The organism is Variovorax paradoxus, from assembly GCF_024734665.1.
Taxonomy (GTDB): Bacteria; Pseudomonadota; Gammaproteobacteria; order Burkholderiales; family Burkholderiaceae_C; genus Variovorax.
Genome location: NZ_CP102931.1, coordinates 985,194 through 1,434,196 on the forward strand (window position 1 = coordinate 985,194; position 449,003 = coordinate 1,434,196).

Below are 449,003 nucleotides of genomic sequence, written 5' to 3' on the forward strand. Positions count from 1 at the left end.
CGCTCCCATGTCGATTCGCTCGCCTGCGCCAACGCGGTCGCCCACGGAGCGGCACCCGCCGCCAACATTGAACCAGCAACAAAATCGCGACGCTTCATGATGAATACTCCGTTTTCAGGGCTCGGGGGAGGGGGAAAAAAGGCATCGGCTTCGACTTGAAGCGATGACAGTCTTCGGTGGATGTGATCGTAGGTACGACAGGAGACCGAAGGTAGAGACCAGATCGTCGAAAGAACACTCGATCTCGTCGTTTCGACGACGGCGGATGCCGATATGCGATCCCTGGGGATGAGCAAGTCACAAGGGTGTCGAGCAAGAAGCTTGCCATTGCAACGATGGATTACTGGCTGGCTGGCAGTCAGGAAGCGCCGCCCCCGGGGCCCTTACATTCACACGAACCACTGAAAGCTCCCCATGCCCCGCCCCGTTCTCGAAGAAGCCCGCATCCACCCCGCCATCCGCGCAAGGCTGGCCGACAGCCGCCAGACCTTCGTGCGTGAGGTCATGGCGGCAGTCGCGAGTCACGACGTGGTCGTGGTCGGCATGGGCATCAATCCGTTCCCGAAGAAAGCGCGCCAGGCCCTCGACCGGATCGGGCAGCCGTACAAGTACCTCGGGTACGGCAGCTACCTGAGCCAATGGCGCGACCGCAACGCGCTCAAGATGTGGACCGGGTGGCCGACCTTTCCGATGGTGTTCGTCAAAGGCATGCTGGTCGGCGGCGCCACGGACTTGCAGAAGCTCATCGACAGCGGCGAGCTCAAGACGCTTCTCGCCAGCCAATAGCCACCGGCTAGCCCGGCACTTCCCACGCAAAGCCGACGCCGTACACCGACCGTATCCAGTCGTGCTCGGGCGTGACCGAGCCGAGCTTGCGGCGCAGGTTCTTCACGTGGCTGTCGATGGCGCGTTCGGTCACGTCCACCGTGTCGTCATAAGCCAGCTCGAGCAGGCGGGAGCGCGAGAAGATGCGCCCCGGGTGCCGCGACAGCACCTGCAGCAGCCCGAACTCGCGCCGCGTGAGGTTCAGCGGCGTGCCTTCGAGTGACGCGCGCCAGTGCACGTCGTCGAGCACCAGCCCCGGCGCGTCGCTCTGCGAGGCCGAGCCCTGGGCCAGTCCGGGTGCGGTGCGCCGCAGCACGGCGCGCACGCGCGCCACCAGCTCGCGCGGCGAGAAGGGCTTGCACACGTAGTCGTCGGCGCCCAGCTCCAGGCCCAGCAACCGGTCGACCTCCTCGATGCGCGCGGTCAGCATGATGATCGGGTGCGCCGTGTGCTCGCGCGCGCGGCGCAGCACCTCGATGCCATCGAGCCGCGGCAGCATGATGTCGAGCAGTGTGAGGTCGGGCGGTGCGGCGACGATGCTTTCCAGCGCGCTTTGCCCGTCGGTGAAGTGCTCGGTTTCGTAGCCCGCGTGGCGCAGGTAGTCCTGCACCACCGAGGCGATGTCGGTTTCGTCTTCGACGATGACGATGCGTGTCATGAGGATGTCGCCAGTGGAAGGGTGATGGTCACGCGCAGCCCGCCCAGGGGCGAGGCTGACGCATCGATGGTGCCGCCGTGCGTCTCGATGGTCGCGCGGCAGATCGAAAGGCCGAGCCCGGAGCCACCGTGTTCGCGGCTGCGCGAGGCCTCGCCGCGGAACAGGCGGTCGAACAGGCGCGGCAGTTCGGCCTCGGGCACGCCCGGCGCGCTGTCGTCGAACAGCAGGGTGAGGCAGTTGCCGGTCCATGCGCCCTCGACCGTGACGTCGATGCGCAGCTGGCCGCCCTGGTCGGTGTAGGCCAGTGTGTTCTCCAGCAGGTTCATGAAGACCTGGTGCAGCCGGTGCGCGTCGCCGTCGATGGTCGGCTGCGCGGCGGCGCCGATGAGGTCGATCGCGCGCCGGTCCACCGTGATGCCACGCGCGGCGAAGCGGTCGCGCGTGTGGTCGAGGGCTTCTTTCAGCAGCGACAGCGGAAACACCGTGGCAGTGAGCAGGTCGCTCTGCGGCTCGCGCATGCTGCTGCGCAGGTCGTCGACCAGCTGGCCGAGCCGTATCACCTGCCGGTGCAGCCGCAGCGCGGTGCGTTCGTCAAAGGTGCGCACGCCGTCCTGCAGTGCCTCGATTTCCGCGCGCATGGCGGCCAGCGGCGTGCGCAGCTCGTGCGCCGCATCGGCCAGCCAGGCGCGGCGCGAGGCTTCGACCGTGTCCAGGCGCTGCGCCATGTCGTTGAAAGTGCGGCCGAGCAGCGCCAGCTCGTCCGAGCCCTGCACCGCGACGCGGGTGGAGAGCCGGCCGCGCGCCAGGTCTTGCGCGGCCTGCGTGAGTTCGTCGATGGGCTTGAACCAGCGGCGCGCCAGCAGCCACGACAGCACCAGCGCGAAGCCGAGGCCGCACAGGCCCGTGAGCACGATCACGCCCGACTGCCGCGCCACGAAGGCGCGGTCGGCCTCGCTTTCGAGGCCCTGCAGCGGCGTGAGCGCCAGATAGCCGACGACCGTGCGGTCGCGCCGGATCGGCGTGCGCGCGGCGTTCGCCAGGTCGACGTCGGCGCCCACCACGCGCGCGCCGTGCGCGTCGAGCACGGCCAGCCGCTGGAAGATGGAGTCGGGCGATTCCCGTGGATCGCGAAAGAACCACGGCGGCGGCATGGTCGGCAGCCGGCGCGGCATCAGGTCGAGCTGTGGTGACGACAGCGTCGTCTCCGATGGCGGCGGGGGGGGCGGGCTGCCGTCGGTGCCGTTGTCGTGCTGTGGAGGGGCGGAAGGATTGCCGCCGCGCATGGCGCGGTAGTCGTACCAGGGTGGCAGCCGCCGCTCGTCGCCGGCGTTGCTGCCGTTGCTGGTGCTGTCGAGCAGGGCAGCCATCCGGCCCATCTGCAGGCGGCGCCAGGCGTCGTCGTTGTCGTGCAGGCTCTTCCAGTCGCCGTTGGCGACGTAGTGCTTCAGCAGCAGGTCGGTGAGCCAGTCCATGCGCCGGATCTCGATCTCGGCCACGTAGGAGCCCAGGCCGCGTTGCAGCGCGATGATCGACAGGCCCGCGAAGCTGATAAGCAGCACGATCAACAGGGCGGCCAGCGCCAGGAAAATCTTCCTGGAAAGTGTCAGGTGAGGCATGGACTGGGGGGAGGCATGGCCGCATTCTGCGGCATGCATGGCGGGCAGGCGAAGGGGTACTTCATGGGCAAGCGGCCGATCATTGCGGCCGAATGTGGAGGAAATTGGGAGGAATTTTCTCCACCATTTCTCCTGAATCGGCCCGCACGATGCAGCCCATGACCCCCCACATGGACCTGCCGCTGCAGCTGGCGATCACGGTGTTTTTCTGGCTGATCGCCCAGGCGTGGACGCTGTTCGTCTTCTGGGCGGAGGGATGCGCCACGCGGCCCTCCGCGCCCGGCGCCGGACCGATCGACAAGGAAAAGACACCATGACATCCCCCGATTCGCTGCTCCCCGGGCGCCGCGGCCTGCTGGCCGCCCTCGGCGCCGCTGGCCTGTCGGCATCGGCAAGCCCGGCACTGGCCGCGCCGCGCCGCCTGCCGCTGACCGCGCAGGCCACCGAAGGGCCGTACTACCTCGACCTCGCACTGGAGCGCCGCGACATCACCGAAGGGCTCGACGGCGTGCCGCTGGACGTGCGCTTCACCGTGTGCGATGCGGCCGGCCGGCCGCTGCCCAAGCTGCGCGTGGACCTGTGGCACTGCGACGCGCTGGGGCGCTACTCGGGCTTCGGCGAGCAGGGCGACGACCGCGCCCAGTCGTTCGAAGGCAAGACCTTCCTGCGCGGCAGCCAGCACACCGACGGCGAAGGCGCCGTGTCCTTCGGCACCGTGTACCCGGGCTGGTATGCGGGGCGCACCACGCACATTCATTTCAAGGTGATCAAGGGCGCGCACGCCGTGCTCACCTCGCAGTTCTTCCTGCCCGATGCGCTGAGCGAGTTTCTCTACACGCAGATGCCGCTCTACCAACGCGCGCGCCTGCGCGACACGCTCAACAGCGTGGACGGCATCGCGCTGAAGGCCGGCGCAACGGTGCTCGGTGCGGTGCGCGAGGAGCGGCAGCGCTACGTTGCCACGCTCGCGCTGGTGGTGGACCCGGCGGCGACCCCGGTGGTCGACCGGCCGCCGCGGCCCGGTGCTGGCTTTGGGGGAGCTGGTGGCCCGCCGCCCGGTGGCATGCCGCCCCCTGGTGGCGGTGGCATGCGTCCGATGCGGCCCCGTGCGCTGGAAGGCACTGCGCGCGCCCGCGCGTTGGTGCCGCCGCGCGCCGAAGGCTGAGCCTCGCAAGCCGCGCTTGCAGCGGGCGTGCGGGCTCAGGCCGGCCGCTCCGCGAAGCTGAAGCCCACGCCGTAGACCGAGCGGATCCAGTCGTGCGAGGGCACGGCGGCCGCGAGCTTCTTGCGCAGGTTCTTGATGTGCCCGTCGACCGCGCGCTCGTTGACGTCGAAGGCCTCCGGAAACGCGGCTTCGAGCAGCTTGGAGCGCGTGAACACCCGGCCGGGGTCGCGCGACAGCGCCCGCAACAGCAGCAGCTCGCGGCGCGTCAGCCTCAGCGCGCGACCCTCCAGGCAGGCGTTGCCGCGCGGATCGTCGAAGCGCACCGCTGTCGAGGGCCGGGCGGCCGTATCGCGCCACTGCGCATGCCGGCGCAGCACCGTGTGGATGCGCGCCACCACCTCGCGCGGCGAAAAGGGCTTGCAGACATAGTCGTCGGCGCCCAGGTCGAGCGCCAGCAGCCGGTCGGCCTCCTGCGCGCGCGCCGTCAGCATGATGATCGGGTGGTTGCCGTGCGAGCGCACCGTCTCCAGCACCTGGATGCCGTCGATGCGCGGCAGCACGATGTCGAGCAGGGTGAGCGCCGGCGGCATGCTCAGGATGCGCTCCAGCGCCGCCGAGCCGTCTTCGACCTGCTCGACCTCGTGGCCTGCGCCTTGCAGGTGGCCGAGCAGCAGCGGGGCGCTGCTGTCGCGCCCGTCTTCCACCAGCAGGATGCGAGCCATGGCCAGGGCACTCCGCTCAGAAGGAGGTTCCGATCTGGAACTGGAAGCGCTGCGTGCGGTCGGCCGCGATGTTGTTGGCCGTGTCTTCCTTCTGGTAGATCAGCGGTACCGCATAGGCCAGCCGCAGCGGGCCCAGCGGCGAGATCCAGCTGATGCCGATGCCGGCAGATGCGCGAATGCGGTTCTGCGCCTTCCATTGCGCGTCCGTCAGGCTGGCGGTGCGGTCGGCGAACACGTTGCCCGCGTCGAAGAAGGTGTACATGCGCAGCGTCTTGTCGTTGCCTGCACCCGGGAATGGCGTGCTGAACTCCATGTTGAAGATCGCCTTGCGCGTGCCGCCGAGCGCACCGGCCGTGACCGAGTCGAGCGGGCCGAGCGAGTTCTGCTCGAAGCCGCGGATCGAGCCCAGGCCGCCGGCGTAGAAGTTCTTGAAGATCGGGTAGGTGCTGTCGCCCAGCGCCCGCGCATAGCCGAGTTGGCCGTTGATGGCCAGCGTGTACTGCTTGGACAGCGGAAAGTACTGCTGGTACTGGTAGTTGGTCTTCAGGTAGCGCAGTTCGCTGCCCACGCCGATTTCGAGGTTGGCGCTCTGCAGCCGGCCGCGCGTGGGCACCAGCGCGCTGTCGCGGTCGTCGCGCGACCAGCCCAGCGTGGCCGGGATGCCCACCACGCTCGACTTGGCGCAGGTCACGCTCGGCGCGGTGCCCGTGCACTTGAAGTAGTCCAGGTAGGCCTGCGGTGTCGCGGTGTACACGTACGAGCCGTCGACCAGCGTGTAGGTGCCGTTGGTGCCGGGGGTGAACGACCAGCGCTCCAGGCCGATGCCGAGAAACACCGTGTCCTGCTCGCCCACCGGAAAGCCGAAGCGGATGGAGCCGCCTTCGCTCGCAAGCTTGTAGTTGCCGTCGGCCTCGTAGTACGGCCGCGTGGTGGTATGGAACACGTTGATCGTGCGCGAGATGCCGTCCTTGGTGAAGTACGGGTCGGTCGCCGTGACCGAGATGGTGCGGTTGTACGAGCTCGTGTTCACGTTCAGCCCCAGGTAGTTGCCGCTGCCGAAAACGTTCTCCTGCGTGATGCCGAAGCTCAGCGAGACCTTGTCGGTGGACGAGTAGCCCGCGCCCAGCTGCAGCGAGCCGGTCGGCTTCTCGGCCACGTTCACCACCAGGTCGACCTGGTCGGGCGAGCCGGGCACGTCGACGGTGTCGACATTCACCTCGGTGAAGAAGCCCAGGCGGTCGACCCGGTCACGCGAGGCGCGGATCTTGTTGCCGTCGTACCAGGCGCCTTCGTACTGGCGGAACTCGCGGCGGATCACCTCGTCGCGCGTGCGCGCATTGCCGCCGATGTTGATGCGCCGCACGTACGCACGGCGCGAGGACTCGGCCTTCAGCACCAGCGTGACGCGGTTGTTCTCGCGGTCGATCTCGGGCTCGGCCTTCACGCGTGCGAAGGCGTAGCCGAAGGTGCCGAAGTAGTCGCTAAAGGCCTTTGTGGTGGCGGCCACGTCTTCGCCGTTGTAGGGCGCGCCGGGGCGGATGGTCACCAGCGTCTTGAACTCGTCCTCGTGGCCCACATAGTCGCCCGCGAGCTTCACGCCGGCCACCACGAACTTCTGGCCTTCGATGATGTTGATGGTGAGGGTCAGCGTCTGCCGGTCAGGCGAGATGGCGACCTGCGTCGACTCGATGCGGAACTCCAGGTAGCCGCGCGTGATGTAGTAGGAGCGCAGCGTCTCCAGGTCGCCGTTGAACTTGGTGCGCGAGTACTGGTTGGACTTGGTGTACCAGTCGAGCCAGCCGCCGGTGTCCTGGTCGAACAGGTCGAGCAGCGTGCTTTCGCTGAAGGCCTTGTTGCCGACCACGTGCACTTCCTTGATGCGCGCGGACTCGCCTTCGGTCACGGTGAAGGTCAGGTTCACGCGGTTGTTCTCCAGCGGCGTGACGGTGGTGATGACCTGTGCGTTGTAAAGACTGCGGCTGATGTACTGCCGCTTGAGCTCCTGCTCGGCGCGGTCGGCCAGGGCCTTGTCGTAGGCCTGCCCTTCTGCGATGCCCACCTCGCGCAGGGCCTTCTGCAGCGCGGCCTTGTCGAACTCCTTGGTGCCCACGAAGTCGACGTCGGCGATGGAGGGGCGCTCTTCCACCACCACCACCAGCACGTTGCCGTTCACGTCGATGCGCACGTCCTTGAAGAGGCCGAGCTTGAACAGCTCGCGGATGGCGGCGCTGCCGCGTTCGTCGCTGTAGGTGTCGCCGGCGCGCAGGCCCATGGTGGCGAAGACGGTGCCGGGTTCGACGCGCTGGAGGCCCTCCAGCTTGATGTCCCTGACGGTGAAGGGTTCGACGGCCCAGGCGGGAAGAGCGACGAGAGGGGCGACGAGAGAGGCAAGCAGCGCGCCGGCCGCTGCGAGGGACTTGGGAAAGTGCATCGACGGATGGTCTTTGCCAATGTCGGAGAAATTTGGGACTTTTCTCCGGCTGCCCCGGGCCGCTCGGGGTCTTTACATTACTGCAACCCCATGGCGTTTGAGGCCGGCCATGCCGGCGCCGCCTGTTCGCCCGCGACGACCCCGGCTCTTTCTCGGCAGTTCTGCAGATGCTCTTCGAGCGACAGGGACCCTTGTATCTGCAGCAGGCGCTCCACCGTGCGGTCGACGGCCTCTTCGTCGAGCAGACGGTAGGTGCGCGCGGTGCGCCCGTTGTTGCGCACCAGGCGCGCGATGTAGGGCAGGTCCTGCTGGGTGATGACGGCCGCCGGCATCACGCCTTCGAGCTCGATGCCTTCGCACGGCAGCAGCACGAAGTACTGCAGCCGCAGATCCTCGGGCAGCAGGCTGCGTAGCTGGGTGGTCTTGCGTCCGCCCTGCCATGCGGGGTCTTTCACCTCGCGCGCGCTCTTGCCGCCGTTCAGGCGCAGGAACCAGCGCGGCGGGGACTGGTCCGACTTCTTGCGATAGACAAAGGCATTGCGCCAGGCCTTGATTTCGAACAGGTAGAGGCCGGTTTCGCACACCACCACGGCATCGATGCGCGCGGTGCGCACCGCATGCCCCTCGGGCATCGGAATGATGAGGTTGCGAAGAATGCGCAGGTAGGAAAAGGCGGGGCTGAATGCGCTGGTCAGCTGCTGCACACCCAGCGAGGTGGCGACGGTGCTTGGCATGGCAATGGTCATGGATGACTCCTTCGGTCGCCGAGCATTGCGCTGCTTTTGGGAGACTTCTTGTGTGAGGTGTTTCCTCCGGTTGTGCGGGGCTTCTCCCGGCGCAGTGCACGCAAACAACAGTTCACGCAAAGCAGAGGCATTCACAAGATTCCTCCGAATTTGAACGAGACGATGCGTGCCTGCTGCTCGATGGAGAGCCGCTGCAACTGGAGAACCCTGAATGAAGAAAACCCTCACGGCATTCGCTGCCCTGGCCGTCTGCGGCCTGGCTTCTGCCCAATCGTCCGTCACGTTGTTCGGCGTCGTGGACGCTGGCCTGACCTACCAGTCGAGCACTTCGCGCGACACGACCACCGGCGCGTCGGTCAAGCAAAGCAAGACGAGCCTGGGCAACTCGGCCTACAACTCCAGCCGCATCGGCTTCCGCGGCACCGAAGACCTCGGCGGCGGGCTGGCAGCGAGCTTCTGGCTCGAAGCGCCCATCACCAACGACGACGGCGCCACCGGCGTGTCCACCTTCAGCCGCCGCTCCACCGTGAGCCTGTCGGGTGGCTTCGGCGAACTGCGCCTGGGCCGCGACTACACCGCCACCTTCTGGAACGACACCGTGTTCGATCCGTTCGGCACCAACGGCTCGGGCACCAACGTCATCAGCACCGTCAGCGGCAACACCACCATCAACAACGCCAACTACGTGCGTGCCAGCAACTCGATCGGCTACTTCCTGCCGCCGAACCTGGGTGGTTTCTACGGCCAGGTGCAGTACAGCCTGCACGAGAACGCCAGCACCGACGCCACCAGCACCACGGCCGCCTCCAGCAGCACGGCAGGCCGCTACGTCGGTGGCCGCTTCGGCTACGCCAACGGTCCGCTGGACGTGGCGCTGGCCGTGGGCCAGAGCACCGTCGTGGACACCACCGCGCTGGAGCGCAGGGTGCAGACCATCAACCTGGGTGCTTCGTACGACTTCGGTCCTGTGAAGCTGTTCGGCGAGCTGTCGAACGTGAAGAACAAGTTCGACTACGCGGCAGCGGCTGACACGCACGACACCTACAACGGCTACCTGATCGGTGCGACCGTGCCGGTGGGCGCAGGCCTGATCCGCGTGGCGTACTCGCAAGTGCGCTACAACGAAGGCACGGCCGGCATCACGGGCGAAGACCCGATGGCACGCAAGTTCGCAGTTGGCTACGTGCACAACCTGTCCAAGCGCACGGCGCTGTATGCGACGGTGGCGCGCGTGAACAACCGCAACGACGTGAACTACACGGGCAGCCTGGTGTCGGCCAGCACCACGGGCTACGGCAGCACGGGCACGGCCTACACGGGCCTGCCGCGCTCTTCCACCGGCTACGACTTCGGTATCCGCCACGCGTTCTGATGCAGAACGCGCGCCGCGCGGGAGAAGAAGAGCACGCGCTCTTTTTCTTCCGCGCGGCTTTTTCGTTTTCTACCCAGCAGTGAGCTTCTTCCAATGAACCGAATTGCACTCCTCGCGGGCGTGCTGGCTGCCACCGGCCTGACCGGCTGCATCATGCTGCCCCCGCCGCCCATGCCGTATCGCCCGCCACCACCGGGCTTTCGCGGCGAAGGGCCACCGCCGATGTTCTACGGCGCCCCCAGGCCGCCACCTCCCGGATGGGCCGCGTGCGACGCCTACGGCGGCGTGCAGGGCGGCTGCGCACGCGGCATGCCGGGCGAGCCCGACATTCAACAAGCCCCGGGAGCGCGCTGATGAGCGGGGGACAACTGCATTCCGGCAGCCTCGGCGCCATCATCGCCGGCGTAATTCTTCTCGGCCTTGGCGGCGTGGTCTGCTTGATGGCCTCGCTGTTCATCGCCAACATGCGGAACGGCGCAAAGGCGCGCGAGCTCGCGGCACAGGCCCGCAGCGAGGCGCGGCAAAGAATGAGCGCGAGCCGCGTGCAGGACCTGCGACCGCTGCTCGACGCCGCCCCGGACTGCCAGGGCATCCGTCTCGACATCCAGCTGCCGGCTGAGGCCGTGCCCGTGCTGGCGATCGAGGCCGAGCTGCGCGAGCTGCTCGCCAAGGTGACGGACTACGCGGCCAGCGTGATGCGCGCGGGGGCCACGCTGCAGGTTCGCGCGCATGCGGAAGGCACGCAGGCCGTGATTCACTGGCACGACCTCGATGCCGTCGACGTGCGCCCGCCGCTTGCGCGGTTTTTCGACACCGCGCAGGCCGCGATTGCAGGGGCCAGTGCCAAGGCCTGCGAACGCATTGCCGGCCATCATGGTGGACGCATCTATTCAGCCCCGGATGCCGGCGGCGTGTTGGGACTGACACTGCGCCTGCCGCTGCTGGCCGACGAGCGCGCTCACTGATCGATTGATTGACTGACTGATCGACGCAAGGCCGGCATGGACGGGCCTCGTGGAACTCCGCGTCATACTCGCGGTCCCACGGTGCCGCCGCTTTCCCCGATGCCAGACGTGCGATCTCTTGTTTTCCTGACGACTTTTCTCCGTGCGCTCGCTGCGAGCGCGACCCTTCTCGCCGCCGGTGCGCTGCATGCGCAGGCCCTGCCGCCGGGCGTCCGGCTGGGCATGACGGCCGAGGAGCTGCAGGCCGTGCTGCCTGCTGCCGAGCGCGTGCAGCGGCCGCAGCGCCTCGGCGGCGGCCTCGTCGGCAATTGGCGTGCAGCGCCGGTCGAGATGGCCGGGCTGCTGTTCGAGCCGACCTTCTTCTTCGCCGCCTCGGAGCTGCGACGCGTCGAATACGTCGCGGCGGCGCAGGCCACGCCCGACAACGGCGCCGCAGCCTTCGCGGCACTGGTGCAATGGGGCCGCGGGGCGTTCGGCAACGAACTCGCATCGCGCGACCCGGGCAGCGCGTACGCCGCCTGGGTGAGCAATGACACCGACGTCTACGTGCAGCAGGTCAGCGACCCGCGCCGTGCGAGCGTGCGGCTGGTCTACAAGGCGCGGCAGCTGCGCGACGGCAGCGAGCTCTGAACGGGGTGCCTCAGGCGGCGCCGCGCTGATCGAGCTTTTGCAGCGCCACCGCCAGTTCCTCTACATCGACCGGTTTCAGCAGGTGATGGTCGAAGCCGGCCTGCGCAACGCGCAGTCGGTCGTCGGGCTGGCCCCAGCCCGTGAGCGCGATCAGCCCGATGCCATGCAGCCGCGGATGCGTCCGCAGGCGGCGCGCCAGTTCGCAGCCGTCCATGCCGGGCATGCCGATGTCCAGGATGGCGACCGAAGGCTGGAAGTGCTCGGCCTTCGCCAGCGCATCCAGGCCGCTGAAAGCCACGGTCGCCTGCGCGCCGAGCAGGCCCAGCAGTGCCCCGAGTGACTCGGCCGCGTCGCGGTTGTCGTCCACCACCAGAATGCGGTGCTGCACCGCCATCGTCGCCTCCGAGGCTCCGGCCTTCGCGCCGGCCCGCAACCCGTGGTCGAGCAGCGGCAGGGACACGGTGAACTCGCTGCCCTGGTTCGCGCCGTCGCTCCTGGCACTGACCGTGCCGCCGTGCAGCTCCACCATGCTCTTGACCAGCGTGAGGCCGATGCCCAGGCCGCCCTGCGCGGCGCGCGCGGTGCCGCTCACTTGCACGAACATGTCGAAGATCGCGCCCAGCATGGTGGATGGAATGCCCGCGCCGCTGTCTTTCACGCGCACCACTGCATGGCCGTGGCCGTCGTGCTCGACGAACACGTCGATGCGTCCGCCCTCGGGCGTGTACTTGGCGGCGTTGTTCAGCAGGTTCGCGAACACCTGCGTGAGGCGCACGCCGTCGCCCTTCAAGGCCAGCGAGGCATCGGCGACGTGCACCCCGAGCGTGTGGCGGCCGGCGTCCATCAGCGGGCGGCTGAGCTCCACCGCGCCGCGGATCACCTGGTCGAGCGCGAGCTCGTCCAGCTGCAGCTCGATCTTGCCGCGCGTGATGCGCGAGACCTCCATCAGGTCGCTCACCAGCCGCACCATGTGGTCGAGCTGGCGGCCCATGAGGTCGTAGTAGGGCCGGGCGGCTTCCGACGTGAGCGGCTTGCGCTTGAGGATGGCCAGCGCGGTGCTCAGCGGTGCCATCGGGTTGCGCAGCTCGTGCGCCAGGGTGGCCAGGAATTCGGTCTTGCGCCGGTCGGCCTCGTTGAGGTCTTCCAGGATGCGGCGCAGCTCGTACTGCCGCCGTCGTGCGCGCAGTGCGCTGCGCAGTGCGCTCACCAGCGAGGCCACGCGGATCGGGCGCTCCAGCACGGTGACGTTGGCCATGCCTTCCATGGCGGTGGTGATGGCGCGCGAATCGGCGCCTTGCCGCGCGAGTATCAGCACCGGGAGGTCGGACCAGGGGGACTGGGCCGCCACGGCCGCGGCGAGTTCGGTGGCGCCGCTGCCCGCGAGCATTTCTTCGGACACCAGCAGAGCGCCGGCGCCGCGTTCGGTTTCGCGCAGCAGTTCGGGGAGGTCGGCGCACACCTGTGTCTCGATGCCGGCGCGCAGAAGCACGGCGGCGGCCATCACGGCGTCCTTCGCGGTGGCCGTTCTCATGAGCACGCGCAGCTGCGGGTCTCGCAGCTGCGGCAGCTGGATCGTGGGGCCGTCGGTCACTGCGTTGGCGTGGCAATGCCGTCGATCGGCACGGGCACGCCAGTCAGGATGCCTCTGAAATGGCGCAGCGGCTCTCCTACGTTCAGGCCCCGCTGGTCCATCGAGAACGCACGGATGGAGCGCTCGTGCGCGCCGCCGCGCTTCTTGAGCACCGAGATGGCCTGGCGCACTTCGCCTTCGGCCTCGTAGTAGCGCAGCAGCACCACGGCGTCGGCAAGGTAGCTGGCGTCCACAGGTGTCTGCATCTGCATGCCGATGAGCCCGTGCTGCGCGCCGACCAGCAGCGTGGCCACGCCGGCCTGCCCGAGGTAGGTGAGCAGCTCGTGCAGCTGCACGATCAGAAAGCGCTCGTCTGGCATCGCGTTGAGGTAGCCGTTCAGGCTGTCGATGACGACCACCTTCGCGCCGTGCTGCGTCACGGCCTGGCGGATCTCGTGCACCAGCTCGCCGGGGGAGAGTTCCGCCGGGTCGACCTGCTTGATGCGGATGCGGCCCGATTGCAGGTGGGGATCCAGCGACATGCCCAGGCCGGCGCTGCGCGTGCGCAGGGTGTTGACGCTTTCGTCGAAGATGAAGAGCGCGGCCGTCTCGCCGCGCTCGGCCGCCGCAATGGCGAATCGCACCGCCACCGACGACTTGCCCGTGCCCGGCGCGCCGACGAACAGGGTGCTGGTGCCCTTCTCGAGGCCGCCGCCCAGCAGCGCGTCGAGCGCCTCGATGCCGCTGGGCAGCTTGGTCAGCGCGGTGTCGTTGACGTGCTCGGCCGCCACCAGGCGCGGAAACACCTGCAGGCCGCCGCGGTGAATCTTGTAGTCGTGGTAGCCGCCCCGGAACGACTGGCCCCGGTATTTCACGACCAGCAGCCGGCGGCGCGCGGAGCCGTAGTCGGAGTGCGACTGCTCCAGCCTCACCACCGCGTGCGCGATGCTCTGCACCTGCAGGTCGTGTTCGGTGGCGGTCATGTCGTCCAGCAGCAGCACCGTGCACTGGCGCCCCGCGAAGAACTGCTTGAGCGCCAGGATCTGCCGGCGGTAGCGCAGCGAGGTGCCCGAGAGCAGCCGCAACTCGGAGAGCGAATCGAACACGATGCGCGAGGGCTTGATGGCCTCCACGTCGCTCAGGATGCGCAGCGTGGTTTCGCTCAGCTCCACCTCGGAGGGGTGGAACATGGTGTATTGCTCCTCGGGCTGCAGGCTGTCCTGCGTGGGCAGCATCTCGCGCACGTGGATGCTGGAGATGTCCCAGCCGTGCGAGACGGCCACGCCGCGCAGCTCGTGCTCGGTTTCGGACAGCGTCACGTACAGCACCGACTCGCCGCGCGCCGCGCCTTCGAGCAGGAACTGCATCGCGATGGTCGTTTTGCCGGCGCCCGGCGTGCCTTCGAGCAGGTAGAGCCGGTTGGGCTCGAGGCCGCCGCCGAGCACGTCGTTCAGGCCCGGTACGCCCACGCTCAGCAGTCGCTGGTGATCAGGCTCCATGGTGGCTTCTCCATTCCATGAGTGAATGAGGTCAATGCCAAATTCAAACATCGAAGCCGTGGGGCCGCGTGCAGGACGGCGCCGCATGGCGCGCCACGGGGAGCGACTATGGGAAATGTCCTGCACGGGGCAGCGGAATCGTCCGGCTGGCCGGGTAGGGCGGATGGAGAAACTGCCCTACCGGCTCCCGCCGCCCTTCCTTCTTAATTTGGCTCTTCAGGAGAAGACGATGCGCGAAGACACCCAGATCCGCATTCCCCAGGACGATGAACGGATCGACGTCACGGACCTCAAGGAGGTCGACTACTGGACCCAGTGGTTCGGCGTGAGCGAAGAACGCCTGCGCATCGCAGTGGCCTCGGCGGGCACCGCCAAGGACGACCTGCGGGTCTACCTCGGCCTGCCTTGATTCTTTCCGGAGGCCTCAGCCCGCGGCGAGCATGCCGCGCTCTTCGATGAATGCCACCACCTCGGCCACGCCTGTGAGCGTCTTGAGGTTCGTCATCACGTAGGGGCGCTGGCGGCGCATGCGCTGCGTGTCCTGCTCCATCACGTCGAGATTGGCGCCCACGTAGGGCGCGAGGTCGGTCTTGTTGATCACGAAGAGGTCGCTCTTGGTGATGCCGGGGCCGCCCTTGCGCGGAATCTTTTCGCCGGCCGCCACGTCGATCACGTAGATCGTGAGGTCCGACAGTTCGGGGCTGAAGGTGGCCGCGAGGTTGTCGCCGCCAGACTCGACGAACACGATGTCGGCGTTCGGAAAGTCTTCGAGCATGCGGTCGATGGCTTCGAGGTTGATCGAGGCGTCTTCGCGGATGGCGGTGTGCGGGCAGCCGCCCGTCTCCACGCCCATGATACGTTCGGCCGGCAGCGCGCCGGCCACGGTCAGCAGGCGCTGGTCTTCCTTGGTGTAGATGTCGTTGGTGATGGCGATCAGGTCGTACTTGTCGCGCATCGCCTTGCAGAGCATTTCGAGCAGCGTGGTCTTGCCCGAGCCGACCGGGCCGCCGATGCCAACGCGCAGCGGGGGCAATTTCTTGGTGCGATGGGGGATGTGGTGCAGGGCGGAGGTCATGGAGGAAGTGTCCGGTTCAGCTTCGGAAGAGGCGGGAATATTGTGTTTCATGGCGGGCCGACAACACCGCCAGCAGGGGCGCGAAGGCCTGGCGTTCGTCGTCGCCGAGGGCCATGGCGCGTGTCACGGCCTCAGGGATTTCCTGCGCCAGCCGCCCGAGGATGCGCTGGCCCGCGCTCTGGCCCAGCGGCACGGCCTTGACGGCTGCGGCGACCATGTTCTCGGCCCAGCCAAAGGCAAAGGCCAGGCAGCCGTCGTGCACCGTGGCACCGGTGCGGCTCACTGCAAAGGCGAAGGCGATGGGGTAGCTCGCAGGCAGGTCGGCGAAGACTTCGGCGGTGTCAGCGTGATGCAGCTTGAGCCACTCGACGAAGGAGCGGCCCATCTGTTCGGTCTGCAGGAAGAATTCGGCCGATTCGCGGGTGGTCATCACCCATTCGTTGAGTTGGCGAATGCGTTGAGTGTCGTTGGCACGCCAGGCCATGACGGCTTGCGCGAAGGCTGCGAGGTCGCCGCGAGCGAAGCTCAGGTGCAATTGGTCGGCGAGCCATTCGGCTGCGCGCGGTTCGGAATCGATGCCGGCCCATTCGACTGCGGCCTCGACGCCTTCGGAATACGAGAAGCCGCCTACGGGCAGGGCTGGGGAGGCCAGCCAAATTAGCTGGAGGAGGCTTTGAGCGGCTGGGTCTGGCATGTCAGCTTTTCAGCGCGCGCTGTATTTGCGTGTCCGGGGTGCGTGCGAATGACACCGGGTGCTTCCCTCCGCGAATGTCCCCGCCTTCGGCTCCTCCTTTATTTCGCTGCGGGGAGCACCCGGTGCCATTCGCACATGGGCGCAGTCGGAACGACGAACAACGCATCGACGCAATTTCATCTCAGTGCGAGTGACCATGATGACTGTGGTCGTGACCGTGCGAGTGGTCATGGTCGTCGAGCAACTCCGGCGCGAGCACGAGCGGCTTCGGGCCATTGCTGTGGGAATGTCCGTGGTCATGACCGTGACCACCGCCGTGCGAATGCTCGTGCGATCCGTATGCACCGCCCTCGGGCTCGAAAGCCTCATCGACCGCCACGACGATCAGGTGCATCGAACGCAGCATGTCGGCCAGCACATGGTCGGGCTCGATCTTGAGGTGGTCGGGCTTCAACTCGATCGGCACGTGCCGGTTGCCCAGGTGATAGGCCGCGCGCGTCAGGTCGAAGGGCGTGCCATGGGCCGTGCAGTGCGTGATGCGCAGTACTGGCTGCGGCGCAGCGATCACGCGCACCAGCGAACCGTCTTCAGCCACGAGAACGTCACCGCCCCGCACGGCGGTGCCGCGCGGCAGGAACACGCCGATCTGGCGGCCCTGCGAGTCGGTGGCGTCGAAACGGCTCTTCTGGCGGATGTCCCAGTCGAGCTCGATGGTGGCAGCGCGCTTGAGCAGCACGGGCGCAAGGCCGCGGCCCTGGGGCATGAGTTTGTTGGCGGTGAGCATGGTGCGAAGGGAGCGCCCCGGGGCGCTCGTTGGCTGAATGAATACCTTCGAGGATACGCAGCCTGTCAAGCAGGCGCATACCCCGGCTTCAAAACAGGAAATACCGCTGCGCCATTGGCAGCAGCTTTGCCGGCTCGCAGGTCAGCAGATGCCCGTCGGCGCGCACCGCGTAGGTCTGCGCATCGATCTCCATCTTCGGCGCGTAGCTGTTGTGGATCAGGTCCTTCTTGCGCACATTGCGGATGTTCTTAACCGCACTCAGGTGCTTGCTCAGGCCGTAGCGCTCCTTGATGCCCGATGCCAGCCCGGCCTGCGAGACGAAGGTCAGCGAGCTCTTTGCCAGCGAGCCGCCGTACGCGCCGAACATCGGGCGGAAGTGTACCGGCTGCGGCGTCGGGATCGACGCATTCGGGTCACCCATCGCCGCCATTGCGATGGTGCCGCCCTTCAGTATGGTGAACGGCTTCACGCCGAAGAAGGCCGGCTTCCAGATCACGATGTCGGCCCACTTGCCGACCTCCAGCGAACCCACCTCGTGCGCGATGCCGTGCGCAATGGCGGGGTTGATCGTGTATTTGGCGACGAAGCGCTTGGCGCGGAAGTTGTCGTTGCGCTCGTTATCTTCGGGCAGCTTGCCGCGCTGCAGCTTCATCTTGTGCGCGGTCTGCCAGGTGCGGATGATGACCTCGCCGACGCGGCCCATGGCCTGGCTGTCGGAGCTGAACATGCTGATGGCGCCCAGGTCGTGCAGCACGTCTTCGGCGGCAATGGTCTCTTTGCGGATGCGCGACTCGGCGAAGGCCAGGTCTTCTGCGATGCCGGCGTCCAGGTGGTGGCACACCATGAGCATGTCGACGTGTTCGTCGAGCGTGTTCACTGTGTAGGGCATCGTTGGGTTGGTGGAAGAGGGCAGAAAGTTGGCTTCGCCCACCACGCGCAGGATGTCGGGCGCGTGCCCGCCGCCCGCGCCTTCGGTATGAAAGGCGCAGATGGCGCGTCCGCCCACGGCTGCAATCGTGTTCTCGACGAAGCCCGATTCGTTGAGCGTGTCGCTGTGAATGGCCACCTGCGTGTCGGTGGCGTCGGCCACGTCCAGGCAGTTGCTGATGGCCGCGGGCGTGGTGCCCCAGTCTTCGTGCAGCTTCAGGCCGATGACGCCGGCTTCGATCTGCTCGTGCAGCGCGTGCGGCAGGCTGGCGTTGCCCTTGCCGAGGAAGCCCAGGTTCATCGGAAACGCGTCGGCCGCCTGCAGCATGCGCTCGATGTGCCAGGGGCCGGGTGTAGCCGTGGTCGCGAAGGTGCCGGTGGCGGGGCCGGTGCCGCCGCCGAGCATGGTGGTTACGCCGGAAGACAGCGCCTCTTCGATCTGCTGCGGGCAGATGAAGTGGATGTGGCTGTCGATGCCGCCTGCGGTGACGATGTTGCCCTCGCAGCTGATGATCTCGGTGCCCGGGCCGATGACGATGTCCACGCCTGGCTGCACGTCGGGATTGCCGGCCTTGCCGATGGCGGCGATGCGGCCGTCCTTCAGGCCGATGTCGGCCTTGACGATGCCCCAGTGGTCGAGGATGAGCGCGTTGGTCAATACCGTGTCGACGGCGCCTTGCGCCCTGGTGCGCTGCGACTGCGCCATGCCGTCGCGAATCGTCTTGCCGCCGCCGAACTTCACCTCTTCGCCGTAGCCGCCCGCGCGCAACGTGTAGTCGGCTTCAACCTCGATCAGCAGTTCGGTGTCCGCAAGACGGACGCGGTCGCCCACGGTGGGGCCGAAGATTTCGGCGTAGGCACGCCTTGAAATGGTCGCCATCAGAGCTTTCCTTGAACCAGGCCACGAAAGCCGTAGACGATGCGATCGCCGGAAAAATCGACCAGCTCGACCGTGCGCTGCTGGCCCGGCTCGAAGCGCACCGCTGCGCCCGAGGCGATGTTCAGCCGCATGCCGCGCGCGGCCTCGCGGTCGAAGCCGAGCGCGCCGTTGGTCTCGGCAAAGTGATAGTGCGAGCCGACCTGGATCGGCCGGTCGGCGGTGTTCTGCACCACCAGCGTGAGGGTGCGGCGGCCGGGGTTGAGCGCGTGCTCGCCGTCGTCGGTGAGGAGTTCGCCAGGGATCATGGCCAGCCTCAGATGGCTTGGGCCAGCAGCGTCGCGCCCAGGCCGAGCACTGCGGCGCCGGCCACGCGCGGCACCCATGCGTTGGCGTGGCGCAGGGCCCAGCCCATTGCGATGCCGGCGGCGTGCAGCAGCAACGTGGCGCAGACCATGCCGGCCAGCGTGAGGGCCGCGCCTTGTTCGCTGGCCAGCTCGTAGCCGTGGGCCACGCCATGGAACACCGCGAACACGCCGACCACCGCCATGGCCACCACCGCCGGCAGATGCACGCGCGTGACGACCAGCAGGCCCAGCACCAGCAGCGAGGCCGCGATCATCGGCTCGACCGCCGGCAGCTGCACGCCGGCCAGGCCCATCAATGCGCCCACCAGCAGCATGCCGGCGAAGGCGAGAGGCGCCCAGAGCAGGTCGGGCCAGGCGCGGCGCGCGGCCAATGCGCTCCAGAAGCCGACCGCAACCATCGCGGCCAGGTGGTCGGCGCCGGTCAGCGGATGCAGGAAGCCGGTGGTGAAGCCGTGGTGCAGGCCGCCGTCGACGCCGGTGTGGGCGCTGGCTGCAAGAGGCAGCAGGAAGGCGAGCAGGGCGAGGGTTCTGGAGGCGTTGTGGCGCATGGAAAGTCCTTTTGTTCTTTGAATTTCAGACGATGGGCTGGTGCACGGTGACCAGCTTGGTGCCATCAGGGAAGGTGGCTTCGATCTGGATGTCCGGAATCATCTCGGCGATGCCGTCCATCACGTCGGCGCGGGTGAGCACGGCGCGCCCGTCGCTCATGAGCTCGGCGACGCTCTTGCCGTCGCGGGCGCCTTCCATCACGGCGGCGGAAATCAGGGCGATGGCTTCGGGGTAGTTGAGCTTCAGGCCGCGGGCCTTGCGGCGTTCGGCGAGCAGCGCCGCAGTGAAGATCAGCAGCTTGTCTTTTTCGCGCGGAGTCAGTTCCATGGGGTCGGCATCGGGTGGCGGAGAGTGGCGGCCATTATGGGCAAGCCGGCTTCTTTGCAACAGTCGTGCCCTGTTCGCCAAAAGCCGTACGGGTGGCATGAAAGATGCACCGAAACGGTGTGAACCCCGACGCCGTACCCACCACCCCTGACGACGCGCCGCAGCGCATCGTCAAGGTTCGGCGCGACTACAACAGCTGGGTGGCCAGCGAGACGCTGGAAGACTACGCACTGCGCTACACGCCGCAGCGCTTTCGCAAGTGGTCCGAATGGCGGGTGGCCAACACGGCCTTCGGGGCGGCGTCGTTCCTGATCCTGGAGGCGGTGGGCGCCACGCTGCTGGTGCAGTACGGCTTTGCCAATGCCTTCTGGGCGATCCTGGCGACGGGGCTCATCATCTTCCTGGCGGGCGTGCCGATCAGCGTGTACGCGGCGCGCTACGGCGTCGACATGGACCTGCTCACGCGCGGCGCGGGCTTCGGCTATATCGGCTCCACGCTCACCTCGCTGATCTACGCGAGCTTCACTTTCATCTTCTTCGCGCTCGAGGCGGCTGTGATGGCCTATGCGCTGGAACTGGCGCTGGGCATCCCGCCGGTCTGGGGCTACCTGGTGTGTGCGCTGGTGGTGATTCCGCTGGTCACGCACGGGGTGTCGGCCATCAGCCGGCTGCAACTGTGGACACAGCCGCTGTGGCTGCTGATGCTGGTGGTGCCTTTTGCCTATGTGCTGGTGCGCGATCCTGGTGCGTTTGCGGGCATCGTGCACTACAACGGGGTTCGTTCCGGCACCAAGGGTTTCGATCTGCACCTGTTTGGCGCTGCCCTGACGGTCGGCATTGCGCTGATCACGCAGATGGGCGAGCAGGCCGACTACCTGCGCTTCATGCCCGCGCGAACCGCAACCACGGCGCGCCGCTGGTGGGCCGGGGTGCTGGCCGGGGGCCCGGGCTGGGTGGTGCTGGGGGTGCTCAAGATGCTGGGCGGGGCGCTGCTGGCCTATCTGGCGATCACGCACATGGTGCCGGCCGACCGCGCGGTCGATCCGAACCAGATGTACCTCGCGGCCTACGAGTACGTGTTTCCGAACTACGGCTGGGCGGTGGCGGCCACGGCGCTGTTCGTGGTGATCTCGCAGCTCAAGATCAACGTCACCAATGCCTATGCGGGCTCGCTGGCCTGGAGCAACTTCTTCTCGCGCGTGGCGCACAGCCATCCGGGGCGTGTGGTGTGGGTGGTGTTCAACGCGCTCATCGCCTTCATGCTGATGGAGATGAACGTGTTCGAGGCGCTGGGCGACGTGCTCGGCCTGTTCGCCAACATCGCCATCGCATGGATGATGGCGGTGGTGGCAGACCTCGTCATCAACAAGCCGCTGGGGCTGTCGCCACCGGGCATCGAGTTCAAGCGCGCGCACCTGTGGGACATCAACCCGGTGGGCGTGGGCGCGATGGCGCTGGCGTCGGTGCTGTCGATCACGGCGCACCTGGGCGTGTTCGGGCCGCTGGCGCAGGCGTTCTCGGCGTTGATAGCGCTGGGCACGGCGTTGGTGGCCTCGCCGCTGCTGGCCTGGGCGACGGGGGGCAAGTACTACCTGGCGCGCGGTTCCGACGAGGCCCACGGCGCCGTGGCCTTCGCACCTGCCGAGGGCCCGCGCGCGGTGCGCTGGGCGAAGGTCGAAACGGGGAGCTACCAGCGCCTGAAAGTGCAGCACTGCGTGATCTGCGAGCGCGAGTACGAGGGGCCGGACATGGCGCACTGCCCGGCGTACCAGGGCGCGATCTGCTCGCTGTGCTGCACGCTCGACGCACGCTGCGGCGATTTGTGCAAGCCGCATGCGAGCCTGTCGTCGCAATGGTCGACGGTGCTGCGCTGGCTGCTGCCGCGGCGCAGCTGGCGCTACCTGGACACCGGGCTGGGGCACTTCCTGCTGCTGATGCTCGTCATCGTGCCGCTGCTGGCCGTGGTGTTCGGCGTGCTCTACCAGCAGGAGCTGCGCGCCTTCGGCGAGGGTGCACTGGAGTTGGCGTCGGAGGCCGACGTGGCCGCGGCGCTGGCCGGCGTGCAGAAGCTGTCGCTGCGCTCGGGCTTCCTCAAGGCGTACATGGCGCTGCTGGTCATCGCGGGCATCGTCGCGTGGTGGCTGGTGCTGGCGCACCAGAGTCGCAAGGTGGCGCAGGAAGAATCGAATCGCCAGACCCATCTGCTGGTGCGCGAAATAGAGCTGCACCGCGAGACCGATCGCGCCCTGCAGGCCGCCAAGCAGGCAGCCGACGAAGCCCGCGAAATCGCGGAGCAGGCCAAGCTCGCAGCCGAGCTGGCCAAGCAGGCCGCCGACCAGGCCAACCAGGCGAAGAGCCGCTACATCAGCGCCATCAGCCACGAGCTGCGCACGCCGCTCAACAGCATCCTGGGCTACGCGCAGCTGATGGGCGAAGACCACTCGGTGCCGCCGCACCGCCAGCAGGCGGTGGCGGTCATCAAGCGCGGCGGGGAGCATCTGCTGTCGCTCATCGAAGGCACGCTCGCCATCGCGCACATCGAGGCCGGCAAGCTCACGCTGCATGCACGACCGATGCGCTTTGCCGACACGCTGCGCGAGCTGGCCGACATGTTCGAGCTGCAGGCGGCGGAGAAGGGGCTGCAGTTCCGCTTCGAGGCGGCGGGGCCCTTGCCCGAGGTGGTGCGCGCGGATGAAAAGCGCGTGCTGCAGATTCTCATCAATCTGCTGGGCAACGCGATCAAGTTCACGGCAGTTGGGCAGGTCACGCTGCGGCTGGCCTATGCGCGCGAGTTCGCGTCCATCGAGATCGAGGACACGGGCCCCGGCATGCCGGCCGAGGACATCGAGCGCATCTTCGAACCCTTTGCGCGCGGCAATGCCGCAGGCATGTCGGCCGCACCGGGCGCGGGGCTCGGGCTCACCATCGCCAAGATGCTCACCGACCTGATGGGCGGCGAGATGAAGGTGCAAAGCACGCCGGGCGAAGGCTCGCTCTTCTGCGTGCGCCTGTTCCTGCCGCGCGTGCACGACACGGTGGCCGGCACCGGCCGTCCGATGCCGGTGCAGCGCGCGCGGCGCGGCTACGAAGGCCCGCGCCGCCGCCTGCTGGTGGTCGACAACGAGGAGGCCGACCGCGACCTGCTGGGCCATGTGCTCGCGCCGCTGGGCTTCGAGCTGCGCAGCGCGGCCAGCGGGCACGATGCGCTCGACCTCATCGCGGCTGGCTACCGGCCCGATGCGATGTTCGTCGACCTCGCGATGCCCGGCATCGACGGCTGGGAAACCATTCGCCGCGCGCGCAAGCTGGGGCTGACCGAGGCGTCGGTGGCCATCGTCTCGGCCAACGCTTTCGACAAGGGGCTGGACAACGACGTGGGCATTGCGCCGGAAGATTTCTTCGTCAAGCCCGTGCGCCACACCGAGCTGCTCGATTGGCTCGAACGCCGGCTCGGGCTGCAATGGACCGACACCGCCGCCAGGCCCGCCGCGGCTGTGGCACCGCGTGCGATGCAGGCGCCTTCGCTGGCCCGCCTGCGCGCGCTCGACGAGGCCGTGAGCCTGGGCTACTTTCGCGGCATCATGAACCAGCTCGACGACATCGACGCCGCGCAGCCCGAATGCGCATCTTGGACCGAAGCGCAGCGCGTGCTGGCCCGCCAGTTCCAGTTCGAGGCCATGAGCCGCGCGCTGGCCGAAGCCGTCGAAAGCGCCGCATGACTTCGACGACGCCACCTCCCGCCATGGAAACCTCACCACTCGCCAAGACCCTGCGCGAACAGCAGGGTGCCAACAGCGATCTCGTGCTGATCGTCGACGACGTGCCCGACAACCTCGCGGTGCTGCACGACGCGCTCGACGAATCGGGCTACACCGTGCTCATTGCCACCAACGGCGAGCAGGCGTTGCAGCGCGCCGCGCAGGCGCGGCCCGACATCGTGCTGCTCGACGCGATGATGCCGGGCATCGACGGCTTTGAGGTCGCGCGCCGCCTCAAGGCCGATGCGGCTACGGCGCACATTCCCATCGTGTTCATGACGGGGCTCACCGAGACCGAACACCTTGTGGCAGCACTCGAAGCCGGCGGGGTCGACTACGTCACCAAGCCCATCAAGCCGAAGGAAGTGCTGGCGCGCATGAACGTGCACCTGCAGGGCGCGCGCCGCGCGCGGCAGGACGCGCGGCAGGCCGGCCAGGCGCGCAATGCGCTCGATGCCTTCGGCTACGCCAGCATCACCGTGCGCCTGCCCGAAGGCCGGCTGATCTGGCAGACCGCGCTCGCGCGCGACCTGCTGCAGCGCTACTGCGACACGCGCGCGCCAGAGACGCCGCCCGCCGTGCTCGAATGGCTGCGCAGCCACACGCCCGATGCGCGTCAGCGCGGCATCGAGCCGCCGGCGCTGTCGATCGTGCAGGGCGCGAGCAGCCTCACGCTGCGGCTGCACCAGCAGACCAGCAGCGACGACGACGGCGACGAGTGGATGATCATCATGCGCGAGGTGTCCGACACCGCCGTCATCGAAGCCATGAGCCTGAGCCTGAAGCTCACGGCGCGCGAGGCCGAAGTGCTCTACTGGGTGGTCAAGGGCAAGACCAACAAGGACATCGGCGAAATCCTGGGCAGCAGCCCGGCCACCGCCAAGAAGCACCTGGAGCGGGTGTACGTGAAGCTCGGCGTGGAGACGCGCACGGCCGCGGCCGGCGTGGCCATCAAGCGCATTCGCGAGCTGCAGCCCCAGTTCGAGATCTGAAGAAGAACACCGGCTGCCGGCGCCGCGTCATGGCGTGTACTTTCGGCGTCCCTAGAATGGTTCGAGGGCCCCCGGGACGCGCACGATGAAGAACAACAGGCACGACAGAACAACAACCCGACCGCCATGCAGCGGCTGGATGCTTGCTGCTTCCTGCCTGTTCGCGAACCTTGCAGCGAGCCCGGGCGCGCATGCCGCGGGGCATTTCGACGTGGACGATGCCAGCACGCTCGACCCGGGCCAATGCCAGTACGAGACCTGGTGGGGCCGCACGGGTGTGGAGCCTGTCACGGGCTTTCACTTCGGGCCTGCCTGCCGTGTCGGGCCGGTCGAGCTGGGACTGAACTTCGACCGCACCTCGGTGAGTGGCATTCATTCGGTCACCGGCGGACCGCAGCTCAAGTGGAATTTCTACGGGCAGGCGGCTGACGCGCCGTTCAGCGCCGCCGTGTCGATGGGCGCGGTGTTCGACCTGAAGCGCGGTGGCCGCGCGGGCGGGCAGTTCGTGGTGCCCCTGACGTGGCGGCCGCTCGAGAGCCTGCAGATCCACGCAAACGTGGGCGCCGACTGGGCCAACGGAACCGGTGCGCGCACGCCGCGCGGCGGCATCGGCGTCGAATGGGCGCTGAACGACACCGTGTCGCTCATCGCGGAACGCAACCGGGCGGCGGGCCTCTGGACCTCGCGCATCGGAGGGCGCTTCAGCATCACGCCGCTGATCAGCGTGGATGTGAGCACATCGCGCACCGGGCCGCAGGGCGTGCGCGGCTTCGTGATCGGGCTGAACCACGAGTTCACCTGGAAGTGAACCGCTGGTGATCAGCGCAGGTAGCGCTGTATCCGCTTCTCGTCCTCGGCCAGCTGCTGGCGCATGAGCGAAATGAAATCCCGCGCTGTGGCCGAGAGCACCTTGCCTGCCGGCAGCGCCAGCAGGCAGGTGAAGTACACGTCAATCGAAAACTTGCGCACCACCAGCCCGCGCTCCGCGTAGTCGAGCGCGGTGATCGGGTTGACCAGCCCCACGCCCAGGCCGCGCAGCGCCATCTCGCACACGCTGGCCGCATAAGGCGTCTGCACCAGCACCCGCAGCGCGACGCCGTGCGGGGCCAATGCCGCTTCGAGCCGCTGGTGCGAAGGGTCTTCGGGGTTGAGCGAGAGAAAGGGCGCCTCGGCCAGCTGCTCCGGCTTGATGGTCTTGAAGCGGGCCAGCGCGTGGCCTGCCGGCATCACCACCACGCCGGGAAAGCGCGAGAAGGTGGAGTGGTCGATGCCTTCGAGCGAGAGCTCGTCGGCCATCAGCCCGAAGTCGGAGATGCCCATGGCCACGCGGTCGCGCACGTCCTTGGAGCTCAGCACCTGCAGCGACACCTGCGGCCAGGGGCTCGCGCCGCGGTGCGCCTTCAGCCGTGCCAATGCGCGCGGCATGAAGCCCAGGCCGTAGGCCGGAAAGCTGCTCAGCTCCAGCTGGCTGACGCCGAAGTCGCGCAGGCTGCGCACGCGGTGCTCGATGGCGTCCATGCCGATGAACACCCGCTCTACCTCGACCCACAGTGCGCGTGCCTCGGGCGTGGGCACCAGCCGCCCGCCGGTACGCTGGAACAGCAGCATCCCCGCTTGGGTCTCAAGGCGCTTGAGCGACTGGCTGATGGCGGGCTGCGTCACATGCAGCAATGCAGCGGCCTTGCGGGTGGAGCTGCCGCGCATGAGAGCCCGAAAAGTTTCGATCTCGCCGAATCGCATCGATAAGTTTTGTTATCGGTTGAGTATCTGAGGCTGCATAATTTTATTTCCGATTGCATAAGATTTGGTCACAACTTCTGACGCATCACCCGTGACGACATTGCCCGTTCTGGACTTCAAGTTCGCCGCTCCTCCCCCGGATCCCCTGGCTCATCCTCCGGGTAATCCCTTGGGGCTGGTGCGTGACCAGGCACCCAAGCCCATGCGCAACCCGAACCTGCGCGGGCTGCAATGCCTGCGATGCGATGCGCTCTACCCGGTCACGCTGTCGCACGACGGCTGTCCCGCATGCAAGCGCGCGGGCTTCCACGTGGCGCTGCGCGCCAGCTACCTGCCCGACAGCACCGAGGCGATACCCATGCCCTACACCTCCGGCTTCGCGCTGGGGGAGGGGCAGACGCCGCTGCAGGACATGCCGGAGCTGGCGCAGCAGTTCGGCGTGGCGCGCCTGGCCCTCAAGGACGAATCGCGTAACCCCACCGGCTCGCACAAGGACCGCATGACGGCGGTGGGCGTGGCGCAGGCGCTCGACTTCGACGCCCACACGCTGGTGCTGGCCTCGTCGGGCAACGCGGCCGTGTCGGCTGCGCACTATGCATGGGCCGCGGGCCTGGGCTGCGAAGTGGCGACCTACGAGGGCATGCCGGCCACCTACACGCGGCAGCTCGACGCACTTGGTGCGCGGCGCTATGTCTTCGCCGACAACGCGGGCCGCTGGGCCTTCGTGCGCGAGCGTTCGCAGCACCCTGGCTACTTCGCACTGACCAACTACCGCCTGCCCGCGCTGGGCAGTGCTCCGCTGGCCATCGAGGGCTACAAGCCGATTGCGCTCGAATGCGTGGCCGATGGCGGCCTGCCGGATCACATCGTGATTCCCACCGCGCGCGGCGACCTGGCTTGGGGCATCTATGCGGGCTTTCGCGACCTGATGGCCGCGGGGCGCATTGCGCGCCTGCCCAGGCTCTGGCTGGTGGAGCCATTCCCGCGCCTGGCGCGCGTGCTCGCGGGCGGCGCCATCAATGGCAGCTACCCGGGCCACACCGCGCAGTTTTCCACTGCGGGGGCCACCGTCACCTACCTGCAGTGGCAGGCCGCGACCGCCACAGGCGGTGGCGCAGTGGTCGTGGGCGACGACGAAGCGCGCGCCGCGCGGCGGCTGCTCAGCTCGGTCGGCGTCAGTGCTGAGCTGTGCGCGGCGGGCGGCCTGGCCGCATTGCGCCAGCTGCGCGAGAGCAACGCCATCGCTGCCGATGCGCACGTGGTGCTGATGCTGACCGCCAACGCGACCGGCGACCCGAGCTGGCCCGACCGCCCGATCTAACTTCCTTCAGGAACTCACCATGCCGACGATGCAACGCCGGGCCTTTCTGGCCGCCGGCTCTACAGCCCTGCTCGCTTCGTTTCGACCGGCGTGGGCGGCCTACCCCGACAAGCCCGTGAAGCTCATCGTGCCGTGGGCCGCCGGCGGCAGCACCGACGCCATTGCACGGGCGATGGCGCAGCGCATGAGCCAGACCCTCGGCAGCCCGGTGATCGTGGACAACCGGCCCGGTGCCGCCGGCATGATCGGCACCGACGCGGCGGCCAAGGCCGCGCCCGACGGCTACACCATTGCCATCGTCGAGCTGCCGCATGCGATTGCGCCGGCCGTGACAGCGAAGCTGCCCTACGACCTGCTGCGCGACTTCACGCCCGTGACCATGATCGGCACCTCGCCGCTGGTGTTCTTCGCGGGCATGGACGACGACAGCAAGGACTTCAAGACCTTCCTGAAGACCGCGGCTGCAAAGAGTGCGCCGCCGGCCATCGCGCACAGCGGCGCGGGCACGGTGAGCCATCTTGCGGCCGAACTGCTGGCGAGCCGCACGAAGATCAGGTTCAACATGGTCCCGTACCGCGGCTCGGCGCCCGCGCTCACCGACGTGGCGGCGGGCACGGTGGCGGGGCACTTCGCGACGCTGGCCAGTGGCTCCAGCCTGCTGGGCGCCAACCGCATCCGCCCGCTGCTGGTGACGAGCACGCAGCGCGTGACGAACATTCCCGGCCTGCAGAACGTGCCTGCGCTGGCGGAGAACGGGCTCAAGGGCCTGGAGATCGACCAGTGGTGGGCCATGGTGGCGCCGGCCACCACGCCGCTCGACGTGATCGAGAAGCTGCGCCGCGAGGCCATCGCCGCGCTCGACCATCCGTCGGTGAAAGAGCGCCTGTCGGTGTTGGGCGTGCAGATGAAAGGCTCGACGCCGGCGGAGCTGCGCGCCTTCCTGCGCTCGGAGGCCGAGCGCTGGCAGAAGGCCGCGCACGAGATCGGCCTGCAGCCGCAATAAGCGGGCTGAACAGGCTGGGCCTTACTTCGCGTCGCTGTAGACCGTGGCGCGCGACACGCCCATGTGCGCCGCGGCAATCTCGGCGCCGCGGCGAACCTCCAGCAGGCCCGCCTTCTTCAGCTCCTGCACGAGCTGCTTGCGGTCGGCCGGCTTCAGCGAGCGCGAAGTGGTCGCGCGCGTGGCCGCGAAATCGTCGATGCGCGCGTGGATGCGGTCCGAGTGGTTGCCGCCGGCCTCGATGTGCTCGTGCACTTCCTTGTCGTCGATCTTCGTGAATTGCGAGATCGCGGCCTGGAAGCTCTGGAACAGCGTGAGGTCGACGTTGAGGCACAGCGCCGCCACGTACTCGCCGCTGTCGTCCTTGATGCCGATGGACGTGCTCTTGACCTTGCGGCCGTCGGGAAAGGTGTTGGCGTAGTTCGCGATCACCGCCGGAAACTCCGGGTCTTGGATGCGCGCGAGACCCAGCTCCGTGACTGACTGGCCGACCTCCCGGCCGCTGAGGCTGTTCTCGATGGCGTAGATCGCGTTCTTCGGGTTGCTCAGGTCGTGCACCACGACTTCACAGAAGGGCGCAAAGGTCTGGCCCAGGCCTTCGGCCATGTTGCGCAGCATCTCCAGGACCTGCTTGTTCGACTTTTTCTTCATGCCGAGGAATGTATCCAGCTCTGGACGAACAATCCAATTTATACAAAAAGTATAGTGTTGGATGTATTATCCAGTTTTGATCAGGAGCCGCGAATGACCGCGAGAGAACGCGCACGCTATGTCGACCCCCGTACCGGCAGGCACTACGACCTGTCCGAACGCCGATGGCGCTCGGACGACGGCCATCCGATGATGGTCACGCCGCTGCCCGGCATCTCGCGCGACGACATCGATTCGCGCACCCGCTCGCTGTGGCGCTACCGCGCGGCGCTGCCCGTGGCAATCGACAAGCCCGCGAGCATGGGCGAAGGCTGCACGCCGCTGGTGCAGAAGCGCTGGGGCAGCCTCGAGCCGTACTTCAAGCTCGAGTGGTTTAACCCGACTTGCAGCTTCAAGGACCGCGGCGCGGCGGTGATGATGTCCTTCCTGCGCCAGATCGGCGTCGATGCAGTGCTGGAAGACAGCTCGGGCAATGGCGGCGCGGCCATTGCCGCTGCGGGCGCGGCAGCTGGAATGCGTGTGAAGGTGCTCGCGCCGAGCTACACGCCCGCGCCGAAGGTGGCGCAGATCCGGGCCTTCGGCGCCGAAGTTCAACTGGTGCCGGGGCCGCGCGAAGAGTCGGAATACGAGGCGGTGCGGCAGTCGGAATCGATCTTCTATGCGAGCCACAACTGGCATCCGTTCTTCCTGCAGGGTACGAAGACGCTGGCGTACGAACTGTGGGAAGACCTGGGCTTTGTCGCGCCCGACAACGTCGTGATTCCGACCGGGGCGGGCAGCAACGTGCTCGGCTGCTGGATCGGCTTCAAGGAGCTGCTGGCGGCGGGGCAGATCACGAAGCTGCCGCGCATTTTTGTCGCCCAGCCACTGAACTGCTCGCCGATCGATGCGAGCTTCACCGCCGGAGTCGACACGCTGGTGGACCGTGTCGTGCAGCCGACCATTGCCGAAGGCACTGCGATCAAGCGGCCCGTGCGGCTTCAGGAAATCCTGCAGGCGCTGCGCGAGACGAACGGCAAGACCGTTGCGCTGACCGAGGAGCAGATTGCGGCGGCGGTGCGCCGGCTGGCGGAGAGCGGGCTCTATGCGGAGCCGACCTCCGCCTCGGCCGCGGCAGCCATCGACGTGTTGGCGCAGCGCGGCGACATCAAGGCAGGCGAGACGACGGTGGCTTTGTTGACCGGCACAGGCTTGAAGTCGACGCAGTTCATGACCGAGCTGTTTGGCGGCGCTGCCGCCGCCTAGCCGATCAGTGGCTTACTTCCACTTCCAGCCGACGCCGGCGTTGAAGCCCCATTCCTTGCCCGTGGTCGAAACGCCCGCGCCCCAGGAAATCCTGCCGTCGTCGGTCAGGGCCTTGAAGGTCAGGGCAAGAGCGCTGTAGCCCTTGTAGCTGCCGAGACCAACGCCAACGGTCTTCTCGCCGGGGGACAGCGTCGGCAGGTAAGTGCCTGACATGGCGAAGGCCATGGCCGTGCCCGAGTAGGCGATGCGGGCCACGTCGCCGACCTGGCTCTGCACCTGATTCAGTTGGTTCAGATTGACCGCATCGGTTGGCAGCACACCCGGCGCCACGTTGCCGATGCGCGTGCCGCCCGGTGCCTGCCCGTTGCCCAGCGTGACCTGGTTGTAGTTGACCGAGCCGTCCGGGTTGGTCGCGTACTGCACGCTGCTGGCCTTCACGGTGGCTGCGGATGCCTTGAGTTGTGCGATGTTGGTCGCATCGCTGTCGGCCGTGCCGGCTGCCACGCCCGTGATCTGGCGGTACTGGCCGTTGGCCGCATCGCCCACCGACACCGCTGCCTGTGTGCTGGTGGTCGCCTTGACAGCCGTCCGGTGTTCCGTCGGCGTATTGCCCGGTATGTATCCGGCCACGCCCGCTGCGGTGGAGGCCACCGAGCCCGCGCCCAGTGCGACGCCGCCGCTTTGCTGCGTGATGGCGCCGAAGCCGATGGCCGTGCCCTTGGAGATGTTCGGCGCCTGGCTCAGTGGCGTGCCGCCGGCGTCTGCGCCGTCACCCAGGGCCACGCCACCACCACCCGCGCGGGCATTGGCGCCGATCGCCTGCGAGCCCGTGGCCAGCGCCCCAGTACCGATGGCGATTGCGTTCAGACCCGTGGCCTGTGCACCGCTGCCGGCCGCGAAGGAGTTGGTGCCGCTGGCCACAGACAGCGGGCCGATCGCTACCGCTTTCTGGCCGCTGGCCACCGAATCGCCAGCCGTCGAATTGGTGTGGAAGTACTTGGTGCCCTTGTCGTTGATCGTGTTGACCGTCGTGCTCAGGCCGCCGAGATTGCTGTTGGTTGTGTTCAGGCTCGTCGAGAGATTGCCGACGCCGGTCGAGAGGCTGCTGATGCTGCTGGTTGCGGTATTCAGGCTCGTCAGGACGGACGTGGACAAGCTGTCGACGCGGCTGTTGACGCTGCCCAGTCCCGTGGAAGTCGAGGTCGACAGGCTCGCAACGGAGTTGTTCGTTGCGATCAAGCTGGTGGACAGGCTGGCCACGTTGCTGTTCGTCGTGTCCAGGCTGGTGGACAACGAAGCGGTCGCCGTCGATAGCTGACTGACATTGACGGCGTCCGTCGGAGCACCGCCCGCTGCAACATTGGTGAGCCTGCGTTCGCTGCCGGCAGCCCCCATCGACACTTCACCAGCCGGCGTTGCACCGGAGATTGCAGCACCGGGGAAGGGTGTGTAGCCGGCTGTGCCTTGCAATGCAGCAAGCGAATCCGCCGTCTTGCTGGCTGCCCCGATGGCCACGCTGCTGTCGTACTTGGCGTCAGCCCCGTTGCCAAGAGCCGCGCTGCTTTGGCCGGCTGCGGTCGCAGCTGCGCCGATCGCAACCGAGTTCAGGCTTTGAGCTTGAGCGCCAAATCCCAGTGCGGTGCTTCCGACGCCGGACGCATTTGCCGAGAGGCCAAACGCGCTGGCCCACTGACCGGCTGTACCGGAGAAGCCGAAAACAGCGGCCCCGTTTCCAGTCCCTTGGGAATAAGTCCCGAACACCGACACCGCATCCAGACCGTTGCCGCTCGTGTTGCAACCGAGGATGTTGGACCACGGTCCGGTTCCATCGACCGGTTGAGCGTTTGTTCCGCTAACGGTCACCTGTCCGATGGTTGCCGTGGTTGTGGAGTTGCAGTCGGTCGGCGCATAGGTGGATGCGCTGGCATCCGATGTCGCCATCTGCAGGCCGGCAGCCAGAATTGCGCTGACTACTGCCGACAGCCTGAAGCTGCCACGATACAAATTATTCATAACAATTGATAAAGAAAAGGAAATCTAAAAATCTGCGGCCAAAAGGCGGATCTGTGCGCGCAAAAAATTGCGATTTGATTTGCGGCATGAATTCCGGAGAGCCCGCGGCAGAGGGGCGTCTCCTGCTGCGCATGAGCGCATGTGATGTCGGCTGAATGCCGCGCCTCATGCTTCCCGTACTCCGCTATGACCTTTTAGGCCGCGGAATGTATCGACTGACGATCGAATTGGACAATGACGTTTGCTGTCAATTAATGACCGCCGTCAATGGATTCAATGGCTCGCTGAGGGGCGAGCTTTTATCTCGAATTGGGGAGAAATTCGCGCTTTCCAAACGGCATTCGCGTAAGGCCGTTGTGCGCGCTCTTGTTCGTTGTCGATTAATGACAAGAATTGGCAAAGAATGTCATTCGGCGGCGCTGAAAACGTTTTCTTCTTTGAATCGAAAAGTTCACGCTTTCAGCGCAGGAGCCCCGATGCCGTGATGCTTCGGGAACTGCGATGGCTCCGAACAAACCACCTCGGCACGCTCGAGGAATTCGTGCCGGTTTCTTGCTACCAGGGCCAGGCGATGCGTGTGCTCATGCCCGTCTCAGCCGCACGCGCATGCAGCAGGCGCGCAACGGTCAGGTCCTGCAGCGCGAGGCCCGTCATGTCGAAGACGGTGATGTCGTCGGCGGCTCGTTCGACAGCCGCCTTGCCGCTCAACAGGTCGCCCAGTTCGACGCATGGCGTGTCGGGTGCCCATTGCGTTTCGCCGATTTGCTGCGCCTGCGTGCGGTCGTCGACGAACAGGCGCACGCGCGGCAGCAGGCCTTCGGGAAGTTCGCGCTTGCCGCGGGTGTCGGCGCCGACGCAGTTCAGGTGCGTGCCGGGTTGCACGGCTTCGAGGTCGAAGAGGGCGCCGCCGCCCGGCGTGGCGGTGATCACGATGTCGCTTCGGGCAACAGCGGCGTTGCGGTCGCTGGCCGGCGCGATGTCGCAGCGACCGGTGAAATGGGCTTCGAATGCCGCATTGCGCTGGCCGTTCGTACTTATATAAAGAACCTCGCGCAGCGATGGCACGAGGCGCAGCGCGAAGTCGAGCTGGATGCGCGCCTGCACGCCGGTGCCGAAGAGGCACAGCCGCGTGCTGTCGGGCCGTGCAAGCTGCTGAAGGCCGAGCCCGCCCGCCGCGCCCGTGCGCACTGTCGTCACCGTGTTGCCGTCGATGACGCACAGCGGCCGGCCGGTCGCGGGGTCGATCAGCAGGATCGTCGCCTGGTGGGGCTCGCCGCCGCGCTGCCGGTTGGCCGGCCAGAAGCCCGCGGCCTTGAAGCCGAGCAGGCCCTGGGCCTGCACGTCACCGGACTTGATGCCGAACACCCCGCCCGTGCGCAGCGGCTCTCGCACGACCGGGAAGACGCGGCCCTCGCGCTCGCTGTGCAGCACGAAGGCTTCTCGCACAGCCTGGAGCACGTCGTCGGGAGAGAGGAGGGCGTCGACCTGGTGCTTGTCGAGCAGCAGGAGTTGGGCGTCCGAAGGCGCGGGGGATGATGTCATCTGGAAATATTATCTACTTTCAGACGAAAAATCAAAGGTAACGCAGGCTGGCGGCTCAGCGGCCGGTATGCACCTTGATCCGGATCGTCGCCACGTCCCATCCCCGGTTCTTGAGCCGCGTCACCAGCATCGGCGACAGCTGCCGCAGCTTGGCGGCCGCGGCGCTGCCCTTGACCAGCAGGCACCACACGTCGCCCTCGGCCGGCCCGGCCTGCACGGCGCCGCGCATGGCCGGCGGAATCAGCCCTTCCACGGCCTTGAGCCGCTCCGCGGTGTCGCGTGCGCGCGCCATCAGGCTGCCCAGGGTGGGCGCGCCTTCTGCAGCTTGCTGCAGCGAAATGGCGGGGGGAAGTCGGCGATACATCGGTAATCCAGGGGTTAGAAACAAGACAGCTAAAATGCCCGGTTTGCCGGCGTTCGCGCCGGAAAAAAGGCTGCTTGCTTTCATTGAAAGCGCGCCCAACTGCTTTCACCATATCTTAGGGAATCCGGTCGAAGTGCCTGCCGTATCAGGTGCCCGCCCATCTCCACCCATGGCAACCAACTTCCTGACCCAGATTTTCGGCAGTCGCAACGACCGGCTCCTCAAGCAGTATCGCAAGACGGTGGAACGCATCAATGCGCTCGAACCCGAATTCGAGAAGCTCAGCGACGATGCGCTGCGTGCCAAGACGCAGGAGTTCAAGGACCGCGTCACCAAGGGTGAATCGCTCGACGACCTGCTGCCGGAAGCCTTCGCCACGGTGCGCGAAGGCTCCAAGCGCGTCATGAAGATGCGCCACTTCGACGTTCAATTGCTCGGCGGCATGGCGCTGCACAACGGCAAGATCTCCGAAATGCGCACCGGCGAAGGCAAGACGCTGACCGCCACGCTGCCGGTGTACCTGAACGCGCTGTCCGGCCAGGGCGTGCACGTGGTCACAGTGAACGACTACCTGGCCAATCGCGACGCGACCTGGATGGGGCGCCTCTACAACTTCCTCGGTCTCTCGGTGGGCATCAACCTGCCGCAGATGCCGCGCGAGGAAAAGCAGGCCGCTTACCGCAGCGACATCACGTACGGCACGAACAACGAGTACGGCTTCGACTACCTGCGCGACAACATGGTCTACGAGCCCGGCGACCGGGTGCAGCGCGGCCTGAACTACGCCATCGTCGACGAAGTGGACTCGATCCTGATCGACGAGGCCCGCACCCCGCTGATCATCAGCGGCCAGGCCGAAGACCACACCGACCTCTACCTGGCCATCAACAAGGTGGTGCCGCTGCTCAAGAAGCAGGAAGGCGAAGCCGACCCGCGCACGGGCGAGGGCGTCACGGTGCCCGGCGACTTCACGGTCGACGAAAAGACCCACCAGGTGTTCCTGACCGAAGACGGCCACGAGAACGCCGAGCGCATCCTGGGCGAATTCAAGCTGCTGCCCGAGGGCGCCTCGCTCTACGACCCGGCCAACATCACGCTGATGCATCACCTGAATGCAGCGCTGCGTGCACGTCACCTCTACCACCGTGACCAGCACTATGTGGTGCAGCAGGGCGAAGTGGTGATCGTCGACGAATTCACCGGCCGCCTGATGACGGGCCGCCGCTGGAGCGATGGCCTGCACCAGGCCGTGGAAGCCAAGGAAGGCGTGGAGATCCAGGCCGAGAACCAGACGCTGGCTTCCATCACCTTCCAGAACTACTTCCGCCTGTACGGCAAGTTGGCCGGCATGACCGGCACGGCCGACACCGAGGCCTACGAATTCCAGGAAATCTACGGTCTCGAGACCACGATCATTCCGCCCAACCGCATCAGCAAGCGCGAAGACCAGCTCGACCGCGTCTACAAGACGACGCGCGAGAAGTACGAAGCGGCCATTCAAGATATCCGCGAGTGCTACGAGCGCGGCCAGCCGGTGCTGGTGGGCACCTCGTCCATCGAGAACTCCGAAATCATCGACGCGCTGCTCACCAAGGCGGACCTGCCGCACCAGGTGCTCAACGCCAAGCAGCACGCTCGCGAGGCCGACATCGTGGCGCAGGCCGGCCGCACGAAGATGATCACCATCGCGACCAACATGGCTGGCCGCGGTACCGACATCGTGCTGGGCGGCAACATCGAGAAGATGATCGAGGCCATCGAGAACGACGAAGGCCGCGACGAAGCCACGAAGAAGGCCGACATCGAACACGTCCGCGCTGAATGGAACAAGGACCACGAGTTCGTGAAGTCGCTCGGCGGCCTGCGCATCATCGCGACCGAACGCCACGAGTCGCGCCGCATCGACAACCAGCTGCGCGGCCGTTCGGGCCGCCAGGGCGACCCGGGCTCTTCGCGCTTCTACCTGAGCCTGGACGATCCGCTGATGCGCATCTTCGCGGGCGACCGCGTGAAGGCGATCATGGACCGCCTGAAGATGCCCGACGGCGAAGCCATCGAAGCCGGCATCGTCACGCGCAGCATCGAGAGCGCGCAGCGCAAGGTCGAGGCGCGCAACTTCGACATTCGCAAGCAGCTGCTCGAATACGACGACGTGTCGAACGACCAGCGCAAGGTGATCTACCAGCAGCGCAACGACATCCTCGATGCGGGCGACCTCACGGCGCAGATCGCGGCGCTGCGCGAAGGCTGCTTCACCGACCTCGTGCGCCAGTACATCCCGAGCGAATCGGTCGAAGAGCAATGGGACCTGGACGGCCTCGAGAAGAGCCTCTTCAACGAGTGGGGCATCGACATGCCGCTCAAGAAGGAAGTCGAGGCCTCGGAAGCCATCGCCGACGAAGACATCGTCGAGAAGGTGCTGAAGAACGCCAATGAGACCTTCGACGCCAAGGTCGCACTGATCGGCCAGGAGAACTTCACCCAGTTCGAGCGCATGGTGCTGCTGCAGAGCATCGACACCCATTGGCGCGAACACCTGGCCTCGCTCGACTACCTGCGCCAGGGCATTCACCTGCGCGGCTATGCGCAGAAGCAGCCCAAGCAGGAATACAAGCGCGAAGCCTTCGAGCTCTTCGGCCAGTTGCTCGACTCGGTCAAGAACGAAGTCACGCGCCAGCTGATGACGGTGCGCGTGCAGTCGGGCGAGCAGCTCGAGGAAGCCGCCGAAGCGCTCGAAAGCCGCGGCGAGAACGTCGCCAACATCACCTACAGCGCGCCGACCGAAACCGGCGAAGTCGAGGTGCGTGTCGACGAGGAAAGCCAGCGCCGCCTGGCGGCCGCCGGTCTGGGCACGCTGAGCGCCGAAGCCCTGGCCTTCGCCCGCGTCGGCCGCAACGATCCGTGCCCTTGCGGCAGTGGCAAGAAGTACAAGCAGTGCCACGGCAAGCTGAACTGACGTCCGCAACACATTCACCGAGAGAAACCCCATGCCCGTGAACCTGTCTGCCCCTGATCCTGCCGCCTTGTTCGCGGTGCCCGGCGTTCGCATCGGCGTGGCCGAAGCGGGCGTGCGCAAGGCCAATCGCAAGGACCTGACCGTCGTGCTGATCGACGAAGGCTCGGCAGTCGGCGGGGTGTTCACCCAGAACCGTTTCTGCGCCGCGCCGGTGCAGGTCTGCCGCGACCACCTGGCCGCGAACTACGGCATCCGGGCGATGGTGATCAACACCGGCAATGCCAACGCCGGCACGGGCGAAGACGGGCTGATGCGCACGCGCTCCACCTGCATCGCGCTCGCGCGCAAGCTGGAGATCGCGCCCGAGCAGATCCTGCCGTTCTCCACCGGCGTGATCATGGAGCCGCTGCCCGTGGACCGCATCGAAGCGGGCCTGCCGGCCGCGCTGGCCGATGCCGACGCGAACCACTGGGCGCGCGCGGCCGAAGGCATCATGACCACCGACACGATTCCCAAGGCCTTCAGCCAGCAGGTTCAGATCGGCGGCGCCACTGTCACCATCACCGGCATCAGCAAGGGCGCCGGCATGATCCGCCCGAACATGGCGACCATGCTGGGCTTCATGGCCACCGACGCGAAGATCGATCCGTCGCTGATCCAGCCGCTGGCCAAGCTGCTGGCCGATGCCTCGTTCAATCGCGTGACCATCGACGGCGACACCTCGACCAACGACTCGTTCGTGGTCATTGCCACGCAGAAGGCGTCGCACGCGACCATCACGTCGCTCGATTCGGCCGACGGCAAGGCGCTTGTGGCCGCGATGCAGAACGTGGCCCGCCAACTGGCGCAGGCCATCGTGCGCGACGGCGAAGGCGCGACCAAGTTCATCACCATCCAGGTCGAAGGCGGCCGCGATGCCGCCGAGTGCAAGCAGGTGGCGTATGCCGTGGCGCATTCGCCGCTGGTCAAGACGGCCTTCTACGCCAGCGACCCGAATCTGGGCCGCATCCTGGCGGCCGTCGGCTATGCGGGCATCGCTGACCTCGACCAGACCGGCATCGACCTGTTCCTCGACGATGTGCACGTGGCCGTCAAGGGCGGACGCAACCCGTCGTACCGCGAAGAAGACGGCCAGCGCGTGATGAAGCAGAGCGAGATCACGGTGCGCATTGGCCTCGGCCGCGGCACGGCCAGCGAGACGGTGTGGACCTGCGACTTCAGCCACGAATATGTGACCATCAACGCCGACTACCGGTCATGAACGAGCAGTTCCAGAAGCTGATCGAGCGCGCCGAGCAGCTCATTTCCCGCATCGAATCTATCCTTCCGCAGCCGCTGGCCGCGCCCGCCGACTGGAACGCATCCATCGCCTGGCGCTACCGCCGCCGCAACTCGGGCCACGGTGTGCTTGAGCCAGTGAAGCACGTGGCCGCGATGGCGCTCGATTCGCTGAAGGAAATCGACGTCCAGAAGGAAAAGATCGCGCGCAACACGCAGCAGTTCGTCGAAGGCAAGCCGGCCAACAACGTGCTGCTGACGGGCGCGCGTGGCACGGGCAAGTCGTCGTTGATCCGTGCTTGCCTGCAGGCTTATGCGCCGCAGGGCCTGCGCCTGATCGAAGTGGACAAGGCCGAACTCGTCGACCTGCCCGACATCGTCGAAGTTGTGTCGCAGCGTCCCGAGAAATTCATCGTGTTCAGCGACGACCTGAGCTTCGACGAAGGCGAGCCGGGCTACAAGGCGCTGAAGTCGATCCTCGACGGGTCGATTGCGGCCTCGACGCCCAACGTGCTGATCTACGCGACCAGCAACCGGCGCCACCTGCTGCCCGAGTACATGAAGGAAAACCTCACGTACACCCACACCGACGATGGCGAAGTCCATCCCGGCGAGGTGATCGAGGAAAAGATCTCGCTGTCGGAGCGCTTCGGCCTCTGGGTGAGCTTCTATCCCTTCAGCCAGAACGAGTACCTGACGATCGTGGGGCAGTGGCTCTCGTCGTTCGGCGTGGACGACGCAGCCATCGCGGCGGCGCGGCCCGAGGCGCTCGTGTGGGCGCTGGAGCGCGGTTCGCGCAGCGGCCGCGTGGCCTACCAGTTCGCGCGCGACTACGCGGGCCGGAGCGCCGCGTGAGCGAGCCTCGCAAGCACACGGAAGTCGCGGTCGGCGTGCTGATTCGCCTGTCCGACGACGCGCTGCTGCTCTCGAGCCGGCCCGAAGGCAAGGCCTATGCGGGCTTCTGGGAGTTTCCCGGCGGCAAGATCGAGGCGGGCGAGACGGTCGAAGAGGCACTGCGGCGCGAGCTGCAGGAGGAACTCGGCATCACCATCGACGGCGCCGAAGTCTGGAAGATCACGGAGCATGACTACCCGCATGCGCTGGTGCGCCTGCACTGGTGCAAGGTGACGGCCTGGAGCGGCGAGTTCGAGATGCGCGAAGGCCAGCAGATGGCCTGGCAACAGCTGCCGCTGGACGTGACGCCGGTACTCCCGGGCGCGTTTCCGGTGCTGCAATGGCTGTCGGAAGAGCGCGGCCTGCCGTTCGTGCCGCCTCCGGTCGTCGCGCCTGTTGCGCCGGCCAACTGACTGATTGATGCATCCCAAGTACCGTCCGGACATCGATGGGCTGCGCGCGATCGCGGTCGGGTCCGTGCTGGTGTATCACGCCTTCCCTACGGCGCTGATGGGCGGCTTCGTCGGGGTCGACATCTTCTTCGTGATCTCGGGCTTCCTGATCACGACCATCATTCTCCAGAGCCTCGCGGCGGGTGACTTCAGCTACCGCGACTTCTACGCACGGCGCATCCGGCGGATCTTTCCGGCGCTGATCGTGGTGCTGCTGGCGACGCTGTGCGCCGGCTGGTATCTGTTGCTGTCCGACGAGTTCGCCGAGCTCGGCAAGCAGACCGTGGGCGGCGCGGCGTTCGTCGCCAACCTGGTGTTCTGGGGCGAGTCGGGGTACTTCGACACCGCAGCCGAAACCAAGCCACTGCTGCACTTGTGGTCGCTGGGCATCGAGGAGCAGTTCTACATTTTCTGGCCGCTGCTGCTGGGGCTCGCATGGCGCAAGCGCTGGCCGATCGTGCGCGTGGTGCTGGTGGTCGCGGTGGTCTCGTTCCTGGTGAACGTGACGACGGTGCATCCGTTGCCGGCGGCGTCGTTCTACTCGCCGGCCTCCCGTTTCTGGGAGTTGATGGTGGGCGGCATCCTGGCCTGCATGCGGCTGAAGCCGCCGGCGCCGAGCGCGTGGCGCAGCCATTTGCAGTCGGTGCTGGGCGTCGGGTTGATCGTGCTCGGGCTGGTGATGATCCGCAGCAACAAGGCGTTCCCTGGCTGGTGGGCGCTGCTGCCCACGCTGGGCGCGGTGAGCTGCATCGCCGCGGGGCCGAACGGCGTGCTGAACAAGTACCTGCTGTCGAACCGGGTGATGGTGTGGCTCGGGCTCATCAGCTATCCGCTGTACCTGTGGCACTGGCCGCTGCTTGCGTTCGTGCGCATCGTGGAGGCCGACCCGCTGCATCCGTCGCCGGTCTACCGCGCAGGCGCGATGGTGGCCAGCGTGCTGCTCGCGTGGGCCACGTACCGCTTTGTCGAGCGCTATGCGAGAAACCGCCCCGGCGCGGGCACGCTCAAGGCACTGGGCGCGGGGATGGTGCTGCTGGCCGCCGCAGGCACGGCGATCTTCTTCGGCGTGCCCGAGCCGCGCAACAACAGCGCCCAACTGCAGATCGTCGCCAACGCCGGACTGGATGCCGACTACTACCAGGGCTTCAAGCTCGACATGATCGGCGACCAGCTGGTCTACAAGGTTGGCGGTGGGCCCAAGCGGGTGCTGTTCCTGGGCGACAGCCACGTGCAGCAGTACGCGCCGCGCGTGATGGAACTGGCCCGCACGCTGTCGATGGAAGACAAGTCGGCCTGGTTCGTGACCCAGGGCGCGTGTCCGGCGGTGCCGGGGGTCTTTGCGGACAAGAACATCGGATGCGCCGAGCGGCGCACTGCATTGCTGGCCTATGCACTGAGCCCCGAGGTCGATTCGGTGGTCATCGGCGGTTGCTGGAACTGCTACTTCGTCGGCCACGGCGCCCTGGAGTACTACTACCGCGGCGCGGACAACGTGGTCCACCCGTTCCAGGGCGGCGACGGCATCGAACGCTCGCTGGCCTCGCTGGAGGTCACGCTGCGCGAGCTGGCACGCCACAAGAAGGTCTTCCTGCTGCTCGACAACCCCGGTGGCCCGGAGTTCACGCCGAAGCGCCTGATCGAGGGCAGCCGCCTGACGCACATGGAGGCTTCGGTCTCGACGCCGACGACGCCGCTGCCGGCCGACCAGAAGCAGCTCAATGACCGGTTGCGCGCGATCGCGCAGGCGAGCGGAGCCGAGGCCATCGATGCGATGGCGGTGCTGTGCAAGGACGACCAGTGCATCCGTACGATGCCCGACGGTTCGCCCGCCTACAAGGACGCCGACCACCTGCGCCCGCGCTACACCCGGGAAGAGGCGAGCTACTTCGACCGCACGGTGCGCGCCGTGCAACAGCCGTCGCGCTGAGCGAGGCTGAGCGAACGATGCATCCCAAGTACCGCCCGGACATCGACGGCCTGCGCGCCATCGCGGTGGGCTCGGTGTTGGCGTACCACGCCTTTCCGAGCCTGCTGCCGGGCGGCTTCATCGGGGTCGACATCTTCTTCGTGATCTCGGGCTTCCTGATCACGACCATTCTTCTGCAGAGCCTGGCGGCGGGCGATTTCAGCTATCGCGACTTCTATGCGCGGCGCATCCGGCGCATCTTTCCGGCGCTGGTGCTCGTGCTGCTGGCGACGCTGGCCTTCGGCTGGTACGTGCTGCTGCCGGGGGAGTTCTCGCAGCTCGGCAAGCAGACCACGGGCGGGGCCGCCTTCTTTGCCAACCTCGTCTTTCTGGGCGAGGCCGGGTACTTCGACGCCACGGCCGAGACCAAGCCACTGCTGCACCTGTGGTCGCTGGGGATCGAGGAGCAGTTCTACATCTTCTGGCCGCTGATGCTTGGGCTGGCCTGGCGCAAGCGCTGGCCCATCTTGCGTGTGACGCTGGCTGTGGCCGCGATCTCGTTCCTGGTCAATGTGCTGACGGTGCAGCCGCACCGCGCGGCGGCGTTCTATTCGCCGCTGTCGCGCGCCTGGGAGCTGATGGCGGGCGGATTGCTGGCGGCGATGCGGCTGCAGCAAGTTGCCAGCGGTTCGGCCCAGCCGCGTGCGTGGACAAAGCATTTGCAGTCCGTCGTGGGCGTGGGCCTGCTCGTGCTCGGCCTCTTCATGACGCGCAGCACGAAGGCGTTTCCGGGCTGGTGGGCGCTGCTGCCGGTGCTGGGTGCGGTGAGTTGCATCGCGGCCGGGCCGAACGGCGTGCTCAACCGGTATCTGCTGTCGAACCGCGTCATGGTGTGGATCGGCCTGATCAGCTATCCGCTGTACCTTTGGCACTGGCCGCTGCTTTCGTATGCGCGCATCGTGGTGGGCGGGGAGCCTTCGCTGCAGGTGCGCATCGTGCTGGTGGTGGCGTCGGTCGCGCTGGCCTGGGCCACGTATCGCTTCCTGGAGCGCTTCGTCAAGCTTCATCTCTCGCAGACGATGTTGCGCGGGCTGGCGGGCAGCGGCGCTGCGCTGGCGTTGGCCGGCGTGCTGGTTTTCCTGGGCACGCCGCTTCCGCGCAACGACAGCCAGGCCCTGCAGGCCGTGGCTGACGCGACGCGCGAAGACAACTACTACGACGGCTTCGAAGAGGCCGCGCTGGGCGGGCAGTTTGTCTACCGCACCGGCAGCGGCAAGCACAACGTGCTGCTGATCGGCGACAGCCACGTCGAGCAATACGCGCCGCGCGCGCTCGAACTGGTGCGCACGCAGCCCGGCAAGGCCCGTACGGTGTACTTCGCGACCAAGGGCTCGTGCCCGCCTGTGCCGGGCCTGTTCAGCGGCGCCGACACGGCGTGCGAAGAGCGGCGTGCGGCGGTGCTCGATCTGGCGCTCAAGCCGGAGATCGATTCGGTGGTGCTCGGGGCGTGCTGGAGCTGCTACTTCACGGGGGCCGGGCCCACGGTGAACTACTTCGTCGACGACAAGAAGGTCGCGCACCCGTTTCTCGGTGGAGACGGTGTTGACCTGTCGCTGAAGTCGCTGGGCGAGACGCTGAAGCGCCTATCGGCACACAAGACGGTCTACCTGGTGCTCGGCAATCCGGTCGGCATGGATTTCGATCCGCTCAAGCAGATCCAGGGCAGCCGTCTGGGCGGCATGACGGCGGTCACCGGGCAGCTCAAGGCGCCGATGCCGCGGGACCAGTCGCAGTTCAATGCGCGGCTGAAGCAGGTGGCCGAGGCCAATGGCGCAAAGGTCATCGAGCCGTTTGCCAGCCTGTGCGCCGATGGCCAGTGCATCCGCAGCATGCCGGACGACGGTTCGCCGGCCTACAAGGACATCGGGCACTTGCGGCCCCGGTATGCGCGCAGCTTCGCAACCTACATCGACCCCGCGCTGCTCGACGAGGACGCGGGCGGCAAGTAGAGTAGCCAGCCTCGCGGCTGCTTTCTTACTGGATCTTGGGGTCGCCGAAAGGCTCGTCGTCAGGCGGCGCTTCGGCCGGCATGCGGAATTCTTCGCTGGCCCAGGCACCCAGGTCGACACCCTTGCAGCGCGCGCTGCAGAAGGGCCTGTAGGCGTTGCTCGGCGCGTAGATGCTGTCTCCGCTGCATGTGGGGCAGCGGACGATCCGTTCGCCCTTGCTGTTCAACCGTGTCGTCATGCGCAGAGGGTCAGCTCGAAAGGCGCGTCGTCCGAGCTTTGGTGGAGGCGGTCGTCCGCGTCGTGGCGCATCAGGCGCACCGAGACCATGAGGCGGTTGCCGCTGATTTCGGGGATCAGGCCGAGCTTGGGGTCGATGCGCAGGCGCAGCAGCTGGAAGCTGCGGCCCTGCGGCAGGTTCTGCTGGAACTGGCCGTTGGTGGCGATCACCTTGTAGGGCACGTCGGCGTCGCGCAGCAGCTTGAGCAGCAGGTAGATCGATGAGGCCAGCGGCGACAGGGTGTTCGACCAGCGTTCGAGATCGGCGCGGCGGCTGGCGGCGGGGCGATGCTGCCAGGCGTAGTAGGCGGGCAGGTCGAACTCGCAGGTGCCGCCCGGAATGCCGGCGCGGCTGCGGATGCTCATGAGCCACTCGTTTTCCGTCAGCGCCTGGCCGGCCTTGCCGGCCACGCTGTTGAGGGTGGCGAAGTTGCCTTCGAGCTGGCCGACGACCTGGTCGAGCACGGCCTCGGCAATGGCCGGATTGCCCCGGTAGCTGTTGAAGACGTTCTTGTGCTTGTCCAGGTCGCGCAGCACGTCGGCCTTGAGGTCTGCGCGCGCGGCGACGTCCATGATCTCGAAGATCGTGACAAGGGCGTAGTGGTGGGACAGAGGCGATTCGGCGGGCACCAGTTCGCCGAGGCGACGAAACAGGTGCTCCAGCCGCAGGTACGTGCGGATGCGCTCGTTGAAGGGGTACTCGTAGAGGATCACGCGTATCGTTTTTTCACGTCGGGTTCGAGCTCATTGTGATTTGGCAACCGGGGTGGGCATCACCTGTCGCACAGCCTCCAGCATACGCTGCCCGAAAAGAATGTAACCCCGGGTCGAGACGTGGGTCTCGTTGGCGGGGAAAAGATCCTTCATCTTGAAGCGGTTCTCTTCTGCCAGTGCGAACAGGTCTGGCCCGATATTTTGCGGGTTGAATTCGGCCCGGAACGCATCGGCATGGTTTTGTTGCAAATACACGGTGCTCTTGTTGGGGACCACCATCCACACCACCTTGTAAGGCGCAGCGGTGCTTTCGAAGCGCTTCATGAACTGCGCGGACTCGGCCGTCAGCGCCGCGTTGACGCGGTCTTCGGCGGTCATGAGCAGCTTGTCGCAGGCGCGGTGGCTGAACTGCTTGCAGCCGTCGGGCACCACGCGCGCGTCGATCAGCGGGCCCCAGCGATCGGGCGTGTTGGTCCAGCTGTCGGACGCCATGATGGCCTTGGTGTTTTGGTATGTGAACCAGCCACTGAGCAACTGGGCATCCCAGTTGAGCTGGAAGCCGGGGGCGGGCTTGGCAGGGTTCTCGAAGGGCGGCGGCGTGGGCTTGAAGGCGTGCTTCATCGTCTTGCAGCTCTCGGACTTCTCGATGCGGTCCTGCAGCAGGCGCTCGATGCTCTCGACGATGACCACCTTGCCCTTGAAGCCGGACTTATCGAGCCAACCCGAGAAGTCGTCGCACAGGGTGCCGCCGAGGTTGTCCCAGTGCGTTGTGGTGACCTTGTAGCCGGCGCCCACGAGCGCCGATTGCCAGGCGTAGCGCACGGAGAAGCTGTCGCCGATCACCAGGATGTCGGATTCCTGGATCGGCCATGTCTTGATGTCCGCGTCGGGAATAGGTGGTGGCGGCACGTGCCAGCCGAACTCGCGTTCCGAGATGCGCCCGATGCGGGTCAGGTCGCCGTAGGGAATGGGGGTGAAGAGGCTGGCGACCAGCAGCGCGCAGCACACCAGATAGCCCGCGACAAAGATGCGTAGCCAGGTCCTGGCCGATTTCGTGTCTTCCATGTCAGAACTGGAAATAGAGGAACGGGCTGTAGTTGCCGAACTTCGACACGCACAGGCCAAAAAGATAGATGCAGCCCAGGCCCGTGACCCAGGTGGCCAGTCGCTGGAGGCGGGGGCGGCCGGCCAGCCCCGCGACGTTCGGGATCCAGCGATCGAGCGTGATGGTGGGCGGCAGCGCCAGACAGATCACCAAGCCGACGAGGATGGTCTGGAAGAACTCGGGCTTGCGGAACGGCACGCGGAACTCGCTGAAGGCCGACACGGGCGCGCCGTGCAGGCCCAGCATGCCTTTGTAGATTTCGACGGCGGCCGTCATGCTGTCTGCCCGGAACACCACCCAGGCGATCATCACGCACAGGAAGGTGATGAACCAGCCGGCCGCGCGGCCGTACCACGTGGTCTTAGTGTTGCCGCGGCGCACCTTGGCGTTCCAGAAGTGGTTGACCATCAGGTAGGCGCCATGCAGCGCGCCCCAGATGACGAAGGTCCAGGCGGCGCCGTGCCACAGGCCGCCCAGCAGCATCGTCAGGAAAAGGTTGATGTAGCGCCGGGCCGGCCCCTTGCGGTTGCCGCCGAGTGGCACGTAGAGGTAGTCGCGAAGGAAAGTCGACAGCGAGATGTGCCAGCGGCGCCAGAACTCGATCATGTTGGTCGACTTGTAAGGCGACCTGAAATTGAGCGGCAGCTGCACGCCCACGCACAGCGACAGGCCGACCGCCATGTCCGAGTAGCCCGAGAAGTCGAAGTAGATCTGCAGCGTGTAGGCCAGCACCCCGAACCAGGCCGTGTACAGCGAGGGCAGCACGCCTTCGTGCACGCCCTTGAACATCATGTCGGCGTATTGCCCTAGCGGGTCGGCGATCAGCATCTTCTTGGCCAGGCCGAATACGAAGATGCCCAGTCCGAGCGCCATGTTGTTGGCGTTGAACCGGTAGGTGGCCGGGTTGTTGAATTGCGGCATCATCTGCGCGTGATGCAGCACCGGGCCCGCGATCAGGTGCGGGAAGTAGGTGACGAACAGCGCGTAGTGCACGAAGCTGCGCTCCCGCACCTTGCCCTGCCAGCAGTCGACCAGGAAGGCGATCTGCGTGAAGGTGTAGAACGAGATGCCGATCGGCAGCACGATGTGCACCAGATCGATCTGCGCGAAGCCCGCGGCGGCCAGGCCGGCATCGATGTTTTCCAGGAAGAAGTTGGCGTACTTGAAGACGGCCAGCACCCCGAGGTTGACCACCAGCGCGATGATCAGCAGGGCCTTGCGGTGCTTGTCTTCCCGGCCGGGCGAGGGCGTAAGCCGAAGTCCGAACCAGTAGTTGATGCAGATCGACCCCAGCAGCAAGGGCAGTGCCTTGACGCTCCACCATCCGTAGAAGAAGAGCGAAGCCAGTGCCAGGAAACCCGCCGCCGACCGGGGGCTGCGCGCACCGATCAGGAAGAAGCCGATCAGGACCAGCGGGAAGAAAACGAAGATGAAAGGGTACGAATTGAAAAGCATCGTGAGGGGCGCTGAGGCGTGCGCCGTTTGACGTGATCGTCGTGTAGCCGTCGCGGCGTCAACCCCAAATTATCGCGTGCCCGGCCGAACCCACCGTTCCCAGAGACCCCGTACCTGCTGAGCGAGTTCCTCCAGCGTCAAAGACTCGTTGAAAACGACCGCGTCGGCGGCGGCCCGGCGCGCCCGGCGCGTGGCCTGCTGGGCGATCACTGCCTTGACCGCTTCCGGCGTCCAGCCCGAGCGTGCGACGACGCGCTTGAGCTGCGTTTCCTCGGTGGCATCGACCACCAGCACCCGGTCGACAGTGGCGCGCCAGCGGCCGGATTCGACGAGCAGGGGAACATCGAACACGACGACCGCATCCTCGCCCGCTGCTGCGGCCTGGCGCTGGGTTTCGGCGCCGATCAAGGGGTGGAGGATGGATTCGAGGCGAGCCTTGGCACCCGTATCCGCGAACACGATCTGTCGCATGGCTGCCCTGTCCAGGCCGCCATCCGGGGCGATGACCCCGGGGCCGAAGGCTGCCTCAAGGGCCGGCACGGCGATGCCGCCAGGGAGCGCGATGGCGCGCGCGATGGCATCGGTGTCCACCAGTACCGCCCCTTGGGCCATCAGCAGCCCGGCGACGGTGCTCTTGCCGCTGCCGATGCCGCCCGTCAGGCCGATGCGCCGCACCATGCGGTGTATCAATGGATCAGTGCGCCAAGGGGGAAGGCGAACGGAATCCATTGCCTCACGACTTCCGGGCCCGCCACCAGGCAGACGAGGCCCGCCCCGGCCAGGAAGGGACCGAAAGCGATGGGAATGTCCTTGTGCGCCAGTTTGCCGGCGACGCGCAGCGTCACGCCGATCACCGCGCCCACCAGCGAAGAGACGAGGATGATCGCGATGAGATAGTCGGCGCCGAGCCAGGCGCCCAGCGCGGCGAGCAGTTTGAAGTCTCCATAGCCCATGCCTTCCTTGCCCGTAACCAGGCGAAAGCCATGGTACACAAGCCAGAGGCTCAGGTAGCCGAACACCGCGCCCCAGACCGCCGAGCTCAGCGGCACGCCGGTCCAGCCCATGGCCGCGCCGATCAGGCCGAGCCAAAGCAGGGGGTAGTTGAGCGAGTCGGGCAGGAACTGGGTGTCGAAATCGATCAGGAACTGGCAGATCAGCAGGGCGCCGAACGCGGCCCAGAGCACCCCGGCCGGTGTGATGCCGAAGCGCCAGGCACAGAGCGCGAACAGGGCGCCCGTGACCAGCTCGACCAAGGGGTAGCGCAGGTTGATCGAGGTCTTGCACGACGAACAGCGCCCGCGCAGAGCGGCGTAGCTCAGCACGGGGATGTTCTCGTACCAGCGGATCTTGTGCCCGCACGTTCCGCAGCGCGATGCGGGGCGGGTCAGGTCGAAAGGAGGTTGTGCCTCGATGACGGCGGCCGCCTTGTCGGCTGCCGCTTCCAGCTCAGCGGGAGGCGCGACCTTCGGACCGAAGGCCAGCGACCACAGCGAGGGCGCATCCTTCGACGGCATGAGATTGGCGACGGCGTCGGCGAGCCAGTCGCGGTACATCATCACCGGCGTGCGGTAGATGACGACATTCATGAAGCTGCCGATCAATAGCCCCAGCACACCGGCGAAAACGGTGTCGAACTCCCGCGAAACGAGCATCAAACGACCTGGCCGAGCTTGAAGATGGGCAGGTACATCGACACCACGATGCCGCCGATGATGGTGCCGAGGAACACGATGATGATGGGTTCCATCAGGCTGGCGAGGCCTGCGACCATGTCGTCCACTTCTGATTCGTAGAAGTCGGCGGCCTTGCCCAGCATGTGGTCGATGGAGCCGGATTCTTCGCCAATGGCGGTCATCTGGATCACCATGGAAGGGAACAGGTTGGCGTTGGTCATGGCCGTGGTGAGGCTGGTGCCTGTGGAGACCTCCTGCTGGATCTTCGTCGTGGCGTCGCCGTAGACGGTGTTGCCCGAGGCGCCACCCACCGAATCGAGGGCTTCGACCAGTGGCACGCCGGCGGCGAACATGGTTGCAAGGGTGCGGGTCCAGCGGGCTACGCAGGATTTTTCGATCAGGACGCCGAAAATTGGTACCTTCAGCAGTGCCCGGTCCATGACTCTTTGAAAGCGCTCGTTGCGCTTCCAGGCCTGCATGAAGAAGTAGAGCCCGCCGCCGATGCCGCCGAAGATCAGCCACCAGTAGGACACAAAGAATTCGCTGATGCTGATCACGATCAGCGTCGGCGCGGGCAGGTCAGCGCCGAACGACGTGAACACTTCCTTGAACGCCGGAATGACGAAGATCATGATGATGGCGATGACCACGAAGGCCACCACGATCACCGAGATCGGGTACATCAATGCCGACTTGATCTTGGACTTGATCGCCTCGGTCTTTTCCATGTAGGTGGCCAGCCGGTCCAGCAGTTCTTCGAGAATACCGGCCGCTTCGCCGGCCTCCACCAGGTTGCAGTACAGGTTGTCGAAGTACTTCGGGAACTTGCGGAAGGCAGCCGACAGCGAGGTGCCGGTTTCCACGTCGCTGCGGATGTCGTTGAGCAGCTTGGCCACGCTTGCGTTCGCGTTGCCGCGCCCGACGATGTCGAAGGACTGCATCAAGGGCACGCCGGCCTTCATCATGGTCGCCAACTGGCGCGTGAAGATGGCGATGTCCTTGGGCTTGATCGCCTTGCCGGAGCGCATGCGGCGCTTCTTGATCTTGGACGCGAGCACGCCCTGGCGACGCAGTGCGGCCTGCACCTGGTTTTCGCCGGCGGCACGAAGCTCACCGCGCACCATCTTGCCGTTGCGATCTTTGCCTTCCCATTCGAAGACAAACTCCTTGAGCCCATCACGTGAGCGGGTGGATGCCACTGTTGCCATTCGATCTCCGGTTTTCAGTGTGTTCGTTATTCGTTGGTGCAGGCCACGACTTCTTCCAGAGAAGTGAGACCTTGCATCACTTTGCGCAGACCCGACTGCCGCAGCGAGCGTACGCCCTCCGCCTCGGACTGCTGTGCGATGTCGAGCGCGCTGCCGTCCCGCAGGATGATTTCCTGGATGGCCTCGGTGATCGGCATCACCTGGTAGATGCCCACGCGGCCCTTGTAGCCGCCGCTGCAAGCGGAGCAGCCGACGGGGCGGTAGGGCTTCCATGTGCCGTCCAGATCTTCCTCCCTGAACCCTGCGTCGAGTAGCGCTTCGCGCGGGACGTCGGCCGGCACGCGGCAGACGGTACACAGCCGCCGCGCGAGGCGCTGTGCCGTGATCAGGATCACGCTGGATGCGATGTTGAACGGCGCGATACCCATGTTGCGCATCCGCGTGAGCGTGGTCGGCGCGTCGTTGGTGTGCAGCGTGGAGAGCACCAGGTGGCCCGTTTGCGCGGCCTTGATCGAGATATCGGCGGTTTCGAGGTCGCGGATTTCGCCGACCATGATGATGTCGGGATCCTGGCGCAGGAAGGCGCGCAGCGCGGTCGCGAAGGTCAGGCCGGCCCGTTCGTTGACGTTGACCTGGTTGACGCCGGGCAGGTTGATTTCCGACGGATCTTCCGCCGTGGCGATGTTGACGCCCGGCTGGTTCAGCAGGTTCAGGCAGGTGTAGAGCGACACTGTCTTGCCGGAGCCAGTCGGGCCGGTGACGAGCACCATCCCGTACGGGCGGCCGATGGCATGCAGGAGCCGCGCTTTTTCATCCGCGTCGTAGCCCAGGGCATCGATACCCAGGCGCGCGCTGCTCGGGTCGAGAATACGAACGACGATCTTCTCGCCAAACAGCGTGGGCAGTGTGCTCACGCGAAAGTCGATCACGCGGTCGGGCCCGATCTTGAGCTTCATTCGGCCGTCCTGCGGCACGCGTTTCTCGGAGATGTCGAGCCGGGAAATGACCTTGATGCGCGAGGCCAGCTTGTCCTTGATGACGGTGGGCGGGCTGGCGATCTCGCGCAGTTCGCCGTCGACCCGGAAACGCACGCGGTAGTGATGCTCGTAGGGCTCGAAGTGAATGTCCGAGGCCCGCATGCCAACGGCGTCGAGCAGCATCTTGTGAAGGAAGCGCACGACCGGTGCGTCTTCGACTTCTGCGATTGCCTGCTCGTTGCTGTCGCCCGAGGTGTCGGCCGAGACATCGTCGAACTCGAACTCGCTGCCGACGATGTTGTTGATGCTCTCCGCCGCCGTCACTGCGGCGGCTTCGATCATTCGCGACAGCTTGTCGTATTCCGCGATGACCCAGTCGACACCCATCTGGGAGGCGAACTTGATCTTCTCTGCCGCCTGTTGGTCCGAGGGATCGGCTGTTGCAACAATCAGACGGTTGTTGCGTTTGCTCAGGACAACGATGCGGTACGCGTGGCACAGCTTCGCGTCGAGCAGATCCTTCGGCAGGCGCTGGGGATCGATGGCGTCGAGATCGAGCAGCGGCGCGCCGAAGGCGGTGGAAAGGGTGTGGGCGAGATCGGCGGCCGAGACGGCGCCGGAGCCGGTCAGCTCCGCGATGAAGCTGGTGCGGCCACTCAGGGACTTCTGGTAGATGTCTTCGGCGGCCCTGGCAGGAAGCTTGCCGGCCGACACCAGGGCGCGCGCGAGCCCGGGGAGGGCAATCTGCGAGGGTTCTTTAACTGGAAGTTCGGCAGCGGCCATTCAACGAATGAAAAAGATGTGAAAAAGTGCTTCACGATCATCGCTGAACAGCCCAGTGCTGTAAATCGCTACACAGCAACAGGCATGGCCATTTATTTATGCCAGCCAAAGGCTGGTCGGGGTGAGAGGATTCGAACCTCCGGCCTCTACGTCCCGAACGTAGCGCTCTACCAGGCTAAGCTACACCCCGATGGTTGCAAGAAAAAAGAAATCGTCCTAGATGCCAACTCAGGAGAGGTGTTCAGGCACGTCGCTCAAGCAACTGAGCCGCCAATTGTAGCAAACCTGAAGCGTGCGAATTGGATGGGAAGCCGCTCAGCGCATGAATTGCGCGCTGTGCTTCGGCGGCAGCCGCCGCGCGGGAGGCGTCCAGGGCTCCAGTTTCGCGAACGATCTCGACGACCTTGCCCAGCTGGGCGGTGTCGCCCGCCTCGATGGCGGCGCGCACCAGGTCGCTCTGAGCCGAGGTGCCTCGCTGCATTGCGAAGATGAGCGGGAGCGTGGTCTTGCCTTCGCGCAGGTCGTCGCCGACGTTCTTTCCTGTCTCGTTGGCGTCGCCCGCGTAGTCCAGCACGTCGTCGATCACCTGGAAGGCGGTGCCGAGTGCCTGTCCGTAGGTGGCGCAGGCCTCTTCCACATCAGGTGTGGCGCCTGCCAGCACGGCCGCGAGGCGGGTGCTGGCCTCGAAGAGCTTTGCGGTCTTCGAGCGGATCACGCGCAGATATGCCGCCTCGTCCAGCGATGCGTCGTGCATGTTCATCAGCTGGAGTACCTCGCCTTCGGCGATCACGTTGGTGGCTTCGGCCAGGATCTGCATGACGCGCATGTTGCTGGCATCCAACATCATCTGGAATGCGCGCGAGTAGAGAAAGTCGCCGACCAGCACGCTGGCCGGGTTGCCGAACGATTCGTTGGCGGTCGCTCGCCCGCGCCGCAGGGTCGATTCGTCGACCACGTCGTCATGCAGCAGGGTGGCCGTATGAATGAATTCCACAACGGCGGCCAGATTGAAGCGCTGTTCGCCGGTGTAACCCAGCGCGCCCGACATCAGCAGCAGGAGCGCCGGCCGCAGGCGTTTGCCGCCAGCGGAAATGATGTACCTGGAAACCTGGCTGACCAGCGGCACGCCCGTGTCGAGGCGGCGGGCGATCACACGGTCGACTTCGACCATGTCGCCGGCAATCAGGTCCAGCACGGTGGCGGTGGGGGAGGTGTCGGCGGCGGGAACTGGCAAAGCGGAGGCGCGGAGCGCTGCTGAGGATGATGGCGACCCAAGCTGGGGAAGGGCCGGAAGGCGCAAATTATAGGGAGCCGCGGCGGTTTGCCGGGATTGCGCTGGGCTGAAAGTGGTTAGCAGGCACAAACCGCGCTATAATCTTGGGCTCTGCGGAATTCGCTGCGGAGACTCATTTCTAAGAGGTTTACATGTACGCGGTCATAAAAACCGGTGGCAAGCAGTATCGCGTTGCTTCCGGCGAGAAAATTAAAGTAGAACAGATTGCTGCGGACGTAGGCCAGGAAATCGTGATCGACCAGGTTCTGGCTGTCGGAAACGGCGCTGAAATCAAGGTTGGCACGCCCCTGGTGTCCGGCGCAACGGTGACAGTCACGGTACTGTCGCACGGCAAGCACGACAAGGTCCACATCTTCAAGATGCGCCGTCGCAAGCACTATCAGAAACGTCAAGGTCATCGCCAGCAGTTCACCGAACTGCAAATCGGCGCGATCGCCGGCTAAGGAGCAGATTCCATGGCACAGAAAAAAGGCGGCGGCTCAACGCGAAACGGGCGCGACTCCAAGCCCAAGATGCTCGGCGTGAAGGCTTTCGGCGGCGAACTGATCAGCGCAGGCTCGATCATCGTGCGCCAGCGCGGCACCCAGTTCCACCCCGGCGTGAACGTCGGCGTGGGCAAGGACCACACGCTGTTTGCCCTGGTCGACGGCCACGTGTCGTTCGGTACCAAGGGTGCACTCAACAAGCACACGGTCAACGTGACCCCCGCGGCGTAAGCCTCGAGTCACTTCGACCTGCCCGAGGCCCCGCATTGCCGGGGCTTCTTCATTTGTAAACTGGACATCCCATGAAGTTCGTCGACGAAGCCTTCATCGACATCGCCGCCGGCGATGGCGGCAACGGCTGCGTGTCGTTCCGTCATGAGAAGTACAAGGAATTCGGCGGCCCCAACGGCGGCGACGGCGGCCGCGGCGGCCACGTGTTCGCAGTGGCCGATTCGAACCTCAACACGCTGGTCGATTTCCGCTACTCGCGCCGCCACGAAGCCAAGCGCGGCGAGCACGGCATGGGCTCCGACATGTTCGGTGCCGCGGGCGACGACATCACGCTCAAGATGCCGGTCGGCACGATCATCTCCGATGTCGAAACCGGCGAGGTGCTGTTCGAGCTATTGAAAGAGGGCGAAGTCATCACCATCGCCAAGGGCGGCGACGGTGGCTTCGGCAACATGCGCTTCAAGAGCGCCATCAACCGCGCGCCGCGTCAGAAGACGCCCGGCTGGCCTGGAGAAAAGCGCAGCGTCAAGCTGGAGTTGAAGGTGCTGGCAGACGTCGGCCTGCTTGGCATGCCGAATGCCGGCAAGTCGACGCTGATCAGCGCCATTTCCAATGCCCGCCCACGCATTGCCGACTACCCCTTCACCACGCTGCACCCGAACCTCGGTGTTGTGCGCGTCGGCCCGGAGCAGAGCTTCGTGGTGGCCGACCTTCCCGGCCTGATCGAAGGCGCATCCGAAGGTGCGGGCCTCGGCCATCTCTTCCTGCGCCACCTGCAACGCACGCGCCTGCTGCTGCATGTGATCGACATGGCGCCGTTCGACGACAACATCGACCCTGTCGCCCAGGCCAAGGCCATCGTCGGCGAGCTCAAGAAGTATGACGCCGCGCTCTACGAAAAGCCGCGTTGGCTCGTGCTCAACAAGCTCGACATGGTGCCGACCGAAGAACGTGCGGCCCGCGTCAAGGACGTCGTGAAGCGCCTGCGCTTCAAGGGGCCCGTGTTCGAAATCTCGGCGCTCACGCGCGAAGGCTGCGAACACCTGGTGCAGGCTGTTTATCAGCAGGTCAAGGCACAGCAGGTGGCCGAGCACGCGCCGGTCGTCGTCGATCCGCGCTTCACGCCGTTGCCTTCCGAGGGCGCCTGAGCGGCGTTGCCGCATCGCCCCGCGGCCCTGCCAACAGATAGATAGATAGACAGCAATCCACGCAGCATCCAAGACCGTTACAACCCGAAAATGACCTCGAACTCCGGATCCACTGCCTTGCGGGATGCCCGCCGTATCGTCGTCAAGGTGGGTTCCAGCCTCGTGACCAACGAGGGGCGCGGTCTCGACGAGGCTGCCATCGGCGAGTGGTGCCGGCAACTGGCTGCACTGGTGCGCGAAGGGCGCGAGGTCGTGATGGTGTCGAGCGGGGCCATTGCCGAAGGCATGAAGCGCCTCGGCTGGCGCACCCGGCCGCACGAAATCAACGAGCTTCAGGCCGCTGCGGCCGTCGGACAGATGGGCCTGGCCCAGATGTACGAAACCAAGCTGCGCGAAAACGAAATCGGCAGCGCGCAGGTGCTGCTGACCCACGCCGACCTGGCCGATCGCGAGCGCTACCTCAATGCCCGTTCGACCCTGGTCACGCTGCTCAAGCTGGGTGTGGTGCCGGTCATCAACGAGAACGACACGGTCGTCAACGACGAGATCAAGTTCGGCGACAACGACACGCTGGGTGCACTCGTGGCCAACCTGGTCGAGGCCGATGCGCTGGTCATCCTCACAGATCAGAAGGGCCTGTACACGGCCGACCCGCGCAAGGACCCGGAAGCCAAGTTCGTGCACGAAGCCGCTGCGGGCGATCCGGCGCTCGAAGCGATGGCGGGTGGCGCAGGCTCCAGCATCGGCCGTGGCGGGATGATCACCAAAATCCTCGCGGCCAAGCGCGCCGCCGGCTCTGGCGCTTCCACGGTCATAGCCTGGGGCCGAGAGGCCGATGCCCTGCTGCGCCTGGCGCGGGGCGAGTCCATCGGCACGCTGCTGGTGGCGCAGACCGCCAAGCACCAGGCCCGCAAGCGCTGGATGGCTGACCACCTGCAACTGCGCGGCGCCGTCGTCGTCGATGCGGGTGCGGCAGCCAAGGTACGGGCCGAGGGCAAGAGCCTGCTGCCGATCGGCATGACCAGCGTTTCAGGCGAGTTTTCGCGCGGCGACGTGATCGCGGTGCGCGACGTCGATGGCGTCGAGCTGGCCCGGGGCCTTGCCAACTATTCGAGCGTGGAGGCGCGCCTGCTGTGCCGCAAGCCCTCGAGCGAGTTCGAGCGCCTGTTGGGCTATGTTGCGGAGCCCGAGATGGTCCATCGCGACAACATGGTGCTGATGCCCAGCTGATGATCCAAACAACAACGGGGCGCAAGGCCCCGTTGTTGTCTGGATTGACTACTGCACTTCCCGCACCGGGTTGCGTATGTTCTGCACCATTTCCCCGATCGAGGCGCGCGGCGCATTGCCGCGGCACAGGGCCTGGGTCGACAGCGCCCGGGTGTAGCTGGAGTTCAGGTCGTTCAGGCGTTTCCACTCCGGCTTTGCGACGTCTTGCCAGGCGCCGTTGTTGTAGCGCGCATAGCTCTTCATTTCCGCAGTGGAGCAGCGCACGCCCTCGTAGAAGGCGTTGACGGCGCTGCCAGTGCGGTTGCGCGCCACCACCACGTAGCGCACGATCCCGTCGCCAGTGATCGTGATCGTGTTCGGGTCGACGCCGAACTTCAGGCTCATGTAGGGCGGCATCTCGATCGGCAGCAGACGGCTTTCGCTGAAGGCCGGCGGCGGCGGCGTTGCCGTTTCTTCCCATTCCCTGTCCGTTTCGGATCGCTTCGGCGGCGGCGGGCTGCCGGCCTGCGCCCAGTCGGGGTTGTCGGTGTCGTGCTGGCCCGAGGCGCAGCCCGCGAGGACGCCGAAGCAGATCAGAAGAAGGGCGCGTTCAGCGTTGCGTCGGAAGGAACGGCGCTTTGTTGTTGTGGACAGGAGGTTCATCGCTCGCAGAAGGAATGTCGGGATGCGGATCGAAACTGCCGCCGGGCGGCAGGTCCAGTCCGGGAGGCGCCCCGGCGTCTGGCGAATGGCGCTCGAATTCTCGGGCGCGCACGTTGCTGCGCAGGAAGCGGTTGCGGAAATCCTGCCTTGGCAGGTAGCGAGCAAGCTCGGTGAGCGCCATCTCGTAGACGCCGCGCTTGAACTCGACGACCACGTCGAGCGGCACCCAGTAGTCGTGCCAGCGCCAAGCATCGAACTCGGGATGGTCGGTGGCACGCAGGTTGAGATCCCAGTCGTGGCCGACGAGTTGCAGCAAATACCAGATTTGTTTCTGGCCCTTGTAGTGGCCCCGTGCGTCACGGCGGATGAACCGATCCGGCACCTCGTAGCGCAACCAGTCGCGGGTACGGGCCACGATGCGCACGTGCTCCGGATGGAGCCCCACTTCCTCGTGCAGTTCCCGGAACATGGCTTGCTCGGGACTTTCGCCGCGGTCGATGCCGCCTTGCGGAAACTGCCAGGAATGCGTGCGTATGCGTTTGCCCCAGAAAACCTGGTTTCTCTGGTTGAGCAGGATGATGCCGACGTTGGGCCTGAAGCCGTCCCGGTCGAGCATAATCAAACCCCAATTTTTGAACTGAGTCGATTATGCATGCCGGGTTGCCCTCGGCAAGCTGCCGATGCCAGGCTCTCAGGGTCTCTCCGGGGGAGCAGTCCCCCACTTCCCATTTTCGAATCCAGCGAATCCATCACACCGATCCCGATGAAAGCTTCCCGATTTTTTGTCTCCACCCTCAAGGAAGCGCCCGCTGACGCAGAGGTCGCGAGCCACCGGCTCATGATGCGGGCCGGCATGATCAAGAAGCTCGGCACGGGCATCTACACCTACATGCCCATGGGGCTGCGCGTGATCCGCAAGGTCGAGGCCATCGTGCGCGAAGAGATGAACCGCGCCGGCGCCGTCGAGATGACGATGCCCGTGGTGCAGCCGGCCGAGTTCTGGCAGGAGACCGGCCGCTTCGAGAAGATGGGCCCCGAGCTGCTGCGCATCAAGGACCGGCACGACCGCGACTACGTGATCCAGCCGACCAGCGAAGAGGTCGTGACCGACATCGCGCGCCAGGAAATCCGTAGCTACAAGCAGCTGCCGAAGAATTTCTACCAGATCCAGACCAAGTTCCGCGACGAGCGCCGTCCGCGCTTCGGCCTGATGCGTGGGCGCGAATTCATCATGAAGGACGCCTACAGCTTCGACCGCGACCTCGACGCGGCCAAGGCCAGCTACCAGACCATGGCGCAGGCCTACCGCAACATCTTCGACCGATTCGGCCTGCGCTACCGCGCCGTGGCGGCCGACAGCGGCGCCATCGGCGGCGACCTGAGCGAAGAATTCCAGGTGATCGCCGCGACCGGCGAAGACGCCATCGTCTACTGCCCCGACAGCGAATACGCCGCCAACATGGAAAAGGCCGAGGCGCTGGCCCCGGCCGGCCCGCGCCCCGCGGCCGCCAAGCCGCTCCAGAAAACGCCGACCCCCGGCAAGAGCACCTGCGCCGACGTGGCCGAACTGCTCGGCGTGCCGCTCTCGACCACCATCAAGTCGCTGGTGCTTGCCACCGATATCGTCGACGAGGCCGGCAATCCGAAGGGCTCGCAGGTCTGGCTGCTGCTGCTGCGCGGCGACCACGACATGAACGAGATCAAGGTCAGCAAGCTGCCCGGCCTGAACCAGGGCTTCCGCTTCGCAACCCTCGCTGAGATCGAGGACCACTTCGGCTGCAAGCCCGGCTACCTGGGCCCGCTGAACCTCAAGAAGCCCGTCAAGCTCGTGGCCGACCGCGAAGCTGCCGTCATGGCCGACTGGATCACCGGCGCCAACGAGGTCGACTTCCACATGACTGGCGTCAACTGGGGCCGCGACCTGCCCGAGCCCGACCTGATCGCCGACATCCGCAACGTGGTCGCGGGCGACGCCTCGCCCGACGGCAAGGGCGTGCTGGCCATCGAGCGCGGCATCGAAGTCGGCCACGTGTTCGTGCTGGGCACCAAGTACAGCAAGGACATGAACGCCACCTACCTCGACGAAGGCGGCAAGCCGCAATTCCTCGAAATGGGTTGCTACGGCATCGGCATCACCCGCCTGCCGGCCGCCGCCATCGAACAGAACCACGACGAGCGCGGCATCATCTGGCCCGACGCGCTGGCCCCGTTCACGGTGGTGGTCTGCCCGATCGGCATGGACCGCAGCCCCGAGGTCAAGGTGGCGGCCGAAGCGCTCTACGAAGAGCTGCTTGCCAAGGGCGTCGACGTGCTGCTCGACGACCGCGGCGAACGCCCCGGCGCGATGTTCGCCGACTGGGAGCTGATCGGCGTGCCGCACCGCGTGGTCATCTCGGATCGCGGTCTCAAGGAAGGTCAGCTCGAATACCAGGGCCGGCGCGACACCGCGGCCACCAAGGTGCCTGCAGCCGGCATCGCCGACTTCATCACCGGCAAGCTCGCGAAATGAGCCTCGAGGGCGGCCTCTCGCGACGCCAGTGCCTGGGCGGCGCCGTGACGGCGGGGGCCCTCGCAATGCTGTCGCTGCCGCAGACCGCCCTGGCCGGTGCGCAGATCGAAGAGCCGCTGATCGACTCGGTGCGCACCGCACTGAGCTCCGCCATCCACAACAAGGCGCCGCCGGTGCCCCAGTTTGCGAACACCGAAGCCCGCCTGGCCTACCTGCGCTGGCTCGGCGAGATGAGCGAACGCCTCAAGAAGAAGATCGCCGACGCGCCCTCGCGCATCGAGTTCCTGCAGACCGCCTGGTACGAAGCCAAGCGCTCGGGGCTCGAGGTGAGCCTGGTGCTCGGGCTGGTGCAGGTCGAGAGCAATTTCCGCAAGTTCGCGGTGTCGAGTGCCGGCGCGCGCGGCTACATGCAGGTCATGCCGTTCTGGACGCGCGTGATCGGCGACAGCGATTCGGCCAAGCTCTTCCACATGCAGACCAACCTGCGCTTCGGCTGCGTGATCTTGCGCCACTACCTCGACCGCGAGAACGGCGACCTGTACATGACGCTGGGCCGCTACAACGGCAGCCGGGGCAAGTCGCCGTACCCGAACGCGGTGTTCGCCAACCAGCGGCTCTGGGTGTTCAACGACAAGGAGCGCGAGAAGGAAAAGGACAAGGACAAGGACCGGTCGGCGGCCTGAGCCCGCCAGCCAGTCCGCTCCAGTCCGGTCAGCTCGCCGGCGCCTTGGCGGTGCCCGAGCCCTTCGTGACCATCACCTGGTCGATGCGGTAGCTGTCCACGTCCATCACCTCGAAGGTGTAGCCGCCCCAGGTCACGTTGTCGGTGCGCTTGGGCACGCGGCGCAGCATCACCATCAGGAAGCCCGCGAGCGTCTCGTACTCCTCGGCATGCGGCAGTTCGTCGATGTGCAGCGCGCGCTGCACGTCCTGAATGGGCGTGATGCCGTCGATGAGCCACGAGTTTTCGTCGCGCTGCACGATCTGCTCTTCGTCGGGCATCGACACCAGGTCGCCCATCACCGTGCTCATCACGTCGTTGAGCGTGATCACCCCCACCACCAGGCTGTATTCGTTGACGATGATCGCGAAGTCTTCATGCGCCTGCTGGAATTGCTCGAGCACTTCAGTGAGCGAGAGCCGGTCGGGAATGACCAGCGCCTTGTGCAGCGGCAGGCCCTGGTCGAAGGCCAGTGGCTGGCCGCTGAGCACGCGCTGGAACATGTCCTTGGCGTCCACATAGCCCAGCACGTGGTCGATGTCGCCGTCGCACACCGGGTACGCCGAGAAGGGCTCGGCCACGATGCGCGCGCGCAGCACCGACTCGGGGTCGTCGTGCAGGAACCAGGCGATGCTGTCGCGTGCGGTCATCACGCTGCTCACCAGGCGTGTTTCCAGCTCGAACACGTTGGCGATCACCTGCTGCTCGCGCACTGCGAGCACGCCGGCCCGGGCGCCGGCCTCGGTCATCGCGAGGATGTCGGCCGAGGTGATCTTGTCGTCGCGCACCATCGGCATGCCGAGCAGCTTGAACAGCAGGTCGGTGCAGCGCGTGAAGAACCACACCAGCGGCTTGAAGGTGGTGATCAGCAACTGCATGGGCCCGACCATGCGTACCGCCAGTTGCTCGGGGTTGCTCATGCCCAGCCGTTTGGGAAACAGGTCGGCGAACACCAGGAACACCGCGATGATGATGATGAACGAGCACAGGAAGGCCGCGCTGGCCGAAGCCTCGACGCTCAGCCACTTCTCGAAGAAGACCGCGAAATACGGGCTGAGCGAGCCCTCGCCCACGACGCCGCCAAGAATCGCCACTGCGTTGAGCCCAATCTGCACCACAGTGAAGTAGTGGCCGGGCTGCTCCTGCACGCGCAGCACTTTCTCTGCCCGAGGGTCGCCTTCGTCGGCCATCTGGCGCAAACGCAGGCGGCGCGAGGCAGCCAAGGTGATTTCGGCAAGGGAGAAGAAGGCGCTCAGCGCAATCAGTAGCGCGATGATGAGCAGGCTTTGGGTCAGGGTCATGGTGGCACGTCGAAGACGGCCACCATGGTGCCATGACTCGGCACCGGAAAAACGCTCAGACCCCGCCGTGGGGGTGAGTCGGGTCGACCCAGAGCACCGATTCAGGTTTTTCCACGGGCTCGATGTCGAGGTTCACCGCCACTGCCTCGCCGTCGCTGCGGCACAGCACGCATTCGAGCGTTTCGGTCGCGCTGGCGTTGATCTCCTGGTGCGGCACGAAGGGCGGCACATAGATGAAGTCGCCCGGCCCGGCCTCGGCCGTGAACTCCAGCTTCTCGCCCCAGCGCATGCGGGCCCGGCCGCGCACGACGTAGATCACCGATTCGAGGTGCCCGTGGTGATGGGCGCCGGTCTTGGCATCGGCGTGGATGGTCACGGTGCCGGCCCAGAGCTTCTGTGCGCCCACGCGGGCGAAGTTGATGGCGGCCGCCCGGTTCATGCCGGGCGTCTGCGCGGTGTTGACGTCGAGTTGGTTGGCCCCGATCACCCGCACGCCGTCGTGCTTCCAGGCCGGGGCGCCTTCGCCGGCATCGCCGTCATGCGAATGGCCGTGATCCGCGTCGTGATCGTGGCTCATGACCGGCTTCGCGGATTCAGGCGGCAGCGCCGTTCACCACTTGCTGCAGTTCGCCCGATTCGTACATCTCCATCATGATGTCCGAGCCGCCGATGAACTCGCCCTTCACGTAGAGCTGAGGGATCGTGGGCCAGTTGCTGTATTCCTTGATGCCCTGGCGGATGCCGTCGTCTTCGAGCACGTTGACGGTCTTGAGCGTCTTGGTGTCGACGCCGACCGCCTTCAGGATCTGGATCGCGCGGCCCGAGAAGCCGCACATCGGAAAGCTTGCATTGCCCTTCATGAAGAGCACGAGGTCGTTGGTCTTGACGAGGTCGTCGATGCGTTGCTGGGCGTCGGACATGGGGACTCCTGAAAAAATAGGCTGGGGGGATTATTTCACCGTGCGCCAGATTCCGCCGGAACAGCGCTGGATGCCGGCGAGGTCGTCGCGGCTTTGCACTTCGGCGAAACCGCGCGCGGCGAGCAGTTGGCGCACTGCGGCGGCCTGGTCATGGCCGTGTTCGAGCAGAAGCCAGCCGCCCTCCGCGAGGTGGGCGGGGGCGTTCTGCACGATCTGGCGGATGTCGTCGAGGCCGTCGGCACCCGCAACCAGCGCGGAAGAAGGCTCGTGGCGCAGCGCGGGCAGATGCGGGTCGCCGGCGGCGATGTACGGCGGATTGCTGGCGATGACCGTGTAGCCGTTGCCGGCGCCGTCGAGCCAGTTCGCCTGGGCAAAGCGCACGGGCAGGCCGAGGCGCCGGGCGTTGGCCTGGGCGACCGCGAGCGCGTCGGCGCTGGCGTCGACCGCATCGATTTGCGCATCGGGGCAGGCGTGCTGCAGGGCCAGCGCGATTGCGCCGCTGCCCGTGCCGAGGTCGAGCGCGCGCGGAGCGGCATGGCCTTCGAGGCACTGCAGCGCCCATTCGACCAGCGTTTCCGTGTCGGGCCGCGGCACGAGCACGCGGGCATCGACCTGCAGGTTGAGGCCATGGAATTCCTTCTCGCCCAGCAGATAGGCGACCGGCTCGCCGGTGCGGCGCCGCGACAGCTGTGCCGCCAGCGCGGACCACGCCGCGTCGGGCATCGCATCGGTGTCGTGCGCCAGCAGCCAGGCCCGGTCGTGCGGGGCGCGGCCCAGCGCGTGCAGCAGCAGCAACTGGGCATCGAGCCGATCGATGCCCAGGGCGACAGCCGCGGTCAGCGCCTGCGCCACGGTCGACGGCAACGGGTTCTCGGTGGTGGTCATCACGCCGGCAGGCTCGATTCCAGCTCGGCCAGCTGCTCGGCTTCGCGTGCGGCGCGCAATGCGTCGAGCACGTCGCCGAGGTCGCCTTCCATGATGGCGAGCAGCTTGTAGAGCGTGAGGTTGATGCGGTGGTCGGTCAGCCGCCCTTGCGGAAAGTTGTAAGTGCGGATGCGGTCCGAGCGGTCGCCGCTGCCGATCAGCCCCTTGCGCATTGCCGCGTCCTTGGCGGCGCGTTCGCTGCGCTCCTTTTCCTGGATGCGCGCCGACAGCACCTGCAGCGCCTTGGCCTTGTTGCGATGCTGGCTGCGGTCGTCCTGGCACTCGGCCACGATGCCGGTCGGGATGTGCGTGATGCGCACGGCCGAGTCGGTCTTGTTGATGTGCTGGCCGCCGGCGCCGCTCGCGCGGTAGGTGTCGATGCGCAGGTCGGCGGGGTTGATCTGCACGGCCACGGTCTCGTCGGGCTCGGCCAGCACGGCAACCGTGCAGGCGCTGGTGTGGATGCGGCCCTGTGTCTCGGTGGCGGGCACCCGCTGCACGCGATGGCCGCCCGATTCGAAGCGCAGGTGGCCGAACACGTCGTCGCCCACGATGCGGATCACCACTTCCTTGTAGCCGCCGAGCTCGCTCTCGCTTTCGCTTACCACCTCGCAGCGCCAGCCGGCACGCTCGCAATAGCGTGTGTACATGCGCAGCAGATCGCCCGCGAACAGAGCGGATTCGTCGCCGCCCGTGCCCGCGCGGATTTCGAGGAAGGCATTGCGCGCGTCATCGGGGTCCTTGGGCAGCAGCAGGCGCTGCAGTTCTTCTTCGAGCTGCACCAGCTCGGCTTCGGCGCCTGCGATTTCTTCCTTCGCCATCTCGGCCATGTCGGGGTCGTCGAGCATCTCCCTGGCGCCTGCGATGTCGGCCTCGCGCTGGCGGTAGCGCTCGTAGCGGCCGGCGATCTGCGTGACCTCGGCATGCTCGCGAGAGATGGTGCGGTACTGCGCCATGTCGCTCATGATGTCTTCGCGCGAGAGCAGGAAGTCGAGCTCGCCCAGGCGCTGGGCGTAGCGTTCGAGTTGATGGCGCAGAAAGGATTTCACGGGGGAAAGAGGCTCGAAAAAAGGGGAGGGTGCTGCCGTGCGAGGGCAGGGCGCATTAAGAAGATCGCGGCCGGTCGGGCCAGGCGATGACGAGCGTCGCTAACGCTCTTTGCGCAGAAACAGGCGCGAGATCGTCTGCGCCGTCTGCTCGCGCGAGGCGGCATCGCCCGCGTGCAGCTCGGCCATGGCGCCGTGCATCATCTTCTGCGTGAGCCCGCGCGACATGGCTTCGAGCACCGCATCGACCGATTCGCCCTTGGCCAGCAGCTTGCGCGCACGGGCCATTTCGGCGGCGCGCCACTCGTCGGCCTGTACGTTGAGCTGCTGGATCAGCGGCACGGTGCCGCGTTGGCCGAGCCAGTGCATGAAGCTCTGCACGCCGGCATCGATGATCACTTCGGCCTGCGCCACCGCTGCCTGGCGGTTGGCCTGGCCCTGTTGCACGACCTGGGCGAGGTCGTCGACGGTGTAGAGATAAATATCCTCGAGTGCCTTCACTTCAGGCTCGATGTCGCGCGGCACGGCCAGGTCGACCATGAACATCGGGCGGTGCTTGCGCGCCTTGAGCGCCCGCTCGACGGCGCCCAGGCCGATGATCGGCAGCGTGCTCGCGGTGCAGCTCACCACGATGTCGAACTCGGCGAGCCGCGAGGGAAGGTCGGCCAGCCGCATTGCCTCGCCGCCGAAGCGCGAGGCCAGCTTCTCGCCGCGTTCGAGCGTGCGGTTGGCAATGGCGATCGACTTGGGCTCCTTGGCCGCGAAGTGCGTGGCCGCAAGGTCGATCATTTCGCCAGCGCCGACGAACAGCACGCGCGTTTGATGCAAATCTTCGAAGAGTTGCCCGGCCAGCCGGACCGCCGCGGCGGCCATGCTGATGGAGTGCGCGCCGATCTCGGTGGCGGTGCGGACCTCCTTGGCGACGGCAAAGGAGCGCTGGAACAGCTGGTTCAGCGTGCTGCCGAGCGCGCCGGCCGTCTCGGCTGCGCGCACGGCGTCTTTCATCTGGCCGAGGATCTGCGCTTCTCCCAGCACCATCGAATCGAGCCCGCTGGCCACGCGGAAGGCATGGCGCGCGGCTTCGTCGTCATGCAGGGTGTAGGCATGCGAGCGCAGCAGGGCGGGGGCCACGCCGCCGCTGGCCGCCAGCCAGCCGAAGGTGTGGTCGAGCGCGGCGTGTTCCGAGGCGCAATAGATCTCGGTGCGGTTGCAGGTGGAGATGATCGCGGCCTCGACCTGGGGGTGGCGGCCGGAGGCAAAGGAGCTGCGCAGACTCTGCAGCGTGGGGGCTATCTGGTCGAGCGCGAACGCGAAACGACCGCGCAGATCGAGCGGCGCGGTCGTGTGGTTCAAGCCGAGAGCCCAGACTGACATGGCCGTGATTATAAAATCAGCAGCCGCACGAGGCTTGCGGAAGGACAAATGGCTTTCCCTATGACAGCCATAACCTTCCGCGCATGTTCCGGCACGTGCGTAACCCCTCCCGATGGACCTGCTGGCCCTCCTGAACCACCTGCTTAATTTTGTAGCACCCGCGGCTTTCCTGGCCCTGGTGCTGGCCTTTGTCGGGCGGTTCCTGGGCGGCAACCGCGCCGGCGTTCCGCGCTGGTGGGTGCAGTGGGCGCTGACCTTTGCGGCCGGCGTGGGGGTGTTGGTGGTGGGCCTTGCCGTGTTCGGGCGCGACGGAGCGATGGTGACCTACGCCGCGCTCGTGGTGGTCTGCGGCACTGTCCAGTGGCTGGCGATGCGCGGCTGGCGCCGCTGACAACCAGTCAGCCCAGCCGGCGGATCATGTAGACCGACTCGCCGGGGTAGGTGGCGAGACGGGCCTGCTGCCCGGTGCCGGCGGGCTGCGCGGCCGCATAACCCTGGCGCAGCCAGAAACCCACCGAGGATTGCACCGACACCAGCGTCGAATGCCGCCAGCCGGCCTGTGCCGCGTGGGCCCAGGCATGGCGTACCAGCAAGGGCCCCAGCCCCAAGCCCGAGGCGTCCGGGTCCACCGCCAGGTCGTGCAGGTACAGCGAATCGGGCTGTTCTGCTACTTCGAACTCCCCGTGCAGCGGCGTGAGCTTGCCGGCCACTGACGGATACCCCGCCAGATAGGCCCGCACACCGCCTTTATGCTCGGCCACCCAGCCCGTATGCGGCGCGGCCGCGAGCCGCCGGGCGATCAGCGCGCCGTCCTCCACGAACCCCGCGCCATAGCAGGCGAACTGGATCGCGAGCACGGCGTCGAGGTCACCGGCGCGCATGCCGCGCACGAATGGGGCATCCGACACCATCAGGCCAGCAGCAGCTTGTCGTCGTCCAGCTTCTCGCCGCGTGTCTGCTCGAACATGCGCAGCAGGTCGGGCACATCGAGTCCCGAGCGCTGCGACCCGGCCACGTCGAGGATCACCTGGCCCTCGTGCAGCATCACCGTGCGCGAACCGTAGTCCAGCGCCTGGCGCATGCTGTGCGTCACCATCATCGCGGTGAGCTGGCTGCCTTCGACGATCCTGGCGGTCAGCTCCAGCACGAAGGCGGCAGTCTTCGGGTCGAGCGCGGCCGTGTGCTCGTCCAGCAGCAGGATGCGTGAGGGCTTGAGCGAGGCCATCAGCAGGCTCACCGCCTGCCGCTGCCCGCCCGAGAGCAGGCCGATGCGGTCGGCCAGCCGGTTCTCCAGCCCCAGCTTCAGGATCGACAGCTTCTCGCGGAACAGTTCGCGCAGGTTGCGGTTCAGCGCAAAGCCGAAGGCCCGGCGCTCGCCGCGCTTCCAGGCGAGCGCCATGTTCTCCTCGATGGTCAGCGCCTCGCAGGTGCCGGCCATCGGGTCCTGGAACACGCGGGCCACCATGCCCGAGCGCTGCCAGGCGTTCAGGCGGGTCACGTCCTTGCCGTCGATCTCGATGCTGCCCTTGTCGACGATCAGGTCGCCGCTCACCGCATTCAGAAAGGTCGACTTGCCCGCGCCGTTCGAGCCGATCACGGTGACGAACTGGCCAGTCGGAATCTCCAGGTTGAGCCCGCGCAGCACGCGGTTCTCGATCGGCGTGCCCGGGTTGAAGGTCATTTCGAGTTGTTGGGCGCGCAGCATCAGTTCTTCCCCTTGAAAAGCCCGCCCAGCTTGCGCTTGTAGGCCGGCACCAGCAGTGCGAACGCCACCAGCATGGCCGTCACCAGGTTCAGGTCTTGCGCCTGCAGGCCCATGAAGTCGGTGTTCAGCGCCATCGCGATGAAAAAGCGATACAGCAGCGCACCCAGCACGCAGGCCAGCGTGGTGATGACCATGCTTCGCGCGGGCAACAGCGTCTCGCCGATGATCACCGCGGCCAGGCCGATCACGATCGTGCCCACGCCCATCGAGATGTCGGCCGTGCCCTGGCTCTGCGCGAACAGCGCGCCGGCCAGCGCCACCAGCGCGTTCGACAGCGCCAGGCCCGCCATGGTGTGGAAGTCGGTGGAAATGCCCTGGGCCCGCGCCATGCGCGCATTGCCGCCGGTGGCGCGCATCGCGAGCCCCGCTTCCGAGGCGAAGAACATGTCGACCAGGACCTTCGCGACGATCACGATCAGCAGCAGCAACAGCGGCTTGGCCCACTGTTCGGGCATGCCGCCGAAGTCGACCATGCTGAACACGGTCGGCTCGGTGATGAGCGCCACGTTGGGCTTGCCCATCACGCGCAGGTTGATGGAGTACAGCGCGATCATCACCAGGATGCTCGCGAGCAACTGCATGATCTTCAGCTTCACGTTGAGCCAGGCCGTGACCCAGCCCGAGGCGGCGCCGGCCACGCAGGCCACCGCGGTGGCGGCCACCGGGTTCCAGCCCGCGACGATCAGCGTCGCGGCCACGGCGGCGCCCAGCGGAAAGCTGCCGTCCACCGTGAGGTCGGGAAAGTTGATGATGCGAAACGACATGAAGACGCCCAGCGCGACCAGTCCGAATATCAGACCGATCTCGATGGCGCCCAGCGAAGCGATGAGCGACATGAGAGAAAAAGGCTCGCCTGCTTACTTCGTGCTCACGACCTTGGCGGTCTTCAGCAGCGATTCGGACAGCGTCACGCCCTGCAGTTTGGCCGCGCCGGGGTTCACCACCAGCTCGAAGTTGGTGCTGGTCTGCGAGGCGATGGTGCCGGGCTTTTCACCCTTGAGGATGCGCACCACGATCTTGCCGGTCTGGCGGCCGATGTCGCTGTAGTTCAGGCCCAGTGCCGCAACGGCGCCGCGCTCCACGGTGGCCGTGTCGGCCGCCACCACCGGCAGCTTGGCCTGCTGCGCCACCTTCACGATGCCTTCGAAGGCCGAGACCACGTTGTTGTCGGTGGGCGTGTAGATCACGTCGGCCTTGCCGACCAGGCTCTGGGCGGCGGTCGGCACGTCCACCGTGCGGGCGGCGGCGGCTTCGACCACGGTCATGCCGGCGTCGGCGGCGGCCTTCTTCAGGGAGGCGACGATGGCCACCGAGTTGGCTTCACCGGGGCTGTAGATCACGCCGATGCGCTTGGCGTTCGGCACCACCTGCTTGATCAGGCCGACGTGCTTTTCGAGCGGCGACAGGTCCGACACGCCCGTCACGTTGGTGCCCGAGGGCTCCCAGTTCTTCACCAGCTTGGCGGCCACCGGGTCGGTGATTGCCGAATACACCACCGGAATCGTCTTGGTGGCGGCCACCACGGCCTGCGCCGATGGCGTGGCAATGGCGACGATCGCGTCAGGCGCATCGCCCACGTACTTGCGGGCGATCTGGGCGGCGGTGCCTACGTTGCCCTGCGCGCTCTGGTAGCTGAACTTGAGGTTCTTGCCTTCTTCGTAGCCGGCCGCCTTCAGCTCGGCCTTCACGCCGTCGCGCACGGCGTCCAGCGCCGGGTGCTCGACGATGGCGGTCACGGCCACCGACTTGGTGTCGGCCGCGAACGAAGGCGCGGCGGCCAGCATGCCGAGGGCCAGGGCCACTGCGCTGAAGGGTGTGCGAAGCAAAGCGTTTTTCACGGGAAGGGTCTCCGGGTGGGGGATGTGGATGCGTCTGAAGCCGCCGGCGGGCGCCGGTGGCGGGGATTTCAGCGGCCCTGGATCGCGGCATGCGTCCCGGGCGCTTCGGAGTCTAGATCGTACTTTGCACAATTAAGGTGCATGAACGGCTCGGGCTTACCCCGCTTTGCGCCATAAAATTGCATGAATTTGGTGCATTGGGAGAAGAAATTGCATGACATCGCACTGGACCGGATCGACCGGAAGATTCTTGAGCACCTGCAGGTGCATGGCCGTGCATCCAATCTCGAACTGGCCGAGGTGGCCAATCTCTCGCCGGCGCAATGCCTGCGGCGCCACCGGCGGCTGGAAGAACTGGGGCTCATCAACGGCTACGCGGCGCGCCTGAACGCGCGCCACATCGGGCTGGGCGTGATCGCCTTCATCCATGTGACCATGGCGCGCGGCCATGTCGACGAACTGCCCAAGTTCCAGGACCTGATCGCCGACCTGAAGCAGATCCTGGAGTGCTACTCGGTGACGGGCGACTTCGACTACGTGCTCAAGGTCGTCGCGCAAGACCTGGAGGCGCTCTCGCAGTTCCTGATGCACACGCTGATGCACATGCCCGGCGTGTCGGCGGTGCGTTCGAGCGTGTGCCTCAACGAGATCAAGTTCACCACGGCGCTGCCGCTGGAGTAGGGCTCAGCTCGGCATACCGGGAATGGGCGAATTCGACGTCGCAGGCGCCGGTGCGGCCGCGGCGGGCTCGGTGGGCGCCATCATGAAAGTGGTCGGCGTGGCCATTGGCAGCGAGGCCTTCTTCAGTTCGTCGAGGATCACGAACAGCAGGTCGCTGCGCACGCCGCCCGCGAGCCGGGGGCTCGCTACATAGGCGATCGCCTGGAAGATCAGCAGCCCGTTCTCGATGCCCTCGAGCGTGAGCGACGGCGCCGGGGTTTCCAGCACGCCTTCGTGCGCCTTGCAGGCCGCGAGGATCAGATCGCGCACGCGCTGCGCGTCGGTGGTCAGCGGCATCGGCAGGCGGATCAGCACGCGGCCCTCGGCGTTGGCCAGCGTCATGTTGCGCACGGTCTTGGTGATGAACTCCGAGTTCGGCACGATCAGCGTCGAGCGGTCGCCCAGCTGGATTTCGGTGGCGCGCACGTTGATGCGCCGCACGTCGCCCTCCGCCGTGCCCAGCACCACCCAGTCGCCCACCTTCACCGGCTGCTCGGCCAGCAGGATCAGCCCCGAGATGAAGTTCTGCACGATCGCCTGCAGGCCGAAGCCGATACCCACCGACAGCGCGCTCGCCACCCACGCGATGCGCTCGATGCCGATGCCCAGTGCGGAAAGCGCGAACGCCACCACCATGATGCCGCCCACGTAGCCCAGCAGCGTGGTGATGGAGCTCTGCATGCCCGGCTCGAACTTCGTGTTCGGCAGGTAGGCTCTTTCGAGCCAGCGCTTGAAGATCCGCAGCACGACGAAGCCCACCACCGCCACCGCGATCGCGCTCAGGATCGCGCCCGGCACCAGCTGGAACTCGCCCACCTTCACGCCGGTGCCGAACTTGCCGCTGCGCTGGAACACCTCGCCCGGCCCCGTGCCCAGCGGCGCGGCCAGCGCTATCAACATGTAGAAGAACAGCGCCACCCGGCTCAGCGCCGACAGCACCGTGGCGACCTGGTCCAGCGTCTGCGGCGCGAGGTTGAAGCTCTTTTGCAGTCGCTGGCCGAAGGCGGCACGCGACGACACCGTGGCCATGAACACGTCGTCCGCGAACTTGAACAGCACGTAGAAAGCGGCAGCCACGATGCCGCTCCAGGTGAGCTGCGAGGCCAGGAAGCTCGCCAGCGCTACGTAGCCGACGGCCACCAGCACCCAGATCGCGATCATCAGCGCGCCGATCAGCGCTACCAGCAGGCCGACCCACATCGGCCGCTCGGGCAGGCCGGCCTCGGCCGCATCGGCGCGCAGCGGCTTCACGACATAGAGCACCGTGGCGACCAGCGCCGTCAGCACCAGCGCCGTGAGCACGTGCGTGGCCACCACGGCGGCGAAGCTCGCGTCGATCAGCGCGTTGACCTCCGCCGGAGTCCATGCCAGCGCGGCCACCAGCGCCACCAGCCAGGGCAGGGCGGCGAGCCGGGTGGCCATGGCGTCGGGAATCGGCGGCAAGCGCCATGAGGGCCGGCGCGTGGCCAGCAGCCCGCGGCCCAGCCCGATCACGAAGGCCATGAACACCAGCGCCTGCGCCGTCGAATTGAGCACCTTGCGCGCCTGCGGCTCCCAGGTGGCGAATTGTTTCAGCACCTCGACGAAGCCGTGCGCGGCCACGGCCACGAGCAGCACATGGCTCGCGACGATGCCGATCACCAGCACCGAGCGCCGCAGCCGCCCCGCCGGCAGGACGCGCGCGGCCAGCCGGGTGAGCAGGACTTCGGCCGCCCAGTTGCCGAACACCGCCAGCAGCAGCGCTGCGACCAGGGCCGCGATCACCTGCAGGCGCGTTTCGGGTTGCGTCGCGGCCACCAGGCCGTCGTTCACCGAGGACACCATCGCCTTCAGCCGTGCCTTGTCGTCGGGCCAGGCCTCGCGCAGGTCGTTCCAGAACTCGGCGGTCAGCGGTGAGGCCGCGCGCTCGGTGAGCTGCGCCTCGAACAGCGCCCGGCGCTGCGTGACCAGCTCGGTGCCGCGCTGCCGTACGTCGACCGACAGCAGGCGCGCAAGGCGGATGTCGGCGTCCAGCGCGTTGCGCTCCTTGGTCAGGCGCGCGCGCTGGCGGGTGATGTCGGGGTCTTCGGTGGCGCCCGCGGCGGGCGGGTTGCCGAGCTCGCCGAGCCGGGCGTTCAGGTCGGCAAGCTCACCGGTGCGCGCGGTGACGAACTTGTCGGCCTGGGTGCCGATGTCGTTGATCTGCGCGAGCAGCTTGCGCGCGTCCTCGTCGGTCTCGGCGGCGGTGCTGAGCTTGGTGAACTGCTCGCGCAGTTCGGCCACTGTGGGGGCAGGGGCTGCTGCGGCCGCGGCAGCACTGTTGGCGTTGCCGCCGAGGTCTGGCTGCGCCGAGGCGCCGCCGCACATGCACAGGGCTGCGAGGCAGAAGCTCGCGAAGCGTAGGGTCCAACTCATGGCCGCATCATAGAAGCCGCCATTTCGTAAGGGCCGGTAAGAAGTAAGTGCGTAGGTGCAGCCTCAGCCGGCGGGGCTGAACAGGTCCACCCTGTCGGTGATGATGCCGTCGGTGCCCAGGTCGATCAGCCGCTGCGCGGCCCACTCGTCGTTCACCGTGTAGCTCAGCGCGCGCAGGCCTGCGCCGTGCACTTGCGCCACCACTGCCGCGTTCCACAGCGCGTGGTTGCAGACGATGGCCACGCAGCCCAGCTGCTGCGCGGCTTCGAGCCAGCCGTTCCACAGCGTGTCGAGCAGCAGGCCGCGCGGCAACTCGGGCTGTACTGCCTGCGCGCCTTTCAGCGATTCGACCTGGAAGGACGTGAGCAGCGGCGGCACGGCCGCGCCCTGCCACAGGCGGGCGGCTTCGCGCGCCACCTCTTCGCCGGTTTCGCGCTCGACGCCGGGCGTCGGCTTGATCTCGATGTTGAGCAGGTGCCCGTTGGCCAGGCAGAAGCGCGCGATGTTTTCCAGCGTGGGCAGCGGCTCGCCCGCGTAGCTGCGCGAATGCCAGCCGCCCGCGTCGAGCTGCGCCAATGCGCTCCAGGGCTGCGCGCCGCCGATGCCGTGGCCGCTGGTGGTGCGGCCGAGCGTGGCGTCGTGCATGAGGAAGACCACGCCGTCGGCGCTGAGCTTGGCGTCGCACTCGAACATGCGGTAGCCATGGGCAGCGCCGAGCTTGAAGGCCGCAAGCGTGTTTTCGGGTGCCAGCTTGCCGGCGCCGCGATGCGCGACCCAGCGGGGATACGGCCAGGGTGTCGACAAGGCCATCGTTCAGTCTGCGCGCTTGCCCGAACCGGCGTCGAACCAGTGCAGCTTGTCTTCGCGCGCCGCGATTTTTACCGTGTCGCCCGCGACCGGCGGATGGTCGCCTTCATCGGTGCGCATGATGATCTGCTCGTCGCCGATGCGGCCGTACACCAGGCGCTCGGCGCCCAGCAGTTCGACCTGCTCGACCTGCACCGTCCAGCCGCTTTCGTCGAGCTTCATGTGCTCGGGGCGAATGCCCAGGATCTGGCCCGGACGCACACCCGGCGCGTGCCGCAGCAGGTTCATCGGCGGCGAGCCGATGAAGCTGGCCACGAAGGTGGTGGCGGGGCGGTTGTACACCTCTTCGGGCGTGGCGAACTGGTCCATCACGCCGCCGTTCATCACGATGATGCGTTGCGCCAGCGTCATCGCCTCGACCTGATCGTGCGTGACGAACAGCGAGGTGATGCCGAGCTCGCGGTGCAGCTTCTGGATTTCGAGGCGCGTCTGCGCGCGCAGCTTGGCGTCGAGGTTCGACAGCGGCTCGTCGAACAGGAACACCTGCGGCTGGCGCACGATGGCGCGGCCCATGGCCACGCGCTGGCGCTGGCCGCCGGAGAGCTCGCGCGGCTTGCGTTCCAGCAGGTGGCCGAGTTCGAGGATCTTCGCGGCCTTGTCGACGCGCACCTTGATCTCGTCGACCGGCACCTTGGCGATCTTCAGGCCATAGGCCATGTTCGCGAACACGCTCATGTGCGGGTACAGCGCGTAGTTCTGGAACACCATGGCGATGTCGCGCTCGGAGGGTTCGAGCTCGTTCACCACCCTGCTGCCGATGGCGATCTCTCCGGCCGAGACTTCCTCCAGGCCGGCCACCATGCGCAGCAGCGTGGACTTGCCGCAGCCCGAGGGCCCGACGATGACGATGAATTCGCGGTCGGCGATTTCGGCGCTCACGCCGTGGATGACCTGGTTGGCTTTCGGCCCGTGGCCGTAGCGCTTGATGACGTTGCGAAGGGAAAGTGCAGCCATGTTCTTCTCGATTGCGGCCTCTATCGCGAGGCACTGTTATTTCCAGAACCACCGCGGAACCGGCTTTGCCGGGCCGCTGGTGGTGCCCCCGGTAGGGGGTTGGCGAAGCGACACGAAGTGCGCGCAGCCTGGGGGCGAGCCTATTTCTCTGTATCAACAAGGCCCTTGACGAACCACTTTTGCATCAGCACCACCACCAGTGCGGGCGGCAGCATGGCGAGGATGGCGGTGGCCATCACGACATTCCATTCGTTCTGGCCGTCGCCGCCGGCAATCAGCCGCTTGATGCCCACGACGATGGGGTACATGTCCTCATTGGTGACCGCCAGCAGCGGCCAGAGGTACTGGTTCCAGCCGTAGATGAACTGGATCACGAACAGCGCGGCAATCGAGGTCTTCGACAGCGGCAGCAGCACGTCGAAGAAGAAGCGCATCGGACCGGCGCCATCCATGCGCGAGGCCTCGGTGAGCTCCTCGGGCACGGTCAGGAAGAACTGGCGGAACAGGAAAGTGGCCGTGGCCGACGCGATCAGCGGCACCGTGAGGCCGGCGTACGAATTCAGCAGGCTCAGGTCCGACAGCACCTTGTAGGTGGGCAGGATGCGCACTTCCACGGGCAGCATCAGCGTCACGAAGATGGCCCAGAAGCAGATCTTCTTGAACGGAAAGCGGAAGTAGACGATGGCGAAGGCCGACAGCAGCGAGATCGAGATCTTGCCGATGGCAATGACCATGGCCGTCACCAGGCTCACCCACATCATGTGCGCGACCGGCGCGTTCGATCCGGCGCTGGTGGCGCGGCCGAAGAGCGCGGCCTTGTAGCTGTCCAGCATGTGGCTGCCTGGAAGCAGCGGCATGGGCCTCTGCACGATTTCTTGCGCGGTGTGGGTGGACGCCACGAACGCAAGGTAGATGGGGAAGGCGACGATGATGACCCCGAGGATCATCACCACGTGGGCCAGGATGCCCTGGGTGCTTCGTTTTTCAACCATGTCAGTACTGCACCTTCTTTTCGACGTAGCGGAACTGCACGATGGTGAGCGCGATGACGATCACCATCAGCACCACCGACTGCGCGGCGGAGCCGCCAAGGTCCAGTGCCTTGAAGCCGTCGTGATAGACCTTGTAGACGAGGATTTCGGTGTCCTTGCCGGGGCCGCCCTCGGTGGCGGCGTGGACGATGGCGAAGGTGTCGAAGAAGGCGTAGACCACGTTCATCACCAGCAGGAAGAACGTGGTGGGCGACAGCAGCGGGAACTGCACGGTCCAGAACCGGCGCCATGGGCGAGCGCCGTCGATGGCGGCGGCCTCGATCAGCGATTTCGGAATGGACTGCAGGCCGGCCAGGAAGAACAGGAAGTTGTAGGAGATCTGCTTCCACACCGCCGCCATCACGATCAGCGTCATTGCGTGCCGCGAATTGAGCAGGTGGTTCCAGTCGATGCCGATCTTGCCGAGCGCGTAGGCCACCACGCCCAGCGACGGCGAGAACATGAAGACCCACAGCACCGCTGCCACGGCGGGGGCCACCGCGTACGGCAGGATCAGCATGGTCTTGTAGAACATGCCGCCGCGCACGATGCGGTCGGCGAACACGGCGAGCGCCAGCGACAGGCTGATGCCGATGCCGGCCACCAGCACCGAGAAAACGGCGGTGGTCTTGAACGACTCGGCGTAGGCCGGGTCGTGGAACAGCTCCTTGAAGTTCTGCAGCCCGACGAACTCGACCGATGTGCCGAACGCATCCTGCTGCTGCAGCGATTGCAGGATGGCCTGCCCCGCCGGCCAGAAGAAAAACACGAGGATCACCGCCATCTGGGGTGCCAGCAGCAGCCAGGGCAGCCAGCCCGAGCGAAAGAAGACGCGTTTTTCCATGAACCCTCTACATAAAAAATCCCGCCGCGCCCACTCTTGTAGAAGAGTGAGCGGGGGCGGGCGATATTAGCCGGACACGAGGGGTCCGGTCGTCAATCGTCAGCTCTTGTTTGCCTTCTGGAAGCGTTCCAGCTGCTCGTTGCCCCGCGTCACGATGGCGTCGAGGGCTTCCTTGGCCGTCTTCTTGCCGTTCCAGACCTGTTCGAGCTCTTCGTCTTCGATGGCGCGGATCTGCACGTAGTTGCCCAGGCGGATGCCGCGGCTCTTGTCGGTGACCTTGCGGATCATCTGCGTCACGGCCACGTCGGTGCCGGGGTTCTGCTTGTAGAAGCCCGACTCTTCGGTGAGCTTGTACGAAGCGGTGGTCACGGGCAGGTAGCCCGTGCGCTTGTGGCTGGCGGACTGCACTTCAGGCGTCGAGATGAAGCTGAAGAACTTGGCCACGCCCTTGTATTCGGCCGGCTTTTTGCCCGACATGACCCACAGGCTGGCGCCGCCGATCACGGTGTTCTGCGGCGCGCCCGGCACGTCCGGGTAGTAGGGCAGGGGCGCCAGGCCGTAGGCGAACTTGGCGTTCTTTGCCACGTTGCCGTAGAAGCCCGAAGAGGTGTTGATCATGGCGCACTCGCCCGACACGAACGAGGCCTCGGGCACGTTGCCGCGGCCCTTGTAGATGAACAGGCCCTGCTTGGCCATGCTGGCCAGGTTCTCGATGTGGCGCTGGTGCAGCGGCGAGTTCACCTTCAGGCGCGCGTCCAGGCCCTGCAGGCCGTTGGCCTTGCTGGCGAACTCCACGTTGTGCCAGGCCGAGAAGCTCTCCACCTGCGTCCAGTTCTGCCAGGCCGTGGTGAACGGGCACTTGTGGCCGCTGGCCTTGAGCTTGGCGGCCGCCGCAACCACTTCAGGCCAGGTCGACGGTGCCTTGTCGGTGGGCAGGCCGGCAGCCTTGAAGGCATCCTTGTTGAAATAGAAGATGGTGGTCGAGCTGTTGAACGGGAAGCTCAGCATCTGGCCATTGGGGGCGGTGTAGTAGCCGGCCACGGCGGGAATGTAGGCGGCTGGGTCGAACTTCTCGCCCGCGTCCTTCATGACCTGGCCGACCGGCACGATGGCGCCCTTGCTGGCCATCATGGTGGCGGTGCCCACTTCGAACACCTGCAGGATGTGCGGCGCATTGCCGGCGCGGAAGGCCGCGATGGAGGCCGTCATCGATTCGTCGTACGTGCCCTTGAAGGTCGGGACGATCTTGTATTCCTTCTGGCTCTCGTTGAACTGCTTGGCCAGATCGTTGACCCACTCGTTGTTGACGGCGGTCATGGAATGCCACCACTGGATCTCGGTCTGGGCCTGTGCCACGTTGAACAGCGTGGCAGCCAACGCCGATGCCAGCGCAAGCGTCTTGAATCGCATGAAGACTCCTGAAGGGAAAAATGGAAAGCGCGGATGCTAGGGCATGTGCATGACACGGCCGCGTCACATTGGCGCATGGAGCGCGGGTTTCTTCCAATCGGGGAAACCCCTTTGGCCCTGTTTGCGTCAGGCCCGGCGCGGGCTGCGGCCCTGCATGCTGCGCCGCACCATGCTAGCATCGCCCTCCCTTTTTTGGCCTAGCCTGTCGCCACGGCCGGGGCTTCCAAGAGACCGCCATGAGCAGCAAAACCTCCCTCGACAAAAGCAGGATCAAGTTCCTCTTGCTCGAAGGCATTCACCCCTCGGCCGTGGAGGTGCTGCGCGCCGCCGGCTACACCAATATCGAGTCGCTGCCCGGCGCGCTGCCCGACGCCGAACTCAAGGCGAAGATCGCCGACGTGCACTTCCTGGGAATCCGCTCGCGCACCCAACTGACGGCCGAGGTGTTCGCCGCCGCCCACAAGCTGGTGGCCGCAGGGTGCTTCTGCATCGGCACGAACCAGGTCGACCTGGAAGCTGCCCGCGAGCACGGTGTGGCGGTGTTCAATGCCCCGTATTCCAACACCCGCTCGGTGGCCGAACTGGTGCTGGCCGAAGCCATCCTGCTGCTGCGCGGTGTGCCCGAGAAGAGTGCGGTGGCGCATCGCGGCGGCTGGCTCAAGTCGGCCGACAACGCGTTTGAAATCCGCGGCAAGACGCTGGGCATCGTGGGCTACGGCTCCATCGGCGCGCAACTGTCGGTGCTGGCCGAGGCGCTGGGCATGCACGTGGCCTTCTTCGACGTGGTCACCAAGCTGCCGCTGGGCAATGCGCGCCAGGTGCGCGAGCTGCACCAGCTGCTGGCCCAGAGCGACATCGTGACGCTGCACGTGCCCGAGACGCAGGCCACGCAATGGATGATCGGTGCGGCCGAGATCGCAGCCATGAAGCCCGGTGCCATCCTGATCAACGCCTCGCGCGGCACGGTGGTCGAGATCGACTCGCTGGCCGAGGCCCTGAAGGCAAAGAAGCTGCTGGGCGCCGCCATCGACGTGTTCCCGGTGGAGCCGCGCAGCAACAAGGACGAGTTCCAGTCGCCGCTGCGGGGCCTCGACAACGTGATCCTGACGCCGCACATCGGCGGCTCGACCATGGAGGCGCAGGCCAACATCGGGCTGGAAGTGGCTGAAAAGCTGGTCAAGTACAGCGACAACGGCACTTCGACGTCTTCCGTCAACTTTCCCGAGGTGGCGCTGCCTGCGCACCCGGGCAAGCACCGGCTGCTGCACATCCACCGGAACGTGCCTGGGGTGCTGTCCGAGATCAACAAGATCTTTTCGGACAACCAGATCAACATCTCCTCGCAGTTCCTGCAGACGAACGAGAAGATCGGCTACGTGGTGATGGATATCGACGCGGCTTCCTCGGACCTGGCGCTGGAGAAGCTGGCGAAGGTGGGCGGGACTATTCGCAGCCGCGTGCTGTTCTGAGACTCCCTGGGGGCGGGGAGCCCTTCGGGAGCCATGCCTAGCACAAGGCCGTAGCAACCGCCACGAGGCAAGTCCCCAGGCGCTGCCCTAAAATCCCCAGCCCGGCTATGGGCGCGCAGCGCCCGGCCGAGGCGCCCCACCCGATGAATGCTCCGACTGCGTTGAACACGCTGTTGGCACAGGCCGCAGAGCCTGTCCGACTGCGCGAGATCCCGTACAACTACACCAGCTTCTCCGATCGCGAGATCGTGATTCGCCTGCTGGGCGAACGCGGCTGGGAACTGCTCCAGACCCTGCGCGCCGAGCGCCGCACCGGCCGATCGGCCCGCATGCTCTACGAAGTGCTCGGCGACATCTGGGTGGTCCAGCGCAACCCGTACCTCGTCGACGACCTGCTCGACAACCCGCGCCGCCGCGGCCAGCTGGTCGATGCCCTCAGGCACCGCCTGACCGAGGTGCAAAAGCGCCGCACACCCGACAGCGACCTGCCGCGCGACCAGCTCGTGGGCGAACTCACCGGCCTCGTGGGCGACGCGGTAGCCGCCTTCGACACCAAGTTCCGCGACGTTGCCGCCCTGCGCCGCAAGGCCACGCGCGTGCTGGGCCGGCTCACGGCCAAGGACAACATCAAGTTCGACGGCCTTTCGCGCGTGTCGCACGTCACCGACGCCACCGACTGGCGCGTGGAGTACCCCTTCGTCGTGCTATGCCCCGACACCGAGGCCGAGATGGCGCTGCTGGTGAAGGGCTGCATCGAGCTGGGCCTGACCATCATCCCGCGCGGAGGCGGCACCGGCTACACCGGCGGCGCGATCCCGCTGACCTGGAACAGCGTCGTCATCAACACCGAGAAGCTCGAGGCGATGACCGAGGTCGAGCACATCTCGCTGCCCGGCCTGGCCGATCCGGTGCCCACCATCTGGACTGAAGCCGGCGTGGTTACGCAGCGCGTGGCCGATACGGCCGAGCGCGCGGGCTTCGTCTTCGCGGTCGACCCGACCTCCGCCGAGGCTTCGTGCGTCGGCGGCAACGTCGCCATGAACGCAGGCGGCAAGAAGGCCGTGCTGTGGGGCACGGCGCTTGACAACCTCGCCTCGTGGCGCATGGTCACGCCGCAAGCCGAGTGGCTCGAAGTCACGCGCATCGGCCACAACCTCGGCAAGATCCACGACGCCGAAAACGCCGTGTTCGAGTTGCAGTACTACGCAGCCGACGGCAAGACCAAGCTGCGCACCGAACGTCTCGACATTCCGGGCCGCACCTTCCGCAAGGAAGGCCTGGGCAAGGACGTGACCGACAAGTTCCTCTCGGGCCTGCCGGGCATCCAGAAGGAAGGCTGCGACGGCCTCATCACCAGTTGCCGCTGGGTCGTGCACCGCATGCCGGCGCACACGCGCACCGTGTGCCTCGAATTCTTCGGCAACGCCAAGGATGCGGTGCCCAGCATCGTCGAGATCAAGGATTTCATGTTCGCCGAGCAGAAGCGCTCTGGCGTGCTGCTGGCCGGCCTCGAACACCTGGACGACCGCTATCTCAAGGCAGTGGGCTATGCCACCAAGTCGAAGAAGCACGGCGGCCTGCCGAAGATGGTGCTGTTCGGCGACATCGCCGGCGACGACGCCGATGCGGTGGCCCGCGTTACCTCCGAAGTGGTGCGCATCGCCAACTCGCGCAGCGGCGAAGGCTTCATCGCCATCAGCCCCGAGGCGCGCAAGAAATTCTGGCTCGACCGCAAGCGCACGGCCGCCATCAGCAAGCACACCAACGCCTTCAAGATCAACGAGGACGTGGTGATCCCGCTGCCGCGCATGGCCGAGTACAGCGACGGCATCGAGCGCATCAACATCGAGCTGTCGCTGCAGAACAAGCTCGCACTGTCCGACGAACTCGAAGCCTTTCTCATGCGCGGCAACCTGCCACTGGGCAAGACCGACGACGCGCACGAAATCCCGGCGGCCGAGCTGCTCGAAGACCGCGTGGCACAGGCCGTGGCGCTGGTGCAGGAAGTGCGCACGCTCTGGGCCGGCTGGCTGCAGAACGTCGATGCGCTGTTCCCGCAACTGCAAGACCACAGCCTGCGTGCGAGCTGGAAGACGCAGCTGCGCCAGCCGCTGCAGGAGATTTTCTCGGGCGCCGAGTTCGCGCCGATCCTGGCCGAGTGCACCGCCATCCACAAGCGCGTGCTCAAGGGCCGCGTGTGGGTCGCGCTGCACATGCACGCGGGCGACGGCAACGTGCACACCAACATCCCCGTCAACAGCGACAACTACGACATGCTGCAGACCGCGCATGCCGCGGTGGTGCGCATCATGGCGCTGGCGCGCAGCCTCGACGGCGTGATCTCGGGCGAGCACGGCATCGGCATCACCAAGCTCGAATTCCTCAGCGACGAAGAGCTGCGCCCTTTCACCGAATACAAGGCCAGGGTCGACCCCGAAGGCCGCTTCAACAAGGGCAAGCTGCTGCGTGCACCTGCCGGCGAGGCGCAGACGTTGCACGCCGACCTGACCAACGCCTATACGCCGAGCTTCGGCCTCATGGGGCACGAGTCGCTGATCATGCAGCAGAGCGACATCGGCGCCATTGCCGACAGCGTGAAGGACTGCCTGCGCTGCGGCAAGTGCAAGCCGGTATGCGCCACGCACGTGCCGCGCGCCAACCTGCTCTACAGCCCGCGCAACAAGATCCTCGCGACTTCGCTGCTGGTGGAGGCCTTCCTCTACGAAGAGCAGACGCGGCGCGGCATCAGCATCAAGCACTGGGAAGAGTTCGAGGACGTGGCTGACCACTGCACCGTGTGCCACAAGTGCCTCACGCCGTGCCCGGTGAAGATCGACTTCGGTGACGTGTCGATGAACATGCGCAACCTGCTGCGCAAGATGGGCCAGAAGAGCTTCCGCCCGGGCAACGCGGCCGCGATGTTCTTCCTCAACGCGACCAATCCGCAGACCATCAAGGCGGTGCGTGCGGGCATGGTGGGCATCGGCTTCAAGGCGCAGCGCATGGCCAACGACCTGCTGCGCGGCCTCGCGAAGAAGCAGACGGCGGCGCCTCCTGCCACGCTGGGCCCCGCGCCGATCAAGGAGCAGGTGATCCACTTCATCAACAAGAAGATGCCGGGCAACCTGCCGAAGAAGACGGCGCGTGCGCTGCTCGACATCGAGGATGCGGACTACGTGCCGATCATCCGCAACCCGAAGGCGACCACCTCCGAAACCGAGGCGGTCTTCTACTTTCCGGGGTGTGGTTCAGAGCGGCTGTTCTCGCAGGTCGGCCTCGCCACGCAGGCGATGCTCTGGCATGCGGGTGTGCAGACGGTGCTGCCGCCGGGCTACCTGTGCTGCGGCTATCCGCAACGCGGCAGCGGCCAGTTCGACAAGGCCGAGAAGATGATCACGGACAACCGCGTGCTCTTCCACCGCGTGGCCAACACGCTCAACTATCTCGACATCAAGACGGTGGTGGTGAGCTGCGGCACCTGCTACGACCAGCTGCAGGGCTATCAGTTCGACAAGATCTTCCCGGGCTGCCGGATCATCGACATCCACGAGTACCTGCTCGAAAAGGGCATCACGCTCGCCGATGCAGGCGGTGGCGGCTACCTGTACCACGACCCCTGCCATTCGCCGATGAAGCTGCAGGACCCGATGAAGACCGTGAAGGCACTGGTCGGTGACAACGTGCTCAAGAACGACCGCTGCTGCGGCGAATCGGGCACGCTGGGCGTGTCGCGGCCGGACATCTCGACGCAGATCCGCTTCCGCAAGGAAGAAGAGCTGAAGAAGGGCGAAGCCGCGCTGCGCGACTCCGGCAAGGTCGGCGCACAGGACAACGTGAAGATCCTCACCAGCTGCCCAAGCTGCCTGCAAGGCCTCTCGCGCTACGGCAACGACCTGAACAACGGCCTGCTCGAAGCCGACTACATCGTGGTCGAGATGGCCAACAAGATCCTCGGCGCCGACTGGATGCCGACCTATGTGGCCGCAGCCAATCAGGGCGGGATCGAGCGGGTGCTGGTGTGACGAAGGTACAGGGCTGTGTGCTGTGCGAGGGGCCGGGTGGCCGCCTCGTGTTCGAGGGCGCGAGGCTGCGCGTCATCCATGCGGATGAGGCGGGCTTTCCGGCCTTTTATCGCGTGGTGTGGCGTGACCATGCGGCGGAGTTTTCCGACCTCGATGCCGCGGACCGCACGCTGTGCATGGAAGCAGTGGCGGTCGTCGAGCAATGCCTGCGCGAGCACCTGAAGCCGGCCAAGATCAACCTCGCCGCGCTCGGCAACATGGTTGCGCATCTGCACTGGCACGTGATCGCGCGTTTCGCCGACGACAGTCATTTCCCGGGCTCGGTGTGGGCACCGGTGCAGCGCGAGCGCAATGCGGCGCAAGAGGCGGAGATCGCCGCGCGCCTGCCCGCCATCGAGGCTGCGATGATCGAGCGCTTGGGCAACAGGAGTTTCTGATGGCAGGCTTGAAACCGGGCGCACCGACGCCGCAATCGATCACCGTGCACGGCCAGTCGCGCGTGCTCGAAGTGGGCTTCTCCGATGGAGCGACCTTTCGAATCCCTTTCGAGCTGATGCGCATCTACTCGCCTTCGGCCGAAGTGCAGGGCCACGGCCCGGGCCAGGAAATCCTGCAGACGGGCAAGCGCGACGTCGAGCTCGTCGACCTCGAAGCGGTCGGCAACTACGCCGTGCAGCCGACTTTCAGCGACGGACACAACACGGGCATCTACTCATGGGACCTGCTCTACGAACTGGGCGAGAAGCAGGCCGAGCTGTGGGCTACTTACGAGCGCCGTCTGCTGGAGGCGGGCGTCGATCGCGACACGCCGATGATCGACAAGAGCGGTCACGCCTGCGGCAGCCATTGAGCTCGCGAAATCGCCTGAAAATCCGCGCCGCGCTATTGAAAAGATAGCCCTACGCCCAGGAAGGGCGGGACGAAAAAAGCAACAAATGCCCGCCGTGCGCGCGGGGTCGTCGGCTTGATGTGAAGGCTTCCGGCCTAACATCGGTTGCATGAGTACCACACACTTCGGCTTCGAAACAGTCGACGAAAGCGAGAAGGCCCGCCGCGTTCGCGGTGTCTTCGATTCGGTTGCCTCGCGCTACGACGTCATGAACGACCTGATGTCGGCCGGCCTGCACCGCGCCTGGAAGGCGTACACCGTGATGGTTGCGAACGTGGGCGAAGGCTCGCGCGTGCTCGACATCGCGGGCGGCACCGGCGATCTCGCGCTGGCCTTCGCCAAGAAGGTCGGCGCCAGCGGGCAAGTGGTTCACACCGACATCAACGAGGCCATGCTGCGCACCGGCCGCGACCGGCTGCTCGATGCCGGTGTGGTGCTGCCCACCATGGTCTGCGACGCCGAGAAGCTGCCCTTTCCCGACAACCACTTCGATGTGGTCACGGTGGCCTTCGGCCTGCGCAACATGACGCACAAGGACATCGCGCTCAAGGAAATGAACCGCGTGATCAAGCCGCGCGGCAAGCTGCTGGTGCTCGAGTTCTCGAAGGTCGCGAAGCCGCTCGCAAAGGCCTACGACTGGTACTCCTTCAACGTGCTGCCCCGCCTGGGCAAGCTCGTGGCCGGCGACGACGCGAGCTATCGCTACCTCGCCGAATCGATCCGGATGCACCCCTCGCAAGAGGAACTCAAGACCCTCATGAAAGAGGGCGGTTTCGGACATGTGGACTATCACAACATGACGGGTGGCATCGCTGCCCTGCATGTTGGAATCAAGTGTTGAAAGTGTTGATCAAGCGAATCTTTCGCTCAAGAGGAGACGACATGAAAAGTTTGGGTTCTTTGTTTTTGGCAGCTGCATTGGTACTGGTCAGTGTCCAGGCCGAGGCTGCCCGCATGGGTGGCGGCAAGTCGGTCGGACGCCAGTCGTCCAACGTGACGCAGCGCGAGTCGGCATCGCCCAGCGCGCCTTCGCAGCAGAGTGCGACCAACGCGGCAGCGGCGAAGCCGGCAACGCCCGCACCCGCGGCTGCTGCACCGAAGCGTCCGTGGGGCGCGATGCTCGGCGGTCTGGCCGCAGGCCTTGGCCTCGCTTGGCTCGCAAGCTCGCTCGGTCTTGGTGCCGGCTTCGGCAACATCCTGCTGATCGGCCTGCTCGTGCTGGCCGGCGTGGTGGTGTGGCGCATGATCAAGTCGCGCTCGCAACCTGCCGGCAATCGCCAGGGCGGCTTCGCGTTCCAGGGCGCTGGCGGCAGCCCCGCAAATGCCAGCGCACCGGTGCAGTACAGCCCGGCCAACGTGGGCAACGACGCCTCGGCTCGTCCGTGGGAGCGCAATGCCGCGGCCTTCGACGCCACGCCTTCGAACGACGCACCGCATGGCAGCAGCCTCTCGGCAGCGGGCGCTGCGGCCGGTGGCAGCATGATCGGCTCGGCACTCGCCGGTTCGCAGTCCTGGGGCATTCCCGCGGGCTTCGACATCGATGGCTTCCTCGGCGCAGCCAAGCGCAACTTCGTGACGCTGCAGGACGCATGGGACCGCGCTGACGTGTCGATGCTGCGTTCGATGATGACCGACGGCATGGTCGACGAGATCCGCGCGCAATTGGCCGACCGGGCCAGCCACACCGGCGGTGCCTCGAACAAGACCGAAGTCGTGATGCTCGACGCCAAGCTGCTTGGCATCGAAGAACTGCCCGACGCCTACATGGCCAGCGTGGAGTTCTCCGGCATGATCCGTGAAGACGCCTCGGCCGGCCCGGGCCCGTTCCGCGAAGTTTGGAACATGACCAAGCCGACCAGCGGCAACAGCGGCTGGCTGGTGGCTGGCGTGCAAGCACTGCAGTAAATAAAGGCTCGCCCCCAGGCTTCGCGCACTTCGTGTCGCTTCTCCTACCCCCCTACCGGGGGCAACACCAGCAGCCCGGCAGAGCCGGTTCTGCGGTGTTTCTGGAAAAGGGCATGCGGTCCATGAGTCGCGGGGCGCTACAGTGACGGGATAATGGGGACATGGCCACACCATCGTCCCCATTTTCTTTTCTCGGCGACCTCTTCAACCGCATCGGCGAGCGCTTGCAGCCGCCGGACTGGGCCGTTCACGAGATCCAGCATCGCGCGGTCCTGTTCCTGAACCATGTGCTGCAGCAGGAGCCCGAGGCCCAGCAGCGGCTGCTGCGCCAGCAGGGGCGGGTGGTGCGCTTCCAGTGGCGCTTCGTGACCATGGAACTGGTGGCCACGCCGGCCGGCCTGCTCGATCTGGCCCCCGCTGGTTCGGTGCCCGAGCTCACGCTCACCGTCACCGACGATTCCCCCTTCGACATTGCCCGTGCCACGCTGCGCGGCGATAAGCCCGCCGTTCAGATCATCGGCGACGTGCAACTGGCGGCCGAGGTCAACTGGCTGGTCGACCACGTGCGCTGGGACGTCGAGGACGACCTCGCCCGCGTGATCGGCGACGTGCCTGCGCACACTCTGGGCAACGGCGTGCGGCGTGTCGTGGGCGCGCTGCGCCAGTTTGTCGGCGACCGCACGGCCAAGGCTGGCGGCTCGACGGCCGGCTCGGCGAGCACGGCCGAATGAGGCGCTTCTACCGCGGACTGTTCATCGTCTGGGTCGCGCTGCGCTACGGCCTCGACGAGCTCGTGCTCACGAGCTTCAGGAAGCCCTGGCTGCTCGTCGTGGCGCGTGTCGTTTCCATCGGGCGCAACCTCGATGCACCGCGCGGCCAGCGGCTGCGCGAGGCGCTCGAACGCCTCGGCCCCATCTTCGTGAAGTTCGGCCAGGTGCTGTCGACCCGGCGCGACCTGCTGCCGCCCGACATCGCCGACGAGCTGGCCTTTTTGCAGGACCGCGTGCCGCCGTTCCCGTCGGCGGTGGCCATTGCCACCATCGAACGCGCATTCCGCCGCCCGGTGGGCGACGTGTTCGTGCAGTTCGACGAAACGCCCATCGCCAGCGCGTCGATCGCGCAGGTGCACTTCGCGACCATTCGCACCAACCAGGGCGATGTACGCGAAGTGGCAGTCAAGGTGCTGCGCCCCAACATGCGCGGCGTGATCGAGAAAGACCTGGCGCTGATGGCCATGATGGCCGGCTGGCTTGAGAACCTCTCGGCCGACGGCAAGCGCCTGAAGCCGCGCGAGGTGGTCGGCGAGTTCGACAAGTACCTGCACGACGAGCTCGACCTGGTGCGCGAGGCCGCCAACGCCGCCCAGCTGCGCCGCAACATGGCCGAGCTCGACCTGGTGCTGATCCCCGAGATGTTCTGGGACTTCTGCCACCCCGAGGTCATCGTGATGGAGCGCATGAAGGGCGTGCCCATCGCGCAGATGGACCGCCTGCGCGCGGCCGGCGTCGACATTCCCAAGCTCGCGCGCGACGGCGTCACGATCTTCTTCACGCAGGTGTTCCGCGACGGCTTCTTCCATGCCGACATGCACCCCGGCAACATCCAGGTGAGCCTGGAGCCCGAGACCTTCGGGCGCTACATCTCGCTGGACTTCGGGATCATCGGCACGCTGACCGAGTCGGACAAGGAATACCTCGCGCAGAACTTCGTGGCCTTTTTCCGGCGCGACTACAAGCGCGTGGCCGAACTGCATCTCGAAAGCGGCTGGGTGCCGGTGGGCACCCGCATCGACGAGCTGGAGGGCGCCATCCGCACCGTGTGCGAGCCGTACTTCGACCGGCCGCTGAAAGAGATTTCGCTGGGCATGGTGCTGATGCGCCTGTTCCAGACCTCGCGCCGCTTTCACGTCGAGATCCAGCCGCAGCTGGTGCTGCTGCAGAAGACGCTGCTCAACATCGAGGGCCTGGGCCGCAACATCGACCCCGAACTCGACCTCTGGGCCACGGCCAAGCCCTTTCTCGAGAAGTGGATGGTCGACCAGATCGGCCCCAAGAAGCTGCTGCAGCAGCTCAAGGCCGAGGCACCGCGATACGCCAAGCTGCTGCCCCAGCTTCCTCGATTGCTGCACGATTTCCTGGAAAATCGCCCCTCCGACAACCGCCGCGAGCTGCTCGAACTGCTGGCTCAGCAGAAGCGCACCAACCGGTTGCTGCAAATCATCGTCAGTAGTGGCATAGGTTTTGTATTGGGGTTGCTCGTAATGCAAGTGCTGATGCGCGTGCGCTTTTTCTAGAGGAGTCTCCGCCGTGTTGTTGACGCTGGTCATCGTCTATCTGCTGGTCACCATCGCAATCGGCCTCTATGCCGCCAAGCGGGTGAAGAACACCACCGACTTCGCCATTGCCGGGCGGCACCTGCCGCTCTTCATGATCGTCACGACCACCTTTGCCACGTGGTTCGGCTCCGAAACGGTGCTCGGCATACCGGCCAAGTTCATCGAGGGCGGGCTCAACGGCGTGGTCGAAGACCCGTTTGGCGCGGGCACCTGCCTGATCCTGGTGGGCCTGTTCTTCGCGGGCAAGCTCTACCGCATGACGCTGCTGACCATCAGCGACTACTACCGCGAGCGCTACGGCCGCACGGTGGAAGTGGCCTGCTCGCTCATCATCATGCTGAGCTACCTGGGCTGGGTGTCGGCGCAGGTCACGGCGCTGGGGCTGGTGTTCAACCTGCTGTCGGGCGACGCCATCAGCATCCCGGTGGGCATGGTGATCGGGGTGGTTTCGATCCTGGCCTACACGCTGTTCGGCGGCATGTGGTCGGTGGCGGTGACCGACTTCATGCAGATGATCATCCTGGTGGCCGGCCTGGCCGTCATCGCGGTGTTCGCGGGCAACATGGCCGGCGGCGCCGACAAGGTGGTGGCCTTTGCCGTGAGCAAGGATCTCTTCAAGTTCTGGCCCGAGCCGAGCTGGCACGACATGGTGTTCTTCTTTGCGGCCGCCATCACGATGATGCTGGGCTCTATTCCGCAGCAGGACGTGTTCCAGCGCGTGATGTCGGCCAACAGCGTGAAGGCGGCCCAGCGCGGCCCGGTGATCGGCGGCGTGGCGTACATCCTGTTCGCCTTTGTGCCGATGTTCCTGGTGGCCAGCGCGTTGCTGATCATGCCGGAGCAAACCGCCACGCTGCTGAAGGAAGATCCGCAGAAGGTGCTGCCCACGCTGGTGCTGCAGAAGATGCCGTTCGTGATGCAGGTGCTGTTCTTTGGTGCGCTGCTGTCTGCCATCAAGTCGACCGCCTCGGCCACCTTGCTGGCGCCCAGCGTCACTTTCACCGAGAACATCTGGCGCCAGTTCCGTCCGGCCGGCACCGACCGCCAGAACCTCATGACGATGCGCATCACGGTGCTGCTGTTCAGCGCGGCCGTGCTGGCCTACGCGATCCGCATGCAGGGCACGCCGATCTACGAACTGGTGTCGGGTGCCTACCAGGTGCCGCTGGTGGGGGCCTTCGTGCCGCTGGTGTGCGGCCTGTACTGGCGCCGCGCCAGCACCCAGGGAGCAGTCGCTTCGATCGTCCTGGGCATCGGCGTGTGGCTGCTGTTTCTGTGGATGCCCTGGGGCAGCGCGTTCCCGGCCCAGTTGGCGGGCGTGCTCTGCTCGTTCGTGGGCATGGTGGCCGGCTCGCTGCTGCCGCAATGGTTGGCGAACACTCACACGCCGCACCGCCCGCTGGCCACCGAGCCAGCCTGAAGCCCGGGCTCGGCGGTCGGGCTGGGCGCCCTTTGGCAGGGGCGCCCCTATAATCGAGGGCTTTGCGAGCGGCAGCTGCGCCGCTTTTTGACCTCATTTCCCATGCCCATCTACGCCTACAAGTGCAGCGCCTGCGGCTTTGCCAAAGACGCCCTGCAAAAGATGTCCGACGCGCCCCTGACGGTGTGTCCGGCGTGCGGTGCGAGCGCATTCGAAAAGCAGGTCACGGCAGCCGGCTTCCAGCTCAAGGGCTCGGGCTGGTACGTGACTGATTTCCGTGAGGGCGGCGGCAAGAAGGCCGAGCCTGCCACGGCGCCCGTGTCGAGTGACGGTGCCAAGTCCACCGAATCTTCCTCTTCCGCCGCCGCGCCGAGCCCCGCTCCGGCGCCCGCGGCACCGGCCCCAGCGCCGGCTGCTGCTGCCAAGAGCGGCGACTGATCGAACACCATGCTCGCCCTGCGCAAATGGTTGCTGTCCGGCCTGCTGGTCATCGTGCCGCTGGTCATCACGCTCGGCGTGCTGAACTGGATCATCGGCACGCTCGACCAGACGCTGTGGCTGCTGCCCGAGCAATGGCAGGTCTGGCTCAGCGACCACAAGGTGCGCGGCCTGGGCGTGCTGCTCACGCTGGCGATCCTGCTGGTGGTGGGCGCCACCGCCAGCAACTTCGTCGGCAAGCGCCTGCTGGGCTGGGGCGACGCCGTGGTACGGCGCATTCCGGTGGTGCGCTCGATCTACTCCAGCGTCAAGCAGGTGTCGGACACGCTGTTCTCCGAGAACGGCAATGCCTTTCGCACCGCGGTGCTGATCCAATGGCCGCGCGAAGGCGTGTGGACCATCGCCTTCGTCACCGGTGCGCCCGGCAACGAAGTCGCTGAACACCTCGGCGAAGAGGAATTCCTCAGCGTCTACGTGCCGACCACGCCCAACCCCACGGGCGGCTACTTCGTGATGCTCAAGCGCAGCGACTGCATCGAACTGAAGATGAGCGTGGACGAAGCGCTCAAGTACATCGTCTCGATGGGGGTGGTCGTTCCAGGCGGCCCCACCACGGTGGCGGTGAAATCTTCCAACTCATAAAAAACGAACGCGCCCACAAGGCGCCGGAATGGATTCCTATGGCCATGCGTACTCACTATTGCGGTCTCGTGACCGAAGCCCTGCTGGGCCAAACCGTCACCCTGTGCGGCTGGGTCAACCGTCGTCGCGACCACGGCGGCGTGATCTTCATCGACGTGCGTGACCGCGAAGGTTATGTGCAGGTGGTGTGCGACCCCGATCGCGCCTCCACCTTCGCCGTGGCCGAGAACCTGCGCAACGAGTTCTGCGTGCAGATCACGGGCCTGGTGCGCGCGCGCCCCGAAGGCACGACCAACGACCAGCTCAAGAGCGGCAAGATCGAAGTGCTGTGCCACGAACTGAAGGTGCTGAACCCGTCGGTCACGCCCCCGTTCCTGCTGGACGACGACAACCTGTCGGAAACCACCCGCCTCACGCACCGCGTGCTCGACCTGCGCCGCCCGGCCATGCAGCGCAACATGATGCTGCGCTACAAGGTGACGATGGAAACGCGCAAGTTCCTCGATGCCAACGGCTTCATCGACATCGAGACGCCAATGCTCGGCAAGTCCACGCCCGAAGGCGCGCGCGACTACCTCGTGCCCAGCCGCGTGCACGACGGCAGCTTCTTCGCGCTGCCGCAGTCGCCCCAGCTCTTCAAGCAGCTGCTGATGGTGGCCGGCTACGACCGCTACTACCAGATCGTGAAGTGCTTCCGCGATGAAGACCTGCGCGCCGACCGCCAGCCCGAATTCACGCAGATCGACATCGAGACCTCGTTCCTCGCCGAAGAGGAAATCCGCGAGATGTTCGAAGGCATGATCCGCAACGTGTTCCGCAACGCCGCTGGCATCGACCTGCCGGTGTTCCCGACCATGACGTATGCCGACGCAATGTTCAAGTACGGCTCGGACAAGCCCGACCTGCGCGTGAAGCTCGAATTCACCGAGCTGACGGAACTGATGAAGCGCGTCGAGTTCAAGGTGTTCTCGAATGCCGCCACCATGACCGGCGGCCGCGTGGTGGCGCTGCGTGTGCCCGGCGGCGGCGCCGAAGGCGGCCTGTCGCGCGGCGAAATCGACGCGTACCAGGAGTTCGTCAAGATCTATGGCGCCAAGGGCCTGGCCTATATCAAGGTCAACGACGCGCAAGCCGGCCGCGAAGGCCTGCAGAGCCCGATCGTGAAGAACCTCGACGACAGCACGCTGGCCGAGATCATCGCCCGCACGGGTGCGCGCAACGGCGACATCCTGTTCTTCGGCGCCGACAAGGAAAAGGTCGTCAACGACGCCATCGGCGCGCTGCGCGTCAAGATCGGCCACAGCGCCTTCGGCAAGAAGGCGGGCCTCTTCGACGACCGTTGGGCACCGCTGTGGGTGGTGGACTTCCCGATGTTCGAGTTCGACGAGGAAGGCCAGCGCTGGAGCGCCGTGCACCATCCGTTCACCGCTCCGAAGGACGGCCATGAAGACCTCATGGACACCGCCCCCGAGAAGTGCATTGCCAAGGCCTACGACATGGTGCTCAACGGCATCGAAATGGGCGGCGGCTCGGTGCGTATCCACCGCGAGGAAGTGCAGAGCAAGGTGTTCCGCGCGCTGAAGATCAGCGCCGAAGACGCACAGCTGAAGTTCGGCTTCCTGCTGGACGCGCTGCAGTACGGCGCGCCGCCGCACGGTGGCATTGCCATCGGCCTGGACCGCCTCGTCATGCTCATGACCGGTGCCGAGTCGATCCGCGACGTGATCGCCTTCCCCAAGACCCAGCGCGCGCAAGACCTGCTGACGCAGGCGCCGAGCCCGGTCGACGAGAAGCAGCTTCGCGAGCTGCACATCAAGCTGCGCAACACGCCCCAAGCCGCCTGATGCTCTGAGGCTCACATGACGACCAGCCCTCGACCCTGGAAGATCCCGGAGTCGGTGCTGGTCGTGATCCACACGCCGGCGCTCGATGTACTGCTGATCCGGCGTGCGGATGCCGAGACCGACTTCTGGCAGTCGGTCACCGGCAGCAAGGACGCAGCCGACGAGCCGCTCGCGCTCACCGCGGCGCGCGAGGTGGCCGAGGAAACCGGCATCCAGTGCGGCGAAGGCACGGCGCTGGCCTCGCGACTGGTCGACTGGCAGCTGCGCAACGTCTACGAGATCTATCCGCGCTGGCGTGCCCGCTACGCGCCGGGCATCACCCACAACACCGAGCACCTGTTCGGCCTGTGCGTGCCTGAGCGCATTACGCCCACACTCGACCCGCGCGAGCACACCGACTGGCGCTGGCTGCCGTATCACGAAGCGGCGGATGCCTGCTTTTCCCCGTCGAATGCCGAAGCCATTCTGTTGCTGCCAGAATTTGCGCGATGAACCAGCCGGCAGCAGCAACGCAGAACCTCCGGGTCGCGACCTACAACATCCACAAGGGTGTTCAAGGCATCGGACCCGCACGGCGGCTCGAAATCCACAACCTCGGCCACGCCATCGAGCAGCTCGACGCCGACATCGTCTGCCTGCAGGAAGTGCGCAAGATGAACCGGCAGGCGGCTGCCCGTTTCGCGCGCTGGCCCGAGTTGCCGCAGGCCGATTTCCTCGCGCCCGAGGGCTACACCGCCGTCTACGAAACCAATGCCGTCACGCGCCACGGCGAGCACGGCAATGCGCTGCTCACGCGCTGGCCGGTGCTGCGGATCAACCATCAGGACATTTCCGACCACCGCTTCGAACAGCGCGGGCTGCTGCACGTGGTGATCGACGTGGAGGGCCGTCGGGTGCACACCATCGTGGTGCATCTGGGGCTCATCAAGGGCAGCCGGGTTCGGCAGATTGCCCGCCTGCGCGAGTTCATCGACCGCGAGGTGCCGCCCGACGAGGCCGTCGTGGTGGCGGGCGACTTCAACGACTGGGGCGCGCGCATGCGCTATGCCATGAACGCCATGGGCCTGCGCGACACCAGCGACCTGCGCGGTCCGCGTACGCTCACTTACCCCTCGCGCCTGCCGGTGGCTCAGCTCGACTTCGTCTACGGACGCAGGCTGGAGCCGCTGGCCTGCACGGTGCCGCGCGGTCCCATCTGGGCTCGCATGTCCGACCACCTGCCGCTGGTGGCCGATTTCACGCTCCTTAATTGATAGCATTGCTCCAAGAAGGGACGGGCGTTGCGGGCCCGAATGTCTGGAGCCATTCACTGGTACGATCCCCGCCATGCTGAGGAAAACCGACGTCGACCCGCGCCCCGATCGAAACGACGATGACGAGGGTACGCCCGTCTCCGTAAAGATCCGTGAGCGCCTCACCGCGGCGCGCAAGCGCTTCAACGCCAACGACAACATCGCCGAGTTCATCGAGCCCGGCGAGCTGGAAGCTTTGCTCGACGAGGTCGAGGTCAAGATGAAGGGCGTGCTCCAGAGCCTGGTCATCGACGTCGAGAACGACCACAACACCGACAACACCGCACGGCGCGTCGCCAAGATGTACCTGAACGAGGTGTTCCGGGGCCGCTACGTGGCGCCGCCCTCGCTCACCGAGTTTCCCAACGCCGAGCACCTGAACGAGCTGATGATCGTCGGCCCGATCACCGTGCGCAGCGCCTGCTCGCACCACTTCTGCCCGATCATCGGCAAGCTCTGGATCGGGGTGATGCCCAACGAGCACACCAACGTGATCGGCCTGTCGAAGTACGCACGCCTGGCCGAGTGGGTCATGGGTCGTCCCCAGATCCAGGAAGAAGCCGTGGTGCAACTGGCCGACCTGATCCAGGAAAAGACGCAGCCCGACGGCCTCGCGCTGGTCATGGAAGCCGAGCATTTCTGCATGGCCTGGCGCGGCGTGAAGGAAATGGACAGCAAGATGATCAACTCCGTGATGCGCGGCGTGTTCCTCAAAGACCCGAGCCTGCGCCGCGAATTCCTTTCTCTCCTTCCCCGAAAGAGCTGAGCCATGCTGGTCCGACTTCTCTACGCCAGCCGCGCCGTCGACACCAGCCCCGAGGCCATCGAGGCGATCCTCGCGCAATCGCGCACGCACAACACGACCTGCGGCATCACCGGCATCCTCTGCTACGGCGCCGGCACCTTCCTGCAAGCCATCGAGGGTGGCCGCATGGCCATCAGCGAGCTCTACGGCCACATCCAGCGCGATGCGCGCCACAAGGATGTGGTGCTGCTGCACTACGAAGAGATTTCCGAGCGCCGTTTCGGCGGCTGGACGATGGGGCAGGTCAACCTGTCGAAGCTCAACGCATCGACGCTGCTGAAGTACTCCGAAAAGCCCGAGCTCAACCCGTACGCGGTGTCGGGCAAGGTTTCGCTGGCGCTGCTCGAAGAGCTGATGGCCACTGCCGCCATCGTCGGTCGCCACTAGTCCGGCAGGGGTGCCACTCTCCGCATTCGCGCTGATCCTGCTCGCCGGGATCGTTCACGCAGGCTGGAACATCGCCGCCAAGAAGGCGAATGGCGATGCACGTTTCAGCTTCCAGACCAGCGTATTCAACATGCTCATCTGGGCGCCCGTAGGCATCACGCTGGGCTGGAACGTGGTGCCAGGCTGGGGCCTGACCGAGTGGGGCTTCGTCGTGCTCAGCGGCGTGCTGCACATCTTCTATTTCATCGTGCTGCTGCGCGGCTATCGCAAGTCTGACCTCACGGTGGTCTACCCGCTCGCGCGCGGCTCGGGGCCGCTGCTGTCGTCGCTGGTGGCGGTGCTCTTCCTGGGCGAGAAGATCAGCCTGGTTGGCGTGGCAGGCATTGCAGGCGTGGTGGGCGGCGTGTTTCTCGTTGCGGGTGGGCCCAAGCTGTGGCGCAAGGCGCATGACCCGGCGCAGCGCGAGCGCGTGCACAAGGGCATCCGCTACGGTGTGCTGACCGGTGGCTTCATCGCGGCGTACACCGTGACCGACAGCTACGCAGTCAAGTTTCTCGCGATGTCGCCGATCCTGCTCGACTACTTCGGCAATCTCGTGCGCATGGTGCTGCTGGCGCCCGTTGCGCTGAAGGACCGCGCGACCACTGCGCGCATGTGGCGTGAGCAGTGGAAGTACGCGCTGCTGGTGGCGGCGGTCAGCCCGGTGTCGTATGTGCTCGTGCTGTACGCGGTGCAGCAGGCGCCGATCTCGCACGTCGCGCCGGCGCGCGAGGTGTCGATGCTGTTCGCTGCACTGATCGGCGGCCACCTGCTGCGCGAAGGCGACCGGCTGCTGCGGCTGCTGGGCGCGCTGTTCATCGCCGCCGGGGTGGTGGCGCTCGCGATGGGCTGATGCGATGGTGCTGTTCGGCTGCGACTTCTCCAGCGCGCCGACGGCACGCAAGCCGATCGTGATTGCGGTTGGTGAACTGGCCGGTGCCGACCGCGTCAGGCTGACCAGCCTGCATCGCTTCGCGACGCTCGACGCATGGGGCGAATGGCTATGCGCCACGCCGTCCTGGACCGGCGGTTTCGACTTTCCTTTCAGCCTGCCGCGCGAACTCGTCGAGCATCTGCGATGGCCGTTGCAGTGGGAGCCGCTGATGGCTCACTACGCCAGCCTGAGCCGTGCCGAAATCCGCGAGACCTTCGCTGCGTTCTGCGCGGCGCGCCCGGTCGGCGGCAAGTTCGCGCACCGTGCGACCGACGGGCCCGCGGGCTCCAGCCCTTCGATGAAATGGGTCAACCCGCCGGTGGCCTACATGCTCCATGCGGGCGTGCCGCGCCTGCTGGCCGCCGGTGCGCGCATTCCCGGCCTGCACGCAGGCAGCGGTGCCGACCGCATTGCGCTGGAGGCCTATCCAGGCCTGCTGGCGCGCGAGCTGATCGGGCGCCGCAGCTACAAGAGCGACGACCTGCAGAAGCAGACGTCCGAGCGGCACGCCGCACGCGATGACCTGCTGGCCGCGCTCGAGGCAGGGACAACCCGCCTCGGCCTGCGGCTTTCCATCACCAGGCCGCAGCGCGCCGAACTGCTGGCCGATGCCCGCGGAGATGACATCGACGCGGTGCTGTGCCTCCTGCAGGCAGCCTGGGGCCTGCAGCGCGCCGGCAGCCCCGGTTTGGGCCACGGCCTGCCGGAAGGGCTCGACCCGCTTGAAGGATGGATCGTCAGCGCCTGAGCCTTGTTGTCCTACACCGCTTCGGGCTTCCGTCGGCATTCGCCGTCACCGGCCGGGGCCTAGATTGAAATCAGTGGGTCATTTCGGCCCACGGATTTCACTACCCGAACAGGAAGGAAGCGACATGAACAAGGACCAAGTGGCAGGCCGCGTCGAGGAAGCCAAGGGCAAGCTGAAGGAAGCCGCCGGCAAGGTCGTCGGTAACGAAAAGCTCGAGGGCGAGGGCATTGCCGACCAGGCTGCCGGCAAGGTGCAGAAGACCTACGGCGACGTCAAGGAAAAGGCCAAGGACGCGATCAAGTCGGGCGCCGACAAGTTGTGACCGAACAGGGCGGCGGGCACACCCCGCAGCCCTTTTCCATCTCCGTGAGTGACTGGAGGATTCCCATGAACAAATCGAATCAACACATCGCCATGCCGCATTCGCGCGCGTGGCTTGCCGTGCTCGTGGCCGGCGCGGCGCTGACGCTGGCCGCCTGCGACAAGTCCGACAACCGCACTGCGGGCGAGAAGCTCGACAGCGCAGTGGCAAAGACCGAGCAGGCCGCCGATACAGCGGCCGCCAAAACCGGCCAGGCCGTCAAGGACGCCACGGCCAAGGTTGAGTCGTCCGGCACCACTGCCGAGGTGAAGGAAGGCATGGCCAATGCCAAGGAAGCCGCCAAGGATGCCGGCGCGGCGATGAGCGCGACGGTGAACGACGCCGCCATCACGGCTTCCGTGTCCGCGGGCCTGGCCAAGGATCCGGACCTGAGCGCGATCAAGATCAACGTCGACACCAAGGCCGGCGCGGTGAGCCTGAAGGGCCCGGCACCCACGGCGGCAGCCAAGGCGCGCGCCGAAGAGATCGCCAAGGGCGTGCAGGGCGTGACGTCGGTGGACAACCAGCTCGAAGTGAAGGGCTGATCGATCGCCCTGGCGAGCTTTACTCGTCCACCCATGAAAAAGCCCGGTCGAACCGGGCTTTTTCATGGGCGGGGCACGCAGCCCCCGATTGGTTCAGTTCAGTGACCGAGCCAGTCCTTCAGCTCGTCGGCATGCTCTTCCTCGTCCGAGAGGATGTCTTCGAGCATGCGGCGCGTGGTCGGATCCTTGTCGCCGATCAGCGCGATCATCTGGCGGTACGACTCCACCGCGATGCGCTCCGCGATCAGGTTGGCGCGCACCATCGATTGCAGGTCGGTCGACTCGTCGTAAGCCGCATGGCTGCGCTCCAGCAGGTGCGAGGGCGCAAAGTCGGGCTCGCCGCCGAGCTGCACGATGCGCTCGGCAATGCGGTCGGCATGGCCCGACTCTTCGTTGGCATGCACCAGGAACTCGTCGGCGATGGCGGGCGATTCGACGCCGTTGGCGGTGAAGTAGTGGCGCTTGTAGCGGAGCACGCAGACCAGCTCGGTGGCCAGCGCATCGTTCAGCAACTGGACGACGTCGTCGCGCCAGGGGCCGTAGCTGGGGGTGACGGCGCCGTCGTCGAGGCTCTTGCGCGCGGCATCGAGGCCGCCTTGGTCGAGCACCAGGTGCTTGTGTCCGTTGGTCTTGGAGGAAACATCGGCTTTCATGGAGGGTCCTTTCGTGGGGGGCTTGGGGTCTTCTGCATCAACGTGTTGACCAGGTCAGCCACGTCGGATGTCTTCAGTACCGCCGCCAGCACGGCCGTGGCCGACAACAGTCGCCATGGCCTGACGAGCACCAGCACCGCGCCGGTGGCAGCGGCCGCCGCCATCAGCTTGGCCGGCTCCTTGCGCGCGTAGTGCTCGAGCAGCGGACGCGCCAGCTGGCCGACCGCATGCGCGGGATGCCGGCGCCACCAGCGCTCCACCACGCTGCGGCCCACACCGAGCCACACGTTGTTTCTTCCTCCTCCTTCTCTTCTTTCTCTTTCTCCTCGCGGGTTGCGCGGGTGCTGGTCATGCGGCGGCGCAGCCGAGGTTTCGTGCTGCGCATATTCCAGATCGTCGTTGTCGGGTGCGTCCGCGCCGTCGTTCAGCTGCCGCACAAGCGCGCGGCGCGAGAGGGCTAGGCGCTGCTGCGGAGTAAGGAGATGACGTTCAGCGCTGGCCATGGCGGGCTCCGGTGTCGCGCAAGGCCTGCAGGTCGGCGTCGAGCTGAGAGCGCAGGTCGTCGAAACCGTAGCCTGGCACGGGCCGCGTCGCATACCACGCGCAAATGGCCGCGATCACCACCGCCACGGCCGGCACGGCCACCAGCACCCAGTGAAAGCTGCCGTGCATCACGCCGAGCAGCACGGCCACGCCTATGAGCCCGAGGGCCAGCGTGGCGCTGGCCACTGCCAGCAAGGCCGCGACGAGCCGGGCGACGAGGCCGCGCCCCGCCTGCGCGGATTCCTGGCGGACGAGGGCGGCGTAGTTGGCGAGATGTTCAGCAACGAGATCCGGATGCCCGAGCACCGTGGAAAAAATCGGATGAAGCATGGTGCCGGGAACCGGTGCAGCGACGGAAATTCAGCGGCGAATCAATAGTCGTCCCGGCTGCGGCGGCTGGCCAGCACGATGAGTGCCGTGATGGCTGCGCCGGCGGCTGCGGCCAGCAGCACGGAGCGCACCGGCTGGTCGGAGATGTAGCGGCCGGTGACGTCGGCGGCCTGTTCGATGCGGCGCTGTGCACGCGCGCTGGTGGTGGACGCGGCGTCCAGGCCGCGCTGAACGGCTTGCTGCACGCGGGCTGCCAGCTGCTCGACGCCCGGTTCGGCATCGCGTTGCAGGTCGCGGACCTTTTCGCCCGCCGCATTCACCGCGTTCTGTGCGTAGGCGCGGGTGGTTTCGACCGCTTCACGCGCGGTCTGGCGCACGTCGTCGGCGAGTTGCGAGGGAGTCTTGGTCGTCGTGTTCATGTGAGGTCCTTTCCGGAAAAATGAAATGCGCAAGCCTGTTGATCGTAACGACGCTACTTGCGTCGTAGCAAGCCGGCAAGGAAGCTCGCAATAGCGAGGATCGCGAAGATCACGAAAAGGATCTTGGCAATGCCCACCGCGCTGGCGGCGATGCCGCCGAACCCGAACAGGGCCGCGATCAGGGCTATGACCAGAAACACCACGGCGTAATGCAGCATGTGGAACTCCTTCGAGGCTTGCCTCGTCGTTATGAAAAACCATCGCATCCGCAGCCTCGCGCAGAGGCTTCGGATGGCATGGGTGCAACCTTAAGTGGGGGCATGCCCTCGACCTGTCAGCGGCCAGGGGCGGGGTGCGTAGGAGATGGCCGAGTCGCTCTGCGCCGGTATGTGCAGAAGTGCCGCTCCTGCAGGCGGCTCAGGCCGGCTTGACGACGGGGAGCATGGCGCTCAGGCGGGTGCCCGTGCCCGGCGTCGACGAGACCGTGAGCTTGCCGCGCGCCGCCTCCACCCGGTGCCGCATGCCCGCGAGGCCGTGCGTCGACGGGCGCATGCGCTGCGTGTCGAAGCCCTTGCCGTTGTCCGCCACTTCCACGATGACGTGGTTGTCGTAGTTCTTCAGCACGATGGTGGCTTCGCTGGCCTCGGCGTACTTGCTGATGTTGGTGAGGCTTTCCTGGACCATGCGATAGATGGTGAGCTGGCGCGACTCGTCCATGGTCACCGGCTCCAGCACCATCTCGACCTGCAGGCCGGAGCGTTCCCCGAACTCGCGCCCCAGGATTTCCAGCGAGGCGACCAGCCCCAGGTTGGAGAGCGAAGACGGCCGCAGGTCTTCGATGATGCGGCGCTTGAGCGCGATGCCGCTGTTGAGCAGGTCGGTCAGGTGCTGCAGCCGCTGGATCGCGTCAGGCGAGTCCGCCAGCCGCGACTTCAGCCGCGCCACGTCCAGCTTGGCGGCGGTGAGCAGAGAGCCCAGCTCGTCGTGCAGCTCGCGCGCAAGATAGCCGCGCTCGGTCTCGCGCACGTCCTGCAGGTGGGTGGCCAGCTCGGCCAGCGAGGCGGTGCGCTCGCGCACCTCGTCTTCCAGCGCATTGCGCTCGCGCTGCAAGGCCTCCTGCTGGCGCTCGCCGATGGAGTGCAGCGCGTGCGTCTGGCGCAGGTACAGGAAGAAGGCGAACAGCGCGGCCAGCGCCACGATGGCGGTGCCGATGCGCGCCAGCTGCAGCGAGCGCAGCACCTGCTCCTGGCTCTGGTGCAGGGTGACGTTGCTGATCTTCACCAGCTCGCCCGCCGTCGCGCGGATGGAGTCCATCTCCTCGCGGCCCACGTCGGTCGTGATGACGAACTTCCAGGCGTCTTCCTTGCCGTCCTGGCGCAGCCGCACGCTCATGTCCATCTCGGCCACCTTGCGCAGCACGTGCTTCGACAGCTCGGCCAGCTGGGTGAGTTCAGCCGGGCGGCCGGCGTACAGCCGGCGCAGGGTCGCGAGCTGGCCGTCGACCTGCTTGACCGCGTCGTCATAGGGTTTTCGGTAGTTGGCCTCGCCGGTCAGCAGGTAGCCTCTCTGGCCGGTTTCGGCATCCAGCATGTTCTGCAGGATCTGGTTGAGCGCGCCCCGCATCTGCTGCGCCTCGTCGATGTCGGCGAGGGCGCGGCTCGACTGCCGGTAGCCGGCCTCGTTGATGCCGACGAGGGCCAGCGCAGCCAGCGCCGCGAGCAGCAGGCTCACGGCCATTCTTGGAGGGGCTAACCAGTGCATGAAACTTTCGAGGCTGCGTACTACGCAAGTTCGTGAATAATTGACAACAATCAGGGACCCGGTATGTTGCGACCCGCATGTCCGCAACACAACGAAGAAAGTAACAGATGATCAAAATCGGAATTGTGGACGACCACGCCATCGTGCGATCGGGCCTCCGGCAGTTCTTCTCCGAGCACGTGGACCTGCGCGTGGCGGGTGAAGCAGCCAGCGGCCGCGAGGCCATCGAGCTGGTGCGCACCACGGAGCTGGACGTTCTGGTCATGGACCTTTCGATGCCCGGTCAAAGCGGTATCGACGCGCTCGCCATGATCCGCGCCAAGGCGCCGGACGTGGGCATCCTCATATTGAGCGGATACCCCGAAGAGCACTACGCGATGAACCTGATCCGCCAGGGCGCGAGCGGCTACCTCAACAAGGAGTGCGATCCCATCGAGATCGTCAACGCCATCCGCACCATCTCGCTGGGCCGCCGCTACATCACGCCCGCCGTGGCTGAACTGCTGGCCCGCCAGCTCGACCGCAAGGACGACGCCGCGCCGCACGAGCAGCTCTCGGAGCGTGAGTTCCAGGTGTTCCTGAAGCTCGCCAAGGGCGAGACTGCCGGCGACATCGCCAAGACGTTGTCGCTGTCGGTGAAGACCGTGAGCACCTACCGCACGCGCCTGATGGAGAAGATGAACCTCTCCTCCAACAGCGACCTCACCTACTACGCGCTGAAGAACAAGCTGATCGATTGAGATCGGCCAGGGAGCGGAAAGAGTGGGGAGGGGGCCCAACGCGGCTTCTTCCTCAACCCGCCCCGGGAGCCCCGGGCGAGGGGTGCAAGGCCTTGGCCTGCAAGATGCAGAAGTCGACCAGCGCGTCGATTTCGTTCGACTTGTCGAACACCGCGTCGACCCCGAATTCGGCGCAGCGCCGCCGGATGTCGGGCGTCGCATAGTTGCTGAGCACCACCACCTTCTGCACCGGCTTGCGCGACTGGCAGGCCTGGAGCACGCCCAGGCCGCTGCCCTGCTTGAGAAAGAGATCGACGATGACGAGATCCCACTCGCCATCGTGGCCGAGCAGCCATGCGCGTGCGCCGCTTTCGGTTTCGGCGAAGCCGACGACCGTGGTGGAGGTGAGTTCTTCCAGCGTGCCAATGAGGTTTTCACGGATCGTGAGGTTGTCTTCGACGACGTAGGTCTGCAATCTGGAATCCATGCCGAACCGCGCTTCCTCTGAGGTTGGCAGGCGCATCCGCAGCGCCCCTCTGGTGCAAATGCCTGCCAGTGTGGACTTTGAGGCGTTGCGGTGGCAGATCATGCAAGCTTCGGCGCGTGGCTCTTGTAGGCGAGGTCCGACGCGTGCCCTCGCAAGGTCGCGAAAGTCTGCAAAGTGCATTCGTAGGCAATGCCTCACGGTTTCTGCGGCCCACCGCCGACCCGGGCGGCGCGATCATCCGAGTTACAACGACCCATGGCAACGAACGCAATGAACATCCTGCGCAACCGACCGCTCTGGCAGAAGCTGGTGGCTTGCGTAGTGCTGCTGTTCGCGGCGCTGGTCATCGGGCTTGCCTTCTTTCCCTGGGACATGCTGCGCGAGCCGGTCAACCGCTATGTCAGCGAGAAGACCGGGCGCAAGTTCGAGATCACGCGGCGGCTCGACGTGGGCCTTGGCTGGCGGCAGGCCACGGTCAAGTTCGACGGCATCGAGTTCGCCAACCCCTCGTGGGCGCGCGATCCCTACCTGGTCAAGGCGGATCGCGCCGAGTTCGACATCCGCATCTGGCCGCTGATCGCCAGCAAGATCGTCATTCCGCGGCTCGCGCTCTTCTCGCCCACGCTGGGCCTGCAGATGGAGGCGGACGGGCGCCGCACCTGGGCGCTCGGCAAGGACACCTCCGATGGCGGCACCGTGCCCAGCATTGGCCTGATGCAGGTCGACACCGGCGCGGTCGACTTCCTGGCCAAGCACCTGGGAGTCGACCTGCACGCCGACCTGAGCTACGACAGCAGCCGCGGCGAGATGCCGCTCAATTACCGCATCAAGGGCCGCTACAAGGGGCAGCCGCTGACCGCCAGCGGACGCACCGGCAACGTGCTGCAGATCAACGCCGCGGGTGCGCCGCCGTTTCCGATGGAGATCAACGCGGCCGCCGGCCAGACACAGCTGAAGGCCGCCGGCACCGTGGCCGAGCTGTCGGGGCTCGACGGCATCGACGCAAAGTTCGAGATCAAGGGCCAGACGCTGGGCGCCCTGTTCCCGTTGCTGGGCATCGCGCTGCCGCAGACCTCGCCCTATGCCCTGAGCGGCAACCTGGGCAAGCGCGGCAAGCTGTGGGCAGCCACTGGCCTCAAGGGCAGGCTGGGCCTGTCCGACATCGCCGGCGACATGCGCTTCGACCAGGCCGGCCAGCTTCCGCATCTGGCGGGCGACCTGCGCTCGCGCGTGATGGACATGGACGACCTCGGCCCGCTGATCGGCCTGCCGCCCACGGCGCGCACCGCCAGCACCGTGGAAGGCGTAGCCCCGCCGCCCACCATCACCCAGGTCAAGCGTCCGGGCGGCAAGGTGCTGCCCACGGCGCCGCTCGACTTCGAGCGCCTGCGCGCGATGAATGCCGACGTGAAATACACGGCAGACCGCATCCAGAATGTGCGCGACATCCCGCTCGATCGCGGCAGCGTGCAGGTCAAGCTGGCCGATGGCGTGCTCACGCTCGACCCGCTCGATCTGGGCGTGGCCGGAGGCAAGCTGGGCGGTGCGATCCGCATCGACGCATCGAAGAACCCGGCGGACATCCGCGCCTCGCTCGACGTGCGGGCGATGCAGCTCGCCCGCCTGTTCCCCAAGCTCGAAACCACGGGCAACAGCGTGGGGCGACTGGACGGGCGCATCAACCTCTCGGGTTCCGGCAACAGCGTGGCCAACTGGCTGGGGGGCGCGTCGGGCGACGTGGCGGTCATTTCGGGGCGTGGCCAGTTCGGCAACCTGTTGCCGGTGTTCGCGACGCTGGTGGGCGGCGACATCATCAAGTTCCTGCTGCGCGGCGATCGCAACGTCGAGCTGCGCTGCGCGGCCCTGGCCTTCGACGTGAACAAGGGGCTGATGACCGGGCGCACGCTGGTGGTGGACACGACCAACGCCGTGTTCATCGCCACAGGCCAGGTCAACCTCGCGACCGAGGGGCTCGACTTCGTGGTCCGTCCGGAGCCCAAGAGCAAGAGCATCCTGTCGATCCGTACGCCATTGGTGGTGAGCGGCACCCTCGGCGATCCGAAGGGTGGCGTGGAGGTCGTTCCCCTGGCGGGGCGCGGGCTGGCTGCGCTGGCGCTGGGCGCCATCAATCCGCTGCTGGCGCTGGCCGCGACCATCGAGCCCGGTCCGGGCGTGGATTCCGATTGCAAGGGCGTGCTGGCGCAGGCCAACAAGCCCACGGCCGGGGCGGCGGCCAACGGCGCTGCCCGCGCAAAAGGGGCAAAGCAGCCTTAGAGGGGAAGGGCGGGGCGCTGCGCGCAGACGCTGCAGTGCGGGTCGCGCGCCACGCGCAGCGTGTCGAAAGAGGTGCTGCGCCCGTCGAACATCAACAGCTTGCCCGCCAGCGACGGGCCGATGCCGGCAAGCAGCTTCAACGCCTCGCTGGCCTGCAGCGTGCCGATGGTTCCGACCACGGGGCCGAACACTCCGAGCACTGCACAGCGCGTTTCCTCGAAATCCGCATCGGGCGGGAACAGGCAGGCATAGCAGGGCGAGGCGGCGTCGCGCGTGTCGTAAACGCTCAGCTGGCCATCGAAACGGATCGCCGCGCCCGCCACCAGCGGCTTGCCGTGGGCCACGCAGGCGCGGTTGACGGCCTGCCGGGTGGCGAAGTTGTCGCAGCAGTCGACCACCACGTCGGCCTGTGCGACCAGGCGCGACAGCAGCGCCTCGTCGGCGCGCAGGGCGTGGGTTTCGATGGCGATGTCGGGGTTGATGTCGCGCATGGCCTGCGCGGCGGATTCGACCTTGGCGAGGCCCACACGCGCGTGGGTGTGGGCGACCTGGCGCTGGAGATTGGTGAGATCGACCTCGTCGTCGTCGACCAGCACGATGTGGCCGACCCCCGCTGCCGCAAGGTACAAGGCCACCGGCGAACCCAGTCCGCCGGCGCCTATGACGAGAACCCGTCCGGCACTGACGCGCTCCTGCCCGTCGATGCCGAATTCCTCCAGGAGGATGTGGCGCGAATAGCGCAGCAGCTGGCTATCTTCCATGCGCCACCGGCTCTCAGTTCTCTTTCTTCTCTTCCTTGTTGTCGACGATGACCTGCGTCTTGCTGACCAGCACCGGCTGGCCCTTCAGGCGATTGAGCGCCTGCACCAGCGGGAAGTCCTTGTCGGTGCCGAACTCGGGCACCTTGCGGTCCTGCGGCGGCTTCTTGGCTTCTTCCTCGAGGCGCTTGCGGGCTTCGTCGCGGGCCTTTTCGCGTTCCGGATCCTTGACTTCGGGGCCCTGACCGCTGGCCAAGTGCTTTTCGAGGTCGGCCTCGCGCATGCGCAGGGCGGCAAACGGGCTGCCTTCGGCACTTTCGTCGATCAGCACGTTGGGCACGATGCCCTTGGCCTGGATTGAGGTGCCGCTCGGCGTGTAGTAGCGCGCCGTGGTGATCTTCAGGCCGGTGTCCGGGCCGAGCGGGCGCACTGTCTGCACCGAGCCCTTGCCGAAGGTCTGGCTGCCCATGATGGTCGCGCGCTTGTGGTCTTGCAGCGCGCCGGCCACGATTTCGCTGGCCGAGGCCGAGCCTTCGTTCACCAGCACCACCAGCGGCACGCTCTTGAGCGCGGCCGGCAGGCTGCGTAGCGGGTCGCTGCCCGAACGGCGCTGATAGAACTCCGGCGCCGCCTTGTAGACCGACTTGCTTTCGGCCAGCTGGCCGTCGGTGGTGACCACCGTGACGTTCTCGGGCAGGAAGGCCGACGACACTGCCACAGCCGCGTCGAGCAGACCGCCCGGGTCGTTGCGCAGGTCGAGCACCAGGCCCTTGAGGTTCGGGTCTTCCTTGTACAGGTCGTCGATCTTCTTGACGAAGTCGTCGACGGTGCGTTCCTGGAACTGCGACAGGCGGATCCAGCCGTAGCCGGGCTCCATCATCTTGCCGCGGACCGACTGCGTGCGGATCTCTTCGCGCGTGATCGTCACCGGGAAGGTGCGGCTTTCGTCCTTGCGGAAGATGGTCAGCAGCACCTTGGTGTTGGCTTCGCCGCGCATGCGCTTGACCGCCTCGTTCAGCGACAGGCCGCGCACGGCGGTGTCGTCGATCTTGGTGATCAGGTCATTGGGCTTCAGGCCGGCGCGGAAAGCCGGGGAGCCTTCGATGGGCGAGACAACCTTGATCAGGCCGTCTTCCTGCGAAATCTCGATGCCCACGCCGACGAAACGGCCGGTGGTGCCTTCCCTGAATTCCTTGAAGGATTTCTTGTCGAAGTACTGGGAATGCGGGTCGAGCCCGGCAACCATGCCCGAAATGGCGTCGGAGATGAGCTTTTTCTCGTCGACCGGCTCGACGTAGTCGCTCTTGACCATGCCGAAGACGGCAGCGAGCTGCTGCAATTCCTCGAGCGGCAGTGGCGCAAGCGAACCGCGTGCGACTGTCTGCAACGAGACGGTGGTCAGGACGCCTGCTACGGCGCCGGCGGCGACCCAGCCGGTGATCTTCAGTTTCTGGCCCATCATGAGTGGTTGTCCTTGTCGGCGGCTGTCGAATCAATATACACAGCTTGGAAGCAATTTGTTTGCCGGGGTTCCACGGATGGAGCGCCGGGCAGGGGCATTCAGGGCGGTCTTTACCGTCTTTTCAGCCCTTACCTTGCGATGCCACCGCTGCGGCTGCCTTTTCGGCGGCTGCGGCATCGCCTAGATAGTAGTGGCGCAGGGGCTTGAGGTCGTCGTCGAGCTCGTAGACCAGCGGAATGCCGTTCGGGATGTTCAGGCCGACGATGGCGTCGTCGGAGATGCCGTCGAGGTACTTCACCAGCGCCCGGATCGAATTGCCGTGGGCCGCCACGACCAGGCGGCGCCCGGTGCGGATGGCAGGCGCCATCGACTCGTTCCAGAAGGGCAGCACGCGCGCCACCGTGTCTTTCAGGCACTCGGTCAGCGGAATCTGTTCAGGCGCCAGCTTGGCGTATCGCACGTCGCTGCGCTCGCTGCGCGGGTCATCGGCTTCCAGGGGCGGGGGCGGGGTGCCATAGCTGCGGCGCCAGACCAGCACCTGCTCGTCGCCGTACTTCTTGGCGGTTTCGGCCTTGTTCAGGCCTTGCAGGCCGCCGTAATGGCGCTCGTTCAGGCGCCAGGAATGGACCACGGGCAGCCAGGTGCGGTCGAGTTCGTCGAGCGTGTGCCACAGGGTGCGGGTGGCGCGCTTGAGCACGCTCGTGTAGGCAACGTCGAAGTCGTAGCCTTCGGCCTTGAGCAGCCGGCCGGCCTGCTTGGCCTGCTCCACGCCGGTCTCGGTCAGGTCGACGTCGGTCCATCCGGTGAAGCGGTTTTCTAGATTCCAGGTGGATTCGCCGTGACGGATCAATACCAGTTTGTGCATGTGGGAGGCCTTTGGCTGCGCTTGCGAAACCTCGCATTCTAAAATCCCCGGTTTGCCATTCAAGGAACCCCCGTGAAATTGATCGAATTCGTCACCGCGAACTGGATGCTGATCCTGATCGCGCTCAGCTCGGGAGCCATGCTGGCCTGGCCGCTGGTGCGGGGGGCGGGCGGCGGAACGCTCACGGCGCAGGGTGCCGTGCAGCTCATCAACCGCGAGCGCGCGGTGCTTGTCGACGTGCGCGAGGCGGAAGAATTCGCCACCGGCCACATGATCGGCGCCAAGAACATTCCCCTGAACCAGCTCGAGGAAAAGCTCGCCGGCGCGGTCAAGAACAAGACCGTGCCGCTGCTGCTGGTGTGCGCCACTGGCGCCCGCGCTCAGCGCGCCGTGGCCATGGCCAAGAAGCTGGGCTACGAGCAGGCCCAAGCCGTGGCCGGCGGGCTGAAAGCCTGGAAAGACGCTAACCTGCCCGTTGAAAAGGCCTGAAATCTCCCCGAGATAGAGCGTATGCAAGCAGTCAAGATGTACACCACCGCCGTTTGCCCCTACTGCACGCGTGCGAAGCAAATCCTGAAGTCCAAGGGCGTCGAGCAGATCGAAGAGATCCGCATCGACACCGACCCCCAGGCCCGCAACACCATGATGGAAGTCACCCAGCGCCGCACGGTGCCGCAGATCTTCATCGGCGACACCCACGTGGGTGGCTGCGACGACCTGATGGCCCTCGACAGCCGCGGCGGCCTCGTTCCGCTCCTGCAGGGCGCCTGAAACACAAAGCAACCGGCGTCACGGAAGTGGCGCGGTCGCCGGGCGATAATCGTCCGCTCATCCATCTGCAGCCCGCTGCGGGAACCTCTCCCCGGCGGGCATTGTTTTGATCCTCGAAAGTTCAGCCATGGCCGACCAGCAAGCCCAAGATCCCGTTTTCCAGATCCAGCGCGTCTACCTCAAGGACCTGTCGCTCGAACAACCCAATTCGCCCGCGATCCTGCTGGAGCAGGAGCAGCCCACCGTCGACATCCAGCTCGGCGTGGACGCCCAGCCCGTGACCGACGGCATCTTCGAGATCACCGTGTCGGCCACCGTGCAGACCAAGATCGGCGACAAGACCGTGTTCCTGGTCGAAGCCAAGCAGGCCGGCATCTTCGAAATCCGCCACCTGCCGGAAGAGCAGATGGGCGCCATCCTGGGCATCGCCTGCCCGCAGATCGTCTACCCGTACCTGCGCGGCAACGTGGCCGACGTGATCCAGCGCGGCGGCTTCCCGCCCGTGCACCTGGCCGAAATCAACTTCCAGGCGATGTACGAGCAGCAGCAGGCGCAGGCCGCCGGCCAGGCTGCGCCGACCCTGGCGCAGTAAACAGCGCCCAACGCCCTCGATGTCGCCAACGCCGATGAAGATCTGCGTTCATGGCGCCGGTGCCTGGGGCACGGCAGTCGCTGTCAACGCGGCGGCTCGCCACGAGGTCACGCTCTGGGCGCGCGATTCCGCCCAGGCCGACGCCATGTCGGCCGCGCGCGAAAACACCCGCTACCTGCCCGGGCTGGCACTGCCGGCCTCGCTTGCCGTGCGCGCGGGCGACATCGGCCAGGCGCAGGCCGGTGCCGACCTCGTCATCGTGGCCACCCCCATGGCCGCCCTGCGCGAACAGCTCATCGCACTGCGCGGTACGAACGCGGCGGTAGCGTGGCTGTGCAAGGGCGTCGAGCCCGCGCTCGACACTTCTCCCGCATCCTTCGGCCTGCTCGCCCACGAAATCTGGGCGCAGGTTGCTCCTGATTTGAGAGCGGGCGTGCTCAGCGGCCCCAGCTTCGCGCAAGAGGTCGCCGAAGGGCGCCCGACCGCGCTGGTGGCCGCCAGCCCGCATGCCGCCGTGCGCGACACGCTGGTCGATGCCTTCCACGGCCCCGCGCTGCGCGTCTACGCCAACGAGGACATCGTGGGCGTGGAAGTGGGCGGCGCCGTCAAGAACGTGCTGGCCATCGCCACCGGCCTGTGCGACGGCCTCGCGCTCGGGCTCAACGCCCGCGCGGCGCTCATCACCCGCGGCCTCGCCGAAATGACGCGCTTCGGCCTCGCGCTGGGCGCCCGCGCCGAAACCTTCATGGGCCTTTCGGGCCTGGGTGACTTGGTGCTGACCTCCACCGGCGACCTGTCGCGCAACCGCAAGGTCGGGCTGCTGCTGGCGCAGGGCCGCACGTTGGCGCAGGCTGTCGATTCGCTGGGCCATGTCGCCGAAGGCGTGTACTGCGCCCGCACCGTGGTGCAGCGCGCGCGCGGCCTCGGCATCGAGATGCCGATCGCCGAAGGCGTGGTCGCCTTGCTCGACGGCCGCGTGAGCCCGCAAGATGCGGTGGCCGCCCTGACCGGCCGTGACCCGGTGCCGGAATCCGTGCCGCCCGGCGCCGCGGCTTCCCCTCGCCATTCCTCTTGATAAAAAAACGCAGAGACAAAGAGCCATGAGCCTTCGCTTTGATTTTTCAGCGTCGGCCGTGGCCGCGCTGGCCCTGTCCGATGCCACCCGCGCATTGCAGGAAGACGTCGCCGACGGCGACCTCACCGCGTCGCTGGTCGACCCGGCCCGCACCGCCCGCGCCCGCGTACTGGCGCGCGAATCCGCCGTCGTGTGCGGCGCACCCTGGGTCGAGGCCACTTTGCGGCAGCTCGATTCGCAAGTGCGCATCCACTGGCTTTGTGCCGAAGGCGAACGCTGCGCGGCCGACCAGCCCGTGCTCGAAATCGAAGGCGCCGCCCGCGCGCTGCTGACGGCCGAGCGCACCTCGCTCAACTTCCTGCAGTTGCTGAGCGCGGTCGCCACCAAGACCGCCCTCTACGCCGACGCCGTGCGCGGCACGCGCGCCCGCATCGTCGACACCCGCAAGACCATTCCGGGCCTGCGGCTGGCGCAGAAGTACGCGGTGCGCACCGGCGGTGGCCTGAACCACCGCATCGGCCTCTACGACGCCGTGCTCATCAAGGAAAACCACATCGCCGCAGCCGGTGGCGTGGCTGCGGCCCTGCGCGCAGTGGCGCCGGTGGCCTCGCAAGCCGCTTTCGTCGAGGTCGAGGTCGAAACCTTGGCCCAGCTGCGCGAAGCGCTGGAAGCCGGCGCGCGCATGGTGCTGCTCGACAACATGGACCTGCCCACGCTGCGCGAGGCCGTTCGCATCAACGACGAAGCCGGCGAAGACCGCAAGGCTGTGCTGGAGATATCCGGTGGCGTCACACTGGACGGTCTGCGCGCACTGGCCGAAACCGGTGTAGACCGTATTTCGGTCGGCGCGTTGACCAAGGATGTCAAAGCCATCGACTACTCGATGCGTTTCCTGGAAAGCTGATCCGCCCATGTCGTCTCCGGTCATCGACGTCGACTACGAGCAGCCTGCCGCAAAGGCCGGCGCAGTCTGCGACACGCGCCACGCCTGGGCCCGAGTGCCGGTCGAGCCTTCGCCCGACGAGCGCATCGCGCTGAAGGAGCGCATTCGCCGCCTGCTGCGCGAGCGCAACGCGGTGATGGTGTCGCACTTCTACGTGCACCCTGACCTGCAGGACCTTGCCGAGGAAACCGGCGGCATCGTGAGCGATTCGCTCGAAATGGCGCGCTTCGGCCGCGACCACGCCGCGCAGACGCTGGTGGTGTCGGGCGTTCGCTTCATGGGCGAGACCTCGAAGATCCTCTCGCCCGAAAAGCGCGTGCTGATGCCCGACCTCGACGCGAACTGCTCACTCGACCTGGGCTGCCCGGTCGAACAGTTCAGCGCCTTCTGCGACCAGCACCCCGACCGCACCGTGGTCGTCTACGCCAACACCAGCGCGGCCGTGAAGGCACGCGCCGACTGGCTGGTCACCTCCAGCTGCGCGCTCGACGTGGTGAACGCGCTGCACGCGGCGGGGCAAAAGATTCTCTGGGGCCCCGACCGCCACCTGGGCGACTACATCCAGCGCCAGACCGGCGCGGACATGGTCAGCTGGAACGGCGCCTGCATCGTGCACGACGAGTTCAAGGCGCTGGAGCTCGAACTGCTCATGAAGGAGCATCCGAAGGCGAAGGTGCTGGTACACCCGGAGTCGCCGTCTGACGTGATTGCGCTGGCGGACGCGGTGGGCTCCACCTCGGCCATCCTGAACGCGGCGCAGCGCATGGACGCCAGCGAATTCATCGTTGCCACCGACAGCGGCATGCTGCACAAGCTGCGCACGCTGAACCCCGGCAAGACCTTCATCGAGGCGCCCACGGCGGGCAACGGCGGTACCTGCAAGAGCTGCGCGCATTGCCCATGGATGGCGATGAACGGGCTGGTCGAGCTGGCGAATGCGCTGGAAACGGGCGCGGGCGAGATTCACGTCGACCCGGTGCTGGGGTTGAGGGCGCGGGTGCCGATCGACCGGATGCTGGCGTTTACCGCCGGGCTGAAGAACGGGCAGGCGCCGGGTAGCCTGGTCGCTGGCATCGGCGCCGCCTGAAGCGTTGTTCCCTCTCCCGCTTGCGGGAGAGGGCTAGGGTGAGGGCGAGGGCCTCACAACATCGCGCGGCCTTTGATGCCGCTAACCCTCACCCCAACCCTCTCCCCAAGGGGAGAGGGAGCAAGACCTAGAAGTCCACAGTGCAGGAGTCGCCCAGCGCCTCGCGCCACACGCGCACGCGCGCCAGCGATGGCCGCAGGTCGGGCAGCGCATCAGCGATGAACACGCACAGGTTCTCCAGCGTCGGCGGATGCAGCCCCGGCACATCGTCCAGCAAGTGATGGTCCAACTGCTCACGCACCTCTTCCAGCCGCCGGCGCAGCAACCCCAGATCGATCACCATCCCCGTCACTGGATCGCGCTCGCCCGCAAGCCACACCTCCGCGTGGTACGTGTGGCCGTGGATACGGCGGCTGCCTTCGACTTCGATCTCGCGCTTCAGCGTGTGAGCGGCGTCGAAGAAAAAGCGTTGGCTGATGGTGAATCGCATCGTCAAAAAAGAAACTCTGGAGGAAAAGGGCCGCCGTCTCAGCGGATGCCAGTGATCTTGTGGGTTTGCACGCTCAGGCGCCAAACCGGCTGCTTCATGCATTCGGCAATGCAAAGCTCGGTGTTCGCGACCCGGTCGGGCCCGTCCATCGGCTGCAGGAAGCGGTGCGTGAACTCGCCGGTGCGCGCCATCGTGTCGAGGTTGAACTCGGTCTGTGGCCATACCAGCTTCAGCTCCTGGCCGCGCTGCTGCACCCACGGCGCGCCGGCCTTGGGGCTGATGCACAGCCAGTCGATGCCTTCGGGCGCCTCGACTGTGCCGTTGCTCTCGACCGCGATGCGGAATTGCCGCGCGTGCAGCGCGTCGACCAGCGCCGCGTCCACCTGCAGCAGCGGCTCGCCGCCGGTCAGCACCACGAGCCGGTGGTCGGCATCGGTGGCGGGCCATTGCGCGGCGATGGTGTCGGCGAGCAGGTCGGCGGTCTTGAACTTGCCACCCAGCGTGCCGTCAGTGCCTACGAAATCGGTGTCGCAGAAACGGCAGACGGCGGAGGCTCGATCTTCCTCGCGGCCCGTCCAGAGGTTGCAGCCTGCAAAGCGACAGAACACGGCCGGCATGCCCGCCTGGCCGCCTTCGCCTTGCAGGGTGTAGAAGATTTCCTTGACGCTGTAAGTCATGGCGCAGGGGAGTCGATCTCGAGGTTGTCGATCAGCCGCGTGCTGCCCAGGCGCGCCGCGGCCAGCGCCACGAGTGGTTCACCCGCGGCCGGTGCCTGCAGGTCGGCACGGCGCCGCAGCACGAGATAGTCCGGCTGCCAGCCGCGCTCGGTCAGCGTCTGCATGGCCCGCGCTTCGATCGCGGCCAGGTCGCGATCGCCCGAGCGCACCGCCTCGGCCATCGCCTTCAGCGCCTTCGACAGCTGCACCGCCACGGCGCGTTCGCTCTCGCTCAGGTAGCCGTTGCGCGACGACAGCGCGAGGCCGTCGTCGGCGCGGAAAGTCTCGCTACCCACGATCTCGATGGGCAGCGCGAATTGCCGCACCATGTGGCGGATCATCATCAGCTGCTGGTAGTCCTTCTTGCCGAACACCGCCACGCGCGGCTGCACGCACTGAAAGAGCTTCATCACCACCGTGCACACGCCGATGAAGAAGCCGGGGCGGAAGTGCCCTTCGAGGATGTCGGCCAGCGCCGGGTCAGGGTGCACCTTGCACGTCTGCGGCTCGGGGTAGAGCGCTTTCTCATCCGGCGCGAACAGCACGTCGCAGCCGGCTGCGCGCAGCTTCTCGCAGTCACTGTCCCAGGTGCGCGGGTAGGTGTCGAAGTCTTCGTGCGGCAGGAACTGCAGGCGGTTGACGAAGATGCTCGCCACCGTCACGTCGCCCAGCGGCTTGGCCTGCTTCACCAGGGCCAGGTGGCCGTCGTGCAGGTTGCCCATGGTGGGGACGAAGGCGGGGCGCTTGAAGGCGGCCAGGTGGTCGCGAAGTTCGGCGATGGTGTGTGCGATGTACATGAGAGGTTTCCTTCCTTACCAGGCGTGAAGTCGGTCGTCGGGGAAGCTGCCGTCCTTGACGGCCTGCACGTAGGCCTTGAGGGCGGGCAGCACGCCCGGCGCGTCGGCCATGAAGTTGCGCACAAACTTCGGCATCTTCCCGAGGTTGATGCCAAGCATGTCGTGCAACACCAGCACCTGCCCAGCGGTGGCTTTGCCGGCGCCGATGCCGATGGTGGCGCAGTGCTTCAGCTCGGCCGTGAGTTCGGCGGCCAGCGCGGCCGGCACCATCTCGAGCACCAGCATGGCGGCGCCCGCGTCCTGCAGCGCGTGGGCCTGCTGCTTCAGCAGCGCACCGGCGGCGTCGCCCTTGCCCTGCACGCGGTAGCCGCCCAGTGCATGCACCGTCTGCGGCGTCAAGCCGAGGTGGGCGCACACCGGGATGCCGCGCTCGACCAGGAAGCGCACGGTCTCGGTGGTCCAGCCGCCGCCCTCGAGCTTGACCATGTGCGCGCCGGCCTGCATCAGCACCGTGGCGCTGCGCAGCGCCTGTTCGCGCGATTCCTGGTAGCTGCCGAAGGGCAGGTCGGCAATCAGCCAGGTCGTGCCTTGCACGCGGCGCAGGCCGCGCGAGACGCTGTCGGTGTGATAGCGCATGGTGTCCAGGCTCACGCCCACCGTGCTGTTCAGGCCCTGGCAGACCATGCCGAGCGAATCGCCGACCAGCAGGCAGTCGATGCCCGCGGCGTCGGCCATGGCCGCGAAGGTGGCGTCGTAGGCCGTGAGCATGGCGATCTTCTCGCCGCGCGCGTGCATGTCGGCCAGGCGCGGCAGGCTCACGGGCTTGCGCGAGGCAGGCGGGGAGGCCGGCGGCAGCGTGCCGTAGGGCGAAGCGGGCGGCGTGTCGGTGATTGGGGGCGTGGTGTTCGACATGGTTGGGTTTCTCCCTGCGGGCGTCGGTGGCCGGGCATCCTTGAGTGAAGAAAACGAAGCGGGTGGGGCTATCGGTCGTCCGGCGGCACCAGCACCGTGGGTGCGGTGGGCTCGGCGAGCGAAGGATAGTCGCGGCTGAAATGCAGGCCGCGGCTCTCGTGGCGGGCCTGCGCGGAACGAACGATCAGCTCGGCCACCTGCACCAGGTTGCGCAGTTCGAGCAGGTCGCGCGTGACGTGGAAGTTCGCATAGAACTCCTGGATCTCGGCCTGCAGCAGCGCGATGCGGTGGCTCGCGCGCTCCAGGCGCTTGTTGGTGCGCACGATGCCGACGTAGTCCCACATGAAGCGGCGCAGCTCGTCCCAGTTGTGCGAGATGACCACGGCTTCGTCGGCGTCGGTGACGCGGCTGTCGTCCCAGGCGGGCAGCTCGGCGCGCTCGCGTGCCGGCGCGGCGGCGATAGCGCCGGCAGCCGCGCGCGCGAACACCATGCACTCGACCAGCGAGTTGCTGGCGAGCCGGTTGGCGCCGTGCAGGCCGGTGCAGGCGGTCTCGCCGATGGCGTAGAGGCCCGGGATGTCGGTGCGCCCGCTCAGGTCGCTGAGCACGCCGCCGCAGGTGTAGTGCGCGGCCGGCACCACCGGAATGGGCTCGCGCGTGATGTCGATGCCCAGCTCCAGGCAGCGCGCCAGGATGTTGGGGAAGTGTTCCTTCAGGAACGCTGCCGGCTGGTGCGAAATGTCGAGGTGCACGCAGTCGAGGCCGTGCTTCTTCATCTCGAAGTCGATCGCACGGGCCACCACGTCGCGCGGCGCGAGTTCTGCACGCTCGTCGTGCTTCGGCATGAAGCGGGTGCCTCCCGCCGATTCGGGCAGCTTCAGCAGCCCGCCTTCGCCGCGCACCGCCTCGCTGATCAGGAAAGACTTGGCGTGCGGGTGATACAGGCAGGTCGGGTGGAACTGGATGAACTCCATGTTCGACACCCGGCAGCCCGCGCGCCACGCGGCGGCAATGCCGTCGCCGGTGGCGGTGTCGGGGTTGGTGGTGTACAGGTACACCTTGCCCGCGCCGCCAGTGGCCAGGATGGTGTGCGGCGCGCGGAAGGCCAGCACCTCGTCGGTCTTGTCGTCGAGCGCGTAGAGGCCCAGGCAGGCCGGGTCATCGAGCCCGATCTTGGGCCCGGTGATCAGGTCGACCAGAGTGTGGTGCTCGAACAGCGTGATGTTCAGCGTGCGCCGCACCCGCTCGATCAGCACCTGCTGCACGGCCGCGCCGGTGGCGTCGGTCACGTGCACGATGCGGCGCTGGCTGTGGCCGCCTTCGCGCGTCAGGTGCAGTCCGCCATCTTCTTCCGAGAAGGGCACGCCCAGCTCGCGCAGCCAGCTGATGGCCTCGGGCGCATGCTCGACCACGAAGCGCGTAGCCTCGGGGTCGCACAGGCCGGCGCCGGCCACCAGCGTGTCTTCCACGTGTGCGTCGAAGCTGTCGCCCGCCGCCAGCACGGCCGCAATGCCGCCTTGCGCCCATGCGCTGGAGCCGTCGTTCAGCGCGCGCTTGGTCAGCACGGCCACGCGGTGCGTGGGCGCCAGGTGCAGCGCGGCCGAGAGGCCGGCCAGGCCGCTGCCGACGATGAGAACGTCGAAGTCGCGCACGACGGAAGTCACTGGGTATGGGGACCGGTTGGATCAGGCTGGCGAATAAGCCAATCTGACGTAGATAGGGGCGAAGGCTTCCGCCTGCGTGATTTCGATCAGCGTTTCCTTCGCGAGCTCCAGCATCGCGATGAAGGTGACGATCAGCACGGGCGTACCGCGCGACACGTCGAACAGCTTCTCGAATTCGACGAAGCGCTGTCCCTGCAGGTGGCGCAGCACGATGCTCATGTGCTCGCGCACGTTGAGCTCTTCACGGGAGATCTTGTGGTGCTGCACGAGCTTGGCGCGCTTCATGATGTCGGCCCACGCGTCGCGCAGCTCGACCACGTCCACGTCGGGAAAGCGCGGCTTCAGCGACTGCTCGATGTAGACCTGCGCCTTCCAGAAGTCGCGGCCGTACGTGGGCGTGGCGCTGAGGGCGGCGGCCTGCAGCTTGGTCTGCTCGTATTCGAGCAGCCGGCGCACGAGCTCGGCGCGCGGGTCTTCAGCCTCTTCGCCGTCGGCCACCTTCTTGGGCGGCAGCAGCATGCGCGACTTGATCTCGATCAGCATCGCGGCCATCAGCAGGTACTCGGCCGCGAGTTCGAGGTTGGTCTGGCGAATCTCGTCGACGTAGCTCAGGTACTGCCGCGTGAGCCCCGCCATCGGGATGTCGAGGATGTTGAAGTTCTGCTTGCGGATCAGGTAGAGCAGCAAGTCCAGCGGGCCTTCGAAGGCCTCCAGGAACACCTGCAGCGCCTCGGGCGGGATGTACAGGTCCTTCGGCATCGCGAACAGCGGCTCGCCATAGAGCCTCGCGAGCGCGACCTGGTCGACCACGTCGGGCATGTCGACCACCAGCGTGCCGTTGTCCTCGTCGCTCTTCATCGGGCTGTTGCTATCGTTTCAATAGCGACCAGCGCAATGCGGACGGGCGCGTGCTGCCAAATCGGCATTGGGGAATTACTTGGCCTGGGTCTGGTAGACGTACGGCTGCATCGGAATGCGGGCTTCGCTGTACTCCTCGAGCAGGCTGCGGTCGAGGTGCTTGTCCCAGAGGAGGGCGCGGCCGGCGCGCTGCTCGGCTTCCAGCGTTGGCTTCTTTTCCTTCATCTCCTCGATGAAGTTCGTGATCTCGGAGGTGTAGTGGGGGCGGCGGAAGATGGACATAGACTGGACCTTTATGACGCGAATTTTACCGGGGACGGCATGAAGCAACGGCGAGGATGGCAGATCGGCATGGCAACAGGGTTTCTAGCGGCGGTGATGGCTCTCGTGGGATGCGACTCGAAGAACATCTCCGAGCTTGAAGAAGGCGTGTCCACAGAGGCCGACGTACGCGCCCGTTTCGGCCAGCCCGAGAACGTCTGGGACGCCCCGGGCGGCGGTCGCGTGTTCGAGTACAACCGCCAGCCGGCGGGCCAGAAGAACTACATGATCACCATCGGTGCCGACGGCAAGATGAGCGCGCTGCGCCAGGTGCTCACGCCCGAGAACTTCGCCAAAGTGCAGCCCGGCATGATGATGGAAGACCTGCGCAAGATGCTGGGCAAGCCCGCCAAGGTCACGCCCTATGCGCTCAAGCGCGAGACCGAATGGGAATGGCGCTGGGTGCAACCGCCGAACTCGGCCATGGTCTTCGCCGCCACGCTGAACGACGACCAGCGCGTGGTGCGCAGCGGCTCCTCGCCTGACCGGGGCACCGAAGCGCCGTAGCTTCCCTGGCGGCTACGCGCCGTGCGACGCGCCGGGCTGGCCCGTCGTCAATTCCTCGGCAAAGCCCGAACGCACCAGCACCTCGAGCGGTTGCGGCTGCAGCGACTCGATGCGCAACAACCCGTCGCGCGCCAGCACCGCCCTGTGCAACTGCCGCAGTGCATCGACACCGGTGGCGTCGAGGTAGATGAGGTGCGTGGCGTCCAGCACCACCGTCATGCCGCGCGGCGCGCGCTCGGCGGCGTTCACCGCCTCGTCGAGCTTGGCCGCCGCGCCGAAGAACAGCGCGCCGTAGAGGCTGTAGGTAAGCACCGGCGGCTGCAGCGTCACCAGTTCGACGCTGAACAGTCCGTTCATGCGCCGGATGAAGAGGGCGCAGGCCAACACGATGCCCACCTGCACCGCCACCGTCAGGTCGAACACCACCGTGAGGAAGAAGGTGCCCAGCATCAGCAGCCGGTAGTGCCGGCTGAAATGCCGCAGCTGCGTGGGCGTGAACTCGCGCCACTCGCCCATGTTCAGGCCCACGAACACCAGAATGCCCGCCAGCACCGCGAGCGGCACGTGGCGCGCCAGCGGCGCAGCCAGCAGCACCACCGCCAGCAGCGTGATCGCATGCACGATGCCCGCGATCGGCGAGGTGCCGCCCGAACGAATGTTGGTGACCGTGCGCGCGATGGTGCCGGTGGCCGGCATGCCGCCGAAGAAGGGTGTGACGATGTTCGCGATGCCTTGTGCCATCAGCTCCTGGTTGGGGTCGTGGCGCGGCTGGCCGCTGAGCTGGTCGGACACGCGCGCGCACAGCAGCGACTCGATGGCGCCGAGCAGCGCGATGGTCAGCGTCGGCGTCACGAGCTGCTTCACCGTCTCCCACGAGAAATCGGGCAGCGCAAAAGCCGGCACGCCTTCAGGAATGCCGCCGAAGCGCGTGCCGATGGTTTCCACCGGCAGCTCGAAGCCCCATGACACCAGCGTGAGCGTGACCAGCGCCACGATGGGCCCCGGCATGCGCGCGCCCACCTGCACGGCACGCGTGCGCGCCACGCGGCCAGCAACGCGCAGCACCGCGGTGCCCACCTTCGAGTCGCTGCGCAGCAGCAGCGGCCACAGCAGCAGCCCTGCCACGCAGGCGATGCCGAGCCCGAAGGCGTAGGGATTGAAAGTGCCGATCTGCAGCGCCATCGCGTGCAGCTGCGAGAACACGTCGGCCGGCATCTTCGCCACAGTCAGCCCGAGCAGGTCTTTGAGCTGCGACAGCAGGATCAGCACCGCGATGCCGTTGGTGAAGCCCACCACGATCGACAGCGGCACGAAGCGCACCAGCCGCCCCAGCCCGAACAGCCCCGCCATGAACAGCAGCACGCCCGCGCAGGCGGTGGCAATCAGCAGGTTGGCCACCCCGTAGCGCTCGACGATGCCGTAGACGATCACGATGAACGCTCCCGCCGGCCCGCCGATCTGCACCGCCGAGCCACCCAGCAGCGAGATCAGGAAGCCCGCGATGATCGCCGTCCAGATGCCCGCCTCGGGCTTGAGCCCCGAGGCGATGGCAAAGGCCATGGCCAGCGGCAGCGCGACGATGCCGACCGTGGCGCCCGCGCCCAGGTCCTTGAAGAAGCGCTCGCGGTCGTACCCCGCGAGCGCGTCCATCAGGCGTGGGCGGAAGCGGGTGAGATTCAGCGGAGAGTGCATGGGTCGTTCATTGTGGACTGCCCCCCGGCCGTGCAGCGGGCTGCGGACGGGTGAGTCATGCCGATGCGAACTTTCGCTCAACTTATCCGGAACAAAGGATCCCGATACATTTTTGACATTCATTGACATTTCGTCACCGAAATTACCGAGGCCCGTCCGATGCACATCCTGCTTGTCGCAAGCGCGTTCAACAGCCTGACGCAACGGGTTCTCGCTGAACTCCAGGACCGCGGCCACACCGTCGGGGTGGAGCTGGCCCTCGGCAATGACGAGGCCCTGCGCGAAGCCGTGCGGCTGCATTCGCCCCAACTCATCGTGGCGCCGATGCTGACCAGCGCCATTCCCCAGGACATCTGGAGCGCCCACACCTGCCTGATCGTGCATCCCGGCCCGCCGGGCGACCGGGGGCCCTCGTCGCTCGACTGGACGCTGCAGGGCGGCGTCGAAAGCTGGGGCGTCACCGTGCTCGAGGCCGTGGCCGAGATGGATGCGGGCGATGTCTGGGCCTGGTCGCCGCTGAAGGTGCCGCCGCTGGCCGGCAAGAGCGACCTCTACCGCGGCGAGGTGGCCGACGCCGCGCTCGACGCGGTGCTGCTCGCGGTGGAACGCTTCGCATCGGGCAAGCACAAGCCCCGCAAGCAGAAGGCCGCCGCCCTGGCCGCCGGCTGGCGGCCTTTCATGAAGCAGGCGCAGCGCCGCATCGACTGGGCGGCCGACACGACCGAGTTTGTGTTGCGCCAGTTGCGTGCGGCCGATTCGCAGCCCGGCGTGCTAGACGAACTGCTGGGCGTGCAGTGGTACCTGCACGGCGGCCATCCCGAAGACGAACTGCGCGGCAACAAGCCCGGCGAACTGATCGCCACCCGCGCCGGTGCCATCTGCCGAGCCACTGTCGACGGCGCGGTGTGGATCGCGCAACTGCGGCCCTGGCGCGAGCCCGGCTCACGGCTGCCCAGCTACAAGCTGCCGGCCGTGCAGGCGCTCGGCGAGCTGCTGCCCTTCGAAGTGCCGGAGGTGCCGGCGCCGCTGCAGTTGCCGGCCGGACGCCGCACCTGGTCCGACATCCGCTACAGCGAGCATGGCGCGGTCGGCGTGCTGAACTTCTCATTTCCAGGCGGTGCGATGAGCACCGCGCAGTGCCGCCGGCTGCTGGAGGCCTACCGCTTCGCCTGCACCCGTCCGACCTCGGTGCTGGTGCTCGGCGGCCTGCGCGACTTTTTCTCGAACGGCATCCACCTGAACGTGATCGAGGGGGCCGACGACCCTGCCGAGGAGTCGTGGGCCAACATCCACGCGATGAACGACCTTGTCGAGGCGGTGCTCACCACCACCGACCGCCTCACCGTGTCGGCACTCGGCGGCAACGCCGCGGCCGGCGGCGTGATGCTCGCGCTGGCGGCCGACGAAGTGTGGTGCCGCGACGGCGCCGTGCTCAATCCGCACTACAAGCTGATGGGCCTCTACGGTTCCGAGTACTGGACCTACATCCTGCCGCGCCGCGTGGGCGAGAGCGAGGCGCTGCGGCTCACGCAGTCGACGCTGCCGGTGAGCGCGAAGCGCGCGGTCGAACTTGGCATGGCAGAGAGTGTGTTGCAGGCCGCGCCGGAGGAACTGGGCGATGAAGTGCTCCGGCTCGCCGCGCAACTGGCTGCCTCGCAGGACCTGGCCGAGCGCATCGCGCGGAAGAAGGCGATGCGCGAGCAGGACGAGTCGGCGAAGCCGCTGCAGCGCTACCGCGACGAAGAGCTGACCCACATGCGCCGCAATTTCTTCGACGCCCGCGAGCCGCACGCGGGGCTGAGGTCCGCGTTCGTGCGCAAGGAGAAGGCGTCGCACACGCCGCCGCATGTGGCCCGGCTGGGCCTGGCGGACTGAGTTCCTACTTGCCTGCTTGCTTACTGGCTGTCGGGAATCACCGCATCGGCCGCCGCGCCCACGGCCTTGCCGGTGATGCGCGCGGTGCCGATGGCCGCGTCGGCCGCCAGCCCGACAGCGCCGGCGCCCACGCTCACGGCAGTGCTCGCCACCGACACCACAGCGCATCCGCTCAGCAGGGCCGAGAGCGACAGCAGCAGAAGGGCGCGATACAGCGTGGTCATGAGGTGGTCCTTGCTTTTCGTGTCCTGTCGTGCCGGTCAGCGAACCCGCATGCCCGGCGTTGCGCCCGGCCAGGGTTCGAGCACGTGGATGCCTGGGTTGGTCTTTTCGTCGCCATGGCTCGCAGCCAGCACCATGCCTTCGCTGACGCCGAATTTCATCTTGCGCGGCGCAAGGTTCGCGACCAGCACCGTGAGCTTGCCCACGAGCTGTTCGGGCTGGTAGGCCGAGGCGATGCCGCTGAACACGTTGCGGGTTTTTCCTTCACCGGCGTCGAGCGTCAGGCGCAGCAGCTTGGTCGAGCCTTCGACCTTCTCGCAGGCCACGATCTTCGCGATGCGCAGGTCGATCTTCGCGAAGTCGTCGATGGTGATGGTGGGCGCGATGGCTTCACCGCCCGGCAGCGATTCTTCTGCCACGGCGGCGGCCGGTGCGGGCTCGGGCGCGTCGAACAGCTTGTCGACCAGCTTGGCGTCGGCACGCTGCATCAGGTGCTTGTACTCGCCGATGGCGTGGCCTGCGGGCAGCGACTGCGCGGCGTCCGTCCAGACCAGCGGCGAGATCTTCAGGAAGGCCTCGACGTTCACGGCCAGCGCCGGCAGCACCGGCTTCAGGTACAGCGTGAGCAGGCGGAAGGCCTCGATGCACACGGTGCACACGTCGTGCAGCCGCGCCTCGGCGCCTTCCTTCTTGGCCAGCTCCCAGGGCTTGTTCTGGTCGACGTACTCGTTCACCTTGTCGGCCAGTGCCATCACCTCGCGCAGCGCGCGGGCGTAGTCGCGGCCGTCGTACAGCGTGTGCAGCTGCGAGGCCGCATCGCGCAGCGCGAACAGCAGCGCGTCGCCGTCGGCCGACACCTCGCCCAGCTTGCCGTCGAAGCGCTTGCCGATGAAGCCCGCGGCGCGGCTCGCGATGTTGATGTACTTGCCCACGAGGTCGCTGTTGACGCGCGCGACGAAGTCTTCGGGGTTGAAGTCGATGTCCTCGTTGCGGCCGTTGAGCTTGGCGGCGATGTAGTAGCGCAGCCATTCGGGGTCGAGCCCGATCGACAGGTACTTGAGCGGGTCGATGCCGGTGCCGCGGCTCTTGCTCATCTTCTCGCCGCTCACCGTGAGGTGGCCGTGCACATATACCGCGTCGGGCGCCTTGCGGCCGCTGAAGTGCAGCATCGCGGGCCAGAACAGCGTGTGGAAGGTGATGATGTCCTTGCCGATGAAGTGCACCTGCTCCAGGTCGGGGTCGGCCATGTATTCGGTGTACGAGATGCCGTCGCCGCCGAGTTCGATGCAGCGCTTGTCGAGCAGGTTCTTCAGCGAGGCCAGGTAGCCCACGGGCGCGTCGAGCCACACGTAGAAGTACTTGCCCGGCGCATCGGGAATCTCGATGCCGAAGTAGGGCGCGTCGCGGCTGATGTCCCAGTCGCCGAGGCCGCCCTTGCCTTCGTCGTCCTTGTAGAGCCATTCGCGGATCTTGTTCTGCACCTCGGGCTGCACATGGCCCGCGGCGGCGGTCCATTCCTTCAGGTAGGCCTCGCAGCGCGGGTCCGAGAGCTTGAAGAAGAAGTGCTCCGAGCTGCGCAGCTCGGGCTTGGCACCCGACAGGGCCGAGTAGGGGTTGATCAGCTCGGTGGGCGCATACACGGCGCCGCACACCTCGCAGTTGTCGCCGTACTGGTCCTTCGAATGGCAGTTGGGGCACTCGCCCTTGATGAAGCGGTCGGCCAGGAACATGCCCTTGGCGGGGTCGTAGAACTGTTCGACGCTCTTGGTGGCAATCAGGCCGTTGGCGCGCAGGTCGCGGTAGATGTCCTGCGCCAGCTGGTGGTTCTCGGGCGCGTCGGTCGAGTGCCAGTTGTCGAAGGAGATGTAGTAGCCGTCGAGATACGGCTTGCGGCCCGCGGCGATCTCGGCCACGAAGGCCTGCGGCGTCACGCCGGCCTTGTCGGCCGCGATGGTGATGGCCGCGCCGTGCGCGTCGTCGGCGCAGACGAAGTTGACGTCGGCGCCATTCATTCGCTGGTTCCGCACCCAGATGTCGGCCTGGATGTACTCCATCATGTGGCCGATATGGAACTTGCCGTTGGCATACGGCAGGGCGGTGGTGACGAAGAGCTTGCGCGGGGCGGACATCGGGAAGGGCGCTTTCGGGAGTGGCTGACTGGACTGACTGACGGGAACCGGGCATTTTAGGTGGCGGCGTCCCGGGAGGTGTTCGATGGCAGCATCGACCCCATGACGCATGCCATCGAACTCGCCGCCTACATCGCCGGATTCACCAAATCACCCCTGGCGCCATGGGCTGCCTCGCTGCCCTGGGAACTGCCGCCGCGCGCCCCTGAAATCGTGCGCCGGTTGCTGGCCGGGCTGCCCGCCGGCGACTATGCCGTCGAGGGCGAAGTCGCCGTTCACCGCAGCGCCCGGGTCGAGCCGGGCGCGGTGCTCAAGGGCCCGCTGATTCTCGGGGCGGACTGTTTCGTGGCCGCCGGCGCCTACCTGCGGGGCGGCAACTGGGTCGACGCCCGCTGCACCATCGGGCCGGGCACCGAGCTGAAATCGTCCTTCGTCTTCGCGGGCACGGCGCTCGCGCACTTCAACTTCGTCGGCGACTCGGTGCTGGGCGCGGGCGTCAACATGGAAGCCGGCAGCATCATCTGCAACCACCGTAACGAGCGTGCCGACAAGCAGATCCTCGTGCGAAGCGGCAAGGGCGGCTCGCTGCAGGGCACGGGCTGCGACAAGTTCGGTGCGCTCGTCGGCGATGGGGCGCGCATCGGCGCCAATGCGGTGATCGCGCCCGGTGCCCTGCTTGTGCCGGGCCGCGTCGTGGACCGCATGACGCTGGTGGACGAGGAATTGCCCGGCCGATAAAGTCGAGGCGACAAACAGGGAGGAAGAAGACTATGTCTGACGATCGCTTTGCCCCACCGACAGCGGAAGTGCTGATGCCTGTCGTCGCGCCGCAAGTGCCAGATGCCATACGCAAGAAGATCCGTCTTGCCTGGGGCGCCGGCCTGGTTTCGGCGGCGGTGACGCTCATCTTCGTTCTGATCGCGGTTTCGGGGACGAGCCTGCTCGGCTTCGGTCTCGCGCAACTGCTGGACGTCGCGGTGATCCTGGGGCTGTCCTTCGGGATCTACAGGAAGAGCCGTGTTTGCGCGGTACTGATGCTGCTCTACTTCATCTATTCCAAGTTCCTGATGATGCGCATCGGCGGTATCAGCGGTGGCAACGTGTTCACTTCGCTGCTCTTCCTCTATTTCTACGTACAGGGCGTCATCGGCACCTTCGCGTACCACAAACACCTCAAGCAGAAGGTGCCTTGAGCGTGGGGTCACTCGGTGCTGTCTCGGGCGCGACGTATGCTCCAGCCCCCGATACAGAAAGCGAGACGCAGCCGATGACCACCCCCTCCATTCCCGTAACCCTGATCCCTGGCGACGGCATCGGCCCCGAAATCGTCGACGCCACGCTGGCTGCGCTCGATGCGCTGAAGGCTCCTTTCACCTGGGACACGCAGATCGCTGGCCTGGGCGGCGTCAAGGCATCGGGCGATCCGCTGCCGCAAGCCACGCTCGACAGCATCCGCCGCACCCGCCTGGCCCTGAAGGGCCCGCTCGAAACTCCTTCGGGCGGCGGCTACCGCTCGTCGAACGTGCGGCTGCGCGAGGAATTCCAGCTGTACGCCAACCTGCGCCCCGCGCGCACCATCATTCCCGGCGGCCGCTTCGACAAGATCGACCTTGTGGTCGTGCGCGAGAACCTCGAGGGCCTCTACATCGGCCACGAGCACTACGTGCCCATCGACGGCGACCCGCACGCCGTGGCCATGGCCACCGGCATCAACACCCGCCAGGGCAGCCGCCGCCTGCTCGAATACGCCTTCGAGACGGCAGTGGCCACGGGCCGCAAGAAGGTCACGATCGTGCACAAGGCCAACATCATGAAGGCGCTCACGGGCATCTTCCTGGAAACCGGCCTGGACCTCTACGAGAAGAAGTACAAGGGCAAGTTCGAGCTCGACACGGTCATCATCGACGCCTGCGCGATGAAGCTGGTGCTCAACCCCTGGCAGTTCGACATGCTGGTCACCACCAACCTGTTCGGCGACATCCTGTCCGACCTCGTGGCGGGCCTGGTCGGCGGCCTTGGCATGGCGCCCGGCGCCAACATCGGCGCCGACGCCGCGATCTTCGAGGCGGTGCACGGCTCCGCGCCCGACATCGCCGGCAAGGGCATCGCCAACCCCACCGCGCTGCTGCTGGCCGCCGCGCTGATGCTCGACCACGTCAAGCTGCCCGAACTGGCCACGCGCCTGCGCACGGCCATCGACGAGACGCTGAACATCGACAAGGTGCGCACGGGCGACCTCGGCGGCACGGCGGGCACGGCGGCGTTCACGAAGGCGCTGGTCGGCCGCATCAACGGCGGTTGACCGGAGCGGGGCTCGCGGGCGCTGCATGAGAAGGCTTCTGCTGCTCCTGGGGGCTCTGCTGTTCGCAGGCTTCGCGGTGGCCGACCCGCGCTTCACCGTGGTGAAGGTCGACCTGCGTACCGAGCGGCTCGAGCTGTTCCTGCGTGACGACGCGGGTGTCCCGTTCAAACGTTTCGACCGCCTCGATGCTTGGCTGAAGGAGCGTCATCGCCAACTGGGCTTCGCGGTGAACGCCGGCATGTATCACGAGGACTTTTCCCCGGTCGGTCTGCTGGTGCGCAATGGCCGCGAAGAGGCGCCGCTCAACCTGGCCGACGGTGCCGGCAATTTCTTCCTCAAGCCCAACGGCGTGTTCCTCGTGTCGGACACGGGGCCCCGGGTGGTCGAGTCGTCGGAATACCCGGCGCTGTCGAAGGGCGTGCGCCTCGCGACGCAGTCGGGCCCGCTGCTGCTGCGCCGCGGCGTTGTGCACCCCGCTTTCATTCCCCATTCCGATTCGCGCAAGATCCGCAACGGCGTTGGCGTGATCGGTCACACGGCGATCTTCGTCATCAGCGAGACGCCGGTGAATTTCTACGAGTTCGCGCTCTACTTCCGCGATGTGCTCCACTGCCGTGACGCGCTGTATCTCGACGGCACGGTTTCGGCACTGCATTCGACGGCGCTGCACAGAAGCGACTTCGTGCGGGAGCTGGGGCCTATCCTTGGCGTCGCGTCGCCCTGAGTGCGGCGCCTGCCTGCCTTCTGCGTTTCATCATCGATCCCCGAGCCATGTCCACCACACCGCTGCCTGTTCTGTCCCTTCTCGAAACCCGTGTCCTCGGCGTGCTGGCCGAAAAGCAGCGCACTGTGCCCGACAGCTATCCGCTCACGCTCAATTCGCTGGTGTCGGGCTGCAACCAGAAGACCAGCCGCAACCCCGTGCTCGAACTCGCCGAGTCGCAGGTGCAGGCCGGCATCGACAGCCTGAAGGGCTACAGCCTCGTCGCCGAAACCAGCGGCGGGCGCGCCTTTCGCTACGAGCACAACATCGATCGCGTGCTGCGCATCCCGTCGCAGTCGGTCATCCTGCTCACCGTGCTGATGCTGCGCGGGCCGCAGACGGCGGGCGAACTGCGCATCGCCTGCGACCGCATGCACAACTTCGCCGACATCTCGTCGGTCGAAGGCTTTTTGAATGAACTCGCTGAACGGCCGGCGGGTGCGCTGGTGGTGAAGCTGGCGCGCCTGCCCGGCGCGCGAGAGAGCCGCTGGGCGCATCTGCTGAGCGGTGCGCCGGCGGAAGAGGTGGCTGGGCCGTCCGATGTGCCTTATGCCGCGCACGACGTGTCGCTGGGCGAGGTCGCGGCGCTGAAGGCCAATGTGGTGCGGCTAGAAGCCGAAGTGGCGTCGTTGAAGGCGTTGCTGGGACGGGTGTGTTCGGAGCTGGGAATTTCCGAAGAGGGTTGATCGCACCACTTCACGCGGGCTTCACGCGGCCCGCACATTCGGTGTCTAACTTCGGCCCCCATTGCACACATCAATGGAGCACCGGCCATGGACAACGGACCCATCGGACACACCGCAGCGTGGCGCGACCACATGCCCTTCGACGACATCACCCGGCGCGCACTCGCGTGTCTTGCCCTCCTGGCGGGCATTGCGAGCCTCTACGCGTTTTTCTGGTGGGCCGCGTCAGCCACCGGCTTCTTCTTTTTCGAGGGCTATCGCCATACCTGGGAGGGCCTGGGCACGGCACTCGCGTTCCGGGACATGGACACGGCGTATTACCTGCTGAGCTGGGTCTTTTCTGTGTTCGGCGGGCTGTTCGGCTGGGCCGCGCTGATTGGGTTTGCCGCAACGCACCGGCGCGGTTGGGATGCGGTCTCGCGCTGGATCAAGATCGGCTGTGCGGTCGGCGCGGCGGCTGGGCTGGCGTTCGAGCCCGGCCGGCTGCTGGCGCTGGGCCCCATCGTCTGCGTGATGGCGCTGCTGTTGCGGTCGATGCTGATGCCGGCAAGGGCCGCGATCAGCCCGAGGCAACAGGCACATCAAGGCTGAGCTTCACGGCGTCCATCGTGACCAGCGTGCGAAATCGCTTCACGTTGTTGCTCTGGAAGAAAAGCTGCCGCGTCAGTGCCGTGTATTGCGCCATGTCGCGCACCACGAAGACGAGGATGAAGTCCCACTCGCCCGTCACGTAGTAGCACTGCTGCACCTGCGGGCAGTCCCTGAAGCTTTGCTTCATTGCATCGAGCAACTCGATCTGCTCGCTCTCAGTTTCCACCTCCGCCACGATGGTCAGCGGGTGGCCCAGCGCGGCGGGTGACAGCACCGCGCCGTAGTGCTGGATCACGCCCTCGTCGCGCATGCGCTTGAGCCGCCGGTTGACGGCCGCGGTCGACAGGTGCACGCGCTCGCCCAGTTCGCTCTGCGGCATGCGGCTGTCCGCCTGGATCAGCTCCAGCAGGCGAAGGTCGAGGGTGTCGAGTGGCGTCATGAAGTGGGAAGTGACGCAAAAACGTTGCGTCGAAGGCGTCAATTTTGCGCGCCCATACCGCCGCATTGTCAATAGCATCTCGCCATGAACCTCGCCGATGCACCCCTGCGCGAAACGCTCACCGGCTGGCGGCGGCAACTGCACGCCATTCCCGAAACCGGCTTCGAGGAAGCGAAAACCTCGGCCTTCGTCACCCGGGTGCTGAAGGCGTTGGGCCTCGATGTGCACACCGGCATCGGCGGCACTGGCCTCGTGGCCAACCTGAAGGTGGGCAGCGGCAAGGGTGTGATCGGCCTGCGCGCCGAGATGGACGCGCTCAACATCACCGAGCTGCCCGCCGACCGCGCCTACGCATCCGGCACACCCGGCAAGATGCACGCCTGCGGCCACGACGGCCATATGTCGATCATCCTCGGCGCGGCGCAACTGCTGCGCGAGCGGCAGGATTTCGACGGCACCGTGCGCTTCATCTTCCAGCCGGCAGAGGAACACGGCCGCGGCGCGAAGGCGATGATGGACGACGGCCTGTTCGAGCGCTTTCCGGTCGACGAGATCTACGGCCTGCACAACATGCCCGGCATGCGCGCCGGCACCATTGCCACGCGCGTGGGCGGCCTCATGGCGAGCGAAGACAACTTCGTGATCCATGTGAAGGGCCGCGGCACGCATGCAGCGCGGCCGCACATGGGCATCGACCCGATCGTCATCGGCGCGCAGATCGTGCTGGCTCTGCAGAGCATTGTTTCGCGCACGCTCGACCCGGGCGCACAGGCGGTGGTCTCGTGCACCGAGTTCATCACCGATGGCATCCGCAACGCGATTCCGTCAAACGTGGTGATCAAGGGCGACACGCGCAGCTACGACCCGGCGGTGCAGCAGATGCTGGCCAAGCGCATGCGCGAGATCAGCGAGGGCATCTGCCGCATGCATGGTGCCGAATGCGAATTCAGCTACACGCACGAGTTCGCGCCCACCGTGAACTGGGCCGAATGCGTGCCAACGGCGGTTGCCGCCGCCACGGCCATCGTGGGCGCCGGGAACGTCGATGCCAACGTGGCGCCGATGATGATTTCGGAAGACTTCGGTGCGTTCCTGAAGGCCGTGCCCGGCGCCTTCGTGTTCCTGGGCAACGGCGCCGAAGGCGAGCCGGGCGGCACGCCGCTGCACAACGGCAACTACGACTTCAACGACGAGGTGCTCGCGACGGGCGCCCGCTATTTCGCGGAGATCGTCCGCCTGCGCCTTCCCCGGCACAACGAAACAAGAGACTGACCGGCATGCTGTTCACCAACCCCCAGGCGCGGCGTAGCGCTTATGACGAATCGTTGAGCGAGGTGATGAACATCGCGCGCGGCCAGGAGAGCCGGCAGTGGCTGTCGCATTGGAACCGGCTCGCGCCGCACCCCACGACGGCATGGCCGCTGCCTCGACTGGCGGCGCAGCTGGGCATCGGCCAGGTGGTCGTCAAGGACGAATCGAAACGCTCGGCGCTCGGCAGCTTCAAGGTGCTGGGCGCGCCCATTGCGCTGCTGCGGCTCGTGCTGCGCCGATGGCCCGGCCGTGGGTGGACGCCTGCCGATCTACTGGCGGGCAGGCATGCGGCATCGCTGCGCGACTTCGTGGTCGTCAGCGCCACCGACGGCAACCACGGCCGCGCGCTCGCTGCGGCGGCTCAGAGCATCGGCTGCCGCTGCGTGATCGTGCTGCATGCCCAAGTCAGCGAGGAGCGCGAAACGCCGATTGCCGCGCTGGGCGCGGAGATCGTGCGCATCGCCGGCAACTACGACGAGTCGGTCGAGGAGGCCGCGCGCCTTGCCCGCGTCAACGGATGGGAGGTGGTCTCGGACACCTCCTACGACGGCTACGAAGAGGTGCCGCGCGATGTGATGCAGGGCTACGGCATCCTGGCCGACGAGTTGCTGGAAGACGTTGCCGCCGACGCGCCATGCCCGTTCACCCACGTCATCGTGCAGGGCGGCGTGGGCGGGCTGGCCGCGGGCGTCGTCAGCCATTTCTGGGAGCGCTACGGCGCGGCGCGGCCGATCTTCATCGTGGTGGAGCCCGAGCAGGCCGACTGCCTGCTGCAAAGCGCGCGCAGCGGCCGGCCGGACCGAGCAACGGGTTCGGTCGACTCGGTGATGGCGGGACTGGCCTGCGGCGAAACCTCGCCGCTCGCATGGCGCTTTCTTCAACCGGCCGTCGACCTGTTCATGACCGTGACCGACGTGCAGGCCGAACACGCGATGCGCACGCTCGCGAGCGGCGAGGCGGGCGACGTGCCCGTGCTGAGCGGTGAATCCGGCGCGGCCGGCCTGGCGGCGCTGCAGGTGCTGGCGGCCGACCCGGAAGGCCGCAGCGCTGCCGGCTTGGGCGCCGATGCGCGCGTGCTGCTGATCAGCACTGAAGGCGCGACCGCACCCGGTGTGTATCGCGCATTGACGGGTCGTTCGGGCGAGGAGGTCGTGGCGGCGCAACGGCAGTGGCTGGCGCGCGAGGGCATGTTCGAGCAGGCCGCCATATAAGCGAAGCGGCCAGACCCCTCAGCCCACGTCCCAGCCGAAGAAGCGCAGCACCTCGTCGCGTTGCTTCATCGCATCGGCGCGCCCCAGCGCCATCAGCTCGCGCGTGTAGCCCGACTCGAACAGCAGGTAGCTCGCGAGCGCGCCGCCCTTCACATCGGCCGCCACCTTCGAGCCGCCCAGCAGGTGCCGCACTGCGCCGGGCAGGGCGTCGACGTGGCGCCCCGCGATCACGTCGAGGCGCTCCGACGGCGAGATCACCAGCAGATCGAGCGGACGCAGCGCGCTCGCCGCGCGCGCCTCTTCGGGAATCAGCCCGAGCGTGTGGTTGATGCGCCGCAGCCGCTCGATGTCCACCGCCAGCGCATCGAGAAAAATGCTCGACAGCGCATGGCCCGCGATCTGCGCCATCGTCGGATAGCCGCTGTGGGTGTTGGGCGCGTCGGTGTCGCGCGGCTCGTGCATGCGGCCCGCGCCGATCACCACGATGCGCTGCGCGCCGAGATGGATGGCTGCTGCAATCGGCGCCGACTGGCGCATCGAGCCGTCGCCGAAGTACTCGGTGTGGCCCTGCATCGGCAAGGCCGTGGCCGGAAACACGAAGGGAATGGCCGACGACGCCAGCAGGTGCGTGTGCGTGATGCGGTCGCGCACCGACAGGCGCTGCGAGCGCACCCACGGCTCCATCGGCACGGCCGCCTCGAAGAAGGTGACGTGTTCGCCCGAGCTGTAGCTCGATGCGGTCACGGCCAGCGCCTGCAGGTGGCCTTCCTTCATGAGCTGCGGTAGGCGGTCGAGCGGCACCATGCTCCGCAGCAGCTCGGCCAGCGGCGTGTTGTCGAGCAGCGACTTCGGCTTGATGCGCATCCAGTTGGCCGCGAAGCGCCCCAGCCCGAGCAGCATGCGCCAGCGCGCGCCGCTGCCAATGACCGAGAGCGAATCGGCGCGGTACACCTGCTCGGCGCGGAACTGGCCCCAGACCTCGGCGATGTGCGCCACCACGTGGTCGAAGTTGTCGCAGCCGCAGGCCAGCGCGGCCGCGTTGATGGCGCCGGCCGAAGTGCCGGTGATGACCTGAAAGGGATTGCCCGTGCCGGCGGAGGGGCCGACGGAGCGCCGGATCTCGGCAATGGCCTCCAGCACGCCCACTTGGTAGGCGGCCCGGGCGCCGCCCCCGGTGAGCAGGAGGCCGGTGGCGACGGGGCTTGTCTCTGGCATTTTTGGTTATTGGGAGGCTGTTCGATGCTGGCTCGGAGAGCGCACTAGACTACCCGCCATTCAGGAGTTAGATCAATGGCACTCACCCCAGATGGGCTCATGGACGCGCTCAAGGCCGTCGCGGACCCTAACACCGGCAAGCAATTCGTGGCGACCCGGTCGCTCAAGAACCTCCAGATCTCGGAGGGCGACGTCTCGTTCGACCTCGAACTCGGCTATCCGGCGAAGAGCCAGCACGCGGCCATCCGCAAGGCGCTGGTGGCGGCCGCCAAGGCGGTGCCGGGCGTGGAGAACGTGTCGGTCAATATCGACACCAAGGTCATCAGTCATGCGGTGCAGCGCGGCGTGCAGTTGATGCCCAACGTCAAGAACATCATCGCGGTGGCCTCGGGCAAGGGCGGCGTGGGCAAGAGCACCACGGCGGCCAACCTGGCGCTGGCGCTGGCGTCCGAGGGCGCCACGGTCGGCCTGCTCGACGCCGACATCTACGGCCCGAGCCAGCCCATGATGATGGGCATCGAAGGCCGCCCCGACAGCGCCGACGGCAAGACCATGGAGCCCATGGAGCGCCACGGCGTGCAGGTGATGTCCATCGGCTTCCTGGTCGACCAGGACCAGGCCATGATCTGGCGCGGCCCCATGGCCACGCAAGCGCTGGAGCAGTTGCTGCGCCAGACCAACTGGAAAGACCTCGACTACCTCATCGTCGACATGCCCCCGGGTACCGGCGACATCCAGCTCACGCTGAGCCAGCGCGTGCCGATGACGGGCGCTGTGATCGTCACTACGCCGCAGGACATCGCGCTGCTCGACGCCAAGAAGGGCATCAAGATGTTCGAGAAGGTCGGCGTGCCGATCCTCGGCATCGTCGAGAACATGGCGGTGCACATCTGCTCGAACTGCGGCCATGCGGAACACATCTTCGGCGCGGACGGCGGCAAGAAGATGGCGGCTGAATATCAGATGGAATACCTCGGCGCGCTGCCGCTGGACATCAAGATCCGTCTGCAGGCCGACAGTGGGGCGCCTACTGTGGTGTCTGATCCCGAAGGGGACGTGGCAGGCATCTACAAGGCGGTTGCACGTCGAGTGGCCGTCGGCATTGCTGAAAAGGCCAAGGACTTTTCGGCGAAGTTTCCGACGATCTCGATCAGCAAGAACACCTGAGGAACGGCGTCTCGATGAACCTGCTCGCCTCGATGCGCTATCTGGTAGCGCTGAACGAGCACAAGCACTTCGGCCGCGCGGCGCAGGCCTGCCACATCACGCAGCCTGCGCTGTCGAATGCACTGCGTGCGCTGGAGACCGAGTTCGGCGTGGTCATCGTCAAGCGTGCCCGCGTGTATGTCGGCCTCACGCACGAAGGCGAACGAGTGCTCGCCACGGCGCAACGCATGCTGCGCGACAACGAAGTGCTGCTGCAAGAGCTGCGCAGCGACGTGGACAACCCGCATGGACGCCTGCGCATGGCCGCAGTGCCCACGGCGATACCGATGCTCTCGCGCTTTGCGGCCATGCTGCAGCAGCGGCACCCGGGTATCGTGCCGGCCGTGCTGTCGATGAGTTCGCAAGACCTGGAGACCGGGCTCGAAAGCCTCTCGATCGACCTCGCGCTCGGCTACACCGAGCGCATGCATCTGCCGGGCATCAAGCTCACGGCCTGGCCGCAGAGCATCGAGCACTACTTCCTGCTGCGCCGCGCGAAAACGGCTTCGGCTGATGAGCTGCGTATCGGCGAGCCCATCTCGTGGGCCGAGGCGGGCAAGCTGCCGCTGTGCCTGCTCACGTCCGACATGCACAACCGCGCCATCGTCGACCAGGCGCTGCGCGAAGCCGGCGTGCCTGTGATGCCGGCCATCGAGACCAATTCGGTGCTCACGCTGGCGCTGGCGGTGAGCGCGGGCACGGTCAACAGCGTGCTGCCCGGCGGCATGGTCGCGGCCGTGCGCAGCCACCGCGAGTTGGAAGCGCTGCCGCTGATGGCGCCGGACGTGCGCACGCCCATCGGCTTCATGACACAGGACGGCGTGCGCGCCTCGCGTGCGCTCGAGGCGGCGCTGGCCTTTCTGCAGACGCCCGAGTGGCAGGAGCAATTGCAGCAGCACAGCGGCGCGCTCGGCGAATGACAGGAACCAAAGGCCTAATCATTTAGTTATTGAATCAGGCCATGCCCTGATCGAATTTGACGGAGATTTAACCGTTAGCTCACACTCCGCGACCCGGATTAGCAATAACTTACACATCCGGCGAACAAGGAGAAATATGGCAGGTTCATCTGCAGGCGTTCTCGATGGAGAACGCGTCGTTGGGGGAGGGGCGCAGACGCAACCCGGCTTCCTGGAAAAAGAACGCATCATCGCGGGCCCCGGCTTCAATCGCTGGCTGGTTCCGCCGGCTGCATTGGCCATTCATCTGTGCATTGGCATGGCGTACGGCTTCTCGGTGTTCTGGCTGCCGCTGTCGAAGGCGCTCGGCACTGCCGGCACCGGCGCACAGGCCTGCGCCAAGGACATGAGCTTCTTCGCCGAGCTCTTCGCCACCAACTGCGACTGGCGCGTGGCCACGCTCGGCTGGATGTACACCCTGTTCTTCGTCTTCCTCGGCTGCTCGGCGGCCCTGTGGGGCGGCTGGCTCGAACGCGCGGGCCCGCGCAAGGCCGGTGTGGTGTCGGCGATTTGCTGGTGCGGCGGCATGCTGCTGTCGGCGGTGGGCATCCACCTGCACCAGTTCTGGCTGATGATCCTCGGCTCGGGCGTGATCGGCGGCATCGGCCTGGGGCTGGGCTACATCTCGCCGGTGAGCACGCTGATCAAGTGGTTCCCTGACCGCCGCGGCATGGCAACCGGCATGGCCATCATGGGCTTCGGCGGCGGCGCGATGATCGGCTCGCCGCTGGCGGTCGACCTGATGAAGCGCTTCTCCACGGCCACCGACGTGGGTGTGATGCAGACCTTTGTGGTGATGGCGCTGGGCTACTTTGTCTTCATGATGGCCGGTGCGCTGGGCTACCGCGTGCCGCCCTCGGGCTGGAAGCCCGAAGGCTGGACGCCGCCCCCGGCGCAGACCACCAACACCATGATCACGCAGCGCCACGTGCACGTGAAAAAGGTCTGGGGCATTCCGCAGTTCTGGCTCGTGTGGCTGGTGCTGTGCATGAACGTGAGCGCGGGCATCGGCGTGATCGGCATGGCCTCGCCCATGCTGCAGGAAGTGTTCGGCGGCGCGCTGATCGACCTGCCGGCCAAGTACGGCCAGCTCGACAAGACCCAGCTCGCGGCCATCGCGGTGGTGGCAGGCGGCTTCACGGCGCTGCTGTCGCTGTTCAACATCGGCGGGCGCTTCGTGTGGGCCAGCCTGTCGGACAAGCTGGGCCGCAAGCTCACCTACACGGTGTTCTTCGTGCTCGGCGGCATCCTGTACGCGAGCATTCCCTCGTCGGCCGGCGCGGGCAGCAAGCTGCTGTTTGTGGGCGCGTGCTGCGTGATCGTGTCGATGTACGGCGGCGGCTTCGCCACGGTGCCGGCCTACCTGGCCGACCTGTTCGGCACGCAGTTCGTGGGCGCCATCCATGGCCGCCTGCTCACGGCGTGGGCCACGGCCGGCATCCTCGGCCCGGTGGTCGTGAACTACATGCGCGAGTACCAGCTGGGCCTGGGCCTGCCGCGCGAGCAGGTCTACAACCAGACCATGTACATCCTCGTGGGCATGCTGGTGATCGGCTTCATCGCCAACCTGCTGGTGCGCCCGGTGGCCGACAAGCACTTCATGACCGACGACGAACTGGCCGTCGAGAAGAAGCTGGCGCACGAGAAGGCCTCGGCGGCCGAAGTGGGCAGCGGCTCGGGCCGTGCCGACACGGTGAGCCCGGCGGTGGTGGCGCTGGCCTGGGTGGCGGTGGGTATTCCGCTGGCCTGGGGTGTGTACAAGACCCTGATCAGCGCGGCCAAGTTCTTCGGCTGATCCTCTGAGCGATCAGCGGCCCGAGGGCTGTGCGGCGAACACTTCGATCGCCGCCAGCCGGGCCACCGAACGGCCCGGCTTCACATCGCCGGCCATCACCAGCCGCGCCATGCCGTTGCGACCCAGCGGCGCGCCGTTCAGGCTGTAGGCAACCAGCGCCATGCGGTTGCCGGATTCGGGTGCGATCTCCGCGAGCGAGACCACCGCACGGTAGCCGTCGCTGCCGACCACCACCGCATACATCGAGAGCACCGGGTTGCGCACCGTGGTGTCCGGCTTGAGGCCGACCGACGCATCGTTCAGCAGGGTCCACAGGCTCACGCCGGTGTAGGTGTTGCTGCCGGCCGTCAGCGTGACGGCGGGCAGTGCCTGCAGGGCTGCGAGGTCGAAGGTGGCGCGCTTGCCGACGATGCCCGAGACGGTGAAGGAGGGCGAGATGCCTTCGTTGGTGGCGGCCGTAACGTGCGGCGTCACGGCGCCTGTCTGTGGGCTGCCGCCGGCACAACCTGCGAGCACGGTCAACAGGGACAACAGGAACAGGGTGCGGTCTTTCACTGGAACTCCTCGTTTCCCCGGGCGGGTAGCGTCGTATTCATTCTTGCATAGCGCTGACAGCCCACCGCGGCGGACAATGGCGGCCCGCATTGGTTTACGCTTGGCGCCAACATGAAATCCAAAGTCCAGTTCCGTCTGCGCGTCTACCGGGACGACACCATCGCCATCGGTCCCGGCAAGATCGCCGTGCTCGAAGCCGTGGCCGAGACCGGCTCGATCTCGGCGGCTGCCCGGCTGCTGGGCATGTCGTATCGCAGGGCCTGGATGCTGATCGACGAGATGAACCAGTCGCTGGCCTCGCCGGCCGTGAACACCGCCGCCGGCGGCTCGCGCGGGGGCGGCACCGCACTGACGCCGGTGGGCGAGGAAATCGTCAAGCACTACCGCGCCATCGAGAACGCGGCGCGCCTTGCCACGGCGGCCGACATCCGCGCGCTGACGCGCCTGCTGGCGCCATGAGCTCCGAGGCCGAGGCCGATGTCGTCTGCCGCCCGGTCGGCCTGGTGCGCAGCCGCTTCACTGAGGCCACCGGCATGCCGATCCAGACGGCCGGCGCGCCCGAAGAAACGGGGCGCATCGAAGTGTTCGCCGAGTTCGCGCCGGGCCTGCGCGACATCGAGGGCTTCGACTACCTGATCCTCGTCACCCATCTGCATCAGTGCGCGCACGAGCGGCTGGAGGTGGTGCCCTTTCTGGACAACGCATCGCACGGCGTCTTCGCCACGCGCGCGCCCGCGCGGCCGAACCGGCTGGGCCTGTCGATCGTGCGGCTCACCTCGGTGGAGGGCACGACGCTGCACTTCAGCGGCAACGACATGATGGACGGCACGCCCGTGCTCGACATCAAGCCCTACGTGCCGAAGTTCGACGTGCGCGAGACCGACCGCATCGGCTGGTTCGGCGCCAGGCTCGATCAGCTGCCGCGCACCCGCTCCGACGGCAGGACGGGCTGATCGGGCGGAGCGTTTTCCGGCGGGTCCTGCCAGCCTTGCCAGCACGCCTGCCTGCCGCACCAGCGTTTCGTCGAAGCAGCGTTCGCCGCTCAGCAGGTTGCCGAGCGCCGCGCCGGCAAAACTTCGAGGATGTGCTCCGCACCCGTCATGTGCCGCTACATGCGTGCCACTGCTCCCGGTGGTCGACCCACACCGCCTGGCGGCGCAGCACCTCGCCGATGTCGCCGGCATCGGCCGTTGCCACGAAGAAGGACTGGCTCGCCCCGTCGGGGCCGGTGATGGACAGCACGAAGCCCTCTGCATCCATGGCGCGCTCGATGCGCCATTCCTGCACCTGCATCACGTGGTGGCGAAGCTCCGGCCGGCCGGAGATCGAGCGAACAACGGTGTCGTGGATGGAAGGGCGCATGGGTGGGATATCTCCTACGCTGTATTCCTCAGTATATGAAGACTCATGGCTTTGCGCACCCCCGTGAGAACCTTAGGGCTCATCGTGTAACAATCTCGCCGTATTTTCATGAACACGACGAACTCGCTCATCGCTTCGACCGACTGGTTCCCGCTGGTGCTGTCGCTCAAGGTTGCCGCCGTGGCGACCCTGCTGGCGCTGATCGTCGGCGTGGCGCTGGGCTGGGTGTTTGCGCGCAAGAAGTTCTTTGGCCGCACCGTGCTCGAGGCCGTCTTCATGCTGCCGCTGGTGCTGCCGCCCACGGTGATCGGCTACGCGATCCTCGTGGCGGCCGGGCGCCGCAGCCCGCTGGGCGCGTGGCTGCGCGAGCATCTCGACTACACCATCATCTTCAGCTGGCACGGCGCCGTGGTGGCCTCTGCCGTGGTCGCGCTGCCGCTGGTGCTCAAGTCGGCCAGCGCGGCGTTCTCGGGCGTCGACCGCTCGCTCGAAGCTGCGGCCAGCACGCTGCGGCAGTCGCCGTTCTCGGTGTTCCTGCGTGTCACGCTGCCGCTGGCCTGGCCTGGCATCCTGGCCGGCACGCTGCTCGCGTTCGCGCGTGCCATGGGCGAATTCGGCGCGTCGCTGATGGTGGCTGGCTCCATCCCCAAGCAGACGCAGACGTTGTCGATGGCCATTTATGACGCGGTGCAGGCAGGGCACGACGACCTCGCTCTGCTGCTGGTCATCGTGACTTCGTTGCTGTCGATCACCGTGCTGGTGCTGTCGAACCGCTTCTTTTCTCTTCGCTGATTTCGTTTCAACAATCTGGAGTTGTCCATGCGTCCGTTTCGCCTTCTGTCGTTGATTCTTGCACTCGCCTTGCCGCTGGTTGCGGGCGCCCAGCAAATCACCGTGTCCGCCGCTGCCAGCCTGACCGACGCATTCAAGGAAATCGGCCCCAAGTTCGAGGCTGCCAAGACGGGTGCCACGGTGCGCTTCAATTTCGCGGCCTCAGGCGTACTGCTGCAGCAGATCGGCCAGGGCGCACCGGTGGATGTGTTCGCCAGCGCCGACCAGGAGACGATGAACCGCGGCGTCGAGCAGAAGGCGATCGACGCCGCCACGCGAAAAGACTTCGTCACCAACAGCCTGGTGCTCATCGAACCGGCCAAGGAGGGTGTGGGCCTCAAGACGCTGCAGGATCTGGGCGGCGCCAATGTGAAGAAGATCGCCGTCGGCAAGGTCGCCACCGTGCCGGTCGGCCGCTACACCAAGCAGGTGCTGGACAACGCCAACCTCTGGACCACGCTCGAACCCAAGTTCGTACAGGCCGACAGCGTGCGCCAGGTGCTCGACTACGTGAGCCGCGGCGAGGTCGAGGCCGGCTTCGTCTACCGCACCGACGCGGCCGTGGCCGGCGACAAGGTGAAGATCGCCTTCACGCCCACCGGCCACACGCCCGTGACCTACCCCATCGCCGTGGTCGCCGAGAGCAAGCAGAAGGCCCTGGCCGGCGACTTCATCGCCTTCCTCTCGACGCCCGCCGCGCAGGAAGTGCTCACGCGCTACGGATTCGGCAAGCCATGATCGATGTCGATCTGAAGCTCACGGTGGCCGACGGCCGCCGGCGCTTCGATCTGGCGGTGCGTTTCGCGACGGACGTGCCCTTTGCCGCGCTCTACGGCCCGTCGGGCGCGGGCAAGTCGCTGACCTTGCAGGCCATTGCCGGCCTGCTGCATCCTTCGTCGGGCCACGTGCGGCTCGACGGCCGCACGCTGTACGACTCGGCCCAGGGCATCGACGTGCCCGCGCCGGCGCGGCGCATCGGCTACTTGTTCCAGGACTACGCGCTGTTCCCGCACCTGAGCGTGCGCGAGAACGTGGCCTTCGGGCTGACCGCATGGCACCGCCGCAAGCCGGCTGCGAAAGACGCCGAACGCGTGCACGCCCTGCTCGAAAGCTTCGGCCTTGCGGCGCTGGCCGACAGCCGACCGCAGAGCCTGTCGGGCGGCCAGCAGCAGCGCGTGGCGCTCGCGCGTGCGCTGGCCTGCGAGCCGCAAGTGCTGCTGCTCGACGAGCCTTTTGCTGCGCTCAACCCGATGCTGCGCGCGGAGCTGCGCAACGAACTTGCGCAGGTGCGCAGGCAGTGGGGCATTCCGGTGCTGATGATCACGCACGACATCGAGGACGTGCTCGCGCTGGCCGACGTGGCCTTCGTCTACAAGGATGGGCAGGTGGTGCGCGAGATCGACCTGCACAATGCCGAAAGCCGCGACTTTGCGCTGCGCGATATCGCTGGCGTGCAGGCTGTGGAAGAGACGCCGTTGCGCAGCAAGTTGCGCGGGCTGCTGATGCAAGACGTACGCGGCTGACGTTTGTGTATCGCATAAGCGATACAATTTTGGCGATGAAAACCGCCACCATCCCTTCCGTGCGTGTCGAGCCCGAGTTCCGCGACGAAGTCGAGCAAGTGCTCGGCAAGGGTGAATCCTTGTCCCAGTTCGTCGAGGCAGCCGTCCGCGCCTGTGTTCTGCAGCGAAAGAGCCAGGCCGAGTTCGTCGCCCGTGGCATGAAGTCGTTGGCGAGCGCGCGCCGCAGCGGCGAGTATGTCGAGGCTGGCGAAGTGATGCATCGTCTCAAGGCAAAACTCGAAACGGCAAAGAAGCAGCAGAGCGCGGCGCGTCGGTGAGCTACTCGGTCCGGTTCACGCGCCAGGCGGCTGACGACTTGGAGCGGCTGTACGACTTTGTCCTCGAGCGAGAGCTCGCGAGGGGCGGCGATCTGGAGTTGGCCTCGCGGGCCCTCGAGGCTATCGAGCACGGCATTGCCACACTCGGTTTTTCGCCCTTCACTTGCCGCAAGGCGGGCGACAGCCCCTTCATCCGCGAACTTGTGATTCCCTTCGGTGCCAGCGGCTACGTCGCATTGTTCGAAATAGAAGCGAACGACTCGATCGTCGTGGCCGCTGTCAGGCATCAGCGGGAAGACGATTACCACTGAGCGAGCAAGGCCGCGGAGGCCGCTACGGCGATGCCCTTCATTTCCTTTTTGAATCGCCGCATGTCCCGATTCAATTTGACGCTCCGCAGGCCCACGGCGAACACTCGCCGGCATGAGCAGTGAGCAGAAGATCGAGTTTTACAAGGGCCCTGCGGGCGGTTGGGGCGCACTGCGCAGCGTGACGACTGCGCTGCTGCGGCAGGACATTCCCATCAAGGGCGCGAAGACCCTGCTGTCGGCCAACCAGCCCGACGGCTTCGACTGCCCCGGCTGCGCCTGGCCCGACCGCAACCATGCCTCGACCTTCGAGTTCTGCGAGAACGGCGTCAAGGCCGTGGCCGCCGAAGCCACCGCGCGCCGCGCCGGCCCCGAGCTGTTCGCCAAGCACACCGTGGCCGAACTCGCTGCGCAAAGCGACTTCTGGCTCGAAGACCAGGGCCGCCTCACGCACCCCATGGCCTACGACGCGGCCAGCGACAAGTACGTGCCCATCGAATGGGACGACGCCTTCGCGCGCATCGCCCGGCATCTGAACGCGCTGCCCGACCCGAACCAGGCCATCTTCTACACCTCGGGCCGCGCGAGCAACGAGGCGGCCTTTCTGTACCAGCTGTTCGTGCGCGAGTACGGCACCAACAATTTTCCCGATTGCTCGAACATGTGCCACGAGCCCAGCGGCAGCGGCATGCGCCCGCAGTTCGGCGTGGGCAAGGGCACAGTCACGCTCGACGACTTCGAGAAGGCCGACGCGATCTTCATCTTCGGCCAGAACCCCGGCACCAACCATCCGCGCATGCTCGGCGAGCTGCGCTCGGCTTCCAAGCGCGGCGCGCGCATCGTGAGCTTCAACCCGCTGCGCGAGCGCGGCCTGGAGCGCTTTGCCGATCCGCAGGACAAGCTCGAGATGGCGACCATGGGCTCCACGCCCATCAGCACGCACTACTTCCAGCTGCGCGTGGGCGGCGACTTCTCCGTCATCAAGGGGATGATGAAGCACGTCATCGAGCGCGAAGACGAAGCGGTCGCGCGCGGCGAGCCCTCGGTGCTCGACCATGAATTCATTGCCACGCACACCACCGGCTTCGACGCGCTGGCAGCTGACCTGCGCGCCGAGTCGTGGGACATCCTGGTGCAGGAGTCGGGCCTGAGCGAAGCGCAGATCCGCGCCGCAGCCGACGTGTACCTGGGCGCCAAGCGCGTCATCGCCTGCTGGGGCATGGGCATCACGCAGCACCAGCATTCGGTCGCCACCATCCAGATGATCGGCAACTGGCTCATGCTGTGCGGCCACATGGGCCGCGAAGGCGCGGGCGCCTGCCCGGTGCGCGGCCACAGCAACGTGCAGGGCGACCGCACCATGGGCATCTGGGAAAAGCCGCCTGCAGCCCTGCTCGACCGGCTGCAGAAGGTGTTCGACTTCGAGCCGCCGCGGCAGAACGGCGTCGACACGGTCGAGGCCATCCGGTTGATGCTCGACGGCAAGGGCAAGGTGTTCTTCGCGCTCGGCGGCAACTTTGCGGCCGCGACGCCCGACACCTACCAGACCTGGAAGGCGCTGCAGCAGTGCGACCTGACGGTGCACGTGACCACCAAGCTCAACCGCAGCCACGTGGTCCACGGGCGCGAGGCGCTGATATTGCCTTGCCTGGGCCGCACCGAGATCGACATGCAGGCCGCCGGCCCGCAGGGCGTGACGGTGGAAGACTCGATGAGCATGGTGCACATCTCGATGGGCATCAACCCGCCTGCGTCGCAGCACCTGCTGTCGGAGCCGGCCATCGTGGCGCGGCTCGCGGCCGCCACCATCGGCGCGCGAAGCAAGACGCCGTGGCTGTGGCTCATCGAAGACTACGCGCGCATCCGCGACAAGATCGAAGCCGTTTTCGACGACTTCAAGGACTTCAACACGCGCGTGGCGCACCCCGGCGGCTTTCGCCTGCGCAACACCGCGAGCGAGCGCGTGTGGAACACCGCGTCGAAGAAGGCCGTGTTCTTCACGCACGCCGTGCCGCTGGACACCCATTCGCATCGCGCCCGCGCGCGCTTCGCGAAGAAGGGCGACACCATCGTCTTCACGCTGCTGACCACGCGTTCGCATGACCAGTACAACACCACCATCTACGGCATGGACGACCGCTACCGCGGTGTGTTCGGCCAGCGCCGCGTGGTGTTCATCAACAAGGAAGACATCCACAAGCTCGGCATGAAAGACGGTGACTGGGTCGACATCCAGACCGTGTGGAACGACGGCCAGGAGCGCCGCGCCGACCGCTTCAAGCTGGTGGCCTACGACATTCCGCGCGGCAACATCGCGGCCTACTACCCCGAGACCAATCCGCTGGTGCCGCTGTCGGCTGTGGCGGAGAACGCGGGCACGCCGACTTCCAAGTCCATTCCCGTGGTGCTGGTGCCGCACGAGCTGCCGATCCAGAAGCTGGCGGAGGACCAGGCGGACGGGATGGTGGCTGCATGAGCCACCGGGCCGCTGCAGAGGCGGAGGCGATCAGATGAGCGCCTTGCTTCAGGACAACCTTTCCGTGGCCATCCTGCGCATGCTCGCGCAGGCGCCAGACGATGCTGGTGTTTCGCTGCCGCGCTTGGGCAAACGGCTCGGGCAGGGCGCAAGCGTGCTGATGCGGCGGCTCACCTTGATGGGCGATGCGGCCATCGGTGGCGTGCGCGGCCCCGGCTGGGTCCGCGTGGAGCAGCAGGACGGCCGCTGGGTCGCACACCTCCAGGAGCCCGGACGGGCGCAGGTGCAAACGCTGCCCCCTGAAGACGAAATGGGTGACTGAGCCGACAATGGCAGGCCCACCCGGAGCCACCATGTCGCAGCCAGACCTCGCCGATTCCGAAGACACCCTGCCGCCGCTCTCACGGCATGCCGTGCATGTCTTCGGCGAACGAGGCGTTGGGCCCGAAGGCGTGGTGCGTGACGACACCCTGGCGGCCGAGGTGCCGGTCGCGCTGGTGTTCAACGGCGTCTCGCACGCCGTGATGATGGCCACGCCACAAGACCTCGAAGCCTTTGCGCTCGGCTTCGCGCTGAGTGAAGGCATCCTCGACACCGCCGCCGATTGCCGAGGCATCGAAGTGCAGACGGTCGATGCCTCCGATGCCGGATTGCCCGAAGGCATGCCCGGCATCGAGGTGCAGCTTGAAATTTCCACCCGCAGCTTCGAACGCCTGAAAGACCGCCGCCGCAGCCTTGCCGGCCGTACAGGCTGCGGCGTATGTGGCGTCGAGAGCTTCGCGGGGCTCGATCTCTCGCCGCAGCGCGTGCCGCAACGCGACTGGATCGAACGCGTCGACCTGGCGGCAGTGCTGCGCGCCTTCGCCGCCATGTCGCCGCGCCAGATCCTCAACGCCGAAGCCGGTGCGATCCATGCCGCAGCGTGGGCCACGGTCGACGGCGAACTCACCGACCTGATGGAAGACGTCGGCCGCCACAACGCACTCGACAAGCTGCTCGGCAAGCTCGCGCTGGCGGGGCGCCTTGAGGAGCCGGGTTTCGTGCTGATGTCCAGCCGCGGCAGCCATGAGCTCGTACGCAAGTGCGCGCGCCTCGGCATTGCGGCGATGGCGACCATCTCTGCGCCGACCTCGATGGGTGTGCGCATGGCCGAGCTTTGCGGCTTGCGTTTCTGGGGGCTGTGCCGCGCGCCGCGTGGTGTGCTTTATGCCGATGGGCGACGCAACGGCAATTGAGGCTTCGCGAGTCGCGATAGGGTGAATGTGATTGGCGGCCGTGAGCGTTCGACCGCACGAAATTGACAACAAGTTGCCGATTCTTGTTAATTTCAATGCCGAAAACCAATGCAACGATGTTGCATATCTAACGGAAATTCCAAGAATTCTCTAAGTCACGTTTGGCCACATATGTGCAGCCAAACGCCGCATGAAAATCCGCGCCCGCAACGTATTCCTCGTTGCATTAGTTCGGATTTTCATGCTCCCTTTTCCACGCTCTTGCGCGCCGCAATTGCTGCGCGCCATGCCTGTTGTCTGCCTGCTGCTGGGCGCGTCGTCAGGCGCCTTCGCGCAAGCCAACCCTTCGGCTCCCGATCCCTTCGTCGAGCAACTGCGTCAGCAGGAGCGTGAGCGTGCCTTGCGTGAGCAGCAAGAGAAGTCGGTCGACAGCCGCCTGCAGGAGGCGGCGAAGATCGAACCAGGCCGTGTGCCCGAGGCAGAGTCTCCATGCTTTCGTATTGATCGTCTTGTGCTTTCGGGAGAGCGCTCGGCAGATTTTCAGTGGGCGTTGGAAGCTGCCGCCGGCCTCGAGGCGAACGACAGTCCCCTCGGCCGCTGCCTGGGCACGCAGGGCGTCAACGTCGTCATGGCTCGCCTCCAGCAAGCCGTCATCGCCAGCGGTTTTGTCACCACTCGCGTGCTGGCTGCGCCGCAGGATCTGGCTACCGGCACCCTGACATTCACCCTAGTTCCGGGGCGTATCGCGGCCATCCGCGCCACAGACGATTCGAGCACCCGTTTGGGCAGCAATCGCTTGCTGCTTCTGAGCGCCATCCCCGCCCGCCCCGGCGATCTGCTCAACCTGCGCGATATCGAGCAAGGCCTGGAGAACCTCAAGCGTGCGCCCACCGCCGAAGCCGACGTCAAGATCGAGCCCTCGACTGCGCCCGACGCCCGTCCCGGCGACAGCGACCTCGTTGTCAAGTACACGCAAGCCCGCATGCTGCGCGGCACCCTGAGCCTGGACGACAGCGGCACCGAAGCTACCGGCAAGTACCAGGCCGGTGCCACAGCTTCGGTCGACAACCTCGTCGGCCTCAACGACCTTTTCTACATCAACGCCAACCACAGCATCGACGGGCACGTGCTGGGCAACCCGCGCCGCGGCACCGAGGGCCAGACCGTCCACTACTCGCTGTCTTGGGGCTACTGGCTGCTGGGCTTCACTGCATCGAACAGTCAGTACCAGCAGACCGTGGCCGGCTTGAATCAAGACTACATCTACGCCGGCAAGACCAACAACGCCGAGGTCAAGCTTTCGCGCCTGATCCACCGCGACCAGCGCCGCAAGACCACTCTCGCGATCCGCGCCTTGCGCCGCGAGTCACGCAGCTTCATCGACGACACCCAGATCGAGAACCAGCATCGCGTTGTCGGCGGCTGGGAGGCCAGCCTGAGCCACAAGGAGTTCGTCGGCGAGGCCACGCTGGATGGCACTTTCGCGTTCCGTCAGGGCACAGGTGCCTTCGGTGCCAAGCGAGCACCCGAGGAGGCCTTCGACGAAGGTACCAGCCGCTTCCGGCTCATGACGGCCGATGTGAGCCTCAACGCGCCTTTCAAGATCGGCGAGCAGAAGTTGCGCTACGCAGGCCAGTGGCGTGCGCAGTGGAACCAGACCCAGCTCACGTCGCAGGACCGCTTCGGCATCGGCGGGCGCTACACAGTGCGCGGCTTCGACGGCGAGACCAGCCTGCTCGGTGAGCGGGGCTGGGTGCTGCGCAACGACATCGGTTGGGCTGTGGGGCAGAGCGGGGCCGAGCTCTATGTCGGCATCGACTACGGCCACGTGGGCGGCAAGTCCGTCGAGTGGCTGTTGGGCAATCACCTGGCGGGCGGCGTGATCGGCGTGCGTGGGGCATGGAAGGGGCTGAACTACGACGTCTTCATCGGCGCTCCGATCAGCAAGCCCGAGGGATATCGCACGGCCAAGGTAACGACGGGGTTCAACCTCAACTTCAGTTTTTGAGGAGGACGCACCACCAGAGAAATACCGACAGCACACCCCGCAAATCCAATCAACAGATCACACAAGATTCATGAAAAACAAGATTCTCCTTTCGCTCTCATTGCTGTCACTTGGCCTGCTTCACGCATGCGGTGGAGGCAGCGGCAGTGGTGGCGCCGCGCCGATGGCCGTTGCTCCGCTCGGCGCTGCATCGGGGGCGGCGGGGCCAACTGACACAACTCCCGCAAACGCGGACTCCGGTTCCGTATCGGCATCATTCGCTCGCGGCGAGCGCGCGCGCTATCTGCTGCTCGGTGTCGGCGCCCAGTCGTTCGGCGTCCTGTCGCAAAGCGAGCAGGCAGCCAGCGGTGCAATGACCCGCCTGAACGACAACACGCTGACGGGATCGAGCGCGACGAAAGAAATCAACGGCGATGCGAACTTCGCAATCGGCCGCTGGGCCGTCGGCATGGTCACGCGCAACTCGGGCGCGGAGACCCTGACGGGAGCGGACAACCGCGCGTACCACTACGTCGCCCTGAACGAGCTGAAGGCTCTGCCTGCAAGCGGAAACACCACCTGCGACGCCGGCGTCTTCACCAGCCCCACGTATGTGGGCGGCGGCAGTGGGACCGCAGTCAACAGCGGTGCCGCAACCGGGTCTTCCACCCTGGCATTCGGCAGCGAGGGTGCAGTCGTCGCAGGAGCTGTGAAGGTGACGGTCGGCGATGCCGTCGGAACGGTGAATTTCGACACCAAGGTCAAGTCGCCCTCCAGCACGGCGGTTACGGGCAGTTTCCTCAGCGCTGGCCCGGGCGCCGGCATCACGTTGGGTGATCACGGCAGCAATGCCTATGCGATTGCGGTGGGCTATGCGGCAACGCTCCCTTCCGGCGCGCGGTACATGGGCGTCGCGAAATTCCGCTGCGCTTGAGGTCGTGATTTCGGGGCCGGGGTGACCGTATTGCGACGGTTATCGCCGGCCTTGATTCGAGTTTGGGTTTCCGAGCCACCAGGGAGAAAAAATGAACAAGCATCTTTACCGGATCATCTTCAACGCCGCGCGCGGCATGCGCATGGTGGTTCAGGAAACGGCGGCCAGCATCGGGAAGGGCGCTACCAAGGGCACGCCCGGGACCACAGGAAGGACCACGGCTGCAGTGGCGCTCTTCGGCGTGCTGGTTGCGGGAGCCGTTCGCGCGCAAATAGTCGGCGCGCCCAACGTTCCGGGCAATCTTCAACCGACCGTGCTGGTAGCGCCCAACGGCGTGCCGCTCGTCAACATCCAGACGCCTTCGGCAGCAGGTGTGAGCCGCAACGTCTACAACCAGTTCGACGTGATGCGCAATGGAGCCATCCTGAACAACAGCCGCGTGAATGTGCAGACACAACTCGGCGGAATCGTTCAGGGCAACCCATGGCTAGCCAGGGGCCCTGCGCGCGTCATCCTCAATGAAATCAATGGTGGCAACCCGACGCAGTTGCGTGGCTATGTGGAGGTGGGTGGACCGCGGGCAGAGGTGATCATTGCCAATCCGGCGGGCATCTCCGTCAATGGCGGCGGATTCATCAACGCATCGCGGGCAACGCTGACCACCGGCGTGCCGCAGTTCAATGCGTCGGGTGGGCTCGACAGTTTCCTCGTACGCAACGGCACCGTCGGTATCGAAGGTGCGGGGCTCGATGCAAGCAGGACGGACTACGCGGCGATCCTTGCGCGGGCCGTGCAGGTCAACGCGGGCATCTGGGCGAGCGAGCTCAAGGTGGTCACGGGTGCCAATAACGTCAGCGCCGACCATGGCAGCGTCACACCCGTTGCAGGCACTGGGCCCTCACCTGCTTTCGCGCTCGATGTCGCTGCGCTGGGCGGCATGTACGCCCAGAAAATCACTCTCATCGGCACCGAGGCGGGGCTTGGCGTGCGCAATGCGGGCAACGTCGGTGCGGGTGCAGGCGGTCTTGTCGTGACGGCGCAAGGGCGACTGGAGAACACAGGGACGTTCGAGGGGCCGAGGGTCGAGCTCGACAGCAGCGCGGGCATCGACAACCGCGGCGGCACCATCCGGCAGACCAGCATGGCCGGCCTCACGATCGATTCACCGGTGTTGAGCAACACGAACGGCGGTGTGATCGGCGAGGAGCCTTTGACACCAACAACCGGCGCGGGCGGTACGGCAAGCACCGGTGGCACGGCGGCCGCCTCGAATCCATCCAATCCGAGCGCAGGTGCAGCCAGCGTTGGCGCATCGCAGGTCCCGTCTTATGTCCCGCCATCCCCCGGCATCATCACCGCCGCCGACACGATCCAGAACGACGGCGGGCGCATCTACGCGGGTGGCCCCATCACGCTCAAGACCCCGCAGATCAACAACGCGGGCGGTACGCTCAACGTGGCCACCATGGCCGTGTCCGGTTCCAGCTTCAGCAACGCCGGCGGCACGCTCAACGTCAGCCAGAGCTTCGGTGCGAACGTCGGCCGTCTCGACAACACGGGCGGCAAGCTGAATGCGGGTAGCCTGCACATCGCCACGGGTGGCGATCTGATCAACGTGGATGGCACGTTCACCAGCGGCAGCGATGCGAGCCTTGTGGTCGGCGGGACGGCTGACAACACGCGCGGAACTGTTTCGGCCACGGGTCGTTTGACGGCCAACGTAACGAAGGCCGTGAACAACAGCTCCGGCACGCTGGTCGCCAACCAAGGCCTGACACTCAGCGCTGGCGCGCTGGACAACAGCAAGGGCAGCATCCAGTCGGTGAATGCGGGCGCGCAGCTCGATGTCGCCAATCAGCTGACGAATACAGGCGGTGCGATCGGCGCGGGGACCGACCTTTCTGTGAGAGCGGGAGCGCTCGGCACCAGTGGAACGATTCGCGCCGGTAACGACGCCACGCTCGCGGTTGACGGCGCGCTCGTCAACGACGGCCGCATTACCGCGGGCCGCAACACCGCAATTAGCGCCGGCAGCTTCGCGTCGGGCAGTGCCAGCGTGCTCGGTGCTGGCGTGCTGAACGACAGCAAGATGGGTGCCGCCGGCGACCTGAGCGTCACGGCATCAGGCAGGTTGACTGCCAATGGAACGAACCTTGCCGCCGGCAATGCAGCGTTGCAAGGCGCCAGCATCGACCTGTCGAAGAGCCAGACCAGCGCAGCGAACATAGCCATCACGGCGACGCAGGGCGACGTCAGCACCAGCGACAAGGCAAAGGTACTGACGCCGGGCACCCTGAGCATCGTCGCCAACGCCCGGGCAGGCCAGACCCTGGTCAACGACGCCGGTGCGCTCAATGCCGGCCGGCTCCACCTGCAGGCCTCGAACATCGCCAACACCCATGGCGGCGAGATCTTGCAGACGGGGGCCGATGCGACCACCGTGGCCGTCTCCGGCACCTTGAACAACGATGGCGGGCGCATCGCCGGCAACAGCCACGACTTGAGTCTGAGCGCGGCCACGCTCAGCAGCGTGGGCGGCAAGATCGAGCATGCGGGTGCAGGTACCTTGCGCATGACGGGCGGCAGCTACAACGGAGCGGGCGGCCAGATCACCGGCAATGGCGCACTGGTTGTCGACCTGAGCGATGGCTTCGCACAAGACAACGGCCGAACCGTCGCAAAGCAGATCACCATCGATGCCGGTTCGTTGAGCAATCGGGGCGGCAAGGTCTTCGGAACTTCGCTGTCGGTCGACACCCGCGGAGGCGAACTGGACAACAGTGCCAAGGGCACCATGGCCGCGACGGAAGCGGTCGTGCTCAGGTCGGGAGCACTGAACAACGATGCAGGCTTGATCCAGTCGGGCGGTTCGCTGCACATCGACACGAACAGCCAGGTCCTGACCAACACCAATGCGGCCGGCTACCGGACCCAACCCGCAGACCTGGCCGGAGGCATCGTGAGCGGCGGCACGCTCGACCTGAAAACAGGCGACGTCAAGAATGTGGCGGGCTCCATCGGATCGAAGGGGGCTTTGACGGCTGATACCCAGGCCTTCACGAACACCGATGGCGTACTCATGGGCGGCCAGCCCGCCGCTCTTGGTGCAGACGGCAAGATGCGCAGTGGCACAGGCGGCGTGTTCCTGAACGCAAAGTCTTTCAGCGGCGATGGTCAGATCATTTCCGCCAACGACCTGGGCATCGCACTTGTGCAGGACGTCACGAACAACGCAAGCATCGGCGTCAATGGCAACCTGAGCTATGTCACCGCCGGCAAGTTCACGAACAACACGAAGCTGCTGGCGGGGCGAACGCTCACGGTGGGCGGAAGCAGTGTCGACAACACTGCCGGTGCCGAGATGTCGGGCGGCGACACCATCGTCAACGCCGCGACAAGGTTGACCAATCGAGGCTTGATCGACAGCCAGGGATCGACGCAAATCGACTCAGGCGCGCTGAACAACGTCGGCACGGGCCGCATCTACGGCAACGCCGTGTCTGTCGCGGCCGGCACGCTCGACAACTACGCCGAGACTGTCGGCGGCGTGACCAGGGCCGGGGCCATCGCGGCGCGCGAGACGCTGAACATCGGTGCCGGCACCGTCAGCAACCGCGAGCACGCGCTGATCTTCAGCGGCGGCCTGGGCGCCAAGGCCATGAACATCGGCGGCAAGCTCAACGGGAACCGCGAAGCAACGACGAGCGGCGGTGTCTTGAGCAACCTGAGCGCGCGCATCGAGTCGTTGGGCGGCATGACCATCTCGATGGGGCAGATCGACAACCTCGACACGCACATCAAGCTCGGGCCGCAGACGACGACCAGGCAGTTCTCCAGAACCATCGGCGTGGAAGGCATCGGCCATTTCAAGCCGGAAGATGTTGCCTACACACCGGGCAAGCCCAACCTCGCGATACGCAACCCCGACGGCAGCTGGAGGCCCGCCAACGGCCATGTCTGGGGCCTCTGGGACAAAACCGTCGTCATGACGACCGACACGGCCATCGATGCCGATCCCGCAGCCATCGTCGCTGGCAGGGACATGGCCCTCAACGGTGGTGGGCTGAACCGTGACAGCAAGATCACAGCCGGCGGCGTGCTGACGGCGCCCGGCATCAGGAACGAGGCATTGCAAGGCGAGGTCACGACGCAGACGGCTTCCATCGTGCATTGGCGCGCCACCAAACGGGAACCCGACATCATCGAACCCGTGTCGAGAGTGAGCAAGGACGTCGGTGCCTACGAGAAAACCGGCAACCTCAACGCCACCCGGGGTTACGACGCAGGCAAGCCCGCCAGCGGAGCGAACGGCGGCAACGGCAATGTCACCATCGTCGAAGTGCCGGCCAACGTCGGTGCGGTCGTGAAAACCGATGGCCGCAGCAACCCCGGCGTCGGTGCCAGCCAAGCCATCCCGATGGTCGTGCGCACCAGCGCCCCTCGCGTTGACATCCCACGGGCCAGCCTGTTCAACCTGAATGGCGGCCCACAAGGCTATCTTGTCGAGACCGACCCGCGCTTTGCCAACTACCGCAACTGGCTCAGCAGCGACTACCTGCTCAGCGGCCTTGGCCTCGACCCCAACAACACCCTCAAGCGCTTGGGCGACGGCTTCTACGAGCAAAAGCTCATTCGCGAGCAGGTCGCACAGCTCACGGGCTATCGCTACCTGGGTGGCTACTACAGCGACGAAGAGCAGTACACGGCACTCATGAACAACGGGGCAACCTTTGCCGGGCAGTACGGCTTGCGCCCCGGCATTGGCCTGTCGGAGGCCCAGATGGCCCAGCTCACCAGCGACATCGTCTGGCTGGTGGAACAGACCGTGACGCTGCCCGACGGAAGCACCCGGAACGTGCTGGCGCCGCAGCTGTACGCGCGTGTACGGCCCGGCGACATCGACGGTTCGGGCGCGCTGCTGAGCGCCGATGCCACCGTCATCAAGGGCGACGGCAACCTCATGAATACAGGCACCATCGCCGGGCGCACGCTGGTCAGGATCGACAAGGACAACGTAAACAACCTCGGCGGACGCATCGCGGGTGGCGACCTGGCCATTCACGCCAGGACCGACCTCAACAACATCGGAGGAAGCATCACGGCTGGCGACGTCGCTGCCTTGACGGCCGGCCGCGACATCAACATTCGCAGCACAACCCAGACCGATGGGTCCAACAAAAACGCGGACCGTATCGCTGGCCTCTATGTGACGAACCCGGGCGGCACACTGGTTGCCAGTGCAGGCCGCGATGTGAATCTGATCGGCGGGATCATCTCCAATCAAGGCACTGGCGGCTACACCTCGATCACGGCGAAGAACGACATCAACCTGGGAACAGTGACCGAGACGCGGGTGATGTTGGGTTCCAGTGTGAGCACGTCGATGGCGATGGCCAATTCACAGGAGCTCGGGAGCACCATTTCCACGAACGGCACTACGGTGCTGAAGGCTGGGCGTGACGTCAACGCGCGGCAGGCCATTGTGGATGCCGGCAAGAGCCTGCTGGCCGTGCACGCGGATCGCGACATCAATATCGAGGCGGGCGAGACCAGAGCTACTGGCAGTTACTCCGCGCAATGGACGGACAAGAAAACCTTCAGTCGCACAAACAACAACCTCTTTCGCAGCTTCGACGCGATGACGAGTGTGGGCAGCAAGTTCTCTGGCGGACTTGTCTCTCTTGGCGCGAAGAACGACATCAACGTCATCGGGTCCAGCCTCAGCGGCAAGGACGGCGTTGCCGTGATAGCGCAAGGCAATCTAACGATTGTCGAGGGACGAAATACCTCAAACGCCGGCTATCAACTGAGTCAACAGAAGAGAGGGATCAGCCCACTCGGTGCCGCCATGGGGTTTGTGATGCCCTCCGGAAGAGCGACAGCCACAGGCAGCGAGATCAGCTCCGACACCGCCGCGCCCAGCACCATCTCCAGCAGCAACGGAGGCATCCTGCTGCAGGGAAACAGCAGCGTCTTCCTCCAGGGCGTGCAGGTAGATGCAGCCAAGGATGTCGCGATCAAAGGCGGCAACGTGGTCATCCAGGCGGCCATGAACAGACAGTCGGTAATCGGGACAACCGGTAGCCAGAACGCTTGGTACGACTTCGGCAGCGCCGCGATTCTCAAGGACGTCGGCAAGGGGATCAAAGCGCGAGAGACAACGGCGACCGAGGTCGATGTCACGACCTTGACCCGAACCAACATCAGCGGCGCGAACGTCAGTATCGCTGCCGACGATACGCTGGCCTTGAGGGGGACGGCCATCAACACTCCGGGAAAGCTGAGCTTGGCCGCGGATATGTTGTTGATGGGGACGCAGACAACCGAAGAGGCGATGCGTACCACCAGTCAGGGACGCGACTTGGTGTACCAAGTTTCCCGGGACAAGGGGACCACCGATCAGACGACCAACTACAACCTGATCAAAGCAGGAAAGTTGTCTGTCACGGCGAGCCGCGTACAGGTCGGCCTCGGTGCTCGGGACAGTATCGAGCAGCTCTCCAAACAGCCGGGCATGGGCTGGGTGGATCAGTTGACCAACGATCCGAAGCTCAGCGACAAGGTCGATTGGCAGAGAGTCGATGAAGTCCACAAGAACTGGAACTACGACAAGCAAGGCCTGACACCCGAGGGTGCTGCGGTGGTGACCCTCGTCGTGGCGTACTTCACGGCGGGAGCGGCCTCGGGGGTGGGTGGCTCCGTTGCATCAGGCGTGGGCGCAACCGGAACCACGGCCGTCGTGGTCAGCGGCGCGGTCACGGCGGGGTTGACCGCGCTGGCCAGTCAGGCAGGGGTGGCGGTGATCAACAACCAAGGCGACATTGGCAAGGCTCTGCATGACCTGGGAAGCAGTGCCAATGTAAAGAGCCTGTTGACGGCCATCATCACAGGGGGCGTACTCGGCGGGCTCGATCTCAATCCGACGGGCTTGCCGACGGCGGGTGCCGGTAGCCAGGAGTTCTTCACTCAGCTTGGACAGAACTTGAAGGCTGGCGCGGCCCGTGCGGTGATTGGCACCGCGATCAATGGGGGCAGCCTGGAGGACAGTCTCAAGGACGGCCTCAAGAACGCCATCCTTGACACGGTGGCCGCGCAGGGTGCCGTCGCGATAGGGAAGCAATTCCCGGTCGGCGACTTCAGCAACTACGTGGCGCATGCCATTGCGGGCTGTGCAGTCGAAGCGGCCCGCGCCAGCAACGGCTGCGGCAGTGGGGCACTCGGGGCGGTGGTGGGCGAAGCCAGCGCTATCGCGCACAACGATGGCCGTAATGTGCTGACTGAGGGGTTGCGGTCCGACACGGCGGCCTTTGCCAGCATGTTTGGTGGTCTCGCTGCGGCCATCGCGGGCGGTAATGCGAGCCAGATCAACATCGGCAGCCAGGCGGCCGGCAATGCAGCGGCGAACAATTTCACACAAGCCGTCGCTCGTGGCGCCGCCGCTTGCGCAACAGTCGCGCTCTGTCGCAACTCTGTGCTCCTGGCCGGAGCGGCTGTGGCCATCGATGCCAAGGTGCAATCGACGCACGCCGAACACCCCGAATGGAACGACCGTACGGTCAACGCCTCGGCAGTTGCCGAGGTAATGAGTCGGGGGATGGTTGAAGGTGTCAAAAGCACCTACGACTGGTTTATTGGTACGCAAAGGCCAGCCACCTCCAATACGGGCAACACCAGCCCGCTGCCGGACTATGGACCGTCCCACACAGGTAACACGACAACGCCGCCACGTATAGACGCAACCACGGGTGGTGGCCGGATTGCTCAAGCGAACCAAAATGCGGACATCGCGAGTGGAGGGTATGGAGAGGGGGGAATCCCGAACTATGGCGGCTCGCTGACAACACCGAACAACGGTCCGGCAGGGCCGAACATCGTGATGAGTCAGTCAAATTCGGGACAACCCGTCTTTGGCAATCAACTCCCGGAGAGGCTTCGAGCCGAGATAGCTGCCGCAAATACTGCTGGTGTAAAGCCAATATCGCCGAGTGACCCTTCTTTTGAATCCGTTGTAAATCAAGGAAAGATAAAATTTGTAGTCACTGTAGATGGAAATATTTTCCTGGCACCGCACACGATAAATGGATTTGAAATATCGCATGCCGTTTTGTCCGATGGAAAGCCAGTTGTTTCCGCAGGAGAAGCCGATATTTCTGGATTCAAAGGATCTTATTTTGGAACAATTATGAATCCTCATTCGGGGCATTTCTTGAATGGGGCGACGAAAAAACAAACTGAGACTTCCGATCAAATGGCTCGTGCCGCTTTTGAGAGAATTGGTATTAAATTCCCTCCAAATAGAGACTGAAGGAGAAATATGAATAACTACGAAGTATTAAATTGGAAAGGACTCGGCCAGGAGATTTCTGAGGATTTAATTAGAGTTGATTTTCCTCCGCCTGAGTATCGAGTAAGTTCGAAAAAATATCGAAGCAGTGAGGTGCTACCTCCCGGTGCAGTTCGCGCAGGACTACTCTTCGTGTTACGCGGAAAATGTAAATGCGGATTTGGAGTTGATGACGGAGTTTCGATTATTCTTGATGCAGGTCAATATGTGAGTTTTCCGGAAGGACGTTATCAAATCGAGCCATTGGATGGTCAAGATGCTGAGGTTGCGTTCGTTTGGAATGTTTTGAAAATATTTAATGAAATTTTTCCGGGTCAATCCGGAAAAATACCGTGAAATTAAATATTTCTCTTCGCGACTAGTGAATTTTGATGTCAACGGTGCAGTTCATAGGCGTCGGTCTGTCGATCAGCTTTGGTGGCAGCCAGATTGGCCAATAGGGTGTGCGAGGGTGGCGTTAATGTTTGTTTGATATGGGGGTAAAAAATTGGAGGCGGATACTTGTGTGTGCAAATCTGTTGTCTCAAATTTCTCAAATAAGATCGTCAATTGAGCGCGTTAGGTCAATGTGTTGGATTCCGCCGATCTCTGACCCTAGGGTCAATTTTCGATGGCACTCAACAATTTAGGGGTGAGGCGGTAAAAAAGCGTGGCTGGGTGGTTGGATTTTTACCAGAATCGAGAGATGGCGAGGATGCGATGAGGTCAGTCTTCGAGATTTTCTCGAAGATTGAAGGAAAAGAGATTCCGGCAATTCCGGCCGAGCCGGTCGAATCAGAGTTTTCAGGACTGTGCGAGGTTGTTGACCGCTTTTCTTCCCCTCTTGATTTCAAAAATCGAAGCATCCTATTCGATGTATGTAAGGATTAGGGCTAGTTTGATTCAAATGATTCACGGATCGTTCTACATATTTCCCAAGAGTAATGAGTTTGCTTTGTTGGTGAATAATGGAAAGTACGCAATGATTGCTGGACCTCGTTTTTTGTAGAAGCGATTCTGAAAGATAGCGTGGAGGCTTCCCGGAATTCGGTTCGAGTTGATGATCAAATTGATCAACTATGGCTTTATTTTTTTGCGGCGAGCGATGATTGCGTACGGAATGAAGTAAAGCGGTAATGGCTTTAGGTTTGCCATCGGCAGCCGCAGCTTCCAGAAATTAATGAAAAAATGAAAACTGAACGTCCTGCTCCACCGCCTCTCGTTGAGCCGCTGCGATCCTGGTCTAGCCTAAATCGCTATCTCGCGAATGGCACTGAGTATCAGAAAATCCATAGTGATAACCAGAGTACGTGGTCACGGGAAAAATTTCATATGTCTCTCCGGAGACTGGTGGGGGCTAAAGCGCCGTGACCGCGATAGCGATAGCAGGTTGCTAAAGCGCAACCAGTTCAATGCAGCTCCAACACCGCTTCAGCCACAGCCTCGATCCCCTGATCCGATAAATCCGCCGCCGCCACGCTCCGGCGCTGTCCCCAAGCCCTGAAATGCAGCTCCTGCGACTTCAGGTAATGCGGGTCGTAATGCAACGCCATCAACTCCGCAAACAGATGCGGCAGATCGGCTTCGCGCGCCCATTGCTGCCAGCGCGCCACCGTTTCCTTCCCCTGCATTTCCTTCAGCACGCCCATCTTGTCGGCCAGCGCATCGCGGTCGTCGCCCAGATAGGCGTAGTCGCGCAGCAGATAAGACAGCCGCGCCTCGGGCGTAGCAGACACCTCAATGCACTGCGCCGCCCGCATCTGCGCCACCAGCGACAACGGAAGCGACAGCCGCCCGATCCGGATGCTCTCGCCCTCCACATACAGCGGGCGCGAAAGATCGATGGCTTCGAGGACCGCTGCGATGCGCGTCTCGAAGTGCTTCTGCGAAGGCTGCGCCACACCCGGCAGCGAGCCGAGCAGCGAGCCTTTGTGGCTGGCGAAGTCTTCCAGGTCGAGCACCTGCGCGCCGCGTGCGGCCAGCGCATGCAGCACGCGCGTCTTCGCACTGCCGGTGGCGCCGCAGATCACGCGCAGGTCGAGCTTCGGGGTCAGCGTGTCGATCTGCGAGATCACGTGCCGGCGAAAGCTCTTGTAGCCGCCGGCGAGTTGCTGCGCGTCCCAGCCCACGAGCCGCAGCCAGGTGACCATCGAGCCGCTGCGCATGCCGCCGCGCCAGCAGTAGACCAGCGGTTTCCAGTTCTCGGGCCGGTCGGCCAGCGTGTCGCGCAGATGCTTCGCGATGTTGGCCGCGACCATCGCGCCGCCGATGCGCCGTGCCTCGAAGGCGCCGGTCTGCACGTAGACGGTGCCGACGATGCGGCGCTCTTCGTCGTCGAGCACCGGGCAGTTGATGGCGCCGGGAATGTGGTCGAGCGAGAACTCGGCCGGGGAGCGGGCGTCGATCAGCGTGTCGAAGGCGTGGCGGTCGCCGACCCGCACGGGCTGGCGATGACTCATGGCAGGAACCTCATGCCCCCGATTGTCGGGTAGTCAGGCGTACGCAGGCCCGAGGCCACGGCGCAAGCGAGCGCTCGCAAAGTCGACGAAGGTCACCAGCACGAACATCGCGATCAGCACCGTCATCGCCTGCTGCTGCTGGAAGATCGACAGGTGAAAGTACAGCAGCTGCCCCAGCCCACCGCCGCCCACGAAGCCCAGCACTGCGGCCATACGGATGTTCATCTCCCAGCGGTAGAGCGCGTAGGCCACCCACTGCGGCAGCACGATGGGCAGGCTGGCGTAGCTGAAGGCGGTGACGGGGTTGGCGCCCGAGAGGGTCAGCGCATGCTCGGGTTCGCGCGGGGCGTTTTCCAGGGCCTCGGCGAACAGGCGGCCCAGCACGCCCGTGGTGTGCAGCGCCAGCGCCAGCGCGCCCGCGAACGGGCCGATGCCGGCGGCCAGCACCATGAGCGCGGCCCACACGAGTTCGGGTACGCTGCGCAGGAAGTTGAGAACGAAGCGGACCGCATGGTGCGGCAGCCAGCCCGCGCGGCCCGAGGCGGGCAGTGCGAGCACCGCACCCGCGATGGCCGCCAGTACGGTGCCGAGCGCGGACACGGCGAGCGTCTGCAACGCGCCATTGCCGACCTTGGCGAGAAAGTCGGGCGACACATCGGGCGGGAAGAACTCGGCGATGAACTTGCCCATGAGCCGGAGCGACTCCGACGAGCCCAGCGCGCGGTAGTCGATGCTCAGGTAGACAAAGCTCGCAATCACCGCCACGCCGATCAGCAGCAGCGCAATGCGGCATCGCCAGCACGGCGGCGGGCGCGGGGGCAGCGTCGTCATGCCAGCAGCCTTCGCAGCGCATTGCTCAGCACATCGGCCAGCAGCACCAGCGCCAGGAACACCAGCAGGATGCTGCTCGCCTCGCCACCGTTGAGCATCTTCATCGACTGGTCCATCAACTGCCCCAGCCCGCCTGCGCCGACGAAGCCCATCACCACCGACGCGCGCACCGCGCATTCCCAGCGATACACGGTGTACGAGGCCAGCTCCTGCGCCGTGTTCGGCAGCAGCCCATAGCAAAGCGCCGCGAGCCGGCCGCTGCCGCCTTCGAGCAGGGCACGCGCGGGCCGCGTGTCGGTCGATTCGAGGATCTCGGCGTAGACCTTGCCCAGCATGCCGCCGTAGGTGATGGCCAGCGCCAGTACGCCCGCGGCGGGGCCGAGCCCGAGTGCGCGCACGAAGAGCAGCGCCCAGACGATTTCGGGAATCGCGCGCAGCACCATCAGCAGCCAGCGCGCGGCCTGCCGCACGATGCCCGCCTGCACGCGACCAGGCCCGGGGCCGATGCGCGAGATGGAGAGCGCGCGCGTCGTCACGAAGCCCAGCGGCGCGCCGATCAGCAACGCCAGCGCGGTGCCGGCCGTGGCCATGGCCAGCGTTTCGAGCGTGGCCTTGAAGAGCAAAGCGAGAAAAGCGGACGAGCCCTCGGGCGGAAAGAAGCCCGCCAGGAAGCCGCCGATGACCGCGAGGTTGCCGCCGGCGAACAGCGCCCACGGCTTGAATTCGGACAGCGCCAGCATCGGCCATGCGATGACGAGCGCGGCGATACACGCGGCCAGCCGGCGCGCGGCGTGCGGGTCGCGGTGGGTGATGGCGGTGCTCGTCAAGGGCAGTCCGGCCGATGGAAGGCCGCTTCCATTGCCGCACTCGCAGGCTGCGGCCGCTGCGTTGCAATGCCGCCTTCGCTCGCATAGAGCGCGTCGAGCATCGCGGCTGTTACTTGTGCGGCGGGCAGGTCGAACATCACCTGTCCGTTGCGCATGCCGACGATGCGCGGGAACCAGCGCAGTGCGAGGTCCACCGCATGCAGCGAGGCCATCAGCGTGGCACCCGTCGATTCGCTTTGCGCGACAAGCTGGCCGATGGCGGCGTCGGCCAGCGTGGGGTCGAGCGCGGACACGGGCTCGTCGGCCAGCAGCAGGGCGGGGCGCTGGTACAGGGCCCGCGCGATGCCCACGCGCTGCAGCTGGCCGCCGGAGAGGCGATCGCAGCGGTCGAACAAACGGTCTTCCAGCGACAGGCGCGACAGTACTTCGTGCGCCCCGGCAATGTCCGAGGGATGAAAGAGCGAGCCCAGCGCGCGCAGCGTAGACCACTCGCCGAGCCGGCCCGCGAGCACGGCGGTAACCACGCGCAGGCGCGGCGCGATAGGCGGCGACTGGTGCACGGTGCCGATGCGGGAGCGCAGTTTCTTCAGCGCCGCGGCCCGCAACTGCCACGGCCTGGCGCCCAGGGCCTGAACTTCGCCTTCCGTGGGGCGAAGCGCCGCGCCGAGCACACGCAGCAGCGTGGTCTTGCCGGCACCCGAGGGCCCGATGACGGCGATGCGTTCGCCATCACGCGCGGCCAGCGTCACCCCGGCCAGCGCTCGCTGGCCGTTGGGGTGCACGACACCCGCGCCTTCCAGCGAAAAACTCATCCGCGCAAACTCACTTGATCAAACCCGCCGACTTCCCCGCCGTCTCGATGCCGTCGTAGTTCGACGACTTGGTCGGAATGAACTTGCTCGCGCGCTGCAGCGCCATGATTTCCTTTTGCGCCGGGTTGGCCGGATCGAGCTTCAGGAACGCGTCGGTCAGCTTCTTCGTGATGGCCGCATCGAGCCCCGGGCGCACCGTCCAGTTGTAGTCGTAATAGGTCGGCGTGGTCGCCAGCACGCGCACCTTGGCGGCGTTGGGGTTCTTCGACTCGACCAGCTTGTCCCACACCGATGCGTTGAGCACACCTGCTTCGGCGCGCGATGCGGCCACGAAGGCCACCGTGGCGTCGTGCGCGCCTGAGAACGCGACCGTCTTGAAGTCTTTCTCGGGGTTGATGCCGGCCTGCAGCAAAAAGTAGCGCGGCATCAGGCTGCCCGAGGTGGACGAGGGTGCGCCGAAGGCGAAGGTCTTGCCCTTCAGGTCGGCCAGCGTCTTGGCGGGGCTGTCGATGGGCACGATGAACTTGCTGGTGAACACTTCGTCTTCCGCACGCTGCACGATCGGCACCGCGCCGCCGTTGGTGCGAATGCGCGCCTGCACGAAAGTAAAGCCGCCGAGCCACGCCAGGTCGATCTTGTTGGTGGCCAGGCCCTCGACCACGGCGGCGTAGTCGGTCACAGGCGTGAACTGCACGTCCATGCCGGTTTCCTTCTTGAGGTAGTCGCCCAGCGGCGTGAACTTGCGCTGCAGCTCGGTGGGGGCCTCGTCGGGAATGGCCGAGACGCGCAGCACGCCCTGGGCGAGGGCGCCGAAGCTGGCGGCGGAAAAGGCCAGCGCGAGCGCCACCTGGGTGAGAGTCTTCTTCATGGATGTGCCTCGAGGACGTGCGGGATAGGAAAGGACGGGATTGTAGAAAGCAGGGCCGCTTCGATAATCAGCCCATGAACCCAACGCTCATGAACCCGCTCGCGCCTTTGCGCCTCACGAGTTTTTCGCATGGTGGCGGCTGCGGCTGCAAGATCGCGCCCGGCGTGCTGTCGCAGATCCTCAAGAACCATGCGGGCGGCATGATCCCGCCCGAGCTCATGGTGGGTATCGAGACCGCCGACGACGCGGCGGTCTACAGGCTCAACGACCAGCAGGCGCTGATCGCGACCACCGACTTCTTCATGCCCATCGTGGACGACCCCTACGAGTTCGGCCGCATCGCCGCGACCAACGCGATCAGCGACGTCTACGCGATGGGCGGGCGGCCGATCATGGCGCTGGCGCTGGTGGCCATGCCGATCAACCAATTGCCGGTCGAAGTCATCGCCGAGATCGTGCGCGGCGGGCAGGACGTGTGCCGCGCGGCCGGCATCCCGATTGCCGGCGGCCACACCATCGATTCGGTCGAACCGATCTACGGGCTCGTCGCCATGGGCCTCGTGCACCCCGACCGCGTGCGGCGCAATGCAGATGCGAAGGCGGGCGACGTGCTGGTGCTGGGCAAGCCGCTGGGCGTTGGCGTGCTGTCGGCCGCGCTCAAGAAAGAACAGCTCTCCGAGACCGGCTACCGCCAGCTGATCGAGAACACGACGAAGCTCAACACGCCCGGCATCGCGCTGTCGGCCCTGGGCGGCGTGCATGCGTTGACCGACGTCACCGGCTTCGGCCTGGCCGGCCACACGCTCGAACTGGCGCGTGGTGCGGGGCTCACGGCGGTGGTCGAATGGTCGAAGGTGCCGTTGCTCGACAACGTGGTGGTGATGGCCGCCGAGGGCATGGTCACCGGTGCCTCGGGGCGCAACTGGGCCGGCTACGGCGCCGACGTGGAGCTGGCCGCCGGCCTGCATGCCACCGTGCAGAACCTGCTGAGCGATCCGCAGACCTCGGGCGGCTTGCTCGTGAGCTGCGCGCCCGAAGCGGTCGATGCGGTGCTGAAGATCTTCCGTGATGAAGGCTTTGGGCAAGCGGCTGTCATCGGCCGTGTCGAGGCGGGAGAGCCCTCGCTGCGCGTGGTGCCCTGACAGAGCGGTCCTATGCCGACTCGTCGAGTGGGCGGTCGCCGTCGCGAGCGGTTCGAGCTTGCGCCGAGAAGCGCAGACGTACATGGGTACGTCGAGCATCGCAGGTGCAAGATCGGACCGCGCAGCAGGCGAATGCCCGCTCGACGGCGGAAGGGGGAAGGAGTCGAACCTTCCCGGCGACGACTGGCGCCACCCACTGGGTTTGAAGCCCAGCCGCCCCACCAGGGACGATCCCCTCCCATGACTCTTGTCGTTCACGGCCTCGCCCCGAACAACGACGTATCGGGCCGCAGCAGGTGCGTGTCCTTCACACGCCGCGTATAGCCCACACGGTCAAAAAACTCCAGCAACTGGATCGCGCGCTTGCGTCCCAGCCCCGTTGCATCGCGAAAACTCGCGGCCTGCAAGCCTTCAGGGCCATCGAGGCAATCGCGCGCTAACGCCGCCAACCGCTCGATGGCTGCCAACGGATAGTACAAGTCCTTCACCACCTGAAAGACCTCGCCACGTCGCGCGAGACTCGCGAGCGTTTGCCGCACCATCGGCTCGCTCACCGAGCAGTCCTTCGCAAGATCGCGCACCCATGGCGGATCGAAGCCGCCCTCGGCCAGCCTGGGCAATAGCTTCTGTGCGAGCTTCTGCTCAGCTTCACCGAGGCGCGCCGCGTGATCGGGCAGATGCAGCCAGGTGCCGCTGCGCACCAGCGCACCGCGCGCGACCAGCGCATCGAGCGCATGTCGCCACAGCGAGTCGTCCGTGCGTGGCCCGGCCAGCCGCTTGAGGCGGCGCGCATCGGGTCCGACCTCGTCGGGCGCGGCGCGATGGAAGTCCGCGAGGCGACCGGCGATCTGTTCTTCGAGCACGTCCAGATGCGTTTGCGCGATGGCCGTGTGATCGATGCGTACGGCATCGCCGGGCAGCGGCATCGCGTCTTCATCGGCCAGCGAGAGAGCGCGCGCCATCCGCGCGGTATTGACGCCCAGTGGCGCGTTGTGCAGCAGCGCGGCCACGCGCGCATCGCGGTCGTCGATGGCCCATGCCGCCAGCGTGCGCAGGCGCTCGGGTGTGCGGCGATAGCGCACTGGCGCGAATGGGTCGAGCACGCGCACGCCGGCCACGGTGCGCGTGGCCGAGGCATCGCGCAGCACGCCGCGGTCGCCATGCCATGCGCCGATTGCTTCTCGCAGCACCAATTGAGCAAAGGCCGTCTCGCCGGGCGCGAGCGCGTCGCGATCGAGGAGTGCGACCGACGCCATCACGTCGCTGGCGCCGAGGTGTGCGTGCACCGTCGCGCCCGAGCGCAGCGGCTTGGCCTCGTCGGGCCACAGCGTGAGCAGCACGTCGATGCGGTCGGTGGCAAGCGCGATGGCCGGTGCACAGACCCAGTCGCCGCGATGCATCTCGTCCTTGGTGACGCCGGCCAGTGCCAGCGCGCAGCGCTGCCCCGCGTGCGCCGATTCGGCCTTCTGGTTCTGCGCATGGATACCGCGCACGCGCACTGTGCGGTCGCCAGGCACCACGTGCAGTTCGTCGCCGATGCGCACCGTGCCGCTGAAGACCGTACCGGTAACGACGGTGCCGACGCCCGACAGCGTGAAGGCGCGGTCGACGGCAAGGCGAAACGCCAGGTCGTCTTCGCGCGCGTGCTCCTGGCGCGCCACGTCGAGCAGCCGTTCGCGCAACGCATCGATGCCTTCGCCGGTCGTCGCCGACACCGCCAGCATGGGCGCTTGCGCCAGCGGCGTGGGCGCGAGCAGCGCGGCGATATCCGCGTGCACCTCGGCAAGCCGCGCTTCGCGCACAGCCTCGTCGATGCGGTCGATCTTGGTGATGGCCACAGTCGCCTCGCGCACGCCCAGCAGCGCCACTACCGCGAGATGCTCGCGCGTCTGTGGCATCACACCGTCGTCCGCGGCCACCACCAGCAGTGCATGGTCGATGCCGGTGGCACCGGCCAGCATGGTGTGCAGCAGGCGCTCATGGCCCGGCACGTCGACGAAGCCGAGCGACACGCCATCAGGCGCGTGCAGGTACGCATAGCCCAGCTCGATGGAAATGCCGCGCCGCTTTTCCTCGGGCAACCGGTCGGTGTCGACGCCGGTGAGCGCGCGCACCAGCGTGGTCTTGCCGTGGTCGATGTGGCCTGCGGTGCCGATGATCATCGTGGGCGTGTCGTCACATGAAGTTGCGGGTGTGCAGATCGGACAGCCGCTGCGCCTCGTCGCGGTCGAAGCCCAGCCGCGCGAGGCGGGCGCGGCGGCCGGCCGCCATGTCGCGCTGCAGCTGCTGCACGGCCGCGTGGCCGCGCGCGACGGCGGACGGCGACAACTCGCCCGCGGCCAGCAGCACCAGTGCGTCGAACACTTCCTCGTTGAGGCCCGCCGTGCTGGCCAGCGTGTCGTAGCGCACCTCGATGGCGTTGCGCAGTCGCGCCTGGTAGTCGGGCTGCACCGAGAGCCGGTATTCGAGGTGCGCCATGCCGAAGGCAACGTGACGTGCCTCGTCGCGCGCCGTCAGCCGCGCGATCTGCCGCGTCACCGGGTCGGGCGCGTTCGCCTGCAGGAAGTTGAGCAGGTTCACGAAGCTGCCCTCGCCGAGCACAGCCAGCAGGAAGGTGGCGACTGAGAAATCGGGCGCATCGAACAGCGTGCGCAGCGAAGCCTGCCCACCGGCCGTCGACAGCGCGGGCTGATGGCCGCGCAACGTGGCGCGGCGCGTGAAGACTTCGACGTGCCGCGCTTCGTCCGAGCATTGCAGCGCGAGCAACTGCAGCACCTCGCGGAAGTGCGGATGGATCTGCCCGAGATGGCGCGCCGGCACCAGCAGCGCGGCGTTCTCGTTCTCGATCAGGTAGGTCATCACCTGCACGACCGCTGCCTCCACGGCGAGCGGCAGATCGAAGGGCGCGTCCCAGTCGATGGCCGTGCCCGGGTCCCATTGGGCTGCTGCGGCCTGCCGGTAGAGCTCGCCCGCCGTCGCGGCCCACACTTCGTCGCGGCGGTACAGGGCGAAGAAGAAGGGCGGACTGCCGGCCTCCACTGTGGCGCCGCGCGCCGCCAGGCCCCAGCCGGGTGCCGCGTCCTCGGCGGGCGCGCCGTTGGCATCGCCCTGCGCGAAGCCGGTCGATTGCGCGCCGAGCCAGCGGCCTTCGGCATGCGGGCCGCGCGTGACAGTGGCCTCCTCCGCCGTTTCGAAGCGCAGCGGATGCCCCTGGCTGCGGCACCACGCTTCCAGGTGCATCCGCCAGTCCGGCGATTGCCCGCGCACGCGCAGCTCGCCGCCCACCGGCCTTTCAGCCAGCGCGCGGCGAATGAGCAGCAGGGCGCCCTGGTCGAGGCCCAGCGACTCAATATCGATAGTCGGGGTTGGTGATGCGGCCATCGCCGTCGTAGAAGTGCTCGTCGTCCACCGCGCGTTCGAGCAGGGCGTAGCCGCTGGTGCGGCCTGCGCGCCATTCGCGCAGGCCTTCAAGCTCGAGCAGCGGGCGCACCTGCGGGTCGTCCCAGCGCATCGCCATCAGCAGCGACACGAAGCGGTCGATCAATGCGGCCGGTGCGCCGGGGCTGGTGGTGAAGTTGCAGTGGTCGTACGCCCCGGTGCGCGCGAGCACGCGCGTGCTGCCCGATGGCAGCGTGCCGTCGAGGCCGAAGGCCAGGTGGTTGCCGTCGATCAGGCAGCAGGCGTCGACCTCGCCGGCCATCAGCGCAAGAGCCGCATCGCGCTCGCCGCCGATGTGGTCGCCGTGCTTGCCGCCGAGCACGTCGAAGTAGCGCACCTGGAAGTCGCGCGACTTCACCAGGCCTTCGGTGCGCAGGTGGTCGAGCGGGATCAGCGTGGCCTGCGGCGAATCGAGCGCGCCCAGCCCGATGGTCTTGCCGCGCAGATCGGCCAGCGACTGCACCGTGCTATCGGCACGCACGACGATGGCCGAACGCAGGTCGCAATCGGTGTCGCGCATCGCCACGGCCTGTACCTGCTGGCCACGACTGCGCGCGATGCGCTCGGCGCGCACCCAGGCCAGCGGCGAATTCCACGCCAGGTGCAGCGTGCCGTCGAACTGCGCCTCGACCTGGCTTTCGTAGTTCGAATACAGCACGTAGTCGAAGGGCAGGCCGTTCTTCACGAAGAAGGCCTTGAAGCCCTCCCAGATAGTGACGACCTTGGGCGCGTAGGCCACGGCGCCCATGATCAGCGTCGGTTCGGACATGGCGCGGTTCCTCAAAACAGAGGCAAGCCGGTGATGGCCTTGCCGATGAAGTCGTACAGCACGTCGGAGGTCGGCGCCATCACGCTGGAGGCGCGCGCATCGCGGAACAGCCGCTCGATGCCGGCTTCCTTGCGGAAGGCCGCGCCGCCGCACACGCGCATGGCGATGTCGGTCACTTCGAGCGCGGCTTCGGCTGCGGCCGCCTTCACTTCGAGCACGCGCAGCATGGTGTCGGGGCGGCCAGCGCCGATGGCGGCCACGGTGTCGTCGAGCAGCGCCTGCACCATGTCGGTCTTGATGCGTGCGCGCGCAAGGTAGGCGCGAATGGTCGGCAGGTCGGCCAGCGACGAATCGAGGTGCACGTGCTTCGTCTGGCTCACATGGCCGATGGCACGGCTCAAGGCGCCTTCCATCAGGCCGGTCGAACACGCGGCACTGAGCACCGAGAACCACGGCAGCACCACGCCCATCATGGTGTCGAAGCCCTTGCCGTCTTCGCCGAGCCGGGCGCTGGCCGCGATGCGCACATCCTTCGCGGTGATCGGCGTGGAGGCGTTGCCGCGCAGCCCCAGTCCGTCGAAGCGGCCGGGCTGGCTCAGGCCGTCGGACTTCGCGTCGACCAACCACAGCGTGCTGGCGCCTTCGGCCGCGAGCGGCTTGCTCGACCACACGTAGCTGTCGGCTTCGAAGGCGGACGTAACCCAGCTCTTGCGTGCGTCGAGCACCACGTTCGCTCCATCTGCACGGGCGGTGCCGGTGGGCGCCCAGAAGTGGCTGCGCGAATCCGCTTCCGAAAAGGCCAGCGTGCTCAGGTGCTTGCCCTCGGCAATCGCACGGCGCACGGCCTCGGGGCCTTGCTGTTCGAGCACGGCCGTGGCGCAGTAGTGCATGCACACGACCATCGCGGTGGACGGGCAGGTCTGCGCGATGCGCGACACCACCTGCGCGGCTTCCTTCAGGCCCAGGCCCTGGCCGCCGACCGATGTGGCCGACACCAGCCCGAGCAGGCCGGCCTGGCCCAGCGCCTGGATCGTCTCTCGTGGAAAGCGTCCCTCGCTGTCGGTGCGCTGGGCCGAAGGCTGCAGCGTTTGCGTTTCGATACCGGCGAGCACTTCGAGGGGATTCATCGCTTTCTCCAGACAGGTGGGTTGAGGGATCTACTGAAGCCGCTCGCGCAGTACGCCGAGCTGGGCCGTGAAGGACGCGCTGTCTTCGAGACAGCGCAGGTCGAGCAGGAGGCGGTCTTCCGCGATGCGGCCGATCACCGGCAGCGGCAGGCCGCGCAGCGCGGTGGCGAGGGCGTCGAGCGCAGTGCCCGTGCCCTTCTTCGATGTGCCGGCCGGCGCGAGCGCAAGGCCGGCCGAGGGCAGTCGCTCGACAGGCAGAGAGCCGGAGCCGATCTGCCCGAGCAGCGGCACGACTTCGACGGTGAAGCGTGGCGACACCGCCGCCTGCACGGGCGCCTTCAACGCCTCGGCCATCTTGCGGATCGCATCGGCGGGGCGCGTAAGCAGCCGCAGCGTCGGCAGGTCTTGCGCAAGACGCTCGGGCCGCAGGTACAGCGACAGCGTGGCTTCGAGCGCGGCCAGTGGCAGCTTGCTCATGCGCAGCGCGCGCTTCATCGGAAACTTGCGGATGCGGCCCACGGCGGCCTTGCTGCCGACGATGAGCCCGGCCTGCGGACCGCCCAGCAGCTTGTCGCCCGAGAAGGTGACCACGTCGCAGCCGGCCGCAAGCATCTCCTGCGGCAGCGGCTCACGCGGCAGGCCGTAGTGCGCGAGGTCGACCAGCGAGCCGCTGCCCAGGTCGGTCGTCAGCGGCACGCCGCGTGCATGCGCGATGCCGGCGAGCGTGGCTTCGTCGACGGCGGCGGTGAAGCCCTGCACGGCGTAGTTGCTGGTGTGCACCTTCATCACCAGCGCCGTGTGTTCGTTGATGGCGCGCTCGTAGTCCTGCGGATGCGTGCGGTTGGTGGTGCCGACCTCGACCATGCGCGCGCCCGCGCTGGCCATCACGTCGGGCATGCGGAAGGCGCCGCCGATCTCGACCAGCTCGCCGCGCGAGACGATCACTTCGCGATCGCGCGCCAATGCCGCGATGGTGAGCAGCACGGCCGCCGCGTTGTTGTTGACCACCGTGGCGGCCTCGGCGCCGGTGATGCTGCACAGCAGCTCTTCGACCAGCGAATCGCGGTCGCCTCGGCTGCCGGTGGCGAGGTCGTATTCGAGGTTGTTGGGCGATGTCATCACCGCGAGCAGCCGCTGCAGCGCCGCGTCGGCCAGCAGCGCGCGGCCGAGGTTGGTGTGGATGACGGTGCCGGTGAGGTTGAGCACGGCGCGCATGCGCGGTGCGAGGCGGGCCTGGATGCGCGCTGCAAGCGCATCGCCAAGTGCGTCGTGCCGCACCTCGGTGACCATCAGCTTGCCGGCCAGGGCCCGCGCGCGAAGCCCTTCGAGCAGGGCCCGTGCTTCCTTCACCACTAGCGTATGGCCATGCTCGGCCAGCAATGCGCCCGGCACGGCGAGGCGCAGCAGTTGATCGACAGAAGGCAGATCCTGGGGCCTTGCCGTCGAGCCGTGGACCACGGACTCTTCGGGCGCTGCCATCAGCCGCCTCCGCCGTCGTCGGGGATCTCGGGGTCGCCGAACAGCAGCATCAGGTTGTGGCCGCTGCGTTGATGGCCGGCTTCGGACACCAGCAGGTCGAGCGTGACGCTGGCGAGGTCGTCTGCGACGGGTTCGACCTCGGGGTCTTTTTCCATCGCGATCTGCTTGAGGTAGTGGCCGCAGCTGTCGCAGCACTCGGCCTTGACAGCGCCTTCGCGCGCGCCGGTGGCTGGCAGTTCCACGCCAGGTTGCGGGGAGAGCGATTCGAAGTGAATGCCCTTGGTGCTCTCGCAGTGCGTGCACTTGATGCGCACGTAGTGCCACTCGGTGCTGCACAGCGAACAGTGCAGGTAGCGAAAGCCCGCTTCGTCGGCGCCGATGCGCGTGATGCTCACGGTGGGCACGCTGCCGCAGCAGGGGCATTCGTTGCCGGGGTCGGTGCGGCCGAAGATGTTCTCGCCTTCGCGGTCGGCCACCTGCAGCACGAGCTGCGTCCAGTAGGCCTGCAGTCCTGCGGCAATCAATGGTGCGGCTGCGAGGTCGAGGCCGAACATGATGCGGCGCGAGAGCCGGTCGGCCTGCTCGTTGATCCACGCATCATCGGTCGCCACCACACGGTCGAGCGTGTCGCGCGCGGGGCCTTCGGGCAGCCGTGCGCGGAAGAGGCCGAGCAGACGGCGAAGCTCCTGCAGCCACACCGGATCGCGCGTCCAGCCGAAAGCGGGCATCGGCGGTTTCAGCACCTTCGATGCGGCTTCGAGCGAATCGGATTCGGGCAACGTGACCGGTGCGTAGTCCTGCAGCACCTGGTGCTGCGCCTGCGCAAGATCGGCGATGAAGATCAGGTACTCCCGCATCGAATGCGAAGCCGCGAGCTGGCGCAGCCGCAATTGCCTGTCGGAGAACACGAGGGACCGAACCGGCAAACGCAGGAACGGCATCTGCCGTCCGGCCTGCATCGCGATCTGTTCGGGATCGAGGATGCGGGTGGTCCGGATCGGCGGTGGGCTGCCGGTGGAACTCGTCATCGGGGCAGTATCACTCACCTCGCGTCATTTTGCGATGCCACAGAGGATGGTTGAGCTTGGCCCATCCCTCCGTGACGGTGCCGCGCGTCATCGCGCGCAGCGTGCCCTTGACCCAGATGGCCGCGTAGATGTGCGTGATGACCGAAAGAATCAGCACCACGGCCGACACCGAATGCACCACCACCGCGATGCGCCGCACGAGGATCGGGAAGAAGCCGACGAACCACGGGCTCCAGAACATGAAGCCGGTCACGAACAGCAGCAGCAGGCTGATGCCGAAGGCCCAGAACACCAGCTTCTGCCCGGCGTTGTATTTGCCCACCGGCGGCATGCTCGACTTGTCGCCCTTGAGCATCTTCGGCGCGTTGGCGATCCACTCGCGGTCGGTGCGGTCGAGGATGTTCTCGCGCCACATCGTGAAGAACAGGAACACGAAGCCCAGCACCATCAGAAGGCCCATGAACGGATGCAGGATGCGCGTCCATGGCCCGCCGCCGAACAGCGTGCTCAAAAAGAACAGGCTCGGGTGGAAGAAGGCCAGGCCCGAGAGCGCGGCCGCGAAGAACATGATCGCGACGAACCAGTGGTTCATGCGCGTGGCGTCGCGGTAGCGGCGAAGGTAGTAGCGTGTCATCGCGTTCTTCTCCTCATGCGCGGGGTGCGGTGGATGGCGGCGAGGTGGGCGGCTCTTCGATCACCACCACGTCGTCGGGCTTGCCGTCGCGGTCGGCATCCGGGTGCTCGTCCTTCGGCTCGATCGGGCCGGTCTTCATGTAGTGGAAAAAGCTGCCCACCACGGCGCCGATCATGGCGACCATCGCGAGTGGCTTGGCCACGCCCTTCCACAGCGACACCAGCGGGCTGATGTGCGGGTCTTTGGGCAGGTCGGCATACAGGCCGGGGCGGTCGGCATGCTGCAGCACGTACATCACATGCGTGCCGCCCACGCCGGCCGGGTCGTACACACCGGCGTTGGCAAAGCCGCGCTCCTTCAGGTCGACGATGCGTTCCGAGGCGTACTCGTGCATGTCTTCCTTGGTGCCGAAATGCAGCGCGCCCGTGGGGCAGGCCTTGACGCATGCCGGCTCCAGGCCCACGCCAACTCGGTCGGAGCACAGCGAGCATTTGTAGGCCTTGTTGTCGGCCTTGCTGATGCGCGGTACGTCGAAGGGGCAGCCGGTGACGCAGTTGCCGCAGCCCACGCAATGCTCGCTGATGAAGTCGACGATGCCATTGCTGTACTTGACGATGGCACCCGGCGCCGGACACGACTTCAGGCAGCCCGGGTCGTCGCAATGCATGCAGCCGTCCTTGCGGATCAGCCATTCGAGCTTGCCGGCCTCGGGTTCCACCTCGGAGAACTTCATCACCGTCCATGAGGAAGGCGTGAGATCGATCGGGTTGTCGTAGGTGCCGTGCATGGTGCCCACGTCGTCGCGCAGGTCGTTCCATTGCATGCACGCGACCTGGCAAGCCTTGCAGCCGATGCAGGTCGACACGTCGATCAGCTTGGCCACCTGCTGCACCTGCGGGCGGCTGCGGATGTCGGGCGACGGCGTAGTCGTGGCCGAGCGGGCGGCGATGTCGAGGGTTTGAAGTGAGGACATCGCTCAGGCCTTTTCGATGTTCACGGTGAACGACTTGTACTCGGGCGTCTGCGTGTTCGCATCGCCCACGAAGGGCGTGAGCGTGTTTACCAGATACCCCGGCTTGGCCACGCCGACGAAGCCCCAGTGGTTCGGCAGCCCCACCGTGTGCACGGTGCGGCCATCGACCTGCAGCCCGACGATGCGCTTGGTGACCAACGCCACGGCCTTGATGAAGCCGCGCTTGCTCGACACCTTCACCATGTCGCCATTGGCAATGCCTTTGTCCTTCGCCAGTTCTTCGCCGATCTCGACGAACTGCTGCGGCTGGATGATGGCTGAGGTGCGCACGTTCTTGGTCCAGTAATGGAAGTGCTCCGTGAGCCGGTAGCTGGTCGCCACGTACGGGAAGTCCTTCGGCACGCCGAGACGCTCGAGGTCGCCCTTGAAGATGCGCGCCGCGGGGTTGGCGCGCGCCTTCTCGTTGTTCGGGTGCATCAGGTTGTTGACCAGCGGCGACTCGAAGGGCTCGTAGTGCTCGGGCAGCGGCCCTTCGGCCATGCCCGTTGGTGCGAAGAGCCGCGCCACGCCCTCGGCCGTCATGATGAAGGGGCGCACCGCGTCGGCTTCTGTCGGGTTCGCGTCGGGCCGGATGTCGGGAACGTCAGCGCCGGTCCACTGCTTGCCGTTCCACGCGATGAGGCCGCGCTTGGCGATCCACGGCTTGCCGGTGGCCGGATCGGTCGAGGCGCCGTTGTAAAGGATGCGCCGGTTAGCGGGCCAGGCCCACGCCCAGTTCTGCACCATGCCGATGCCGTACGGGTCGGCGTTGTCGCGCCGCGCCATCTGGTTGCCGGCCTGCGTCCATGCGCCGCTGTAGATCCAGCAGCCGCTGGCGGTGCTGCCGTCGTCGCGCAGCAGGCCGAAGCCCGAGAGCTGCTCGCCAGCCTTGGCTGTTGGCGGCTTGGTCGGGTCCTTCGGGTCGAGCAGGTCGGTCAGCGCACGGCCGTTGTATTCCATCGCCAGTTCCTGCGCGGAAGGCGAGTGCGGAATCTTGTAGGGCCAGGTGAGGTTGACGATCGGGTCGGGATACGCGCCGCCGTCCTTCGCGTAGGCCGTGCGAATGCGGTTGAAGATGCCCGCGATGATCTCGATGTCGCCCCTGGCCTCGCCCGGCGGCTCCGCGCCCTTCCAGTGCCACTGCAGCCAGCGGCTGGAGTTGGTGAGCGAGCCGTCTTCCTCCGCGAAGCAGGTGGAAGGCAGGCGGAACACCGTGGTCTGGATGTCGGTGGTCTTGACGTCGTTGAACTCGCCGAAGTTGCGCCAGAACTCGCTGGTCTCCGTCATCAGCGGATCGATGGTGACGAGGAACTTGAGCTTGGACAGCCCATCGACGATCTTCTTCTTGTCCGGGAACGAGCCCACCGGGTTGAAGCCCTGGCAGATGTAGCCGTTGAGCTTGCCCTGGTTCATGAGCTCGAAGGCCTGCAGGATGTCGTAGAGCTTGTCGATCTTCGGCAGGTAGTGGAAGGCCCACTCGTTCTCCGCCGTGGCCGCGTTGCCCCACCACGCCTTCTGCATGCTGACGAAGAACTTCGGGTAGTTCTGCCAGTAGCTCATCTGGTTGGGACGCAGCGGCTTCAGCGCGCGGGTCTTGTAGTAGACGTCCAGCGTCTGCTCGCTGTCACGCGCAAGCGACATGTAGCCGGGCAGCGAGTTCGACAGCAGCCCCAGGTCGGTCAGGCCCTGGATGTTGCTGTGGCCGCGCAGCGCGTTCATGCCGCCGCCGGGTACGCCGATGTTGCCCAGCAGCAGCTGCACGATGGCGCCGGTGCGGATCATCTGCGAGCCCTGGCTGTGCTGCGTCCAGCCCAGCGCGTACATGATGGTCATGGTGCGCGTGGACGTGCTGGTGCTCGCGATGTACTCGCACACCTTCAGGAACTTGTCCTGCGGCGTGCCGGTGATGCGGCTCACCAGCTCGGGCGTGTAGCGCGAGTAGTGCCGCTTCATCACCTGCAGCACGCACTGCGGGTCCTGCATGGTCATGTCGACCTTGGCCATGCCCTGCTCGTCGAGCGCGTAGTTCCACGACTTGGGGTCGTAGTTGCGCTTCTCGGCGTTGTAGCCGCTGAACAGGCCGTCCTCGAACTTGTAGTCAGGCCCGACGATGAACGGCGCGTTGGTGTAGTTGCGCACGTACTCCGTCTGGATCTTGTCGTTGCCCAGCAGGTAGTTGATGACCCCTGCGAGGAACGCGATGTCCGAGCCCGCGCGTATCGGTGCGTAGTAGTCGGCCATGGCGGCCGAGCGCGTGAAGCGCGGATCGACCACGACAAGGCGCGCCTTGTTCTGCTTCTTGGCCTCGATGACCCACTTGAAGCCGCACGGATGCGCCTCCGCGGCATTGCCGCCCATGATCAGCACGACATCCGCGTTCTGGATGTCCTGCCAGTGGTTGGTCATCGCACCGCGTCCGAACGTCGGGGCCAGACTGGCCACCGTAGGTCCGTGTCAAACGCGTGCCTGGTTGTCGAACACCAGCATTCCGGTCGAGCGGAATGCCTTGTGCGTGATGTAGCCCGTTTCGTTGGACGAGGCCGAGGCGCAGAGCATGCCGCTGCTGGTCCAGCGGTTCACGGTCTTGCCCTCGGCGTTGGTGGTCTGGAAGTTGGCGTCGCGGTCGGCCTTGAGCAGCTTGGCGATGCGGTCGAGCGCCTCGTTCCAGCCGATGCGCTTCCACTCGGTGCTGCCGGCTTCGCGTACCTCGGGGTACTTCAGGCGGTTGGGGCTGTGCACGAAGTCGAGCAGGCCCGCGCCCTTGGGGCATAGCGTTCCGCGGTTCACGGGGTGGTCGGCATCGCCCTCGATGTGGAGGATGTCGGACACCACGTTCTTCGCCTTGTCGCCCAGGCTGTACATGATGAGCCCGCAGCCCACCGAGCAGTACGGGCAGGTGTTGCGGGTCTCGGTGGTGCGCGCGAGCTTGAAGTTGCGGGCCTCGGCCAGCGCGGCGGTCGGCGAGAAGCCGAGCGCCACGATGCTGGAGCCGACCAGCCCCGCGCTGCTGACGCGGAAGAATTGCCGGCGGTTCATGTCCATGACGTGACCTCCTGCAGCGGTGAAGTGGGGTGTTTCATCGTGATCTTCTTTTTTTGCCGGGAAACTTGATTGATTGAATGAATCAGGCTGGCCGCGCTACTTGGGCGCCGCAGTGCCGTCGCCACCGCTCGGCGCGGGCGCCGCGCCGCCGGAAGAGCCGCCACCGCCCGGGCCGCTCATGCCGCCGATGGCTGTGCCGCCTTCGGACGGGCCTTTGTGGGAAGCGGAGGATTCGACCTTGTCGCCGGACTCGGCGGGCTTGATGCCCGTCGGACTCGCGCCGGTGGTGCCACTGTCGGCCTTCGGCGTTGGGACCTTGGGATCGCAGGCACTCGCCAGCATGCCTGCGACAAGGCACAGGCCGACGATCTGCAAACGCTGACATCGGGGCATCGACACTCCTTGGGGAAGGACGGGTCTGACAACGGGCTGTTTTTATGGCCTCGTTTTTCGCTTGCCGGGAGTGCCCGGTTTGCGACAAACGGGATACGTTTGTCGCATCATGCGACAGCATCCTGTCGGGATCAAGGCCCGAAAGGGCGCAATAACCCTTGAATCCAGCCGCGCCCCTGAGCGTCGGCTATCGTTCGCGCATGAATGCCTCCCTCCGCCTGGGTTGGCGCACGCTCTGGCGCGACCTGCGCGCCGGCGAACTGCGCCTGTTGATCGTTGCCGTGGTGCTGGCCGTGGCCGCGCTCACGGCTGTCGGCTTCTTCGCCGACCGCCTGCAGGGCGGGCTCAAGCGCGACGCGCGCCAGCTGCTGGGCGGCGACGCGGTGATCGTCAGCGACAACCCGACGCCCGAGGCCTTCGTGGCGCAGGCGAAATCGCTGGGCCTGGAAGGCAGCGGCACCTACGGCTTTCCGACCATGGCGCGAGCCGGGGACGCACAGGGCGGCGCCAGCAAGCTGGTGGCGCTGAAGGCCGTGGCCGCTGGTTACCCACTGCGCGGCAACCTGCAGACCTCCACCACCATCGACGGGCAGGGCGCCGTCACGCGCGACATTCCGCCGCCGGGCGAGGTGTGGGTCGATGCCTCGCTGCTCGACTCGCTCGCGCTCAAGGTCGGCGACACGCTGCTGCTGGGCGACACCGGCCTGCGCGTCGGCCGCGTCATCACGCTGGAGCCCGACCGGGGCGCCGGCTTCATGAGCTTCTCTCCGCGCGTGATGCTCAACCAGGCCGACGTACCGCGCACCGGGCTCGTGCAGCCCGCCAGCCGCGTCGGCTATCGCTATGCGGTGGCAGGCAGCGACGCGGCGGTGAAACGCTTCAGCGACTGGGCCGACGCCACCATCAAGAAAGGCGAGCTGCGCGGTGTGCGGCTCGATTCCTTCGAGGGCGGCCGCCCCGAGATGCGCCAGACGCTGGACCGCGCCGAGAAATTCCTGAGCCTGGTCGCGCTGCTTGCGGCGCTGCTGTCGGCCGTGGCGGTGGCGCTGGCCGCGCGCGGCTTCGCGGCCAGCCATCTCGACGACTGCGCGATGCTGCGGGTGCTGGGCCAGAGCCAGCGCACCATCGCCGTGGCCTATTCCTTCGAGTTCGCGGTGATCGGCATCGGGGCCAGCGGGCTGGGCGTGGCGATCGGCTTCGCGGTGCACTACGTGTTCGTGCTGCTGCTGGCGGGGCTGGTCGAAACCGCGTTGCCGGCGGCCACCTTGTGGCCCGTCGCCTTCGGGCTCGGCATGGGGCTCACGCTGCTGTTCGCCTTCGGCCTGCCGCCTGTGCTGCAGCTGGCCCGAGTGCCGCCGCTGCGCGTGATCCGGCGCGACGTGGGCGGGCTCAAGCCGGCATCGCTCGCGGTGCTGGGCGTTGGCGTGGCGGGCTTCGCGGCGCTGCTGATGGCGGCCAGCAGCGACATCAAGCTGGGGCTGATCGCGGTCGGCGGCTTCGCGGGTGCGGTGGCGGTGTTCGCGCTGCTGAGCTGGCTGGCGGTGAAGGTGCTGCGACGCAGCGTCAACGAAACGACGGCGCCGCGCTGGCTGGTGCTGGCCACGCGGCAGATTTCGGCGCGGCCGGCGTACGCGGTGGTGCAGGTCAGCGCGCTGTCGGTCGGCCTGCTGGCGCTGGTGCTGCTGGTGCTGCTGCGCACCGACCTCGTCGCGAGCTGGCGCCAGGCCACGCCGCCCGATGCGCCGAACCGCTTCGTCATCAACGTCATGCCCGACCAGAGCGATGCCTTCCAGAAGTCGCTGCGCGACGCGGGCGTGGGCAAGTTCGACTGGTACCCGATGATTCGCGGCCGGCTGATCGCCATCAACGACAAGCCCGTGACGCCCGACGACTACGCCGAAGACCGCGCCAAGCGCCTGGTGGACCGCGAGTTCAACCTGAGCAACAGCGTGAATGCGCCCGCGCACAACACCATCACCGCGGGCAAGTGGACGCCGGATGCGCCGGGCGAGGTGAGCGTGGAAGAAGGCCTGGCCGAAACGCTGGGCCTCAAGCTCGGCGACTCGCTGCGCTTCGACATCGGCGGCATGCAGAACGAGGCGCGCATCACCTCGCTGCGCAAGGTCGACTGGGGCTCGATGCACGCCAATTTCTTTGTGATGTACACGGTGGCCTCGCTGGCCGACGTGCCTACCACCTACATGGGCGCCTTCCGCGCGCCCGAGACACGGGGCTTCGACAATGCACTGGTGCGCAGCTACCCGAACGTGACCAACGTCGACATGAGCGCCACCATCAACCAGGTGCAGCGCGTGCTCGACCAGGTGATACGGGCGGTCGAGTTCCTGTTCGGCTTCACGCTCGCGGCCGGGCTGGTGGTGCTGTTCGCGGCGGTGACGGCCACGCGCGAGGAGCGGGCGCGCGAGTTCGCGGTGATGCGCGCGGTGGGCGCGCGCGCCAGCCTGCTGCGACAGGTGCAGCGCGCCGAGCTGGTGGGCGTCGGGCTGCTCGCGGGTTTTCTCGCGAGCATCGTGGCTTCGGTGATCGGCTGGGCCCTGGCGCGCTTTGTGTTCGAGTTCACCTGGACTGCCTCGCCCATCGTGCCGGTGGCGGGCGCGCTGGCCGGCGCGGTGCTGGCGTTGGGCGCGGGATGGTGGGGCCTGCGCGATGTGCTGCGGCGCCCGGTGGTCGACACGCTGCGACGCGCTGCCGAGTAGCCATTTTTTTCTTCGGGGTCGAGCCGAACGGGGTCGTGGAATGCAATACATTCCCCGACCCCGTATTCAATTCACTCGGAAGAATCTTTCTACATGCGCTTGGCGTCATTCCAGATCACCAACTTTCGCTCGATCAACGACAGCGGCCTCATCGACTCCACACAGATCACGGCGATCCTCGGTCGAAATGACAGCGGCAAATCGAACCTGCTGCGCGCACTCCACAGCCTGAACCCCGCAGAGGGCCTGGCCGAACTCAGCCCCATCAAGGACTTTCCCCGCCACCGGCGCCTGGAAGAGTGCACCGGCGACACCCCGGTCGTCTTCACGCGCTGGAGCCTGGACGAGAGCGAGCAGGCGGAGCTTGTCGAGATCCTGCCGCGCGCGGCAGGCGTGCGCCACGTCACCGCAGCTCGCGGCTATGGCACGGCACGCTGGGCCGGGCTCGAAGGGCTCACGGCGCTGTCGCTCGACGTGAGCGACATCAAGGGCAAGGTCCGCAAGATCGTGCCGGCCGTGAAGGCCGCCGCCGAAAAAGTCGCCGAGGAAGCAGCGAAGGCCACGCTCGAGCAGGAGGCCGACGCCTTCGACGCCGCAATGATCATGAGCCCCGACTACATCAAGTGGTCGGCGGGCGCAGTCAAGGCGGCGCAGGCACTGCGCAAGGCGCTGGCCGTGGCGGGCGCCGAGCTCAGCGACAAGCAGGAGCAGATGCTGGCCGAGCTGGAAGACATGGCCCTGTCCATCTCCAACGACACGCCCGCGCTCGCCCGCGCGCAGGCCTGGGTGATCGGGAAGCTGCCGCGCTTCGTCTACGTCGACGAATACCCCGCACTGCCCGGCCGCCAGAACATCGCCGAGTACCTGGGGCGCCAGGGCTGGGGCCAGCTCACGCCCGAGCAGCAGAGCTTCGGCAAGCTGTGCAAGGTCGCGGGGCTCGATCCGCAGAAGCTGCACGACCTGCTCGAAAAGAACGACCAGGCCACGCGCAACCAGCTCGTCAACCGTGCCGGCTCGGTGGTGACGGCAGAGATCCGCCGCCTCTGGAAAGACCGCCCGCTGAAAGTGCGCTTCAACCTCGACGGCCAATACCTCGACACGCTGGTGTCCGACCCGAACGGTGCCTACGAGGTCGAAGTGAACCTCGACGAGCGCAGCCGCGGCTTCCAGTGGTTCTTCTCGTTCTACATAGCGTTCTTCGCCGACACGAAGGGCGGACGCGCGGAAGACGCGGTGCTGCTGCTGGACGAACCCGGCCTGCATCTGCACCCCCACTCGCAGGCCGACCTGCTGGCGCACTTCGAGAAAGACTTCGGCAACCAGATCATCTACACCACGCACTCGCCGTTCATGGTGCCGACGCACCGGCTCGATTCGGTGCGCACGGCCAGCCTCGGCGAGACCAGCGGCACCACCGTGAGCAATGCCGCGGAGGGCGACGAGCGCACGCTGTTCCCGCTGAAAGCTGCACTGGCGCTGAGCCGGATGGCGAGTGAGTCGGTGAAAGTTGAGGCTGTGAAACCCGTGGTGGCCGTGAAGGCAGAGGCGACGAGGCCGGTGGCTGCGGAGGGCGCGAAGCTGGCTAAATCGGCCAAGGCTGCAGAAGCGGTGCCTGCTGTTGCGCCGGCACCCGCGAAGGCGGAGCCTGTGAAGCCAGTGGTTGCGGAGAGCGTGAAGCCTGCTGAAGCGGCGCCGGTCGCCCCAGTAACGATTGCCATGGAGTCGGAACCGGCGAACCCGGCGATCACGGAAAGCCCAAAGCCCGTCGAGACACCTGCCAGCGCCGTGGCCGGGCAAGCAGCCGGTGAACTCACTCAAGCCGCATAACGGCAGCGCTGAGAATCCGCCCGACTCATGCGGTGCTGACCTTGCGCCGCATGAGTGGGCTTTTCAGGTCTCTTTACGCATCTTCTTTTTCCAGCTCGGCGAACACGTCGATCGCGGACCGGAAGTGGCCTTGCTCGATCTCACGGTTGCCGAGTACGAGAACCTTGAGAAGAGCGAGTGCATCCTCGTGTTCCTCATGGGTTCGGGCGTCCGTCAACGTGAGTTTGGCGTCGCCGTTCTGGGCAATGGGCAGGCACTCGCGGGTTTCGAAAAAGGCCTTCTTCACGATGTCTTCGATGTGATCCTTTGATCGGCCTCATTCTGGGCCGAATTCAGCCTGACCTCGTCGCCATGAATCCAGCGATGTCCTTCTCCCTGAACATCCGCTCCCCCGCAAAGTCCACAAACGCCCGCACCTTCGGCGACAACTGCCGGCTCGACGGCCACAGCGCCGAGAACTGCCCCTGCCGCACGAGGTGCGTGGCCAGCACGCGCTGAAGCTCGCCGCGGCACAGCGAATCGCGCGCGAGGAAGTCGGGCATGTAGGCCACGCCGAGGCCGGCCACTGCTGCGCCCAGCATGGCTTCCATGTTGTTGCACAGCAGGCCGGGCGGCAGCTGCGTGGGCAGGCCGGGCAGGTCCCATTCCTCGACCTTGCCGCCGGTCACGAACTTGTAGCGCAGGCAGGCGTGCTGTATCAGGTCGGCCGGCACCTGCGGCACGCCGTGGCGTTCGAGATAAGCCGGTGACGCCACCAGCACGAACTGGAACGGCCCCAGCCGCCGCGCGACCAATTGCGAGTCGACCAGATCGCCGCTGCGGATCGCCACATCGACGCCTTCGGCGATCACGTCGACCAGCCGGTCGTTGAAGTCGAGGTCGAGCTCGATCTCGGGGTAGCGCGCCTTGAAGTCCGGAAGGATCGGCAGCAGGAAGCGGTAGCCGATGGTCGGCAGGCTCACGCGCAAGCGGCCGCGCGGGGCGGCGACGGCGTCTTGCATCATGGCGCGCGCATCGTCGAGCTCGTCGAGGATGCGGCGGCAGCGCTCGTGGAAGAGCGCGCCCTCCTGCGTCAGCCGTGTGTGGCGCGTGGTGCGGTTGAAGAGGCGCACGCCGAGCTGCTGCTCGAGCCGTGCGACGTTCTTGCCCACCGCAGAGGCCGAGATGCCCAACTGCCGGCCGGCCTTGGCAAAGCTCAGCTGGTCGGCCGCGCGTACGAAGGATTCGAGTCCGCTGAAGCTGTCCATGGATTGGCAACCCTAGGTTGGGAGTATGAGGATCAATGGTGCCATTTTCATTCCATTGATTCCTTTCTATCTTCTGTGGCTTCCTTTCTCCTGCGTGAAAGCCTTCGATGTCCACGTCTTCCCTCAACAAGAACTGGCTGCTGGCCGCCGTCTGCCTGGCGGCGCTGGGCATGCCGCTGAGCTTTACCGGCCCGGCGGTGGTGCTGCCCGCGATCCGCGATGCGCTGGGCGGCAGCCCGGTGCAGCTCAACTGGGTGACCAACGCCTTCATGCTGAGCTTCGGCGCCACGCTGATGGCGGCCGGGGCGCTGGCCGATGCCTATGGGCGCAAGCGCGTGTTCCTGCCGGGGCTCGCGGTGGTGGCGCTGAGCAGCTCGCTGCTGACGCTGGCCCCCGGCATCGTCGCCTTCGATCTCGCTCGGGCTCTGCAAGGGCTGGGTTCTGCCGCGGCCTTCGCGGCGGGCACGGCCGCGCTGGCGCAGGTGTTCGACGGCGCGGCGCGCACGCGGGCTTTCAGCCTGATCGGAACCTCGTTCGGCGTGGGGCTGTCGTGCGGTTCGATTCTCTCGGGCTGGCTCGCCGAAAGCTTCGGCTGGCAGGCGGTGATGCTGAGCCCCGGCGCGGTCAGCCTCGTGGCGCTGTGCATCGCCGCGCCGAGCATGCGCGAGTCGCGCAATCCGGACGCCATGGGGCTCGACATGCCGGGCACCGTTACCTTCACCGCCGCGCTGAGCCTGCTGACGCTCGGCGTGCTGCAGGCACCCGACAGCGGCTGGGGCAGCCCATGGGTGCTTTGTGCGCTGGCGGGCGCGGCGCTGATGGGGGCGGCCTTCATCGCCATCGAGCGGCGCGTGGCGCATCCGATGCTCGACCTGTCGCTGTTCCGCTTTCCGCGCTTCGTGGGCGTGCAGTTGCTGGCTGCCGCGCCGGCCTATGGCTTCGTCGTGCTTCTGGTGCTGTTGCCGATCCGCTTCATCGGGCTCGAAGGGCGCAGCGCGATCGAGGCGGGGACTTTCATGTTCGCGCTGTCGGGGCCGATCCTCGTCGTGCCGACGCTGGCGGCATCGCTCGCGCACCGGTTCTCGGCGGGCGTGATCTCGGCCGTGGGGCTGCTGGTGTGCGCGGCGGGGCTGTTCTGGCTCAGTCGCTGCGCGCCGGGCACGCCGCTGCATGACATCGTGTGGCCGCTGTTGTTGATCGGCGCCGGCATCGGCCTGCCGTGGGGCCTGATGGACGGGCTGGCCGTGAGCGTGGTGCCGCGCGAGCGGGCGGGCATGGCCTCGGGCATCTTCAACACCGTGCGGGTGGCGGGGGAGGGGATTGCGCTGGCGTTGGTCGGAGCTGGATTGACGGCGCTGGTGACGGTGCAGCTGGGGCATGCCGCCGCCGCATCGCAGGCGGCGCAGCGTGTCACGACCGGGGATTTGTCTCAGGCGCTGGCCTTGCTGCCAGGACTGGACCGCGCGGCGCTGCTGCATGCCTATGGCGCCGCATTCGGCACGCTGCTGTGCGTGCTGGCAGGCGTGACGGTGATGACGGCGCTCGTCGTGTTCGCGTTCCTGCGCGGCGAGACGCATGCCGAGGCCGGGGTCGTGGCGCTGGAGTCAACGACCTGCTGACTCAGGCCTTTTCGGCGATCTCGAATATGTCGCGCAGCCATTGCGTGAACACTCGCACCCGCGACGACAACTGCCGGTTCTGCGCATAGAGCACCGAGACCGGCATCGGCGGCGGCGCGAAGCCGGGCAGCAGCACCTTCAGTCGCCCGTCCGCCAGCTCCGCGGCCACACGGTAGCGCGGCACTTGCACCAGCCCCAGGCCCGCGACGGCCGAGCCGGTGTACAGGTCGGCGCCCGTCACCGAGACGATGCCGCCCAGCTGCACGGTCGTCACCCGCCCGTCGACCGTGAATTCGAGCGGCACTGCCTTGCCCGTGGCGCTGGAGATGTAGTGGATGGCGCGGTGCGCCGACAGTGCTTCCACGCTCTCGGGCTCGCCGTGCTGCGCCAGGTAGGCCGGGCTTGCGACCGTGACCTGCGGCAGCAGCGCCACGCGCCGCCCGACCATCGATGAATCTTGCAGCGTGCCCGCGCGCAGCACGCAGTCGACGCCTTCGCGCACCAAGTCGACCAGCCGGTCGTCTTCGCCGATGTGCAGTTCCAAGTCAGGGTAGCGCGCCAGGAAAACCGGCAGCGCGGGCACCACGAAATGCCGTGCCAGCGTGCCCTGCAGGTTCACACGCAGCAGGCCCTTGGGCGCCTCGTCGCGGAACAGACCCTCGGCCTCTTCGACGTCGGCCAGCAGCCGCACGCAGCGGCGGTAGTAGGCCTCGCCGTCCTGCGTGAGGCGCACGGTGCGCGTGGTGCGCTCGAGCAGCCGGGTGCCCAGGCGCTGCTCCACGCGCTTGATCAGGTTGGTGACGGTGGCGCGCGGAATCTGCAGGTCTTCGGACGCCTGCGTGAAGCTCTGGCGCTCGGCGATGCGCACGAAGGCCAGCATTTCCTGGAAGCGGTCCATGGGGTGAACTTGGAATTTATTGTTGAAGTAAATGGAATGGTAATGGCGATTCAAGGCTAATTATCTTTAGGTTGGAACGATCGATCATTCGTCTCACCAACCCACTACTGCAAAGGAAACAGCCATGAACCAGCCCTCCAACTCCAAAGTCGCCCTCGTCACCGGCGCATCGCGCGGCATCGGCGCCGCCATCGCGCGGCGTCTCGCCAAAGACGGCTTCGCGGTCGCCATCAACTACGCGTCGAGCCCGGCGCAGGCCGACGCTCTCGTCGCCGAACTGCAGGCCGCCGGCGGCAAGGCCTTCGCGGTCAAGGCCGACGTGGCCAGCGCCGACGAAGTGCGCGCCATGTTCGACGCCGTCGAGGCGCAGCTCGGCAAGGTCGACGTGCTGGTCAACAACGCCGGCGTGCTCAAGACCGTGCCGCTGGCCGAGCACACCGACGCGCTCTACGACCAGACCTTCGACATCAACGTGCGCGGCACCTTCAACACGCTGCGCGAAGCCGCCACGCGCCTCAACGAGGGCGGCCGCGTCGTCAATTTCTCGAGCACCACGCTCGCGCTGAACATGCCCGGCTATGCGATCTACAACGCCACCAAGGCGGCGGTCGAGGCCTTTACGCACGTGTTCGCCAAGGAACTGCGTGGCCGCAACATCACGGTGAATGCCGTGGCACCGGGCCCGATTGCCACCTCGCTGTTCCTCGACGGCAAGACCGAAGAACAGATCCAGACCTTCGCGAAGATGCCGCCGCTGCAGCGCCTCGGCCAGCCCGAGGACATCGCCTCGGTGGTGGCCTTTCTCGCTGGTCCGGATGCGGGCTGGGTCAACGGGCAGATCCTGCGCGCCAACGGCGGCATCGCCTGAGCCATCCCCTTTCTCAGATCAACCCAACCCATACGGAGAAACCTCATGCAAAAGCAGATCATCCTCGTCACCGGTGCTGGCACCGGCATCGGCAAGCTCAGCGCGCAATCGCTGGCCGAAGCCGGCCACGTCGTCTACGCGTCGATGCGCGACATCGCGGGCCGCAATGCCGGCCGCGCTGCCGAACTGCGCTCGCTGGCCGCGGCGAAGAACATCCAGCTGCACCCGCTCGAACTCGACGTGCTCTCGCAGGACTCGGCCGATGCCGCTGCCGCGACCATCGTGCGCGAGCAGGGCCACCTCGACGTGGTGATGCAGAACGCCGGCCACCTGGTCGTCGGGCCGACGGAGGCCTTCACGCCCGAAGAGATCGTCAAGGTGTTCGACACCAACGTGCTCGGCGCGCAGCGCGTGAACCGCGCGGTGCTGCCGTACCTGCGCAGGCAGGAGTCGGGGCTGATGCTGTGGATCAGCAGCACCACCACCAAGGGCGGCTTTCCGCCGTTCATGGGCCCTTATGGCGCGGCCAAGGCGGCGATGGATTCGCTGGCCGTCACGCTGGCCTACGAAATTGCGCGCTTCGGCATCGAGACTTCCATCGTCGTGCCCGGCGCCTTCACCCGGGGCACCGACCATTTCCCGAGCGCGGGCAAGCCGGCCGATGCCGCGACCGCTGCCGCCTACAGCCGCTACGACGGCGTGATGGACCAGATCGGCGAACGCCTCTCGGCGCTGACGCCCGACAACGCCGACCCGCAAGCCGTGGCCGACGAGATCGTGCGCATCGTGGGCCTGCCCGCCGGTGCGCGGCCGATGCGTTCGCTGATCGACTTCGTGGGCGACGGTGCGACGGAGGTGTTCGAGGTGTCGGAGCGCGTGCGCATCGAATTCGCGAAGCGCATCGGCATGGGCGACTTGCTCGAAGCCAAGGTGCGCCGCTAAGAAGAGGCTAAGGGAGGCGTCATAAAAGGTGGGTCGGTCTTCCTGTCCAATAGCGGCATGGAAAACCCACCCCACGACCTCGCAGAACGCGTGACCGAGCTCGAGATCAAGTCGAGCTACGCCGAAGACCTGCTCGACCAGCTGAACATGACGATCTACCGGCAGCAGCAGCAGATCGACCGGCTGATCCTGCAGGTCACGCAACTCAAGGAACAGAGCCAGAACGCGATGCAGGACGGCGCCGCACGCAACCCGCGCGACGAGCTACCACCGCATTACTGAGTCAGGAAGATCAGCCGTGCGAATGCCAGAGCACGGCGAAGAAATGGCAGGTGCTGCCGGCGAGCACGAACAGGTGCCACACCGAATGCGCGAAGCGCACCTTGTTGTCGAACAGGAACACCACGGCACCGGCCGTGTAGAACAGCCCACCGGCCACAAGCCAACCCAGCCCAGCCGATGACATGCGCTCGTACAGCGGCACCGCAGCCATCAGCGCCATCCACCCCATCGCCACATAGAGCCCGGTCGACCACAGCGGATGCTGCAACCGGTTGAACAGCTTGGCGCTCACGCCCAGCACGGCCGCCGCGCATATGGCGCCGAACAGCGTCCACCCCAGCGGCCCGCGCAGTACGCCGAACAGGAAGGGCATGTAGCTGCCCGCGATGAACAGGTAGATGGCCGCGTGATCCAGCCGGTTGAACCAGGCCTTGGCCCGGCCCATGGGCAGCGCGTGGTACAGCGTGGAGATCAGGTACAGCACGATGGCCGTGCCCGCGAAAAGACAGGCGCCGACCACGCCCGCGGGCTGCCCCTTCTGCACCGCGTTGTAGACCAGGATCGGCAGCGCGGCGATGGCCAGCGCCAGGCCCAGTCCGTGGCTCAGGGCATTGAAGAGTTCTTCCATCGCCGTCTGGTCGCGGGCTGCCAGCACGGAGGTGCGCGGCGAGGGTTGCGTCTGGGAAGGAGCTGTCGTCATCGGAACCTCATGCAGATGAAGGGATGTAGTGGTTGCCTACTTGACCTGCTGCTTGCCCAGCTTGCGCGCCAGCGTACGCCGGTGCATGCCGAGCCTGCGCGCGGTCTCCGAGATGTTGAAGCCGGTTTCGGCCAGCGTCTCGTGGATGCGCTCCCATTCGAGCGTCTTGATCGAGGTCGAGCGGTTGGTCAGCTCGACCTCTGTAGTTCCGGCGGCGCGGCCGAAGGCGGCCTCGATGTCGTCGGTGTTCGACGGCTTGGCCAGGTAGTGGCAGGCGCCGAGCTTGATGGCTTCCACCGCGGTGGCGATGCTGGCGAAGCCCGTCAGCACCACGATCAGCGTCTTGGGGTTGTGCCGGTGCAGCATCTGCACGGCGGCCAGGCCCGAGGCTTCGCCGTTGAGCTTCAGGTCGACCACCGCATAGCCGGGTGACCCGGTGGCCAGCAGGGCCTCGACTTCCGCGAGGTTGCCCGCCTGCGTTACGGCATAGCCGCGGCGCTCGAAGGAGCGGCCGAGCGCGCGCGCGAAGGCGTCGTCGTCCTCGACGATCAGCAACTGGCGCTCAGCTTCGGTTTCGTTCATTGCCTTCCATTCCGATGGTCCTGCTGGCGGCGAGGGCCTCTGCATCGTCCTCGTCGTCGTCCACTTCCGTTTCTTCTTCCTCGAGCACGATGGCCGCGAGCGGCAGCGTGATCTTCACGATGGCGCCGCCCTCGGGCCGGTTGGCCGCCGCGACGCGGCCGCCGACAGTGCGCGCCACGTTCACGACCAGGAACAGCCCCAGCCCGCCGCCAGGGCGGCCCTTGCTCGACTGATAGGGTTTGCCGAACTCCTTCAGGATGGCCGGCAGGAAGCCGGGGCCTGCGTCCGTGACCGTGATCGTCAGCGCGTCGGCGTCGTGCGCCGCCTCGAGGCGCAGCCAGTGCGGCGACGCCTCCAGCGCATTGTCGAGCACGTTGCAGATCATCTGCTTGAGGGCCGAGTCGGAGACCATGGGGAGGTCTCGGCCAAAGCGGTTGTCGTATTCGAAGTCTTCCACGGGGCGGGTGGTGCGCCACTCTTCGATCAGGTCGTCGAGGAAGGTGCTGACGGTGGTTTCTTCCGACGACTCGCCGCGCGCCTCGCCGGCCGACAGCAGGATGCCGCTCACGATGCTCTTGCAGCGCTGGATCTGCAGCTCCATCTCGGCCACCTCGGTCAGCAGCTCGGGGTCGGAGCTGAAGTGCGGCAGCCGGCGCCAGTCGCCCAGGATCACCGCCAGCGTGGCCAGCGGCGTGCCCAGCTCGTGCGCCGCACCCGAAGCCAGCAGGCCCATGCGCACGATGTGTTCTTCTTCCGAGGCGCGCTGGCGCAGGTCGGCCAGCCGGGCGTCGCGCGCACGCAGGTTGCGGCCGATGCGGGTGATGAAGATCACGAGCAGCGCGGCGTTCAGCGCAAAGCACACCAGCATGCCCTGGATGTAGGGGCTCCACAGGCCGCGGTTGTGGTCCAGCGGCAGCGCGAGCGGGCGCGAGAACAGCGCCAGTCCGGCAAAGCAGATGCTGGTGATGACCACGATGGTCCAGGTCGACCAGGGCTTCAGCAGCACAGCCCCCAGCGTCACCTGCAGCAGGAAGAGAAACACGAAGGGGTTGGTCGCACCGCCGCTCAGGTAGAGCTGGGCCGTGAGCGTGGCCACGTCGACCAGCAGAGCGAGGAACAGTTCGCCGTTGGTCACGCGCCGGTGGCTGCGCGAACGCAGCAGGCTCACCATGTTGAAGAGCGCGAGGCAGGTCAGCACCTGCAGCATGTGGTCCAGCGGCAGCCGGATCGCGAAGCCGTAATGCACCACCAGGATGGTGACCACCTGCCCGACTACGGCGAACCAGCGCAGCTGTATCAGCTGCTGCATGTTCTGGTGGCCGGTGGCGTTGTCTAGGCTCGCAACACCGGCGCGGGGAGCGTGCAGCTCGCCCGCGACCGCGGCGGTGTCAGTCGTCGCGCTGAGCATCTTGGGCAGGACGGGCTTCGGCATGGGTCGCATTTTCGCTGCGCCGTACGAACCAGGCCGCGACCAGCACCATCAGGGCCAGGCCGTACCACGTCAGGGCATAGACGAGGTGGCTGTTGGGAAAGGCGATGACCGTCAGGCCGGCGGCGGGCCATGCGAGGGTGTCGATGCTGGCCGTGGCCTGCGCGGGCGCGGCCTCGGCATCGACGAAGTAGGGCGCGACGTCGTTCAGGCCGCGCGCCGCGGCAATGGCCTGCACGTCGCGCGAGAACCAGCGGTCGGCAGCCGGATCGTTCTTGCGCAGGAAGCCGCCCTTGGGCTCGGTGAGGCGCAGCAGGCCGGCGACAGCGGTCTCGCCCTGTGGCTCCGGCGCGGTGCGGGCCGGGCGTTCGCGTGCTTCAGGCGGCACGAAGCCGCGATTGACCAGCACCACGGTGCCGTCGGCGCTGCTGCGCAGTGGGGTCAGCACCCAGAAGCCTGCACCGAGCTTGGTGCTGGCCTGCACCAGCGTCTCTTTGTCGTGGAGGAAGGTGCCGGCAAGGCGGACATGCCGGTATTCGTCGTTGGCCGCGTTGACCGTGGGCCATTCGTTTCGCCCGGGGGCCGCGGCAGCCGGGGCATGCACGCGCTGGTCGACGCGGGCGATGAGATCGAGCTTCCAGGCCCTGCGCTCGACCTGCCAGGTGCCGAGCGCGAAGAAGCCGGCAAAGGCGAGGGCGCCGCAGACCGCCAGCGCCACCCGCGCGGCGGTGGAACGCTGGCGGACCGCTGCCGCCATCAGGGCATGTTCTTCATGTCGTGCATCGAGTGCGGCATCATGTTGGTGTTCATGTGGTACATGACCCACAGCGAACCGGCCAGCGTGATGACCACGAGCACGAGCGTGAAGATCAGCGCCAGCATGTTCCAGCCGCCTTCGGACTTGGCGTCCATGTGCAGGAAGTACACCATGTGCACCACGATCTGCACCACGGCGAAGGCCAGGATGACGAGGGCGGTGGTGTTGGGCTTGTCGAAGACCTTGGCCATCACGAGCCAGAACGGAATGGCGGTGAGGATCACGGCCAGCACGAAGCCGGTCATGTAGCCCTTGAAGGTGCTGTGGCTCACCGGGCCATCGTCGTGGCTGTCATGGCCATGTGCGCCGTGGCCGGCGGTTTCGGTGTGCGCGCTCATTGCAGCGATCCCATCAGATACACGAAGGTGAAGACGCCGATCCAGACCACGTCCAGAAAGTGCCAGAACATCGACAGGCACATCAGGCGGCGGCGGTTGGCGGCGGTGAAGCCGTGCTTGGGCAGCTGGATCATCAGCACGATGAGCCAGACGATGCCGAAGGTCACGTGCAGGCCGTGGGTGCCCACCAGCGCGAAGAACGACGAGAGGAAGGCGCTGCGCTGCGGGCCCGCGCCTTCGTGGATCAGGTGCGCAAACTCGTACAGCTCCAGGCCGATGAAGCCCGCGCCCAGCAGGCCGGTGATGGCCAGCCAGACCAGCACGGCGCCCATGCGGCGCTTCTGCATCTCGAGTACGGCAAAGCCGTACGTGATGGACGACAGCAGCAGCAGCGAGGTGTTGATTGCCACCAGCGGAAGGTCGAACAGGTCGGCGCCCGAGGGGCCGGCCGCGTAGCTGCGGCCCAGCACGCCGTACACCGCGAACAGGCACGCGAAGATGAGGCAGTCGCTCATCAGGTAGAGCCAGAAGCCCAGCAGCGTGCCGTTCTCGGGGTGATGGTCTTCGTTGCGGACGTTGAAGACCTCGAACGCGGGCGCGTTCGACGCATGGCCGGCGCTGCCGGCGGAAAGAGCGGTGGTGTTAGACATGGGCAGCTAGCAGGCGCGTGCGCGCGTCTTCGGTGCTGACGACTTCTTCCGTGGGGATGTGATAGTCGCGCTTGTAGTTGAACGTGTGGATGATCACTGCGGCGAGCATGGCGACGAAGCCGATGCCGGCCACCAGCCACATCTGCCAGATCATTGCGAAGCCACCCACTGCGGCCAGCGCCGCGATGATGAAGCCGGCGGCCGTGTTCTTGGGCATGTGGATCGGGCTGAAGCCTTCCAGCGGACGCTGGTAGCCGCGGGCCTTCATGTCGGACCAGGCGTCGTTGTCATGCACGCGCGGCGTGAACGCGAAGTTGTAGGCCGGCGGGGGCGACGAAGTCGACCATTCGAGCGTGCGGCCGTTCCACGGGTCGCCCGTGGTGTCGCGCAGCGATTCGCGGCGAATGAAGCTCACCACCAGCTGGATGATGAACGAGGCGATGCCCAGCGCGATCAGCACGGCGCCGAAGGCGGCAACCTGGAACCAGATCTGCAGCGACATGTCCTGGAAGTGGTTCATGCGGCGGGTGACGCCCATCAGGCCCAGGATGTACAGCGGCATGAAGGCGAACCAGAAGCCGACGATCCAGAACCAGAACGAGCACTTGCCCCAGAACGGGTCGAGCTTGTAGCCGAAGGCCTTCGGGAACCAGTAGGTGATGCCCGCCAGCATGCCGAACAGCACGCCGCCGATGATCACGTTGTGGAAGTGGGCGATCAGGAACAGGCTGTTGTGCAGCACGAAGTCGGCCGGGGGAACGGCCAGCAGCACGCCGGTCATGCCGCCGATCACGAAGGTGATCATGAAGCCGATGGTCCACATCATGGGCAGCTCGAAACGGATGCGGCCGCGGTACATGGTGAAGAGCCAGTTGAAGATCTTCGCGCCCGTCGGGATCGAGATGATCATCGTCGTGATGCCGAAGAACGAGTTCACGCTGGCGCCGGAGCCCATGGTGAAGAAGTGGTGCAGCCAGACGAGGTACGACAGGATGGTGATCACGACCGTGGCGTACACCATCGAGGCGTAGCCGAAGAGGCGCTTGCCGGAGAAGGTGGAGACCACTTCCGAGAAGATGCCGAAGGCCGGCAGGATCAGGATGTACACCTCGGGGTGGCCCCAGATCCAGATCAGGTTCACGTACATCATGGCGTTGCCGCCGAGGTCATTCGTGAAGAAGTTGGTGCCGACGTAGCGGTCGAGCGACAGCAGGGCCAGCACGGCGGTCAGAACCGGGAAGGCTGCAACGATCAGAACGTTGGTGCAGAGCGCGGTCCAGGTGAACACGGGCATCTTCATCATCGTCATGCCGGGCGCGCGCATCTTCACGATGGTCGCCAGCAGGTTCACGCCAGAGAGCAAGGTTCCGACCCCCGCTATCTGCAATGACCATATGTAGTAGTCGACCCCCACGTCGGGGCTGAAGAGAATGCCCGACAGCGGCGGGTAGGCCAGCCAGCCGGTCTTGGCGAACTCGCCCACGAACAGCGACGCCATCACGAGGCCGGCGCCGAAGGTGGTCATCCAGAAGCTGAAGTTGTTCAGGAAAGGGAAGGCCACGTCGCGCGCACCGATCTGCAGCGGCACCACGAAGTTCATGAGGCCCGTGACCAGCGGCATCGCCACGAAGAAGATCATGATCACGCCGTGGGCGGTGAAGACCTGGTCGTAGTGGTGCGGCGGAAGGAAGCCGGCGTTGTCGCCGAAGGCCATTGCCTGCTGGGCCCGCATCATCAGTGCGTCGGCAAAGCCGCGCAGCAGCATCACCAGGCCCAGGATGATGTACATGATGCCGATCTTCTTGTGGTCGATGCTGGTGATCCAGTCGCGCCACAGCATGCCCCACAGCTTGAAGTAGGTCAGTGCGCCGAGGACGGCGATGCCGCCAAGCACCACGCCCGCAAAGGTCGCGAGCAGGATCGGTTCGTGGAAGGGAATCGCCTCCCAGGTGAGGCGGCCGAAGACGAGCTTCGTCAAGTCTAGGTTCTGCAACATCTTATTCTTCGGTGGTGCACATCGCGGTGACGTACTTGCGCTTGGGCGTATCGAGTGAGTCGATCTCCCAGGCTTGCTTGGTGGCAACGTTGAAGGCGCCGGGTTTGCCCATGCCGCCGTCGGCGTCGATGGCCATCATTTCCTTCATGCACATCTTGTTGCGGTCCACGCACAGGTTGAGGATGGCGTCGTACAGGGCGGGGTCCACGGCGGCGTAGTGGCGCACGGGCTCGCGCTCGCTCGGCACTTCGAGCTTCTTGTAGAGGTCGCGCGTGAGCTCGCCGTCCTTGCCGGCCTTGACCTTCTGGACCCACTGGTCGAAGTCGCCATTGCTCAGGCCGTGGAACTTGAAGCGCATGCCCGAGAAGCCGGCGCCGCTGTAGTTGGCGGAGAAGCCTTCGAACTCGCCCGGCTTGTTGATCACCGCGTGCAGCTTGGTTTCCATGCCCGGCATGGCGTAGATCTGGCCGGCCAGCGCGGGGATGAAGAACGAGTTCATCACCGAAGAAGCCGTGATCTTGAAGCTGATCGGGCGGTCCACCGGGGCGGCCAGCTCGTTCACCGTGGCGATGCCCTGCTCGGGGTAGATGAAGAGCCACTTCCAGTCGAGTGCCACCACTTCGACCACCAGCGGCTTGGTTTCGGCCGGAATTGCGCGCTGGGCGTCGAGGCGGCGCAGCGGCTGGTAGGGGTCGAGCGTGTGGGTGCTGATCCAGGTGATGGCGCCCAGCGCGATGATGATGAGCAGCGGCGCCGCCCAGATCGCCAGTTCGAGCTGGGTCGAGTGGTCCCAGTCGGGGCTGTAGGTGGCCTCTTTGTTCGACTGGCGATAGCGCCAGGCAAAGAAGATGGTCAGGGCGATCACCGGGATGATGATGATCAGCATCAGCACGGTGGAGACGACGATGAGGCGTCCCTGCTGATTGGCGATGTCGCCGGATGGGTTCATCAGCACCGTGTTGCAGCCCGCCAGGAGCATGGCGGAAAGCAGCAGGAGTGATCGGCGAAGGTTCTTGAGGATGTGCATGCCGAAGGAAAAGAGGTGCAGGGGCGACGCAAAAAGACCCCACAATCTACGCCTGAAGACGGGTTTCGCCTATTGGACGTTTTGTCCTATGGCGGTAAATGTGATTCGGTGCGACGCTCTGGGATCTCCATGGTCTTATGGTGTCGCGCCCCGGCGTGACACCTGAATTACAGCAAGCAATGACGACGTCCAGCATCAGTCCGCAAGGCGCACAGCCGCTGCCGAACTCGCCCGAGCACGGCGGCGCCCGGCAGGGCGACGACCACTCGCACATCGCCCCCGGCGAGATCGCGGTCGGCGTGATCATCGGCCGCGCCTCCGAATATTTCGACTTCTTCGTCTACGGTATCGCCTCGGTACTGGTGTTCCCGGCGGTCTTCTTTCCGTTCGAGCAGCACCTCGAGGGCGTCCTCTATTCGTTCCTGATCTTCTCCTTCGCCTTCATCGCGCGTCCGTTCGGAACTGTCATCTCGATGGTCATCCAGCGACGATTCGGGCGGGAGGCCAAGCTCACGTCGGCACTTTTCGTGCTGGGCACCTCCACCGCCGGCATCGCCTTCCTGCCGGGCTATGCGAGCCTGGGCTTCACGGCAATCGTGTTGCTGTCGGTGTTCCGCTTCGGCCAGGGCCTGGCGCTGGGTGCTTCCTGGGACGGCCTGCCTTCGCTGCTCGCGCTGAACGCCCCGGCCAACCGCCGCGGCTGGTACGCCATGCTGGGCCAGCTGGGCGCGCCCATCGGCTTCTTCATTGCCAGCGCGCTGTTCGCTTACCTGTATTCGAGCCTTCCGTCCGAAGACTTCCTCGACTGGGGCTGGCGCTACAGTTTCTACGTGGCCTTCGCGATCAACGTGGTGGCGCTGTTCGCCCGCCTGCGCCTGGTGGCCACCGACGAATACTCGCGCCTGCTCGAAGAGCGTGAACTGGAGCCCACCAGCGTGAGCGAACTGGTTCGCTCGCAGGGCGCCAACCTGCTGATCGGCGCCTTCGCCGCGCTGGCCAGCTATGCGCTGTTCCACCTGATCACGGTGTTCCCGCTGTCGTGGATCACGCTGTATTCCGACCAGTCGGTCACCGAATTCCTGATCGTGCAGATGATCGGCGCGGTGCTCGGCGCCGCCGGCATCGTGGCTTCGGGCCTGCTGGCCGACCGCATCGGCCGACGCTTCACGCTGGGCGGCCTGGCTGCCGTGATCGCGGCATTCAGCGGCTTCGCCCCCACGCTGCTCGATGGCGGCCGGGTCGGGCAGGACATCTTCATTCTGTTGGGCTTCGTGATCCTGGGCCTGTCGTACGGCCAGGCGGCTGGCGCCGTGACCTCGAACTTCGCGCCCAAGTACCGCTACGTTGGCGCGGCGCTCACGGCCGACCTGGCCTGGCTGATCGGCGCGGCGTTCGCGCCGCTGGTTGCCCTCGGCCTGTCGGCCCACTTCGGTCTGGCCTACGTCAGCATCTACCTGCTGTCGGGCGCCATCGCCACGCTGGCCGCGCTGGCGCTGAACCGGGCACTGGCGCGGGACTGACCGGCAAGGCAGCAGCTGCCACTGTTTCTTTCAAAAGGGGCCGCTTCGGCCCCTTTTTCATTAGGATGCCCCGATGTTCGCCGCCGCAATTTTCGACATGGACGGGCTGCTGATCGATTCGGAACGCCCCATCATGGCCGCCTGGATCGAGGCCGCCCGCACGCTCGACATCGAGCTTTCGCACAGCCAGTACCTGCAGGTCGTCGGGCTGGCCATGACCGAGTCCGAACACATCCTCGCGTCGCTGCTGGGCGGTTCGGACGCCTACAACCACGCCGTGGCCCATGTCCGCCAGCGCCTGCAGCTGGAGCGTTCGGACGGTGCACCGCTGTTTCCCATCAAGCCAGGCGCGGCTGAATTCCTGAGCGCGCTGCGCGAACGCGGCACGCGCTGCGCTGTTGCTTCGTCGTCGACCAGCGGGCAGATCCAGGCTTGCCTTGGCAGCCTCGGCGTGCTGCACCATTTTTCAGCTTTTGCGGGCGGAGACGAGGTTGCGCGCGCCAAGCCCGATCCGGCGCTCTACCTGCTCGCAGCCGAACGGCTGGGCGTGGACCCGGCGGAATGCATCGCCTTCGAGGACAGCGAGAACGGCGCCAAGGCGGCGCTGGCTGCGGGCATGCGGGTCGTGGTCGTGCCCGACCTCAAGCACCCGCCCGCATCCATCATCGAGCGAGCCTTCCATGTGCTCGAGTCGCTGCACGAAGCGGTGCCGCACCTGCCGCGCTGGTTTCCAACCGAGGCAGCAACAGGGCTCTCATGATCAAGATCGGCACGCTCTGCCATGTGGTCGACAGCTGCCTGGCGTCGCCCTTCACGGAGCGTGCGGTGGGCCGGATCGTGGAAGTGGTTTCGCTGCCCTACGAGGCGCCGAGCGAGCGCTACCTGCCCGGCACTTACTACGACGTGCTGTTCGAGGGCTGGACCTTCTATTGCCGCAGCGACAAGCTCGTGCCCATTTCCGACCCCGATGCGGAAATCGAGCGCTGGGAAGACGCCTTCCTCGACGAGCCTTCGCCGGCGGTTCAGAGCACTTCGTCGCGCAATTGCGGGAACACCTTCGACACCTTCGCGAGCAGGTAGTCGCCATAGCGCCCGCTGAAGGCATGTACGTTGGCGCGGTCCCAGCGCTCGGCGCTGTCGTCGCGCGCCTCGGCACCCGCGAGACCCTCGATGCGCTGCACGCGCGCCTCGAAGTTGGGGTCGAAGAACAGCGGAAACGACAGCCGGTCGCGCCCCGAAGTGTTGCGTTTCACGCGGTGCGGCGTCGACTTGTAGAGCCCGCCGGTCATGCGGTCGAGCATGTCGCCGATGTTGCAGACGAACGAGCCCGGAACCGGCGGCGCGTCGATCCAGCCGCCAGGCGTGTGCACCGCTAGGCCGCCGACCTGGTTCTGGTGCAGGATCGTGAGCAGCCCGTAGTCGGTGTGCTCGCCCACGCCCCACTGCACGTCCAGGCCCTCGGGCACGGCCTGCGTCGGATAGTTGAAGAGGCGGAACAGGATCAGCGGGTCGGCCGTGTAGCGCTTGGCAAAGTAGTCCGCGCTCAGGCCCAGGCTCAGTGCGATGCCTTCCATCAGCCGGTGGCCCAGCTGCGTGACGGCCGCCATGTAGTCGAGGATGGTTTCGCGAAAGCCCGGCACGTCGGGGAACAGGTTGGGCCCGTGCACCGGCGTCTTCGCCTGCACCAGCGGGTGCGTGGCGGGCAGCTCGCTGCCGAGGTAGAGGCCTTCCTTCCAGTCGGGCCGGCCCGAGGTCAGCTCGCCGCCGAGCGGGAAGAAGCCGCGCCAGGCGCGCCCGCCGAGAGCCATGCGCCATTGCATCTTGGTTTCCTCGGGCAACTCGAAGAAGCGGTGGCTCAAGTCTTCGAGCCGCTTCACCAGCGCCGCATCGACGCCGTGGCCCGTCACGTAGAAGAAACCGTGCGCGCGGCAGGCGGCGCCGATCTGCGCGGCGACGGCGTCGCGCCCGGCCGTGTTTGCCACGAGTGCGGAGACATCGATGAGGGGGAGGGTGGTGTCGGTCATGCGTCTTTCGCAAAAGGCGATCGGATGTCGGACAGGAACTGCTGCGCGCGCGGATGCTGCGGCCGGTTGAAGAAGTCGTCGGGCGTGGCGCGCTCCAGCACCTTGCCTTCGTCCATGAACAGCACACGGTCGGCCACCTCGCGCGCGAAGCCCATCTCGTGCGTCACGCAGACCATCGTCATGCCGTCGCGCGTGAGGTCGCGCATCACGAGCAGAACCTCGCCGACCATCTCGGGGTCGAGCGCGCTGGTGGGCTCGTCGAACAGCATCAGCGGCGGCTGCATGGCCAGCGCGCGCGCAATCGCCACGCGCTGCTGCTGGCCGCCCGACAGTTCGCTCGGCCATGCGTTGGCCTTGTTCGACAAGCCCACGCGGTGCAGCAGCGCCATCGCGCGCTCGTCGGCCTCCTTGCGCGTGAGGCCGCGCAGCTGCATCGGCGCCATCGTGCAGTTCTGCAGCACCGTGAGGTGTGGGAACAGGTTGAACTGCTGGAACACGAAGCCGATGCGCGAGCGGAAGGCGTTCACGTCGAGGCCCGGCGCGTGAATGTCCTGCCCATCGACGACGATGCGGCCCGATTGAATGGGCTCCAGCCGGTTGAAGGTGCGGATCAGCGTCGACTTGCCCGAGCCCGAAGGCCCGCACACCACGACGACTTCGCCCTTGTGGATGTTCTCGCTGATGTCGACCAGCGCGTGGTAGTTGCCGTACCACTTGTTGACTTTTTCGAGTTCGATCATGCGGACACCTTGGCGGTGGCTGTAGAGATGCCGCGGCGCGCGAGCCGGCGTTCCAGCCAGTAGGCGAAGCGCGACAGGCCGAAGCAGAGAATGAAGTACGTCCCGCCCAATATCAGGTAGATCTGCGCGGGCTTGGTGAACACCTGCGTGTTGATCTGCGTCGCGATGAACGACACCTCGGCCAGCCCGATGATGTAGCCCAGCGAGGTTTCCTTGATGGTCGAGACGAACTGGTTCACCAGCGAGGGCAGCATGCTGCGCAGCGCCTGCGGCAGCACCACCAGCCGCATTGCGCGGCCGTAGCCCAGGCCCAGCGCGCGGGCCGTTTCCATCTGCCCGCGCGGCAGGCCTTGGATGCCGGCGCGCACGATCTCGGCGAGATAGGCGGCGTCGAACACCACGAGCGCGATCAGCATGGTGGTGAACTGGTCGGTCTTCACACCCGTGACGCTGGGTAGGAAGAAGTAGGCCCAGAAGATCACCATCAGCAGCGGCAGTCCGCGCACCACGAACACGAAGCCCGTGACCGGCCAGCGCAGCCAGCGCCACGGGCTCACGCGCGCCAGCCCGAGCACGATGCCCAGCGGCAATGCCAGCACGAGTCCGCAGGACGCCAGCAGCAGCGTGAGCACCAGCCCGCCGAGCGGGCCGTTGGGGTACTGCCCGATGAGGAAGTAGACCCAGTAGTCGTTGATGATCTGCAACATCGCGTTGGCGCCCTCAGATGGTCCGCACCGGGTAACGGTGGTGGTACCAGGTCGCCAACCCGGTGATGGCCAGCGACACCGTCAGGTACGCCGCGCTCGCGAACGCGAACGACTCGAAGCTGCGGAAGGTCGCACTCTCGACCTGGCCCGCCTGATACATCAGCTCGGCCACGCCGATCACCGTGGCGATGGAGGTGTTCTTCCAGAGGCTCAGCGTCTGCGAGATGAGCGGCGGAATGGTCACGCGCAGCGCCTGCGGCAGCACCACGCGGCGCATGGTGGCGAGGTAGCTGAAGCCCATAGCGCGTCCGGCCTCGAACTGCACGGAAGGAATCGCGCGGATGCCGCTGCGGATGTCTTCCGCCATGAAGGCCGCCGTGTACAGCGCCAGCGCAATCACCGCGCTGTAGGCCTCGATGTGCCCCGCGTAGAGCCATTGCTTGATGCCTTCGGGCAGCAGCTCGGGTGCGCCGAAGTACCAGAACAGCATGTGCGCGAGCAGCGGGATGTTGCGGATCGATTCGACGTACGCAAAGCCCAACCAGCGCAGCGGCGCGAAGGGCGACAGCCGCAGCAGCGCCACCATCAGCGCGATGGGCAGCGCCAGCACCAGCGCGGCCGCGAGCAACTGCAGCGACAGCAGCAGGCCCGCGATGAGCATGTCGTGGTACTTGCCGGTCAGCAGCAAGGAATAGTCGAACAGGGGCATGGGGGGCGACAGTATCACCGCCGCGAAGGGCCGGGGCCGCGAGCCCCCATCCCCGGCCTTCCCCCAGCGGGGGAAGGAGAAACGCGGGCTCAGTCGATCTTGTCGGAGTCGAGCTTGAAGTCGCGCGTCTGGAAGCCCGAAGCCGTCGTCGGGCCATACCACTTGATGAAGATCTTCTGCGCTTCGCCCGACTTCTCGAGCTCGCGCAGCGTGTCGTCCACCACGGCCTTCAGGCCGGTCTCGCCCTTCTTGATGCCGATGGCCAGCGCCTCGGTGCTCAGGTTCTGCTTGAGCACCACGTACTGCGCCTTCTGCGGGCCCAGCTTGGCGTAGCTGCGCAGCAGCGCGGCCTCGTCGTCCACATAGCCCACGCCCTTGCCCTGCTGCAGTGCCTGGAAGGCCTGCTGGCTCGTGTCGAAGGTCACGACCTCGACGTTGGGCACGGCCTTGCGGATGTTGGGCTCCTGCGTGCCGCCGCGGATGGTCAGCACCTTCTTGCCCGCGAGCTGCGGCACCTCGTTGATACCGCTGTCCTTCTTCACGATGGCCTTCTGGCCGGTGACGAAGGTGGTGAGAGAGAAGTCGATCTGCGCCTCGCGCTCCTTGTTGTGCGTGAGGCCGGCTGCCACCAGGTCCACGTGACCTTGCTGCAGTTCCGGAATGCGCGCGGCCACCGCGATCTGCTTGAGCACAGGCTTCACGCCGATCTTCTTGGCGATGGCGTTTACCAGGTCGACTTCGTAGCCGACGATCTGGCGCGTCTTCGGATCGACGAAGGTCGCGGGCTCGTCGGTGCCGAGCACGCCGACGACCAGTTCGCCCTTTTTCTTGATGTCGGCCAACTGGTCGGCGTGGGCGACGGTGCCGAGCAGGAAGGTGGAAGCGGCGACGGCCGCGGCGAGCAGGGTGTGGCGCATGGGTTGTCTCTCTCCTAAAGGAAATTCAGGGTCGAACCATATCAATAAAACCCCTGATTATTAAATCGTCAATCGACATATGCATATGGACAAGCTGAAGGCGGTTATTGCAGGCTGGGTTAAATTCGCGGCGCCAAAAACGTGCTCCCGCCGTTTTCTTCCTGCATCTCATCCAGCGAGATACTCATGATCATCAAACCCCGCGTGCGCGGCTTCATCTGCGTCACGACCCATCCCACCGGCTGCGAAGCCAACGTCAGGCAGCAGATCGACTACGTCAAGGCCCAGGGGCCCATCGCGGGCGGACCGAAGAAGGTGCTGGTGATCGGCGCATCGACCGGCTACGGCCTGGCTGCGCGCATCACAGCTGCCTTTGGTTGCGGCGCCGACACGCTAGGCGTGTTCTTCGAACGCCCGGGCAGTGAAACCAAGCCCGGCTCGCCCGGCTGGTACAACACCGCCGCCTTCCACCACGCCGCGACAGCCGAAGGCCACTACGCGAAGAGCATCAACGGCGATGGCTTTTCCGACGCCGTGAAGCAGCAGGTCATCGACACCATCCGCGCTGACCTCGGCCAGGTCGACCTCGTCGTCTACAGCCTGGCCGCGCCGCGCCGCACGCATCCGAAGACCGGCCAGGTCTTCAACTCGGTGCTCAAGCCCATCGGCAAGTCTGTGAGCCTGCGTGGCCTCGACACCGACAGCGGGACCGTGAAGGAAACGGTGCTCGAACCCGCGACACAAGAAGAAATCGACAACACCGTGGCCGTGATGGGCGGCGAAGACTGGCAGATGTGGATCGACGCGCTGCAGCAGGCCGGCGTGCTGGCCGACGGCGCGAAGACCACGGCCTTCACCTACCTGGGCGAGCAGATCACGCACGACATCTACTGGAACGGCTCCATTGGCGCCGCCAAGAAGGACCTGGACCAGAAGGTGCTGGGCATTCGCGCGCAACTGGCGGCCAAGGGCGGCGATGCACGCGTGTCGGTGCTGAAGGCGGTCGTCACGCAGGCCAGCTCGGCCATTCCGATGATGCCGCTGTACCTGTCGCTGCTGTTCAAGGTGATGAAGGCGCAGGGCACGCACGAGGGCTGCATCGAGCAGGTGCACGGGCTCTTTGCGGAAAGCGTCTACGGCAGCACGCCGCACATCGACGAGGAAGGCCGCCTGCGCGCGGACTACAAGGAACTGGCGCCGCAGGTACAGGCTCGCGTGCTGGAGCTCTGGCCGCAAGTGACCGGCGACAACCTCGACGAGCTCACCGATTTCGCGGGCTACAAGACCGAGTTTCTGCGCCTCTTCGGCTTCGCGGTGGAGGGCGTGGACTACGAGGCCGACGTGAACCCTGACGTGGCCATTCCAGACCTCGTGCAGGTCTAGCAAGCGCCCGGAGGGATACTCCCGCCCATGCAGATTCAAGAAAAGCCGCCCGCCGGCACGCCGTTCGACTGGATCGGCGGCGAACCGAAGGTAGAGGCGCTGGTCGAGCGCTTCTACGACCTGATGGACCTCGAGCCCGCCTATGCGCAGCTGCGCGCAGTGCACGGCACCAGCCTCGACAACGCGCGCCAGCGCCTGTTCTGGTTTTTGTGCGGCTGGCTCGGCGGGCCGCAGCACTACACCGACCGCTTCGGCCATCCGATGCTGCGCGCGCGCCACCTGCCGCAGAGCATCGGCGGCCACACCATCGGCATCAAGGAGCGCGACCAGTGGCTGGCCTGCATGGACCAGGCGATGGGCGAGACGGGCGTGCCGGAAGACTTGCGCGAACGTCTGCGCGACTCCTTCTTCAAGACGGCCGACTGGATGCGCAACCGCGGCGAGTGACTGACCGACCACACAACGATTTCGAAAGACGCTTCTCTCATGAATTCCATCGTCATCATCGGCGGCGGCCACGCCGCGGCCCAGCTCTGCGCGGGCCTTGCTGAAGCCGGGCAGGGCGCGCGCGTGCACCTGGTCTGCGAAGAGGCCTGCGAGCCGTATCACCGCCCGCCGCTGTCCAAGGCCTTCCTCAAGAGCGCCGAGGAAACCACGCAGCCGCACAAGGCCGCCGACTGGTACCGCGAAGCGGGCATCACGCTGCACCTGGGCGACGCGGCCGTGGCCATCGACCGCGAGGCGCACACCGTCACGCTGCGTTCGGGCGCCGTGCTGCCGTGGGAACGGCTGGTCCTGGCCACCGGCACGCGCGCGCGCCAGATGCCCGACCTGAAGCCGGGCCTGGAAAACGTCGCCAGCCTGCGCGCCGCCGACGAGGCGCATCGCCTGCGCACCCGGCTCGCATCGGCCGAGACGGTCACGGTGCTCGGCGGCGGTTTCATCGGGCTCGAAGTGGCGGCCACCGCCAAGGCGCTGGGCAAGTCGGTGCAGGTGATCGAGAGCGCGCTGCGGCTGCTGGGGCGCGCGGTGTCGCCCGAGCTGTCGGCGCACGTGCTCGCCACGCACCGCGCGGCCGGCATCGACATCGTGCTCGGCGCGCAGACGGGCGCGTTCGAAGTCGAAGGCGACCGGCTGGTGTCGGTGCAGGTCAACGGCGTGAAGCAGCCTGTCGATCTGCTGCTGCTGGGCATCGGCGCCGTTCCTGAGACCGCGCTCGCGCAAGCAGCCGGCATCGAATGCGCGGACGGCATCGTGGTCGACGGCCACATGCAGACCAGCGCGGCCAACGTGCTCGCGGTGGGCGACTGCACGCGCTTCCCTGATCGCCGCGCGGGCCGCGCGCTGCGGCTCGAATCGGTGCAGAACGCCAACGACCAGGCACGAACGGCAGTGGCCACGCTGACCGGCGCTGCGCGCACGCATGACGCGGTCGCGTGGTTCTGGTCCGACCAGGGCGGCATGCGGCTGCAGATGGTGGGCCTGATGCCGGCCGAAGGCACGCCGGGCCTGAGCAGCGTGCGCCGCGCGGGGCCGAAGCCCGATGCGTTCTCGTTGTTTCATTACGTCGACGGGCAGCTCGTGTGCGTGGAGTCGGTGAATGCGCCGGTCGATCACATGATGAGCCGCAAGCTGCTCGAAGCGGGGCGCAGCCCTGATGCGGCGGCAGTGACGGATGCGGCGGTGCCGCTGAAGAACCTGCTGGCCTGAGGAGAAGCGGCTCAGCGCCGCGCGGGCGCCAGCAGCACGACGAGTGCGCCGGCCCCGCCTTCAGCAGGCTTGGCCTGTACGAAGGCGATCACTTCGTTCTTCTGGATCAGCCAGCGCTGGGTCTTGGTCTTCAGCACAGGCTGCTTGCCCGGCGAGCCTAGGCCCTTGCCGTGCACCACGCGCACGCAGCGCAGCCCCTGCTTGTAAGCAGTGCGGATGAAGCCGCCGAGCGCTTCGCGCGCCTCGTCGCTGCGCAGCCCGTGCAGGTCGACCTGCGCCTGGATCGCCCAGTCGCCCTTGCGCAGCCGCGCCGTCACGTCGGTGCCGATGCCGGGGCGGCGGAAGCTCATGGCGTCGTCCACGTCGAGCAGCGTGGTCACGTCGAACTCGTCGGAGAGCGATTCGCGCAGCACGCGCTGCTCGTCGAGCTGATGCTGCACGGGGATGGGTGCGGGCGGCTCCGGCGCGAGCGGCACCGCGGCCTTGCGGCGCAATGGTTCGGTGGCGCCGATGGCTCGGGCGAACAGGTCTTTCTCGGCGGCGCGCTTGCGTTCGGCCGCTGCCTTGGCGGCGGCCTCGGCGGCTTCGCGCTCGCGGGTTTCGGCGAGCACGCGCTGCACCTGCTTGAGGTCTGCGAGGTTCTTGAGTGAGGGCGCGCGCGAGGCCATCAGAGCAGCCCCCTCTCGGCCATCGAGAAACTCTGCCCGGGGCTCACGATGATGTGGTCGAGCACCCGCACGTCCACCAGCGCCAGGGCGGCTCGCAGCGTTTGCGTGAGCGACTCGTCGGCACGCGAAGGCTCGATGTTGCCGCTCGGGTGGTTGTGCGCCAGCACCACGGCCGCAGCCTGGTGATGGATGGCGCGCGTGACGACCTCGCGCGGGTACACGCTGGTTTGCGTGAGCGTGCCGCGGAACATTTCTTCCAGCGCGATCATGCGGTGCTGCACGTCGAGGAACACCACCGCGAACACTTCATAGGGGCGTGAGCCGATGTGCAGCTGAAGGTATTGCTTGACCGCGTCGGGCGAGTCGAACACCGTGCGCTCCTTGAGCCTTTCGCCCATGGCTCGACGTGCCAGCTCGAGCACTGCGATCAGCTCGGAGCGCTTGGCGCTGCCGCCCATGCCCTTGACGGCCTTGAGGTCTTCGGCGCCGGTGTGCAGCAGCCCCGAGAGCCCGCCGAAGCGTTCGAGCAGTTGCTGCGCCAGCTGCAGCACGTTCTTGCCCGCCACACCGGTGCGCAGCAGCAGGGCCAGCAGCTCGGCATCGGCCAGCGCGGACGCCCCGCGCGAGATGAGTTTTTCGCGGGGACGGGCGTCTAGGGGGAGATCCTTGAATGACATGAAACCCTGGGGTGAAACCTTGGCGGAGCCGGGTGGAAGCCCCGGTCCTTAAAATGAGGCCCAGTTTATCGGGACACCCACCTTGTCTTTGCCCACCTCCGCTGCCCCCATGTCCCAAGTCGTGACTTCCGGCTCCTTTCTGACCCTGCACTACCGGCTGGCCGGCCCGGCGGGCGACATCATCAATACTTTTACCGACAAACCCGCGACCCTGTCACTCGGCACCGGCGAGCTTTCTCCTGCCATGGAGCAGCGCCTGATGGGCCTGGAAGAGGGCACGCACGCCACCTTCGAGCTGCCCGCCGGCGAGGCTTTCGGCGACCGCAACCCCGACATGCAGCAGTGGGTGGCCAGGAAGCTGCTCGCGCAGATGGGCGACCCCGACGAGCAGTACGCCGTTGGCGACGTCGTGCAGTTCCCCACGCCCGACGGCACCGGCAGTTATGCCGGCGCGGTGATCGAGTCGAACGAGACCGGTGTGCGTTTCGACTTCAACCACCCGCTGGCCGGCCAGCCCGTCACCTTCGAAGTGAAGCTGATCGGCGTGCTATGAACTCCGAGATATCAGAAGTCATCCTGGCCGAGCCGCGCGGCTTCTGCGCGGGTGTCGACCGCGCCATCGAGATCGTCGAGCGTGCCATCGCCAAGTTTGGCGCGCCGATCTACGTGCGTCACGAGATCGTGCACAACACCTACGTGGTGAACGAGCTCAAGGCCAAGGGTGCGATCTTCATCGAGGAACTGTCCGACGTGCCTTCCGGCGCCACGCTGGTGTTCAGCGCGCACGGCGTGAGCAAGGCCGTGGAGCAGGAGGCGCGCGACCGCGGCTTCGAGATCTTCGATGCCACATGCCCGCTGGTGACCAAGGTGCACGTCGAGGTGGCCAAGCTCGCGAAAGAGGGCTACGAGTTCATCATGATCGGCCACAAGGGTCACCCCGAGGTCGAGGGCACGATGGGGCAGCTTTCGAGCGGCATCCACCTTGTAGAGGACGTGGGTGACGTGGCGAAGGTTTCGCCGGCGCAGACCTCCAAGCTGGCGGTAGTCACCCAGACCACGCTGAGCGTGGACGACGCCGCCGAGATCGCCGCCGCGGTGCGCGCGCGCTTCCCCGAAGTGCGCGAGCCTAAGCAGCAGGACATCTGCTACGCCACCCAGAACCGCCAGGACGCGGTGAAGATCATGAGCCCGCAGGTCGACCTCGTGATCGTGGTCGGCAGCCCCACCAGCTCCAACAGCAACCGGCTGCGCGAACTGGCGCAGCGGCTGGGCACCGAAAGCTACATGGTCGATTCGGCCGAAGAACTCAAACCCGAGTGGTTCGAGGGCAAGACGCGCATCGGCCTCACGGCCGGTGCTTCGGCCCCCGAAGTGCTGGTGCGCGAGGTGATCGATCGCGTGCGCGCGTTCGGCGCGGTGTCGGTCCGCAAGATGGACGGCATCGAGGAAACCATCAAGTTTCCGCTCCCCAAGGGCCTCAAGCTCGACGACATTCCGCCTCCAGGACACATCTCTTGAACGACACGAAAACAACCGACTGGCGCTCTGAAATAGACAGCGCCGCCCGAAGGCTGAGCGAACGCGCCGGCCATTTCCTGCGCGAAACCCCGCTGTGGAAGCTGCCGGCAAGTGCCTTCGGCATCGCGGTGCCAGGCGCGGAGGTCTGGCTCAAGCTCGAGCACATGCAGGTCAGCGGCAGCTTCAAGGCGCGCGGCATGATGAACCGGCTGCTGGCCAACGACATTCCGCAAAGCGGCGTGGTCGTGGCTTCCGGCGGCAATGCGGGCATTGCCACGGCGGCCGCTGCGCGCGCGCTGGGCGTGCCTTGCCAGGTGTTCCTGCCGGGCGTGTCGCCCGAAGCCAAGCGCGCGCGCCTGCGGGCGCTGGGGGCGGAAGTGGTCGTGGTCGGCGAGCTGTATCCCGACGCGCTGGCTGCATGCCTGACGCGCCAGAAGGAATCCGGCGCCTTGCTCACGCATGCCTACGACCAGCCCGAAGTGGTGGCCGGCGCCGGCACGCTTGGCCGCGAGATCGAGCAGCAGGGCGGTCTGCCCGATTCGGTGCTCGTGAGCGTGGGCGGTGGCGGCCTGATCGGCGGCCTCGCCGGCTGGTTCGAGAAGCGCGCCCGCGTGGTGGCGCTCGAACCCGAGAAGGCGCCCACGCTGTTCCGCGCCCGCGAAGCCGGCGAACCGGTCGATGTGGAAGTGAGCGGCATCGCGGCCGATTCGCTCGGCGCACGCCGCATCGGTGCCATTTCCTGGGAGATCACGCAGCAGCAGGTGCAAGACGCACTGCTGCTGTCCGACGAATCCATCCGCGCGGCCCAGCAGTGGCTCTGGAAAGAGCTGAAGCTGGCGGTGGAGCCGGCCGCAGCGCTGCCGCTGGCCGCACTGCAGACCGGCGCCTACGTGCCGCGCGAAGGCGAAAAGGTGTGCCTGATCGTCTGCGGGGCGAACGTCGATCCTGCGACGGTCGCCTGATCGGTTCTTACTTTTCGCAGTTGACCATCCAGGCGACGCCGAACTTGTCGGTGAGCATGCCGAAGCCCGTGGCCCAGAACTGGGGGCCATAGGGCATCGTTACTTTGCCGCCTTCGGCCAGCGCGTCGAACAGCTTCTTGCCTTCGTCGACGTTATCGGCCTGCACCGATAGCGAAAAGCCCTTGTAGCCCTCGAAGGGCCACTCGGGTGGGGCATCCGAGGCCATCAGCTTGTGGCCGCGGGCCTCGAGCGTGGCGTGCATGATCTTGTCCTTGTACGAGGCCGGCGTCTGGGCGCCTGCAGGGCTTTCGCCGAAGGTCATGCTGAAGACGACCTTGCCGTCCAGCGCCTTGGCGTAGAACGCGAGCGCTTCGGCGGCATTGCCGTTGAATGTCAGATAGGCTTCCATCGTTTTTCCCTTCGAGGTGGGTCAGTGGGACCGCGATGCTACGCCCACCTAAAATCCCCCCATGCTTGACATCACCCTGCTCCGCAAAGACCTGGCCTCCGCTGTGGCCGGCCTCGAAAAACGCAAGAAGAACCAGCCGTACCTCGACGTGTCGGCGTTCACCGCGCTCGAGGCCGAGCGCAAGACGCTGCAAACCCGCACCGAGGAAATCCAGGCGCGCCGCAACACGCTGAACAAGCAGATCGGCCCGCTCAAGGCCAAGGGCGAGTCGGTCGATGCGCTGATGGCCGAGGTCAATGCGCTGAAGGCCGAGCAAGAGTCGCAATCGAAGCGCCTCGAAGAAATCCAGCCTGAGTTGCACGCGCTGCTGCTCGCCGTGCCCAACCTGCCGCACGCCAGCGTGCCGGTCGGCGAGGACGAGACAGGCAACGTCGAAATGCGCCGCTGGAGCCCGCAAGGCGGCGCCGGCGCCAATGCCACGCCGCTGGCCTTCGCGCCGAAGGACCACGTCGACCTGGGCGCGCCGCTCGGCCTCGACTTCGAGATGGGCGCCAAGCTCGCGGGCTCGCGCTTTACCGTCATGAAGGGCCCGATCGCCCGCCTGCACCGCGCGCTTGCGCAGTTCATGCTCGACACCCAGACCGAGAAGCACGGCTACAGCGAGTGCTACGTGCCCTACATCGTCAACGCTGCCACGCTCAGCGGCACCGGCCAGCTGCCCAAGTTCGAGGGTGACCTGTTCGCCGCCAAGAAGGGCGGCCAGGACGGCGAACCCGCGCCCGACCATTCGGCGCTGTACCTCATTCCCACCAGCGAAGTGCCACTGACGAACTTCGTGCGCGATGAGGTGGTGGCCGAGTCACAACTGCCGATCAAACTCACGGCCCACACGCCGTGCTTCCGCTCCGAGGCCGGCAGCGCGGGCCGCGACACGCGCGGCATGATCCGCCAGCACCAGTTCGACAAAGTCGAGATGGTGCAGATCGTGCACCCCGAGAAGAGCTACGACGCACTCGAGCAGATGACCGGCCACGCCGAGGCCGTGCTGCAGGCGCTGGAACTGCCGTACCGCGTCGTGCTGCTGTGCACCGGCGACATGGGCTTTGGCTCCACCAAGACCTACGACCTCGAAGTCTGGCTGCCGGCGCAGGACACCTACCGCGAGATCAGCTCCGTCTCGAACTGCGAGGCCTTCCAGGCGCGCCGCCTGCAGGCACGTTTCAAAAACGCGCAGGGCAAGAACGAACTCGTGCACACGCTCAACGGCTCCGGCCTCGCGGTCGGCCGCACGCTGGTGGCCGTGCTGGAAAACCACCAGAACGAAGACGGCTCGATCAACGTGCCTGTGGCGTTGCGTCCGTACCTCGGCGGGCTCGAAGTTCTGCGCGGTTGATCGCGGGGCTTCAAAAGCCCCGTTTTTGTCTGCTAGAATCATAGGCTCGACAGCACCGGAGAGGTGGCAGAGTGGTCGAATGTACCTGACTCGAAATCAGGCGTACTAGCGATAGTACCGAGGGTTCGAATCCCTCCCTCTCCTCCAAATACGCTTGCAAGCGGTTGATTGCTAAAGGCCTTCTGGCCTTTCATTCTTCTGCTGGCAAAGCCACTATCAAAAGCCGCAGTGATTTTTCACTGCGGCTTTTTTCTTGCAGCTGACCCGATCAGAAGTTGTGCGAAATGCCCAACTGCAGCCCGCGCGCTGCGCGTCCCGGCGTGCTGGCCGGCGCCGAGTCGGCAACGGTGTAGGCCGCATTGCCGCGGTTGCGGACGAGCGAGTAGGTGCCGTACAGCGCGGTGCGCTTGCTGAGGTAGTGCACGTAGCCGACGGCATATTGCGTCGCGTCGTCGCTGTCGATGCCCGGTCCGGAGCGGTTGGAGCGTGCCACCGAGGCCTTGATCACGCCCGGGCCGACCGGCACGCTCAGGCCCAGCATCACGTTGACCTGCCTGTCGCCCTCGGTCTTTTGCCGGTAGTAGTTCGCGTAGAGCTTTGCCAGCCCGAAGTCGTAAGTGCCGCCCAGGCTCGCCACGCTGTAGTCGTTGGGGCCGACCGGTGTCACGCCGTAGGCGGCCGCGACATCGACCGTGCCGTTCGTCCAGCCCAGCCGCCCGCCGCGGTAGCGGGCGCCGTCCTCGCCTTCGGGCAGGGCGTACATCGCCTGGCCGTAGAAACCGCCCAGGCCCTTGGGCAGGAAGTAGCCCACGGAGTTGTTGGCCCGCGCCAGCGTGCGCGCGCCGCCCAGGCCGAAGGGCCAGCCTTCGACGATGTTGGCCGAGCCGCCGACGCCCACGGTGCCAAAGGGCGAGAACTGCGAGATGTTCCAGAACGTGGGCGTGTAGTCGCGCCCGAGCCGCAGTTCGCCGAAGCTGTTGTGCGACAGGCTCACCGTCGAGCGCCGGTGGAAGCCGACGCCCTGGACCTCGCCCGTGTCGGGCAGCAGTGCCATCTCCAGCCAGAAGCTCGCGGCCAGCCCGCCGCCCAGGTCCTCAGTGCCGCGAAAGCCGAGCCGACTGGGGAAGATGTTGCCTCCCTGGTCCATCGATTTGACGGAGCGCCCGTCGCTTTTCGTGTACGTGAGGTTCATGTCCAGCGTGCCGAAGAGTTGGACGCTCGATTGCGCTGTCGCGCCGGCGCTGGCGGCGATGCAGAGTGCGCCCGCAATGGTGTGCGGCAGCCGGCGGCGAAAGGGTAGGGTGGTTGTTGTCTTCATGCGTGTCTCCTCGTTGTAGAAATTGCGTGCAGAAATGGCGTGTGCCGACGCGCGGTGCTTGCACTGCAAGCACCGCGGCGTGAAAACCTCAGAAGAAGAATGGGGAGCGGCGTTTGTTCAGCCGCGCCGGGTCATCGTCAGTCGATGCGGATGCCCTTGGCCTTGATCAGCCGGCCCATGGTCTGGGCCTCGCGTTCGATGATGGCGCGGGTGTCGGCGGAATTCGTCGTCATCGGCTCCAGCCCGGCATCGGCGATCTGCCGCGCCATCTCCGGCGAACGCGTCACCGTGGTGATCGCCCGGTTCAATTGCTCGACGATGGCCTCGGGCGTGCGCGCGGGCACCCAGAAGCCGAGCCAGGTCGACACGTCGTAACCGGGATAGCGCTCTGCAACGGTCGGCACGTCGGGCAGTGCCGCGCTGCGTTGGCTGCCGGTATAGGCCAGGGCCTTCACCCGGCCCGCCTTGATGTTCGGCAATGCCGAGATCGGGGGCTCGAAGCCCAGCATCACCTGCCCACCGATCACATCGGGCATGGCGCCCTGCTTGTAGGGAACGTGCAGCATCTCGATGGACGCCGCTTCCTGCAGCAGTTCAAAGCCCAGGTGCGATGTGCTGCCCGAGCCGTAAGACGCGAAGCTCACGTGTCCCGGCTGGCGCTTGGCCAGTGCGACCAGTTCTTCCGTGTTGCGCGCGGGCACTGCGTTGTTCGCCACGATGAAGGAGCCGCCCTTGAGCGCCTGCGTCACCGGCACAAGGTCTTCCTTCGGGTTGTAGGGAAGCTTCGAGAGAAGGAACGGTGTCATGGTGAACGGGTTGCTCGTCGAGAACAGCACCGTGTAGCCGTCGGGCGTTGCCTTGGCCACTGCGTCCGTGCCGATGGTCGACAGTGCGCCCGGTTTGTTCTCCACGATCACGGGCACCTTCAGCAATCGCGAGAGCTGGTCGGCATAGCTGCGCGCGAAGATGTCGGAGCCCACGCCGGGTGGCGTTGGCGTCACGATCTTGATGGCTCGTTGGGGCCAGGGCGCGCTCTGTGCAAACGCAGCGCCCATGGTGCACTGCAAGCCGGCGGCCCATAGCAAAGCCAGAGTGGTGATCCTCTTCATATGTCTCGTCTCCTGATAGTTGTGGGCGCATCCTAGGGAGACAAATCCATATCTGGAAATACTCATTCGAGATGCTTTTTTATACCTCCTTCGTATTGATGAATGAGTATGCGAGGCCCGCCGAAGAGTTCATCGCTGCGCGAAGACCTCGATCTCGACGCGGCGGTTCGGAGCGAGACAGTCGATCAGTTCTGCCCGCCGTGTCTGCGCGCATTGCACCTTCGGTTCCGACTCGCCCTTGCCCTGCACCTGCATGTTCTGCGCGGGCACGCCGGCCTGCACGAGATAGTCGCGCACGGTGTTGGCGCGCGCCAGCGAGAGTGCCTGGTTGTAGGTGCTGCTGCCGAGCCGGTCGGTGTGGCCAGTGACCCTGATCGTGTCCACTGACTTGACGCTGCCCTTGATGTCGCTTGCCAGTGCGTCCAGCTTGCGTCGCCCTTCAGGCAGCAAGTCGGCCAGCGAGCGGCCGTCGAAGCGGAAGAGGCCGTCGGCGCCGAGCGTCGTCTTCGCAGGAGCAACCGCCGGCTGAGCGGCCGCGGCAGGCCTCGTCACCACGGGTGGCTTGAGCACATCCGCGCAGCCCGGCCCCTTCCAATACATCCCGTTGGTCAGCACGTCTGCATTGAAGCGAACCATGTACTGGCAGGTGATGTACTCCGGGCCCGCGCCCGTGCGGAAGTGAAAGATGTAGTTCCATTCGCGCACGCCGCCCAGCCCTTCGCTGAAGTGCGGAAAGCTCAGCAGCTCGCGCACCTGGTCCTTGCCCAGGCCGGTGCGCATGTTGCGCAGGGCCTCGATGCTCGGGAACGCGCCCTGCTGCCATTTGGCCGAGTTCAGCGCAGGAAAGTCGTCCTCCTTCGGTGGGGGCGGGTTCTCCGCAGCGGCCCGGGCCTGCATCTCCGGCGTGATGGTGTAGCTCGGGCTGGCGCAGCCACCGGCCAGCAGTGCCGCGAGGCAGAGAACAGTGAAAGGGGTCTTGGCTTGAAGAAGCTTGTTCATGATGGAGTTCGTCCAGTTCATTCGTACGGCGATCAGTTGAAGACCCATTCCGCGCCCACGGTGGCGCCCACGCCGGCACGGCTGGTGGCCACGCCGCCGGTGATGCTCCAGGCGTTGTTCTCGGATGTGCGCCGGAAACTGACGCCCACCGCGCTCTGGCCCTTGAAGGAGCCCGCGCCGATGCGCATGACCGTCTTGCCCGGAACGTAGCTTCCGGGCATCTGCAGCGCCATGGCCGCGGCAACGCCTGCATAGGCGTTCTTCTCGACTCCGTCGAGGCGGTCGCTGAGGGCGTTGATGCGGTTGTTCAGGCCGCCGCTGACCGCATTGAGCTGGTTGACGTTGACCGCGTCGGTGCCCGCCACGCCCGGCGCCACGTTGTGCACGGTGACGGGGCCGGTGGCATTGCTACCGCCCATGGTCACGCTGTTGTAGTTGGTCGTACCGTCCGCGTTGGTGTCGTACTTGACCGTCGACTGGTCGATCACTGCCACCTGGCCTTGCACGCCCCGCAGTTGCGAGACGTTGACCGCGTCGCTGTCGGCCGTGCCCGCGGCCACGCCGGTGATCTGCCGGAACTGGCCGTTGGCCGCATCGCCCACCGACACGGCCGCCAGCGTGCTGGTGGTCGCGCCGATGGCAATGCGCTGCGCATCTGTGGCGGTGGGCGGCACGTAGCCTGCCACGCCTGCAGCAGTCGAAGCCACCGAGCCGGCTCCCAGCGCCACGCCGCCGGCTTGCGTCACGCTGGTGCCCGCACCCAGCGCCACGCCCTGCACCGCAGCGGCCGACGACTGCGTACCCAGCGCGATGGAGTCGGCCAGGTGCGAGGTCGCGCCCTGGCCGATTGCAATGCCGCCCGGTGCGCTCTGCTGCACGATGGCACCATTGCCGATGCCCACGCCGTTGTTGCCGTTGACCACGGTCTGCGGGCCGACCGCCACCGACTCCGTGCCGATGGCCAGCGAGTCGGCCGCGGTGGAGTTGGCGTGGAAGTACTGGATGGGCGTGACCGCGAACGACTGCAGCGCGCCGCTGAGCTGGCGCACCGTGACGGCGTCCTGCGCCTGGGTGCCGTCGGCCACGTTGGTGATCTGGCGGTAGGTGGTGGCGCTGCCGACCGAGAGGGCGCCAAGCAGCGTGCGGTCGGTCGTGTTGAAGGGGATCAGCGAACTGCCTGCGGGAATGTTGCCTGTGCTGCCTGCGATCGCGCGGTCGGAGACGGAACCCGCGCCGAGGGCGACCCCGCCGTTGACGGTCGAGCTGGCGTCCTTGCCCACGGCGACAGCGTCGGCAGCCTGCGCGCCGAGGTTGTCTTCATTGCCGCCACCGGTGGATTGGACGCTGAAGTACCTGATCTTGTTGGCAGTGACGGTGGTGCTGAGGTCCTCGATCGACTGATTGGTTGCGGACAACTGCGAGCCGTTGATCGCATCGGTCGAGCTGCCGGAGATCCGGCCGGCCGCCACGTTGGTGATCGTGCGCTCGCCGCCGAACGTGCCGACGCTGACAGTGCCCACCGGTGCAATGCCCTGGAAGTTGTAGACCGTGCCGTTGATCGTCGTGCTCGGCGTCGCCACTGCCGTTGCCGTGACCGAGCCCGCACCCAGTGCCACGCTGTTGGCGGTGCCGGCCGTGGCGCCCAAACCCATGGCCACGCTCGAGGCACCTGCGGCCGTTGCGTTCTTGCCCGATGCGATGGCATCGGCGCCGGTAGCGCCGTCGTTGGCTTCGTTGCCCCCGCCTGTGGAGTTGACCTGGTAGTACCTGGTCTTGCTGCCGGCCACCGTGGTGGTCAGCTGGTCGATATTCACGGCATCGGTACCTGCCACGCCGGGAGCCACATTGGTGATCACCTTGCTGCCGGCGTCGATGCCGGTCAGCGTCACGCTCGGACCGCCCACGATGGTCAGGCCGTTGTTGTCGATCTTCGTGTTGCCGGTGGTCACGGAATTGAAGGTCGGATCCGCCACCACATCGACCCTGATCTGGTTGCCCGTGCGCGTGACGGTCGTGTTGCTGCCGTTGGCGAAGTCCGCGGTCCCGCCCGGCGCAATATTTTGCGGCGCCCCGCCGTTGGCGCTCAGGTTCCACCCCTTGCCCGCCGTCGTTGCCACGTCGGCGATCGCCGAGTTGGTGGCGGACAGTTGCGAGCCGTTGATCGCATCGGTCGAGGTACCGGAGATCCGCCCGGCTGCCACGTTGGTGATCGTGCGTTCGGCGCCCGCCGAGCCGACGCTGACCGTGCTCGTTGGCGTGGTGCCCTGGAAGGTGTAAGGCGTGCCGTTGATCGTTATGCCTGCTGTTCCGACCGCGGTCGCCGTCACCGAGCCCGATCCCAGCGCCACGTCACCAGCATTGTTCGCCACCGCCGTGTCGCCGAACGCTACCGCGCCCGCAGCCAGCGCCTTGCTGGTGCTGCCGATGGCCACGCTGCCCTGGCCGACCACGGTGTTCTGGTAGCCGATGCCGACCGCGCCCTGCGCCGCCGTGCCGGGCACGCTCACGTCCTGGCCGCCGCCGCCGACCTTGTTGGTGTTGCCCATGGCCACGGAGCCGTTGCCGGTGGCGGTGTTGTCCAGGCCATTCGCGATCGCGCCGTCACCGGTTGCGGTGTTCGGGTCGCCGATTGCAACGGCGCCATTGCCGCTGGCGACGTTGCCCGAGCCGATGGCCACCGCCTTGCCACCGGTGGCCCTGGAACTGTTGCCGATCGCGACTGCATCTGCGGAGTCGGCGACGGTGCTGGTGCCCATTGCGATTGCATTGGCTGCAGAGGCCTTGGCGCTGTTGCCGATCGCGACCGCCTGCGCCGCGGATGCATTGGCGAGCGAACCCACTGCGGTGGCGTTCTGGCCGCTCGCAGCCGAGCCGAATCCCAGTGCGGTTGCGCGCGTGACGGTTGCAGCAGCGTTGTTGCCCATCGCCACGGTCCCGTCGGCCGCGGCGTTGGCTCCCGACCCCGCCGCGACCGAGCCGACTCCGCTCGAGAGGGCTTGATTGCCCATGGCCAGCGAGAAATCCGCCGAAGCATTGGCGAGGTTGCCGAGCGCTGCCGAGCTTGTTCCTGCCGCGTTGGCCGACGTGCCGATGGCTGCGGCATCGGCGCCTACGGCGTTGCTCCCCCAGCCGCCAGCGAACCCGCGCAAGCCGCTGGCCGTCGAGCTGACACCGACCGCTGTGGAGTTCGCGCCCGAAGCATTGGCAAAGGTGCCCAGGGCGCTGGCGCCGGCCGCGGTGGCATTGGCGGAAGCGCCGAGCGCGACAGCATTGACGTTGTTTGCGAGCGTGCCCGTCCCCAGCGCCATTGCAGAGGTGCCCGAAGCGACCGCAGTCGGCCCGACAGCCACCGCGCTTTGCCCGGTCGCCTTGCTCTGGAAGCCTATGGCTGAGGCGTTGAGCTGGGACGCCGTCACATCCGTGCCGATGGCAATGGCGCCAACCGCGGTGGCCCCCGTTCCCGCGACGGTACGCGAGCCGATGTAAACCGAGTTCAGCTGGGACGCGATCGACTGGAAGCCGACAGCGATGGCGTTCTGGGCGCCTGCGGTTGCGGTGTTGCCCTGGGCAACGGAATCCAATGCGGCGGCATTTGCCTGGAATCCAAGGGCGAGGCTGCGCAACCCGGTTGCCCTCGCGGTAACGCCGATGGAGGTTGCGTTGTCCCCGCTGGTGAGGGCCTGACTGCCAACGGCGATGGCATTGCCGCCACTCGCGGTCACGTCCGTGCCGATTCCGATGGAGCCCCCGCCCAAGGCGCCCGTGGTGGCCCCGGTGCGGGCGCCCAGATAGATGGAATTGACGCCCGTGGTGTAGGCCTGAAAACCCAGAGAAATGGAATTCTGTGCAGAACTGAGGGCGTTGTACCCCACTGCGAGCCCGCCGAGTTGTTGGGCTTGCGAGAGAGAACCAAGCGCCGTGGCCCCGATCCCCGAAGCCTGGGAGCTGAGGCCCATGCACGAGGCGGTGCTGTTGTACGCGTTGAAGGGTGATGCCGAGCAGTCGACCGACTGCGCCTGCGCCAGCGAGGACCATCCGGCCCCGCCCATCGCCAGCAGCGCGGTCATGAGCCCCGCGCGCAGGCGCCCCGACGGGGGCAATGTAAGCGCGGCACGACTACCGCTGCGCTTGCCGCAGGCGCGAGTGTTTTCCGACGCCGCTACCCAGGCGCCAAGGGATTCGTTCCAGAGCGAGCGATAAGTTGTGTTCATGAGCCCCATCCATCCGTTGGAAAACTACTGAATGGTCGTGAGGCCATTCCACTTTAAGAAACACTTGGAAATCATTATTTCTAAATAAATCTTAGGAGGAAGTCAGGCATTTGCAACTAGTCGTGTTGCATTTTGGAGCCATTGTGTTGAATTGATTTAAATTCTATATCGGATATTGTTAATGAATAGTAATATTAAAATACTAATGAATTAAATGGTTATCACAGTCGCTTTATTTTTTCAATGTAGTTATTTTTCTGAATCACTATTTTGATATCGGTAGCGATAAAAACGTGATGCCACATATTGGTGCATCATTGATTTTGTTGAAGTTTTTTCTTAATTTGCGATTTCCTGTGAATAGTCATTCAACCGGGCCCGCCTCCTAGAATCGGGCAGTAGCGCTCGAACAATGGCGCGCGAATCAGGGAGTTCCAGATGGCCAACCGTTCCTATCTCTACAGCGTCAGCAATCGGCCCGGCTCATATGCCGACCGCCCGGAAACAATTTCGGGCCTGTCCGAATGGCCGTACGACGTTCCGTTCATGTACCGGCTTCTCATGTCGGGCGATCCGCAGTTGTGTGCCTCGCTGGTGTCGGACGGCTTCGATGACGACGAGCCGGAGCACAAGGTCAGGCTCCATGCGATCAGCAGCAGCTTCGACCCGGGCTTCGAGCGCGTGCGGCGTTTCATCGACGTCGTGCGGTCTCTCCTGGCGGCGCAAGCATCGGCGCCCGAGCCACAGCCTGCCGTTGCAGCGCAGCCGGTGTCTTTCCTCGGGCGTCTCAAGCGGCTTGTTTCGCCACAGACGGAAACCGCCCCCGCTGAGCCAGCGAGTGCGTCCACGGCATCGGTGCATCTGCCGGTCTGGCTCGACGAGACGATCGCCTTCCTCGAAGCCCATCGCGACCGCTACCTGCTGCTGGAGACGATCGAGCTCGACACCATGTCCGAGTCAGATGAGGCGGCGCTGCGAGCCTGCGTGGAGCAGGAGATCGCGCGATGCCTGCGCGTGGGCGCCGCCATCGATGCCCTGCCGGCCGACATCGCTGAGGCGGGGCGGCAGCTGAAACAGGCAACCACGCAGAAGTGCGCCGCCCCGCTCGACGCCTTTTTCGGGCTGCGGCTGGACGATGACTGCGACAGCACCCGCACCGGCGCCACGGAACACCCGCTCGGCTTGCAGTGGTCGGAGGTGCTGTATTTCGGCCTGTGGAACCGGGCCGAATTCGAGGCGGAGCGCGGTCAGTCAGCCGCTGAGTAGTCAGCTGCCCGCTGACCGGCGCGTCACCGTGCCCTGAAATTCCCCGAACGACGCAAGCAGCGGCGTTGCCTTCCAGCACAAGACTTGCACGTCTTGCGGTTGAGTTCGCTCAAGACAGAGGGCCACGGCATGCGCGTTGTCCGGCTGAAGCTGCCAGAACTGCCATCGCGCCGCGGAATCTTCGAGGCTGTCCTCGAAGTCGATTGCCACGCTGTGGGCACCATCGAAACTGAAGGAAAACCGGTCCAGCGGCAGAGACAGCCCCATTCCGCGCGCCTTGATATAGCTTTCCTTGAGCGTCCAGAGATCCCAGAAGCGTGAAGGCTGAAGCCCGGCCGGAAGCTGCTGGAGTGCCTTCGCCTCCCTGGCGGAGAAGAAGTTCTCCGCAATCTCCAGCGGGGCATTCCTTGCCGTGTGCTCGACGTCCACGCCCACTTCGCGCTCCACCGTCAGCGCCGCCACGATGAGCGAGGCGCTGTGCGAAATATTGAAGCGAAGGCGCTGCGCCTGAGGCAGTGCGTTGGCGATCCGCGGGCGCCCATAAGCGTTGTTCTCGAATTGCCAGTCCTGCGGGGCGACGGGCGCATAGCAGGAGAGAAGCGAACGGATCAGCCCCCGCGTCATGAGATACCGGCGCCGGTCACGGGCGAAGTGAAAGCGTCCGTGCCTTTCGCGCTCTTCGGGCGCCAGCAGAGCCATGCCCTTTTCTTCGCAGGTGGCATCGTCGTCCTGTTCGGGGACGTACAGGTGCCACAGGTGGACCTGGTGCGAGTCGATCTGCAGTTGTTGCATTCGCAATTCTTGCTCGGGTGGCGCGATCTTCCATGACGCCAGCGTTCTTATTTTCCGGCCTTCAGTTCGGCTTAAGGTTGCCGGCCGATACTCGGGTTGACGGTCTGCTGGCGTTGGTAGAGGTCGCCCAGGCACCCGCCCATTGGTGGCGGTTCCTCGAGGCTGGCGATCGTCACATTTTCAAGCGGCCCCGGTTCCACGCCCGGTATTTCGTCGACGAATGGACGACCCGGCGCCGCCGCGGGGACCGTGGGGACGACTCCCAGGCCTGACAGGTTCCTACGCCCGGGCCTGGGAGGCCCGGGAGATTTCCCCCAGCCAGATCGGCTCGTTCGACGTATCCGGAAATCCCGAGTCGTCCACGGTGCCCGCAATCGGCGAGCCCGGCACATGGCGAAGCTCGTAGCCCCGTCCGTACACCGAGTGCAGCACGAACTCGCTGTCCTTGTGCAGCGACAGCTTTCGGCGGATGTTCGCCACGCAGCAGTCGAGCACCCGGCTCCTGCGCTCGACCTGCGAGTCCATCCATAGCGAGCCCAGCAGCCAGTCGCGCTCCAGCAGCCGGCCGGTATTGCGAAACAGCAGCAGCGCCAGCTCGAACTCGCGCGGCTTCAGGCGGATGTCCTGCCCCTTGTGAACCACCACCTTGCGGCTGCCGATGAACTGGTAGTCACCGAACAGCGCATTCACCGATGGCGGATGCAGCAGCGTTTCGTTGCGCCGCAGCGCTTCGCGCACGCGCAGCTCCACCTCGAAGTCGTCGACCGGCAGCACCGCGAAATCGATGCTCGCGCCCTGTGCTTCGGGCTCCGCCGCCAGCAGCACCTCGGCCAGCAGATCGCGCTGCAGTGCGTTGGCAACCAGGAAGACCGGCAGGCGCAGCGCCTTGCACATCGACGTCAGCACCGGCCACGCGCCCTCGTCCTTCAGCACGACCAGCAGCAGGTCGAAGTGGCTGCCGTGCGTGCGCGTTACCGCGCGCAGAAAGTCGTCGCTGCTGTCGAAGGGAACCGGCGTGCAGCCCATCAGGCCCAGACTGTGGCCCCACGCCTGCGCCTGGGCCTCGTCGCAACCCACCATGGCCACCTGGCGCGAGCCGCCGTGAGTGTCGTTGTTCATGATGTCGAAGGCTTCCGTGTGTTGGTGGTGGTGAGGGTGGAAGGGCCGCCTCAGCGGTCGCCCGCGCGCGGCAGCTTCCAGCCGATGCCGGCGTTGAAGCCCCAGTCCCGGCCAGCGTTGGCGATGGCCATGCCCCAGGCCATCTGTCCGTCGTCCGACAGGGTCTTGAAGCCGAGGCTCGCCGCCGTGTAGCCCTTGTAGGTGCCGACGGCCAGGCCCACCGTCTTCTCGCCGGGGTAGAGCGTGGGCACATACGCAGCCGTCATGGCCACAGCCATCGCCGTGCCCGAGTAAGCGATGCGTTCCACGTCGCGCAGGACCGCGGGTACTTGGTTCAGCTGGCCGAGGTTGACCGCGTCGCCCGGCAGGACGCCCGGCGCCACGTTCGTGACAAGCACGCCGTCCGCCGCGCTGGCCACGCCATGCAGGGCGGTGGCGCACAGCCACAGCATGACCAGCAGCCCGGCCCGCACGGCGATCAGCCCGCCGCGAGGCGGTTGCCGCTGCTCGCCTGTGTCTTGCGCACGCCGTCCGGTCCGTAGAACAGCTGCGCGCTGGCCTGCAGGAAGTGCAGGGCCTGTTGCGTGAAATCGAGATGCGCGTAGACCATCGAGCCGTTGCGCAGGTTGTGGCTTCTTGCCTGCCCGGCCAGCTCCAGCAGCGCCGCCCAGGCTTGCGCTGCGTCTGGGCCGCCGGCTGCCGCGGCGGCATCGGCGCCCGCGCGGCCAGGCCCGAAGCCCAGCGCCGCCTGCATGGCTTCGCGCTGCGTGTCCAGCTCGGCCATGCGGTCGAGCAGCACGGTTTTCTGGCCGGCAATGGCCGCCAGGTCGGTGAATGCGCCGTCCGACATCGCCTGGGCCTCGCGGTCCAGCACCGACAGGAATTCCTCGATGCAGGCAGTCTCGGTGCGCAGGTGGGTCAGCAGGGTGGGTTTCATTCGCTGCCGCCCTTGCCGCTGTTCGGGTCGAGCTTGGGGTCCAGCAGGTCGCGCACGCTCGCCAGCAGGCCGTCGGCGATGCGCTCGGGGCGGATCTGGTAGCGCCCCGCGCGGATGTCCTCGCGGATCGCCGCCACGCGGGCCGCGTCGAAATCGCTGGCAGTGCCCGCGGCGCTGGGCAGCGAATGAACGTGCGCGGAAGCCGGCGCCGCCTCCTTGGGGCGCTGGGCGGCATCGGCGCCGGTCACCGTAGCCGCGCCCGGCGCGGGCGTTGGGCGATGAGGGGGCGTGGCCGAAGGGGCGGGTTGATCGATTTTCAAGGTGATTCCTCAGGGGCTGACCCGTATATCGGCAGCTTGGGCAAGAACTTTAGGCAGGGCGTGCACGAAGCTGCTTACTGGGCGAGCTGGATCTGTCCCTCTTCGTCCGCCACGCCGCTGACCAGCCGCCCGTCGCGGGTCTTGGCCTGCACCACGGCGCCGACGACGGCCCCGGTCATGGCCTTGCCCTCGGTGCTGACGACAAAGCCCTGGCCCTGCGCCACGACCTTCACCGCCTGCCCCTGCTGGATGACGGTAACGCCGCGTACCAGCTCCTTGCGCAGCGGCGCGCCCGGCGCCACGCGGTTGACCGTCACCACCCCGGCCAGTTCGGCCGCGCTGGTGATGACCGAGCGCGGCAGCTTCGTGAGGTCGCCGGTGCGCTCGGTAACGTCGCCTGCGCCCAGCGGCCGGCCCGAATCGATGGCGCGCGCGGCAACGAAATAGCTGCCTTCCACCGCCACATGCGCCTGCACGAAGCGCGTCCACGGCCGCTCCGCCTGGCAGCGAACGCCCACCGACACGCGCCCCCAGGGCGTCGCGCCCGGCGGCAGAAAGGCTTCGGGCGCATCGCAGGCGGGCAGGTTGGAGGTGCTGCGTGCGTCGATGTTGATCGACACCTTGCCCGGCAAACCCGCCGTCTGCACCTGCAGGTATTTCTCGATGACCTTGTTGGCGTCGGCAGTGTCGGCGGCGAACGCGGACGCCGTGCAGGCCACGGCCACCAGTGCCGGCAGGCCGCAGTTGCGAAGCTTGAAAAAGGTCATCGGTGTGTGCAAAAGAATGGCTTGTATAGCGGCGCGTCATGACAAGAGGACGCAAGCCGCCGCCCGGAAATTCTAGAAATCCGCCCGCCGATCGAAGGTGCGAGCAGCAGGCGAAAACCCCCTTTGTTCGGGCGATTGCAAACGCGATGCATGCATAGACTCGCTTTCCATCTGTCGCTGCGCTTGCGCATTGGCGACGCCTCAACGGATGGAAAAAAGATGATCGACAAGCTGGATGCGGCGCTTCGTTTCAACCGCGAAGCCCTCAACCTCCGCGCTGAGCGCCAGGAGGTGCTCGCGGCCAATATCGCCCATGCAGACACGCCCAACTACAAGGCGCGCGACTTCGACTTCGGCTCGCGCCTGAGCGAAGCCGTCGAGCGCGGCCGCGCGTCGGCGCAGTCGGTGTCGCTGGCCACCACTTCGTCGCGCCACCTTGCAGGACAGGCGCAAGCCATGTCCGACAAAGACCTGCTCTACCGCGTGCCCAACCAGTCGAGCCTCGACGGCAACACCGTCGAGATGGACGTCGAGCGCATCGCCTTTGCCGACAACGCGCTGCGCTACGAGTCGAACCTCACCGTCATCAATTCGAAGATCAAGTCGCTGCTCTCGGCGATCCAGCAGTAACAAGAAAAAAGAGCGGCCGCCACCATGCCCTTCAACAGCACTTCCATGAACATCTTCAACGTGGCGGGCTCCGCCATGACCGCGCAATCGCAGCGCATGAACGTGACCGCCAGCAACATGGCCAACGCCGAGAGCGTGGCCGGCCCCGACGGCATGCCCTACCGCGCGAAGCAGGTGGTGTTCCAGGTCGAGCCATCGGCATACGGCGCCGGGGACATCGGCGGCGTCAAGGTTGCGGGCGTCATCGAAGACCAGTCGCCGCCGCGGCTCGTGTTCGACCCGAAGAGCCCGCACGCCAACGCCGAAGGCTACGTGGCGATGCCCAACGTCAACGTGGTCGAAGAGATGACCAACATGATCTCCGCCTCGCGCAGCTACCAGGCCAACGTCGAGGTGCTCAACACGGCCAAGACGCTGATGGTCAAGACGCTGTCCATCGGCCAGTAAACCTCCCGCCAGATTCGCCAGATTCATCAGATCCACCAGAACAGAACAGGCACCACGCCATGGCCATCTCCGACACCTCGTCCATCACCGGTCAGAACGCCACTTCAGCGGCGACCAGCAGCAACGTCTCGAACGAAGACAGCGAGCAGCGCTTTCTCAAGCTGCTCGTCACGCAGCTGAACAACCAGGACCCGCTCAACCCGATGCAGAACGCAGAGCTCACCTCGCAGCTCGCACAGATGAGCACCGTGAGCGGCATCGAGAAGCTCAACAGCACGCTCTCGGGCCTGGTGAACCAGACCAGCTCCAACCAGCTGCTGCAGGCTACCTCGCTGATTGGCTACAACGTGCTGTCGCCGGGCGACACGCTCACCACCAAGGCTCCCGAAGACGGCAAGGAACCTGCCTCGCAGGCCTTTGCCGTGGAGCTGCCCGGCACCGCCTCCGACGTCGACATCAAGATCGTCGACGGCACCGGCAAGGTCGTTCGCACCATCAGCGCCGGTTCCATGACCGAAGGCGTCAACGCCGTCACCTGGGACGGCAAGGACGACACGGGCGCTGTGGTGCCGGCGGGTGCCTACCGCTTCACCGTGGACGCCACCAACGGCAGCGCGACCGTGAAGGCCACCTCGCTCACCTTCTCGCAGGTGGCCGCGGTCAAGCAGGGCACCAGCGGGGTCTCGCTTGAACTGATGACGGGCAACAACATCAGCCTGTCCGACGTGCGGCTGTTCCTCTGAGCTTTTTCCTCAAAACGCATTCAACGCAGCATCGAACCAAGGAACCAACATGGCTTTTTCCCAGGGCATCAGCGGACTCGGCGTGGCCGCAGCCAACCTCGACGTCATCGGCAACAACATCGCCAACTCGGGCACCGTCGGCTTCAAGTCGGCCGCCGCCACCTTCCAGGACGTGTACGCCGGCTCGCGCGTCGGCTTGGGCGCATCGGTGTCGGGTGTGACGCAGAACTTCACGCAGGGCGTGACGCAGTCGAGCAGCCGCCCGCTGGACGTGGCCATCCTCAACGGCGACGGCTTCTTTCGCCTGAGCAGCCCCAGCGGCGAAGTCATGTACTCGCGCAACGGCCAGTTCACGCGCGACAAGGACGGCTACATCGTCAACGCATCGGGCCTGCGCCTCACCGGCTTCGGCGTGAACGCCAGCGGCGGCATCAGCGGCGGCACGCCGGCGGCCATCCAGATCCCGACCGCGGCCATGACGCCCAAGGCCACGAGCGGCATCAACGCCGAGTTCAACCTCGACGCGCGCCTCACCACGCCCACCAAGACGCCCTTCAACGCGGCCGACTCCGACACCTTCAATTACTCGAACGCCGTCGGCCCCATCTACGACTCGCTGGGCAACCCGCACGACGTGTCCGTGTACTTCGTGAAGAGCGCCACCCCCGCCAACACCTGGAGCGTGTACGGCACGTCCGACGGCGCGGCGCTCAACGCCGGTGCTGCGCTCACCACGCTGACCTTCGACTCCGCCGGCAAGATGACCGCGCCGGCCAACGGCCAGCTGAACATCGGCCCCATCACCTTCACCAACGGCGCCGCGGCGCTGAGCGCAACGGTCGACCTCTCGGGCACCACGCAGTTCGGCGCAGCCAATGCGATGAGCAAGCTCGCGCAGGACGGCTACCGCTCGGGCGAACTCACCTCGTTCTCGATCAACGCCGACGGCACCATCACCGGCAAGTTCTCCAACGAACAGACCAAGCTGCTGGGCCAGATCGTGCTGTCGTCGTTCGCCAACCCGAACGGCCTTGAGCCCAAGGGCGACAACGTGTGGGCCGAAACGCAGGCCTCGGGCAACGCGCTCACCGGCACCCCGGGCGAAGGCACCAAGCTCGGCGCGCTGCAGTCGGGCGCGCTCGAATCGTCCAACGTCGACCTCACCTCCGAGCTGGTCAACCTGATCGTTGCGCAGCGCAACTATCAGGCCAATGCGCAGACCGTGAAGACGCAGGACCAGGTCATGCAGACGCTGATGAACATCCGCTGACGCGGCAACAGCAACGCAGAACGACTGATACCAGGAGCACCCAGTGGATCGAATGTTGTATGTCGCCATGAGCGGCGCCAAGCAGGTCATGGAACAGCAGGCCTCGGTTGCCAACAACATGGCGAACGTTTCTACGCCGGGCTTCCGCGCGCAGATTGCCAACTTCCGCGCGGTGCCCGTGGTCGGGCAGGAGGCGCCCACGCGCGCCTTCGTGGCGGCCACCACGCCCGGCGCCGACTTCACCCACGGCCCGCTGACCGAAACCGGCCGCGAGCTCGACGTGGCTGTGAGCGGCGAGGGCTGGCTGGTGGTGCAGACGGCCGATGGCGCAGAGGCCTACACCCGCGTGGGCAACCTGCAGATCAGCGCCGACGGCCAGCTCACCACCATGGGCGGGCGCCCGGTGGTAGGCGACAACGGCGCGCTCACCGTTCCGCCCGGCTCCAGCGTGAGCATTGCCACCAACGGGCTGGTGGGTTCGCGCGACGCATCTTCGACCACGCTCACGGGCATTGCCGAAGTCGGCCGCCTCAAGCTGGTCAACCCGCCGGTCACCGATCTCGAACGCGGCGACGACGGCCTGTTCCGCATGCGCGCCGGCCAGCCGCCCGCCGAGGCCGACGAGGCCGTCACGCTCGTTACCGGCGTGGTCGAGGGCAGCAACGTCAACCCGGTCGAGGCCATGGTGGCAATGATCGCCAACGCGCGCAGCTTCGAGATGCAGATGAAGTCTCTGCAGACCGCCGACACCAACGCGCAGGCCGCCAACAAGCTGCTGGCCTACGGCTGATTCGCTGATCCGTAGCAGCCCGCCCCGCAACACACCCGCAGGATTCTTCAAAAAATGATTCGCTCCCTCTACATCGCCAAGACCGGCCTCGACGCGCAGCAGACGCAGCTCGACGTGGTTTCCAACAACCTCGCCAACGTCGGCACCACCGGCTTCAAGCGCAGCCGCGCCGTGTTCGAAGACCTGGTCTACCAGAACCTGCGCCAGGTCGGCGGCCAGTCGTCGGACCAGACCCGCCTGCCTTCGGGCCTGCAGGTCGGCACCGGCGTGCACGTGGTCGCCACCGAGCGCATCCACTCGCAAGGCAACCTCACCAAGACCGACAAGCCCACCGACGTGGCCATCAACGGCAGCGGCTTCTTCCAGGTGCTGATGCCCGACGGCACCACCTCGTACACGCGCGACGGCTCGTTCCAGACCGACCGCGACGGCCAGCTCGTTACCGCCAGCGGCTTTCCTGTGCAGCCGGCCATCACCATTCCGGCCAACGCCACCAGCATCACCGTGGGCCGCGACGGCATCGTCTCGGTGGTGCAGGCGGGCAGCACGAACACCGTGCAGGTCGGCCAGCTTCAGCTCGCGACCTTCGTGAACCCGACGGGCCTGCAGAGCAAGGGCGAGAACCTGTATGCCGAGACCGACGCTTCCGGTGCGCCCAACCAGGTGAACCCCGGCATCGACGGCGCGGGCGTGCTGAGCCAGGGCTACGTCGAAGCCTCGAACGTGAACGTGGTGGAAGAGCTGGTCAACATGATCGCGACCCAGCGTTCGTACGAAATCAACAGCAAGGCGGTCCAGACTTCGGACCAGATGCTGCAGCGCCTGGCCCAGCTGTGATGTTGCGGGGTGTGCGTCTTCTTCGTGGGAGTGGCGCGGCCGCGAGGGCGCTGCTGCTCCCGATGCTTGCTGCCGCGGTGCTGGCCACCGGCTGCGCGCAGATTCCGCGCGAGCCGCTGGTGCACCAGCCGATGACTGCGCGCGCCGACAACTACGCGGCTATGCAGCCGCGGCGCGCGCCCGGCGCGATCTTCCAGGACGGCCCCGGCGCCAATGCACTGTTCGAAGACCGCCGCCCGCGCAACGTCGGCGACATCCTGACCATCGTCATCAGCGAGAAGGTCAACGCCACCAAGAATTCCGGCGCCAACGCCAGCCGCACGGGCAGCACGACCGGCGTGTTCTCCGCCATTCCCAAGCTCATCGGCGGCCTGCTCGACGGGCAGGGCACGAATCTCTCGGGCACCAACAAGCTCGACGCCAAGGGCGGAGCCAACGCCAACAACACCTTCAACGGCGTGATCACGGTCACGGTGACGGATGTGATGGGCAACGGCAACCTGCTGGTGAGCGGCGAGAAGCAGATGGGCATCAACCAGGGCACCGAGTACATCCGCTTCTCGGGCGTGGTGAACCCGCGCACCGTGTCGGGCAACAACACCGTGCCCTCGACGCTGGTGGCCGATGCGCGCATCGAGTACTCGGCCAAGGGCTACATCGACGAGGCGCAGACCATGGGATGGATGCAGCGCATCTTCCTCAACGTCATGCCATTCTGAATATGAAAAACCCCCAGGCTTCGCGCACTTCGTGTCGCTACTCCCCCCCCCTTGCAGGGGGCAACGCCTGCGGCCCGGCAAAGCCGGTTCCGCGGCATTCCACGAATTTTTCGGCTCGCTTGCGCATCGCGGCGGTTGCTGTGTTTGGCGCACTGCTTTTTGCTCCCGCGTATGCGGAGCGGCTCAAAGAGCTCGCCAGCATTCAGGGCGTGCGGGACAACCCGTTGATCGGATACGGGCTGATGGTGGGTCTGGACGGCACTGGCGACCAGACGATGCAGACGCCGTTCACCACGCAGAGCCTGAACAACATGCTGCAGCAGCTGGGCATCACGATTCCGCAGGGCGTGAACATGCAGTTGAAGAACGTGGCGGCGGTGATGGTGACGGCCACGCTGCCTTCGTTTGCGCGGCCGGGGCAGAACATCGACGTGACTGTGTCTTCGATGGGCAATGCGAAGAGCCTGCGCGGGGGCACGCTGCTGATGACGCCGCTGAAGGGTGTCGATGGGGCGACCTATGCGGTGGCGCAAGGGAACATGGTGGTTGGCGGCGCGGGTGCCGCGGCCAACGGGAGCAAGGTGCAGGTCAACCAGCTGAGCTCGGGGCGCATTCCGGCCGGGGCGCTGGTGGAGCGCACGGTGGAAGCACCGGTGGGTGCGGAAGGCACGTTCTCGATCGAGCTCAACCGGTCGGACTTCGGCACCACGCAGCGCGCGGTCGATGCGATCAACCGGCAGTTCGGTTCGGGCACGGCCGAGGCGGTGGATGCGCGGTTGATTCGCGTGCGTGCACCGGAGCCGCAGCAGCGCGTGGGTTTTCTCGCGCGGCTCGAAGATATTGAAGTAACGCCTACGCAGGCCGGGGCGCGGGTGGTGGTCAATGCGCGCACCGGGTCGGTGGTGATGAACCAGGCGGTACGCGTGAAGGACTGTGCCGTTGCGCACGGCAACCTGTCGGTGGTCATCAACACTGAACCCGTCATCAGCCAGCCGGGGGCGCTCTCGGGCGGCAGCACGGTGGTGGCGCAGACATCGCAGATCTCGGTGAACCAGGGCGGCGGCGCGATCCAGATGGTGCGCGGCGGTGCTTCGCTGTCGGACGTGGTCAAGGGCCTGAACAGCCTGGGCGCGAATCCGCAGGATCTGGTGTCCATCCTCCAGGCCATGAAGTCGGCCGGCGCGTTGAGCGCCGAGCTGGAAATCATCTGAGGTCGATGCGATGACGCTACCGGCCACTACCGATCGCAGCGGCGCGCTTGACCAACGCTTTGCGCTCGACGTGCAGGGCGTCGATGCCCTGCGGCGCACCGTGCGCACCTCGCCGGAAGAAGGCCTGCAGCAGGTCTCGCGGCAGTTCGAGGCGCTGTTCATGAACATGGTGCTCAAGAGCATGCGCGAGGCAACGCCCTCCAGCGGGCTGTTCGAGAGCCAGGACCAGAAGGTGTATCTCTCGATGTTCGACCAGCAGCTCACGCAGAACCTTTCGGGGCGCGGCGTGGGGCTGGCCGAAGCGATGCTCGCGCAGCTGCGGCGCAGCATGCCGTCGGGCACGCCCGATGCGGATGCCGATGCTGAAATCGGCACCAAGCCCATGTCGCTCGAACCGCGTGTTGGCTTGCCGTACGGTCCGCGTGCAGGCATTCCCCTTGGCTCGGCGCCGACTGCCCGCGTGGGTGCCGATCTCAGCGTCTATCAATTCAACAGCGAGCGCCGCGCACCCGGTGCTGGTGCGAATGCTTCGTTGCAAGGGCAGGTCGACGATTTCGTCGGCCGCATGGGTGCGTCCGCGCAGGCCGCCAGCACGGCCAGCGGTGTGCCGGCGCCGCTGATCCTTGCGCAGGCCGCGCTCGAATCCGGCTGGGGCAAGCGGGAGATCCGCGCCGACGACGGTACGCAGAGCTTCAACCTGTTCGGCATCAAGGCCGACCGCAGCTGGAAGGGCGCGACGGTCGAAACCACCACCACCGAATACGTCGACGGCGAGCCGCAGAAGGTGCGCGCCAAGTTCCGCGCCTACGCCTCGTACGAAGAAGCCTTCACCGACTACGCACGCTTCATCACCCGCAACCCGCGCTACGCGAACGTGCTGGCCACCGACGACCCGACCGAGGCCGCGCACGGCCTGCAGCGCGCGGGCTACGCCACCGATCCGCGCTACGGCGAGAAGCTCGTTCGCATCATGCAGAAATTCGGGTGAGCCGCGCTCGCGCCCACCACATCAAGGAAACCCCATGGCAAAGACCCAAGAAACCGCAGCAGGCAGCCGCCTGGAGGTCGTGACCTTCAAGCTGGGCGAAGAGGAATACGGCATAGACATCCAGAAGGTGCAGGAGCTGCGCGGCTACGACGCGGTGACGCGCATTGCAAACGCGCCGGAATACATCAAGGGTGTGGTGAACCTGCGCGGGATCATCGTGCCGATCATCGACATGCGCATCAAGTTCAAGCTGGGCGACCCGACGTACGACCAGTTCACGGTGGTGATCGTGCTGAACATCGCAGGGCGCGTGGTGGGCATGGTGGTGGACAGCGTGTCGGACGTGATCACGCTGACGGGCGAGCAGATCAAGCCTGCGCCGGAGATGGGCTCGGTGCTGGACGCCGACTACCTGATCGGGCTGGGCACGCTGGACGAGCGGATGCTGATTCTGGTGGACATCGACCGGCTGATGTCCAGCGACGAGATGGGTCTCGTCGAAAAGATCGCCGCCTGACGGCCGGGCGCGCACGCCAACGCCAATCAGAACAACGACACACAGAGGTTCCGCGAGGAGACGCACATGAAAGACTGGAAGATCGGACGGCGCCTGGGCGCCGGCTTTGCACTGGTGCTGGCGCTGGTGGTCATTACCGCGGGCATCGGCGTGCTGCGCCTGCAGGGCGTGGGCGATGCGACGGAGGCCATGGCCGGACAGTCGCTGACAAAGGAACGGCTGGCGGCCGCCTGGCAGCTGGGCACCAACACCAACAGCGTTCGCACTTTCGCACTGCTCAAGAGCGACGACGTGGCCGTGCAGGAGTATCTGCAGAAGAACATCACGGCCACCAGCGCCGTCATCACCGAAACGCAGAAGAAGCTCGAGGCCATGCTGGTCTCGCCAGAAGAGTTGGCGCTGAGCGCCGACATCAAGAAGAAGCGCGGCGAATACGTCGAGCTGCGCAACCAGATCCTCAAGCTCAAGGCCGACGGCCGCAAGGAAGAGGCCACGAAGCTGACCGACACGCAACTGCTGCCCGCGCTCGACGGCTACGACGCGAGCATCCGCGCCATGGTGGGCCACCAGCAGAAGGAGATCGACAGGACCGCTGCCGGCATTGGCGCGCAGTACCGGTCGGGCCGGGCCTGGCTCGTCGGGCTGGCCGCTTTCGCGGTCGCTGCCGGATCGGTGATTGCGTGGCTGCTGACGCGCAGCATCGTGCAGCCCATCGCCGAGGCGCTGCTGATCGCCGAGACCGTGGCCTCGGGCGACCTGAGCCAGGAATTCGAGACCGAGCGCGGAGGCGACTTCGGCCGGCTGCTGCGCGGTATGGGCGAGATGGAAGACACCCTCACCGACCTGGTGACCCGCATCAAGGCTTCGACCGATTCGATCGCGGTGGCCTCGCGGCAGATTGCGGCCGGCAACGAGGACCTGTCTTCGCGCACCGAACAGCAGGCGAGTTCGCTGGAGCAGACGGCGGCCTCCATGGAAGAGCTGACTTCGACGGTGAAGCAGAACGCCGACAACGCACGTCAGGCGAACCAGTTGGCCGTCTCGGCCTCCGAGGTCGCGGTAAAGGGCGGCAGTGTCGTGTCGCAAGTGGTCGACACCATGAGCTCGATCAACGCGTCGTCGAAAAAGATCGTGGACATCATCGGCGTGATCGACGGCATTGCGTTCCAGACCAACATCCTCGCGCTGAACGCAGCGGTGGAAGCCGCCCGCGCCGGCGAGCAGGGCAAGGGCTTTGCCGTCGTTGCGTCCGAGGTGCGCAACCTGGCGCAGCGCTCGGCGGCGGCGGCCAAGGAAATCAAGACGCTCATCGGTGACTCGGTCGAAAAAGTCGAGGCCGGCAGCAAGCAGGTTGGTGAAGCCGGCCGCACGATGCAGGAAATCGTGGGCAGCGTGCGCCGCGTGACCGACATCATGGGCGAGATCACCGCCGCCAGCCAGGAGCAGACCTCGGGCATCGAGCAGATCAACCAGGCCATCACGCAGATGGATCAGGTCACGCAGCAGAACGCCGCGCTGGTCGAAGAGGCCTCGGCCGCAGCACAGTCGTTGCAGGAGCAGGCCGACAACCTCGTGCGCGCCGTGAGCACTTTCAAGCTCGACGCCGACGTCGAAGAAGTAGAGACGGTCTGAAGCACCCATGCGCACACGTCTCAGCCCCAGGCTTGCCCTGCGCCTTGGCGTGGGCTTCGCCATTCTGTTGCTCTTGCTGGCCGTCGCGCTGAGCCTCGGCTTCAAGGCCGGTGCCGGCTACGAATGGGCGCGCCTGACGGTGTGTGCATTGGGCGTGGCTGCATTGCTCACCGCCGGTGTCGTCGCATGGCTCGTCACGAGTTCGGTCACCCGTTCGACCCACGACGCCGCGAAGGTCTCCGACCGGCTCGACAGGGTCTTCCAGCACGTCAATGCCCAGGATTCCTGAAAACAAGCTCTCCACCCCATGAACTCATTCATCAATCTCAAGATCGGTACCCGTCTCGGCGCGGGCTTTGCCACCGTGCTCCTGCTGCTCGCCGGCATTGCCGGCCTCGGCCTCAGCGCGATGTCGGACATCCAGTTGCGGCTGGACGGCATCGTCAACGGCAACAACGTCAAGGTGGCCTCGGTCAACAAGATGCTGGACGCGGTCCGCGACATCGCCATCCTCGATGGCAACCTGATCCTGCTGAGCGACGCTGACGCCATGCGCGAAGAGGCGAAGAAGGTTGCCGCCGCGCGCGACCGCTTCACCGAAAACCGCGCCGTGCTGGCGAAGCTGCTGGCCACTTCCGATGGCAAGGCGCTGCTCGCGCGCATCGACGAGAAGGTGGCCGCGCTCGTGCCGCTGAGCGCTCAGCTGTCCGAATTCGCGTTGCAGAACAGGAACGACGAGGCAACCGCAATCTTCATCTCGAAGTTCCAGCCGGCCACGCGGGCGCTGCTCGAGGAGCTCGACGCCATGAGCCAACGCCAGAGCAAGCTGTCGCAGGAGGCCGAGGCGGAGGCCCACGCCGGCTACGTATGGTCGCGCAATCTGATGCTGGCACTGGGCGCTCTCGCAGTCCTGGTTGGTGCGGCCATTGCATGGCTCATCACGCGCTCGATCACCCGGCCCATCGGCGAGGCTGTGCAGGTGGCCGAGAAGGTGGCTGCGGGCGACATCAGCTCGCGCATCGAGGTGCAGTCGAAGGACGAGACCGGCAGGCTGATGCTCGCGCTCAAGGAGATGAACGAGAGCCTGGTGAAGATCGTCAGTGAAGTGCGCACGGGCACTGAGACGATTGCGACGGCTTCGAACCAGATCGCCTCGGGCAATCAGGACTTGTCTTCGCGCACGGAAGAGCAGGCGAGTTCACTGGAGCAGACGGCTGCTTCGATGGAGGAGCTGACCTCGACGGTGAAGCAGAACGCCGACAACGCACGGCAGGCGAACCAGCTTGCGGTCTCGGCTTCGGAGGTGGCTGTGAAGGGCGGCAGCGTCGTCTCGCAAGTGGTCGATACCATGGGCTCGATCAATACGTCGTCGAAAAAGATCGTCGACATCATCGGCGTGATCGACGGCATCGCTTTCCAGACCAACATCCTTGCGCTGAACGCAGCAGTCGAAGCCGCCCGCGCCGGTGAGCAGGGCCGTGGCTTCGCAGTGGTGGCATCGGAAGTCCGCAGCCTCGCACAACGCTCGGCAGCCGCCGCCAAGGAAATCAAGACGCTCATCGGCGATTCGGTCGAGAAGGTCGAAGAGGGAAGCAAGCAGGTCGCAGAGGCCGGCCGCACGATGGACGAAATCGTCGGCAGCGTGAAGCGCGTGACGGACATCATGGGCGAGATCACCGCTGCCAGCCAGGAACAGACCTCGGGCATCGAACAGATCAACCAGGCCATCACGCAGATGGACCAGGTCACGCAGCAGAACGCAGCACTGGTCGAAGAAGCCTCGGCCGCAGCCCAGTCGTTGCAGGAGCAAGCCAGCAGCCTCGTGCGCGCTGTGAGCGTCTTCAAGCTCGACGCCAACGCCGTGGCTACCGTGCGCCCCAGTTTCACGCGCATCACGCCGATCCCCAAGCCAGCCAAGCCCGCACCGAAGCGCCCGGCCAAGGCCTTGCCTACCCGCCGCGAACCTGCAGCAGCGCCACAACTCGCCATGGCCGGCAACGCCAAGGGCGAATGGACCGAGTTTTGAGAAAAAAGGACTCAAGTTCAGCGATCCGATGCCGATAACAGGATGAACCCGTTCCCTGTTATCGAAGGAAGAGAGCAATGAGTCTGAACAAGGCAAGAGATCCACTGCAGCAAGCCACCTCGGCTTCGCCCGCGTCCACCGGCGTGAACCGCCTGGAGGTCGTGACCTTCAAGCTGGGCGAAGAGGAATACGGCATAGACATCCAGAAGGTGCAGGAGCTGCGCGGCTACGACGCGGTGACGCGCATTGCCAATGCACCGGAATACATCAAGGGAGTGGTGAACCTGCGCGGGATCATCGTGCCGATCATCGACATGCGCATCAAGTTCAAGCTGGGCGAGCCGACGTACGACCAGTTCACGGTGGTGATCGTGCTGAACATCGCGGGCCGGGTGGTGGGCATGGTGGTGGACAGCGTGTCGGACGTGATCACACTGACGGGCGATCAGATCAAGCCCGCACCGGAGATGGGCTCGGTGCTGGACGCCGACTACCTGATCGGGCTGGGCACGCTGGAAGAGCGGATGCTGATCCTGGTGGACATCGACCGGCTCATGTCCAGTGAAGAAATGGGCCTCGTCGAAGCTGCCGCAGCCACCTGACCCCTGCGCCATGGCCGCACGGCCTGGTTTGGCTCCACAACCTCACATTTCAACGCCTGCACCATGAAATTCCTCTCCAACCTCCGCATCGGCAACCGGCTGGCCATGGCCTTCGCCATCGTCCTCGGCCTGACCATCATCTCGACCGCCATCGCGCTGGTCTCGGCGCGCAACAACGCGGAAGCCACCCGGGTCATGATGCAGAGCCCGCTTGCGAAGGAGCGGCTCATCTCCGACTGGTACGTGCTCACCTACTCGGCCATCGCCCGCACCTCGATGATCGCGCGCACGACCGACGAGACCCTGCCGGTCGTTTTTGCCGACGTGATCTCCGACAGCGTGAAGAAGGGCAGTGAGACCATAGCGAAGGTCGAGAAGCTGCTGGTGACGGACGAGGAGAAGGCGACGTACAAGTCCATCGTCGAACTGCGCGTGAAGTACCAGGCTGCCAAGGACGACGTGGGCAAGGCCAAGGCCAGCGGCAATGCGGTGGACACCGCGCGCGCCTTCAAGGAGTCGTTCCAGCCGGCCGCCAAGGCCTATGAAACCCGCGTGCTCGACCTGCTGTCGATGGAGCGCAAGGCCATCGACGACATGAGCGTGGCCATCGATGCCGCGAACACGCGCAGCTTCAACCTGCAGTTGCTGCTGACGGTGCTGACGGTGCTCAGCGGCGGCATCCTCGCGTTCTTCATCTCGCGCAGCATCGTGCGCCCGTTGACGCAGGCTGTGCAGGTGGCAGAGACAGTGGCCGCTGGAGACCTGAGTACGCACATCGAGGTGGAAAGCCGCGATGAGGCGGGGCAGCTCATGCAGGCGCTGAAGAACATGAATGCCAACCTGGCAAAGGTTGTCGGCGAGGTGCGCACGGGCACGGAGACGATTGCTACGGCCTCGGGGCAGATTGCTTCGGGGAACCAGGATCTGTCTTCGCGCACCGAACAGCAGGCAAGTTCGCTGGAGCAGACGGCCGCTTCGATGGAAGAGCTGACCTCGACGGTCAAGCAGAACGCGGACAACGCACGGCAGGCTAACCAGCTCGCTGTGTCTGCTTCGGAAGTCGCGGTGAAGGGTGGCAGCGTTGTCTCCCAGGTAGTCGACACGATGGGCTCGATCAATGCGTCGTCCAAGAAGATCGTCGACATCATCGGCGTGATCGATGGCATTGCATTCCAGACCAACATCCTCGCGCTGAATGCAGCGGTTGAAGCTGCACGCGCTGGTGAACAAGGCCGTGGCTTCGCAGTGGTGGCCTCGGAAGTCCGCAGCCTGGCTCAACGCTCCGCTGCAGCAGCCAAGGAAATCAAGACTCTCATCGGCAACTCGGTCGAGAAAGTCGAAGAGGGCAGCAAGCAGGTTGCAGAAGCCGGCCGCACGATGGACGAAATCGTCGGCAGCGTGAAGCGCGTGACGGACATCATGGGCGAGATCACTGCAGCGAGCCAGGAACAGACTTCCGGAATCGAGCAGATCAACCAGGCCATCACGCAGATGGACCAGGTCACGCAGCAGAACGCCGCACTCGTCGAAGAAGCCTCGGCCGCAGCCCAGTCGTTGCAGGAGCAGGCCGGCAGCCTCGTGCAGGCAGTCAGCATCTTCAAGCTCGACGAAGGCCATCAGGCCGCGCCTCGCACGCAGGCGAGAACGCAGCCGGCCAAGCGCGTCGGGTCGTCGTTGCCCGCGACACCGCAGCTTGCGGTGGCCGGTGCCGGTGACTGGCGCGAGTTCTGAACCATAGGCTCTCTGTAGTTATGAAAACCGCGAACCCCGCGAGGCGTGATCCCGCCTTCGTCTCCCTGGCTCGCACCATGACCCTCGGCACCGTCGCGGGAATGCTCCTGGTGGTGACGCTGGTGCTGGCAGTCTTCTACGCGCTGGCCTCTTCGCAGCAGCAGCGCAGTGCCGCGCAGTACGCCAATGCCAAGGCCGAAGCCATCGCCCGCTCGCTGGACATCTTCGACCAGACCATGCGCCTCACGGCGGAGAACGCCTTCGGCGTCTTCCGGCGCCAGTTCGCGTCCAGCTTCGTTCTCGACGCAGCCGCGCAAGGGGCGTTGAGCAGCGACGGCACGCCCATCGACGCCACGCGCATCGCGGAAGTGGATGCCTTCGCGCGCGATTTCCCCGGCGCCAATGCCACTGTGTTCGTAGCGCAAGGCGAAGATTTCCGTCGCGTCACCACCTCGGTGAAGAAGGAAAGCGGCGAACGCGCCGTCGGCACACTGCTGGACCGCAAGAGTGCTGCCTATCCGGTCCTGCGCGAGGGCAAGCGCTTCGTGGGGCGCGTCATGCTGTTCGGGCGCCCGTACATGACGGTCTACGAGCCGGTGCGCGATACGGCCGGCCGCGTCGTGGCGGTGCTCTACATCGGGCTGGACATCTCGCAACAGCAGGCTTCCTTCGGCGAAGCCGTGGGCAAGACGCGGATATTCGAGACTGGCGGGCTCTACATCGTCAACCCCAGCGGTGGTGCCGATGCGGCGACGCTGGTCTTTCATCCGACGGCGGCCGGCAAGAAGCTGAGCGAGCTTCTGCCGGGTGACGGGTCGGCCGCCTGGCTGTCGCGAGTCGCGGCGCCTAGCGCGATGTGGATCGACGACGCGCTGGCGGTGCTCGCGTCAGCGGCGAACGGGCAGCGGCGCTATGCCTCTGTGGCCAGGAGCGAAGCGACTGGCTGGCTGGTGGTGGCCGAGCTTCCCGCTTCGGAGGTGCTCGCCGGGCTCTATCGCCAGATGGCCTGGATCGGCGCCTGCATTGCGCTGGCGGCCCTCGTGTTGGGGGCGGCGCTGGTCGTTTTCATCCGCCGCACCGTGCGGCCGCTGAGCCTGCTGAGCGAGCACGTACAGGCACTCGGCCAGGGCGACCTGTCGCAGCGATTGGACTCGGCCCGTCGCGACGAGATGGGCGTGATCACCCGCGCCGTGGAAAGCATGCGCGAAGGCCTGGCCAGCGTGGTGGGCGGCGTGCGCGAGGGCACCGATGCCATCGCGACCGCCTCGGGCCAGATCTCTGCCGGCAACCAGGATCTTTCGACGCGCACGGAGGAACAGGCGAGCTCCCTGCAGCAGACCGCTGCGTCGATGGAAGAGCTCACCAGCACCGTCAAGCAGAACGCAGACAACGCGCGGCAGGCCAACCAGCTGGCGCTGTCGGCCTCCGAGGTGGCGCTCAAGGGCGGCGATGTGGTCAGCCAGGTGGTGGACACCATGGCCTCGATTCATGCCTCGTCGAAAAAGATCGTGGACATCACCGGCGTGATCGACGGCATTGCCTTCCAGACCAACATCCTCGCGCTGAACGCAGCGGTCGAAGCCGCGCGCGCGGGCGAGCAGGGCAGGGGCTTCGCCGTGGTGGCCGCCGAAGTGCGCAACCTCGCGCAGCGCTCGGCAGCAGCGGCCAAGGAAATCAAGGGCCTGATCGACGACTCGGTCGGCAAGGTCGATGCAGGCACTGCCCTGGTGGGCGAGGCCGGAAGGACCATGGAAGAGATCGTGGGCAGCGTGAAGCGGGTCACCGACATCATCGGTGAGATCAGCGCTGCGAGCCACGAGCAGACATCAGGCATCGAACAGATCAACCAGGCCATCACGCAGATGGACCAGGTCACGCAGCAGAACGCGGCACTGGTCGAGGAAGCCTCGGCCGCGGCCCAGTCGCTGCAGGAGCAGGCCGGCAACCTTGTGCAGGCCGTCAGCATTTTCAAACTCGGCGAAGGCCGGCAACACGCGATATCGGCCTCGACGGCCTGAAGAAAAAGTGATCAAGTCTTTCTACAACCTCAGGATTGCGACAAAGCTGCTTGTGTCGTTCATGGCGGTCCTCGTGCTGACGGCCTGCCTCGGCGTGATTTCGGTGATGCAGCTCGGCAAGGTCCACCAGATGTCCACCGACCTCTCGACCAACTGGCTGCCCGCCACGCGCTCGCTGCTGGAGCTGAAGGGCCTGGTGGCGAGCTACCGCGCGCAGGAGACGGAGCACGTCCTGTTGGGTTCGTTCACCGAAATGACTGCGCATGAGAAGACGATGGACGAGTCGTGGGCGGCGCTGCAGAAGAAGCGCGCCGAATATGCGGCGCTCATCACGGAACCAGAGGAGCGCGAGCTCTATCCGGTGTTCGAAAAGCTGCTCGCGCAATACGCGCTCGAGCACAACAAGATCGTCGCCATCTCCAATACGCAGGACATCGACCAGACGGCCAATCTGATTCGCGGCAAGTCGCAGACATTGAGCCGCGAGATGAACGCGACACTCGACAAGCTGACGCAGATGAACCTGGCGGGCGCCCTGCGCGCAAGCCAGACGGCCGATGCGGTGCACGGGCGAGCCAGGCTCTGGGTGCTGGGCCTTCTGCTGGGCAGCATCGCGCTTGGCCTGGGGCTGGCGCTGTGGATCGCACGCATCGTCGCGCGGCCACTGGCGCAAGCCGTGAAGGTGGCGCAGTCGGTGGCCGCGGGCGACCTGACCAGCCACATCGAGGCGCACACGACGGACGAAACCGGGCAGTTGCTGGAGGCCCTGAAGGGCATGAACGACAGCCTCGTGAAGATCGTGAGCGAAGTGCGCACGGGGACCGACACGATCGCTACGGCTTCGAGCCAGATTGCTTCGGGGAATCAGGATCTGTCTTCGCGTACGGAAGAGCAGGCGAGTTCGCTGGAGCAGACGGCTGCTTCGATGGAAGAGCTGACTTCGACGGTGAAACAGAACGCGGACAACGCGCGTCAAGCCAACCAGCTAGCGGTTTCCGCTTCGGAAGTTGCGGTGAAGGGCGGCAGCGTGGTCTCTCAGGTGGTCGACACGATGGGCTCGATCAATGCATCGTCCAAGAAGATCGTCGACATCATCGGCGTGATCGACGGCATCGCGTTCCAGACCAACATCCTTGCGCTGAACGCAGCGGTCGAAGCTGCACGGGCCGGTGAACAAGGCCGTGGCTTTGCTGTCGTCGCTTCGGAAGTCCGCAGCCTGGCTCAACGCTCCGCTGCTGCAGCCAAGGAAATCAAGACGCTGATCGGCGACTCGGTCGAAAAGGTCGAAGAGGGCAGCAAGCAGGTCGCAGAAGCTGGTCGCACGATGGACGAAATCGTCGGCAGTGTCCGCCGCGTGACGGACATCATGGGCGAGATCACAGCAGCGAGCCAGGAGCAAACGTCGGGCATCGAGCAGATCAACCAGGCCATCACGCAGATGGATCAGGTCACGCAACAAAACGCCGCGCTTGTCGAAGAAGCCTCAGCAGCCGCCCAGTCGCTGCAAGAGCAGGCCGGCAGCCTCGTGCAGTCCGTCAGCATCTTCAAGCTCGGCGCGGGCGGCGCGGCCGAGCGCACCGCCTTCACCCGCATCACGCCGATCCCGAAGCCCGCCAAGCCAGCGCCGAAGCGTCCCGCCAAGGCCTTGCCCACCCGCCGCGAACCCTCCGCCGCCCCACAGCTTTCCATGGCTGGGGATGCGAAGGGCGACTGGACGGAATTCTGAGTCCCAAGGAGCTAACCAAATGAATCTGAAGAACCTGAAAATCGGCACCCGCCTGGGCCTCGGCTTCGCGGTCGTGCTGCTCCTGATGCTGGTCATCGCCGCCACCGGCGTGATGCGCCTTGCGAGCGTGGGCAAGGCCACGGAAGACATGATGCAGAACGCGCTGGTCAAGGAGCGCCTGGCCAACCAGTGGTCCAACCTGCTCGGGCCGGCAATCGTCAATTCGTTCGCGATGGTCAAGGCGACAGACCCCAAGGCGGTCGCCTACTTCGAGAAGGGCCGGGCCGACAAGTCGGCGCTTATCAACCCGGTGCAGAAGAAGCTCGAGGAACTGCTGACCTCTCCGGAAGAGAAGAAGCTGTATGCCGGCGTGGCCGATGCTCGCGGCGTCGTGCTCGCGACCATCGGGAAGATCAACAAGCTCAAGACCGAGGGGAAGAACGAAGAGGCCATGGAAATGGCCGACAACCAGTTCGCGCCCGCACTCACCGTCTACGAGGAGGCCGTGGCCAAGCTCGCGGCGTATCAGCGCGACCGCATCGACGAACTGGCGCAAGACATCGAAGCCAACCATACGACCGGCGAGACCACGTTGATGGTGCTGTCGGGCATTGCGCTGGTGCTGGGGGCGTTGTTTGCATGGCGCCTGACACTGGGCATCGTGCGTCCGCTGGGGCATGCGGTGGAAGTGGCAGAGACGGTGGCCGCGGGCGACCTGAGCACGCATATCGAGGTGGAAAGCCGCGACGAGACGGGGCAGCTGATGCACGCGCTGCGAGAGATGAATGCGAGCCTGGCGAAGGTGGTTGGTGAGGTGCGTACGGGCACGGAGACGATCGCCACTGCTTCGGGGCAGATCGCCTCTGGCAATCAGGATCTATCTTCGCGCACGGAAGAGCAGGCGAGTTCGCTGGAGCAGACGGCTGCTTCGATGGAGGAGCTGACCAGCACCGTCAAGCAGAACGCGGACAACGCGCGGCAGGCGAACCAGTTGGCCGTCTCGGCCTCCGAGGTCGCCGTGAAGGGCGGCAGCGTCGTCTCCCAAGTGGTGGACACCATGGGCTCGATCAATGCATCGTCCAAGAAGATCGTCGACATCATCGGCGTGATCGACGGCATTGCCTTCCAGACCAACATCCTGGCGCTGAACGCGGCGGTCGAAGCCGCGCGTGCGGGTGAACAAGGCCGTGGCTTCGCAGTGGTGGCCTCGGAAGTCCGCAGCCTCGCACAACGCTCCGCTGCTGCAGCCAAGGAGATCAAGACCCTGATCGGCGACTCGGTAGAAAAGGTCGAAGAAGGCAGCAAGCAGGTGGAAGAAGCTGGCCGCACGATGGACGAGATCGTCGGCAGCGTGAAGCGCGTGACCGACATCATGGGCGAGATCACCGCTGCCAGCCAGGAGCAAACCTCGGGCATTGAGCAGATCAACCAGGCCATCACGCAGATGGACCAGGTCACGCAGCAGAACGCCGCACTGGTTGAAGAGGCTTCGGCAGCCGCTCAATCGCTGCAGGAGCAGGCCGGCAGCCTCGTACAGGCGGTGAGCGTCTTCAAGCTCGATGCCAACGCCGTCGCCACCACACGCCCCGGCTTCACGCGTATCACCCCAATCCCGAAGCCCGCCAAGCCAGCACCCAAGCGCCCCGCCAAGGCCTTGCCCACCCGGCGCGAGCCTTCTGGCGCCCCGCAACTCGCCATGGCCAACGACGCCAAGGGCGACTGGACCGAGTTCTGACCCGATCGACCCTCAACTTTCGGCTGGCGCTGCCGATATAGACCCAGAGGCATCCAGGCGATGCCACCTCATTTCACACACCTCATCGACAGGTAAAGCCATATGTCCGGAAGTTTGTTCTACACGGGTCTGAGCGGCCTCGGCGTTGCACGCACCGCGCTGATGACCACGGCCCACAACACAGCCAACGTGTACACCGCCGGCTACAGCCGCCAGGTGGCAGAGATCGCCACGGGCAACGCCACTGGCACAGGCTCGGGCTTCATCGGCTCGGGCGCCAACGTCACGACCGTCTCGCGCAGCTACGACCGCTACCTGACGGCGCAGCTCTCTATTGCGCAGTCGACCTCGGCTGCGCTTGCCACCAACAGCACGCAGATCAACCGCATCGACACCCTGCTGGCCGACAAGACCTCGGGCATCGCGCCGCTGATGCAGAGCTTCTTCACCAGCGTGCAGGGCGTGGCCAACACACCGGCCGACCCGGCGGCGCGCCAGCAGATGATCAGCTCGGCGCAGGCGCTGGCCAGCAAGTTTCGCGCGACCGACCAATACCTGTCGGACCTGAACTCCTCCGTCAATGAGCAGATCGTTGGCAGCGTGGACCAGATCAACACCTACGCCAGCAAGATCGCCAGCCTCAACCAGCAGATCAGCCAGATCAGCGCCATGGCCGGCGGCCAGCCTCCCAACGACCTGCTCGACCAGCGCGACCAGCTCGTGAGCGAGCTGAGCCAGGTGGTCGACGTGAAGGTGCTGCAGCAGGACAACGGCAAGTACAACGTGTTCATCGCCACCGGCCAGTCTTTGGTGACGGGCGACTACGCCGCCACTATGGCCGCGGTGAACTCCGCCGCCGACCCGTCGCGCAAGGCCGTGGCGCTGCAGGGCTTTGCCGGCAACACGACCGAGCTGTCAGATGGCGTCATCACCGGCGGCACGCTCGGCGGGCTCATGAGCTTTCGACGTGACACGCTCATTCCCACGCAAAACTCCATCGGCCGGCTCGCCATGTCGGTGGCCGACGCCGTGAACGCGCAGAGCAAGCTGGGCGTGGACCTCAGCGGCGCACTGGGCAAAGACTTTTTCACGCAGTCCGTGCCGGGCGTGCTCTCCAACGCAAAGAACGCGGGCAACCTCGAGCTCACCGGCACGCTCTCGAACGCGTCGCAACTCACGACCAGCGACTACAACGTGAGCGTCACCGACGTGGCCGGCACGCTGACCTACTCGGTCACCCGCCTGTCGGACAAGCAGTCGATGGGCTCCTTCACCACCTTCCCCATTACCTTCGACGGCGTGAGCCTCGCGGCCGCCAGCGGTACCGCGCAGGCCGGCGATTCGTTTCTGGTGCAGCCCACGCGCACCGGCGCGCGCGACCTTGACGTGCTGACGCTCGACCCCGCCAAGGTGGCCGCGGCATCGCCCATCGTCACCGGCAATACCGTCGGCAACAAGGGCTCCGGCGCGCTGGGCGCGGCCACGGTGGATGCGAGCTACCCCGCAACGCCGCTGGGCGGCACCGTCACGCTGAGCTACGACGCGACCACCGGCAACCTGACCGGCTTTCCGGCCACCTCGGCCGTGACCGTCACGCTGGCCGATGGCACCAGCACCAGCTACGCGGCCGGCACGCCCGTGCCCTACACCGCCGGCGCGAAGATGAGCTTCGACGGCGTCACCGTTGCAATGACCGGCGCGCCCGCGCAAGGCGACACCTTCACCATCGGCAAGAACACCGCGGGCGTGTCAGACGGCAGCAACGCGCTGCTGCTGGGCGCGCTGCAGCGCAAGACCACCATGGCCAACGGCACGGCCACCTTCAACGGCGCCTACTCGCAGATCGTCAGCGAAGTCGGCAACCGCGCCATGGCAGTGAAGGTGGCGGGCACCACGCAAGACAGCGTTACCAGCCAGATCAAGGCCAGCCAGCAGGCCATCTCGGGCGTGAACCAGGACGAGGAAACCGCCAACCTGCTGATGTTCCAGCAGATGTACCAGGCCAATGCGAAGGTGATCCAGACCGCCTCGACCATCTTCGACACCATCCTCGGCATCGGCAGCTGAGCCCGCCCAACGTCCAGCAGATCCACTAAGGCAAAGCGATGCGCATCAGCACCCAATCCTTCTACGAACAGAACGTACTGGCCATGGGCCAGCAGCAGCAGAAACTGTTCAGGGTCCAGCAGCAGCTGGCGACCAACTCGAAGTTCCTCACGGCCGGCGACGACCCTGTGGGCGCCGCTCGCGCACTCGGCGTCAGCCAGACGCTGTCGGAAATTTCGCAGTACGCCACCAGCCGCCAGCGCGCGTCGCGCTCGCTCTCCACCGAAGAGAACGCGCTCAACTCGGTGACCTCGATCCTGCAGAACATCAAGGCTCTTACCGTGCAGGCCGGCAACGGCACGCTGTCGGACGCCGACCGCGCATCGCTCGCCACCACCATCCAGAGCAGCTACGACCAGCTGGTGGGTATCGCCAACTCCGACGACGGCAACGGCCAATACCTGTTCGCGGGCTTCAAGAGCGGCTCCCCGCCCTTCGTGGCCACGACCAGCGGCGGCGTGCAGTACGTGGGCGACCAGGGCCAGCGGCTGATGCAGGTCGACGTGGCGCGCCAGATGTCTACATCGGACGACGGCCGCAGCGTCTTCCAGTCGGTGCAGGGCGGCGCGGGCTATGTTGCGTCAGGCGCCGCGGGCAACACCGGCACCGGCGTGTTCGGCTCCGTCAGCGTGACCGACGCCACCGCGCCTAACTACGGCAAGGACTTCACCATCACCTTCAGCGCCACCGACTACACGGTGACGACCAAGGACACGCCACCCGTGGTCGCAGCCACCGGCCCGATCGCGGCGGACACGCCCATCAACTTCGGCGGCGTGCAGATCAAGATCACCGGCACGCCGGCGGCTGGGGACAGCTTCGATGTGTCTACCGCGAAGAACGCTGGTACCGATGTGTTCGCTGCCATCGGCGAGCTGGTGAGTGCGCTGCGCACGCCGCTGAGCGGTGGTGGGGCGGCTGCGCAGGCGAAGCTGCAGAACGCGCTGGCTACGGCCAATGTGAAAGTGACGAATGCGCACGACAACGTGCTGACAGTGCTTTCTTCTGTGGGCTCGCGGCAGAGCGAGATCGATGCGCTGGATTCGGGTGGCGGGGACCGCAAGCTGCAGGAAGAGTCTTATCTGTCTTCTATTGAGGATCTGGACCCGTATAGCGCGATTGCGGAGTTCTATCAGCGGCAGTCTTCGTTGCAGGCTACGCAGATGACGTTTGCTAAGTTGAATAGCATTTCGCTTTTTAATTACTTGTGAATGGCTCGGCTTTACGGCTCGCATCGTGTCGCTTGGACTTGAATATATTTCGTGAAAGTCCGGAGTAGCCGGTAGCGGTTCTTGTCGAGGCATGCTAGAGAGTTGCAGCGGCACCTCGTGTGCTGAGAGGTGCGCTCTATGCCCAGATCGAAAGTTTACGAGGGGCATCATTGCTGACCGTTGGCTCAAGATCCGCCTCCCGTAGGCGCGACCGAACAACCCGGAACTGCGGGAAGCAGTACCTTTATTTTCAGCTTGACGAAGACCCCGTGTGTGTCGTTGCGCAGTCGTTGTTCTGATCCTGGCTTTCAGGCATCTTGAAACGGTACGATCGATCTTCGTCCAGTTGACTGGTTGGCAATGAATCGTGTGTGCTGTGCTTCTCAGGTTGCGGTAGCAACGGGGGCCGCTATCTAAGTAGCAAGAGGGAGGGGATATGTCAAAGGAAATCGCGAGAGGAATAAGAGGACTCAGGTACATCGTGCGCGGGGTCTTCGCAATTTACATCGTGGTTCTTTGCGGTGGTGCCTTTGCAGGTCCTAATTCCACGTGGAGCTTTACCACTCAAGCTGATGCTGAAGCTGATTGCTTGCGGACAATCGGCATGCCGAACCAAGGTTGGCTGTCAGCAACCTGCACGCTTTCGTCCGGATACTATGTTGGCTACTACAACTGGTACACGCTGCTAATCACCAGAGACACGGGCGTGTACGAGCAATGGAATCTCTTTCCCGGATTGCAGCCAAAGCCGTGTGCGCAGTGCGAGAAGAGCGCAAAGACTGAGGCCGCACTTTCTGCGACTCAACCTGCACCAGGCCAAAGTTGCCGGGCTGATGGGCTTTTCACCAAGAATCCTATCGATCTGGTGACTGCAGAGAAGTATCGCAATGAGGTCGATTGGCGCGATTCAGGGCCATCCCCCCTTGGTTTTTCGCGCATATACAGAAGCAACTGGGGATTCGACCCCAATCATCCGAATGTTGGCCTAGGTCAAAGCTGGACCCACAGCTACGCGTTTCGTCTGGTTGCAACGCCAAGTGGAAATCCGGTGGATGTTGCCGTAGTCGCACCAGAAGGAAACGTCCGCCTCTTTAGTAGAAGCAGCAACTCAACCAGTTGGATAACCACTGGAAGTGGGGACTCTCTGACGCAGCTCTCCTCCGGAGGTTGGTTCTACCAACGAGCTGATGACAATGTTGTTCTTACTTTTGATGCTGCGGGGAAGATCGTAAGTCAGATGGAGCGGAATGGCTGGATCACGACCTTCGCTTACGACAGCACCGATCGACTAGCCGTGGTTGCCAATGGCTTTGGTCGAAGCCTCGTTATTTCTTACAACTCGTTGGGGCAATTGGGCTCCATCGTGACTTCTGATGCTCGACTGATTGGGTATTCCTATGATGCACTGGGCAGACTGTCCTCTGTAACCCGCGCTGATGGCACATCGCGCACTTTTCTGTACGAGAACACTGCATTTCCGCAGGCCTTGACAGGAATCAACAGCGAATCGGGAGACCGCTGGGGGACGTTTACATACGATGCGAAGGGCCGACCTATAACGAGCGAACTGGCCGGTGGCGCCGAGCGGTATGAGGTTGCTTATCCAGCAAACTCAAACCCTGGTTCGACGGTGAAGGATCCGCTTGGTACGACCCGAACCTACTGGTATGACACCAGGGAGCGTAGCGCTGTCGTGACCAGCGGCTCGTTGCCATCATCTGATGGCGCAGCAGACGCGAGTAGTCGCGTACAAAACACCTACGGTCTTACGACATCAGAGACTGACTTCAAGGGTTCCGTTACTACGACGACATGGGATACCGCCCGTCGCCTTCCTACGACCGTGGTGTACGCCTCTGGCACTCCCGACGCACGGACAGTGACAACTCAATGGCACTCGACCTTTAGCCTACCAATCTTGGTAACTGAGTCTGGACGCACCAGCGCCTATAACTACGACGCGCTCGGCAACACGTTGTCGAGAACCATCACCGACACGGCGACCAACAAGGCCCAGCTCTGGCAGTGGACCTACAACACGTCGCAGCTCGTTGACACAGCCACAGAACCCAACGGCGCAGTCACCAGTTACACCTACGACACCCGGGGCAACGTCCTCACATCGACGAACGCGCTGGGTCACGTCACTACGTACACCTACGATAACGCCAACCGTGTTGCAGGTTCGACAGCCCCCAACGGCCTCGTTGCCACCTACACCTACGACCTGCGCGACCGCCTGCTGACCCAGACTGTCGGTGGACAGCAAACCACGATCACCTACAAGCCCTTTGGCAATGTCGAAACAGTGACGCTGCCCACAGGCCTCGTCCAGACCTACACCTACGACGCAGCTCATCGACTCACGGGCTGGAGCAACAACCGAGGCGAGAGCGGCACCTACACCCTGGACGGCATGGGCAATCGCACCGCCGAGCAGATCAAGGACAGCGCCGGTAATGTCGCCTGGAGCGTGGCTCGGACGATCAATAGCATCAACCGACTGTCAAGCAAGACCGAAGGCACAAACCAGACTGAATCCTTTGAGTACGACGGCAACGGTGATTTGGGTCGAACAAAAAATGCATTGAACCAATACACGCAGTACGGCTTAGACAGATTGCGTCGTCTGAAGGATTTCACCAATGCTGAAGGACGGACCGCGTCCTTCAAGTACAACGCCCTGGACGCCGTCACCGAAGCCAAAGACTTCAAGGGCGTGGCCACCGCCTACACCCGCGACGCCCAAGGCAACGCGACGGCCGAGAGCAGCGCCGATACGGGTGGAGCGAGCACCCAGTACGACAACCTCGGCCTGCCCAGCCAGATCACCGACGCCCTGGGCCAGGCGACAACCATCACCCGCGATGCCCTGGGCCGCCCGACCGGCCTGGTCTTCGCCGACGGCAAGACCACCACCCTGCGCTACGACCTCACGGCCAACAGCAAGGGATACCTGTCCGAGATCGTCGACCGCAGCGGCACCACCGAGTACACCCGCGACACCTTCGGCCGGGTCACCCTCAAGAAGCAGACCCTGGCCAACGGAAGCGTCCAGCAGGTCAGCTACGCCTACAACCCCAACGGCACGCTGGCCAGCATCGGCTACCCCAACGGCGGCGGCGTGCTCACGCACAGCTACGACAGCACCGGTCGCCTCACAGGCCTGAGCCTGAACGGCAACCCGCTGGTCACCGGCATCGCCTGGAACCCGCTGGGCCAGCCCACGGCATGGAGCTGGGCGTTCGCGAGCCCCTCCATCGCAGCCAGCCGCACCTACGACACCGCAGGCCGCCTGACCGCCACCGAGTTCAGCAGCTACACCTACGACGCAGCCGGGCGCATCACGAGCCTCACGCAGAACCTCTACCAGCCCGGCGACACCGACCCGACCCACAGCACCGTCGCCAATGCCAACGTCACCTGGAGCGTGGGCTACAGCGCGGTGGGGCGCATCGTGAGCTTCAACGCCACGGGCAACACGGCCGGCTTCGGCTACGACGCCAACGGCAACCGCAGCAGCACCACCCGGGCACTCAATGGCACGAGCACCAACCGCACCTACACGGTGGGGTCAGCAAGCAACCAGCTCACGGGCTTCACCCAGACCATCAACGGCGCGAGCAGCACCAGCGTCACCTACGGCTACAACGCCAACGGCGACCTGCTCACCGATGGCCTGCGCAGCTACACCTACGACGCTGAAGGCCGGCTGGCGGCAGCGACGACGGGCGCGACCGATGTCAGCCCGACCACGCGGTATGCGCACAACGCGCTGGGGCAGCGGGTGTTCAAGACGGAGCCGCTGTATCCGCCCAGCCAGGGCGATGAGGCCGACCCGGGCTTCATGCAGAGCCTGATCGCGTTCTTCACGAAGCTGTGGAGCCCGGCCAACAACCAAGCAGAGCAGTTGGGCTACGCGTATGTCTACGACGAGCAGGGCACGCTGATCGCGGAGGTGGGCAGCGGGGGCACGAACAGTGCGGGGCAGAGCCAGTACATCTATCTGCCGACGGGCAATGGGCCGATGCCGATTGCGGCGGTGATCAATGGCAACACCTACGCCGTTCACAGTGACCACCTGAACACGCCGAGGAAGCTGACGAACGCAGACGGCCAGGCTGTCTGGCAGTGGGGCTACAGCGCGTTCGGGGAGGACAAGCCGACGCTGGCGAGGTACCGGTTTGCCAACACTGAAACAACACCAAACCCGGGCACCACGAGCATCTCGGAGGTGAAGTTCAACCTGAGGTATCCGGGGCAGTATGCGGATGAAGAGTCGGGGCTGTTCTACAACGGGTACAGGACCTACATCCCGACCATCGGGCGGTATACGCAGGGCGACCCTATCGGGCTCGATGGTGGATGGAATCGGTTCGGCTATGTCGATGCGGACCCTCTGAATTGGGCTGATCCAGATGGATTGGCAGCGAAGCCCATGCAGCCACTTGATTTCGAGCCAATGCGAGGCGGCGGTGGTGGCCCGGGTGGTCCAACTGGACCAGTTGGCGGTGGGAATGGGCTGACGGGGGTCGGTCGTGGCGGCGGTGGTGGCACCGGTGGCGGCGGTAGTGGTACCGGTGGTAGTAGCGCCAGTGGTGGATTTTGTCCTCGGCTGCCGCAAGATGTTCGTGTAAACCCAACGCCGCCCCCACCGCTGCCGACCAATCGTCCAATCGGTAAGAGCCCAACCCAGAATCAGGCGGCGCAGGATGAAGTTAGGCGCATGCGTGAGGCTAACTATCGTGATATACGAGTTAACCAACAGCAAGTAGATGCGAACGGGACGCGAGTTGGAATCGGTCGGCCTGATGTTCAGGGTACAAACCAGGCCACAAGGAGGAGAGAGTATGTTGAATTTGATGGATCAAATTCAAATCGCGGCCCTGGGCACGCTGATCGACTCAATGCAAATGATCCGAATGGATTGGTCGATCTACGAAGAATAGATTGAATTGCCGCTTATGAGTCAAAGTTTTTATGATCGAATCCTGGTCGGAGGATTTTGTGCTTTCAAAACCGATTTGAAGTTACTCGCCGAGGTTTTTTCCGAATGGCAAAATAATGTAGTTCTTTCTTCGGTGCCAGACAAGGTTGTTATTGAAAAATTGAGCGGAGCGCCCAGTCAACTTCTCGACATCATCAATCCTTTGGTTTCCCCGGTAATAACAAAATGGTTGTTTTTAGAGATTGGCAACGGATGGATTCTTGCAGTCGACAATGGGCGAGGAGGCACGGATGCTGGCATTGCGCCAATTTTATCGAGGAAATGTGAATGTCTCGCGATAAGAGTTTTGTCTGTCCTTCATACATTTAATGCTAAAAATGGCTCGGGCCGATATGGCGCAGAGATTTTTGAATCATATTTGAATGGTGATGAGACGAGAGTAATATATTGCGCCAATGATGGTGGGAAATGGAAGTTTGGCCAAAGTGGGGTGCCTTATTCAATTGAAGACGTAAGCCGGTACAGTCAAAAGCCAATTCGCGAGCGCTTTACTCAAAAAGAACTACAGGTCATTTTGCAGCACCTCGATGTGCACGCCGATCGATTGAGAGAAAATACAACAAGCCATACTGTCGGTTTTCTGGTCACAAGAATAGGGCCAGCTTTCGGAGAGTACAAAGAATACAGCGAGCGTTTTGGCGAGGACTAAGGGGATTTTCTTCAATAGAGCACATCTCGAGAGAGTCCGCTTGTCCAGTTATTGAGCATTCATGGAACAAAAAATCGAAGTACCATCGCATGCAGAGTATCAAGCTATATTGGCACAGATTGAGCATGCTTCGGAATTGGCGTTGGCGGCTTCAGGCGTTTCTCTAGTGGGCAATCGAACTGATCTAGCAACGATTCAGAATGTCCTCGACTCTAAGCTCCTTGAGCCAGAGGCTACTTATTTGCTTCAGGCACTAGGTTTGGCTTTTGGCAGGATTTTTATCAAATCGCAAGATGATTATGAATGGTGCATGGTTGACGATGAGTATGGTCGAGATCCTGCAATTAGATATAAACAGACTTCGTTATTGTTATTTCCGCTGACAATAATTTCTAAGCGGTTTGAGCGAGGCGAAAATGTCAATGTGACAGAGATGTTCGAAAAGTTGCAGGAAACCGTCGACGATTTGCGAGCAAAAAACTATTCCACCGAATAATCGTCGTGTCGAGTTGATGTGGCTGATAAAGCGGGACGGAGAGCTACCCGGCGAAGACTTGGGTCATGACTCCCTGCTGGTCAGGGCTGGGTCACTGCCGGTTTGGTGACGCCGGCCCTAAGCTTTGAGCTTTCTAGAACTCTGTTGGGCAGACGCACCCAAGCATCAACAACCTTGAAGGCATTCATTGCACGTCGCCTCCGCCCAAGGCAACACGCAGCGACTGCATCGTGATATCGGCTGTTGCGATCCGCCGCTGCAGTTCCTCATTGACCACCCGCACCAACGCGCTAAGTTCGGTGCGTGTCGGATAAACCTCTTCCGTATCGTTCACTCCCTGTGGAACGATGAGCTTCTCGAGGCCCGCATACGCGCGCTGCACCTCGTGAAGACTGTCGATGTCATCGCATGCCTGTAGCGCAAGCGATTCAACACTGGCAGTTTCAGAAGATTCGGGAAATGAAGAGACGTGCGCGGACGCGCGAGCGGATGCAGCCATGAATGGCCTCCAAACAGTTCGGTTTTGCATAAACCGCCGCACCCAACGCCAATTGGAGGCGGCAGCTCGAACAGGTTGGCGTACCGGGAACTGCTTGCGCAAACCGGCGAGCCTCGCGGCTCCCTGCTCGAGCCGCCAAAACTGGAGGCACGAACGACAAAGCCGCAGAGTCTCTGCGAAGAAATCTGCGGCTTTCGTCGCAGCAGTTACTCGGGACGCCAATCCCGATCACGCCTGTTTTTGACATGACGGGCGCAGTATAGCCACGCAGACATCTGCGATCGAGAGGAGCGAGATGCCCCTGTGGCCCGCAGTTCCAACCCAAATGCCGGGTGGAACCTCCTCATTTCAGCCCGTTGAGCGAAACCCTTCGTCCCACAGCGCAGGCCATGGAAAGGCCTCCTCATACTGCATGGCCAATGCCAGCAGTTCGGCATCGTGGCCGGCCGATGCGACCAACTGGATGCCGGTCGGCAGGCCCTCTGCATGCGCGCTTGGCAATGCAATGGCCGGCAGGCCCGCGGCATTGGCGAAGGCGGTGAAGACGGCATGCCCGCGCGGGCCGACTTCCGTGTCCGCAATCCGCTCGGGGTGGCTCTGCTCGCAGGGCCAGGGCAGGGCGGCCGTCGCCGGTGTGAGGATGAAGTCGTAGCGGGCGAAGACGACTTCCATCTGTCGCTCGAGCTCACGCACTTCCGCCAGTACATCGAACAGGCCGGATGCATCGAGCTTCAGGCCGGCGTCGAAATTCGCCTGCGCGACCGCGCCGCAGCGTGAGAGATCCGGGTGAACGCCTTCGGGCAATCCGAACTCGGGCCATTGCCATGCGCGCTGGAGCATCCAGGCGAGCCCTGCATTGGAAAGCGTCGGCCACAGTGCGTTGATCGCCTCCGACCAGTTCACCTGCTGTTGTGCTTCGTCCACTGCATGCCCCAACGCGGCGAAACCTTCGGCCGCGCGACGCACCGACGCGGCGATGCGAGGGTCGACGGCATGGGTGCCGAAGCGGGGCACGAAAAGAATGCGAGACAGCGAGGGCCGGCTGGCCTCCAGGCGCGATCCCGCGATCGCCGCCGTCAGATGCTGTACGTCTTTCACGCAGCGACCGATTCCGCCGGCCACTTCGTAGTCGAGGAATATCTCGGGCAAGCTGCGCTCCCTGCGCACGAGGCCCCGCGAAGGCTTGAATCCCACAAGACCGCAATGCGATGCAGGCCGGCGGATGGAGCCGCCGCCATCGGTAGCCAAGGCCAGCGGCCCCAGGCCCGCCGCGACCGCCGCCGCAGCGCCGCCCGACGATCCGCCCGGCGTCAGCGCGGTGTGCCAGGGGTTCCGGGTCGTGCCGTGCAGGGCGTTGGAGGTGTAGCCCTGCATCGCGAATTCAGGCAGGTTCGATTTGCCGAACAGCACGGCGCCTGCCGCGCGTAGGCGCGCCACGGGCAGCTCGTCGTGCGACGCGACAAAGCCCTGCAGCAGCTTGCTTCCCCACGACGTGGGAAGACCCGCGACGTGCATGTTGTCCTTGACGCTCATTGGCACGCCGTCGAGCGGGCCCAGCGGCCGGCCGGTGGCCCAGCGTGCCGCGCTGGACGCCGCCGCGCGCCGCGCACCTTCCCGGTCGAGTGCCACGAAGGCGTTGAGCGACGGCTCGCAAACCTCGGCGCGTGCCAGGCACGCCTGCAGCGCGTCGAGGGGCGTGAACAACTGCTTTGCGTACCCGGCGGTCAACTGCGCCGCACTGAGGCGCCATGGCTCGTTCATGTCGTGGGCGCGCCTTACTGCGGCAAATCGCCGGCGGGGCGGCCCAGCCACTTGACAGCCAGCTTGTCGAGTTCGCCGCTCTTCTTCGCATCGAGCAAGATCTCGTTGACCTTGAGCCGCAGCGCGTCCTCTCCCTTGGCCACGCCGACGAAGTTCGGGGAATCCTTCAGCACGAACTTGAGCTCGCTCCCAAGTTGCGGGTTCTTCGCCATCATGGTGCTCGCCACCTGGGCGCTGGTTGCCACCAGCTGCGTCTGTCCGGCGACAAAGGCCGAGATGGTCGCGTTGTTGTCCTCGAAGCGGCGCAACTCCACGGAGGCCGGTGCCACCTTGGTGAGTTCCGCGTCGTCCACGGAGCCGCGCGTGACGGAGATGGACTTGCCCGCGAGCTCGGCCGGCGCCTTCACGGACAGCGTCTTCGGGCCGAACACGGCGATGAAGAAGGGCGAGTAGGCGACCGTGAAGTCGATGACTTTCTCGCGCTCCGGGTTCTTGCCCAGCGTGGAGATCACGAGGTCGGCCTTCTTGGTCTGCAGATAAGGGATGCGGTTCGCCGTCGAGACCGGAATCAATTCGACCTTGGCGCCGAGCTTGCCGGCGATCAGCCGCGCGACCTCGATGTCCAGCCCCTGGGGCGCCATGTCCGGGCCGACCGAGCCGTAGGGCGGAAAGTCGGTGGGAATCGCGATCCGGACCGTCTTGCTCTTCGTGATCGTGTCCAGCGCGTTCTGTGCGTGCGAGGCGCCGGCGGCGAGAAAGGTGAGGGCGGCTGCGAGGCCGAGGGAAAGGTAGCGTTTGCTGAACATGATGGCGTGCTCCGAGGTTGGGATGGGCGTTGAGAAGAAATCGGCAGGGAAATCGGGGGCGCGTGGCAGGGGATGCTTCACCGGGGCGCAGACAGCGGCGTGAGCGCGAGCCGCAGCCCGGCCAACGGGTCGGGCGTCTGGTCAGCGGGTACCCGCAGCTTGAGTTGCCAGGTCGACAGGTGGGCGAAGACGCGCTGTTCGGCCAGGGCCATGTCGCCGGCTTCCAGCGCCTCGACGATGGCGCTGTGCTCGCTGAAGGAGTGCGCAGCCTCGTCTTCCGACTGGTAGCGCAAGGCGATCAGCATCGTGCGTGCGGTGAGGTCGCGAACCGTGGCCGCGAGCACGCTGTTTCCCAGGCATTCGGCCAGGCAGACGTGAAAGTCTCCCAGCAGGAAGCTGCGCGCTCCCACATCGGTGCCTTCGACCGCTTCGCGCTGACGCTTCAGGTGCGTGCGCAGCCGCTGCAGCGCCTTGGAGGCCGGAGGCTTGCTGCACCGAATGAGGCCGGTCTCGATCACGAGGCGTGCGTCGAAAGCGGCCTGGGCTTCCTCCAGCGACAGCTCGACCAGGTACCACCCGCGACGCGCGCTGGCCTTCACCATGCCGCGGACCGACAAGGTGGTGAGCGCCTCGCGCACCACCGCACGCGGTGCATCGAAGAGATCGCACAGTTGCTGCTCGCCGAGGCGAGCACCCGGTGCGAGCTTCTTGGCGAGGACGGCCTCGACGATCCGTTCGCTGATGTCGGTGGAAGATGGCATGAATCTGATCAAGCAGATCCCATGCCAACTGATTAATCAGTTTGATGCACCAGTTTGGATCTTCATGCGATCCGGGTCCTTTGCATCACCTTTGAATCAAGGCCGCAACCCCTGCGTAACCCGCAACATGTTCCCCACAGCCTCTCCAAACCGAGGCTCCAGAAACGCCCCCAGATTCGGCATCAACAGCTGCATCATGAAAATCCCCGCCAGCAGCGTCAGCGGAAACCCCACCGCAAAAATGCTGAACTGCGGCGATGCGCGGTTCAGGATGCCCATCGCCAGGTTCAGCGTAAGCAGCGCGGTAATCAGCGGCAACGCCAGCATCAGCCCGCTGGCAAAGATGTCGCCCCCGGCCAGCACCAGAAACATCCACCCACCAGACGCAAGCGGCGCATCGGCAATCGGCAGTGTGTGAAAGCTCTCTGCCAGCGCATTCACCATCAGCAGATGCCCGTCGAGCGCCAGGAAGATCAGCATCGCCAGCATGTTCAGCAGGCGCGACACCACCATGGTGCTGCCATGGCTCATCGGGTCGAAGAACGATGCGAACGACAAGCCCATCTGCAGGCCGATGTATTCGCCCGCGGCCAGCACGGCGGTGAACACCAGCCGCACGGTGAAGCCCATGGCCACGCCGATCAGCACCTGCTGCACGATGATCCACACGCCACCTGCGGACACCACCGGCACCGTGGGCAACGGCCCGATGGTGGGCGAGATCACGAAGGCCAGCATGGCGGCAATGGCCACTTTCACGGGCCGTGGCACCCATGCTTCGCCGAAGATCGGCGCGGTGCTCACCAGTGCGAGCATGCGCACAAAGGGCCAGAGAAAGGCCACCATCCAGCCCTCGAGCTGGGCCGAGGTGACCGAGATGATCGACGGGGTCACGTCAAATCACATCACGTCACGCCAGCATCTGCGGAATGCCGGCGAACAGCGCGCGGATGTAGTCGAGCATGCGGTCGAGCATCCACGGTCCTGCAATCACGAGCGTCGCGAACACGGCCAGCAGCTTGGGAATGAAGGACAGCGTGGCTTCGTTGATCTGCGTGGCCGCCTGGAAGATGCTCACGATCAGGCCGATGACCAGTGCCACCAGCAGCAGCGGCGCGCCGATGAGCAGCGAGATTTCCATGGCCCTGTAGCCCATGGTCATGACGGATTCGGGGTTCATCTCTGCGTACCTAGAGGTAGAAGCTTTGCGCGAGCGCACCGATGAGCAGTTGCCAGCCGTCGGCCAGCACGAAGAGCATCAGCTTGAAGGGCAGCGCAATGGAAGCAGGCGGCACCATCATCATGCCCATGGACATCAGCACGCTGGCCACCACGAGGTCGATGATGAGAAACGGTATGAAGATGGTGAAGCCGATCTGGAACGCGGTCTTCAGCTCGCTGATGACGAAGGAGGGCAGCAGTATGCGCAGCGGCACGTCTTCGGGGCCCTGCATCTCGGGCACCTTGGCGAGCCGGGCGAACAGGGCCAGGTCGTTCTCGCGGGTCTGCTTGAGCATGAAGGTCTTGAAGGGCGCTATGCCGCGCTCCAACGCGGTGTCGACGCTGATCTTGTTCTCGGAGAAGGGCTTGTAGGCCTCGTTGTAGGCCTTGTCGAGCACCGGTGACATCACGAAGAAGGTGAGGAAGAGCGACAGCCCCACCAGAATCTGGTTGGGTGGCGAGGTCTGCGTGCCGATGGCGGTGCGCAGCAGGCCCAGCACGATGAGGATGCGCGTGAAGCTGGTCATCGACAGCAGCAGCGCGGGCAGGAAGGTGAGCGAGGTCAGCAGCACCATGGTCTGCACGCTCAGCGACCAGGTCTGGCTGCCGCCGGGGCCGGGCGTGCTGGTGATGCCGGGCAGGCCCTGAGTCCATGCAACGGCGGGCAGCAGCGTGGCGGCGAGCAACAGCAGCGCGGCGCGCAAGCCGCGGCGCAATGCGGGGTTCTTCATGGGGCAGGACGATGCGGCTTGCCCGAGAGGGCTTCGCGCAGCTTGCGGGCGAAGAGTTCGACGGGTGTGGGTGCGACCGAGGACGACGCCGGCGCTGCAGCAGCCGCATGGGCCTGTGCCGGCAGCGTGTGCAGTGTGTTGACCTGGCTCGGCGTGACGCCCAGCACCAGCCAGGTGTCGCCCACTTCCACCACGACCACGCGTTCGCGCTGGCCTACCGCGGCGCTCGACACCACCTTCACCAGTTGGCCGCCGCCCAGGCGCTGAAGGCCGAAGCGCCGCGCCAGCCAGGCGCACAGAAAGATCAGGCCGATCACCGCCGCCATGCCGAAGCCGGCCTGCAGCAGGCCCGTGGCGCCGACGGCGGCCGGAGCCACGTCGTGAACGGGCGTGGGCACTGTTGGCAGGCTCATGCGCGCGCGAGCTTCTGCATGCGCTCGGAGGGCGTGACGATGTCGGTCAGGCGAATGCCGTACTTCTCGTTCACCACCACCACCTCGCCTTGCGCAATGAGGTAGCCGTTGATCAGCACGTCCAGCGGCTGGCCGGCCAGGCCGTCGAGCTCCACCACCGAGCCCTGCGACAGCTGCAGCAGGTTCTTGATGGTGATGCGCGTGCGGCCGATCTCGGCGGTGAGCTGCACCGGCACGTCGAGCACGCGTGCGATGTCCACCGGCGTGGAGGACGAGTGCGCGGGAGGCGGTGCGTCCTGGATCTGCTGGAAAACCTGCGCGGTGGCGGGCGCGAATGTGGGTGCAGGGGCGGGTTCGGCGGCGGCAGGGGCCGAGGCGGCCGTCTGCTCGGCCAGGGCGCTGGCCCAGTCGTCCGCGTCGCTGCTGCCGGAAGAGGTGTTGTCAGTCATGGTCGTTCTTCAAATCGCTGTCTTGGTGGGAGATCATGTGTTGCACGCGCAGCGCATAGCGCTCGTTGGAGGTGCCGTAGCCGCACTCCATCACCGGCACGCCGCCGACCTTGGCGACGACCGTCTCGGGCAGCTCGATGGGAATGACGTCGCCGATCTGCAGCTTCATCACTTCGCCCAGCGTCGATGGCATGGTCACGAAGTCGGCCACCAGCTCGACGTCGGCGGCCTGCATCTGGCGCGACATCTGCTTGACCCAGCGCTTGTCTACCTCGACCTCGTCCTGGATCGGGTTGGACAGCAGGTCGCGGATCGGCTCGATCATCGAGTAGGGAATGCACACGTGCAGGAAGCCGCCGACGGGGCCGAACTCGATCTGCAGCGTGGTGTTGATCACCACCTCGTTGGGCGCGACGATGTTGGCGAGCTTGCCGTGCATCTCGGCGCGCACGTAGTCGAAGTCCAGCGGAAACACCGGCTGCCACGCGTCGCCATAGCACTGCAGCGACAGGTCGAGCAGGCGCTTGATGATGCGCTGCTCGGTGCGCGTGAAGTCGCGGCCTTCCACGCGCACGTGGTAGCGGCCGTCGCTGCCGAACAGGTTGTCCACCACGAGAAACACCAGCTTCGGGTCGAACACGAAGAGGGCGGTGCCGCGCAGCGGCTTCATGTGGATCATGTTGATGTTCGCGGGCACCGGCAGGTGCCGCACGAACTCGCCGTACTGCTGGATCTGCACCGGCCCCACCGAGATATCGGGGCTGCGGCGCATGAAATTCAGCAGCGCGCCGCGCAGGCCGCGCGCAAAGCGGTCGTTGATGACCTCCAGCGTGTGCATGCGGTTGCGCACCACGCGGTCGGGCGCGCCGAGGTCGTAGGCCGGCAGGCCGTCCTTCGGTGGTGCGGGGGAGGCCGCCTGGTCGAGGTCTCCGCCGGTGACGCCTTGCAGAAGCGCATCGACCTCGTCCTGGGAGAGCACCTGTTCATACGCCATGGATCGCTTGTCCGAAGGAAAAGGTGGTCACTGCACGACGAACGTGTTGAAAGAGACGCTGGAGATGCCCAGTTCGGGCGTATCCGGGGCCAGCGGGGTGCTCAGCGCTTTGCGGATCTCCTCGGCCAGCTTGGCCTTGTCTTCCGGCGCCACCACCGATTCGGGCGCGCGGTTCGACAGCAGGAGCAGCAGGCGGCTGCGCACTTCGGGCATGAATTCGACGAGCTGCGCCTTGGTCTGCTCGTCGCGCACGCGCAGCGCCATGCCGATCTGCAGGAAGCGGCCGCGGCCTTCCGACTGCAGGTTGACGGTCAACGGCTCGAGCGTCAGGAAGATGGGCTTCTCGGGTGTCGGCGCCTTGGCCGTTTCGGTGGAGGCGGTGCCCATGAAGCGGGGCAAGAAGACATACGCGGCCGCGCCGCCGGCAGCGATCAGGCCGACGGCGATCACGATTCCGATCAGCAGCTTCGAGGAGCGGCGTGGGGCCAGCGTTGCGGAGATGGCCGGTGCGACAGTTGCGGCGGGTGATGAGGTAGCCATGGTTAAGCGGTTTTTCTTGTCCGATCTATTCTTTGCGAAGTCCCTCGCTGACGAACGGCCGAACAAGCGCACAAAAGCGTTTCATATCCGTTCATTGCGGGGCGCCGCACAGGGCGCCGTCGCGGGCGGGGGCGTGTATGTGTTGCCGGGCCTCAGGCGAAGGTGTCCACCCCGGCTGCGTTGCTGGAAGCACCCGTGCGCACGGCGGCCAGGGGCGCCACCGGTGCGCTGGCCGTGGTGCGGCCCGCGCCGGGATACGGGGAGGCTGCCTGCTGCCGCGCGGCGTTCTGCTGCTGTTGCTGGCTTTGTTGCTGTGCAAAGGCGGCGTCGTTGCCGAAGGGCTGGCGGGTTTCCGCGCCGACCGAGGTCTGGCCCAGCGTGATGCCTTGCTCCGACAGCGAATTGCGCAGCTGCGGCAGCGCGGCCTCGATGGCCTTGCGCACGCTTTCATGGGCCGATACGAACATGGCTTGCGCTTGGTTGTCGCCCATCGACAGCGTGACCTTGAGCGGGCCGAGGCCGGCGGGGTTCAGGTTGAGTTCGGCCGTGTGATTGCCGCTGGTGCTCATGCGCGCCAGTTGCTGGCCGAGGGCCGGCGCCCATTTGTCGCTGCCGACTTCGGGGGCGATGGTGTGCACGGGGGCGCGTGTGGCGGCCGTGTCGTTCGCGCCGTCTGATGAAGCGGTTGCTATCGCGGCGGGCTGCTGGAGCGCGATGGGTGCCACGGGTGGCTGGGCGTCCGTGTCGCTGGCGGTCGCGGCTGCCACTGCCGCAATGGGCGCGGCCTTGGCTTGCGTATCGTCGGCCGCTTCGGGTTGCTGCGCAGCGCTGGCCAGTTGCTCGGCGGTGGTGGCGCTCACGGGCGTGCGCGCTGCTGCGCCGCGGCCGGTCGCAGCGGTGCCGACTGGCGAACCGGCGGGGGCGGATGCGGGCTTCGCGATGCCGACGGACATGGTCTGTGCCGCGATGGCGGCACGGGCAAGTTCGTGCAGCGAGGTGGCCGGCGCGGCGTCGGCCTGGAGTTGCGCAGCCTGGGTGGCGGGCAGTGCGGCCGTCGCGGGTTTCGTGGCGGCATCTTTCGAGGCCACGGCGGTTTCGGGTGCGGCCGATGCATCGGCGACGGCCGCATCGGCACCAAGCGCCTTCGCGGCAGCGGTCTGCAGAGCGGGGTCCAGCGGAATGTCTGCTGCTGTACCGGCGGGCGCCGTTGCGGCGGTGGCATCGGCTGCGCCTTCACCTTGCTGCTGTTGAGCAGAGCGCCCCGCGAGCGTCAGCGCGTGCAGTGGCGTGTGCGCTGTTCCGAGAAAGGCGAGGTTCGGGTCCGCGGGCAGCGCGTCTTCTTTCTTCGTGTCTTCATCTGCACCGGGCTTGCGCACCGGCTTGCGGTCGATGGCGGCGACATCCTGTGCGCCGTCTTTCGTCGTCGCGTCGGCGCGGTTGCCGTTGTTCGCGCGCGAACGCTCCAGTGCCGCGCCAAAGCTGCGGCCCTGGTCTTCGTCCGCGCCGCTGTTGCGCACGCCGGTCTGCGCGGCTGGCTGGCTGGTTGCGTTCGTCATGACGGGGGGCGTGATCATGGGAGTCATGTCGGTTCCTGCGTGAAGATCAAAGAGTCGGATGCGAGGCGCGGTCGAAGAACTTGCGCGCCGAGCGCTCGTCGCTGTCGCGCTGCTCGCGCTTGGCCTCGGCCATCATTTCCTGCATGCGCACGCGCTCGGCCAGCGTGTCGAAGGAGCTCAGGCGGCGCTTCTGCTGCTGCCAGTCGGTGCGGCCGGTGTCGAGCCGGGTCTCGGTCTGCGCCGCGATGGCGCGCTGCTGCTCGATGGCGCCGTCCAGCGTGCCCAGAAAGTTGCGGTAGTTGCGCCATTGCGACGAGGGCAGGCCGTCGCGCATCAGCGCATCGAGCTGGTCGTGGTAGTCCTGCCGGTACTGCAGCAGCAGTTCGAGCTTCTGGCTGGCGTTGAGGTGCGCGTTCTGCAGTGCGCCCAGGCGCCGTGCGGCGTCGTCGGTCTGCGTGTGCGCCAGGTCGATCAGCATGCCAAGGGGGAGCTTGCGTGTCATGTCTTGAATCTTTGTGTTGTTGTCGTCGTGGATGCGCGCTGTTCGGGCGCGAACAGGCCTTCGAGGTGCCCAATCGACTCGGCATAGCCCGCGCGTTCGTCCATCGACTGCTGAAGGAAGCCTTCGATGCGCGGATACATCGCAATGGCCTGGTCGAGCTGCAGGTCGTGCCCGGGTGCGTAGGCGCCCACGCTGATCAGGTCGCGGTTGCGCTGGTAGCGCGAGAGCATCTGTTTGAAGCGGCGCACCGAGTCGTACTGCGAAGACGGAATCAGCGCGGTCATGGCGCGGCTGATGGAGGCCTCGATGTCGATGGCGGGGTAGTGCCCGGCCTCGGCCAGCGTGCGCGAGAGCACCACGTGGCCGTCGAGAATCGCGCGCGCCGAGTCGGCAATCGGGTCCTGCTGGTCGTCGCCCTCGGACAGCACCGTATAGAAGGCGGTGATCGAGCCGCCGCGTCCCTGCGCATCGCGCGCGCCGTTGCCCGCGCGCTCCACCAATGCCGGCAGCTTGGCGAACACCGATGGCGGATAGCCTTTGGTGGCAGGCGGCTCGCCCACGGCCAGCGCAATCTCGCGCTGCGCCATCGCGTAGCGAGTGAGCGAGTCCATGATGAGCAGCACGTCTTTGCCGCGGTCGCGAAAGTATTCGGCCAGGCAGGTCGCATAGGCCGCACCCTGCAGGCGTAGCAGCGGCGAGTTGTCGGCAGGCGCGGCCACCACCACCGCGCGGGCCAGGCCCTCTTCGCCCAGCGTGTTCTCGATGAAGTCTTTCACCTCGCGGCCGCGTTCGCCGATCAGGCCGACCACGATGACTTCGGCGCTGGTGTAACGCGCCATCATGCCCAGCAGCACGCTCTTGCCCACGCCGGAGCCGGCGAACAGGCCCATGCGCTGGCCGCGGCCGACGGTGAGCATCGCGTTGATGGCGCGCACGCCGACGTCGAGCACCGAGTCGATGGGCGCACGCGACAGCGGGTTGACGGGCGGCGAGCTCAGCGGCACCTTGCGCGCAATGTCGAGCGGACCGAGCCCGTCGAGCGGACGGCCGGCCGCATCGACCACGCGGCCGAGCATGCCTTCGCCCACGGGCAGGCGCTTGGTGTGTGCGTTGCCGATCATGCCGTTTGCATCGGGCTCCGCCGCGCCGGGCCGCGCGAACACGCGTGCTCCGGGCACGAGGCCTGCCACTTCGGTCTGCGACATCAGGAACAGGCGGTCACCTGCAAAGCCCACGACCTCGGCTTCGGCGTGGCGCTGCGGATGGCCGGGCGGCAGTTCGATCAGGCAGTCGCTGCCCACGGGCAGTTGCAGGCCCACGGCTTCGAGCACCAATCCGACGGCGCGTGTGAGGCGGCCCGAGGCAATGGTGGTCTCGCAATGCGCGACGTTGGCGCGCGCCTTCTCCAGCGCAGCGCGCACCGCTTGCAGATGGGCGTTGGGGGCGGCGGTGGTTTGCATGGGCGTCAGAGCGAGTCGGCCTGCCCGTCGGCGTCGCCGTGCAGCGAGGCGGTCACGCGCTTCCAGCGGGTGCCGAGCGTGCCGTCGAGTTCGCCGGTGGCGGACTGCACGCGGCAGCCGCCGCGCGCGATGGTGTCGTCTGCGCGCACCTGCCAGCCGGCGGCTTCGATCTCGTTGCCCAGGCTGTTCTTCACCAGTGCCACGTCATCGGGGTTCAGCAGCAGGCGCGGCTCACCGCGCAGCGCGGGCTCGGTGTTGAGCAGGTCGCGCACCACGGGCAGCACCCATTCGGGCTCGGCCTTCAGCGTGCGGTGCACCACCTGGCGGGCCACGTCGAGCGCGAGCGCGAGCACGGCCTGCGAAAGCTCTTCTTCTGCGCGGCGCAATGCATCGGGCAGCGACTGGGCCAGCGCGCGCAGGCGCTCGGCATGCACGCTGGCGGCCGCGAGGCCGGTGGCCAGTCCTTCGGTGTGACCGACCTTGCGGCCTTCGGCAAGCCCGGCGGCGCGGCCCTCGGCCTCGCCGTCGATGCGGGCTTCCCTGCGGATGCGCGCGATGTCGGCAAGGTCAATCTTTGGTGCGGGAGGCGCGGGCGGCGCGCCGTTGCGCTCGGCGGCCTTATTGCGGCTGGCGGGCGCCTTGCCGTCGATGGTGCCCATCTCCCAGCGCTCCCAGGCCGAAAGCGTGGGCGATGGGGCGGGCTTCGGTCCGGCCGCCGCATGGCGCGCGGCGGCATGGATGGCGGCAAGCCGTTCGCGCGACTCGCCGAAGGCGCCGTTGGTGTCAGACGAAGTCATCGGTGCCAGGCGCCGCGATCACGATTTCGCCAGCCTCCGCCAGACGGCGGGCGACTTGCAGGATGGCCTTCTGCTCGGTCTCGACCTGCGACACGCGCACGGGGCCGCGCAGCTCCATGTCTTCGCGCAGCGTCTCGGCGGCGCGTTGCGACATGTTGTTGAGGAACTTGTCGCGCAGCTCCATCGGCGCGCCCTTGAGCGCGATGATGAGCGAGTCGGACTCGATGTCCTTGAGCAGGCGCTGGATGCTGCGGTCTTCCAGGCCCAGCAGGTTCTCGAACACGAACATCTCGTCGACGATGCGCTGGGCCAGCGCCTCGTCCTGCTCGCGCACATGGGCGATGGCTTCTTCTTCCACGCCGGTGCTCATGAGGTTGACGATCTCGGCCGCGGTGCGCACGCCGCCCAGGCGGCTGCGGCGCACGCCCTGGCCCGCGAGCATCTCGGTGAGCACGTCGGTCAGCTCGTTCAGCGCCGACGGCTGCACGCCGCCGAAGGTGGCCACGCGCATGATCACGTCGTGGCGCAGCCGCGCCGGCAGCTTCTCCAACACTTCCGATGCCTTCATGCGGTCCAGGTGCACGAGCAGCGTTGCCAGGATCTGCGGATGCTCGTCGCGGATGAGTTCGGCCACTTCGCCGGCCTCGAGCTCGTTGAGCCGCTCGATGCCGCCGTGCGGCTCGTCGGGCTGCAGGATGTCTTCGAGCAGGTTGCTGGCGCGGTCGTCGCCCAGCGCCTTCTTCAGCACGGCGCGGATGTAGCTGGTCGAGCCCAGGTGCAGGGCCGACAGCTGTTCGGTCTCGTGGCGGAATTCGGAGAGCACGGCGGCCAGTTCGTCCTTGGAGACGGAGCTGAGCTTCGACATTGCAAGGCCCAGCGCCTGCACCTCGGAGGTGGGCAGCTGGTGCAGCGCGGCGGCGGCGCGGTCTTCGCCCAGCGCCATCAGCAGGATGGCGCTCTTGCGGGTTCCCATTTCGCTATTCATCGTTGTGCATCCAGTGCTGGATCAGGGTGGCCACCAGCTTCGGGTCCTTGTCGGCGGCCTGGTGGGCGTATTCCATGTCGGCCTTGCGGCGGTTGGCCTCGCGCTCGCGCAGGCTTTCGTCGGGAGAGGGCGCGTTCGGGTCTGGCTCTGCGACCGGCGCGAAGGCGGGGCCGGTGGATGCCGCAGCCGCAGCCGGGGGAGCCAGGTGCCGGCGCATCAGCGGGCGCAGCACGGCGAACCAGGCGAAGAGCGCGATCAGGGCGTACAGCAGGTACTGGCCCAGCGTCTTGCCGAGCTCGATGTTCTCGCGGTCGCGCCAGAACGGCACTTCGGGCGCGGGGGCGCTGTCGGCGTCGCGGGCGAAGGCACTGTTGACCACGTTGAGCGAGTCGCCGCGATCCTGGCTGAAGCCCATGGCTTCCTTGGCGAGATTGCGGATCTGCTCCAGCTCGGCTGGGGTCAGCGCGCGGCTGCCGCTCTTGCCCGATGCATCCACCGCATCGCGGTTGTTCACCACCACGGCGACCGACAGGCGCTTCACGCCGCCGGCGGCCTGCTGCACGTGGCGAATGGTGCGGTCGAGCTCGTAGTTGGTGGTGGTGTCCTTGCGCGTGCTGCTCGGGCCGGTGGGGGCGGTGCTGGCCGTGGAGCCAGCCACGCCCGGTGCACCCGGAGCGCCGGGTGTTCCCGGCGCGGGCGGCGTGCCCGGTGCGTTCGGCGCACGAGGCCCGGTGATTGGCGCGGTCGGGTTCACCGGCGGCTGGTTCGACAGCGCGCCCGGCACGCCGCCGGGTTGCCCGCCGCCGTGCTGCGCCGATTCGCTGCTCTGCTGGCTGCGGATGGCGACCTGCGTCGGGTCCTGGTTGGGCTTGTATTTCTCGTCGGTGTGCTCGACCACCGAGAAGTCGATGTCGGCCGCCACTTGCGCGCGCACATTGTTCGTGCCCACGATGGGCTGCAGGATCGCCTCGATGCGGCGGATGTAGCCCTGCTCGATCTCCTGCGCGTACTTGAGCTGGCTCACGTCCAGCCCGCGGTCGCCGCCGCGCGCCGAAGACAGCAGGTTGCCGCGCTGGTCGACCACGGTCACGCTCTTGGCGTCGAGGTCGGGCACGCTGCTGGACACCATGTGCACGATGGCGCTGACCTGGCCTTCGTCGATGCTGCGTCCGCGTGCGAGCGCGAGCACCACCGAGGCCGAGGGCTTCTTCTGGTCGCGCACGAAGAGCGAGGGCTTGGGCAGCGCCAGGTGTACGCGGGCCGACTCGATGGCGCCGATGGATTCGATGGAGCGCGCCAGCTCGCCTTCGAGCCCGCGCTGGTAGTTGACCTGCTCGGCGAACTGGCTGGTGCCGAACTTCTGGTTGTCCATCAGTTCGAAGCCCACGCCGCCCGCCTTGGGCAGGCCCTGCGCCGCGAGCTTCAGGCGCGTCTCGGCCACCTTGTCGCCCGCGATCAGGATCGCGCCGCCGCCGTCGGCGAACTTGTAGGGCACGTTCATCTGCTGCAGCGACGCGATGATCGCGCCGCCGTCGCGGTCCGACACGTTGGTGTAGAGCACCTTGTAGTCGGGCCCGCGGCTCCAGAGCATGAACGCGGCAGCGGCGGCCACCAGGGCCGCGCCTCCGATGATCAGCGGCAGCCGGGGCTGTGCGCGCATGCGGTCCAGTAGCGCAGGCTGGCCGTTGCCGGCCGCAGGCAAAGCACCCGCGGGCGCCGCCGTGCTCATGGGTGCACCTTCGTCGTGGCGGTTGCCGTTGCCATGGTGGGAGTGGAGATTCGGTGTAGAGATTTCATTCCGGATGGCCCGTGATGTCGTCCGCGGCCTGTTCGTTTCGCCGACGATTGTCAACAGTCACCCGGAATTCGAATGCCCGAACAGCCGGGGTTTTTGCCCTCAGTTGCGCGCTTGAATCGGGGTCTTCCCTTGATACGCTGCAAGCAGGCAGGAGGGCTTTTGTCCCTCCATGTCAAGTCACGCAGAAGTCTTCAAACAAAGGAAGAGGGATCTCCCATGTCGATCAGTGCCATCGAATCCGTCCTGCAGCAGATGCGCGCCACCGCGCTGCACACGGGCATTGCGCCCGCGGCCGCTGCCGGTACGCCGGTCGAAGCCGGCGGTTTCGCAGCCGAGCTCCAGCGCTCGCTTTCCAACATCAGCGGCGCGCAGCAACAGGCCTATGCGCAGGCCGAGTCGTTCGAACTGGGCAAGCCCGGTGTCGCGCTCAACGACGTGATGGTCGACCTGCAGAAGGCCAACGTCGCGTTCCAGACCGGGCTGCAGGTGCGCAACCGCCTGGTGACCGCCTATCAGGAAGTGATGAACCTGCAGGCCTGAGGGGGAGGGTTGGTGGTGTGGGCCGCCTGTGCAACTTTTTTGTACGTGGCCCTAAAGGTTCGTGAGACCCCGCCGATAACCAAGTCAACGATGGCTTGAGTCTCACAGTGGAAGCGGGTCCAGCGTTACGGCCGAAGGCCGGAGTCCACAACCTTTTTTCAATCAGGAGTCGAACATGGCGCAAGTCATCAACACGAACAGCCTCTCGCTGGTCACGCAAAACAACCTCAACAAGTCGCAGTCGGCGTTGAACAGCGCCATCGAGCGCCTGTCTTCGGGCATGCGCATCAACAGCGCCAAGGATGACGCTGCCGGCCAAGCCATTGCCAACCGCTTCACGGCCAACATCAAGGGCCTGACGCAAGCAACGCGCAACGCCAACGACGGCATCTCGATCGCTCAGACGACCGAAGGCGCGCTGACCGAAGTCAACAACAACCTGCAACGCATCCGCGAACTGTCGGTGCAAGCCGCCACGGGCACGAACTCGGCCAGCGACCTGGACTCGATCCAGTCGGAAATCGGCCAGCGCCTGGACGAAATCAACCGCGTGTCGGAACAGACCCAGTTCAACGGCGTGAAGGTCCTGTCGGCCGACGCCGGCAAGCTGACCGTTCAAGTCGGCGCGAACGATGGCGAAACCATCGACATCGACCTGCAAGAAATCAGCGCCAAGACCCTCGGTCTGGACGGCTTCAACGTCAACAACACCGGTTCGAAGAACAAGAGTGCAACGGCTTCCGACCTGCTGGTCGCCGGCTTCACCGCGGGTGCCACCACGAACGGCATCACGGCTTACAGCCGCACGCTGACCACGGCCGCCAACGGCGCTACGGCCAATGACGTGCTGGCCAAGATGCAAGACGGCGGCACGGTCTCCATGACCGGCGGCGCAACCTACACCTACAGCGCAGCCACCAAGAGCTACACCGCCACGGAAGCTGCACGCAGCCAGGCCAACACGCTCGCTTCGCTGACCCCGGCAGCCGGCACCAGCGTGACCGCCACGGTCAAGCTCGGCACCCGTTCGATGGACGTCAAGATCGACAGCAACGGTGCAATGACCGACGCTGCCGACGGCTCGGCCCTGTACCTCGACGCTTCGAAGAACCTGACCAAGACGGGCACCGGCACGACGACCGCCGCCACGCTGTCGGCGGTGCTCGAGCAAGCCACCGGCATGTCCGCTACCGGCGACTCGATCACCATCGGCGCAACCGGCGCTTCGTACACGGTGGTGACGGCAGCTGCCGGCGCCAGCACCTTCGCGGTTGCCGGCGAGCGCGCCACGGCCGACCAGGTCGCAGCCAAGATCAACGCTGGTGCAGGTTCCATCGACATCGACGGTGCTGGCGCCACCACTGCCTACGCAGTCGCAGCAGCCGGCGGTGCCGTGACCGGCGCCTACATCGGCGTGAGCGGCCTGACGACGACCGCTGCTGAATCGATCAACCTGAACGCCAACGGCGTGGTGACCGATTCGCAAGGCAGCACCGTGTATGCCGATTCCACCAAGCCCGGCAAGCTGACGACCAACGCCGTCAGCGACGCAAAGTCGACCGTCGATCCGCTGAAGGCCCTGGACGCCGCCCTGTCGCAAGTCGACAAGCTGCGCAGCTCGCTGGGTGCGGTGCAAAACCGTTTCGACTCGGTGATCGCCAACCTCGGCACCACGGTGACCAACCTGTCCTCGTCGCGTTCGCGCATCGAAGACGCTGACTACGCCGTTGAAGTGTCGAACATGACGCGCGCCCAGATCCTGCAACAAGCAGGTACCTCGGTGCTGTCGCAAGCCAACCAGACCACGCAAGGCGTGCTGTCGCTCCTGCGTTGATCGACGAGGTCTAGTTAGTCAGAACAGAAGCAAAGGAATGCCGGGCCCCTCCCGCAAGGGTGGAGTCCGGCTGGCGCAGGTTCCCCGGGGAAAGCCGGGGCCGCCTGCGCTGTCCTCTGCGGCCATGCCCCAAGGGATGAGGCCGCAGAGGACAGCGAACCAGCAAAACAAGGTGGAAATGATGTTGAACCCCGTGCCGGCTAACCCCGTGATGGAGAACCAGTGGACGCAGCTGCTCGTCGGCGGCGCCGCGGCCGTGCGGGGCCTGGTGGCCGGTGCGAAGGGCGATGCCGCGGCCGACGCGAAGGACGACGCGACACCCGTGCAGGTCGAGCAGGCAGTGCGCCAGGTGAACGAAGCGTTCGCGCTGCGCGAGGTCGGGCTGCAGTTCGAGGTCGACAAGGACACCGACAAGGTCATCGTCAAGGTGGTGGATCGCGTCAGCGGCGAGGTCATTCGCCAGATTCCCAATGAAGACGTCGTGCGCATCGCGAAGCTGATGAGCGACGGCAACGGCCTGCTGGTGGACCACGCGGCCTGAGGCCGCATCCGGTTCCTCATCTCCGGCAGCAGCACTTTCAATACAGGACAGGAAAGCATTCACATGGCAACCATCAGCAGCCTCGGCGTCGGCTCCAACCTCGACCTTGCCTCCTTGCTCACGCAGCTCCAGACCGCCGAGAGCCAGCCCCTGGTGGCGCTGCAGGCGAAGGCCAAGAGCTACACGAGCAAGCTGTCCGCCTACGGCACGATCCAGAGCGCGCTCAGCACGCTGCAGACGGCCGCCAAGAAGCTGGGCGACCCGACGCTGTTCCAGAGCGTGACCGGCACGCCGACGGTCAGCGGCATTCTTTCGGCATCCGCCACGGACGTGAGCGCCGCCGGCAACTACACCATCGACGTGTCGCAGCTCGCGCAGGCGCAGACCGTCATCACCGCGGGCCAGGTCGACACCAAGACCGCGATCGGCAACGGCAAGATCACCATCGACTTCGGCGCGATCACGGGTGGCACGCTCAACGCCACGACCGGCCAGTACACCGGCGCCACTTTCACCGCGGATGCGAGCCAGACCGCGAAGTCGATCACCATCGACCCGACCAACAACACGCTCGAAGGCATCCGCAACGCGATCAATGGCGCCAATGCGGGCGTGACGGCCACCATCGTGAACGATGGCAGCGGCTCGCCCAACCGGCTGGTGCTGACCTCCACGCAGACCGGCGAGAAGTCAAGCATGCGCATCTCTGTCGACGGCGACGCGGCGCTGCAGAACCTGCTGAACAACGACCCGGCCGGCACGCAGAACCTGAAGCAGACGGCAGCGGCGCAGAACGCCAAGCTCAACGTCAACGGCATCGACGTCACCAGCGCGAGCAACACTGTGAAGGAAGCCATCCAGGGCGCCACGCTGACGCTGGTGAACACCGGCAAGACCGGCCTGTCGATGAAGGAAAACACGGCCGGCGTGAAGACGGCGATCAACGATTTCGTGAAGGCCTACAACAGCCTTCAGAGCACCGCCAAGACGCTGACCTCATACGACGCCGACACCAACACCGCCGCCGCGCTGGTGGGCGACAGCACGCTGCGCAACCTGCAGACGCGCATCCGCCAGGCGCTCACCACGCCGCAGGCCGGCGGCACCAACGACATGAAGGTGCTCACCGAGATCGGCGTGGCCTTCCAGAAGGACGGCACCCTGGCCGTGGATTCCGACAAGCTCGACAAGGCCCTCGCCGACAACCTGAAGGGCGTGGCAAACCTCTTCTCGAGCGCCACCGGCAGCACGGCCGGCTACGGCAAGCAGATCGATGCGATGGTGGACGACCTCAACACCGGCGCCCTGAAGGTGGCCAGCGACGGCGTGACATCGACGATCAAGCAGCTTGACGACCAGTACGACGCGATGCAGTTGCGGGTGGACGCCGCGGTGGACCGCTACCGCACGCAGTTCAACCAGCTCGACGTGTTGATCAACAAAATGAACAACACCAAGACCTACCTTACGCAGCAGTTCGAAGCGCTGACGAACAGCAGCAGCAAGTAAGTCAGAAGACGCAGACCGGAGCACCAGCCGATGTACACCCCCCACAACATGCGCACCGGCGCCGGCGCTTATGCGCGCGTCGGTGTGGAAACGACCGCGATGAGCGCGTCGCCGCACCAGCTCATCGTGATGCTCTTCGATGGCGCGAAGACCGCCATCGGCATGGCCCGCCACCACATGGCGGCCGGCGATATCGAAGCCAAGGGCAACGCGATCTCCAAGGCCATCGGCATCGTCGACAACGGCCTGAAGGCCGCGCTCGATGCCCAGGCAGCCGGCGATGCCGGCGCCGAACTCGTGCGCAACCTGTCGGCGCTGTACGACTACATCGTGCAGCGGCTGTTCCGCGCCAACCTGCACAACGACGTGCAGGCCCTGGACGAGGCCGACCGGCTGCTCGAGAACGTCGCGTCCGCCTGGCGGGAGATCGACGACCGGGCTCGCAGCTGAAATGCAACCGCAAAAATGAGACAGGACAACATGGCATTCCGGAGTGAGGTCGTTCATTGCTACGAGGAGCTGGCAACCAGCATTGCATCGATGCTGGTGCTGGCACGCGCCAAGGAATGGGGCCGGCTCCCCGCGCTCGAAGAGCGTTGCGCGGCCATGGTCGAGCGATTGCGCGCCATCGAACCGTTCGAGACGCTGGATTCGATGCAGGTCGAGCACGTGCTCAATTTGCTCGAACGCATCCGCTCGGACCAGGCCGAGGTGTCGGGCCTCATCAAGCCGCAGATCGAAGACCTGATCGGCCGGATGGGGTACCTCACCCAGCAGAAGAACCTCGGCAGAGCCTACGGGCCGCCGCACTGAGCGCGGCCCGAAGAAACGCCGAAGAAGCCGCACCATGACTGCACTCGCCGGACTACTCGATGCGCTGCTGGCCGCAAGGCTGGCGCCGCGGCTCGACGTGCTGGGCATCAAGGCGGAGGCCGTCATCGGCGCGCCGGGGCCGGCCGTGCCTGTCGGCAAGGTCGACAACGACGTGCGGCTGCCTTCCAACGCCGCGCTCGACCGGCAACTGCCGGGCGCGACAGCCGGCGGCGCGGCGCATGCGGGTGCGGGTGCGACGCCGTCGGTGGCCATGCGGCTGTCGGTGGCGGCGCGCGTCATCGGCGCGGTGCTGGCCGACCTGCAGGCGCAGCCGGGACCGGTGCGCGGCACGGCGCCGCTGCTGTCGTCGCGCGGGCAGCCTGCCAGCGCCGCGGCGTTGGCCGGCGCGCTGGCGCAGACGGTGTCGGACAGCGGTCTCTTCTATGAGTCGCATCTGGCGGAGTTCGCAGCCGGTGGCCGCACGCTCGCGCAGATGACGCAGGAGCCGCAGGCGCGCTGGTCGGCGCCGGTGGTTGCGAGGTCTGATGTGGCGACATTGGCAGCTTCCGTGGCTGCGGTTGCGCAGGGGCCGGCCTCTGTGACCTCCGTGGGGGTGTCTGGTGTGTCGCCGGCGCTCTTGGTGCAACCCATGGTGGTATCGGTACCACAGGGCGATGCATTCCGCACTGTTGAGAATGCGCCCGTGCCGCAGGCGCCCGCTACCGATGCGCAGCCACAGGAAGCCGCACGCTCCGCACAAGACCCGGCCCAGGCTCCCGGGCAAGCCGTCGCGAACGATGCCGCGCGCGTGCAGGCGGCTTATCGCCAACCCGAAAGCGCGCAGGTCGGCGGCATGCTCGATTCGATGTCCGCGCATCGTGCCGGCGAATCCGCACGCCAGGCCGACAGCGCAGCTGTCGCATCGGCATCGCGCGGCGCAGAAGTGATTCATCCGCAAGCCGTCACGATCGTGCATCAGCAGCTCGACCTGCTGGCCAGCTCAGTCTTCCGCTGGAGCGGCCAGGCCTGGCCCGATGTGCCGATGAGCTGGTCCATCGAGGAAGAGCAGGCGCAGCAGCGCGATGGCGCCGCGGTGCAAGAAGAGGGCACGCGCCGCTGGTCGACCACGGTGTCGCTGGCGCTGCCGCGACTCGGCGAAGTCGATCTGCGCCTGAGCCTCGAAGGCCCTGCCGTGCAAGCGCATCTCTTTGCGCGCGAGACCGCCACCATGGCACGCCTGCGCGGCGACACGGGCCGGCTCGTGAAGCGCTTCGACGCAGCGGGCCTGCGGCTGCAGCAGGTGCAGGTCATGGCGAAGGCGGCCGCATGAACGAAGTGCTCGACAACCGCAACAGCGCAGTCGCGCTTTCGTATGCGGACAAGACACGGGCCCCGGTTGTCGTGGCCAAGGGCTATGGCGTGGTGGCCGAATCGATCATGCGCGAGGCGCGCGAGAACGGGCTTTACGTGCACTCGTCGGCCGACCTCGTGAAGCTGCTGATGCAGGTCGACCTCGATCAGCAGATTCCGCCGCAGCTGTACCTCGCGGTGGCCGAGGTCATGGCGTGGGTCTACGGCCTCGAAGGTCGCGCAGGCGACTAATTGAACAACGAATCAATGGCAAATCATGAATATGGATATTCATGCAAGAGATTTATCAGTGAATCAAAACAAGGCCATAGTATTTATTAATTCGATGGCGCAGATGAATAAATTAATGCCAAAAACCCCTCGATTGGAACAACTTGTTACGTGATTATGTAACGCCTATGACCCTCACTCTCCGTGGGGACAAGTGGCGTTCCTGTCAGACGCTTCCTACCTTTTTTGCCCTCCTGTCATACAAAACGCTTCAACATGTAAAACTTTGTGTATATAATGTATACACGATTGATAGGAGCACGAAGTGAGCTTTGAATCGGAAATGGAATCAGACGTGGAAAATTGCAATATCACCGCAAGCGGCGTGATTTCGAGAGAAATCGGCGAGCTGAATCTGGCCTATATGCTGCTGGCGCAGAAGCTGGTCAAGCAGGACAAGGCCGAGGCCATGTTCCGCCTGGGAGTGGGGCGCGAGCTTGCCGATCTGCTGGCGAACATGTCGCTCAGCCAGATCGTGAAGCTGGCTGCTTCCAACTTCCTGCTGTGCAGCTTCCGCCTGGACGACCGACCGATGTTCGCGGTGGTCGGCGAGGGCAAGGAGCCGGCGCTGCAGCAGGCGCATATGTCGATCCTGATGGCCGCGCGACAGGCGCAGGCCCAAGCCCAGGCGCCGATGCGCGGAGCGAGCGCGGCGTGAGCAGCAAGAGCGTTCTGGGCGAGGTCCGGCAGGTCCAGCTCGCGATCGAGCTGATCGGTCTCGGCGCCCGGCTGCAGTTCCTGGAGGCGGCAGTCAAGCTGAGCCGGGAGCGCCTGATACGCCTCTACAAGGAACTCAAGGGCGTCTCTCCGCCCAAGGGCCTGCTGCCGTTCTCTACCGACTGGTACATGACGTGGCTGGCCAACATCCACTCGTCGATGTTCTACAACATCTACCGCTTCATGCTCGACGAAGCCGACGAGAACGAATTGCCCGCGCTCATCAAGGCCTATCGCCTCTACACCGAGCAGGTCGAGTCGCAAGGTGGCGAGGTGGTCCTCGACTTCACCCGCGCCGAAACCATGGTGCGCTTCTTCGACAGCGACATGCTGCAGCTGAGCACCTGCAGCCGCTGCGGCGGCCACTTCGTGGCCCATGCACATGACAACAAGAACGGCTATGTGTGCGTGCTGTGCCGTCCGCCTTCGCGCGCGGGCAAGGCGCGCAAGCCCAAGCTGTCCGAGGTGCGCCGGGGTGGGCTTGTCGCCGTGGCGCCGGTGCTCGACATCGGCGGCGCCGTCTAGGGAAAAAGTGCCCCACGCCTGCGGTGTCCGGAGGCTCGGGGTTTGTTGAATCGACGCCGCAGGGCGATAGGGGAAGCGCGTGCTGGTTCTGGCTGGATATCTCGTGGTGATAGGTGCCGTGTTCGGTGGCTACGGCCTCATGGGCGGGCACTTCGGCGTCCTGTTCCAGCCGGTGGAGTTGCTCATGATCGGCGGCTCCGCGCTGGGCGCGTTCATTGCCGGCAACAACGGCAAGACCATCAAAGCCACCATCAAGGAGCTGCCGCTGCTGCTGCGCACTTCCAAGCACAACCGGCAGCTCTACATGGACCTGCTGGCGCTGCTGTACGAGCTGCTCGCCAAAGCTCGCAAGGAAGGGATGATGAAGCTGGAGTCCGACGTGGAAGACCCGGCCCAAAGCGAAATCTTCATGCGCTACCCGAGCATCATGGCGCACGAGGGCATCACCGTCTTCCTGTGCGACTACCTGCGCCTGGTCATCAGCGGCAACACCGACGCGCACGAGATCGAGGCGCTGATGGACCACGAGATCGAAACCATCCGCCATGAGGCTGAAGTGCCCGGCCACAGCCTTTCGCGCGTGGGCGACGCGCTGCCCGCGCTGGGCATCGTCGCCGCCGTCATGGGCGTGGTGCACGCGCTCGCCTCGGCCAACCTGCCGCCTTCGGAGATGGGCGCACTCATCGCCCACGCGATGGTGGGCACCTTCCTCGGCGTGCTGCTGGCCTACGGCTTCGTGTCGCCGCTGGCCTCGCTGATCGAGCAGAAGGTGGAAGAGGGCATGAAGATCTACCAGTGCGCCAAGGTCACGCTGCTGGCCAACCTCAACGGCTATGCGCCGCAGCTCGCGGTGGAGTTCGGCCGCAAGGTGCTGTTCTCGACCGAGCGCCCGTCGTTCTCCGAACTGGACAGCCACGTCCGCGAAGTCAAGGCGCGCTGACGCGTCCCGCGCGGCGAGCGAAAACAGCGAACGAGCGAACGACCATGAGCGAAGGCAAGCCACGGATCATCATCAAGCACGTCAGCAAGGGCGGCGGTGGCGCCCATCATGGCGGCGGCTGGAAGATTGCCTATGCCGACTTCATGACCGCCATGATGGCTTTCTTCCTCGTGATGTGGCTGCTCTCCATCTCGAGCCCGAAGCAGCGCGAAGGCATTGCCGAGCACTTCCGCATGCCGCTGCGCGTGGCGCTGAACGGCGGAGAAAAGTCCAGCCTCAGCACCAGCATGATTCCCGGCGGCGGTGCCGATCCGATGCACGTCGAGGGCGAGGTCAAGCTCACCGAAACGGCCAGCGAGGACGAGGCTGATGCCGCCCGCCTGGCCGACATGAAGAAGAAGATCGACCAGCTGATCGAGAAGAGCCCGGTGTTCCAGCAGTTCCGCTCGCAGATCCTGATCGACATCACCACCGAGGGCCTGCGCCTGCAGATCGTCGACACCGAGAACCGCCCGATGTTCGAGCTGGCCAGCGCCCGCGTGGTGCCGCACATGCGCGCCATCCTGCGCGAGCTGGCGCCCGCGCTCAACGGCCTGCCCAACAAGATCACGCTGTCGGGCCACACCGACTCCATCGTCTACACCAACGACCGCTCGTACGGCAACTGGGAGCTGTCGTCCGACCGCGCCAACGCCTCGCGGCGCGAGCTCGTGGCCGGCGGCATGACCGAGGACAAGGTGCTGCGCGTGATCGGCCTGGCCGACAGCATGCACCTGGACAAGGCCGATCCGCGCAACCCCATCAACCGGCGCATCAGCATCATCCTGCTCAACCACCGCACGCAGGAGCGCATCGAGCGCGAGAACAGCGTCGAACCTGCTGGCACGCGCATCGGCAAGGTGGGCGCGAAGGCGTCGTAACAACAAAACAACAAGAGCTCAAGAGATGGACCTCAGTCAATTCACCCAAGCCTTTTTTGTCGAAGCCGTCGAGCTGCTCGCGGAGATGGAGCAACTGCTGCTGGAACTCGACGTCGAGGCACCCGACAGCGAACAGCTCAACGCCATCTTCCGCGCGGCGCACTCGATCAAGGGCGGCGCCGCGACTTTCGGATTCGTCGCCCTGACCAACACCACGCACGTCCTCGAGTCGCTTCTGGACCGCGCCCGCCATGGGCAGCTGCGCCTGAACGGCCGAATGATCGATGCATTCCTGGAAACGAAGGACGCCTTGCAAGAACAACTCACTGCCTACCAGGCCGGCAAGGAGCCGGACCCGGACATGGTCGCGCACATCTGTGGCGTGCTTCAGCAACTCGCGCTCGAAAGCGGCGACGACAGCGCGGTGGCGCACGTGCCCGCACCGGCGCCTGCTCCCGCCCCTGCGCCGGTGGCCGCGCCTGCGGCGCCGGTCGCATCGTCCGCATCTGGCGGCAGCGGTGCGCTGCGGATCCGCTTCGCGCGCCTGTCCGACAGCGAATGCGATTTGCTCGCGGGCGAGCTGGCCAACCTCGGCAAGGTGCTGTCGCGCACGCGCAGCAACGACCAGCTGACCGTGCTGCTGGAAACCACCTGTGCGCCCGACGATATCGTCGCGGTCTGCTGCTTCGTCATCGACGAGTCGCAGATCGACATCACGCACGAAGCCGCTGCTGCCGCCCCCGAGGCTGTGGCCGTGGTCGAAGCCCCGGCACCCGTGGCCGCGCCAGTGCCCGAACCGGCTGTAGTCGCCGAGGCATCGAAGCCGCAGGCAGCGGCATCGGTCGCCGCACCCGCCGCCAAGGAATCCAGCTCCATCCGCGTCGATGTAGAGAAGGTCGATCAGCTCATCAACCTCGTGGGCGAGCTCGTCATCACGCAGTCGATGCTCACGCAGGCCGCGACCATGCTCGACCCGGTGGCCTACGAGCGCTTCCTGAGCGGCCTCGGCCACCTGGAGCGCAATGCGCGCGACCTGCAGGAGTCGGTCATGTCCATCCGCATGATGCCGATGGACTACGTGTTCAGTCGCTTCCCGCGCGTGATCCGCGACGTCAGTGCCAAACTCGGCAAGCAGGTTCGACTGGACACCTACGGCAAGGAAACCGAGCTCGACAAGGGCCTTATCGAACGCATCGTCGACCCGCTCACGCACCTGGTGCGCAACAGCCTCGACCACGGCATCGAGACGCCCGAGGTGCGCCTGGCCAAGGGCAAGGACGCCACCGGCCAGCTGCTGCTATCGGCGCAGCACCACGGCGGCAACATCGTGATCGAGGTGAGCGACGACGGCGCCGGCCTCAACCGCGAGCGCATCCTCGCCAAGGCCTTGCAGCAGGGCATGCCGGTCAGCGAGTCCATGCCCGACGAAGAGGTGTGGCAGCTCATCTTCGCGCCCGGCTTCTCCACCGCCGAGCAGGTCACCGACATCTCGGGTCGTGGCGTGGGCATGGACGTGGTCAAGCGCAACATCCAGGAGATGGGCGGCCACGTGGAGATCCACTCGCGCGGCGGGCAGGGCACCACCACGCGCATCGTTCTGCCGCTCACGCTGGCCATCCTCAACGGCATGTCGGTGAAGGTGGGCAGCGAGGCCTACATCCTGCCGCTGAGCTACGTCATCGAGTCGCTGCAGCCGCTGCCGGAGCACCTGCATTCCATTACCGCCGACGGCCACGTGATCCGCGTGCGCGGCGAATACCTGCCGCTGATCGAGCTGCACCGCGTGTTCGACGTGTCGGGCGCGCAGACGCATCCCACGCAGGGCATCCTGGTGATCGTGCAGGCCGACGACAGCCGCTTCGCGCTGCTGGTGGACGAACTGCTCGGCCAGCACCAGGTGGTGGTGAAGAACCTGGAGACCAACTACCGCAAGGTGCCCGGCATTTCCGCCGCGACCATCCTCGGCGACGGCAGCGTGGCTTTCATCATCGACGTGGGCGCCATGCCGCGCATCCAGCGAGCGCAGGCCGCGAGCGCGGTCGCGCTGGCGGGCGCCGCTCGGAGGACTGCCTCCGATGCCATCGCGCTCTGATCGCACTGATACCCCACGGAGACAGCTGAATGCGGTTTGATTTCTTCCGGCGGTCCTCCGGCGACACAGGGGCCAATCCCGATCCCGGCGCCGGCACCGACGGGTTGGCACAGCCCGACGCGGGGCCCGACGGCCACGTGGCCTACGCCATGCTGCTCGATGCGCAGCGGCGCGTCATGGGCTATCGCATGGCCTGGCGCGCGGCGGGCGGAGAGGGCTCCGGCGTGTCCGGAGCTGCCGGCGTCAAGGCGCTGATGGACACGCTCGCCATGCACCTGAACCCCCCGCCCGCGGGCTGGCTGCTGGGGCCGCAGCTGGTGTTCGTCGACGTGACGGTCGATGCGCTGTTCCAGAGCGAGCTGCAATCGCTGCCGCCACAGCACATGGTGCTGTGCATGGGCGTGGACGAACTGATGGACGCGGACATGCGTTCCATCCTGCTGTTCCTGCGTGAGCAGGGCTTCGGCTTCATGCTGTGTGGCGCCACCGCGCTGCCCGAAGACCCGGAGCTGCGCGCCATCGTCACCCATTTCGAGGTGGATGCGCGCGATGCCGACACCGTGGCACGGCTGCGCCGGGACGCGGAGCTGGGCCATCCGGCGGTCGAGCCGATCGCCTCGCGCGTGGAGAACTGGGACGAATTCGACGCATGCACCGGGCGCCGCGTGAACGTGTTCATCGAAGGCGCGTTCCGCAATCCGCCGGTGCGCGAGACCGAAGATGCGCTGCAGCCCGAGGCGTTGCTGATCGTGCAGCTGATGCAGATGCTCCAGCGCAACGAGGACGTGCGCGTCATCGAGGCCGCGCTCAAGCACGACGCCGCGCTCACCTACCGGCTGCTGCGCTACATCAACTCGCCATCGGTCGGCATGGCGGTGGAAATCCATTCGCTGCGCCATGCGGTGGCCATGCTCGGCTACTCGCCGCTGTACCGCTGGCTGTCGCTGCTGCTGGCCACCAGCAACAAGGGCGGCTCGCCCTTCATGATGAAGAAGGCGATCCTGCGCGGACGCTTCGTCGAGCTGATGGGGCAGGGCATGCTGCCGGCCAGCGAGGCCGACAACCTGTTCGTGGCCGGCATGTTCTCGCTGCTCGACCAGCTGCTGGGTGTGTCGATGGAAGGCGTGCTGCGCAAGGTGCAGCTCACCGAGTCGGTGCAGCAGGCCATTCTTTCGCGCGGCGGCCTGTACGGCCCCTTCGTGGCGCTGGCCGAAAGCTGCGAGCGTGACGACGCAGAGGCTTCACGCCTGTCGGAGGCGCTGTTCCTGAGCGCGGACCAGGTCAATGCGGCGCAGCTGTCCGCGCTGGTGTGGGCGCAGGACGCGAGCCCGGCCGCGGCCGGCCCCTGAACGCGCGCGAGGCCGGAAGTGCAGGGCATTTGTTCGTTTGATCGGTCCATTGGAAACGGCGGACGCTATGTACATTGAAAGCCAAGCTTCCAGGATGGCCGTGACTACCGAGTTCCTTTTTACCGACAGCGACTTCTCCCGGATACGCACCCTCATCCACCGCCGCGCCGGCATCGCCCTGGGCGAGCAGAAGCGGCAGATGGTGTACAGCCGGCTCTCGCGCCGGCTGCGGGAGCTCCAGGTGCCCGACTTCGCCACGTATCTCGACTGGCTCGAAGGGCGGCAGGACGGCGAGGAGTGGCAGTTGTTCATCAACTCGCTCACCACCAACCTGACCTCGTTCTTCCGCGAGGCCCATCACTTTCCCACGCTGGCCGAGCACGCGCGCAAGGCGAAGCAGCCCGTCACCGTGTGGTGCGCGGCGGCCTCGACGGGCGAGGAGCCCTATTCGATTGCCATCACGCTGATGGAGGCGCTGGGCGACAAGGCGGGCTCGGCGCGCGTGATCGCCACCGACATCGACACCTCGGTGCTGGCCAAGGCCGCCACCGGCGTGTTCACCGCCGAGCAGGTGCGCAGGCTCGCGCCCGATCGGCTGCGGCGCTTCTTCAACAAGGGCACCGGGGCGAACGCGGGCAAGGCACGCATTCGCCCTGAGGTGGCGGCGCTGGTGAAGTTCTCGCGGCTCAACCTGCTCGACAGCGCGTGGGCGGTGAAGGAGCCGGTGGACGCGATCTTCTGCCGCAACGTGATGATCTATTTCGACAAGCCCACGCAGAAGAAGGTGCTCGACCGCTTCGCGCCGCTGCTCAAGCCGAACGGCCTGCTGTTCGCGGGGCATTCGGAGAACGCGTCGCTCGTCAACCAGGCCTTCCGGCCGCTGGGCCAGACCGTGTACGAGCTGGCGCGCGCGCGTGCCACGGGCGTTCCATGATGGCCTCGAACCCTGCCGCACCGGACTCGGTGGCCAGCCACCACTACTTCGACCGCGACGTCGGCCTCATGGCCGTGAAGCTGCTGCCCTCCGAGTACTACGTGACTTCGAGCAACACCGTGCTGAGCACAGTGCTCGGCTCGTGCGTGGCCGCATGCCTGCACGACAGGGAAGCCGGCGTGGCCGGCATGAACCATTTCATGCTGCCCGACGACGGCGAAGCAGCCAGCACCGGCACCCGCGACGCATCCGAGTCGATGCGCTATGGCGCCTACGCCATGGACACCCTGATCCGCGAGCTGGTGCGCGCGGGCGCGCGCCGCGACCGGCTGCGCGCCAAGGTGTTCGGCGGCGGCGCCGTGCTGGCCAACATGACCACGCTCAACATCGGCGACCGCAACGCCGACTTCGTGCTGCGCTACCTGCGCAACGAACGCATCGAAGTCGCCGCGCAAGACCTGCGCGGGCCGCATGCGCGCCGCGTGTGCTTCGTGCCGGCGACCGGCAAGGCCATCGTGCGCAAGCTGCGCGCGCAGACAGAAGTGACGCAGGTGCAGAACGAAGAGGGCGAGTTGCTGCGCAGGCTGTCCGGCCTTCGCGCGGCGCCGGCTGCCGCAACCAAGGGAAATCCGTGAGCAATAAAAAAATCAAGGTGCTGTGCGTCGACGATTCGGCACTGATTCGCAGCGTGATGACGGAGATCATCAACAGCCAGAGCGACATGACCGTGGTGGGCACCGCGGCCGATCCGCTGGTGGCGCGCGACCTCATCAAGGTCACGAACCCCGACGTGCTCACGCTCGATGTGGAAATGCCGCGCATGGACGGGCTGGAGTTTCTCGAAAAGCTCATGCGGCTGCGGCCCATGCCCGTGGTCATGGTGTCGTCGCTGACCGAGCGCGGCTCGGAGATCGCGCTGCGCGCGCTCGAGCTGGGCGCCATCGACTTCGTGACCAAGCCGCGCCTGGGCGTGCGCGACGGCCTGCTCAACTACACCGAACTGATCGCCGGCAAGATCCGCACGGCCGCGAGCGCGCGGCTGCAGCCCAGCCGGCATGCCGCGGCCCCGCGCCCCGGCGGCGACGCGCCGCACGAATCGCTGTTGCGCAGCCCGCTACTGAGCACCGAGAAGCTCATCATCATCGGCGCCTCCACCGGTGGCACCGAGGCCATTCGCGAAGTGCTGCAGCCGCTGCCGCCCGACTCGCCCGCGGTGATGATCGCGCAGCATATGCCGGCCGGCTTCACCCGCTCGTTCGCGCAGCGGCTCGACGGCCTGTGCCGCATCAACGTGAAAGAGGCCGAGCAGGGCGAGCGCGTGCTGCCCGGCTATGCCTACATCGCGCCAGGCGGCTTTCACCTGTCGCTCGCGCGAAGCGGTGCCAACTACGTGGCCCACCTCGACCAGGAGCCGCCGGTGAACCGCCACCGGCCGTCGATCGACGTGCTGTTCGATTCGGCGGCCAAGCACGCGGGCAAGAACGCCATCGGAATCATCCTGACCGGCATGGGCAGGGACGGCGCCGAAGGCCTGCTGCGCATGAAGCGCGCGGGCGCGCACACGCTGGCGCAGGACGAGGCCAGCTGCGTGGTCTTCGGCATGCCGCGCGAAGCCATCGCGCTGGGCGCGGTGGACGACGTGTCCCCATTGAGCGAAGTGAGCCGCCGGGTGATGGCGCACCTTCGCACGTTCGGCGAACGTGCGAACCGAGTTTGAAAAACGACCTGTTGGAGTTGGAAATATCGTGATCGACAAGAGCATCAAAATCCTGGTTGTGGACGACTTCCCGACCATGCGCCGCATCGTGCGCAACCTGCTGAAGGAGCTGGAGTTCCTCAACGTCGACGAAGCGGAAGACGGCGCGGCCGGCATCGAGAAGCTGCGCGGCGGCAACTTCGGTTTCGTGGTGTCCGACTGGAACATGCCGAACATGGACGGCCTGACCATGCTGCAGACCATTCGCGCCGACCCCGAGCTGAAGAAGCTGCCGGTGCTGATGGTCACGGCAGAGGCGAAGAAAGAAAACATCGTGGCGGCCGCGCAAGCTGGCGCCAACGGCTATGTGGTCAAGCCCTTCACCGCTGCCACGCTCGAAGAGAAGATCACCAAGATCTTCGAGAAGCTCGCCAAGGAAGCGGCCTGACATGAGCCAGAACGCTGCCGGGACCGCGGACCCCACCAACACCGCCGAAGAACTGCTGGGCCGCATCGGCCAGCTCACGCGCCAGCTGCGCGAGGGCCTGCGCGAGCTGGGCCTCGACAAGCAGGTGGCCAAGGCCGCGCAAGCCATTCCGGATGCGCGCGACCGCCTGAGCTACGTGGCTGCCACCACCGAGCGTGCCGCGCACCGCGCGCTCAACGCCATCGACGTTGCACAGCCGCTGCAGGAAGCGCTGGCCAGCGATGCCAAGGGCCTCAGCAAGCGATGGGACCTGTGGTTCGAGAACCCCATCGAGCTCGACCATGCGCGCGAACTCGTGCTCGACACGCGCAGCTACCTCAACGAGGTGCCGGAACGTGCCGGCGCGATCAACTCGCAGCTGATGGAAATCCTGATGGCGCAAGACTTCCAGGACCTGACCGGCCAGGTCATCAAGAAGATGATGGAAGTGGTCAACGACGTGGAGACGCAACTGCTGCAAGTGCTGATCGACAACTCCGCGCCCGAGAAGCGCCAGGAGGCCGCGCACAGCCTGCAGAACGGCCCGCAGGTCAAGCCCGGCAACCCCGATGCGGTGACCGACCAGGCACAGGTCGACGACCTGCTCGAGAGCCTCGGCTTCTGAGTTTCGAAGCCCTGCCTATTGTCCGAATAGCAGGGCGATAAGGGCCCTTATCGGCAGATTGTTCCGGACGACCGAATTCAATAATTTGGTCATGAGCAAGGCGTCCTTCGCCACTGCTGGTTCGGAGCATGAATGTCTGAGGAAAGCGATCTCGAAAAAACGGAACCCGCCTCCGAGCGACGCCTGGAGAAGGCGCGCGAGGAAGGCAACGTAGCCCGTTCGCGCGAGCTCACCACCTTCGTCATGTTGGGCACCGCATGCGCGGGGCTGTGGTTCGCAGGGGAGTCGCTGGGCACGAGCATGAGCGGCGCGTTGCACCGCGGCCTGCAGTTCGACCGCGCCAGCGCCTTCGATCCTTCGCACATGCTGGCCCAGACCGGGCTGATGGCGATGCACACGCTCACGGCCATCGGCCCGCTGTTCGCGATGATGATCGTCGCCGCCGTGGTCGCGCCGCTGATGCTCGGCGGCTGGCTGTTCTCCACCAAATCGGTGGGGCCGAACTTCAGCAAGCTCAATCCACTGGCCGGCATCGGCCGTATGTTTTCCGCACAGTCGCTGGCCGAGCTTTTCAAGGCGCTGGCCAAGTCGGCGCTGATCGGTGGCGTGGCGTGGTGGGTGGTGTCGCGCGACATCGGCGCGCTGATGGACCTGATGGCGCAGCCCGCGCACTACGCGCTGCCGCATGCAATGGTGCTGGTGGCCAAGCACTGCGCGCTGATCGCGGCCACGCTGTTTCTCGTGGCGCTGATCGACGTGCCCTTCCAGCTCTGGAGCTACTACCGCAAGCTGCGCATGTCGCGCGAAGACCTGCGCCAGGAGCACAAGGAAAGCGAAGGCGATCCGCACATCAAGGCCGCGATCCGCCGCCAGCAACAGCAGATGGCGCGCCGCCGGATGATGGCCGAGGTGCCCAAGGCAGACATCGTGCTGACCAATCCCACGCACTTCGCGGTGGCGCTGAAGTACACCGACAGCGGCATGCGCGCGCCGCGCGTGGTGGCCAAGGGCACCGAGCTGGTGGCCGCACGCATCCGCGAGATGGCGCTGGAGCACAAGGTCGCGATTCTCGAAGCGCCGCCGCTCGCGCGCGCTCTCTACAAGCACACGAAGCTGGGCGATGAGATTCCGGCGGGCCTGTACACCGCGGTGGCCGAGGTGCTGGCCTGGGTGTACCAGCTCAGGCGCTGGAAGACCGAGGGCGGCGACGCCCCGCGCACGCCGACCGACCTGCCGGTTCCCGCAGACCTTCAATACACAGTGGAAGCCGCATGAACGCGATGACAAACCTGATGCGTCTGCCGACGCGTCTGTTCTCCGGCTCGCAGTTCAAGGGGTTGGCCGGGCCGATTCTCATCATCCTCATCCTGAGCATGATGGTGCTGCCGCTGCCGCCCTTCCTGCTCGACCTGCTGTTCACCTTCAACATCGCCATGTCGGTGATGGTGCTGCTGGTGAGCATGTACACGATGAAGGCGCTGGACTTCGCGGCCTTCCCGGCCGTGCTGCTGTTCTCGACGCTGCTGCGCCTGTCGCTGAACGTGGCGTCCACGCGCGTGGTGCTGATGCACGGCCACACCGGGCCCGATGCGGCGGGCAAGGTGATCGAGGCCTTCGGGCACTTTCTGGTCGGCGGCAACTTCGCGGTGGGCGTGATGGTCTTCATCATCCTCGTGCTCATCAACTTCATGGTGATCACGAAGGGCGCGGGGCGCATTGCCGAGGTGGGTGCGCGCTTCATGCTCGACGCGATGCCGGGCAAGCAGATGGCCATCGACGCCGACCTCAACGCCGGCCTGATCGGCGAAGACGTGGCCCGCAAGCGCCGCACCGAGGTTGCGCAAGAGGCCGACTTCTACGGCTCGATGGACGGCGCCAGCAAGTTCGTTCGCGGCGACGCGATCGCGGGCCTTCTCATCATGGTGATCAACATCATCGGCGGGCTGGTGGTCGGCATGCTGCAGCACGGGCTCGACTTTTCCACCGCCGGCAAGACCTACACGCTGCTGGCCATCGGCGACGGCCTGGTGGCGCAGATTCCGGCGCTCGTGATCTCCACTGCCGCCGGCGTGATCGTCTCGCGCGTGACCACCGACGAAGACGTGGGCAGCCAGCTCACGGGCCAGCTCTTTTCGAACCCGCAGGTGCTGTTTCTCACGGCCGGCATCGTCGGCCTGCTGGGCATGATCCCGGGCATGCCGAACCTGGCCTTCCTGCTGATCGCGGGCGGCCTGGTGTGGTTGGGCCGCCGGCTGGTGATGCGCAAGCCGCAGGAGGCCGCGCAGAAGGCAGCCGCCGCCGCGCAGGCCGCGAACCCCGCGCCCTCGGCCGAGATGGAAGAAGCGACGTGGGACGACGTTGCAATGGTCGACCCGCTGGGCATGCAGGTCGGCTACCGCCTCATTCCGCTGGTAGACCAGTCACAGCAGGGCGAGCTGCTGGGCCGCATCAAGAGCATCCGCAAGAAGATTGCGCAGGAGATCGGCTTCCTGGTGCCGGTGGTGCACATCCGCGACAACCTGGAGATCAAGCCCAACACCTACGTCATCAGCTTGAAGGACGTGGAGATCGGTCGCGGCGAGGCCTTCCCGAACCAATGGATGGCCATCAACCCGGGACAGGTGACGGGCACGCTGCCCGGCACGCCCACGCGCGACCCGGCCTTTGGCCTGGCGGCGGTGTGGATCGACGCCAGCCTGCGGCAACAGGCGCAGGTGCAGGGCTACACAGTGGTCGATGCCTGCACGGTGATGGCCACGCACCTGAACCACCTGATCCAGACGCACGCAGCCGAACTGCTGGGCCGCCAGGAAGTGCAGCAGCTGCTCGACCAGATCGCCAAGACCGCACCCAAGCTCACGGAAGACCTGGTGCCCAAGGTGCTGTCGCTGAGCACGCTGCACAAGGTGCTGCAGAACCTGCTCGACGAAGAGGTGCCCATCCGCGACATGCGCACCATCCTCGACGTGATGGCCGAGCACGCGCCGACCATCAAGGACCCGACCGAACTCACCACCCTCACGCGCCTGGCGCTGGGCCGCGCCATCACGCAGCAATTGTTCCCGGGCGACACCGAAATGCAGGTGATAGGCCTCGACGGCTCGCTCGACGGCGTGCTGCAGCAGGCCTTGACCAACAGCAGCGGCATCGAGCCGGGCATTGCCGACAACCTGCTGCGGCAGGCGCAGGCCGCGATCCTGCGCCAGGAGCAGATGGGCCTGGCGCCGGTGCTCGTGGTGCAGCACGCACTGCGCGTGCTGCTGTCCAGATTCCTGCGGCGCAGCCTGCCGCAGCTGAAGGTTCTTTCGCATGCGGAGATTCCTGACTCCCGCACCATCAAGATCACCACCGCCATCGGAGGACGAGGTTGAATTCCAAGCAGACCGACGTGCGCACCACCGCGCGCAAATTCGTCGCGGCCACCAGCCGCGAAGCCCTGAGGATGGTGAGGGAGGCGCTGGGCGCCGACGCCATCGTGCTGACGCATCGGCAGATGGCCGAGGGAGTGGAAATCGTCGCCATGGTCGAGGGCGAAGTGCAGGGGGTTTTGAAAGACACCGCACCTGCGCCTGCACCTGTGCCCGCGAAGTCCGTGGCAATCGCAGCGCCTGCCGCACCGGTTGCGCCTGCGATGCCGGCCCCGGTACCCGCACCCGCCGACAGCGTGCTCACCGAACTGCACTCCATGCGCGGAATGATCGAAGAGCAGCTCGCTAGCGTCGTGTGGAACGACAAGCAGCGCCGCGACCCGGTGCGCGGCCGCCTGCTGCGCACGCTGCTCGGCGCCGGCTTCAGCGCGGGCCTGTCGAAGGCCATGCTGGAGAAGATGCCCACCGGCCAGACATACGCCGAAGGCATGGCTTACGTGCGTTCGGAGCTGATCCGCGCCGTGCCTGTTCATGAAGATGAAGACGCGCTGTTCGCGCAAGGCGGCGTGTATGCCCTGATGGGCCCGACCGGCGTCGGCAAGACCACCACCACCGCCAAGCTCGCCGCGCGCTGCGTGATGCGCTTCGGCGCCGACAAGCTCGCGCTGGTGACCACAGACAGCTACCGCATCGGCGCGTACGAGCAGCTGCGCATCTACGGCCAGATTCTCAACGTGCCGGTGTACGCCGTGAAGGATGCGGCCGACCTGCACCTGGTGCTGCAGGACCTGCGCGACAAGCACATGGTGCTGATCGACACCGTCGGCATGAGCCAGCGCGACCGCGCCGTGTCGGAACAGATCGCGATGCTCGGCCAGAGCCAGCGGCCCGTGAAGCGGCTGCTGCTGCTCAACGCCACCAGCCACGGCGACACGCTCAACGAGGTGGTGCACGCCTACCGCCACGGCAACGAGCTCACCGGCTGCATCTTCACCAAGGTCGACGAGGCCACGCATCCGGGCGCGCTGATCGACACCGTGATCCGTCACCGCCTGCCGGTGCACTACATCTCCAGCGGCCAGAAGGTGCCCGAGAACCTGATGCAGGCCGATCGCGCGCAGCTGGTGGACAGCGTGTTCCAGCCGCGCCAGCACAGCCCGCTGTTCGTGCCTGCGGAAAGCGATCTGCACGAAGAGCCGGCAAGCGCAGGCCCCTCGGCGCAAGTGGTGCAGGCGCAGGGCGAGACCGACCGCCTGCGGCTGAAGTACCAGAACCTGATTCGCGCCATGGCGCACGACGCGCAAGAGCTCGCCACCACCGCGAGCGCGCTGGCCGGCGCGCAGATCGGCTTCGAGCGTTCGCGCGCACTCTGGCGCCAGGCCGGCGACGAAGGCTCCGGCCAGAAGGCCGTGCTGCACGACCTGATGGTGCACGCACGCAGCGAAGTGGCGGCTGGCTGCGAGACCCATGTGCTCGCGCTGTGCGGGCAGGTCGGGCTGCGCTCGAACGAAGGCGGCGATGCTTATGAATGCCATGGCAGCCTGCTGCTGTCGGACCGCACGGGCCTGCCGCTGGCCGCGCCGAACCAGTGGCTGTCGACCGCCGCCACCCGCGGCATGAAAGACGCCGCGCGCAAGCCCGGTGCACGCCAGGTGCCGTGGCTGCGCCTGCAAGACTTAGGTCACAAGCCGCTGGTGCATCTGTTGACGAGATTGCCCGGCATCGAGGCCATGGTGCAGTGGCAGGCCGCGGGCCAGCGCTGGCTGGCGCGCGCGCCGGGCTCCACCGCGGTGATCGACGTGCGCACCGGCGCACCCGACACGCTCGCGCGCATGGACTTCGAATTCGGCGGGGGGCGGCCCGTGCGCTTTCGCGGCAAGGCCGCGCTGCGCAGCGAGGCGCATGCCGATGTGGTGCTGCGCTTCAACGCGGCCGCCATGGCGGCGGGCATCGGGCGCGATGCGATGCCCGCGCTGCGCTGCGTCGCCACGCGGGTGGTCGATGCGCGCACCGGCAACGTGCTGGCGCAGGGCCATGCATTGACCAACATCGGCGCGGACGTTTCCACGCAGCAGCTCGCGCAATGGCTGGGCTGGGCCAGCGACGCCGAGCCCTGCTTCCGACTGCTGCGCGACGGTGTGCAGATGGTCGGCGGCATCGGCGAGCTGGGCGATCCGGACATCATGAAGCGGCTGCTGATCGCCGGCCAGATGACCACCACCGTTTGGCGCCTGCTGCAGGCCGAGGGCGAGTGGGCCGACCGCGCGCGCGCGCTGCTGGGCCAGCTCACGGGGCGCCCGGCGCGCAACGGACGGGCCATGAGCGGCAGTGCGCTGTATGCGGGCGTGGGCAAGCTCTTTCTGCTGCTGGAGGCGCTGGGCACCGAGTCGACCGCTCCCACGCAGGCGCCGCGTGCGCTGGAGAAGCTGGGTTGAGGGAGCAGGAATGAACAAGCTGGTTGCCGATCAGGCCGACGGACTGCGGCGCATGCTCGCACCGACGCATGCGCGCGTGGTGGCCGTCGCCGGCCTGGGGCAGGGCGCGGGGAGTACCACGGCCGCGATGAATCTCGGTGTGGCACTGACCCTGCAGGGGCGCAACGTGCTGCTGCTGGACGAGCACTGCCCGACTGTGGGTTCGGCCTGCGAGGTGTGGGACATCGATCCGCTGGGGAACCTGGCCGATGTAGCAAGCCAGCGCCTGACGCTGGATGGTGCAGAGGTCAAGGCAGCCTGCGGCGTGCACGTGCTACCCGCGCCGCACGGCGCGGTGAATGGTGCGGATGGCGAAATCGACCCGCGCAAGTTCTGGCACGACGGCGTCGTCATCGTCGATGCGGCTTTCGACGCCGAAGGCCGGCTGTCGGCGCTCGCGCAGGGCGCGGACGACCTGCTGCTGGTGCTGCAGCCGCACCCCGCGTCGATCACCGCGGCCTATGCGGGCATCAAGCGGCTGCACCATGCGCACGGCCTCAAGCAAATGCGCTTCCTGGTCAACGGCGCGGCCGACGCGGTGGCTGCGCGCCAGATCATGAGCAACCTCGCGCATGCCGCCAGCCGCTATCTCGCGCTGTTGCTGCAGCCCGCGGGCTGGGTGCGCTTCGACCCGCTCGTTGCCGACGCGTGGCGCCTGAAGAAGACCATCGTCGAGGCCTTTCCCGCGAGCCATGCCGCCGTCGACTTCCGGCGCATTGCCGGCGAGATGGACCGCTGGCCGTGGCGTACGGCCGAGCCGCTGCAGGCCGTGGCCTGAGCCCGCCGACCCGGACAACCCAAGAAGGACGGCCGTGTACACCGCACAGGGAACCATCGAAAAATCACATCTGCTGGCACAGCACCAGCCGCTGGTGCGCCGCATCGCGCTGCAGATGATGGCCAAGCTGCCGGCCAGCGTGGAGCTGGACGACCTGATCCAGGCCGGCATGCTGGGCCTGCTGGACGCCTCCAGCCGCTACCAGGACAACCGCGGCGCGCAGTTCGAGACCTTCGTCAGCCAGCGCATCCGCGGCGCCATGCTCGACGAGCTGCGCGCCAGCGACTGGGGCTCGCGCGGCCTGCGCCAGTCGGCGCGCGGCGTCGAGAAGGCGATCCAGGCGCTGGGCCACAAGCTCGGGCGCTCTCCCACCGAAGGGGAGATCGCCAAGGAGCTGAAGATGGACCTGGAGGCGTATCAGTCGTTGCTGCAGGAGATCCAGGGCTGCCAGCTGGTGTATGTCGAAGATTTCTCCAAAGACGACTCGGACAGCCCGTTTCTCGACAGCCATTCGCAGGACGCGCGCAAGGACCGGCGCGGCAGCGACGATCCGCTGGAGCAGCTGCTGGAAAGCGGCTTCCGGCACCAGCTGGTGGACGCCATCGGTGCGCTGCCGGAGCGCGACCAGCTGCTGCTGAACCTCTACTACGAGGAAGAGCTGAACCTGCGCGAGATCGGCGCGATCCTGGAGGTGAGCCAGTCGCGGGTGTGCCAGCTGCACAGCCAGGCGATCAGCAGGCTGCGGGCGAAGCTGAAGGACGTGCTCTAGCGGGCTCCGGGGCCGGGGCTGCCGCCTGAATCAGAAAGTCGCATCGAGCACCTGCGAGGGGATGAGGCCGTTGAGCGTCACATTGTTCGTGAGTGGATCGAACAGTTGCGGTTGCAGAACGTACTTCCAGGCGCCGTTCCTGTAGTACAGGAAGTTGAAGGCGTTCGGCAGCGGAATATGCTGGTTGGCGTGACCGTAGTCGTCGAAGCCGATGTACGAGATCACTTCCTGCCCTTGCGCCTGGATCATCTGATTGATGTTGGCTTGCCCGGGGTGCTGGTGGTGATACACCCTGATCAGATGCGCACCGAGCGGCGAGTTCGTCACCATCAGGGCGCAGCCATTCATGGCGGCGGTGAAGACGAACCTGTGCTGCGGGTTGTGTCGAGGTACGTCGACGAATCCGGGCATCACATTGCCCTGGATGAAAGGACACCAATACGCCGAGTTCGGCTGATCCTGATGGAGGACATTTCCCACCGGCCTCAAGGTGACCTGCAGGGCTTGCGCGGTGCCCTGCAGATCGAACGAGCCCATCTTGGCCGTGTTGAGTACCAGGACCTGCATGACGAAAGCGGGATTCTGCTGCGCCTGCGCGTTCTGCATGAACCACGAAACGCCGTTGATCGCGCGAAGCTGCGCGTACGCAACGGGATCGGCTCGGAAGAGTTGGTTGTGTCCGTTCACGTGTGATGTCTATTTGCGTTGGAATGGGAGGGGCAAAGTAGAGCGCTGCACCATGGGGCCCAAGCGGCGACCTGTGCCGTTTCATCTTCACGAGCCTCTTGTCATTTCGTGCGCGGCTGATGGTAGGAGCGCGACGGTGCGAAGGCCATCCCCAGGAACAAGTAGATGGGTGCCTTATTTGTCATGCGCCATTAGGCGTTGTCCGTCAGCAATCCGCGCCCGCCGCTGGCGTGCCACGCCCGCGCGCACGGCAAAGCTCGGCCTCTTGCCAAAGACTCCCAAGCAACCCTCCTCACGGCTCCACGCCGACCGTCCGAACCGCCCCATTGGCGACTACGCGCTCATCGGCTCGACCCACAGCGCGGCCCTGGTGCATTGCGGTGGCGATATCGAGTGGCTGTGCCTGCCGCGCTTCGATTCGGCCGCGATGTTCGCCAGCCTGCTCGGCGACGAGCGCAACGGGCATTGGACGATGCGTGCCAAAGACCGCAAGGCGCGCGTCACGCGTCGCTACCTGCCCGGCACCGTTGTGCTCGAAACCACGATTCGCACGGCCAAGGGGACGGCCATCGTCACCGACTTCATGCCCCGACCCGCGCTCGACGGCACGCACGAGGTCGTGCGCATCGTGCAGGGCGTGCGCGGCATGGTCGCCATGCACACCGAGTTCCGTATCCGCTTCAATTACGGCGAGTGGTGCCCCTGGATGGAGCGGCGCGACGGCGCGGTGTTTGCCACGGCCGGGCCGGACTCGGTGCGCATCAGTTCTGGCGTGCCGCTGACCAACGAGAACTTCGCGAGCTTTGCCGACTTCACCGTGTCCGCGGGGCAGGCCATCGCGTTCAGCCTCGACTGGTTTCCCTCGCACCTGAAGCCGCCGGTGACGCGCGACGCCAGTGCGCTGCTGGCGCGCACCGTCGCCGAATGGAGCGCGTGGACCGGCCGCTGCGGCTACGACGGCGAGTTTCGCGAGCCGGTGATGCGCTCGCTGCTCACGCTCAAGGCGCTCACCTACGAGCCCACCGGCGGCATCGTCGCCGCGCCGAGCACCTCGCTGCCCGAACTGCCGGGCGGCGAGCGCAACTGGGACTACCGCTTCTGCTGGCTGCGCGATGCGGCGCTCACGCTCTACGCGCTGATCGGTTCGGGCTATGTAGAAGAAGCCAGCGCCTGGCGCTGGTGGCTGATGCGCGCGGTGGGGGGCTCGCCCGAAGAGCTGCAGGTGATGTACGGCCTGCACGGCGAACGCTCGCTCACTGAACTCGAACTCGGCTGGCTGCCGGGCTACGAAGACAGCCGCCCGGTGCGCATCGGCAACGGTGCGCACGGGCAGCGGCAGCTCGATGTGTACGGCTCGGTCATCGCGGCCTTTCATGCGGCGCGCAAGGCCGGGCTCGCGGACATGGAAAAGGTGTGGCCGCTGGAGCGCGCAATCGCAAAGCAGCTGATGACGCTGTGGAAGGAGCCCGACTGCAGCCTGTGGGAAGTGCGCGGCGAGCCGCGCCACTTCGTGCATTCCAAGATCATGTGCTGGCTGGCCTTCGACCGGATGATCGCGAGCGCCACGGAGTACGGGCTCGAAGGCCCCGTCGAGCGCTGGCGCGAGGTGCGCGACGAGATCCACGCCGAGGTCTGCGCCCGCGGCTACGACGCCGCGAGCAATTCATTCGTGCAGTACTACGGCGCCGACACGGTGGATGCGGCGCTGCTGTGGATGCCGCTGATCGGCTTTCTGTCGATTCATGACGCGCGGGTGCAGGGCACCATCGCGCGCATCGAGAAGGAACTGATCTTCAACGGGCTGGTGTACCGCTATCGCACCGAGAAAGGCGTGGACGGCCTCGAAGGCGGGGAGGGCGCGTTTCTCGCGTGCAGCTTCTGGCTGTCGAACGTGTACGTGGCCATGGGCAAGCTGCGCAAGGCGCGGGCGCTGTTCAAGCGCCTGCTGGCGCTGGGCAACGACCTGGGCCTGTTCGCGGAGGAATACGACCCGGTGGCGCAGCGGCAGCTCGGCAATTTTCCGCAGGCGTTTTCGCACATCGGGCTGATCAACAGCGCGCATGCGCTGGTGTCGGCGGCCGGTGGCGTGTGGGAGCTGGCGGACCTCGATGGCAAGGCGCTGTCGAAGAAGACGGCAAGAAAGACGCCGCTCAGGCGGCCGGCAGCGCGAACTCCTCGGCGCTGAACACCGTGTGGAAGACCGTGCCGTCGAACATCTCGAACAGCTTCTTCGAGACCTCGCGGCTTTCATGGCGAACGGGTGAGTCGAGTGCGCGGGCGATGTCCTCGCGACTCGCATAGCGGATCGACAGCACCATCGCCAGTTCGGGGTCGCTCACATCGCTTTCGAGCTGGCGCAGCACGCGCACTTCGAGCGCGCCGGGGAAACGGGTCCACAGCGGCACGAGTTTTTCGTGCATGTGGCGGTCGAAGGCTTCTTCCATGCCGGCCTTGACCCGGCCCCTGAAAAACGCGCAGCGGATGAACATGGTGTCTCTTCTTTCCTGGGTGAAAGCCGTGTGTGGCGGGAGGCGCTTCAGCCGCGCCCGTAGCCGTCGAACTGCCGCATCATGGCCGCCGTGTCTTCGGCGCCGAGCCCGGCCGCGACGAAGGCTCGGTGCAGCTCCGAGACGGCGCCCGCCAGCGGCATCGGCAGGCGCTGGCCTTGCGAGAAGGCCTGCACCGCTTCGAGGTCCTTGAGCATGTTGTCGATGCGGCCGGTGGGCGTGTAGTCGCGCGCGGCCATCTTGGGGCCGAACTCGCGCAGGATCTGGCTGTCGGCGCGGCCGCCGGCCAGTGCGGCGGACAGCTTCGATGCATCGACGCCACCGGCTTCGGCCAGCCGCACCGCCTCGGCCACGGCCTGGAAGCCGATGGCGCAGAGCAACTGGTTGACGAGCTTGGTGGTCTGGCCCGCGCCGCTGTCGCCCATGTGGGTGTAGTTGGCGCACAGGCTGTCCATCACGGCGCGTGCGCGCTGCACGTCGTCGGCGCTGCCGCCTGCCATCACCGTGAGTTGCCCGAGCAGGGCCTTGGGCGCGCCGCCGGACAGCGGCGCATCGACGAAGCCCATGCCCGTGCGCTCGCGCAGCGACTGTGCGAGCCGGCGCGTGGAAGGCGGGTCGATGGATGACATGTCGATCAGCAGCCGCTTCGCATCGGCAGGTGCGGCGGCGGCAATGCCGGCCTCGCCGAAGATTGCGCGCTCCACCACCGCCGCAGAGTTGAGGCTGGTGATGACGAAGTCGCTGGCCGCCGCTGCCGCTTGCGCGGTGTCGGCCGCTTGTGCGCCTTGCGCTACCAGCGCGGCCACCTTGGCCGCATCGAGGTCGAACACGTTCACCCGGTGGCCGCATTCGAGCAGCCGGCGCGCGATGGCCGAGCCCATGATGCCCACGCCGATCACGGCCACGCGCTGGCTGGATGCTGCTGTCATGCAGAGACTTTCATGGAAGCATCCTTCGAGCGTTGAACGAGCCGTGCGCCGACGCCGGCCACGATCTGCTGCACGGGCACGGCGATGTCGGCGTGCAGCACGTCGGGTTCGCTCGCGTCGGGCCTCTCCAGCGTCTTCAGCTGGCTGTCGAGCAGCGCCGGCGGCATGTAGTGCCCGGTGCGTTGTTCCATTCGCTGCCGCACGAGCGCGGGCGACCCGTCGAGAAACACGAACTGCAGCTCGGGTGACGCGGCGCGTAGCCGGTCGCGGTAGGCGCGCCGCAGGGCGGAGCAGGCCACCACCACGCCACGGGGCGCGGCCGTGCAGTCGGCAAGGCTTGCACCGACGCGGTCGAGCCAGGGCCAGCGGTCTTCGTCGGAGAGCGGCAGGCCGGCGCGCATGCGCGCCACGGCCTCGGGCACGTGCAGGTCATCGGCATCGACCCACGGCACGCCCAGCGTCTGCGCCAACCCGGCGGCCACGCTGCTCTTGCCGGTGCCCGACACGCCCATCACCACCACGCTCAGGCGCTGCGGCTGCTCTGGATGCTGCACGGTGCTACAGGCTCGAGGTGATGCCGCCATCCACATACAGGATGTGGCCGTTGACGAAGCTCGACGCATCCGAGGCCAGGAAGATGGCCGCGCCGCCCAACTCTTCCACGTCGCCCCAGCGGCCGGCGGGCGTGCGGCCCGAGAGCCACGCCGTGAAGGCTTCGTCGGCCACCAGCGCCTGAGTGAGTTCGGTCTTGAAGTAGCCCGGCCCGAGGCCGTTGACCTGGATGCCGTACTTGCCGAGGTCGATCGCCATGCCCTTGGTGAGCATCTTCACCGCGCCCTTGGTGGCGGCGTAGGGTGCGATGCCCGGGCGGCCCAGCTCGCTTTGCACCGAGCACACGTTGATGATCTTGCCGCGCTTGCGCTCGATCATGCGTTGCGCGACGAAGCGGCCGACCAGGAACACGCTGTCGATGTTGGTGGTGGTGATCTTGTGCCACGCGTCGATAGGGAATTCGGCGAACGCGCCGCGGTGCTGCATGCCGGCGTTGTTCACGAGGATGTCGATGGCGCCGATGTCGGCTTCGATGGCGGCCACGCCGGCTTCCACCGCTGCGGCGTCGGTCACGTCGAAGGCCATGGCCTCGGCCGCGATGCCCTTGGCGCGCAGGGCGTCGCGGGCGGTGGTGAGCGATGCGGCATCGCGTGCATTGAGCACCACGCGCGCGCCGGCGTTGCCGAGCGCAGCCGCCAGCGCAAAGCCGATGCCCTTGCTGGAGCCGGTGACGAGGGCGGTGCGCCCGGAAAGATCGAAGAGTTTCAAAGGAGGCTCCGAGTACATGGCTGACGACATAAGTTACCGGTATCTTTTGAGATCGTCAACCGGTAAAACCTCCGCTGGCATTATTTTCTTTCATCAATTAAAGTTACCGGTATCTTATTGAGTCGCAACCGCTATCCGAGGAGACACCCGCTTGACCGCTACCGCTACATCCCCGCACGTGCTGATGCCAGGCACCTACCCGGAATGGGACATGGCGCCGATGCGGGCGGCCTACACGCTGCATCGCCTCTGGGAAGCGCCGGACCGGCAGGCCTTCATTGCCGGGCACGCGCCGAACATCCGCGCGGTCGCAACGCGCGGCGAGCTGGGTGCCAACGCCGAACTGATCGCCGCGCTGCCTGCGCTGGAGCTGATCGCCTGCTACGGCGTGGGCACCGACGGCATCGACCTTGCCGCCTGCCGCGCGCGCGGCATCCGCGTGACCAACACACCCGACGTGCTCAACGGCGACGTGGCCGACCTCGCCGTGGGGCTCACGCTGGCGGTGCAGCGGCGCATTCCGGCGGGCGATGCTTTCGTGCGCAGCGGCGCGTGGGCCGATGGCGGCATGCCGTTGACCACCCGCGTCTTCGGCCAGCGCATCGGCATCGCGGGCTTCGGCCGCATCGGCAGCACCATCGCGCGGCGGCTCTCGGGCTTCGACGTGGAGCTGGGTTACTTCAGCCGCACGCCGAAGGCCGACAGCCCGCACCGCCACTTCGCCAGCCTGAGCGCCATGGCCGACTGGTGCGACGTGCTCATCGTCATCCTGCCCGGCGGCGAAGCCACCCGCGGCATCGTCAATGCCGAGGTGCTGCAGGCGCTGGGCCCCAGGGGCTGGCTCGTGAATGTGTCGCGCGGCACCACCGTCGACGAAGGCGCGCTGCTGCAGGCGCTGGAGGCGCGCGGCATTGCCGGCGCGGCGCTCGACGTGTTCCTCAACGAGCCGCGCATCGACCCGCGCTTTGCCGCGCTCGACAACGTGGTGCTGACCCCGCACCATGGCAGCGGCACCGAACAGACGCGCCGCGCCATGGGCGAACTGGTGCGCCGCAACCTCGAGGCCCACTTCGCGGGCCAGCCTCTCATTACCCCCGTGCCCTGACTGGCCGAAGGAAAGAATCATGCGTTTGCGTTGTATGTGCCTCGTGATCCACGCCCCCGACGACCTGCGTCTGGACGAACAGGACGCCGGCGAGATCGGTCCCGGCCAGGTGCTGGTGAAGGTCGGCATGGGCGGCATCTGCGGCTCCGACCTGCATTACTTTCACAACGGCGGCTTCGGCACCGTGCGCATCAAGGAGCCGATGGTGCTGGGCCATGAAGTGGCCGGCACCGTGGTGGCGGTGGCGCCCGGCGTGGAGAGCGTGCGCATCGGCGACAAGGTGGCCATCAACCCGAGCCGCCCCTGCGGCGCCTGCAAGTTCTGCCTCGAGGGCCTGCCCAACCAGTGCCTCGACATGCGCTTCTACGGCAGCGCCATGCGCACGCCGCACGTGCAGGGCGCGTTCCGCAACATGCTGCTGTGCGAGGCCACGCAGTGCGTGAAGGTGGCCGAGCATGTGCCGCTGCGCCTGGCCGCGCTGGCCGAGCCGTTCTCGGTGGGGCTGCACGGCGTGTCGCGCGCCGGTCCGCTGCTGGGCAAGCGCGTGCTGGTGTCGGGCTGCGGACCCATCGGCGTGCTGGCCATCGCGGCGGCGCGCGCGCATGGCGCGGCCGAGATCACCGCCACCGACGTGGTCGACGAGCCGCTGGCCATCGCGCGTGCCATGGGCGCCGACAACGTCATCAACGTCGCGCAGGACAAGACCTGGGTGTCGCGCTACTCGGCCGACAAGGGCACTTTCGACGTGATGCTCGAATGCTCCGGCAACGAGCGCGCGCTGCGCGACGGCCTCGAAGTGATGCGCCCGCGCGGTGTGGTCGTGCAGCTAGGCCTGGGCGGCGACGTGAGCATTCCGCAGAACATGGTGGTGGCGAAAGAGCTCAGCATCTGCGGCTCGTTCCGCTTTCATGCGGAGTTCGCGCTCGCGGTGCGGCTCATCAACGAAGGGCGCGTGGACCTGTCGCCCGTGGTGACGCACACCTTCCCGATGCTGCAGGCGCGGCAGGCCTTCGAACTGGCGAGCGACAGGCAGAAGGCGATGAAGGTGCTGATCGACTTTGCGGATGTGGGCGCGGAGGCTGTTGCGGCCTGACGGGTTTTCCGCAGACGCCCGCAGCGTTATTGGCTCGCGTTAGGCGTTGCGCGCGCCAGCAGGCGGATGTGTTCGAAGTCCAGCATGTCCAGCGCATGCCGCACCGCGTCGACCAGCGCCCCGTGGCGCGCGTCGGCTGCGAGCCGGTCGGCCCATTCGTGCAGGTCGCTCCAACGGCCGTCGCGCGCGAGCATTTCGAGTTCGTCGCGCACCGGTGCGGGAAGCGGTGCGATCGCGGGCACCGGTGGACGTCTCACCCTGTGGCCCGGTGCGGGCACGGGCGGTGCATGGCGCGGCTGCTGCGGCTGCTGCGGCTGCTGTGACTTGGTGGCCAGGGGCAGCAACTCTTTCGGTGCGTCCTTCACGATCACCGAGAAGTGCACACGCGTTCCCAGGTTGCGGTGGCTCTCCAGCAGCAGGCGCCCGCCCATGTGCTGCACGATGCGCCGCGCGATCGCCAGCCCGAGTCCGTGGCCGTTGGCGCTGGGCGCGCCCTGCGCGATGGCCTGGACGATGCGCGCCTGCTCTTCCTTGTCGATGCCGATGCCGCTGTCCCACACGTCGAACCTGAGCCGCCACGAGTCCGCGCGCGGCCGCGCCTGCACGCGCAGGCCGATCTTGCCGTCGCGCGTGAACTTCGCGGCGTTCGACAGCAGGTTCAGCAGCAACTGCTGGAAGCGCTTGCTGTCGAGATACACCGCGACCGGCAGCGCGCCCAGCACCTCCAGCTCGAACCGGTTGTGCTGCCGCTGCGCGAGCGTGTCGGCGTACTGCGCAACGTCGTCGATCAGCGCTCGCAGGTGCACCGGCCGGGGCTCGAAGGCGAAGGGCAGCAGCTCGCTCTTCGCGTAGTCGAGCAGGTCGTCGATCAGCGCGAGCTGGTAGGCCACGCTGCGCTCGATGGCCTGCAGCCGCTCGGGCGGCGGCGAGCTGTCGCCATGCAGCAGGCGCGCGTTGCCGATGATGGTCGACAGCGGCGCGCGCAGGTCGTGGCTGATGTAGGCCAGCAACTGCGTCTGCTCGCGTGCCTGGTGTTCGGCCTGCTCCAGCGCCGCGTTCAGCGCGTGCGTCTTGCGCTTCACTTCTTCCTGCAGCCGCTGCTGTTCCTCGGCCTGCCAGTGCACCAGCGTGCGCTGCGCGACGCGCTGCTGCCGCGACAGGTGGTGCGCCCATGCCGCCAGCGCCACCAGGCCGACCAGCATGCCCGGGAAGCCCAGCGCATAGGCGTCGAAGCCGGGAATCACGTGCGCCGGCATCGCGAGTTCGGTGAGCCGCAGGCACACGCCGACGGTGACGATGCTCATCACCGGGAAGGCCAGCCGCCCGCCCGGTCCCGCGCGCCGCATGTAGATGAAGGTGGCAACTGTCAACGCGAGAACCACCACCGGCGCGCTCAGCGTGCCGGCCAGCGCGAAGGGCGCGTACGGCCCCAGCAGCGTGCCCAGCACCACGACGCATTGCCCTGCCGCGAGCACCACGAACAACGACAGTCCGGGCGCGCGCACCGGGCTGCGCCGCGACACCGCGTACAGGTAGAACATCAGCGAGAGCACGCAGCAGCCCGCGGTGACGCCGGCCGCGCGGTAGCTCCATTCGATGCTGTCGGGCCACAGCGCGAGCCGTGCGTGGCCGCGGTAGGCGCCCTCGTAGAGCGCCACGAGCGCGAAGCCCAGGCTCTGCAGCGCCGTTGCCAGGTCGCGCGAAATGAACCACAGCGCCAGCGAATACACGGAGAGCACCAGCAGCCCGCCGATCAGCAGGCCGTCGAGCAGTGCATGGCCGCTTTCTGCTTCGCGCCAGGCGTCGGCCGAGTACAGCGCCGGCGCGAGCTTGACGCTGCTGTTCGTCTGAACCCGCACCAGCACGCGGGCCTGTTCGCCGGGCTGCAGGTCGAGGGCCAGCGTCGGTACGCGCTCGCGGTCCCGTCCGGTGCGTGACCGCACCGACACGCCGGCCCGTTCATGTGTCCACGTGGCCCAGCCTGCCAGCTCGCGGCGTGCGTGGAAATCAACGTGCTGCAGCCACGTGGCATCGAGCACCAGCCGAAGCGGCTGTATCGCACCTGTCTCATTCACCAGCGTGAGCCGCAGCCAGAAGGCCGAACGCGAAAAGCCCGGCCGCATGCGCGCTGCGTTGCCGGGCTGGAAGCCGCCGGGCACGCCGCTTTCCAGGGCATCGATTTCGTCGAGCGACAGCCGCGTGCTGGTGTCCTCGAACACCTCGGCGCGCGTGTCGAGCGCCACCGGCCAGCGGGTCGCGTCGTCGACGTGAAGCACGCCTGCATGCGCCGCGGACGACCCCGCCAGCCAGAAGGCGCAGCACAGCAGCAACGTGCGGATGCCGCGCAGGGCCGGGGTGGTCACCGCCTTCTCAACGCCGCATCAGGCCGACGGCACCGATGGCGGAGAGGTCGAGGCGGCAGGCGCCTGGCGAAACGCCGTGGGCGTGCGGCCGAAGCGCTCGCGGAACGCGGTCGAGAAGTTGGCCGCGCTGGAGAAGCCCACGGCCAGCGCGACTTCTTCCACGCTGAGCGCCGACTCCGCGAGCAGTCGCTGCGCCTCGGCGAGGCGCGCCTCGCGTGCGAACTCGAACACCGTGCGGCCCGTCTGTTCGCGGAACACGCGCGACAACCGCTTTTCGTGCGTGCCCACGCGCGCCGCCAACTCGGGCAGGGTGGGCACGTTCGCCAGGTCGGCGCGCACCAGGCGCTCGACGGCCTGCGCGAGCACGCGGTCGGTGTGGTCGGCGCCCGGGGTGGTGCTGGCGCCGCGTTCCCGTTTCGCGTTTTCCACTGCGCTTTCGGCCTGCGCGATGCAGGCCTGCGCCTGCTGCCGGCTGCTTGACAGCGCAAGGTGTACGGCCACGCGCGCCAGCACTTCCGCAGGCTCGAAGGGCTTCAGGATGTAGTCGACCGCGCCTTCGCGCAGGCCGGTGAGCCGCTCTTGCACCGAGCTCGACGAGGTCACGAAGATCACCGGGATGCGTGTCGTCGCGCGGTCGGCCTTCAGCAGCCGGCAGGTCGCGAAGCCGTCGGTGGCGCCCATGCGCACGTCCAGCAGTATCAGGTCGGGCTGCAGCGCCGTGGCCCTGCGGTAGCCCTCCAGCGCGTTGAACGCCAGGCTGATGCGGTGCCCGGCTTCGCGCAGTACTCCCAGCAGCAACTGCAGTTCTTCGACGTTGTCGTCGATGACGAGGATGTGCGCGCGCCGGGGTGGCGTGGTCGACCAGTAAGACATGGACGTCGAGCGTAGGAGTGCGTCGCCGAAACGCTGTGTGATTTAGTTCACATTATGTTGCATTCGTAAACAAATGTCATTAACGGCAAAGCTTTTGTCCTGAATGCCAAAAGTGCACCGGCGAGTGGGGTCCAAGAATCGCGCCCTTTCCGGAGCACCCCGCCGCATCGAGCGGCGACAAAAGAAACGGTGCCCGGTCCATCAGAGCAATCACGAGGGACGGGATGTTCAGGACCCCAACGAATCTGTCGCACGCGTCGGCGCGTCGCGACGTGCCTTCCAACGCAGCGCGCTTGCGCCGCTGCCTGACGCGCGTGGCAGCGCCTCTGGCGGGGCTGCTGTTCGCCGCGGCCGCGCATGCCGTGCCGCAGGTGTCGAGCCTTGTTCATTCGCCCGACATCCTTCCCGCTGGCGGCACGGTGACCAGCACCATCACCATCGCCGAGACCGACAGCCTGCCGATCGGCGCGCCGGGCGCCTCCTTCACCTACACGATCCCCGCGAACACCATCTACATGGGCACCGGCGCGGTTCCTGTGGGCAGCTGCTCGTCCGGCGTCGCGGTGGGCGCAGCCGGCCCGGGCACGCTGACCTGCTCGGGCATCACGTTGGGTGCGAACGAGTTGCGCGATTTCCAGGTACTGCTGCGCACCACCGTCCAGGGCACGCTGAGCGTCACCGCCGCGATCAGCGGGGGCAGCTCGAGCGAAACCAAGATCATCACGGTGAACCAGGGCGCCGACGTGTCGGTGGCCATCAGCGCACCGGCCACCGCGCCGAGCGGCAGCACGGTGCCGATCGTCTTCACGCTCACCAACAACGGCCCCGACACCAGCTCGGGCTCGACGCTGACCTATTCCATTCCCACGGGGTTGTCGGTCTCGGGCTCCGGCCTGCCCTCAGGCTGCTCGATCAGCGGCAGCCTGCTGACCTGCAACGTGCCGGCCACGCCGGCCACCCCGGGCAGCAACACGCGCACCTTCACCGTCAACGGCGTGGTCACCGCGGGCGCGGGCTCCACCATCACGCACCAGCCGGCCGTGGTGCCGGCGGGTTCGATCGGCGATGGCGTTTCCACCAACAACAGCGCCACCGCCAACACCACCGTGACGGCGGGCTACGTGCTCGCGCTCGCCAAGAGCCATGACGGCGGCCAGCTGCTGGTGGGGCAGCGCTTCAACTTCCGCCTGAGCCCGAGCTTCAGCGGCACCGCTCCCACGGGCGTCACGCTGAGCGACACGCTGCCGGCCAACTTCACGATCCAGCCGTTCTCCGCGGGCGGCGGCTGGACCTGCTCGGTCGCCGGCCAGACGGTCAGCTGCACGCGCACCGACATCGGCGGCACCGGCGGCGCCAACGTGGCGCTCGGCGACATCCTCATCCCTGTGATCGCCTCGTCTGCCGGCACCGGCGTCGTCAACCAGGCCACCGTGAGCGCGACCGGGCCCATCGCCAACTCCGCCACGGGCAGCGTGCCCGCCGACGTGGCGGTCTCCGCCACCGACTTCCGCGCCGACAAGCGACGCGGCTGGCCGCAGAACAACGTGCCGCTGGGCCAGGCCTTCGACTACCAGGTCGGCAGCACCAACCTCGGCAGCACGCGCCTGCTGGCGGGCAGCACCATCCAGCTGGTGGACGACCTGCCGGCCGGCGTGCAGATCAACAGCGTCACGCAGCGCGACGGCTACACCTGCACGGTGACCCAGGGCGGCACCACCGTCGTCCCGACGCCCGCCACGCCGGTGCCCGGCCCCGCGACCGTGACCTGCACGCGCACGCTCGCCGCCGACATCGATGTCGACCTGTCGAACGGTGCCAGCGCGCGCAACGGCGGCTACATCATCGTGAACGCCACCATCCCGGCGCTGCCGTCGGGCGGCGGCCAGATCGTCAACAGGATGTGCGTGAACGTGGCGTTGCCCGCGAGCGCGCCCACGCTCGGCACCGACCCGGACGCCAACACCGGCAACGACTGCGTGAACCTCGGCACCGGCGTGGACGACGTCGCCACCGCCGCTGACGTGAAAGTGCTCAAGCGCGTGGTGGGCATCGGCGACAGCGCCGGCAACCGCCAGATCGCGGGCCAGCCCGTCACCTGGGAAATCGAGGTGGTCAACACCGGTCCTTCCGAAGCGCAGAACGTGGTCGTCACTGACGCCTTCGCGCAGGTGATCGGCGCCGGCAACGTCACGCAGACCGCCAACGGCGGCACCTTCGCCGGCACCTGCGCGCTGCCGGCCAACGGCGGCGGCTTCGGCCAGGCATCGCTTTCCAACTGCACGCTGTCGACCCTGCCGGTCTGCCGCGCGAGCACCGACGCCGTCAGCGCGCTGCCGCTGTGCCCGGTGATACGCGTCGTCGCGTCGCACTACGGCGACGGCCGCTCGGCCACCGACCACGGCTTCGAGATCAACAACACGGCGAACGCGCTGGCGGTCACGCCGGCCGACCCGAACCTGGCCAACAACGACGGCAGCACCATTGCCTACCTCGTGGCGCGCAGCGACGTGACGGTCACCAAGTCGGCCAGCCCGGCCTCGGTGCCGGTCGGCCAGCTGCTCACCTACACACTGACCGTCGTCAACCGGAACGTACCGGACAGCCTGAGCCGTGCATACGCCGTGAGCGTGACCGACACGTTGCCGGCCAACCTGATGTTCCTCACGGCCGTCGCCTCCGGCGGAGGCACTTGCGGTACGACACCGGTCACCACGCAGCCCACGGGCACCGGCACCACCAACAACCAGCTCGTGTGCAGCTGGAGCTCGCTCAACCGCAACGTGCAGCAGACCGTCACGGTGCGCGTGCGGCCGCTGTACGCGCTCAACGGCACCGCGGTGACCAACGGCGCGCACGTTGCCACCGACACACCCGAGCTGCTCAGCACCAACAACGACGCCGCCGTGCCCGCGACCGTCACCGCGCCGGTGTACGACCTGGTCGTGACCAAGCGCGACGATGCCGACCCGGTGAACGTGGGCGACGACGTGGGCTACACCATCACCGTGTCGAACAACAGCGCGTCGACGGCGGAAGACGTGCGCCTGATCGACACGCTGCCGCTGCCCGGCCCAGGCGGCGAGACACCGCCCACGCTGGTGTCGGTGAGTATTCCGTCGAATGCCCCGACGGGCACCAGCTTCGCGCTGGCCGGCGGCGCAGCCATCGGCTCGGCCGGCGGGCAGATCGTGTTCACCATCCCGACGCTGGGCGGCACGGGCCCCACGTCTACCGGCGAGCTCAGTTCGCTGCAGTTCCGCGTGGTGCTCAGGGGCACGTCGCGCGGCACCTTCCAGAACAACGCGAAGGTCGACTTCTTCGACGCCACGCGCAACGCCTTCGACACCGTGCAGGGCAACAACGCGGTGGCCGAGAACACCACCTTCCGCTTCAAGGCCGACGTGCAGGTGGTCTCCAAGGCCGCCGTCACGACCGGCACCGCCACGCCGCTGGCCACCGTGTCGTCGGCCCAGACCTTCGACTGGCTCGTGCAGCTGCGCAACAACGGCCCCGACAGCGCCGAGACCACCAGCTTCACCGACACGCTGCCCGCGCCGCTGGTGCTGACGGGCACGCCGGTGTTCACCGTCACGAGCGGCGCCTTCACGCCCGCCGCGCCCACCTGCACCGGCGTTGCCGGCGGCACGGCCGTGAGTTGCGCCATCACCTCGATGCCGGCCAACGGCACGGCCACCGTGCGCATTCCGGTGCGCTTCAGCGGCGCCGCGCCAGCCAACGGCACCGTGCTCACGAACCGCGCGCACATCGTCACTACCGGCTCGGGCGACACCAACGGCGGTGCCGATCCGGACGCCGGCAACAACTTCAACGACGGCCAGATCACGGTGCAGAACAGCGCGCTGTCCGGCCGCGTGTACGAAGACCTGAACGGCAACGGCCTGATCGACGGCGGCGAGCCCGGCATCGCCGGCGTGACCATGCGCCTGAGCGGCACCGACAGCTCGGGCAACGCGGTCGTCATGACCACCACCACCGACGCCAACGGCAACTGGGGCTTCACCGTGCCGGCGGGCACCTACAGCGTGGTGGAAGACCAGCCAGCGGCCTACCAGCCCGGCATCACGCGCGCGGGCACCGTCAGCGGCGTGGGCAGCACGGTAGGCACGGTCCCGCCCGGCACCAGCAACGGCCCGAACGGCTCCAATGCCAACCGCATCGACAACATCGTGCTCGGCACGGGCGGCGCTTCCACGGCCAACAACTTCGGCGAGGTACGCGCATCCAGCCTGGCCGGCCGCGTCTACCAGGACGCCGACTACAACAACGCCGCCAGCGCGGGCGACCCCGGCATCGCCGGCGTGACCGTCACGCTCACCGGCACCGACATGTTCGGCAACCCGGTGTCGCTGACAACCACCACGGCCGTGACCACCGGCAACTATGCCTTCAACAACCTCACGCCCGGCAGCTACACGCTGACTGAAACACAGCCCGCAGCCTTCGCCGACGGCAGCGACGCGGCCGGCACCGCCGGCGGCACCGCGGGCAACGACGTGGTGAGCGCGATCGCGCTGCGCTCCAACGTCACGGGTACCGGCTACGACTTCGGCGAGCTGCTCACCCGCATCACGACGCGCGTGTTCGTCGACGCCAACAACGACGGCGTGCCGCAGGCCGGCGACACCGGCATCCCGAACGTCGAGCTGCGCCTCACGGGCACCGACGCCGCGGGCAACGCGGTGAACATCCTGGCCGTGCCCACCGGCACGGTCGGCAGCTACGAGTTCCGCAACGTGCCCCCGTCGGGCGCGGGCGGCTACACCATCACCGAGACGCAGCCGGCCAACTACGCGCCGGGCAAGGCCAACAACAACGGCCAACCCGGCACGCCGCAAGGCGGCGGCAACGTCATCACCGGCGTGACCGTCTCGGGCACCAGCGTGCCGACCACGCAGGGCGAATACTGGTTCGGCGAGCTGCTGCCCGGCGGCATCTCGGGCCGCGTGTACTACGACCGCGACGGCAGCGGCGCGCAGGGCGCGCCGGCCACCGAGCCGGGCCTGGCGGGCGTGACGATCACGCTCACGGGCACCGACGTCAACGGCCAGACGGTGTCGCGCACCACCACCACCGACGCCAGCGGCGACTACAGCTTTCCGAACCTCGCGCCCGGCAGCTACACCGTGACCGAGACGCGGCCCACGGGCTACCTGCCCGGCATTACGCGCGCCGGCAACGTCAGCGGCGCGGGCAGCACGCCCGGCGCCGTGCCGACCGGCGGCACCGGCGTGACCAACGGCCCCAACGGCTCGACGGCCAACGTCATCCAGAACATCGTGCTTGGCGCCGCGGGCTCGGGCTCGGCCGGCAACAACTTCTCGGCGGTGAAGCCCGCGAGCCTCTCGGGCTACGTGTATGCCGACGTGGCGCCGTCCAACGGCACCAAGGACAGCGGCGAGCCCGGCATCGCCGGCACCACCATCCGGGTGACCGGCACTGACTTCCAGGGCAACGCCGTCGACCGCACGGTGCAGACCGCTGCAGACGGCCGCTACCTGGTCGACACGCTGACGCCCGGCACCTACCAGATCGACGAGACCCAACCCGCCGGCGTGGCCGACGGCCCCGAGTCGCTCGGCACTGTGGGCGGCGCCGCGCGCGGCACCGTCAACCCCGGCGGCACCAACGACCGCTTCGGCGGCCTCGTGCTGGTGTCGGAAGACGTGGGCGTCGACTACAACTTCGGCGAGCGCGGCGGCCAGATTGCCGGCTGGGTGTACGTCGACACCAACAACGACGGCGTTCGCCAGCCCACCGAGGTCGGCATTGCCGGCGTGACGCTCACGCTCACCGGCCGCTCGGCCAGCGGCCTGGCGGTGAACGCCACCGTGGTCACCGATGCCAGCGGCCGCTACGTCTTCACCGGCCTGCTGCCGGCCGACGCCGCGGGCTACACCATCCGCGAGACGCAGCCCGTGACGTATGCCGACGGCCTCGACGCCGTGGGCACGCTCGAGGGCACGGCCAGCGGCACGCTGGGCAACGACGTCATCGGCGCCATTGCGTACCGCGGCGGCAACGGCGACAACTACAACTTCGGCGAACGCGGCGCATCGCTGGCGGGCACCGTCTACAACGACGCCAACCGCAACGGCACGCGCGAACCGCAGGACTTGCCGATCCCGGGCGTGACCATCACGCTCACCGGCACCGATGCCGCGGGCCAGCCGGTGACGCGCACCGCCGTCACCGACGCCAACGGCCGCTACGAACTGCCCGGCCTGCCCTTGCCCGGCAGCGGCGGCTACACCGTCACCGAGACGCAGCCCACCGGCTACGACGAAGGCATTGCCGTGCCCGGCACGCTGGGCGGCACCGCGCAGGGACCGAACCAGATCCGCGTGAACTTCACCGGCCTGGACGCCCACGGCACCGGCTACGACTTCAACGAGCACAGCAACCAGCCCGCCTCGCTCACAGGCACCGTGTGGTTCGACCAGAACCACAACCGCACCCGCGAGTCGGGCGAGGGCCAGGGCGAAGGCTGGACGGTCGAGCTGCTGCGCTGCGCCGACGGCGGCAACGCCTGCGCGGAAACCGCGGCCACCGTGCTCTACACCGTGACCACGAGCGCCAACGGCAGCTACCGCTTCGGCGACCTCGTGCCCGGCGAATACCGCGTGCGCTTCCGCGCGCCTGACGGCCGCGTCGTGGGCGGCGTGTGGCCGACCGACGCGTCGCAGAACGGCGCGAGCGGACCGTATCCCACGCCCGCCGCGAGCGATCCGCGCTTCACCATCAAGGTGCGCGTGAACGCAGGCGCCAACGTGCAGAAGCAAGACCTGCCGTACGACCCGGGCGGCGTGGTGTACGACAGCGTCAGCGGCACGCCGGTGGCGGGCGCCGTGGTGCGCCTGGTCGGCCCGCCCGGCTTCGACCCCGCGCAGCACCTGCTGGACGGGCGCGACAGCTACACGACCGGCCCCAACGGCTACTACGACTTCTTCCTGCTGCCGGGCGCGCCGGCCGGCGACTACCGCCTGGCCATCACGCCGCCGGGCGCCTACCTGCCGTCGTCGATGTACCCGGCCGCGGCCGGCGCGCTGGGCACGCAGTCGTGCGCGGCGCCGGCCAACGGCCCGGCACCCGCGCAGACCAACCCCTGCGTGGTGAGCCCGGGCGCGGCGCTGGTCACCGGCGCGGGCTACTACCTGCTGTTCAAGATGCCGGGTGGCGGCGGCCAGCACGTGGTGGCCAACAACATCCCGCTCGACCCGTCGGACGCCACGCTCATCGAGCTGCGCAAGACGACATCGAAGCTCACCGTGAAGAAGGGCGAGCTGCTGCCGTACCGCATTACGGCGCGCAACACGCGCGGCAACCCCGTGCCGGGCGTGGCCGTGGTCGACACGCTGCCGCCGGGCTTCCGCTACATCCAGGGCTCGCTCACCGTGCGCACCATGCCCGGCGGCGTGGCACTGCCGGTGGTGCCGCAGATCAACGGCCGCCAGGTCGTGGTGCCCGGCCAGAACTTCGCGCCCAACGAGACCAAGGAATACCTGATGGTCGCGGGCGTGGGGGTCGGCGTGGGCGAGGGCGAGTTCGTCAACCAGGTCGTCGCCCTGCAGGGCGTGGGCGGCCGAACGCTGTCGAACCTTGCCACGGCCACCGTGCGCGTGGTGCCCGATGCGCTGTTCGACTGCACCGACGTGATCGGCAAGGTCTACGACGACAAGAACGCCAACGGCTACCAGGACGACGGCGAACCGGGCCTGGCCAACGTGCGCATCGCAACGGTCAACGGCGTGCTCGCGACCACCGACGCCGAAGGCCGCTACCACATCGCCTGCGCCGCCATTCCGAAGGAAGGCACCGGCAGCAACCTGGTGCTCAAGCTCGACGAGCGCACGCTGCCCTCGGGCTATCGCACCACCAGCGAGAACCCGGCAGCCGAGCGCGCCACGCGCGGCAAGGTGCTGAAGATCAACTTCGGCGCCACCGTGCACCGCGTGGTGCGGCTTGCGCTGCAGGGTGCGGCCTTCGACGAAGGCGCCGCCGCGCTGCGCGCCGGCTTCGCGGGCGAGCTCGACCGCACGGTGAACGTGCTCGCCGAAAAGACGGCAGTGCTGCGGCTGGCCTACAAGGCCGCGCAGGGCGAGCCCGCATCGCTGGGCCGCCAGCGCACGGACGCGGTGAAGGCCGCGGTGCTCGCGCGCTGGAAGCAGCTCGGCGAACAACGCGCCGGGCGCAACGAGCCGCCGCTTTTCAACCTGGACATCGAGGTCGAGCTGGTGCCCGCCACCGCCGCCTCGGACGAGGCGAAGCCATGACCCGCCCACAGACACCGAACCCGATCCAGCGAGCCGACATGAGAAGAAGAAAGACGCTTCCGAAGCGCATGGCCCTTGCAGGCGCCGTGACCGCCGCCTGCCTGAACATGGGGCTGGCCGCCGCGCAGGAAACCGCGGTGCGCGGCCGCATGCTCGACCAGGCCACGGCCGACCCGCGCGCCGTGGACATCGACGGTGCGCGCCGCCTGCCGCGCAGCAGCGAGCGCGAGCTGCCGAAGGCGACCTTCGTGCTCGGCGATGCGGTCGAGCCCCGCGCGGCGACGGCCGCCGTGGCCGCATCGCCCAACGAACGCAGCGACACCAGCACGCCGCATTTCGATTCCGGTGCAGACGGCCTGCTGCCCGCCGACCGCGCGCAGCTCGACCGCATCGCCGACCAGGTGAAGGGCCGCGACGGCCTGCGCTTCGAGATCGTCGGCCACACCGATACGCAGCCCCTGAGCGCGAAGTCGCGCGAGCGCTTCGCCGACAACCACGCGCTGGGCCTGGCCCGCGCGCAGCAGGCCGGTCGCTACCTCACGCAGCGCCTGGGCTTGCCGGAGGCCGCGGCCTCCGCAACTTCGCGCGGCCCCGACGCACCCGTGGCCACTCCCGCCGCCGACCCCGGCAACTGGGCCGCCAACAGGCGCGTGGAAGTGCGCGTGTACTGGCGCGATGCAATCGTGGCACCGTCACCCGCACCGGCCGACCCCGGCGTGTGCCGCACCTTCACCGCCTTCGGCACCGACGACGCGCCACTGCGCCTGAGCGTGGACGGCCAGCTGCTGTCCGCCGACGGCAAGCTCCCGTCCGCCGAAGGCACGACGAGTGCCGATCGCCAGCGCTGCGTCGACGTGCAGCTCGAGCGCAACCAGCTGCGCCTGCAATACGACAACCTCTCGCAGCCGCGCCGCCTGAGCGCCAGCGCCTGGCCCACCACCGTGGTGGCGGGCGACACCGTGCGCTTTGCCGGCTACAGCAACTACCTGCTGTTCACCAGCAAGGCGGAGCTGCGCGTGTTCACCGCCAACGACGTGATGCAGCGCCGCCTGGTCGCAACCGTGCCGCTGGACGCCGCATTGCGCGGCGAATGGCAGGTGCCAGAAGGCTTGCTGAACCGCCTCGCGGAAGGCGCGAGCGGCAAGCTGTACTACCGCGTGCGCGTGTACGACCGCCAGGGCCGCTTCGATGAAACCGACGACCTTTCGCTCACGCTGGCCCAGCGTCACAAGCCCGAGACCGGCACGCCGCCCGACCCGACGCGCGAGCTGCTGCGTGGCTACGGCCAGAACAACATCGCCATCGCCAACATTCCGTTGAGCGCCGGCACCGTTACCGCCAGCGGCGCGGCCATTCGCCCCGGCGAGAGCGTGCGCGCGCTCGGCTTCGCGGTGCCGGTGGACGAGAGCGGCCGCTTCGTGTTCCAGCAGCTGGTGCCGCGCCGTGTGCAGACCGGCGAGATCGCCGTTACCGACGCTCAGGGCGCCACGCGTGCCTACCGCCGCGACTTCGAACTGCCCGCGAGCGACTGGTTCTTCGTGGGCCAGGCCGACCTCACCGTGGGCAGCAACAGCGTGAGCGGCCCGGCCGCGATCATGACCAACGACAAGAACCGCTACGGCGGTGGCGGCTGGAGCGAAGGCCGCATCGCCGGCTACGCCAAGGGCCAGCTCAACGACCGGTGGACGCTCACGGCCAGCGTCGACACCGAAGAGCGTCCGCTGAAGGAGCTGTTCCGCAACCTCGACCGCAAGGACCCGACCTCGCTGTTCCGCCGTTTCGACCCCGAGGACTCGTGGAGCACCTTCGGCGACGACTCCACCACCATCGAGGACGCGCCCACGCAGGGCCGCTTCTACCTGCGCGTGGACGATGGCCGTTCGCAGGCCATGTGGGGCAACTTCAAGCTCAACTTCGGCGACACCGAACTCACCCGCGTGAGCCGCGGCCTCTACGGCTTTCATGGCCGCTATCTGGGCGAGGAATCGACTTCGTTCGGCGAAGCGCGCCTGAAGGTCGACGCCTTCGCGGCCGAGCCCGGCACGCTGGCCGCGCGCGAGGAATTCCGCGGCACCGGCGGATCGCTCTACTACCTGCGCAACCAGGACATCACGCGCGGCGCCGAACGCGTGACGCTGGAGATCCGCGACCGCGACTCCGGCTTCGTGCTCAAGCGCACGCAGCTCGTGCCGAGTTCCGACTACGAGATCGACTACCTGCAGGGCCGCGTGCTGCTGTCGGCGCCGCTGCCCAGTCTGTCGGACGACGGTTCGCTGGTGCGCGCCGGCGGCTTCACCGGCATGCCGACCTACCTGGTGGTGGACTACGAATACACGCCGCTGACCTCCTCGCTCGACACGCTCGCCGTGGGCGGCCGCGTGTCGTGGTGGGCCAACGACCACGTGGGCGTGGGCGTGACCGCGTCGAGGCAGGACCAGATCGGCGGCGACCAGCGCCTGGCCGGCGCCGACATCACGCTGCGCAAGACCGAGAACACCTACTTCAAGGGCGAGTTCGCGCGCAGCAAGGGCCCCGGCACCAGCCAGCTCGACTCGCTGGACGGCGGCTTCAGCTTTACGGGGCGCAATGGTGCCATCGGCAACACGCTGGGCAACGGACCCACCGGCAATGCCAACGCATGGCGCCTCGAAGGCCAGGCCGATCTGGGCGACTTCGACATCCGCGGCGGCGGGCGCGTGAGTGCCTACGCACAGTCGCGCGACGCCGGCTTCTCGGCACCGGGCCAGTACGCGAGCAACGCCACGCGCCAGACCGGCGTGCAGGCCACCGTGCCCTTCGGCGAGAAGGGCCAGAGCGGAGCGGGCGAGCTGCGCCTGAAGGCCGACCGCCGCGACGAGCGCGACGGCTACAACAGCAGCGTGCTCGACGCGCAGTACGCCCTGACCCTGTCGCCCGAGTGGAAGCTCGGCCTCGGCCTGCGCTACGACGACAAGACCGGCGACGCGCTCATCACCAGCCCGTCGTTGCCGACCACGCAGGCGGTGTCGGGCGAGCGCGCCGATGCGGCCGTGCAGCTCGAATACACCGGCAGCGACCGCTGGAGCGCCTACGGTTTTGCGCAGAAGACGCTGCGGCGCACCGGCACGCGGCTGGAGAACGACCGGCTGGGCTTCGGCGGGCGCTACCGCGTCAACGACAAGCTCGCGCTGCGCGGAGAGGTCTCCACCGGCGACGGCGGACTGGCCGGCAAGGCCGGCGTCGACTACCAGTACGACGACCGCTCCAACCTCTACATGACCTACGTGGCCGACACCGGCCGCACCGACGAGAACCTCATCGGCCGCGGCGGCAGCCTCGTGACCGGCGTGCGCTCCCGCGTGGGCGACGGCCTGACCATGTTCACCGAGCACCGCCAGGCCACCGGCACGCAGCCGGGCCTCACGCATGCCTACGGCGTGCAGTACGCGCCCGACACGCGCTGGACCTTCGGCGTCAACTTCGAAAACGGCTGGATCGGCGCCGAGACGCTGGGTGCCACGCGCCGCGAGGCCGTGGCTTTCACCACCGGCTATTCGAGCGAGCGCATGAAGTACAGCGGCGGCCTCGAATACCGCAAGGACCGCACCACGGCCGAGACGCGCACCAGCTGGCTGGTGAAGAACTCCTTCAGCTGGAAGGTGGACGACGACGCGCGCTGGGTCGGCAAGTTCAACTGGGCCGACAGCGACAGCACCACCGGCACGCTGGCCGCCGCCAAGTACACCGAAGCCATGCTCGGCTACGCACTGCGCCCGGCGCTGAACGACCGGCTCAACCTGCTCTTCAAGTACACCTACCTGTACGACCTGTCGTCGCCGGGGCAGGTGGTGTCGGGCGGTGTCGACTCGAGCCTGGGCACCGTGTCGACCACCGGCATCGACTACCAGCAGCGCAGCCACGTGTTCGCGATCGACGCCACCTACGACATCGACCCGCGCTGGACCATCGGCGGCAAGTACGCCTGGCGCCGCGGCGAGCTGCGCGCGAGCCGCGACAACTCGTTGCCGTGGTTCAAGAGCTCGGCCGAACTCGCCGTGCTGCGCGTCGACTGGAAGCTGGTGCGCAACTGGGACTGGATGCTCGAGTGGCGCACGCTGCGCGCCAAGGAACTCAAGGACCGCAAGAGCGGCTGGGTCACCGCCGCGTACTACCACGTCAACGAGAACCTGAAGGTGGGCGTGGGCTACAACTTCACTGACTACTCGGACAACCTCACCGACATGAGCTACCGCAGCAAGGGGTGGTTCCTGAACGTGCTCGGCAAGTTCTGACGAAGCCCGTGCCATGCGCGAAGGACACGACATGCCCATCACGGTTCCGCTGGTCGACATCGCGCAGGCGCTGGCGCGGGCGGGCTGCCCCGGCAACCGTTGCGACCGCTACCGGCTCTACGAGGAGTGGGCGCGCGATTTTCAGGCCGACTTCGAGGCCCGCACCGCGGCCGGCCGCAAGCCGGAGCGCACCTACCTGCACGACGTGACGGCCTTCGCGTTGCGCCGGGCGGCGGCCTACGGGTTCGACGCGCGCTGCGAGGACTTCGGCGCGCGGCTGTGCAGCGAGGCGCGGCTGGTTGCCGGCGTGCGCTGACCCTGGAAGAACCCGGTACCTAGGAGCTTTCGCGCTGCTCGATGCGGAACGGGATCAACACTGTCTCCGCAGGCGGCCGATGCCCCTCGCGCGCACCGTCGATCACACGCAGCAGCAGTTCGCCCGCCGCCTTGCCGATGCCCACGCAATCCACCGCCACGGTGGTGATGCGCGGATGGCAGGCGCGCGCCACTTCGAAGTCACCGAAGCCCGCAATCGCGATGCGGCCCGGCACGTTCCAGCCGCGGCGCTGGCATTCCATCAGCGCGCCGAAGGCCGAGAGGTCTGACACGCAGATCACCGCATCCACGTCGGGCCACTGACGCACCAGCTGCACCACCGCCTCGCCGCCTTGCGCCATCGAGATCGGCGGCTGGCCGAAGCTGATGACGCGGCCGTCGGGTAGACCCAGTTCGCGGATCGCCTCCGCATAGCCGCGCTGCCGGTCCGCGCCGCGCGTGTCGCGGTTCGATGTGCCGCCGATGAAGGCGATTCGCCGGTAGCCCTTGCCGTGCAGGTGGCGCACCATCGCGGCCGCAGCCTGCGCGTTCGAGAAGCCGACCGTGTGTTCGATGGGTGTGGCGGGCAGGTCCCAGGTCTCGACCACCGGTACGCCGGCGGCCTGCAGCATCGAGCGCGCGGCGGGCGTGTGCGAGCCGCCCGTGAGGATCACGCCTTCGGGCCGGCGCGCGAGCATGGCGCGCAGCAGGCGCTCTTCTGTTTCCACGCGGTAGTCGGTGTAGCCCAGCAGCAGTTGCAGGCCGCGTGCTTCCACCGCCGCGGTGATGCCCTGCGCGGTTTCCGAGAAGTTGGAGTTGTTGAGCGACGGGATCAGCACCGCGATGAAGCCCGAGCGCTTGCTGGAGAAGGTGCGTGCCGTCTGGTCGATGACGTAGCCCATTTCCTCGCAGGCCTGCAGGATGCGTTGGCGCAGCGCCTCGGAGGTCACGCGGTCGCTGCTCGCGCCGCGGTTGAGCGCGCGCGACACCGTCATCTTCGACACACCGACGCGCGCGGCCACGTCGGCCATCGTCGCGGGGCGGGTGAGGGGGGCGGCAGCAGCGGTGGCTTTGTTTGGAGGCAAGGGCTTCTTTCTCTCTCGGAAATGCGGGTTCGAGGATATGCGACGCGGGGTCAGATACCGATAACCTGTAAATCGCCGATTTAGGTATGTAAAGAATACAGCGATTGATTCTTTTATAAGAATGAAAAATAGCGCAATCAGCGTACGGGAAAAGCCTAAGTTACCGGTATCTTTTGCGGTGCCACACTGCGAGCCCCAAGTTCAGGGAAACCAGCGCCGTGGCCATGACCATCGAAGTCTTCGATTCCCGTTTCGCCCCCGTGGCCCGCGATGCCGGTCCGCTCGAGCGCCTGTGCACCGGTGCCGCCTGGAGCGAAGGTCCGGTGTGGATGCGCGAAGACGGCGCGGTGCTGTGGAGCGACATTCCCAACAACCGCATGCTGCGCTGGCATGCCGAAGGCGGCATGAGCGTGTGGCGCGAGGGCGCGGAGTTCACCAACGGCCACACCCGCGAGGCCGACGGCGCTTTGCTGCATTGCTCGCACGGCCAGCGCGCCATCGTGCGCACGCGCTTCGGCCCGGGCCTGCTGCCGCTGGATGACGAGGTGGTGGTCGACCGCTATCAGGGCCGCCGGCTCAACTCGCCCAACGACATCGTCGTGAAGCGCGACGGCAGCATCTGGTTCACCGATCCGCCGTACGGCATCGTGTCCGACCATGAAGGGCACAAGGCCCAGAGCGAACTGGGCCGCAACCATGTGTTCCGCTTCGACCCCGCAAGCGGCGCGTTGCGCTCGGTGAGCGATTTCGTCGAAGAGCCCAACGGGCTGGCCTTCTCGCCCGACGAAAGCATCCTCTATGTGAGCGACACATCGGCCGCCTTGCGCACCGACGGCTCGGGGCATCACCATATCGTCGCCTTCGAGGTGATCGGCGGGCAGGACCTTGCCAGCCCGCGCGTGTTCGCGGTCGTGAACCCGGGGCTTGCGGACGGCTTTCGCGTCGACGTGCACGGCTTCGTCTACACGAGCAGCGCCGACAGCGTACAGGTCTATCACCCTGACGGCACGCGCATGGCGCGCATTGCGGTGCCGGAGAAGGTGGGCAACCTGACCTTCGGTGGCAATGACGGCAACGAGCTGTTCGTGTGCGCCTCGACATCGCTCTACCGCATTCGCCTGAACACCCGCGGGGCGGTGCGCGCATGAGCACCGCTTCTGCCTTGCTGCAGTTCCAGGGCATCAGCAAACGCTTCGGCGGCACGCAGGCGGTCGACAACGTCACGCTCGACGTGCGCGCCGGAGAAATCCTCGCGCTGCTCGGCGAGAACGGTGCGGGCAAGTCCACGCTCATCAAGCTGCTCGCGGGTATCTATCCCGCGGACCAGGGCGAGATTCTTTTCGACGGCCGACCGCAAGCCGACTGGCGGCGCAGCGACCGGCGCGAGCAGCCGGTTGCGTTCATCCACCAGGACCTGGGCCTTGTCGAATGGATGACGGTTGCCGAGAACGTGGGCCTGGGCACCGGTTATCCGCGCCGCTTCGGCCTCATCGACTGGTCCGCCGCGAACGACACGGCGCGCCGCGTGATGGCGCGCGTGGGCTGCGACATCGATCCAGGCCGCCGCGTGTTCTCGCTCACGCGCGCCGAGAAGTCGCTGCTGGCCATCGGCCGCGCGCTTGAAGTGAAGGCGCGGCTGCTGGTGCTCGACGAGCCCTCGGCCAGCCTTCCGATGAGCGACGTGGAGCGCATGTTCGGCGTGCTGCGCGAATTGCGCCGGCAGGGCATGGCAATGCTGTACGTGTCGCACCGGCTCGACGAGGTGATGGCCATTTCCGACCGCGCGGCCGTGATGCGCGACGGCAAGCTGGTGGCGGTGAAGGACACGGCGCAGACGAACGAGGGCGAACTCGTCGGGCTGATCGTGGGCAAGGCGCTGTCGGCTTCGGTGCAGAAGGCGAAGGCACCTGAACCCGGGAGCGGCGAGCCTGTGCTGCAGCTCGACGGCGCGGCCAGCGGCAACGCCGGCCCGTTGAGCCTCGCCGTGCACCGCGGCGAAGTGCTGGGCCTCGTCGGCCTGCGCGGCGCGGGCCACGAGGCCATCAGCCGCGCGATCTTCGGCCGCGAGCCGCTGTCGGCCGGCCGCATGCGACTGCTCGGCAACGCATGCGCCTTCACGTGTTCCGCCGACGCCATTCGCGCCGGCGTGGCCTACGTTGCCGGCGAGCGCCTTGAAGAAAACCTTGCCGGTTCGATGACCGTGCTGGAGAACCTCTTTCCCAACGCCGCATTGCATGGCGACCGTGGCCTTGCCTTCGACCGCCCGCGCCGGGAGAACGACCAGGCACTCGCGCTCATCCGGCGCTTCGACGTCAATCCGCCCGCGCCGTCCGCCGAAGTGCAGCAGCTCTCCGGCGGCAACCAGCAGAAGGTGGTGCTGGCGCGCTGGTTCCACCTGGACAAGCCGCTGGTAGTGCTCGAAGAACCCACCGCAGGCGTGGACGTTGGCGCCAAGCGGCAGATCTACGGCGTGCTGCGTGAGCGCGCCGAGGCCGGCACGGCGCTGATCGTCGTCTCCACCGACTTCGAGGAAATCGCGACCGTGTGTACCCGCGTGCTCGTGTTCCGCGACGGCCTGATCGCGGCCGAACTCACGGGCGACGCGATCACGGTCGAAAAGCTATTGGCATTGGCAGCAGGCGCGGCAACGCGCGAGGAGATTCACGCATGAGCAGTTCCATCCGGTCCACGGCGCTGGAGCCCGACAAGTCCCTCGACGGCGAGGCCATTTCCCTTGCGCAGAGCATCGGCCGCGCGATGCCGGTCTACGGGCTCGTGGTGCTGATGGTGGCGCTGGCGCTGCTGTTCTCGGTGCTGCTGCCCGACACCTTTCCGACGCTGTTCAACCTGCGCGCGATCCTGGCCGACAAGTCGGTGATTGCACTGCTGGCACTGGCCGCGACCATCCCGATGATCACCGGCAAGATCGATCTCACGGTGGGCTACGGCATTGTGCTGTGGCACATCCTCGCGATCAGCCTGCAGACGCAGCTCGGCCTGCCGTGGCCGGCGGCAGTGCTGGTGGTACTGGCGTGCGCGGCGCTGTTCGGCGTGCTCAACGGACTGCTGGTCGAACTGGCGCAGATCGATTCGTTCATCGCCACGCTGGGTACGGGCACCGTGATCTACGCGGTGGCCATGTGGCACAGCGGCGGGCGGCAGGTGGTGGGCGAGTTGCCCGACGGTTTTGTCGGCATCGCGGGCGGCAACCTGCTGGGGCTGCCGGTGGGCGCGTTCTATGTGCTTGCGGTGAGCGTCACGCTGTGGGTCGTCACCGAGTTCACGCCGCTGGGCCGCGCGCTGTACGTGATTGGCGCGAACCCGAAGGCGGCGCAGCTCAACGGCATTTCGGTGCGCAGGCATGTGATGGGCGCGTTCGTCGCGTCGGGGCTGCTGTCGGGCTTTGCGGGCGTGCTGCTGGCTTCGCGGCTGCAGATCGGGCAGGCGAGCGTGGGGCTCGAATTCCTGCTGCCTGCGCTGGTGGGTGCGTTCCTTGGTTCGACCACCATCCGGCCCGGTCGCGTGAACGTGTGGGGCACGCTGGTTGGCGTGGCGATTCTTGCCATCGGCATCTCGGGCATCCAGCAGTTCGGCGGCGCCTTCTATGTGGAGCCGCTTTTCAACGGCCTGACGCTGCTGGTGTCCATCGGCATCGCGGGCTGGGCGCAGCAGCGGCGCAACCGTTCGATCAAGCGGCGCATTGCCGAGCGGCAGCTCGATCACGCGCAACCCGTTCCCTCAACGCCGTCGGAATGACGGCTCATCACAACGACTGGAGACAAGCATGAAGAAGAGTGTTCCCGCACGCACCGTCGCCGCTGCCGTGCTGGCCCTGTGCGCCGCCACGCTGGCACCCAAGGCCATGGCCGATGACTTTCTCGATGCTGCGAAGAAGAAGGTCGAGATCGCGACCATGACCAAGGAAAAGTGGGACGGCCCCACCACCGGCCCCAAGGCCAGCGCCGGAAAGACCATCGTCTTCGTCGCGGGCGACATGAAGAACGGCGGCATCGTCGGCGTCAGCAAGGGCGTGGAAGAAGCAGCCCGCGCCATCGGCTGGACGGTGCGCGTCATCGACGGGCAGGGCACCGTGAGCGGGCGCACCGCCGCGCTCAATCAGGCGCTGGCCGTCAAGCCCGCGGGCATCGTGGTCGGCGGCTTCGACACCACCGAGCAGAAGGCTGCGTTCGCGGGCGCCGCGAAGTCGGGCATTCCGCTGGTCGGCTGGCACTCGGGCGAGCAGCCGGGCCCGAACGACAAGGCGGGCCTGTACGCCAACGTGACCACCGTGACCGACGACGTGGCCGACGTCGCCGCCTCGTGGGTGGTGGCCGATTCTGGCGGCAAGGCCGGCGTGGTGATCTTCACCGACTCGCAGTACGCCATTGCGCTGTACAAGGCGCGCGCCATGGAGGCTGTCATCAAGAAGTGCGGCGGCTGCACCGTGCTGAGCTTCGAGGACAGCCCCATCGCCGAAAGCTCCACCCGCATGCCGCAGCTCACCACCTCGCTGCTGCAGCGCTTCGGCGACAAGTGGACGCACTCGCTGGCCATCAACGACCTGTACTTCGACTTCATGGGCCCCTCGCTCACGGCGGCAGGCAAGAAGGGCGACGGTTCGCCCAAGGCCGTGTCGGCCGGCGACGGCTCCGAGGCTGCCTACCAGCGCATCCGCACGCAGCGCTTCCAGGCCGGTACCGTGCCGGAGCCGCTGAACATGCAGGGCTGGCAGATCGTGGACGAACTCAACCGCGCCTTCGCCAAGGAGAAGTGGTCGGGCTACGTGCCCAAGGTGCACCTTGTGACGGTGGGCAATGTGGGCAAGGACGGCGGGCCGAAGAACGTGTTCGACCCGGACAACGGCTATCGCACGCAGTACAAGACCGTGTGGGGCAAGTAACTGCCGCAAGGGTGCCGAGAGGCACCCCAGGTGCCTTCATCGGATCTCCTTGTGCACGAAGGTGGTGTTGTCGATGACGTTGTGCCTCTCGAGCCCGCGCTTGTTGAACAGCTTGATGTCGGTGCTCGCTGGCGAGTATTCGAGGATGCCGAAGTTCTCGCGTTCGCCGGTGTAGTAGTACTTGGTGACGAAGGCGCCGGAGGAGACGACCTCGAACATCTTCGTCTCGCCGGCTGGCGGCAGGAACGCGTTCTCGTGGATGTCGCCGGTCAGGAAGATCACGTTGCGCTTGTAGATGATTTCGCGGAATTTCGCGTAGTCGTCGCGGTAGCGCATCCAGCCGTTGCCGGTTGCGCGGATCGGCATGCCGGCGCAGATCAGCACGTAGCCTTGCTCGTTGGCCAGTTCCTGCTTGAGATAGTCGAGCTGCTTCTGCCCGAGCAGCGGGCTCGCGTCGCCGGGGTCTTTGCTGTACCAGCGGGTGTCGAGAAAAATCGCCTTGCCGATGCGCTGCTGCTGGTGCATCAGGGGCACCGAGTAGTAGATGCCGTCGGTCTTGGGGTCGAGGTGCGCGGGGTTGCGCAGCTGCTCGATCTCCATGTATTTGGTGAACAGCCGGCGGGTTTCCTGCTTCACCGGCGCCTTGACGTCCGAGCCGTGCGCGTTGTTCCAGGCAAAGTCGTGGTCGTCCCAGGTGCCGTACACGCCGCCGCCGTTGTCCTGCCGCTGGCGCAGCGCGGTTCGCAGCGCCTTGAAATTCGGCACGTTCCATTGCGCTTCGTACTTTCCCCGCATCACGTCGGCGAACTTGGCGGCGTCCCACTTGGACGGTTCGCCAAGTTTGGGAAAGAAATCCATGTAGATCTGGTCGCCCAGCAGGAACAGGTAGTCCGGCTGCTCCTGCGCAATGCGGTCCCAGACATGCTGGTAGCCGCCGGGGCCGGACTCGAAGTTCATGCACGACGTGAAGGCGATCTTCATGGGGGCTCCTCATTCACCGGTCTGTATGCCGGGTGAGGCGGATCATAGGCAGCCCTTGCGCGTTGTCTCTCCGCAAAACATGGGATGGCGCCGTGTGCTCAGGCGCGCGCGCTCAGTTCAGAGCCAGTTGCCGCTTTGCGGCATCTGCACCTTCTCGGCCGGGTCGTCGCTGGTCACGAACGAGCCGATGGCGATGCTCAGCAGCGAGATGAAGATGCTTGCGAACAGCGCGGTCCAGAAGCCCGACACCTTGAAGCCCTTCACCAATGCCGCCACCAGCAGGATCATCAGCGCGTTGATGACCAGCAGGAACAGCCCGAAGGTCACCAGCGTCAGCGGCAGCGTGAGCACGATCAACAGCGGCTTGACGACGGCGTTGGCCAGGCCCAGCAGCAGCGCCGAGACCACCAGCGCGCCGGTGCTGTCGAACTTGAGTCCGCGAAACAGGTGGCTGGCCACCCACAGCGAGATGGCGGTAATGGCCCAGTGGATGAGGAAGGGGGTCAGGTTGTTCAGCATGGGTTTGGTGTGTGGCAGCAGATGCAGAGTTTGTTTCCGTCCGGATCGCGGAAGTAGGCGCCATAGTAGTCCGGGTGGTAGTGCGGCCTGAGGCCGGGCGGGCCTTCGCACACGCCGCCATGCGCGAGGGCGGTGGCATGGGCGCGGTCCACCGTGGCCCGGTCGGCGGCCATCAGCGCCACCATCTGTCCGTTGCCGGGCGAAGCGGCTTGGTCGTCGTACGGGGTACCCACCAGGAAGAGCGGGCGGGGCGCATCAGGGCTTTGCCAACCGGCCCAGGGCTTGCCGTCATCGCGAAACCTCAGCTTGAGGCCGAGCTCGCCCATGAGCGCCGAATAGAAGGAGAAGGCGCGCTCGAAGTCGTTCGCGCCGATGTAGACGTGAGACAGCATGCGAGTGAATTCTTCCTGGTTAGCCTTTGAATTGTTGAGCGTTGTTTTCGATTGTCACCCCGGGAAACAATTGCGGGCTGGCCGTTAAGATCGCCGCTCTTATGGCCAACGCGTCTATCGCCAGCATGACCCCCGCCCCGGCTTCGGCCGACGAGGCCGAATCGTGGGTGCGCGGCGAGCTCATCCGCAGCCTGATGCGCTCCGCGCGGGGCTCGTATTTTGTCTCGGCCGCGCTCATGCCCGCGATGGTCGGCCTGAACTGGGCCTACGTGCCCCGGTGGGAGCTGCTCACATGGCTCGTGGCCGGCCTCATCGCCACCGCGTGCCGCGCATGGGGCGCGCGGGTCTATGCGGTGCGCTATGCCGGGCGCAGCGCGGCGGCGCAGCAGCAGTTCACCGAGCGCTACGGCTTCGTCTGGAGCACCAGCGCGGTGGTGTGGGGGCTATCGGTGCTGCTGTTCTTCGAGCGCACGCCGCAGGTCAACCAGTTCATGAGCTGGCTCATCGTGGCCGGCGTGGGCACCTTCCCGCTCAACGGGCTGGCGCTGCATCCGCCGCTGCTCAAGCGCTACGTCAACACGCTGTTCATCACGATGCTGGGCGCGGTGGTGATCCGCCTGGCGTCGATCGCGCTGCACCATCCGCAGTTCCAGTACGGCTACCTGATGCCCATCCTGCCGATCCTTCACTGGTTCCTGCTGCTGCGGGCGGGGCGGCACATTCACGAGACGGCGCGCAACAGCCTGGAGCTGCTGTTCCACAACCACATCCTGATCAAGTCGCTGACCCAGCAGCGGCAGGCGGCGGTGTCGGCCGTGGCCATGAAGAACCGTTTCCTGGCCAGCGCCGCGCACGACATGCGCCAGCCGGTGCTGGCACTTTCGTTGTACGCCGACTGGCTGCGCAACGAGCCGGAGCTGGTGCTGGAGCTCGCACCGAAGATCGTGCGCGCCACGCATGCGGTGAATGCGCTGTTCGACTCCATGTTCGACCTGGCGCGGATCGACTCGGGCCAGGTGCGCCTGCATGTCGAGCGGGTCGATGTGCCCGAGCTGCTGCACGACCTCGAGCTGCAATACCGCCCGGTGGCCGAGAGCCGTGGGCTGGACTTCCGCGTGCACGTGTGCGAGGGCTCGTTCCTGACCGACCCCATTCGCGTGCGCCGCATGATCGGCAACCTGCTGGCCAACGCCATCAAGTACACGGCCGAAGGCGGCGTGCTGCTGGCCGCGCGGCAGACACGCGACGGCCTGCGCGTGGAAGTGTGGGACACCGGCATCGGCATCGCGCCCGAGCACTTGCGCGACGTGTTCCTGGAGTTCTACAAGGTGGCGGACCATGCCGGCACCTCCGACGGCTTTGGCCTGGGCCTTGCCATCGTCGCGCGGTTGTCGCACGTGCTGGGCCACCCCGTCAGCGTGCGTTCGCGCCTGGGCAGCGGCAGCGTGTTCCGCGTGGCGCTGCACGACGCCGATGAAGCGGTAGCGCAAGCCCGCGTGAGCGCGTCGGGCGGCTGAGCGCCACATAAAAAACCGCGCACAGGGCGCGGTTCTGGAGGTCGTCAGGCTCGCCGGCGGGAATCAGCCCGACAGCAAGCCGTTGGTGCGCGCGTAGTGCAGAGCCTGCGTGCGGCTCTTCACGCCGAGCCTGCGGAACAGGCGCCACAGGTGCACCTTCACCGTGTGCTCGCTGATCTCCAGGTCGGTGGCGATGTCGCGGTTGCTCATGCCCTTGTCGAGCATGGCGATCAGCTGCGTCTGCCGCTTCGACAGCTTGCCGCTGTTGGCGGCTGGCATTTCGTCGGCTTCATCTTCCGAGCCTGCCATCAGCAGGCCGCGCAAGGCAGCCGCCAGCTCGTTGGAACTGGCCGACTTCTCGATATAGGTGTCCGCGCCCGCTTCGATGCAGGCGTCCTCCATGTCCGCGGAAGGTGCCGCCGAATACACGGCAATGGGCACGTTCGGATAGACCTGCTTGACCGCGATCACGCCCGACACGCCATTGGTGTCCGGGAGCTTCAGGTCCAGGCAGAAGAGGGTGGGCGCACCACGCTGCTGCACCGAGCTCGCGAGCTTGTCGAGGCGCTCGAGCTCGACGATGTTCTCGGCCGGACGCAATCGCCGCAAGACCATCACGATCGCGTCGCGCATCAGGGGGTGGTCGTCGATGACATAAATGCTCATGTTTTCTTCCTTTGTGATCGCACCGTCTTCTCTCTTCCTGCTCATCGGCGGATAAGCCGATGGGCTTTGCCGGATCAACTCCCGCTTGTTGTGGGTGTTGCCTCCGTCAGGGCCTCCAGCGCCTCGGTGACGGCGCGTGTTCCTTCTGTGTCGATGGGTTCCAGCTGGCTGGCCAGCGTGGTCAATGCTTCGCCGCGCTGCGTCTGCAAGATCGCGATGGTACGGCCCGCTTCCTGCGGCGACGTGAATCCACGGCTTTGCAGCAGGGTTTCGCCGCGCGCATCCAACAGCTTGAAATAGAAAAGCCCGTCCGCCTTTTCGCGGTACTGCTTGAAACTTGGCTTCGCGACCTTGGCCGCCTTGGCTGCGCCCTTGTCCTTGCCGGCCGCGAGATTGCGCAGGCCGACCGCGTGGCGCAGGCTGGCCATGAATGGCTTCGACAACGCCTGAGCCTTCTCGGCGCCGACGAGCAGCGTGCGCTCGATCTGCGCCGGGTCGTTCATGAGCGCGTCGTAGCGCGCGCGCAGCGGCGCCACTTCATGGTCGATGCGCTCGAACAGCAACTGCTTGGCATCGCCCCAACTAATGCCATTGGCGTACTCCTTGCGCAGCGACTCGGTTTCTTCGGCGCTGGCAAAGGCCTGGTAGATCTGGAACAGGGCCGAGCCCTCGGTGTCCTTCGGCTCGCCGGGGGCGCGCGAGTCGGTCACGATGCTGGAGATCTGCTTTTGCAGCTGCGCGCGCGGCGCAAACAGCGGGATCGTGTTGCCGTAGCTCTTGCTCATCTTGCGGCCGTCGAGGCCGGGCAGGGTGGCAACGGCGTCGTCGATCTCGGCCTCAGGCAGCGTGAAGTGATCGCCGTACAGGTGGTTGAAGCGCTGCGCCATGTCGCGCGCCATCTCGATGTGCTGCACCTGGTCGCGGCCCACGGGCACCTTGTGGGCGTTGAACATCAGGATGTCCGCGCCCATGAGCACCGGGTACATGAAGAGGCCGGCCGTCACGTCGGCGTCGGGGTCCTCGCCCTTGGCCACGTTCTTGTCGAGCTGCGCTTTGTATGCATGCGCGCGGTTGAGCACGCCCTTGCCGGTGACGCAGGTGAGGAACCAGGTCAGCTCGGGGATCTCGACGATGTCCGACTGGCGATAGAAGGTGACGCGCTCGGGGTCGAGCCCGCAGGCCAGCCAGCTGGCGGCGATCTCTAGCGTGGAGCGCTGGATGAGTGCTGGCTCCTGCACCTTGATGAGCGCGTGGTAGTCGGCCAGGAAGAAGAAGCTCTGCACACCGGGCGCGACGCTTTGCCGCACCGAATGGCGGATCGAACCGACGTAGTTGCCGAGGTGCGGCGTGCCCGACGGCGTGATGCCGGTCAGGACGCGCAGGGGAGCTTGGGAAGACGAAGCCATGGGACGAAGAGGGAACTTAGCGCAGCAAAGCCACGAGCGGAATGAGGAACGTATTGATGATGGCGTAGCCCGCAGCCATCAGCGGCTGCAGCCAGAGCTTGCCGAGGACTCCGGCCAGCACCAGCGCCATCACGATGAAGAAGCCGTAGGGCTCGATGCGCGCAAGAAAGTTTGGCACTGGTCCATTCGGCAGCAACCCGACGAGGATGCGGCCGCCATCGAGCGGTGGCAAGGGGAACAGGTTGAAGGCCCACATCACGAGGTTGACCAGCACGCCACCCTGCGCCATCTGTACGAAGAAAGGTTCGTCGATGCCCGCAGCGCGTAGCAGAACGAAGAGGATGGCCCATATGAGTGCCATCACGAAGTTCGCGGCCGGCGCTGATAGCGACACCCAGAGCAGATCCCGCTTCGGATTGCGCAGGTTGCTCGGATCGAACGGAATCGGCTTGGCATAGCCAAACAGCAACGCACCTGAGGTCGCAAAGTACAGCACCAGCGGGATCAGCAGCGTGCCGATGGGATCGATGTGCTTGATCGGGTTTAGTGTGAGCCGGCCCATCATGGCTGCCGTCTGATCGCCGAAGTGGCTTGCCACGCGGCCCCGGACCACGGCGGGCACCGTAATGGCGAACAGCACCGGCAGCGCCAGGATCAGGACGGTTTGAATCTGACTTGAAATATCCACTGGGCGATTGTGTCAGACGGGAGTGGTTCTCAGCCCCGATTTCAGAGGCCAAGCACAGCCAATGCACCGCGCCCCTGGCGCACCACGACCGGCTCGTCGCCCGTGCCCATGGGCGTGAGGTCGACCACCGTGGTTGGCTGCGACGGGCAGGCACCGGCATCGATGACGCCAGCAATCTGCTTCTCGAAGCGCTCGCGGATGATCTGCGCGTCGTTCAACGCCTCGGTTTCGCCCGGTGCGATCAGCGTGGTGGCCAGCAGCGGTGCGCCGTGCAGCGACAGCAGCTCCAGCAGCACCTTGTGATCAGGCACGCGCAGGCCGATGGTCTTGCGCTGCGGATGGCTCACGCGGCGCGGCACTTCCTTGGTGGCTTCGAGCAGGAATGTGTAGGGGCCGGGCGTGGCCGCCTTCAACAGGCGGTATTGTTTGTTGTCGACGCGTGCGTAGTTGGCCAGCTCGCTCAGGTCGCGGCACAGCAGCGTGAGGTGATGCTTCTCGTCGACCTGGCGGATGCGGCGCAACTGGTCGACCGCGTCCTTGTCGTCGAGGTGGCAGGCCAGCGCATAGCTGGAGTCGGTGGGCACCGCAATGATCTCGCCGCGCTCGAGCAGCGTGACGGCCTGCTTCAGCAGCCGCTGCTGCGGGTTCTCGGGGTGGACTTCGAAGTACTGGGCCATGAAAAAACTCCGGATCAGGATTCGGCGGGCTCGATAGGCACGCGGCGCTCGCGCACCGTGAGCCACGCGCCGGCCGCACCGCAGACCGCGATCATCGCCATGCCGATGAGCGAGTAACGGTCGGGCAGTTGGGAAAAGATGAGCCAGCCGCCGAGCATGGCAAAAGCGATCTGGGCATAAAGATAAGGCGTGAGCGTGGATGCCGGCGCGCGCTGGTAGGCCAGGATCAGGATGAAGTGACCCACCGTGCCCATGAAACCCATCAGGCACAGCAGCGCCCACCAATGCCATGAGTCCAGCTCGGTCCACACGAAGGGCACTGCGAGCGATGCAATCAGCGCGCCGACCCAGCCGGTATAGAAATGCATCGTGAGCGGGTTCTCGGTCTGCGCGAGCTTGCTCGTGAGCACCTGGAACCACGCATTGGTCAGCACCAGCCCGATCGGCAGCAGGATGGCCCAGCTGAATGCGTCGCCGCCCGGCCGCAGGATGACCAGCGTGCCGATGAAGCCACCCGCCACCAGTACCCAGCGCAGCGGCGACACATATTCCTTGAGCGTGGTGGCGGCCAGCAGCGTGATCACCAGCGGTGCGATCAGCACGATCGACGTGAACTCGGCCAGCGGCATGTAGCGCAGGCTCAGGAAGGCCAGCGTGCTCGACACCAGCAGCAGCGCACCGCGCAGCAACTGGTAGCGCGGGTGCCGCGTGCGCAGCAGCGCCGTGCCATGCAGTGGCAGGAGCACGGCCGTGGTGGCCACGGCCTGGAATGCATAGCGGAACCACACGCCCATGAGGATGGGCACGCCTGCGGTAGAGGCCTTGGTTGCGGTGTCGAGCGTGGCGAAGCAGGCCACGGCCACCAGCACCAGGCCGATGCCCGCGAGGATGCGGCCCGATTCGGTGTCGCGTGCCTTTTGCGCCGCGAGGCGCGCATTCGCCAGCGCAACGGTTGCCGCGTTGTCGATGCCGGTCCCGGGGTTCTGGCTCACTGCTGGATGCGATCGCCGAGCAGTTCCCACACAGGAGTGAGCGCGCCGGGCAACGGCGGCAGCTTGCCGAGATCGCAGTGACTCTCGTCGGGGCTGTGGAAATCGCTGCCGCGCGAGGCGGCGAAATCGAACTCGAGCGCCTTGTCGGCGTACTCGACATATTCGGCCGGCGTGTGGCTGCCGGTGACGACCTCGATCGCCTTGCCACCATGCGCCTTGAATTCGAGGAACAGCGCGTACTCCTCGTTGGCCGTGAACTTGTAGCGGCCTGGGTGCGCGATCACGGCCATGCCCTTGGCGGCGGTGATCCAGTGCACAGCGTCCTTCAGCGAGGCCCAGCGGTGCGGCACGTAGCCGGGCTTGCCTTCGGTGAGGAACTTGCGGAACACCTCGGGCGTGTCGCGGCAGTGGCCTTGCTCGACGAGGAAGCGCGCGAAGTGCGTGCGCGAAATGAGTTCGGGGTTGCCGACGAACCTGAGCGCGCCTTCGTACGCACCGTGGATGCCGACCTTGGCCAGCCCCTCGGACATTTCCTGCGCGCGCTTGCCGCGGCCGCCGCGTGTGTCGTAGAGGCCTTGCGACATGGACGCGTCGTCGGCATCGAAGCCCAGGCCGACGATGTGCACTGTTTCGCCCGCGAAGGTCACCGAGATCTCGGTGCCGGTGAGGTAGCGCATGCCGTTTGCACGCGCTGCCGCAGCGGCGCGGTGCTGGCCGCCGACCTCGTCGTGGTCGGTGAGGGCCCAGAGTTCGACCCCGTTGGCAGCCGCGCGCGCGGCCAATTCTTCGGGCGTCAGTGTGCCGTCGGAGACCACGGAGTGGCAGTGAAGATCGGCATTGAGAATGGAGGACACCCTCGCATTCTATGGGGTCTGGAACATCGATGCGGGCGCATGGATGCTGCGCAAGATGCTATTAAATAAATAGCATTACTGCGCCGCTGCATGCGGCTCAGCGCTTCTTGCGAAAAGCCGCCCAGGCCGCCACCGCGGTGAAGCTTGCGACGATTGCCACCACGATCCAGAAGCCGTGCTTGTGGTCGGCCAGCGGAATGCCGCCCACGTTCATGCCGAACAGGCCGGCCAGGATGTTGATCGGCAGCGCCAGCACCGTGACCACCGTCAGCACGAACAGGCTGCGGTTGTTGTCCTCGTTCACGTTGGCGGCAATTTCTTCTTGCAGCAGCTTGATGCGCTCCTGCAGCGCCTGCATGTCGCGCAGCACCACCGAGAACTCCTCGGTCGAGCCGCGCAGCGCCTGTGCGTCGGGCTCGGCCATCCAGGCGGGAGGCCCCTGCAGCAGGCGGAACAGCGCGGCAGGCTCGGGCGCCAGCAGCCGCTGCAGCCGCACCAGCAGCCGGCGCAACACGCCGAGTCGCGCGCGCTTGTGGTCGAGGCGGCCGGCCAGCAGTTCGTCTTCGATGCGGTCGATGCGCGAGGTGACGCCGCGCACGATCTTCACCAGCACGTCGGCCTGCGCGCGTAGCAGGTGTTCGAGCAGCTCGGTGCTCGAGCGCGGCGCGTCGCCCGCCTTCACGGCCGTGCGCAGCGTGTCGACCGAGCGCAGCGGCTTGGTGCGCGCCGTGACCACGAGGCGCGGGCCCACGCTGATCCACAGCGTGGAGATGTCCGAGGGCTCGAAGCTGAACTCGAAGTGCACATCGTTGATGACGGCGATCAGCGAGTCGTCTGCGCGTTCGATGCGCGTGGAGGGCAGGCCTTCGTGCAGCGTCTCGTAGAAGGTGTCCGGGAGGTTCGCGTGCCGCACCAGCCAGCGCTCGGCATGCGCGTGGCTCAGGTTGAAGTGCAGCCAGACGTAGGAGGGGTTCTCTTCGCCGCTGCCTTCATCGCCCTTGTCGCGTTGTTCGACCAGCCAAGCCGCCGCCTGCGCGGAATCGATGACCCGCGCGGGCTCGGGTGCGGAGGCGTCGAACAGGTAGCCGGAGATCAGTCCGGCTTCGTCGCCTCCGTAAGACTGGGAGGCGAGGTCATGAAATGCCGACAAGATGCGTGATCAGAAAATACGGGTGAACAACCAGTAGAGCGACCCCGACAGCAGCATTGCCACCGGCAGTGTCAGCACCCAGGCCAGCGCGAGGTTGCGCAGCGTGGACATCTGCAGGCCCGAGCCGCTGGCTGTCATGGTGCCGGCCACGCCGGAGGACAGCACGTGCGTGGTCGACACGGGCAGCCCGTACATGTCGGCCGCGCCGATAGTGATCATCGCCACCACCTCGGCCGAGGCACCTTGTGCGTAGCTCAGGTGCGTCTTGCCGATCTTCTCGCCCACGGTGACCACGATGCGCTTCCAGCCGATCATCGTGCCCAGGCCCAGCGCGATGGCCACCGCGACCTTGACCCACAGCGGGATGAAGCGCGTGGCGCTGTCCAGCTCCTGGCGGAACGTGTTGATGCGCAGCTTCGTCTCGTCGTCGAACTTGGCCGCGCCGCTCTTGTCGAGGTGGCGGATGGCTTCGGAGGCCAGGTACATGTCATTGCGAACGTTGGCGACGGCATCCGCGGGAACGCCGGCCAGCGAGCCGTGCTCGCGCACCTGCCGTCCGATGCTGCCGGCGGTCGCGGCCAGCGCCGGCACCACCGAAGGACTGAACTCGCGGGTGCGCACATAAGTGGAGAGCGTGTCGCGCGCCGCGGCGGGCTCCAGCGCGGGCAGCGAGGTCGGCACGCTGCGGTTCAGCGCGTTCTGCGCCATCTCGGCCACGGCCACGAACTTGACGGTCTCGTTGGCGGGCATCGCGCGGTTCAGCGCATAGGCCATGGGCACCGTGCCCACGAGGATCAGCATGATCAGCCCCATGCCCTTCTGTCCGTCGTTGGAGCCGTGCGCGAACGACACGCCCGTGCAGGTCAGGATCAGCAGGCCGCGGATCCACCACGGCGGTGGCTCGGCGCCCTTGGGTTCTTCATACAGTGCGCGGTTCTTCACGAAGGCCCGCAGCGCCAGCAGCAGCAGGGCTGCGCAGCCGAAGCCGACCATCGGCGACAGCAGCAGCGAGTAGCCCACCTTGGTGGCCTGCGCCCAGTCGACACCGCTGGTGCCGTCGCGGCCGTGCATCAGCGCATTGGCCACGCCCACGCCGATGATCGAGCCGATCAGCGTATGCGACGAAGAAGCCGGCAGCCCCAGCCACCACGTGCCCAGGTTCCAGATGATGGCGGCGATCAACAGCGCGAACACCATCGCAAAGCCGGCGCCCGAACCCACTTGAAGAATGAGCTCCACCGGCAGCAGCGCGATGATGCCGAAGGCCACCGCGCCGCTGGACACCAGCACGCCCAGGAAGTTGAAGAAGCCTGACCACACCACAGCGAAGTTGGGCGGCAGCGAATGGGTATAGATGACGGTCGCCACGGCGTTGGCCGTGTCATGGAAGCCGTTGACGAACTCGAAGCCCAGCGCAATCAGTAGCGCCACGCCAAGAAGCATGTAGGGCACCCAGGTGGTGACGGGCGCTCCGGACGAGGTGACATCGCCCACCAGGCTCCAGGCGGTGAAGAGCAGACCGGCGGCCAGCAGACCCACGAAGGTGATCAGCGTGAGCGGACCGGGCTTGGCATCGAGTTTGGGCCGTTGCGCGGCGGGCGCGGACGGCAGCTCGGCATGCGGGGCTGCAAGCGTGTTCATGGGCGTTTCTGGGGTGTTGGAATAGCTGCAGATGGTGTTCGCGGCGTGTGACAACTCCGTGTCAACGGGCTCAAAACCGTCACGCAGCCGTCATATGAGGCGAGCAGCATGCTTTTTCCTGCCCTTTCACTCCTTCTGCCCCACCATGCTGACGAGCGCACTTCCCGACCACGAAGACCTGATGCAACGCATCGCCCGCGACCTGATCGACAGCTACGACGAAGAGCTCGAGCTGGAGATCGAAGACCGCAACATCGACGGCCTCGACCCCGCCTCGGCAACGCCGACCTCCGCCGACAAGGCGGCCCGCCAGGCCTACTTCAAGGAGCTGTTCCGCCTGCAGGGCGAGCTCGTCAAGCTGCAGGACTGGGTGCAGCACAGCAAGCAGAAAGTCGTCATCCTGTTCGAAGGCCGCGACGCGGCGGGCAAGGGCGGCGTCATCAAGCGCATCACCCAGCGCCTGAATCCGCGCGTGGCTCGCGTGGCCGCGCTGCCGGCACCCAACGACCGCGAACGCACGCAGTGGTACTTTCAGCGCTATGCCGCGCACCTGCCGGCAGCCGGCGAAATGGTGCTGTTCGACCGCAGCTGGTACAACCGCGCCGGCGTCGAGCGCGTGATGGGCTTCTGCACCGACGAAGAGTACGAAGAGTTCTTCCGCACCGTGCCCGAGTTCGAGAAGATGCTCGTGCGCTCGGGCATCAAGCTCATCAAATACTGGTTCTCCATCACCGACGACGAGCAGCACATGCGCTTCCTCGGTCGCATCCACGATCCGCTCAAGCAGTGGAAGCTCAGCCCGATGGACCTCGAAAGCCGCCGCCGCTGGGAGGAATACACCAAGGCGAAGGAAATCATGCTGGAGCGCACCCACATCCCCGAGGCGCCGTGGTGGGTGGTGCAGGCGGTCGACAAGAAGAAGGCGCGGCTGAACTGCATCAGCCACCTGCTGGGCCAGATGCCGTACCAGGAAGTGGCGCATCCGCCGGTCGAGTTGCCCGCGCGCGTGCGGCACGACGACTACCTTCGTCAGCCTGTTCCCGCGAGCATGGTCGTTCCGGAAATCTACTGATGCGCGCCGGGGCGGGAAGGCCGCCCCTTATTTGGTGTTGTTAGGCCAGTCGGCGCTTTGCGTTCACACTGCGCGCCATGGCCCGTTCTTCCACCGCTTCTGTCTTTGCCCGCGCCTACGAGCGCAACCTGCGCGCGCTCACCAAGGCAACGCTGAGCAACAGCAAGCGCATCGCGGGTCAGGTCCAGCGCGCCACCGCCAAGCGGCTCAAGCCGCCGCCCGGCAAGGGCGACTGGCTCAGCGGCATGGCGATGGGCCCCGGCGGTGCGCGCGGCTATCACCTGTTCCGGCCGGCCGGGTTGCAGCTGAAGCCGGGCGAGCGGCTGCCGCTCATGGTCATGCTGCACGGCTGCGGGCAGACCGGGCGCGACTTTGCCGCGAGCACGCGCATGAACGCGCTGGCCGTGCGCCAGCGCTTCCTGGTGCTCTATCTCGAGCAAGACCGGATCGCCCATCCGCAGGGCTGCTGGAACTGGTACGAGCGCCGCTCCGGCAAGGCCGACGCCGAAGCCGCGACATTGATGGCCGCCATCGATCAGGCCTGCATGCTTTACCCGGCGGACCGCGATCGCGTGGCGCTGGCGGGGCTCTCGGCTGGCGCGAGCATGGCAGCCTTGCTGGCCACGCGCTACCCCAACCGCTTCCGCGCCGTCGTCATGCATTCGGGCGTGGCGCCCGGCGCGGCGAAATCACCGGCTACGGCCCTCGGCGCGATGCGCGGGCAGAACGTGCCGCCGATGCCTTCCACGGCGGTCGGCAAGGCGATGGGCGCCGCGGCTGTCTTCGCCACTTTGCCGCCGATGCTGGTGCTGCATGGCGATGCCGACGCTGTGGTCGCGCCGAGCAATGCAGTCAACAGCGCCGCGGTGTGGGCAACTGCGGTGGGCGCGAAGCCCGGGCTGCCGCGCGACATGCAGCGCGGCAAGCGCCGTGCGAGCCGCGTGACCGACTTCAAGCGCAAGGGCCGCACGCTCGTCACGCTGTGCGAGATCGCGGGGCTGGGCCATTCGTGGAGCGGCGGCGCATCGAAGCTGCTGTTCAGCGACCCCGAGGGGCCCGACGCGACGCGCATGACCTGGGCCTTTGCGGCCGCGCAGTTCAAGGCAGCCGAAGGCTCGAAGAAGGTCTGAAGAGAAAAAGGGCCGCTATGCAGCGACAGCGCCTTCGCGCGTCGCCACCCGCCACGCTCCGGGCGCCATCCCTTTCTCGCGCTTGAAGGCCTTGCTGAACGCCGCCTCCGATTCGTAGCCCACCGCCCCGGCGATCGCGCCCAGGGCCGCGTGGCCTTGCCCCAGCATGTTGCCGGCCTTGAACATGCGCCACTGCGTGAGGTACTCCAGCGGCGCCTGTCCCACCCGCTCGCGAAAACGCTGCGCGAAGGCCGAGCGCGACAGGCTCGCGACGGAAGCAAGAGCCTCCACCGTCCAGTCGCGCGCGATGTCCTTGTGCATCGCGCGCAGGGCCGGGCCAATGCGCGCGTCGGCCAGCGCGGCCAGCCAGCCCGTTTGCGATTCGCCGTTGGCCGCGACGTGCGCGCGCACGGCTTGCACGAACACGATGTCGGCCAGCCGGCTCACCAGCAGGCTGGAGCCCAGGCCCGGCTCGCCGGTTTCCATGGCCAGCAGTTGCAGCGTGCCTTGCAGCGCAAGGGCGCGGGCCTGCTCCATCTTCACGTGCAGCAGCACCGGCAGCAGATCGAGCAGCGGCCGCGCAGCGCGCTGGTCGAAGTGGAACCAGCCGCAGATCACCGAGGCCGCCGTGCCCGTGCCGCCAAGCTCCACCAGTCCGCCGATGCGGTCGCGCACGACCGAGGCGCAGCTCACAGTCGGCGTGTTCGGATGGTCGCGCAGGATGTAGGGCGTGCCGTGCGCCAGCACATAGCAGTCGCCTGCTGCCAGCGCCACCGGCTGTGCCATGCCCTCGATCTCCAGCAGGCAGCCGCCGCGCACCACCAGCCCGAAGCGCGCGCTCTCGCCGCCCGCCAGGCTCACTCCCCAGGGCGCGCCGGCTTCGAGCCGGGCATACAGGGCGCTGCGCACGCGCATGGCGGCAAAGACGTCGTCGAGCGGGTCCATGAAGACTCCTGTGGCAGTGGACGAATGGACAAGATTGTCGGCTTTTCAGGCATTCACTGTCCACGTGGCGAGGCAGAAACTGCGGCTTCACTCTTCCCACATGCAAGAAGCAGCAGGAGCAGACCATGAACGCCAGAACCGATTTCGCCGAACTCGCCGACCGCTACGTCGCCGTCTGGAACGAACCCGATGCCGACGCCCGCCGCGCCGCCATCGCCAGCCTCTGGGTGCCCGACGGCGAGCACTACGTGCGCACGCTGCAGGCCAAGGGCTACGAGGCGCTGCAGCAGCGCGTTACCGGCTCGCACGAGAAGAACGTGCGCGACGCCGGCTTCCGCTTCGTCTCCGCGGGCGACGCCCAGTTCCTGCACGACGCGGTGATGTTCCATTGGCACATGGTCCCGGCCGCCGGTGGCCCGGTGGCCGCAGTCGGGCTGGAGTTCCTGGTGCTGGCCGAAGACGGCCGCATCGCCACGGACTACCAGTTCATCCTGCCGACGCCCGCCGTCTGAACCCTGGCGATGACCTCCGGGGTCATTGCCGCCGTATCGCTTGCTCCCAACACTCGAGCCCATCATGACGCAGTCAAACATCGTTGCTTCTGCAGCATCCCTTTCTTCCACAGGCAGTCAGAGCGCGGGCGCGACGAAGCCCGGGCGGCTGGGCCTGTGGGTCATGCTCAGCGGCACCTTCCTGGTGGTGCTGGACTTCTTCATCGTCAACGTCGCGCTGCCATCGATGCAGCGCGAGCTGCTGGCGAGCGCGGGCACCCTGCAACTGGTGGTGGCCGGCTATGGCCTGGCCACCGCCGCGGGCCTGATCACCGGCGGCCGGCTCGGCGACCTGTTCGGGCGCCGCCGCATGTTCATGCTGGGCCTGCTGCTGTTCACGCTGGCTTCAGCCGCCTGCGGCTTTGCGCCGAACGCCGAACTGCTGGTGGCGGCGCGCGTGCTGCAGGGGCTGGCCGGCGCGCTGCTGCAGCCACAGGTGCTGGCGATGATCGGCCTGGCCTACACCGGCGAAGACCGGGCGCGTGCCTTTGCGGCGTACGGACTCACGCTGGGGCTCGGAGCCACGCTCGGGCAACTGGTTGGCGGCTTGCTGATTCACGCCGACCTGGCGGGTCTCGGCTGGCGCAGTTGCTTCCTCATCAACGTGCCGATCGGCCTGCTGGCATTGATGCTTGCACCGCGCGTCATTCCGCCGCTGGCGAACAGCGGCAACAGCAAGCTCGACCTGGCCGGCATGCTGCTGGTGGCCGCGGGTTCGGTGGCCGTGGTGCTGCCGCTGGTGGAAGGCCGCGAACAGGGCTGGCCACTGTGGAGCTGGGTGTGCCTTGCGGCGGCGCTGCCGCTGCTCGCAGCCTTTGCATATCAACAGCGCTGGCTCGCTGCACGCGGCGGTGCGCCGCTCGTGGCACCTGCGCTGTTGGCCAATGGCCGCTTCGTCACAGGCCTGTTCACCACGCTGGCCTTCTATGTGGGCAACGCCTCGCTGTACTTCGTGCTTGCGCTATATCTGCAGCAAGGCCTGGCGCTCGATGCGCTCACCTCGGGCATCGTCTTCACGTCGCTGGCGGTCGGCTTCTTCGCGACGTCGATGGCGGGCGCGCGCCTGGCACGCCGCTTCGGCGGCAAGCCACCCATCGCGCTCGGTGCGCTGGTGCTGGCCGCGGGGCATGCACTGCAGTTCGTCAATGTGGCCGGGTGGGCCGGGCATTCGCACGTCGTGGCGTGGATGGTGCCGCTGCTGCTGGTGCAGGGCGCGGGGCTCGGCATGGTGATGGCGCCGCTGGTGTCCACCGTGCTGGCCGGGCTGCCGCCGCAGCATGCGGGCGTGGCCTCGGGCGTGCTGTCGATGGTGCAGCAGGCGAGCAATGCGCTGGGCGTGGCGTTGATCGGCATCCTCTTCTACGGGCGGCTGGGCGAGGCGACGGACATGGCCGGCTATTCGGGAGCGTTCGGTGTCGCGCTGCTGTACCTGATGATGTCGGCCCTGGTGGTGGCTGTGCTCCATCGGCGTGGGAGCCGGTAGGCCTGAGGGAGGGTGGCCGTGCCAAACTCCTGACCGCACAACAGGAGCGACATGGTCACCGATCTGCAACAACTGATTCAGGCGCTGCGCGACTTCGCGCAAGCCCGCAACTGGGAGCAGTTCCACTCCCCCAAGAACCTCGCCTCGGCCCTCTCGGTCGAGGCTGCCGAGCTGCTCGAACACTTCCAGTGGCTCACCGAAGCGCAGAGCCGCTCGCTGCCGGCCGACAAGCGCGCCGAGATCGGCACGGAGATCGCCGATGTCTTTCTCTACCTGCTGCAGCTCGCCGACAAGCTCGGCATCGACGTGATCGAGGCGGCCAGAAGCAAGATGCTGGTCAACGCGCAGAAGTACCCCGCGCCGCCACCACCCGCCTGAATACCTTCCGTGTACGCCACCCGGCGTATTTCCCCTTCCTGGTGCATTCCGCAGACTCCCTCCCACGCCAGCAAAGCGCTGGCGACAAGGTTCAACCAACCCGGAGCAGGAGTCCACATGCAACGTCGTTTCACACTCAAGGCGCTCACCGCCGCCGTCGCGCTGGCCAGCATTTCTGCTGCGCCCGCTTTCGCTGCCGACACCATCAAGGTCGGCGTGCTGCACTCGCTGTCGGGCACGATGGCCATTTCGGAAACCGTGCTGAAAGACACGGTGCTGATGGCCATCGACGACATCAACAAGAAGGGCGGCGTGCTGGGCAAGCAGCTCGAGCCCGTGGTGGTCGACCCGGCCTCCAACTGGCCCCTGTTCGCCGAAAAGACCAAGCAGCTGCTCGGCCAGGACAAGGTCTCGGTGATCTTCGGCTGCTGGACCTCGGTGTCGCGCAAGTCGGTGCTGCCGGTGGTCGAGGAAATGAACGGCCTGCTGTTCTACCCGGTGCAGTACGAGGGTGAAGAGCTCTCGAAGAACGTGTTCTACACGGGCGCTGCGCCCAACCAGCAAGCCATTCCGGCCGTCGACTACCTGATGAGCAAGGAAGGCGGCGGCGCCAAGCGCTGGGTGCTGCTGGGCACCGACTACGTGTACCCCCGCACCACCAACAAGATCCTGCGCGCCTACCTCAAGAGCAAGGGCGTGAAGGACACCGACATCGACGAGAAGTACACCCCCTTCGGCCACAGCGACTACCAGACCATCGTTGCCGACATCAAGAAGTTCTCGGCCGGCGGCAAGACGGCAGTGGTGTCGACCATCAACGGCGACTCCAACGTGCCCTTCTACAAGGAACTCGGCAACGCCGGCCTGAAGGCCAAGGATGTGCCTGTGGTTGCTTTCTCGGTGGGTGAAGAAGAACTGCGCGGCGTGGACACCAAGCCGCTGGTCGGCCACCTGGCCGCATGGAACTACTTCATGTCGATCAAGAACCCGACCAACACGGCGTTCATCAAGCAGTGGAGCGACTACGCCAAGGCCAAGAACATCGCCGGCCACAAGGACAAGCCGCTCACCAACGATCCGATGGAAGCCACCTGGATCGGCATCCACATGTGGAAGCAGGCGGTCGAGAAGGCCAAGTCGACCGACACCGACAAGGTGATCGCCGCCATGGCCGGCCAGACCTTCACGGCGCCCTCGGGCATCGTCTCGAAGATGGACGAGAAGAACCATCACCTGCACAAGAGCGTGTTCATCGGCGAGATCAAGGCCGATGGCCAGTTCAACGTGGTGTGGAAGACGCCGGGTCCTGTGAAGGCCAAGCCGTGGAGCCCGTACATCGAAGGCAACGACAAGAAGCCTGACTACCCGGCTGGCAAGTCGATGTAAGTCTTCGACAGGTCCCTTGCCTTGCTCCCTCTCCCCTCGGGGAGAGGGCGGGGGTGAGGGCAACGGCGGTCGATCTGGCCGCCGCGTTTGTTGGAAGGCCGCAAGCCCTCACCCCAACCCTCTCCCCCAGGGGAGAGGGGGCAACACGAAACTCATGATGCTTCGACGAACCCTTCACTGCGCACTCGCCGCCATGCTCCTCATGGCATCGGCCGCCCATGCGCTGACCGCCGACGAAGCCCGGGCCATCGCCTCCGGCGAATCCGAAGCCCGCATCGCCGCGCTCAACAAGGCCGTGCTCACGGCCGATGACAAGACCGCCGCCTTCATCCAGGCCATGTCCGACGACGCGGTCAAGTACACCGAAGACAGGGTCTTCGTGATGAAGGACGACAAAGGCTACGACCCCGTCACCGGCGCCGAGCTGAAGGTGCCCGACACCGCCGAAGACGTCGTCAACAACAACCTCATGCGCGGTGCGCTCGATGCCGCGCAGGCCGCGCTCAAGCTCACGAGCAAGGACGACGCGGTGCGCGCCGAAGCCGCGCAAGCGCTCTTCAAGGAGCCCGACGAATCGCGCGTGCCCATGGTCGAGAAGGCGCTGGCCGCCGAGACCAACCCCAAGATCAAGGCGCAGCTCGAGCTGGTGCGCGCCGCCAGCATGCTCAACAGCGCCGACAAGGCCAAGCGCCTCATCGCCGCCAAGGAGCTGGGCAACAACCGCAACCCCGACACCAAGCTGCTGCTCAACCAGCGCCTGGCCGACGAAACCGAAGCGGACGTCAAGGCCGCCATCGTCGCGTCCATTGCCAGCATCGACGGCGCGCTGGTCTGGGGCGACCGCATCAACGCCGTGTTCAGCGGCATCAGCCTGGGCTCGGTGCTGCTGCTGGCCGCGCTCGGCCTGGCCATCACCTACGGGCTGATGGGCGTGATCAACATGGCGCACGGCGAGCTGATGATGATCGGCGCCTACGCCACCTACGTGATGCAGGGCATCTTCCAGAAGTACGTGCCCGAGGCGGCCTTCGGCTTGTACCTCGTGGCTGCCATTCCGGTCTCGTTCCTCGCGTCGGCGCTCGTGGGTGCGGTGCTGGAGCGCGGCGTGATCCGCTTCCTGTACGGCCGCCCGCTCGAAACGCTGCTCGCCACCTGGGGCATCAGCCTGATGCTGCAGCAGCTCGTGCGCACGCTGTTCGGCGCGCAGAACGTCGGCGTCGAAAACCCCGGCTGGATGAGCGGCGGCTTCACCATGCTGAGCAACGTCACGCTGCCGTGGAACCGCATCTGCATCATCATCTTCGCCGCGCTGGTATTGCTTGCGATGGGATGGCTCATCGGCCGCACGCGCCTTGGCCTCTTCGTGCGCGGCGTCACGCAGAACCGGCCGATCGCCTCGTGCATGGGCGTGAACACGGCGCGCATCGACACCTACGCCTTCGCGCTCGGCTCCGGCATCGCGGGCCTTGCGGGCTGCGCGCTGAGCCAGATCGGCAACGTCGGCCCCGACCTGGGCCAGAGCTACATCGTCGACAGCTTCATGGTGGTCGTGATGGGCGGCGTCGGCCAGCTTGCGGGCACCGTGTACGCGGCGCTGGGGCTGGGCATTCTCAACAAGTTCATCGAAGGCTGGGCGGGCGCGGTGCTCGCGAAGATCGCGGTGCTTGTCTTCATCATCATCTTCATCCAGAAGCGGCCACAAGGCATCTTCGCAATGAAAGGCCGGAGCGCTGAGGCATGAGCAAGGTCGTACTTCCAACCAAGGGGCCGCTGCTGAGCGGCAAGGGCTGGACGGCCTTCTTCGTCGCGCTGATCGTGGTGTGCGCCGTGGCGCCCGTGCTCAACATCTGGGTGCCGGTCGACAGCCCGCTGCACATGAGCGACTACGCCGTGGCGCTGGTCGGCAAGATCATGTGCTACGCCATCTGCGCGCTGGCCATGGACCTGATCTGGGGCTACACCGGCATCCTCTCGCTGGGCCATGGCCTGTTCTTCGCGCTCGGCGGCTACATGATGGGCATGTACCTCATGCGCCAGATCGGCCGCGACGGCAACTACAAGAGCGACCTGCCCGACTTCATGGTGTTCCTCGACTGGAAGACGCTGCCATGGCACTGGACCTTCAGCGACAGCTTCATCGCCACGCTGATACTGATCGTGGCGGTGCCGGGCCTCATCGCCTTCGTGTTCGGCTTCTTCGCCTTCCGCTCGCGCATCAAGGGCGTGTACTTCTCGATCATCACGCAGGCCATGACGTTCGCGGCCATGCTGCTGTTCTTCCGCAACGAGACGGGCTTCGGCGGCAACAACGGCTTCACGGACTTCAAGCGCATTCTGAACATTCCGATCGCCACGCAGGAAATGCGCATGACGCTGTTCGCGCTCACCGGCGCCACGCTGCTGGGCTTCTTCCTGTTCGCGAAGTGGCTCATCGGCAGCAAATTCGGCCGCGTGCTGCAGGCCATTCGCGATGCAGAAACGCGCGTGATGTTCTCGGGCTACAACCCGCTGCCGTACAAGCTCACCATCTGGGTCATCTCCGCCATCATGTGCGGCGTGGCTGGCGCGCTGTACGTGCCGCAGGTCGGCATCATCAACCCGGGCGAGATGAGCGCTGCCAACTCCATCGAGATCGCCATCTGGGCCGCCGTGGGCGGACGCGCGACGCTGATCGGCCCCATCATCGGCGCCTTCATCGTCAATGGCGCGAAGAGCTGGCTCACCGTGGCCTACCCCGAGTACTGGCTGTACTTCCTGGGTGCCCTATTCATTGCTGTCACGCTGTTCCTGCCGAACGGCATCGTAGGGTTGGTGCGCAAGTGGGTGTCGAGGGAGAAGAAGCCGGTGTCGCCCGAGCCCGTGCAGGACGCTGCACGGCGCTCGGTTGCGGTGGAGCAGGGCGTCGAGCCCGATGCGCTTGCCTCGCTGCCCGTGGACGCGAAGGGAGCACGCGCATGACGCCCGACCTGATGGAAGCCGGCGCCGAGCGCGCCGCACGCGCCAGCGGCATTCACTACGCGAGCGGCAGCACCGAATCGGGCGGCCGCGCCGCAGACTTCGGCCGCCACGTCATGCCGGGCGAAGTCGACGTCACGCATGGCCGCATCCTCTACCTCGAAGACGTCAGCGTGAGCTTCGACGGCTTCAAGGCCATCAACAAGCTGTCGCTCGACATCGCGCCGGGCGAGCTGCGCTGCATCATCGGCCCCAACGGCGCGGGCAAGACCACGATGATGGACATCATCACCGGCAAGACCCGGCCCGATTCGGGCACCGTGTTCTTCGGCAGCACCATCGACCTGCTGCGCCACCGCGAAGCCGACATCGCGCAACTGGGCATCGGCCGCAAGTTCCAGAAGCCGACAGTGTTCGAGCACCTGACCGTGTTCGAGAACCTCGAGCTCGCACTGAAGACCAACAAGGGCGTGCGCGCCTCGATGCTCTTCAGGCTCGACTCGGCGCAAAGCGACCGCCTGGCCGAGGTGCTGGAAACCATCCACCTCGCCGACAGCGTGTCGCGCCTGGCCGGCAACCTGAGCCATGGCCAGAAGCAGTGGCTCGAAATCGGCATGCTGCTGATGCAAGACCCGAAGCTGCTGCTGCTCGACGAGCCCGTCGCAGGCATGACCGATGAAGAAACCGCTCGCACCGCCGAGCTGTTCCTCACGCTCAAGGGCAAGCATTCGCTGATGGTGGTGGAGCACGACATGAGCTTCATCCGCACCATCTCCGAGATCGTCACCGTGCTGTGCGACGGCTCCGTGCTGGCGCAAGGCACGCTGGACGAAGTGCAGGCAGATGAACGCGTGATCGAGGTCTATCTGGGCCGCTGAGGAACCGAACCCATGCTGACAGTCAAGAACATCCACCAGTACTACGGCGGCTCCCACATCCTCAGAGACGTGAGCTTCGAGGCAACGCTCGGCAAGGTCACGGTATTGCTGGGCCGCAACGGCGTAGGCAAGACCACGCTGCTGAAGTCGCTCATGGGCCTGGTGCCCATCAAGAGCGGCAGCATCGAACTCGAAGGCAAGCCCATCCACAAGGCCACGCCTTACGACAGGGCAAGAGCCGGCATCGGCTTCGTCCCGCAGGGCCGCGAGATCTTCGCGCGGCTCACGGTCGAAGAAAACCTGCGCATGGGCCTGGCCTACAAGAGCGGCAGCACACCCATTCCGTCGGAGCTGTTCGACCTGTTCCCCGTGCTCAAGCAAATGATCAACAGAAGAGGTGGCGACCTCTCCGGCGGGCAGCAGCAGCAGCTTGCGATCGCCCGGGCCCTTGCGCCCAAGCCCAAGCTGCTGATCCTCGACGAGCCTACCGAGGGCATCCAGCCCAGCATCATCAAGGACATCGGCCGCGTCATCCGCATGCTGGCCGACCGCGGCGACATGGCCATCGTGCTGTGCGAGCAGTACTACGACTTCGCCCAGGAACTGGCCGACGACTACCTCGTGATGGAGCGCGGCGAAGTCATTGCCCGCGGCCTCGGCAAGGACATGGAAGCGCAGGGCGTGCGGCAGCTCGTCGCCATCTGAACCCCTGGGGCAGGGCTTCGAAGCCCTGCCAGTACAAGGCCTTGGGCAACTGCGTATCGGCGGAAATTCAGGGTTTACCCTAAAATCCGGCTTCTGCCCGCGGCCGCCGGGCACCTTCCCAGGAGCCTGGCCTTGAACGCCTCCCCACCCGCGCTGGACAGCGCGGACACCGACATTTCCGTTTCTTCTTCTCCCGCCGCGCCCGTCAACTTCCTGCGCGCGGTGCTCGCACTCGGCGTCGGCGGCTTTGCCATCGGCACCGGCGAATTCGTCATCATGGGCCTGCTGCCCGAGGTGGCGAAGGACATCGATGTCAGCATTCCCCAGGCCGGCCACGTCATCAGCGCCTACGCGCTTGGCGTGGTCATCGGCGCGCCCGTGCTCGCTGTGCTGGCCGCAGGCTGGCGCCGACGCGCGCTGCTGATCGCGCTCATGGCCGTGTTCGCGGCCGGCAACTTCGCCAGCGCGGCGGCCCCCAACTATTTGCTGCTGAACCTGCTGCGCTTTGCCACAGGCCTGCCTCATGGCACCTACTTCGGCGTGGCCGCGCTCGTGGCCGCCACGCTCGCGCCACCGGGGCGCCGCGCGCGGGCCGTGGGGCTCGTCATGCTGGGGCTCACCGGCGCCACGCTGGTCGGCGTGCCCATCGCTGCGTGGCTGGGCCAGATCTTCGGCTGGCGTGCCGCCTTCGTGTTCGTCGGAGTGATCGCGCTGGTGGCCATCGCGCTGCTGCGCCGCGACATCCCCGACCTCGCCGCGCCCGCAGGCGCCAGCCCGTGGCGCGAACTCGGCGCGCTCAAGCGCAAGCAGGTGTGGTTCACGCTCGGCATCGGTGCCATCGGCTTCGGCGGCATGTTCTCGGTGTTCAGCTACATCAAGCCCACGCTCATCGAAGTGGCCGGCATGCCCATGGGCGGCGTGCCCTTTGTGCTGGCGCTGTTCGGCCTGGGCATGGTCACCGGCAACCTCGTGGGGTCGCGCCTGGCCGACAAGTCGCTCATGCGCACTATCGGCGGACTGCTGGTCTATGCGGCGCTGGTGCTCGCGATGTTCACCTTCGCGGCGCACAACGTCTTTACAGCGGCGTTCAACGTGTTCCTCATCGGCACCACCGTCGCCATCGGCCCGGCGCTGCAGATCCGCCTGATGGACGTGGCCGGCGATGCGCAGACGCTCGCCGCCGCGCTCAACCACTCGGCCTTCAACATGGCCAACGCGCTCGGTGCGTGGCTCGGTGGCGTGGCCATTGCCGCGGGTCTGGGCTGGACCTCGACCGGCTGGGTCGGCGCTTTGCTGGCGCTGGCGGGCATGGGCGTGTTCGGCTGGGCGATTGCGAGCGCGCGCGCCGAAGCGCGCCGGCCCGAAACGGTTACTTGCTGAGGGTCGTCGCGCCCTCGGGCGTGCCGCGTTCGCGCAGCAGCGACGCGAAGCGGCGAAGCTCCGCCGCATTCAGGTCCGACACTGCCCACGCCTGCATGCCGCCCTGGGCCCAGCGCGCCAGCTGGTAGCCCTGGCGCGTGGAGAACACAGGGCCCTGTGCCTTCGCATCAGCCGCCGGCCAGACGAACACATTGATCACATGCGGCCCCGAGCGATACACCAGTGCCGCAACCGTGCGCCCATCGAGGTAGTCGAGCCGCCCGCCAGTCAACGGAAAGCCTTCCGCAGCCAGGTCGATCACCGGCGGTGAAAAGTCGAGTTTGCCGGCGAACCACGGCTTCACCGTGTGCTGGTCGGACGAAGCCACGTCGGCCAGGTGCGAGGCCATCAGCGAGCGCACGTGGTTGGCGGTGACGGCCTCGGCGAGCGCGTCCTTCGGCGGCACCGGCGTCGCGAGCAGCATCAGCGCAAGGCCCCAGGCCGTCGCCGCGCCCGTGCCGAACCACGCCAGGCCCTGCCACAGGCTACGGCGAGGCCGCACTGGCGCGGGTGCGACCACCGCTTCGGTGCGCACCGCCTGTCCGATGCACTCGGCCAGCCCATCCGGCGGCGTGTGCCGCACCGCGTGACGCCGGATCAGCGTTCCCAGTTCTTCTTCAGACATTGACATGGTGGATCTTTCCTCCAGCGTCGCCAGCGGGCCGTTCGTCGCGCAGGCTGTCGCGCAGCAAGGCCCGCGCGCGCGACAGCCGCGACATCACCGTGCCCAGCGGCACGCCGGCGATGCGCGCGATGTCCTCGTAGCGCATCTCTTCGAGTTCGCGCAGCACGATCACTTCACGGTACACCGGCGGCAGCGCGTCGATGGCGGCATTGATGCGCTCGCCCTGTGCGCGCTGCTCCCATTGCCGGGCCGGATCGCCTGCTTGCGTTGAAGAGTGGCCCTCCACGGCCTCGCTGTCGCGCATCTCGTCGAACTCGACCTGATCTGCCAACTGCCGGTTCTGCCGCATCCAGTCGTAGCAGGCATTGCGCACGATGCCCAGCAGCCATGGCCGCGCGCTCTCGCCGCGCAGCCCGTCGAAAAACCGGAACGCACGCAGGTACGCCTCCTGCACCGCATCGTCGGCCAGTTGGTCGTCGCGCAACAACCAGCGCGCAAGATTCCACGCCGCATCGAGATGCGGCAGCGCTGCGGCTTCGAACTGGCGTGTGCGATCGGTCGTCAACAGGCTCAATGGACTCCTTCTTCCTGCATGACGGAGTGGCCTGGCGCCTTATTCCATCTTCTCCATCTTTTTTCAACGACCCACGTGGAATAAGCAGGGCACGCCATGCGTCATGCCCTGTGCGGATTCTGCTTGCTTCCGTTCAATTCCCCAGGAGGTTTTCACCATGCTCGCCATTCCCGGTTTCGCACGCATCCTCGTACTGCTCTCGGCCCTGGCCGCCTCGGCCGCTCCCGCCCTGGCCGCCGGGCCCAAGGCCTACGTCGGCAACTTCAAGGACAGCACCGTCAGCGTGATCGACACCGGCACCGAGCGCGTCGTCGCCACCGTGCCGGTGGCGGCCGGGCCGGACGGCATCATGGTCGCGCCGGGCGGGCGAAGCGTGTTCGTCAGCGGCTCCAGTGCTTCGACCGTGAGCGAGATCGACGCTTCAACTGACCGCGTTGCGCGCAACATCGACGTCGGCAAAGGCCCGCAAGGTTTGGCCATGACGGCGGACGGCAAGTGGCTGCTGGTGGCCGTCAACGGCGACGACCGCGTGGCCTTCGTCGACACCACGGCCCATGGCGTGAGCGCCACCGTGCCGGTGCCCAAGCCGCACACCATCGCCATCCGGCCCGACGGGCGTCAGGCCTACGTCGCGTCGCAGGAGCCCGGCCATTTCGCGCTGGTCGTGATCGACATGGCTACCCGCAGCGTGGTCACCGAGATCCCGCTCGACAAGCCACCGCGCGACCTGGAGTTCGGCCACGACGGCAAGGCGCTTTACCTCACGCTGGCCGGCGTGCCCGCGGTGCAGGTGCTCGACCCCGCCACCAACCAGTGGAGCGCGCCGGTTCCCACGGGCGTGTCGCCGCACATCGCCCAGCACTTCGCCGGAATGGCCAGCGGCGTGGTGGTAGTGCAGGGCCCGGGCGAAGTCATGCTGTTCGACCCGGCCACGCGCGCTGCGGTGCGCAGCATCGGCGTGGGCAAGCAGCCGCACTGGCTCGATCTGTCGGCGGACGGCAAGAAGCTGTGGGTCAGCAACGAAGGCTCGAACGATGTCAGCGTGGTCGATCTCGCGGGCGGACCGGTGCACACGGTGGCGGTGGGCAATGCGCCGCGCAAGGTCGCGGTGCAGCGAGTCGCGGCGACCGAGGCCGCGCACGCCGGTGGCTCCAGCCACGTGGCTATCCGCAACTTCGCCTTCGAGCCCGCGCAGATCACCGTCAAGGCCGGCGAGCGCGTGACCTGGCAGAACGACGACGGCGCGCCGCACGGCGTGGTCTTCAAGGACGGCTCGACGGGCATCGACCTGCTGCTGCCCGGCAAGGCTTTCGTCCGCAGCTTCGACAAGCCGGGCGTGTACGACTACGTCTGTTCGGTGCACCCGTACATGACGGCGCGGGTCACCGTGGTGGCGGCGCAGCCCCGGTCGTGACCGGCTTCCCGATTGACAGGAGCGAGTGAACCGGACGACATTGCAGCGGATGATCAATGCAGATATCGCGTGTAGATGACGGTGGAAAAACTCTCGCGCCGACGCCTGCTGTGCAGCGGGCTGGCGGCCGCTTCGCTGGGCCATCCCTTCCTCAGGCTGAATGCGCAACCGGCGTCGCGCGAGTTGTTGTTCACGCTGGGCGTGGCCTCGGGCACACCACGCCCCGACGGCTTCGTGCTCTGGACGAGGCTGGCGCCCGAGCCCTTGCAAGGCGGCGGCATGGGCGATGCGCCGGTCGAGGTGCGCTGGGAGGTCGCGGACGACGACAGCTTCAGACGCGTCGTGGCCAAGGGCGCGGCCACCGCGACGGCTGAACTCGCGCATTCGGTGCACGTCGAGGTGCAAGGCCTGTCGCCGGGCCGCCCGTACTGGTACCGCTTCACGGCCGGCGGCGCGCGCAGCCCCGTCGGCCGCACGCGCACCGCACCTGCCGACACCGACGAAGCCTCGCAACCACTGCGCTTCGCGTTCGCGTCCTGCCAGCACTACGAACAGGGCTACTACGCCGCCTACCGCGACATGGCTGCGCAGCCGCTCGACTTTGTCGTGCACCTGGGCGACTACATCTACGAGAGCTCCCGTACTTCGCATCAGGTGCGGCGTCACGAGGGCGGCATCCCCACGCAACTGCCCCAGTTCCGCGACCGCTACGCGCTCTACAAGACCGACCCGCAGCTGCAGGCCGCACACGCCGCCTTCCCCTGGCTCGTGACCTGGGACGACCACGAGGTGGCCAACGACTACACCAATGACGTGTCGCCACGCACCATCGACCCCGCGCAGTTCCTCGCGATCCGCGCGGCCGCCTACCAGGCCTGGTACGAGCACATGCCCGTGCCCACCAGCATGCGCCCGCGCGGCGCCGATGCCACCATCTACGGCCGCCATCGCTTCGGTCGCATGCTCGACGTGCTGCTGACCGACGGGCGCCAGTACCGCTCGCACCACGCCTGCCTCGCGGGCCGCAGCGCCTCGCCGCTGGCCGATTGCCCTGACCGGCTCGCCCCCGAGCGCAGCTTCTTCGGCGCGGCGCAGGAGGCATGGCTCGCGCGCGAGCTTGCCGCGCCACCCGCGCGCTGGACCGTGCTCGCGCAGCCCACGCTGCTCGCCGAGGCCGACCGCAAGCGCGGCCCTGAGCACGGCTACTGGATGGACGGCTGGGACGGTTACGTCGCGGCCCGCGCGCGCCTGCTCGACGGCCTGGCCGCGCACAAGTCGCGCGGCGGCAACGCGCTGGTCGTCAGCGGCGACGTGCACGCCTTCTGGGCCGCCGACCTGCGGCGCGAGGCGCAGCAAGGGCCGGTGGTGGCCACCGAGTTCGTCGGCGGCGCCATTACCTCCGAAGGGCCGGGCGCCGCCAGCGTGGCGAACATGCTCGCGAAGAACCCGCACCTGCGCTACGGCCGGGCCGACAAGCGCGGCTATGCGCTGATGACGCTCGACGCGCGCGGCTGCGCGGTCGAGTTCCGCGCGGTGGACGACGAAAAGGCGGCCGATTCGCCGGTCGGCCCCATGGCCTGCTTCTCGGTCGAGCGCGGCGCGCCCGGCGTGCACGCCGAAAGCACCTGAAACGGCCACTCGCCTGCAGGATTACGCGGCCGTGTCTATGATGGCCGCCGCCCTTTCCTCACCCTCGCAGAGCGAAAACACCATGAGCATTCCCACCACCCGTCTCGGCCGCACGGGCCTCACCGTGTCCCGCCTCGCCCTCGGCACCATGACCTTCGGCCTGCAGACCGACGAGACGGTATCGCACCAGATCCTCGACAAGGCTGCCGAAGGCGGCATCAACTTCCTCGACACCGCCGACGTGTACCCGCTCGGCGGCACCGTCGAAACCACCGGCCGCACCGAAGAAATCATCGGCCGCTGGCTGCAGAAGCAGGGCCCCACGGGCCGCCGCCGTTTCGTCGTCGCCACCAAGGCGGTCGGCAAGGTCGGCCCCAACAGCTGGGACCAGGGCGCGTCGCGCAAGCACCTGCTGGACGCCATCGACGCCTCGCTCAAGCGGCTGCAGACCGACCACGTCGATCTGTACCAGCTGCACAGCGACGACCGCGAGACGCCGCTCGAAGAAAGCCTGGAGGCGCTCGACGTCATCGTGAAGTCGGGGCGAGCGCGCTACATCGGCGTGTCGAACTTCCTGGCCTATCGCTTGGCGCGCGCGCTGGGCAAGGCCGAGCTGCACAAGCTCACGCGGTACGTGTCGGTGCAGCCGCGCTACAGCCTGCTGTTCCGCGAGATCGAACGCGAGCTGCTGCCGCTGGTTGGCGAGGAAGGGCTGGGCGTGATTCCCTACAACCCGCTGGCAGGCGGCCTGCTGACCGGCAAGTACAAGCCGGGAGCGAAGCCGGAAGAGAACACCCGCTTCACGCTCGGCACCGCGGGCAACATGTACCAGGACCGCTACTGGAACGAGCGCAGCTTCAACACTGTGACGCAGCTGCACAAGCTGGCGGACGAGGCCGGTGTTCCGCTGGCGACATTGGCCGTGGCGTGGGTGATGGCGAATCCGCTGATCACCGCGCCGCTGCTCGGCGCGAGCCGGCCCGACCAGCTCGACGCGACGCTGGCTGCCGCCGAGTACAAGCTCGATCCGGCGCTCAAGCAGAAGCTCGACGAGCTGACCGCCGAGTACCGCAAGGGCGACGCCCCGCGCTGACAACCTGAAACTGTCAGAACTGTCAGTTAACCGACAGCGAGGGGTTTGATGAGGGTGCCTAGAGTGCCCTCATCATGGTTCTTCCCGACGTACCTCCTCTCTCGCGCGCGGTCCTCGCGCTGGCCGTCATGGTCCTCGCAGGCTGCGCTGTCGGCCCCGACTACGTCCGCCCGCAGATGGACGTGCCGGTCGCCTACAAGGAAACCGGCGGCCCCTGGAAAACCGCTGCCCCGCAGACCATCGACGCCAACCACCCCTGGTGGGATGCCTACGGCGACAGCACCCTCAGCGCGCTGATCGTGCAGGCCAACACGGCCAACCAGAACATCCGCGTCGCCGAGGCCCAGTACCGCGAGGCGCAGGCCATCACAGCGGCGGCGCGCGCCAACTTCTTCCCGACCGTCGGCATCAACGCCGGTGCCACCCGTGCGCAGTCGAACAGCACCGGCACCGTCAAGCTAGGCACTACCGACACCCTCGGCCTCGCTGCAAGCTGGGAGCCCGACATCTGGGGCGCGGTGCGCCGCTCGGTCGAGGCCGGCAGCGCGAGCGAGCAGGCCAGCGCCGACGACCTCGCAGGCGCGCGGCTCAGCATTCAGACCACGCTCGCGCAAGACTATTTGCAGATCCGCGTGATCGACCTGCAGCGCGACCTGTACGCCAGTACCACCACCGCCTATGCCAAGGCGCTCGAACTCACGCAGCACCAGTACGCGGCCGGCACCGTGCTGCGCTCCGATGTGGCACTGGCTGAGAGCCAGCTCAAGACGGCGCAGGCCCAGGCCGTGGACCTCGACGCCCAGCGCGCCCTGCTCGAACACGCCATCGCGGTGCTGACGGGGCAGGCGCCTGCGTCGTTCTCGCTGCCGCCGCTCGAATCGGCGTCGCAGGCGCCCACGGCCGAAACATTTTCTTCAGCCGCTGCATTGCGCGTGCAGCTCCCGGTCACGCCCACGGGCCTGCCTTCTGAATTGCTCGAACGCCGTCCCGACATCGCCGGCGCCGAGCGCCGCGTGCAGGCGGCCAACGCCAACATCGGCGTGGCCAAGGCCGCGTACTTCCCGCAGATCGTGCTCAGCGCCAGCGGCGGCTTCAGCGCTGCCAGCCTGTCCACGCTCTTCAACACGCCCAGTCGCGTGTGGTCGCTCGGCGCGGCGCTGGCGCAGACCGTGTTCGACGGCGGCTTGCGCAAGGCGCACACCGACCAGGCCGTGGCTACCTACGACGCCTCGGTCGCGCAATACAAGCAGACCGTGCTCGGCGGCTTCCAGCAGGTCGAAGACAACCTTGCCACCCTGCGCGTGCTCGACAGCGAATCCGCCCTGCAGGCCGATGCGGTGCGCGCCGCGCAACTCGCCGAGCGGCTGGCCCTGAGCCAGTACCGCGCCGGCACTGCCACCTATCTCAGCGTGGTGACGGCGCAGACGCTCTCGCTCACCAACCAGCGCACCGCCGCGCAGGTGCTCGGCCGCCAGCTGGCCGCCAGCGTCTCGCTGATCGCGGCCACGGGCGGCGGCTGGAATGCCGCCGACGCTGTTGCCGCCGCTGCAGATGCCGCACAAAAGACTTCCGGAAATTGACGCCATGACGACGACCGCAGACACCACCACAACGCACCCCCTGTTCCAACGCCGCTCCACCTGGCTCGCGGCCGCCACGCTCGTGGTCGTGCTGGGCGGCGGCGCCTGGGCGCTCACCCACCAGGCCGCCAACGCAGCCAAGCCTGATACGCCCAAGACTCCGCCGGTGCAGGTGACCACCGCACGCGTCACGCCGCAGACCGTGCAGGTCTACCGCTCGGGCATCGGCACCGTCGCCTCGATGGCCACCGTTACCGTCAAGGCGCGCATCGACGGCCAGCTCGACAAGGTCGGTTTTGTCGAAGGGCAGGACGTGAAGGCCGGTCAGCTGCTCGCGCAGCTCGATCCGCGCACGCTGCAGGCCCAGCTCGCGCAGGCGCAGGCCACCAGGGCCAAGGACCAGGCCACGCTCGTCAATGCGCGCGCCGACCTCAAGCGCTACACCACGCTGCTCTCGCAAGACGCCGCCACGCAGCAGCAGGTCGATACGCAGAAGGCTCTCGTCAACCAGCTCGAAGCCACCGTGCAGAACGACGCCGCGCAGGTGCAATACGCCGAGGTGCAGCTGAGCTTCACGCGCATCTCGTCGCCCATGAACGGCCGCGTCGGCGCGCGGCTGGTGGACCCGGGCAACATCGTTCACGCGACCGATACCAGCGGCCTCGTCGTCATCAACCAGATCGACCCCATTGCCGTGCAGTTCACGCTGCCTGAAGACGCGGTGCAGGACATCAACCGCGTGCAGCAGCAAAGCGCGCAGCCGCTCTCCGTGGTGGCCTTTGATCGCAGTGGCGCGCAGATGCTGGGCACCGGCAAGCTGATCTTGCTGAACAACCAGATCGACACCACCAGCGGCACCGTGCAGCTCAAGGGCAGCTTCGCCAACCCGCAGCACACGCTGTGGCCCGGCCAGTACGTCAACGTGCGGCTGCAGCTCGACCGCCGGCCTGATTCGCTCACCGTGCCCGCAGCGGCAGTGCAGCGCGGACAGGACAACACCTACGTCTGGGTGGTCGACGCCGAGAACAAGGCCGAGAACGTGCCCGTGCACGTCGTGCAGATCGCCGACGGCACGGCAGTGATCGACAAGGGCCTGACGGCCGGCCAGCGCGTGGTGGTCGACGGCCAGTACAAGCTCAAGCCCGGCGTCACCATCGTCGAGCCACCGCCCGCTGCCAAGAGTGCAGATGGCAAAGATGGCAAGAAGGTCGCCAGCGGGAGCAGCAATTGAGCATCTCCGCCGCATTCATCAAGCGCCCCATCGGCACTACGCTGCTGGCGCTGGCCATCCTGCTGGTCGGTGCGGCGGTGTTTCCGCTGCTGCCGGTGGCGCCGCTGCCGCAGGTCGACTTTCCGACCATCCAGGTTTCGGCCAACCTGCCGGGCGCCAGTCCCGAGACCATGGCCTCCAACGTCGCACAGCCGCTGGAGCGGCAGTTCTCGCTGATCGCGGGGCTGTCGCAGATGACGTCCACCAGCGGCCTGGGCTCCACGCAGATCACGCTGCAGTTCGATCTCGACCGCAGCATCGACGCCGCCGCGCTCGACGTGCAGGCGGCCATCAACGCATCCACCGGCCAGCTGCCCGCCAACCTGCCGAGCCCGCCCACCTTCCGCAAGGTGAACCCGGCCGACGCGCCCATCCTGATTCTTTCGGTGCAGTCGAAGACGCTGCCGCTCACCGAGGTGAACGACTACGCCGACAACATCCTCGCGCAGCAGATCTCGCAGATCTCCGGCGTGGGCCTGGTCAACATCGGCGGCGTGCAGAAGCCGGCCGTGCGCATCCAGGTCGACCCGGCCAAGCTCGCCGCGCTGGGCCTGAGCCTGGAAGACGTGCGCACCGTGCTTGCCTCGGCCACCGTCAATGCGCCCAAGGGCACCATCGACGGGCCCAACCAGAGCTTTACCGTCTACACCAACGACCAGCTGCTGAAGGCGCAGCCATGGAACGACGTGGTGCTGGCCTACCGCAACGGCGCGCCCATTCGCGTGCGCGACCTGGGCGTGGCGGTCGATGGCCCCGAGAACGCCAAGATCGCCGGCTGGGCCTACGCAGGTGCCGCCGCGCCCGAGGGCAGCAACGTGCAGAACGGCCGCTCCATCGTGCTCGCCATCACCAAGCAGCCCGGCGCCAACGTCATCGAAACGGTAGACCGCATCAACGCCGCGCTGCCGCGGCTGAAGGCGTCGATTCCGCCCACGGTGGACGTCAACGCCATCATCGACCGCACGCAGACCATTCGCGCCTCGGTGAAAGACGTGGAGTTCACGCTGCTGCTGACCATCGCGCTCGTGGTGGCTGTGATCTTCGTGTTCCTGCGCAATGTGCCGGCCACGCTCATTCCCAGCGTGACCGTGCCGCTCGCGCTGCTGGGCACGGTGGCCGTGATGTACCTGCTGGGCTACAGCCTCGACAACCTCTCGCTCATGGCGCTGACCATCGCGGTCGGCTTCGTGGTGGACGACGCCATCGTGATGCTCGAGAACATCTACCGCTACGTCGAAGAGGGCATGTCGGCCGTCGAGGCCGCCTACAAGGGCGCGAGCGAAATCGGCTTCACCATCATCTCGATCTCGGTGTCGCTGGTGGCGGTGTTCATTCCGCTGCTGCTCATGGGCGGCATCGTGGGGCGCCTCTTCCGCGAGTTCGCGGTGACGGTCACGCTCACCATCGTGGTGAGCGTGGTCATCTCGCTCACGCTCACGCCCATGCTGTGCTCGCGCTTTTTGAAGAACGAGCACGGCAACAAGCACGGGCGCCTGTACCAGCTGTTCGAGCGCGGCTTCGACGCCATGCTCAACGGCTACAAGCGCGGGCTGCACGTGGTGCTCGATCACCAGTTCATCACGCTGATGGTGTTCATTGCCACGGTGGCCGCCACCGGCGTGCTGTTCGCGATCATCCCGAAAGGTTTCTTCCCGCAGCAGGACACCGGCTTCATCTCGGGCTTTGCCGAATCGGCTCAAGACGCATCCTTCGCGTCGATGAACGCCCGCATGCTCGAGCTGGCCGACGTGGTGCGCAAGGACCCTGACGTAACCGGCTTCGGCATGAACGGCAGCTCGTCCACCTACAACACCGGCAACTTCTTCATCAGCCTCAAGCCGAAGGACGAAGGCCGCACCGCCACCGCCGACGAGATCATCACGCGCCTGCGCCCGCAGCTCGCCAAGGTGCAGGGCGTGAACCTGTTCCTGCAGGCCGGGCAAGATATTCGCGTGGGCGGACGCGCCTCGCGCACGCAGTACCAATACACGGTGACCGACGCGAACCTCGACGAGCTCAACACCTGGGCGCCCCAGTTGCTCGCGCGCTTCAAGCAACTGCCCGAAATTACCGACCTGGCCTCCGACCAGCAGAACGCCGCGGCTTCCGCCGTGCTCACCATCGACCGCGACCGCGCGTCGAGCTTCGGCATTTCTCCGGCCACCATCGACGCCACGCTGTACGACGCCATCGGCCAGCGCCAGGTGGCGCAGTACTTCACGCAGCTCAACAGCTACCACGTGGTGCTGGAGGTAACGCCCGAGCTGCAGCAGGACCCGGCGCTGTTCAGCAAGCTGTACCTCAACTCGCCGCTCACCGGCCAGCAGGTGCCGCTGTCGAGCTTCGTGAAGGTGGACACCAGCAAGACGGCCTACCTGTCGATCAGCCACCAGGGGCAGTTCCCGGCGGTGACCATCTCGTTCAACCTCGCGCCGGGCCATGCGCTGGGCGATGCGGTGAACGCCATCAACAAGGCGCAGGCCGAGATGGGGCTGCCGCAGTCGCTCACCGGTTCGTTCCAGGGAACGGCGCAGGCCTTTCAAGATTCGCTGGCCTCGCAGCCTTACCTGATCGCGGCTGCGCTGGTGGCGGTGTACATCGTGCTGGGCCTGCTGTACGAGAGCTACATCCACCCGCTCACCATTCTGTCGACGCTGCCCTCGGCCGGCGTGGGAGCCTTGCTGATACTGATGGCGGGCGGCTACGACCTGAGCGTGATCGCGCTGATCGGCATCATCCTGCTGATCGGCATCGTGAAGAAAAACGGCATCATGATGATCGACTTTGCGCTCAAGGCCGAGCGCGAGCAGGGCATGTCGCCGCACGACGCCATCTACCAGGCCTGCCTGCTGCGCTTCCGCCCGATCATGATGACCACCATGTGCGCGCTGCTCTCGGGCCTGCCGCTGATGCTGGGCCACGGTTCGGGCTCCGAGCTGCGCCGGCCGCTGGGCTACGCGATGGTCGGCGGGCTGATACTCTCGCAGGCACTCACCCTGTTCACCACCCCGGTGGTCTACCTGTACCTCGACCGTGCCCACTACTGGTACATGAACCGCAAGGAAGCGCGCAAGGCCCGCAAGGCAGCGAAGGAAGGCAAGGCCCCGGTGCCGGCCGAGGCGCACTGATGAGCACCGGCTGACACCACGGACAGGGACGGAGACAGAGACAAAAAAGCCATGAAGATCCTGATAGTCGAAGACGAGCTGAGAACCGCGGACTACCTCTCCAAGGGGTTGACCGAGCAGGGCTGCGCCGTCGACATGGCGCACAACGGCATCGACGGCCAGCACCTGGCGCTCACACACGACTACGACGTGATCGTGCTCGACGTGATGCTGCCGGGGCAGGACGGCTTCTCGGTGCTGCGCGCGCTGCGTGCCGTGAAGCAGACGCCGGTCATCATGCTCACCGCGCGCGACAGCGTGGAAGACCGCATCAAGGGCCTGCACGAAGGCGCGGACGACTACCTCGTCAAGCCCTTTTCGTTTCTTGAACTGCTGGCGCGGCTGCAGGCGCTGAACCGGCGTGGCCGCAAGCAGGAGCCGATGCAGCTGCGCATTGCCGACCTGCAGATCGACCTGCTCGCGCGCAAGGCTTCTCGTGGCAGTGGTGGTGGCAGCACGCGCATCGACCTCACGGCCAAGGAGTTTGCGCTGCTCGCCGTGCTGGCAAGGCGCCAGGGCGAAATTTTGTCGAAGACCGCCATCGCCGAGCTGGTGTGGGACATGAACTTCGACAGCAACACCAACGTGGTCGAGGTGGCCATCAAGCGGCTGCGCGACAAGATCGACGTGCCCTTCAGCCCCAAGCTGCTGCACACCATCCGCGGCATGGGCTACGTGATGGAAGTGCGCGACGGCGACAGCAACACCGCCGAGGGGGAGGGCGCGGCACCGTGAAGCGCTCGATCACCGCGCGGCTGGTCATCATGTTCGCCGCGGCGGCGCTCGCGACCTTTGCGCTGACCGGCTTCGCGCTGCACAGGGTGCTGATTCGCGAGCTTGACCGGCACCAGTACGAAGAGCTCGACACCACGCTCAAGAGCCTGCAGTTCTGGATCAAGGCCATCGACACCCCCGAGCGCTGGACCCGCGTGCAGGCGCGCATGGACGCGCTCACGCCGGAGGACGGCAGCGTGCGCTTCTGGGTGCTCAGCGACGATCCGCGCTTCCAGTACGGCAAGGGCCTGGCCGAAATCGACGGCCTCACGCGCGAGGCCAACGGCCACACCAGCAGCGTCGTGCTGCCGGGGCAGGAGAGGCCGTTTCGCACGCTGTCCGTGCACATCGAGCCCCACGCGCAGCGGCCGGCCGTGCGGCTGATCGTCGGGCGCAACACCGAGCCCTATGCGCGCACGCGCCAGACCTTTCTGACCGCGCTGGCCGCGCTCGGGCTGGGGTCGGCGCTGGTGGTGGCCATTGCCGGCTACTGGATCGCGCGCGTGGGCCTGCGGCCGCTGGAGCGGCTTTCGGCCGAGGCGCAGGCGCTGCGGCCCAAGACCTTGTCGCAGCGGCTGCAGTCGGGGGGAGCCCTGCCGGTCGAGCTCTCGGCGCTGGCCGAGGCCTTCAACGGCGCACTGAACCGGCTCGAAGAAGCCTACGGCCAGCTCGAATCGTTCAACGCCGACGTGGCGCACGAACTGCGCACTCCGCTGGCCAACCTCATCGGCAGTACGCAGGTAGCGCTGTCGCGCCAGCGCAGCGCGGGCGAGTTTCAAGAAGTGCTGCAGGCCAACCTCGAAGACCTGGAGCGGGTGCGCTCCATCGTCAACGACATGCTGTTCCTCGCGCGCGCCGACCGCGGCGAAGTGGCGACCGGGCTGGTGCTCACGCCGGTGGCGCAGGAAGTGCGCAAGACCATCGAGTTCTTCGAGTTCGTGCTCGACGAGACGCGTGCGCAGGTCGCCATCGAGGGCGACGTGCTGGCCGAGGCACGGCTTGAAAGCGCGCTGTTTCGCCGCGCCATGTCGAACCTGCTGCAGAACGCCATCGAGCATTCGAAGCCCGGCGCGCAGATTGCCGTGACGCTGCGCGAAGAGGCCGTCTCGACGTGGATCACCGTGTCGAACCCCGGCGAGCCCATCGACGAGCAGCACTTGCAGCACCTGTTCGACCGGTTCTACCGCGTCGATGCCGCGCGCAACGACGGCGGCGAGCACCACGGCCACGGGCTGGGGCTGGCCATCGTGAAGGCGGTGGCGAGCATGCACGGAGGCCAGGTGAGCGCATCGAGCGAAGGCGGCCTGAACACCTTTGGTTTCAGCGTGGCGCGCCCCCCTGAAAAACTCGCTGGCTGAAGCCACCTGCCAATGGCCTGTGCCCAGTACGTTCTTGGGCCATGCCCGAGAATCGCGGTTCGCATGAACCGCACGCAACCACCGCAAATTCTTCCGGCATCCGGACAAGGGCAGCCATGGCGCAGCTGATGTCCTTGCTTGTGCAGAACGCGATCCTGGTGGTGTTTGCCGCCAGTTTTGCTGCACGCCTCGGACTGCCCGTGCCGGCGGCTGCGGTGCTGGTGGTGACGGGCGCGCTGCTGGCGGCGGGCGATGTCTCGGTGCCCGGCGTGGTGGCGGCTGCGGTCGTCGCCAACCTGCTGGGCGACGGTGCGTGGTTCTATGCCGGGCGGCGCTTCGGCTATCGTTTCATGCGCCTGCTGTGCCGCATCTCGCTGTCGCCCGACACCTGCGTGCGGCGCGGCGAATCGCTCATTACCGACTGGGGTGGCATGTCGCTCGTGGCCGCCAAGTTCGTGCCGGGCGTGTCGGTGGTGGCGCCGCCCATGGCGGGGGCGCTGGGCATGTCGGTGCGGCGCTTCATCGGCTTCGACATTGGCGCAGCGCTGGTCTGGACGGGCCTCTTCCTGGGGCTGGGCTGGGTGTTCCGCAACCAGATCCAGGAAGTGCTGGCCGTCATGGCGCAGGCCGGCGGCATTGCCACGGCCGCGCTGGCGGTGCTGTTGCTGGTGATCCTTGCGGTGCGCTACTGGCGCCGGCGGGCCTTCATGCGGCTCACGGGCATGCCGCGCATCTCGGTGGAAGAGTTGCACGAACTGCTGAGCGGGGAAGAGCCGCCGCTGGTGATCGACGTGCGCGGCCAGGCCGGCATGCAGGTCGACCCGCGCCGTATTCCGGGCGCAGAGGCGTACACGCTCAAGGCGCTGCAGCAGCGCAGCCTCGACCTGTCGCATGCCTCCGGGCGCGTCGTGGTGCTGTACTGCAACTGCCCCAACGAGGTGTCGGCCGCGCAGGCTGCACGCGTGCTGCTGGCGCGCGGTGCGCGGCGGGCCCTGCCGCTGACCGGTGGGCTCGACGCATGGGTGGCCTCGGGCCGGCCCACCAGCGTGGACTGACCTCGCGCCTGCAGAAATCGGCCCTGCGTGCTAAGGTGCCCGGGCTTCGGGTTAACCCCTAAGCCCACCCCCCTTCGCAACTGGCAACCGGGACTCCTCGTGTCTTCTTCCGCTCCCACAGCCTCTCCGGCCGCTTCGACCGCAACAGGCCTCACGCCCGCGCTCACGCTGGTCTTCGCCATCGCCTGCGGCCTGTGCGTGGCCAACATCTACTACGCCCAGCCGCTGATCGGCCCCATCTCCGACACGCTGCAGCTGCACGCCGGGCTGGCCGGCCTGATCATGACGCTCACCCAGCTCGGCTACGGCGCCGGCCTTCTGCTGCTGGTGCCGCTGGCCGACGTGGTCGAGAACCGCAGGCTCATCGTCGGCGCGCTGTTCGGCGCGGTCGTCGGGCTGGTGGGCATTGCGCTCTCGGACTCGGCCGTTACCTTCCTGGCTGCCTCCTTCGTGGTTGGCACATGCGCGGTTGCGGCGCAGGTGCTGTTGCCCTTCGCCTCGCACCTCGCGCCGGAGGCCACGCGCGGCAAGGTGGTCGGCAACATCATGGCCGGGCTGCTGGGCGGGATCATGCTGGCGCGGCCCTTTGCCAGCGTGGTGGCATCGGCGCTGGGCTGGCGCGCGGTGTTCTGGCTGTCGGCCGTGCTGATGGCCACCCTCATCGCCGTGCTGTGGCGCGTGCTGCCGCAGCGGCAGCCGCATGCCTCGGTGGGCTACGCGCGCACCATGGCGTCGCTCCCCGGTATCGTGTGGAACACGCCGCTGCTGCGCCGGCGCGGCTTCTACCAGGGAATGATGTTCTCCGGCTTCCAGGCCTTCTGGACGGCCGTGCCGCTGGCGCTGGTGCATGAGTTCGGCATGGGGCAGCGCGGCATTGCGCTGTTCGCGCTGGCCGGTGCTGCCGGCGCGCTGATGGCACCGCTGGCGGGCCGGCTGGCCGACAGGGGGTTGACGCGGCCCGCCACAGGAGCCGCCATCGTCGTCGCACTGCTTTCCTTCGTGCTCGGCGCAATCGCTATGCACTACCACTCGCTGGCCGGGCTGGTCGCGGCGGGCATCCTGCTCGACGGGGCGGTGCAGCTGTGCCAGGTGCTCAACTTCCGCAGCCTGTTCATGCTGGCGCCCGAGCTGCGCGGCCGGCTCAACGGGCTGTTCATGACCTTCATCTTCATCTGCGCGGCGGTGGCCTCGGGCATTGCGGCGGCGGTGTATGCCTTCCACGGATGGAGCGGCCTGTGCCTGCTGGGCGGCGGCTATGTGCTGCTGGCGCTGCTCTACTACGCGACCGAGTTCCGCCAGCAACCTTCGGCCGTGGCCGTCGGCAGGTAGCAGACGCAAACGACCGTAGACTCGTTCGCTTTGCGTTGCATTCAATGAGCTCGCCGATTTTTTCGCGGTCCATTCAGGTAACCCAAACCGACGCGAGCGGTATCTGGCCCATCTTGCTGCTTTGCACGGCGTACTCCGTATTGATCGTCGGTGCGGCGTCGTGGGCTATCGACCCGGATGCGAAGGGGTGGTACATCGCGCTTGGCATGGTGATCATGCTTGCGTTCATCGCGCTGTGGCTGGTGGGCCTGGTGTTCGTCGTGCGTGCATGGATCTGGGTCGAGACGCATTGGCTGCAATCGGCCAAAGGCCAGGCAAAGCCGTTCAACGAATGCACCCACGTCGACATCGGCGAAGGCGGTTTCTCCGTGCAAGGGCTTGGCCATGTCGATTGGATCGATGTGCTGACCCTCGAAGGGATTCCCGACAGCGACAACTATCTGATCGTTCACACACGACCATTCAGGAAGCTGATGCTGACGGCACCTGTCGATGAACTGGCGCCGGTCATCAACCACTATCTCGCGCAGAGAAGCAGCGTCAAGGCAACGCGAACGGGCACTCTGCAAAGCCGCGCCATGGTTTTTTGCTGGCGATGCTTTCTCGCCTGGATCTGGGCGGGGTATGCGTTGGCTGGCGCCGCAGGCATCGCGTTGCTCCTCAACGTGTCAGATGCAGGATTCATGAAAACCATGGTGGGCCTCTGCGTGCTCATGCCACTGATCGCGTGGCTGGTCTGGGCCATTCCTGTCTCGCAGATCAGCACCTTTTCGCATTCGCGAGTGCGAGCCTTCGAACTCGACGGTACGCGGCTGCGCAGCATCGACGGTGCTTGGCAATTCGACCTGCTGCGAGCGCGCGTCAGCCGTCGCCGTGCGAGCGGTATCGGCTACGAATTCACTTTCCTGACCATTCGCCCGGAGTCGGGAAAGAGGCTCGATCTGATACTGGAAGGCGGGCCCGATCAGGAGGCGTTGCTGGACGCCTTGAGCGATCGAGGCTTGCTGCCTGCGATGAACCCGCAAGGCTGAACGCCCGGGCCCCACGGGGGAGCCAGGGCGAAAGTGCTCAGTGGTAGCCTTGCCACCCGATGAATCTCCGCACCAAGATCGTTGCGCTGGCCGTTGCACCTTTGCTCATCGCACTGGTGCTGGTGGCCCTCGCGGTGCGCCACCAGGAGCATGACCTCGCCCAGCGCGAGCGAGCCCTCATCGAGCGCAGCTACATGGACCAGCGCCGCAGCGAGCTGCGCAGCTATGTCGAACTGGCCGTGAGCAACCTGCTGCCGCTGTACGAGTCAGGCCAGGACGACGAAGCCACCCGCAACGAGGCGCTGCGCCGCCTGGCCTCGCTCAACTACGGCGACGACGGCTACTTCTTCGTGTACGACCTGGAGGGCAACTCCCTCATGCACTCGCGCCAGCCCGAGCTGGTTGGCCAGAACCTGTGGGAGCTGCGCGACTCGCGCGGCCGCTACACCATTCAGGAGCTGATAAAGGGCGCGAAAGAAAACGGCGGCGGCTACGTCGAATACGAATGGCGCAAGCCGTCGAGCGCGCAGATGGCGCCCAAGCTCGGCTACGTGACCGCCATGCCGCGCTGGAACTGGATGGTCGGCACCGGCCTGTACCTCGACGACATCCAGTCGACCATGGACACCCTCGACCGGCAGATGAACGCCAACGTTACCGCCACCCTGCTGTGGATTGCCGGCATTGCCGCGCTGTGCCTCGGCGTGGTCAGCGCCGCCGGCCTGCTGCTGAACCTTAGCGAGCACCGCACCGCGGAAGCCAAGCTGCGCCTGCTCGCGCGGCGCGTGGTGCAGTCGCAGGAAGAAGAGCGCGGCCACCTCGCACGCGAACTGCACGACGGCACCAGCCAGACGCTGGTGTCGGCCAAGCTGCTGATCGAATCGGCAGTCGAATCGCTCGACCGCCAGCGTCAGCCCACGCCGCCCGCGCTGGCCAAGGCACTGCAGCGGCTCAACGATTCGCTGATTGAAGTGCGCCGCATATCGCACCGGCTGCGCCCCGCCTTGCTCGACACCCTGGGCCTGCCCGCCGCGCTGGAGCGGCTGGTCGACGAGTTCAGGGAAGAGGGCGGCGTCGACGCGTCGATGATGATGGGCGGCGAATCATTCGAGCTGCAGCCCGAAGTGAAGACCGCGCTCTTCCGCCTGACGCAAGAGGCGCTGACCAACGTGCGCAAGCACGCGAATGCACAGCACGTGAACATTGCGCTGCACTTCGACGAAGAAGAAGGCGTGCGGCTCGAGGTGAGCGACGACGGCACCGGCTTCGACATACAGGCCGTGCAACTCGACCCCCGGCGCGGCATTGGCCTGCGCAACATGCGCGAGCGCATGGAAGCCATTGGCGGGCGGCTCATCATGTGCAGCAACGCCGGGCGCACATCCATCGAGGCCGAAGTGCCGACCCGCAGCGCAAGGGCTGCCGAAGAAGCGCCCGCATCCATCACATGACGACGACCAAGACCATCAGGCTTTTTCTTGTCGACGACCATCCGCTGGTGCGCGACGGCCTGCGCGCCCGGCTCGGCTCCATGCCCAACCTGGAGATCGTCGGCGAGGCCGGCAGCGCGGCCGAAGCGCTCGCACTGGTAGACAGCGTGCAACCCGACCTCATGCTGATGGACGTCGGCATGAAGGACATGAACGGCATCGAGCTTGCGGCCCTGCTGCTGCAACGCCAGCCCGCAACGCACATCGTGATGCTCAGCATGTACGACAACCCCGAGTACGTGCAGAAGGCCCTGCAAGTGGGCGCGCGCGGCTACGTGCTGAAAGACGCGCCCGCGGCCGAGATAGTCGCGGCCATCGAGGCCGTGTCGGCAGGCGGCACCTTCTTGAGCCCGGCCGTGTCGAAGAAGCTGTTTCGCACGCAGGAGCCGCGGCCGCTGCTAACGCCGCGCGAAAGCGAGATTCTTTCGGCGCTGGGGCGAGGCGAGTCGAGCAAGCAGATTGCCCGCGACCTGGGGCTGAGCGTGCGCACGGTGGAGGCGCATCGGCAGAGCATCAAGCGGCGGCTGGGCATCGAGGGGCAGGCGGAACTCATCAAGTACGCGGTGGAGCATGCGCGGGAGTTTGGGCAGCGCTCGTGAGCTTCAGCGACTGACTGTCAGAGCTTTGTGTATTGGCGCTGCGGCACAGCGAATACCTGAGCTATTCGAGAAATTCTCGGCAGAAGTTTCTTCCTGCGCCGAGCTGGTTTTCTCTACAGTGAATGCCCCTGTGATTGAACGACGCGCTATGTGGGTGAGGAAGGCGGCATACACAACCAACACCAACAACCGGATGAATGAATGAACCGCTTCGCTTCACGGCGGGCTATCGGTGCGACGCGCATCGATGCGAACGTGAGGCACAAAAGGCGACGGCCAAGGTGTTCGCGCACCTTGACCGTCTAACCAAATGACGTGCGAACTTTAGAAAGGGCACACCAAGTGGCTGAACGAATTATGGCCGGGCCTGCAAGGCCGGCATCTGCGGACGCGACCACCACGGCACGGGATCCGTCTGATCTTCTTGAGAACAAGCTGGAGCAGTTGAACTCACTGCTGTGGTGCTTCTACGGCGCCGGGGATGGATGGTTCCAGGACGCAGGAGAGGCGCATCGGGAGAATCTGCTTTGGATTGCTTCTGATTTGGCGCGGGAGGCGGTGGAGTTGTTTCAGGAGAGTGGGGGTGGGTGACGGGGCTCGGTGCTAGATGCTTTGTCGGGTGGGCGTCGAGCTGTTTTTTTGCAGCGCGAATAGTGCACTCTTCAGGGCTCGGCCTTGGCAAGCGGCAGCGAGATGCGCTTGAATCGCTCTCCGCCAAGAAACTCGAACTTTCTTTGAAAAAGTGCAGCGAGGCGGATGTCTGCGGTTGCGAAGAAGACCTGCTTTTCGCCACGCAGCGCAACCTCTCGCAGGTAGTCCAAGAAGGACAGTGTGTTCAGGTCGTCAATATGCGCCACCGGATCGTCTATCAAGATGACGGGTGGCGCCGACTTCGCGCTGTCGTTCAGCGCCAGGAAGATCGAGAGAGCCAGTGCCGCGCGTTGCCCGGTACTCACTTGATTGATGGCATGGATCTTGTGAGTCGTTCGATTGACGATGAGCGCGTCACTGCTGAAATCACCCAGCGAATATTCTTGGGGTGAGTGAATTTGCGCAAAGATGCTGCTGACCCTCTCTCGGATTGAATCGAAGGCTTCCTTCGTGGCCTCCTCAAGTGAGTGCTGTTCTACCAATTTGGTCAACGTCTCGCTGGCCCTCAAGAGATTCCCTCGCTTCTTCGTGTCCCCTACAAGCAACTCACTTGCCGTCGCGAGTTCGCGGCTGCGTTGATCCAGATTGTTCCGAGCCTGACTGTCCGCCTGAACCGCGTGCCGGGCCTTGTCAAAGGCCAATATGGTTGACTCAACAGCAGCACCGACCTCGTCGAAGCTCGCCGTTGGAGCAAGTGCCAACGCCGTGACGACATTCACTGCATATTGCAAGGCTGCTTCGGTCAGCCTTAGCGTTCTTTCCAGCATTGAAAGTTGAGGAACAGTGCCAGCTGAGACGGCGGCGCCCAGGGCGACGTTGAGCAGGTCATCAATCTGCTTCGCCAATGCCTGAGCGTTGGCCTTGCATTCCGTGGCTTTCGCCACGGCCTCGGTCGCCTTTCCCCCGAGGTTGGCCAGGAAGCCCACGATTTCTGACTGGCTATTGACATCGACGCCGGATGGAAGCGTCGGTGCAATGCTCTCGTCGCGAAGTCGCTCCCAACCCTCGGTCTGAAGTCCTTGTGCCTGCAGATTCCGGAGCAAGCCCTGACGAATCTGAACCTCGCCCGCCGCCGCGGTTAGATCCGCGGCCGCCACCCCGGCACTTTCAAGTAAAGAGCCGCAGGACGTGTTGAACGGGATCTGAGACACCGTTGCAAACCTTGCGAGCGCGGCAATCGTCGTCATGTCTTGGAGGCATCGGGCCGACTGCTCCCGCGCGATTTGCAGGTTCCGCCTAAAGCTCTCGGTCGCCCCAGCCTCCTGCGATGCAACAAGTTCGTCTAGCCGCAAGGACAGATCGGACGGGACGTGGTCGGTCTTGCAAACCGGGCACCGTGAGAGTTCGCCACTTCGCTCAATGTAACTAACAGCTGCGTCGTGGAGGTCTCGCCGAAGCGCTTGTAGTGACTGACCCAGCTGCGTCGACTGAGCCAGCGCAACCTGCGCCTGCTTCTCGTGCTCCTGCGAGCTAAGGAGGCGCTCTGAGGCGATCTCCTGAGCATCGCCAACTCCCACCGCAACGTAGTCTGCAGCCAAAGGTGGGAGCGACTCGCCAGGCCAGTCGCGCAACACCCGACGAAGCTGAGCGACTCGACTATTTGAGAGCTGCAGGTTCCCAGCGATTTCGGGAACACCAGCCTCGAGCAAACGGATCCAGCGTTCCAGCAGAGCCTTCTGCACTTCGTTCGCCTCAACGAACTTGAGCTCGTCTGCCTCGCGCTTCAACAGGACGTCACGCTCTCCCTGGAGCTTTTTGACCGTGTCTAGCGCCTCCTGCATGCGGCGAATGCGTCCCTCAATGATTTCGGTCGTGAGCGGGGTCTCGACGACTGCCGATTGAAGGCGACCAATGTCTTGACGCAATGTCTCAAGCTTGACCCTGTCAATCTCATCGAGGCCGCCGTCGACAGTGACTGGCCACGCCGGTGCGAGGTTGCGAAGGCTCTCCCGATAGGCCGTCACCAAGTTGGTCGCCTCAGAAGGCGTCGACTTCAAACGCTCCACCTCGGCCTGAAGCAATGTCATCGACTGTTGCTGCTGGGGCAACCGTTCGGTCAATGTCTTGATCCGGCCTTTCAGCTCTTCGTGCAGCTTGGAGAGGTATTCCCAGAGACCAGACGTTTCCGAGCCGACCAAGAGCTTGTCCAGATCCTCCCGGATGTCCTCCGGCTTCTCCGCTGTCGACAGGCGAAACGCTGCATCTGTGTCCAAGAAGTTGAAACGCGTGAAGGCTTCGCTTAGAGCCGTCGCCTGGAAATCTGCGCGGCCGTACCACTTGTTGTTTCTGGCCTTCAACACAGCAGGCGTGGCTTCTGCCGAGATTTCAACAAGCGTGCCATCTCCGTTTTCGAACTTGCCCTTGACACCAGACACCAATGCGCTGCTATCGCGTCGAATCCGACCACAGTAGAGGGCCTCAACCGCTTCAAGCAATGACGTCTTACCGGTTCCGTTTGACCCAACAATCAAATTAACGTCGCCGAGTGAGAATTCGAGCCCATCGCTCGCCGGCCTGAAGGACTTAATCGAAACGATTCGAAGCATTCCCCGACCGAGCGGGTCGCGAACAGCACGAGGTGCAGCTCGCGTAGGCAACGCTGCAAAGGCGTCACCATCCGCAATCTTGTCCAGAGTCGTCCTGCGTGGCGGTTGTCCCAGCAGCAGGGCAAGGGACCCCTCCGTCAAGAGGTTTGCCCAAACTTGATCCACGCCGCCCAGCGGCGGCGCAGCGGTGCTCTCGTTTGCTGCCGGCTCACCCAGACGCAGCGCTAGATCGTCCGGCGCGATGACGAACTTGCGAGCGAAATGTCTGTCGCCCTCGATGCGGCTCTTGGCGCTCACGTATCTTTCGTTCCCAGTCGAATTTGGGCCTGCGACGAAGTACATGTAGCTGTTCCATCGCAAATCACCTTCAGAGTTGAAGAACTCGGACCCCAAAAGGTTTTCCTGGAACGACGTCAAGTCATCTGACCGCTGGACAATCTCGTCCGAGAGATCGAAGTAGGCCACGGCATAGGGCCTGCCTTTGTGGCGGCGCTCGGCGCGCAACACTCCACTACCAAGCTCCGTTACGTGCTCAAGACGCCTGGAGATGACGCTGCGGATGTCCTCGACGGTTGTCATGTGCGTCTCGATACTTAGTCGGTGTCCGTACTCAAAATGTCGCGTTCGTCTTCGAGCGCGTCGTCGTATCGCGTAAGGCCAGGCAGCCTCGCGAACGCTAACACCCCATATTGCCTGTACAGGAGGCAAAGCCGCTTTTGGTTGTCGCCGCCCTGCCGGCGCAGCAGATCGATGAGCTTCGACGCCGCGTTCTCAAGGTCGCGATCACGCGGGTTGTCACCCAGGTAACAAACAAGCGCAGGCCTTTCTGAATCACCGTGGACGTTGAACGGCCGACTCGCCGCGTCCCACTCAATTCTTGATGCCCTAGCCACGCCCTGAATCTGAGCAGGCCACTCGTCGCGACGGTTCAGTTCATGTCGCAACTGAGCGACGGCCTGCAACCTCCGGTGTCGGAATTCCGCGGGCTTGTCGCCGGTGTCTTGCACGACGGTCATGCGTTGTACCAGCTCGTCGGTATCGATCTGAAACGAGTCGATCCTCGAAAGCTGTCGCCACTCGTCGCCGCCAGCGATGGCTCCTGCGGACAGTGCCAGCAACCGTTCGACGTCCAGCGGGCTCTGCGCGCCATGGCCCGGCAAGGCAGCAGCCGCATCGGCATTGGCTGCCATCAGCTCGTTAAAGCCAGCGCTTGGCTGGCTGGCCTGAGCGACCCACGACGCAGTGCCCGCGTTCCACTCGTAGCGAGACGTTCCTGACGGCCCATTCTTGTTGGCCAATACGGCCGCCCCCCTGGTCATCACCTTGGGAACGCGACACTCGAACACCGCTTCGTCGTAATCGAACACGAGCGCGTGACGCCGCTCTTTCATGTACGTGTAATAGAGCCCGTTCTCATGATTCGGAAGCACAACGGCGTCTGCTTGCGCACAAGAGTCCTTAGGTAGATACCAGGTTGAGCCGCCAACCGCAGGCCAAGCGTGCGTCTTACCCGCGTCATCGTGCTGGACAATCGTTCGTGCCCAGTTGAGGCAGAGGATGTGACACTCAGAGGCCCGCGCGTCAAGCCTGAACGCCTCAGCGCGATACTTGCGGTATGTGTCGTTTCTCGGAGCAGGATTCAGCTGGATGTGAATGACAGTAGAACGATCAACGAGATCCGCGACTTTTGCATCGTCTACCGCCAAGGCGTCAGAGCAGATGAGTGTCACAAGACTGAGCGTCCCACATCTACCGCGCAAGCGATATACCGTCGTCCCGCGCCTGAGCACTGCCTCTTCTAGGAACAGGTCGTCTCTCGACGGACATGTCTTGAACTGCACAAGGACGACGATGCAGTCCTGGCCATTTGAGCGCTTCGAACTGAACACCAACGCAACGGGGTCCAGCAAATGTCGATCGGTCGCCAGTTGTTCCAGCGGCTCGTAGATGACCTCGCAATTGGCTGGAGCCTCTGCCTTGAAGCGAGCCAGCTCTTCCCCGCGGATGCTCTCGCACCCCAGAACCCAAAGGCTGCCAAGCTGCGGCGTGAGACCGGTATCCATGAGCTCCTTCAACGCAGCCCACGGAGTGAAGTATTCAGGCGCGATCGCCATATGTGCACCGCGGTCAAGTGCCAAGCGCGCGAACGCCAAAGCTTTAGCAGCGCTGATACTTTGATCCAGCGCACCGATTCGACCTACGCCGCCCAGAATCGGTCCACTTGGTTGAAGCAGCAACGACGTGTAGCTGGCCTCCGTCGGCTTAAGCACTTCGAGCTCAGGCGATTCGATGCCTAAGCCGTTTAGTACCTCACGTGCCTCTTGTATCCGCATGCTAACCATCTCCCCGGCTTCGGCGCCGACTGAAGCAGCTTCCATATTGTGTTGACTGTAGTCTTGCGTGGCCTACAAGTCAGCAAATGCGCGCCCGTCGCAACGCACGACGCGCGGCGGGGCGAGAGCCTAACAACCTCTGTAAAAACGTAAACTCCCAGCCTCACCCGACGTGCCCTGGGAACCGTCCCTGGCTGCCCGGCGACCGCTTGGAGTTCTTAGGGGCTCGTTAGTGGCAGTGAGAGCCCCCATTCTTGTTGTCGCGATGACAGCCGTTCTTGTCAGTACCTCCCGAGTGCGCAAGTGCTCCACAACTTAAGCAAAGCGCAGCGATCAGTATTGCAACCTTCTTCATGACATCTCCTCGTTCCAATGAGCGCTGGAGTGTGTACCCCCGCTTCTGTTGTCGGGCAGGGGTTTACGAGCGTTCTCCCATGAACATGGGATGAGCGCAAGGCATCGAGCATCGAATGTGACGATTATTGGTAGCTGGGGCCGTTGAATTGAAAGTTAGATTCAGGCCGGTTGCGGACGCTCGGTACGTCCAGACGAATTGGCACTATCGCTGCAATGCGCACCCCGAAGCTCTTCGGCGCTACGCCGCAGGTGGTTCGAACGGCTCAATGGCCTTAAAGATCCCTGTCTTGCTCATCGTCCGCCGCATCTCGAACTGAGCAAGCGCTTCGACCACGTCGATAGCCTGCAGGTACGCAAAGTCGATGCGCGACCATTCGTCTCGGGTCGCATTCACAGAGAGCAAGTATTCGTCGGCAATCTGGCCGGTGGCTGCGCTGCGCCTTTGCGTGTAGCCCGACAGAATCACCCTCTGCACCAGGGGCAGGGCCGCGAAGGTCTCGCCGATCAGGAGAAAGGCCACACCATGCACATGCGCGGCGTACATCCGTTGCACCTTTGTAGGTGAAAGATCCTTGACAGACAAGCGCATGCCGCGCTGCGGCACTGAGGCTGTGCGTGTGGGCATGTCCTCGATCTCGGGTAGGTCCACATCCAAACAGGCAAACCGCCCTTCGTCCAGCAGATCAAACGTCACGTTGGTCTCCCTGGGCCATTCGACAGCCTGAAGGGCCATCTCCAGATAGGAATCCATAGCCGCCTTGTCACGGTAGATGCCGACTTCTACCAACTGGCGCTGCTGCTCTGCCTCGACTGCAAACAGTTGCTTGGCACCTTGCCAGTCCAGAAGCGTTCGCTTGTGTTCGACTAGCGCTTCCGCGTTGGCCTCCGCCACGCGCCGACGCCGACCTGGCAATGCATGCTCCCACCACTTGGCCCGGAGCGGAACGGGCAGGGCAGGTTGCGGTTGCGGGTAGTCGCGGGCCTCGAACGTGGGCTTCTTGTGCGGGCTTGGTGTTTTCTCGTGAAGGCGCTCCAAGGCTTCCACCTGCTCATTGATTTTCGAGCAGCACTCTTCAAGGAGATCACGAATTTGTCCTTTGGCTTGGAGCTTGGCCAAGGCCATTTGTTGCTCGCTAGCCGGTGCACCAGTCATATCGGTGAACGTCACTTCGCCATCATCGGACACGGACACCCGCAGCGAGACGGTCTGCTGCTGCGTCTGAGTTGTTGCAGCCATTCGGGCCGGCTGAGCCCGGGAGGTGGCGCTGCTGCCCGACAGTCGGGTTCGAGAAGAAAAGCCAGTACCGGAGATCCCGGTGTTCAAGAACGTGCCGCGCTTTCCGATGCCGATGGAGGCTCCGCGCGGTCCGAGCGTCCAGCTGGTACCGTTGCCCGAAAGATTCATCCGGATGCCGGGCGCGAGCTTGATTGACTTACGAAACCGTAGGGCCATGGCACTGCCGCCTAATTTTGTGGAGCCGCGATTCGTGCACGCGGTAAGCAGAGCGAAGGGTACAAGATCCAGCCTCGCTGGGAGTGGACGCTTGCGGTTATTCGCATCTATCGAGCCGAGAGGCCGCTAGCGCAGCACGGCAGACATCGTCGACGGACCGGCAAGCATTCGATAACCTTAGCCCAGTGGTTTCAAGCCTTTTCATCCAGGTACTACCCGAATGTCCGACCTTCTTTACAGCCCTGCCGCCGACCGCAACAAGCAGCCCATCCTCGATGCATTGACCGGCATCCTTGGTGAACGCGGGACCGCCCTAGAGATCGCATCTGGCACAGGCCAACACGCCGCCTGGTTCGCAGCAGCAATGCCCCAATGGATCTGGCAACCCACCGACGCGGATGCCCGCATGCTCCCCGCACTCGCAAGCCGAGTCGCAGAAGCCGCGCTACCCAATCTCCGCCCACCACTCCCACTCGATGTGATGGCCCCTCAATGGCCATCGCAGGGCCCCGCGTTCACTCAAGAAGAAAAGTTCGACGCGATCTACTGCGCCAACATGCTGCACATCGCGCCTTGGGCCACATGCGCCGCCCTGATGCAAGGGGCCGCGCGGCATCTGCTTCCTGGCGGGTTGCTCATCACGTACGGGCCTTACTTCGAAGATGAAGTCCCAACGGCGCCGAGCAACCTGGCGTTCGACGAAGACTTGCGCGCCCGAAATCCCGCATGGGGCATTCGTCGTCTGGAGGACGTGGCAGCAGAGGCGCACCGATCAGGCCTCGCGTTGCGCGAGCGGCATGCGATGCCCGCGAACAACTTGCTGTTGGTCTTCGGCCTCCAGTGAATACAGCGTACCGGTGTCTCCAAGGTGCAGCCTGGAACGCCGCCGAGTGGTTGTGCCTGGAGCACGCGCGTATGGCATTGAGCCTTTATTTCTTGGCTAAAGCATGGTGATACAGAGGGAGAGGGGTTGAGCTCTGTGCGACGATGCCCCCGAAGTTCCACTTGCAATTTTTCCGCAAGAGGGAGTAATTTCTAGGCCGTTTCAGCTTCACCGTCATTCCTTGGAGATAGGCTAGCCTGCCAAGCTGAAGTCCTTGCCTTGCAAGGCTTCGAGATCCAAATAATCACCAGGGAGAATTAATGCCTACGTTCGCAACGCTTTGGGCCAATCATCCAAAAATCAAAGGTGACGATACCTTGTTGGATGAAAAGGTCTATACAGACCAATGCGCGATCGATGTCGGTGCAGCCTTTATTCGATCAGCTATGGACATGAGGTCCTTCAAAGGGGTCTATTCATGGCAAAAGGACAAGCCCAGGTATCCGATACGAGCACAGGAGCTCGCAAACTGGCTTGATTCCCCGGCAGCAGGGTTGATGCATCGAACTGAAAAGTACTTGGGCAAGGAAGGGTTCGAAAAGATTGCCGGCCGCACAGGGATCATCTTCATCCAGAACTACTGGGGAGAGGGCAGGCAGGGCGACCACATTGATCTATGGAACGGTTCCCGCTTGACGAAATTCTCTTCCTGGTTTCGTATTCATTGGCACTTTTCGGTCGAAGGATGGGCAACCGATATGAGGAAGGCAGAAGCCATCTGGTTCTGGTACGTGCCATGAACGTAGTTCTTCGGATTCTCTTCATCGCCGGCGGCGCACTGCTGCTTGGATTCCTTTCGAACGTCATCTTGGTCGGCATCGGTCATTGGTATGAAATGAAGGTGGCACGCAGTGAGTACGACCTCTCCGATGCCTTCATGATTGCCGTGTTCGTGCAGGCACTTTGTGTTGTTGCCGGCGGATTGATTGGCAACTGGCTGTACCGGCGGTGGCGCAACAAGAAAGTCCCGAAAACCGACTGATGAAGAGAAGAAGTTCGACGCGATCTGCTGCGCCAACATGCTGCACGTCGCGCCTTGGGCCGCATGCGCCGTCTGGAGAGCGGGACGACAGAGGCACGCCGATCAGGCCTCGCGTTGCGCGAGTGGCATGTGATGCCCGCGAACAACTTGCTGCTGGTCTTCGGCTTCCAGTGAATGAAGCGGACGTGCCATGAACGTAGTTCTTCGAGTTCTTTTCGCGAAGATTCTCTTGGAGTACGTGTGATCAAGATGAACGTACAAGAACAAAACGCCTTGGTCGAAGATGCGATCCGTCGAGAAGCCATGCACTGGCGGCAGAACGCGCTCCCCGAAGCGCTCAAGGTCACTGGCCTTGAGCGAGGTGTTCAGTGGGAGAAATCCATCGTTGTTGATCTGGATATCGACTTCCCCGGAATGCCGAAGCTGTTCGGCTTGCTGCTCACGCAAGACGAGAGGTTCGTGGACTTCGAGATCGACACCGACACGACTTATGGGGTCGTTGAATCGGTGGAAATCTGGGAAGACGTGACGGCGATTCAGAACACGAACCCGCGCAACCGCGGAATTGGTGCGGGGCGTGGAGCGATCGCAATCAAGGTGCTTCGGGCACTCAACAGTTGAAAGTCAGACTCCTCGCAACATGAACACGATGCGCCTCGAAGGACAGAACTTTGCCGAACTCAAAGCGCCCACGGATGCGCAAATTCGGCGGAGAGTGCTCGCACTCCAGAGCACAGGAAAGCACTCATACGCTTCGCTGACGAGCGAAGACGGAAGCTACGTTCAAGTTGCGGGTGGCCGGGCAACCTGCATGGTGGAGAGGTTCGACCCTGCAACCGGGAAGCGAGAGAGGGCGTTTCACGACAAGCCAAGCCCGGTTTTTCCGGACGGAACCCTGCTTGTGTTTGGTGCCGGTGAGCTGGCACTCAAGTCCGATGAGTGGTTTGTGGCAGATGCGGTCGTGGAGATATTCCTGTGCTTCAAGGAGGCACGCCAATATCCGGACACCGTGTCTTGGCGTGCTGCGCCGGGCTTCTGACGTGCCGCACTGAAGCCGAACACTGCAGGCTGTCGTTGTCCGCGCTTGGGGCAGACCCGCATCGATGCGATACACGCATGCGCGCAAACCCGTGGCGACGCGCCATGGTCTTCTCAATACCATGCGGCTTGGGCGCATTGCCGCCCGTCCGACAACAACTCAGACAGGCGACAAATGGCAACTCCAGATTCCCGCAGGCGCATCGCATCGATCAGCCTGGCCGCATTGGCCACCGCAGCCGCACTCGCCGGATGCGCCTCTGTCAGCGAGCCCGCAATCACGCCCGCCCAGACGGCCCAGGCGCAAGCCGCATGCACGGCGCTGCAAGACATGAAGATCGCGGCCTCCGCCATCGGCAAGCCGAGTTCGGGCGCGGTCGTTCAATCTGCGAGCTTCGTCCCCGCCAATGCCGCGGACAACCCCAATGGCGAGTACTGCGCGGTCAAGGGCGTCGTGCTGCCCGTGAGTGCATCGGCGCCCAGCCTCGAGTTCCAGGTCAACCTTCCCACCGCATGGAACCGCCGTGCGCTGCAGATGGGCGGTGGCGGCTATGACGGCACGCTCGTCACCGGCCTGGGCTCCTACACCGCGCAGCCCAACGGCACACCCAATGCGCTGCGCCAGGGCTATGTCACGCTGGGCAGCGACGGCGGGCACAAGGGCACGGGCAACTTCGACGGCAACTTCGCGCTGAACGACGAGGCGCTTCTCAACTACGGCCAGCAGTCGGTGAAGAAAACGCACGACGTGGCGCTGGAGATCATCCGGCAGCGCTATGGTGCGGCGCCACGGCGTTTCTATTTCATCGGTGGATCGCAGGGCGGGCACGAGGCGCTCGATGCCACGGCGCGCTATGCCGCCGACTACGACGGGGCCATTGCCAACTACCCGGCATACAACATCACGATGCTGCAACTGGCGTCGCTGCATGTCGGCAAGGCGCTGTATGCCAATGGCGGCGCGGGCTGGATGAGCCCGGCCAAGAAGACGCTGCTCGTCAACGCGGTGTATGCCGCCTGCGACGGGCTCGATGGCGCCAAGGACGGGATCATCGGCAATGTCGCGGCCTGCAACGTGGTCTTCAACATCGACAAGGTGAAGGCCTCGCTGCGTTGCGTTGGTGGCGCTGACAACGGCGACTTCTGCCTGTCTGATGCGCAGATCGCGGCCGTGCGGCAGATCGCATCGCCCTACGACGCGGGGTTTGCGGTTGCGGGGCAGCAGGTGTTTCCGCGCTGGCCGGTGCTTGAAGGTGCGGTGTTCTCGGTGTCGTCGTTTGGCGCATCGCGCGTGCCATCGAACCCGCCGGCCGCCACCGATGCGTTGCTGTTCTCCATTGGCGCGGCGCACGCCAAGTACTTTGCCACGCGCAACCCGTCGCTCGATGCGCTGCGCTACGAGCCGGCGCGCTACAGGGCACGGCTGCAGCAGCTGGGCAACATCACCGACGTGACGACGGTGAGCCTCGAAGCCTTCCGCGCCAGGGGCGGCAAGCTGATCCTCACGCATGGCACGGCAGACGATTTCATCAGCCCCTACAACACCGAGGACTACTACCGTCGCCAGGTCGCCGCCTTCGGCCAGGCGGGTGTCGATTCATTCATTCGCTTCTACAGCGTGCCGGGCTTCGGCCACGGCATGGGGCCGTACCGGCTCGGCTATGACGGGCTCGCGGTGCTCGACAACTGGGTCGAGAAGGGGCAGGCGCCTGAAACGATTCCCTCGGTCGACAACAACCAGAACGCCAACCGCTCGCGGCCGATGTGTCGCTGGCCGGCATGGCCGATGTTCACGGGGGCGGCGGGTGCTTCGATGAACGACGCGGCTAGCTTCAGCTGCAGGGCGTCCTGACATCGTTGGTACTTTCCATCGGGTTTTGTGCTCGAGTTTCGTGCACCATCGTGCATCGATCACGATGTTTCACTTTTGAAACGCATGCGTGTCTCGATCCCCCGGTGGGGCGTTTAAAGTTCGAGCCCGGTGCGTTTTCGCGTCACGGACTTTTCCCCCAACCGTTTTACTGATTGAAGAAAGAACCCCCGTTTTGAACAAGACCGACCTCATCGCCGCTATCGCCACGGACACGAACCTCAGCAAGGCTGACGCTGCCCGCGCGCTCGACTCCGCCATCGACAACCTGTCGCGCGCCCTCGCCAGCGGCGACACGGTACAACTGATCGGCTTCGGCACTTTTGCCGTGGCAAGCCGCCCCGAGCGCACGGGCCGCAACCCGTCGACCGGCGAGCCGATGACCATCAAGGCCAGCAAGGCGCCCAAGTTCACCGCCGGCAAGGCGCTGAAAGACGCTGTCAACACGCCTGCAGCAGGCCAGTAAGCGCTTTTTCTTCCCTCCGTTGCGTCGGCGCAGCAGCGCGGGCCTCGGAGGGCCTCATCTTCAGGAAGCCGTCGCATTCCGCGCTAGAGTTCGTGCACGTTCACGAGCCCAGCCATCCGACATGTACGACGCGCCTGTGCCATCAACGCAACAATCCCGCACACTGCAGCAGTGGCTGCTTCGGCTCCTTTTCACAGGAGCCTGTCTTCTGGTTCTGGGCTGTGCAAGCCCATCGGGTCCGCGGCAAGGGCCGGGGCCTGCCGTCAGCAGCACGCTGACGGACGAACAATCGAACAGCGTCGCAATCCATGCACTCGGTCTTGTCGGCACGCCGTACCGCTATGGCGGCAACACGCCTGATGGCGGCTTCGATTGCAGCGGGCTCATCGGCTATGTGTATCTCAACAGCGTAGGCGAGTCGCCGCCGCGCACCGTGGCTCGGATGAGCGGCTTCGGCAGCCCGGTGTCGATGTCCGAGCTTCGCACGGGCGATCTCGTGCTCTTCGGCCCGTCCACGCCGTCGCATGCGGGCATCTATGTGGGCGGAGGGCGCTTCGTGCATGCGCCATCGACTGGCGGTGTGGTGCGGCTCGATCGGCTGGACGGCGTGTATTGGTCGCGCCAGACGGTGCAGGCGCGGCGGCCTTGAGTCCGGCAAGCAGCATGTCGGCAGCATCGTTCACCCTCACTCCGACAGACTTCGCGCGCCTTCAGAAGGTCGTCGGTCGTCGCGTTGGCCGAAAGCCGGGTTTGTCGTCCACCCTGTTCATGTTGCGCGCGGCGGTATGGGTGGGCGTCGGATTGCTGGTCGCGGCGTACGTGCGCGTGCTGGACGACTACACCGAACTGCCGCATCTCCGGTTCATGGCGTACCTTGTGATGATCGTCTTCCTGCTGCTGGTGTCGCTGCCCCATGTTTCCCAGGCGATCTGGCGCAAGCACATGTTCGCCCCCAATGGCACGTTTCTCTCGCCCCAGACCGTCAGCATCACAGGCAGCGCGCTGACGATCCAGTCCGCAACGATGCGGTCAGAACTTCTGTGGGCGGGCTTCATGGCCCGCGAGGAAGACGACGTGAACCACTATCTCTTTACCGATGAGATGCAGGCGGTCGTGCTTCCTCGTTCTGCCATTGCATCGTTTGCCGACGAGTTCGAGCGCCTGACTTCGCATCTGAAGAACAAGCCCTGACGCACGGGCCTCGCTTCGGTTGATTCGGGCCTCAGCTGGCCTTGCTGCGCACGCTCTTCTTGGTCGAGCCTTCTGCGCGCGGGCTTGGCGCATTCGCTGCTGCTGCGGTGCCGTTCAACTGATCGACCCATGACAGCGCATCGACATACGACATGAACCGGTTAAGGTATTCCGGAGACAGGTCGCGCATCAGCGTGAGCGAGCGGTGCACGAGGTGATGCGAGTTGAGGGGGCCGGCGTTCTCGGGCACCTTTGCCAGTGACTGCGTCAATCGCCGGTCGGCGCTGAGCTTGGACCAGGTGCTCTTGAAGTAGCGGATCGACTTCAGCTCGGTGGAGGGCGACGAGGCAGAAGAGGTGGCGGGCGTCGCCCTGCCTGCCGCGGTCGGGCTGGCATCCATGACCGGCGCGTGCTGGGCGATGTGGTCGATGAGTTCGGCGAGCGCGCCACGTTCAGGTGTTGCTGCTTGCGGCTTCGCAACGTCCGCAGGCGCTGCTTTCTCAAGATCCTCGCCATACGCGGCCAGCAGTGCGACCACCTTGTCGTCGAGCATGCGCCGCGCTTCGCCGCCGTGCGCAGTCGCGCGCCTGGCCATCGCCTCGATGACACGAAAGCGCACAGGGTCGAAGCGCTGATCGCCACGCGCGATCGCTGCGGCGACCATCGCGCCGGTGTCGCGGCAAGTCTCTTGATCAGTCACGGGGCTTCGTGTTGGCGTTGGAAGGGCGCGGCGTGGGCGCCATCTCCACACGCCGGTTCTTCGAGCGCCCGTCGGCATCGGCGTTCGACGCCACCGCCTGCTCGGAGCCGAATGCGGCCGCAAAGATCGACGACGACGGAATGCCGGCCTCGATCAACGCACGGGTCACTGTCAGGGCCCGCTGGGCCGACAACTCCCAGTTGTCCGCAAACTGACGCGCGTTGTCGCGCATCTGCCGGTCGTCGGTGAAGCCGCTCACCATCAGGATCTCGTCGCGCGACTTGAGGTACGCGGTCAGCGGTGCGGCCAGGCTCTTCAGCAGTTGGCGGCCTTCGGGCTGCAGCTCTGCTGAGTTGAAGGCAAACAGCACGCTGCCGTTGATGCCGATGCGCCCGTTGGCCAGCGTCACGCGGCCGGCCGCGAGCGGCCCTGCCAGGGCCTGTTCGAGCGTCTGCAGGCGTTTGGCCTCGGCCTGCCGTTGCTTGACTTCGGTTTCCAGCTTCGACGCAAGCTCCAGCTGCATGCCGAGGGCGCACACGAGGATCAGCACAAAGGCCCCGAGCAGGCCGGCCATCAGGTCGCCGAACACCGCCCACACCGGCACGCCCGGCTCGTCGAAGCTGGCGTCGAGCTCTTCGCGCATCATGCTTCGCTGTCCACCGGCGCCTGCTGCTGCCTGCTGGCGATCTGCTGCATGTCTTCGACGATCTGCTTCTGCGACATGATGCTCAGGTCGATCACTTCACGGGCCTGCGCCACGTAGTAGGCCAGTTGCTCATCGCTGCGCGCAATGGACTTGCCCAGTGCGCCTTCGATGCGCTGCAGGTGGCCCACGAGCTTGTCGTTCGACTGGCTGAACATCTGCACTGCGAGGCCGAAGGCTTCACCCAGGCTGGCCACTTCGACGGCGCTGCCAGTGATCTGCGCGGCAACGGCGGCCATCTTCTCGGACTCGGCATCGGCCTTTTCAGTGAAGCGGCTGCCAACGCGCTCCAGCAGGTCCGCCGATGCGGACACCAGCGTGTCGATGGCTGTGCGCTGTTCGGTGGATGCGTGGTTCACTGCATCGAGCAGGGTGGCCAGCGTTTCGAGGATGCGGCTGCGTTCTTCCAGCATTGCGTTGTCGCGCGTCATGCTGTCGGCGAGCTTCTGGCGCAGCTCGGTCACTACTTCGGCTGCGGCGCGGGGCGCTTCTGCAGCGGCTTGCAAGAGCTGCGCGATTTCGGCGACGGTGTTCTTCGCATGCGCCTCGGTCTGTGCCGTCATGTCGCGTGCGGTCTGCGCCACTGTGTCGAAGAGCTGCTGCTGCTGGCTTGCGTTGTGTGCGTTGACCTGCTGCCATTCCTGCTGCAGCGAGGCAGCCATGGCCGTGAGCGATTGCGTCCAGGCCGAGAGGCGTTGCTCGTCGCGCGATGCCATCTGGGACATCACTTCGGCCGCGGCCTGCGGTGCTTCAGCAGCGGCTTGCAGCAACTGGGCGATCTCCGCGACGGTGTTCTTCGCATGCGCTTCGGTCTGCGCGGACATCTCGCGCGCGGTCTGCGCCATGGTGTCGAGCAACTGTTGTTGCTCACTCGCGTTGTGCGCGCCAGCTTGTTGCCATTGCTCTTGCAGCGATGCGGCCATGGCGGTCAGCGATTGCGTCCAGGCCGAGAGGCGTTGCTCGTCGCGCGATGCCATTTCGGTTTGCAGCTTCGTGTGCGCCTGGTCCACGGTGCCCAGCAGCGATGCGGAGTGCTGCTCGAAGGTGGCCGCGGCTGCCGACAGGGCCTGGTGCGAATCGCCCGAGAGTTTCTCGCTGACGCGCTGGTGCTGCGCGAGCGCGCTGCCCCAGGTGTCCGACACAGTGCTCACGGTGCTTTCGAGGCGGGCGGAAACGCTGTCTACCAGCGCGGCCGAGCGCTGCTCGAAGGTCTGCGCGAAATGGTCGTGCGAGCCGCGCAGGTCTTGCGACAGCGCTTCGGTCGTGCGCTGGTGTTCGGCGAGCGCGGTCTTCCAGGTATCGGCCACGCGAGTGGTCGTGGCCTCGAAGCGGCTGGAGAGGCCATCGAGCTGCTGTTGCACGGTTTGCGAAATGGTGCCGTGCAGCGTGGCCGTTTCGCGCGCGATGCCTGCCATGGTGGCTTCGACGACCGGCTGTATCGCAGCGCTGGCAAGGCGTGCGCTCTCGGTCAGGCTCTGCTTCAGCGACTGGTCGACGGAAGTGGCGAGGCTGCCGTACACGGCTTCGGCCTTGCTGTGGAAGTGGTCCTGGCTGCTGACGAGGCGTTCGTTCAGCGCCTGGGTCTGCCGCTCCATCGCGTGCATCATGGCCTGCAGCTGGCCGACCAGCTCGGGCATGGCGTGGGCCTGTTGCTGCAGCAGCTTGAACGATTCTTCACGCTGGTGGCTGAGCGAGAAGACGCGCAGCACGGTCGCGATCTTCGTGTCGAGCATCTGACCGGCCTGCAGCCGCTCACGCCGGCTCAGTGCCGAGGCAAGGCCCAGCATCGCCGACGCGGCCACGCCTGCCACCGAAGTGCCGAAGGCCAGGCCCAGGCCCTTCACCGGGGCGGAGAGCGAGTCGCGAATGGTCTGCAGGTCGGTCGAGCTCTCCAACGCCAGGCCGGTGCCCTTGAGCGTGACCACCATGCCCACGAAGGTGCCCAGCATGCCCAGCAGCACCAGGAAGCCGGCAAGGTACGGCGTCATTGCCGGGCCGGGCAGGCCGACGCGCTCGCCTTCGATGCGCAGGCGCACGGCGTTCTGCAGCGAAGGGTGCAGCTGGCCGAGCCACGCGCCAAGGCTCTCGGGCGGGGCAGAGAGGTCTGCCACGGCGTGCGTCAGCGTGGCCGTGGCCTGCTGGAAGCGGTGCAGTTCCAGCGCGCCCATGATGTAGAACGCGCCGACGATCACGGTGACGGCCAGCGCCAGCGGGTTCGTGCCGATGTATCCGGCGCCCACCCAGCCAACGACGGCCAGGCCTGCGACAAAGACAGCGTATTGAATGAATCGGGTCATGTAGTTCTGGTGGCCTGGGTGCGAAGGGCTTCGAGCAGCCCTTCGACCGGTTGAAATCGAAAGTCCAGTTCGGCGAGCAGCACGTCCTGGGCGTCCTTGCGGAACACGGCCAGCCACGCTTCGTCGGGCTGGGCACTGTTGTCTTTATCTGTCTCTGTTTCGCCGTCCGGCACGTCCTGCACGTCTGACACTTGGCTGGCCTTGCGCAGGCGCTCGAAATGCTTTTCGAGGATGCCCGGCACGGCCGACAGCAGGCTGTGCTCGCGCGCCTCCAGCACCTGCGCCATGACCACGTCCACGGACGCGAGCCGGGCCATGGACGGCGACTTTGCCGCCAGCGCCGAGCGCAGCCGGCTGCGCAGCGAGCCGACGCCTGCTTCCATCGCCTGTTGCCGGGCAAGGTAGCGTCGGCGGTAGGGGGTGAACTCTGGCGTCGCGTCCTTGCTGGTGCCGAAGGTGGTGTCTTCGACGATGGCGTTTGCCAGCGCGGTTCGCACGCGATGGCATTCGCTTTCTTCGGTGTTGCGGGGAGCGCGGGTGCTGGCCTGTGTTGTTGCCGGTGCGCCGTCGAGCGCTGCGGACAGCGAGATGGCATCGGTCCAGCCGAACCACTGGCTCAATCGGTCAGCGGTGGGTTGCGCGGGTTCGCGAGCGTCGATGTCGGTCAGTCGTGAAAGCAAGCGAATGAGCGCCGAGCCGTTGAAACCTGTGCGCCTTGAAACTTGCCCCATAACCTCCTGAACGCGCTTGAACGCACCTCTTCGAAAAACCTCGCAGTCTACAACAGGGCCCTCTCTCGAAGGCCTCCCTGGCGGCCTCGCCAGACCTCGGCTGTGTAACGAAATGCCAGCTTTTTCATTTTGTGCGCGGCGAAGTTACGTGCTCGGGCCGCACGCCCATTCCCACGGCCCGCGCCGGCAGCCTGCGCAGCAGCCGCCAGCGTGCGAGCAGCCGCAGCGGCCAGGGCACGTGCCCAACCGTGGCCGTCAGCTCGCCGTGGAGCACTGGCATCAGCACTCGGTCTTGTATGAAGCGCTGCACGGCCTGCGTCACGCGCACGGGCCATTCCCTGCGGCGCTGCAGCTGGGGCAGCAGGGTGTCGATCTCCTTCTCGGTCGCTGTGCCGGCCAGCGCTGGGGCCAGCAGGTTCGCGGCGGCCACGGCGTCTTGCACGGCGAGGTTGATGCCGACGCCGCCCACCGGCGACATCGCGTGCGCGGCGTCGCCGATGCACAGCAGCCCGCGGCACGACCAGGCCTCGAGGCGGTCGACCGTCACTTCGAGCAGCTTCACCGCGTCCCAATCGGGCAGCGCCTCAGGCAGCCGCGCGGCGAGAAAGGGCGCGATCTTCCCGATCGCTTCATGGAACGCCCCGATGCCCCGGGCCTGCAGCGCCTCGTGCCCGCCCTTGGGTATCACGAAGGCGCATTGCCAATAATCGCCCCGGTTCAGCGTCACCAGAAAACGCCCGCCCGCGATGTGGCCCGCGGTGGCTGATGGGTCGCCGGCCTGCCGGGGAATGGCCATCCACAGCACGTCGATTGGCGCGCCATAGCTGATGTGCGGCAGCGCGGCGGCATCGCGCAGCGCGGAGTGCCGGCCATCGGCCGCCACCACCAGCGAGGCGTGCAGCTCGACGTCTTGCGGCTGGCCCGCGCGGCGGCCGCGCCGCACCTTCACGCCGTTGACGCGGCCCTTGTCCTGCAGCAAGCCGATGGCCTCGGCATCGGTCCACAACTCGAAGCCCGGGTAGCGCAGGGCCTCGTCGCACATGAAGTCCAGAAACTCCCACTGTGGCATCAGCACGAGAAACCTGCTGTGCGCTGGCAGGTGAGTGAAGTCGGCCACGGGAATGCTGCGGCCTTCGATGGTGGCGCGCAGTTCCTCGATGCGGTCGTGCGGGCGCTGCAAAAAGGCTTCGAGCAGGCCCAGCTCGTGCAATATCTCCAGCGTGGACGGGTGCACCGTGTCGCCGCGAAAGTCGCGCAAAAAGTCGAGATGCTTTTCCAGCACGACGACGGGCACGCCGGCCCGGGCCAGCAGAAGGCCCAGCACCATGCCGGCAGGACCGCCACCTGCGATGCAGCAGCGTGGTTGTGTGTCCATGGCTTCTATCTTTTCGCTCCCTGATCCGCTTCGTTCGCTTCTTGAAGACCGGGCTCTATGTTCGTGCCTGGTCCGTTTCATGCGTGTAGGCCCGCAGGCATTGCACAGCGGCCCGGCGCCAGCCGTATCCGGGTTTTCCATTACGCAAAGCCACGCGCCCGCCCTGCGCAGTCCGACGGATGCGCCCGCGCCGCAGCCCGGCAAAACTCCTCGGGTCAATAACGAGGAGACATCCGCATGCACAGCATCCGACGCCATCTGGTGTGGCTGGTTGTGGCCGTGGTCGGCGCTTTCGCGCTAGGCACCGTGGCCCTGACCCGAGGCGAAAGCGTCAACGCCCTCTGGGTGGTGGCCGCCGCGATCTGCACCTACCTGATCGCCTACCGCTACTACAGCCTCTTCATCGCCGACAAGGTGCTGGGCCTGGACGGCAACCGCAAGACGCCGGCGCACCGCCACAACGACGGCCTCGACTACGTGCCGACCGACAAGAACGTGCTGTTCGGCCACCACTTCGCGGCCATCGCGGGTGCGGGCCCCTTGGTGGGCCCGGTGCTCGCCGCGCAGATGGGCTACCTGCCCGGCCTGCTGTGGATCCTGGCCGGCGTGGTGTTCGCCGGTGCGGTGCAGGACTTCATCATTCTCTTCATCTCCACGCGGCGCGACGGCCGCTCGCTGGGCGACCTCGTCAAGCAGGAGATGGGCGTGGTGCCCGGCATGATCGCGCTGTTCGGCACCTTCATGATCATGATCATCATCCTCGCGGTGCTGGCGCTGATCGTGGTGAAGGCACTGGCCGAATCGCCGTGGGGCACCTTCACGGTGGCCGCGACGATTCCGGTGGCGCTGTTCATGGGCGTGTACCTGCGCTACATCCGCCCGGGGCGCATTGGCGAGGTGTCGCTGATCGGCTTCGTGCTGCTGATGCTCGCCATCTTCGGCGGCCAGGCTGTGAGCCAGAACCCCGAATGGGCGCCGCTCTTCACCTTCGACGGCAAGGCGCTCACATGGATGCTGGTGGGCTACGGCTTCATCGCAGCGAGCCTGCCGGTGTGGCTGCTGCTCGCGCCGCGCGACTATCTCTCTACCTTTCTGAAGATCGGCACCATCATCGCGCTGGCCATCGGCATCGTGTTCGTGATGCCCACGCTGCAGATGCCTTCCATCACGCAGTTCGCGCAGGGCAACGGCCCGGTGTGGTCGGGCAGCCTGTTCCCGTTTCTCTTCATCACCATCGCTTGCGGCGCGGTGTCGGGCTTTCATGCGCTGATCTCTTCGGGCACCACGCCCAAGATGCTCGACAACGAACGCCACGCGCGCTTCATCGGCTACGGCGGCATGCTGGCTGAATCGTTCGTTGCGGTGATGGCACTGGTTGCTGCCTCGTGCATCGAGCCGGGCATTTACTTTGCGATGAACAGCCCCGGCGCGCTGGTCGGCACGACCGCGCAGCAGGTGGCGGCCACGGTGTCGAGCTGGGGCTTCGTGATCACGCCCGAGATGCTGGTGCAGACCGCCAAGGACGTCGGCGAAACCACAATCCTCGGCCGTGCAGGCGGTGCACCGACGCTGGCCGTGGGCATGGCCCACATCCTCCACCAGGTGATCGGCGGGCAGGCCATGATGGCCTTCTGGTACCACTTCGCGATCTTGTTCGAGGCGTTGTTCATTCTTACGGCTGTGGATGCCGGAACCCGCGCGGGCCGCTTCATGCTGCAAGACCTGCTGGGCAGCTTCGTGCCCGCACTCAAGCGCACCGATTCGCTGCCGGCCAACCTCGTTGCCACGGCGCTGTGCGTTTCGGCCTGGGGCTACTTCCTGTACCAGGGCGTGGTCGATCCGCTGGGTGGCATCAACACGCTGTGGCCGTTGTTCGGCATCTCCAACCAGATGCTGGCCGCCGTGGCGCTGATGCTGGGCGTGGTCGTGCTGTTCCGCATGAAGCGCGAGCGCTATGCGTGGGTGGCCATTGCACCGGCCGCATGGCTGCTGGCCTGCACGCTCACGGCTGGCTGGCAGAAGATCTTCTCGGCCGACCCGAAGATCGGCTTTCTCTCGCACGCCGCGAAGTACACCGACGGCATCGCCAACGGCGTGCTGGTGGCGCCGGCCAAGACGCCCGAGGCCATGTCGCGCATCGTGTTCAACGACCGTCTCGACGCGGCGCTGTGCGCGCTCTTCATCTTCGTGGTGCTGAGCGTGCTGGTGTACAGCATCAAGGCCTGCCTTGCGGCGCGCGCGGCCAACCGGCCGACCACCAAAGAAACGCCGTTCGAGCCCGTGGGCGCCGCAACGGCTGCCCACTGACACCATGGGCCTCGCATTGCCGGAAGCCGGGCGCTACTTTGCGCGCTCGCTCAAGCAGTCGCTGCGGCTCATGGTCGGGCTGCCCGACTACGACGCCTACCTGACGCACATGGCGGCCACCCACCCGGACCGGCCGCCGATGAGCTACGAGGCCTTCTTCCGCGAGCGGCTGGAGGCGCGCTACGGGGCAGGCAAGGGGCGCTGCTGCTGAGCGTGAAGCCCCCAGGCTCAGGCCATGCCTGAGCCCGCCTGCGCGAATTCCAGCTTCTTTCTTCGGCGCCGCGGCGCGACGATGCCTCCAACGTCACTCGTGGAGAACATCGATGCCATCCGAACTCAACCAGATCACCGGCTTGTCGCTGCGCTGGCGCGTCTTGCTGTCAGGCGTGCTGTTGCTCGTGGCGGCGATCAGTGCGGCGCATCCGTCATCGAATGCGGGCGTCGAGCTGCAGGCAGAGCAGCGCTTCCAACTGGCCCTTGAGGCACAGGCCGCACGCGACTACCGCTCGATGCTCGAAGAGCTGCGGCAGGCCGCCACCGAAGGCCACGCCGAGGCGCAAGAGATGCTCGGCATGGTGCTGATGACCGGCCCCGCGCTTTACGGCACGGCCGTGAAGGCCGACCGCTGCGAGGCGGGCATGTGGATGCGCCGCGCGGCGGTGCAGGGCAGCGAAACGGCGAAGGTGCAGCTGACCTTTCTGAACCGGCTGCGCGCCTCGCCTGCGGGGAAGAACGCCTGCGGTTGAATGTGTCGTCCCTGGTCGCACAATGGCGCATGGCGACGAGGGCATGCTGTCGCCCTCGACACAAGGACCGTCCTTCATGCGCAATGTGCTCGATTTCAGTTCCTGGCAAGGCCTGCTCACGACCCTGATGGGCCTGGTGCTGGTGTCTGTCGTGGCGGTCGGCATACGCCTGCTCGTGATGCATAGCGTGCAGCAGCGGCGCGAACGCCAGAACCGGCAGATCAACGAGCGGTTGAAGACGCTCATTGCCGCCTACAAGGTGCTGGGCGGTTCGTTCACCGGCGACCTTGCCGTCGACCCCAGCCATCTGCGTGAGCTTCGGCAGCGGGCTGGGGCTGCGGTGCCGGAGGATGCGGCTGCTCATGCAGATGTGTCCGCATCGGACCGCCGTCGCCGTATTCGCGATGCAGTGGAAGCCGCGCTCTCCGACGTGATCCTTCTGGGCACCGAGACGCACGTGCGCCTCGCGGCCAAGGCGGCCAGCGACATGGTTGCAGGCCGCACTGTCGAGACTGCGGAGCTGGTCGTGGCGCTGCGCACCTTCATCCGCGACGTGCTGGACCTCGACCCCGTTCCTGCGGAACTGGGCATTCCCAGGCAGGGTCCCGTGCGGGCGAAAGGCACGCCTGCGCGTGGTGATCGTGGCGAAGGAGTCGGTGGTGGACGTGGTGGCGGTGCGCAAGGTGGCGGCGGTGGTGGCGGCGCGGGGATGCGGTCGGAGACCGTTCTTGAAAGCAACGACGCCCACGCGCCGGGCAGCCGCGAATGAAGCGCGGACGAAGAGGGATGCGATGTTCAAGGATCGCTCCGACGCTGGCCGGCAACTGGCATCATTGCTGAGCCAGTACCGCGATGCACAGCGCTGCATCGTGCTCGCACTGCCGCGGGGCGGCGTGCCAGTAGGCGCCGAAGTGGCACGCGCGCTGCACTTGCCGCTCGATGTGCTGGTCGTGCGCAAGCTCGGCCTGCCCGGCCACGAGGAATACGCCGCCGGCGCCATCGCGATCGGCGGCATTCGCGTGACGGGCGAGGAGGCGCCCGGCATGGCGCGCACGTTGAAACGGGAGCAGCGCGAATTGCAGCGGCGCGAGCGCGAATACCGGGGTGATCGCACGCCGCTCGACCTGCGCGACATGACGGCCCTGCTGGTCGACGACGGGTTGGCAACCGGCTTTTCGATGCGCGCAGCGGTGATCGCCGCACGGGCACTCGGCGCAGCCTCGGTCATCGTTGCCGTGCCCTTGGGCAGCGCGTTCGCGTGCCATGCGCTGCGGGCACCGGCCGACCCGTCAGCGCTGACCGGCATCGGCAGCGTGAGCCCCGCCGAAACCCATGCCGACGAGGTGATATGCCTGCACACGCCCGAGCCCTTCTTCGCCGTCGGCGCCTGGTACGAATCGTTCGAGGCGCCCAGCGACGAGGAGGTGCGGCAGACGCTGGCGCAATGGCGCTGATCTTCGGTCGAGTGCTTACGCCCTCTGAGCCAGTGCATTCATCGCATCGAACCCACGCGCCAGATCCGCCGTCAGATCCGCCGGCGCCTCCAGCCCGACGTGCAACCGCACCACCGCCCCGCGCTTGCTCCAATCCGTCACGCTGCGCGCCGCGCGCATGTTGGTCCACGCCACCAGGCTTTCATAACCACCCCACGATGACCCACGCCCGAACAGCGTGAGCGCATCGACAAAACGTTCGACCGCGGCGCTCTCGATACCGGGCTGCAGCTCGATGGAAAGCAGCCCGTTCGTACCGCTGCAATCACGCTTCCAGATATCGTGCCCCGGATGCTGCGGCAGTGCAGGGCAGAACACGGTCGCCACTTCAGGCCGCTTCTGAAGCCAATGCGCCACGTCCAACGCATGCCGCTCGTGCATCTGCAGCCGTGCCGACAACGTGCGCATGCCGCGCAGCACCAGCCATGCGTCGTCGGGGCTCACGGTCATGCCGAATGCATCGCAGCGCTCGTTCAGCGGGCGCCATGCGGCTTCGGTCGTGGCGACGGTGCCCATCATCACGTCCGAGTGGCCCGAGATGTACTTGGTGGCGGCCATCGTCGAGATGTCGGCACCCAGCGCCAGCGGCCGGTATTGGCAGCCTGAGCCCCAGGTGTTGTCCGCCGCGAGCAGCGCGCCGCGCGCGTGCGTCAGCTCCGCGAGCTTCGGCAGGTCGCACATTTCGTAGACCAGCGAGCCGGGGCACTCCGCATACACCAGCCGCGTGTTGGGCTCGAACAGTTCCTCGATGCCGCTGCCGTCCGCTGCGAAGAACGAACTGCGAATGCCGTACGGCTCCAGGAACGAATGCACGAGGTTGCGCGTGGGCTCGTACACGCTGTCCGACATCAGCACATGGTCGCCCGGCTTCAGGTACGACAGCAGCAGCATGCCGATGGCCGCGAGGCCGGTCGGAAAGAGCCGCGTGCGGTAGGCACCTTCGAGTTCGCTCACCGCGTCTTCCAGCGCAAAGGTGGTCGGCGTGCCGCGTGCGCCGTAGCTGAAGATGCGTTCGTCGTCGCGCCGCGCGCGTGCGTCGCGCATTGCGCCCACGCTGTCGAACAGCACGGTGCTCGCGCGAACCAGGGGCGTGTTGACGGGCGCGCCGCCGGCATAGGAAGGTGCCTTGCCAGTGCGCGTGAGCCGGGTGTCGAGGGAGAGTCCGGGGGAGTCTTTGTGCGAGTTGGACATGGTGTTCAAGCGTTGGCCAAGCCTCGATGGTGCGTCAATCTGCCTTCGCACCGGAAAGTTTGACGATGCGCGACCAGCGGTCGATGTCCTGGCGCAACTGCGCGGCGAAGGCTTCGGGCGAATTGGCCACCACTTCACTGCCACCGTCGTTCACGAGCTTGGTCACCTCGGGCATGCGCAGCGTGCGCACGATGGCTTCGTTCAGATAGGCCACGCGCTCGGGCGGTGTGCCGGCCGGCGCGAAGAAGCCGTACCAGTCTTCGAAGCGCGCACCGGCGTAGCCCAGCTCCTCGAGCGTCGGTGCATTCTTGAAGACGCCGATGCGGCGCGGGCTGGTCACGGCCAGCACGCGCAGCTTGCCGTTCTGCACCAGGCCCGCGACCGAGGATGTCGAGGTCACGAGCACGTCGACCTGTCCGCCGAGCAGGTCTGTGAGTGCGGGGCCGGCACCCTTGTAGGGAACGTGCGTCATGGCGATGCCATCGTCCTTCGACAGCACCACGCCAACAAGGTGCGACAGCGTGCCGTTGCCGGGCGTTGCATACGTCACCTTGCCGGGGCTGGCCTTGGCCTTGGTGGCGAGGTCGGCGAAAGTCTTGAGCGGCGAGTTGGCATCCACCACCAACGCGAGCGGCGCGGCGTTGATCTGCGTGATGGGAATGAAGTTCTTGATCGGGTCGAAGCCGGGCGCCGCATACAGCGTGGGGTTCACGGCCATGATCGACACCTGCGAGGTGAGCACGGTGTAGCCGTCGGGCTTGGCGTCGGCTACGGCCTTGGCGCCGATGTTGCCGCCCGCGCCGCCGCGGTTGTCGACCACTGCCGCCTGTCCCATGATTTCCGGCAGGCGCGTGGTCACGAGGCGTGCGGTTGCATCATTGCCGCCGCCGGGCGGGAAGGGCGAGATGAACTTCACCGTCTGCGCCGGATAGCCGTTGCGCGGCGCGAGCGGTTCGGCTGTGGCTGGCTGCAAGACGAGCGCCGCGAGCCATGCGGCGGCGACGGCAAAACGGGCAAGGTGCGGGATGCGGCTGGCGAACGACATGACGGAACTCCTGGAATAGGAACGGACAAGGACGAACAGAAAGCGGAAGCCGGGCTCAGGCGTGCGATGCGGCGGTGGGAAGGCGAAAGGCGGCCCGCTCCTGCGCGTCGAGCTGCGCGACGAGGCCGGTCTCCCATGCGAGGTAGCGGCGTGCGGCCTCCTTGTTGCCGTCGTGCCGGTCGTGCACGAAGAACAGGTAGTCGATGCAGTCGCTGTCGGCGGGCAGCGCGGGCGTGGCCTCGACGGGCAGTCCTGCGGCGCGCCATGCGGCCATGCCACCGGCCAGCAGCAGCGGCGCGGGCGAGTGGCCTGCGAGCTCGGAGGCGGCAGCCCATGCCGCAAGCGCGGCATCGTCGGCGACCAGCACGAGCTGGCGGGTCTCGCTCTTCACGTCGCCTGCGAGGCGAGGGCGAATCGACCAGCGCGCCTGCGGGATATGGCCGGCGCGAAACTGCATGCTGCCGCGCAGGTCGATCACCGCCACCTCGTTGCGCTCGATGCGCGCAGCGAGGGCCTGCGCATCGATGGTGGCCAGTGCGGGTGCACCCGGCGCTGCAGCAGGCGCGAGCGAGAGGCCACTCGCCAGCCCGCCCTCGAGCACGCTCGCGTCATGCCCCATCTGCCGCAGCCAGCTCGCGATGGTCGGTGCGCGCACGCCGTCGTTGTCGAACAGCACGAGCCGGGCACCGCGCACGCCGAAGTACTGGTCGCCTGCCTGCATCAGTTGGCCGCCGGGCGTGTGCTGCGCGCCGGGCAGGCTGCCGGCCGCGAATTCTTCCGGCGTGCGTACGTCGCACAGGAACAGGCTGCGGCTCGTGTCGGCGGCCCATTGCTGCACGGTCTGCGCATTCACCGCCGGCACGTCGAAGCGGGCGGCCAGCGCTTTCGCGGCGGGGCGCAGGTCGGTGTTGCCGCTGTCGTCCGCATAGCGCCGCGTGCCGCCATGCTCCAGCGTGTGGTCGCCCAGGTACCAGCCCTGCGTGCCGTTCTCCAGCGCATAGACGGGGTTGGGCAGCCCGAGGTTGATGAGCGTCTGCGCGCCGATGATGCTGCGCGTGCGGCCCGCGCAGTTGATGACGATGGGCGTGGTGGTGTCGGGCACCAGCTGGCGCACGCGGTAGGCCAGCTCGCCGTTGGGGCAGCAGGTGGCGCTGGGAATGTTCATCTTGTGGAACTCGCTGACGGGGCGGCCGTCGAGCACCACGACCTTGTCCTTGCGCGCCAGCATCTCGGCGAGCTGGTCGGCGCTGACGCGGGGCGTGTGATAGACCTCTTCGGCCAGTTCGCCGAAAGTCTTCGAAGGCAGGTTGACGCCCGCGAACAGCACGTAGCCCGCGGCCTTCCATGCGCGGGCGCCGCCTTGCAGCACGTGCACGTCGGTGTAGCCCAGCACGGCCAGCCGCGCGGCGGCGCGTTCGGCCACGTCGGCATCGCCTTCGTCGTACACCACCACCCGCACGCCGCGGCGCGGCACGAGGCGCGGCGCATCGATTTCCAGCCGGCTGAAGGGCAGGGGAATGCCGTAGAACAGATGCGCCTCGCCGTACTGGCCGTGCTCGCGCACGTCGAGCAGCGCGATTTCGCCGCTGTCGTGCAGCCAGGATTTGAGGGTCTTCGGGTCGATGAAGGAGGTCATGAGAGCAAGTCGTTGGGACGAACGAAGTCCTGCGAGGCCGCAGCGCGCGGCCCGCATAAGGAAAAGGAAAACCGGAAAGAGAGGCTTAGCGGCGCGTCTGCACGCCGATACCCATGGTCTGGTACGTGCCTGCTGCCAGGTCGTAGGCGGTGCGCTGGTTCAGTGTTTCGAGTGCGCGGCCGTACATGTGAAGGTGGCGAATGACCTGCTCGCCCTGGATCTCGACCGAATGGATGTCTTCAGGCATCAGCGCAATGCCCTTGCCCGGCGCGACGACGACCAGTTCCGTCTGCTTCAGCTTGCCCACGCCCGGCACGCTGCCGTCGTCGGTGCGCTCGTACACGCGGTTGTGCTCGGTGCCTTCCACGGCCGCGATGCAGGCCCAGGTCGTGTGGTTGTGCGGCACGATCTTCTTGCCCGGGCGCATCACGTTCAGGTACAGCGCGTAGCTCTGGTCGGGGTCTTCGGCGATCAGGTAGCGGGCCTGGTGCTCGCCGGCTTCGGGCGGCGGGAAGTCGGCGGCGCCCCAGTATTCGGTGTGCGCGGCCAGGTCTTGCAGCGAATCGAGCACCACGTCGAGTTTTTCGCGGGTGGCTTCAGCGCCGCCGATGGCTTTCTTCATGTCGGCGATGGACGCCTCGACGGCCTGGCGGCGTTGCTCGGAAGGGGTGCTCATGCAGTTTCTCCAGTGGGGTTGCCTGTTTGGTGTGCATTCACTGTAGTGACGGGGGCGTGACGCAACAATCCAAGCGGAGCAGGAAACACATCAATAAAATTAATGTATGCCCACGCTCGATCTCGAACTGCTGCGCTCTTTTGCGGCCGTCGTCAGCCTCAACAGCTTTGCGGCGGCGGCCGTGCACCTGGGCCGCACGCAGTCGGCCATCACGCAGCAGATGCAGCGGCTGGAGGAGCAGATCGGCCATCCGCTGTTCGCCAAGCAGGGGCGGCAGAAGCGGCTCACGGAGCACGGCGAGCGGCTGCTCACCTACGCGCACCACATGCTCGCGCTGAACGACGAGGCGCTGCGCAGCCTGCGGCAGGGGCAGCTCGAAGGCAACCTGCGCATCGGCGCGCCGCACGACGTGGCCGAGACCATGCTGCCGCTGCTGCTGACCGAGGTGGCGCGCACCTCGCCGCTGCTGCAGCTCGACATCCACATCGGCCGCAGTCCCTACCTCATGACATCGCTGAAGAGCGGCGAGGTCGACATGATCATCTCCAACCGCGCCGACGAGCAGTCGCAGTTCGAAGGCGTGGTGCTGCGCACTTCGCCCACCGTGTGGCTGTGCGCCGCGAGCTACGTGCACGACCCGACGAAGCCGGTGCCGCTCATCATGGCGGACGGCCCCAGCATCTTCCGCCGCATCGGCCACGAGGCGCTCGACGCGGCGGGCGTGGCCTGGACGCCGCGCTACACCTCGTCGAGCCTGATCGGCATCAAGGCTGCCTTGCGCGCTGGGCTGGGCGTGACGGCGCGCGGCGTGGAGCAGCTCGACGCGGGCCTGCGCGTGCTGGGCGCGGGCGACGGCATGCCGCGGCTGCCCGACCTGGCGTACTACCTCTACGTGCGCAGCCATGTGGTGAACCCGGTCACGCGGCAGGTGTTCGAGACACTGAAGAAGCACCTGCGGCTGCCGCGTACCGACATGCCGGCGTAGGGCTCCTGCTGTCGCCTACATCATTGCGTAGCTGCCGCGCCCGCCCTGCTTGGCCCGGTACATGGCCTTGTCGGCCGTGGCGAGCAGGTCTTGCGGCGTTTCGCTGCCGTTGCCCAGGGCGATGCCTATCGACACGCCGATGACCATGCTTGAACGCTCCAGCTGCAGCGGTTGGGCGATCGCGTCGATGCATCGCTGTGCCAGCGTCAATGCGGCCTGTTTCACGGGCTCTTCGAAGTCGGTGGCCAGCAGCACGAACTCGTCGCCGCCGATGCGCGCCACCGTGTCTGTGTGCCGCACCAGGGCCCGCAGCCGGTGTGCGATTTCCCCGAGGGCCTTGTCGCCCGCTTCGTGGCCGAATGTGTCGTTGAGGTCCTTGAACCCGTCGAGGTCGAGGTAGAGCACGGCTACCTGCTGCGCGCGCTGCCTGGCATGGATCAGCGCCTGTTGCAGCCGCTCGTCCAGCAATTTGCGGTTGGGCAAACCTGTCAGCGTGTCGTGGTGGGCCAGGCGCGCTAGCGCCTCCTGGTTGTCGAGCAGCTTGGCCAGCAGCCGGTTGAAGGCCTGTGTCAGGTGCCCGATTTCGTCGTTGCGCACCACCTGCAGCGGTGCCAGCGCGAGTTCGCCGCGGGTCATGCGGTCGGCCTGGTCGGCGGCGCGCAGGAGCGGGCGCAGCAGCCACGCCATGATCAGGCCGATCACGACGAGCACCGCCGTCACGGCGGGCGCGCGTTGCTGCAGGATGAAGGTCTGCATGCGCGACACCGGGGCCAGCGCTTCTGAAACGGGCAGCCGCGCCACCACGAACCAGCCGCTGTTCGGCACCGATGCAATGGCGGAGATTTCCTCGATGCCCCTGGCGTTGCGTGTCGTCCCGCTGCCGCGGAAACCCGCCATGGCCCGGTCGTGCAGCGGGTTCACACCGTCGGGCGGGGTCGGCGTGAGGGACATCGAGACGTCCGTCGAGGCGACGAAGATGCGGTCGCGCGGCGAGATCACCAGGATGCCGCCGGCCTGGCCCACGCGCCCCTCTTGCAGATGGTCGAGCAGGCCATCGGCCGAGAGGTCTGCCGTGCCGAGCAGCACGGCGACCACCTGGCCGGCACCGTTGCGCACGGGCACGGCCATGGGCAGGGCCGAGTGCTGCGAAGCCGTGGCATGCGGGCGGCCCACTGCGCGCTTCCCGGCGGATGCTGTTGTGAATTCCGGACCACCTGGTTCAAGCTGTGCGGCGCTGTCGAGTCGTTTGCCGGTGGCATCGGTGACCACCAGGCCGAGGGGGAAGAGGGCGCTGAGCGCGCTGCGTTCCGCCAGCCATGCATGCAGCTGCTCGGGTTGCGCCAGGAGTTCCGGCGGCAGGGCGCCAGCCAGGCGCTCCAGGAACGACAGCCGTTCGTCCAGGTAATTGTCGACATCGCGGGCCACGTAGGCGGCCAGCGCCATCTGCTGCGTCGCCACCGATTTCGTCAGGTCTTCCCGCAGGAAGCGGGTGAGCTGGATATAGCTGGCGGCGGTGCCCACGACAGCCATCGCCAGACCCATCACGAGGAGACGAACGACCAGGCTATTGGCGGATTTTCGGAGATTCACTCTGGCTGCGGGTCGAGAGGCGGTTAGGTGCGGGACTGTATCCGAAGCGCTCCTGCGGCCGCTGACGGCGCGACCAGAGGAGGGCCGCACCCATGGCCAGCACCAGGAAGCCGCCGAAGCCCGCCAGCGTCGGCAGCAGCGGCGCATCGAGATACAGCAGCGCGCCGTACACCCCCAGCATCGCCAGCGAGGCCAGGCTCTCGTTGAAGTTCTGCACCGCGATCGACTGGCCCGGGTGCATGTACAGCAGCCCTCGGCTTTGCAGCAGCGCGTTCATCGGCACCAGCAGCAGGCCCGCGAGCGCGCCGATCACCACCAGCAGCGCGGCGGCCACGGCGGGCTGCGTCACCAGCGTCATGAGCAATATCACGGCGCCCAGTGCAATGCCGATCGGCAGCGCGCGCAACGCACGCCCGAGCGGGAACCAGCGCGAGGCGCCGACGGCACCCGCTGCCATGCCGATGGCCACCGCGATCTGCAGCAGCGCGCCCTGCGACAGCGTGAGCCCCAGCCGCTCGGCCGCCCAGCGCAGCACCAGAAACTGCAGCGTGGCCGACGCCGCCCAGAACAGGCTGGTAACGGCCAGCGAGATGCGTGCATCGGCATCGCGCCACAGCAGCGCCAGCGAGCGCCCGAAATCGCGCAACAGCCGGCCCGGATGCGCCAGCGCCGCGCGGTCGCGCGCCGGGCTGTGCGGAATCGCGAGCGTGCAGGCGGCAGCCAGCAGGTACACCGCGCCGATGGCGGGCAGGGCAAGGCCCTTGCTCACCAGCGTGCTGCCCAGCGCCACGCCGAACAAGATCGACAACACCGTGCCTGCCTCGATCCAGCCGTTGGCGGCGACCAGTTCTTCTCGCGGAATCAGCTCGGGCAGGATGCCGTACTTGGCTGGCGAGTAGGCCGCGGCGCCAAGGCCGACCAGCGCGTAGGCCACCAGCGGCTGCACCTGCCACAGCAGCAGGGCGCAGCCGCCCAGCTTGATGAGGTTGGTGGCCATCAGCACGCGGCCCTTCGGCGCCGCGTCGGCCACGGCGCCCGCGAAGGCGGCGAGCAGCACGTAGGAAAGATAGAAGAACAGCCGCAGCGCGGGCGTCATCCAGCCGGGCGCGTGGCGCTGCATAAGCAGGTCGATGGCGACGATCAGCAGCGCGTTGTCGGCCAGCGAGCTGAAGAACTGCGCGGCAACCACCGAACGCAGCGCGCGCTTCGACCGCGCGCGTGGGGCCGCCGCGCTCACGCGGTCATGCCGAAGAAGTGCTGGCGGTAGCGCGGCGACACGTCGTCCACGCGCAGCATCAGCGGCAGGTCGGCGGTGTTGAACGCCACGTCGAGTGCGGGCGGGCCGAGCAGGCGAGCGCCGCAGCGCAGGTAACCCTTGATGAGCGGCGGCGCTGCGGGAGGCGCCGCGTCGCTGTCGGCATCGGCGTCTGCGCCGGTGTCCAGCGGCAGCGCGACGCGCGGCTCCACGCGCCAGCGCTGCTCGACCAGGTGCGTGCGGCACAGCCGGTGCCACAGCCGCGCGGCCGTCGCGCCCTGGTCGTCGAGCCCGATGCTGGCGCAGCCAATCATGGTGTCGAGCGCGTGGTCGACCATGTACTGCCCCAGCGCAGCCCACAGCGCCATGATGACGCTGCCAGAGCGCCATTCCGCATCCACGCACGAGCGGCCCAGCTCCAGCGCGCGGCCGCGCAGCGGCGCGAGCGGCGACAGGTCGAACTCGGTGTCGGTGTAGAAACCGCCCGCGCGTAGCGCCGCTTCGGGCGTCAGCACGCGGTAGGTGCCGATGAGTGGGCCGGGGCCGTGCAGCGGATCGACGGCGCGCACCAGCAGGTGGTCGCAGAAGGCGTCGAAGCGGTCGACGTCGAGCCCGGGCGGCGTGCCTTCGGGCGGCGTCAGGTGCGCGCCCATCTCCTGCGCGAATACGCGGTAACGCAGGCGCTGGGCGTCGCGCACGTCTTCTTCGCAATCGGCCCAGCGGGTTTCCAGCACGGGCGCAGTGGCCGCGAGTGGCGTGGGCGAACAGTGGGGCAGGGCGTGCGTGGCGGTGATGTCCATGTGTGTGCGGCAATTCACTCAGTTGGAGGGCGGGTAGCGGTCGACCAGGCGGTTCTGCCGCCGGTTGAGCCGTGCGAGCGCGAGCAGGCCGATGGGCCGCACGCCGGCCTTGCGCTGCGCTGCGCCAATGGCGAACAGCAGCCGCTGCTTGGCGAAGACCATGCGAAAGCCCTGCACCACGCCGGTGTCGGGGTCCCACGCCTCGATGGCTTCGGAGCCCGCGCCGTTGATTTCCATGATGGTGAAGCCCCGCCCGGCACCGAGTTCGCGCAGGCTCTGGTAGCGCACGTCGAAGCGCCCGAAACGGAAGTCGGGCATGTCGCGCGCGATGGCGTCGATGGCGCGCACGAGCTCGGGCGTGATGAGCGCGGCGCCGTCGCGGTACAGGCCGCCCACGCGGGTCGAGCCGATGGTGGCCAGCCGCACCTGCTGGCCGGCTGCCGGCACGCTGTCGGGAGGCACGCTGCATTCGTGGCGCGGCGAGCGCGCGATGCGGCGGGCGCGCACGTCGGCTGCCACGAGCTGGGCCACGGTGCTGCGGCCGTCGCCCGTCACGCGCGGAAAGTAGCGCAGCGCCAGGCCGATGATGCGGCCTTCGCCGGTGACAGGATCGCGCGCGTAGAAGATGCCGGCCTCGCCTTCCTGTGGCAGGTAGCGCTGCAGCACCACCGTTTCGTCGGAAGGAAAGACGGCCAGGTAGGCCAGCAGCGCAGCCATGTCGGGCAGCAGGCGCACGCCGTAGCCGCACAGGCCGAGGTCAGGTTTGGCGACAACGGGAAACGCGAGGCCGCTGTCGGCCATGGTGTGCCGCAGCGAGTCTTCGGTCGCGGTGCCGTCGTTGAACACCGCGCAGTAGTCGGCCGTGACCGAGCGCGCCAGCGGCCCCATGCCGCGGAAGTATTCGAGCTTGCCTTCGCCCACCAGTCCGCCGGAGGTGAGGTGCGGGTTGGCCGCCGATGGCACGGTGGCGCCGCCGTAGCGCAGCGACAGCCACAGCCATTGCACCACCAGCGGAACGCAGATGAGCCACTTGGGCATGCGCTCCAGCACGCTGCATTCGCGCACAACGGCCAGCCGGCCGGTGTCCACGCCGAAGTCGAGCCCGGCGGCCATCACGCGGCCTCCGTTGCGCGGATGGCGATGAGGCCGACTGCGGCGATGCGGTCGATGTGCGCATACACCGGCCGCTCCAGCTCCTCGCCGAACACATCGGGGTCGATCTCGGCATACGACCAGTCGAAGCCCGGTGCTGCGAGCAGGGGCTGCAGTTCGGCAAAGAACGGGTCTTCGCCATCGACCATGGCCACGCCGGTGTAGAGCAGCAGTTGCCCGCCCGGTGCCAGCCGTTTCAGCGACTCGGCCGCGATGCGCACGCTGAGTGCCCGGCCCAGCCGCGTGCCGCCATGGCGATAGGCGCGCTGCGCGCCGTCGTCGAGGTAAGGCGGGTTCGACACGATGAGATCGAATTCGCCATCGACTGCCGACAGCGCATCGCCCTGCGCGAGCGTGACGGGGATGCCGGCCACTTCCGCATTGATAGCCGTGTACTGCAGCGCGAGCGGGTTGATGTCGTTCATGACCACGGTTGCCGTCGTGCCCATGGCCGCCAGCGCTCGCACCGCCGCGATGCCACCCGCGCCGCTGCCGCAGCCCACGTCCAGCACGCGTACGTGAGGCTGTGCCTTGCGCCGGGCGAGTGCGTGGTGGAGGAAGCGAGCGAAGCGGCTGGTGTCGGGCCCGAAGAACACGGCGCTCTCCTCGACCGTGGGATAGGCCGAATGAAAGAACAGGTCGTCGCCAAGGCTGGCGATGCGCACGGTGCTGCGCAGCAGCGAGCCCGTGTGCCGCACGATGCCGGCGCGCTCCATGTCGGCCAGCAAGTCCGGCGGCACTGCGCCCGCTTCGAACGACAGGTTCCAGCCGAAGATGTCTCGCAGCGTCGCGCCCGGTTCGCGCCCGCGTCGCGCGAGCACGCGCTGGTGGGTCAGCGGGGTGACCGTGGTGAATCGGTAGCCCGTGGCGGCCACCTGGCGCAGCACGCCGGCCGCGTTCAGCATGCGGTGGCCTCCTCGGCGTGCCGCAGTTCGGCGGTGTAGCGCTCGAAGCAGCGTTCGCCGCAGACAAGTCGCATCAGCGCGCCTTCGGCAATGAACTGCCCGCAGGCCGGATCGGCCTCGACCAGCGGCCGGATCACCTCGCGGTTCCATGCGCGCGAATGCGACACGTCGAGCGCCGCATGCAGGTCGAAGTAGGAGCGTGCGCGGCCGCTCAGGCCCAGGCGGCGCATGCCGGCCGCCACCTGTTTCACGCGCCCGGGGGCAGTGAGCTCGATGACGCCGAGCGCGCCTATGGAGTGGTAGCCATAGCGGCGCGTGGTCGCCAGCCCGACCATGGTGTTGGCGAGCGCGAGCGACTCCCACACCGTGGTGTCGATGGCCGGGTGCAGGTCAAGCTCGCGCACCATGTGCTCCAGCATCTGGCCGTGCATGGCGCTTTGCTTGCCGTGCCCCATCTCGTCCCAGAAGTTGCGCGCGCATTCCAGCTTGGGCTGTGGCGGCAGCTTGACCTGGGTATAGGCCAGCAGGTCTTCGAAGCCGGCCTCGCCCGCGGCCTCCTGCGTGAGGAACCAGCGCATCTGCGGCAGCGTGGCCTCGTCGGCCAGCCAGTCGAACAGCGGGTGATGCTGGCCGGGGCCGGTGTGCGCCAGCGATTCGAACCAGCCGATGAAGTGGCCCGCGTTGCCGGCCGATGCCACTGCCGCCGCCTGCACCGAAGCGCGCAGGGCTTCGAGGTATTTGCCTTCGAGCAGGCGGCACGCATGCTCGCGGGCGAGGTCGTCCTGCCACTGGGGCGAGGGGCTGCCGAGCCTGAGTCGCTCGGCGTTGAACCGCGCCAGGTGCCGGTGAAGCTGCGTGTTCGCGTCGGGAGTGTCGTCAGGAGACATGGCCGATCCTCGTCATCCGCTGGGCAAAAGAATCAGGTTGCGCCTTTGCAACGCGGCTGTCCGTCAGACAGTGCCTACAGATTCGCCCCTCGGTGCGGGGATCGGAGGGAGATCGGCCTCAGGTCGCCCAGATGCGCGGCGTGGCCGCGGGCAGCTGCCACAGCTCGCTGCGCCATGCCTGCCAGACCTGCCGCAGCAGCTGCATCGCGGGCTCGACCACGGGTGCCAGAACCCGCAGCACGACCACTTCGGGGTGCGGGCTGGTGGCGCCGGCGCTGTCGAACAGCGGGCTTGCTTCGAGCAGCGTGCGGGCTTGTGCAAGCAAGGCATCGCGCCGGGCGCGCGCCACCGGCGAGCCCGCCACGAAGAACAGCGAGGCCATGCAGCGGTGGCCGCCGAGGCCGATGGGGCTTTGCAGCAGCCGGTGGTCGGCCGCGTCGATGCGCCCGCGCTCCAGCCACACGCCGGGCACCTCGATGTGCTGCAGGTAGGTGCCACGCTCGAAGGGCTGCTTGGCGTTCGGCAGGCCGAGCGCGGTAACGTCCCAGCCGATCAGCTCGGCGCCGGGCGCGACCTCGATGGAGAGCCGGTTCTCCGCCTGGCAGCCGCTGTAGCAGATGGCTTCGAGCGGCAGCCATTCGAGCCGCGCGCCGGCCGCGAGGCGGATGCGCGTGCGCTGCAGCGCCAGCTCGCCTTCGGAGCGGTAGAAGCGCGAGGCGCCGGGCGTGGTGATCAGTCCGTGACTGCCGTCGGCGGCCTCGATGTCGATGTCGAGCGTGTCGCCGCCCACCAGCCCGCCCGGCGGATGCACCAGCACGTTGTGGCAGACGGTGTCGCCCTCGGGGTACAGGCTTTGCAGGATGCGCAGCGGACCGTCATGGCGAAAACGGGCGACGGTGCGGGCGGCTTCTTGTTGGTAAGCGAGATGGAGACGGGCGTGCCAGGGCATGCAGCGAGTCTAGTGCGCTCGCTTGCGGTGTCTCAGGTCTTCCAGGCCCCGTCGTGGGCTGCGCTGGCCTCGTCGATCAGCGCCGGCCCGATGCATTCGATGGGATGCGGCGAGGCGCGGAACACGTCGCGGCACGACAGCTCGGCATCGCGCTGGTCTTGCCGCTCGCCACGGAACACGCGCAGCCGCTCGGCATCGATGCCGAACACCACGCGCCCGATGTTCGACCAGAAAATGGCGCCGGCGCACATCACGCAGGGCTCGCCCGATGCGTAGATCGTGGCGCCCGCGAGTTCTTCGCGAGAGAGCTTGCGCCCGGCCAGCGCGCGCAGTGCGTTGACTTCGGCATGGGCGGTGCAGTCGCCGGTTTCGGCATTGCTGTTGCCGGCTTCGGCCAGTACTTCTCCGGCGGCGGAGACGATGACCGAGCCGAAGGGCCGGTTGCCCCGGCGGCGCGCTGCATGTGACCAGACGATGGCCTTGCGCAGGTAGCGCCCGTCGCGTTCGTCGAGCGTGGTTTCGGCGGGATAGGTGGTGGTGTCGCTGTTGGAGTTCATGCCTTGGGGAGGGAGCGTTCGCTGCGCGATGGAAGCATTGAAGTGTTGAAGATGGCGTCGGACGCGGGCTTGACCTTGAGGCCGAAGACATCGGCCACTTCGTCGACCTGCTGTTCGAGCGTGAGTTTCTTTATATCGCCAAGACCGTGGCCGCGCGTGTCGGCCGCGCCCACGTATTGCGCGGTGATGCCCCAGCGCTCGAGTTCGATCTTCTCGTCGAGGATGGGCTCACGCTGGCGCATGGCCGCGATGCTAGGCGCCGGATTGGCAAAGGTCTCGACGATGGCGCGGTTGCTCGCGCGCAGAAAGGCCGCCACTACCTTCGGGTTCTGCGCGATGAGGTTGCTGCTCGCGAGGATGGCGTTGCCGTACAGGTTGACGCCCGCATCGGCGTACTTGAGCACCGACAGCTCCTCGGGCTTCATGCGCGCGAACAGCGAAACGGCCGAGTCGTGGAAGTAGGTGGCGGCATCGACGTCGCCGCGCACCATGACGTTGTCGCGCGCGCTGAAGTCGGTGGTCTGCCACTGGAAGGCGTCGCCGCGCATGCCTTGCTTGCGCGCGACCATCGGCCAGGCGCGCCGCGTCGATTCGACGGCCGCCGCCGCGACCTTCTTGCCCGCGAGGCTCTTGAAGTCGCCGGTCACGCCGCGGTCCTTGCGGCCGATGATCACGAACGGTGCGCGGTTGTAGTACTGGTACACGGCCTGCACCATCGGCGTGCCGGGGTTCTGCGCGTTGAACTCGACCAGCGAGCTGATGTCGCCCAGCCCCAGCTGGTAGACGCCGCTGGCAATGCGCGTGATGGAGGCGACCGAGCCGGCGCCGGTGTCGATGCTCACGTCGAGCCCCTCTTCCTTGTAGTAGCCCTTGGCCAGCGCCAGGAAGAAGGGAGAGGTCTGCCCGTTGATGCGGAAGTCGAGCGTGAATTTGAGCGGGGTGAGCTTGCCGTTGCTGCCTTGAGCGAAGACGGCAGGGGCGGCAAGGGTGGCGGCACTGGCCGCGAGGAAGGATCGACGTTGCATGTGGGGCCTCGGAAGCTTCGGGTCTTGAATCCCCCTGCGCAGGGCAGAAGGCGTTTCAAGAGCAATTTCCGGGCGGGCGCACGTTCGTGGTGCGTGCGCTGCTGAACGCTTCTACTCTTGCAGCAGGTCATGCACGACGCATGCCAAGGGCCCTTTCGAGCATTTTGCTCGGGCATTGAGGGTGAGGGCTTGGAGGGGCAGCCTGGCCGGGCGCACAATCCGGGCGCGCAATTTGCAAGGCATGTTGCGCAGAGTAGAAGCGTTCAGCCGCGCGATGCCCCGTGCATCCAGGCAGGAAATTGCTCTTTCACGTTCGTCCCCACGCAACAAAGAAGGAGTCCGCGCATGCTCGTTACCCAACAACCCGTCTTCCGCAAGTTCTGGCATGCCGTCATGCCGCTCTCCGAACTGGCACAGGGACCGAAGCCTTTCAGGCTGCTGGGCGAAGACATCGTTCTATTCATCGATTCCGACGGCCAGCCCGCTGCGCTGCGCGATCGCTGCTGCCACCGCACCGCGAAGCTGTCGAAGGGCTGGTGCGTGGACAGCGAAGGCCAGGCCTGCGGCACCGGTGCCATCCAGTGCGGCTACCACGGCTGGACGTATGACCGCAGCGGGCAGGTCATCCGCATCCCGCAGTACGAAGCAGATCGCAAGATCTCGCCCGAGTACCGCACGACGGCCTACCGCTGCACCGCGCGCTACGGCTACGCATGGGTGGCGCTGGAAGAGCCCATTGCGGACATCCCAGCCATTCCCGAGTTCGACGACCCGGGCTACCGCACCATCTTCCAGTTCTACGAAGAGTGGCAGACCAGCCCGATGCGCGCGCTCGAAAACTCCTTCGACAACTCGCACTTCAGCTTCGTGCACCGCGCCACCTTCGGCGTGGCCGCGAGCCCGAAGCCAAGCAAGTACGAGCTGGTGGAAAACGAATCGGGCTTCTATGCCGAGACGGTCATCGAAGCGACCAACCCGGTGAAGTTTCATGCGATCAGCGGCGTGACTGATCCGATTACCACGCGCCACATGCGCAACGCCTACTTCCTGCCGTTCTCGCGCCGGCTCGACATCGAGTACCCGAGCGGCGTGCGCCACATCATCATCAACTGCTTCACGCCCATCGACGATGGCCGCATGCAGCTGTGCCAATGGCTGTTCCGCAACGACACCGAGGCCGACTGCACCGCGCAGATGCTGATCGACTTCGACGATGCGGTGACGCGTGAGGACAAAGACATCCTCGAATCGACCGACCCCGATGCGCTGGTCGACACGCGCCGGCGCGGCGTGGAGTATTCGATGGAGTCGGACCGGCCCGGCATGCTGATTCGCAAGCACCTGATGCAACTGCTTGCGAAGCACGGCGAGGCGGAGGTCTATCGCGGCATGAGCAGTGCCGTGATTCCGATTGCAAAGGCTGCTTGAGCGGCCTCCGCATCAAGCCGGGGCAGTCGCAGGGTTCGGGCGCGTTGCACGCGACGAGCCCTGTTCGTAGCGGTCCATCGCAAGACCGTCGGTACGGATCTCGGGCCGCTGCCCCATCACCATGTCGGAGATCAGCTTGCCCGAGCCGCAGGCCATGGTCCAGCCCAATGTGCCGTGGCCCGTGTTGAGGAACAGGTTGCCGTAGCGCGTGCCGCCGACGATGGGCGTGCTGTCGGGCGTCATCGGGCGCAGGCCCGTCCAGAAGGTGGCACGAGGCACGTCGCCGCCGGGGAACAGGTCGGTTACGACCTTCTCGAGCGTGGCGCGGCGGTTGGGGTTCAGGCGCAGGTCGAAGCCTCCGAGCTCGGCCATGCCGCCCACGCGGATGCGGTTGTCGAAGCGCGTGACCGCGACCTTGTAGGTCTCGTCGAGCACGGTCGATTGCGGCGCGAGCGATTCGTCGAGCAGCGGCACGGTCAGCGAGTAGCCCTTGACCGGGTACACCGGAATGTCCAGCCCCAGCGAGGCGATGGCGGCGCGCGAATAGCTGCCGAAGGCCATCACGTAGCGGTCGGCCGTGAGGATCTTGCCGGCGGTGGTGCGCACGCCGGTGATGCGGCTGCCGTCGGTTTCCAGGCCGTCGATGGTCTGGCCGAATCGGAAGTCCACGCCCAGGCCGAGCGCGATTTCGGCGAGGCCGCGGGTGAACAGGTGGCAGTCACCGGTTTCGTCGTTGGGCAGGCGCAGGCCGCCGGTGAGGCGATCGCGTGCGCCGGCCAGCGCGGGCTCGACGCTGGCGAGGGCATCGCGGTCGAGCAGTTGGTAAGGCACGCCGCATTCATCGAGCACCGCGATGTCGCGCTGCACCGCGTCGAGCTGTGCCTGCGTGCGGAACAGCTGCAGTGTGCCGCCGGTGCGCTGCTCGTACTGCAGGCCGGTGTCGGCGCGCAGCTGCTGCAGGCAGCCGCGGCTGTATTCGGCCACGCGCATCATGCGTTCCTTGTTCACTGCGTAGGCCTCGGGCGAGCAGTTGCGCAGCATCGCGGCCATCCAGCGCAGCTGGAACATCGTGCCATCGGGGCGAATGGACAGCGGCGCGTGCTTCTTGAACATCCACTTGATCGCCTTCAGCGGAATGCCCGGCGCGGCCCACGGCGTGGAGTAACCAGGCGACACCTGGCCGGCATTGCCGAAGCTGGTTTCTTCGGCAGGGCCGGCCTGCCGGTCGAGCAGGGTGACCTCGGCGCCAGAGCGCGCGAGATAGTAGGCCGTGGTGGTGCCGATCACGCCGCCGCCGAGAACGATGACTTTCATGGTGTATTCACTGATTCAGATGGAATGAGTGGAATCTAAAGTGCACAATGCAGTGGATTCCATTGTTTTCAGAGATTTGGCAGTGAAATGCACTGCCGAAAATCGTCCAAAGCCGCGCGCGAAGTGAAATGCCCGAACTCGACCGAATCGACCGCAAGATCCTCGACCTTCTGCAGCGCCAGGGCCGTGTTTCCATGACCGAACTGGCCGAGTACATCGGCCTGTCGGCCTCGCCCTGCGCCGAGCGCGTGAAGCGCATGGAGCGCGACGGCGTCATCACCGGCTACCACGCGCACGTGTCGCCCGAGGCGCTGGGCAAGACGCTGCTGGTGTTCGTCGAAATCAAGCTCTCGGCCAAGTCGGGCGACGTGTTCGACAAGGTGCGCAAGGAACTGCTCCACATGCCCGAGGTGCTCGAATGCCACCTGGTGTCGGGCAGCTTCGACTACCTCGTGAAGGCGCGGCTCAGCGGCATGAGCGAGTACCGGCACCTGCTGGGCGACATCCTGAAGAAGTTGCCGGTGGCGGCCGAGTCGCACAGCTACGTGGTGATGGAAGAAATCAAGGAAACGCTGATGCTGGCCGTGGACCGCTGAACCGATGAGCAAGAACCACGATATTCCCGACATCGCCATCCGGCCCTGGCGTCTGGACGACTTTGACGCGGTGAAGGCCATCCTCGACGACACCTTCGCCGGCACCTGGCTGCCGCAGCTCACGCCCGAGGCCGCGAAGGCCTACAAGGAGAGCGGCGAGCCCGTGGGCTACATCGACGAGATGGGGCCGGCCTTCTTCGTGGCGGAGATCGATGGCGAGGTGGTCGGCGTGGTCCATTGGGAGCACGACTTCGTGCACGCGCTGCACGTGCCGGCCGAGCACCAGCGCAAGGGCATCGCCCGCGCCCTGATGGCCTTCGCGGAAGACGGCATGCGCGCCGGCGGCGTGGCGCTCGCACGGCTCGAAACCGACACCTTCAACACGCAGAGCCAGGGCTTCTACCTCGCGCTCGGTTACCGCGAGGCCGACCGCTACCCCGATCTCGAATGGCACAGCGGGTTCACGACCATCCTGTACGTGAAGACGCTTTCCTCCTGAATCCTGAATCGCAACTCCCTACCAAGGACACCTGCATGACGATCTCGATCCGCCGCGACGGCACCACCGGCACGCGCCACATCCTGAAGATCCGCAACCACGAGATTCCGGTCGATGCATCGCCCGCTGGCGGCGGCAGCGATGCCGGCCCCGAGCCGCATGACCTGTACGACGCATCGCTCGCGGCCTGCAAGGCGCTCACGGTGCTGATCTACGCGCGCCGCAAGGGCATTCCGGTGGAAGACATCGAGGTCGTGGTCGACCGCGACGACAGCGAGGAGCGCAAGGGCGTCTACCGCCTCAAGTCGGGCCTGCGGCTGAGCGGCGACCTGACGGAGGCGCAGCGCGACGAACTGCTGCGCGTGGCGGGCAAGTGCCCGGTGCACAAGCTCATGACCGAGGTGAAGACCGAGATCGAGACCGGCTGGGCCGACTGACCCGGCTGGTCGGTCAATGCAGCACGCGGTAGGTGCGTACCGCGCGCAGCAGCGCCCACAGGCCGGCCTCGGCCGGCACCTTCTTCTCGTTGAACGACACGGCGATGTACACGTCGTCGGCCGGCACGTAGGCCACGATGCTCGTGAAGCCCTCGATGCCGCCGCTGTGCCCGAGCATCAACCCGGGGCCGTCGGGCACGTCGTAGAGCTGCACGCCCATGCCATAGAACGCGTTGCTCCCGGCATAGGGGCCGAGCATGGCGGGCATGCCGGTGAACATGCGGTGCACCGCTTCGCCGGGCAGCACCTTGCCTGCGAGCAATGCGTGCCAGAACACCGCGAGATCGCCCGCTGTCGATGCCAGTGCACCCGCGGCATAAGGCGTGGCGTACTGGTCCGGTGCGTCGACCGGCCGGCCGGCTGCATGGCCTGTGGCAACGGGCAGTTCGACGCCCGGCTTGCGCATGACCGTGTGCGTGAGCGACAGCGGCTTGATGAGCCGCTTCGTGAGCACGTCGGCGAACGGAGCGCCGTCCACCTTCTCGACGATCACGCCGAGCATTGCGTAGCCGGTGTTGGTGTAGCTCCAATTCGTGCCGGGGCAGAACGGCGGCTTCTGCGACGTGCCGAGCGCGATGACTTCGGCGGGCGTGCGGTAGGCCGTTCCCAGCGACGGTAGCGCGTTGAAGCTCACGAGGCCGCTGGTGTGGCGCAGCAGATGTTCGATGGTGGTGAGCTTCGCATTCGGTGCGTCGGGAAACCACTTGTCGATGGTGTCGTCGAGCTTGAGCTTGCCTTCGTCGACGAGCTGCAGCACGACGGCGGCCGTCAGTGTCTTGGCGGTGCTTGCCACCTGGAAGGGCTGGTCGGGTACGACTGGTTGTGGCGGTTCCTTGCGTGCCAGGCCGCGCGTGGCCGACCAGATGCCTTCGCCGGGAATCGCGACCGCCACGCTGGCAGCGGGAACATGCGCGAGCATCTTGTCGAGCGCGTCGCCGAGTGCTTTTTGCAACTCGGCGGGCAACTCGCCGTCGATGGAGCGCTTGAAGTCCTTCTGCCATATCGCCTCGGGCGCTGAACGCATCGGTGGCCCCGCGTAGACGGGCGAGGGCGCGCACGCCGGCTGCGCCTGCGCGAGTCCCCATGACACAGACGTGGCCAGTAGAACGGCCGATGAAATCTTCCGCAACGACATTCGGTGCTCCCGGTGTGCCGGCCTACTTGGCCGCCTCGGCTTTCGCGCGTGCGGTTTCAATGCGCTTGGCATTGCGGTCGCCCCAATCGGCCAGCGGCCCGAGCGCCGCATTGAGCGTGGCGCCCAGCTTGGTTGCCGAGTACTCCACGCGCGGCGGCACTTCGTGGAATACCTCCCGATGGACGATGCCGTCGGTTTCGAGTTCGCGCAGCTGCTGGATCAGCATCTTCTCGCTGATGTCGGGCAGCAGCCGCTTGAGCTCGCCGAAGCGATAGGCCTGCGCGTTCAGCTCCCAGAGGATGACGGCCTTCCATTTGCCGCCGATGACGTCGAACGCAGGCCCGATGCCGCAGTTGTAGGGTTTCTTCGATTTCATTTCTTATCCGTGGAATGCCCCGTAAATACCCAATACATACGTTTTGGTAAGTACCTGACTTTATTGTAGGTACTTGACCATATGGAAGCGAAATTTCTACGATTCAATTGTCTTCACAAACAGAAATCGAATCGTCATGAACAACAAGCGAGTTTCCGTTCTGGGCCTGGGCTCGATGGGTTTCACCATTGCTCAGCTCTATCTCGATCAGGGCTACGAAGTCACGGTGTGGAACCGCACGCCCGGCAAGGCCGATGCGCTGGTCGCGAAGGGTGCCGTGCTGGCGCGCGACGCAAGCGAGGCGTTGCGCGCGAGCCGCGTTGCGGTGATGTGCGTCTACGACTACCGCGCCGCCGATGCGATCCTGTCGGAGCAAGGCACGACCGCCACGATGGATGGCCGCCTGCTGGTGCAGCTGACCACCGGCAGCCCGCAGGACGCGCGCGATGCAGAGGTCTGGGCTCACCGCCACGGCGCTGCGTATCTCGAAGGCGCGATCCAGGCCGCGCCGGACCAGATGGGCCGGCCCGATACGCCGCTGCTGGTGTCCGGCGCAAAGCACGTGTTCGACGAGGCCGAGCCGTGGCTGAAGGTGCTGGCCGGCGGCATCGTCTACCTGGGCGAGAAGGCGAGCGCCGCGGCGGCCATGGACCTCGCCACGCTCTCCACCATCTACGGCACGATGCTCGGCTTCATTCACGGCGCACGCATCGCCGAGCACGAAGGCTTCGACGTGGCGGAATACGGCCGCATCGTTGCGGGCATCATGCCGACCTTCGCGGGCTTTCTTCAGCACGAGGGCTCCGTCATCCAGTCGGGCGACTTCAGCATTTCGCAGAGCCCGATGCGCATCTCGGTCGAGGCAACGCAGCGCATCCTGCAGGCGGCGCAGGCGTCGGGCATCAACACCGAGTTTCCGGCCTTCGCCGCGGGACTCTTCCAGCGGGCCGATGCGGCAGGGCTCGGCGGCGAGGAGCTCGCTGCGTTGATCAAGCTGCTGCGCGCTTGAAAGGCATCGGCATGGCTCAAGCCCATGTCATGAACTGGATGGCACGCAGCACATCGGCCTCGCGCTCCATGAAGAAGTCGGTGTGGTTGCTGTTGTCGAGGGTCAGCCGGTTCGGGGTGTTGAGCGCCGCCACGAGCTGGTTCGAATTCGTGATGGCCGCGCTACGGATCATGCGCACGTAGTCCGAGGCATCTTTCTGCGTCTTGGCATCGAGCGGCAGTTCCAGCCACGGGAACATGTCGCGGGTGTCCGCAGGCAGGGCGGTCACGACCAGCGAAGGTGCGCGCACGGCCTTGTAGTCGGGCGAGAACGAGTGGGCGGCTGTTTCCATCGCGTCATTCACTTCGCTGGGTGTGTTGAGACTCACGCTTCCGTCGGCATGGATGTCGAGGCTGTCGCGCAGGTTCGCTTCCAGCACAGGCCACCAGTTCTTCGAATTGCGGCGGGAGAAGGCGATGGCAGCCTGCAGCGAGCGGCCGTTCTCCGGCTTCGGTTTGGGTTCTTCGAGCAGTGAGTTCGTCGGTACGTCCTCGCCGCCACTGTCTGCGCCCACCGTGTAATCGAAGGTCGTGTCGAGATAGATCAGGCCCTGCGTCCGTTCGGGATACAGGCCCGCGAAGCGCGTGAGCTCGTTGCCTGCGATCGAATGGCCGCCCAGCACCGCGCGCCGTACGCCGAGGGCGTCAAGCACGGCCTTCAGGTCGGCCACGAGCGTGTCCACCTCGTAGTACTGCGTGGCGGTCTTCACGGGCAGCGGCTTGTCCGAGAGGCCGTAGCCGCGGCGGCTGATCGCGATCACGCGCGACTTGGCGGCCAGTGCGGGTGCGAGGCCGTCGAAGCTGCGCGCGTTGGCGCCAAGCCCGGGCAGAAATACAAAGACCGGGCCGGTGCTGCGGGGCGGCTGCCAGTCGCGCACCTGCAGCGAGACTTCGGGCGAGCTCGAGACCTTGATACGGCGGTCGATGACGGAGACTTTGCCTTCGCCACTGTCGTTCCTTGGGCTTCCATCGCCAACACCCGGGTTGGTGTTCGGGGGGGCATCCGGGTTGGCACCTGGGCCGGCAGCGGCGGGAGCAGCAGGACTGGCATCCGTGCCAATGCCGGGCCCGATGCCAACGCCGCCGCGGCCGCCGCCACCACCGCAGGCGGCGAGCCCTGCAGCACTGGTCAGTGCCATGGCATGGAGGATGTCCCGCCGCCGGAGGCGGTTGCGATCCGGCTGGTCGCGAGGGGCCAGGAGGGTGGGCGATCGATTCACGTCGGTGTTCCGTTTCCGTGTGGTGAGGAGTCGCTCCAGTGTCCGGGCCCCACCTGAAGGGCTGCTTCGGCATTCATGAAGATTTCCTGAAGTGCTTCACCCGCGTGTCGCTGATACTCCGGCCACATTCCGGAAACGGAGTGGTTCGTTCACGTGGAGGCTCATGAATCTCTTGCTTGTTGAGGACGACCTTGACCTGGGCAACGGCGTGCGCATCGCGCTGGCCAATCAAGGCATGGATGTGGTGTGGGTCCGCAGACTCGACGACGCCTTGCGCACCCTCGACGGCGGCACCTTCGACATGGTGCTGCTCGACCTCGGCCTGCCCGACGGCGACGGGCTCGACCTGCTGTTCCGCCTGCGCCGCGACCGGCAGATATTGCCGGTGCTGGTGCTGAGCGCTCGCGACGCGCTGACCGACCGGCTGCGCAGCCTGGACGACGGCGCGGACGACTATCTCGTCAAGCCCTTTGCGCTGGCCGAGCTGCTGTCGCGCGTGCGGGCGCTCGCGCGGCGCAGCTACGGCTTCAACGACGAGACCATCCGCATGCGCGGCCTGGCGCTGCACGAGCCCACGCGCGGCGTGATCGTCGATGGCGAGCCGGTGGAGCTTTCGCGCTGCGAGTTCGACCTGCTGGCCTTGCTGCTCAAGCGCACCGGCCGCGTGGTCACGCGCCGCGTGATGGAAGAGCAGGTGCTGCCCGGCGGCCAGGCCAACGGCAGCAATTCGCTCGAAGTGCACATCTCCAACCTGCGCAAGAAGATCGGCCAGGGCTACATCCGCACGGTGCGCGGCATCGGCTACGTGATTGACGTGCAGTCGCTCGTGCGGAGCACGCAGAAATGAGGCAGGCGCTGGCGCAGCGCTGGAAGAACTGGAAACAACCTTCCCTGATGCGGCGCCTGCTGCTGGCGCAGATGGGCGTGGTCGCCTTGCTGTGGACCATGGCCATCGCGCTGCTGCTGTACGACTCCTACGAAGACCCCGAGCTGCTGAAGTTCGACAAGATCTTCCAGTCGGTGATTGCAATCGCGAAGAACACGGCCGACCAGCCCGACAAGCAACAGGAAACCCTGGCCGCCTTCGAGGCTGCGCTGCTCGAAACCATGGGCGACGGCGACGCCGCTTCGGACACCTCGCCGGTGCTGCAGGTCTGGCAGGGCGACAAATTGATCTACCGCTCGACGGCGGCCGTGCCTGTCATTCTGAATACCGTGCCGAACCGCGTCGAGACCGTGAAGGCGGGCAACCGCGAGTGGCGCGCGCGCACGCTGGCCTCGCCCACCTCGGACGTTCGCGTGATGCTGGCCGAGCCCAGCGTCTGGCGGTTGACGGTCACCGTGATGTACCGCGGCTACTACCTGCTGCCGCTGGTCATCAGCTTGCCTTTTCTGGTGTTTCCCGCGTGGCTGTCGGTGCGCCTTGCGCTGCGGCCGTGGCGCCGGGTGAGCCAGGAAACCGCTGAGCGCGGGCCGGCCGACCTCACGCCGCTGTCGTACGCGCCGCCGCACAAGGAACTGCAGCCGCTGGTGCAGAGCATCAACAGCCTGCTGCAGCGGGTGCGCGACAGCACTTCGCGCGAGCGCAGCCTGATCGCCGACGCCGCGCATGAGCTGCGAACGCCGCTGGCCGCCATGCGCGTGAACGTGGAAGCGCTGAAAGAGCAGAGCACCGACGAACATCAGCGCGAACTCATGGGCAACCTGCTGCGCAGCAACGACCGCGCGGCCCGGCTGGTAGGGCAGTTGCTGCAGCTCATGCGTAGCGACGCGGTTTCGGACAACGCCCTGCCCGTGATGCTGTCGCTCGACGCGCTGGTGCAAGACCGGCTGGCCATGATCGAAGGCCTGGCCAGTGCCCGCAACGTCGAGCTGGAACTGGTGAGCGAAGACCGCGTGCCGGTGCTCGGCGAGCGCGAAAGCCTGGTCTCGATGATCGACAACCTCATCAACAACGCCATCAAGTACAGCCCGCCGGGGAGCACGGTGGTCGTGCATGTGGCGCGCGAGGGCACCCAGGCACTTCTGACGGTGGCAGACGAGGGACCCGGCATTCCGCCCGCGCTGCGCGAGCGGGTGTTCGATCGCTTCTTCCGCAACCCCGACCAGAACCAGAGCGGCAGCGGGCTGGGGCTGGCCATCGTCAAATCGGTGGTCGACCGGCATGGCGGCGAGGTGGCGCTCGGCGAAGTCGCAAACGGCGGCCTGCTGGCCACCGTGCGGCTGCCGCTGGCCATGGCCGATACGCCGCAGCCCATGCTCTGCAGCTGAAACCTCTCCGGGCGCACGGCCAAAGGGCCGGGGCGGGGCCAATTTGGTGCAAAGAATTACACTACCCGGTGCTGTTCACAGGACACTTTCCAAATGAAGTGGGTCATTCTTGCCATCTTCGCGCTCAGTGCGCTCTACGTTCATTTCCGCGGCCAGGTGCGGCATCGCTTCTTCAGACAGCTCTCTGATCACTCGACCTTCCTCGCGCCGCTGAACGTCTTCATGTACCTTTTCTCGAAGGTGCCGGGTACGCCGTACCTGTCGCCCGCGCAGTTCCCCGAGATGCGCGTGCTCGAAGAAAACTGGGAAGTCATCCGCGAGGAAGCGCTGGCCATGCGCAATGGCGGCAGCATCAAGGCGTCGAGCCAGTTCAACGACGTGGGCTTCAACTCCTTCTTCAAGAGCGGCTGGAAGCGCTTCTACCTGAAGTGGTACGACGAGGCGCATCCTTCGGCCGCCGTGCTGTGCCCGCGCACCACCGAGCTGCTCAAGGGCATCGGCACCATCAAGGCCGCGATGTTCGCCGAGCTGCCGCCGGGCAGTCGCCTCGTGCGCCACCGCGACCCCTTCGCCGGTTCGCTGCGCTACCACCTGGGCCTTTGGACGCCGGGCGTGGAAGGCTGCTACATCGACGTGGACGGCCAGCGCTATCACTGGCGCGACGGCGAAGCCGTGGTGTTCGACGAAACCTTCATCCACTACGCCGAGAACACGACCGACCACGACCGCGTGATCCTGTTCTGCGACATCGAGCGCCCGCTGAAGTACCGCTGGGCCAGTGCCGTGAACCGCTGGTTCGCGAAGAACCTGCTGGCCGCAGCGAGCTCGCCCAATGACGCGGGCGACAAGACGGGCGGCATCAACCGCGCCTTCAAGTACATCTACCAGATCCGCGTGATCGGCAAGCGCCTGAAGGCCTGGGACAAGCGGGTGTACTACCTTGTGAAGTGGGCCATCTTCGGTGGCCTGGCCCTCTGGATCTTCTGGTAAGGCCGGCTTTTCAGGGCTTTCGCTGAAGGCCGAAGGCGGTTGCGAAGGCTTGCGCAACCGCCTCGACATTGCGGCTGCCTTCGTCCGAGTTCCGCCAGACCAGCGAGAGCTTGCGAAACGGAGCGCGGCTTCCCAGGCCCACTTCGCGCACCGCATAGGCATCGACCAGCGGGCGCCTGGGCTGCGGGACGACGGAAATCCCCAGGCCCTGGGCGACCATTGCAACGATGGCGTCCATCGAGCGCAGTTCCATCACGCAGCGCGCATCGGGCATCAAGCTGCGCACGTACCGCGCGGCGACGCGCCCTCCCGAAAGAGACATGTCGTAGCCGACCCAGTCGTAGGCTTCGAGCAATTGCCTGACCGTCTTGCCGGAGGCATTCGGCGGCGCCAGCAACACGTAGGGCTGGCGATGCAGCTCCCGCCAGACCAGCCGGCGCGAGCCACCGGCTTCCGGCCTGACCAGCAATGCGACGTCGAGCCGCGCCGCCTTCAGCTCGGAGATCATTTCGTCGCTGTCGTTCAGCGGGGGAACCACTACATCCAGCGACGGATGCTTCTGGCGAAGCTCATGCAGCGCCTGCGGCAGCACGTCGCTCTGCATGCTGGTGATCACGCCGACCCTGATGCGGCCCGCCACCTCCACCACCGGGCGGGAGCGAAGCATCTGCAGCCTGTGGGAGAAGTCGCCCACCGCGCTCACTACCTCGTGGGCAAAGGCCGTTGGCGCCACCACGCGGGTGGAGCGGTCGAACAGCGGCTTGCCGAAATACTGTTCAAGCTGCTTGACCTGCAGGCTCACAGCACTCGGGCTGCAGCCCACGACGCCGGCTGCGGCGGTGAAGCTGCCCTGCTCGAGGATGGTGCGCAAGGTGACCAGCATCGTGAGATTCATGAGAAATCCTCACAGTTGATATTTGTATATCTCGCTTTACTCATTTTATGGCGCGCCTAGGATTCGCTGAATTCATTCAACCTGTCCGATCGGAAGCACCCGCTCATGAACGACATCCGACGCCATCGTCTTGCACGTGCCAGGAGCCTGGCATGCACCTTGGGGCTCGCGCTCGCCGCAGCGCATGCGGCCGCCGCTGCGTGGGTGCCCGAGCGTCCCATCCATCTGGTCTCGCCGAGTCCCCCGGGCGGGGGCACCGATGCCGTCTGCCGCCTGCTCGCGGCCAAACTGGGCGAGCAGGCCAAGTGGCAGGTGGTCGTCGATACCAAGCCCGGTGCCGGCAACAACATCGGCCTGGAGTTCGGTGCGAAGTCGCCGCCCGACGGCTACACCGCCGTGCTGGGTGAAACCAGCAACCTGGCGGTCAACCAGTTCCTCTACAAGAAGCTCAGCTTCGACCCCTCCAAAGATCTCGCGCCGGTTGCGCTGGTCGGCACGGGCGTGTCTGTGCTGGTGGTGAATGCCTCCAGCCCGTACGACAGCCTCGCTGCGCTGCTGGCGGGCTCGAAGAAGAAACAGCTCGCCTATGCATCGTCCGGCAATGGAACCGTTGGGCACCTGGTAGCCGAGAACCTACGCGTGACGGCGGGAGCCAACGTTCTGCACGTGCCCTACAAGGGCGGTGGCCCGGCCATGACGGACATGCTGGGCGGGCAGGTCGACTTCTACATCTCTTCCCTTGTCTCGGCGCTGCCGCTCATCAAGGACCACAAGCTCCGGGCGCTCGCGGTGACTTCGGGAGCGCGGGACCCATCGCTGCCTGATGTTCCCACCTTCATCGAGAGCGGCTTCAAGGGCTTCGAGTACTACACGCTCTATGGTGTCGTGGTGCCTGCGAAGACACCGGAGAACATCGTCCGGACCATGAACACGGAAATCAACCGGGTGCTCGATTCGGCGGATGTCCGGGCCAACCTCGCCGCGCGCGGCATCTATGTGCGGACCGGAACGCCGGAAGCGTTCGGCACGTTCCTGAACGGCGAGAGAAAGAAATGGGCGGAGGTCGTGAAAGCGACCGGCGCGGTTGCCGAATGACCCAAGACAGCATGTATCCGCCGGTGGACCTTCGCAGCGACACGGTGACGCTGCCCACAGAGCAGATGTACGACCGCATCGCTTCCGCTCCTCTCGGCGACGACGGGCTCGACGGCGACCCGACCGCACTGGAGCTGGAGGCCGAGGCCGCCCGGCTGCTGGGCAAGGAGGCTGCGCTGTATGTTCCGAGCGCAACGATGGCCAACCTCCTTGCCATCCTCGCCCAGGCCGGGCGGCAGGAAGTCGTTCTTGCCGAAGCGGCATCGCACATCTACGTGACCGAACGCGGCGCGGCCGCGCTGACAGGGTCGTTCTATCAGGCCATTGCCGGTGTCGACGGTGCCATGGACCTGGGCCTGCTCGCGCAGGCCTTGGGGCCGGGCCGCAACAAGCTGCGCACCGGGCTCGTCTGTCTGGAAACCTCTCACAACAATGCCGGCGGGGCGGTGCTGCCGCTCACCCACATGCAGGCGGTGTTTGCAGTGGCCAGGGATGCGGGCGCTGCCGTCCACCTGGACGGCGCACGCTTGATGAACGCTGCGGTGGCACTGGGCGTGCCAGCCGCTGAGATCACGGCCTTTGCCGATACCGTTTCGCTGTGCCTGTCCAAGGGCCTGAGCGCGCCTATGGGGGCTGTGCTCGCCGGGCCAACGAACACCATTCAGCGTGCCAGGTGGCACAGGAAGCTGCTCGGGGGCAGCCAGCGCCAGGTCGGGATCGCCGCGGCCGCGGGGCTAGTTGCCATCACCACCATGGTGGGCCGGCTTGCGGACGATCACGCGGTCGCGCGCCGACTCGCTCACGGAATCGGCCAGCTCCGGGGGCTTTCCGCCAACGAGCCGCAGACCAACATCGTGCAAGTCGACGTGAGCGCCACGGGGCTCGACGCGGCCCAGTGGGAAGCTGCGCTGCGCAAGCTGGGCGTGCTGGCCCGGACCTGGGGAAGGCACAAGCTGCGCTGCGTCACCCATCGTCATACGGGTGAGCGCGAAATCGACACGGCCCTGGAGGCTTTCAGGGCTGTCGCCGCGAGCGCTGCCTGACTGTCTGGTGCGCTGGGGCTCAGGCCTCGGTCCACACCAGCCAGTCGCGCGTGGTGCCGGCCCAGCTCACGGCGGCAGCGAGCAGCGTGCCGCCGAGCACGTCGAGCAGCACGTGCTGTCGCGTTGCCAGCGTCGAGTAGACGATGCCGAAGGCCCATAGCATGTTCAGCGCGCGCAACCATGTGGGCGCTGTCACGCTGCGCAACTGGCGCTCAAGCAATACCGCGGTGAGCACTGCGAACGCGACGTGCAACGACGGAAATGCATTGCCGCCCACGTCGGTGGCCTTGAGGAACTGCAGCGCCGGATACTGCGCCCAGTCGACAGCAAACACCGGCACCGTCGTGGGAAAGAGCCAGAACACCACGAGGCCGACGGCGGCCATGATGGCGGCGTCGCGCGCGCAGGCCCAGAGCTCTGCCTTGTCCTTCGCGAAGGCCGGCGCTAGCGAGATGTAGAACCACAGCGAGCCGTAGAGCACCATCGCGTCGTCGCTCACGCCCACCCAGTGGTCGAGCCGCGTGAGCGGCATCACTGTCGGCTCCGATGGCGGGTTGTGCATCACCCAGAAGTACACGACGAAGAAGCCCGAGATGCCGACGGTGGTGCCGATCATCTTCACCAGCCAGAGCGTGGCGATCCGCTGGCCCAATGCCATGTACCAGGGCACGGAAGGAAGGGGAGATGAAGTCGCCGGGCGGGAGGTCATGGATCGCCCCAGCTTATGCAGCTGCATTGCGTGAACATTGCGCTTTCCGCAATGAGCTGCAAGGAGGCCTCTCCTAGAATGGCCCGCTTCTTTTTTGCACACAGCCCTTGCCGCACCCCTCATGAGAATCCTGCTCGTCGAAGACGAAGTCGATCTGGCGCAAGCCCTGGCCTCGGCGCTGCGGCAGAACCAGGCGGTGGTCGACGTGGCGAGTTCGCTGCGCGAGGCCGAGGAAGCATCGCTGTCTGCGCAGCACGACGTGATCGTGCTCGACCGCGGCCTGCCCGATGGCGACGGCCTCTCGCTCGTGGCCTTCCTGCGGCAGAACGATATCGCCACAGCGGTGCTGGTGCTCACGGCCATGACCGACGTGGCCGAGCGCGTGCTGAGCCTCGACGGTGGCGCGGACGACTACCTTGCCAAGCCCTTCTCGATGGACGAGCTGATGGCGCGCGTGCGCGCATTGGCGCGGCGCCCCGCGGTGCGCGCGAACCTCGTCATGACGCTCGGGCAGCTTCGCTTCGACCATCACACGCGGCAGGCCCACGTAGGCGATCTTTGCCTCACGCTGCCGCGGCGCGAATTGCTGGTGCTCGAGGCACTGCTCGAACACCGCGGCCGTACCGTGCTGCGCGAGGCCATGCAAGACCGCGTGTACGGCCACAAGGACGAGATTCAGTCGAACGCGCTCGACACGCACGTGTCGCGGCTGCGCTCCAAGCTCGACAAGGCCGGCGCGCAGGTGGAGATCCATGCAATTCGCGGCGTCGGCTACCTGATCTGCGCAGCCCGCCTGGCGGCATGACATGACGCTGAGCCTGCTCTCGCTGCGCTGGCGGCTGATCTGGAGCCTGATCCTGCTGCAGGTGGTGGTCGGCTCGCTTGTGATGGGCGGCTTTCTCGGGCTGGCCTGGGTGCTGGGCCGCGTGGTCGACGAGACCGGGCAGGAGACCGTCACCGTGATCCAGCGCGCGCTGGCGCGCGGCCCCGACGGGCAACTGGTGGTCGAGCCGACGGCGGAAGTGCAGCGCCTGCAGAAGGCCGATCCGCCGTTCTGGTTCATAGCGCGCGATGCCCACGGCTCCGAAGTGCGCAGCGGCGACGTGCCGCCTGCCTATTCCACGCTTTTCAACGCGCTCGGCGACATGGAGCGCATGGCCCTCAACCCCGAGGACGACAACACCCGGCCCAAGGCCCGCTTCGAGCGCGCGCAGACGCGTGCGGGCCTGGTGGCCGTGATGGTGCAGACCGGCGGCCCGCTGACGGTAAGGAACACGCTCAAGGGCACGGGCATCGCCTTTCTCTTTCTGGTGGCGCCGATGGCGTTGGTGACCTGCCTCGGCGTGATTCTGGCCACACCCTTCGTGGTGAAGCGCGGCCTCAAGGGCGTGGTGGCCACGGCCGAGCATGCCGAGAGCATCGACGTGCACGAGCGCACCACGCGCCTGCCGCTGGCCAACGTGGCCAGTGAGATCCGCCCGCTGGTCAACGCCGTGAACCGTGCCTTCGACCGGCTCAACGAAGGCTACGACCGGCAGGAGCGCTTCCTCGCCGACGCCGCGCACGAGCTGCGCACGCCGATCACCACGCTGCAGATCCATCTCGAAGGCCTGCAGGACGGCGCGCTCAAGGTCAAGCTGATGCAGGCCTCGGCACGGCTCGCCACGCTGGCCGAGCAGTTGCTCGATTTGCAGCGGCTGGACCACGTTGCGGTGCACGACCAGCAGCAGGTCGACCTGAAGGCGCTGTGCGAGCGCGTTGCGGGCGACATCGCGCCGCTGGCGATCATGAACCGGTGCACGCTGTCGGTCGATGCGCCGCGGCCGCTGTGGGTGCGCGGCGATGCGCCCTCGCTCGAACGCGCGCTCAGCAACCTGATCCAGAACGCCATCGAGCACGGCGGGCAGGGCTGCGACATCCAGGTGCGGCTGTGGGAGCCATCGGGCTTCGAGGTGCTCGACTCCGGGCCCGGTATTCCGGCGGCAGACCGCGAGCGCGTGGTGGCGCCGTTTCACCGGCTCGTGCCGCGTGGGCGTGGCGCGGGGCTCGGGTTGCACCTTGTGGCCGAGGTTGCGCGCCTGCACGGTGGGCAACTCACGATCGGGTCGAGCGAATCAGGCGGGGCGAAGATGCGGCTGGAGCTGAACCTCGAAGCATGAAGATCTGCCCGCCATGAACGCCATCGACCGGCTGCCCGAACCCACGAACCTCGCCGGCGCGCAAGCGCTTATCGCGCGCGTGCAGGCATTGCTCGATGCCGAAGGGCTCGCGATGCGCGAGCCGCCGCCAGAGCCCACCACCTGCTGCGGGCGCGGCTGCAACGGTTGCGTGTGGGAGGGCTGGCTCGCCGCCGTGGCCTACTGGCGCGACGAGGCTTCGCTGCTGCTCGGTTGATGGCTCAGGCGATGCCGGCACCGAGGGCCATCACACGGCCTGCACGGCAAAGCCTTCGAGCGCAGCGGCCTACAGCTCGAGCCGCTCCCAGTGCTTGTAAGCCCACTCGTATTTTCCGCATGCGTAGGACACCAGGGTGTCGACGGCCTGATCGGCGCTGACGGGCTCGGTGCTGCGGTAGTGCGCCCCGGTTGTGACCAACTGGTGCTCCAGATGAAAGCCCTTGGGATCGGCGAACACCTGCATGTACGTGCCGCCACGCAGTTCGATGACTGCGAACGCGTTCGCATCGTCCTGCAGCAAGGGGACCCAGTGGCGGATGTTGGCTTCGTTCGCCGCTTCCGCCACACCGAAGTCGGGGCAATCGAGCATGGGCTGCTGGTACTCCGCGCCGATGTCGAAAAGAAGGTAGTCCTGCGCGGCGGCCGCACCGTTCCTGAATATGGCGATGAAGAAGCAATCCGGGATGCCGAGCGGAACATGAACCAGCAGTGCATCGTCCGCCTTGGAGCGGCGGGCGAAGACCTGCGCCAGCTCAGGGACAGTCCATGCGTTCAATCGCAGGGGTTCACGAAGGCCATGCACAAGCTCCAAGGCACTGCGCTTGACCGCATCGCCTACGGCGTGATCCTCGGTGCCTCCTTCGAGAATGCCCAGGTACTCGTGGAGTTGAATGAGCCTTGAAGGCGGCGGCTTCGATTTGCGAGAAAAGAACATCTGGATGTGGCTCCCATCGATCCGGCATTCTGTCGCAAGGCCGGGCAACCGCCGTTGGCCGTCAGTTGTCGTAGTTCGTGCCCGGCTCTTCGGTTCCGTCGAGATTCCAGAATCGCCACACGCCGACCTCCTGGCCCTCGCGATAGCGGCCCTCGGCTGCAGGCCGTCCGTCCGGATGGAAGTCGCGCCAAAGCCCATCCTCCTTGCCATCGACGTACTGCCCTTCGGATGCCACCGTGCCATCCTCGTGATACGCAACGAAGAGGCCGTGCCGAACCCATCGGGTCTTGTCGGGCGACAGCACCCTCGCATAGCGGAACTTGATCGCTCCCGATTCGTAGGGAATCTCGGCGATGTTGAGATCGGCTTCGATGCTCATGCCTTGGTGTTGGCGGGCGAATTGGCGAACATGCTGGCGCCCACCTCCGAGTTTCACCTCGGACCACGGTTCGCTTCAAGGTCTACTGATTCTGCGACCCGCGATGCGCCCAACCAGTCGTGTGCTTCTCGATCACGCTGAAAAGCTCGTACATCAGCATGGCCATTGCGCCCACCACCATCAGGCCCGCGAAGGCCAGGCCCATCTGCATGGCCGAGCCGGCGGAGATCAGCAGGTAGCCGATGCCTTCGTTGGCAGCCGTCATCTCGCTCACCGTGGTACCGACGAAGGCGAGCGTGATCGCCACCTTCAGCGAGCCGAAGAAGTAGGGCATGGAGCGCGGCAGGCCGATCTTCATGAGCACGTCCCAACGCTTGGCGCCGAGCACGCGCAGCACGTCTTCGAGCTCCGGCTCCAGCGTGGCGAGGCCGGTCGCGATGTTGACCATGATCGGGAAGAAGCTGATCAAAAAGGCCGTGAGAATCGCCGGCCCCACGCCAATGCCGAACCACACCACGAGGATGGGCACGAACGCCGCCTTGGGCAGTGCGTTGAAGGCGGTCATCAGCGGGTAGATGGCCGCGTACGCGATGCGCGAGCTGCCGATCACGAAGCCCAGCAGCACGCCTACCACGATCGCCAGGCCAAAGCCCGCCATCGTGACCCAGAAGGTGCGCCATGCGTGGCCCGCGATGATTTCCTTGTATTCCCAGAACTGCGTCCAGATGCGCCAGGGGCTCGGGAAGATGAAGTCGGAGACCTCGAAGCCCGCGCAGATGACCTGCCACAGGATGAGCACTGCGACCAGCAGCAGCCATGGCGACCAGCGTTCGATTTGTTTGGTGTTCTTCATGGTGCGCCCGCTCAGTGAGACACGGCCGCGGCCGTCTGCGCCGCGCTGATGCCTGTGTTGCGGATGGCTCCGATGTGCCCGCGCAGCTCCAGCACGATGTCGGTGAACTCCTTGGTGTAGGTGAGTTCGAGCTCGCGCGGACGCGGCAGATCGATCTCGCGCTTGACCACGAAGCGTCCCGGGCTCTTGCTCATCACGTACACCGTGTCGGCGAGGAACACCGATTCGCGCAGGTCGTGCGTCACCAGGATCACGTTGAACTGCTGCTCGGTCCAGAGGTCGCGCAGGATGCACCACAGCTCTTCGCGCGTGAATGCGTCGAGCGCGCCGAAGGGCTCGTCGAGCAGCAGCATCTTCGGCTCGTGGATGAGCGCGCGGCAGATGCTCGCGCGCTGCTGCATGCCGCCCGAGAGCTGCCACGGAAACTTGTCTTCATAGCCCGCAAGGCCCACCTTCTGCAGCAGCTTGCGCGCGCGCTCGACGTACTCCTTGCGCCTAGCCTTGAAGTTCGAGCGGTAGGGCTCGACGATTTCCAGCGGCAGCAGCACGTTGTCGACCGTGGTGCGCCACGGCAGCAGCGAAGGCGCCTGGAAGGCCATGCCCGAGATCTTGAGCGGCCCGGTTACGGGCTGGCCGTCGATGCGAATCTTGCCCATCGAGGGCATCTTCAGCCCCGTGGTGAGCTTCATGAAGGTCGACTTGCCGCAGCCCGAGGGGCCGACGATGGCGATGAATTCGCCACGCTTGACCTTCAGGTCGATGGCTTCGACCGCGAAGTGGTTCTCGCGCAGCAGCTCTTCGTTGTAGGCGAGCCAGACGTCCTGGAAGTCGACGAAGGGGGCTGCAGCCGCGTCTTGCGATGCGTCCGCCATCACTTCTTCAGGATGTTCAGTTCAGCGGCGGGCGGTAGCAGAGCGGCGGTCCACACCGCGTCGGGGCTCACGCGCGTCTTGGTGTTGAAGGCGTCCGACACCTGCGAGGCCATCAGCGACATGCGGCCTGCGTTGACCGCGCCGAAGCCTTCGGCGCGTGCGTCAGGGCTGTTGATGACGGTGTCGATGGCCAGCTGCAGTCGGCGCGTTTCGAGCTTGCTGTCGATGATGCCGTCGCGCGCCTTCACCGATTCGATGGCCACGGCCGGGTTGGCAATGACTTCCTTCGCGCCCTTGGCAAAGGCCGAGAGGAATTTCTTCACCGCCGCCGGGTTCTCCTTGATGAGCTTGGGCGAGGCGATGATGACGTTGCCGTACAGCTTCACGCCGTAGTCGGGGTAGGGCAGCACCACCACGTCGGCCGTCTTGGCGCCGCGCGCCTCGAGGTTGAGCAGCGAGGTGAAGGTGAAGCCGGTGATCGCGTCGATGTCGCCGCGCATCAGCATGGTTTCGCGCAGCGTCGGGTCCATGGCGGTCCAGTTGACGGCGCCGATGTTGTTGGCCTTGGCGAAGATCGGGAACGCGCGGCGGCCCGCGTCGAACATCGGCGCGCCCAGCTTCTTGCCGGCAAGGTCGGCCGGCTTGGTGATGCCGCTCTTCTTGAGCGCCATGACCGAGGCCGGCGTGTTGTTGTAGACCATCATCACCGCGACCGGCTTGTTGGGGCTGTCGGGGTTGTTGGCGTGGAACTCCATCAGCGCCGCGAGGTCGGCAAAGCCCATGTCGTAGGCGCCCGAGGCCACGCGCGTGACGGTGCCACCCGAGCCGTTGCCCGCGTCGATGGTCACGTCGAGCCCGGCCGCCTTGAAGTAGCCCTTGGCGGCGGGGTGCAGGAACAGCGCGGCCGGTCCTTCGAAGCGCCAGTCGAGCTGGAACTTGATCGGCGTCGGGCTCTGTGCAAGGGCCGGTGTAAGGCCGAAGCAGATGGCCGAGGCGGCGAGGAAGGACTGGAGCAGTTGGCGCTTGTTCATGCGGAGATCGATCCGTTGGATGAAAGGGGATTGAATGCTTCGGCATTCAAGCAAAAACGGTGCCCGCACGCGATTGGTGCGAACCCTTCCAGTGGATCGGGACGGTGCGCCTTTGCACCCCTCAAATGCAAAAACGCGGCGAGGCCGCGTTTTTGGCACCGAAGGCGGGCAAAAACACCCACCGGCTGAAGGCTCTTACTTGTCGACCGTGACCTTCGCCACCGCCAGCGCCGTCATGTTGATGATGCGGCGCACCGTCGACGAAGGCGTCAGCACGTGCGCCGAACTCGCGGCGCCCAGCAGCACCGGGCCGACCGTGATGCCGTTGGCGCCCGTCATCTTCAGCACGTTGTAGAGGATGTGCGCCGAATCGAGATTCGGGCACACCAGCAGGTTGGCTTCGCCGCTCAGCGTGGTTTCGGGCAGGGCAGTGCGGCGGACTTCTTCCGACAGCGCCGCGTCGCCGTGCATTTCGCCGTCGCATTCGATGTCGGGCGCCATCTGCGCGAACAGGTCGCGCGCCAGCCGCATCTTGCGGGCCGAGCCGCGGCTGGAGGTGCCGTAGTTCGAGTGCGACAGGAAGGCCACCTTCGGCGGCAGGCCGAAGCGGCGCACTTCTTCTGCAGCCATTACCGCGATGCTGGCCAACAGCTCGGCGCTCGGGTCTTCGTTCACGTTGGTGTCGGTGATGAAGACCGTGCGCTTTTCGAGCGTGAGCGCGTTCAGCGTCGCGAAGCCGGGCGCGCCGCGCTTCAGGCCGATCAGGTTGCGGATGTGCTCCAGGTGCACGTCGAAGCGCCCGACCAGGCCGCAGATCATGGCGTCGGCGTCGCCCAGGTGCATCATCAGCGCGGCGATGGTGGTGTTCGAGCGGCGCACCATCGTCTTGGCAGCCTCCGGCGTCACGCCGCGGCGGCCCATGATCTTGTGGAAGCTCTCCCAGTAGATGCGGAAGCGCGGATCGTCCTCGGGGTCGACGATCTCGAAGTCGATACCCGTGCGGATGTGCAGGCCGGCCTTCTTGATGCGCGCCTCGATCACGGCGGGGCGGCCCACCAGGATGGGCTTGGCCAAGCCTTCGTCCACGGCCCACTGGGCGGCGCGCAGCACACGCTCGTCTTCGCCCTCGGCGTAGGCCACGCGCTTGGCGGTGGCGATCTTGGCGGCGCTGAACACCGGTCGCATGAACATGCCGGTCTGGTAGACGAAGCGCGTCAGGTGCTGGCGGTAGGCGTCCATGTCTTCGATCGGACGCGAGGCCACGCCCGAGGCGGCGGCGGCCTTGGCCACGGCCGGGGCGATGCGCAGGATCAGGCGCGAATCGAAGGGCTTCGGAATGATGTAGTCGGGGCCGAAGGCCAGTTCCTGGCCGGCGTAGGCGGTGGCGACTTCTTCGCTGATGTCGGCCTTGGTGAGGTCGGCGATCTCGCGCACGCAGGCCAGCTTCATTTCTTCGGTGATCTTGCTGGCGCCGCAGTCAAGCGCGCCGCGGAAGATGTACGGGAAGCACAGCACGTTGTTGACCTGGTTCGGGTAGTCCGAACGGCCCGTGGCAATGATGCAGTCCGGCCGCACGGCCTTGGCCAGCTCGGGGCGAATTTCGGGCTCGGGGTTGGCCAGCGCCAGGATGATGGGCTGCGTGCCCATGGTCTTGACCATGTCCGCCGTCATCACGCCCGGGGCCGAGCAGCCCAGGAACACATCGGCGTCCTTCACCACGTCGGCCAGGGTGCGGGCGCCGGTGTCTTTCTGGGCGTAGTGTGCCTTGGATTCGTCGAAGCCGCCCGCGCGGCCCATGTAGATCAGGCCCTTGGAGTCGCAGGCGTAGATGTTGGCGGGCTTGGCGCCCAGGCCCACCATCACGTCGAGGCAGGCGATGGCTGCGGCGCCGGCGCCCGAGACGGCGATCTTCACGTCTTCGATCTTCTTGCCGACCAGCTCCAGGCCGTTGAGCAGCGCGGCGGCCGAGATGATGGCCGTGCCGTGCTGGTCGTCGTGGAACACCGGAATGTTCATGCGCTCGCGCAGCTTCTTCTCGATGTAGAAGCACTCGGGTGCCTTGATGTCTTCGAGGTTGATGCCGCCCAGCGTGGGCTCTAGCGCCGCGATGATGTCGACCAGCTTGTCGGGGTCGTTCTCGGCCAGCTCGATGTCGAACACGTCGATGCCGGCGAATTTCTTGAACAGGCAGCCCTTGCCTTCCATCACCGGCTTGGCGGCCAGCGGGCCGATGTTGCCCAGGCCGAGCACGGCCGTGCCGTTGGTGATGACGCCCACGAGATTGCCGCGCGCGGTGTATTCGGAGGCGGTGGACGGGTCGGCCGCGATGTCGAGACAGGGATACGCCACGCCCGGCGAATAGGCCAGCGACAGGTCGCGCTGGTTCAGCAGGGGCTTGGTCGGGGTGATCGAGATCTTGCCCTTGACGGGCGATCGGTGGTATTCGCGCGCTGCCTCGCGAAGTGCTTCTTCTGCAGGGGAAAGGGGTGCAGCCATGAAAGTCTCCTTGTTTCTGACGGGCAATGAGGCTACCGCAAAAGCGTGGCCACTTCTTACAGGGTGAATGCCGAAAACGCCTGGATCTATATCTTTAGCTTGATAAGACGGGCTGGCCGGTTCGCTAAACTGCAGATCGTTACCTACGGTTAACAGGGTATTGGCCGGGGAATCTCCAACAACGACAAAACCAATGAGGGGCAACAGCGCATGACATCCGGACCTTTCACCAGCAACGACCCCGATGTCGTGGTCATCGGCGGCGGCCCTTCGGGCTCCACGGTGGCCGCGTTGCTCGCGGACAAGGGGCACGACGTGGTGCTGATCGAGAAGGCGCAGCATCCGCGCTTTCACATCGGCGAGTCGCTGCTGCCGATGAACATGCCGTTGTTCGACCGGTTGGGCGTGCGCACCGAGGTCGAGGCCATCGGCATCCGCAAGCACGGCGCCGAGTTCGTCTCGCCCTGGCATGACCACACCAGCCACTTTCACTTCGGCGAGGCAATGGACAAGAGCTTTCCGTACGCGGTGCACGTGCGCCGCTCGGAGTTCGACGAACTGCTGTTCCGCCATGCCGGCAATCGCGGCGCGCGCACCCTCGAGGGCCAGCGCGTCACTGGCGTGGACATGGATGCGGGCAAGGGCACGCCAGACAACCGCCCGCTGGTGAAGGTCAAGGCCGACGACGGCACCGAGACCGCCTGGCGACCGCGCTTCGTGATCGACGCGAGCGGGCGCGACACGCTGCTGTCGAACCAGTTCGACGCCAAGCGCCGCAACCGCAAGCACGCCAGTGCCGCGCTGTTCGGCCACTTCGCCAACGCCGAGCGCCGGCCGGGCCGCTTCGAGGGCAACATCACGCTATTCTGGTTCGACCACGGCTGGTTCTGGTATATCCCGCTGAAGGACGGCACCGTGAGCGTCGGCGCGGTGGCTTCGCCCGCCTATTTCAAGAACCGCAAGGGCACGCTCGAAGAGTTCCTGATGGAAACCATCGCGCTCGCGCCCAAGCTGGCCGAGCGCCTGAAGAACGCCACGCTGATGGAGGGCGCCACCTCCACCGGCAACTACGCCTACGACTCCGCGTTCTGCCGCGGTGATCGCTTCATGATGGTGGGCGATGCCTACGCCTTCGTCGACCCGATGTTCTCATCGGGCGTGTACCTGGCGATGAACAGCGGCTTCGAGGCCGCCACCGCGGCCGACCACTGGCTCAAGGGCGAGGCGAAGGAAGCCGAGAAGGCCTTCCGCCACTACGAAAAGGTGATGAAGCGCGGACCGCAGATGTTCTCGTGGTTCATCTACCGCATCACCTCGCCGGCCATCCGCCGGCTGTTCATGAACCCGCGCAACATCTGGCGGATGCAGGAGGCGCTGCTGTCCATCCTGGCCGGCGACCTGTTCCGCAACACTCCCATCGGCCCGCGCTTCTGGGGCTTCAAGGTGACGTACTACGCGTCGTGCCTGGGCATCCTGCCGCAGGCCATCAAGACCTGGGCATGGCGCCGGCGCAACCTCAAGGAATCCCTGGAAGCTGCGAAACCTTGAGCTTCAGTCGGGAGTGACCGTGTGCTGGGCAAGCGCTTCGAGCGCGCGCACCAGCGCCGAGTGGTCCAACTGGCCATAGCCCAGCGCCGCGCATGCGTTCATAAGCTGCGCCGCTCCCGCCGTCTGCGGCAGCGACACGCCCAGCGAGCGCGCACTCTGCATCGCGAGGTTCAGGTCCTTCTGGTGCAGCGCGATGCGGAAGCCCGGCGCAAAGGTGCGCTTGATCATCCGTTCGCCATGCACTTCGAGAATGCGCGAGCTGGCGAAGCCGCCCATCAGCGCCTGGCGCACCTTGGCGGGATCGGCACCGGCCTTGGAGGCGAACACCAGCGCCTCGCCCACGGCCGCGATGTTCAGCGCCACGATGATCTGGTTGGCCACCTTGCAGACCTGGCCGTCGCCAGCGCCGCCCACCAGCGTCACGTTCTTGCCCATCTTGTCGAGCAGCGGCTTCACGCGCTCGAAGGTGCCTTCGTCGCCGCCGCACATGATCGTGAGGCTGGCAGCCTTGGCGCCCACTTCGCCGCCGGAGACCGGCGCGTCGATGTAGCCCGCGCCGAGCGCGATGATGCGCTTGGCGAAGCCCTTGGTGGCAATCGGGTCGATGGAACTGCAGTCGACCACGATCTTGCCGCGCGAATCCTTCAGACCCTCGGCCACGCCCTGCGTGCCCGGTTCGCCGAACAGCACCTTCTCGACGTCGGGCGTGTCCGGCACCATGATGAAGATGATGTCGGCCTGGCGCGCCACTTCGGCGGCCGAGGCGCAGATCGTGGCCTTCGAGATGAAAGGCTCGGGCGTGTTGCCCTGCGTGTTCACGAACAGCTGGTGGCCCGCGTCGAGCAGGTGGCCCGCCATGGGCGCGCCCATGATGCCGAGGCCGATGAATCCGATTTTTTGTTGGGTCGTCATGTCTCTGGTTTCCTTATCCGATGTTCTCGAGGTTCGCGATGTTCATTGCTTCTGCGTGAGCGCCTGGCGCCAGCCGAGGCCTTCCACGGTGGTCGCGCGGGGCTTGTATTCGCAGCCGATCCAGCCGTCGTAGCCGAGCGAATCGATGTGCCTGAACAGCCATGGGTAATTGATCTCGCCCGTGCCCGGCTCGCCGCGGCCCGGGTTGTCGGCCAGCTGGATGTGGCCGATCTGCGCGAGGTGCTTGGTGAGCGTGTTGCCCAGCTCGCCCTCCATGCGCTGCGCGTGGTAGATGTCGTACTGCACGCGCAGGTTGGCCGAGCCGACTTCTTCGATCAGCACCAGTGCCTGCTCGGTGCGCGTGAGAAAGAAGCCCGGAATGTCGAATGTGTTGATGGGCTCGATCAGCAGGCGCAAACCCGCCGCTTCGAGTTCGCGCGCGGCAAGGCGAAGGTTGTCGACCACCGTCTTGTGCGCAAGCTCCCTGCTCACGCCGGCCGGCACCTTGCCGACCAGGCAGTTGACCTGCGGACAGCCGAGCGCCGTCGCGTAGTCGATCGCCACGCCGATGCCTTCGGCGAACTCGCCCGTGCGGTCGGGGTGGCAGGCGATGCCGCGCTCGCCCTTGTCCCAGTCGCCGGCCGGCAGGTTGTGCAGCACCTGCTGCAGGCCGTTGTCGCGCAGGGCGGCGGCAAGTTCCTTCTTCTCGAAGGGGTAGGGGAAGAGGTACTCCACCCCCTCGAAGCCCGCCTTGGCGGCGGCCTCGAAGCGCTGCATGAAAGGCAGCTCGGTGAAGAGCATCGTGAGATTGGCTGCGAACTTTGGCATGTCGTTTTTCTTTCTTGCAGTCTCAATCCAGCATGGCCGCAACAGCGGTCGGCGCATCGGCGATGGTCTCGGCCAGCGGCTCGAACTCGGTGATGTTGTCGATCTCGGTGCCCATCGCGATGTTGGTCACGCGCTCGAGCATCACTTCGATCACCACCGGCACGCTGAACTCCGACATCAGCGCCTCGGCGCGGCGGATGGCCGGCGCGATCTCTTCCTGCTTGTTCACGCGAATGGCCTTGCAGCCCAGGCCCTCGACCACTTTCAGGTGGTCCACGCCGTAGCTGCTCTCGATACCTGCATCGGGGCCCGCGTTGATGTTGTCGAAGGCGAGCTGCACGCAGTAGTCCATCTCGAAGCCGCGCTGCGCCTGGCGGATCAGGCCGAGGTAGGAGTTGTTGACCACGATGTGGATGTACGGCAGCTTGAACTGCGCGCCCACGGCCAACTCTTCGATCATGAACTGGAAGTCGTAGTCGCCCGAGAGCGCGACGATCTTGCGCGTCGGGTCGGCAGCGCGCACGCCCAGCGCGGCGGGAATGGTCCAGCCCAGCGGGCCGGCCTGGCCGCAGTTGATCCAGTGGCGCGGGTTGTACACGTGCAGGAACTGCGCGGCCGCGATCTGCGAGAGCCCGATGGTGCTCACATAGCAGGTGTCGTTGCTGAAGTTGTTGTTCATGCACTGGTACACGCGCTGCGGCTTCATCGGCACGTCGTCGAAATTGGTCTTGCGCAGCATCGTCTTCTTGCGCTCGATGCATTGCTTGGCCCAGCCGCGGCGGTCGGGCAGGCGGCCTGCGGCCTTCATTTCCTCAGCCACTTCGACGAAGAGTTCGAGCGCGGCCTTGGCGTCCGAGACGATGCCGAAGTCAGGCGTGAACACGCGGCCGATCTGCGTCGGCTCGATGTCCACGTGCACGAAGGTGCGGCCCTTGGTGTACACGTCTACCGAGCCCGTGTGGCGGTTGGCCCAGCGGTTGCCGATGCCGAGCACGAAGTCGCTCGCCAGCATCGTCGCGTTGCCGTAGCGGTGGCTGGTCTGCAGGCCGCACATGCCGGCCATCAGCGGATGGTCGTCGGGAATTGCGCCCCAGCCCATCAGGGTGGGAATCACCGGCACGCCGGTGGCTTCGGCAAAGCGCACCAGCAGGTCGGCCGCATCTGCGTTGATGACGCCGCCGCCGGCCACGATCAGCGGGCGCTCGGCCGCATTCAGCATGCCGATGGCTTTTTCGATCTGGGCGCGCGTGGCGGCCGGCTTGTAGGGCTTGAGCGGCTCGTAGCTGTCGATGTCGAATTCGATCTGCGCCATCTGCACGTCGAAGGGCAGGTCGATCAGCACCGGGCCCGGGCGGCCCGAGCGCATCAGGTGAAAGGCCTGCTGGAACACCTGCGGCACCTGGCCCGGCTCGCGCACCGTGACCGACCACTTGGTGACGGGCTTGGAGATCGACTCGATGTCGACCGCCTGGAAGTCTTCCTTGTAGAGCCGCGCGCGCGGCGCCTGGCCGGTGATGCAGAGAATGGGGATCGAATCGGCCCAGGCCGAGTACAGGCCCGTGATCATGTCCGTGCCCGCCGGGCCCGAGGTGCCGATGCACACGCCGATGTTGCCCGCGATGGCGCGGGTGTAGCCCTCTGCCATGTGCGAGGCGCCTTCGACGTGGCGCGCAAGAATGTGCGAGATGCTGCCGCGCTGGCGCAGCGCCGAATACATCGGGTTGATTGCCGCGCCCGGAACGCCGAAGGCCTGCGTCACGCCTTCTTTTTCCATCACCAGAACCGCGGCTTGCACCGCTGTCATCTTTGCCATTTGAGTCTCCTTGAGGTGGTCCCACTGTAGGAAGCGGGGGGCATTCGAAGAAGACGGCTGGGGACCATAAAACCTATTCCATGGCGGAATAAGTGACTACCATCCGGCCCATGGACAGACTCTTGGCAATGGAAATGTTCGTGCGCGTGGTCGAGACCGGCAGCTTCTCGAAGGCGGCGCGCGAGTTCAACACCACGCAACCCACCGTGACCAAGCAGGTCGCGGCCACGGAAGCGCGGCTGAAGGTGCGCCTGCTCAACCGCAACACGCGCGGCGTGAGCCTCACCGAGCCGGGCGCGCTGTACTACGAGAAGTGCAAGACCATCGTGCGCGAGGCCGAGGAGGCCGACAGCATCGTGCAGCTGCGGCAGAACCAGGCTCAGGGGCTGCTGCGCGTGGGCACGTCGGTGGCGTTCGGGCGGCGCGTGGTGGTGCCGCTGGCGCTCGAATACATGCGCCGGCATCCGCAGGTGCAGCTCGACCTGAGCTTCGAGGACCGCTATGTGGACCTGATCGCGCAGGGCATAGACGTGGCGATCCGCATGGGCAAGCTGGCGGATTCGTCATTGGGCGCGCGCTACCTGGGCGTCAACCCATGGGCGATGGTCGCGTCACCGGCCTACCTGAAGAAGCACGGGACGCCCAAGCGCGCGCAGGACCTTAGCTCGCACGTGGCGCTCATCTACAGCAGCGTGGTGGGCGACGAGTTCTGGCGCATGCACACACCCAGGGGCGAGCCGGTGACGGTGCCTGTGTCGGGCCGCTTCCGCTCGAACAACCTCTCTGCCGTGCTGGCCGCCGCACGCGACGGGCTGGGCATTGCGCTGATGCCGCGCTACGTGGCCAGCGACTCGCTGGCAGCAGGCAAAGTGCGCGAAGTGCTCGGTGACCATGCGCTGCCCGAGCAGGAGATCCACGCCGTCTTTCCCTCGCCCAAGCTGGTGCCGGGCAAGGTGTCGGGCTTCGTGGCCTTCCTGCAGGGGCGTTTCGACGAAGGCTGGTGGGCGGCCTGAGCTTCTTCAGGCCGCAATGAATGCGCCGTGCAACCCCAGCGGCAACGCATAGGGCAGCGTGGCCTGCGCCACCGGCCCCGCAGCCAGGTTGTCGGCTGCGAAGCACGACAGCACCGTCTTCTGCCGGCCGAAGTCGAGCACCGTGCCCAGCACCCAGCCCGGCTTCGAGCCGTCCGGCACGAAGACGTGCTCTTCCACCATGGCCTGCGCGCCATAGTTGAAGCGCTGGCTGCGGCCGGTCTCGACGTCGGTGCGCGCGATCGAGCCGAAGCCCGGAATATCAGGTCGGATCTGCGTGGCATGAACCACGTTGCGGTGGCGCATGCCCACGCGGCGCGGGTCGATGCGCGGAAACTCGGCCTCCAGCGGCAGGGCCTTCTGCGTGGCTTCGCCAGTGCCGAGATTCAGCGTGGCGACGGTCAGGTGTGGATGGGTGCTTCTTACAACGCGCGCCCGCATCACTTCGCGGTTGGTCGTGAACACCGAGTCGGCGTTGTCCGAGCGCACGTAGTCGATGTGGATCTGCGTGCCGCGCGGCGTGTCTTCTTCCCAGGCGTTGCCGACGTGAAAGAGGAAGCCGGCCGGCAGTGTGAGCATCTGGCGCTTTTCCCAGTTCTGCTTGTCGACCACCAGCGCGCGCATGCCGAGCTCGGGCCGCCAGACGTGGGCATCGAGAAAGCTCGCGCCGGCCTCCTTGCGCTTGCCGTCGTAGACCAGCGGCGGCATCAGGAACACCAGGTGCCGCTCGGTCACGGCGAAGTCGTGGACCATCGGCATGTCGGCCACCGGCACCACGGCCGCGCGCCGCAGCGTGCCTTCGGGCGCAATCTCGTACAGCGCCAGGAGGCCCTGGCCGGAGCTCACGCCGAAGTTCCAGATCGTGCCGTCTGGGTCGACCTTTGGGTGGGCCGAGAACGGCATGCCAGCGAGGTCGGCGCGCCAGGTCTTCACGCCCAGCGTGTCCAGCGTGCGCGCATCGATGCGCGTGGCCGAGCCGCCTTCCCACAGCGCCAGCACCTCGCCGCGCATCGGCAGCACGCTGGTGTTGGCGACGTTGATGCTGTCGGCCGAGGTCGGCGGCTCCACGCCCGGCGGCATGGTGCCGAAGGCTTCCAACAGGTGGCGGCCGGCCTTCACCTCGGCCACGCGCTTGGGCGTGGCGACATAGCGGCCCTGGTGGCGCACGTCGGCGCCGTCGATCATGAAGCTGTGCACCATGCCGTCGCCGTCGAACCAGTGGTGATAGCGCTCGCCACCCAGGTCGTGGCCGGCCGGGCCGATGCGAAACAGCGTGCCGGCGACGGCATCGGGAAAGCGCCCGCGCACCGTGGCGCGGGTCAGCGGCAGGTCGCCCGGGGGCGTGGCGAAGCCGGTCTTCCAGGGCGCGCTGGCGGCTTCGAACTGGGCTTGCCAATCGTCGGTACCGGCGGCGCGCGCCAGCGGTGCCAGCAAGGGCAGGGCGCCGGCCGAAACCAGCAGGCGCAGGAGTTCGCGTCGTTCCATGGCGGTCTGCTCCTCAGTGCAGGTGAATGACGGTCTGCAGGTCGGCGTCGACGCTGATAGCCGCGGCCTCGAAGGTGGGCGGGGCACGGTTGCCCTTGGCGTCGTTCGAGAAGCCGTAGCGCTCGGTCGGCATGCCCATGAGGTTGGTGTCGAGCTTGCCGTTGCCGTTCTCGTCGGCGAACACGCGCAGCGCATAGCGCCCCGGGGCCAGCCCCGCGAACACGAGCCGGGCCTTGCCTTCGCGCATCGGCGCGGTCTGCGAGGCCACCGCCTTGCTTTCGGCGTAGCTGGCGGCGTCGTTGTACAGCGCGACGTAGAGCGTGGCTTCGGCAGTGGGGCCGTCGGCGACGCTCAGGCTCAGATCGGCGGCAAGGGCACCGAAAGGCGCGAGGGCCACGGCGGTGCACAGGGCGCGCACGACCGGGCGGAACAGGAGGGCGGGAAGTTGCATGGCAGGCCTCGTTGGAAGTTGGAGGCCCGACGATCTCGCAGGCTGGGCGTGGTGCCCAGCGTCATGTGACGAAACGCGGGTTTGCGCGCGTGAAATGCGCGCGGGCGGGGGCAAACGGGCCGGCGCCCGTGCCTACCTCAGCCCTTTTTCTTGTCTCCGGCGCTTTCCGCGCCTTCAGCCGCCTCGTGCCCGGCGCCCACGTGCCCCGAATCCGCGAACAGGCTCCACGCGGCCATGAACAGCGCCGCAATCACCGGCCCGATCACGAAGCCGTTGATGCCGAAGATCGCCATGCCGCCGATGGTCGACATCAGCACGATGTAGTCGGGCATCTGCGTGTCCTTGCCCACCAGCACGGGGCGCAGGATGTTGTCGACCAGGCCGATCACGAACACGCCCACGAAGATCAGCACGCCGCCCTGCCAGAAATGCCCCGTGGCCAGGAAGTAGATGGCCACCGGCCCCCAGATCAGCGCGGCACCCACGGCGGGCAGCAGCGAGAGGAACGCCATCAGCACCGCCCACAGCAGCGCGCCCTGCACCCCGAGAAACCAGAAGGCCAGCCCGCCGATGGTGCCCTGCGCAATGGCCACAGCCACGTTGCCCTTCACGGTGGCGCGGATCACGGTGGTGAACTTGTTGAGCAGGTAGTGCGTGTGCGGCTTGGCCAGCGGCACGGCATCGCGCATCGTCTTCGACAGCGTCGCGCCGTCGCGCACCAGGAAGTACAGCAGGTACAGCATCACGAAGAAGCTCACCACGAAGTCGAAGGTGTTCTGCCCGATGGTGAGCGCCTGGCTCGCGATGATCTGACTGGCCTGCCCTGCGATGGCCGACACGCGCGCCTGCCAGGCTGCCATGTCGCCGAGGTTGAAGCGCTCCACCAGGTTCAGCAGCCATTGCGGCGAAGCATCGAGGATCTGCTGGAAGTAGGCCGCGAAGTTGATTTGCCCCGAGCGGATGTTCTGCGTGACCAATGCGATCTCTTGCACCAGCGACACGCCCACCATCGCCAGCGGCAGGATCACGATGAACAGGCAGATGGCCAGTGTCGACAGCGCCGCGGCGTTGGGCTTGCCGCGCATCTTCTTCAGCAGCCACTTGTAGAGCGGCGTGAACAGGATCGCCAGCGCCACCCCCCACAGCACTGCGCCGAAGAACGGCATCAGCACCCAGAGGAAGGCGGCGGTCACGGCGGCGAGAAGGGCGAGGAACACGCCGCGCTGGAGTTGGGGTGAGTTCATAGTTGTCTCGGACTGTAGCCGAGCGCAGCGGCGGCGGGAGCCGTTCGCCGGTTGTGTCTCACTCGATCGATTGAGGGGGCGCCCTTTTTGCGTTGCGTATATTGAGATAAATCACGCACCAGAGACCGTTCGTTTATTTAGATACCCGTATTTGCGCCTGATCGCTTTCTAGAATGATTTGCGGGAAGTGAAAGAGGAGGTGGGCGTGAAGCTCAATTTGCAATCGATATTCGTATAGAGCGAATTAGCGAATTGCCTTTAGGCGGTTTGTCGTATCTGCATGCACTGATTCGGCAATGACCCGGCGCGGCCAAGCCTTCTCTTTTCAATTGATTTTCACAACAGAACAGACGCAGTCAGGGAGACTGGGCAATGGGACCAGACACGCCGCAGCAGCCACCATCGAACGCACACCAAGGCCAGCCTGCACCGACATCGACCGCCGAGCGCGAGCCTCAGACGGCCGTCGCTCCGCTGAACACCGTCGCCAAGGAAGATATCGCCGCCGCGAGCAAGGTGGTGGACGAGTGGCTACGTTCCTTCACCGGCGGCTACGTCACGCTCGATCGGCTGACCACGGTGCTGGGCAGCATCCCCATCGTGGGCAACATCATGGCGCTGGTGGATGTGTTTCTCGACATCGTCACCATCCTCGAGAAGAGGTCGACCGATGCCGTCACAAGGTTCCTGAACTGGGCCAGCCTGGGCATCAATCTCATCGGCCTGATTCCTGCACCGCCCACCATGGCCGCAGCGCGCATGAGCCTGCGGCCCACGCTGCATCTGGTCAAGCAAGAGCTCATGCATGGGGCCAGGAATCTTGGCGAGACCATCGTCACCACGCTGGTGGGACATCTGAATGCATCCATCGTCGGTGAACTTGAGACTTTCATCGACGGGGCCATCGCCAGGCTCTCGGGCATTCTGGAAGACTGTGCAAGGCTCTCCGACGGCATCCTGGACAACCTGATCGGCATCCTCCAGCGCGTTCTCGGCGGGCAAGACCTCTTCACCATCGCCAATCCGGGTGCCGCGGAAACCAACGACTACGACCCTAAGACCCAAAGCACATGGAGCGGCATGTGGCGCCGGGCGGTGAAGTACTCCGAGGGCACGGCCAAACGAACCGCCAACTACGCCGCCAGGAAGGCAGCCGGCTACCTGCCTGAAAGCGTCAGGGTCAAGGTCAACGAGGTGATCGCGAGTCTGAGCACCTTGAAGGTGGACTTTCGCAAGCAACTGACGGACCTCGCCAGCCAGGAACTGGAGGGCAGCATCATGTGGCTGCTGCGCAAGCTGCTGGCGGCCATTGCGCAGCGGAAGAGCCTGCGCGCGGCAATCGTGCCGCCAGGTGCCGGTGCCGAAGCAACAAAGAACAGGGCCGACACCCGGGTCGAGCACCTCCGTGTGCAGGCTCCTGTCAACGGCGACCCCGGTTGCAAGAACTGTCCGGTTTCCGGTGCACCGGTGCCCTCGGCAAGCAAGTTCGCCATCAGCCTTGCGACCGGCTGTGAAAGCTTCACTCACGTCGACTTCACGTTGGCTGCGCCGTTGCCCATCACCTGGGCGCGCACCTACCGCAGCAATCTTGGCGCTTTCGATCAGGGCAGCCTCGGCGCGAGATGGCTCACGTCCTACAGCACTCGCGTGGACATCGCCACGCCGGCCCAAGGTCCGCGAGCCGGCCAGCTCAGCCTGATCTATCACGGCGCGGACGGCCGCAGTCATGCCTACCCGCTGCTGGCCGTGGGCCAGGGCCATCGCGATGCCATCGAAGAAGTGACGCTCACACGTCTGAGCGAGACGCTGTTGACCGTGGATTTCGGCAAGCCCGTATCGGCCGGCGAGGCCAGCGACTGGCGCGAGGTCTACGAACTCGTGAATACCGTGGCTCGCAAGGTTTCGACCCAGAGCAGGCAGCACTTTCGTCTCGTCGCGCTGCATGCCGGCAAGGAAGCCGTCATCGGCTTGCGCTACGACCACGTGATTGCAGCCACAGGCGAGCAGGTTCTGAGCGACATCATCAGCAAGCAAGGTGGGCTCACGATTGCCCATGTCGGCACGCGCCCCGATGCGCAAAGCGGATTGATCACCAGCCTATGGGAGATCAAGGGCGGCCAGGTCGTGCGCCAACTCGCCGCCTATGTTCACGATGCCGAAGGCGACCTCGTCTCGGCCCAGGACGAAAACGGCGAGAGCTGGAGCTACAGCTACAGCCATCACCTCGTGACCCGTTACACCGACCGCACCGGCCGCGGCATGAACCTCGAATACAACGGCACCGGCGCCGATGCAAAGGCCGTGCGCGAGTGGAGTGATGACGGGAGCTTTGCCCTCAAGCTGGAGTGGGACAGGAACATCCGGTTGACCTATGCGACCGACGCGCTTGGCGGCGAGACCTGGTACTACTACGACATCCTCGGCTACACCTACCGGATCGTCCATCCAGACAAGCGCCAGGAGTGGTTCTTCCGCGATGAAGCAAAGAACATCACTCGCCATGTTCATACCGATGGCAGCACGGACGACTTCAGCTACGACGCCGACGGTAACCTGCGGACCCACACCTGGGCCGACGGCAGCCAGGTGCACCTTGCGCACGACAAGCGCGGGCGCATGACGGGCCTGCGCGACGCCGAGGGTGGTGTCTGGAAGCGCGACTACAACGCCGACGGCAACCTCGTCGAAGAGATCGACCCGCTGGGGCACAAGACCGAATACGCCTACGACAAGGCCGGCCGGCCGTTGCGAATTACCGATGCGAAGGGCGGCGTCAAGACGCTGGCCTACACGTACGCTGGTCAACTTGCCAGCCACACCGATTGCTCGGGCAAGACCACTCGATGGGAATACGACGAGCAGGGGCGCTTGGTCAAAGCGACCGATGCAATGGGCCAGAGCACCCGCTATCGCTACACCGGGGCGAACGGACAGCGGCAGGCCACGACCGCGACGAATGCCAGCCGTCCAGGCCAGCTCGAGGAAATCACCCTGCCCGACAACACCAGCGAGCATTTCAGGCACGACGCGGAGGGACGCCTGCTCGCGCACACCGATGCGCTGGGGCGCAGGACGAGCTACGACTACACGCGCTCCGGCCTCATGTCCGAGCGCACCGACGCGGCAGGCCACACGCTCAAGTACCGCTGGGATCTGCTGGGACGTTTGGGCGAACTCCACAACGAGAGCGGCAGCCGCTACAACTTCCGCTATGACCCGGTGGGTCGGTTGCTGGAAGAAACCGGCTTCGACCGCAAGATCACACGGTATCGCTATGAAGAGTCCACCGGGGTGCTGGCGGAAGTGGTCGAGGGCGAGCACACCACGCTGCTGCAATTCGATCCGATCGGCCGCCTGAGCGAGCGCCAGGCCGGTGGCGACGCCGAAAGCTTTGCCTACGACCGCAACGGCCGATTGATCGAAGCCAGGAACAGCGATGCGAAGCTGCAATGGTTCTATGACCCCGCGGGCAACCTGACGCGCGAGCATCAGCTCTACGTGGAGGGCGCACGCACCGCGGTCTGGCAGCATGGCTACAACGAACTCAATCAGCGCATAGCCACCATCCGCCCGGATGGCCACGTCACCCAGTGGCTGACCTACGGCTCGGGCCATGTCCACGGATTGCTCATCGACGGGCAAGACATCCTGGGCTTCGAGCGCGACAACCTGCACCGCGAGATTGCGCGCGAGCAGGCCAACGGGCTCATACAGAGACAGAACTACGACCCGGCCGGCCGATTGCTGGAGCAGCAAATCTCCCAGACCAGGCGCGGTGCCCTCGAACCCACCGGCATCCGCCGCAGCTACCAATACGACAGGGCCGGCCAGTTGATCGCCATCGGCGACAGCCGGCGCGGCAACCTGAGCTATCGCTATGACCCGGTAGGGCGACTGCTCGAAGCCAACAGCCGGCTGGGGCGCGAGACCTTCGCGTTCGATCCAGCGGGCAACATCGGCGACTCGTCTTCAGACGTGGAAGGCGGTGCGCAGCCGGCGGGCCGCACCACCAATCGTGTTGCCGTTCGCTCGGGCGATGACGGCCGCAGCATGGTCGGCAAGCTGATGGACAACCTGCTGAAGGACTACGCCGGCACCCACTACAAGTGGGATGAGCGCGGCAACCTGATCGAGCGCAGCCGCAACGGCGAAAAGACGGTGTTCACCTGGGACGGCTACAACCGCATGCGCAGCGCCGAAACCTTCGGCGAAATCACGAGCTTCAGCTACGACCCGCTGGGCCGGCGCATCGCCAAGCGCACGCGGCATGCCTGCACCTTGTTCGGCTGGGACGGGGACACGCTGGCGTTCGAGAGTACGCAGAGCACGGAGGCGCAGCAGGAGCAGGCATGGCAGGGCGACAGCGTCCACTACATCCATGAACCTGGCTCGTTCGTGCCGCTGGTGCAGATCCGGCGGGCGGGCAGTTGCGTTGAGCCAGACGATGGATGTGAAGGCGCTGATGGCCGATAACGGCGGACGCTATGACATCGAGCAGGATCCGCTATGGAATGGAGAACAAAGCCAAACGCCTGCGCCATTCGTCAAGGAAGAGATTGCTTTCTACCAATGCGACCATCTGGGCACGCCGCAGGAGCTGACGGATCATGAGGGGCGTGTGGCCTGGTCGGCGAGCTACAAGGCGTGGGGTGAGGCGAGGCAGGCGATCAGCGAGGCGGGCAGGAAAGCGGGGTTTCGGAATCCGATCCGCTTCCAAGGGCAGTATTGGGATGAAGAGACGGGGCTGCACTACAACCGGTATCGGTATTACGACCCGCAGACGGGGCGCTTCGCATCAAAGGACCCGATCGGGCTGGCTGGCGGCTTCAATGTGTTCGAGTACGCAAGCAACGCTATTGAATGGGTTGATCCATTGGGACTTTCAGCCGCATCCGATTTGCCTCGGATGAAGGGGCGAAGCGTGCCGAATGTTGGTTCATTGCTGAGCAATTCGGGTTTTTCCAAAAAGAAAAACAATGGTGTTAATGAAGCTTGGACACATGCGGATGGGTCAGAAGTCAGGGTTCATAAATATGGAAACAAATGCCCTTGTCCATATAAATCGGGAAATAATGCGCACGTCCACAAGGAAGATCCCATCGGAAATCAACTAAGTGATCGTGGGATTGTTTCGCTGGACCCCAAGGAGACGCATATCGGGATTCGTAATCCTATTGACTTGCCATTTGTTCGAGGAAGGGCGCATGGATCATGAGTTATGAATATAGATTGGTGTTTGACGATGAATTTTTGATGCAACGCGTCATAGATTCGTTGAAGTCCAGTGATGCTTATATCAAATCTCAAGAACAGGAGATTTGTCTAAAAGATCGGCTTCTACAGTCCGCGGCTGAATATGATGCTCGACTGATTCTGGAAAGCAATTTCTCCATGTGGTTAGAGGTGAATTTCAGATCAATGAAATTATATGATCTGGTAAGAAATGCGTTGCACGGTGAGGCCGTAAGGTGCTACGAGGACGGAGATTTGGATTGCGAAGTAAGTTTGAAGGGGGCGTTTCGCATTAAAGATGAGTGTTGAAAAATTCCATTCAGGCGAGCGGCATTATGGGTTTTAGGGAATTTTTTGGAATCCAAGGTTGATGGCGAATTGAGAGGAGGTGGTCAATGTCGGTATTTCTATCTGTAGGCGGTCATTTTGCCAAAAAATAATCCGACTTTATGACTGGAAAAATCAATGAAAAATGGCATGCGCCAAATTCGCTGGGATGAATGAGGTCGCCAGCCGGGATTGGCAAAGGCTGGATAGGCCGGTGGCATCACGAACCAAAGCTCGAGTGCATAAATCAAGTCCACCGCAGCATCAGGTAAGCCGTCTGATTGAACGAGACCACAGATATGAAGGCGTCGATGGCCAATAACAGCGGGCGCTACGGTATCGAGCAAGACCTGTTATGAAACGGATTACATCGCCAAGTGTTTGCGCCATTCGTCAAGGAAAGAATTGCCCTCTACCTGCGGCGACCTAGGCACGTCGCAGGAGCTGACGGACCATGAGGGGCGTGTGGCTTGGTCGGCACAGGGCTTGGGATGAGGCGAGGCAGGCGATCAGAGAAGTGGGCAGGAAAGCGGGGTTCCGAAATCCGATCCGCTTCCAGGGGCAGTATTGGAATGAAGAAACGAGGCTGCATTACAACCGGTATCGGTACTACGACCCGGTGCATAGGCGATTCATCTCCAAGCCTTAAACATGCAAATTTTTCCTGACTACATCTCCAAGTTGAACTACTACTTGCACGTCATGAGTGATGACGAGCTGGATGATTTCCATATCAATGATCTTGGCTGCCGCGCCAAGCTGTTTGATGCGATGAAGGCTGACTTCGACCGCTTCGGGCTAGAGAGCCAACAAAGAGCGCTAGATGCTATTGAGTTCATCTCGTCATCGGGCGCTATCGAAAAGTATTGGCGCGCGGTGGTACCTCATGAGGTACCTCTAGATGAAGTGGAAGACAAGCCGGGTTACTTGCGATCGCTTTACGCAAAACTAACGGGGCGCGTGCCGTCGCCAAGAGACTTCGGGTCTGATGTGGAAATAGTTTATGGTCGTCACAACATTGATGTCCGCCTTTAACACGCGGATCATGTTAGTAGCTCGGATGTGTCTGAGACCTGCTGGGTTCGAGCCATTTGTATCGCGGGCCGCATGGCATCGATACCAGGCAATAGAAATCCGATGTGCAGTTTCAGTTGGGCGCAGTTCAGATCACCACCACTCACCCCAATCACCTCGACGGAGGTTGTACCTGATTGCGGCCCCCAGGAACTGACGGTGCATGAAGGGCTTCTTGCCCGGCCGGCCACGAATCAGTGCAAGCCTGGCGTCATTGCCGGCTGCATCAGCGCCGCGAGGGCGCGTGGCCATGCGGCCGTTAGCGCCGTGCGCGCGGCAGCGCCACCGGCGCCAGCGTGGCCTTGAGCCTGCTCGGCGCATCGGGCTCGGCCGCCGCATCCACTTCCAGCGCCCGTTCGACATTGCCGATGTGCTCCAGCATCAGCCGCCGCGCCCCGGCGGTGTCGCCGGCCTCAAGGGCCGCGACGATGGCGCCGTGCTCCGAGCAAGACTGCCCCGCCTCGTGCTTCGACTGGTAGAGCGTGGCCGCCAGCGTGGTGCGCGCCGTGAGGTCGCGCAGCACGTCGACCAGCAACTGGTGCCCCATCTGCTCGGCCAGGCAGACATGGAAGTCGGCCAGCAGGAAGGCGCGCGTTGCGGCATCGGCGCCTTCGATGGCGCGCTGCTCGTCGGCGATGTGGTCGCGCAGCTTGCGGATCACCTTCGACAGCGGCCGCCCCTCGCTCGCTTCGAGAATGCCGGCTTCGACGATGCGCCGCGCGGAGAAAGCATCGCGCGCTTCTTCGGCCGAGGGCTCCACCACGTACCAGCCGCGGCGCGACTGCACTTCGACAAAACCGCGCGCCTGCAACTGCATCAGCGCCTCGCGCACCATCGTGCGGCTCACCGAGAAGTTCTCGGCCAGCGCCTGCTCGCCGAGCCGCTCGCCCGGTGCGAGCTTCTGCGCGAGGATGGCCTCGACGACGCGTTCGGCAATGACGGTGGGGCTGACGTCGGCGGGCATGTTTCTTTTCTTTTTCTTCTTCAGTGGGCGCTCGAGGCGGTGGTGGTGCCTGCGGTGTTTACCACGGGCTCTGCCTCTGCCAGCGGCTCGTCGTCAGGCGAGTAGCGGCCGTCGAGCACCGCGTGTGCGCGCTCGCGGTCGATGTCGCCTTCCCATGCGGCGATGGCCACAGTCGCCACGCAGTTGCCGATCAGGTTGCCCAGCGCGCGGGCGATGCCCATGAACCAGTCGACCGACAGCACCAGCACCAGCCCGATGGCGGGAATCGCCGGAATGGCGTGCAGCGTGGCGGCCAGCACCACGATGGCCGAGCCCGGCACGCCGTGCGCGCCCTTGGACGTGACCAGTGCGATCGCCAGGATCGTCATCAGGTCAGTCATCGAGATCGGCGTGTTGGTGGCCTGCGCGATGAACACGGCCGCCAGCGTGATGTAGATGGAGAACGCGTCGAGGTTGAACGAGTAGCCCGTGGGAATCACCAGGCCGACCGTCGAATCGCGGATGCCCATGCGGCGCAGCTTGGCCATGATCTGCGGCAGCACGCTGTCCGACGAGGTGGTGGCGAAGACGATGGTGAGCTCTTCGCGCAGGTAGCGCAGCAGCTTGATCAGGCTGAAGCCCGACATGCGCATCACCAGCCCGAGCACCACGAACACGAAGATCAGCACCGCGCCGTAGAAGAGCGCAACCAGCATGCCCAGCTGCTTGAGCGAGCCGATGCCGTATTGCCCGACCGTGAACGCGATGGCGCCCAGCACGCCCAGCGGCGCCAGCTTGATGATGATCCCCATGATCTTGAACAGCACCAGCGAGAGCGCATCGACCACCACGGCCACCGGCTTGCCGCGCTCGCCCAGCAGCGTGAGCGCGCAGCCGAACAGCACCGCGAACAGCAGCACCTGCAGCACGTCGCCGGTGGCGAAGGCACTGACCACCGTGGTTGGAATGAGCTTCATCAGGAACTCGACCGTGCCGCCGCTCGTGAGCTTGTCGGCGTTCGAGGCATAGGCGCTCATCGCGGCCGGGTCGAGCTTCGACGGGTCGACGTTCATGCCCGCGCCGGGCTGGAACACGAAGGCCAGCACCAGGCCCATCGCCAGCGCGATGGTGGTCAGCACCTCGAAGTAGATGAGCGACTTCACACCCACCCGGCCCACGCGCTTCAGGTCTCCCGCGCCGGCAATGCCATGCACCACCACGCAGAACACCAGCACCGGGATGATCATCTTGATCAGCTTGATGAACCCGTCACCCAGCGGCTTGAGCTTGACGGCGTACTCGGGCGCGAAGAGCCCCGCGAGCACGCCGAGCACCAGCGCGATGACCACCTGACCGAAAAGCGATTTGGCGAAGCGAGGCATGGAGTCTCCTGTCTGTCTTGTCTAGGTTTTGCATGCAAGCAACGCCTTGTCTTGCATACAAGAACTGTAGGCAAGAAGACTTTGGGGAGGTCAGAGGGTATTCCCGGGCCTATGCGGAAGGAGGCGGGGGCGCGGTGGTAACCGTCGCCTGAGCCTGTTCCGCATCGCAGCGTTTCTTGAACTCGGCGTGGAGCTCCAGGAAGTGTTCCAGGACGTGCTTGTCGAGATCGTGGCGAGCCTTGATCCATGCCTCGACCGCCGGGTTCTTCTTCGCATCGATGAAGTACGCCCACCAGTAGTTGTAGACCAGCTCTTTGTCGAAGGCTTTCTTCTTGACCAGGAGAGCCACGGTATCGAGCATGCCCAGCATGCTCTTTGCCGCATCGTCAAAGTCCTGGCCTTCGGCAACAGCCTTTTGCACGAGCTTCCAGTCAGCCATCAGCCCGGCGGTCCGCTTCTCGAGAAATCCGACGGTTTCCCGGTAGCGGGCGGACTTCGTATCCGCGTAGAGCTTCCAGATGAATGTGCATATGCCTGCGACCAGCGCCAGCAGCGAAAGCCAGTCGCGAAACGCAACGCCATTCTGCTGCGTCATCTGCTGGGCACACGCCGAGAGAATTTCGTTCATGCCTTGTGCTCCTTCGTCGTGAAAGCGGGCCATGGAGGCCGTCCCGAGTCTGTGCTTTCTCGACGGATGCAGCATCCCTCGAATGCGGGAGGCGCCTGCTCGGCACGTTGCGGCGGCATGGCCGCCGTGCCGAAGACGCGGCCCCGGACGGGCAGGTCCGTTCCGGGGGGGCTTGCGAGGAAATCAGAGGGTATTTCCGGGCCCTCTGTCGCCCGGTTTGCAGGGGTGCTCTGTCCGGGCGCTTGCTTACTTGTCGTGATGCAGGTACGTCGCCTGCTTCGGCAGCAGCAGGCTGACGAGGAAGGCCACTCCCATCATTCCCGTCACGTACCAGTAGAAGTACGACTCGTGCCCGATCGACTTCAGTCCCAGCGCCACGTATTCCGCGCTGCCGCCGAAGATGGCATTGCCCACCGCGTAAGACAGGCCCACGCCCAGCGCACGAATCTCGGGCGGGAACATCTCGGCCTTCACGATGCCGCTGATCGAGGTGTAGAAGCTCACCACCGCCAGTGCGAGCGTGATCAGCATGCCGGCCACAAGCGGGCTGCTCACGCTCTGCAGGTTGCTCAGCACCGGCACCGTCATCAGCGCGCCCAGTGCGCCGAACAGCAGCATGTTGGTGCGGCGGCCGATGCGGTCCGACAGCGCGCCGAACAGCGGCTGCATGCACATGTAGATGAACAGGCAGGCCGTCATCACGTTGCTGGCGGTCTTGATCGACATGCCAGCCGAGTTCACCAGGTACTTCTGCATGTAGGTGGTGAACGTGTAGAAGATCAGCGAGCCGCCGGCCGTGTAGCCCAGCACCACGAAGAAGGCGCGCTTGTGGTTCGTGAACAGCTCGCGCATCGTGCCCGCGCCCTTGGCGGCGCGTGTCTTGGTGCTCGCGGTTTCGGTCAGCGTGCGGCGCAGCATGAGTGCGACCACCGCGGCGATGGCGCCGATGACGAACGGAATGCGCCAGCCCCAGCTCTTGAGCTCGGCTTCGTCGAGCACCTGCTGCAGCACAACGACGACCACCACCGCCAGCAACTGGCCGCCGATCAGCGTGACGTACTGGAACGACGAGAAGAAGCCGCGCTGGCCGCGCATCGCCACTTCGCTCATGTAGGTGGCGGTGGTGCCGTACTCGCCGCCGACCGACAGGCCCTGCAGCAGCCGCGCGGCCAGAAGCAGCGCGGGCGCAGCGGCGCCGATCTGTGCGTAGGTCGGCAGGCAGGCGATGACCAGCGAGCCCACGCACATCATGACGACCGAAGTCACCATGGAAGTCTTGCGACCCTTGCGGTCAGCCAGGCGGCCGAACAGCCAGCCGCCGATCGGGCGCATGAGAAAACCGGCGGCGAACACGCCGGCGGTGTTCAGCAGCTGCACGGTGGGGTCCGACTTGGGGAAGAACGCCGGCGCGAAGTAGATGGCGCAGAAAGCGTAGACGTAGAAGTCGAACCACTCCACCAGGTTGCCGGACGAGGCGGCAAAGATGGCGAAGATGCGCTTGCGCTTTTCTTCGAAGGTGTACGGGGTGTTGTTGGCGGCGGTCGCGTCGGGGCTGGAGGCGCCGGCGGTCGCATTGCTTGCGATGGCTGTCATGGAAAGGGGTCCTTGCTTGTCTCTTGCTGCGGCCCGCCGCAAAGCCGCGCGAAGCCGTTCCGCCGAGTCTGTCCGGCCGCCGCCGGACTGTCGTCCGTAGCCTGCCGCCGGGCGGCTACGTATCGGTACGCAAGGGTAAATACCTAGAATGGGGGTGCCGCAAGCAAGCGGGCTCGCAATGGAGGTCGACGATGGAAGAGCAGAACATCCGGACGGCGATCGACAGACATTGGGCTGCGTCCGCCGCAGGCGACCAGGTCGTCGAGCATGAGATCTATCACGACGACGCTGTTTGTGTGTACCCGCAGTCAGGCGAGGTCATCCACGGCCGTCACAACCTGCAAGCACTTCGCAGCCATCACCCTGGCAAGCCGTCGGGGTTTGCGGTCCGGCGCGTCGTGGGGGAGGGCAGTCTCTGGATCACCGAGTATGCGATCGACTACGAGGGCAAGAGCGCCTTTACCGTGAGCATCATGGAGTTCCGGGATGGAAAGGTGTCGCGCGAGACTCAATACTTTGCCGATCCCTTCGACGCCCCCGCCTGGCGCGCCCAGTGGGTCGAACGGGCAGCGTGATTGCGCACAAGCTGAATGTTCAAATTCAGGAGACGCAGCACCCCGCCAGAAGGAGTTCTCCCCGCCATGACATGGTCACTGTTCTACCGCTTCGACAACGAGGTGCCCACCGACTTCCACGAACTGCGCCAGTTCGGCAACTCACTGTGGGCCGCGAATGGCAAGGTGAAAACCATGGGGCGCTCCAGCGTCGCCGAGTTTGCCAGTCCGCAGGCCGCGAAGGATGCCATCGTGCA

Annotated in this window: 419 protein-coding genes, 3 tRNA genes and 1 pseudogene (2 of these 423 cut by a window edge); 222 read left to right on the forward strand and 201 right to left on the reverse strand. The window is 66.1% G+C overall.

Annotated features, from left to right (window positions below; genetic code table 11):
• A protein-coding gene (locus NWF24_RS04680) for a transporter substrate-binding domain-containing protein (RefSeq protein WP_218149754.1) crosses the window boundary here: on the reverse strand, nt 1-98 show its beginning. The gene continues 733 nt to the left of window position 1, outside the view; 98 of the gene's 831 nt are visible here — the first part of the coding sequence; its start codon is at nt 96-98; its stop codon lies beyond the left edge, outside the window.
• 316 nt (nt 99-414) lie between these two features.
• Between NWF24_RS04680 and NWF24_RS04685 the strand changes: the two genes are divergently transcribed.
• The gene (locus NWF24_RS04685) at nt 415-786 is read left to right on the forward strand and encodes a glutaredoxin domain-containing protein (RefSeq protein ID WP_258353190.1); all 372 of its coding nucleotides are present in this window, start codon (nt 415-417) and stop codon (nt 784-786) included.
• Between the two features lie 7 nt (nt 787-793).
• Here NWF24_RS04685 and NWF24_RS04690 read toward each other — a convergent pair whose 3' ends face one another.
• The gene (locus NWF24_RS04690; RefSeq protein WP_093057410.1) at nt 794-1,483 is read right to left on the reverse strand and encodes a response regulator; all 690 of its coding nucleotides are present in this window, start codon (nt 1,481-1,483) and stop codon (nt 794-796) included.
• Nucleotides 1,480-3,099, reverse strand: coding sequence for an ATP-binding protein (locus NWF24_RS04695; RefSeq protein ID WP_258353191.1), 1,620 nt, complete (start codon nt 3,097-3,099; stop codon nt 1,480-1,482). The genes NWF24_RS04690 and NWF24_RS04695 overlap by 4 nt, the downstream gene beginning before the upstream one ends.
• A 158-nt stretch (nt 3,100-3,257) precedes the next feature.
• Here NWF24_RS04695 and NWF24_RS04700 point away from each other — a divergent pair, with 158 nt between their 5' ends.
• Both NWF24_RS04700 and NWF24_RS04705 read left to right on the forward strand, forming a co-directional pair.
• Nucleotides 3,258-3,416 (forward strand): hypothetical protein, encoded by a 159-nt coding sequence (locus NWF24_RS04700; RefSeq protein WP_258353192.1) that lies wholly within the window; start codon nt 3,258-3,260, stop codon nt 3,414-3,416.
• Nucleotides 3,413-4,264 (forward strand): intradiol ring-cleavage dioxygenase, encoded by an 852-nt coding sequence (locus NWF24_RS04705; protein ID WP_258353193.1) that lies wholly within the window; start codon nt 3,413-3,415, stop codon nt 4,262-4,264. Before NWF24_RS04700 ends, NWF24_RS04705 begins: the two co-directional genes overlap by 4 nt.
• A gap of 35 nt (nt 4,265-4,299) precedes the next feature.
• On the opposite strand, the gene NWF24_RS04710 is transcribed toward NWF24_RS04705, so the two are convergent.
• The 3 genes from NWF24_RS04710 to NWF24_RS04720 all read right to left on the reverse strand — a co-directional run bounded on the left by NWF24_RS04710 (nt 4,300) and on the right by NWF24_RS04720 (nt 8,163).
• Nucleotides 4,300-4,986 carry a response regulator gene (locus tag NWF24_RS04710; protein ID WP_258353194.1) on the reverse strand — a complete coding sequence of 229 codons (687 nt, stop codon included), beginning with the start codon at nt 4,984-4,986 and terminating at the stop codon, nt 4,300-4,302.
• A 16-nt stretch (nt 4,987-5,002) separates the two neighbouring features.
• Nucleotides 5,003-7,417 (reverse strand): outer membrane protein assembly factor BamA, encoded by a 2,415-nt coding sequence (gene bamA / locus NWF24_RS04715; protein WP_258353195.1) that lies wholly within the window; start codon nt 7,415-7,417, stop codon nt 5,003-5,005.
• A 77-nt stretch (nt 7,418-7,494) separates the two neighbouring features.
• Nucleotides 7,495-8,163 (reverse strand): nuclease-related domain-containing protein, encoded by a 669-nt coding sequence (locus NWF24_RS04720; protein ID WP_258353196.1) that lies wholly within the window; start codon nt 8,161-8,163, stop codon nt 7,495-7,497.
• Between the two features lie 211 nt (nt 8,164-8,374).
• Here NWF24_RS04720 and NWF24_RS04725 point away from each other — a divergent pair, with 211 nt between their 5' ends.
• The 4 genes from NWF24_RS04725 (at nt 8,375) to NWF24_RS04740 (ending at nt 11,130) form a co-directional block, all read left to right on the forward strand.
• Complete coding sequence (locus NWF24_RS04725) at nt 8,375-9,535, forward strand: porin (RefSeq protein ID WP_258353159.1); 1,161 nt, start codon at nt 8,375-8,377, stop codon at nt 9,533-9,535.
• 93 nt (nt 9,536-9,628) lie between these two features.
• Nucleotides 9,629-9,889: a hypothetical protein gene (locus NWF24_RS04730; protein WP_258353197.1), complete on the forward strand. Its 261-nt coding sequence runs from the start codon at nt 9,629-9,631 to the stop codon at nt 9,887-9,889.
• Complete coding sequence (locus NWF24_RS04735) at nt 9,889-10,500, forward strand: ATP-binding protein (RefSeq protein ID WP_258353198.1); 612 nt, start codon at nt 9,889-9,891, stop codon at nt 10,498-10,500. The genes NWF24_RS04730 and NWF24_RS04735 overlap by 1 nt, the downstream gene beginning before the upstream one ends.
• Before the next feature lie 99 nt (nt 10,501-10,599).
• Nucleotides 10,600-11,130: a hypothetical protein gene (locus NWF24_RS04740; protein ID WP_258353199.1), complete on the forward strand. Its 531-nt coding sequence runs from the start codon at nt 10,600-10,602 to the stop codon at nt 11,128-11,130.
• 10 nt (nt 11,131-11,140) lie between these two features.
• Here NWF24_RS04740 and NWF24_RS04745 read toward each other — a convergent pair whose 3' ends face one another.
• Together NWF24_RS04745 and NWF24_RS04750 are read right to left on the reverse strand one after the other, a co-directional pair.
• Nucleotides 11,141-12,721: a hybrid sensor histidine kinase/response regulator gene (locus tag NWF24_RS04745; RefSeq protein ID WP_258353200.1), complete on the reverse strand. Its 1,581-nt coding sequence runs from the start codon at nt 12,719-12,721 to the stop codon at nt 11,141-11,143.
• A complete protein-coding gene (locus NWF24_RS04750; RefSeq protein WP_258353201.1) occupies nt 12,718-14,199 on the reverse strand; it encodes an ATPase domain-containing protein in 1,482 nt (493 codons plus the stop codon). The genes NWF24_RS04745 and NWF24_RS04750 overlap by 4 nt, the downstream gene beginning before the upstream one ends.
• A gap of 229 nt (nt 14,200-14,428) precedes the next feature.
• Between NWF24_RS04750 and NWF24_RS04755 the strand changes: the two genes are divergently transcribed.
• Nucleotides 14,429-14,608 (forward strand): DUF3606 domain-containing protein, encoded by a 180-nt coding sequence (locus NWF24_RS04755; RefSeq protein ID WP_258353202.1) that lies wholly within the window; start codon nt 14,429-14,431, stop codon nt 14,606-14,608.
• A 15-nt stretch (nt 14,609-14,623) separates the two neighbouring features.
• Here NWF24_RS04755 and ureG read toward each other — a convergent pair whose 3' ends face one another.
• The 7 genes from ureG to NWF24_RS04790 all read right to left on the reverse strand — a co-directional run bounded on the left by ureG (nt 14,624) and on the right by NWF24_RS04790 (nt 19,800).
• On the reverse strand, nt 14,624-15,274 hold the full coding sequence (gene ureG, locus NWF24_RS04760; protein WP_093077507.1) for an urease accessory protein UreG: 651 nt from the start codon (nt 15,272-15,274) through the stop codon (nt 14,624-14,626).
• A gap of 16 nt (nt 15,275-15,290) precedes the next feature.
• The gene (locus NWF24_RS04765; protein WP_258353203.1) at nt 15,291-15,968 is read right to left on the reverse strand and encodes an urease accessory protein UreF; all 678 of its coding nucleotides are present in this window, start codon (nt 15,966-15,968) and stop codon (nt 15,291-15,293) included.
• A gap of 181 nt (nt 15,969-16,149) precedes the next feature.
• Nucleotides 16,150-16,752 carry an urease accessory protein UreE gene (ureE, locus tag NWF24_RS04770; protein ID WP_258353204.1) on the reverse strand — a complete coding sequence of 201 codons (603 nt, stop codon included), beginning with the start codon at nt 16,750-16,752 and terminating at the stop codon, nt 16,150-16,152.
• A gap of 88 nt (nt 16,753-16,840) precedes the next feature.
• Nucleotides 16,841-18,559: an urease subunit alpha gene (gene ureC / locus NWF24_RS04775; protein ID WP_258353205.1), complete on the reverse strand. Its 1,719-nt coding sequence runs from the start codon at nt 18,557-18,559 to the stop codon at nt 16,841-16,843.
• The gene (locus NWF24_RS04780; protein ID WP_021008918.1) at nt 18,559-18,864 is read right to left on the reverse strand and encodes an urease subunit beta; all 306 of its coding nucleotides are present in this window, start codon (nt 18,862-18,864) and stop codon (nt 18,559-18,561) included. Before NWF24_RS04780 ends, ureC begins: the two co-directional genes overlap by 1 nt.
• 8 nt (nt 18,865-18,872) lie before the next feature.
• Nucleotides 18,873-19,472, reverse strand: coding sequence for a HupE/UreJ family protein (locus tag NWF24_RS04785; RefSeq protein WP_258353206.1), 600 nt, complete (start codon nt 19,470-19,472; stop codon nt 18,873-18,875).
• Nucleotides 19,473-19,497: 25 nt separating this feature from the next.
• Complete coding sequence (locus NWF24_RS04790; protein WP_093057424.1) at nt 19,498-19,800, reverse strand: urease subunit gamma; 303 nt, start codon at nt 19,798-19,800, stop codon at nt 19,498-19,500.
• 104 nt (nt 19,801-19,904) lie between these two features.
• On the opposite strand from NWF24_RS04790, the gene NWF24_RS04795 reads away from it, so the two are divergent.
• The 3 genes from NWF24_RS04795 to NWF24_RS04805 all read left to right on the forward strand — a co-directional run bounded on the left by NWF24_RS04795 (nt 19,905) and on the right by NWF24_RS04805 (nt 25,358).
• A complete protein-coding gene (locus NWF24_RS04795) occupies nt 19,905-23,519 on the forward strand; it encodes a hybrid sensor histidine kinase/response regulator (RefSeq protein WP_258353207.1) in 3,615 nt (1,204 codons plus the stop codon).
• Between the two features lie 23 nt (nt 23,520-23,542).
• Nucleotides 23,543-24,550: a response regulator transcription factor gene (locus NWF24_RS04800; protein ID WP_093057426.1), complete on the forward strand. Its 1,008-nt coding sequence runs from the start codon at nt 23,543-23,545 to the stop codon at nt 24,548-24,550.
• 139 nt (nt 24,551-24,689) lie between these two features.
• Complete coding sequence (locus NWF24_RS04805; protein ID WP_258353208.1) at nt 24,690-25,358, forward strand: hypothetical protein; 669 nt, start codon at nt 24,690-24,692, stop codon at nt 25,356-25,358.
• Nucleotides 25,359-25,369: 11 nt separating this feature from the next.
• Here NWF24_RS04805 and NWF24_RS04810 read toward each other — a convergent pair whose 3' ends face one another.
• Nucleotides 25,370-26,290 (reverse strand): LysR substrate-binding domain-containing protein, encoded by a 921-nt coding sequence (locus NWF24_RS04810; RefSeq protein ID WP_258353209.1) that lies wholly within the window; start codon nt 26,288-26,290, stop codon nt 25,370-25,372.
• Nucleotides 26,291-26,492: 202 nt separating this feature from the next.
• Here NWF24_RS04810 and NWF24_RS04815 point away from each other — a divergent pair, with 202 nt between their 5' ends.
• Complete coding sequence (locus tag NWF24_RS04815) at nt 26,493-27,611, forward strand: threonine synthase (protein ID WP_258353210.1); 1,119 nt, start codon at nt 26,493-26,495, stop codon at nt 27,609-27,611.
• A 19-nt stretch (nt 27,612-27,630) separates the two neighbouring features.
• Entirely contained in the window at nt 27,631-28,614 is a 984-nt protein-coding gene (locus NWF24_RS04820; RefSeq protein WP_258353211.1) for a Bug family tripartite tricarboxylate transporter substrate binding protein, read from the forward strand.
• Nucleotides 28,615-28,635: 21 nt separating this feature from the next.
• Here NWF24_RS04820 and NWF24_RS04825 read toward each other — a convergent pair whose 3' ends face one another.
• Complete coding sequence (locus NWF24_RS04825; RefSeq protein ID WP_258353212.1) at nt 28,636-29,262, reverse strand: helix-turn-helix transcriptional regulator; 627 nt, start codon at nt 29,260-29,262, stop codon at nt 28,636-28,638.
• A gap of 93 nt (nt 29,263-29,355) precedes the next feature.
• On the opposite strand from NWF24_RS04825, the gene NWF24_RS04830 reads away from it, so the two are divergent.
• On the forward strand, nt 29,356-30,507 hold the full coding sequence (locus NWF24_RS04830) for a threonine synthase (RefSeq protein WP_258353213.1): 1,152 nt from the start codon (nt 29,356-29,358) through the stop codon (nt 30,505-30,507).
• A gap of 12 nt (nt 30,508-30,519) precedes the next feature.
• Here the strand turns inward: NWF24_RS04830 and NWF24_RS04835 are convergent, their stop codons facing one another.
• The 4 genes and pseudogenes from NWF24_RS04835 to NWF24_RS04845 all read right to left on the reverse strand — a co-directional run bounded on the left by NWF24_RS04835 (nt 30,520) and on the right by NWF24_RS04845 (nt 34,426).
• Nucleotides 30,520-32,022 (reverse strand): YadA family autotransporter adhesin, encoded by a 1,503-nt coding sequence (locus NWF24_RS04835; protein ID WP_258353214.1) that lies wholly within the window; start codon nt 32,020-32,022, stop codon nt 30,520-30,522.
• 111 nt (nt 32,023-32,133) lie between these two features.
• Nucleotides 32,134-32,520, reverse strand: a pseudogene (locus tag NWF24_RS34255) (YadA family autotransporter adhesin); the annotation flags it as partial.
• 555 nt (nt 32,521-33,075) lie between these two features.
• Nucleotides 33,076-34,062 carry an ornithine cyclodeaminase family protein gene (locus tag NWF24_RS04840; RefSeq protein WP_258353215.1) on the reverse strand — a complete coding sequence of 329 codons (987 nt, stop codon included), beginning with the start codon at nt 34,060-34,062 and terminating at the stop codon, nt 33,076-33,078.
• Nucleotides 34,063-34,117: 55 nt separating this feature from the next.
• Nucleotides 34,118-34,426, reverse strand: a complete 309-nt coding sequence (locus NWF24_RS04845) for a hypothetical protein (RefSeq protein ID WP_093077492.1) — start codon at nt 34,424-34,426, stop codon at nt 34,118-34,120.
• Nucleotides 34,427-34,595: 169 nt separating this feature from the next.
• Between NWF24_RS04845 and secA the strand changes: the two genes are divergently transcribed.
• The 6 genes from secA to NWF24_RS04875 are packed head-to-tail and all read left to right on the forward strand — an operon-like array spanning nt 34,596 to nt 43,921.
• Nucleotides 34,596-37,382: a preprotein translocase subunit SecA gene (secA, locus tag NWF24_RS04850; RefSeq protein ID WP_258353216.1), complete on the forward strand. Its 2,787-nt coding sequence runs from the start codon at nt 34,596-34,598 to the stop codon at nt 37,380-37,382.
• Nucleotides 37,383-37,413: 31 nt separating this feature from the next.
• Nucleotides 37,414-38,643, forward strand: coding sequence for a bifunctional glutamate N-acetyltransferase/amino-acid acetyltransferase ArgJ (gene argJ / locus NWF24_RS04855; RefSeq protein WP_258353217.1), 1,230 nt, complete (start codon nt 37,414-37,416; stop codon nt 38,641-38,643).
• On the forward strand, nt 38,640-39,515 hold the full coding sequence (locus tag NWF24_RS04860; RefSeq protein WP_093057437.1) for an ATP-binding protein: 876 nt from the start codon (nt 38,640-38,642) through the stop codon (nt 39,513-39,515). The genes argJ and NWF24_RS04860 overlap by 4 nt, the downstream gene beginning before the upstream one ends.
• Entirely contained in the window at nt 39,512-39,967 is a 456-nt protein-coding gene (locus tag NWF24_RS04865; RefSeq protein WP_093179193.1) for an NUDIX domain-containing protein, read from the forward strand. Before NWF24_RS04860 ends, NWF24_RS04865 begins: the two co-directional genes overlap by 4 nt.
• Before the next feature lie 7 nt (nt 39,968-39,974).
• Nucleotides 39,975-41,933, forward strand: coding sequence for an acyltransferase family protein (locus tag NWF24_RS04870; protein WP_258353218.1), 1,959 nt, complete (start codon nt 39,975-39,977; stop codon nt 41,931-41,933).
• A 17-nt stretch (nt 41,934-41,950) separates the two neighbouring features.
• The gene (locus NWF24_RS04875; RefSeq protein ID WP_258353219.1) at nt 41,951-43,921 is read left to right on the forward strand and encodes an acyltransferase family protein; all 1,971 of its coding nucleotides are present in this window, start codon (nt 41,951-41,953) and stop codon (nt 43,919-43,921) included.
• A gap of 25 nt (nt 43,922-43,946) precedes the next feature.
• On the opposite strand, the gene NWF24_RS04880 is transcribed toward NWF24_RS04875, so the two are convergent.
• From NWF24_RS04880 to NWF24_RS04925, 10 genes are all read right to left on the reverse strand, one after another.
• On the reverse strand, nt 43,947-44,159 hold the full coding sequence (locus NWF24_RS04880) for a DNA gyrase inhibitor YacG (protein ID WP_258353220.1): 213 nt from the start codon (nt 44,157-44,159) through the stop codon (nt 43,947-43,949).
• Complete coding sequence (gene zapD / locus NWF24_RS04885; protein ID WP_093057441.1) at nt 44,156-44,911, reverse strand: cell division protein ZapD; 756 nt, start codon at nt 44,909-44,911, stop codon at nt 44,156-44,158. Before zapD ends, NWF24_RS04880 begins: the two co-directional genes overlap by 4 nt.
• Before the next feature lie 30 nt (nt 44,912-44,941).
• Nucleotides 44,942-45,976, reverse strand: a complete 1,035-nt coding sequence (locus NWF24_RS04890) for a hypothetical protein (protein WP_258353221.1) — start codon at nt 45,974-45,976, stop codon at nt 44,942-44,944.
• A gap of 1 nt (nt 45,977) precedes the next feature.
• Nucleotides 45,978-47,471 carry an MBOAT family O-acyltransferase gene (locus NWF24_RS04895; RefSeq protein ID WP_258353222.1) on the reverse strand — a complete coding sequence of 498 codons (1,494 nt, stop codon included), beginning with the start codon at nt 47,469-47,471 and terminating at the stop codon, nt 45,978-45,980.
• Nucleotides 47,472-47,540: 69 nt separating this feature from the next.
• Nucleotides 47,541-48,149 (reverse strand): dephospho-CoA kinase, encoded by a 609-nt coding sequence (coaE, locus tag NWF24_RS04900; RefSeq protein ID WP_258353223.1) that lies wholly within the window; start codon nt 48,147-48,149, stop codon nt 47,541-47,543.
• Nucleotides 48,150-48,157: 8 nt separating this feature from the next.
• A complete protein-coding gene (locus tag NWF24_RS04905; protein ID WP_258353224.1) occupies nt 48,158-49,123 on the reverse strand; it encodes a prepilin peptidase in 966 nt (321 codons plus the stop codon).
• A complete protein-coding gene (locus NWF24_RS04910; RefSeq protein WP_258353225.1) occupies nt 49,123-50,352 on the reverse strand; it encodes a type II secretion system F family protein in 1,230 nt (409 codons plus the stop codon). The genes NWF24_RS04905 and NWF24_RS04910 overlap by 1 nt, the downstream gene beginning before the upstream one ends.
• A 26-nt stretch (nt 50,353-50,378) precedes the next feature.
• Nucleotides 50,379-52,112 (reverse strand): type IV-A pilus assembly ATPase PilB, encoded by a 1,734-nt coding sequence (pilB, locus tag NWF24_RS04915; RefSeq protein ID WP_097198199.1) that lies wholly within the window; start codon nt 52,110-52,112, stop codon nt 50,379-50,381.
• 113 nt (nt 52,113-52,225) lie between these two features.
• Nucleotides 52,226-52,302: transfer RNA gene (locus NWF24_RS04920), tRNA-Pro, on the reverse strand.
• A gap of 51 nt (nt 52,303-52,353) precedes the next feature.
• Nucleotides 52,354-53,346, reverse strand: coding sequence for a polyprenyl synthetase family protein (locus tag NWF24_RS04925; protein WP_258353226.1), 993 nt, complete (start codon nt 53,344-53,346; stop codon nt 52,354-52,356).
• A gap of 191 nt (nt 53,347-53,537) precedes the next feature.
• Here NWF24_RS04925 and rplU point away from each other — a divergent pair, with 191 nt between their 5' ends.
• From rplU to proB, 4 genes are all read left to right on the forward strand, one after another.
• Nucleotides 53,538-53,849, forward strand: a complete 312-nt coding sequence (rplU, locus tag NWF24_RS04930) for a 50S ribosomal protein L21 (protein ID WP_007833243.1) — start codon at nt 53,538-53,540, stop codon at nt 53,847-53,849.
• 12 nt (nt 53,850-53,861) lie between these two features.
• A complete protein-coding gene (rpmA, locus tag NWF24_RS04935) occupies nt 53,862-54,122 on the forward strand; it encodes a 50S ribosomal protein L27 (protein ID WP_093057448.1) in 261 nt (86 codons plus the stop codon).
• A 71-nt stretch (nt 54,123-54,193) separates the two neighbouring features.
• Nucleotides 54,194-55,270, forward strand: coding sequence for an Obg family GTPase CgtA (cgtA, locus tag NWF24_RS04940; protein ID WP_258353227.1), 1,077 nt, complete (start codon nt 54,194-54,196; stop codon nt 55,268-55,270).
• A 90-nt stretch (nt 55,271-55,360) separates the two neighbouring features.
• Entirely contained in the window at nt 55,361-56,500 is a 1,140-nt protein-coding gene (proB, locus tag NWF24_RS04945) for a glutamate 5-kinase (RefSeq protein WP_258353228.1), read from the forward strand.
• Nucleotides 56,501-56,548: 48 nt separating this feature from the next.
• On the opposite strand, the gene NWF24_RS04950 is transcribed toward proB, so the two are convergent.
• Nucleotides 56,549-57,142, reverse strand: coding sequence for a CNP1-like family protein (locus NWF24_RS04950; RefSeq protein ID WP_258353229.1), 594 nt, complete (start codon nt 57,140-57,142; stop codon nt 56,549-56,551).
• The gene (locus tag NWF24_RS04955) at nt 57,090-57,758 is read right to left on the reverse strand and encodes an RNA pyrophosphohydrolase (protein ID WP_093057451.1); all 669 of its coding nucleotides are present in this window, start codon (nt 57,756-57,758) and stop codon (nt 57,090-57,092) included. The genes NWF24_RS04950 and NWF24_RS04955 overlap by 53 nt, the downstream gene beginning before the upstream one ends.
• A gap of 147 nt (nt 57,759-57,905) precedes the next feature.
• Here NWF24_RS04955 and NWF24_RS04960 point away from each other — a divergent pair, with 147 nt between their 5' ends.
• Nucleotides 57,906-59,651 (forward strand): proline--tRNA ligase, encoded by a 1,746-nt coding sequence (locus NWF24_RS04960; RefSeq protein ID WP_258353230.1) that lies wholly within the window; start codon nt 57,906-57,908, stop codon nt 59,649-59,651.
• Nucleotides 59,648-60,334, forward strand: coding sequence for a lytic transglycosylase domain-containing protein (locus NWF24_RS04965; protein ID WP_258353231.1), 687 nt, complete (start codon nt 59,648-59,650; stop codon nt 60,332-60,334). Before NWF24_RS04960 ends, NWF24_RS04965 begins: the two co-directional genes overlap by 4 nt.
• A gap of 28 nt (nt 60,335-60,362) precedes the next feature.
• Here the strand turns inward: NWF24_RS04965 and NWF24_RS04970 are convergent, their stop codons facing one another.
• The 6 genes from NWF24_RS04970 to hemA all read right to left on the reverse strand — a co-directional run bounded on the left by NWF24_RS04970 (nt 60,363) and on the right by hemA (nt 65,937).
• A complete protein-coding gene (locus tag NWF24_RS04970) occupies nt 60,363-61,673 on the reverse strand; it encodes a hemolysin family protein (RefSeq protein WP_258353232.1) in 1,311 nt (436 codons plus the stop codon).
• A gap of 55 nt (nt 61,674-61,728) precedes the next feature.
• On the reverse strand, nt 61,729-62,250 hold the full coding sequence (locus tag NWF24_RS04975; RefSeq protein ID WP_258353233.1) for a cupin domain-containing protein: 522 nt from the start codon (nt 62,248-62,250) through the stop codon (nt 61,729-61,731).
• 16 nt (nt 62,251-62,266) lie between these two features.
• Complete coding sequence (grxD, locus tag NWF24_RS04980) at nt 62,267-62,593, reverse strand: Grx4 family monothiol glutaredoxin (protein WP_093057456.1); 327 nt, start codon at nt 62,591-62,593, stop codon at nt 62,267-62,269.
• 30 nt (nt 62,594-62,623) lie between these two features.
• Nucleotides 62,624-63,478 carry a peptide chain release factor N(5)-glutamine methyltransferase gene (gene prmC / locus NWF24_RS04985; RefSeq protein ID WP_258355240.1) on the reverse strand — a complete coding sequence of 285 codons (855 nt, stop codon included), beginning with the start codon at nt 63,476-63,478 and terminating at the stop codon, nt 62,624-62,626.
• A complete protein-coding gene (gene prfA, locus NWF24_RS04990) occupies nt 63,478-64,566 on the reverse strand; it encodes a peptide chain release factor 1 (RefSeq protein WP_258353234.1) in 1,089 nt (362 codons plus the stop codon). The genes prmC and prfA overlap by 1 nt, the downstream gene beginning before the upstream one ends.
• Before the next feature lie 99 nt (nt 64,567-64,665).
• The gene (gene hemA / locus NWF24_RS04995) at nt 64,666-65,937 is read right to left on the reverse strand and encodes a glutamyl-tRNA reductase (protein WP_258353235.1); all 1,272 of its coding nucleotides are present in this window, start codon (nt 65,935-65,937) and stop codon (nt 64,666-64,668) included.
• 112 nt (nt 65,938-66,049) lie between these two features.
• Between hemA and NWF24_RS05000 the strand changes: the two genes are divergently transcribed.
• Nucleotides 66,050-66,328, forward strand: coding sequence for a hypothetical protein (locus tag NWF24_RS05000; RefSeq protein ID WP_258353236.1), 279 nt, complete (start codon nt 66,050-66,052; stop codon nt 66,326-66,328).
• A 7-nt stretch (nt 66,329-66,335) separates the two neighbouring features.
• On the opposite strand, the gene NWF24_RS05005 is transcribed toward NWF24_RS05000, so the two are convergent.
• From NWF24_RS05005 to NWF24_RS05020, 4 genes are read right to left on the reverse strand one after another with little or no spacing between them, the layout of a single operon-like run.
• Nucleotides 66,336-66,848: a GNAT family N-acetyltransferase gene (locus NWF24_RS05005; protein WP_258353237.1), complete on the reverse strand. Its 513-nt coding sequence runs from the start codon at nt 66,846-66,848 to the stop codon at nt 66,336-66,338.
• Nucleotides 66,848-67,642: an ABC transporter ATP-binding protein gene (locus NWF24_RS05010; protein WP_258353238.1), complete on the reverse strand. Its 795-nt coding sequence runs from the start codon at nt 67,640-67,642 to the stop codon at nt 66,848-66,850. The genes NWF24_RS05005 and NWF24_RS05010 overlap by 1 nt, the downstream gene beginning before the upstream one ends.
• A complete protein-coding gene (locus NWF24_RS05015) occupies nt 67,642-68,538 on the reverse strand; it encodes an ABC transporter permease (RefSeq protein ID WP_258353239.1) in 897 nt (298 codons plus the stop codon). Before NWF24_RS05015 ends, NWF24_RS05010 begins: the two co-directional genes overlap by 1 nt.
• A 21-nt stretch (nt 68,539-68,559) precedes the next feature.
• Nucleotides 68,560-69,486: an ABC transporter substrate-binding protein gene (locus tag NWF24_RS05020; protein ID WP_258355241.1), complete on the reverse strand. Its 927-nt coding sequence runs from the start codon at nt 69,484-69,486 to the stop codon at nt 68,560-68,562.
• Nucleotides 69,487-69,723: 237 nt separating this feature from the next.
• On the opposite strand from NWF24_RS05020, the gene NWF24_RS05025 reads away from it, so the two are divergent.
• Entirely contained in the window at nt 69,724-70,221 is a 498-nt protein-coding gene (locus NWF24_RS05025; RefSeq protein WP_258353240.1) for an Lrp/AsnC family transcriptional regulator, read from the forward strand.
• A gap of 3 nt (nt 70,222-70,224) precedes the next feature.
• Here the strand turns inward: NWF24_RS05025 and NWF24_RS05030 are convergent, their stop codons facing one another.
• The 6 genes from NWF24_RS05030 to ugpB all read right to left on the reverse strand — a co-directional run bounded on the left by NWF24_RS05030 (nt 70,225) and on the right by ugpB (nt 77,760).
• On the reverse strand, nt 70,225-72,654 hold the full coding sequence (locus tag NWF24_RS05030; protein WP_258353241.1) for a DUF3772 domain-containing protein: 2,430 nt from the start codon (nt 72,652-72,654) through the stop codon (nt 70,225-70,227).
• A 63-nt stretch (nt 72,655-72,717) separates the two neighbouring features.
• A complete protein-coding gene (ugpQ, locus tag NWF24_RS05035; protein ID WP_258353242.1) occupies nt 72,718-73,464 on the reverse strand; it encodes a glycerophosphodiester phosphodiesterase in 747 nt (248 codons plus the stop codon).
• Between the two features lie 3 nt (nt 73,465-73,467).
• The gene (gene ugpC / locus NWF24_RS05040) at nt 73,468-74,475 is read right to left on the reverse strand and encodes a sn-glycerol-3-phosphate ABC transporter ATP-binding protein UgpC (RefSeq protein WP_258353243.1); all 1,008 of its coding nucleotides are present in this window, start codon (nt 74,473-74,475) and stop codon (nt 73,468-73,470) included.
• A 140-nt stretch (nt 74,476-74,615) separates the two neighbouring features.
• Nucleotides 74,616-75,467 carry a sn-glycerol-3-phosphate ABC transporter permease UgpE gene (gene ugpE, locus NWF24_RS05045; RefSeq protein ID WP_093057467.1) on the reverse strand — a complete coding sequence of 284 codons (852 nt, stop codon included), beginning with the start codon at nt 75,465-75,467 and terminating at the stop codon, nt 74,616-74,618.
• A 1-nt stretch (nt 75,468) separates the two neighbouring features.
• Entirely contained in the window at nt 75,469-76,350 is an 882-nt protein-coding gene (gene ugpA / locus NWF24_RS05050) for a sn-glycerol-3-phosphate ABC transporter permease UgpA (RefSeq protein ID WP_093057468.1), read from the reverse strand.
• 99 nt (nt 76,351-76,449) lie between these two features.
• Nucleotides 76,450-77,760, reverse strand: coding sequence for a sn-glycerol-3-phosphate ABC transporter substrate-binding protein UgpB (ugpB, locus tag NWF24_RS05055; RefSeq protein WP_258353244.1), 1,311 nt, complete (start codon nt 77,758-77,760; stop codon nt 76,450-76,452).
• Between the two features lie 236 nt (nt 77,761-77,996).
• On the opposite strand from ugpB, the gene serA reads away from it, so the two are divergent.
• The 20 genes from serA to NWF24_RS05155 all read left to right on the forward strand — a co-directional run bounded on the left by serA (nt 77,997) and on the right by NWF24_RS05155 (nt 97,835).
• Nucleotides 77,997-79,229 (forward strand): phosphoglycerate dehydrogenase, encoded by a 1,233-nt coding sequence (serA, locus tag NWF24_RS05060; RefSeq protein ID WP_258353245.1) that lies wholly within the window; start codon nt 77,997-77,999, stop codon nt 79,227-79,229.
• Between the two features lie 143 nt (nt 79,230-79,372).
• Nucleotides 79,373-83,251 carry an FAD/FMN-binding oxidoreductase gene (locus NWF24_RS05065; RefSeq protein ID WP_258353246.1) on the forward strand — a complete coding sequence of 1,293 codons (3,879 nt, stop codon included), beginning with the start codon at nt 79,373-79,375 and terminating at the stop codon, nt 83,249-83,251.
• Complete coding sequence (locus NWF24_RS05070) at nt 83,248-83,688, forward strand: HIT family protein (RefSeq protein WP_258353247.1); 441 nt, start codon at nt 83,248-83,250, stop codon at nt 83,686-83,688. The genes NWF24_RS05065 and NWF24_RS05070 overlap by 4 nt, the downstream gene beginning before the upstream one ends.
• Nucleotides 83,688-84,101, forward strand: coding sequence for a DUF971 domain-containing protein (locus NWF24_RS05075; protein ID WP_258353248.1), 414 nt, complete (start codon nt 83,688-83,690; stop codon nt 84,099-84,101). Before NWF24_RS05070 ends, NWF24_RS05075 begins: the two co-directional genes overlap by 1 nt.
• 148 nt (nt 84,102-84,249) lie before the next feature.
• Nucleotides 84,250-84,981 (forward strand): bifunctional demethylmenaquinone methyltransferase/2-methoxy-6-polyprenyl-1,4-benzoquinol methylase UbiE, encoded by a 732-nt coding sequence (gene ubiE / locus NWF24_RS05080; protein WP_093057473.1) that lies wholly within the window; start codon nt 84,250-84,252, stop codon nt 84,979-84,981.
• Between the two features lie 41 nt (nt 84,982-85,022).
• Nucleotides 85,023-86,045, forward strand: a complete 1,023-nt coding sequence (locus NWF24_RS05085; protein WP_258353249.1) for a Tim44 domain-containing protein — start codon at nt 85,023-85,025, stop codon at nt 86,043-86,045.
• Nucleotides 86,046-86,206: 161 nt separating this feature from the next.
• On the forward strand, nt 86,207-86,776 hold the full coding sequence (locus NWF24_RS05090) for a ubiquinone biosynthesis accessory factor UbiJ (RefSeq protein ID WP_093057475.1): 570 nt from the start codon (nt 86,207-86,209) through the stop codon (nt 86,774-86,776).
• Complete coding sequence (gene ubiB / locus NWF24_RS05095) at nt 86,773-88,338, forward strand: ubiquinone biosynthesis regulatory protein kinase UbiB (protein ID WP_258353250.1); 1,566 nt, start codon at nt 86,773-86,775, stop codon at nt 88,336-88,338. The genes NWF24_RS05090 and ubiB overlap by 4 nt, the downstream gene beginning before the upstream one ends.
• A 13-nt stretch (nt 88,339-88,351) precedes the next feature.
• Nucleotides 88,352-89,800, forward strand: a complete 1,449-nt coding sequence (locus NWF24_RS05100; RefSeq protein ID WP_093077449.1) for a sodium:solute symporter family protein — start codon at nt 88,352-88,354, stop codon at nt 89,798-89,800.
• Between the two features lie 102 nt (nt 89,801-89,902).
• Entirely contained in the window at nt 89,903-90,238 is a 336-nt protein-coding gene (locus NWF24_RS05105) for an FmdB family zinc ribbon protein (protein ID WP_258353251.1), read from the forward strand.
• A gap of 9 nt (nt 90,239-90,247) precedes the next feature.
• Nucleotides 90,248-90,880, forward strand: coding sequence for a DUF502 domain-containing protein (locus NWF24_RS05110; RefSeq protein WP_258353252.1), 633 nt, complete (start codon nt 90,248-90,250; stop codon nt 90,878-90,880).
• 38 nt (nt 90,881-90,918) lie between these two features.
• Complete coding sequence (aspS, locus tag NWF24_RS05115; protein WP_093057480.1) at nt 90,919-92,724, forward strand: aspartate--tRNA ligase; 1,806 nt, start codon at nt 90,919-90,921, stop codon at nt 92,722-92,724.
• 15 nt (nt 92,725-92,739) lie between these two features.
• A complete protein-coding gene (gene nudB / locus NWF24_RS05120) occupies nt 92,740-93,216 on the forward strand; it encodes a dihydroneopterin triphosphate diphosphatase (protein ID WP_258353253.1) in 477 nt (158 codons plus the stop codon).
• Nucleotides 93,213-93,977, forward strand: a complete 765-nt coding sequence (locus NWF24_RS05125) for an endonuclease/exonuclease/phosphatase family protein (RefSeq protein WP_093077444.1) — start codon at nt 93,213-93,215, stop codon at nt 93,975-93,977. Before nudB ends, NWF24_RS05125 begins: the two co-directional genes overlap by 4 nt.
• Nucleotides 93,978-94,050: 73 nt before the next feature.
• Nucleotides 94,051-94,782: a GTP cyclohydrolase I gene (gene folE, locus NWF24_RS05130; RefSeq protein WP_093057483.1), complete on the forward strand. Its 732-nt coding sequence runs from the start codon at nt 94,051-94,053 to the stop codon at nt 94,780-94,782.
• Between the two features lie 3 nt (nt 94,783-94,785).
• On the forward strand, nt 94,786-95,208 hold the full coding sequence (locus NWF24_RS05135) for a BLUF domain-containing protein (protein WP_093057484.1): 423 nt from the start codon (nt 94,786-94,788) through the stop codon (nt 95,206-95,208).
• Nucleotides 95,209-95,218: 10 nt separating this feature from the next.
• Entirely contained in the window at nt 95,219-96,100 is an 882-nt protein-coding gene (locus tag NWF24_RS05140) for an EamA family transporter (RefSeq protein WP_258353254.1), read from the forward strand.
• 4 nt (nt 96,101-96,104) lie between these two features.
• Nucleotides 96,105-96,929 carry a DUF429 domain-containing protein gene (locus tag NWF24_RS05145; protein WP_258353255.1) on the forward strand — a complete coding sequence of 275 codons (825 nt, stop codon included), beginning with the start codon at nt 96,105-96,107 and terminating at the stop codon, nt 96,927-96,929.
• A 124-nt stretch (nt 96,930-97,053) separates the two neighbouring features.
• Nucleotides 97,054-97,251 (forward strand): CsbD family protein, encoded by a 198-nt coding sequence (locus NWF24_RS05150; RefSeq protein WP_258353256.1) that lies wholly within the window; start codon nt 97,054-97,056, stop codon nt 97,249-97,251.
• Nucleotides 97,252-97,316: 65 nt separating this feature from the next.
• Entirely contained in the window at nt 97,317-97,835 is a 519-nt protein-coding gene (locus NWF24_RS05155) for a BON domain-containing protein (protein ID WP_258353257.1), read from the forward strand.
• 98 nt (nt 97,836-97,933) lie between these two features.
• Here NWF24_RS05155 and NWF24_RS05160 read toward each other — a convergent pair whose 3' ends face one another.
• From NWF24_RS05160 to NWF24_RS05185, 6 genes are all read right to left on the reverse strand, one after another.
• Nucleotides 97,934-98,488: a ferritin-like domain-containing protein gene (locus NWF24_RS05160; protein WP_093058056.1), complete on the reverse strand. Its 555-nt coding sequence runs from the start codon at nt 98,486-98,488 to the stop codon at nt 97,934-97,936.
• Nucleotides 98,485-98,991 (reverse strand): hypothetical protein, encoded by a 507-nt coding sequence (locus NWF24_RS05165; RefSeq protein WP_258353258.1) that lies wholly within the window; start codon nt 98,989-98,991, stop codon nt 98,485-98,487. The genes NWF24_RS05160 and NWF24_RS05165 overlap by 4 nt, the downstream gene beginning before the upstream one ends.
• Nucleotides 98,978-99,361, reverse strand: coding sequence for a hypothetical protein (locus NWF24_RS05170; protein WP_258353259.1), 384 nt, complete (start codon nt 99,359-99,361; stop codon nt 98,978-98,980). The genes NWF24_RS05165 and NWF24_RS05170 overlap by 14 nt, the downstream gene beginning before the upstream one ends.
• Nucleotides 99,362-99,402: 41 nt before the next feature.
• The gene (locus tag NWF24_RS05175; protein ID WP_093058053.1) at nt 99,403-99,780 is read right to left on the reverse strand and encodes a hypothetical protein; all 378 of its coding nucleotides are present in this window, start codon (nt 99,778-99,780) and stop codon (nt 99,403-99,405) included.
• 53 nt (nt 99,781-99,833) lie between these two features.
• Complete coding sequence (locus tag NWF24_RS05180) at nt 99,834-99,998, reverse strand: DUF1328 domain-containing protein (RefSeq protein ID WP_007837165.1); 165 nt, start codon at nt 99,996-99,998, stop codon at nt 99,834-99,836.
• Nucleotides 99,999-100,197: 199 nt separating this feature from the next.
• Entirely contained in the window at nt 100,198-101,517 is a 1,320-nt protein-coding gene (locus NWF24_RS05185; RefSeq protein WP_258353260.1) for a CHASE3 domain-containing protein, read from the reverse strand.
• A 131-nt stretch (nt 101,518-101,648) separates the two neighbouring features.
• Here NWF24_RS05185 and NWF24_RS05190 point away from each other — a divergent pair, with 131 nt between their 5' ends.
• On the forward strand, nt 101,649-102,281 hold the full coding sequence (locus NWF24_RS05190) for a response regulator (protein WP_007837167.1): 633 nt from the start codon (nt 101,649-101,651) through the stop codon (nt 102,279-102,281).
• Between the two features lie 52 nt (nt 102,282-102,333).
• Here NWF24_RS05190 and NWF24_RS05195 read toward each other — a convergent pair whose 3' ends face one another.
• Nucleotides 102,334-102,747 (reverse strand): response regulator, encoded by a 414-nt coding sequence (locus NWF24_RS05195; RefSeq protein WP_258353261.1) that lies wholly within the window; start codon nt 102,745-102,747, stop codon nt 102,334-102,336.
• Between the two features lie 255 nt (nt 102,748-103,002).
• On the opposite strand from NWF24_RS05195, the gene NWF24_RS05200 reads away from it, so the two are divergent.
• Nucleotides 103,003-105,021, forward strand: a complete 2,019-nt coding sequence (locus NWF24_RS05200) for an AsmA family protein (RefSeq protein ID WP_258353262.1) — start codon at nt 103,003-103,005, stop codon at nt 105,019-105,021.
• Here the strand turns inward: NWF24_RS05200 and NWF24_RS05205 are convergent.
• The 3 genes from NWF24_RS05205 to gpmA form a co-directional block, all read right to left on the reverse strand.
• The gene (locus NWF24_RS05205) at nt 105,018-105,782 is read right to left on the reverse strand and encodes a HesA/MoeB/ThiF family protein (RefSeq protein WP_258353263.1); all 765 of its coding nucleotides are present in this window, start codon (nt 105,780-105,782) and stop codon (nt 105,018-105,020) included. The two genes, NWF24_RS05200 and NWF24_RS05205, sit on opposite strands and share 4 nt — an antisense overlap.
• Nucleotides 105,783-105,795: 13 nt before the next feature.
• A complete protein-coding gene (locus NWF24_RS05210; RefSeq protein WP_258355242.1) occupies nt 105,796-107,238 on the reverse strand; it encodes a S41 family peptidase in 1,443 nt (480 codons plus the stop codon).
• 124 nt (nt 107,239-107,362) lie between these two features.
• Nucleotides 107,363-108,106: a 2,3-diphosphoglycerate-dependent phosphoglycerate mutase gene (gene gpmA, locus NWF24_RS05215; protein ID WP_093058049.1), complete on the reverse strand. Its 744-nt coding sequence runs from the start codon at nt 108,104-108,106 to the stop codon at nt 107,363-107,365.
• 105 nt (nt 108,107-108,211) lie between these two features.
• Here gpmA and NWF24_RS05220 point away from each other — a divergent pair, with 105 nt between their 5' ends.
• The 6 genes from NWF24_RS05220 (at nt 108,212) to nadA (ending at nt 112,574) form a co-directional block, all read left to right on the forward strand.
• Nucleotides 108,212-108,595 carry a rhodanese-like domain-containing protein gene (locus tag NWF24_RS05220; RefSeq protein ID WP_375338467.1) on the forward strand — a complete coding sequence of 128 codons (384 nt, stop codon included), beginning with the start codon at nt 108,212-108,214 and terminating at the stop codon, nt 108,593-108,595.
• Nucleotides 108,596-108,616: 21 nt separating this feature from the next.
• On the forward strand, nt 108,617-108,877 hold the full coding sequence (gene grxC, locus NWF24_RS05225; RefSeq protein ID WP_258353264.1) for a glutaredoxin 3: 261 nt from the start codon (nt 108,617-108,619) through the stop codon (nt 108,875-108,877).
• A 127-nt stretch (nt 108,878-109,004) separates the two neighbouring features.
• On the forward strand, nt 109,005-109,469 hold the full coding sequence (secB, locus tag NWF24_RS05230; protein ID WP_093058046.1) for a protein-export chaperone SecB: 465 nt from the start codon (nt 109,005-109,007) through the stop codon (nt 109,467-109,469).
• 34 nt (nt 109,470-109,503) lie between these two features.
• A complete protein-coding gene (locus NWF24_RS05235) occupies nt 109,504-110,544 on the forward strand; it encodes an NAD(P)H-dependent glycerol-3-phosphate dehydrogenase (RefSeq protein WP_258353265.1) in 1,041 nt (346 codons plus the stop codon).
• 25 nt (nt 110,545-110,569) lie between these two features.
• Nucleotides 110,570-111,448 (forward strand): carboxylating nicotinate-nucleotide diphosphorylase, encoded by an 879-nt coding sequence (gene nadC, locus NWF24_RS05240; RefSeq protein WP_258353266.1) that lies wholly within the window; start codon nt 110,570-110,572, stop codon nt 111,446-111,448.
• Between the two features lie 7 nt (nt 111,449-111,455).
• A complete protein-coding gene (nadA, locus tag NWF24_RS05245; protein ID WP_258353267.1) occupies nt 111,456-112,574 on the forward strand; it encodes a quinolinate synthase NadA in 1,119 nt (372 codons plus the stop codon).
• Between the two features lie 127 nt (nt 112,575-112,701).
• On the opposite strand, the gene NWF24_RS05250 is transcribed toward nadA, so the two are convergent.
• From NWF24_RS05250 to NWF24_RS05280, 7 genes are all read right to left on the reverse strand, one after another.
• Nucleotides 112,702-113,064, reverse strand: a complete 363-nt coding sequence (locus tag NWF24_RS05250) for a 6-carboxytetrahydropterin synthase (RefSeq protein ID WP_258353268.1) — start codon at nt 113,062-113,064, stop codon at nt 112,702-112,704.
• Nucleotides 113,065-113,102: 38 nt separating this feature from the next.
• Entirely contained in the window at nt 113,103-113,741 is a 639-nt protein-coding gene (gene queE, locus NWF24_RS05255) for a 7-carboxy-7-deazaguanine synthase (protein WP_258353269.1), read from the reverse strand.
• Nucleotides 113,738-114,577, reverse strand: coding sequence for a pantoate--beta-alanine ligase (gene panC, locus NWF24_RS05260; RefSeq protein ID WP_258353270.1), 840 nt, complete (start codon nt 114,575-114,577; stop codon nt 113,738-113,740). The genes queE and panC overlap by 4 nt, the downstream gene beginning before the upstream one ends.
• 15 nt (nt 114,578-114,592) lie before the next feature.
• Nucleotides 114,593-115,489: a 3-methyl-2-oxobutanoate hydroxymethyltransferase gene (gene panB, locus NWF24_RS05265; RefSeq protein WP_258353271.1), complete on the reverse strand. Its 897-nt coding sequence runs from the start codon at nt 115,487-115,489 to the stop codon at nt 114,593-114,595.
• Between the two features lie 68 nt (nt 115,490-115,557).
• Nucleotides 115,558-117,141, reverse strand: coding sequence for an L-aspartate oxidase (gene nadB, locus NWF24_RS05270; protein ID WP_258355244.1), 1,584 nt, complete (start codon nt 117,139-117,141; stop codon nt 115,558-115,560).
• A 33-nt stretch (nt 117,142-117,174) separates the two neighbouring features.
• A complete protein-coding gene (locus tag NWF24_RS05275) occupies nt 117,175-118,011 on the reverse strand; it encodes a segregation and condensation protein A (protein ID WP_093058037.1) in 837 nt (278 codons plus the stop codon).
• A 75-nt stretch (nt 118,012-118,086) separates the two neighbouring features.
• On the reverse strand, nt 118,087-118,293 hold the full coding sequence (locus NWF24_RS05280; RefSeq protein ID WP_258353272.1) for a DUF3460 family protein: 207 nt from the start codon (nt 118,291-118,293) through the stop codon (nt 118,087-118,089).
• A 69-nt stretch (nt 118,294-118,362) separates the two neighbouring features.
• On the opposite strand from NWF24_RS05280, the gene NWF24_RS05285 reads away from it, so the two are divergent.
• The gene (locus tag NWF24_RS05285; protein ID WP_258353273.1) at nt 118,363-118,839 is read left to right on the forward strand and encodes an outer membrane protein assembly factor BamE; all 477 of its coding nucleotides are present in this window, start codon (nt 118,363-118,365) and stop codon (nt 118,837-118,839) included.
• Between the two features lie 12 nt (nt 118,840-118,851).
• Here NWF24_RS05285 and NWF24_RS05290 read toward each other — a convergent pair whose 3' ends face one another.
• Complete coding sequence (locus NWF24_RS05290; RefSeq protein ID WP_258353274.1) at nt 118,852-120,531, reverse strand: SulP family inorganic anion transporter; 1,680 nt, start codon at nt 120,529-120,531, stop codon at nt 118,852-118,854.
• Between the two features lie 159 nt (nt 120,532-120,690).
• Here NWF24_RS05290 and NWF24_RS05295 point away from each other — a divergent pair, with 159 nt between their 5' ends.
• On the forward strand, nt 120,691-122,406 hold the full coding sequence (locus tag NWF24_RS05295) for an enoyl-CoA hydratase-related protein (RefSeq protein ID WP_258353275.1): 1,716 nt from the start codon (nt 120,691-120,693) through the stop codon (nt 122,404-122,406).
• A gap of 20 nt (nt 122,407-122,426) precedes the next feature.
• Here the strand turns inward: NWF24_RS05295 and NWF24_RS05300 are convergent, their stop codons facing one another.
• Both NWF24_RS05300 and metG read right to left on the reverse strand, forming a co-directional pair.
• Nucleotides 122,427-122,630 (reverse strand): hypothetical protein, encoded by a 204-nt coding sequence (locus tag NWF24_RS05300; protein ID WP_258353276.1) that lies wholly within the window; start codon nt 122,628-122,630, stop codon nt 122,427-122,429.
• 36 nt (nt 122,631-122,666) lie between these two features.
• Complete coding sequence (gene metG, locus NWF24_RS05305; protein ID WP_258353277.1) at nt 122,667-124,757, reverse strand: methionine--tRNA ligase; 2,091 nt, start codon at nt 124,755-124,757, stop codon at nt 122,667-122,669.
• Between the two features lie 102 nt (nt 124,758-124,859).
• Here metG and NWF24_RS05310 point away from each other — a divergent pair, with 102 nt between their 5' ends.
• The 6 genes from NWF24_RS05310 to NWF24_RS05335 all read left to right on the forward strand — a co-directional run bounded on the left by NWF24_RS05310 (nt 124,860) and on the right by NWF24_RS05335 (nt 129,099).
• Nucleotides 124,860-125,495: an LpxA family transferase gene (locus NWF24_RS05310; protein ID WP_258353278.1), complete on the forward strand. Its 636-nt coding sequence runs from the start codon at nt 124,860-124,862 to the stop codon at nt 125,493-125,495.
• Between the two features lie 32 nt (nt 125,496-125,527).
• On the forward strand, nt 125,528-125,950 hold the full coding sequence (locus tag NWF24_RS05315) for a hypothetical protein (protein WP_093077415.1): 423 nt from the start codon (nt 125,528-125,530) through the stop codon (nt 125,948-125,950).
• 74 nt (nt 125,951-126,024) lie between these two features.
• Nucleotides 126,025-127,059: an isocitrate/isopropylmalate dehydrogenase family protein gene (locus NWF24_RS05320; RefSeq protein ID WP_258353279.1), complete on the forward strand. Its 1,035-nt coding sequence runs from the start codon at nt 126,025-126,027 to the stop codon at nt 127,057-127,059.
• 25 nt (nt 127,060-127,084) lie between these two features.
• Complete coding sequence (locus NWF24_RS05325; protein WP_258353280.1) at nt 127,085-127,783, forward strand: phosphodiester glycosidase family protein; 699 nt, start codon at nt 127,085-127,087, stop codon at nt 127,781-127,783.
• Between the two features lie 47 nt (nt 127,784-127,830).
• Entirely contained in the window at nt 127,831-128,508 is a 678-nt protein-coding gene (locus NWF24_RS05330) for a YceH family protein (RefSeq protein WP_258353281.1), read from the forward strand.
• A gap of 87 nt (nt 128,509-128,595) precedes the next feature.
• Nucleotides 128,596-129,099, forward strand: a complete 504-nt coding sequence (locus NWF24_RS05335; protein WP_258353282.1) for a hypothetical protein — start codon at nt 128,596-128,598, stop codon at nt 129,097-129,099.
• Here the strand turns inward: NWF24_RS05335 and NWF24_RS05340 are convergent.
• The gene (locus NWF24_RS05340; protein ID WP_258353283.1) at nt 129,068-129,538 is read right to left on the reverse strand and encodes an Lrp/AsnC family transcriptional regulator; all 471 of its coding nucleotides are present in this window, start codon (nt 129,536-129,538) and stop codon (nt 129,068-129,070) included. The genes NWF24_RS05335 and NWF24_RS05340 overlap by 32 nt on opposite strands.
• Before the next feature lie 84 nt (nt 129,539-129,622).
• On the opposite strand from NWF24_RS05340, the gene NWF24_RS05345 reads away from it, so the two are divergent.
• Nucleotides 129,623-130,810, forward strand: a complete 1,188-nt coding sequence (locus tag NWF24_RS05345; RefSeq protein ID WP_258353284.1) for a M20 aminoacylase family protein — start codon at nt 129,623-129,625, stop codon at nt 130,808-130,810.
• A gap of 5 nt (nt 130,811-130,815) precedes the next feature.
• Nucleotides 130,816-132,060, forward strand: a complete 1,245-nt coding sequence (locus NWF24_RS05350) for a diaminopropionate ammonia-lyase (protein WP_258353285.1) — start codon at nt 130,816-130,818, stop codon at nt 132,058-132,060.
• 18 nt (nt 132,061-132,078) lie between these two features.
• Here NWF24_RS05350 and NWF24_RS05355 read toward each other — a convergent pair whose 3' ends face one another.
• Entirely contained in the window at nt 132,079-133,275 is a 1,197-nt protein-coding gene (locus tag NWF24_RS05355; RefSeq protein WP_258353286.1) for a patatin-like phospholipase family protein, read from the reverse strand.
• 75 nt (nt 133,276-133,350) lie between these two features.
• On the opposite strand from NWF24_RS05355, the gene apbC reads away from it, so the two are divergent.
• The 3 genes from apbC to NWF24_RS05370 all read left to right on the forward strand — a co-directional run bounded on the left by apbC (nt 133,351) and on the right by NWF24_RS05370 (nt 137,235).
• Complete coding sequence (apbC, locus tag NWF24_RS05360) at nt 133,351-134,442, forward strand: iron-sulfur cluster carrier protein ApbC (protein WP_258353287.1); 1,092 nt, start codon at nt 133,351-133,353, stop codon at nt 134,440-134,442.
• 14 nt (nt 134,443-134,456) lie between these two features.
• Nucleotides 134,457-135,401 (forward strand): LysR family transcriptional regulator, encoded by a 945-nt coding sequence (locus tag NWF24_RS05365; RefSeq protein WP_258353288.1) that lies wholly within the window; start codon nt 134,457-134,459, stop codon nt 135,399-135,401.
• A 136-nt stretch (nt 135,402-135,537) separates the two neighbouring features.
• Nucleotides 135,538-137,235: an OFA family MFS transporter gene (locus tag NWF24_RS05370; RefSeq protein WP_258353289.1), complete on the forward strand. Its 1,698-nt coding sequence runs from the start codon at nt 135,538-135,540 to the stop codon at nt 137,233-137,235.
• A gap of 12 nt (nt 137,236-137,247) precedes the next feature.
• Here NWF24_RS05370 and NWF24_RS05375 read toward each other — a convergent pair whose 3' ends face one another.
• The gene (locus tag NWF24_RS05375; RefSeq protein WP_258353290.1) at nt 137,248-137,790 is read right to left on the reverse strand and encodes a hypothetical protein; all 543 of its coding nucleotides are present in this window, start codon (nt 137,788-137,790) and stop codon (nt 137,248-137,250) included.
• Nucleotides 137,791-137,901: 111 nt separating this feature from the next.
• Between NWF24_RS05375 and NWF24_RS05380 the strand changes: the two genes are divergently transcribed.
• Together NWF24_RS05380 and tsaA are read left to right on the forward strand one after the other, a co-directional pair.
• Nucleotides 137,902-138,249 carry a winged helix-turn-helix domain-containing protein gene (locus NWF24_RS05380; RefSeq protein WP_093058016.1) on the forward strand — a complete coding sequence of 116 codons (348 nt, stop codon included), beginning with the start codon at nt 137,902-137,904 and terminating at the stop codon, nt 138,247-138,249.
• Nucleotides 138,246-138,743 (forward strand): tRNA (N6-threonylcarbamoyladenosine(37)-N6)-methyltransferase TrmO, encoded by a 498-nt coding sequence (gene tsaA / locus NWF24_RS05385; RefSeq protein WP_258353291.1) that lies wholly within the window; start codon nt 138,246-138,248, stop codon nt 138,741-138,743. The genes NWF24_RS05380 and tsaA overlap by 4 nt, the downstream gene beginning before the upstream one ends.
• Nucleotides 138,744-138,888: 145 nt before the next feature.
• Here tsaA and NWF24_RS05390 read toward each other — a convergent pair whose 3' ends face one another.
• The gene (locus NWF24_RS05390) at nt 138,889-139,152 is read right to left on the reverse strand and encodes a hypothetical protein (RefSeq protein ID WP_258353292.1); all 264 of its coding nucleotides are present in this window, start codon (nt 139,150-139,152) and stop codon (nt 138,889-138,891) included.
• 108 nt (nt 139,153-139,260) lie between these two features.
• Here NWF24_RS05390 and modB point away from each other — a divergent pair, with 108 nt between their 5' ends.
• The 12 genes from modB to NWF24_RS05450 all read left to right on the forward strand — a co-directional run bounded on the left by modB (nt 139,261) and on the right by NWF24_RS05450 (nt 157,443).
• On the forward strand, nt 139,261-139,944 hold the full coding sequence (gene modB, locus NWF24_RS05395) for a molybdate ABC transporter permease subunit (RefSeq protein ID WP_258353293.1): 684 nt from the start codon (nt 139,261-139,263) through the stop codon (nt 139,942-139,944).
• Between the two features lie 27 nt (nt 139,945-139,971).
• Complete coding sequence (gene modA / locus NWF24_RS05400) at nt 139,972-140,721, forward strand: molybdate ABC transporter substrate-binding protein (RefSeq protein WP_258353294.1); 750 nt, start codon at nt 139,972-139,974, stop codon at nt 140,719-140,721.
• The gene (locus NWF24_RS05405) at nt 140,718-141,506 is read left to right on the forward strand and encodes an ABC transporter ATP-binding protein (RefSeq protein ID WP_258353295.1); all 789 of its coding nucleotides are present in this window, start codon (nt 140,718-140,720) and stop codon (nt 141,504-141,506) included. Before modA ends, NWF24_RS05405 begins: the two co-directional genes overlap by 4 nt.
• A 35-nt stretch (nt 141,507-141,541) precedes the next feature.
• Nucleotides 141,542-141,823 (forward strand): YlcI/YnfO family protein, encoded by a 282-nt coding sequence (locus tag NWF24_RS05410; RefSeq protein WP_258353296.1) that lies wholly within the window; start codon nt 141,542-141,544, stop codon nt 141,821-141,823.
• Nucleotides 141,820-142,134, forward strand: a complete 315-nt coding sequence (locus tag NWF24_RS05415) for a type II toxin-antitoxin system RelE/ParE family toxin (RefSeq protein ID WP_258353297.1) — start codon at nt 141,820-141,822, stop codon at nt 142,132-142,134. The genes NWF24_RS05410 and NWF24_RS05415 overlap by 4 nt, the downstream gene beginning before the upstream one ends.
• Nucleotides 142,135-142,246: 112 nt before the next feature.
• Complete coding sequence (locus NWF24_RS05420) at nt 142,247-144,607, forward strand: FdhF/YdeP family oxidoreductase (protein WP_258353298.1); 2,361 nt, start codon at nt 142,247-142,249, stop codon at nt 144,605-144,607.
• 34 nt (nt 144,608-144,641) lie between these two features.
• A complete protein-coding gene (locus NWF24_RS05425; protein ID WP_258353299.1) occupies nt 144,642-144,929 on the forward strand; it encodes a hypothetical protein in 288 nt (95 codons plus the stop codon).
• Nucleotides 144,930-144,960: 31 nt separating this feature from the next.
• Nucleotides 144,961-145,842 (forward strand): formate dehydrogenase accessory sulfurtransferase FdhD, encoded by an 882-nt coding sequence (gene fdhD / locus NWF24_RS05430; protein ID WP_258353300.1) that lies wholly within the window; start codon nt 144,961-144,963, stop codon nt 145,840-145,842.
• A gap of 286 nt (nt 145,843-146,128) precedes the next feature.
• On the forward strand, nt 146,129-147,850 hold the full coding sequence (locus tag NWF24_RS05435) for a ShlB/FhaC/HecB family hemolysin secretion/activation protein (protein WP_258355245.1): 1,722 nt from the start codon (nt 146,129-146,131) through the stop codon (nt 147,848-147,850).
• 70 nt (nt 147,851-147,920) lie between these two features.
• Nucleotides 147,921-148,763, forward strand: a complete 843-nt coding sequence (locus NWF24_RS05440; protein WP_258353301.1) for a hypothetical protein — start codon at nt 147,921-147,923, stop codon at nt 148,761-148,763.
• A gap of 91 nt (nt 148,764-148,854) precedes the next feature.
• Nucleotides 148,855-157,068 carry a two-partner secretion domain-containing protein gene (locus tag NWF24_RS05445; RefSeq protein WP_258353302.1) on the forward strand — a complete coding sequence of 2,738 codons (8,214 nt, stop codon included), beginning with the start codon at nt 148,855-148,857 and terminating at the stop codon, nt 157,066-157,068.
• Between the two features lie 9 nt (nt 157,069-157,077).
• A complete protein-coding gene (locus NWF24_RS05450; RefSeq protein ID WP_258353303.1) occupies nt 157,078-157,443 on the forward strand; it encodes a hypothetical protein in 366 nt (121 codons plus the stop codon).
• Nucleotides 157,444-158,495: 1,052 nt separating this feature from the next.
• Here NWF24_RS05450 and mnmH read toward each other — a convergent pair.
• Genes mnmH through NWF24_RS05475 form a run of 5 tightly spaced genes read right to left on the reverse strand, consistent with a single transcriptional unit; the run spans nt 158,496 to nt 162,883 of the window.
• Nucleotides 158,496-159,545, reverse strand: a complete 1,050-nt coding sequence (gene mnmH / locus NWF24_RS05455; protein WP_258353304.1) for a tRNA 2-selenouridine(34) synthase MnmH — start codon at nt 159,543-159,545, stop codon at nt 158,496-158,498.
• A gap of 33 nt (nt 159,546-159,578) precedes the next feature.
• Nucleotides 159,579-160,376: a phosphonate ABC transporter, permease protein PhnE gene (gene phnE, locus NWF24_RS05460; protein WP_258353305.1), complete on the reverse strand. Its 798-nt coding sequence runs from the start codon at nt 160,374-160,376 to the stop codon at nt 159,579-159,581.
• Nucleotides 160,373-161,203, reverse strand: a complete 831-nt coding sequence (locus NWF24_RS05465) for a PhnE/PtxC family ABC transporter permease (protein WP_258353306.1) — start codon at nt 161,201-161,203, stop codon at nt 160,373-160,375. Before NWF24_RS05465 ends, phnE begins: the two co-directional genes overlap by 4 nt.
• The gene (locus NWF24_RS05470; protein ID WP_258353307.1) at nt 161,200-162,015 is read right to left on the reverse strand and encodes a phosphonate ABC transporter ATP-binding protein; all 816 of its coding nucleotides are present in this window, start codon (nt 162,013-162,015) and stop codon (nt 161,200-161,202) included. Before NWF24_RS05470 ends, NWF24_RS05465 begins: the two co-directional genes overlap by 4 nt.
• A gap of 10 nt (nt 162,016-162,025) precedes the next feature.
• Nucleotides 162,026-162,883: a putative selenate ABC transporter substrate-binding protein gene (locus tag NWF24_RS05475; protein WP_258353308.1), complete on the reverse strand. Its 858-nt coding sequence runs from the start codon at nt 162,881-162,883 to the stop codon at nt 162,026-162,028.
• Between the two features lie 74 nt (nt 162,884-162,957).
• Between NWF24_RS05475 and selD the strand changes: the two genes are divergently transcribed.
• Entirely contained in the window at nt 162,958-164,025 is a 1,068-nt protein-coding gene (selD, locus tag NWF24_RS05480; protein ID WP_258353309.1) for a selenide, water dikinase SelD, read from the forward strand.
• Between the two features lie 147 nt (nt 164,026-164,172).
• On the opposite strand, the gene NWF24_RS05485 is transcribed toward selD, so the two are convergent.
• The 11 genes from NWF24_RS05485 to NWF24_RS05535 all read right to left on the reverse strand — a co-directional run bounded on the left by NWF24_RS05485 (nt 164,173) and on the right by NWF24_RS05535 (nt 176,947).
• Nucleotides 164,173-164,265 (reverse strand) — tRNA-Sec (locus NWF24_RS05485).
• 14 nt (nt 164,266-164,279) lie between these two features.
• Nucleotides 164,280-166,187, reverse strand: a complete 1,908-nt coding sequence (gene selB / locus NWF24_RS05490; RefSeq protein ID WP_258353310.1) for a selenocysteine-specific translation elongation factor — start codon at nt 166,185-166,187, stop codon at nt 164,280-164,282.
• Between the two features lie 13 nt (nt 166,188-166,200).
• Nucleotides 166,201-167,406, reverse strand: a complete 1,206-nt coding sequence (locus tag NWF24_RS05495) for a ferritin-like domain-containing protein (RefSeq protein ID WP_258353311.1) — start codon at nt 167,404-167,406, stop codon at nt 166,201-166,203.
• Nucleotides 167,372-168,232: a phosphate/phosphite/phosphonate ABC transporter substrate-binding protein gene (locus tag NWF24_RS05500; RefSeq protein WP_258353312.1), complete on the reverse strand. Its 861-nt coding sequence runs from the start codon at nt 168,230-168,232 to the stop codon at nt 167,372-167,374. The genes NWF24_RS05495 and NWF24_RS05500 overlap by 35 nt, the downstream gene beginning before the upstream one ends.
• Before the next feature lie 11 nt (nt 168,233-168,243).
• Entirely contained in the window at nt 168,244-169,359 is a 1,116-nt protein-coding gene (locus tag NWF24_RS05505; protein ID WP_258353313.1) for an acyl-CoA dehydrogenase family protein, read from the reverse strand.
• 30 nt (nt 169,360-169,389) lie between these two features.
• A complete protein-coding gene (gene selA, locus NWF24_RS05510) occupies nt 169,390-170,838 on the reverse strand; it encodes an L-seryl-tRNA(Sec) selenium transferase (protein WP_258353314.1) in 1,449 nt (482 codons plus the stop codon).
• The gene (fdhE, locus tag NWF24_RS05515) at nt 170,838-171,866 is read right to left on the reverse strand and encodes a formate dehydrogenase accessory protein FdhE (protein ID WP_258353315.1); all 1,029 of its coding nucleotides are present in this window, start codon (nt 171,864-171,866) and stop codon (nt 170,838-170,840) included. Before fdhE ends, selA begins: the two co-directional genes overlap by 1 nt.
• Nucleotides 171,867-171,876: 10 nt before the next feature.
• Nucleotides 171,877-172,500: a formate dehydrogenase subunit gamma gene (locus NWF24_RS05520; RefSeq protein WP_258353316.1), complete on the reverse strand. Its 624-nt coding sequence runs from the start codon at nt 172,498-172,500 to the stop codon at nt 171,877-171,879.
• Nucleotides 172,501-172,513: 13 nt separating this feature from the next.
• Complete coding sequence (gene fdxH, locus NWF24_RS05525) at nt 172,514-173,473, reverse strand: formate dehydrogenase subunit beta (RefSeq protein ID WP_258353317.1); 960 nt, start codon at nt 173,471-173,473, stop codon at nt 172,514-172,516.
• A 3-nt stretch (nt 173,474-173,476) separates the two neighbouring features.
• Nucleotides 173,477-176,554 carry a formate dehydrogenase-N subunit alpha gene (fdnG, locus tag NWF24_RS05530; protein WP_258353318.1) on the reverse strand — a complete coding sequence of 1,026 codons (3,078 nt, stop codon included), beginning with the start codon at nt 176,552-176,554 and terminating at the stop codon, nt 173,477-173,479.
• A gap of 96 nt (nt 176,555-176,650) precedes the next feature.
• A complete protein-coding gene (locus tag NWF24_RS05535) occupies nt 176,651-176,947 on the reverse strand; it encodes a hypothetical protein (protein ID WP_258353319.1) in 297 nt (98 codons plus the stop codon).
• Nucleotides 176,948-177,147: 200 nt separating this feature from the next.
• Between NWF24_RS05535 and NWF24_RS05540 the strand changes: the two genes are divergently transcribed.
• From NWF24_RS05540 to NWF24_RS05550, 3 genes are all read left to right on the forward strand, one after another.
• The gene (locus tag NWF24_RS05540; RefSeq protein ID WP_258353320.1) at nt 177,148-179,664 is read left to right on the forward strand and encodes an ABC transporter permease; all 2,517 of its coding nucleotides are present in this window, start codon (nt 177,148-177,150) and stop codon (nt 179,662-179,664) included.
• Between the two features lie 93 nt (nt 179,665-179,757).
• Nucleotides 179,758-181,491, forward strand: coding sequence for an ATP-dependent nuclease (locus tag NWF24_RS05545; RefSeq protein ID WP_258353321.1), 1,734 nt, complete (start codon nt 179,758-179,760; stop codon nt 181,489-181,491).
• Nucleotides 181,469-181,801, forward strand: coding sequence for a hypothetical protein (locus NWF24_RS05550; RefSeq protein ID WP_258353322.1), 333 nt, complete (start codon nt 181,469-181,471; stop codon nt 181,799-181,801). Before NWF24_RS05545 ends, NWF24_RS05550 begins: the two co-directional genes overlap by 23 nt.
• A 22-nt stretch (nt 181,802-181,823) precedes the next feature.
• Here NWF24_RS05550 and NWF24_RS05555 read toward each other — a convergent pair whose 3' ends face one another.
• Nucleotides 181,824-182,738, reverse strand: a complete 915-nt coding sequence (locus NWF24_RS05555) for a LysR family transcriptional regulator (RefSeq protein ID WP_258353323.1) — start codon at nt 182,736-182,738, stop codon at nt 181,824-181,826.
• A 107-nt stretch (nt 182,739-182,845) separates the two neighbouring features.
• On the opposite strand from NWF24_RS05555, the gene NWF24_RS05560 reads away from it, so the two are divergent.
• The gene (locus NWF24_RS05560; RefSeq protein WP_258353324.1) at nt 182,846-184,357 is read left to right on the forward strand and encodes an MFS transporter; all 1,512 of its coding nucleotides are present in this window, start codon (nt 182,846-182,848) and stop codon (nt 184,355-184,357) included.
• Between the two features lies 1 nt (nt 184,358).
• On the opposite strand, the gene NWF24_RS05565 is transcribed toward NWF24_RS05560, so the two are convergent.
• A complete protein-coding gene (locus NWF24_RS05565; RefSeq protein ID WP_258353325.1) occupies nt 184,359-185,255 on the reverse strand; it encodes a LysR family transcriptional regulator in 897 nt (298 codons plus the stop codon).
• Between the two features lie 124 nt (nt 185,256-185,379).
• Here NWF24_RS05565 and NWF24_RS05570 point away from each other — a divergent pair, with 124 nt between their 5' ends.
• Genes NWF24_RS05570 through NWF24_RS05580 form a run of 3 tightly spaced genes read left to right on the forward strand, consistent with a single transcriptional unit; the run spans nt 185,380 to nt 187,347 of the window.
• Nucleotides 185,380-186,123, forward strand: a complete 744-nt coding sequence (locus NWF24_RS05570) for an SDR family oxidoreductase (protein ID WP_258353326.1) — start codon at nt 185,380-185,382, stop codon at nt 186,121-186,123.
• A 45-nt stretch (nt 186,124-186,168) separates the two neighbouring features.
• Nucleotides 186,169-187,065 carry an SDR family NAD(P)-dependent oxidoreductase gene (locus NWF24_RS05575; protein ID WP_258353327.1) on the forward strand — a complete coding sequence of 299 codons (897 nt, stop codon included), beginning with the start codon at nt 186,169-186,171 and terminating at the stop codon, nt 187,063-187,065.
• 57 nt (nt 187,066-187,122) lie between these two features.
• Entirely contained in the window at nt 187,123-187,347 is a 225-nt protein-coding gene (locus NWF24_RS05580) for a SlyX family protein (protein WP_093057985.1), read from the forward strand.
• Between the two features lie 10 nt (nt 187,348-187,357).
• Here the strand turns inward: NWF24_RS05580 and trhA are convergent, their stop codons facing one another.
• The 8 genes from trhA to cyoA are packed head-to-tail and all read right to left on the reverse strand — an operon-like array spanning nt 187,358 to nt 194,886.
• Nucleotides 187,358-188,047: a PAQR family membrane homeostasis protein TrhA gene (gene trhA, locus NWF24_RS05585; protein WP_258353328.1), complete on the reverse strand. Its 690-nt coding sequence runs from the start codon at nt 188,045-188,047 to the stop codon at nt 187,358-187,360.
• A gap of 36 nt (nt 188,048-188,083) precedes the next feature.
• Nucleotides 188,084-188,629 (reverse strand): response regulator transcription factor, encoded by a 546-nt coding sequence (locus tag NWF24_RS05590; RefSeq protein ID WP_258353329.1) that lies wholly within the window; start codon nt 188,627-188,629, stop codon nt 188,084-188,086.
• Nucleotides 188,610-190,061 (reverse strand): ATP-binding protein, encoded by a 1,452-nt coding sequence (locus NWF24_RS05595; protein WP_258353330.1) that lies wholly within the window; start codon nt 190,059-190,061, stop codon nt 188,610-188,612. Before NWF24_RS05595 ends, NWF24_RS05590 begins: the two co-directional genes overlap by 20 nt.
• Complete coding sequence (locus tag NWF24_RS05600) at nt 190,018-190,815, reverse strand: SURF1 family protein (RefSeq protein WP_258353331.1); 798 nt, start codon at nt 190,813-190,815, stop codon at nt 190,018-190,020. The genes NWF24_RS05595 and NWF24_RS05600 overlap by 44 nt, the downstream gene beginning before the upstream one ends.
• Nucleotides 190,815-191,213 (reverse strand): cytochrome o ubiquinol oxidase subunit IV, encoded by a 399-nt coding sequence (gene cyoD, locus NWF24_RS05605; protein WP_258353332.1) that lies wholly within the window; start codon nt 191,211-191,213, stop codon nt 190,815-190,817. The genes NWF24_RS05600 and cyoD overlap by 1 nt, the downstream gene beginning before the upstream one ends.
• Nucleotides 191,210-191,863 (reverse strand): cytochrome o ubiquinol oxidase subunit III, encoded by a 654-nt coding sequence (gene cyoC / locus NWF24_RS05610; RefSeq protein ID WP_258353333.1) that lies wholly within the window; start codon nt 191,861-191,863, stop codon nt 191,210-191,212. Before cyoC ends, cyoD begins: the two co-directional genes overlap by 4 nt.
• Entirely contained in the window at nt 191,856-193,859 is a 2,004-nt protein-coding gene (cyoB, locus tag NWF24_RS05615) for a cytochrome o ubiquinol oxidase subunit I (protein WP_258353334.1), read from the reverse strand. Before cyoB ends, cyoC begins: the two co-directional genes overlap by 8 nt.
• A 1-nt stretch (nt 193,860) precedes the next feature.
• On the reverse strand, nt 193,861-194,886 hold the full coding sequence (cyoA, locus tag NWF24_RS05620; protein ID WP_258353335.1) for a ubiquinol oxidase subunit II: 1,026 nt from the start codon (nt 194,884-194,886) through the stop codon (nt 193,861-193,863).
• A 179-nt stretch (nt 194,887-195,065) separates the two neighbouring features.
• On the opposite strand from cyoA, the gene NWF24_RS05625 reads away from it, so the two are divergent.
• From NWF24_RS05625 to NWF24_RS05635, 3 genes are all read left to right on the forward strand, one after another.
• Nucleotides 195,066-196,406, forward strand: coding sequence for an MFS transporter (locus tag NWF24_RS05625; RefSeq protein ID WP_258353336.1), 1,341 nt, complete (start codon nt 195,066-195,068; stop codon nt 196,404-196,406).
• 73 nt (nt 196,407-196,479) lie between these two features.
• The gene (locus tag NWF24_RS05630; RefSeq protein ID WP_258353337.1) at nt 196,480-197,166 is read left to right on the forward strand and encodes an HAD family hydrolase; all 687 of its coding nucleotides are present in this window, start codon (nt 196,480-196,482) and stop codon (nt 197,164-197,166) included.
• Complete coding sequence (locus NWF24_RS05635; RefSeq protein ID WP_093077352.1) at nt 197,163-197,486, forward strand: hypothetical protein; 324 nt, start codon at nt 197,163-197,165, stop codon at nt 197,484-197,486. The genes NWF24_RS05630 and NWF24_RS05635 overlap by 4 nt, the downstream gene beginning before the upstream one ends.
• Here NWF24_RS05635 and NWF24_RS05640 read toward each other — a convergent pair.
• From NWF24_RS05640 to NWF24_RS05660, 5 genes are all read right to left on the reverse strand, one after another.
• On the reverse strand, nt 197,429-198,430 hold the full coding sequence (locus tag NWF24_RS05640) for an isopenicillin N synthase family dioxygenase (protein WP_258353338.1): 1,002 nt from the start codon (nt 198,428-198,430) through the stop codon (nt 197,429-197,431). The genes NWF24_RS05635 and NWF24_RS05640 overlap by 58 nt on opposite strands.
• Complete coding sequence (locus NWF24_RS05645; RefSeq protein WP_258353339.1) at nt 198,427-199,170, reverse strand: amino acid ABC transporter ATP-binding protein; 744 nt, start codon at nt 199,168-199,170, stop codon at nt 198,427-198,429. The genes NWF24_RS05640 and NWF24_RS05645 overlap by 4 nt, the downstream gene beginning before the upstream one ends.
• A complete protein-coding gene (locus NWF24_RS05650) occupies nt 199,167-199,877 on the reverse strand; it encodes an amino acid ABC transporter permease (protein WP_081265922.1) in 711 nt (236 codons plus the stop codon). Before NWF24_RS05650 ends, NWF24_RS05645 begins: the two co-directional genes overlap by 4 nt.
• Before the next feature lie 13 nt (nt 199,878-199,890).
• Complete coding sequence (locus NWF24_RS05655; protein WP_258353340.1) at nt 199,891-200,586, reverse strand: amino acid ABC transporter permease; 696 nt, start codon at nt 200,584-200,586, stop codon at nt 199,891-199,893.
• 89 nt (nt 200,587-200,675) lie between these two features.
• Nucleotides 200,676-201,503, reverse strand: a complete 828-nt coding sequence (locus NWF24_RS05660) for an ABC transporter substrate-binding protein (RefSeq protein ID WP_258353341.1) — start codon at nt 201,501-201,503, stop codon at nt 200,676-200,678.
• A 186-nt stretch (nt 201,504-201,689) separates the two neighbouring features.
• Here NWF24_RS05660 and fabV point away from each other — a divergent pair, with 186 nt between their 5' ends.
• Genes fabV through NWF24_RS05675 form a run of 3 tightly spaced genes read left to right on the forward strand, consistent with a single transcriptional unit; the run spans nt 201,690 to nt 204,596 of the window.
• Entirely contained in the window at nt 201,690-202,886 is a 1,197-nt protein-coding gene (fabV, locus tag NWF24_RS05665; protein ID WP_258353342.1) for an enoyl-ACP reductase FabV, read from the forward strand.
• Nucleotides 202,887-202,913: 27 nt separating this feature from the next.
• Nucleotides 202,914-203,333: a group II truncated hemoglobin gene (locus NWF24_RS05670; RefSeq protein ID WP_093057971.1), complete on the forward strand. Its 420-nt coding sequence runs from the start codon at nt 202,914-202,916 to the stop codon at nt 203,331-203,333.
• A 39-nt stretch (nt 203,334-203,372) separates the two neighbouring features.
• Entirely contained in the window at nt 203,373-204,596 is a 1,224-nt protein-coding gene (locus tag NWF24_RS05675) for an NAD(P)/FAD-dependent oxidoreductase (RefSeq protein ID WP_258353343.1), read from the forward strand.
• A gap of 11 nt (nt 204,597-204,607) precedes the next feature.
• On the opposite strand, the gene NWF24_RS05680 is transcribed toward NWF24_RS05675, so the two are convergent.
• Together NWF24_RS05680 and radC are read right to left on the reverse strand one after the other, a co-directional pair.
• Nucleotides 204,608-205,264, reverse strand: a complete 657-nt coding sequence (locus NWF24_RS05680) for a Smr/MutS family protein (protein WP_258353344.1) — start codon at nt 205,262-205,264, stop codon at nt 204,608-204,610.
• Nucleotides 205,264-205,941 (reverse strand): RadC family protein, encoded by a 678-nt coding sequence (gene radC / locus NWF24_RS05685; RefSeq protein ID WP_258353345.1) that lies wholly within the window; start codon nt 205,939-205,941, stop codon nt 205,264-205,266. The genes NWF24_RS05680 and radC overlap by 1 nt, the downstream gene beginning before the upstream one ends.
• Nucleotides 205,942-206,050: 109 nt before the next feature.
• Between radC and NWF24_RS05690 the strand changes: the two genes are divergently transcribed.
• From NWF24_RS05690 to NWF24_RS05700, 3 genes are read left to right on the forward strand one after another with little or no spacing between them, the layout of a single operon-like run.
• Nucleotides 206,051-206,494, forward strand: a complete 444-nt coding sequence (locus NWF24_RS05690; RefSeq protein WP_258353346.1) for an FKBP-type peptidyl-prolyl cis-trans isomerase — start codon at nt 206,051-206,053, stop codon at nt 206,492-206,494.
• Entirely contained in the window at nt 206,491-207,459 is a 969-nt protein-coding gene (ispH, locus tag NWF24_RS05695) for a 4-hydroxy-3-methylbut-2-enyl diphosphate reductase (RefSeq protein WP_258353347.1), read from the forward strand. The genes NWF24_RS05690 and ispH overlap by 4 nt, the downstream gene beginning before the upstream one ends.
• Nucleotides 207,456-208,421, forward strand: a complete 966-nt coding sequence (locus NWF24_RS05700) for a threonine/serine dehydratase (protein ID WP_258353348.1) — start codon at nt 207,456-207,458, stop codon at nt 208,419-208,421. Before ispH ends, NWF24_RS05700 begins: the two co-directional genes overlap by 4 nt.
• Nucleotides 208,422-208,428: 7 nt before the next feature.
• Here NWF24_RS05700 and NWF24_RS05705 read toward each other — a convergent pair whose 3' ends face one another.
• Nucleotides 208,429-208,830 carry a VOC family protein gene (locus tag NWF24_RS05705; protein ID WP_097198271.1) on the reverse strand — a complete coding sequence of 134 codons (402 nt, stop codon included), beginning with the start codon at nt 208,828-208,830 and terminating at the stop codon, nt 208,429-208,431.
• Between the two features lie 61 nt (nt 208,831-208,891).
• Between NWF24_RS05705 and serS the strand changes: the two genes are divergently transcribed.
• Both serS and NWF24_RS05715 read left to right on the forward strand, forming a co-directional pair.
• Nucleotides 208,892-210,223, forward strand: coding sequence for a serine--tRNA ligase (gene serS, locus NWF24_RS05710; RefSeq protein WP_258353349.1), 1,332 nt, complete (start codon nt 208,892-208,894; stop codon nt 210,221-210,223).
• Nucleotides 210,224-210,280: 57 nt separating this feature from the next.
• Nucleotides 210,281-210,370, forward strand: a tRNA-Ser gene (locus tag NWF24_RS05715).
• Between the two features lie 121 nt (nt 210,371-210,491).
• Here the strand turns inward: NWF24_RS05715 and NWF24_RS05720 are convergent.
• The 4 genes from NWF24_RS05720 to NWF24_RS05735 all read right to left on the reverse strand — a co-directional run bounded on the left by NWF24_RS05720 (nt 210,492) and on the right by NWF24_RS05735 (nt 217,860).
• Nucleotides 210,492-211,541 carry a porin gene (locus NWF24_RS05720; RefSeq protein ID WP_258353350.1) on the reverse strand — a complete coding sequence of 350 codons (1,050 nt, stop codon included), beginning with the start codon at nt 211,539-211,541 and terminating at the stop codon, nt 210,492-210,494.
• Between the two features lie 137 nt (nt 211,542-211,678).
• Nucleotides 211,679-212,650, reverse strand: a complete 972-nt coding sequence (locus NWF24_RS05725) for a Bug family tripartite tricarboxylate transporter substrate binding protein (RefSeq protein WP_258353351.1) — start codon at nt 212,648-212,650, stop codon at nt 211,679-211,681.
• A 129-nt stretch (nt 212,651-212,779) separates the two neighbouring features.
• On the reverse strand, nt 212,780-213,649 hold the full coding sequence (locus NWF24_RS05730; RefSeq protein ID WP_258353352.1) for an OmpA family protein: 870 nt from the start codon (nt 213,647-213,649) through the stop codon (nt 212,780-212,782).
• 32 nt (nt 213,650-213,681) lie between these two features.
• A complete protein-coding gene (locus tag NWF24_RS05735) occupies nt 213,682-217,860 on the reverse strand; it encodes an ESPR-type extended signal peptide-containing protein (RefSeq protein WP_258353353.1) in 4,179 nt (1,392 codons plus the stop codon).
• A gap of 438 nt (nt 217,861-218,298) precedes the next feature.
• Between NWF24_RS05735 and NWF24_RS05740 the strand changes: the two genes are divergently transcribed.
• Nucleotides 218,299-219,126, forward strand: a complete 828-nt coding sequence (locus tag NWF24_RS05740) for a DUF7822 domain-containing protein (RefSeq protein ID WP_258353354.1) — start codon at nt 218,299-218,301, stop codon at nt 219,124-219,126.
• On the opposite strand, the gene NWF24_RS05745 is transcribed toward NWF24_RS05740, so the two are convergent.
• The 6 genes from NWF24_RS05745 to flgA form a co-directional block, all read right to left on the reverse strand.
• A complete protein-coding gene (locus tag NWF24_RS05745) occupies nt 219,127-219,918 on the reverse strand; it encodes a 4'-phosphopantetheinyl transferase family protein (protein ID WP_258353355.1) in 792 nt (263 codons plus the stop codon).
• Nucleotides 219,919-220,197: 279 nt separating this feature from the next.
• Nucleotides 220,198-221,037, reverse strand: coding sequence for a winged helix-turn-helix domain-containing protein (locus NWF24_RS05750; RefSeq protein WP_258353356.1), 840 nt, complete (start codon nt 221,035-221,037; stop codon nt 220,198-220,200).
• Nucleotides 221,038-221,087: 50 nt separating this feature from the next.
• On the reverse strand, nt 221,088-221,510 hold the full coding sequence (locus NWF24_RS05755) for a YadA-like family protein (protein WP_258353357.1): 423 nt from the start codon (nt 221,508-221,510) through the stop codon (nt 221,088-221,090).
• Between the two features lie 5 nt (nt 221,511-221,515).
• Entirely contained in the window at nt 221,516-221,974 is a 459-nt protein-coding gene (locus NWF24_RS05760) for a flagella synthesis protein FlgN (protein ID WP_258353358.1), read from the reverse strand.
• On the reverse strand, nt 221,971-222,294 hold the full coding sequence (flgM, locus tag NWF24_RS05765; RefSeq protein WP_258353359.1) for a flagellar biosynthesis anti-sigma factor FlgM: 324 nt from the start codon (nt 222,292-222,294) through the stop codon (nt 221,971-221,973). The genes NWF24_RS05760 and flgM overlap by 4 nt, the downstream gene beginning before the upstream one ends.
• Nucleotides 222,295-222,368: 74 nt before the next feature.
• Nucleotides 222,369-223,061, reverse strand: a complete 693-nt coding sequence (flgA, locus tag NWF24_RS05770) for a flagellar basal body P-ring formation chaperone FlgA (protein ID WP_258353360.1) — start codon at nt 223,059-223,061, stop codon at nt 222,369-222,371.
• Nucleotides 223,062-223,280: 219 nt separating this feature from the next.
• Here flgA and flgB point away from each other — a divergent pair, with 219 nt between their 5' ends.
• The 23 genes from flgB (at nt 223,281) to NWF24_RS05885 (ending at nt 252,153) form a co-directional block, all read left to right on the forward strand.
• On the forward strand, nt 223,281-223,691 hold the full coding sequence (flgB, locus tag NWF24_RS05775) for a flagellar basal body rod protein FlgB (protein WP_258353361.1): 411 nt from the start codon (nt 223,281-223,283) through the stop codon (nt 223,689-223,691).
• Nucleotides 223,692-223,736: 45 nt separating this feature from the next.
• The gene (gene flgC / locus NWF24_RS05780; protein ID WP_256216791.1) at nt 223,737-224,138 is read left to right on the forward strand and encodes a flagellar basal body rod protein FlgC; all 402 of its coding nucleotides are present in this window, start codon (nt 223,737-223,739) and stop codon (nt 224,136-224,138) included.
• A 59-nt stretch (nt 224,139-224,197) separates the two neighbouring features.
• Nucleotides 224,198-224,881, forward strand: coding sequence for a flagellar hook assembly protein FlgD (locus tag NWF24_RS05785; protein WP_258353362.1), 684 nt, complete (start codon nt 224,198-224,200; stop codon nt 224,879-224,881).
• Between the two features lie 49 nt (nt 224,882-224,930).
• Nucleotides 224,931-226,151 carry a flagellar hook protein FlgE gene (gene flgE, locus NWF24_RS05790; RefSeq protein WP_258353363.1) on the forward strand — a complete coding sequence of 407 codons (1,221 nt, stop codon included), beginning with the start codon at nt 224,931-224,933 and terminating at the stop codon, nt 226,149-226,151.
• A 43-nt stretch (nt 226,152-226,194) separates the two neighbouring features.
• On the forward strand, nt 226,195-226,941 hold the full coding sequence (locus NWF24_RS05795) for a flagellar basal body rod protein FlgF (RefSeq protein ID WP_258353364.1): 747 nt from the start codon (nt 226,195-226,197) through the stop codon (nt 226,939-226,941).
• Nucleotides 226,942-226,995: 54 nt separating this feature from the next.
• Entirely contained in the window at nt 226,996-227,778 is a 783-nt protein-coding gene (gene flgG, locus NWF24_RS05800; RefSeq protein WP_093077317.1) for a flagellar basal-body rod protein FlgG, read from the forward strand.
• A 2-nt stretch (nt 227,779-227,780) separates the two neighbouring features.
• Nucleotides 227,781-228,497, forward strand: coding sequence for a flagellar basal body L-ring protein FlgH (locus NWF24_RS05805; protein WP_375338468.1), 717 nt, complete (start codon nt 227,781-227,783; stop codon nt 228,495-228,497).
• A gap of 119 nt (nt 228,498-228,616) precedes the next feature.
• A complete protein-coding gene (locus NWF24_RS05810; protein ID WP_258353366.1) occupies nt 228,617-229,708 on the forward strand; it encodes a flagellar basal body P-ring protein FlgI in 1,092 nt (363 codons plus the stop codon).
• A 10-nt stretch (nt 229,709-229,718) separates the two neighbouring features.
• Nucleotides 229,719-230,696 carry a flagellar assembly peptidoglycan hydrolase FlgJ gene (flgJ, locus tag NWF24_RS05815; RefSeq protein WP_258353367.1) on the forward strand — a complete coding sequence of 326 codons (978 nt, stop codon included), beginning with the start codon at nt 229,719-229,721 and terminating at the stop codon, nt 230,694-230,696.
• 34 nt (nt 230,697-230,730) lie between these two features.
• Complete coding sequence (locus NWF24_RS05820; protein WP_258353368.1) at nt 230,731-231,213, forward strand: chemotaxis protein CheW; 483 nt, start codon at nt 230,731-230,733, stop codon at nt 231,211-231,213.
• Nucleotides 231,214-231,279: 66 nt separating this feature from the next.
• Nucleotides 231,280-232,845: a methyl-accepting chemotaxis protein gene (locus NWF24_RS05825; protein ID WP_258353369.1), complete on the forward strand. Its 1,566-nt coding sequence runs from the start codon at nt 231,280-231,282 to the stop codon at nt 232,843-232,845.
• Between the two features lie 7 nt (nt 232,846-232,852).
• On the forward strand, nt 232,853-233,134 hold the full coding sequence (locus NWF24_RS05830; protein ID WP_093057943.1) for a hypothetical protein: 282 nt from the start codon (nt 232,853-232,855) through the stop codon (nt 233,132-233,134).
• A gap of 18 nt (nt 233,135-233,152) precedes the next feature.
• Nucleotides 233,153-234,871 carry a methyl-accepting chemotaxis protein gene (locus NWF24_RS05835; protein ID WP_258353370.1) on the forward strand — a complete coding sequence of 573 codons (1,719 nt, stop codon included), beginning with the start codon at nt 233,153-233,155 and terminating at the stop codon, nt 234,869-234,871.
• Between the two features lie 77 nt (nt 234,872-234,948).
• Nucleotides 234,949-235,473, forward strand: coding sequence for a chemotaxis protein CheW (locus tag NWF24_RS05840; RefSeq protein WP_258353371.1), 525 nt, complete (start codon nt 234,949-234,951; stop codon nt 235,471-235,473).
• Between the two features lie 63 nt (nt 235,474-235,536).
• Nucleotides 235,537-237,204, forward strand: a complete 1,668-nt coding sequence (locus NWF24_RS05845; RefSeq protein WP_258353372.1) for a methyl-accepting chemotaxis protein — start codon at nt 235,537-235,539, stop codon at nt 237,202-237,204.
• Nucleotides 237,205-237,281: 77 nt separating this feature from the next.
• The gene (locus tag NWF24_RS05850; protein WP_309148861.1) at nt 237,282-239,222 is read left to right on the forward strand and encodes a methyl-accepting chemotaxis protein; all 1,941 of its coding nucleotides are present in this window, start codon (nt 237,282-237,284) and stop codon (nt 239,220-239,222) included.
• 10 nt (nt 239,223-239,232) lie between these two features.
• Complete coding sequence (locus NWF24_RS05855) at nt 239,233-240,948, forward strand: methyl-accepting chemotaxis protein (RefSeq protein WP_258355246.1); 1,716 nt, start codon at nt 239,233-239,235, stop codon at nt 240,946-240,948.
• A 19-nt stretch (nt 240,949-240,967) separates the two neighbouring features.
• Nucleotides 240,968-242,683: a methyl-accepting chemotaxis protein gene (locus tag NWF24_RS05860; RefSeq protein ID WP_258353374.1), complete on the forward strand. Its 1,716-nt coding sequence runs from the start codon at nt 240,968-240,970 to the stop codon at nt 242,681-242,683.
• 102 nt (nt 242,684-242,785) lie between these two features.
• A complete protein-coding gene (flgK, locus tag NWF24_RS05865; protein ID WP_258353375.1) occupies nt 242,786-244,750 on the forward strand; it encodes a flagellar hook-associated protein FlgK in 1,965 nt (654 codons plus the stop codon).
• A 38-nt stretch (nt 244,751-244,788) separates the two neighbouring features.
• Entirely contained in the window at nt 244,789-246,000 is a 1,212-nt protein-coding gene (flgL, locus tag NWF24_RS05870) for a flagellar hook-associated protein FlgL (RefSeq protein ID WP_258353376.1), read from the forward strand.
• 604 nt (nt 246,001-246,604) lie between these two features.
• A complete protein-coding gene (locus NWF24_RS05875) occupies nt 246,605-250,954 on the forward strand; it encodes an RHS repeat-associated core domain-containing protein (protein WP_258353377.1) in 4,350 nt (1,449 codons plus the stop codon).
• A 10-nt stretch (nt 250,955-250,964) separates the two neighbouring features.
• Complete coding sequence (locus NWF24_RS05880; RefSeq protein WP_258353378.1) at nt 250,965-251,657, forward strand: hypothetical protein; 693 nt, start codon at nt 250,965-250,967, stop codon at nt 251,655-251,657.
• A 61-nt stretch (nt 251,658-251,718) separates the two neighbouring features.
• Nucleotides 251,719-252,153 (forward strand): DUF3806 domain-containing protein, encoded by a 435-nt coding sequence (locus tag NWF24_RS05885; protein WP_258353379.1) that lies wholly within the window; start codon nt 251,719-251,721, stop codon nt 252,151-252,153.
• Nucleotides 252,154-252,337: 184 nt separating this feature from the next.
• On the opposite strand, the gene NWF24_RS05890 is transcribed toward NWF24_RS05885, so the two are convergent.
• From NWF24_RS05890 to fliF, 17 genes are all read right to left on the reverse strand, one after another.
• Nucleotides 252,338-252,652: a hypothetical protein gene (locus NWF24_RS05890; protein WP_258353380.1), complete on the reverse strand. Its 315-nt coding sequence runs from the start codon at nt 252,650-252,652 to the stop codon at nt 252,338-252,340.
• A 348-nt stretch (nt 252,653-253,000) separates the two neighbouring features.
• Nucleotides 253,001-254,413, reverse strand: coding sequence for an amidase (locus tag NWF24_RS05895; protein ID WP_258353381.1), 1,413 nt, complete (start codon nt 254,411-254,413; stop codon nt 253,001-253,003).
• A gap of 14 nt (nt 254,414-254,427) precedes the next feature.
• On the reverse strand, nt 254,428-255,219 hold the full coding sequence (locus NWF24_RS05900) for a transporter substrate-binding domain-containing protein (RefSeq protein ID WP_258353382.1): 792 nt from the start codon (nt 255,217-255,219) through the stop codon (nt 254,428-254,430).
• A gap of 77 nt (nt 255,220-255,296) precedes the next feature.
• A complete protein-coding gene (locus NWF24_RS05905; protein WP_258353383.1) occupies nt 255,297-255,980 on the reverse strand; it encodes a GntR family transcriptional regulator in 684 nt (227 codons plus the stop codon).
• A 96-nt stretch (nt 255,981-256,076) separates the two neighbouring features.
• A complete protein-coding gene (gene fliR / locus NWF24_RS05910; protein WP_258355247.1) occupies nt 256,077-256,862 on the reverse strand; it encodes a flagellar biosynthetic protein FliR in 786 nt (261 codons plus the stop codon).
• 28 nt (nt 256,863-256,890) lie between these two features.
• A complete protein-coding gene (gene fliQ, locus NWF24_RS05915) occupies nt 256,891-257,160 on the reverse strand; it encodes a flagellar biosynthesis protein FliQ (RefSeq protein ID WP_093178182.1) in 270 nt (89 codons plus the stop codon).
• Between the two features lie 10 nt (nt 257,161-257,170).
• Nucleotides 257,171-257,932: a flagellar type III secretion system pore protein FliP gene (gene fliP, locus NWF24_RS05920; RefSeq protein WP_258353384.1), complete on the reverse strand. Its 762-nt coding sequence runs from the start codon at nt 257,930-257,932 to the stop codon at nt 257,171-257,173.
• Nucleotides 257,929-258,345: a flagellar biosynthetic protein FliO gene (gene fliO, locus NWF24_RS05925; RefSeq protein ID WP_258353385.1), complete on the reverse strand. Its 417-nt coding sequence runs from the start codon at nt 258,343-258,345 to the stop codon at nt 257,929-257,931. Before fliO ends, fliP begins: the two co-directional genes overlap by 4 nt.
• Nucleotides 258,342-258,794 (reverse strand): flagellar motor switch protein FliN, encoded by a 453-nt coding sequence (fliN, locus tag NWF24_RS05930; protein ID WP_258353386.1) that lies wholly within the window; start codon nt 258,792-258,794, stop codon nt 258,342-258,344. Before fliN ends, fliO begins: the two co-directional genes overlap by 4 nt.
• Nucleotides 258,787-259,788, reverse strand: a complete 1,002-nt coding sequence (gene fliM / locus NWF24_RS05935; RefSeq protein WP_093058551.1) for a flagellar motor switch protein FliM — start codon at nt 259,786-259,788, stop codon at nt 258,787-258,789. Before fliM ends, fliN begins: the two co-directional genes overlap by 8 nt.
• A gap of 27 nt (nt 259,789-259,815) precedes the next feature.
• On the reverse strand, nt 259,816-260,328 hold the full coding sequence (gene fliL / locus NWF24_RS05940; protein WP_258353387.1) for a flagellar basal body-associated protein FliL: 513 nt from the start codon (nt 260,326-260,328) through the stop codon (nt 259,816-259,818).
• Between the two features lie 152 nt (nt 260,329-260,480).
• The gene (locus NWF24_RS05945) at nt 260,481-261,902 is read right to left on the reverse strand and encodes a flagellar hook-length control protein FliK (protein WP_258353388.1); all 1,422 of its coding nucleotides are present in this window, start codon (nt 261,900-261,902) and stop codon (nt 260,481-260,483) included.
• A 28-nt stretch (nt 261,903-261,930) separates the two neighbouring features.
• Complete coding sequence (gene fliJ / locus NWF24_RS05950; protein ID WP_258353389.1) at nt 261,931-262,386, reverse strand: flagellar export protein FliJ; 456 nt, start codon at nt 262,384-262,386, stop codon at nt 261,931-261,933.
• Nucleotides 262,383-263,846, reverse strand: a complete 1,464-nt coding sequence (fliI, locus tag NWF24_RS05955) for a flagellar protein export ATPase FliI (RefSeq protein WP_258353390.1) — start codon at nt 263,844-263,846, stop codon at nt 262,383-262,385. Before fliI ends, fliJ begins: the two co-directional genes overlap by 4 nt.
• A gap of 5 nt (nt 263,847-263,851) precedes the next feature.
• The gene (fliH, locus tag NWF24_RS05960) at nt 263,852-264,643 is read right to left on the reverse strand and encodes a flagellar assembly protein FliH (RefSeq protein ID WP_258353391.1); all 792 of its coding nucleotides are present in this window, start codon (nt 264,641-264,643) and stop codon (nt 263,852-263,854) included.
• Nucleotides 264,630-265,628: a flagellar motor switch protein FliG gene (fliG, locus tag NWF24_RS05965; RefSeq protein WP_093058557.1), complete on the reverse strand. Its 999-nt coding sequence runs from the start codon at nt 265,626-265,628 to the stop codon at nt 264,630-264,632. Before fliG ends, fliH begins: the two co-directional genes overlap by 14 nt.
• Complete coding sequence (gene fliF, locus NWF24_RS05970; RefSeq protein ID WP_258353392.1) at nt 265,621-267,357, reverse strand: flagellar basal-body MS-ring/collar protein FliF; 1,737 nt, start codon at nt 267,355-267,357, stop codon at nt 265,621-265,623. Before fliF ends, fliG begins: the two co-directional genes overlap by 8 nt.
• Nucleotides 267,358-267,642: 285 nt before the next feature.
• Between fliF and fliE the strand changes: the two genes are divergently transcribed.
• The 24 genes from fliE to NWF24_RS06090 all read left to right on the forward strand — a co-directional run bounded on the left by fliE (nt 267,643) and on the right by NWF24_RS06090 (nt 291,957).
• Nucleotides 267,643-267,966 carry a flagellar hook-basal body complex protein FliE gene (fliE, locus tag NWF24_RS05975; RefSeq protein WP_093077280.1) on the forward strand — a complete coding sequence of 108 codons (324 nt, stop codon included), beginning with the start codon at nt 267,643-267,645 and terminating at the stop codon, nt 267,964-267,966.
• Nucleotides 267,967-268,141: 175 nt separating this feature from the next.
• Complete coding sequence (locus tag NWF24_RS05980) at nt 268,142-269,800, forward strand: FliC/FljB family flagellin (RefSeq protein WP_258353393.1); 1,659 nt, start codon at nt 268,142-268,144, stop codon at nt 269,798-269,800.
• A 178-nt stretch (nt 269,801-269,978) separates the two neighbouring features.
• The gene (locus tag NWF24_RS05985) at nt 269,979-270,341 is read left to right on the forward strand and encodes a flagellar protein FlaG (RefSeq protein WP_258353394.1); all 363 of its coding nucleotides are present in this window, start codon (nt 269,979-269,981) and stop codon (nt 270,339-270,341) included.
• Between the two features lie 63 nt (nt 270,342-270,404).
• Nucleotides 270,405-271,850, forward strand: a complete 1,446-nt coding sequence (gene fliD, locus NWF24_RS05990) for a flagellar filament capping protein FliD (protein WP_258353395.1) — start codon at nt 270,405-270,407, stop codon at nt 271,848-271,850.
• Between the two features lie 30 nt (nt 271,851-271,880).
• A complete protein-coding gene (gene fliS / locus NWF24_RS05995; protein WP_258353396.1) occupies nt 271,881-272,300 on the forward strand; it encodes a flagellar export chaperone FliS in 420 nt (139 codons plus the stop codon).
• Nucleotides 272,301-272,330: 30 nt separating this feature from the next.
• Nucleotides 272,331-272,663: a flagellar protein FliT gene (locus tag NWF24_RS06000; RefSeq protein ID WP_258353397.1), complete on the forward strand. Its 333-nt coding sequence runs from the start codon at nt 272,331-272,333 to the stop codon at nt 272,661-272,663.
• Between the two features lie 34 nt (nt 272,664-272,697).
• The gene (gene fliK / locus NWF24_RS06005; protein WP_258353398.1) at nt 272,698-273,993 is read left to right on the forward strand and encodes a flagellar hook-length control protein FliK; all 1,296 of its coding nucleotides are present in this window, start codon (nt 272,698-272,700) and stop codon (nt 273,991-273,993) included.
• Complete coding sequence (locus NWF24_RS06010; protein ID WP_258353399.1) at nt 273,990-274,265, forward strand: EscU/YscU/HrcU family type III secretion system export apparatus switch protein; 276 nt, start codon at nt 273,990-273,992, stop codon at nt 274,263-274,265. The genes fliK and NWF24_RS06010 overlap by 4 nt, the downstream gene beginning before the upstream one ends.
• 322 nt (nt 274,266-274,587) lie before the next feature.
• Complete coding sequence (gene flhD, locus NWF24_RS06015) at nt 274,588-274,962, forward strand: flagellar transcriptional regulator FlhD (RefSeq protein WP_258355248.1); 375 nt, start codon at nt 274,588-274,590, stop codon at nt 274,960-274,962.
• The gene (gene flhC, locus NWF24_RS06020; RefSeq protein WP_093058567.1) at nt 274,959-275,546 is read left to right on the forward strand and encodes a flagellar transcriptional regulator FlhC; all 588 of its coding nucleotides are present in this window, start codon (nt 274,959-274,961) and stop codon (nt 275,544-275,546) included. The genes flhD and flhC overlap by 4 nt, the downstream gene beginning before the upstream one ends.
• A gap of 79 nt (nt 275,547-275,625) precedes the next feature.
• On the forward strand, nt 275,626-276,486 hold the full coding sequence (gene motA / locus NWF24_RS06025) for a flagellar motor stator protein MotA (RefSeq protein ID WP_258353400.1): 861 nt from the start codon (nt 275,626-275,628) through the stop codon (nt 276,484-276,486).
• A 44-nt stretch (nt 276,487-276,530) separates the two neighbouring features.
• The gene (motB, locus tag NWF24_RS06030; protein WP_258353401.1) at nt 276,531-277,406 is read left to right on the forward strand and encodes a flagellar motor protein MotB; all 876 of its coding nucleotides are present in this window, start codon (nt 276,531-276,533) and stop codon (nt 277,404-277,406) included.
• Between the two features lie 25 nt (nt 277,407-277,431).
• Nucleotides 277,432-279,498: a chemotaxis protein CheA gene (cheA, locus tag NWF24_RS06035; RefSeq protein WP_258353402.1), complete on the forward strand. Its 2,067-nt coding sequence runs from the start codon at nt 277,432-277,434 to the stop codon at nt 279,496-279,498.
• 29 nt (nt 279,499-279,527) lie between these two features.
• The gene (locus NWF24_RS06040; RefSeq protein ID WP_258353403.1) at nt 279,528-280,847 is read left to right on the forward strand and encodes an EAL and HDOD domain-containing protein; all 1,320 of its coding nucleotides are present in this window, start codon (nt 279,528-279,530) and stop codon (nt 280,845-280,847) included.
• Between the two features lie 94 nt (nt 280,848-280,941).
• Complete coding sequence (locus tag NWF24_RS06045) at nt 280,942-281,781, forward strand: CheR family methyltransferase (protein WP_375338439.1); 840 nt, start codon at nt 280,942-280,944, stop codon at nt 281,779-281,781.
• The gene (gene cheD, locus NWF24_RS06050; RefSeq protein ID WP_375338440.1) at nt 281,778-282,416 is read left to right on the forward strand and encodes a chemoreceptor glutamine deamidase CheD; all 639 of its coding nucleotides are present in this window, start codon (nt 281,778-281,780) and stop codon (nt 282,414-282,416) included. The genes NWF24_RS06045 and cheD overlap by 4 nt, the downstream gene beginning before the upstream one ends.
• Nucleotides 282,413-283,498 carry a protein-glutamate methylesterase/protein-glutamine glutaminase gene (locus tag NWF24_RS06055; protein WP_258353405.1) on the forward strand — a complete coding sequence of 362 codons (1,086 nt, stop codon included), beginning with the start codon at nt 282,413-282,415 and terminating at the stop codon, nt 283,496-283,498. The genes cheD and NWF24_RS06055 overlap by 4 nt, the downstream gene beginning before the upstream one ends.
• Before the next feature lie 31 nt (nt 283,499-283,529).
• A complete protein-coding gene (gene cheY / locus NWF24_RS06060; protein ID WP_172839779.1) occupies nt 283,530-283,925 on the forward strand; it encodes a chemotaxis response regulator CheY in 396 nt (131 codons plus the stop codon).
• A gap of 1 nt (nt 283,926) precedes the next feature.
• Nucleotides 283,927-284,568 carry a protein phosphatase CheZ gene (gene cheZ / locus NWF24_RS06065; RefSeq protein ID WP_258353406.1) on the forward strand — a complete coding sequence of 214 codons (642 nt, stop codon included), beginning with the start codon at nt 283,927-283,929 and terminating at the stop codon, nt 284,566-284,568.
• A 132-nt stretch (nt 284,569-284,700) separates the two neighbouring features.
• On the forward strand, nt 284,701-285,843 hold the full coding sequence (flhB, locus tag NWF24_RS06070) for a flagellar biosynthesis protein FlhB (RefSeq protein ID WP_258353407.1): 1,143 nt from the start codon (nt 284,701-284,703) through the stop codon (nt 285,841-285,843).
• Nucleotides 285,840-287,939, forward strand: a complete 2,100-nt coding sequence (flhA, locus tag NWF24_RS06075; protein WP_093058577.1) for a flagellar biosynthesis protein FlhA — start codon at nt 285,840-285,842, stop codon at nt 287,937-287,939. Before flhB ends, flhA begins: the two co-directional genes overlap by 4 nt.
• A complete protein-coding gene (gene flhF / locus NWF24_RS06080; RefSeq protein ID WP_258353408.1) occupies nt 287,936-290,371 on the forward strand; it encodes a flagellar biosynthesis protein FlhF in 2,436 nt (811 codons plus the stop codon). The genes flhA and flhF overlap by 4 nt, the downstream gene beginning before the upstream one ends.
• Before the next feature lie 10 nt (nt 290,372-290,381).
• Nucleotides 290,382-291,188 (forward strand): MinD/ParA family ATP-binding protein, encoded by an 807-nt coding sequence (locus NWF24_RS06085; RefSeq protein WP_258353409.1) that lies wholly within the window; start codon nt 290,382-290,384, stop codon nt 291,186-291,188.
• A 34-nt stretch (nt 291,189-291,222) separates the two neighbouring features.
• The gene (locus tag NWF24_RS06090; protein ID WP_258353410.1) at nt 291,223-291,957 is read left to right on the forward strand and encodes an RNA polymerase sigma factor FliA; all 735 of its coding nucleotides are present in this window, start codon (nt 291,223-291,225) and stop codon (nt 291,955-291,957) included.
• A 30-nt stretch (nt 291,958-291,987) separates the two neighbouring features.
• Here the strand turns inward: NWF24_RS06090 and NWF24_RS06095 are convergent, their stop codons facing one another.
• On the reverse strand, nt 291,988-292,644 hold the full coding sequence (locus NWF24_RS06095) for a hypothetical protein (protein WP_258353411.1): 657 nt from the start codon (nt 292,642-292,644) through the stop codon (nt 291,988-291,990).
• A gap of 265 nt (nt 292,645-292,909) precedes the next feature.
• Between NWF24_RS06095 and NWF24_RS06100 the strand changes: the two genes are divergently transcribed.
• Nucleotides 292,910-294,829: a glycoside hydrolase family 15 protein gene (locus tag NWF24_RS06100; RefSeq protein WP_258353412.1), complete on the forward strand. Its 1,920-nt coding sequence runs from the start codon at nt 292,910-292,912 to the stop codon at nt 294,827-294,829.
• On the opposite strand, the gene NWF24_RS06105 is transcribed toward NWF24_RS06100, so the two are convergent.
• Genes NWF24_RS06105 through NWF24_RS06120 form a run of 4 tightly spaced genes read right to left on the reverse strand, consistent with a single transcriptional unit; the run spans nt 294,795 to nt 297,418 of the window.
• Complete coding sequence (locus NWF24_RS06105) at nt 294,795-295,133, reverse strand: hypothetical protein (protein WP_258353413.1); 339 nt, start codon at nt 295,131-295,133, stop codon at nt 294,795-294,797. The two genes, NWF24_RS06100 and NWF24_RS06105, sit on opposite strands and share 35 nt — an antisense overlap.
• 47 nt (nt 295,134-295,180) lie before the next feature.
• Entirely contained in the window at nt 295,181-296,080 is a 900-nt protein-coding gene (locus NWF24_RS06110) for an NAD(P)-dependent oxidoreductase (RefSeq protein ID WP_258353414.1), read from the reverse strand.
• Nucleotides 296,077-296,634, reverse strand: coding sequence for a gluconokinase (locus NWF24_RS06115; protein WP_258353415.1), 558 nt, complete (start codon nt 296,632-296,634; stop codon nt 296,077-296,079). Before NWF24_RS06115 ends, NWF24_RS06110 begins: the two co-directional genes overlap by 4 nt.
• 4 nt (nt 296,635-296,638) lie before the next feature.
• Entirely contained in the window at nt 296,639-297,418 is a 780-nt protein-coding gene (locus NWF24_RS06120) for an SDR family oxidoreductase (protein WP_258355250.1), read from the reverse strand.
• Between the two features lie 133 nt (nt 297,419-297,551).
• On the opposite strand from NWF24_RS06120, the gene NWF24_RS06125 reads away from it, so the two are divergent.
• Both NWF24_RS06125 and NWF24_RS06130 read left to right on the forward strand, forming a co-directional pair.
• Entirely contained in the window at nt 297,552-298,505 is a 954-nt protein-coding gene (locus NWF24_RS06125; RefSeq protein ID WP_258353416.1) for a 2-hydroxyacid dehydrogenase, read from the forward strand.
• Between the two features lie 19 nt (nt 298,506-298,524).
• On the forward strand, nt 298,525-299,598 hold the full coding sequence (locus tag NWF24_RS06130) for an L-idonate 5-dehydrogenase (protein WP_093058588.1): 1,074 nt from the start codon (nt 298,525-298,527) through the stop codon (nt 299,596-299,598).
• A gap of 26 nt (nt 299,599-299,624) precedes the next feature.
• Here the strand turns inward: NWF24_RS06130 and NWF24_RS06135 are convergent, their stop codons facing one another.
• Both NWF24_RS06135 and NWF24_RS06140 read right to left on the reverse strand, forming a co-directional pair.
• Complete coding sequence (locus NWF24_RS06135; protein ID WP_258353417.1) at nt 299,625-301,961, reverse strand: sensor histidine kinase; 2,337 nt, start codon at nt 301,959-301,961, stop codon at nt 299,625-299,627.
• Nucleotides 301,962-301,979: 18 nt separating this feature from the next.
• Nucleotides 301,980-302,834, reverse strand: a complete 855-nt coding sequence (locus tag NWF24_RS06140) for a response regulator transcription factor (RefSeq protein WP_093077252.1) — start codon at nt 302,832-302,834, stop codon at nt 301,980-301,982.
• Nucleotides 302,835-303,058: 224 nt separating this feature from the next.
• Between NWF24_RS06140 and NWF24_RS06145 the strand changes: the two genes are divergently transcribed.
• Genes NWF24_RS06145 through NWF24_RS06155 form a run of 3 tightly spaced genes read left to right on the forward strand, consistent with a single transcriptional unit; the run spans nt 303,059 to nt 315,712 of the window.
• A complete protein-coding gene (locus tag NWF24_RS06145) occupies nt 303,059-311,125 on the forward strand; it encodes an SdrD B-like domain-containing protein (RefSeq protein ID WP_258353418.1) in 8,067 nt (2,688 codons plus the stop codon).
• Nucleotides 311,122-315,396, forward strand: coding sequence for an OmpA family protein (locus NWF24_RS06150; RefSeq protein ID WP_258353419.1), 4,275 nt, complete (start codon nt 311,122-311,124; stop codon nt 315,394-315,396). Before NWF24_RS06145 ends, NWF24_RS06150 begins: the two co-directional genes overlap by 4 nt.
• Nucleotides 315,397-315,427: 31 nt before the next feature.
• Entirely contained in the window at nt 315,428-315,712 is a 285-nt protein-coding gene (locus NWF24_RS06155; protein WP_258353420.1) for a hypothetical protein, read from the forward strand.
• A gap of 19 nt (nt 315,713-315,731) precedes the next feature.
• Here the strand turns inward: NWF24_RS06155 and NWF24_RS06160 are convergent, their stop codons facing one another.
• Nucleotides 315,732-316,742 carry a LacI family DNA-binding transcriptional regulator gene (locus NWF24_RS06160; RefSeq protein ID WP_309148880.1) on the reverse strand — a complete coding sequence of 337 codons (1,011 nt, stop codon included), beginning with the start codon at nt 316,740-316,742 and terminating at the stop codon, nt 315,732-315,734.
• A gap of 278 nt (nt 316,743-317,020) precedes the next feature.
• Here NWF24_RS06160 and NWF24_RS06165 point away from each other — a divergent pair, with 278 nt between their 5' ends.
• The 4 genes from NWF24_RS06165 to NWF24_RS06180 are packed head-to-tail and all read left to right on the forward strand — an operon-like array spanning nt 317,021 to nt 321,696.
• Nucleotides 317,021-317,944, forward strand: coding sequence for an SMP-30/gluconolactonase/LRE family protein (locus NWF24_RS06165; protein WP_258353422.1), 924 nt, complete (start codon nt 317,021-317,023; stop codon nt 317,942-317,944).
• Nucleotides 317,941-319,467, forward strand: a complete 1,527-nt coding sequence (locus tag NWF24_RS06170) for a sugar ABC transporter ATP-binding protein (protein ID WP_258353423.1) — start codon at nt 317,941-317,943, stop codon at nt 319,465-319,467. The genes NWF24_RS06165 and NWF24_RS06170 overlap by 4 nt, the downstream gene beginning before the upstream one ends.
• On the forward strand, nt 319,464-320,552 hold the full coding sequence (locus NWF24_RS06175; protein WP_258353424.1) for an ABC transporter permease: 1,089 nt from the start codon (nt 319,464-319,466) through the stop codon (nt 320,550-320,552). The genes NWF24_RS06170 and NWF24_RS06175 overlap by 4 nt, the downstream gene beginning before the upstream one ends.
• A 28-nt stretch (nt 320,553-320,580) precedes the next feature.
• Entirely contained in the window at nt 320,581-321,696 is a 1,116-nt protein-coding gene (locus NWF24_RS06180) for an ABC transporter substrate-binding protein (protein ID WP_258353425.1), read from the forward strand.
• A gap of 36 nt (nt 321,697-321,732) precedes the next feature.
• Here the strand turns inward: NWF24_RS06180 and NWF24_RS06185 are convergent, their stop codons facing one another.
• The 3 genes from NWF24_RS06185 to NWF24_RS06195 all read right to left on the reverse strand — a co-directional run bounded on the left by NWF24_RS06185 (nt 321,733) and on the right by NWF24_RS06195 (nt 323,588).
• Nucleotides 321,733-322,677 carry an alkaline phosphatase D family protein gene (locus NWF24_RS06185; protein WP_258353426.1) on the reverse strand — a complete coding sequence of 315 codons (945 nt, stop codon included), beginning with the start codon at nt 322,675-322,677 and terminating at the stop codon, nt 321,733-321,735.
• Between the two features lie 117 nt (nt 322,678-322,794).
• Complete coding sequence (locus tag NWF24_RS06190; protein ID WP_093058600.1) at nt 322,795-323,196, reverse strand: phage holin family protein; 402 nt, start codon at nt 323,194-323,196, stop codon at nt 322,795-322,797.
• A complete protein-coding gene (locus NWF24_RS06195) occupies nt 323,190-323,588 on the reverse strand; it encodes a VOC family protein (protein WP_258353427.1) in 399 nt (132 codons plus the stop codon). Before NWF24_RS06195 ends, NWF24_RS06190 begins: the two co-directional genes overlap by 7 nt.
• Nucleotides 323,589-323,689: 101 nt before the next feature.
• On the opposite strand from NWF24_RS06195, the gene shkS reads away from it, so the two are divergent.
• Nucleotides 323,690-325,105, forward strand: coding sequence for a surface-behavior sensor histidine kinase ShkS (shkS, locus tag NWF24_RS06200; protein ID WP_093058602.1), 1,416 nt, complete (start codon nt 323,690-323,692; stop codon nt 325,103-325,105).
• A 63-nt stretch (nt 325,106-325,168) separates the two neighbouring features.
• On the opposite strand, the gene NWF24_RS06205 is transcribed toward shkS, so the two are convergent.
• The 8 genes from NWF24_RS06205 to NWF24_RS06240 all read right to left on the reverse strand — a co-directional run bounded on the left by NWF24_RS06205 (nt 325,169) and on the right by NWF24_RS06240 (nt 333,179).
• Nucleotides 325,169-325,771, reverse strand: coding sequence for a LuxR C-terminal-related transcriptional regulator (locus tag NWF24_RS06205; protein WP_093058637.1), 603 nt, complete (start codon nt 325,769-325,771; stop codon nt 325,169-325,171).
• 74 nt (nt 325,772-325,845) lie between these two features.
• Nucleotides 325,846-327,177, reverse strand: a complete 1,332-nt coding sequence (locus NWF24_RS06210; protein ID WP_258353428.1) for a tryptophan--tRNA ligase — start codon at nt 327,175-327,177, stop codon at nt 325,846-325,848.
• 16 nt (nt 327,178-327,193) lie between these two features.
• Nucleotides 327,194-327,865, reverse strand: a complete 672-nt coding sequence (locus NWF24_RS06215) for a site-2 protease family protein (protein ID WP_258353429.1) — start codon at nt 327,863-327,865, stop codon at nt 327,194-327,196.
• Between the two features lie 41 nt (nt 327,866-327,906).
• Nucleotides 327,907-328,542, reverse strand: coding sequence for an L-threonylcarbamoyladenylate synthase (locus tag NWF24_RS06220; RefSeq protein WP_093058605.1), 636 nt, complete (start codon nt 328,540-328,542; stop codon nt 327,907-327,909).
• 14 nt (nt 328,543-328,556) lie between these two features.
• A complete protein-coding gene (locus NWF24_RS06225; RefSeq protein WP_258353430.1) occupies nt 328,557-329,534 on the reverse strand; it encodes a DMT family transporter in 978 nt (325 codons plus the stop codon).
• The gene (locus NWF24_RS06230; RefSeq protein WP_258353431.1) at nt 329,531-330,388 is read right to left on the reverse strand and encodes a 3',5'-nucleoside bisphosphate phosphatase; all 858 of its coding nucleotides are present in this window, start codon (nt 330,386-330,388) and stop codon (nt 329,531-329,533) included. Before NWF24_RS06230 ends, NWF24_RS06225 begins: the two co-directional genes overlap by 4 nt.
• A gap of 97 nt (nt 330,389-330,485) precedes the next feature.
• Nucleotides 330,486-331,538 (reverse strand): transporter, encoded by a 1,053-nt coding sequence (locus NWF24_RS06235; protein WP_093077234.1) that lies wholly within the window; start codon nt 331,536-331,538, stop codon nt 330,486-330,488.
• A 9-nt stretch (nt 331,539-331,547) separates the two neighbouring features.
• Nucleotides 331,548-333,179, reverse strand: a complete 1,632-nt coding sequence (locus NWF24_RS06240; protein ID WP_258353432.1) for an inorganic phosphate transporter — start codon at nt 333,177-333,179, stop codon at nt 331,548-331,550.
• 145 nt (nt 333,180-333,324) lie between these two features.
• Here NWF24_RS06240 and ppk2 point away from each other — a divergent pair, with 145 nt between their 5' ends.
• Together ppk2 and NWF24_RS06250 are read left to right on the forward strand one after the other, a co-directional pair.
• Nucleotides 333,325-334,251, forward strand: coding sequence for a polyphosphate kinase 2 (gene ppk2 / locus NWF24_RS06245; protein ID WP_258353433.1), 927 nt, complete (start codon nt 333,325-333,327; stop codon nt 334,249-334,251).
• A 77-nt stretch (nt 334,252-334,328) separates the two neighbouring features.
• Complete coding sequence (locus tag NWF24_RS06250) at nt 334,329-335,381, forward strand: extracellular catalytic domain type 1 short-chain-length polyhydroxyalkanoate depolymerase (RefSeq protein ID WP_258353434.1); 1,053 nt, start codon at nt 334,329-334,331, stop codon at nt 335,379-335,381.
• A 15-nt stretch (nt 335,382-335,396) separates the two neighbouring features.
• On the opposite strand, the gene NWF24_RS06255 is transcribed toward NWF24_RS06250, so the two are convergent.
• A complete protein-coding gene (locus NWF24_RS06255) occupies nt 335,397-336,326 on the reverse strand; it encodes an AraC family transcriptional regulator (protein ID WP_258353435.1) in 930 nt (309 codons plus the stop codon).
• Between the two features lie 125 nt (nt 336,327-336,451).
• Here NWF24_RS06255 and NWF24_RS06260 point away from each other — a divergent pair, with 125 nt between their 5' ends.
• From NWF24_RS06260 to NWF24_RS06300, 9 genes are all read left to right on the forward strand, one after another.
• Nucleotides 336,452-336,838 carry a nuclear transport factor 2 family protein gene (locus tag NWF24_RS06260; protein WP_258353436.1) on the forward strand — a complete coding sequence of 129 codons (387 nt, stop codon included), beginning with the start codon at nt 336,452-336,454 and terminating at the stop codon, nt 336,836-336,838.
• 64 nt (nt 336,839-336,902) lie between these two features.
• Complete coding sequence (locus NWF24_RS06265; protein ID WP_258353437.1) at nt 336,903-338,360, forward strand: MFS transporter; 1,458 nt, start codon at nt 336,903-336,905, stop codon at nt 338,358-338,360.
• A 51-nt stretch (nt 338,361-338,411) separates the two neighbouring features.
• Nucleotides 338,412-338,738 carry a nucleotide pyrophosphohydrolase gene (locus NWF24_RS06270; RefSeq protein ID WP_258353438.1) on the forward strand — a complete coding sequence of 109 codons (327 nt, stop codon included), beginning with the start codon at nt 338,412-338,414 and terminating at the stop codon, nt 338,736-338,738.
• Between the two features lie 117 nt (nt 338,739-338,855).
• A complete protein-coding gene (urtA, locus tag NWF24_RS06275) occupies nt 338,856-340,124 on the forward strand; it encodes an urea ABC transporter substrate-binding protein (protein WP_093058616.1) in 1,269 nt (422 codons plus the stop codon).
• Between the two features lie 193 nt (nt 340,125-340,317).
• A complete protein-coding gene (gene urtB / locus NWF24_RS06280) occupies nt 340,318-341,865 on the forward strand; it encodes an urea ABC transporter permease subunit UrtB (RefSeq protein ID WP_258353439.1) in 1,548 nt (515 codons plus the stop codon).
• Nucleotides 341,862-343,082, forward strand: coding sequence for an urea ABC transporter permease subunit UrtC (urtC, locus tag NWF24_RS06285; protein ID WP_258353440.1), 1,221 nt, complete (start codon nt 341,862-341,864; stop codon nt 343,080-343,082). Before urtB ends, urtC begins: the two co-directional genes overlap by 4 nt.
• Nucleotides 343,079-343,957 (forward strand): urea ABC transporter ATP-binding protein UrtD, encoded by an 879-nt coding sequence (gene urtD, locus NWF24_RS06290; protein ID WP_258353441.1) that lies wholly within the window; start codon nt 343,079-343,081, stop codon nt 343,955-343,957. Before urtC ends, urtD begins: the two co-directional genes overlap by 4 nt.
• A gap of 12 nt (nt 343,958-343,969) precedes the next feature.
• Nucleotides 343,970-344,662 (forward strand): urea ABC transporter ATP-binding subunit UrtE, encoded by a 693-nt coding sequence (gene urtE / locus NWF24_RS06295; protein WP_015866784.1) that lies wholly within the window; start codon nt 343,970-343,972, stop codon nt 344,660-344,662.
• A gap of 132 nt (nt 344,663-344,794) precedes the next feature.
• Nucleotides 344,795-346,042 carry an MFS transporter gene (locus tag NWF24_RS06300; RefSeq protein WP_093178114.1) on the forward strand — a complete coding sequence of 416 codons (1,248 nt, stop codon included), beginning with the start codon at nt 344,795-344,797 and terminating at the stop codon, nt 346,040-346,042.
• On the opposite strand, the gene NWF24_RS06305 is transcribed toward NWF24_RS06300, so the two are convergent.
• Both NWF24_RS06305 and NWF24_RS06310 read right to left on the reverse strand, forming a co-directional pair.
• Nucleotides 346,032-346,712 carry an anti-sigma factor family protein gene (locus NWF24_RS06305; protein ID WP_258353442.1) on the reverse strand — a complete coding sequence of 227 codons (681 nt, stop codon included), beginning with the start codon at nt 346,710-346,712 and terminating at the stop codon, nt 346,032-346,034. The genes NWF24_RS06300 and NWF24_RS06305 overlap by 11 nt on opposite strands.
• A complete protein-coding gene (locus NWF24_RS06310; RefSeq protein WP_258353443.1) occupies nt 346,699-347,280 on the reverse strand; it encodes a sigma-70 family RNA polymerase sigma factor in 582 nt (193 codons plus the stop codon). Before NWF24_RS06310 ends, NWF24_RS06305 begins: the two co-directional genes overlap by 14 nt.
• A 157-nt stretch (nt 347,281-347,437) precedes the next feature.
• On the opposite strand from NWF24_RS06310, the gene NWF24_RS06315 reads away from it, so the two are divergent.
• The 14 genes from NWF24_RS06315 (at nt 347,438) to NWF24_RS06380 (ending at nt 365,660) form a co-directional block, all read left to right on the forward strand.
• Nucleotides 347,438-348,694 (forward strand): YVTN family beta-propeller repeat protein, encoded by a 1,257-nt coding sequence (locus tag NWF24_RS06315; protein WP_258353444.1) that lies wholly within the window; start codon nt 347,438-347,440, stop codon nt 348,692-348,694.
• 75 nt (nt 348,695-348,769) lie between these two features.
• The gene (locus NWF24_RS06320) at nt 348,770-350,323 is read left to right on the forward strand and encodes an alkaline phosphatase D family protein (RefSeq protein WP_258353445.1); all 1,554 of its coding nucleotides are present in this window, start codon (nt 348,770-348,772) and stop codon (nt 350,321-350,323) included.
• Nucleotides 350,324-350,405: 82 nt separating this feature from the next.
• Nucleotides 350,406-351,416 carry an aldo/keto reductase gene (locus tag NWF24_RS06325; protein ID WP_093058623.1) on the forward strand — a complete coding sequence of 337 codons (1,011 nt, stop codon included), beginning with the start codon at nt 350,406-350,408 and terminating at the stop codon, nt 351,414-351,416.
• A 74-nt stretch (nt 351,417-351,490) separates the two neighbouring features.
• The gene (locus NWF24_RS06330; protein WP_258353446.1) at nt 351,491-352,996 is read left to right on the forward strand and encodes an efflux transporter outer membrane subunit; all 1,506 of its coding nucleotides are present in this window, start codon (nt 351,491-351,493) and stop codon (nt 352,994-352,996) included.
• Between the two features lie 4 nt (nt 352,997-353,000).
• Nucleotides 353,001-354,227: an efflux RND transporter periplasmic adaptor subunit gene (locus NWF24_RS06335; RefSeq protein WP_258353447.1), complete on the forward strand. Its 1,227-nt coding sequence runs from the start codon at nt 353,001-353,003 to the stop codon at nt 354,225-354,227.
• A complete protein-coding gene (locus tag NWF24_RS06340; protein WP_258353448.1) occupies nt 354,224-357,394 on the forward strand; it encodes an efflux RND transporter permease subunit in 3,171 nt (1,056 codons plus the stop codon). The genes NWF24_RS06335 and NWF24_RS06340 overlap by 4 nt, the downstream gene beginning before the upstream one ends.
• Before the next feature lie 51 nt (nt 357,395-357,445).
• On the forward strand, nt 357,446-358,168 hold the full coding sequence (locus NWF24_RS06345) for a heavy metal response regulator transcription factor (protein WP_258353449.1): 723 nt from the start codon (nt 357,446-357,448) through the stop codon (nt 358,166-358,168).
• Nucleotides 358,165-359,565 (forward strand): heavy metal sensor histidine kinase, encoded by a 1,401-nt coding sequence (locus NWF24_RS06350; protein ID WP_258353450.1) that lies wholly within the window; start codon nt 358,165-358,167, stop codon nt 359,563-359,565. Before NWF24_RS06345 ends, NWF24_RS06350 begins: the two co-directional genes overlap by 4 nt.
• Nucleotides 359,566-359,693: 128 nt before the next feature.
• A complete protein-coding gene (locus tag NWF24_RS06355) occupies nt 359,694-360,620 on the forward strand; it encodes a VTT domain-containing protein (RefSeq protein ID WP_258353451.1) in 927 nt (308 codons plus the stop codon).
• A 99-nt stretch (nt 360,621-360,719) separates the two neighbouring features.
• The gene (locus tag NWF24_RS06360) at nt 360,720-361,949 is read left to right on the forward strand and encodes an MFS transporter (protein WP_258353452.1); all 1,230 of its coding nucleotides are present in this window, start codon (nt 360,720-360,722) and stop codon (nt 361,947-361,949) included.
• 44 nt (nt 361,950-361,993) lie between these two features.
• On the forward strand, nt 361,994-362,980 hold the full coding sequence (locus NWF24_RS06365; RefSeq protein ID WP_258353453.1) for a hypothetical protein: 987 nt from the start codon (nt 361,994-361,996) through the stop codon (nt 362,978-362,980).
• Nucleotides 362,981-363,039: 59 nt separating this feature from the next.
• On the forward strand, nt 363,040-364,431 hold the full coding sequence (locus tag NWF24_RS06370) for a cache domain-containing protein (protein ID WP_258353454.1): 1,392 nt from the start codon (nt 363,040-363,042) through the stop codon (nt 364,429-364,431).
• Entirely contained in the window at nt 364,428-365,069 is a 642-nt protein-coding gene (locus NWF24_RS06375) for a response regulator transcription factor (RefSeq protein ID WP_258353455.1), read from the forward strand. The genes NWF24_RS06370 and NWF24_RS06375 overlap by 4 nt, the downstream gene beginning before the upstream one ends.
• A 342-nt stretch (nt 365,070-365,411) precedes the next feature.
• Nucleotides 365,412-365,660, forward strand: a complete 249-nt coding sequence (locus NWF24_RS06380) for a hypothetical protein (RefSeq protein WP_258353456.1) — start codon at nt 365,412-365,414, stop codon at nt 365,658-365,660.
• Nucleotides 365,661-365,731: 71 nt separating this feature from the next.
• On the opposite strand, the gene NWF24_RS06385 is transcribed toward NWF24_RS06380, so the two are convergent.
• From NWF24_RS06385 to NWF24_RS06395, 4 genes are all read right to left on the reverse strand, one after another.
• The gene (locus NWF24_RS06385) at nt 365,732-368,845 is read right to left on the reverse strand and encodes an AAA family ATPase (protein WP_258353457.1); all 3,114 of its coding nucleotides are present in this window, start codon (nt 368,843-368,845) and stop codon (nt 365,732-365,734) included.
• A gap of 14 nt (nt 368,846-368,859) precedes the next feature.
• Nucleotides 368,860-370,644, reverse strand: a complete 1,785-nt coding sequence (locus NWF24_RS06390; protein ID WP_258353458.1) for a hypothetical protein — start codon at nt 370,642-370,644, stop codon at nt 368,860-368,862.
• Between the two features lie 184 nt (nt 370,645-370,828).
• Nucleotides 370,829-370,954 (reverse strand): YHYH domain-containing protein, encoded by a 126-nt coding sequence (locus tag NWF24_RS34260; RefSeq protein ID WP_375338441.1) that lies wholly within the window; start codon nt 370,952-370,954, stop codon nt 370,829-370,831.
• A 240-nt stretch (nt 370,955-371,194) separates the two neighbouring features.
• A complete protein-coding gene (locus tag NWF24_RS06395; RefSeq protein WP_258353459.1) occupies nt 371,195-372,409 on the reverse strand; it encodes a DUF4236 domain-containing protein in 1,215 nt (404 codons plus the stop codon).
• Between the two features lie 220 nt (nt 372,410-372,629).
• Here NWF24_RS06395 and NWF24_RS06400 point away from each other — a divergent pair, with 220 nt between their 5' ends.
• The 9 genes from NWF24_RS06400 (at nt 372,630) to NWF24_RS06440 (ending at nt 378,839) form a co-directional block, all read left to right on the forward strand.
• Nucleotides 372,630-373,253, forward strand: a complete 624-nt coding sequence (locus NWF24_RS06400; RefSeq protein ID WP_258353460.1) for a class I SAM-dependent methyltransferase — start codon at nt 372,630-372,632, stop codon at nt 373,251-373,253.
• Between the two features lie 299 nt (nt 373,254-373,552).
• The gene (locus NWF24_RS06405) at nt 373,553-374,032 is read left to right on the forward strand and encodes a type VI secretion system amidase effector protein Tae4 (RefSeq protein ID WP_258353461.1); all 480 of its coding nucleotides are present in this window, start codon (nt 373,553-373,555) and stop codon (nt 374,030-374,032) included.
• On the forward strand, nt 374,029-374,274 hold the full coding sequence (locus tag NWF24_RS06410) for a hypothetical protein (RefSeq protein ID WP_093058076.1): 246 nt from the start codon (nt 374,029-374,031) through the stop codon (nt 374,272-374,274). Before NWF24_RS06405 ends, NWF24_RS06410 begins: the two co-directional genes overlap by 4 nt.
• A 240-nt stretch (nt 374,275-374,514) precedes the next feature.
• The gene (locus NWF24_RS06415) at nt 374,515-374,895 is read left to right on the forward strand and encodes a hypothetical protein (RefSeq protein WP_258353462.1); all 381 of its coding nucleotides are present in this window, start codon (nt 374,515-374,517) and stop codon (nt 374,893-374,895) included.
• A 19-nt stretch (nt 374,896-374,914) separates the two neighbouring features.
• Nucleotides 374,915-375,313, forward strand: coding sequence for a hypothetical protein (locus NWF24_RS06420; RefSeq protein ID WP_258353463.1), 399 nt, complete (start codon nt 374,915-374,917; stop codon nt 375,311-375,313).
• 174 nt (nt 375,314-375,487) lie between these two features.
• Nucleotides 375,488-377,164, forward strand: coding sequence for a tannase/feruloyl esterase family alpha/beta hydrolase (locus NWF24_RS06425; RefSeq protein WP_258353464.1), 1,677 nt, complete (start codon nt 375,488-375,490; stop codon nt 377,162-377,164).
• A 193-nt stretch (nt 377,165-377,357) separates the two neighbouring features.
• Nucleotides 377,358-377,648, forward strand: a complete 291-nt coding sequence (locus tag NWF24_RS06430) for an HU family DNA-binding protein (RefSeq protein ID WP_093058078.1) — start codon at nt 377,358-377,360, stop codon at nt 377,646-377,648.
• 121 nt (nt 377,649-377,769) lie between these two features.
• Nucleotides 377,770-378,297 (forward strand): C40 family peptidase, encoded by a 528-nt coding sequence (locus tag NWF24_RS06435; RefSeq protein WP_093178088.1) that lies wholly within the window; start codon nt 377,770-377,772, stop codon nt 378,295-378,297.
• Nucleotides 378,298-378,311: 14 nt separating this feature from the next.
• Nucleotides 378,312-378,839 carry a YcxB family protein gene (locus tag NWF24_RS06440; RefSeq protein ID WP_258353465.1) on the forward strand — a complete coding sequence of 176 codons (528 nt, stop codon included), beginning with the start codon at nt 378,312-378,314 and terminating at the stop codon, nt 378,837-378,839.
• 31 nt (nt 378,840-378,870) lie between these two features.
• Here NWF24_RS06440 and NWF24_RS06445 read toward each other — a convergent pair whose 3' ends face one another.
• From NWF24_RS06445 to NWF24_RS06465, 5 genes are all read right to left on the reverse strand, one after another.
• Nucleotides 378,871-379,503: a DUF2894 domain-containing protein gene (locus tag NWF24_RS06445; RefSeq protein WP_258355251.1), complete on the reverse strand. Its 633-nt coding sequence runs from the start codon at nt 379,501-379,503 to the stop codon at nt 378,871-378,873.
• A 28-nt stretch (nt 379,504-379,531) separates the two neighbouring features.
• Nucleotides 379,532-380,182 (reverse strand): OmpA family protein, encoded by a 651-nt coding sequence (locus tag NWF24_RS06450; RefSeq protein WP_093058182.1) that lies wholly within the window; start codon nt 380,180-380,182, stop codon nt 379,532-379,534.
• Nucleotides 380,182-382,539, reverse strand: a complete 2,358-nt coding sequence (locus NWF24_RS06455) for a DUF802 domain-containing protein (RefSeq protein WP_258353466.1) — start codon at nt 382,537-382,539, stop codon at nt 380,182-380,184. The genes NWF24_RS06450 and NWF24_RS06455 overlap by 1 nt, the downstream gene beginning before the upstream one ends.
• Nucleotides 382,536-383,270, reverse strand: coding sequence for a DUF3348 domain-containing protein (locus tag NWF24_RS06460; RefSeq protein ID WP_258353467.1), 735 nt, complete (start codon nt 383,268-383,270; stop codon nt 382,536-382,538). The genes NWF24_RS06455 and NWF24_RS06460 overlap by 4 nt, the downstream gene beginning before the upstream one ends.
• A gap of 124 nt (nt 383,271-383,394) precedes the next feature.
• Complete coding sequence (locus tag NWF24_RS06465) at nt 383,395-384,645, reverse strand: FAD-dependent oxidoreductase (RefSeq protein WP_258353468.1); 1,251 nt, start codon at nt 384,643-384,645, stop codon at nt 383,395-383,397.
• Nucleotides 384,646-384,882: 237 nt separating this feature from the next.
• On the opposite strand from NWF24_RS06465, the gene NWF24_RS06470 reads away from it, so the two are divergent.
• The 5 genes from NWF24_RS06470 to NWF24_RS06490 all read left to right on the forward strand — a co-directional run bounded on the left by NWF24_RS06470 (nt 384,883) and on the right by NWF24_RS06490 (nt 389,152).
• Complete coding sequence (locus NWF24_RS06470; RefSeq protein ID WP_258353469.1) at nt 384,883-386,952, forward strand: carbon starvation CstA family protein; 2,070 nt, start codon at nt 384,883-384,885, stop codon at nt 386,950-386,952.
• A 4-nt stretch (nt 386,953-386,956) separates the two neighbouring features.
• Nucleotides 386,957-387,163, forward strand: coding sequence for a YbdD/YjiX family protein (locus tag NWF24_RS06475; RefSeq protein WP_093058085.1), 207 nt, complete (start codon nt 386,957-386,959; stop codon nt 387,161-387,163).
• 112 nt (nt 387,164-387,275) lie between these two features.
• Nucleotides 387,276-387,698 (forward strand): sel1 repeat family protein, encoded by a 423-nt coding sequence (locus NWF24_RS06480; protein WP_258353470.1) that lies wholly within the window; start codon nt 387,276-387,278, stop codon nt 387,696-387,698.
• Nucleotides 387,699-387,774: 76 nt separating this feature from the next.
• On the forward strand, nt 387,775-388,467 hold the full coding sequence (locus tag NWF24_RS06485) for a hypothetical protein (protein WP_258353471.1): 693 nt from the start codon (nt 387,775-387,777) through the stop codon (nt 388,465-388,467).
• Between the two features lie 22 nt (nt 388,468-388,489).
• Nucleotides 388,490-389,152, forward strand: coding sequence for a phosphoribosyltransferase (locus NWF24_RS06490; RefSeq protein ID WP_258353472.1), 663 nt, complete (start codon nt 388,490-388,492; stop codon nt 389,150-389,152).
• Between the two features lie 15 nt (nt 389,153-389,167).
• Here NWF24_RS06490 and metC read toward each other — a convergent pair whose 3' ends face one another.
• The 4 genes from metC to NWF24_RS06510 form a co-directional block, all read right to left on the reverse strand.
• Nucleotides 389,168-390,382 (reverse strand): cystathionine beta-lyase, encoded by a 1,215-nt coding sequence (metC, locus tag NWF24_RS06495; protein WP_258353473.1) that lies wholly within the window; start codon nt 390,380-390,382, stop codon nt 389,168-389,170.
• Between the two features lie 34 nt (nt 390,383-390,416).
• Nucleotides 390,417-391,427: a Bug family tripartite tricarboxylate transporter substrate binding protein gene (locus NWF24_RS06500; RefSeq protein ID WP_258353474.1), complete on the reverse strand. Its 1,011-nt coding sequence runs from the start codon at nt 391,425-391,427 to the stop codon at nt 390,417-390,419.
• 55 nt (nt 391,428-391,482) lie between these two features.
• On the reverse strand, nt 391,483-393,063 hold the full coding sequence (locus NWF24_RS06505; RefSeq protein ID WP_258353475.1) for a rhodanese-like domain-containing protein: 1,581 nt from the start codon (nt 393,061-393,063) through the stop codon (nt 391,483-391,485).
• A gap of 85 nt (nt 393,064-393,148) precedes the next feature.
• Nucleotides 393,149-393,739: a cysteine dioxygenase family protein gene (locus tag NWF24_RS06510; protein WP_093178069.1), complete on the reverse strand. Its 591-nt coding sequence runs from the start codon at nt 393,737-393,739 to the stop codon at nt 393,149-393,151.
• 106 nt (nt 393,740-393,845) lie between these two features.
• Between NWF24_RS06510 and NWF24_RS06515 the strand changes: the two genes are divergently transcribed.
• On the forward strand, nt 393,846-394,724 hold the full coding sequence (locus NWF24_RS06515) for a LysR substrate-binding domain-containing protein (protein WP_093058093.1): 879 nt from the start codon (nt 393,846-393,848) through the stop codon (nt 394,722-394,724).
• A gap of 15 nt (nt 394,725-394,739) precedes the next feature.
• Here the strand turns inward: NWF24_RS06515 and NWF24_RS06520 are convergent, their stop codons facing one another.
• From NWF24_RS06520 to NWF24_RS06560, 9 genes are all read right to left on the reverse strand, one after another.
• Nucleotides 394,740-396,314 (reverse strand): GGDEF domain-containing protein, encoded by a 1,575-nt coding sequence (locus tag NWF24_RS06520; protein ID WP_258353476.1) that lies wholly within the window; start codon nt 396,312-396,314, stop codon nt 394,740-394,742.
• Nucleotides 396,289-397,551 carry a lysophospholipid transporter LplT gene (gene lplT / locus NWF24_RS06525; RefSeq protein WP_258353477.1) on the reverse strand — a complete coding sequence of 421 codons (1,263 nt, stop codon included), beginning with the start codon at nt 397,549-397,551 and terminating at the stop codon, nt 396,289-396,291. Before lplT ends, NWF24_RS06520 begins: the two co-directional genes overlap by 26 nt.
• On the reverse strand, nt 397,548-398,369 hold the full coding sequence (locus tag NWF24_RS06530; RefSeq protein WP_258353478.1) for a GNAT family N-acetyltransferase: 822 nt from the start codon (nt 398,367-398,369) through the stop codon (nt 397,548-397,550). Before NWF24_RS06530 ends, lplT begins: the two co-directional genes overlap by 4 nt.
• An 18-nt stretch (nt 398,370-398,387) precedes the next feature.
• Nucleotides 398,388-399,482, reverse strand: a complete 1,095-nt coding sequence (locus tag NWF24_RS06535; RefSeq protein WP_258353479.1) for a hypothetical protein — start codon at nt 399,480-399,482, stop codon at nt 398,388-398,390.
• Nucleotides 399,482-400,426, reverse strand: coding sequence for a class I SAM-dependent methyltransferase (locus tag NWF24_RS06540; RefSeq protein WP_258353480.1), 945 nt, complete (start codon nt 400,424-400,426; stop codon nt 399,482-399,484). Before NWF24_RS06540 ends, NWF24_RS06535 begins: the two co-directional genes overlap by 1 nt.
• Entirely contained in the window at nt 400,420-401,313 is an 894-nt protein-coding gene (locus NWF24_RS06545) for an iron-containing redox enzyme family protein (protein WP_258353481.1), read from the reverse strand. Before NWF24_RS06545 ends, NWF24_RS06540 begins: the two co-directional genes overlap by 7 nt.
• 118 nt (nt 401,314-401,431) lie before the next feature.
• Nucleotides 401,432-402,262 carry an urease accessory protein UreD gene (locus NWF24_RS06550; RefSeq protein WP_258353482.1) on the reverse strand — a complete coding sequence of 277 codons (831 nt, stop codon included), beginning with the start codon at nt 402,260-402,262 and terminating at the stop codon, nt 401,432-401,434.
• A 32-nt stretch (nt 402,263-402,294) separates the two neighbouring features.
• Nucleotides 402,295-402,819 (reverse strand): nucleoside deaminase, encoded by a 525-nt coding sequence (locus NWF24_RS06555; RefSeq protein WP_093058099.1) that lies wholly within the window; start codon nt 402,817-402,819, stop codon nt 402,295-402,297.
• A complete protein-coding gene (locus NWF24_RS06560; protein ID WP_258353483.1) occupies nt 402,816-403,844 on the reverse strand; it encodes an ABC transporter substrate-binding protein in 1,029 nt (342 codons plus the stop codon). The genes NWF24_RS06555 and NWF24_RS06560 overlap by 4 nt, the downstream gene beginning before the upstream one ends.
• A gap of 345 nt (nt 403,845-404,189) precedes the next feature.
• Between NWF24_RS06560 and NWF24_RS06565 the strand changes: the two genes are divergently transcribed.
• Nucleotides 404,190-405,272, forward strand: coding sequence for an aromatic ring-hydroxylating dioxygenase subunit alpha (locus NWF24_RS06565; RefSeq protein ID WP_258353484.1), 1,083 nt, complete (start codon nt 404,190-404,192; stop codon nt 405,270-405,272).
• A 12-nt stretch (nt 405,273-405,284) separates the two neighbouring features.
• Here the strand turns inward: NWF24_RS06565 and NWF24_RS06570 are convergent, their stop codons facing one another.
• On the reverse strand, nt 405,285-406,586 hold the full coding sequence (locus NWF24_RS06570; protein ID WP_258353485.1) for a D-amino acid dehydrogenase: 1,302 nt from the start codon (nt 406,584-406,586) through the stop codon (nt 405,285-405,287).
• A gap of 128 nt (nt 406,587-406,714) precedes the next feature.
• Between NWF24_RS06570 and NWF24_RS06575 the strand changes: the two genes are divergently transcribed.
• The 3 genes from NWF24_RS06575 to NWF24_RS06585 are packed head-to-tail and all read left to right on the forward strand — an operon-like array spanning nt 406,715 to nt 408,118.
• Nucleotides 406,715-407,182, forward strand: a complete 468-nt coding sequence (locus NWF24_RS06575; RefSeq protein WP_258353486.1) for a winged helix-turn-helix transcriptional regulator — start codon at nt 406,715-406,717, stop codon at nt 407,180-407,182.
• 4 nt (nt 407,183-407,186) lie between these two features.
• On the forward strand, nt 407,187-407,681 hold the full coding sequence (locus NWF24_RS06580; RefSeq protein ID WP_258353487.1) for a GNAT family N-acetyltransferase: 495 nt from the start codon (nt 407,187-407,189) through the stop codon (nt 407,679-407,681).
• 35 nt (nt 407,682-407,716) lie between these two features.
• The gene (locus NWF24_RS06585) at nt 407,717-408,118 is read left to right on the forward strand and encodes an OsmC family protein (protein ID WP_093058105.1); all 402 of its coding nucleotides are present in this window, start codon (nt 407,717-407,719) and stop codon (nt 408,116-408,118) included.
• Nucleotides 408,119-408,131: 13 nt separating this feature from the next.
• Here NWF24_RS06585 and NWF24_RS06590 read toward each other — a convergent pair whose 3' ends face one another.
• Nucleotides 408,132-409,268 (reverse strand): serine hydrolase domain-containing protein, encoded by a 1,137-nt coding sequence (locus tag NWF24_RS06590; RefSeq protein WP_258353488.1) that lies wholly within the window; start codon nt 409,266-409,268, stop codon nt 408,132-408,134.
• Nucleotides 409,269-409,335: 67 nt separating this feature from the next.
• Nucleotides 409,336-409,689 (reverse strand): winged helix-turn-helix transcriptional regulator, encoded by a 354-nt coding sequence (locus NWF24_RS06595; protein WP_093058107.1) that lies wholly within the window; start codon nt 409,687-409,689, stop codon nt 409,336-409,338.
• A 136-nt stretch (nt 409,690-409,825) separates the two neighbouring features.
• Between NWF24_RS06595 and NWF24_RS06600 the strand changes: the two genes are divergently transcribed.
• Complete coding sequence (locus NWF24_RS06600) at nt 409,826-410,698, forward strand: NAD(P)-dependent oxidoreductase (protein ID WP_258353489.1); 873 nt, start codon at nt 409,826-409,828, stop codon at nt 410,696-410,698.
• A gap of 16 nt (nt 410,699-410,714) precedes the next feature.
• Here NWF24_RS06600 and NWF24_RS06605 read toward each other — a convergent pair whose 3' ends face one another.
• Nucleotides 410,715-411,875 carry an alpha/beta fold hydrolase gene (locus tag NWF24_RS06605; protein WP_093058109.1) on the reverse strand — a complete coding sequence of 387 codons (1,161 nt, stop codon included), beginning with the start codon at nt 411,873-411,875 and terminating at the stop codon, nt 410,715-410,717.
• A gap of 244 nt (nt 411,876-412,119) precedes the next feature.
• Between NWF24_RS06605 and NWF24_RS06610 the strand changes: the two genes are divergently transcribed.
• The 3 genes from NWF24_RS06610 (at nt 412,120) to lpxO (ending at nt 415,217) form a co-directional block, all read left to right on the forward strand.
• Nucleotides 412,120-412,803 (forward strand): response regulator, encoded by a 684-nt coding sequence (locus NWF24_RS06610; RefSeq protein ID WP_093058110.1) that lies wholly within the window; start codon nt 412,120-412,122, stop codon nt 412,801-412,803.
• Nucleotides 412,800-414,227, forward strand: a complete 1,428-nt coding sequence (locus NWF24_RS06615; protein WP_258353490.1) for a sensor histidine kinase — start codon at nt 412,800-412,802, stop codon at nt 414,225-414,227. The genes NWF24_RS06610 and NWF24_RS06615 overlap by 4 nt, the downstream gene beginning before the upstream one ends.
• A 93-nt stretch (nt 414,228-414,320) precedes the next feature.
• Complete coding sequence (gene lpxO, locus NWF24_RS06620) at nt 414,321-415,217, forward strand: lipid A hydroxylase LpxO (RefSeq protein WP_093058112.1); 897 nt, start codon at nt 414,321-414,323, stop codon at nt 415,215-415,217.
• A 10-nt stretch (nt 415,218-415,227) separates the two neighbouring features.
• Here lpxO and NWF24_RS06625 read toward each other — a convergent pair whose 3' ends face one another.
• Entirely contained in the window at nt 415,228-416,112 is an 885-nt protein-coding gene (locus NWF24_RS06625; RefSeq protein WP_258353491.1) for a LysR family transcriptional regulator, read from the reverse strand.
• A gap of 105 nt (nt 416,113-416,217) precedes the next feature.
• Here NWF24_RS06625 and NWF24_RS06630 point away from each other — a divergent pair, with 105 nt between their 5' ends.
• On the forward strand, nt 416,218-417,207 hold the full coding sequence (locus tag NWF24_RS06630) for a tripartite tricarboxylate transporter substrate binding protein (protein ID WP_258353492.1): 990 nt from the start codon (nt 416,218-416,220) through the stop codon (nt 417,205-417,207).
• Complete coding sequence (locus tag NWF24_RS06635; RefSeq protein WP_258353493.1) at nt 417,204-418,250, forward strand: threonine aldolase family protein; 1,047 nt, start codon at nt 417,204-417,206, stop codon at nt 418,248-418,250. The genes NWF24_RS06630 and NWF24_RS06635 overlap by 4 nt, the downstream gene beginning before the upstream one ends.
• 19 nt (nt 418,251-418,269) lie before the next feature.
• Here NWF24_RS06635 and NWF24_RS06640 read toward each other — a convergent pair whose 3' ends face one another.
• Nucleotides 418,270-418,959, reverse strand: coding sequence for a phosphatase PAP2 family protein (locus NWF24_RS06640; protein WP_258353494.1), 690 nt, complete (start codon nt 418,957-418,959; stop codon nt 418,270-418,272).
• A gap of 121 nt (nt 418,960-419,080) precedes the next feature.
• Here NWF24_RS06640 and NWF24_RS06645 point away from each other — a divergent pair, with 121 nt between their 5' ends.
• From NWF24_RS06645 to NWF24_RS06655, 3 genes are read left to right on the forward strand one after another with little or no spacing between them, the layout of a single operon-like run.
• Nucleotides 419,081-419,764 carry a response regulator gene (locus NWF24_RS06645; RefSeq protein ID WP_258353495.1) on the forward strand — a complete coding sequence of 228 codons (684 nt, stop codon included), beginning with the start codon at nt 419,081-419,083 and terminating at the stop codon, nt 419,762-419,764.
• Between the two features lies 1 nt (nt 419,765).
• On the forward strand, nt 419,766-421,118 hold the full coding sequence (locus tag NWF24_RS06650) for a sensor histidine kinase (RefSeq protein ID WP_258353496.1): 1,353 nt from the start codon (nt 419,766-419,768) through the stop codon (nt 421,116-421,118).
• A 13-nt stretch (nt 421,119-421,131) separates the two neighbouring features.
• Entirely contained in the window at nt 421,132-421,353 is a 222-nt protein-coding gene (locus tag NWF24_RS06655; protein WP_258353497.1) for an oxidoreductase-like domain-containing protein, read from the forward strand.
• A 69-nt stretch (nt 421,354-421,422) separates the two neighbouring features.
• Here the strand turns inward: NWF24_RS06655 and NWF24_RS06660 are convergent, their stop codons facing one another.
• The 6 genes from NWF24_RS06660 to NWF24_RS06685 all read right to left on the reverse strand — a co-directional run bounded on the left by NWF24_RS06660 (nt 421,423) and on the right by NWF24_RS06685 (nt 427,701).
• On the reverse strand, nt 421,423-422,070 hold the full coding sequence (locus tag NWF24_RS06660; protein WP_258353498.1) for a hypothetical protein: 648 nt from the start codon (nt 422,068-422,070) through the stop codon (nt 421,423-421,425).
• Between the two features lie 61 nt (nt 422,071-422,131).
• On the reverse strand, nt 422,132-422,449 hold the full coding sequence (locus tag NWF24_RS06665) for a toxin-antitoxin system YwqK family antitoxin (protein WP_258353499.1): 318 nt from the start codon (nt 422,447-422,449) through the stop codon (nt 422,132-422,134).
• A gap of 82 nt (nt 422,450-422,531) precedes the next feature.
• Complete coding sequence (locus NWF24_RS06670) at nt 422,532-423,302, reverse strand: ABC transporter permease (RefSeq protein WP_093058140.1); 771 nt, start codon at nt 423,300-423,302, stop codon at nt 422,532-422,534.
• Between the two features lie 11 nt (nt 423,303-423,313).
• The gene (locus tag NWF24_RS06675) at nt 423,314-424,174 is read right to left on the reverse strand and encodes an ABC transporter ATP-binding protein (RefSeq protein WP_258353500.1); all 861 of its coding nucleotides are present in this window, start codon (nt 424,172-424,174) and stop codon (nt 423,314-423,316) included.
• Nucleotides 424,174-425,205, reverse strand: a complete 1,032-nt coding sequence (locus tag NWF24_RS06680) for an ABC transporter substrate-binding protein (protein WP_258353501.1) — start codon at nt 425,203-425,205, stop codon at nt 424,174-424,176. The genes NWF24_RS06675 and NWF24_RS06680 overlap by 1 nt, the downstream gene beginning before the upstream one ends.
• Nucleotides 425,206-425,400: 195 nt before the next feature.
• Nucleotides 425,401-427,701 carry an NADP-dependent malic enzyme gene (locus NWF24_RS06685; protein WP_258353502.1) on the reverse strand — a complete coding sequence of 767 codons (2,301 nt, stop codon included), beginning with the start codon at nt 427,699-427,701 and terminating at the stop codon, nt 425,401-425,403.
• 210 nt (nt 427,702-427,911) lie between these two features.
• On the opposite strand from NWF24_RS06685, the gene NWF24_RS06690 reads away from it, so the two are divergent.
• Nucleotides 427,912-429,249: an NAD(P)/FAD-dependent oxidoreductase gene (locus NWF24_RS06690; RefSeq protein ID WP_258353503.1), complete on the forward strand. Its 1,338-nt coding sequence runs from the start codon at nt 427,912-427,914 to the stop codon at nt 429,247-429,249.
• 3 nt (nt 429,250-429,252) lie between these two features.
• Here the strand turns inward: NWF24_RS06690 and NWF24_RS06695 are convergent, their stop codons facing one another.
• Genes NWF24_RS06695 through gcl form a run of 3 tightly spaced genes read right to left on the reverse strand, consistent with a single transcriptional unit; the run spans nt 429,253 to nt 432,802 of the window.
• Complete coding sequence (locus tag NWF24_RS06695) at nt 429,253-430,161, reverse strand: 2-hydroxy-3-oxopropionate reductase (protein ID WP_093178036.1); 909 nt, start codon at nt 430,159-430,161, stop codon at nt 429,253-429,255.
• A gap of 42 nt (nt 430,162-430,203) precedes the next feature.
• Nucleotides 430,204-430,989, reverse strand: a complete 786-nt coding sequence (gene hyi, locus NWF24_RS06700; protein ID WP_258353504.1) for a hydroxypyruvate isomerase — start codon at nt 430,987-430,989, stop codon at nt 430,204-430,206.
• Nucleotides 430,990-431,011: 22 nt separating this feature from the next.
• Complete coding sequence (gene gcl / locus NWF24_RS06705; RefSeq protein ID WP_258353505.1) at nt 431,012-432,802, reverse strand: glyoxylate carboligase; 1,791 nt, start codon at nt 432,800-432,802, stop codon at nt 431,012-431,014.
• Nucleotides 432,803-432,912: 110 nt separating this feature from the next.
• Here gcl and NWF24_RS06710 point away from each other — a divergent pair, with 110 nt between their 5' ends.
• Entirely contained in the window at nt 432,913-433,815 is a 903-nt protein-coding gene (locus NWF24_RS06710) for a LysR family transcriptional regulator (protein ID WP_258353506.1), read from the forward strand.
• A 6-nt stretch (nt 433,816-433,821) separates the two neighbouring features.
• On the opposite strand, the gene NWF24_RS06715 is transcribed toward NWF24_RS06710, so the two are convergent.
• From NWF24_RS06715 to NWF24_RS06725, 3 genes are all read right to left on the reverse strand, one after another.
• The gene (locus tag NWF24_RS06715) at nt 433,822-435,318 is read right to left on the reverse strand and encodes a carotenoid oxygenase family protein (protein WP_258353507.1); all 1,497 of its coding nucleotides are present in this window, start codon (nt 435,316-435,318) and stop codon (nt 433,822-433,824) included.
• 13 nt (nt 435,319-435,331) lie between these two features.
• Nucleotides 435,332-435,769 carry a DUF2141 domain-containing protein gene (locus tag NWF24_RS06720; RefSeq protein ID WP_258353508.1) on the reverse strand — a complete coding sequence of 146 codons (438 nt, stop codon included), beginning with the start codon at nt 435,767-435,769 and terminating at the stop codon, nt 435,332-435,334.
• 137 nt (nt 435,770-435,906) lie between these two features.
• Nucleotides 435,907-437,013, reverse strand: a complete 1,107-nt coding sequence (locus tag NWF24_RS06725) for an AI-2E family transporter (RefSeq protein ID WP_258353509.1) — start codon at nt 437,011-437,013, stop codon at nt 435,907-435,909.
• Between the two features lie 372 nt (nt 437,014-437,385).
• Between NWF24_RS06725 and NWF24_RS06730 the strand changes: the two genes are divergently transcribed.
• Entirely contained in the window at nt 437,386-441,486 is a 4,101-nt protein-coding gene (locus tag NWF24_RS06730; RefSeq protein ID WP_258353510.1) for a DUF6531 domain-containing protein, read from the forward strand.
• Nucleotides 441,446-442,228: an RHS repeat domain-containing protein gene (locus tag NWF24_RS06735; protein WP_258353511.1), complete on the forward strand. Its 783-nt coding sequence runs from the start codon at nt 441,446-441,448 to the stop codon at nt 442,226-442,228. The genes NWF24_RS06730 and NWF24_RS06735 overlap by 41 nt, the downstream gene beginning before the upstream one ends.
• 424 nt (nt 442,229-442,652) lie before the next feature.
• On the opposite strand, the gene NWF24_RS06740 is transcribed toward NWF24_RS06735, so the two are convergent.
• Entirely contained in the window at nt 442,653-442,919 is a 267-nt protein-coding gene (locus NWF24_RS06740) for a hypothetical protein (RefSeq protein ID WP_258353512.1), read from the reverse strand.
• Between the two features lie 107 nt (nt 442,920-443,026).
• Here NWF24_RS06740 and NWF24_RS34265 point away from each other — a divergent pair, with 107 nt between their 5' ends.
• A complete protein-coding gene (locus NWF24_RS34265; protein ID WP_375338442.1) occupies nt 443,027-443,221 on the forward strand; it encodes an RHS repeat-associated core domain-containing protein in 195 nt (64 codons plus the stop codon).
• Between the two features lie 53 nt (nt 443,222-443,274).
• Nucleotides 443,275-443,607, forward strand: a complete 333-nt coding sequence (locus NWF24_RS06745; protein WP_258353513.1) for a hypothetical protein — start codon at nt 443,275-443,277, stop codon at nt 443,605-443,607.
• A gap of 298 nt (nt 443,608-443,905) precedes the next feature.
• Here NWF24_RS06745 and NWF24_RS06750 read toward each other — a convergent pair whose 3' ends face one another.
• The 4 genes from NWF24_RS06750 to NWF24_RS06765 form a co-directional block, all read right to left on the reverse strand.
• Complete coding sequence (locus tag NWF24_RS06750) at nt 443,906-444,610, reverse strand: GntR family transcriptional regulator (RefSeq protein WP_258353514.1); 705 nt, start codon at nt 444,608-444,610, stop codon at nt 443,906-443,908.
• A 20-nt stretch (nt 444,611-444,630) separates the two neighbouring features.
• The gene (locus NWF24_RS06755; protein WP_258353515.1) at nt 444,631-445,971 is read right to left on the reverse strand and encodes a C4-dicarboxylate transporter DctA; all 1,341 of its coding nucleotides are present in this window, start codon (nt 445,969-445,971) and stop codon (nt 444,631-444,633) included.
• 109 nt (nt 445,972-446,080) lie between these two features.
• Entirely contained in the window at nt 446,081-446,599 is a 519-nt protein-coding gene (locus NWF24_RS06760; RefSeq protein WP_258353516.1) for a DUF4760 domain-containing protein, read from the reverse strand.
• Nucleotides 446,600-446,845: 246 nt separating this feature from the next.
• Nucleotides 446,846-448,192 carry an MFS family transporter gene (locus tag NWF24_RS06765; RefSeq protein ID WP_258353517.1) on the reverse strand — a complete coding sequence of 449 codons (1,347 nt, stop codon included), beginning with the start codon at nt 448,190-448,192 and terminating at the stop codon, nt 446,846-446,848.
• Nucleotides 448,193-448,383: 191 nt separating this feature from the next.
• Here NWF24_RS06765 and NWF24_RS06770 point away from each other — a divergent pair, with 191 nt between their 5' ends.
• Together NWF24_RS06770 and NWF24_RS06775 are read left to right on the forward strand one after the other, a co-directional pair.
• Nucleotides 448,384-448,767, forward strand: coding sequence for a nuclear transport factor 2 family protein (locus NWF24_RS06770; RefSeq protein WP_258353518.1), 384 nt, complete (start codon nt 448,384-448,386; stop codon nt 448,765-448,767).
• Between the two features lie 15 nt (nt 448,768-448,782).
• On the forward strand, nt 448,783-449,003 hold the 5' portion of the coding sequence (locus tag NWF24_RS06775) for a DUF4303 domain-containing protein (RefSeq protein WP_258353519.1). It continues 580 nt past the right edge of the window; only the first 221 of its 801 coding nucleotides appear in the window; its start codon is at nt 448,783-448,785; its stop codon lies off the right edge, out of view.

What these genes read in the sequence shown, in the direction of transcription:
- NWF24_RS04685 (WP_258353190.1), top strand. Translation starts at nt 415, where the DNA reads ATGCCCCGCCCCGTTCTCGAAGAAGCCCGCATCCACCCCGCCATCCGC.
- NWF24_RS04690 (WP_093057410.1), bottom strand. Translation starts at nt 1,483, where the DNA reads ATGACACGCATCGTCATCGTCGAAGACGAAACCGACATCGCCTCGGTG.
- NWF24_RS04695 (WP_258353191.1), bottom strand. Translation starts at nt 3,099, where the DNA reads ATGCCTCACCTGACACTTTCCAGGAAGATTTTCCTGGCGCTGGCCGCC.
- NWF24_RS04700 (WP_258353192.1), top strand. Translation starts at nt 3,258, where the DNA reads ATGACCCCCCACATGGACCTGCCGCTGCAGCTGGCGATCACGGTGTTT.
- NWF24_RS04705 (WP_258353193.1), top strand. Translation starts at nt 3,413, where the DNA reads ATGACATCCCCCGATTCGCTGCTCCCCGGGCGCCGCGGCCTGCTGGCC.
- NWF24_RS04710 (WP_258353194.1), bottom strand. Translation starts at nt 4,986, where the DNA reads ATGGCTCGCATCCTGCTGGTGGAAGACGGGCGCGACAGCAGCGCCCCG.
- bamA (WP_258353195.1), bottom strand. Translation starts at nt 7,417, where the DNA reads ATGCACTTTCCCAAGTCCCTCGCAGCGGCCGGCGCGCTGCTTGCCTCT.
- NWF24_RS04720 (WP_258353196.1), bottom strand. Translation starts at nt 8,163, where the DNA reads ATGACCATTGCCATGCCAAGCACCGTCGCCACCTCGCTGGGTGTGCAG.
- NWF24_RS04725 (WP_258353159.1), top strand. Translation starts at nt 8,375, where the DNA reads ATGAAGAAAACCCTCACGGCATTCGCTGCCCTGGCCGTCTGCGGCCTG.
- NWF24_RS04730 (WP_258353197.1), top strand. Translation starts at nt 9,629, where the DNA reads ATGAACCGAATTGCACTCCTCGCGGGCGTGCTGGCTGCCACCGGCCTG.
- NWF24_RS04735 (WP_258353198.1), top strand. Translation starts at nt 9,889, where the DNA reads ATGAGCGGGGGACAACTGCATTCCGGCAGCCTCGGCGCCATCATCGCC.
- NWF24_RS04740 (WP_258353199.1), top strand. Translation starts at nt 10,600, where the DNA reads ATGCCAGACGTGCGATCTCTTGTTTTCCTGACGACTTTTCTCCGTGCG.
- NWF24_RS04750 (WP_258353201.1), bottom strand. Translation starts at nt 14,199, where the DNA reads ATGGAGCCTGATCACCAGCGACTGCTGAGCGTGGGCGTACCGGGCCTG.
- NWF24_RS04755 (WP_258353202.1), top strand. Translation starts at nt 14,429, where the DNA reads ATGCGCGAAGACACCCAGATCCGCATTCCCCAGGACGATGAACGGATC.
- ureG (WP_093077507.1), bottom strand. Translation starts at nt 15,274, where the DNA reads ATGACCTCCGCCCTGCACCACATCCCCCATCGCACCAAGAAATTGCCC.
- NWF24_RS04765 (WP_258353203.1), bottom strand. Translation starts at nt 15,968, where the DNA reads ATGCCAGACCCAGCCGCTCAAAGCCTCCTCCAGCTAATTTGGCTGGCC.
- ureE (WP_258353204.1), bottom strand. Translation starts at nt 16,752, where the DNA reads ATGCTCACCGCCAACAAACTCATGCCCCAGGGCCGCGGCCTTGCGCCC.
- ureC (WP_258353205.1), bottom strand. Translation starts at nt 18,559, where the DNA reads ATGGCGACCATTTCAAGGCGTGCCTACGCCGAAATCTTCGGCCCCACC.
- NWF24_RS04780 (WP_021008918.1), bottom strand. Translation starts at nt 18,864, where the DNA reads ATGATCCCTGGCGAACTCCTCACCGACGACGGCGAGCACGCGCTCAAC.
- NWF24_RS04785 (WP_258353206.1), bottom strand. Translation starts at nt 19,472, where the DNA reads ATGCGCCACAACGCCTCCAGAACCCTCGCCCTGCTCGCCTTCCTGCTG.
- NWF24_RS04790 (WP_093057424.1), bottom strand. Translation starts at nt 19,800, where the DNA reads ATGGAACTGACTCCGCGCGAAAAAGACAAGCTGCTGATCTTCACTGCG.
- NWF24_RS04795 (WP_258353207.1), top strand. Translation starts at nt 19,905, where the DNA reads ATGCACCGAAACGGTGTGAACCCCGACGCCGTACCCACCACCCCTGAC.
- NWF24_RS04800 (WP_093057426.1), top strand. Translation starts at nt 23,543, where the DNA reads ATGGAAACCTCACCACTCGCCAAGACCCTGCGCGAACAGCAGGGTGCC.
- NWF24_RS04805 (WP_258353208.1), top strand. Translation starts at nt 24,690, where the DNA reads ATGCTTGCTGCTTCCTGCCTGTTCGCGAACCTTGCAGCGAGCCCGGGC.
- NWF24_RS04810 (WP_258353209.1), bottom strand. Translation starts at nt 26,290, where the DNA reads ATGCGATTCGGCGAGATCGAAACTTTTCGGGCTCTCATGCGCGGCAGC.
- NWF24_RS04815 (WP_258353210.1), top strand. Translation starts at nt 26,493, where the DNA reads ATGCGCAACCCGAACCTGCGCGGGCTGCAATGCCTGCGATGCGATGCG.
- NWF24_RS04820 (WP_258353211.1), top strand. Translation starts at nt 27,631, where the DNA reads ATGCCGACGATGCAACGCCGGGCCTTTCTGGCCGCCGGCTCTACAGCC.
- NWF24_RS04825 (WP_258353212.1), bottom strand. Translation starts at nt 29,262, where the DNA reads ATGAAGAAAAAGTCGAACAAGCAGGTCCTGGAGATGCTGCGCAACATG.
- NWF24_RS04830 (WP_258353213.1), top strand. Translation starts at nt 29,356, where the DNA reads ATGACCGCGAGAGAACGCGCACGCTATGTCGACCCCCGTACCGGCAGG.
- NWF24_RS04840 (WP_258353215.1), bottom strand. Translation starts at nt 34,062, where the DNA reads ATGACATCATCCCCCGCGCCTTCGGACGCCCAACTCCTGCTGCTCGAC.
- NWF24_RS04845 (WP_093077492.1), bottom strand. Translation starts at nt 34,426, where the DNA reads ATGTATCGCCGACTTCCCCCCGCCATTTCGCTGCAGCAAGCTGCAGAA.
- secA (WP_258353216.1), top strand. Translation starts at nt 34,596, where the DNA reads ATGGCAACCAACTTCCTGACCCAGATTTTCGGCAGTCGCAACGACCGG.
- argJ (WP_258353217.1), top strand. Translation starts at nt 37,414, where the DNA reads ATGCCCGTGAACCTGTCTGCCCCTGATCCTGCCGCCTTGTTCGCGGTG.
- NWF24_RS04860 (WP_093057437.1), top strand. Translation starts at nt 38,640, where the DNA reads ATGAACGAGCAGTTCCAGAAGCTGATCGAGCGCGCCGAGCAGCTCATT.
- NWF24_RS04870 (WP_258353218.1), top strand. Translation starts at nt 39,975, where the DNA reads ATGCATCCCAAGTACCGTCCGGACATCGATGGGCTGCGCGCGATCGCG.
- NWF24_RS04875 (WP_258353219.1), top strand. Translation starts at nt 41,951, where the DNA reads ATGCATCCCAAGTACCGCCCGGACATCGACGGCCTGCGCGCCATCGCG.
- NWF24_RS04880 (WP_258353220.1), bottom strand. Translation starts at nt 44,159, where the DNA reads ATGACGACACGGTTGAACAGCAAGGGCGAACGGATCGTCCGCTGCCCC.
- NWF24_RS04890 (WP_258353221.1), bottom strand. Translation starts at nt 45,976, where the DNA reads ATGGAAGACACGAAATCGGCCAGGACCTGGCTACGCATCTTTGTCGCG.
- NWF24_RS04895 (WP_258353222.1), bottom strand. Translation starts at nt 47,471, where the DNA reads ATGCTTTTCAATTCGTACCCTTTCATCTTCGTTTTCTTCCCGCTGGTC.
- coaE (WP_258353223.1), bottom strand. Translation starts at nt 48,149, where the DNA reads ATGGTGCGGCGCATCGGCCTGACGGGCGGCATCGGCAGCGGCAAGAGC.
- NWF24_RS04905 (WP_258353224.1), bottom strand. Translation starts at nt 49,123, where the DNA reads ATGCTCGTTTCGCGGGAGTTCGACACCGTTTTCGCCGGTGTGCTGGGG.
- NWF24_RS04910 (WP_258353225.1), bottom strand. Translation starts at nt 50,352, where the DNA reads ATGGCAACAGTGGCATCCACCCGCTCACGTGATGGGCTCAAGGAGTTT.
- pilB (WP_097198199.1), bottom strand. Translation starts at nt 52,112, where the DNA reads ATGGCCGCTGCCGAACTTCCAGTTAAAGAACCCTCGCAGATTGCCCTC.
- rplU (WP_007833243.1), top strand. Translation starts at nt 53,538, where the DNA reads ATGTACGCGGTCATAAAAACCGGTGGCAAGCAGTATCGCGTTGCTTCC.
- rpmA (WP_093057448.1), top strand. Translation starts at nt 53,862, where the DNA reads ATGGCACAGAAAAAAGGCGGCGGCTCAACGCGAAACGGGCGCGACTCC.
- cgtA (WP_258353227.1), top strand. Translation starts at nt 54,194, where the DNA reads ATGAAGTTCGTCGACGAAGCCTTCATCGACATCGCCGCCGGCGATGGC.
- proB (WP_258353228.1), top strand. Translation starts at nt 55,361, where the DNA reads ATGACCTCGAACTCCGGATCCACTGCCTTGCGGGATGCCCGCCGTATC.
- NWF24_RS04950 (WP_258353229.1), bottom strand. Translation starts at nt 57,142, where the DNA reads ATGAACCTCCTGTCCACAACAACAAAGCGCCGTTCCTTCCGACGCAAC.
- NWF24_RS04955 (WP_093057451.1), bottom strand. Translation starts at nt 57,758, where the DNA reads ATGCTCGACCGGGACGGCTTCAGGCCCAACGTCGGCATCATCCTGCTC.
- NWF24_RS04960 (WP_258353230.1), top strand. Translation starts at nt 57,906, where the DNA reads ATGAAAGCTTCCCGATTTTTTGTCTCCACCCTCAAGGAAGCGCCCGCT.
- NWF24_RS04965 (WP_258353231.1), top strand. Translation starts at nt 59,648, where the DNA reads ATGAGCCTCGAGGGCGGCCTCTCGCGACGCCAGTGCCTGGGCGGCGCC.
- NWF24_RS04970 (WP_258353232.1), bottom strand. Translation starts at nt 61,673, where the DNA reads ATGACCCTGACCCAAAGCCTGCTCATCATCGCGCTACTGATTGCGCTG.
- NWF24_RS04975 (WP_258353233.1), bottom strand. Translation starts at nt 62,250, where the DNA reads ATGAGCCACGATCACGACGCGGATCACGGCCATTCGCATGACGGCGAT.
- grxD (WP_093057456.1), bottom strand. Translation starts at nt 62,593, where the DNA reads ATGTCCGACGCCCAGCAACGCATCGACGACCTCGTCAAGACCAACGAC.
- prmC (WP_258355240.1), bottom strand. Translation starts at nt 63,478, where the DNA reads ATGACCACCACCGAGAACCCGTTGCCGTCGACCGTGGCGCAGGCGCTG.
- hemA (WP_258353235.1), bottom strand. Translation starts at nt 65,937, where the DNA reads ATGTCAGTCTGGGCTCTCGGCTTGAACCACACGACCGCGCCGCTCGAT.
- NWF24_RS05000 (WP_258353236.1), top strand. Translation starts at nt 66,050, where the DNA reads ATGGACCTGCTGGCCCTCCTGAACCACCTGCTTAATTTTGTAGCACCC.
- NWF24_RS05005 (WP_258353237.1), bottom strand. Translation starts at nt 66,848, where the DNA reads ATGGTGTCGGATGCCCCATTCGTGCGCGGCATGCGCGCCGGTGACCTC.
- NWF24_RS05010 (WP_258353238.1), bottom strand. Translation starts at nt 67,642, where the DNA reads ATGCTGCGCGCCCAACAACTCGAAATGACCTTCAACCCGGGCACGCCG.
- NWF24_RS05015 (WP_258353239.1), bottom strand. Translation starts at nt 68,538, where the DNA reads ATGTCGCTCATCGCTTCGCTGGGCGCCATCGAGATCGGTCTGATATTC.
- NWF24_RS05020 (WP_258355241.1), bottom strand. Translation starts at nt 69,486, where the DNA reads ATGCTGGCCGCCGCGCCTTCGTTCGCGGCCGACACCAAGTCGGTGGCC.
- NWF24_RS05025 (WP_258353240.1), top strand. Translation starts at nt 69,724, where the DNA reads ATGAATTTGGTGCATTGGGAGAAGAAATTGCATGACATCGCACTGGAC.
- NWF24_RS05030 (WP_258353241.1), bottom strand. Translation starts at nt 72,654, where the DNA reads ATGAGTTGGACCCTACGCTTCGCGAGCTTCTGCCTCGCAGCCCTGTGC.
- ugpQ (WP_258353242.1), bottom strand. Translation starts at nt 73,464, where the DNA reads ATGGCCTTGTCGACACCCTGGCCGTATCCCCGCTGGGTCGCGCATCGC.
- ugpC (WP_258353243.1), bottom strand. Translation starts at nt 74,475, where the DNA reads ATGGCTGCACTTTCCCTTCGCAACGTCATCAAGCGCTACGGCCACGGG.
- ugpE (WP_093057467.1), bottom strand. Translation starts at nt 75,467, where the DNA reads ATGGTTGAAAAACGAAGCACCCAGGGCATCCTGGCCCACGTGGTGATG.
- ugpA (WP_093057468.1), bottom strand. Translation starts at nt 76,350, where the DNA reads ATGGAAAAACGCGTCTTCTTTCGCTCGGGCTGGCTGCCCTGGCTGCTG.
- ugpB (WP_258353244.1), bottom strand. Translation starts at nt 77,760, where the DNA reads ATGCGATTCAAGACGCTTGCGCTGGCATCGGCGTTGGCTGCCACGCTG.
- serA (WP_258353245.1), top strand. Translation starts at nt 77,997, where the DNA reads ATGAGCAGCAAAACCTCCCTCGACAAAAGCAGGATCAAGTTCCTCTTG.
- NWF24_RS05065 (WP_258353246.1), top strand. Translation starts at nt 79,373, where the DNA reads ATGAATGCTCCGACTGCGTTGAACACGCTGTTGGCACAGGCCGCAGAG.
- NWF24_RS05075 (WP_258353248.1), top strand. Translation starts at nt 83,688, where the DNA reads ATGGCAGGCTTGAAACCGGGCGCACCGACGCCGCAATCGATCACCGTG.
- ubiE (WP_093057473.1), top strand. Translation starts at nt 84,250, where the DNA reads ATGAGTACCACACACTTCGGCTTCGAAACAGTCGACGAAAGCGAGAAG.
- NWF24_RS05085 (WP_258353249.1), top strand. Translation starts at nt 85,023, where the DNA reads ATGAAAAGTTTGGGTTCTTTGTTTTTGGCAGCTGCATTGGTACTGGTC.
- NWF24_RS05090 (WP_093057475.1), top strand. Translation starts at nt 86,207, where the DNA reads ATGGCCACACCATCGTCCCCATTTTCTTTTCTCGGCGACCTCTTCAAC.
- ubiB (WP_258353250.1), top strand. Translation starts at nt 86,773, where the DNA reads ATGAGGCGCTTCTACCGCGGACTGTTCATCGTCTGGGTCGCGCTGCGC.
- NWF24_RS05105 (WP_258353251.1), top strand. Translation starts at nt 89,903, where the DNA reads ATGCCCATCTACGCCTACAAGTGCAGCGCCTGCGGCTTTGCCAAAGAC.
- NWF24_RS05110 (WP_258353252.1), top strand. Translation starts at nt 90,248, where the DNA reads ATGCTCGCCCTGCGCAAATGGTTGCTGTCCGGCCTGCTGGTCATCGTG.
- aspS (WP_093057480.1), top strand. Translation starts at nt 90,919, where the DNA reads ATGGCCATGCGTACTCACTATTGCGGTCTCGTGACCGAAGCCCTGCTG.
- nudB (WP_258353253.1), top strand. Translation starts at nt 92,740, where the DNA reads ATGACGACCAGCCCTCGACCCTGGAAGATCCCGGAGTCGGTGCTGGTC.
- NWF24_RS05125 (WP_093077444.1), top strand. Translation starts at nt 93,213, where the DNA reads ATGAACCAGCCGGCAGCAGCAACGCAGAACCTCCGGGTCGCGACCTAC.
- folE (WP_093057483.1), top strand. Translation starts at nt 94,051, where the DNA reads ATGCTGAGGAAAACCGACGTCGACCCGCGCCCCGATCGAAACGACGAT.
- NWF24_RS05135 (WP_093057484.1), top strand. Translation starts at nt 94,786, where the DNA reads ATGCTGGTCCGACTTCTCTACGCCAGCCGCGCCGTCGACACCAGCCCC.
- NWF24_RS05145 (WP_258353255.1), top strand. Translation starts at nt 96,105, where the DNA reads ATGGTGCTGTTCGGCTGCGACTTCTCCAGCGCGCCGACGGCACGCAAG.
- NWF24_RS05150 (WP_258353256.1), top strand. Translation starts at nt 97,054, where the DNA reads ATGAACAAGGACCAAGTGGCAGGCCGCGTCGAGGAAGCCAAGGGCAAG.
- NWF24_RS05155 (WP_258353257.1), top strand. Translation starts at nt 97,317, where the DNA reads ATGAACAAATCGAATCAACACATCGCCATGCCGCATTCGCGCGCGTGG.
- NWF24_RS05160 (WP_093058056.1), bottom strand. Translation starts at nt 98,488, where the DNA reads ATGAAAGCCGATGTTTCCTCCAAGACCAACGGACACAAGCACCTGGTG.
- NWF24_RS05165 (WP_258353258.1), bottom strand. Translation starts at nt 98,991, where the DNA reads ATGGCCAGCGCTGAACGTCATCTCCTTACTCCGCAGCAGCGCCTAGCC.
- NWF24_RS05170 (WP_258353259.1), bottom strand. Translation starts at nt 99,361, where the DNA reads ATGCTTCATCCGATTTTTTCCACGGTGCTCGGGCATCCGGATCTCGTT.
- NWF24_RS05175 (WP_093058053.1), bottom strand. Translation starts at nt 99,780, where the DNA reads ATGAACACGACGACCAAGACTCCCTCGCAACTCGCCGACGACGTGCGC.
- NWF24_RS05180 (WP_007837165.1), bottom strand. Translation starts at nt 99,998, where the DNA reads ATGCTGCATTACGCCGTGGTGTTTCTGGTCATAGCCCTGATCGCGGCC.
- NWF24_RS05185 (WP_258353260.1), bottom strand. Translation starts at nt 101,517, where the DNA reads ATGGCCGTGAGCCTGCTGCTCGCGGCGCTGGCTGCGCTGGCCCTCGTC.
- NWF24_RS05190 (WP_007837167.1), top strand. Translation starts at nt 101,649, where the DNA reads ATGATCAAAATCGGAATTGTGGACGACCACGCCATCGTGCGATCGGGC.
- NWF24_RS05195 (WP_258353261.1), bottom strand. Translation starts at nt 102,747, where the DNA reads ATGGATTCCAGATTGCAGACCTACGTCGTCGAAGACAACCTCACGATC.
- NWF24_RS05200 (WP_258353262.1), top strand. Translation starts at nt 103,003, where the DNA reads ATGGCAACGAACGCAATGAACATCCTGCGCAACCGACCGCTCTGGCAG.
- NWF24_RS05205 (WP_258353263.1), bottom strand. Translation starts at nt 105,782, where the DNA reads ATGGAAGATAGCCAGCTGCTGCGCTATTCGCGCCACATCCTCCTGGAG.
- NWF24_RS05210 (WP_258355242.1), bottom strand. Translation starts at nt 107,238, where the DNA reads ATGGGCCAGAAACTGAAGATCACCGGCTGGGTCGCCGCCGGCGCCGTA.
- gpmA (WP_093058049.1), bottom strand. Translation starts at nt 108,106, where the DNA reads ATGCACAAACTGGTATTGATCCGTCACGGCGAATCCACCTGGAATCTA.
- NWF24_RS05220 (WP_375338467.1), top strand. Translation starts at nt 108,212, where the DNA reads ATGCTGATCCTGATCGCGCTCAGCTCGGGAGCCATGCTGGCCTGGCCG.
- grxC (WP_258353264.1), top strand. Translation starts at nt 108,617, where the DNA reads ATGCAAGCAGTCAAGATGTACACCACCGCCGTTTGCCCCTACTGCACG.
- secB (WP_093058046.1), top strand. Translation starts at nt 109,005, where the DNA reads ATGGCCGACCAGCAAGCCCAAGATCCCGTTTTCCAGATCCAGCGCGTC.
- NWF24_RS05235 (WP_258353265.1), top strand. Translation starts at nt 109,504, where the DNA reads ATGAAGATCTGCGTTCATGGCGCCGGTGCCTGGGGCACGGCAGTCGCT.
- nadC (WP_258353266.1), top strand. Translation starts at nt 110,570, where the DNA reads ATGAGCCTTCGCTTTGATTTTTCAGCGTCGGCCGTGGCCGCGCTGGCC.
- nadA (WP_258353267.1), top strand. Translation starts at nt 111,456, where the DNA reads ATGTCGTCTCCGGTCATCGACGTCGACTACGAGCAGCCTGCCGCAAAG.
- NWF24_RS05250 (WP_258353268.1), bottom strand. Translation starts at nt 113,064, where the DNA reads ATGCGATTCACCATCAGCCAACGCTTTTTCTTCGACGCCGCTCACACG.
- queE (WP_258353269.1), bottom strand. Translation starts at nt 113,741, where the DNA reads ATGACTTACAGCGTCAAGGAAATCTTCTACACCCTGCAAGGCGAAGGC.
- panC (WP_258353270.1), bottom strand. Translation starts at nt 114,577, where the DNA reads ATGTACATCGCACACACCATCGCCGAACTTCGCGACCACCTGGCCGCC.
- panB (WP_258353271.1), bottom strand. Translation starts at nt 115,489, where the DNA reads ATGTCGAACACCACGCCCCCAATCACCGACACGCCGCCCGCTTCGCCC.
- NWF24_RS05275 (WP_093058037.1), bottom strand. Translation starts at nt 118,011, where the DNA reads ATGAAGAGCGACGAGGACAACGGCACGCTGGTGGTCGACATGCCCGAC.
- NWF24_RS05280 (WP_258353272.1), bottom strand. Translation starts at nt 118,293, where the DNA reads ATGTCCATCTTCCGCCGCCCCCACTACACCTCCGAGATCACGAACTTC.
- NWF24_RS05285 (WP_258353273.1), top strand. Translation starts at nt 118,363, where the DNA reads ATGGCAACAGGGTTTCTAGCGGCGGTGATGGCTCTCGTGGGATGCGAC.
- NWF24_RS05290 (WP_258353274.1), bottom strand. Translation starts at nt 120,531, where the DNA reads ATGCACTCTCCGCTGAATCTCACCCGCTTCCGCCCACGCCTGATGGAC.
- NWF24_RS05295 (WP_258353275.1), top strand. Translation starts at nt 120,691, where the DNA reads ATGCACATCCTGCTTGTCGCAAGCGCGTTCAACAGCCTGACGCAACGG.
- NWF24_RS05300 (WP_258353276.1), bottom strand. Translation starts at nt 122,630, where the DNA reads ATGACCACGCTGTATCGCGCCCTTCTGCTGCTGTCGCTCTCGGCCCTG.
- metG (WP_258353277.1), bottom strand. Translation starts at nt 124,757, where the DNA reads ATGTCCGCCCCGCGCAAGCTCTTCGTCACCACCGCCCTGCCGTATGCC.
- NWF24_RS05310 (WP_258353278.1), top strand. Translation starts at nt 124,860, where the DNA reads ATGACGCATGCCATCGAACTCGCCGCCTACATCGCCGGATTCACCAAA.
- NWF24_RS05315 (WP_093077415.1), top strand. Translation starts at nt 125,528, where the DNA reads ATGTCTGACGATCGCTTTGCCCCACCGACAGCGGAAGTGCTGATGCCT.
- NWF24_RS05320 (WP_258353279.1), top strand. Translation starts at nt 126,025, where the DNA reads ATGACCACCCCCTCCATTCCCGTAACCCTGATCCCTGGCGACGGCATC.
- NWF24_RS05325 (WP_258353280.1), top strand. Translation starts at nt 127,085, where the DNA reads ATGAGAAGGCTTCTGCTGCTCCTGGGGGCTCTGCTGTTCGCAGGCTTC.
- NWF24_RS05330 (WP_258353281.1), top strand. Translation starts at nt 127,831, where the DNA reads ATGTCCACCACACCGCTGCCTGTTCTGTCCCTTCTCGAAACCCGTGTC.
- NWF24_RS05335 (WP_258353282.1), top strand. Translation starts at nt 128,596, where the DNA reads ATGGACAACGGACCCATCGGACACACCGCAGCGTGGCGCGACCACATG.
- NWF24_RS05340 (WP_258353283.1), bottom strand. Translation starts at nt 129,538, where the DNA reads ATGACGCCACTCGACACCCTCGACCTTCGCCTGCTGGAGCTGATCCAG.
- NWF24_RS05345 (WP_258353284.1), top strand. Translation starts at nt 129,623, where the DNA reads ATGAACCTCGCCGATGCACCCCTGCGCGAAACGCTCACCGGCTGGCGG.
- NWF24_RS05350 (WP_258353285.1), top strand. Translation starts at nt 130,816, where the DNA reads ATGCTGTTCACCAACCCCCAGGCGCGGCGTAGCGCTTATGACGAATCG.
- NWF24_RS05355 (WP_258353286.1), bottom strand. Translation starts at nt 133,275, where the DNA reads ATGCCAGAGACAAGCCCCGTCGCCACCGGCCTCCTGCTCACCGGGGGC.
- apbC (WP_258353287.1), top strand. Translation starts at nt 133,351, where the DNA reads ATGGCACTCACCCCAGATGGGCTCATGGACGCGCTCAAGGCCGTCGCG.
- NWF24_RS05365 (WP_258353288.1), top strand. Translation starts at nt 134,457, where the DNA reads ATGAACCTGCTCGCCTCGATGCGCTATCTGGTAGCGCTGAACGAGCAC.
- NWF24_RS05370 (WP_258353289.1), top strand. Translation starts at nt 135,538, where the DNA reads ATGGCAGGTTCATCTGCAGGCGTTCTCGATGGAGAACGCGTCGTTGGG.
- NWF24_RS05380 (WP_093058016.1), top strand. Translation starts at nt 137,902, where the DNA reads ATGAAATCCAAAGTCCAGTTCCGTCTGCGCGTCTACCGGGACGACACC.
- tsaA (WP_258353291.1), top strand. Translation starts at nt 138,246, where the DNA reads ATGAGCTCCGAGGCCGAGGCCGATGTCGTCTGCCGCCCGGTCGGCCTG.
- NWF24_RS05390 (WP_258353292.1), bottom strand. Translation starts at nt 139,152, where the DNA reads ATGCGCCCTTCCATCCACGACACCGTTGTTCGCTCGATCTCCGGCCGG.
- modB (WP_258353293.1), top strand. Translation starts at nt 139,261, where the DNA reads ATGAACACGACGAACTCGCTCATCGCTTCGACCGACTGGTTCCCGCTG.
- modA (WP_258353294.1), top strand. Translation starts at nt 139,972, where the DNA reads ATGCGTCCGTTTCGCCTTCTGTCGTTGATTCTTGCACTCGCCTTGCCG.
- NWF24_RS05405 (WP_258353295.1), top strand. Translation starts at nt 140,718, where the DNA reads ATGATCGATGTCGATCTGAAGCTCACGGTGGCCGACGGCCGCCGGCGC.
- NWF24_RS05410 (WP_258353296.1), top strand. Translation starts at nt 141,542, where the DNA reads ATGAAAACCGCCACCATCCCTTCCGTGCGTGTCGAGCCCGAGTTCCGC.
- NWF24_RS05420 (WP_258353298.1), top strand. Translation starts at nt 142,247, where the DNA reads ATGAGCAGTGAGCAGAAGATCGAGTTTTACAAGGGCCCTGCGGGCGGT.
- NWF24_RS05425 (WP_258353299.1), top strand. Translation starts at nt 144,642, where the DNA reads ATGAGCGCCTTGCTTCAGGACAACCTTTCCGTGGCCATCCTGCGCATG.
- fdhD (WP_258353300.1), top strand. Translation starts at nt 144,961, where the DNA reads ATGTCGCAGCCAGACCTCGCCGATTCCGAAGACACCCTGCCGCCGCTC.
- NWF24_RS05435 (WP_258355245.1), top strand. Translation starts at nt 146,129, where the DNA reads ATGCCTGTTGTCTGCCTGCTGCTGGGCGCGTCGTCAGGCGCCTTCGCG.
- NWF24_RS05440 (WP_258353301.1), top strand. Translation starts at nt 147,921, where the DNA reads ATGAAAAACAAGATTCTCCTTTCGCTCTCATTGCTGTCACTTGGCCTG.
- NWF24_RS05445 (WP_258353302.1), top strand. Translation starts at nt 148,855, where the DNA reads ATGAACAAGCATCTTTACCGGATCATCTTCAACGCCGCGCGCGGCATG.
- NWF24_RS05450 (WP_258353303.1), top strand. Translation starts at nt 157,078, where the DNA reads ATGAATAACTACGAAGTATTAAATTGGAAAGGACTCGGCCAGGAGATT.
- mnmH (WP_258353304.1), bottom strand. Translation starts at nt 159,545, where the DNA reads ATGAGTCATCGCCAGCCCGTGCGGGTCGGCGACCGCCACGCCTTCGAC.
- phnE (WP_258353305.1), bottom strand. Translation starts at nt 160,376, where the DNA reads ATGACGACGCTGCCCCCGCGCCCGCCGCCGTGCTGGCGATGCCGCATT.
- NWF24_RS05470 (WP_258353307.1), bottom strand. Translation starts at nt 162,015, where the DNA reads ATGAGTTTTTCGCTGGAAGGCGCGGGTGTCGTGCACCCCAACGGCCAG.
- NWF24_RS05475 (WP_258353308.1), bottom strand. Translation starts at nt 162,883, where the DNA reads ATGAAGAAGACTCTCACCCAGGTGGCGCTCGCGCTGGCCTTTTCCGCC.
- selD (WP_258353309.1), top strand. Translation starts at nt 162,958, where the DNA reads ATGAACCCAACGCTCATGAACCCGCTCGCGCCTTTGCGCCTCACGAGT.
- selB (WP_258353310.1), bottom strand. Translation starts at nt 166,187, where the DNA reads ATGATCATCGGCACCGCAGGCCACATCGACCACGGCAAGACCACGCTG.
- NWF24_RS05495 (WP_258353311.1), bottom strand. Translation starts at nt 167,406, where the DNA reads ATGGCCGCATCACCAACCCCGACTATCGATATTGAGTCGCTGGGCCTC.
- NWF24_RS05500 (WP_258353312.1), bottom strand. Translation starts at nt 168,232, where the DNA reads ATGTCCGAACCGACGCTGATCATGGGCGCCGTGGCCTACGCGCCCAAG.
- NWF24_RS05505 (WP_258353313.1), bottom strand. Translation starts at nt 169,359, where the DNA reads ATGAATCCCCTCGAAGTGCTCGCCGGTATCGAAACGCAAACGCTGCAG.
- selA (WP_258353314.1), bottom strand. Translation starts at nt 170,838, where the DNA reads ATGGCAGCGCCCGAAGAGTCCGTGGTCCACGGCTCGACGGCAAGGCCC.
- fdhE (WP_258353315.1), bottom strand. Translation starts at nt 171,866, where the DNA reads ATGACGAGTTCCACCGGCAGCCCACCGCCGATCCGGACCACCCGCATC.
- NWF24_RS05520 (WP_258353316.1), bottom strand. Translation starts at nt 172,500, where the DNA reads ATGACACGCTACTACCTTCGCCGCTACCGCGACGCCACGCGCATGAAC.
- fdxH (WP_258353317.1), bottom strand. Translation starts at nt 173,473, where the DNA reads ATGTCCTCACTTCAAACCCTCGACATCGCCGCCCGCTCGGCCACGACT.
- NWF24_RS05535 (WP_258353319.1), bottom strand. Translation starts at nt 176,947, where the DNA reads ATGCCCCGATGTCAGCGTTTGCAGATCGTCGGCCTGTGCCTTGTCGCA.
- NWF24_RS05540 (WP_258353320.1), top strand. Translation starts at nt 177,148, where the DNA reads ATGAATGCCTCCCTCCGCCTGGGTTGGCGCACGCTCTGGCGCGACCTG.
- NWF24_RS05545 (WP_258353321.1), top strand. Translation starts at nt 179,758, where the DNA reads ATGCGCTTGGCGTCATTCCAGATCACCAACTTTCGCTCGATCAACGAC.
- NWF24_RS05555 (WP_258353323.1), bottom strand. Translation starts at nt 182,738, where the DNA reads ATGGACAGCTTCAGCGGACTCGAATCCTTCGTACGCGCGGCCGACCAG.
- NWF24_RS05560 (WP_258353324.1), top strand. Translation starts at nt 182,846, where the DNA reads ATGTCCACGTCTTCCCTCAACAAGAACTGGCTGCTGGCCGCCGTCTGC.
- NWF24_RS05565 (WP_258353325.1), bottom strand. Translation starts at nt 185,255, where the DNA reads ATGGACCGCTTCCAGGAAATGCTGGCCTTCGTGCGCATCGCCGAGCGC.
- NWF24_RS05570 (WP_258353326.1), top strand. Translation starts at nt 185,380, where the DNA reads ATGAACCAGCCCTCCAACTCCAAAGTCGCCCTCGTCACCGGCGCATCG.
- NWF24_RS05575 (WP_258353327.1), top strand. Translation starts at nt 186,169, where the DNA reads ATGCAAAAGCAGATCATCCTCGTCACCGGTGCTGGCACCGGCATCGGC.
- NWF24_RS05580 (WP_093057985.1), top strand. Translation starts at nt 187,123, where the DNA reads ATGGAAAACCCACCCCACGACCTCGCAGAACGCGTGACCGAGCTCGAG.
- trhA (WP_258353328.1), bottom strand. Translation starts at nt 188,047, where the DNA reads ATGACGACAGCTCCTTCCCAGACGCAACCCTCGCCGCGCACCTCCGTG.
- NWF24_RS05590 (WP_258353329.1), bottom strand. Translation starts at nt 188,629, where the DNA reads ATGAACGAAACCGAAGCTGAGCGCCAGTTGCTGATCGTCGAGGACGAC.
- NWF24_RS05595 (WP_258353330.1), bottom strand. Translation starts at nt 190,061, where the DNA reads ATGCCGAAGCCCGTCCTGCCCAAGATGCTCAGCGCGACGACTGACACC.
- NWF24_RS05600 (WP_258353331.1), bottom strand. Translation starts at nt 190,815, where the DNA reads ATGGCGGCAGCGGTCCGCCAGCGTTCCACCGCCGCGCGGGTGGCGCTG.
- cyoD (WP_258353332.1), bottom strand. Translation starts at nt 191,213, where the DNA reads ATGAGCGCGCACACCGAAACCGCCGGCCACGGCGCACATGGCCATGAC.
- cyoC (WP_258353333.1), bottom strand. Translation starts at nt 191,863, where the DNA reads ATGTCTAACACCACCGCTCTTTCCGCCGGCAGCGCCGGCCATGCGTCG.
- cyoB (WP_258353334.1), bottom strand. Translation starts at nt 193,859, where the DNA reads ATGTTGCAGAACCTAGACTTGACGAAGCTCGTCTTCGGCCGCCTCACC.
- cyoA (WP_258353335.1), bottom strand. Translation starts at nt 194,886, where the DNA reads ATGCACATCCTCAAGAACCTTCGCCGATCACTCCTGCTGCTTTCCGCC.
- NWF24_RS05625 (WP_258353336.1), top strand. Translation starts at nt 195,066, where the DNA reads ATGACGACGTCCAGCATCAGTCCGCAAGGCGCACAGCCGCTGCCGAAC.
- NWF24_RS05630 (WP_258353337.1), top strand. Translation starts at nt 196,480, where the DNA reads ATGTTCGCCGCCGCAATTTTCGACATGGACGGGCTGCTGATCGATTCG.
- NWF24_RS05635 (WP_093077352.1), top strand. Translation starts at nt 197,163, where the DNA reads ATGATCAAGATCGGCACGCTCTGCCATGTGGTCGACAGCTGCCTGGCG.
- NWF24_RS05640 (WP_258353338.1), bottom strand. Translation starts at nt 198,430, where the DNA reads ATGACCGACACCACCCTCCCCCTCATCGATGTCTCCGCACTCGTGGCA.
- NWF24_RS05645 (WP_258353339.1), bottom strand. Translation starts at nt 199,170, where the DNA reads ATGATCGAACTCGAAAAAGTCAACAAGTGGTACGGCAACTACCACGCG.
- NWF24_RS05650 (WP_081265922.1), bottom strand. Translation starts at nt 199,877, where the DNA reads ATGTTGCAGATCATCAACGACTACTGGGTCTACTTCCTCATCGGGCAG.
- NWF24_RS05655 (WP_258353340.1), bottom strand. Translation starts at nt 200,586, where the DNA reads ATGCCCCTGTTCGACTATTCCTTGCTGCTGACCGGCAAGTACCACGAC.
- NWF24_RS05660 (WP_258353341.1), bottom strand. Translation starts at nt 201,503, where the DNA reads ATGCGCCACACCCTGCTCGCCGCGGCCGTCGCCGCTTCCACCTTCCTG.
- fabV (WP_258353342.1), top strand. Translation starts at nt 201,690, where the DNA reads ATGATCATCAAACCCCGCGTGCGCGGCTTCATCTGCGTCACGACCCAT.
- NWF24_RS05670 (WP_093057971.1), top strand. Translation starts at nt 202,914, where the DNA reads ATGCAGATTCAAGAAAAGCCGCCCGCCGGCACGCCGTTCGACTGGATC.
- NWF24_RS05675 (WP_258353343.1), top strand. Translation starts at nt 203,373, where the DNA reads ATGAATTCCATCGTCATCATCGGCGGCGGCCACGCCGCGGCCCAGCTC.
- NWF24_RS05680 (WP_258353344.1), bottom strand. Translation starts at nt 205,264, where the DNA reads ATGGCCTCGCGCGCGCCCTCACTCAAGAACCTCGCAGACCTCAAGCAG.
- radC (WP_258353345.1), bottom strand. Translation starts at nt 205,941, where the DNA reads ATGTCATTCAAGGATCTCCCCCTAGACGCCCGTCCCCGCGAAAAACTC.
- NWF24_RS05690 (WP_258353346.1), top strand. Translation starts at nt 206,051, where the DNA reads ATGTCCCAAGTCGTGACTTCCGGCTCCTTTCTGACCCTGCACTACCGG.
- ispH (WP_258353347.1), top strand. Translation starts at nt 206,491, where the DNA reads ATGAACTCCGAGATATCAGAAGTCATCCTGGCCGAGCCGCGCGGCTTC.
- NWF24_RS05705 (WP_097198271.1), bottom strand. Translation starts at nt 208,830, where the DNA reads ATGGAAGCCTATCTGACATTCAACGGCAATGCCGCCGAAGCGCTCGCG.
- serS (WP_258353349.1), top strand. Translation starts at nt 208,892, where the DNA reads ATGCTTGACATCACCCTGCTCCGCAAAGACCTGGCCTCCGCTGTGGCC.
- NWF24_RS05720 (WP_258353350.1), bottom strand. Translation starts at nt 211,541, where the DNA reads ATGAAGACAACAACCACCCTACCCTTTCGCCGCCGGCTGCCGCACACC.
- NWF24_RS05725 (WP_258353351.1), bottom strand. Translation starts at nt 212,650, where the DNA reads ATGAAGAGGATCACCACTCTGGCTTTGCTATGGGCCGCCGGCTTGCAG.
- NWF24_RS05730 (WP_258353352.1), bottom strand. Translation starts at nt 213,649, where the DNA reads ATGAACAAGCTTCTTCAAGCCAAGACCCCTTTCACTGTTCTCTGCCTC.
- NWF24_RS05735 (WP_258353353.1), bottom strand. Translation starts at nt 217,860, where the DNA reads ATGAACACAACTTATCGCTCGCTCTGGAACGAATCCCTTGGCGCCTGG.
- NWF24_RS05740 (WP_258353354.1), top strand. Translation starts at nt 218,299, where the DNA reads ATGGCCAACCGTTCCTATCTCTACAGCGTCAGCAATCGGCCCGGCTCA.
- NWF24_RS05745 (WP_258353355.1), bottom strand. Translation starts at nt 219,918, where the DNA reads ATGCAACAACTGCAGATCGACTCGCACCAGGTCCACCTGTGGCACCTG.
- NWF24_RS05750 (WP_258353356.1), bottom strand. Translation starts at nt 221,037, where the DNA reads ATGAACAACGACACTCACGGCGGCTCGCGCCAGGTGGCCATGGTGGGT.
- NWF24_RS05760 (WP_258353358.1), bottom strand. Translation starts at nt 221,974, where the DNA reads ATGAAACCCACCCTGCTGACCCACCTGCGCACCGAGACTGCCTGCATC.
- flgA (WP_258353360.1), bottom strand. Translation starts at nt 223,061, where the DNA reads ATGACCTTTTTCAAGCTTCGCAACTGCGGCCTGCCGGCACTGGTGGCC.
- flgB (WP_258353361.1), top strand. Translation starts at nt 223,281, where the DNA reads ATGATCGACAAGCTGGATGCGGCGCTTCGTTTCAACCGCGAAGCCCTC.
- flgC (WP_256216791.1), top strand. Translation starts at nt 223,737, where the DNA reads ATGAACATCTTCAACGTGGCGGGCTCCGCCATGACCGCGCAATCGCAG.
- NWF24_RS05785 (WP_258353362.1), top strand. Translation starts at nt 224,198, where the DNA reads ATGGCCATCTCCGACACCTCGTCCATCACCGGTCAGAACGCCACTTCA.
- flgE (WP_258353363.1), top strand. Translation starts at nt 224,931, where the DNA reads ATGGCTTTTTCCCAGGGCATCAGCGGACTCGGCGTGGCCGCAGCCAAC.
- flgG (WP_093077317.1), top strand. Translation starts at nt 226,996, where the DNA reads ATGATTCGCTCCCTCTACATCGCCAAGACCGGCCTCGACGCGCAGCAG.
- flgJ (WP_258353367.1), top strand. Translation starts at nt 229,719, where the DNA reads ATGACGCTACCGGCCACTACCGATCGCAGCGGCGCGCTTGACCAACGC.
- NWF24_RS05820 (WP_258353368.1), top strand. Translation starts at nt 230,731, where the DNA reads ATGGCAAAGACCCAAGAAACCGCAGCAGGCAGCCGCCTGGAGGTCGTG.
- NWF24_RS05825 (WP_258353369.1), top strand. Translation starts at nt 231,280, where the DNA reads ATGAAAGACTGGAAGATCGGACGGCGCCTGGGCGCCGGCTTTGCACTG.
- NWF24_RS05830 (WP_093057943.1), top strand. Translation starts at nt 232,853, where the DNA reads ATGCGCACACGTCTCAGCCCCAGGCTTGCCCTGCGCCTTGGCGTGGGC.
- NWF24_RS05835 (WP_258353370.1), top strand. Translation starts at nt 233,153, where the DNA reads ATGAACTCATTCATCAATCTCAAGATCGGTACCCGTCTCGGCGCGGGC.
- NWF24_RS05840 (WP_258353371.1), top strand. Translation starts at nt 234,949, where the DNA reads ATGAGTCTGAACAAGGCAAGAGATCCACTGCAGCAAGCCACCTCGGCT.
- NWF24_RS05845 (WP_258353372.1), top strand. Translation starts at nt 235,537, where the DNA reads ATGAAATTCCTCTCCAACCTCCGCATCGGCAACCGGCTGGCCATGGCC.
- NWF24_RS05850 (WP_309148861.1), top strand. Translation starts at nt 237,282, where the DNA reads ATGACCCTCGGCACCGTCGCGGGAATGCTCCTGGTGGTGACGCTGGTG.
- NWF24_RS05860 (WP_258353374.1), top strand. Translation starts at nt 240,968, where the DNA reads ATGAATCTGAAGAACCTGAAAATCGGCACCCGCCTGGGCCTCGGCTTC.
- flgK (WP_258353375.1), top strand. Translation starts at nt 242,786, where the DNA reads ATGTCCGGAAGTTTGTTCTACACGGGTCTGAGCGGCCTCGGCGTTGCA.
- flgL (WP_258353376.1), top strand. Translation starts at nt 244,789, where the DNA reads ATGCGCATCAGCACCCAATCCTTCTACGAACAGAACGTACTGGCCATG.
- NWF24_RS05875 (WP_258353377.1), top strand. Translation starts at nt 246,605, where the DNA reads ATGCCGAACCAAGGTTGGCTGTCAGCAACCTGCACGCTTTCGTCCGGA.
- NWF24_RS05880 (WP_258353378.1), top strand. Translation starts at nt 250,965, where the DNA reads ATGAGTCAAAGTTTTTATGATCGAATCCTGGTCGGAGGATTTTGTGCT.
- NWF24_RS05885 (WP_258353379.1), top strand. Translation starts at nt 251,719, where the DNA reads ATGGAACAAAAAATCGAAGTACCATCGCATGCAGAGTATCAAGCTATA.
- NWF24_RS05890 (WP_258353380.1), bottom strand. Translation starts at nt 252,652, where the DNA reads ATGGCTGCATCCGCTCGCGCGTCCGCGCACGTCTCTTCATTTCCCGAA.
- NWF24_RS05895 (WP_258353381.1), bottom strand. Translation starts at nt 254,413, where the DNA reads ATGAACGAGCCATGGCGCCTCAGTGCGGCGCAGTTGACCGCCGGGTAC.
- NWF24_RS05900 (WP_258353382.1), bottom strand. Translation starts at nt 255,219, where the DNA reads ATGTTCAGCAAACGCTACCTTTCCCTCGGCCTCGCAGCCGCCCTCACC.
- NWF24_RS05905 (WP_258353383.1), bottom strand. Translation starts at nt 255,980, where the DNA reads ATGCCATCTTCCACCGACATCAGCGAACGGATCGTCGAGGCCGTCCTC.
- fliQ (WP_093178182.1), bottom strand. Translation starts at nt 257,160, where the DNA reads ATGAACCCCGAATCCGTCATGACCATGGGCTACAGGGCCATGGAAATC.
- fliP (WP_258353384.1), bottom strand. Translation starts at nt 257,932, where the DNA reads ATGAAGAACCCCGCATTGCGCCGCGGCTTGCGCGCCGCGCTGCTGTTG.
- fliO (WP_258353385.1), bottom strand. Translation starts at nt 258,345, where the DNA reads ATGAGCCTGCCAACAGTGCCCACGCCCGTTCACGACGTGGCTCCGGCC.
- fliN (WP_258353386.1), bottom strand. Translation starts at nt 258,794, where the DNA reads ATGACTGACAACACCTCTTCCGGCAGCAGCGACGCGGACGACTGGGCC.
- fliM (WP_093058551.1), bottom strand. Translation starts at nt 259,788, where the DNA reads ATGGCGTATGAACAGGTGCTCTCCCAGGACGAGGTCGATGCGCTTCTG.
- fliL (WP_258353387.1), bottom strand. Translation starts at nt 260,328, where the DNA reads ATGGCTACCTCATCACCCGCCGCAACTGTCGCACCGGCCATCTCCGCA.
- NWF24_RS05945 (WP_258353388.1), bottom strand. Translation starts at nt 261,902, where the DNA reads ATGATCACGCCCCCCGTCATGACGAACGCAACCAGCCAGCCAGCCGCG.
- fliJ (WP_258353389.1), bottom strand. Translation starts at nt 262,386, where the DNA reads ATGACACGCAAGCTCCCCCTTGGCATGCTGATCGACCTGGCGCACACG.
- fliI (WP_258353390.1), bottom strand. Translation starts at nt 263,846, where the DNA reads ATGCAAACCACCGCCGCCCCCAACGCCCATCTGCAAGCGGTGCGCGCT.
- fliH (WP_258353391.1), bottom strand. Translation starts at nt 264,643, where the DNA reads ATGACTTCGTCTGACACCAACGGCGCCTTCGGCGAGTCGCGCGAACGG.
- fliG (WP_093058557.1), bottom strand. Translation starts at nt 265,628, where the DNA reads ATGAATAGCGAAATGGGAACCCGCAAGAGCGCCATCCTGCTGATGGCG.
- fliF (WP_258353392.1), bottom strand. Translation starts at nt 267,357, where the DNA reads ATGAGCACGGCGGCGCCCGCGGGTGCTTTGCCTGCGGCCGGCAACGGC.
- fliE (WP_093077280.1), top strand. Translation starts at nt 267,643, where the DNA reads ATGTCGATCAGTGCCATCGAATCCGTCCTGCAGCAGATGCGCGCCACC.
- NWF24_RS05980 (WP_258353393.1), top strand. Translation starts at nt 268,142, where the DNA reads ATGGCGCAAGTCATCAACACGAACAGCCTCTCGCTGGTCACGCAAAAC.
- NWF24_RS05985 (WP_258353394.1), top strand. Translation starts at nt 269,979, where the DNA reads ATGATGTTGAACCCCGTGCCGGCTAACCCCGTGATGGAGAACCAGTGG.
- fliD (WP_258353395.1), top strand. Translation starts at nt 270,405, where the DNA reads ATGGCAACCATCAGCAGCCTCGGCGTCGGCTCCAACCTCGACCTTGCC.
- fliS (WP_258353396.1), top strand. Translation starts at nt 271,881, where the DNA reads ATGTACACCCCCCACAACATGCGCACCGGCGCCGGCGCTTATGCGCGC.
- NWF24_RS06000 (WP_258353397.1), top strand. Translation starts at nt 272,331, where the DNA reads ATGGCATTCCGGAGTGAGGTCGTTCATTGCTACGAGGAGCTGGCAACC.
- fliK (WP_258353398.1), top strand. Translation starts at nt 272,698, where the DNA reads ATGACTGCACTCGCCGGACTACTCGATGCGCTGCTGGCCGCAAGGCTG.
- NWF24_RS06010 (WP_258353399.1), top strand. Translation starts at nt 273,990, where the DNA reads ATGAACGAAGTGCTCGACAACCGCAACAGCGCAGTCGCGCTTTCGTAT.
- flhD (WP_258355248.1), top strand. Translation starts at nt 274,588, where the DNA reads ATGGAATCAGACGTGGAAAATTGCAATATCACCGCAAGCGGCGTGATT.
- motB (WP_258353401.1), top strand. Translation starts at nt 276,531, where the DNA reads ATGAGCGAAGGCAAGCCACGGATCATCATCAAGCACGTCAGCAAGGGC.
- cheA (WP_258353402.1), top strand. Translation starts at nt 277,432, where the DNA reads ATGGACCTCAGTCAATTCACCCAAGCCTTTTTTGTCGAAGCCGTCGAG.
- NWF24_RS06040 (WP_258353403.1), top strand. Translation starts at nt 279,528, where the DNA reads ATGCGGTTTGATTTCTTCCGGCGGTCCTCCGGCGACACAGGGGCCAAT.
- NWF24_RS06045 (WP_375338439.1), top strand. Translation starts at nt 280,942, where the DNA reads ATGGCCGTGACTACCGAGTTCCTTTTTACCGACAGCGACTTCTCCCGG.
- cheD (WP_375338440.1), top strand. Translation starts at nt 281,778, where the DNA reads ATGATGGCCTCGAACCCTGCCGCACCGGACTCGGTGGCCAGCCACCAC.
- cheZ (WP_258353406.1), top strand. Translation starts at nt 283,927, where the DNA reads ATGAGCCAGAACGCTGCCGGGACCGCGGACCCCACCAACACCGCCGAA.
- flhB (WP_258353407.1), top strand. Translation starts at nt 284,701, where the DNA reads ATGTCTGAGGAAAGCGATCTCGAAAAAACGGAACCCGCCTCCGAGCGA.
- flhA (WP_093058577.1), top strand. Translation starts at nt 285,840, where the DNA reads ATGAACGCGATGACAAACCTGATGCGTCTGCCGACGCGTCTGTTCTCC.
- NWF24_RS06085 (WP_258353409.1), top strand. Translation starts at nt 290,382, where the DNA reads ATGAACAAGCTGGTTGCCGATCAGGCCGACGGACTGCGGCGCATGCTC.
- NWF24_RS06105 (WP_258353413.1), bottom strand. Translation starts at nt 295,133, where the DNA reads ATGTTCATCCGCTGCGCGTTTTTCAGGGGCCGGGTCAAGGCCGGCATG.
- NWF24_RS06110 (WP_258353414.1), bottom strand. Translation starts at nt 296,080, where the DNA reads ATGACAGCAGCATCCAGCCAGCGCGTGGCCGTGATCGGCGTGGGCATC.
- NWF24_RS06120 (WP_258355250.1), bottom strand. Translation starts at nt 297,418, where the DNA reads ATGTACTCGGAGCCTCCTTTGAAACTCTTCGATCTTTCCGGGCGCACC.
- NWF24_RS06130 (WP_093058588.1), top strand. Translation starts at nt 298,525, where the DNA reads ATGCGTTTGCGTTGTATGTGCCTCGTGATCCACGCCCCCGACGACCTG.
- NWF24_RS06140 (WP_093077252.1), bottom strand. Translation starts at nt 302,834, where the DNA reads ATGTCTTACTGGTCGACCACGCCACCCCGGCGCGCGCACATCCTCGTC.
- NWF24_RS06145 (WP_258353418.1), top strand. Translation starts at nt 303,059, where the DNA reads ATGTTCAGGACCCCAACGAATCTGTCGCACGCGTCGGCGCGTCGCGAC.
- NWF24_RS06150 (WP_258353419.1), top strand. Translation starts at nt 311,122, where the DNA reads ATGACCCGCCCACAGACACCGAACCCGATCCAGCGAGCCGACATGAGA.
- NWF24_RS06155 (WP_258353420.1), top strand. Translation starts at nt 315,428, where the DNA reads ATGCCCATCACGGTTCCGCTGGTCGACATCGCGCAGGCGCTGGCGCGG.
- NWF24_RS06160 (WP_309148880.1), bottom strand. Translation starts at nt 316,742, where the DNA reads ATGGCCGACGTGGCCGCGCGCGTCGGTGTGTCGAAGATGACGGTGTCG.
- NWF24_RS06165 (WP_258353422.1), top strand. Translation starts at nt 317,021, where the DNA reads ATGACCATCGAAGTCTTCGATTCCCGTTTCGCCCCCGTGGCCCGCGAT.
- NWF24_RS06170 (WP_258353423.1), top strand. Translation starts at nt 317,941, where the DNA reads ATGAGCACCGCTTCTGCCTTGCTGCAGTTCCAGGGCATCAGCAAACGC.
- NWF24_RS06175 (WP_258353424.1), top strand. Translation starts at nt 319,464, where the DNA reads ATGAGCAGTTCCATCCGGTCCACGGCGCTGGAGCCCGACAAGTCCCTC.
- NWF24_RS06180 (WP_258353425.1), top strand. Translation starts at nt 320,581, where the DNA reads ATGAAGAAGAGTGTTCCCGCACGCACCGTCGCCGCTGCCGTGCTGGCC.
- NWF24_RS06185 (WP_258353426.1), bottom strand. Translation starts at nt 322,677, where the DNA reads ATGAAGATCGCCTTCACGTCGTGCATGAACTTCGAGTCCGGCCCCGGC.
- NWF24_RS06190 (WP_093058600.1), bottom strand. Translation starts at nt 323,196, where the DNA reads ATGCTGAACAACCTGACCCCCTTCCTCATCCACTGGGCCATTACCGCC.
- NWF24_RS06195 (WP_258353427.1), bottom strand. Translation starts at nt 323,588, where the DNA reads ATGCTGTCTCACGTCTACATCGGCGCGAACGACTTCGAGCGCGCCTTC.
- shkS (WP_093058602.1), top strand. Translation starts at nt 323,690, where the DNA reads ATGGCCAACGCGTCTATCGCCAGCATGACCCCCGCCCCGGCTTCGGCC.
- NWF24_RS06205 (WP_093058637.1), bottom strand. Translation starts at nt 325,771, where the DNA reads ATGAGCATTTATGTCATCGACGACCACCCCCTGATGCGCGACGCGATC.
- NWF24_RS06210 (WP_258353428.1), bottom strand. Translation starts at nt 327,177, where the DNA reads ATGGCTTCGTCTTCCCAAGCTCCCCTGCGCGTCCTGACCGGCATCACG.
- NWF24_RS06220 (WP_093058605.1), bottom strand. Translation starts at nt 328,542, where the DNA reads ATGGCCCAGTACTTCGAAGTCCACCCCGAGAACCCGCAGCAGCGGCTG.
- NWF24_RS06240 (WP_258353432.1), bottom strand. Translation starts at nt 333,179, where the DNA reads ATGAACACGCTTGCAGCCCCGCATGCCGAGCTGCCGTCCGCGCCCGCC.
- ppk2 (WP_258353433.1), top strand. Translation starts at nt 333,325, where the DNA reads ATGCTGACGAGCGCACTTCCCGACCACGAAGACCTGATGCAACGCATC.
- NWF24_RS06250 (WP_258353434.1), top strand. Translation starts at nt 334,329, where the DNA reads ATGGCCCGTTCTTCCACCGCTTCTGTCTTTGCCCGCGCCTACGAGCGC.
- NWF24_RS06255 (WP_258353435.1), bottom strand. Translation starts at nt 336,326, where the DNA reads ATGGACCCGCTCGACGACGTCTTTGCCGCCATGCGCGTGCGCAGCGCC.
- NWF24_RS06260 (WP_258353436.1), top strand. Translation starts at nt 336,452, where the DNA reads ATGAACGCCAGAACCGATTTCGCCGAACTCGCCGACCGCTACGTCGCC.
- NWF24_RS06265 (WP_258353437.1), top strand. Translation starts at nt 336,903, where the DNA reads ATGACGCAGTCAAACATCGTTGCTTCTGCAGCATCCCTTTCTTCCACA.
- NWF24_RS06270 (WP_258353438.1), top strand. Translation starts at nt 338,412, where the DNA reads ATGGTCACCGATCTGCAACAACTGATTCAGGCGCTGCGCGACTTCGCG.
- urtA (WP_093058616.1), top strand. Translation starts at nt 338,856, where the DNA reads ATGCAACGTCGTTTCACACTCAAGGCGCTCACCGCCGCCGTCGCGCTG.
- urtB (WP_258353439.1), top strand. Translation starts at nt 340,318, where the DNA reads ATGCTCCTCATGGCATCGGCCGCCCATGCGCTGACCGCCGACGAAGCC.
- urtC (WP_258353440.1), top strand. Translation starts at nt 341,862, where the DNA reads ATGAGCAAGGTCGTACTTCCAACCAAGGGGCCGCTGCTGAGCGGCAAG.
- urtD (WP_258353441.1), top strand. Translation starts at nt 343,079, where the DNA reads ATGACGCCCGACCTGATGGAAGCCGGCGCCGAGCGCGCCGCACGCGCC.
- urtE (WP_015866784.1), top strand. Translation starts at nt 343,970, where the DNA reads ATGCTGACAGTCAAGAACATCCACCAGTACTACGGCGGCTCCCACATC.
- NWF24_RS06305 (WP_258353442.1), bottom strand. Translation starts at nt 346,712, where the DNA reads ATGTCAATGTCTGAAGAAGAACTGGGAACGCTGATCCGGCGTCACGCG.
- NWF24_RS06315 (WP_258353444.1), top strand. Translation starts at nt 347,438, where the DNA reads ATGCTCGCCATTCCCGGTTTCGCACGCATCCTCGTACTGCTCTCGGCC.
- NWF24_RS06320 (WP_258353445.1), top strand. Translation starts at nt 348,770, where the DNA reads ATGACGGTGGAAAAACTCTCGCGCCGACGCCTGCTGTGCAGCGGGCTG.
- NWF24_RS06325 (WP_093058623.1), top strand. Translation starts at nt 350,406, where the DNA reads ATGAGCATTCCCACCACCCGTCTCGGCCGCACGGGCCTCACCGTGTCC.
- NWF24_RS06330 (WP_258353446.1), top strand. Translation starts at nt 351,491, where the DNA reads ATGGTTCTTCCCGACGTACCTCCTCTCTCGCGCGCGGTCCTCGCGCTG.
- NWF24_RS06335 (WP_258353447.1), top strand. Translation starts at nt 353,001, where the DNA reads ATGACGACGACCGCAGACACCACCACAACGCACCCCCTGTTCCAACGC.
- NWF24_RS06345 (WP_258353449.1), top strand. Translation starts at nt 357,446, where the DNA reads ATGAAGATCCTGATAGTCGAAGACGAGCTGAGAACCGCGGACTACCTC.
- NWF24_RS06355 (WP_258353451.1), top strand. Translation starts at nt 359,694, where the DNA reads ATGTCCTTGCTTGTGCAGAACGCGATCCTGGTGGTGTTTGCCGCCAGT.
- NWF24_RS06365 (WP_258353453.1), top strand. Translation starts at nt 361,994, where the DNA reads ATGAGCTCGCCGATTTTTTCGCGGTCCATTCAGGTAACCCAAACCGAC.
- NWF24_RS06370 (WP_258353454.1), top strand. Translation starts at nt 363,040, where the DNA reads ATGAATCTCCGCACCAAGATCGTTGCGCTGGCCGTTGCACCTTTGCTC.
- NWF24_RS06375 (WP_258353455.1), top strand. Translation starts at nt 364,428, where the DNA reads ATGACGACGACCAAGACCATCAGGCTTTTTCTTGTCGACGACCATCCG.
- NWF24_RS06385 (WP_258353457.1), bottom strand. Translation starts at nt 368,845, where the DNA reads ATGACAACCGTCGAGGACATCCGCAGCGTCATCTCCAGGCGTCTTGAG.
- NWF24_RS06390 (WP_258353458.1), bottom strand. Translation starts at nt 370,644, where the DNA reads ATGGAAGCTGCTTCAGTCGGCGCCGAAGCCGGGGAGATGGTTAGCATG.
- NWF24_RS34260 (WP_375338441.1), bottom strand. Translation starts at nt 370,954, where the DNA reads ATGAAGAAGGTTGCAATACTGATCGCTGCGCTTTGCTTAAGTTGTGGA.
- NWF24_RS06395 (WP_258353459.1), bottom strand. Translation starts at nt 372,409, where the DNA reads ATGGCCCTACGGTTTCGTAAGTCAATCAAGCTCGCGCCCGGCATCCGG.
- NWF24_RS06400 (WP_258353460.1), top strand. Translation starts at nt 372,630, where the DNA reads ATGTCCGACCTTCTTTACAGCCCTGCCGCCGACCGCAACAAGCAGCCC.
- NWF24_RS06405 (WP_258353461.1), top strand. Translation starts at nt 373,553, where the DNA reads ATGCCTACGTTCGCAACGCTTTGGGCCAATCATCCAAAAATCAAAGGT.
- NWF24_RS06410 (WP_093058076.1), top strand. Translation starts at nt 374,029, where the DNA reads ATGAACGTAGTTCTTCGGATTCTCTTCATCGCCGGCGGCGCACTGCTG.
- NWF24_RS06420 (WP_258353463.1), top strand. Translation starts at nt 374,915, where the DNA reads ATGAACACGATGCGCCTCGAAGGACAGAACTTTGCCGAACTCAAAGCG.
- NWF24_RS06425 (WP_258353464.1), top strand. Translation starts at nt 375,488, where the DNA reads ATGGCAACTCCAGATTCCCGCAGGCGCATCGCATCGATCAGCCTGGCC.
- NWF24_RS06435 (WP_093178088.1), top strand. Translation starts at nt 377,770, where the DNA reads ATGTACGACGCGCCTGTGCCATCAACGCAACAATCCCGCACACTGCAG.
- NWF24_RS06440 (WP_258353465.1), top strand. Translation starts at nt 378,312, where the DNA reads ATGTCGGCAGCATCGTTCACCCTCACTCCGACAGACTTCGCGCGCCTT.
- NWF24_RS06445 (WP_258355251.1), bottom strand. Translation starts at nt 379,503, where the DNA reads ATGGTCGCCGCAGCGATCGCGCGTGGCGATCAGCGCTTCGACCCTGTG.
- NWF24_RS06450 (WP_093058182.1), bottom strand. Translation starts at nt 380,182, where the DNA reads ATGCGCGAAGAGCTCGACGCCAGCTTCGACGAGCCGGGCGTGCCGGTG.
- NWF24_RS06455 (WP_258353466.1), bottom strand. Translation starts at nt 382,539, where the DNA reads ATGACCCGATTCATTCAATACGCTGTCTTTGTCGCAGGCCTGGCCGTC.
- NWF24_RS06460 (WP_258353467.1), bottom strand. Translation starts at nt 383,270, where the DNA reads ATGGGGCAAGTTTCAAGGCGCACAGGTTTCAACGGCTCGGCGCTCATT.
- NWF24_RS06465 (WP_258353468.1), bottom strand. Translation starts at nt 384,645, where the DNA reads ATGGACACACAACCACGCTGCTGCATCGCAGGTGGCGGTCCTGCCGGC.
- NWF24_RS06470 (WP_258353469.1), top strand. Translation starts at nt 384,883, where the DNA reads ATGCACAGCATCCGACGCCATCTGGTGTGGCTGGTTGTGGCCGTGGTC.
- NWF24_RS06475 (WP_093058085.1), top strand. Translation starts at nt 386,957, where the DNA reads ATGGGCCTCGCATTGCCGGAAGCCGGGCGCTACTTTGCGCGCTCGCTC.
- NWF24_RS06480 (WP_258353470.1), top strand. Translation starts at nt 387,276, where the DNA reads ATGCCATCCGAACTCAACCAGATCACCGGCTTGTCGCTGCGCTGGCGC.
- NWF24_RS06485 (WP_258353471.1), top strand. Translation starts at nt 387,775, where the DNA reads ATGCGCAATGTGCTCGATTTCAGTTCCTGGCAAGGCCTGCTCACGACC.
- NWF24_RS06490 (WP_258353472.1), top strand. Translation starts at nt 388,490, where the DNA reads ATGTTCAAGGATCGCTCCGACGCTGGCCGGCAACTGGCATCATTGCTG.
- metC (WP_258353473.1), bottom strand. Translation starts at nt 390,382, where the DNA reads ATGTCCAACTCGCACAAAGACTCCCCCGGACTCTCCCTCGACACCCGG.
- NWF24_RS06500 (WP_258353474.1), bottom strand. Translation starts at nt 391,427, where the DNA reads ATGTCGTTCGCCAGCCGCATCCCGCACCTTGCCCGTTTTGCCGTCGCC.
- NWF24_RS06505 (WP_258353475.1), bottom strand. Translation starts at nt 393,063, where the DNA reads ATGACCTCCTTCATCGACCCGAAGACCCTCAAATCCTGGCTGCACGAC.
- NWF24_RS06510 (WP_093178069.1), bottom strand. Translation starts at nt 393,739, where the DNA reads ATGAGCACCCCTTCCGAGCAACGCCGCCAGGCCGTCGAGGCGTCCATC.
- NWF24_RS06515 (WP_093058093.1), top strand. Translation starts at nt 393,846, where the DNA reads ATGCCCACGCTCGATCTCGAACTGCTGCGCTCTTTTGCGGCCGTCGTC.
- NWF24_RS06530 (WP_258353478.1), bottom strand. Translation starts at nt 398,369, where the DNA reads ATGGACATCACCGCCACGCACGCCCTGCCCCACTGTTCGCCCACGCCA.
- NWF24_RS06535 (WP_258353479.1), bottom strand. Translation starts at nt 399,482, where the DNA reads ATGGCCGCCGGGCTCGACTTCGGCGTGGACACCGGCCGGCTGGCCGTT.
- NWF24_RS06540 (WP_258353480.1), bottom strand. Translation starts at nt 400,426, where the DNA reads ATGCTGAACGCGGCCGGCGTGCTGCGCCAGGTGGCCGCCACGGGCTAC.
- NWF24_RS06545 (WP_258353481.1), bottom strand. Translation starts at nt 401,313, where the DNA reads ATGTCTCCTGACGACACTCCCGACGCGAACACGCAGCTTCACCGGCAC.
- NWF24_RS06550 (WP_258353482.1), bottom strand. Translation starts at nt 402,262, where the DNA reads ATGCCCTGGCACGCCCGTCTCCATCTCGCTTACCAACAAGAAGCCGCC.
- NWF24_RS06555 (WP_093058099.1), bottom strand. Translation starts at nt 402,819, where the DNA reads ATGAACTCCAACAGCGACACCACCACCTATCCCGCCGAAACCACGCTC.
- NWF24_RS06560 (WP_258353483.1), bottom strand. Translation starts at nt 403,844, where the DNA reads ATGCAACGTCGATCCTTCCTCGCGGCCAGTGCCGCCACCCTTGCCGCC.
- NWF24_RS06565 (WP_258353484.1), top strand. Translation starts at nt 404,190, where the DNA reads ATGCTCGTTACCCAACAACCCGTCTTCCGCAAGTTCTGGCATGCCGTC.
- NWF24_RS06570 (WP_258353485.1), bottom strand. Translation starts at nt 406,586, where the DNA reads ATGAAAGTCATCGTTCTCGGCGGCGGCGTGATCGGCACCACCACGGCC.
- NWF24_RS06575 (WP_258353486.1), top strand. Translation starts at nt 406,715, where the DNA reads ATGCCCGAACTCGACCGAATCGACCGCAAGATCCTCGACCTTCTGCAG.
- NWF24_RS06580 (WP_258353487.1), top strand. Translation starts at nt 407,187, where the DNA reads ATGAGCAAGAACCACGATATTCCCGACATCGCCATCCGGCCCTGGCGT.
- NWF24_RS06585 (WP_093058105.1), top strand. Translation starts at nt 407,717, where the DNA reads ATGACGATCTCGATCCGCCGCGACGGCACCACCGGCACGCGCCACATC.
- NWF24_RS06595 (WP_093058107.1), bottom strand. Translation starts at nt 409,689, where the DNA reads ATGAAATCGAAGAAACCCTACAACTGCGGCATCGGGCCTGCGTTCGAC.
- NWF24_RS06600 (WP_258353489.1), top strand. Translation starts at nt 409,826, where the DNA reads ATGAACAACAAGCGAGTTTCCGTTCTGGGCCTGGGCTCGATGGGTTTC.
- NWF24_RS06605 (WP_093058109.1), bottom strand. Translation starts at nt 411,875, where the DNA reads ATGGCACTGACCAGTGCTGCAGGGCTCGCCGCCTGCGGTGGTGGCGGC.
- NWF24_RS06610 (WP_093058110.1), top strand. Translation starts at nt 412,120, where the DNA reads ATGAATCTCTTGCTTGTTGAGGACGACCTTGACCTGGGCAACGGCGTG.
- NWF24_RS06615 (WP_258353490.1), top strand. Translation starts at nt 412,800, where the DNA reads ATGAGGCAGGCGCTGGCGCAGCGCTGGAAGAACTGGAAACAACCTTCC.
- lpxO (WP_093058112.1), top strand. Translation starts at nt 414,321, where the DNA reads ATGAAGTGGGTCATTCTTGCCATCTTCGCGCTCAGTGCGCTCTACGTT.
- NWF24_RS06625 (WP_258353491.1), bottom strand. Translation starts at nt 416,112, where the DNA reads ATGAATCTCACGATGCTGGTCACCTTGCGCACCATCCTCGAGCAGGGC.
- NWF24_RS06630 (WP_258353492.1), top strand. Translation starts at nt 416,218, where the DNA reads ATGAACGACATCCGACGCCATCGTCTTGCACGTGCCAGGAGCCTGGCA.
- NWF24_RS06635 (WP_258353493.1), top strand. Translation starts at nt 417,204, where the DNA reads ATGACCCAAGACAGCATGTATCCGCCGGTGGACCTTCGCAGCGACACG.
- NWF24_RS06640 (WP_258353494.1), bottom strand. Translation starts at nt 418,959, where the DNA reads ATGACCTCCCGCCCGGCGACTTCATCTCCCCTTCCTTCCGTGCCCTGG.
- NWF24_RS06645 (WP_258353495.1), top strand. Translation starts at nt 419,081, where the DNA reads ATGAGAATCCTGCTCGTCGAAGACGAAGTCGATCTGGCGCAAGCCCTG.
- NWF24_RS06650 (WP_258353496.1), top strand. Translation starts at nt 419,766, where the DNA reads ATGACGCTGAGCCTGCTCTCGCTGCGCTGGCGGCTGATCTGGAGCCTG.
- NWF24_RS06655 (WP_258353497.1), top strand. Translation starts at nt 421,132, where the DNA reads ATGAACGCCATCGACCGGCTGCCCGAACCCACGAACCTCGCCGGCGCG.
- NWF24_RS06660 (WP_258353498.1), bottom strand. Translation starts at nt 422,070, where the DNA reads ATGTTCTTTTCTCGCAAATCGAAGCCGCCGCCTTCAAGGCTCATTCAA.
- NWF24_RS06665 (WP_258353499.1), bottom strand. Translation starts at nt 422,449, where the DNA reads ATGAGCATCGAAGCCGATCTCAACATCGCCGAGATTCCCTACGAATCG.
- NWF24_RS06670 (WP_093058140.1), bottom strand. Translation starts at nt 423,302, where the DNA reads ATGAAGAACACCAAACAAATCGAACGCTGGTCGCCATGGCTGCTGCTG.
- NWF24_RS06675 (WP_258353500.1), bottom strand. Translation starts at nt 424,174, where the DNA reads ATGGCGGACGCATCGCAAGACGCGGCTGCAGCCCCCTTCGTCGACTTC.
- NWF24_RS06680 (WP_258353501.1), bottom strand. Translation starts at nt 425,205, where the DNA reads ATGAACAAGCGCCAACTGCTCCAGTCCTTCCTCGCCGCCTCGGCCATC.
- NWF24_RS06685 (WP_258353502.1), bottom strand. Translation starts at nt 427,701, where the DNA reads ATGGCTGCACCCCTTTCCCCTGCAGAAGAAGCACTTCGCGAGGCAGCG.
- NWF24_RS06690 (WP_258353503.1), top strand. Translation starts at nt 427,912, where the DNA reads ATGACATCCGGACCTTTCACCAGCAACGACCCCGATGTCGTGGTCATC.
- NWF24_RS06695 (WP_093178036.1), bottom strand. Translation starts at nt 430,161, where the DNA reads ATGACGACCCAACAAAAAATCGGATTCATCGGCCTCGGCATCATGGGC.
- hyi (WP_258353504.1), bottom strand. Translation starts at nt 430,989, where the DNA reads ATGCCAAAGTTCGCAGCCAATCTCACGATGCTCTTCACCGAGCTGCCT.
- gcl (WP_258353505.1), bottom strand. Translation starts at nt 432,802, where the DNA reads ATGGCAAAGATGACAGCGGTGCAAGCCGCGGTTCTGGTGATGGAAAAA.
- NWF24_RS06710 (WP_258353506.1), top strand. Translation starts at nt 432,913, where the DNA reads ATGGACAGACTCTTGGCAATGGAAATGTTCGTGCGCGTGGTCGAGACC.
- NWF24_RS06715 (WP_258353507.1), bottom strand. Translation starts at nt 435,318, where the DNA reads ATGGAACGACGCGAACTCCTGCGCCTGCTGGTTTCGGCCGGCGCCCTG.
- NWF24_RS06720 (WP_258353508.1), bottom strand. Translation starts at nt 435,769, where the DNA reads ATGCAACTTCCCGCCCTCCTGTTCCGCCCGGTCGTGCGCGCCCTGTGC.
- NWF24_RS06725 (WP_258353509.1), bottom strand. Translation starts at nt 437,013, where the DNA reads ATGAACTCACCCCAACTCCAGCGCGGCGTGTTCCTCGCCCTTCTCGCC.
- NWF24_RS06730 (WP_258353510.1), top strand. Translation starts at nt 437,386, where the DNA reads ATGGGACCAGACACGCCGCAGCAGCCACCATCGAACGCACACCAAGGC.
- NWF24_RS34265 (WP_375338442.1), top strand. Translation starts at nt 443,027, where the DNA reads ATGAGGGGCGTGTGGCTTGGTCGGCACAGGGCTTGGGATGAGGCGAGG.
- NWF24_RS06745 (WP_258353513.1), top strand. Translation starts at nt 443,275, where the DNA reads ATGAGTGATGACGAGCTGGATGATTTCCATATCAATGATCTTGGCTGC.
- NWF24_RS06750 (WP_258353514.1), bottom strand. Translation starts at nt 444,610, where the DNA reads ATGCCCGCCGACGTCAGCCCCACCGTCATTGCCGAACGCGTCGTCGAG.
- NWF24_RS06755 (WP_258353515.1), bottom strand. Translation starts at nt 445,971, where the DNA reads ATGCCTCGCTTCGCCAAATCGCTTTTCGGTCAGGTGGTCATCGCGCTG.
- NWF24_RS06760 (WP_258353516.1), bottom strand. Translation starts at nt 446,599, where the DNA reads ATGAACGAAATTCTCTCGGCGTGTGCCCAGCAGATGACGCAGCAGAAT.
- NWF24_RS06765 (WP_258353517.1), bottom strand. Translation starts at nt 448,192, where the DNA reads ATGACAGCCATCGCAAGCAATGCGACCGCCGGCGCCTCCAGCCCCGAC.
- NWF24_RS06770 (WP_258353518.1), top strand. Translation starts at nt 448,384, where the DNA reads ATGGAAGAGCAGAACATCCGGACGGCGATCGACAGACATTGGGCTGCG.